352 protein-coding genes, 4 tRNA genes, 3 rRNA genes and 6 pseudogenes (1 of these 365 cut by a window edge) are annotated in these 461,373 nt (G+C 60.6%); 189 read left to right on the top strand and 176 right to left on the bottom strand.

Features of this window, described 5'->3' with window-relative positions; translation table 11 throughout:
• Positions 1-89: 89 nt before the first annotated feature.
• Positions 90-1,106, bottom strand: a complete 1,017-nt coding sequence (locus ACVHNU_RS09910) for an AraC family transcriptional regulator (protein WP_473019591.1) — start codon at positions 1,104-1,106, stop codon at positions 90-92.
• Positions 1,107-1,398: 292 nt separating this feature from the next.
• Between ACVHNU_RS09910 and efeU the strand changes: the two genes are divergently transcribed.
• From efeU to efeO (ACVHNU_RS09890), 4 genes are read left to right on the top strand one after another with little or no spacing between them, the layout of a single operon-like run.
• Positions 1,399-2,250, top strand: coding sequence for an iron uptake transporter permease EfeU (efeU, locus tag ACVHNU_RS09905; protein ID WP_262141184.1), 852 nt, complete (start codon positions 1,399-1,401; stop codon positions 2,248-2,250).
• Positions 2,251-2,258: 8 nt separating this feature from the next.
• Positions 2,259-3,458: an iron uptake system protein EfeO gene (efeO, locus tag ACVHNU_RS09900; RefSeq protein ID WP_473019590.1), complete on the top strand. Its 1,200-nt coding sequence runs from the start codon at positions 2,259-2,261 to the stop codon at positions 3,456-3,458.
• 17 nt (positions 3,459-3,475) lie between these two features.
• Entirely contained in the window at positions 3,476-4,774 is a 1,299-nt protein-coding gene (gene efeB, locus ACVHNU_RS09895) for an iron uptake transporter deferrochelatase/peroxidase subunit (protein WP_003224691.1), read from the top strand.
• 25 nt (positions 4,775-4,799) lie between these two features.
• Positions 4,800-5,624: an iron uptake system protein EfeO gene (gene efeO, locus ACVHNU_RS09890; RefSeq protein WP_003224689.1), complete on the top strand. Its 825-nt coding sequence runs from the start codon at positions 4,800-4,802 to the stop codon at positions 5,622-5,624.
• A gap of 151 nt (positions 5,625-5,775) precedes the next feature.
• On the opposite strand, the gene pssA is transcribed toward efeO (ACVHNU_RS09890), so the two are convergent.
• The gene (gene pssA / locus ACVHNU_RS09885; RefSeq protein WP_003224687.1) at positions 5,776-7,119 is read right to left on the bottom strand and encodes a CDP-diacylglycerol--serine O-phosphatidyltransferase; all 1,344 of its coding nucleotides are present in this window, start codon (positions 7,117-7,119) and stop codon (positions 5,776-5,778) included.
• A gap of 206 nt (positions 7,120-7,325) precedes the next feature.
• Here pssA and ACVHNU_RS09880 point away from each other — a divergent pair, with 206 nt between their 5' ends.
• Both ACVHNU_RS09880 and ACVHNU_RS09875 read left to right on the top strand, forming a co-directional pair.
• On the top strand, positions 7,326-7,889 hold the full coding sequence (locus ACVHNU_RS09880; RefSeq protein ID WP_473019589.1) for a TetR/AcrR family transcriptional regulator: 564 nt from the start codon (positions 7,326-7,328) through the stop codon (positions 7,887-7,889).
• 56 nt (positions 7,890-7,945) lie between these two features.
• A complete protein-coding gene (locus ACVHNU_RS09875; RefSeq protein ID WP_098963977.1) occupies positions 7,946-8,425 on the top strand; it encodes a nuclear transport factor 2 family protein in 480 nt (159 codons plus the stop codon).
• A 120-nt stretch (positions 8,426-8,545) separates the two neighbouring features.
• Here the strand turns inward: ACVHNU_RS09875 and sfnG are convergent, their stop codons facing one another.
• Positions 8,546-9,628 (bottom strand): dimethylsulfone monooxygenase SfnG, encoded by a 1,083-nt coding sequence (gene sfnG / locus ACVHNU_RS09870; RefSeq protein ID WP_003224682.1) that lies wholly within the window; start codon positions 9,626-9,628, stop codon positions 8,546-8,548.
• A gap of 330 nt (positions 9,629-9,958) precedes the next feature.
• Here sfnG and ACVHNU_RS09865 point away from each other — a divergent pair, with 330 nt between their 5' ends.
• On the top strand, positions 9,959-10,738 hold the full coding sequence (locus ACVHNU_RS09865) for a TSUP family transporter (RefSeq protein ID WP_003224680.1): 780 nt from the start codon (positions 9,959-9,961) through the stop codon (positions 10,736-10,738).
• On the opposite strand, the gene nudC is transcribed toward ACVHNU_RS09865, so the two are convergent.
• The 3 genes from nudC to ACVHNU_RS09850 all read right to left on the bottom strand — a co-directional run bounded on the left by nudC (position 10,706) and on the right by ACVHNU_RS09850 (position 13,385).
• Entirely contained in the window at positions 10,706-11,536 is an 831-nt protein-coding gene (nudC, locus tag ACVHNU_RS09860) for an NAD(+) diphosphatase (RefSeq protein WP_473019588.1), read from the bottom strand. The genes ACVHNU_RS09865 and nudC overlap by 33 nt on opposite strands.
• Before the next feature lie 6 nt (positions 11,537-11,542).
• Positions 11,543-12,355, bottom strand: coding sequence for a crotonase/enoyl-CoA hydratase family protein (locus ACVHNU_RS09855; protein ID WP_003224676.1), 813 nt, complete (start codon positions 12,353-12,355; stop codon positions 11,543-11,545).
• Positions 12,356-12,611: 256 nt separating this feature from the next.
• The gene (locus tag ACVHNU_RS09850; protein ID WP_103522376.1) at positions 12,612-13,385 is read right to left on the bottom strand and encodes a class I SAM-dependent methyltransferase; all 774 of its coding nucleotides are present in this window, start codon (positions 13,383-13,385) and stop codon (positions 12,612-12,614) included.
• Between the two features lie 175 nt (positions 13,386-13,560).
• Between ACVHNU_RS09850 and ACVHNU_RS09845 the strand changes: the two genes are divergently transcribed.
• From ACVHNU_RS09845 to pncA, 4 genes are all read left to right on the top strand, one after another.
• Complete coding sequence (locus tag ACVHNU_RS09845; protein WP_103483362.1) at positions 13,561-14,094, top strand: tetratricopeptide repeat protein; 534 nt, start codon at positions 13,561-13,563, stop codon at positions 14,092-14,094.
• A 90-nt stretch (positions 14,095-14,184) separates the two neighbouring features.
• Positions 14,185-14,643, top strand: coding sequence for a sigma-70 family RNA polymerase sigma factor (locus ACVHNU_RS09840; protein WP_473020060.1), 459 nt, complete (start codon positions 14,185-14,187; stop codon positions 14,641-14,643).
• Entirely contained in the window at positions 14,640-15,398 is a 759-nt protein-coding gene (locus tag ACVHNU_RS09835) for an anti-sigma factor family protein (protein ID WP_473019587.1), read from the top strand. Before ACVHNU_RS09840 ends, ACVHNU_RS09835 begins: the two co-directional genes overlap by 4 nt.
• A gap of 50 nt (positions 15,399-15,448) precedes the next feature.
• The gene (gene pncA, locus ACVHNU_RS09830) at positions 15,449-16,075 is read left to right on the top strand and encodes a bifunctional nicotinamidase/pyrazinamidase (protein ID WP_473019586.1); all 627 of its coding nucleotides are present in this window, start codon (positions 15,449-15,451) and stop codon (positions 16,073-16,075) included.
• A gap of 113 nt (positions 16,076-16,188) precedes the next feature.
• Here the strand turns inward: pncA and ACVHNU_RS09825 are convergent, their stop codons facing one another.
• Positions 16,189-17,490 carry an ATP-binding protein gene (locus ACVHNU_RS09825; protein ID WP_262141176.1) on the bottom strand — a complete coding sequence of 434 codons (1,302 nt, stop codon included), beginning with the start codon at positions 17,488-17,490 and terminating at the stop codon, positions 16,189-16,191.
• Positions 17,491-17,494: 4 nt separating this feature from the next.
• Positions 17,495-18,196: a response regulator gene (locus tag ACVHNU_RS09820; RefSeq protein WP_003224662.1), complete on the bottom strand. Its 702-nt coding sequence runs from the start codon at positions 18,194-18,196 to the stop codon at positions 17,495-17,497.
• 276 nt (positions 18,197-18,472) lie between these two features.
• On the opposite strand from ACVHNU_RS09820, the gene ACVHNU_RS09815 reads away from it, so the two are divergent.
• From ACVHNU_RS09815 to ACVHNU_RS09780, 8 genes are all read left to right on the top strand, one after another.
• On the top strand, positions 18,473-19,630 hold the full coding sequence (locus tag ACVHNU_RS09815) for an efflux RND transporter periplasmic adaptor subunit (RefSeq protein WP_003224660.1): 1,158 nt from the start codon (positions 18,473-18,475) through the stop codon (positions 19,628-19,630).
• 15 nt (positions 19,631-19,645) lie between these two features.
• A complete protein-coding gene (locus ACVHNU_RS09810) occupies positions 19,646-22,744 on the top strand; it encodes a multidrug efflux RND transporter permease subunit (protein ID WP_473019585.1) in 3,099 nt (1,032 codons plus the stop codon).
• Positions 22,745-22,920: 176 nt separating this feature from the next.
• Complete coding sequence (locus ACVHNU_RS09805; protein WP_473019584.1) at positions 22,921-23,562, top strand: DUF1345 domain-containing protein; 642 nt, start codon at positions 22,921-22,923, stop codon at positions 23,560-23,562.
• Positions 23,563-23,728: 166 nt separating this feature from the next.
• Positions 23,729-24,757 (top strand): LacI family DNA-binding transcriptional regulator, encoded by a 1,029-nt coding sequence (locus ACVHNU_RS09800; RefSeq protein WP_473019583.1) that lies wholly within the window; start codon positions 23,729-23,731, stop codon positions 24,755-24,757.
• A 179-nt stretch (positions 24,758-24,936) separates the two neighbouring features.
• Positions 24,937-25,719 carry a sugar phosphate isomerase/epimerase family protein gene (locus ACVHNU_RS09795; RefSeq protein WP_473019582.1) on the top strand — a complete coding sequence of 261 codons (783 nt, stop codon included), beginning with the start codon at positions 24,937-24,939 and terminating at the stop codon, positions 25,717-25,719.
• The gene (locus tag ACVHNU_RS09790; protein ID WP_473019581.1) at positions 25,712-26,731 is read left to right on the top strand and encodes a sugar kinase; all 1,020 of its coding nucleotides are present in this window, start codon (positions 25,712-25,714) and stop codon (positions 26,729-26,731) included. The genes ACVHNU_RS09795 and ACVHNU_RS09790 overlap by 8 nt, the downstream gene beginning before the upstream one ends.
• Before the next feature lie 56 nt (positions 26,732-26,787).
• Positions 26,788-28,086: an MFS transporter gene (locus tag ACVHNU_RS09785; RefSeq protein ID WP_473019580.1), complete on the top strand. Its 1,299-nt coding sequence runs from the start codon at positions 26,788-26,790 to the stop codon at positions 28,084-28,086.
• 14 nt (positions 28,087-28,100) lie between these two features.
• Positions 28,101-29,078: a 2-hydroxyacid dehydrogenase gene (locus tag ACVHNU_RS09780; RefSeq protein WP_473019579.1), complete on the top strand. Its 978-nt coding sequence runs from the start codon at positions 28,101-28,103 to the stop codon at positions 29,076-29,078.
• A gap of 143 nt (positions 29,079-29,221) precedes the next feature.
• Here the strand turns inward: ACVHNU_RS09780 and ACVHNU_RS09775 are convergent, their stop codons facing one another.
• From ACVHNU_RS09775 to ACVHNU_RS09755, 5 genes and pseudogenes are all read right to left on the bottom strand, one after another.
• The gene (locus ACVHNU_RS09775) at positions 29,222-30,409 is read right to left on the bottom strand and encodes a pyridoxal phosphate-dependent aminotransferase (RefSeq protein ID WP_473019578.1); all 1,188 of its coding nucleotides are present in this window, start codon (positions 30,407-30,409) and stop codon (positions 29,222-29,224) included.
• A gap of 41 nt (positions 30,410-30,450) precedes the next feature.
• A pseudogene (locus ACVHNU_RS09770) lies at positions 30,451-30,939 on the bottom strand (methyl-accepting chemotaxis protein); the annotation flags it as partial.
• A 369-nt stretch (positions 30,940-31,308) separates the two neighbouring features.
• Positions 31,309-32,076 (bottom strand): annotated as a pseudogene (locus ACVHNU_RS09765) (MCP four helix bundle domain-containing protein); the annotation flags it as partial.
• Positions 32,077-32,371: 295 nt separating this feature from the next.
• Entirely contained in the window at positions 32,372-33,511 is a 1,140-nt protein-coding gene (locus ACVHNU_RS09760; protein WP_473019577.1) for a glycerate kinase, read from the bottom strand.
• A gap of 223 nt (positions 33,512-33,734) precedes the next feature.
• Positions 33,735-34,853 (bottom strand): sugar diacid recognition domain-containing protein, encoded by a 1,119-nt coding sequence (locus ACVHNU_RS09755; RefSeq protein ID WP_226499411.1) that lies wholly within the window; start codon positions 34,851-34,853, stop codon positions 33,735-33,737.
• A 171-nt stretch (positions 34,854-35,024) separates the two neighbouring features.
• Here ACVHNU_RS09755 and ACVHNU_RS09750 point away from each other — a divergent pair, with 171 nt between their 5' ends.
• The 4 genes from ACVHNU_RS09750 (at position 35,025) to rarD (ending at position 40,757) form a co-directional block, all read left to right on the top strand.
• Positions 35,025-36,335 carry an MFS transporter gene (locus tag ACVHNU_RS09750; RefSeq protein WP_473019576.1) on the top strand — a complete coding sequence of 437 codons (1,311 nt, stop codon included), beginning with the start codon at positions 35,025-35,027 and terminating at the stop codon, positions 36,333-36,335.
• Between the two features lie 124 nt (positions 36,336-36,459).
• Entirely contained in the window at positions 36,460-37,473 is a 1,014-nt protein-coding gene (locus tag ACVHNU_RS09745; RefSeq protein WP_473019575.1) for an aldo/keto reductase, read from the top strand.
• Positions 37,474-37,631: 158 nt separating this feature from the next.
• Complete coding sequence (locus ACVHNU_RS09740; protein WP_473019574.1) at positions 37,632-39,707, top strand: acyltransferase family protein; 2,076 nt, start codon at positions 37,632-37,634, stop codon at positions 39,705-39,707.
• Between the two features lie 168 nt (positions 39,708-39,875).
• On the top strand, positions 39,876-40,757 hold the full coding sequence (gene rarD, locus ACVHNU_RS09735; RefSeq protein ID WP_473019573.1) for an EamA family transporter RarD: 882 nt from the start codon (positions 39,876-39,878) through the stop codon (positions 40,755-40,757).
• 177 nt (positions 40,758-40,934) lie between these two features.
• Here the strand turns inward: rarD and hppD are convergent, their stop codons facing one another.
• Positions 40,935-42,011, bottom strand: coding sequence for a 4-hydroxyphenylpyruvate dioxygenase (hppD, locus tag ACVHNU_RS09730; RefSeq protein ID WP_003224634.1), 1,077 nt, complete (start codon positions 42,009-42,011; stop codon positions 40,935-40,937).
• 245 nt (positions 42,012-42,256) lie between these two features.
• Positions 42,257-43,204: a DMT family transporter gene (locus tag ACVHNU_RS09725; protein ID WP_473019572.1), complete on the bottom strand. Its 948-nt coding sequence runs from the start codon at positions 43,202-43,204 to the stop codon at positions 42,257-42,259.
• Between the two features lie 78 nt (positions 43,205-43,282).
• Here ACVHNU_RS09725 and ACVHNU_RS09720 point away from each other — a divergent pair.
• The 3 genes and pseudogenes from ACVHNU_RS09720 (at position 43,283) to ACVHNU_RS09710 (ending at position 46,408) form a co-directional block, all read left to right on the top strand.
• Positions 43,283-44,155: pseudogene (locus ACVHNU_RS09720) on the top strand (LysR family transcriptional regulator).
• A gap of 117 nt (positions 44,156-44,272) precedes the next feature.
• Positions 44,273-45,808: an EAL domain-containing protein gene (locus ACVHNU_RS09715; RefSeq protein ID WP_103483340.1), complete on the top strand. Its 1,536-nt coding sequence runs from the start codon at positions 44,273-44,275 to the stop codon at positions 45,806-45,808.
• Positions 45,809-46,042: 234 nt separating this feature from the next.
• Positions 46,043-46,408 (top strand): histone-like nucleoid-structuring protein, MvaT/MvaU family, encoded by a 366-nt coding sequence (locus tag ACVHNU_RS09710; RefSeq protein WP_003224630.1) that lies wholly within the window; start codon positions 46,043-46,045, stop codon positions 46,406-46,408.
• Positions 46,409-46,626: 218 nt separating this feature from the next.
• Here the strand turns inward: ACVHNU_RS09710 and ACVHNU_RS09705 are convergent, their stop codons facing one another.
• Entirely contained in the window at positions 46,627-47,145 is a 519-nt protein-coding gene (locus tag ACVHNU_RS09705; RefSeq protein ID WP_045122752.1) for a DUF4946 domain-containing protein, read from the bottom strand.
• A gap of 139 nt (positions 47,146-47,284) precedes the next feature.
• Between ACVHNU_RS09705 and gloA the strand changes: the two genes are divergently transcribed.
• Positions 47,285-47,806: a lactoylglutathione lyase gene (gene gloA, locus ACVHNU_RS09700; protein ID WP_003224626.1), complete on the top strand. Its 522-nt coding sequence runs from the start codon at positions 47,285-47,287 to the stop codon at positions 47,804-47,806.
• Positions 47,807-47,985: 179 nt separating this feature from the next.
• Here gloA and ahpF read toward each other — a convergent pair whose 3' ends face one another.
• From ahpF to ACVHNU_RS09685, 3 genes are all read right to left on the bottom strand, one after another.
• Positions 47,986-49,548 (bottom strand): alkyl hydroperoxide reductase subunit F, encoded by a 1,563-nt coding sequence (gene ahpF / locus ACVHNU_RS09695; protein ID WP_473019571.1) that lies wholly within the window; start codon positions 49,546-49,548, stop codon positions 47,986-47,988.
• A 132-nt stretch (positions 49,549-49,680) separates the two neighbouring features.
• Entirely contained in the window at positions 49,681-50,244 is a 564-nt protein-coding gene (ahpC, locus tag ACVHNU_RS09690) for an alkyl hydroperoxide reductase subunit C (protein WP_003224621.1), read from the bottom strand.
• Between the two features lie 136 nt (positions 50,245-50,380).
• Entirely contained in the window at positions 50,381-51,319 is a 939-nt protein-coding gene (locus tag ACVHNU_RS09685; RefSeq protein WP_103483338.1) for a site-specific integrase, read from the bottom strand.
• Positions 51,320-51,496: 177 nt separating this feature from the next.
• Here ACVHNU_RS09685 and ACVHNU_RS09680 point away from each other — a divergent pair, with 177 nt between their 5' ends.
• Positions 51,497-52,513: a DNA-binding protein gene (locus ACVHNU_RS09680; RefSeq protein ID WP_103483337.1), complete on the top strand. Its 1,017-nt coding sequence runs from the start codon at positions 51,497-51,499 to the stop codon at positions 52,511-52,513.
• Here ACVHNU_RS09680 and gorA read toward each other — a convergent pair.
• A complete protein-coding gene (gorA, locus tag ACVHNU_RS09675) occupies positions 52,510-53,868 on the bottom strand; it encodes a glutathione-disulfide reductase (RefSeq protein WP_103521639.1) in 1,359 nt (452 codons plus the stop codon). The genes ACVHNU_RS09680 and gorA overlap by 4 nt on opposite strands.
• A gap of 231 nt (positions 53,869-54,099) precedes the next feature.
• Between gorA and ACVHNU_RS09670 the strand changes: the two genes are divergently transcribed.
• On the top strand, positions 54,100-54,309 hold the full coding sequence (locus tag ACVHNU_RS09670) for a hypothetical protein (RefSeq protein ID WP_201137753.1): 210 nt from the start codon (positions 54,100-54,102) through the stop codon (positions 54,307-54,309).
• 83 nt (positions 54,310-54,392) lie between these two features.
• Here the strand turns inward: ACVHNU_RS09670 and ACVHNU_RS09665 are convergent, their stop codons facing one another.
• From ACVHNU_RS09665 to ACVHNU_RS09650, 4 genes are all read right to left on the bottom strand, one after another.
• On the bottom strand, positions 54,393-54,890 hold the full coding sequence (locus ACVHNU_RS09665; protein WP_473019570.1) for a GNAT family N-acetyltransferase: 498 nt from the start codon (positions 54,888-54,890) through the stop codon (positions 54,393-54,395).
• Positions 54,891-55,064: 174 nt separating this feature from the next.
• On the bottom strand, positions 55,065-56,183 hold the full coding sequence (gene zapE / locus ACVHNU_RS09660; protein WP_400505208.1) for a cell division protein ZapE: 1,119 nt from the start codon (positions 56,181-56,183) through the stop codon (positions 55,065-55,067).
• Between the two features lie 842 nt (positions 56,184-57,025).
• Positions 57,026-57,985 (bottom strand): agmatinase, encoded by a 960-nt coding sequence (speB, locus tag ACVHNU_RS09655; protein WP_003224606.1) that lies wholly within the window; start codon positions 57,983-57,985, stop codon positions 57,026-57,028.
• 16 nt (positions 57,986-58,001) lie between these two features.
• On the bottom strand, positions 58,002-59,093 hold the full coding sequence (locus tag ACVHNU_RS09650) for a polyamine ABC transporter substrate-binding protein (RefSeq protein ID WP_473019569.1): 1,092 nt from the start codon (positions 59,091-59,093) through the stop codon (positions 58,002-58,004).
• A gap of 99 nt (positions 59,094-59,192) precedes the next feature.
• Between ACVHNU_RS09650 and ACVHNU_RS09645 the strand changes: the two genes are divergently transcribed.
• From ACVHNU_RS09645 to ACVHNU_RS09635, 3 genes are all read left to right on the top strand, one after another.
• Positions 59,193-60,086 (top strand): LysR family transcriptional regulator, encoded by an 894-nt coding sequence (locus tag ACVHNU_RS09645; protein WP_473019568.1) that lies wholly within the window; start codon positions 59,193-59,195, stop codon positions 60,084-60,086.
• Positions 60,087-60,359: 273 nt separating this feature from the next.
• Positions 60,360-61,826 (top strand): nucleobase:cation symporter-2 family protein, encoded by a 1,467-nt coding sequence (locus tag ACVHNU_RS09640; protein WP_473019567.1) that lies wholly within the window; start codon positions 60,360-60,362, stop codon positions 61,824-61,826.
• Between the two features lie 65 nt (positions 61,827-61,891).
• On the top strand, positions 61,892-62,365 hold the full coding sequence (locus ACVHNU_RS09635) for an LEA/WHy family protein (RefSeq protein WP_226499424.1): 474 nt from the start codon (positions 61,892-61,894) through the stop codon (positions 62,363-62,365).
• Positions 62,366-62,497: 132 nt separating this feature from the next.
• Here ACVHNU_RS09635 and ACVHNU_RS09630 read toward each other — a convergent pair whose 3' ends face one another.
• Positions 62,498-63,421 carry a carbon-nitrogen hydrolase family protein gene (locus ACVHNU_RS09630; protein WP_473019566.1) on the bottom strand — a complete coding sequence of 308 codons (924 nt, stop codon included), beginning with the start codon at positions 63,419-63,421 and terminating at the stop codon, positions 62,498-62,500.
• Between the two features lie 84 nt (positions 63,422-63,505).
• On the opposite strand from ACVHNU_RS09630, the gene ACVHNU_RS09625 reads away from it, so the two are divergent.
• Positions 63,506-64,420 (top strand): LysR family transcriptional regulator, encoded by a 915-nt coding sequence (locus ACVHNU_RS09625; protein WP_473019565.1) that lies wholly within the window; start codon positions 63,506-63,508, stop codon positions 64,418-64,420.
• A 7-nt stretch (positions 64,421-64,427) separates the two neighbouring features.
• Here ACVHNU_RS09625 and ACVHNU_RS09620 read toward each other — a convergent pair whose 3' ends face one another.
• Complete coding sequence (locus ACVHNU_RS09620; RefSeq protein WP_003224595.1) at positions 64,428-64,682, bottom strand: hypothetical protein; 255 nt, start codon at positions 64,680-64,682, stop codon at positions 64,428-64,430.
• 153 nt (positions 64,683-64,835) lie between these two features.
• On the opposite strand from ACVHNU_RS09620, the gene ACVHNU_RS09615 reads away from it, so the two are divergent.
• A complete protein-coding gene (locus ACVHNU_RS09615) occupies positions 64,836-65,153 on the top strand; it encodes an ElaB/YgaM/YqjD family protein (RefSeq protein WP_003224594.1) in 318 nt (105 codons plus the stop codon).
• A 166-nt stretch (positions 65,154-65,319) separates the two neighbouring features.
• Here the strand turns inward: ACVHNU_RS09615 and ACVHNU_RS09610 are convergent, their stop codons facing one another.
• Positions 65,320-66,357: an Ldh family oxidoreductase gene (locus ACVHNU_RS09610; protein WP_262141369.1), complete on the bottom strand. Its 1,038-nt coding sequence runs from the start codon at positions 66,355-66,357 to the stop codon at positions 65,320-65,322.
• 229 nt (positions 66,358-66,586) lie between these two features.
• Between ACVHNU_RS09610 and ACVHNU_RS09605 the strand changes: the two genes are divergently transcribed.
• Positions 66,587-71,392 (top strand): hypothetical protein, encoded by a 4,806-nt coding sequence (locus ACVHNU_RS09605; RefSeq protein WP_473019564.1) that lies wholly within the window; start codon positions 66,587-66,589, stop codon positions 71,390-71,392.
• Positions 71,393-71,447: 55 nt separating this feature from the next.
• Here the strand turns inward: ACVHNU_RS09605 and ACVHNU_RS09600 are convergent, their stop codons facing one another.
• Positions 71,448-71,717 (bottom strand): PepSY domain-containing protein, encoded by a 270-nt coding sequence (locus tag ACVHNU_RS09600; RefSeq protein ID WP_103483325.1) that lies wholly within the window; start codon positions 71,715-71,717, stop codon positions 71,448-71,450.
• Between the two features lie 152 nt (positions 71,718-71,869).
• On the opposite strand from ACVHNU_RS09600, the gene ACVHNU_RS09595 reads away from it, so the two are divergent.
• Positions 71,870-72,871: a FecR family protein gene (locus tag ACVHNU_RS09595; RefSeq protein WP_473019563.1), complete on the top strand. Its 1,002-nt coding sequence runs from the start codon at positions 71,870-71,872 to the stop codon at positions 72,869-72,871.
• 134 nt (positions 72,872-73,005) lie between these two features.
• Here the strand turns inward: ACVHNU_RS09595 and ACVHNU_RS09590 are convergent, their stop codons facing one another.
• Positions 73,006-76,035 carry a cytochrome D1 domain-containing protein gene (locus tag ACVHNU_RS09590; protein WP_473019562.1) on the bottom strand — a complete coding sequence of 1,010 codons (3,030 nt, stop codon included), beginning with the start codon at positions 76,033-76,035 and terminating at the stop codon, positions 73,006-73,008.
• A 172-nt stretch (positions 76,036-76,207) separates the two neighbouring features.
• The gene (gene pvdQ, locus ACVHNU_RS09585; RefSeq protein WP_473019561.1) at positions 76,208-78,553 is read right to left on the bottom strand and encodes a bifunctional acylase PvdQ; all 2,346 of its coding nucleotides are present in this window, start codon (positions 78,551-78,553) and stop codon (positions 76,208-76,210) included.
• A 287-nt stretch (positions 78,554-78,840) separates the two neighbouring features.
• On the opposite strand from pvdQ, the gene ACVHNU_RS09580 reads away from it, so the two are divergent.
• Positions 78,841-79,218, top strand: a complete 378-nt coding sequence (locus ACVHNU_RS09580; RefSeq protein WP_045122427.1) for a fe2+ zn2+ uptake regulation protein — start codon at positions 78,841-78,843, stop codon at positions 79,216-79,218.
• 18 nt (positions 79,219-79,236) lie between these two features.
• Here the strand turns inward: ACVHNU_RS09580 and ACVHNU_RS09575 are convergent, their stop codons facing one another.
• A complete protein-coding gene (locus ACVHNU_RS09575) occupies positions 79,237-79,425 on the bottom strand; it encodes a hypothetical protein (RefSeq protein ID WP_003224577.1) in 189 nt (62 codons plus the stop codon).
• Positions 79,426-79,980: 555 nt separating this feature from the next.
• Between ACVHNU_RS09575 and ACVHNU_RS09570 the strand changes: the two genes are divergently transcribed.
• Genes ACVHNU_RS09570 through ACVHNU_RS09550 form a run of 5 tightly spaced genes read left to right on the top strand, consistent with a single transcriptional unit; the run spans position 79,981 to position 87,042 of the window.
• Positions 79,981-81,237, top strand: coding sequence for an MFS transporter (locus tag ACVHNU_RS09570; protein WP_473019560.1), 1,257 nt, complete (start codon positions 79,981-79,983; stop codon positions 81,235-81,237).
• Positions 81,238-81,246: 9 nt separating this feature from the next.
• The gene (locus ACVHNU_RS09565) at positions 81,247-82,377 is read left to right on the top strand and encodes a LuxE/PaaK family acyltransferase (RefSeq protein WP_473019559.1); all 1,131 of its coding nucleotides are present in this window, start codon (positions 81,247-81,249) and stop codon (positions 82,375-82,377) included.
• Position 82,378: 1 nt separating this feature from the next.
• A complete protein-coding gene (locus ACVHNU_RS09560) occupies positions 82,379-84,781 on the top strand; it encodes an aldehyde dehydrogenase family protein (RefSeq protein WP_473019558.1) in 2,403 nt (800 codons plus the stop codon).
• 48 nt (positions 84,782-84,829) lie between these two features.
• Positions 84,830-86,119, top strand: coding sequence for a phenylacetate--CoA ligase family protein (locus ACVHNU_RS09555; RefSeq protein ID WP_473019557.1), 1,290 nt, complete (start codon positions 84,830-84,832; stop codon positions 86,117-86,119).
• Positions 86,119-87,042, top strand: coding sequence for a GNAT family N-acetyltransferase (locus ACVHNU_RS09550; RefSeq protein WP_473019556.1), 924 nt, complete (start codon positions 86,119-86,121; stop codon positions 87,040-87,042). The genes ACVHNU_RS09555 and ACVHNU_RS09550 overlap by 1 nt, the downstream gene beginning before the upstream one ends.
• Before the next feature lie 48 nt (positions 87,043-87,090).
• Here ACVHNU_RS09550 and ACVHNU_RS09545 read toward each other — a convergent pair whose 3' ends face one another.
• A complete protein-coding gene (locus ACVHNU_RS09545; protein ID WP_003224565.1) occupies positions 87,091-87,618 on the bottom strand; it encodes a hypothetical protein in 528 nt (175 codons plus the stop codon).
• A gap of 380 nt (positions 87,619-87,998) precedes the next feature.
• Here ACVHNU_RS09545 and ACVHNU_RS09540 point away from each other — a divergent pair.
• The 21 genes and pseudogenes from ACVHNU_RS09540 to ACVHNU_RS09440 form a co-directional block, all read left to right on the top strand.
• A pseudogene (locus ACVHNU_RS09540) lies at positions 87,999-89,129 on the top strand (HAMP domain-containing protein); the annotation flags it as partial.
• Between the two features lie 333 nt (positions 89,130-89,462).
• Positions 89,463-89,990 (top strand): annotated as a pseudogene (locus tag ACVHNU_RS09535) (methyl-accepting chemotaxis protein); the annotation flags it as partial.
• Positions 89,991-90,318: 328 nt separating this feature from the next.
• On the top strand, positions 90,319-90,765 hold the full coding sequence (locus ACVHNU_RS09530; protein ID WP_473019555.1) for a DUF411 domain-containing protein: 447 nt from the start codon (positions 90,319-90,321) through the stop codon (positions 90,763-90,765).
• Positions 90,765-91,199 carry a YqaA family protein gene (locus ACVHNU_RS09525; protein WP_473019554.1) on the top strand — a complete coding sequence of 145 codons (435 nt, stop codon included), beginning with the start codon at positions 90,765-90,767 and terminating at the stop codon, positions 91,197-91,199. Before ACVHNU_RS09530 ends, ACVHNU_RS09525 begins: the two co-directional genes overlap by 1 nt.
• A gap of 86 nt (positions 91,200-91,285) precedes the next feature.
• Positions 91,286-92,350 (top strand): alpha/beta fold hydrolase, encoded by a 1,065-nt coding sequence (locus ACVHNU_RS09520; protein WP_473019553.1) that lies wholly within the window; start codon positions 91,286-91,288, stop codon positions 92,348-92,350.
• Between the two features lie 13 nt (positions 92,351-92,363).
• Entirely contained in the window at positions 92,364-93,317 is a 954-nt protein-coding gene (locus ACVHNU_RS09515) for a D-2-hydroxyacid dehydrogenase family protein (RefSeq protein WP_473019552.1), read from the top strand.
• Positions 93,318-93,912: 595 nt separating this feature from the next.
• Entirely contained in the window at positions 93,913-95,499 is a 1,587-nt protein-coding gene (gene glgA, locus ACVHNU_RS09510; RefSeq protein ID WP_473019551.1) for a glycogen synthase GlgA, read from the top strand.
• An 18-nt stretch (positions 95,500-95,517) separates the two neighbouring features.
• Positions 95,518-97,320, top strand: coding sequence for a malto-oligosyltrehalose trehalohydrolase (gene treZ, locus ACVHNU_RS09505; RefSeq protein ID WP_473019550.1), 1,803 nt, complete (start codon positions 95,518-95,520; stop codon positions 97,318-97,320).
• Positions 97,317-99,395: a 4-alpha-glucanotransferase gene (gene malQ, locus ACVHNU_RS09500; RefSeq protein WP_139055877.1), complete on the top strand. Its 2,079-nt coding sequence runs from the start codon at positions 97,317-97,319 to the stop codon at positions 99,393-99,395. Before treZ ends, malQ begins: the two co-directional genes overlap by 4 nt.
• Positions 99,392-102,160, top strand: a complete 2,769-nt coding sequence (locus tag ACVHNU_RS09495; protein ID WP_473019549.1) for a malto-oligosyltrehalose synthase — start codon at positions 99,392-99,394, stop codon at positions 102,158-102,160. Before malQ ends, ACVHNU_RS09495 begins: the two co-directional genes overlap by 4 nt.
• A 27-nt stretch (positions 102,161-102,187) precedes the next feature.
• A complete protein-coding gene (locus ACVHNU_RS09490; protein WP_201137775.1) occupies positions 102,188-102,508 on the top strand; it encodes a DUF2934 domain-containing protein in 321 nt (106 codons plus the stop codon).
• A 249-nt stretch (positions 102,509-102,757) separates the two neighbouring features.
• Entirely contained in the window at positions 102,758-104,920 is a 2,163-nt protein-coding gene (gene glgX, locus ACVHNU_RS09485; protein ID WP_003224541.1) for a glycogen debranching protein GlgX, read from the top strand.
• Between the two features lies 1 nt (position 104,921).
• A complete protein-coding gene (locus tag ACVHNU_RS09480) occupies positions 104,922-105,920 on the top strand; it encodes an acyl-CoA dehydrogenase (protein WP_473019548.1) in 999 nt (332 codons plus the stop codon).
• Positions 105,917-106,690, top strand: coding sequence for a PIG-L deacetylase family protein (locus tag ACVHNU_RS09475; RefSeq protein WP_262141389.1), 774 nt, complete (start codon positions 105,917-105,919; stop codon positions 106,688-106,690). Before ACVHNU_RS09480 ends, ACVHNU_RS09475 begins: the two co-directional genes overlap by 4 nt.
• Positions 106,687-107,286, top strand: coding sequence for an SAM-dependent methyltransferase (locus ACVHNU_RS09470; RefSeq protein ID WP_473019547.1), 600 nt, complete (start codon positions 106,687-106,689; stop codon positions 107,284-107,286). Before ACVHNU_RS09475 ends, ACVHNU_RS09470 begins: the two co-directional genes overlap by 4 nt.
• The gene (locus ACVHNU_RS09465; RefSeq protein ID WP_473019546.1) at positions 107,283-107,969 is read left to right on the top strand and encodes a glycosyltransferase family 2 protein; all 687 of its coding nucleotides are present in this window, start codon (positions 107,283-107,285) and stop codon (positions 107,967-107,969) included. The genes ACVHNU_RS09470 and ACVHNU_RS09465 overlap by 4 nt, the downstream gene beginning before the upstream one ends.
• Before the next feature lie 157 nt (positions 107,970-108,126).
• Positions 108,127-108,885, top strand: a complete 759-nt coding sequence (locus tag ACVHNU_RS09460) for a PIG-L deacetylase family protein (protein WP_201137780.1) — start codon at positions 108,127-108,129, stop codon at positions 108,883-108,885.
• 409 nt (positions 108,886-109,294) lie between these two features.
• Positions 109,295-113,308: a hypothetical protein gene (locus ACVHNU_RS09455; RefSeq protein ID WP_473019545.1), complete on the top strand. Its 4,014-nt coding sequence runs from the start codon at positions 109,295-109,297 to the stop codon at positions 113,306-113,308.
• Between the two features lie 195 nt (positions 113,309-113,503).
• Complete coding sequence (locus ACVHNU_RS09450; RefSeq protein ID WP_473019544.1) at positions 113,504-118,549, top strand: hypothetical protein; 5,046 nt, start codon at positions 113,504-113,506, stop codon at positions 118,547-118,549.
• A 331-nt stretch (positions 118,550-118,880) separates the two neighbouring features.
• The gene (locus tag ACVHNU_RS09445; RefSeq protein WP_473019543.1) at positions 118,881-119,663 is read left to right on the top strand and encodes an endonuclease/exonuclease/phosphatase family protein; all 783 of its coding nucleotides are present in this window, start codon (positions 118,881-118,883) and stop codon (positions 119,661-119,663) included.
• Positions 119,664-119,857: 194 nt separating this feature from the next.
• Positions 119,858-122,401, top strand: coding sequence for an autotransporter family protein (locus ACVHNU_RS09440; protein WP_473019542.1), 2,544 nt, complete (start codon positions 119,858-119,860; stop codon positions 122,399-122,401).
• A 116-nt stretch (positions 122,402-122,517) separates the two neighbouring features.
• On the opposite strand, the gene glgB is transcribed toward ACVHNU_RS09440, so the two are convergent.
• The 3 genes from glgB to ACVHNU_RS09425 form a co-directional block, all read right to left on the bottom strand.
• Positions 122,518-124,749, bottom strand: a complete 2,232-nt coding sequence (gene glgB / locus ACVHNU_RS09435) for a 1,4-alpha-glucan branching protein GlgB (RefSeq protein WP_473019541.1) — start codon at positions 124,747-124,749, stop codon at positions 122,518-122,520.
• 2 nt (positions 124,750-124,751) lie between these two features.
• Entirely contained in the window at positions 124,752-128,093 is a 3,342-nt protein-coding gene (gene treS, locus ACVHNU_RS09430; RefSeq protein WP_473019540.1) for a maltose alpha-D-glucosyltransferase, read from the bottom strand.
• Between the two features lie 156 nt (positions 128,094-128,249).
• Complete coding sequence (locus ACVHNU_RS09425) at positions 128,250-130,247, bottom strand: alpha-1,4-glucan--maltose-1-phosphate maltosyltransferase (protein ID WP_473019539.1); 1,998 nt, start codon at positions 130,245-130,247, stop codon at positions 128,250-128,252.
• A 217-nt stretch (positions 130,248-130,464) separates the two neighbouring features.
• Here ACVHNU_RS09425 and ACVHNU_RS09420 point away from each other — a divergent pair, with 217 nt between their 5' ends.
• Complete coding sequence (locus tag ACVHNU_RS09420; protein ID WP_003224520.1) at positions 130,465-130,623, top strand: hypothetical protein; 159 nt, start codon at positions 130,465-130,467, stop codon at positions 130,621-130,623.
• 41 nt (positions 130,624-130,664) lie between these two features.
• On the opposite strand, the gene ACVHNU_RS09415 is transcribed toward ACVHNU_RS09420, so the two are convergent.
• Positions 130,665-131,177: an MgtC/SapB family protein gene (locus ACVHNU_RS09415; RefSeq protein ID WP_338801799.1), complete on the bottom strand. Its 513-nt coding sequence runs from the start codon at positions 131,175-131,177 to the stop codon at positions 130,665-130,667.
• A 122-nt stretch (positions 131,178-131,299) separates the two neighbouring features.
• Between ACVHNU_RS09415 and ACVHNU_RS09410 the strand changes: the two genes are divergently transcribed.
• From ACVHNU_RS09410 to mapR, 3 genes are all read left to right on the top strand, one after another.
• The gene (locus tag ACVHNU_RS09410; RefSeq protein WP_003224515.1) at positions 131,300-131,548 is read left to right on the top strand and encodes a DUF3203 family protein; all 249 of its coding nucleotides are present in this window, start codon (positions 131,300-131,302) and stop codon (positions 131,546-131,548) included.
• Positions 131,549-131,743: 195 nt separating this feature from the next.
• Positions 131,744-133,174, top strand: a complete 1,431-nt coding sequence (gene ccoG / locus ACVHNU_RS09405; protein WP_262141690.1) for a cytochrome c oxidase accessory protein CcoG — start codon at positions 131,744-131,746, stop codon at positions 133,172-133,174.
• A gap of 168 nt (positions 133,175-133,342) precedes the next feature.
• Positions 133,343-134,752 (top strand): GntR family transcriptional regulator MpaR, encoded by a 1,410-nt coding sequence (mapR, locus tag ACVHNU_RS09400; RefSeq protein ID WP_008087199.1) that lies wholly within the window; start codon positions 133,343-133,345, stop codon positions 134,750-134,752.
• Between the two features lie 125 nt (positions 134,753-134,877).
• Here mapR and ACVHNU_RS09395 read toward each other — a convergent pair whose 3' ends face one another.
• The 7 genes from ACVHNU_RS09395 to tpx form a co-directional block, all read right to left on the bottom strand.
• On the bottom strand, positions 134,878-135,624 hold the full coding sequence (locus tag ACVHNU_RS09395) for an SDR family oxidoreductase (protein ID WP_003224509.1): 747 nt from the start codon (positions 135,622-135,624) through the stop codon (positions 134,878-134,880).
• Between the two features lie 244 nt (positions 135,625-135,868).
• A complete protein-coding gene (locus tag ACVHNU_RS09390; RefSeq protein ID WP_262141689.1) occupies positions 135,869-137,950 on the bottom strand; it encodes a putative bifunctional diguanylate cyclase/phosphodiesterase in 2,082 nt (693 codons plus the stop codon).
• Between the two features lie 252 nt (positions 137,951-138,202).
• Complete coding sequence (locus ACVHNU_RS09385) at positions 138,203-139,663, bottom strand: efflux transporter outer membrane subunit (protein WP_473019538.1); 1,461 nt, start codon at positions 139,661-139,663, stop codon at positions 138,203-138,205.
• Complete coding sequence (locus ACVHNU_RS09380) at positions 139,660-142,767, bottom strand: efflux RND transporter permease subunit (RefSeq protein ID WP_003224503.1); 3,108 nt, start codon at positions 142,765-142,767, stop codon at positions 139,660-139,662. The genes ACVHNU_RS09385 and ACVHNU_RS09380 overlap by 4 nt, the downstream gene beginning before the upstream one ends.
• A gap of 142 nt (positions 142,768-142,909) precedes the next feature.
• Positions 142,910-146,005 (bottom strand): MdtB/MuxB family multidrug efflux RND transporter permease subunit, encoded by a 3,096-nt coding sequence (locus ACVHNU_RS09375; RefSeq protein WP_103520132.1) that lies wholly within the window; start codon positions 146,003-146,005, stop codon positions 142,910-142,912.
• Positions 146,002-147,309, bottom strand: a complete 1,308-nt coding sequence (locus ACVHNU_RS09370) for an MdtA/MuxA family multidrug efflux RND transporter periplasmic adaptor subunit (protein WP_003224499.1) — start codon at positions 147,307-147,309, stop codon at positions 146,002-146,004. Before ACVHNU_RS09370 ends, ACVHNU_RS09375 begins: the two co-directional genes overlap by 4 nt.
• A 176-nt stretch (positions 147,310-147,485) precedes the next feature.
• A complete protein-coding gene (tpx, locus tag ACVHNU_RS09365) occupies positions 147,486-147,986 on the bottom strand; it encodes a thiol peroxidase (RefSeq protein ID WP_003224497.1) in 501 nt (166 codons plus the stop codon).
• A 365-nt stretch (positions 147,987-148,351) separates the two neighbouring features.
• Between tpx and ACVHNU_RS09360 the strand changes: the two genes are divergently transcribed.
• The 14 genes from ACVHNU_RS09360 to ACVHNU_RS09295 all read left to right on the top strand — a co-directional run bounded on the left by ACVHNU_RS09360 (position 148,352) and on the right by ACVHNU_RS09295 (position 165,631).
• Positions 148,352-148,777, top strand: a complete 426-nt coding sequence (locus ACVHNU_RS09360; protein ID WP_096797339.1) for a YciI family protein — start codon at positions 148,352-148,354, stop codon at positions 148,775-148,777.
• A gap of 338 nt (positions 148,778-149,115) precedes the next feature.
• A complete protein-coding gene (locus ACVHNU_RS09355; protein ID WP_473019537.1) occupies positions 149,116-149,907 on the top strand; it encodes a hypothetical protein in 792 nt (263 codons plus the stop codon).
• A gap of 10 nt (positions 149,908-149,917) precedes the next feature.
• On the top strand, positions 149,918-151,369 hold the full coding sequence (locus ACVHNU_RS09350) for a DUF1254 domain-containing protein (RefSeq protein WP_473019536.1): 1,452 nt from the start codon (positions 149,918-149,920) through the stop codon (positions 151,367-151,369).
• A 13-nt stretch (positions 151,370-151,382) separates the two neighbouring features.
• Positions 151,383-152,786 (top strand): DUF1254 domain-containing protein, encoded by a 1,404-nt coding sequence (locus ACVHNU_RS09345; protein WP_473019535.1) that lies wholly within the window; start codon positions 151,383-151,385, stop codon positions 152,784-152,786.
• Positions 152,787-152,798: 12 nt separating this feature from the next.
• Complete coding sequence (locus tag ACVHNU_RS09340; RefSeq protein WP_473019534.1) at positions 152,799-153,749, top strand: SphA family protein; 951 nt, start codon at positions 152,799-152,801, stop codon at positions 153,747-153,749.
• A gap of 22 nt (positions 153,750-153,771) precedes the next feature.
• A complete protein-coding gene (locus ACVHNU_RS09335) occupies positions 153,772-154,752 on the top strand; it encodes an AAA family ATPase (protein WP_473019533.1) in 981 nt (326 codons plus the stop codon).
• Positions 154,749-155,684, top strand: coding sequence for a DUF58 domain-containing protein (locus tag ACVHNU_RS09330; protein ID WP_226501353.1), 936 nt, complete (start codon positions 154,749-154,751; stop codon positions 155,682-155,684). Before ACVHNU_RS09335 ends, ACVHNU_RS09330 begins: the two co-directional genes overlap by 4 nt.
• Positions 155,681-156,280 (top strand): DUF4381 domain-containing protein, encoded by a 600-nt coding sequence (locus ACVHNU_RS09325; RefSeq protein WP_473019532.1) that lies wholly within the window; start codon positions 155,681-155,683, stop codon positions 156,278-156,280. Before ACVHNU_RS09330 ends, ACVHNU_RS09325 begins: the two co-directional genes overlap by 4 nt.
• Entirely contained in the window at positions 156,267-157,259 is a 993-nt protein-coding gene (locus tag ACVHNU_RS09320) for a vWA domain-containing protein (RefSeq protein WP_473019531.1), read from the top strand. The genes ACVHNU_RS09325 and ACVHNU_RS09320 overlap by 14 nt, the downstream gene beginning before the upstream one ends.
• Before the next feature lies 1 nt (position 157,260).
• Positions 157,261-158,841, top strand: coding sequence for a VWA domain-containing protein (locus ACVHNU_RS09315; protein WP_473019530.1), 1,581 nt, complete (start codon positions 157,261-157,263; stop codon positions 158,839-158,841).
• On the top strand, positions 158,838-160,253 hold the full coding sequence (locus ACVHNU_RS09310) for a BatD family protein (RefSeq protein WP_473019529.1): 1,416 nt from the start codon (positions 158,838-158,840) through the stop codon (positions 160,251-160,253). The genes ACVHNU_RS09315 and ACVHNU_RS09310 overlap by 4 nt, the downstream gene beginning before the upstream one ends.
• A complete protein-coding gene (locus tag ACVHNU_RS09305) occupies positions 160,250-161,272 on the top strand; it encodes an HAD family hydrolase (protein WP_473019528.1) in 1,023 nt (340 codons plus the stop codon). The genes ACVHNU_RS09310 and ACVHNU_RS09305 overlap by 4 nt, the downstream gene beginning before the upstream one ends.
• Before the next feature lie 71 nt (positions 161,273-161,343).
• Positions 161,344-162,933, top strand: coding sequence for an arylsulfatase (locus tag ACVHNU_RS09300; RefSeq protein WP_262142476.1), 1,590 nt, complete (start codon positions 161,344-161,346; stop codon positions 162,931-162,933).
• Positions 162,934-163,126: 193 nt separating this feature from the next.
• On the top strand, positions 163,127-165,631 hold the full coding sequence (locus tag ACVHNU_RS09295) for a fused MFS/spermidine synthase (RefSeq protein ID WP_473019527.1): 2,505 nt from the start codon (positions 163,127-163,129) through the stop codon (positions 165,629-165,631).
• 135 nt (positions 165,632-165,766) lie between these two features.
• Here ACVHNU_RS09295 and ACVHNU_RS09290 read toward each other — a convergent pair whose 3' ends face one another.
• Positions 165,767-166,444, bottom strand: a complete 678-nt coding sequence (locus ACVHNU_RS09290) for a DUF3313 domain-containing protein (RefSeq protein WP_262142478.1) — start codon at positions 166,442-166,444, stop codon at positions 165,767-165,769.
• Positions 166,445-166,659: 215 nt separating this feature from the next.
• Here ACVHNU_RS09290 and ACVHNU_RS09285 point away from each other — a divergent pair, with 215 nt between their 5' ends.
• On the top strand, positions 166,660-169,029 hold the full coding sequence (locus ACVHNU_RS09285) for a tetratricopeptide repeat protein (RefSeq protein ID WP_473019526.1): 2,370 nt from the start codon (positions 166,660-166,662) through the stop codon (positions 169,027-169,029).
• Between the two features lie 144 nt (positions 169,030-169,173).
• On the opposite strand, the gene ACVHNU_RS09280 is transcribed toward ACVHNU_RS09285, so the two are convergent.
• The 3 genes from ACVHNU_RS09280 to ACVHNU_RS09270 all read right to left on the bottom strand — a co-directional run bounded on the left by ACVHNU_RS09280 (position 169,174) and on the right by ACVHNU_RS09270 (position 172,581).
• The gene (locus tag ACVHNU_RS09280; RefSeq protein WP_226501365.1) at positions 169,174-170,148 is read right to left on the bottom strand and encodes a hypothetical protein; all 975 of its coding nucleotides are present in this window, start codon (positions 170,146-170,148) and stop codon (positions 169,174-169,176) included.
• A 283-nt stretch (positions 170,149-170,431) separates the two neighbouring features.
• The gene (locus tag ACVHNU_RS09275) at positions 170,432-170,911 is read right to left on the bottom strand and encodes a DUF934 domain-containing protein (RefSeq protein WP_103520135.1); all 480 of its coding nucleotides are present in this window, start codon (positions 170,909-170,911) and stop codon (positions 170,432-170,434) included.
• The gene (locus tag ACVHNU_RS09270) at positions 170,908-172,581 is read right to left on the bottom strand and encodes a nitrite/sulfite reductase (protein WP_473019525.1); all 1,674 of its coding nucleotides are present in this window, start codon (positions 172,579-172,581) and stop codon (positions 170,908-170,910) included. Before ACVHNU_RS09270 ends, ACVHNU_RS09275 begins: the two co-directional genes overlap by 4 nt.
• Positions 172,582-172,935: 354 nt before the next feature.
• Between ACVHNU_RS09270 and ccoN the strand changes: the two genes are divergently transcribed.
• A complete protein-coding gene (gene ccoN / locus ACVHNU_RS09265; protein ID WP_473019524.1) occupies positions 172,936-174,363 on the top strand; it encodes a cytochrome-c oxidase, cbb3-type subunit I in 1,428 nt (475 codons plus the stop codon).
• A gap of 17 nt (positions 174,364-174,380) precedes the next feature.
• On the top strand, positions 174,381-174,599 hold the full coding sequence (locus ACVHNU_RS09260; protein WP_003224479.1) for a hypothetical protein: 219 nt from the start codon (positions 174,381-174,383) through the stop codon (positions 174,597-174,599).
• Between the two features lie 189 nt (positions 174,600-174,788).
• Here the strand turns inward: ACVHNU_RS09260 and ACVHNU_RS09255 are convergent, their stop codons facing one another.
• A complete protein-coding gene (locus ACVHNU_RS09255; RefSeq protein WP_473019523.1) occupies positions 174,789-175,280 on the bottom strand; it encodes a hypothetical protein in 492 nt (163 codons plus the stop codon).
• Between the two features lie 204 nt (positions 175,281-175,484).
• Here ACVHNU_RS09255 and ACVHNU_RS09250 point away from each other — a divergent pair, with 204 nt between their 5' ends.
• Positions 175,485-176,177, top strand: coding sequence for an aspartate/glutamate racemase family protein (locus tag ACVHNU_RS09250; protein WP_473019522.1), 693 nt, complete (start codon positions 175,485-175,487; stop codon positions 176,175-176,177).
• Between the two features lie 19 nt (positions 176,178-176,196).
• On the opposite strand, the gene ACVHNU_RS09245 is transcribed toward ACVHNU_RS09250, so the two are convergent.
• From ACVHNU_RS09245 to ACVHNU_RS09170, 16 genes and pseudogenes are all read right to left on the bottom strand, one after another.
• Positions 176,197-176,706: a GNAT family N-acetyltransferase gene (locus ACVHNU_RS09245; RefSeq protein WP_473019521.1), complete on the bottom strand. Its 510-nt coding sequence runs from the start codon at positions 176,704-176,706 to the stop codon at positions 176,197-176,199.
• Between the two features lie 192 nt (positions 176,707-176,898).
• The gene (locus ACVHNU_RS09240; RefSeq protein WP_201137797.1) at positions 176,899-177,879 is read right to left on the bottom strand and encodes a LysR family transcriptional regulator; all 981 of its coding nucleotides are present in this window, start codon (positions 177,877-177,879) and stop codon (positions 176,899-176,901) included.
• 161 nt (positions 177,880-178,040) lie between these two features.
• Positions 178,041-178,988 (bottom strand): peptidylprolyl isomerase, encoded by a 948-nt coding sequence (locus ACVHNU_RS09235; protein ID WP_262142909.1) that lies wholly within the window; start codon positions 178,986-178,988, stop codon positions 178,041-178,043.
• Positions 178,985-179,455: a YbjN domain-containing protein gene (locus ACVHNU_RS09230; protein WP_003224470.1), complete on the bottom strand. Its 471-nt coding sequence runs from the start codon at positions 179,453-179,455 to the stop codon at positions 178,985-178,987. The genes ACVHNU_RS09235 and ACVHNU_RS09230 overlap by 4 nt, the downstream gene beginning before the upstream one ends.
• Positions 179,456-179,476: 21 nt before the next feature.
• On the bottom strand, positions 179,477-180,106 hold the full coding sequence (locus tag ACVHNU_RS09225) for a DNA repair protein (RefSeq protein ID WP_473019520.1): 630 nt from the start codon (positions 180,104-180,106) through the stop codon (positions 179,477-179,479).
• Between the two features lie 18 nt (positions 180,107-180,124).
• The gene (locus ACVHNU_RS09220) at positions 180,125-181,834 is read right to left on the bottom strand and encodes a putative porin (RefSeq protein ID WP_473019519.1); all 1,710 of its coding nucleotides are present in this window, start codon (positions 181,832-181,834) and stop codon (positions 180,125-180,127) included.
• A gap of 53 nt (positions 181,835-181,887) precedes the next feature.
• Complete coding sequence (locus tag ACVHNU_RS09215) at positions 181,888-182,592, bottom strand: energy transducer TonB family protein (RefSeq protein WP_103522227.1); 705 nt, start codon at positions 182,590-182,592, stop codon at positions 181,888-181,890.
• Positions 182,593-182,595: 3 nt separating this feature from the next.
• Positions 182,596-183,021 carry an ExbD/TolR family protein gene (locus tag ACVHNU_RS09210; RefSeq protein ID WP_003224462.1) on the bottom strand — a complete coding sequence of 142 codons (426 nt, stop codon included), beginning with the start codon at positions 183,019-183,021 and terminating at the stop codon, positions 182,596-182,598.
• Between the two features lie 11 nt (positions 183,022-183,032).
• Positions 183,033-184,832, bottom strand: a complete 1,800-nt coding sequence (locus ACVHNU_RS09205) for a DUF2341 domain-containing protein (protein WP_473019518.1) — start codon at positions 184,830-184,832, stop codon at positions 183,033-183,035.
• A gap of 12 nt (positions 184,833-184,844) precedes the next feature.
• Positions 184,845-186,443 carry a ShlB/FhaC/HecB family hemolysin secretion/activation protein gene (locus tag ACVHNU_RS09200; RefSeq protein ID WP_003224459.1) on the bottom strand — a complete coding sequence of 533 codons (1,599 nt, stop codon included), beginning with the start codon at positions 186,441-186,443 and terminating at the stop codon, positions 184,845-184,847.
• A gap of 73 nt (positions 186,444-186,516) precedes the next feature.
• Positions 186,517-187,128 carry a transposase gene (locus ACVHNU_RS09195; protein ID WP_080593238.1) on the bottom strand — a complete coding sequence of 204 codons (612 nt, stop codon included), beginning with the start codon at positions 187,126-187,128 and terminating at the stop codon, positions 186,517-186,519.
• Positions 187,129-187,400: 272 nt separating this feature from the next.
• Positions 187,401-187,744: pseudogene (locus tag ACVHNU_RS09190) on the bottom strand (DSD1 family PLP-dependent enzyme); the annotation flags it as partial.
• 205 nt (positions 187,745-187,949) lie between these two features.
• Positions 187,950-188,348 (bottom strand): hypothetical protein, encoded by a 399-nt coding sequence (locus ACVHNU_RS09185; RefSeq protein ID WP_473019517.1) that lies wholly within the window; start codon positions 188,346-188,348, stop codon positions 187,950-187,952.
• Positions 188,349-188,518: 170 nt separating this feature from the next.
• Entirely contained in the window at positions 188,519-189,727 is a 1,209-nt protein-coding gene (locus ACVHNU_RS09180; RefSeq protein WP_473020059.1) for a DSD1 family PLP-dependent enzyme, read from the bottom strand.
• Positions 189,728-189,801: 74 nt separating this feature from the next.
• Positions 189,802-191,130 (bottom strand): D-arabinono-1,4-lactone oxidase, encoded by a 1,329-nt coding sequence (locus tag ACVHNU_RS09175; protein WP_226501519.1) that lies wholly within the window; start codon positions 191,128-191,130, stop codon positions 189,802-189,804.
• Positions 191,131-191,206: 76 nt separating this feature from the next.
• Complete coding sequence (locus ACVHNU_RS09170) at positions 191,207-191,569, bottom strand: c-type cytochrome (protein WP_400506390.1); 363 nt, start codon at positions 191,567-191,569, stop codon at positions 191,207-191,209.
• 372 nt (positions 191,570-191,941) lie between these two features.
• Between ACVHNU_RS09170 and ACVHNU_RS09165 the strand changes: the two genes are divergently transcribed.
• The 3 genes from ACVHNU_RS09165 (at position 191,942) to ACVHNU_RS09155 (ending at position 196,623) form a co-directional block, all read left to right on the top strand.
• Complete coding sequence (locus ACVHNU_RS09165) at positions 191,942-193,567, top strand: NADP-dependent glyceraldehyde-3-phosphate dehydrogenase (protein ID WP_473019516.1); 1,626 nt, start codon at positions 191,942-191,944, stop codon at positions 193,565-193,567.
• Positions 193,568-193,613: 46 nt separating this feature from the next.
• On the top strand, positions 193,614-194,654 hold the full coding sequence (locus ACVHNU_RS09160; RefSeq protein WP_177434786.1) for an FUSC family protein: 1,041 nt from the start codon (positions 193,614-193,616) through the stop codon (positions 194,652-194,654).
• 79 nt (positions 194,655-194,733) lie between these two features.
• Positions 194,734-196,623, top strand: coding sequence for an acyltransferase family protein (locus tag ACVHNU_RS09155; protein WP_473019515.1), 1,890 nt, complete (start codon positions 194,734-194,736; stop codon positions 196,621-196,623).
• Here ACVHNU_RS09155 and ACVHNU_RS09150 read toward each other — a convergent pair.
• The gene (locus ACVHNU_RS09150; protein ID WP_473019514.1) at positions 196,610-197,506 is read right to left on the bottom strand and encodes a DMT family transporter; all 897 of its coding nucleotides are present in this window, start codon (positions 197,504-197,506) and stop codon (positions 196,610-196,612) included. The genes ACVHNU_RS09155 and ACVHNU_RS09150 overlap by 14 nt on opposite strands.
• Before the next feature lie 150 nt (positions 197,507-197,656).
• Here ACVHNU_RS09150 and ACVHNU_RS09145 point away from each other — a divergent pair, with 150 nt between their 5' ends.
• On the top strand, positions 197,657-198,094 hold the full coding sequence (locus tag ACVHNU_RS09145; protein WP_007915449.1) for an Lrp/AsnC family transcriptional regulator: 438 nt from the start codon (positions 197,657-197,659) through the stop codon (positions 198,092-198,094).
• 58 nt (positions 198,095-198,152) lie between these two features.
• On the top strand, positions 198,153-198,479 hold the full coding sequence (locus ACVHNU_RS09140; protein WP_003224443.1) for a YceK/YidQ family lipoprotein: 327 nt from the start codon (positions 198,153-198,155) through the stop codon (positions 198,477-198,479).
• 69 nt (positions 198,480-198,548) lie between these two features.
• Here ACVHNU_RS09140 and ACVHNU_RS09135 read toward each other — a convergent pair whose 3' ends face one another.
• Complete coding sequence (locus tag ACVHNU_RS09135) at positions 198,549-199,220, bottom strand: Bax inhibitor-1/YccA family protein (protein ID WP_003224442.1); 672 nt, start codon at positions 199,218-199,220, stop codon at positions 198,549-198,551.
• Between the two features lie 122 nt (positions 199,221-199,342).
• Between ACVHNU_RS09135 and ACVHNU_RS09130 the strand changes: the two genes are divergently transcribed.
• Positions 199,343-199,430, top strand: a tRNA-Ser gene (locus ACVHNU_RS09130).
• 210 nt (positions 199,431-199,640) lie between these two features.
• Positions 199,641-199,799, top strand: a complete 159-nt coding sequence (locus tag ACVHNU_RS09125; protein WP_003224440.1) for a hypothetical protein — start codon at positions 199,641-199,643, stop codon at positions 199,797-199,799.
• Positions 199,800-199,903: 104 nt separating this feature from the next.
• Here the strand turns inward: ACVHNU_RS09125 and ACVHNU_RS09120 are convergent, their stop codons facing one another.
• A complete protein-coding gene (locus ACVHNU_RS09120) occupies positions 199,904-200,386 on the bottom strand; it encodes a GNAT family N-acetyltransferase (RefSeq protein ID WP_262142900.1) in 483 nt (160 codons plus the stop codon).
• Between the two features lie 613 nt (positions 200,387-200,999).
• Between ACVHNU_RS09120 and ACVHNU_RS09115 the strand changes: the two genes are divergently transcribed.
• Positions 201,000-201,167, top strand: a complete 168-nt coding sequence (locus ACVHNU_RS09115) for a hypothetical protein (RefSeq protein ID WP_232324067.1) — start codon at positions 201,000-201,002, stop codon at positions 201,165-201,167.
• An 83-nt stretch (positions 201,168-201,250) separates the two neighbouring features.
• On the opposite strand, the gene ACVHNU_RS09110 is transcribed toward ACVHNU_RS09115, so the two are convergent.
• Together ACVHNU_RS09110 and ACVHNU_RS09105 are read right to left on the bottom strand one after the other, a co-directional pair.
• The gene (locus ACVHNU_RS09110) at positions 201,251-201,526 is read right to left on the bottom strand and encodes a hypothetical protein (protein WP_003224437.1); all 276 of its coding nucleotides are present in this window, start codon (positions 201,524-201,526) and stop codon (positions 201,251-201,253) included.
• Between the two features lie 368 nt (positions 201,527-201,894).
• A complete protein-coding gene (locus ACVHNU_RS09105) occupies positions 201,895-203,034 on the bottom strand; it encodes an MFS transporter (RefSeq protein ID WP_473019513.1) in 1,140 nt (379 codons plus the stop codon).
• 98 nt (positions 203,035-203,132) lie between these two features.
• On the opposite strand from ACVHNU_RS09105, the gene ACVHNU_RS09100 reads away from it, so the two are divergent.
• Both ACVHNU_RS09100 and ACVHNU_RS09095 read left to right on the top strand, forming a co-directional pair.
• On the top strand, positions 203,133-203,906 hold the full coding sequence (locus ACVHNU_RS09100) for an AraC family transcriptional regulator (protein WP_473019512.1): 774 nt from the start codon (positions 203,133-203,135) through the stop codon (positions 203,904-203,906).
• A gap of 275 nt (positions 203,907-204,181) precedes the next feature.
• A complete protein-coding gene (locus ACVHNU_RS09095; protein WP_003224431.1) occupies positions 204,182-204,433 on the top strand; it encodes a hypothetical protein in 252 nt (83 codons plus the stop codon).
• 45 nt (positions 204,434-204,478) lie between these two features.
• Here the strand turns inward: ACVHNU_RS09095 and ACVHNU_RS09090 are convergent, their stop codons facing one another.
• The 3 genes from ACVHNU_RS09090 to ACVHNU_RS09080 form a co-directional block, all read right to left on the bottom strand.
• Positions 204,479-204,808: a hypothetical protein gene (locus tag ACVHNU_RS09090; RefSeq protein ID WP_003224429.1), complete on the bottom strand. Its 330-nt coding sequence runs from the start codon at positions 204,806-204,808 to the stop codon at positions 204,479-204,481.
• Positions 204,809-204,937: 129 nt separating this feature from the next.
• Entirely contained in the window at positions 204,938-211,021 is a 6,084-nt protein-coding gene (locus tag ACVHNU_RS09085) for a hypothetical protein (RefSeq protein WP_473019511.1), read from the bottom strand.
• 202 nt (positions 211,022-211,223) lie between these two features.
• A complete protein-coding gene (locus ACVHNU_RS09080; RefSeq protein WP_473019510.1) occupies positions 211,224-211,934 on the bottom strand; it encodes a TetR/AcrR family transcriptional regulator in 711 nt (236 codons plus the stop codon).
• Between ACVHNU_RS09080 and ACVHNU_RS09075 the strand changes: the two genes are divergently transcribed.
• The 3 genes from ACVHNU_RS09075 to ACVHNU_RS09065 all read left to right on the top strand — a co-directional run bounded on the left by ACVHNU_RS09075 (position 211,933) and on the right by ACVHNU_RS09065 (position 215,541).
• The gene (locus ACVHNU_RS09075; protein ID WP_473019509.1) at positions 211,933-213,138 is read left to right on the top strand and encodes an alpha/beta hydrolase; all 1,206 of its coding nucleotides are present in this window, start codon (positions 211,933-211,935) and stop codon (positions 213,136-213,138) included. The two genes, ACVHNU_RS09080 and ACVHNU_RS09075, sit on opposite strands and share 2 nt — an antisense overlap.
• A gap of 148 nt (positions 213,139-213,286) precedes the next feature.
• A complete protein-coding gene (locus tag ACVHNU_RS09070; protein WP_473019508.1) occupies positions 213,287-214,717 on the top strand; it encodes an IS1182 family transposase in 1,431 nt (476 codons plus the stop codon).
• Positions 214,718-215,271: 554 nt separating this feature from the next.
• Positions 215,272-215,541: a hypothetical protein gene (locus tag ACVHNU_RS09065; protein WP_103483306.1), complete on the top strand. Its 270-nt coding sequence runs from the start codon at positions 215,272-215,274 to the stop codon at positions 215,539-215,541.
• 383 nt (positions 215,542-215,924) lie between these two features.
• Here the strand turns inward: ACVHNU_RS09065 and ACVHNU_RS09060 are convergent, their stop codons facing one another.
• Complete coding sequence (locus tag ACVHNU_RS09060) at positions 215,925-216,206, bottom strand: hypothetical protein (RefSeq protein WP_473019507.1); 282 nt, start codon at positions 216,204-216,206, stop codon at positions 215,925-215,927.
• A gap of 191 nt (positions 216,207-216,397) precedes the next feature.
• Entirely contained in the window at positions 216,398-216,628 is a 231-nt protein-coding gene (locus tag ACVHNU_RS09055; protein WP_003224423.1) for a hypothetical protein, read from the bottom strand.
• Between the two features lie 217 nt (positions 216,629-216,845).
• On the opposite strand from ACVHNU_RS09055, the gene ACVHNU_RS09050 reads away from it, so the two are divergent.
• Positions 216,846-217,385: a GAF domain-containing protein gene (locus ACVHNU_RS09050; RefSeq protein WP_473019506.1), complete on the top strand. Its 540-nt coding sequence runs from the start codon at positions 216,846-216,848 to the stop codon at positions 217,383-217,385.
• A 60-nt stretch (positions 217,386-217,445) separates the two neighbouring features.
• Here ACVHNU_RS09050 and ACVHNU_RS09045 read toward each other — a convergent pair whose 3' ends face one another.
• The 4 genes from ACVHNU_RS09045 to ACVHNU_RS09030 form a co-directional block, all read right to left on the bottom strand.
• On the bottom strand, positions 217,446-217,586 hold the full coding sequence (locus ACVHNU_RS09045; protein ID WP_473020109.1) for a hypothetical protein: 141 nt from the start codon (positions 217,584-217,586) through the stop codon (positions 217,446-217,448).
• Positions 217,587-217,623: 37 nt separating this feature from the next.
• Positions 217,624-221,169: an Ice nucleation protein gene (locus tag ACVHNU_RS09040; protein ID WP_473020058.1), complete on the bottom strand. Its 3,546-nt coding sequence runs from the start codon at positions 221,167-221,169 to the stop codon at positions 217,624-217,626.
• 834 nt (positions 221,170-222,003) lie between these two features.
• Positions 222,004-222,444, bottom strand: coding sequence for a hypothetical protein (locus ACVHNU_RS09035; protein WP_473019505.1), 441 nt, complete (start codon positions 222,442-222,444; stop codon positions 222,004-222,006).
• Positions 222,445-222,743: 299 nt separating this feature from the next.
• Positions 222,744-224,249, bottom strand: coding sequence for a sensor domain-containing diguanylate cyclase (locus ACVHNU_RS09030; RefSeq protein ID WP_473019504.1), 1,506 nt, complete (start codon positions 224,247-224,249; stop codon positions 222,744-222,746).
• Between the two features lie 350 nt (positions 224,250-224,599).
• Here ACVHNU_RS09030 and ACVHNU_RS09025 point away from each other — a divergent pair, with 350 nt between their 5' ends.
• Together ACVHNU_RS09025 and ACVHNU_RS09020 are read left to right on the top strand one after the other, a co-directional pair.
• The gene (locus ACVHNU_RS09025; RefSeq protein WP_003224415.1) at positions 224,600-225,295 is read left to right on the top strand and encodes an SDR family NAD(P)-dependent oxidoreductase; all 696 of its coding nucleotides are present in this window, start codon (positions 224,600-224,602) and stop codon (positions 225,293-225,295) included.
• Between the two features lie 90 nt (positions 225,296-225,385).
• Positions 225,386-226,405: an AraC family transcriptional regulator gene (locus ACVHNU_RS09020; RefSeq protein ID WP_473019503.1), complete on the top strand. Its 1,020-nt coding sequence runs from the start codon at positions 225,386-225,388 to the stop codon at positions 226,403-226,405.
• A 235-nt stretch (positions 226,406-226,640) separates the two neighbouring features.
• Here the strand turns inward: ACVHNU_RS09020 and ACVHNU_RS09015 are convergent, their stop codons facing one another.
• Genes ACVHNU_RS09015 through ACVHNU_RS08995 form a run of 5 tightly spaced genes read right to left on the bottom strand, consistent with a single transcriptional unit; the run spans position 226,641 to position 231,954 of the window.
• Complete coding sequence (locus ACVHNU_RS09015; protein WP_473019502.1) at positions 226,641-227,663, bottom strand: GlxA family transcriptional regulator; 1,023 nt, start codon at positions 227,661-227,663, stop codon at positions 226,641-226,643.
• A 50-nt stretch (positions 227,664-227,713) separates the two neighbouring features.
• Positions 227,714-228,835 carry an agmatine deiminase family protein gene (locus tag ACVHNU_RS09010; protein ID WP_473019501.1) on the bottom strand — a complete coding sequence of 374 codons (1,122 nt, stop codon included), beginning with the start codon at positions 228,833-228,835 and terminating at the stop codon, positions 227,714-227,716.
• 48 nt (positions 228,836-228,883) lie between these two features.
• Positions 228,884-229,987, bottom strand: a complete 1,104-nt coding sequence (locus ACVHNU_RS09005; RefSeq protein ID WP_226501470.1) for an extracellular solute-binding protein — start codon at positions 229,985-229,987, stop codon at positions 228,884-228,886.
• A gap of 2 nt (positions 229,988-229,989) precedes the next feature.
• Positions 229,990-230,898, bottom strand: coding sequence for an N-carbamoylputrescine amidase (gene aguB, locus ACVHNU_RS09000; RefSeq protein WP_473019500.1), 909 nt, complete (start codon positions 230,896-230,898; stop codon positions 229,990-229,992).
• A 3-nt stretch (positions 230,899-230,901) separates the two neighbouring features.
• The gene (locus ACVHNU_RS08995) at positions 230,902-231,954 is read right to left on the bottom strand and encodes an agmatine deiminase family protein (protein ID WP_473019499.1); all 1,053 of its coding nucleotides are present in this window, start codon (positions 231,952-231,954) and stop codon (positions 230,902-230,904) included.
• A 135-nt stretch (positions 231,955-232,089) separates the two neighbouring features.
• Here ACVHNU_RS08995 and ACVHNU_RS08990 point away from each other — a divergent pair, with 135 nt between their 5' ends.
• A complete protein-coding gene (locus tag ACVHNU_RS08990; protein WP_473019498.1) occupies positions 232,090-232,950 on the top strand; it encodes a LysR substrate-binding domain-containing protein in 861 nt (286 codons plus the stop codon).
• On the opposite strand, the gene ACVHNU_RS08985 is transcribed toward ACVHNU_RS08990, so the two are convergent.
• Positions 232,928-233,854 carry a LysR family transcriptional regulator gene (locus ACVHNU_RS08985; RefSeq protein ID WP_473019497.1) on the bottom strand — a complete coding sequence of 309 codons (927 nt, stop codon included), beginning with the start codon at positions 233,852-233,854 and terminating at the stop codon, positions 232,928-232,930. The genes ACVHNU_RS08990 and ACVHNU_RS08985 overlap by 23 nt on opposite strands.
• 122 nt (positions 233,855-233,976) lie before the next feature.
• Here ACVHNU_RS08985 and ACVHNU_RS08980 point away from each other — a divergent pair, with 122 nt between their 5' ends.
• The 9 genes from ACVHNU_RS08980 (at position 233,977) to ACVHNU_RS08940 (ending at position 241,397) form a co-directional block, all read left to right on the top strand.
• Entirely contained in the window at positions 233,977-234,375 is a 399-nt protein-coding gene (locus tag ACVHNU_RS08980) for a RidA family protein (RefSeq protein WP_103485024.1), read from the top strand.
• Positions 234,376-234,449: 74 nt separating this feature from the next.
• Positions 234,450-235,007, top strand: a complete 558-nt coding sequence (locus ACVHNU_RS08975) for a helix-turn-helix domain-containing protein (protein ID WP_473019496.1) — start codon at positions 234,450-234,452, stop codon at positions 235,005-235,007.
• A gap of 77 nt (positions 235,008-235,084) precedes the next feature.
• Entirely contained in the window at positions 235,085-235,675 is a 591-nt protein-coding gene (locus ACVHNU_RS08970; protein WP_473019495.1) for an HD domain-containing protein, read from the top strand.
• 190 nt (positions 235,676-235,865) lie between these two features.
• On the top strand, positions 235,866-236,729 hold the full coding sequence (locus ACVHNU_RS08965; RefSeq protein ID WP_473019494.1) for a putative selenate ABC transporter substrate-binding protein: 864 nt from the start codon (positions 235,866-235,868) through the stop codon (positions 236,727-236,729).
• Positions 236,726-237,523, top strand: coding sequence for a phosphonate ABC transporter ATP-binding protein (locus ACVHNU_RS08960; RefSeq protein ID WP_003224395.1), 798 nt, complete (start codon positions 236,726-236,728; stop codon positions 237,521-237,523). Before ACVHNU_RS08965 ends, ACVHNU_RS08960 begins: the two co-directional genes overlap by 4 nt.
• Positions 237,517-238,344: a PhnE/PtxC family ABC transporter permease gene (locus tag ACVHNU_RS08955; RefSeq protein ID WP_473019493.1), complete on the top strand. Its 828-nt coding sequence runs from the start codon at positions 237,517-237,519 to the stop codon at positions 238,342-238,344. The genes ACVHNU_RS08960 and ACVHNU_RS08955 overlap by 7 nt, the downstream gene beginning before the upstream one ends.
• Positions 238,341-239,108: a phosphonate ABC transporter, permease protein PhnE gene (gene phnE / locus ACVHNU_RS08950; RefSeq protein WP_003224391.1), complete on the top strand. Its 768-nt coding sequence runs from the start codon at positions 238,341-238,343 to the stop codon at positions 239,106-239,108. The genes ACVHNU_RS08955 and phnE overlap by 4 nt, the downstream gene beginning before the upstream one ends.
• Positions 239,109-239,301: 193 nt before the next feature.
• Positions 239,302-240,681: an AAA family ATPase gene (locus ACVHNU_RS08945; protein ID WP_201137824.1), complete on the top strand. Its 1,380-nt coding sequence runs from the start codon at positions 239,302-239,304 to the stop codon at positions 240,679-240,681.
• Positions 240,678-241,397: a retron system putative HNH endonuclease gene (locus ACVHNU_RS08940; protein WP_201137825.1), complete on the top strand. Its 720-nt coding sequence runs from the start codon at positions 240,678-240,680 to the stop codon at positions 241,395-241,397. The genes ACVHNU_RS08945 and ACVHNU_RS08940 overlap by 4 nt, the downstream gene beginning before the upstream one ends.
• 24 nt (positions 241,398-241,421) lie before the next feature.
• Here the strand turns inward: ACVHNU_RS08940 and ACVHNU_RS08935 are convergent, their stop codons facing one another.
• Entirely contained in the window at positions 241,422-242,195 is a 774-nt protein-coding gene (locus ACVHNU_RS08935) for a PAS domain-containing protein (protein ID WP_473019492.1), read from the bottom strand.
• A 200-nt stretch (positions 242,196-242,395) separates the two neighbouring features.
• On the opposite strand from ACVHNU_RS08935, the gene ACVHNU_RS08930 reads away from it, so the two are divergent.
• The 6 genes from ACVHNU_RS08930 (at position 242,396) to ACVHNU_RS08905 (ending at position 249,912) form a co-directional block, all read left to right on the top strand.
• Complete coding sequence (locus tag ACVHNU_RS08930; protein WP_103520761.1) at positions 242,396-244,024, top strand: APC family permease; 1,629 nt, start codon at positions 242,396-242,398, stop codon at positions 244,022-244,024.
• Between the two features lie 22 nt (positions 244,025-244,046).
• On the top strand, positions 244,047-244,973 hold the full coding sequence (locus ACVHNU_RS08925; RefSeq protein WP_473019491.1) for a 4-hydroxyproline epimerase: 927 nt from the start codon (positions 244,047-244,049) through the stop codon (positions 244,971-244,973).
• A gap of 50 nt (positions 244,974-245,023) precedes the next feature.
• The gene (locus ACVHNU_RS08920) at positions 245,024-245,971 is read left to right on the top strand and encodes a dihydrodipicolinate synthase family protein (protein WP_473019490.1); all 948 of its coding nucleotides are present in this window, start codon (positions 245,024-245,026) and stop codon (positions 245,969-245,971) included.
• 58 nt (positions 245,972-246,029) lie between these two features.
• Positions 246,030-247,607, top strand: a complete 1,578-nt coding sequence (locus tag ACVHNU_RS08915; RefSeq protein WP_473019489.1) for an aldehyde dehydrogenase (NADP(+)) — start codon at positions 246,030-246,032, stop codon at positions 247,605-247,607.
• Between the two features lie 2 nt (positions 247,608-247,609).
• A complete protein-coding gene (locus tag ACVHNU_RS08910) occupies positions 247,610-248,875 on the top strand; it encodes an NAD(P)/FAD-dependent oxidoreductase (RefSeq protein WP_473019488.1) in 1,266 nt (421 codons plus the stop codon).
• 68 nt (positions 248,876-248,943) lie between these two features.
• The gene (locus ACVHNU_RS08905) at positions 248,944-249,912 is read left to right on the top strand and encodes a Dyp-type peroxidase (RefSeq protein WP_473019487.1); all 969 of its coding nucleotides are present in this window, start codon (positions 248,944-248,946) and stop codon (positions 249,910-249,912) included.
• A 27-nt stretch (positions 249,913-249,939) separates the two neighbouring features.
• Here ACVHNU_RS08905 and ACVHNU_RS08900 read toward each other — a convergent pair whose 3' ends face one another.
• The 5 genes from ACVHNU_RS08900 to mug form a co-directional block, all read right to left on the bottom strand.
• Complete coding sequence (locus ACVHNU_RS08900; RefSeq protein ID WP_473019486.1) at positions 249,940-251,928, bottom strand: peptidase U32 family protein; 1,989 nt, start codon at positions 251,926-251,928, stop codon at positions 249,940-249,942.
• Positions 251,929-252,146: 218 nt separating this feature from the next.
• Positions 252,147-252,527: a RidA family protein gene (locus ACVHNU_RS08895; RefSeq protein ID WP_473019485.1), complete on the bottom strand. Its 381-nt coding sequence runs from the start codon at positions 252,525-252,527 to the stop codon at positions 252,147-252,149.
• 171 nt (positions 252,528-252,698) lie between these two features.
• A tRNA-Gln gene (locus ACVHNU_RS08890) sits at positions 252,699-252,773 on the bottom strand.
• A 137-nt stretch (positions 252,774-252,910) separates the two neighbouring features.
• Positions 252,911-253,294, bottom strand: coding sequence for a DUF1801 domain-containing protein (locus tag ACVHNU_RS08885; protein ID WP_473019484.1), 384 nt, complete (start codon positions 253,292-253,294; stop codon positions 252,911-252,913).
• Positions 253,295-253,366: 72 nt separating this feature from the next.
• Positions 253,367-253,885 (bottom strand): G/U mismatch-specific DNA glycosylase, encoded by a 519-nt coding sequence (gene mug / locus ACVHNU_RS08880; RefSeq protein ID WP_473020057.1) that lies wholly within the window; start codon positions 253,883-253,885, stop codon positions 253,367-253,369.
• 86 nt (positions 253,886-253,971) lie between these two features.
• Between mug and ACVHNU_RS08875 the strand changes: the two genes are divergently transcribed.
• Positions 253,972-254,916, top strand: coding sequence for a LysR family transcriptional regulator (locus ACVHNU_RS08875; RefSeq protein ID WP_473019483.1), 945 nt, complete (start codon positions 253,972-253,974; stop codon positions 254,914-254,916).
• Positions 254,917-254,960: 44 nt separating this feature from the next.
• On the opposite strand, the gene ACVHNU_RS08870 is transcribed toward ACVHNU_RS08875, so the two are convergent.
• The gene (locus ACVHNU_RS08870; protein WP_103485918.1) at positions 254,961-255,212 is read right to left on the bottom strand and encodes a DUF2790 domain-containing protein; all 252 of its coding nucleotides are present in this window, start codon (positions 255,210-255,212) and stop codon (positions 254,961-254,963) included.
• 634 nt (positions 255,213-255,846) lie between these two features.
• On the opposite strand from ACVHNU_RS08870, the gene ACVHNU_RS08865 reads away from it, so the two are divergent.
• The gene (locus ACVHNU_RS08865) at positions 255,847-256,575 is read left to right on the top strand and encodes an NYN domain-containing protein (RefSeq protein ID WP_262141444.1); all 729 of its coding nucleotides are present in this window, start codon (positions 255,847-255,849) and stop codon (positions 256,573-256,575) included.
• 27 nt (positions 256,576-256,602) lie between these two features.
• Here ACVHNU_RS08865 and ACVHNU_RS08860 read toward each other — a convergent pair whose 3' ends face one another.
• From ACVHNU_RS08860 to ACVHNU_RS08850, 3 genes are all read right to left on the bottom strand, one after another.
• Entirely contained in the window at positions 256,603-257,871 is a 1,269-nt protein-coding gene (locus ACVHNU_RS08860; RefSeq protein WP_473019482.1) for a DUF1479 domain-containing protein, read from the bottom strand.
• Between the two features lie 117 nt (positions 257,872-257,988).
• A complete protein-coding gene (locus ACVHNU_RS08855) occupies positions 257,989-258,861 on the bottom strand; it encodes a helix-turn-helix domain-containing protein (protein WP_473019481.1) in 873 nt (290 codons plus the stop codon).
• A 55-nt stretch (positions 258,862-258,916) separates the two neighbouring features.
• Positions 258,917-259,369, bottom strand: coding sequence for an Lrp/AsnC family transcriptional regulator (locus ACVHNU_RS08850; protein WP_045122414.1), 453 nt, complete (start codon positions 259,367-259,369; stop codon positions 258,917-258,919).
• A 179-nt stretch (positions 259,370-259,548) separates the two neighbouring features.
• Between ACVHNU_RS08850 and ACVHNU_RS08845 the strand changes: the two genes are divergently transcribed.
• The 4 genes from ACVHNU_RS08845 (at position 259,549) to ACVHNU_RS08830 (ending at position 262,258) form a co-directional block, all read left to right on the top strand.
• Positions 259,549-260,166 (top strand): LysE family translocator, encoded by a 618-nt coding sequence (locus ACVHNU_RS08845; protein WP_098968506.1) that lies wholly within the window; start codon positions 259,549-259,551, stop codon positions 260,164-260,166.
• A gap of 25 nt (positions 260,167-260,191) precedes the next feature.
• Positions 260,192-261,034, top strand: a complete 843-nt coding sequence (gene panB / locus ACVHNU_RS08840) for a 3-methyl-2-oxobutanoate hydroxymethyltransferase (RefSeq protein ID WP_003224363.1) — start codon at positions 260,192-260,194, stop codon at positions 261,032-261,034.
• A gap of 26 nt (positions 261,035-261,060) precedes the next feature.
• Positions 261,061-261,534, top strand: a complete 474-nt coding sequence (locus ACVHNU_RS08835) for a MaoC family dehydratase (RefSeq protein ID WP_098968367.1) — start codon at positions 261,061-261,063, stop codon at positions 261,532-261,534.
• A 361-nt stretch (positions 261,535-261,895) separates the two neighbouring features.
• Complete coding sequence (locus tag ACVHNU_RS08830; RefSeq protein WP_103520857.1) at positions 261,896-262,258, top strand: DUF6124 family protein; 363 nt, start codon at positions 261,896-261,898, stop codon at positions 262,256-262,258.
• Positions 262,259-262,416: 158 nt separating this feature from the next.
• Here ACVHNU_RS08830 and ACVHNU_RS08825 read toward each other — a convergent pair whose 3' ends face one another.
• The gene (locus ACVHNU_RS08825; RefSeq protein WP_473019480.1) at positions 262,417-264,834 is read right to left on the bottom strand and encodes an arylsulfatase; all 2,418 of its coding nucleotides are present in this window, start codon (positions 264,832-264,834) and stop codon (positions 262,417-262,419) included.
• A gap of 50 nt (positions 264,835-264,884) precedes the next feature.
• The gene (locus tag ACVHNU_RS08820; RefSeq protein ID WP_338801651.1) at positions 264,885-266,171 is read right to left on the bottom strand and encodes an anaerobic sulfatase maturase; all 1,287 of its coding nucleotides are present in this window, start codon (positions 266,169-266,171) and stop codon (positions 264,885-264,887) included.
• A 349-nt stretch (positions 266,172-266,520) separates the two neighbouring features.
• Here ACVHNU_RS08820 and ACVHNU_RS08815 point away from each other — a divergent pair, with 349 nt between their 5' ends.
• Entirely contained in the window at positions 266,521-267,525 is a 1,005-nt protein-coding gene (locus ACVHNU_RS08815) for an AraC family transcriptional regulator (RefSeq protein ID WP_473019479.1), read from the top strand.
• 194 nt (positions 267,526-267,719) lie between these two features.
• Here ACVHNU_RS08815 and ACVHNU_RS08810 read toward each other — a convergent pair whose 3' ends face one another.
• Positions 267,720-269,648 carry a tyrosine-protein phosphatase gene (locus ACVHNU_RS08810; protein WP_473019478.1) on the bottom strand — a complete coding sequence of 643 codons (1,929 nt, stop codon included), beginning with the start codon at positions 269,646-269,648 and terminating at the stop codon, positions 267,720-267,722.
• A 321-nt stretch (positions 269,649-269,969) separates the two neighbouring features.
• Between ACVHNU_RS08810 and ACVHNU_RS08805 the strand changes: the two genes are divergently transcribed.
• Together ACVHNU_RS08805 and ACVHNU_RS08800 are read left to right on the top strand one after the other, a co-directional pair.
• Entirely contained in the window at positions 269,970-270,446 is a 477-nt protein-coding gene (locus tag ACVHNU_RS08805; protein WP_003224343.1) for a hypothetical protein, read from the top strand.
• Positions 270,447-270,511: 65 nt separating this feature from the next.
• Positions 270,512-270,751 carry a hypothetical protein gene (locus ACVHNU_RS08800; protein WP_473019477.1) on the top strand — a complete coding sequence of 80 codons (240 nt, stop codon included), beginning with the start codon at positions 270,512-270,514 and terminating at the stop codon, positions 270,749-270,751.
• A 103-nt stretch (positions 270,752-270,854) separates the two neighbouring features.
• Here ACVHNU_RS08800 and ACVHNU_RS08795 read toward each other — a convergent pair whose 3' ends face one another.
• Positions 270,855-271,343: a P-loop nucleotide/nucleoside kinase family protein gene (locus tag ACVHNU_RS08795; protein ID WP_338801645.1), complete on the bottom strand. Its 489-nt coding sequence runs from the start codon at positions 271,341-271,343 to the stop codon at positions 270,855-270,857.
• An 88-nt stretch (positions 271,344-271,431) separates the two neighbouring features.
• Between ACVHNU_RS08795 and ACVHNU_RS08790 the strand changes: the two genes are divergently transcribed.
• On the top strand, positions 271,432-271,713 hold the full coding sequence (locus ACVHNU_RS08790; protein ID WP_045122746.1) for a hypothetical protein: 282 nt from the start codon (positions 271,432-271,434) through the stop codon (positions 271,711-271,713).
• 279 nt (positions 271,714-271,992) lie between these two features.
• On the opposite strand, the gene ACVHNU_RS08785 is transcribed toward ACVHNU_RS08790, so the two are convergent.
• Positions 271,993-272,433, bottom strand: a complete 441-nt coding sequence (locus ACVHNU_RS08785) for a hypothetical protein (RefSeq protein ID WP_262142492.1) — start codon at positions 272,431-272,433, stop codon at positions 271,993-271,995.
• Between the two features lie 171 nt (positions 272,434-272,604).
• Entirely contained in the window at positions 272,605-274,809 is a 2,205-nt protein-coding gene (locus ACVHNU_RS08780; RefSeq protein ID WP_003224337.1) for an OsmC domain/YcaO domain-containing protein, read from the bottom strand.
• A 238-nt stretch (positions 274,810-275,047) separates the two neighbouring features.
• On the opposite strand from ACVHNU_RS08780, the gene proP reads away from it, so the two are divergent.
• The 3 genes from proP (at position 275,048) to ACVHNU_RS08765 (ending at position 278,943) form a co-directional block, all read left to right on the top strand.
• Complete coding sequence (gene proP / locus ACVHNU_RS08775) at positions 275,048-276,550, top strand: glycine betaine/L-proline transporter ProP (protein ID WP_473019476.1); 1,503 nt, start codon at positions 275,048-275,050, stop codon at positions 276,548-276,550.
• Between the two features lie 125 nt (positions 276,551-276,675).
• Positions 276,676-277,911 (top strand): MFS transporter, encoded by a 1,236-nt coding sequence (locus tag ACVHNU_RS08770; RefSeq protein ID WP_473019475.1) that lies wholly within the window; start codon positions 276,676-276,678, stop codon positions 277,909-277,911.
• Positions 277,912-278,007: 96 nt separating this feature from the next.
• Positions 278,008-278,943, top strand: a complete 936-nt coding sequence (locus ACVHNU_RS08765) for an alpha/beta hydrolase fold domain-containing protein (protein WP_473019474.1) — start codon at positions 278,008-278,010, stop codon at positions 278,941-278,943.
• A gap of 75 nt (positions 278,944-279,018) precedes the next feature.
• Here ACVHNU_RS08765 and rrf read toward each other — a convergent pair.
• The 5 genes from rrf to ACVHNU_RS08740 all read right to left on the bottom strand — a co-directional run bounded on the left by rrf (position 279,019) and on the right by ACVHNU_RS08740 (position 284,240).
• Positions 279,019-279,134 (bottom strand): 5S ribosomal RNA (gene rrf / locus ACVHNU_RS08760).
• A 154-nt stretch (positions 279,135-279,288) separates the two neighbouring features.
• Positions 279,289-282,180: ribosomal RNA gene (locus tag ACVHNU_RS08755) — 23S ribosomal RNA — on the bottom strand.
• A gap of 237 nt (positions 282,181-282,417) precedes the next feature.
• Positions 282,418-282,493, bottom strand: a tRNA-Ala gene (locus tag ACVHNU_RS08750).
• Positions 282,494-282,502: 9 nt separating this feature from the next.
• Positions 282,503-282,579: transfer RNA gene (locus ACVHNU_RS08745), tRNA-Ile, on the bottom strand.
• A 124-nt stretch (positions 282,580-282,703) separates the two neighbouring features.
• Positions 282,704-284,240: ribosomal RNA gene (locus ACVHNU_RS08740) — 16S ribosomal RNA — on the bottom strand.
• Together the 16S, 23S and 5S rRNA genes with 2 tRNA genes alongside form the textbook arrangement of a ribosomal RNA operon.
• 687 nt (positions 284,241-284,927) lie before the next feature.
• Here ACVHNU_RS08740 and ACVHNU_RS08735 point away from each other — a divergent pair.
• The gene (locus tag ACVHNU_RS08735) at positions 284,928-285,380 is read left to right on the top strand and encodes a thiol-disulfide oxidoreductase DCC family protein (RefSeq protein WP_473019473.1); all 453 of its coding nucleotides are present in this window, start codon (positions 284,928-284,930) and stop codon (positions 285,378-285,380) included.
• 8 nt (positions 285,381-285,388) lie between these two features.
• Here the strand turns inward: ACVHNU_RS08735 and ACVHNU_RS08730 are convergent, their stop codons facing one another.
• Together ACVHNU_RS08730 and ACVHNU_RS08725 are read right to left on the bottom strand one after the other, a co-directional pair.
• Entirely contained in the window at positions 285,389-285,880 is a 492-nt protein-coding gene (locus ACVHNU_RS08730) for a DUF2269 family protein (RefSeq protein ID WP_473019472.1), read from the bottom strand.
• 2 nt (positions 285,881-285,882) lie between these two features.
• On the bottom strand, positions 285,883-286,998 hold the full coding sequence (locus tag ACVHNU_RS08725; RefSeq protein ID WP_338801637.1) for a saccharopine dehydrogenase family protein: 1,116 nt from the start codon (positions 286,996-286,998) through the stop codon (positions 285,883-285,885).
• A gap of 136 nt (positions 286,999-287,134) precedes the next feature.
• On the opposite strand from ACVHNU_RS08725, the gene ACVHNU_RS08720 reads away from it, so the two are divergent.
• The 6 genes from ACVHNU_RS08720 to ACVHNU_RS08695 all read left to right on the top strand — a co-directional run bounded on the left by ACVHNU_RS08720 (position 287,135) and on the right by ACVHNU_RS08695 (position 291,265).
• Positions 287,135-288,169 (top strand): NAD(P)/FAD-dependent oxidoreductase, encoded by a 1,035-nt coding sequence (locus ACVHNU_RS08720; RefSeq protein ID WP_473019471.1) that lies wholly within the window; start codon positions 287,135-287,137, stop codon positions 288,167-288,169.
• Positions 288,170-288,577: 408 nt separating this feature from the next.
• Positions 288,578-288,880 (top strand): ArsR/SmtB family transcription factor, encoded by a 303-nt coding sequence (locus tag ACVHNU_RS08715; RefSeq protein ID WP_003224321.1) that lies wholly within the window; start codon positions 288,578-288,580, stop codon positions 288,878-288,880.
• 61 nt (positions 288,881-288,941) lie between these two features.
• Complete coding sequence (locus ACVHNU_RS08710; RefSeq protein ID WP_473019470.1) at positions 288,942-289,916, top strand: zinc-dependent alcohol dehydrogenase family protein; 975 nt, start codon at positions 288,942-288,944, stop codon at positions 289,914-289,916.
• A gap of 41 nt (positions 289,917-289,957) precedes the next feature.
• Positions 289,958-290,287: an antibiotic biosynthesis monooxygenase family protein gene (locus tag ACVHNU_RS08705; RefSeq protein WP_003224317.1), complete on the top strand. Its 330-nt coding sequence runs from the start codon at positions 289,958-289,960 to the stop codon at positions 290,285-290,287.
• 239 nt (positions 290,288-290,526) lie between these two features.
• Complete coding sequence (locus ACVHNU_RS08700) at positions 290,527-290,757, top strand: NAD-dependent epimerase/dehydratase family protein (protein ID WP_473019469.1); 231 nt, start codon at positions 290,527-290,529, stop codon at positions 290,755-290,757.
• Entirely contained in the window at positions 290,741-291,265 is a 525-nt protein-coding gene (locus tag ACVHNU_RS08695) for an NAD-dependent epimerase/dehydratase family protein (protein ID WP_473019468.1), read from the top strand. Before ACVHNU_RS08700 ends, ACVHNU_RS08695 begins: the two co-directional genes overlap by 17 nt.
• Before the next feature lie 144 nt (positions 291,266-291,409).
• On the opposite strand, the gene ACVHNU_RS08690 is transcribed toward ACVHNU_RS08695, so the two are convergent.
• Positions 291,410-291,715 carry a DUF6506 family protein gene (locus ACVHNU_RS08690; RefSeq protein WP_003224312.1) on the bottom strand — a complete coding sequence of 102 codons (306 nt, stop codon included), beginning with the start codon at positions 291,713-291,715 and terminating at the stop codon, positions 291,410-291,412.
• Positions 291,716-291,841: 126 nt separating this feature from the next.
• On the opposite strand from ACVHNU_RS08690, the gene soxR reads away from it, so the two are divergent.
• Together soxR and ACVHNU_RS08680 are read left to right on the top strand one after the other, a co-directional pair.
• Positions 291,842-292,318, top strand: a complete 477-nt coding sequence (gene soxR / locus ACVHNU_RS08685; protein WP_103486166.1) for a redox-sensitive transcriptional activator SoxR — start codon at positions 291,842-291,844, stop codon at positions 292,316-292,318.
• A 598-nt stretch (positions 292,319-292,916) separates the two neighbouring features.
• Positions 292,917-293,279 (top strand): DUF6124 family protein, encoded by a 363-nt coding sequence (locus ACVHNU_RS08680; RefSeq protein ID WP_262143194.1) that lies wholly within the window; start codon positions 292,917-292,919, stop codon positions 293,277-293,279.
• A gap of 128 nt (positions 293,280-293,407) precedes the next feature.
• On the opposite strand, the gene ACVHNU_RS08675 is transcribed toward ACVHNU_RS08680, so the two are convergent.
• Both ACVHNU_RS08675 and ACVHNU_RS08670 read right to left on the bottom strand, forming a co-directional pair.
• Positions 293,408-293,719 carry a hypothetical protein gene (locus ACVHNU_RS08675; protein ID WP_045122409.1) on the bottom strand — a complete coding sequence of 104 codons (312 nt, stop codon included), beginning with the start codon at positions 293,717-293,719 and terminating at the stop codon, positions 293,408-293,410.
• Between the two features lie 122 nt (positions 293,720-293,841).
• Positions 293,842-294,474 carry a LysE family translocator gene (locus tag ACVHNU_RS08670; RefSeq protein WP_400496492.1) on the bottom strand — a complete coding sequence of 211 codons (633 nt, stop codon included), beginning with the start codon at positions 294,472-294,474 and terminating at the stop codon, positions 293,842-293,844.
• A gap of 160 nt (positions 294,475-294,634) precedes the next feature.
• On the opposite strand from ACVHNU_RS08670, the gene ACVHNU_RS08665 reads away from it, so the two are divergent.
• A complete protein-coding gene (locus ACVHNU_RS08665; RefSeq protein ID WP_473019467.1) occupies positions 294,635-294,892 on the top strand; it encodes a DUF1993 family protein in 258 nt (85 codons plus the stop codon).
• A gap of 20 nt (positions 294,893-294,912) precedes the next feature.
• Here ACVHNU_RS08665 and ACVHNU_RS08660 read toward each other — a convergent pair whose 3' ends face one another.
• The gene (locus ACVHNU_RS08660) at positions 294,913-295,458 is read right to left on the bottom strand and encodes a GFA family protein (RefSeq protein ID WP_473020056.1); all 546 of its coding nucleotides are present in this window, start codon (positions 295,456-295,458) and stop codon (positions 294,913-294,915) included.
• A 69-nt stretch (positions 295,459-295,527) separates the two neighbouring features.
• On the opposite strand from ACVHNU_RS08660, the gene ACVHNU_RS08655 reads away from it, so the two are divergent.
• Positions 295,528-296,088, top strand: coding sequence for a fasciclin domain-containing protein (locus tag ACVHNU_RS08655; protein WP_003224301.1), 561 nt, complete (start codon positions 295,528-295,530; stop codon positions 296,086-296,088).
• Between the two features lie 65 nt (positions 296,089-296,153).
• On the opposite strand, the gene ACVHNU_RS08650 is transcribed toward ACVHNU_RS08655, so the two are convergent.
• From ACVHNU_RS08650 to ACVHNU_RS08640, 3 genes are all read right to left on the bottom strand, one after another.
• Positions 296,154-297,386, bottom strand: a complete 1,233-nt coding sequence (locus tag ACVHNU_RS08650) for an NADH:flavin oxidoreductase/NADH oxidase family protein (protein WP_473019466.1) — start codon at positions 297,384-297,386, stop codon at positions 296,154-296,156.
• A gap of 84 nt (positions 297,387-297,470) precedes the next feature.
• Positions 297,471-297,914, bottom strand: coding sequence for a MerR family transcriptional regulator (locus ACVHNU_RS08645; protein WP_473019465.1), 444 nt, complete (start codon positions 297,912-297,914; stop codon positions 297,471-297,473).
• Between the two features lie 73 nt (positions 297,915-297,987).
• Entirely contained in the window at positions 297,988-298,683 is a 696-nt protein-coding gene (locus ACVHNU_RS08640) for a tRNA (adenine(22)-N(1))-methyltransferase (RefSeq protein WP_473019464.1), read from the bottom strand.
• Positions 298,684-298,906: 223 nt separating this feature from the next.
• Here ACVHNU_RS08640 and ACVHNU_RS08635 point away from each other — a divergent pair, with 223 nt between their 5' ends.
• Both ACVHNU_RS08635 and ACVHNU_RS08630 read left to right on the top strand, forming a co-directional pair.
• The gene (locus ACVHNU_RS08635) at positions 298,907-299,938 is read left to right on the top strand and encodes an alpha/beta hydrolase family protein (protein WP_473019463.1); all 1,032 of its coding nucleotides are present in this window, start codon (positions 298,907-298,909) and stop codon (positions 299,936-299,938) included.
• A gap of 114 nt (positions 299,939-300,052) precedes the next feature.
• A complete protein-coding gene (locus tag ACVHNU_RS08630; RefSeq protein WP_003224289.1) occupies positions 300,053-300,217 on the top strand; it encodes a DUF2986 domain-containing protein in 165 nt (54 codons plus the stop codon).
• On the opposite strand, the gene ACVHNU_RS08625 is transcribed toward ACVHNU_RS08630, so the two are convergent.
• Positions 300,212-300,808, bottom strand: coding sequence for a DJ-1/PfpI family protein (locus ACVHNU_RS08625; protein WP_473019462.1), 597 nt, complete (start codon positions 300,806-300,808; stop codon positions 300,212-300,214). The genes ACVHNU_RS08630 and ACVHNU_RS08625 overlap by 6 nt on opposite strands.
• Before the next feature lie 168 nt (positions 300,809-300,976).
• Here ACVHNU_RS08625 and ACVHNU_RS08620 point away from each other — a divergent pair, with 168 nt between their 5' ends.
• The 3 genes from ACVHNU_RS08620 to ACVHNU_RS08610 all read left to right on the top strand — a co-directional run bounded on the left by ACVHNU_RS08620 (position 300,977) and on the right by ACVHNU_RS08610 (position 302,443).
• Positions 300,977-301,255, top strand: a complete 279-nt coding sequence (locus ACVHNU_RS08620; protein WP_473019461.1) for an alpha/beta fold hydrolase — start codon at positions 300,977-300,979, stop codon at positions 301,253-301,255.
• A gap of 105 nt (positions 301,256-301,360) precedes the next feature.
• Positions 301,361-301,537 carry a GNAT family N-acetyltransferase gene (locus ACVHNU_RS08615; RefSeq protein ID WP_338801625.1) on the top strand — a complete coding sequence of 59 codons (177 nt, stop codon included), beginning with the start codon at positions 301,361-301,363 and terminating at the stop codon, positions 301,535-301,537.
• Between the two features lie 69 nt (positions 301,538-301,606).
• Positions 301,607-302,443 (top strand): PhzF family phenazine biosynthesis protein, encoded by an 837-nt coding sequence (locus ACVHNU_RS08610; RefSeq protein ID WP_473019460.1) that lies wholly within the window; start codon positions 301,607-301,609, stop codon positions 302,441-302,443.
• Between the two features lie 66 nt (positions 302,444-302,509).
• Here ACVHNU_RS08610 and ACVHNU_RS08605 read toward each other — a convergent pair whose 3' ends face one another.
• The gene (locus ACVHNU_RS08605; protein WP_473019459.1) at positions 302,510-303,088 is read right to left on the bottom strand and encodes a DUF4337 domain-containing protein; all 579 of its coding nucleotides are present in this window, start codon (positions 303,086-303,088) and stop codon (positions 302,510-302,512) included.
• 171 nt (positions 303,089-303,259) lie between these two features.
• Here ACVHNU_RS08605 and ACVHNU_RS08600 point away from each other — a divergent pair, with 171 nt between their 5' ends.
• The 3 genes from ACVHNU_RS08600 to ACVHNU_RS08590 all read left to right on the top strand — a co-directional run bounded on the left by ACVHNU_RS08600 (position 303,260) and on the right by ACVHNU_RS08590 (position 307,983).
• Positions 303,260-305,638: a DUF3772 domain-containing protein gene (locus tag ACVHNU_RS08600; RefSeq protein ID WP_473019458.1), complete on the top strand. Its 2,379-nt coding sequence runs from the start codon at positions 303,260-303,262 to the stop codon at positions 305,636-305,638.
• 224 nt (positions 305,639-305,862) lie between these two features.
• A complete protein-coding gene (locus tag ACVHNU_RS08595) occupies positions 305,863-307,044 on the top strand; it encodes an MFS transporter (protein ID WP_201137870.1) in 1,182 nt (393 codons plus the stop codon).
• A 33-nt stretch (positions 307,045-307,077) separates the two neighbouring features.
• Positions 307,078-307,983, top strand: coding sequence for a LysR family transcriptional regulator (locus ACVHNU_RS08590; protein ID WP_262143204.1), 906 nt, complete (start codon positions 307,078-307,080; stop codon positions 307,981-307,983).
• Here the strand turns inward: ACVHNU_RS08590 and ACVHNU_RS08585 are convergent.
• The 5 genes from ACVHNU_RS08585 to ACVHNU_RS08565 form a co-directional block, all read right to left on the bottom strand.
• Positions 307,957-308,721 carry an ABC transporter permease gene (locus tag ACVHNU_RS08585; RefSeq protein WP_003224271.1) on the bottom strand — a complete coding sequence of 255 codons (765 nt, stop codon included), beginning with the start codon at positions 308,719-308,721 and terminating at the stop codon, positions 307,957-307,959. The two genes, ACVHNU_RS08590 and ACVHNU_RS08585, sit on opposite strands and share 27 nt — an antisense overlap.
• Positions 308,721-309,920 carry an ABC transporter substrate-binding protein gene (locus tag ACVHNU_RS08580; protein WP_473019457.1) on the bottom strand — a complete coding sequence of 400 codons (1,200 nt, stop codon included), beginning with the start codon at positions 309,918-309,920 and terminating at the stop codon, positions 308,721-308,723. Before ACVHNU_RS08580 ends, ACVHNU_RS08585 begins: the two co-directional genes overlap by 1 nt.
• Entirely contained in the window at positions 309,886-310,728 is an 843-nt protein-coding gene (locus ACVHNU_RS08575) for an ABC transporter ATP-binding protein (RefSeq protein WP_473019456.1), read from the bottom strand. The genes ACVHNU_RS08580 and ACVHNU_RS08575 overlap by 35 nt, the downstream gene beginning before the upstream one ends.
• Positions 310,725-311,795, bottom strand: coding sequence for an acyl-CoA dehydrogenase family protein (locus ACVHNU_RS08570; protein WP_473019455.1), 1,071 nt, complete (start codon positions 311,793-311,795; stop codon positions 310,725-310,727). Before ACVHNU_RS08570 ends, ACVHNU_RS08575 begins: the two co-directional genes overlap by 4 nt.
• Before the next feature lie 66 nt (positions 311,796-311,861).
• Positions 311,862-312,407 carry a carboxymuconolactone decarboxylase family protein gene (locus tag ACVHNU_RS08565; protein WP_115990042.1) on the bottom strand — a complete coding sequence of 182 codons (546 nt, stop codon included), beginning with the start codon at positions 312,405-312,407 and terminating at the stop codon, positions 311,862-311,864.
• 103 nt (positions 312,408-312,510) lie between these two features.
• Here ACVHNU_RS08565 and ACVHNU_RS08560 point away from each other — a divergent pair, with 103 nt between their 5' ends.
• On the top strand, positions 312,511-313,422 hold the full coding sequence (locus ACVHNU_RS08560) for a cupin domain-containing protein (RefSeq protein ID WP_473019454.1): 912 nt from the start codon (positions 312,511-312,513) through the stop codon (positions 313,420-313,422).
• Between the two features lie 469 nt (positions 313,423-313,891).
• Positions 313,892-314,353, top strand: coding sequence for a DUF3574 domain-containing protein (locus ACVHNU_RS08555; RefSeq protein ID WP_064587263.1), 462 nt, complete (start codon positions 313,892-313,894; stop codon positions 314,351-314,353).
• Here the strand turns inward: ACVHNU_RS08555 and ACVHNU_RS08550 are convergent.
• The 12 genes from ACVHNU_RS08550 to ycaC all read right to left on the bottom strand — a co-directional run bounded on the left by ACVHNU_RS08550 (position 314,350) and on the right by ycaC (position 328,958).
• Complete coding sequence (locus ACVHNU_RS08550) at positions 314,350-315,714, bottom strand: APC family permease (RefSeq protein WP_473019453.1); 1,365 nt, start codon at positions 315,712-315,714, stop codon at positions 314,350-314,352. The two genes, ACVHNU_RS08555 and ACVHNU_RS08550, sit on opposite strands and share 4 nt — an antisense overlap.
• A 41-nt stretch (positions 315,715-315,755) precedes the next feature.
• A complete protein-coding gene (locus ACVHNU_RS08545; RefSeq protein WP_201137877.1) occupies positions 315,756-318,143 on the bottom strand; it encodes a TonB-dependent receptor plug domain-containing protein in 2,388 nt (795 codons plus the stop codon).
• 1,076 nt (positions 318,144-319,219) lie between these two features.
• Positions 319,220-319,885, bottom strand: a complete 666-nt coding sequence (locus ACVHNU_RS08540) for a sulfite oxidase-like oxidoreductase (RefSeq protein ID WP_473019452.1) — start codon at positions 319,883-319,885, stop codon at positions 319,220-319,222.
• Positions 319,886-319,953: 68 nt separating this feature from the next.
• Positions 319,954-321,009 carry a substrate-binding domain-containing protein gene (locus ACVHNU_RS08535; RefSeq protein WP_473019451.1) on the bottom strand — a complete coding sequence of 352 codons (1,056 nt, stop codon included), beginning with the start codon at positions 321,007-321,009 and terminating at the stop codon, positions 319,954-319,956.
• Positions 321,010-321,040: 31 nt separating this feature from the next.
• Complete coding sequence (locus tag ACVHNU_RS08530) at positions 321,041-322,066, bottom strand: ABC transporter permease (RefSeq protein WP_473019450.1); 1,026 nt, start codon at positions 322,064-322,066, stop codon at positions 321,041-321,043.
• A complete protein-coding gene (locus ACVHNU_RS08525; protein ID WP_473019449.1) occupies positions 322,059-323,609 on the bottom strand; it encodes a sugar ABC transporter ATP-binding protein in 1,551 nt (516 codons plus the stop codon). The genes ACVHNU_RS08530 and ACVHNU_RS08525 overlap by 8 nt, the downstream gene beginning before the upstream one ends.
• 8 nt (positions 323,610-323,617) lie before the next feature.
• On the bottom strand, positions 323,618-324,289 hold the full coding sequence (locus tag ACVHNU_RS08520) for a methionine ABC transporter permease (protein WP_003224244.1): 672 nt from the start codon (positions 324,287-324,289) through the stop codon (positions 323,618-323,620).
• Positions 324,286-325,086 carry a methionine ABC transporter ATP-binding protein gene (locus ACVHNU_RS08515; RefSeq protein WP_473019448.1) on the bottom strand — a complete coding sequence of 267 codons (801 nt, stop codon included), beginning with the start codon at positions 325,084-325,086 and terminating at the stop codon, positions 324,286-324,288. Before ACVHNU_RS08515 ends, ACVHNU_RS08520 begins: the two co-directional genes overlap by 4 nt.
• Entirely contained in the window at positions 325,083-325,892 is an 810-nt protein-coding gene (locus ACVHNU_RS08510; protein ID WP_473019447.1) for a MetQ/NlpA family ABC transporter substrate-binding protein, read from the bottom strand. Before ACVHNU_RS08510 ends, ACVHNU_RS08515 begins: the two co-directional genes overlap by 4 nt.
• 27 nt (positions 325,893-325,919) lie before the next feature.
• Positions 325,920-326,972, bottom strand: a complete 1,053-nt coding sequence (locus tag ACVHNU_RS08505; RefSeq protein WP_473019446.1) for an isopenicillin N synthase family dioxygenase — start codon at positions 326,970-326,972, stop codon at positions 325,920-325,922.
• A 215-nt stretch (positions 326,973-327,187) separates the two neighbouring features.
• Entirely contained in the window at positions 327,188-328,123 is a 936-nt protein-coding gene (locus ACVHNU_RS08500) for a Gfo/Idh/MocA family protein (RefSeq protein WP_473019445.1), read from the bottom strand.
• Positions 328,124-328,325: 202 nt separating this feature from the next.
• Positions 328,326-328,958 carry an isochorismate family cysteine hydrolase YcaC gene (gene ycaC / locus ACVHNU_RS08495; RefSeq protein ID WP_007966399.1) on the bottom strand — a complete coding sequence of 211 codons (633 nt, stop codon included), beginning with the start codon at positions 328,956-328,958 and terminating at the stop codon, positions 328,326-328,328.
• Between the two features lie 969 nt (positions 328,959-329,927).
• On the opposite strand from ycaC, the gene ACVHNU_RS08490 reads away from it, so the two are divergent.
• The 3 genes from ACVHNU_RS08490 (at position 329,928) to ACVHNU_RS08480 (ending at position 338,505) form a co-directional block, all read left to right on the top strand.
• On the top strand, positions 329,928-330,695 hold the full coding sequence (locus ACVHNU_RS08490; RefSeq protein WP_103486740.1) for a helix-turn-helix transcriptional regulator: 768 nt from the start codon (positions 329,928-329,930) through the stop codon (positions 330,693-330,695).
• 459 nt (positions 330,696-331,154) lie between these two features.
• The gene (locus ACVHNU_RS08485; RefSeq protein ID WP_473019444.1) at positions 331,155-335,165 is read left to right on the top strand and encodes a hypothetical protein; all 4,011 of its coding nucleotides are present in this window, start codon (positions 331,155-331,157) and stop codon (positions 335,163-335,165) included.
• A gap of 196 nt (positions 335,166-335,361) precedes the next feature.
• Positions 335,362-338,505, top strand: a complete 3,144-nt coding sequence (locus tag ACVHNU_RS08480) for a hypothetical protein (RefSeq protein ID WP_473019443.1) — start codon at positions 335,362-335,364, stop codon at positions 338,503-338,505.
• A 1,225-nt stretch (positions 338,506-339,730) separates the two neighbouring features.
• Here ACVHNU_RS08480 and ACVHNU_RS08475 read toward each other — a convergent pair.
• From ACVHNU_RS08475 to ACVHNU_RS08455, 5 genes are all read right to left on the bottom strand, one after another.
• Complete coding sequence (locus ACVHNU_RS08475) at positions 339,731-341,686, bottom strand: MacB family efflux pump subunit (RefSeq protein ID WP_473019442.1); 1,956 nt, start codon at positions 341,684-341,686, stop codon at positions 339,731-339,733.
• 2 nt (positions 341,687-341,688) lie between these two features.
• Positions 341,689-342,837 (bottom strand): macrolide transporter subunit MacA, encoded by a 1,149-nt coding sequence (gene macA, locus ACVHNU_RS08470; RefSeq protein ID WP_473019441.1) that lies wholly within the window; start codon positions 342,835-342,837, stop codon positions 341,689-341,691.
• A gap of 66 nt (positions 342,838-342,903) precedes the next feature.
• A complete protein-coding gene (locus tag ACVHNU_RS08465) occupies positions 342,904-360,747 on the bottom strand; it encodes a non-ribosomal peptide synthase/polyketide synthase (RefSeq protein WP_473019440.1) in 17,844 nt (5,947 codons plus the stop codon).
• Positions 360,744-373,757: an amino acid adenylation domain-containing protein gene (locus tag ACVHNU_RS08460; protein WP_473019439.1), complete on the bottom strand. Its 13,014-nt coding sequence runs from the start codon at positions 373,755-373,757 to the stop codon at positions 360,744-360,746. The genes ACVHNU_RS08465 and ACVHNU_RS08460 overlap by 4 nt, the downstream gene beginning before the upstream one ends.
• Before the next feature lie 181 nt (positions 373,758-373,938).
• The gene (locus ACVHNU_RS08455) at positions 373,939-380,352 is read right to left on the bottom strand and encodes an amino acid adenylation domain-containing protein (protein ID WP_473019438.1); all 6,414 of its coding nucleotides are present in this window, start codon (positions 380,350-380,352) and stop codon (positions 373,939-373,941) included.
• Between the two features lie 488 nt (positions 380,353-380,840).
• Between ACVHNU_RS08455 and ACVHNU_RS08450 the strand changes: the two genes are divergently transcribed.
• From ACVHNU_RS08450 to ACVHNU_RS08435, 4 genes are all read left to right on the top strand, one after another.
• Positions 380,841-381,635, top strand: coding sequence for a helix-turn-helix transcriptional regulator (locus tag ACVHNU_RS08450; protein WP_103485032.1), 795 nt, complete (start codon positions 380,841-380,843; stop codon positions 381,633-381,635).
• Positions 381,636-381,719: 84 nt separating this feature from the next.
• Positions 381,720-383,126 (top strand): efflux transporter outer membrane subunit, encoded by a 1,407-nt coding sequence (locus ACVHNU_RS08445; protein WP_473019437.1) that lies wholly within the window; start codon positions 381,720-381,722, stop codon positions 383,124-383,126.
• A gap of 156 nt (positions 383,127-383,282) precedes the next feature.
• Positions 383,283-383,888, top strand: coding sequence for an SCO family protein (locus ACVHNU_RS08440; RefSeq protein WP_473019436.1), 606 nt, complete (start codon positions 383,283-383,285; stop codon positions 383,886-383,888).
• Positions 383,888-384,367 carry a copper chaperone PCu(A)C gene (locus ACVHNU_RS08435; protein ID WP_473019435.1) on the top strand — a complete coding sequence of 160 codons (480 nt, stop codon included), beginning with the start codon at positions 383,888-383,890 and terminating at the stop codon, positions 384,365-384,367. Before ACVHNU_RS08440 ends, ACVHNU_RS08435 begins: the two co-directional genes overlap by 1 nt.
• A 65-nt stretch (positions 384,368-384,432) precedes the next feature.
• On the opposite strand, the gene ACVHNU_RS08430 is transcribed toward ACVHNU_RS08435, so the two are convergent.
• Together ACVHNU_RS08430 and ACVHNU_RS08425 are read right to left on the bottom strand one after the other, a co-directional pair.
• Positions 384,433-385,053 (bottom strand): hypothetical protein, encoded by a 621-nt coding sequence (locus tag ACVHNU_RS08430; protein WP_473019434.1) that lies wholly within the window; start codon positions 385,051-385,053, stop codon positions 384,433-384,435.
• 22 nt (positions 385,054-385,075) lie between these two features.
• Positions 385,076-385,567 carry a hypothetical protein gene (locus ACVHNU_RS08425; protein WP_473019433.1) on the bottom strand — a complete coding sequence of 164 codons (492 nt, stop codon included), beginning with the start codon at positions 385,565-385,567 and terminating at the stop codon, positions 385,076-385,078.
• 183 nt (positions 385,568-385,750) lie between these two features.
• On the opposite strand from ACVHNU_RS08425, the gene ACVHNU_RS08420 reads away from it, so the two are divergent.
• The 3 genes from ACVHNU_RS08420 (at position 385,751) to ACVHNU_RS08410 (ending at position 388,859) form a co-directional block, all read left to right on the top strand.
• Positions 385,751-386,125 (top strand): hypothetical protein, encoded by a 375-nt coding sequence (locus ACVHNU_RS08420; RefSeq protein ID WP_473019432.1) that lies wholly within the window; start codon positions 385,751-385,753, stop codon positions 386,123-386,125.
• Positions 386,122-386,319, top strand: coding sequence for a helix-turn-helix transcriptional regulator (locus ACVHNU_RS08415; protein ID WP_098968294.1), 198 nt, complete (start codon positions 386,122-386,124; stop codon positions 386,317-386,319). Before ACVHNU_RS08420 ends, ACVHNU_RS08415 begins: the two co-directional genes overlap by 4 nt.
• Positions 386,320-386,648: 329 nt before the next feature.
• Complete coding sequence (locus ACVHNU_RS08410) at positions 386,649-388,859, top strand: LTA synthase family protein (protein WP_473019431.1); 2,211 nt, start codon at positions 386,649-386,651, stop codon at positions 388,857-388,859.
• A 42-nt stretch (positions 388,860-388,901) separates the two neighbouring features.
• On the opposite strand, the gene ACVHNU_RS08405 is transcribed toward ACVHNU_RS08410, so the two are convergent.
• Complete coding sequence (locus ACVHNU_RS08405; protein WP_473019430.1) at positions 388,902-389,330, bottom strand: hypothetical protein; 429 nt, start codon at positions 389,328-389,330, stop codon at positions 388,902-388,904.
• Positions 389,331-389,738: 408 nt separating this feature from the next.
• Positions 389,739-391,775 carry a TonB-dependent receptor gene (locus ACVHNU_RS08400; protein WP_473019429.1) on the bottom strand — a complete coding sequence of 679 codons (2,037 nt, stop codon included), beginning with the start codon at positions 391,773-391,775 and terminating at the stop codon, positions 389,739-389,741.
• Between the two features lie 336 nt (positions 391,776-392,111).
• Here ACVHNU_RS08400 and katG point away from each other — a divergent pair, with 336 nt between their 5' ends.
• Positions 392,112-394,382, top strand: a complete 2,271-nt coding sequence (katG, locus tag ACVHNU_RS08395) for a catalase/peroxidase HPI (protein WP_473019428.1) — start codon at positions 392,112-392,114, stop codon at positions 394,380-394,382.
• Positions 394,383-394,612: 230 nt separating this feature from the next.
• Here katG and pepN read toward each other — a convergent pair whose 3' ends face one another.
• Genes pepN through ACVHNU_RS08365 form a run of 6 tightly spaced genes read right to left on the bottom strand, consistent with a single transcriptional unit; the run spans position 394,613 to position 401,129 of the window.
• The gene (gene pepN / locus ACVHNU_RS08390; protein ID WP_473019426.1) at positions 394,613-397,270 is read right to left on the bottom strand and encodes an aminopeptidase N; all 2,658 of its coding nucleotides are present in this window, start codon (positions 397,268-397,270) and stop codon (positions 394,613-394,615) included.
• A 10-nt stretch (positions 397,271-397,280) separates the two neighbouring features.
• Entirely contained in the window at positions 397,281-398,111 is an 831-nt protein-coding gene (locus ACVHNU_RS08385) for a DUF2797 domain-containing protein (protein ID WP_473019425.1), read from the bottom strand.
• A complete protein-coding gene (locus tag ACVHNU_RS08380; protein ID WP_003224178.1) occupies positions 398,108-398,368 on the bottom strand; it encodes a YeaC family protein in 261 nt (86 codons plus the stop codon). The genes ACVHNU_RS08385 and ACVHNU_RS08380 overlap by 4 nt, the downstream gene beginning before the upstream one ends.
• Positions 398,369-398,401: 33 nt before the next feature.
• Positions 398,402-399,271, bottom strand: a complete 870-nt coding sequence (locus ACVHNU_RS08375; RefSeq protein ID WP_103485044.1) for a rhomboid family intramembrane serine protease — start codon at positions 399,269-399,271, stop codon at positions 398,402-398,404.
• Positions 399,268-400,242 (bottom strand): metallophosphoesterase, encoded by a 975-nt coding sequence (locus tag ACVHNU_RS08370; protein ID WP_473020055.1) that lies wholly within the window; start codon positions 400,240-400,242, stop codon positions 399,268-399,270. The genes ACVHNU_RS08375 and ACVHNU_RS08370 overlap by 4 nt, the downstream gene beginning before the upstream one ends.
• Positions 400,239-401,129 (bottom strand): NAD(+) kinase, encoded by an 891-nt coding sequence (locus ACVHNU_RS08365; protein WP_003224174.1) that lies wholly within the window; start codon positions 401,127-401,129, stop codon positions 400,239-400,241. Before ACVHNU_RS08365 ends, ACVHNU_RS08370 begins: the two co-directional genes overlap by 4 nt.
• Positions 401,130-401,244: 115 nt before the next feature.
• On the opposite strand from ACVHNU_RS08365, the gene ACVHNU_RS08360 reads away from it, so the two are divergent.
• Complete coding sequence (locus tag ACVHNU_RS08360) at positions 401,245-402,195, top strand: DUF1853 family protein (protein WP_103521068.1); 951 nt, start codon at positions 401,245-401,247, stop codon at positions 402,193-402,195.
• 103 nt (positions 402,196-402,298) lie between these two features.
• Here ACVHNU_RS08360 and ACVHNU_RS08355 read toward each other — a convergent pair whose 3' ends face one another.
• Both ACVHNU_RS08355 and ACVHNU_RS08350 read right to left on the bottom strand, forming a co-directional pair.
• Positions 402,299-403,582, bottom strand: a complete 1,284-nt coding sequence (locus ACVHNU_RS08355) for an arsenic transporter (protein ID WP_473019424.1) — start codon at positions 403,580-403,582, stop codon at positions 402,299-402,301.
• A 160-nt stretch (positions 403,583-403,742) separates the two neighbouring features.
• Complete coding sequence (locus ACVHNU_RS08350) at positions 403,743-404,300, bottom strand: NADPH-dependent FMN reductase (RefSeq protein WP_003224170.1); 558 nt, start codon at positions 404,298-404,300, stop codon at positions 403,743-403,745.
• A gap of 183 nt (positions 404,301-404,483) precedes the next feature.
• On the opposite strand from ACVHNU_RS08350, the gene ACVHNU_RS08345 reads away from it, so the two are divergent.
• Together ACVHNU_RS08345 and ACVHNU_RS08340 are read left to right on the top strand one after the other, a co-directional pair.
• On the top strand, positions 404,484-404,720 hold the full coding sequence (locus ACVHNU_RS08345; protein WP_003224168.1) for a hypothetical protein: 237 nt from the start codon (positions 404,484-404,486) through the stop codon (positions 404,718-404,720).
• Positions 404,721-404,805: 85 nt separating this feature from the next.
• On the top strand, positions 404,806-405,699 hold the full coding sequence (locus ACVHNU_RS08340; RefSeq protein WP_473019423.1) for a LysR substrate-binding domain-containing protein: 894 nt from the start codon (positions 404,806-404,808) through the stop codon (positions 405,697-405,699).
• Here the strand turns inward: ACVHNU_RS08340 and ACVHNU_RS08335 are convergent.
• The 5 genes from ACVHNU_RS08335 to ACVHNU_RS08315 all read right to left on the bottom strand — a co-directional run bounded on the left by ACVHNU_RS08335 (position 405,665) and on the right by ACVHNU_RS08315 (position 411,074).
• Complete coding sequence (locus ACVHNU_RS08335) at positions 405,665-406,279, bottom strand: GNAT family N-acetyltransferase (protein ID WP_003224167.1); 615 nt, start codon at positions 406,277-406,279, stop codon at positions 405,665-405,667. The genes ACVHNU_RS08340 and ACVHNU_RS08335 overlap by 35 nt on opposite strands.
• Before the next feature lie 14 nt (positions 406,280-406,293).
• Positions 406,294-408,549: an Orn/Lys/Arg family decarboxylase gene (locus ACVHNU_RS08330; protein ID WP_003224166.1), complete on the bottom strand. Its 2,256-nt coding sequence runs from the start codon at positions 408,547-408,549 to the stop codon at positions 406,294-406,296.
• A 243-nt stretch (positions 408,550-408,792) separates the two neighbouring features.
• Entirely contained in the window at positions 408,793-409,551 is a 759-nt protein-coding gene (gene dnaQ, locus ACVHNU_RS08325) for a DNA polymerase III subunit epsilon (protein ID WP_003224164.1), read from the bottom strand.
• 211 nt (positions 409,552-409,762) lie between these two features.
• Entirely contained in the window at positions 409,763-410,224 is a 462-nt protein-coding gene (gene rnhA, locus ACVHNU_RS08320) for a ribonuclease HI (RefSeq protein ID WP_103521759.1), read from the bottom strand.
• Between the two features lie 91 nt (positions 410,225-410,315).
• Positions 410,316-411,074 (bottom strand): methyltransferase domain-containing protein, encoded by a 759-nt coding sequence (locus tag ACVHNU_RS08315; RefSeq protein WP_003224159.1) that lies wholly within the window; start codon positions 411,072-411,074, stop codon positions 410,316-410,318.
• A gap of 66 nt (positions 411,075-411,140) precedes the next feature.
• On the opposite strand from ACVHNU_RS08315, the gene gloB reads away from it, so the two are divergent.
• The 8 genes from gloB to fabI all read left to right on the top strand — a co-directional run bounded on the left by gloB (position 411,141) and on the right by fabI (position 421,960).
• Complete coding sequence (gloB, locus tag ACVHNU_RS08310) at positions 411,141-411,908, top strand: hydroxyacylglutathione hydrolase (protein ID WP_103485056.1); 768 nt, start codon at positions 411,141-411,143, stop codon at positions 411,906-411,908.
• Between the two features lie 99 nt (positions 411,909-412,007).
• Positions 412,008-413,474, top strand: coding sequence for a LysM peptidoglycan-binding domain-containing protein (locus tag ACVHNU_RS08305; protein WP_003224155.1), 1,467 nt, complete (start codon positions 412,008-412,010; stop codon positions 413,472-413,474).
• A gap of 290 nt (positions 413,475-413,764) precedes the next feature.
• The gene (locus ACVHNU_RS08300; protein ID WP_473019422.1) at positions 413,765-415,597 is read left to right on the top strand and encodes an extracellular solute-binding protein; all 1,833 of its coding nucleotides are present in this window, start codon (positions 413,765-413,767) and stop codon (positions 415,595-415,597) included.
• Positions 415,594-417,435 (top strand): extracellular solute-binding protein, encoded by a 1,842-nt coding sequence (locus ACVHNU_RS08295; protein WP_473019421.1) that lies wholly within the window; start codon positions 415,594-415,596, stop codon positions 417,433-417,435. Before ACVHNU_RS08300 ends, ACVHNU_RS08295 begins: the two co-directional genes overlap by 4 nt.
• Before the next feature lie 4 nt (positions 417,436-417,439).
• A complete protein-coding gene (locus ACVHNU_RS08290; protein ID WP_003224148.1) occupies positions 417,440-418,513 on the top strand; it encodes a microcin C ABC transporter permease YejB in 1,074 nt (357 codons plus the stop codon).
• 1 nt (position 418,514) lies between these two features.
• Positions 418,515-419,534: an ABC transporter permease gene (locus ACVHNU_RS08285; protein ID WP_473019420.1), complete on the top strand. Its 1,020-nt coding sequence runs from the start codon at positions 418,515-418,517 to the stop codon at positions 419,532-419,534.
• Between the two features lies 1 nt (position 419,535).
• Entirely contained in the window at positions 419,536-421,146 is a 1,611-nt protein-coding gene (locus ACVHNU_RS08280; protein WP_103485053.1) for an ABC transporter ATP-binding protein, read from the top strand.
• A 19-nt stretch (positions 421,147-421,165) separates the two neighbouring features.
• Positions 421,166-421,960 carry an enoyl-ACP reductase FabI gene (gene fabI / locus ACVHNU_RS08275; RefSeq protein ID WP_003202751.1) on the top strand — a complete coding sequence of 265 codons (795 nt, stop codon included), beginning with the start codon at positions 421,166-421,168 and terminating at the stop codon, positions 421,958-421,960.
• Positions 421,961-422,139: 179 nt separating this feature from the next.
• On the opposite strand, the gene ACVHNU_RS08270 is transcribed toward fabI, so the two are convergent.
• Entirely contained in the window at positions 422,140-422,994 is an 855-nt protein-coding gene (locus ACVHNU_RS08270) for a LysR family transcriptional regulator (RefSeq protein WP_473019419.1), read from the bottom strand.
• Between the two features lie 109 nt (positions 422,995-423,103).
• Here ACVHNU_RS08270 and ACVHNU_RS08265 point away from each other — a divergent pair, with 109 nt between their 5' ends.
• Positions 423,104-423,529: a VOC family protein gene (locus ACVHNU_RS08265; RefSeq protein WP_103522343.1), complete on the top strand. Its 426-nt coding sequence runs from the start codon at positions 423,104-423,106 to the stop codon at positions 423,527-423,529.
• Between the two features lie 902 nt (positions 423,530-424,431).
• On the opposite strand, the gene ACVHNU_RS08260 is transcribed toward ACVHNU_RS08265, so the two are convergent.
• From ACVHNU_RS08260 to ACVHNU_RS08245, 4 genes are all read right to left on the bottom strand, one after another.
• Entirely contained in the window at positions 424,432-425,397 is a 966-nt protein-coding gene (locus tag ACVHNU_RS08260; protein ID WP_201137907.1) for a sensor domain-containing diguanylate cyclase, read from the bottom strand.
• A 62-nt stretch (positions 425,398-425,459) separates the two neighbouring features.
• Entirely contained in the window at positions 425,460-426,038 is a 579-nt protein-coding gene (locus tag ACVHNU_RS08255; protein WP_338801570.1) for a hypothetical protein, read from the bottom strand.
• A 1-nt stretch (position 426,039) separates the two neighbouring features.
• Positions 426,040-428,202, bottom strand: coding sequence for a xanthine dehydrogenase family protein molybdopterin-binding subunit (locus tag ACVHNU_RS08250; RefSeq protein ID WP_473019418.1), 2,163 nt, complete (start codon positions 428,200-428,202; stop codon positions 426,040-426,042).
• Positions 428,203-428,222: 20 nt separating this feature from the next.
• Entirely contained in the window at positions 428,223-428,678 is a 456-nt protein-coding gene (locus tag ACVHNU_RS08245) for a (2Fe-2S)-binding protein (RefSeq protein WP_473019417.1), read from the bottom strand.
• 254 nt (positions 428,679-428,932) lie between these two features.
• Between ACVHNU_RS08245 and ACVHNU_RS08240 the strand changes: the two genes are divergently transcribed.
• Complete coding sequence (locus tag ACVHNU_RS08240) at positions 428,933-429,763, top strand: alpha/beta fold hydrolase (protein ID WP_473019416.1); 831 nt, start codon at positions 428,933-428,935, stop codon at positions 429,761-429,763.
• A 136-nt stretch (positions 429,764-429,899) separates the two neighbouring features.
• On the opposite strand, the gene ACVHNU_RS08235 is transcribed toward ACVHNU_RS08240, so the two are convergent.
• Positions 429,900-430,292: a GFA family protein gene (locus tag ACVHNU_RS08235; RefSeq protein WP_473019415.1), complete on the bottom strand. Its 393-nt coding sequence runs from the start codon at positions 430,290-430,292 to the stop codon at positions 429,900-429,902.
• A 93-nt stretch (positions 430,293-430,385) separates the two neighbouring features.
• On the opposite strand from ACVHNU_RS08235, the gene ACVHNU_RS08230 reads away from it, so the two are divergent.
• From ACVHNU_RS08230 to ACVHNU_RS08215, 4 genes are all read left to right on the top strand, one after another.
• Entirely contained in the window at positions 430,386-431,054 is a 669-nt protein-coding gene (locus tag ACVHNU_RS08230) for a class I SAM-dependent methyltransferase (protein WP_473019413.1), read from the top strand.
• A gap of 236 nt (positions 431,055-431,290) precedes the next feature.
• Positions 431,291-431,794 (top strand): VOC family protein, encoded by a 504-nt coding sequence (locus tag ACVHNU_RS08225; RefSeq protein WP_003224132.1) that lies wholly within the window; start codon positions 431,291-431,293, stop codon positions 431,792-431,794.
• Between the two features lie 35 nt (positions 431,795-431,829).
• Entirely contained in the window at positions 431,830-432,663 is an 834-nt protein-coding gene (locus tag ACVHNU_RS08220; protein WP_473019412.1) for an AraC family ligand binding domain-containing protein, read from the top strand.
• A gap of 60 nt (positions 432,664-432,723) precedes the next feature.
• The gene (locus ACVHNU_RS08215; RefSeq protein ID WP_473019411.1) at positions 432,724-433,482 is read left to right on the top strand and encodes a DJ-1/PfpI family protein; all 759 of its coding nucleotides are present in this window, start codon (positions 432,724-432,726) and stop codon (positions 433,480-433,482) included.
• Between the two features lie 12 nt (positions 433,483-433,494).
• Here the strand turns inward: ACVHNU_RS08215 and ACVHNU_RS08210 are convergent, their stop codons facing one another.
• The gene (locus ACVHNU_RS08210) at positions 433,495-434,082 is read right to left on the bottom strand and encodes a LysE family translocator (RefSeq protein WP_103485711.1); all 588 of its coding nucleotides are present in this window, start codon (positions 434,080-434,082) and stop codon (positions 433,495-433,497) included.
• Between the two features lie 306 nt (positions 434,083-434,388).
• On the opposite strand from ACVHNU_RS08210, the gene ACVHNU_RS08205 reads away from it, so the two are divergent.
• Positions 434,389-438,090, top strand: coding sequence for a hypothetical protein (locus ACVHNU_RS08205; protein WP_473019410.1), 3,702 nt, complete (start codon positions 434,389-434,391; stop codon positions 438,088-438,090).
• 50 nt (positions 438,091-438,140) lie between these two features.
• On the opposite strand, the gene ACVHNU_RS08200 is transcribed toward ACVHNU_RS08205, so the two are convergent.
• Both ACVHNU_RS08200 and ACVHNU_RS08195 read right to left on the bottom strand, forming a co-directional pair.
• On the bottom strand, positions 438,141-440,387 hold the full coding sequence (locus ACVHNU_RS08200; protein WP_473019409.1) for an ATP-binding protein: 2,247 nt from the start codon (positions 440,385-440,387) through the stop codon (positions 438,141-438,143).
• Positions 440,384-440,998, bottom strand: coding sequence for a biliverdin-producing heme oxygenase (locus ACVHNU_RS08195; protein WP_473019408.1), 615 nt, complete (start codon positions 440,996-440,998; stop codon positions 440,384-440,386). Before ACVHNU_RS08195 ends, ACVHNU_RS08200 begins: the two co-directional genes overlap by 4 nt.
• A gap of 275 nt (positions 440,999-441,273) precedes the next feature.
• Here ACVHNU_RS08195 and ACVHNU_RS08190 point away from each other — a divergent pair, with 275 nt between their 5' ends.
• On the top strand, positions 441,274-441,894 hold the full coding sequence (locus tag ACVHNU_RS08190) for a LysE family translocator (RefSeq protein WP_103519744.1): 621 nt from the start codon (positions 441,274-441,276) through the stop codon (positions 441,892-441,894).
• Between the two features lie 3 nt (positions 441,895-441,897).
• Here the strand turns inward: ACVHNU_RS08190 and ACVHNU_RS08185 are convergent, their stop codons facing one another.
• A complete protein-coding gene (locus tag ACVHNU_RS08185) occupies positions 441,898-442,311 on the bottom strand; it encodes a VOC family protein (protein WP_473019407.1) in 414 nt (137 codons plus the stop codon).
• 108 nt (positions 442,312-442,419) lie between these two features.
• Here ACVHNU_RS08185 and ACVHNU_RS08180 point away from each other — a divergent pair, with 108 nt between their 5' ends.
• The 3 genes from ACVHNU_RS08180 to ACVHNU_RS08170 are packed head-to-tail and all read left to right on the top strand — an operon-like array spanning position 442,420 to position 444,962.
• Positions 442,420-443,502 (top strand): bifunctional transcriptional activator/DNA repair enzyme AdaA, encoded by a 1,083-nt coding sequence (locus ACVHNU_RS08180; protein ID WP_103485705.1) that lies wholly within the window; start codon positions 442,420-442,422, stop codon positions 443,500-443,502.
• Between the two features lie 31 nt (positions 443,503-443,533).
• Positions 443,534-444,331, top strand: a complete 798-nt coding sequence (locus ACVHNU_RS08175) for an isocitrate lyase/PEP mutase family protein (RefSeq protein WP_103485704.1) — start codon at positions 443,534-443,536, stop codon at positions 444,329-444,331.
• 1 nt (position 444,332) lies between these two features.
• Positions 444,333-444,962 carry a DNA-3-methyladenine glycosylase family protein gene (locus ACVHNU_RS08170; RefSeq protein ID WP_473019406.1) on the top strand — a complete coding sequence of 210 codons (630 nt, stop codon included), beginning with the start codon at positions 444,333-444,335 and terminating at the stop codon, positions 444,960-444,962.
• A 172-nt stretch (positions 444,963-445,134) separates the two neighbouring features.
• Here ACVHNU_RS08170 and ACVHNU_RS08165 read toward each other — a convergent pair whose 3' ends face one another.
• The 3 genes from ACVHNU_RS08165 to ACVHNU_RS08155 form a co-directional block, all read right to left on the bottom strand.
• The gene (locus ACVHNU_RS08165; RefSeq protein ID WP_473019405.1) at positions 445,135-446,232 is read right to left on the bottom strand and encodes an extracellular solute-binding protein; all 1,098 of its coding nucleotides are present in this window, start codon (positions 446,230-446,232) and stop codon (positions 445,135-445,137) included.
• 2 nt (positions 446,233-446,234) lie between these two features.
• The gene (gene aguA / locus ACVHNU_RS08160) at positions 446,235-447,356 is read right to left on the bottom strand and encodes an agmatine deiminase (RefSeq protein ID WP_003224105.1); all 1,122 of its coding nucleotides are present in this window, start codon (positions 447,354-447,356) and stop codon (positions 446,235-446,237) included.
• A 99-nt stretch (positions 447,357-447,455) separates the two neighbouring features.
• Positions 447,456-448,340, bottom strand: a complete 885-nt coding sequence (locus ACVHNU_RS08155) for a LysR substrate-binding domain-containing protein (protein WP_473019404.1) — start codon at positions 448,338-448,340, stop codon at positions 447,456-447,458.
• A 210-nt stretch (positions 448,341-448,550) separates the two neighbouring features.
• Here ACVHNU_RS08155 and ACVHNU_RS08150 point away from each other — a divergent pair, with 210 nt between their 5' ends.
• Positions 448,551-449,039 (top strand): GFA family protein, encoded by a 489-nt coding sequence (locus ACVHNU_RS08150; protein ID WP_226501701.1) that lies wholly within the window; start codon positions 448,551-448,553, stop codon positions 449,037-449,039.
• Between the two features lie 118 nt (positions 449,040-449,157).
• Here ACVHNU_RS08150 and ACVHNU_RS08145 read toward each other — a convergent pair whose 3' ends face one another.
• The 3 genes from ACVHNU_RS08145 to ACVHNU_RS08135 form a co-directional block, all read right to left on the bottom strand.
• Entirely contained in the window at positions 449,158-450,444 is a 1,287-nt protein-coding gene (locus tag ACVHNU_RS08145; RefSeq protein WP_473019403.1) for an ATP-binding protein, read from the bottom strand.
• Entirely contained in the window at positions 450,445-451,152 is a 708-nt protein-coding gene (locus ACVHNU_RS08140) for a response regulator (RefSeq protein WP_045122404.1), read from the bottom strand.
• Positions 451,153-451,299: 147 nt separating this feature from the next.
• Positions 451,300-451,908, bottom strand: coding sequence for a MiaE family protein (locus tag ACVHNU_RS08135; RefSeq protein ID WP_003224098.1), 609 nt, complete (start codon positions 451,906-451,908; stop codon positions 451,300-451,302).
• A 159-nt stretch (positions 451,909-452,067) separates the two neighbouring features.
• Between ACVHNU_RS08135 and ACVHNU_RS08130 the strand changes: the two genes are divergently transcribed.
• Positions 452,068-452,931: a universal stress protein gene (locus ACVHNU_RS08130; RefSeq protein WP_473019402.1), complete on the top strand. Its 864-nt coding sequence runs from the start codon at positions 452,068-452,070 to the stop codon at positions 452,929-452,931.
• A gap of 111 nt (positions 452,932-453,042) precedes the next feature.
• Here the strand turns inward: ACVHNU_RS08130 and ACVHNU_RS08125 are convergent, their stop codons facing one another.
• Positions 453,043-453,513, bottom strand: a complete 471-nt coding sequence (locus ACVHNU_RS08125) for a DUF1289 domain-containing protein (RefSeq protein ID WP_003224096.1) — start codon at positions 453,511-453,513, stop codon at positions 453,043-453,045.
• A 467-nt stretch (positions 453,514-453,980) separates the two neighbouring features.
• On the opposite strand from ACVHNU_RS08125, the gene acnB reads away from it, so the two are divergent.
• Positions 453,981-456,590, top strand: coding sequence for a bifunctional aconitate hydratase 2/2-methylisocitrate dehydratase (gene acnB, locus ACVHNU_RS08120; protein ID WP_045122402.1), 2,610 nt, complete (start codon positions 453,981-453,983; stop codon positions 456,588-456,590).
• A gap of 73 nt (positions 456,591-456,663) precedes the next feature.
• Here acnB and ACVHNU_RS08115 read toward each other — a convergent pair whose 3' ends face one another.
• The 4 genes from ACVHNU_RS08115 to ACVHNU_RS08100 form a co-directional block, all read right to left on the bottom strand.
• Complete coding sequence (locus ACVHNU_RS08115; protein ID WP_400498948.1) at positions 456,664-458,310, bottom strand: SulP family inorganic anion transporter; 1,647 nt, start codon at positions 458,308-458,310, stop codon at positions 456,664-456,666.
• 81 nt (positions 458,311-458,391) lie between these two features.
• The gene (locus ACVHNU_RS08110; RefSeq protein WP_041067380.1) at positions 458,392-459,672 is read right to left on the bottom strand and encodes an HAAAP family serine/threonine permease; all 1,281 of its coding nucleotides are present in this window, start codon (positions 459,670-459,672) and stop codon (positions 458,392-458,394) included.
• 253 nt (positions 459,673-459,925) lie between these two features.
• Entirely contained in the window at positions 459,926-460,096 is a 171-nt protein-coding gene (locus ACVHNU_RS08105) for a hypothetical protein (RefSeq protein WP_003224087.1), read from the bottom strand.
• A 49-nt stretch (positions 460,097-460,145) separates the two neighbouring features.
• Positions 460,146-460,391, bottom strand: coding sequence for a hypothetical protein (locus ACVHNU_RS08100; RefSeq protein WP_473019401.1), 246 nt, complete (start codon positions 460,389-460,391; stop codon positions 460,146-460,148).
• 178 nt (positions 460,392-460,569) lie between these two features.
• Here ACVHNU_RS08100 and ACVHNU_RS08095 point away from each other — a divergent pair, with 178 nt between their 5' ends.
• Together ACVHNU_RS08095 and ACVHNU_RS08090 are read left to right on the top strand one after the other, a co-directional pair.
• The gene (locus ACVHNU_RS08095; RefSeq protein ID WP_473019400.1) at positions 460,570-460,953 is read left to right on the top strand and encodes a tautomerase family protein; all 384 of its coding nucleotides are present in this window, start codon (positions 460,570-460,572) and stop codon (positions 460,951-460,953) included.
• Positions 460,954-461,176: 223 nt separating this feature from the next.
• On the top strand, positions 461,177-461,373 hold the 5' end (the start) of the coding sequence (locus ACVHNU_RS08090; protein ID WP_473019399.1) for a cysteine hydrolase family protein. The gene runs 328 nt beyond the window's last position; only the first 197 of its 525 coding nucleotides appear in the window; it begins with the start codon at positions 461,177-461,179; the stop codon falls past the right edge of the window.

The raw sequence follows: 461,373 nt of genomic DNA, 5'->3' as shown, positions 1-461,373 counted from the left end.
GGAAGACTGCAATCACAGGAAGAATGCATTTCAAATGTGGGAGGGGGCTTGCTCCCGAAGAGGCCCGATCAGGCGACTGACAATCCGGATCAGACGGCTTCGTTAAGGATCAACGTGCGGTAATGCCCCGGATTCGACCCGGACCACTTGCGAAACGCCTTGTAGAACGAACTCGCATCGGCAAACCCCAGCCGCGTGGCGATTTCGACGAAGCTGATCGACGGTTCGGCCAGCCAGGTAATTGCCAGTTCCTTGCGCACGCTGTCCTTGAGCCCCTGATAGGTCTGCCCCTCCTCGGACAATCGCCGGCGCAGGGTCGAGGCGGACATGCACAGTTGTTGCGCCAGCGCCTCGGTCTCCGGCCACTGTTCGGCGGGCAATTGCCGCAGATCCTGCTTGATCCGGCTGGCAAGGCTTTCCGGGTCGCGGTACTTCACCAGAATGTTTGCCGGCGCATGGGCCAGAAAGCGTTTCAGCTCTTCGGCCGTACGCTTGATCGGCAGATCGAGACAATCAGCAGCAAAGATCATCCGCGTGCGCGGACGGTCGAAGCGCAGGTTTTCCGAGAACATCACCCGGTAGTCGTCGCAGAAATCCGGCTCGGCGCAGCGCAACTCGATCGCCAGAATCGGAATCCGCCGCCCCGCCAGCCAGCACGCCACGCCGTGGACGATCATCCAGTAAGTGAAATAGGTGAAGGCCCGGCGGGGTTCGGGGTCGTCTTCGAGCAGGACGATTTCCGCCAGACTTTGCTGATGCAGCAGTTGCGCCGGGATTTTTTCCAGCATCAGCGAGAGGAAGTTCAGCCCGCTGTTGAGCCCGGCGGCCAGCGTCGGTTGCGCCATGGCGCTGCGGCAAAGGAACTCAAGACTGCCGGACTTGAGCTTGCGCGGATCCATGCCGAAGAACTCGTCATCACCGCGCCGGGCCAGCAATCGCCAGAGTTTCGCGTATTGCGAGGCCGGCACCCGGCCCTGTTCGCTGTCCAGCAGGGCCGGAGCAATCCCGACCTTGTTCAAGACTTCATCCGTGGCCACGCCCGGGGCACAACTTTGCAGCAGCGCTTCACGCACCAGTTGAACGGCGATGGTGTCTTTTTCCGACATGGAGCGAGGCAGACCTTGTTGTTTTCGAGTGAGGGGCATCTTAACGCAGTCATCCGATTCACCGAAAACCCTGTAGGAGCTGCCGAAGGCTGCGATCTTTTGATCTTGTTTTTTAAAGTCAAAATCCAAAGTCAAAAGATCGCAGCCTTCGGCAGCTCCTACAGAGGTTCTGTGCGGGGCGAAAAAACATGCCGTTCAGCGAATGTTCAGGTAAATGTCAACCACCCCCATTTGGGAATGAGTGTCATTATGTTACAACTTAGCCACCTATCTAAAACTCGTGGTTGCCTGAATGCTCGTTCCCTTTCTGATCATGCTGCGCGAAGGCATCGAAGCCGCGCTGATCGTTGGCATCATCGCCAGCTACCTGCAACAAACCGGCCGTGGCCAGTGGATGCCTGCGGTGTGGATCGGCGTGTTTCTCGCTGCGGCCCTGGCGCTGCTGGTCGGCGGTGGCCTGGAACTGGTGAGCGCCGAATTCCCGCAGAAACAGCAGGAGTTGTTCGAAGGCATTGTCGGACTGGTCGCGGTGGGCATTCTCAGCTCGATGGTGTTCTGGATGCGCAAAGTCGCGCGTTCGATCAAGCATTCGCTGCAGGCCTCGCTCGATCACGCCCTGACCTCGTCAAAGCATCAAGTGATCGCGCTGATCGCCATGGTGTTCTTCGCCGTGGCTCGCGAAGGGCTGGAAACCGTGTTCTTCCTGCTCGCCGTATTTCAGCAGAGCGAAGGCCCGGGCGCGCCAATCGGTGCCCTGCTCGGCCTGGTGCTGGCGATCATTGTCGGCTTCCTGATCTACAGCGGCAGCATGCGCCTGAACCTGTCGGCGTTCTTCAAGTGGACCGGGTTGTTCATTCTGGTGGTCGCCGCCGGGATTCTTGCCAACTCGGTGCAGGCGCTGCATGAGGCCGGGGTGTGGAATCACCTGCAAACCGTGCTCTTCGACTTCAGCGCGACGCTACCGATGGATGGCCCGCTGGGTTCGGTGCTGGCCGGCATGTTCGGCTATCAGGATGCACCGACCGTCAGCACCCTCGGTGCCTATCTGATCTATCTGGTGGTGGCGCTGGTGATGTTCTTCTACCCCACCGCGCCGGTCAGCACTAAAGCCGCTGCCAAAACGACTTCCGCTTCCAGCCAATAAGGGCATCCATGTCAAAGCCTAATACTCCTCAGGCCTCCCCTCCCCGCGCCTTGCGCTGGGCGGTGGCCGGTTCGGTGGTCGTGATGATCGCCGCCGGTGGCTTGTTCTACTACGCCTCGAAAATGGCCGCGGCCAAGCGGCAGCACAACCATGATGAAGTGGTGGTGAACATCAACGCGCACAGCTGCGATCCGAACGAGCTGACGGTTCCCGCCGGTCGCGCCAGTTTCCGCATCGTCAACCGCTCCGACCGGGCGGTGGAGTGGGAAATTCTCGACGGCGTGCTGGTGATCGAAGAGCGCGAGAACATCGCCCCCGGCCTGAGCCAGGTGATCAACGCCAATCTGCAACCCGGCGACTACGCGATTACCTGCGGTCTGCTGAGCAATCCGCGTGGCGTGCTGCACGTAACGCCGACTGCTGCCTCCGATGAGGCCGCCAAGGCCAAACCGTCGATGGTCGCGTTCGTCGGGCCGCTGTCGGAATTCCGCGTGTATCTGGCGACTCAGGGCAGCGCGCTGATCAGAGCCGTGACCGCACTGAATCAGGCGATTGCCAGCGGCGACCTGGCCCAGGCGCAAGCGCTGTACCTGCCGGCCCGTGCCGCTTACCAGCGTCTGGCGCCTGCCGCGCAACGCCTGGCGGAACTGGACAACAGCATCAATGCCCGCGCCGATTACTTCGAAAAACGCGAACAGGATCCAGCGTTCGTCGGTTTCCACCGGATCGAATACGCGCTGTTTCAGCAACGCAGCCTCGACGGCTTGAACCCAGTGGCCGAGCGTCTGCTGGCCGACGTCACCACCCTCAAACAGCAACTGTTGGCGCAATCGCTGCCGCCGGAGCAACTGGTGAGCATCGTGGTGCGCAACCTCAACACCCTGGCCGACGTGCGCGCCGCCAGCGGTGAAGAGGAACGCTACAGCCACGGCGACCTCAACGGTTTTGCCGGCAACCTGGAAACCGCACACAAGGTGGTCGAGCTGCTGCGGCCGATGCTGACCAAGTCAGCGCCGGATCTGCTGCCGAAAATCGACGCGGCGCTGAGTGATTTCGACAGCGTACTGAATAGCTTCAAGGTCAAGGACGGTTACGCCACTTACGACACGGTCAGTGGCGAACAACGCAAACAGATCGCCGACAAGGCTCAGGCCCTGGCTGACGCTCTGGATGGCATCGATCCCGCCCTCGGCCTTTCCGGCCTGTAAGCAGAAGACGAATACCGATGAAAGATTTGCAAAACCTCGATCTGCAACGTCGCCGCCTCCTGATGGGCATGGGCGTCGCTGGCGTCGCACTGGCCGGTTCGGCCCTGAGCTGTCCGGCGATGGCTGCGGCCCCGGCACAAGTGACCGAAGCCCCGAGCAGCGACAAGACCGAAGATCGCCACGACTTCCACGGCGTGCACCAGACCGGCATCGTCACCCCGCGGCCGGCGGCCGGCATGTTCGTTTCGTTCGACGTACTGGCCAGTGATCGCGAAGACCTGGAGCGGCTGTTCCGCACCCTCAACGAGCGCATCGCGTTCCTGATGAAGGGCGGCCCGGTGGCACAGATCGACCCGAAACTGCCGCCGCCGGATTCCGGCATTCTCGGGCCGGTGGTGACCCCGGACAACCTGACCATCACCGTCTCCGTAGGCGAATCGTTATTCGACGAGCGCTTCGGTCTGGCCGCAGCCAAACCCAAGCGCCTGCAACGCATGGTCGGTTTCCCCAACGATGCGCTGGAGGCTGATTGCTGCCACGGCGACCTGAGCCTGCAATTCTGCTCGAACACCGCCGACACCAACATTCACGCCCTGCGGGACATCGTCAAGAACCTGCCGGACCTGCTGCTGGTGCGCTGGAAACAGGAAGGCAGCGTGCCGCCACAAGCCCCGGCCAAACCGGGAGTGCCGGCGCAATCGGCGCGTAACTTCCTCGGTTTCCGTGACGGCTCGGCCAACCCCGATTCCAACGACGCCAAAGCGATGGACAAGATTGTCTGGGTGCAACCGGGCAGCGATGAGCCGGCGTGGGCGGCCCACGGCAGCTATCAAGCGGTGCGGATCATCCGCAACTTCGTCGAGCGTTGGGACCGTACACCGCTGCAGGAACAGGAAAGCATCATCGGTCGGGTCAAGACCAGTGGTGCGCCGATGGGCGCCAACCACGAGACCGAAGTCCCCGATTACAGCAAAGACCCGGAAGGCAAACTGACCAAACTCGACGCGCACATTCGCCTGGCCAACCCGCGCACCGCCGCGAGTCAGGCCAATCTGATCCTGCGCCGGCCGTTCAACTACTCCAACGGTGTGAACAAGAACGGCCAGTTGGACATGGGCCTGCTGTTCATCTGCTACCAGGCCGATCTGGAAAAAGGCTTCATCACCGTGCAGACCCGGCTCAACGGCGAGCCGCTTGAGGAATACCTCAAACCGGTCGGCGGCGGTTACTTCTTCACCCTTCCGGGTGTCACCGGCGACAAGGATTTCATCGGTCGCTCGCTGCTCAACGCCACACAACCCAAAACAGCTGCATAACCATAAAAACCTTCGGAGCCGCTCCATGAAAAAGTCGCCACTCGCGTTACTGCTGACCCTCGGTTTGCTCAACACCCCGCTTTCGGCGTTCGCCGCGACGGCGCCATTGGATCTGGTCGGCCCGGTGTCGGACTACAAGATCTACGTCACCGAGCAATTGGATCAACTGGGCACTCACACCAAACAATTCACCGATGCGGTGAAGAAAGGTGATCTGGCCACCGCGCAGAAGCTTTACGCGCCGACCCGCGTCTACTACGAGTCGATCGAGCCGATCGCCGAGCTGTTCAGTGACCTCGATGCGTCCATCGACTCCCGCGTCGACGACCACGAAAAAGGCGTGAAGGCCGAAGACTTCACCGGTTTCCATCGCATCGAATATTCGCTGTTCTCGGAGAAGAGCACTCAGGGCCTGAACGACCTGGCAGACAAACTGGACAAAGACGTCCAGGACCTGCAAACCCGCGTCGCAGGCCTGACCTTCCCGCCTGAGAAAGTCGTCGGTGGTGCTGCCGCGCTGTTGGAAGAAGTCGCCGCAACCAAGATCTCCGGTGAAGAAGACCGCTACAGCCACACTGACCTGTATGACTTCCAGGGCAACATCGACGGCGCGAAGAAAATCGTCGACCTGTTCCGTCCGCAGATCGAGAAACAGGACAAGGCGTTCGTCGCCAAAGTCGACAAGAACTTCGCCACCGTGGACAAGATCCTCGCCAAGTACAAGACCAAGGATGGTGGTTTCGAGACTTATGACAAAGTGAAGGATGCAGACCGCAAGGCGCTGGTTGGCCCGGTCAATACTTTGGCTGAAGATCTGTCCACGTTGCGTGGCAAGCTCGGTCTGAACTGAGTTTTTGTAGCGCCTGATCCGGCCCCTTCGCGAGCAAGCCCGCTCCCACATTAGGCCTGTGTCGATCACCTTGTTTGTGGTCAACACAGCCCCCTGTGGGAGCGGGCTTGCTCGCGAAAGCGGTCGAAGCCGCACCGAATAATCTGAAGGGTTACAAAATCCGATAGAGCAACCGCTCAATCCGAACCCGACTCACCCGCTTGAGAAACTTCGCCACCCCCGCCGGGTACTCCGGCAGTGTCTCCAGGCTCTGGAAGCTGGCAATCCGCGTGGTATTGCGGAAAATTTCTTCCTGCTCCTTCGCCCGTGGCGCCAGCCACTCGCCTTGCGGATCATCGATCAGCAGCGCGTTTTCCAGGTCCAGGCGAAACGCCCGTGGATTGAGGTTGTTGCCGGTCAGCAACGTATAACGCTGGTCGACCCACATGCCCTTGAGGTGATAGCTGTTGTCGCCGTCACGCCACAGATGCAGGTTCAACTGGCCGCTGTCGATGTTGCGCTGATGCCGCTTGGCGAAGCGGCGCAGGCTGATTTCGTACAGATACGGCAGCGCCGCGATCACCTTGAACGGTTCGCTCGGCGGAATGTAGAAGTCGTTGGCCGTCTTGTCGCCAACCACGATGTCGATCTTCACTCCACGGGCCAGTGCGCGGTTGACCTCGCGGATGATCGGCAGCGGCAGATTGAAGTACGGGGTGCAAATGGTCAGTTGCTGTTGCGCGCTGGCGATCAGCTCGACAATCACCCGGTTCAACGGGTTGTTCTTGCCCACGCCCAGCAGCGGACTCACCGACAGGCCGGTGTGCGCCGTGCTGCCGGCGCTGGTGTCGTACGCCGCATATTTGAGACGGCTGCGCAGATCGCCGATGTCGTTGCGCAGGCTGCGGGTGGTCGGCAGGTTCGGCAGATCGAGGCGATGCACGGCCTTGGATTCGATCAGACCGTGCTTGACCAGATGCTGCATCGAGTCGGCCAGTTCGCGGTTTTCGATGACGTGATAGCGGTCGAACCGGTACTTGTCGAACTTGTGCAGGTAGACATTGTTCAGGCTCGCACCGCTGTAAACCACGCAATCGTCGATCACGAAGCCTTTCAGATGCAGCACGCCAAACAACTCGCGGGTCTGCACCGGAACGCCGTAGACCGGCACTTCACTCTGGTGTGTGCGGGTCATTTCCTGATACCACGCCGAGTTGCCCGGCTGTTTGCCGGCACCGATCAAGCCGCGCTGGGCGCGCAGCCAGTCGACGACCACGACGATTTCCAGCTCCGGACGCTTGAGCTTGGCGGCGTGCAAGGCATCGAGAATTTCCTGACCGGCCTCGTCGTGCTGCAGGTACAGCGCAACGATGTAGATGCGTTGGGTCGCCTCGGCGATTTTCTCCAGCAGGCAACGACGGAACTCGGCGGCGCCGGACAGAATGGTCACGGCCTCGGCAGTCAGCGGAAAGCTGCGCAGTTTGGGCAGCAAAGAGCGTTTGAAAAGCAACGGCATAGGGCTCGCAATGGGTCGAATCCGAAGAACCCGAGAGCTTACACCATCAACCGGTTCGGGTCTTGTTACTGTCTGTAATGACGCCTTCGCGAGCAGGCTCGCTCCCACAAAGGATCGCATTTCAAATGTGGGAGCGAGCCTGCTCGCGAAAGCAATCTGAAAATCACTGCTTGACCAAGGAGAACGATCGTTCTACTGTTCGCCACATGAACAAAATCACTGACACCTCGACCCGCGACATCATTCTGGATGTCACCGAAAAGTTGATCTACAAAAGTGGCATCGCCGCCACCGGCATGGATCTTCTGGTGAAAACCGCCGGCGTCTCCAGAAAAAGCATCTACCGCTACTTCGCCAACAAGGAGGAGCTGACCGTCGCTGCCCTGCAACGCCGCGATGTGCGCTGGATGCACTGGTACCGCAGCGCCGTGGATCAGGGCGAAACCCCGGCCGACCGCCTGCTCAACCTGTTTACCGTACTCAAAAGCTGGTTCGCCTCGGAAGGCTTCCGCGGCTGCGCCTTCATCAATACCAGCGGCGAAACCGGCGATCCCGAAGACCCGGTGCGCCAGGTCGCCAAAGACCACAAACAGAAACTGCTCGACTACCTGTGCGAGCTGTGTACCGAACATGGCGTCGAAGATCCGCAACGTCTGGCCAGACAATTGCTGATCCTGATTGACGGCGCCATTACCGTAGCGCTGGTGATGGGTGATCACAGTGCCGCTGATAATGCGCAATGCATGGCGCGTAAGTTATTGGACCTGTAACGCCTTAAATAAGCCTCAACCGTTGTTTAATCGTTAATTAGATCGGGAGACTGAAAATGTCGACTGCTGCCCAAGTGCGTCCGCCTTTACCGCCGTTCAACCGTGAATCGGCTATCGAAAAAGTACGTCTGGCCGAAGATGGCTGGAACTCTCGCGATCCCGAGAAGGTGTCGTTGGCCTACACCCTCGATACGAAGTGGCGCAACCGCGCCGAGTTCGCCAACAACCGCGAAGAAGCCAAGGCCTTCCTGACCCGTAAATGGGCCAAGGAGCTGGACTACCGTCTGATCAAGGAACTCTGGGCGTACTCCGACACCCGCATTGCCGTGCGTTACGCCTATGAATGGCACGACGATTCGGGCAACTGGTTTCGCTCCTACGGCAATGAAAACTGGGAGTTCGATGAGCACGGGCTGATGTTTCAACGCTATGCCTGCATCAACGACATGCCGATCAAGGAAAGCGAGCGCAAGTTCCACTGGCCGCTGGGTCGGCGTCCGGATGATCATCCGGGGCTCTCCGATCTCGGTCTCTAGTTCACATAGATCCAATTGTAGGAGTGAGCCTGCTCGCGATAGCGGTGTGTCAGTCAGCCTGAATATTGACTGTTCATACGCAATCGCGAGCAGGCTCACTCCTACAGGTTTTTGTGGTGTTCAGGCTACTGCGGCAGTCTTTTCAGCCTCCAGCTCGCGCACCAGCGGCAGCACACGCTTGCCGAAATACTCCACCTCCTCCTGAAAGTGCAGAAACCCTGCCAGCACCAGATCCACCCCCACCGCTTTCAACGCCACAATCCGCTCGGCAATCTGCTGTGGCGTGCCGATCAGGTTGGTCTTGAAGCCATCGTTGTACTGCACCAGATCCTCGAACGTCGATTTCGCCCAGTTGCCCTCACCCTCCGGTGATGCCCTGCCCGCCTGTTTCGCTGCGTCACCGAAAGCGTTGACCGCGTCCGGGTCAGCCTGGTCGATGATCTGCGCCAGTACCGCACGCGCCTCTTCTTCAGTGTCGCGGGCGATGACGAAAGCGTTGACGCCGATTTTCACCGAATGATTGTTTGCCGCCGCTTTGGCCCGAATGTCATCGACTTGAGCCTTGATCCCCTCGACGCTGTTGCCGTTGGTGAAATACCAATCCGAAACTCGCGCCGCCATGTCTCGTGCGGCACGGGAGCTGCCGCCCTGAAAGATTTCCGGACGCCCGAGCGGTTTCGGTTTGAGGGTGTAATGGTCGAAGCGGTAGAAGTCACCGCGAAAGCTGAAGTCGTCCTGACTCCAGATCCCGCGCAACGAACGGATGAATTCCTCCGAGCGCCGATAGCGCTCATCGTGTTCCAGCCAGTGCTCGCCGATGGCCTGGAACTCGCCCTTGAACCAGCCGCTGACGATGTTCACCGCGATCCGGCCGTTGGTGAGTTGATCGATGGTCGCCAACTGCTTGGCCGCCAGCGCCGGTTGCCACGGCCCCGGCAGAATCGCCGCGATCACCTTGAGCTTGCTGGTGGCGGCCAGCAGCGCATGACTGAACGCCACCGACTCATGCTGGAACTCGGCACCGTAACCGGCGGTAAAGCGGATCTGTGTCAGGGCATATTCAAATCCGGCAGCCTCGGCGAGTTGCGCCAGTTTGCGGTTGTAGTCGATGCCCCAGTCGGTGCGCTGCTCGATCTTGCTGACCACCAGGCCGCCACTGACGTTCGGCACCCAGTAGGCGAATTTCACGGCTTGCTTGCTCATTGGCGTGTCCTCGGGACATTGGGAAGGTCAATGGGACAGAGCAGCAAGCGTGCCAGCGTCCAGAGGGCCGGTTTATTGGGCTTGAGGCTGATGGAGTTGCATTGTTGGAGGGTGATTTGTTGTCGAGGTGTTGGGTGGGCAACAGTTGAATAGGCGGTGCCTGAGCCGACCTCTTCGCGAGCAAGCCCGCTCCCACAGGTTGAATGCATTCCAGAATGTGGGAGCGGGCTTGCTCGCGAAGGCGTCCGACGGGTCGCCGCAAAAGCCGGATACAGGTAACATGACCGACCTCCCGCAGCCCTTCTGCGCCCTGCCGAATAAGCCGATTCCATGCCTTTCGAACTCAGCGTTGACCTCACCACCCTGGCCATCCTCGCCCTCGTCGCTTTCATTGCCGGTTTCATCGACGCCATTGCCGGCGGAGGCGGTCTGTTGACCACTCCGGCGCTGCTCACCGCCGGCCTGCCGCCGCATCTGGTGCTGGGCACCAACAAACTGAGTTCGACGTTCGGCTCGGCCACCGCCAGTTTCACTTTCTACCGACGCAAACTGTTCCACCCTCGGCAGTGGATGCACGCGATCGTCGGCACCCTGGTCGGCGCGCTCACCGGGGCCATCGTCGCGCACTACCTGCCGGCGGAATGGCTGAACAAGATGCTGCCGGTGATCGTCTTCGCTTGTGGCCTGTATCTGTTGTTCGGCGGCACGCCCAAAGCGCCGCTGGACAGCGACGCGCCGATCAAGAAGAAATGGCAATCGACCCAAGGCTTCAGCCTCGGTTTCTACGACGGCGTGGCCGGCCCCGGCACGGGTGCGTTCTGGACGGTCAGCAGCCTGCTGCTCTACCCGATCGATCTGGTCAAGGCCAGCGGGGTGGCGCGCAGTATGAACTTCGTCAGCAACATTGCGGCGCTGTCAGTGTTCGTGTTTTCCGGGCAAGTGGACTGGATCATCGGCCTGAGCATGGGCCTGTCGGTGATGGTCGGCGCGTTCTTCGGGGCGCGCACCGCGATCAGCGGTGGCGCCAAGTTCATTCGCCCGGTGTTCATCACCGTGGTGCTGGGCTTGACCGTGCGGCTAGCCTGGCAACACTGGTTCAGCGTGGCCTAAGCGGCGCGCCACGTAGACGTCGATCAGGTACCGGGCAATCGATTTTGACGCCGGCAACGGCGGCAAATCGTGCACGTTGAACCACTGGGCGTCTTCGATCTCGTCTTCCTGGCAGATGATTTCGCCACCGGCATATTCGGCATGGAAGCCGAGCATCATCGAATGCGGGAACGGCCAGCACTGGCTGCCCATGTACTGGATGTTCTTCACCTCGATACTGACTTCCTCGCGCACCTCGCGAATCAGGCAGTCCTCCGCCGACTCGCCCGGTTCGGCGAACCCGGCCAGCGTGCTGTAGACCCCGGTGACGAAACGCGGTGAGCGCGCCAGCAGGATCTCGTCACCACGGGTCACCAGCACGATCATGCTCGGCGAAATGCGCGGATAACTGCGCAGGTCGCACGGCTGGCAATACATCGCCCGCTCGCCCGGCACCTGCGTCATCGCCTGTCCGCAGTTGCCGCAAAACCGATGCTCGCGGGCCCAGGTGCCGATCTGCGCGGCATAGCCCAGCACTTTATAGACGGTGTGATCGCCATCGAGCATGAACGCCCGCAGGCCTTTCCAGTTGCAGCCCGGCACCTCGCTGGAACGGTGCAGCTCCAGCAGATACACCGGCTCGCCATCGAGATGGCCGATGCCGTGTTCGGCGAGGATCGACAAGTCCTGGCGCTTGAGCCATTCCCGCGGGAACAGCGCGCCGTTGTCATCGAACAGAAAGCCTTCGGGGCTGCGCGCCACGGCCCAGCCGCCGGGTTGATCGGTGTCCAGTACTGCAGTGGTCCAGCGAGCTGTCATGGTTTCTCAATCCAGAAATTCGGGTTTCTGTTTACTCATATGGGCGGCCATGGCCACGCGCAAGTCGGTGGATTGCAACATGGCGGCGTTCCAGGTGGCAACGTATTCGAGGCCGTCGTCAATGCGATGGTCGCGCATGTAGCTGATCATTTCCTTGGTGCCGGTCACGGCGATCGGCGATTTGCTGGCGATGTCACGGGCAATGTCCATCACGCCTTCGAGCAGCAGCTCCTTGTCGCCATACACGCGATTGACCAAGCCGATGCTGCGCGCTTCTTCAGCGCCGAAGGTGCGGCCGGTGTAAGCCAGTTCACGCAGCATGCCGTCCCCGATGATCCGTGGCAACCGTTGCAAAGTGCCAACATCGGCGGCCATGCCGATATCGATTTCCTTGATCGAGAATTGCGCGTCTTCGGCGGCGTAGCGCATGTCGCAGGCGGCGATCAGGTCGATGGCGCCACCGAGGCAATAACCTTGAATTGCCGCGAGCACCGGTTTGCGGCAGTTGTCGACTGCGTTGAACGAGGCTTGCAGGGTGAGGATCTTGCGCCGCAGCAGGCGTGCGTTACGGCCGACGTCCTTGCCCAGTTCATTGGCGACGCCGGCGAGCATCATCAGGTCGATGCCCGAGGAAAAGTGTTTGCCGTTGCCGCTCAGTACCACCACCCGCACTTCGTCGGTGTCATCGATCCACTGGAAAATCTCGACGATCTCGCTCCAGAACGCGGCGTTCATCGAGTTGATCTTTTCCGGACGATTGATCTGCACATGAGCGATATTGTCGGCCAGTTCGACGCTGAAGGCGGTGTATTGAGTCATGGCAGTGATCCTTTACCGGGCAAAAAATGAAGCCCGAACTATAACAAGGCATCACGATGGCGGTTCGGCCAAATGCGGGACTGACTCCAACAAGGAGATTTTTGCCGCGCCTTGATCTCTGTAGGAGCTGCCGAAGGCTGCGATCTTTTGACTTTCAAGATCAAAAGATCGCAGCCTTCGGCAGCTCCTACATGGATTGATGACACTCACTTGCCCCTGTGGGAGCCAGCCTGCTGGCGATGAAGTCACCGCCGATCTAACCGCCCTTCACCGCCACATAAGCCGCCGTCTCATAAGGCACCGTCAGCACATGCCGCCCACGCAACGCCGGCTCCGAGGCGATCAACGCGCGGATCTGCTCATCGACCTTGTCCCGTTGCGCCTGCGGCAGTGCCGCGATGAAACTGGTGGAGCGTACCCGATTGAAAATCACATCCTCCGGCGAACCGGTATGTCCATGATGAAACTGCTGCAACTGCAGCGCGCCGAACGCCGGATGTGGGAACGCCTGACGCCACTGGCCGGTGTAGTAACGCGGCGTGTCACCCTCCAGCGCGTTGACGAGGGCGTCGAGTTTCGGTACCCAGCTCACCTGCGTGTCGCGCAGGTTCCAGATCAGCCCGAGTCTGCCGCCGGGCTTTAGCACGCGGGCGATTTCGTTCAAGGCTTCGGGAGTGGCGAACCAGTGAAACGCCTGCGCGCAGACCACCGCATCCACCGACGCGTCGGGCAATGGCAGATCCGTGGCGGTGCCGCTCACCGCCAGCACCTGCGGCCAGGCGGCGGAGAGTTTTTCCAGCATCTGCGCCACCGGTTCCACGGCGATTACCTGCGCGTCGGTCGCCACCAGCCGTCCGGTGAACTTGCCGGTACCGGCACCCAGATCGATGACGGTCTTGTGACTGTCCAGACCCAACGTCTGGGTCAACCACTGGCTGACCTGCGGCGGGTAATCGGGGCGACCTTTGACGTAGGTGTCGGCGGCAGTCCTGTAGCCGGCAGCAGCGGAATGATGGACCTGATCTTTCATGGCAGTTCCTCGTGTGTCAGCGCTGGGTCATGGCGAAGCGCTGGATGGACGGCAGGCGTTCCTGAGCATAACCGCGCTATTTGCGCGTACCTTGAACAGAGCCTGACAAAGCAATGAATAAATTGCCGTCCTGCGGTGTTCAAAGTGATACATAACCCTCTGTGGAGCCTTGCCCATGACTATCCGTTCCGTTATGTTCGCCGCCCCGTTGCTGCTGGTGGCTGCGTTGTCCGCATCGATGGCGTTTGCCAACGGTGATGAAGACGCTCCCGTGCAGAAGCCCAATTGCCCCAAAGGCCAGGTCTGGGACAGCAAATCGCAGAAATGCGTGATGCAGACCAGCAGCGCCGTGCCGGATGCCGATCGGACCGATTACGCCTACAGATTGGCCAAGGACGGTCGATACGAAGAAGCCCTGGCCCTGCTCGACACCTTGAAACAACCGAACACCGCCAAGGCCCTCAACTATCGCGGTTACGCCACGCGAAAACTGGGGCGTACCGACGAGGGCATCGGCTATTACCTGCAATCGGTGAAACTCGATCCGCAGTACGCGCAAGTGCGCGAATACCTCGGCGAAGCCTACGTGATCAAAGGCCGCGTCGATCTGGCGCAGGAACAGTTGCAGCAGATCAAATCGATTTGCGGCACCTCCTGCGAGGAATACCAGGACCTGGCTGAAGCCATCAACGATTCATCGAAAACCTGAAATAAATAAAGGAACGCCATCATCGTCAGCGATCAGGCATTCAGAGCGGAACTCGGACAGCATCTGGCGCGACTGTGGCGCTACGGTCTGCTGCTGTCGCGTAATCGGCACGTGGCCGAGGATCTGGTGCAGGCCACGTGTGTGCGCGCATTGGAGCGTGCCGGGCAATATGTCGCCGGCACGCGCATGGATCGCTGGCTGCTGAGCATCCTGCATTCGATCTGGCTCAACGAAGTGCGCGCCCGCCGGGTGCGTCAGGGCGCCGGTCAGGTCGATGCCGACGGGCAACTGGCCTTCGATGGCGAATACGCTGCGCAGACTCATGTGATGGCGGCGCAGGTGATTCGCCGGGTCGATGCGTTGCCGGAAACCCAGCGCGAAACCGTGTATCTGGCTTATGTCGAAGGCCTGTCCTACCGCGAAGTCGCCGAGATCCTGCAAGTGCCGATCGGCACGGTGATGAGTCGTCTGGCCACCGCGCGCCTGAAACTGGCTGAATACCCGCCCCTGCAAGCCGTGCCGAAAATCACCGGAGGTGACCGCCCATGAACAAGCCCTCCGACGAACAACTGGTGGCCTATCTCGATGACGAGCTGGACCCCGCGTATCGCAGCCAGCTCGACAGCGCGATTGCCGACGATCCGTTGCTCAGCCTGCGCGTGCAATGGTTCGAACGCAGCAGCCTGCCGTACAAGGAGGCCTATGACGAACTGGCGCAACAGGCCCCCCTGGAACGTTTGCAGGCGCGCCTCGATGCGATTCCCTCCCCCCAACGGCCGGGCCTGAGTCGGCGCTGGTTTATCGGAGCGGCCGCCGCGAGTCTGCTGGCTGGCGGCGTATTGGCCGATCGCCTGTTCATCGCCTGGCAATCACAGCAAGCGCATAACTGGCGCGCCTTGGTCGGCGATTACATGGCGCTGTATGTGCCGCAAACCCTCGATCATTTGCCGAGCGACGAAGCCAGCCAACGCGCGCAATTACGCGCGGTGGACACGCGGCTGGGCCTGAATCTGTCACCGGCGCTGCTGAAGTTGCCGGGCGCCGAACTCAAACGTGCACAAATGCTCGAGTACGACGGCGTACCGATCGCACAACTGACCTATCTGGACGCGAAACATGGGCCGCTGGCCTTGTGCGTGACCCGCACCAATAGCGGCAGCCGGCCACTGGCGCACGAAAGGCGCCATGAAATGAACGTGGTGTACTGGACCGAAGGTGAGCATGCGTGGATGTTGATCGGGCACAACCCGGCGCAAGATCTGGAAGACCTGGCCAAGCGCTTGATCGAACGGTTGAGCGCATGAGTGCCGCTGCCACTATGCTGAGCGCGTGATTATCCAAGGAGGAAGCACCGATGCAGATTTCACCCCGCACTGCCCTGCTGGTCATCGACGTTCAGAACGACTTCACCCCGGGCGGCCAGCTGGCCGTGCCCGAAGGCGACTTGATCGTCCCGTTGATCAATCGCCTCGGCGCTCTGTTCAAACAGGTGGTCATTGCCCAGGACTGGCACCCGACCGGGCACGCGTCGTTTGCCTCGAGTCACCCCGGGCGCAAGCCCTACGATGTGATTCAGTTGCCCTACGGCGAACAGACGCTCTGGCCGGATCATTGCGTGCAGGGCACTGCAGGCGCCGAGTTTCACCCAAAGCTGGATCTGCCTCACGCGCAACTGATCATCCGCAAGGGCTGCAACCCGGACATCGACAGCTATTCGGCGTTTCTCGAGGCGGACCGGCGCACCACCACCGGTCTGGCCGGTTACCTGAAAGAACGCGGGATCGACACGGTGTACATGGTCGGTCTGGCGCTGGATTTCTGCGTGATGTACTCGGCGCTTGATGCGCGGGCGGCGGGGTTCAATGCGTTTGTGGTGCTGGATGCCTGTCGCGCCATTGACATGGATGGATCACTGGCGACGGCGATGGAGCGGATGCAAACGGCCGGGGTTGGGTTGATTCAGTCGAACCAACTCATCTGACCAACCTAAAACCCCTGTGGGAGCGGGCTTGCTCGCGAAAGCGGTGTGTCAGATAAATCTATGTCGACTGATGCTCCGCCTTCGCGAGCAAGCCCGCTCCCACAGGTTTAGGGTCAAGCCAGGTTCGGCAACCACAACCTGAACCGCGCCCCGCCCAGCGGCGAACTTTCCACCGTCAGCGTCCCGCCCTGCGCCTCCAGCGCCCGGCGGCTTATCGCCAGGCCCAGGCCAAAGCCACCGGTGGCCCGATCACGACTGCGATCAAGGCGATAGAACGGTTCGAAAATCCGTTCACGCTCGTCATCCGGGATGCCAATGCCGTCATCGTCGACCCAGATCCCGCAGCCATCGGCGCTGACCTGCACGCCAATCTGGATGCGTTTTTCGCAATAGCGCATGGCATTGCGCAGCAGGTTCTGGATCGCCCGGGCGGTCAGGCGCGGATCCAGCGAAAAGCGTTCGAGCTGGCCATGCAGCAACACATCAATGACGATGTCCGGCGATTCCAGCTCTTCATCGACGCTGCCCAGAATGCTGTCGATGAACTCATCCAGCGACACCTCTACCTGTTCCGGTAATTGCGCCGGATTCTGCAGGCGGCTGTAAGACAGCAATTCCAGCACCAGCTCATCCAGTTCGCGTATGTGCGCGACCAGCCCTTGCAGGCGCTCGCGACTGGTCGCCGGCAAATCATCGGACAGCGCCAGGGCCAGACCGAAATCCAGCCGGGTCAGCGGCGTGCGCAATTCGTGGGACACCGCATTGAGCAGGTCGCGCTGCTGATTGAGCAGATCCTCGATGTCGCCGGCCATGGTGTCGAACACGTTGGCCAGGCTGCCGATGTTGGAGCTGGGGGGGATCTGCGTGCGCTCGCTCAAGTGGCCCTTGCCGAAGCGTTCGGCAGCGCCCTTGAGGCGTTCCAGATCACGCCAGTGCGGGCGAATCCACAACAGCAGGCAGGCGAGCATGCTCGCGCCGATCAGCACGTTGATGCTCCAGTACAACAGATTGACGTCCAGCGGATCCGGCGGTACCACCATTTGCACGGCGACGTCATCGTTCAGCGGCGTAACCGCCAAGGTGCGCCATCCCCAATCGCCAATGCGCACCACGTTTTCCCCAGCGCGCAGACGTGCCTGCTCGGGGGCGGTGAAATCGGCGTCGTCGATGCGCGCCAGGGCGATGTGCAACGGCAGGAAGTCCTTGTCCATCGACTGCGCCAGCGCTGGCCACTGGTCTTGCGGCACTGCGTGAAACTGCCGGGTGATCAGCGATTGCAGGCCTCGCGAGTAGTCGAGGTTGTAGGTGATGAAGCGCTCGCGGAACGCCATGATCACCAGGTCCGGTACCAGATAGATCGCCGCGCTGTAGGAGACGATCGTCACCAGATACAGGCGAAACAGGATTCTGAACATCAGCTCAGCATTCCCACTCGGAACGGCTGAACAGGTAACCCTTGCCCCACACGGTCTTGATCTTGCGTGCCTCGCCGGCGTGATCATCGAACTTGCGCCGCAACTTGGAAATCGCCACGTCCACCGAGCGATCAGTGCCGTTGAACTCAATGCCGCGCAGGCGTTGCAGGATCTGGTCGCGACTCAAGACCTCACCGGCATGCCGGGCCAGCACCACCAGCAAATTGTATTCGCCGCTGGACAGCTCGACCGGCTGCTCGCGCCAGGTCACGGTGCGCTCGGACAGGTCGATGCACAGATTGCCCATGACGATCCGGTCATTGACCGTCATCGGTTCACCAAGGCTGCTGCGCCGCAGCAACGTACGCACCCGGGCGAGCAGAACCCGTGGTTCGCAGGGCTTGGTGACGTAGTCGTCGGCCCCCATTTCCAGACCCAGCACCTGATCGTGACTGTCGTCGCGGGCGGTCAGCATCAGAATCGGCAGGGTTGCCGAATCGGCGCGCAGCAAGCGGCAGACTTGCAGGCCGTCGAGACCCGGCAGCATCAGGTCGAGGATCACCAGGTCCGGCGGATTGATCCGCGCCCGTTCGCGCACGTGGTCGCCACGGCCGATCACGCTGACGGAGTAACCGTTGCGCTCCAGGTAGCTGGAAATCAGTTCGGCGAGGGCGGTGTCGTCTTCGACCAGGAGGATGTTGGGCATGGGGTGTTCCAAGGAAAGTGCAGTGGCGACTGTTCGGGCCTCATCGCGAGCAGGCTCACTCCTACAAGGTTCGTGTCTGGCACAGTTCCAATGTAGGAGTGAGCCTGCTCGCGATGGCGGTTTATCTGTCGCAATAAATTTCAAGGCGTAAAGGATATACGCCCTCACCCGTCCCTGAGTAAAACCCTTACACAATTTCACACAGCGCCTACAAAGCTTCACCGCTACCCTCGGCGTCTGGCCTTAGGATGCGGGCTTCAATATTGGGGGTAGTACATGTCGAAAAATCTGCTGGCCGGGCTCGGCCTCATCGCCGTTGCGCTGTTGCTGGGCGCCTGTGATTCGTCTTCGAAGGCTGAAGAAGAAGCGCCGCCGGCCACCGTGCGGATCGAGACCATCGAGGCCCGCCCCCTGTCGATCAGCAGCGAACTGAGCGGGCGCATCGCTGCGCCACGGATCGCCGAAGTGCGCGCCAGGGTGGCCGGTGTGGTACTGCAACGCACCTTTCGCGAAGGCAGCGACGTGAAAAAGGGCGACGTGCTGTTCCGCATCGACCCGGCACCGTTCAAGGCTGACCTGGACAGCGCCGAAGCTGCGCTGCGCAAGGCCGAGGCCAATGCGTTCCAGGCCAAGCTGCAGGAGCAACGCTACGCGCAGTTGATCGACGACAAGGCCATCAGCGCTCAGGATTACGACAACGCCCGCGCCAATGCCCGGCAAACTGCCGCCGACGTGGCGGCCAACAAAGCCGCCGTGGAACGCGCGAAGTTGAATCTGGGCTACGCCACCGTCACCGCGCCGATTTCCGGACGCGTCGGCCGTGCGCTGGTCACCGAAGGCGCGCTGGTCGGGCAGAACGAAACCACGCCGTTGGCGCTGATTCAGCAGCTCAACCCGATCTACGCCGACCTTACCCAGTCGACCCGTGAACTGAATGAACTGCGTCGCGCGTTCCGTTCCGGGCAGTTGCAGGAAGTCGGTCAGGATCAGGTCAAGGCCACGCTGATTCAGGATGACGGCAGCCTCTATCCGTTACCGGGCAAACTGCTGTTCAGCGACATCAGCGTCGATCCGGGCACCGGCCAGATCATTCTGCGCAGCGAATTCCCCAACCCTGACCTCGACCTGCTGCCGGGCAGCTTCATCCGCGTTCGCCTGCAACAAGCGACCGTGCAGAACGGCATCACCGTGCCGCAGCGTGCGGTGCAGCGTGACAGCGCGGGTATCGCCCAGGTGCTGACCGTCGACGAGCAGATGCGCGTCGCCCAGCAGCCGGTGCAACTGGGCGCGGTGCAGAACGACCGCTGGATCGTCACCGGCGGCCTCAAGCCCGGCGACCGCATTGTCATCGAAGGCCTGCAACACGCCCGTCCCGGCGAAAAGGTGCAGATCGACGACACCCCTCTTCCACTTGCCCAGACCTCTGGTCAGTAAGCAGGACGTTTTCATATGCCGCAGTTCTTTATCGATCGCCCGGTGTTCGCCTGGGTTGTCGCCCTGTTCATCCTGTTGGCCGGTGCGCTGGCCATTCCGCAATTGCCGGTGGCGCAGTACCCCGACGTCGCCCCGCCGCAGATCGAAATCTACGCCGTATACCCCGGCGCATCGGCACAGACCGTCGATGAAAGCGTGGTCAGCCTGATCGAGGAGGAGCTCAACGGCGCCGATCACCTGCTGTACTTCGAATCGCAAAGCAGCCTCGGCAGCGCCACGATCAAGGCCACCTTCCAGCCCGGCACCAACCCGGAACTGGCCCAGGTCGATGTACAGAACCGCCTCAAAGTGGTCGAGTCGCGCCTGCCGCAAGCGGTGAACCAGCAAGGCTTGCAGGTGGAGAAAGTCTCTGCCGGCTTCCTGTTGCTGATCACCCTGACGTCCAGCGACGGCAAGCTCGACGACGTGGCGCTCAGTGATTATCTGGCGCGCAACGTGATGAACGAGATCAAACGCATCGACGGCGTCGGCAAAGCGCAGCTGTACGGCGCCGAACGGGCGATGCGGATCTGGATCGATCCGCAGAAGCTGATCGGTTTCAATCTGACCCCGGCCGACGTCAACGCCGCCATCGTTGCGCAGAACGCCCAGGTCTCGGCGGGCAGCATTGGTGACTTGCCCAATCCGTCCTCGCAGGAAATCACCGCGACGATTCTGGTCAAGGGGCAGTTGTCGACGCCGGAAGAGTTCGCCGACATCGTGCTCAAGGCCAATCCGGACGGCTCCACCGTGCGTATCAAGGATGTCGCACGGGTCGAAATCGGCAGCCAGGAATACCAGTTCGGCACGCGCCTGAACGGCAAACCGTCGACCGCCGTTGGCGTGCAGCTGGCGCCGGGAGCCAATGCCCTCGCTACCGCGACATTGATCCGGGCGAAGATGGACGAGCTGTCGCGCTACTTCCCTGCGGGTGTGGAATACAAGATTCCGTATGACACCTCGCCGTTCGTCAAAGTCTCGATCACCAAAGTCGTCTACACCCTCGGCGAAGCAATGCTGCTGGTGTTTGCGGTGATGTTTCTGTTCCTGCAGAACATCCGCTACACGCTGATCCCGACGCTGGTGGTGCCGGTGGCCCTGATGGGCACTTTCGCCACCATGCTGGCGCTGGGTTTCTCGATCAACGTGCTGACCATGTTCGGCATGGTGCTGGCCATCGGCATTCTGGTGGACGACGCGATCGTTGTGGTGGAGAACGTCGAGCGGATCATGGCCAGTGAAGGCTTGTCGCCAAAAGAAGCCACGCGCAAGGCGATGAAGCAGATCACCGGGGCGATCATCGGCATCACTCTGGTGCTGGTGGCAGTGTTCATTCCGATGGCATTCATGCAGGGTTCGGTGGGCGTGATTTACCGGCAGTTCTCGCTGTCGATGGCGACTTCAATCCTGTTCTCGGCATTCCTGGCCCTGACCTTGACCCCGGCACTGTGCGCCACGCTGCTCAAGCCGATTGCCAAGGGCGAGCATCATGAGAAGTCCGGGTTCTTCGGCTGGTTCAACCGCCGCTTCGAGCAACTGACCGATCGCTATCAAGGCTGGGTCGGCTACGCGCTGAAGCGCAGCGGGCGTTATCTGCTGATCTACGGCGTGCTGCTGATCGGCATGGGCCTGTGCTTTGCGCGCCTGCCCTCCTCGTTCTTGCCGGTTGAGGATCAGGGTTACACCATCACCGACATTCAACTGCCGCCGGGCGCGAGCAAGAACCGTACGGTGCAGGTGGTGGAGCAGATCGAGGCGCACAACGCCAGTGAACCGGGTGTGGGCGACAGCACGGTGATTCTCGGCTTCAGCTTCTCCGGCAGCGGGCAGAACGCGGCGTTGGCGTTCACCACCCTCAAGGACTGGTCTGAACGCGGCCATGATGATTCCGCCACCTCGATTGCCGATCGCGCCAACATCGCCCTGAGCCAGATCAAGGATGCGGTGGCGTTCGCGGTGTTGCCGCCGCCGGTGGATGGCCTCGGCACGTCGAGCGGCTTCGAATTCCGTCTGCAGGATCGCGGCGGCCTCGGTCACGCCACACTGATGCAGGCGCGCAGCGAACTGCTCGCCGCCGCGGAAAAAAGCCCGGTGCTGATGAACGTTCGCGAAAGCGCGCTGGCCGAAGCACCGCAGGTGCAACTGGAGGTGGACCGCAAGCAGGCCAACGCGCTGGGCGTGTCGTTCGCCGACATCGGCAACGCGCTGTCCACTGCCATCGGCTCTTCGTACGTCAACGACTTTCCCAACCAGGGCCGGATGCAACGGGTGGTGGTGCAGGCCGAAGGCGATCAGCGCAGTCAGGTCGATGATCTGCTGAAAATGCACGTGCGCAACAACGCCGGGCACATGGTGCCGCTGTCGGCGTTCGTCCAGGCGAAATGGACTCAAGGCCCGGCGCAGTTGACCCGTTACAACGGTTACCCGGCGATTGCGATTTCCGGCGAGCCATCGCCCGGGCACAGCACCGGCGAGGCCATGGCGGAAATTGAACGGCTGGTCGCCCAAGGGCCGAAAGGCCTGGGTCAGGAATGGACAGGGCTGTCGTTGCAGGAACGTTTGTCCGGCAGTCAGGCGCCGATCCTGCTCGGTCTGTCGCTGCTGATCGTGTTCCTGTGTCTGGCGGCGCTGTACGAGAGTTGGTCGATTCCGACCTCGGTGCTGCTGGTGGTGCCGCTGGGCGTGCTCGGCGCAGTGCTGGCGGTGACCTTGCGCGGGATGCCCAACGATGTGTTCTTCAAGGTCGGGCTGATTACCATCATCGGTCTTTCGGCGAAGAACGCGATCCTGATCATCGAGTTCGCCAAGAGCCTGTATGACGAAGGCCATGACCTGATCGATGCGACGTTGCAGGCAGCGCGCTTGCGTCTACGGCCGATCATCATGACCTCGCTGGCATTCATCCTTGGCGTGGTGCCGCTGGCCATCGCCACCGGCGCCAGCTCGGCAAGCCAGCAGGCCATTGGCACCGGGGTGATCGGCGGGATGATCACCGCGACGCTGGCGGTGATCTTTGTGCCGTTGTTCTTCGTGGTGGTCATGAAGCTCGTACAACGCTTTACCAAACACCACTGATCCCAGTGGGAGCGGGCTTGCTCGCGAAAGGCGTCGTGTCAGTCAATACTCATCTGCTGACACACCGCTTTCGCGAGCAAGCCCGCTCCCACAAGGTCATTTGAACAGTCAAGTCAGTGGTCATCCCGGACGTCGCTGGGCTAAGGTGTAAGGACATCCTGGCCCATCGAGTCTCCATGCGCTTCCTCGCCCGCACCCACCCTCGCCTGTCCGCCGCCGCTCTGGTTGGCCTTGCCACCGGTCTTCTGGTGCCTGCCGACTCCGTCGTCAGCAAAATCCTCATCGGCTGGAACGCCGGCGTCTGGACCTACCTGATCCTGATGTTCTGGCTGACCGTTCGCGCCAAAGCGCCAGACGTCAAACGCATCGCCGTCGTCGAGGACGAAAACGCCGGACTGGTGCTGTTCGTGGTGTGTATCGCGGCGTTGGCCAGTCTGGCCGCCATCACCCTGGAGCTGGCCGGCACCAAGGATCTGGATACCCATCACAAACTGCTGCATTACGCGTTCACCGCCCTCACCGTGGTAGGTTCGTGGCTGCTGATCGGTGTCATTTTCTGCGTGCACTACGCCCGTCTGTTTTACACCTGGGATGGCAAGGAACCGGCTCTGCGTTTCGCTGAAGGTCTGACCACGCCCAATTATTGGGACTTCCTGTATTTCTCCTTCACCATCGGCGTCGCCGTGCAAACCGCCGATGTCGGCGTCGGCACCCGAGACATGCGCAAAATCGTGCTGGCGCAATCGTTGATCGGATTTGTCTTCAACACCGCTATTCTGGGCTTTTCGATCAATATTGCTGCGGGCCTGTTTGGCTGACGATGGCGCGGATATTTCAATAACGCTGAGCGCCGCCCGTCGGCGCCAAGTCGAAGTACCACGCGCATTCACTTGACGGAGTGTCGGCTTCTGGTGTTTCCTGAAACCGGTTTCAGCGCCATCGAGGCGCCTGAAACGGATAAATCCAATAACAAGGTTTCAGACCGTGAATGACTTTTCCGCCGCCCAGCGCAGTCGCGTGACGATGCTTGATGTCGCTGAACACGCCGGCGTCTCCAAGGCCAGTGTCTCGCGCTTTATCGGCGATGACCGTGCGCTGCTCTCTGATGCCACTGCCCTGCGCATCGAACAAGCCATCGCCGAACTGGGCTACCGCCCGAACCAGATGGCCCGTGGCCTGAAACGCGGGCGCACGCGCCTGATCGGCATGCTGGTGGCCGATATTCGCAACCCTTATTCGATTGCCGTCATGCACGGGGTGGAAACCGCCTGCCGTGCGCATGGCTACAGCCTGGTGGTGTGCAACACCGACCGCGATGACGAGCAGGAACGCCAACACCTGGCGCTGTTGCGTTCGTACAACATCGAAGGGCTGATCGTGAACACCCTCGGCCATCACCGTGACGAGTTGCACGAACTGCACCGGGAAATGCCGCTGGTGCTGGTGGACCGCAAGGTCGAAGGACTCGACAGCGACATGCTCGGACTGAACAACCCGCAGGCTGTCGAGATGGCGCTGACGCACCTCGAACAGCGCGGCTACCGCGATGTGTTGCTGGTGACCGAACCTTATGACGGCACCAGTTCGCGGATCGAGCGGGTCAGCAGTTTTCAGACGCAGATCGCCCAGCGCTCCGGGTTGACCGGGGCGGTGCTGGAAACCGGCGACGCACTCGCGACTCATCTGCAAGACTTTTTGAACACCACGGCTACCGGCCCCAAAGCACTGTTCTGCGCCAACGGCGTGGCGGCGCTGGCCTGCACCCTGGCCTTGCGCGAAGTCGGTTGCCGGTTGTTCGAAGATGTCGGGCTGATTGCCCTGGATGATCTGGATTGGTATCCGCTGGTAGGCAGCGGAATTACTGCCCTCGCCCAGCCAACGGCCGAGATTGGCGCGCGAGCGTTTGAGTGTTTGCTCAAGCGCTTGCGGGGGGATGCCGAGATTCCACGCAGACTGGATTTCGCCCCGGTGTTGATTGAGCGCGGTTCTACCCGAGGGAATGGTGGTGTTTGAGCTGACGCCTTCGCTGGCAAGCCAGCTCCCACAGGTGTTTGTGGTGTTAATGCAATCCATCCAATACCCCCAGAACATTGTGGGAGCTGGCTTGCCAGCGATGAGGCCCGAAAGGCCATCACAGAACCACCTGATATTTTTTTGAACAAAAATGAAACCGGTTTCAGAGGTAGATAACAATGAATAAACCCGCCGTTTCCATCAGCCTTTCCAGCTACGGCGCCGAGCTTGTGCGCCAACGCGGGCAGGACTTCTTCATCGACGTGCTGGCCGCCGCCGGCGCCGATCGCATCGAGTGGCGCGAAGAGCTGCTGACCCGCGAAGTGCCCGCGCAACTGAATGCCGCTACCCAGGCGCAGGGCCTGCAAAGCATCTATTCCTCGCCGACCGAGCTGTGGCTCGCCGGTCAAGCGCGGCCCAATCCCGAGCTGATCAGCGCCCTGCAACACGCCGAGGCGTTCGGCTCGAAATGGCTGAAAGTCTCGCTCGGTTACTTCACCGACAATTGTGATTTGCAGGTGCTGAAACAGCTGCTCGGCGCCAGCCCGGTGCAACTGCTGGTGGAAAACGACCAGACTTTGCAGGGCGGCCGCATCGAACCGTTCCAGCGTTTTTTCGCGGCGGTCGAGCAGCACAACTTGCCGATCAAGATGACTTTCGACATCGGCAACTGGCAGTGGCAGGACCAGTCCGCGCTCAACGCCGCACGCCTGCTCGGGCGTCATGTCGGCTATGTGCACTGCAAAGCCGTAGCCCGCCGCGCCGACGGCAAACTGGTGGCGGTGCCACCGGCCGTCAGCGACCTGCATCTTTGGGAACAACTGTTGCGGCACATGGCCCAAGGCGTTATGCGCGCCGCCGAATACCCGTTGCAGGGCGATGACCTGGTGGCGTTGACCACCGAACACGTCGCCGCCCTCGCCCGCCTCGGCCAATCCCGTCTGGAGCATGCCCATGTCTGACATCGATATTCTGTCGTTTGGCGAAACCATGGCGATGCTGGTCGCCGAACAAACCGGTGATCTGGCCGAAGTCGAACACTTTCACCGGCGCATTGCCGGCGCCGACAGCAACGTGGCGATTGGTCTGTCGCGTCTGGGTTTCAACGTAGCCTGGCTGAGCCGGGTCGGTGCCGATTCGCTCGGGCGCTTTGTGCTGGAAACACTGGCCAGCGAAGGTCTGGATTGCAGTCATGTCGCGGTCGACAGCGCACATCCGACCGGTTTCCAGTTCAAGTCGCGCACCGACGATGGCAGCGACCCACAGGTCGAGTATTACCGTCGCGGTTCGGCGGCCAGTCATCTGTCCATTCAATCGATCAGCGAAACCCTGCTCAGCGCGCGTCATCTGCACGCCACCGGGATTCCACCGGCGCTGTCGGCCACTGCTCGGGAGATGTCTTTCGAGCTGATGACACGCATGCGCCATGCCGGGCGCAGTGTGTCGTTCGATCCCAATCTGCGCCCAAGCCTGTGGGCCAGTGAGCAAGAGATGATCCGCGAGATCAACCGCCTCGCCGCCCTCGCCCATTGGGTACTGCCGGGTTTGAGCGAAGGTCGGCTGCTGACCGGGTTCGAAGACCCGGCGGACATTGCGGCGTTTTATCTCGATCAGGGCGCTGAAGCCGTGGCGATCAAGCTCGGGCCGCAAGGTGCCTATTACCGCACGCAACTGGATCAGGGGTTTGTCGCCGGGGTGCCGGTGGCCAACGTCGTCGATACCGTGGGTGCGGGTGATGGCTTTGCGGTCGGCATGATCAGCGCTCTGCTGGAGCATCAGAGTTTTGCCGAGTCCGTGCAACGCGCGAACTGGATTGGCAGTCGGGCGGTGCAGAGTCGCGGGGATATGGAGGGGTTGCCGACCCGGTCTGAACTCATCGTTGAATTCGAAACCGCCTTCGCGAGCAAGCTCGCTCCCACATTTGAAATGCATTCCCCTGTGGGAGCGAGCTTGCTCGCGAAGAGGCCCGCTTGATCACCGCAAAAATTTGAACCTGCTGCGACAAAAACAACAAGCTCAGGAGCAACACCATGAAAACTGCAACCCTCGCCGCCCGCCGCTGGTGGTACATCATGCCCATCGTGTTCATCACCTACAGCCTGGCGTACCTCGATCGCGCCAATTACGGCTTTGCCGCCGCGTCCGGCATGGCCGCCGACCTGATGATCACCCCGGGCCTGTCTTCATTGCTCGGCGCGCTGTTCTTCCTCGGCTACTTTTTCTTTCAGGTTCCCGGTGCGATCTACGCGCAGAAGCACAGTGTGAAGAAGCTGATCTTCTTCAGCCTGATCTTCTGGGGCGGCCTCGCCACCCTGACCGGGGTGGTCTCCAACGCCTACTGGCTGATCGTGATTCGCTTCATGCTCGGCGTGGTCGAAGCCGCGGTCATGCCGGCGATGCTGGTCTACCTGTGCCACTGGTTCACCCGTGCCGAACGCTCGCGGGCCAACACCTTCCTGATCCTCGGCAATCCGGTGACCATGTTGTGGATGTCGGTGGTTTCCGGCTATCTGGTGCAACACTTCAGTTGGCGCTGGATGTTCATCATCGAAGGTTTGCCGGCGGTAATCTGGGCGTTTATCTGGTGGAAACTGGCCGATGATCGTCCGGCTCAGGCCAAGTGGCTTAGCGAGCAGGAAAAGCACGATCTGGAAAGCGCCCTCGCCGCCGAACAGGTCGGGATCAAAGCGGTGAAGAACTACGCCGAAGCGTTCCGTTCGCCGAAGGTGATCATTCTGGCGCTGCAGTTTTTCTGCTGGAGCATCGGCGTCTACGGCTTTGTGCTGTGGCTGCCGTCGATCCTCAAGGCCGGCGCGAAAATGGACATGATCGAGGCCGGCTGGCTGTCGGCGCTGCCGTATCTGGCAGCGGTGATCGGCATGCTCGCGGTGTCGTGTGGCTCGGACAAACTGCAAAAGCGCAAACGCTTCGTCTGGCCGCCGCTGCTGATCGCCTCCATTGCGTTCTACGGCTCCTACGCTCTGGGCGCCGAGCATTTCTGGTGGTCGTACACGCTGCTGGTAATCGCCGGTGCTTGCATGTACGCGCCGTACGGGCCGTTCTTCGCCATCGTTCCGGAGATCCTGCCGGCCAACGTCGCCGGCGGTGCCATGGCGCTGATCAACAGCATGGGTGCGCTCGGCTCGTTCGGCGGCTCGTATCTGGTCGGTTACCTGAACAGCTCCACCGGTTCGCCCGGCGCTTCGTACCTGCTGATGAGCGGCGCGCTGCTGCTGTCTGTGGTGCTGACGATTTTTCTCAAGCCCGGCGCCAGTGACCGCGTCGTGGCCAAAGCCGTTGTCACGCGTCCCGTGCCGGCGCATTCCTGAAGAGATTTTTGTTCATGAAAAAACATGTCGTGCTGTACAAAAAACTGTCGCCAGCGCTGATGTCGCGTCTGCAGCAACAGTGTGAAGTGACGCTGATCGAAAGCCTCGACGCCGACGGCCTGATGAAACTGCGTGACGCCCTGCCCGGGGCCCACGGTTTGCTTGGCGCCAGCCTGAAACTCGACGCCGCGCTGCTCGACCTGGCGCCGCAACTGCAGGCGATTGCCAGCGTTTCGGTGGGCGTCGACAACTACGACATCGATTACCTGACCCGGCGCAAGATCCTCCTCAGCAACACCCCGGACGTGCTCACTGAAACCACCGCCGATACCGGTTTCGCGCTGATCCTCGCCACGGCCCGGCGCGTAGTCGAGCTGGCGAATATGGTGCGCAGCGGCCAGTGGCATCGCAACATCGGCCCGGCGCATTTCGGCACCGATGTGCACGGCAAGACCCTGGGGATCATCGGCATGGGGCGCATCGGCGAGGCGCTGGCGCAGCGCGGGCATTTCGGTTTTGGCATGCCGGTGCTCTATCACAGTCAGTCGCGCAAACCGGCGGTCGAGTCGCGTTTTGCGGCGCAGTACCGCAGCCTGGAAGCGCTGCTGCAAGAGGCGGATTTCATCTGCCTGACCCTGCCGCTGACCGCGCAAACCGAAGGCCTGATCGGCGCCGAGCAGTTTGCGCTGATGCGCCCGGAAAGCATCTTCATCAATATCTCTCGCGGCAAAGTGGTGGATGAGGCAGCGCTGATCGACGCGTTGCGCCATCAGCGGATTCGCGCGGCGGGGCTGGATGTGTTCGAGCGTGAACCGCTGAATCATGATTCGCCGTTGTTGCAGCTGAACAATGTGGTGGCGACCCCGCATATGGGTTCGGCGACGCATGAGACGCGCGAGGCGATGGCGCGGTGTGCGGTGGACAATCTGCTTGCTGCTTTGGCTGGGGAGAAGCCTGTAAATCTGGTGAATCCGGTGGCTTGGCAGGGCTGAAAAATGTGCTGAATGGCAGATTGCATTCGCGAGCAAGCCCGCTCCCACAGGGTTCGGTGTGTACAGATAACATTATGTACACACCTATCCACTGTGGGAGCGGGCTTGCTCGCGAAGAGGCCAGTTCAGGCAACACAACACTGTCAGGCACTACGCGCCTGCAACAGCTGCACCGCACACAACGCAATCCGCGCGCAGGCATCGGCCAGTTTCACCCGGTCCAGCACCAGCCCGATGCGAATATGCCCCGCCGCACTGGGCCCGAACGCTTCGCCGGCCAACACCGACACCCCGTACCCTTCCAGCAACCGCTCGGCAAATGCCTGCGCGCCATACCCGGTCTGGCGCACATCGACCATCACGAACATCCCGCCATCCGGGCGGATCGGTTGCAACCCCGGGCAACCACGCAAGCGCTCGCACACCAGATCGCGGCGCAATCGATACTCGTCGCGCATCTGCGTCACCTCCGGCAGATCGCTTGCCAACGCGACCTCCGCGGCTTTCTGCACAAAATCCGGCAGACCGAAGAGCATGCTCAACGACAGGTTCACCAGATGCTCGGCCAGCACCTTCGGGCCGATCGACCAGCCAATGCGCCAACCGGTCATGGCATGGGATTTCGACAGACTGTTGATGGTCGCCGTGCGTTCGGCCATGCCCGGCAGGCTCGCCGGGCTGATGTGCTCGCCTTCGTAGAGCAGATCGCTGTAGACCTCGTCACTGATCAGCCACAGATCGTGGCGCACGCACAGCGCCGCCAGTTCTTGCCAGATCAGCAGCGACAAGCTCGCGCCGGAGGGATTGTTAGGACTGTTGAGCAACAGGGCACGGGTTTTCGGCGTGATTCGTGCCGCGACATCGGCGGGATCGACTCTAAAGCCGTTTTCCGGCCGTACAGGCACCGGCACCACCGTCGCACCGCAGGCGCCGAACACACCTTCATAAGTCACGTACATCGGCTCGGCGACGATCACCTCGTCCCCCGGGTCCAGCAGACACTGAGCCACCGAATACACCGCGCATTGCGCGCCGGGCAGCACGATCACGTGCTCGGCATCCACCACCTGACCGCTGCGCCGCTGGTGGCGCGCGGCAATCAGCTTGCGCAGCGCCAACCGGCCACGCACTTCGGAATAATGCGTATCGCCCGCCAGCAGGCTATCGATGGCGCCGTGGATGATCGGCAACGGCGTGTCGAAATCCGGATCGCCCACGCTCAGCAGCAGGATATCGACGCCCTCGGCGCGCAACTCCAGCGCTCGGTCATGAATCTGCCAGGCCGCTGCTCCCTCCCCGGCGATTCGTTGGGTCAAGACTGAATAGCGCATGCACGTCTCCTGATTGCGCGGTCTCCAGCCTTCACCCTAGGTCAAATCACAAACCGCGCCACCATGGCATTCAAATCCACCGCCAGACGCGACAGCTCATGAGTGGCGGCGCTGGTCTGGTTGGCCCCGGCGGCCGATTGGGTGGCCAGATCACGGATGTTGACCAGGTTGCGGTCGACCTCACGCGAGACCTGCGCCTGTTCTTCAGAGGCACTGGCGATGACCAGGTTGCGTTCGTTGATCTGGTGGATCGACTGCGTGATCTGCTCCAGCGCCACGCCCGCGGCGCGGGCCATTTCCAGGGTGGTCTGGGTGCGCTGGTTGCTTTGCTGCATCGACGAAACCGCTTCGCCGGTGCCGTTCTGGATGCCGGCGACCATTTTTTCGATTTCCTGGGTCGATTGCGCGGTGCGATGAGCCAAAGCGCGCACCTCGTCCGCCACCACGGCGAAACCGCGTCCGGCCTCACCGGCACGCGCCGCTTCGATCGCGGCGTTGAGGGCCAGCAGGTTGGTCTGTTCGGCGATGGCGCGGATCACGTCCAGCACTTTACCGATGTCGCGGCCCTGCGCGGCGAGGCCTTCGATCATTTGCGCGGTGCTCTGCACGTCATGGGTCATGGTCTGGATCGCGTCGACGGTTTTCACCACTTGGTCACGACCTTCACGGGCGGCCTGGGTCGACTGGTTCGAGGCTTCGGACGTCGACACCGCGTTGCGTGCCACCTCTTCCACGGCGGCGGTCATTTCGTTGACGGCGGTGGCGGCCTGTTCGATTTCGTTGTTCTGCTGTTGCAGGCCACGGGAGGCCTCCTCGGTGACAGCGCTCAACTCTTCGGCCGCGGCACCGAGTTGGGTGGCGGAACCGGCGATCTGTTCGATGGTTTTGCGCAGGTTGGTCTGCATCGTGGCCAGAGCCTGCAGCAACTGCGCAGCTTCGTCCTTGCCATCGACTTCGATGGTTTTGCTCAGGTTGCCGCTGGCGATGGTTTGTGCGGCTGCCACTGCGCGATTGAGCGGTGTGACGATGCTGCGAGTCAGCAGCAAGGCCAGCAATACCGTAGCGAGCGCAGCGACGACAGCAACGATAACGATGCCGGTAATGGCACTGTCGTAGTGCTCGCCGGCCTGACCGGAGGCGGTTTTCGCGTCAGCGGAGTTGATTGCGATCAGTTTGTTGAGCTGCTCGCCCATCTGATCGGTGCCGTCCTTGATGCGCGTGTTGATCAGGGTGCGCATCTCCTCGATCTTGTCCTGACGCGACAGTTCCATCATCTGGTTTTGTGCTTGCAGGTAGTTGTCCAGTGTCACGGCGAAGGCCTTGTACTGCGCCAATTCTTCACCACCGGCAGGCAGTGCGGCGTAGCTGGCCTGGGCGCTGCGCACTTTGTCCACCAGTTCGTTGATACGGCCCTGAGCATCCTGCAACGCTGCCGGCTCACGATTGATCAGCACACGGAACGAGAGAATCCGCAGACGCAGAACGTTTTCAGTCACTTTGCCAAGGTAGGCAACGCTGGGCAGTTGATTGGTCTCCATGTCGATAGAAGCCTGGCGGATGGTCGACATGCGGTTGACGGCGAACACACCAAGGACAATCACCAGCAAGGCGATAAAGGCAAAACCGAGGAAGGCACGGGGCGCGATATTCAGGTTACGCAAGGACATGGTTGGACTCTCGGATAGAGGTAGCTGCGAGCGTCCTTGCCGTCATCACTGACCCCTGGGGCGGGTTCAGTCCGGCGTCACCATTCGAGGGAATCTGTGTGCGCCTGATCTCTGTATCGGCTGGGCTTTAGGAAGATTTCGTGTAAAGCGAAAATATTTTTCAAGGTGTTTCAACGCTGAAACACCTTGCGATCCCCCTGTAGGAGCTGCCGAAGGCTGCGATCTTTTGATCTTGTTTTTTTTTGAACATCAAAATCAAAAGATCGCAGCCTTCGGCAGCTCCTACAGGGTTTGCTCAGGATTTCGCTGCCAGTTGCCAAACGCGGGCAATGTCAGTCGCACGTTCACGCAACAAACGCGGAGCCTCGGCGCAGGCCTGTTCCAGGGTCATCGGGCCGCTGGTCACGGCGAATGCCGCATCGATACCGTGCTCGTAGAGCTCCTGATAACCCTCGCCCAGCGTGCCGGCGATGACAATGACCGGGACATCGTGTTGTTTGGCAATCCGCGCCACGCCGAACGGGGTCTTGCCGCGCAGGGTTTGCGCGTCGAACCGCCCTTCTCCGGTGATCACCAGATCCGCGCCATTAACCGCTTCGGCCAGCCCCACCAACTCGGCCACCACTTCAACGCCGGCCTGAAATTGCGCACCGAGAAACGCCTTCGCCGCAAAGCCCAATCCACCTGCCGCCCCGCTGCCCGGTTCATCGCGAACGTCCTTGCCCAACGCTTGCGCACAGAGCTCGGCGAAGTGTCCCAGCGCCTGATCCAGTTGTTGTACCTGTGCCGGTGAGGCGCCCTTTTGCGGGCCGAAAATCGCCGAGGCACCGTGCGGCCCGCACAGCGGATTGTTGACGTCGGCGGCGATGTCGAAGCGCACTCGGGCCAGACGCGGATCCAGCTCGCCCAGGTCCAGCCGCGCCAGTTGCGCCAATGCCAGACCGCCCGGCACCAGCGCTTGGCCTTGCGCATCGAGCAATTTCACCCCGAGCGCCTGCATGGCGCCGGCGCCGCCGTCGTTGGTGGCGCTGCCGCCGATCGCCAGAATTACCCGTTGCGCGCCGGCATCCAGCGCGGCGCGAATCAGTTCACCGGTGCCGAAGGTGCTGGTGATGCAGGCATCGCGCTGCCCCGTAGGCACCAGTTGCAAACCACTGGCCTCGGCCATTTCGATGATCGCAGTGTGGTTGTGTGGCAGCCAGCCCCATGCGGCGTCGACCGGCGTACCCAGCGGCCCGCGCACCCGGGTGCGGCGCAGTTCACCTTCACACGCGGCAAGAATCGACTCCACTGTGCCCTCGCCACCGTCGGCCATCGGGCACTTGACCAATGTCGCCTGCGGCCAGACTTGCGCCAGCCCCAGCGCAATGGCCTCGGCAACGCCTTGGGCACTCAGGCTGTCCTTGAACGAATCGGGGGCAATGACGATTTTCATGCGAATTCTCCAGTTCCAATGCTCATCATGCTGCCAGTCGGCATGCGCATTGACGCCTGTCCGCTGCACAAGCGCGGTGGGCGTTTATTGTTCTTTTCTACAAAAGCCTTGGGATTGATGCTGAATGTTCTGGCCCTATCGCGAGCAGGCTCACTCCTACAGGGGAACGCATTTCAAGTGTAGGAGTGAGCCTGCTCGCGATGGCGTCTCAGAAAACATCCGATCAGCCCGGATCAGTCTGCGGCAACAACTGCACGCCAAGGTACAACGCCAGCATCCCATCCAGCCGCAACGGATCAACCCCGCTCAACTCGGCAATCCGCTCCATCCGGTAACGCAGACTGTTGCGATGAATGCCCAGCGCATCGGCGCACGCCTGGCTCTGCCCATCATGCTCACACCAGCTGCGCAGGGTCGCGAGCAACTGGCCGTTGCCGTCCTTGGCGATGACCTTGCGCAACGGTTTGAGCAATTCATCCAGCGCATCATCGTTGCGATGGCGCCAGAGCATCACCGGCAAGCGATAGCGGTTGAGGGTCAGCAAACGCGAGTGCGGCAACACATCCCGGCCATAGGCAAGCAGATCGCCGACCCGCCGATAACAGCGGCGCAACCCTGCCAACCCGTCCGCCTGCCCGCCAACGGCGATGCGCAGAATGTTCCAGCCCAGGCCATCGAGCTTTTCCAGCAAACGATCATGCTCAACCGTCTGACCCGCCGGCCGACACCACAGCAGCGATGACTTGGCGGAACTCACGCACCAGCTGTCCGGGTAGCGCGAGGTCAGCCACGCGCTCAACGCCTCGACGGTCTGCCCCGGCCCGTGCTCCAGACCCAGTTCGAACAGATACGGCACCCGGGTCAGTTGCGGCTTGAGGCCCAGCTGCTGCGCCTCATCTACCAAGCGTGGCGAGTCCCCCGCTTCGCTCAACAGCAACGCCAGCAGGTCATCGCAACGTTGCCGCCGCCATTGCTGTTCGGCCTGCTGATTGCGCTGGCCGACGAGCATTTCCGCAGTCATGCGCACCAACTCGGCGTAGGTGCGCAGTTGCTCCGGTTCGCCGGTAATGCCAAGCACACCGATCAAGCGCTGATCGAGCAACAGCGGCAGGTTGATCCCCGGCTGCACACCTTTCAGATGCACGGCGGTTTGCGCGTCGATCTCCACCACTCGCCCGTTAGCCAGCACCAATTGCGCACCTTCGTGACGGGTGTTGATGCGCTCCGGCTCACCACTGCCGAGGATCAGACCCTGGCTGTCCATGACGTTGACGTTGTACGGCAAAATGGCCATGGCCCGGTCGACGATATCCTGGGCAAGATCGTGATCGAGTTCGAACATAACGACTAGAATCCTTTAAAACAGGCGCGGACGGTTGTTCACCCGCACAGGGTCTGGCGGCAAACCCTGTGCTCAGGCACAAAGACAATCCGGCCACTGGTGGCCGAGACTCTCAGGGCGATCAACGTTAACCTGTGCATCGCAAAAAATCATAATAAAGAGAGAGCCGCCATGTCGCAGAGCGCCGCAGCTACCCAGACCATCGACGCCAGTAAAAACGCCGTCTACAAACGCATCACCCTGCGTTTGATTCCCTTCATCTTCATCTGCTACCTGTTCAACTACCTCGACCGGGTCAACGTTGGCTTCGCCAAACTGCAGATGCTCGACGCGCTGAAGTTCAGCGAAACCGTGTACGGCCTCGGCGCCGGGATCTTCTTCATCGGCTACGTGCTGTGCGGTGTACCGAGCAACCTGGCGCTGACCAAATTCGGTCCGAGACGCTGGATTGCCGTGATGATGATCACTTGGGGCACGCTGTCGACCTGCCTGCTGTTCGTCACCACCCCGACCCAGTTCTACACCCTGCGCCTGTTTACCGGTGCGGCCGAAGCCGGGTTCTTCCCGGGCGTGGTGCTCTACCTCTCGCAGTGGTTCCCGACGTTCCGCCGTGGGCGGATCATGGCGCTGTTCATGTCGGCGATCCCGGTTTCCGGCCTGCTCGGCAGTCCGTTTTCCGGCTGGATCCTCAACCACTTCGCCGCCGGGCAAGGTGGACTGGCGGGCTGGCAGTGGATGTTTCTGCTGCAAGGTATTCCGACGGTCATCCTCGGCGCCCTCGCCTATTTCCTGCTGAGCGACAGCTTTGCCAACGCCAAGTGGCTAAGCCCGCATGAACGCGCGGTGCTTGAGGCGGATCAGGCCGAAGACCTGGCGAACAAGCCGAAAACCACCTCTGACTCGCTGATCGCGGTGTTCAAGAACCCGGCGATCTGGGCCTTCGGCCTGATCTACTTCTGCATCCAGAGCGGCGTGTACGCAATCAACTTCTGGCTGCCGTCGATCATCAAGAACCTCGGCTTCAGCGACAACCTGGTGATCGGCTGGCTGAGCGCGATTCCGTATCTGCTGGCGGCGGTGTTCATGCTGCTGGTGGGGCGTTCGGCGGACTTGCGCAAAGAACGTCGCTGGCACCTTGTTGTGCCGATGCTGATGGGCGCCATCGGCCTGGTGATTGCGGTGAATTTCGCCGCCAACCCGGCCATCGCCATCCTCGGTCTGACCATTGCCACCATGGGCGCGCTGACCGGTCTGCCGATGTTCTGGCCGGTGCCGACCGCAATGTTGAGCGCGGGCGCGGCGGCCGGAGGTCTGGCCTTGATCAACTCGATGGGGCAGATGGCCGGTTTCCTCAGCCCGTACCTGGTGGGTTGGGTCAAGGACAGCACCGGTTCGACCGATGCGGCGTTGTATCTGCTGGCGGGTGTGATCGTCGGCGGGAGCTTGCTGGCGCTGCGCATGACGCGCACGTTGCGGGCGTAAACACGCTGCGATCTTTTTTGCCCTTGTTTATTGCAGGCGGATTGCTCAGCCGATAATTCACTTTGCCCCGTGGGATGCTTCTGGTATTTGATTGGAGTTTTCCCACCGACAAAAGGATTTCGGCATGAGCTACCGCACACTGGGGCACTCGGGGTTGCAGGTGTCCACCCTCACCCTCGGCACGATGATGTTTGGCGAGCAGACCAGCGCAGAGGATTCGCTGCGCATCATCCACAAGGCCTGGGATCAGGGCATCAATTTCATCGACACCGCCGACGTCTACACCAACGGCCGTTCGGAGGAAATCGTCGGCGAGGCGATCGCCCGACACCGTCACGAATGGGTGCTGGCGACCAAGGTCGGATTCGGCCCGGCGGACGGCGTGCCGAACCGCAGCGGCTTGAGCCGCAAGCACATTTTCAATGGTCTGGAGGCCAGCCTGACGCGCCTCGGCACCGACTACCTCGACATCTATTACCTGCACCGCGAAGACCACAACACGCCGCTGGAAGTCACCGTGTCGGCGATTGGCGATCTGATTCGCCAGGGCAAGATTCGCTACTGGGGCCTGTCGAACTATCGCGGCTGGCGCATTGCCGAGGTGATTCGTATCGCTGACCAGTTGGGTGTCGATCGCCCGGTGATCAGCCAGCCGCTGTACAACATCGTCAACCGCCAGGCCGAGACCGAGCAGATCACCGCTGCGCAAACCTACGGTCTCGGTGTGGTGCCTTATAGCCCGCTGGCCCGCGGCGTGCTCAGCGGCAAATACGCACCCGATGTGACCCCGGACGCCAACAGCCGCGCCGGGCGCCAGGACAAACGCATTCTGGAAACCGAATGGCGGGTGGAATCGCTGCGAATTGCCCAGCAGATTCAGCAATATACCCAGGGCCGTGGGGTCGGTATCGTCGAGTTCGCGATTGCCTGGGTGCTGAACAACAGCACCGTGACTTCGGCGATCGTCGGCCCGCGCACCGAACAACAGTGGGACGCGTACACCAAGGCGCAAGCGGTGAAAATCACGGCGGAGGATGAAGCGTTTATCGATTCGCTGGTGACACCGGGGCACGCGTCGACACCGGGGTTCAATGATGTGAGCCATTTTGTGTCGGGCCGTAAACCGCGCCAGCCATAAGTTTTTCCCTCGTTGTACAACAGCCGATACAATCGGCTGTTTTTTTTCATTGAACCAAGTGCGATCAAATGGAAAACGCTGATTGATCGTGTGCAAATGGCCCGGGATAAATGATGTTCAACCGCCCTTTTCAGTTAGCGTGCAAGCCTCTGCGCGGGATGCTGTTCAAAGTAATTGGCAACAAGGACGCATCGACCACGCACGCTTCGCCGCTGGCAGGGGCCGTCTCTGGAGATGGGAAACCTTCACTGCAATACCGTGCGGATGTCGACGGCCTGCGCGCAATCGCTGTGCTGCTTGTCTTGATTTTTCACGGCGGCCTGGCGCTGTTTCCGTCGGGTTTTATTGGCGTCGATATCTTCTTCGTGATCTCGGGCTACCTGACGACCTCGATCATCATGAAGTCGCTGGACAACGGTACATTCAGTTTTGCCGGGTTTTACAACCGGCGCATCTGGCGCCTGCAACCGGCGGTGATTGCACTGCTGATTGCCACACTGATCGCCACGACATTGCTGTACTTGCCCAATGACTATGTCGAATTTCTCAAGAGCGAAAAGTACACCTCGTTAATCATTTCCAACCAGTACTTCTCAAAAGCCACCACCGGCTATGCCACACCCGATGCCGCAAGCTTGCCGTTGCTGCACACCTGGTCACTGGCCATCGAATGGCAGTGGTATCTGGCCTTGCCGCTGGGTATCTGGCTGCTCGACCGGTATGTGGCGAAAAGCGTGTTCAAGGCGACGGTATTGGGCTTGACCCTGGCGGCGATCGCGCTCGCGCTCTATCTGTCCCGCGCCTACCCCGACAAGAACTACTACTTCTTCACCGCTCGAATCTTCGAATTGATGATCGGCTCCTGCGCCGTCATCTTCAGTGCGCAAAACTTCAGGCTCAATCGCACAAGTGCCACGTTGGTCTGTGTGCTGGCGCTGGCCACGATCTTCTACTGCGCCACCCGAGAAGGCATCCTGTCTGGCTTTCCCGGTTACCACGCCATTGTCGTGTGCCTCGCCACCGCAGTGCTGCTCTTTCGCGGTATCGGCGATAACAGCCTGACCTCCAAATTATTGGCGTTCAAACCGCTGGTGTTGATTGGCACGCTCTCGTACTCGCTGTACTTGTGGCACTGGCCAATCCTCGCGGTGATGAATTACATGGGCCTTGCCCTGACTCCGCTGCTGACGACCGTTTATTTCATCGCCACCTTCATCATCGGCTACGCCTCCTATGTGCTGGTTGAAAACCGGTTTCGCAGAACACGCGTACGGTTTGGCAAGACACTGCTCTGGTTGATGGTCCTGCCGGCGGTCAGCCTGTCGTTGTTGCACGCAGCGGGCGAGAAACATGACGGTTGGCCATTGCGCTTCGGCCACGCCTACGGCAGCCAGTTCGACACCCTGAGCGCCGCCATTCCGCCTGCCCGAGAAGGTTGCCTGGGTGTCAGCGACGGTGCTGATCCCGGCTGCGTATTCGGTGCTGTGCGGGACACGCCCAACGCGTTCCTGATGGGTGATTCCTATTCGAACCAGTATTGGGGTTTTGTCGAATCACTGGCCAAAGATGCCAACCTTTCAGTACTCGCCCAGGCTTACCCGGCGTGCCTGACGATGCCCGGTGTCTATTTGTACAACTGGTACAAATACAAGAACGCGCTGTATCAAAAGTGCCACGATGCCACGCAACGTTACTACGACATCGTGGCCAGCCATCACTTTCAGTACGTGATCATCGGCCAGATCTGGGAGGCGTATCTGAGCGACGCCGTTGTTACCCGCCTGGATGACCCTCGCAGCCTTGAGTTATCTCATCAACGCTTGGGGGTGGCGATCCGCGAAGCACTGGACATTATCGTCAAGTCAGGTGCAACTCCGGTCTTTTTGCTGAGCACGCTGCCAATGCCGGCGGGGATCAACGAATGCCTGTCGAAGCAGGTCAAGTTGCGCGGCACGCTGGGCAGTACCGAGCAAAGCCGCGCCTGCGCCACGACACCCTGGTCAGGCAGTGAAGAACCGGTATTGGCCAGGCTGTTGAATGAATTGAAGTCCGAATACCCGAGCTTGCTGGTGATCGATCCGAAAAGCGTGCAATGCGCGCAGGCCGATTGCGCGACGACCGTCGACGGCCTGCCGGTCTACCGTGACATCGGCCACTTGACCGATTACGCCTCTTACCGGTTTGGTCAGATGTACATCGAGCACTTCGCAAATCCGTTGAAAGCACAACAGTAATGCCCGCGAACCCGCTAAGGATTTCGGGCTCTGCCCGAATCCACTGACTACGCTGGTGAGGGGGCGGCGCCAATGTGCATGTTGGAAATAATGAGCACTCGGCCAATATTCAGCACAAAAACCACGTATCCTGCGCGCCCTGTTTGATCACCCACCCGCGAGGACAGTTTGTCTAAAGGTATCGCTCTATCGGTTTCAGCCTCGGTGCTGTTTGCCGTCATGTATTACTACACCTCGCTGCTCACCCCGTTGAGCGGCGTAGAGATTTTCGGCTGGCGGATGCTGCTGACGGTGCCGTGCATGACCGTGTTCATGCTGGTGTCCGGTGAATGGCGGCGGGTACTGGAGCTGCTGCGGCGGGTTGCGGGCTATCCGAAGCTGATCGGCGGCCTGATCGTTTCGGCCGGTTTGCTCGGCGTGCAGTTGTGGCTGTTCATGTGGGCGCCGCTCAATGGCTACAGCCTCGACGTGTCGCTGGGTTATTTCCTGTTACCGCTGGCGATGGTGCTGACCGGGCGCATCGTGTACGGCGACAGCCTGTCGTACTTGCAGAAAATCGCGGTGTTCTTTGCCATTCTGGGCGTGGCGAACGAGTTGTATCAGGTCGGCGGTTTTTCCTGGGCGACGCTGGTCGTCGTGGTCGGGTATCCACTGTACTTCGTGCTGCGCAAACGCCTGAAGACCGACCACCTTGGCGGTCTATGGGTCGACATGACCCTGATGCTCCCGGTGGCGTACTGGTTTGTGCGCGGTGGCGAGCAAGGCTTTGGCGTGTTCGATCAGTATCCTGGCTTGCTCTGGTTGATTCCCCTGCTCGGCCTGATCAGTGCATCGGCGCTGGTGGTCTACATCATTGCCAGCCGCTTGTTGCCGTTCAGCCTGTTTGGTTTGCTCAGTTATGTGGAACCGGTGCTGCTACTCGGTGTGGCGCTGTTGCTCGGTGAAAGCATCAAGGCCGGCGAGTGGCTGACCTACATTCCGATCTGGCTCGCCGTTGTGGTGCTGATCTTCGAAGGCTTCAAACACCTGATGCGACAACGCCGCTCTTAAAAGCAATACAAGACTACTGTGGGAGCGGGCTTGCTCGCGAAAGCGTCAGGTCAGTCAACAAAGACCTTGAACGAAAGACCGAATTCGCGAGCAAGCCCGCTCCCACAGTTTTGCTGACGCAAAAAAATCCCGGCTGTGCATGACTGCAAGCCGGGATTTTTTCATTCTAGTGGCGGATTACTCGGTGGTCAGCACACCACGACGCACCTGATCACGCTCGATCGATTCGAACAGGGCCTTGAAGTTGCCCTCGCCGAAACCATCATCGCCCTTGCGCTGGATGAATTCGAAGAATACCGGGCCCATCAGGGTTTCCGAGAAGATCTGCAGCAGCAGGCGCTTGTCGTCCGGGTTCGACGAACCGTCGAGCAGGATGCCCCGCGATTGCAGTTGATCCACTGGCTCGCCGTGATTCGGCAGGCGGCCTTCGAGCATTTCGTAGTAGGTGTCCGGCGGCGCGGTCATGAAGCGCATGCCGATCTTCTTCAACTGATCCCAGGTCTTGACCAGATCGTCGGTGAGGAACGCCACGTGCTGGATGCCCTCGCCGTTGAACTGCATCAGGAACTCTTCGATCTGCCCGGCGCCCTTGGACGACTCTTCGTTCAGCGGGATGCGGATCATGCCGTCCGGTGCGGTCATCGCTTTCGAGGTCAGGCCGGTGTATTCGCCCTTGATGTCGAAGTAGCGGATCTCGCGGAAGTTGAACAGCTTCTCGTAGAAGTTGGCCCAGTAAGCCATACGCCCGCGATACACGTTGTGGGTCAGGTGATCGATGATCTTCAGGCCGGCACCGACCGGGTTGCGATCAACGCCTTCGATGAACACGAAGTCGATGTCATAGATCGAACTGCCTTCGCCGAAACGGTCAATCAGGTACAGCGGCGCACCGCCGATACCTTTGATCGCTGGCAGGTTGAGTTCCATCGGGCCGGTTTCGATGTGGATCGGCTGGGCGCCGAGTTCCAGTGCGCGGCTGTAGGCCTTTTGCGAATCCTTGACGCGGAACGCCATGCCACACACCGACGGGCCGTGCTCGGCCGCGAAGTACGAAGCGACGCTATTGGGTTCGTTGTTGAGGATCAGATTGATCGCGCCCTGACGGTACAGGTGCACGTTCTTGGAGCGGTGGGTTGCGACCTTGGTGAAGCCCATGATCTCGAAGATCGGCTCCAGGGTGCCAGGAGTCGGCGATGCGAACTCGATGAACTCAAAGCCCATCAGGCCCATTGGGTTTTCGTATAAATCTGCCATGGTGACGCCTCATCATTCTTATCAATTAACCAGGGTTATTTGTCAGTAATGCTGAGATCGCTGGGTGGTGCGCAGGAGATGCCTCGCACACTGCGGGCGAGGAAGTCACCGTAGATCAGTTGAAACCCGAATATCTTCATTGTCGACCCAAGGCTCTTGCGGGCGAGGCTTCTGCTGCCAGAAGACGATTATTATTGTATGCGTAACCCGATTCTACACAGCGTAAATAGGGTTGTCTGCCCTCTCTATAAAATCCGCCTTTTTCGCATTGGTGCAAGGGGTTTGTTGCACAGGTAAATCCCCACCAACACCAGGCCGCCTCCCAGATACAGGCTCAACGTCAGTTGTTCGCCGAGCAGCAGCGCGCCGAGAACCACGGCTGTCAGCGGATTCAGGGCGATGAACACGCCGGAACGGGTCGCGCCGATTTTGCGGATACCGTCGTAGTAGCCGATGTAGGCCAGCGCCGAGCCGAGCACACCCAGGTAGATCAGGCTCAACCACTGCGGCGTACCGAGGCTGATCAATGCGACCCAGCTTACCTCGCCGCGCAACGCCGCCAGCGTCCAGAGCATCACTGTGCCGATCAGCACGGAAAGCGTCACGGTCTGCACCGGGCCGAGTGACTGATTCAGCCCCCGTGAAAACAGCGAGTAAACGCCCCAACCCAACACACAACCAAGAATCAACAGATCGCCGATCCACGCGTCAGGCGTCGCGGCAAGCAATTGCGGATTACGGCTGACGAACACCAGGCCAGCGCCAGCGATACAGATCGCAATACCGGCGACTTTCATCCGCCCCATGCGCTCCTTGAACAACAACCACGAGGCCAGACCGATCACGGCCGGATTCAACGCAACAATCAACGAGGCCCGTGAAGCGTTGATGTATTGCAGGCCATAAAAGAAGCACAGGTTATAGAAGAAAATCCCGAAGAACCCCAGCAACAACAGTTGCAGCCATTGCCGGGACGTCGGTCGTGCCAGCGGGATGCGCGCCAGCCACAGGAACCCCAGCAACGCCGCACTGGCGAGCAGGAAGCGCAGGCTGGCGGCGAACAGAGGGCTGAGACTGCCCGCCAGAAAACGCCCGGCGACAAAGGTCCCGCCCCAAATCATGGTCACCGCTGCCAGAGTCAGATAAACCGGCCGCTCGGAGGTCGTTGCGTGGATTTGCTCGAGGTTGCGCATGATGCTCCAGGTAATGCAGCTGGAAAGATGGCGTATCATTCACCTCATTTAACGTCATCGTAAAATGAGCAAATACTCATGACCCTCACTCAACTGGAGATCTTCTCGCTAGTCGCTGAACTGCGCGGTTTCACCCTCGCCGCCCATCGTTTGGGAATTTCGCAGTCAGCGGTGTCGCACGCGATGAAGTCGCTGGAGGAGGAACTGGGCGTCGAACTGCTACACCGCCATCAGTCGCAAGTCGAACTCACCGACATCGGCGAGTAATTGCTGCAGCGCGCACGGGCCATGCTTGGTCTGGCCAACACCCTGCGTCAGGAGGCGGCCGATGCGCGGGGCATGAAAAGCGGCACGTTGCGCATCGGCTCGTTCGGCCCGACGTCATCGATCAAGTTGCTGCCGACGATTTTGCAGCGCTATCGCCAGGCGCATCCGGGCATTGAAGTGCATATTGATGAGGGGCCGGACAGGCTGGTTATCCAGTGGTTGGAAGAGCGGCGGATCGACATCGGTTTTGTGGTGTTGCCTCAGGAGCGTTTCGACACTTTTGCCTTGGCAGAAGACCAGATGGTTGCCCTGCTGCCAACCGATCATCCATTGGCAGGACGCACCGCGCTGAGCCTCAAGGATCTGTGTGCCGATCCGTTTGTGCTGACCGAAGCCGGTTCATCGGAGCTGGTTTCGCGCCTGTTCACTGCCGCGCGCCTGCAACCGAAGATCCGCTATCGCTGCTCGCAATTGCTCAGCACCCTGGACGTCGTGGGCCGGGGTGACGCAATTACCGTCGTGGCCGAATGCTCGTTGCCGGACGATGCGACGCCGCGTTACGTGAAGAAGCCGCTGGTACCCGCCGTGCAACGCCAGATCGGCCTCGCCGTGCTCGATCAACGTCAGGCTTCGCCGGCGACGTTGGCCTTTATCGAACTCGCCACGCAGCTCAACTCGCCTTGAGCAGCGCAAGCGCCATCGGCCATCTATCATGCCTCTTGACTCCGCGGTGTTTCACAGGCGCGCCGTTGCCAGGCCTGCATTCGAGAGTTTCCCCTTCCATCGCAACAGGATGTGCCCATGCCGTTGACTGTCAGACCCCGCCGCAAACGTAGCGTGCGCATGATTGTGACCCTGCTTTGCGCCCTGCTGCCGGTGCTTCTGGGCACAGGGATTCTGTATATGCAAGCCGAGCGCACCTTGCAGCAGAGCACGCAGAACACCGCCGATGAGGCGTTGCGTCAGGTCGAACTGATGCTCGACAACACCGCCCAGGCCGCCAGCGATCTGCTGCCATTGGCCGGCCAGCCCTGCGACAGCGTCAAACTGGCGTTGCGTGAACAGGTGACCCGTCGGCCTTTCGTGCGCTCGACCAATCTGGTGTGGGACAACAATCTCTATTGCAGCTCGCTGTTCGGTGAGTACAAGGAAGCCGTGAACCCGGGCGACTACACCCAAGGCAAGCTGTGGTTGATGAACGGCAATCCCGTTACGCCCAATACCGCGCTGCTGGTGTATCGGCTCAGCGAAGGTCGTGGCGGCGCGCTGACCACGCTCGATGGCTATCACCTGAGCAACGTCCTGCGCCTGATTGGCCGACAGACGCTGCTGTTGCTGCAGGTTGGCGACAACTGGCTGTCCGCCGATGGCAAGGTGCATCAAGGCAACCTGCCGCCGTTGCCGGTGGCACAAAGTATGTTGGTGTCTTCGCGCTATGCCTTCAGCGTCGCCGCAGGCTTCCCGCAGGGCGAAACCTGGCGCTATATGGCCGACGAATACCCGCCGCTGTTCAGCCTGCTGATTTTTTTCGGGATCATCTCCGGTGCTATCGGCCATGTCCTGCAGCGGCGCTCCACCTCACCCAGTCATGAAATGCTGCGCGCTCTGGAGGCAGGCGAGTTCATCCCGTATTTCCAGCCAGTGGTGCATGGCGACAGTAAAAAGTGGTCCGGCGCCGAAGTGCTGATGCGCTGGAAACATCCGAAAGAAGGTCTGGTGCGCCCGGACATGTTTATCCCGTTTGCCGAACATTCGGGCCTGATCGTGCCCATGACCCGCGCCCTGATGCAGCAGACTGCCGCCCTGCTCGGCCCGTTGTCTGCAGGTTTCAACAAACCGTTTCACATCGGTATCAACATCACCGCCAGTCACTGTCACGATCTGCAACTGGTCGAAGACTGTCGCGAGTTTCTCGCTGCGTTCGCACCCGGCAGCATCAGCCTGGTGCTGGAGTTGACCGAGCGTGAGCTGATCGAGCCGAGCGACATCACGCACCAACTGTTCGAGCAGTTGCATACGCTGGGTGTGATGATCGCCATCGACGACTTTGGCACCGGGCATTCAAGCCTGGGTTACCTGCGCAAATTCAATGTGGACTTTCTCAAGATTGATCAAAGCTTCGTCGCGATGATCGGGATCGACGCATTATCGCGACATATTCTGGACACGATTATCGAGCTCTCGGCCAAGCTCGATCTGGGTATTGTTGCCGAAGGTGTAGAAACTCAGGCACAGGCTGACTATCTGACTGCACACCACGTCAACTTCCTGCAGGGCTATCTGTTCGGAAAACCCATGCCCGGCGCCGACTTCATCGATGCATTAAGTCACCATTAACTAAAAACAAATTAACCCCGGCACTGCGATCGGACGCACCAAATTGATACAAAACACCACTGTTGTTACATGACGACAAGATCAGGATTTACTCTTGGCGCATTAACTACTACAATTTTTTCAGCCTGTGCAAGATTGGCAGGTGAGCCATTATCACCGAGTCGCTTCAAGGCTCTTGGCTTATAGCTTTGTTTGCGGTTGGTATCAGCCAAACACACTATTGGAGTAAAGATATTGTCCAGACTCGCTGAATTTCGTGCAGCTGAAAAGGCCCTTCAGGAACAGCTCAAGCAGCTGGAATCGCTGAAGAACGATGCCGGGCTCAAGAAAGAAATCGAATTCGAAGAAAAGCTCCAGGGGCTGATGAAAACCTACGGCAAAGGCCTGAAAGACATCATCGCCATCCTCGATCCGAACCCGTCCAAGTCCGGCTTGCAAGTGTCCGCCGCACCAAAAACCCGCCGTGCTCGCGTGGTCAAGGTTTATCAAAACCCGCACACCGGTGAACTGATCGAAACCAAGGGCGGCAACCACCGTGGCCTGAAAGCCTGGAAGGAACAGTACGGTGCAGCTACCGTTGATTCCTGGTTGCGCGGCTAATCTTGCGTCAACAACCAAGCCCTGCTTTATGCGGGGCTTTTTTTTCGACAATATCTAACAAAAGCAACGATTTCCCCCGCGCTAGTTATCAATCCGCCTTAACACACACAAGCCGCGAGGCTAAACATTTTGCGCCGGAATGTTGCAATCGTAATCGCCGCTAAACTTTGTGCTTAATTCCTTCGGGTATCTAAACCGGACGGGGTGCAAACAGACGCTTAAAGTTTCAAGCTGTTTCTCACTGCGACTATTTCCTCGGCGCTTGCCTTATAAACCTCGGCCTGCCCAGCGTAAGAAAGTACATAAGCCTTATCCGCTGCGGCCGCAGCAACCAAAGTTTGCGACAACACATGTCGACCGTTTTCAGTGATCGTGCAGGTGGTTTCCTGCGCGTCCAAAGAGCCGAGCTTCGCCGGGTGTACCTTGTTGCAAACACTCTGATAGCCGCCCTGGAAGAAATCCTTCTGTATCGATTTGCGCATTTCCAGCAGAACGCCCGCCACATTGACCTGGTGACCTGCCTCCACCTGAGTCATGGTCAACTCCATCACCATGACCTGATTGCCGTCGGTGTCGGTTTTCACCGCGCGCTGGCGCGAAACCTGAGGGGCTTGATCGGGCAGCGCCTCTACTTCCCAGCCAGCAGGCCAAGTGATGCTCGGCTGGTCCGCCAGCGCAGGAGCGGCAAGCAAAGACGAGAAAAGGCAAACGAACAGCGCTTTGAACGGTCGGATCATTACCAGAGGCACTCGCAGATTGAGCTGCAAAGTCTGAGGCCCGGCCGTCCACAGAGCAAGCCGCGCATTCGGTTTGGCGATGCCGCCCCGCATGCGTATCATTGCGCCCATTCACTCGCCCCATTGTTACGGAGGGCCTATGAGCCTGCACGAACTGAACACTTTCCCCGGCGTCACCGCCACTCCAGACAGCGCAACCCGCAACTTCGTCTTCAACCACACCATGCTGCGCGTGAAGGACATCACCCAGTCGCTGGACTTCTACACCCGCGTACTGGGTTTCTCGCTGGTGGAAAAACGTGATTTCCCGGAAGCTGAGTTCAGCCTGTACTTCCTCGCACTGGTCGACAAGGCGCAGATCCCGGCCGACGCCGCTGCCCGCACCGAGTGGATGAAGTCGATTCCCGGCATCCTCGAACTGACCCACAACCACGGCACTGAAAACGATGCCGACTTCGCCTATCACAACGGCAACACTGACCCGCGCGGTTTCGGCCACATCTGCATCTCGGTTCCGGATATCGTTGCGGCATGTGCACGTTTCGAAGAACTGGGCTGTGACTTCCAGAAGCGTTTGACCGATGGCCGCATGAAAAGCCTGGCGTTCATCAAGGACCCGGATGGCTACTGGGTTGAAATCATCCAGCCTGCGCCGCTGTAACTGACTGCATAAAAAGCCTTTGTGGGAGCGGGCTTGCTCGCGAAAGCGGTGAGTCATGCAACGCAGGTGTTGGCTGACAGGACGCTTTCGCGAGCAAGCCCGCTCCTACAATTGGATTTGTGTCAGGCATAAAAAAACCCATGATCGCTCATGGGTTTTTTCGTTTCAGCGACTGACGTTTACGCCGGAGCCGAAGTGCGGATCAAGTGATCGAACGCGCTGAGAGATGCCTTGGCGCCCTCGCCCACCGCAATCACGATCTGCTTGTATGGCACAGTGGTCACGTCGCCTGCCGCGAAGATCCCCGGGATCGACGTCTCGCCACGGTTGTCGACGATGATTTCACCGCGCGGCGACAGCTCGATGGTGCCTTTGAGCCAGTCGGTGTTCGGCAGCAGACCGATCTGTACGAAAATCCCCTCCAGCTCGACGCTGCGCAGTTCGTCAGTCTTGCGATCCTTGTAACGCAGGCCGTTGACCTTCTCACCATTGCCGGTGACTTCAGTGGTTTGCGCACTGGTGATCACGGTGACGTTCGGCAGGCTGTGCAGTTTGCGTTGCAGTACCGCGTCGGCACGCAGTTGTACGTCGAACTCCAGCAGGGTCACGTGGGAGACGATACCGGCCAGATCGATGGCCGCTTCAACGCCGGAGTTACCGCCGCCGATCACCGCCACACGCTTGCCTTTGAACAGCGGACCGTCGCAGTGCGGGCAGTACGCCACGCCTTTGTTGCGGTATTCCTGCTCGCCTGGCACGTTCATTTCACGCCAGCGTGCGCCGGTCGCCAGAATCACGCTCTTGGCTTTCAGGGTCGCGCCACTGGCGAAGTGGACTTCGTGCAGCTCGCCGTTCTTGCCCGGGATCAACTTGTCGGCGCGCTGCAGGTTCATGATGTCGACGTCGTACTGCTTGACGTGTTCTTCCAGCGCCGTGGCCAGTTTCGGGCCTTCGGTTTCCTGCACGGAAATGAAGTTCTCGATGGCCATGGTGTCCAGCACCTGACCGCCGAAGCGCTCGGCCGCGACACCGGTGCGAATGCCTTTACGGGCGGCATAGATAGCGGCCGAAGCACCGGCCGGGCCACCGCCGACCACCAGCACATCAAAGGCTTCTTTGGCGCTGATCTTCTCGGCTTGACGCTCGATGGCACCGGTGTCGAGTTTGGCGAGGATTTCTTCCAGACCCATGCGGCCCTGGCCAAAGCTCTCACCGTTGAGGTAGATGCTCGGCACAGCCATGATCTTGCGATCGTTGACTTCGTCCTGGAACAGCGCGCCGTCGATGGCGACGTGACGGATGTTCGGGTTCAGCACGGCCATCAGGTTCAGCGCCTGAACCACGTCCGGGCAGTTCTGGCACGACAGCGAGAAGTAGGTTTCGAAGCTGAACTCGCCCTTGAGCGCGCGGATCTGCTCGATCACTTCGGCGCTGGCTTTCGATGGGTGGCCGCCGACTTGCAGCAGGGCCAGCACCAACGAGGTGAATTCGTGGCCCATCGGGATGCCGGCGAAACGCAAGCTGATGTCGGCACCCGGACGATTGATCGAGAACGACGGCTTGCGGGCATCAGTGCCGCTGTCGATCAGGGTAATCTGGCTCGAAAGACTGGCAACGTCTTTCAGCAGGTCAAGCATTTCCCGGGATTTCGCACCGTCGTCGAGGGAAGCAACGATCTCGATCGGCTGGGTGACCCGTTCCAGGTACGATTTCAACTGGGCTTTAAGATTGGCGTCCAACATACGGGCGATCTCCTGTGTCTTTATTCGAGGCGAAAAAAAGCCCGAGCGAATCTCGCCCGGGCTTTTTTAATGGGCGGTGCAGCTTACTGAAGTAGGTGCGGAGTCCCGCCCTGTGTTGCGTGCGTCACAGACTTAGATCTTGCCGACCAGGTCCAGGGACGGAGCCAGAGTCGCCTCGCCTTCTTTCCACTTGGCTGGGCAAACTTCGCCTGGGTGAGCAGCAACGTATTGAGCAGCCTTGATCTTGCGCAGCAGCTCGGAAGCGTCACGGCCAACGCCGCCATCGTTCAGTTCAACGATTTTGATCTGGCCTTCAGGGTTGATCACGAAAGTGCCACGGTCAGCCAGGCCAGCTTCTTCGATCAGCACGTCGAAGTTGCGGGAGATAACGTGGGTCGGGTCGCCGATCATGGTGTATTCGATTTTGCCGATCGCTGGCGAAGTGTTGTGCCAGGCAGCGTGAGCAAAGTGGGTGTCGGTCGAAACGCTGTAGATTTCCACGCCCAGTTTCTGGAACGCAGCGTAGTTGTCGGCCAGGTCTTCCAGCTCGGTTGGGCAAACGAAGGTGAAGTCGGCTGGGTAGAAGAACACTACGGACCATTTGCCTTTCAGGTCAGCGTCCGAGACTTGTACGAAGTCGCCGTTTTTGAACGCGGTAGCTTTGAACGGTTTTACTTGGCTGTTGATGATAGGCATTGATGACTCTCCGTCAGGGTTGTGAATTCGATGGGTGAATCCTACCCACTCACTCGACGGATGGCTCATTGGCAAACCTGATGCTGCTGATTTGTTTTCGCTATTAGCTGACTGTATTAATAGAAGAAAACGATATCTACGACGAAGCCGGCTTATCCGTAATCCGAGCCATCCCGTGAAAGGGGCTGGCTTCAACATAGCGCATGGCTGACTTCATATCCTTCCAGCCAACGTAACTCATCAAAGATTTCAGATCCCAGCCGCTTTGATGCGCCCAGGTAGCGAAGCCGCGGCGCAGGGAATGGCTGGTGTAGCGCTCGGCCGGAATGCCGGCGCGTTCCAGCGCCTGACGCAGCAGTGGAATGATGCTGTTGGCGTGCAAGCCCTCATCGCTCAGATGTCCCCAGCGGTCGACGCCGCGAAACACCGGACCGCGTACCAGCGCCGCCTCGGTGATCCAGTCGATATAAGCCTGCACCGGGCACAGCTTGAGCAGCGCCGGCGCCTGATACGTCTGCCCGAGGTTGTCGCGGTCGCCCTTGCTGCGCGGCAGGTACAGAGTGATGCCGCTGCCGGCGTGCGCCTGCACATGCTCGATCTGCAGACGACACAACTCATCACTGCGAAAGCCACGCCAGAACCCCAACAGGATCAGCGCCCGATCGCGATAGGCCTTGAGCAACTGCGGGCGATCCTGATTTTGTCTGGCATTGCTGGCTTCCTGCTCCAGCCAGTCGACCAATTGCTGCAGATCGTGCAGTTGTAGCGGTTCGGCCTGTTTTTCCTGCGCCGGATGCAGCGCCCGAATGCCTTTGAAGACCTTGCGCACCACCGGCGCCTTGGTCGGATCGGCAAAACCCTGACTATTGTGCCACTGCGCCAGCGCCGACAAGCGCAGCTTCAGCGTATTGATCGACAGCACGCCGGCATGCTCGACCAGATAACGCGCCACGCTGTCGGCCGTCGCTGGCAGGAACCCGCCCCACTTCACTTCGAAATGCTCGATCGCCGAACGATAGCTGCGGCGGGTGTTGTCACGGGTGGCGGCTTGCAGATAGCGATCGATCTCGCTCATGGGCAGTGTTCTCGCAGGCGTACTGATTTCGGGATGAAAAAACCAATTCAGGCATCTGACATTGGGTAATACCAGTATATCCCGCCTGTGATTAATCAAGCATTTAACTTTATTTTCAGCGTGGTACACTGCGTACTTTGGTGGCATGTACCACAGTATGAAACGGTAGGAGTTCACATGGCCCGTGGCGGCGTAAACAAAGCAGTGGTGCAGATCGCGCGTGCAGCGATTCTGGCCCGGGGCGAACACCCCAGTATCGATGCAGTACGCATCGAACTGGGCAACACCGGTTCGAAAACCACGATCCATCGCTATCTGAAAGAGCTGGATGACGGCAGCCAACCGGTCGAAGCGTCTGCAGAACCGATCAATGACGAGCTGACCGCACTGGTCTCGCGTCTCGCCCAGCGCCTGAAAGAACAGGCGCAAGAGCCGATCGAACAAGCGCGCGAGCAGTTCGAGGAGCAGCGCGAAACGCTGGAAGCGGAACTCAAGCAGGTGCGCCAGGCACTCGAACAACTGGAACAACAGCACGACATTCAAGGCGCAGCACTGGCACGGGAATCCGAGGCACTGAAAGAAACCCGCTCGATGTTGCAGACCGAACAAACCCGCAACGCCGGACTGAACCAGGCCTTGGCCGATTTCGAGTTGCGCCTGCAGGACAAGGACGAGCAGATCCGCTCACTGGAAGAGAAACACCTGCACGCCCGCGATGCCCTTGAGCATTACCGCAACGCCAGCAAGGAGCAGCGCGAGCAGGAACAGGCCCGTCACGAAGGGCAGCTCCAGCAATTGCAGATGGAATTGCGCCAGGCGCAACAAAGTGCGCTGGTACGTCAGGACGAGATCACCCAGTTGCACCGTGACAACGAGCGCCTGCTCACCGAAAACCGTGGCACCCAGCGCGAGCTGAGCCTGGTACAGGATCAACTCAAGCACAGCAATCAGCGTCAGGATCAGTTGCTGGAGCAAGCGACTCGCGTCGACAACGAACGCACCCTCCTCCAGGAACGCTTGCGCGTGGCCCTGCTGGAAAGTCAGACGCTGAAACAGAACATTGACGAACAGCTGTTGCTCAATCAGTCACTGGAAAAGGAACTGACCAAGACTCAGACCAGCCTCGAGGATAGCTTGCGTCTGGCCGCTACCGTTGCGGCAGCGCCAGACACAGCCAAAGCGAAGGAAACTTAAGCGCCGACCGGCGTACGCATGGTGACGAACTCTTCGGCGGCCGTCGGGTGAACCCCGATCGTGTCGTCGAAGTCACGTTTGGTCGCGCCAGCCTTCAGCGCGATCGCCAGGCCTTGGACGATCTCACCCGCGTCGGGCCCGACCATGTGGCAGCCGAGAACTTTGTCGGTCTTGCCGTCGACCACCAGCTTCATCAGGGTTTTCTCCTGACACTCGGTCAGGGTCAACTTCATCGGGCGGAAGCGACTCTCGAAAATCACCACCTCATGGCCCGCCTCCCGCGCCTCCTCTTCAGTCAGACCGACAGTGCCGATGTTCGGCAGACTGAACACGGCAGTCGGGATCATCTTGTAATCCACCGGACGGTACTGCTCAGGCTTGAACAAACGCCGCGCCACCGCCATGCCTTCGGCCAGTGCCACTGGCGTCAGTTGCACGCGACCAATCACGTCACCCAGCGCCAGAATCGACGGTTCGCTGGTCTGGTACTGCTCGTCGACCTTGATGAAGCCCTTGTCGGTGAGCTGCACATCGGTGTTTTCCAGGCCCAGGTTGTCCAGCATCGGACGCCGCCCGGTGGCGTAGAACACGCAGTCGGCTTCCAGTACGCGACCATCCTTTAGAGTCGCCTTCAGGCTGCCGTCTGGCTGTTTGTCGATACGCGCGATGTCGGCGTTGAATTGCAGATCCATGCCGCGCTTGGTCAGTTCTTCCTGCAGATGTTTGCGCACCGAGCCATCGAAGCCACGCAGGAACAGATCACCGCGATACAGCAGTGTGGTGTTCGCCCCCAGACCGTGGAAAATCCCGGCGAACTCGACAGCGATGTAACCACCACCGACCACCAGCACCCGCTTCGGCAGCTCTTTAAGGAAAAACGCCTGATTAGAACTGATCGCGTGTTCGTGCCCCGGAATTTCCGGAATCTGCGGCCAGCCACCGGTAGCAATCAGAATGTTTTTCGCGGTGAAACGCTCACCGTTGACCTCGACCTCGTGCGGGCCGACGATCTTCGCGTGGGCTTCGTGCAGGGTCACGCCACTGTTGACCAGCAGGTTGCGATAAATCCCGTTGAGGCGATTGATCTCGCGGTCCTTGTTGGCGATCAGGGTCGCCCAGTCGAAATTCGCTTCACCCAGACTCCAGCCGAAGCCGGACGACTGCTCAAAGTCTTCGGCGAAATGCGCGCCGTACACCAGCAGTTTTTTCGGCACGCAGCCAACGTTGACGCAGGTGCCTCCCAGGTAACGGCTCTCGGCTACCGCCACTTTCGCGCCGAAACCGGCTGCAAAACGCGCAGCGCGCACACCGCCGGAACCGGCACCAATCACATAAAGGTCAAAATCGTAGGCCATTTCTATCTCCTCGGCAGGCCATCAGCATACCCGCCGCCGTTCATTGGGCAAACGTTGCGCGCAGCTTTTCACCGAGGTCGGTGCTATCGGGGAACATTTCCTGCGGTTGAATGCCCACGCCATCGGCGCGAAGAGCGTCGCTTAACCCCGAGTTAATTTCCACCCGGGACACTGTGCTTCGAGATCTGCTTCATGGACGAACGGCTCCCACGTTTTTCAGTAGGAGGCACCATGAAAACCATCACCGCTATTCTCACCGGGCTACTCGCCCTCGGCTCCGCCAGCGCCTTTGCCGAAGGCGGCGCCGAACGCATGCGACATTACTACGACAACTTCCCGGTCCACCACGCGCAAAACGAACAGCAGAGCGATAGCAAAGCTGCGGAACTGAAGGTTCCGAACGACCAGACCGCGCAAGTCACCGAGTCTTATCGCAACTGATTCATTGAGCAACCGATGGACCTCCGATGGCTCCGCTCTGGCCTCGGAGATGACAGTTGGGCGCCCTGACCGGGCGCCTTTTTTTATGTCGGCAGATTCTTGATCCAGAACAGCATGCGGCCATGATCCGGGTCGAACATCCCCGGGGCGAAACCGAACTTGCTGTAGGCATTCTGCGCCACCGCATTGCCTTCCAGCACCTCCAGCGTGATCTTGCAGCAGCCGCGCTGACGGGAAATTTCCTCGACCTTGCGCAGCATCTTCTGGCTCAGCCCGAGGCCGCGAAATTTGCTCACCACTGCCACGTCGTGAACATTGACCAGCGGTTTGCAGGCGAACGTCGAGAAACCTTCAAAACAATTCACCAGCCCTGCCGGCTCACCGCCGACGAACGCCAGTACGCTGAACGCGTGCGGCCTGCGCGCCAACTCTTCAGGCAGGCGACGCAGCAGCTCGGGGGCAATCGAATGGCCGCCGCCCATGGGATCTTCTGCGTAATGATTAAGCACGATGCCGATGGCTTCGGCGTGCACTGGATTGGTGTAGCTGGCTTGTAGCACAAGAATTTCTGTGGAATCCATTTCCATCCCCGGTCGTGGCCCCGGCGTGCAAGGTGCGCACCTGAAAGGCTGCTCGACCTTAACGCGAGCCTGTTGTGGGCGACAACCCGGGAAGAACAAAAAGGGCGTCACTGCTCGCATATCAGTGCCTTGGTTCGGCCTGGTCAAGCGAGGCCCTGAGCGCGCCCTCATCACTCAGGCTTCGGCAAAACGCTGCAGTTGCATCTCCTGCAAACGGCTGAGGGTGCGCCGGAACGGGAATTCCAGGTAACCCTCGGTGTACAGCGCTTCCATCGGCACCTGAGCCTCGATGTACAGCGGGACCTTACGGTCGTAGCACTCGTCGACCAAGGCAATGAAGCGGCGTACACCGTCGTCGTGCACCGACAGCTGCGGCAGTTCGCGGTCACCGGCCACCACCTGCGCCGAGCCGTCTTCGGTACCACGGGCGATTCGCCCTTCACGTTTTTGCGCGCTGAGGTTCGGCACGTCGCTCAACAGAATAGATCGATAGCTGTCGCACAGCGCGATGAAGTCCATTGCGGCAAACGGTTGCTCGCAGAGATCGGCATAGCGGCACCAGAGCACCGTCGCACTGGCCTGCACCACGTTCAGCACTCGATGGCCGACGGGCACCGGCTCGGCGCTGGCGGGCTGCCCGGCGTTGAGTGACTGGAAGACCTGCTCCAGAGCACTACCCTGTCCCGGCGCAGTGACAAAATAGCGCTGCTGACCCGCGCCCGGATGCAGGCGATGATCCTCGGCACCATTCACCGCCACCACTTGCATATGCGCCTTGATCGCGGCAATCGCCGGGACAAACCGATCACGGTTGAAGCCATCGGCGTAGAGCTCGTCCGGCGGCAGGTTGGAGGTACAGACCACCACCACGCCTTCGTCGAACATCACCTGAAACAGCCGCCCGAGAATGATCGCGTCGCCGATGTCATTGACGAACAGTTCGTCGAAGCACAACACCCGTACTTCCGCCGCCAACTCTTTGGCCAACGCCCGCAACGGATCGGCGATGCCAGTGAGCTGGAACGAGCGTTGATGCACCCAGCCCATGAAATGATGAAAGTGCTGACGTCGGGCCGGCACCCGCAGGCTCTGATAAAACTGATCCATCAACCACGTCTTGCCGCGCCCGACCGGGCCCCACAAGTACACGCCCGTGACCGAACGGGCGCCGGCGTGCAAGGCTTCATGGCATTTTTGCAGGGCCCAGACCGCGTGCTCCTGGGCTTCATCCTGGATGAAACCCTTGTGCTCGATCGCGTGTTGCCAGGCGCTTAAGGGAGAGTCGAAAGTCATGCGCGGCAGTATGCCACGATGTCCCTGAAAAACAGGTGCCCTTTTGTGGAAGCGGGCTTGCTCGCGAAGGCGTTGGGGCAGCCAACATCACCGTTGAATGACACACCGCTTTCGTGAGCAAGCCCACTCCCACATGGGTTCTGTGGGGAGTCGAAGATCGACTGTATGTCTCGCGACCTCAAAACAGCGTGCAGCAACTGCCTGGAATACAACCCCCTGTGGGAGCGGGCTTGCTCGCGAAAGCGTCGGGGCAGCCAACATCACCGTTGAATGACACACCGCATTCGTGAGCAAGCCCACTCCCACATGGGCTTTGTGGGGGGGCAAAGATCGACTGCATATCTCGCGACCTCAAAACAGCGTGCAGCAACTGCCTGGAATACAACCCCCTGTGGGAGCGGGCTTGCTCGCGAAGGCGCCGGGGCAGCCAACATCATCGTTGAATGACGCACCGCTTTCGTGAGCAAGCCCACTCCCACATGGGGCCTGTGGGGAGTCGAAGATCAACTGTATATCTCTCGGCCTCAAAACAGCGTGCAGCAACTGCCTGGAATAAAGATCCCTGTGGAAGCGGGCTTGCTCGCGAAGGCGTCGGGGCAGCCAACATCATTGTTGAATGACACACCGCTTTCGTGAGCAAGCCCACTCCCACATGGGCTTTGTGGGGGGGCAAAGCTCGACTGTATATCTTGCGACCTCAAAACAGCGTGCAGCAACTGCCTGGAATACAACCCCCTGTGGGAGCGGGCTTGCTCGCGAAGGCGTCGGGGCAGCCAACATCATTGTTGAATGACACACCGCTTTCGTGAGCAAGCCCACTCCCACTTGGGCTTTGTGGGGTGTCAGCGGTCGACTTTGTGTCGGGCGGCGTAGAGGCAGAGCATTTCCATCGCCAGCGTTGCCGCTGCGAGCGATGTCACGTCCGCATGGTCATACGCCGGCGCCACTTCCACCACGTCCATGCCCACCAGATTGATTCCGCGCAAACCGCCAAGAATTTCCAGTGCCTGCACCGTGCTCAACCCGCCACACACCGGAGTGCCGGTACCCGGTGCAAAGGCCGGATCCAGGCAGTCGATATCAAACGTCAGGTACACCGGGTGGTCGCCGACCCGTGCGCGAATCGCCTCGACAATCGCCTCGCAGCCACGTCGATGCACTTGACGGGCGTCGAGCACGGCAAAGCCCTGATGATCGTCATTGGTGGTGCGCAAACCGATCTGCACCGAACGCGACGGATCCACCAGCCCTTCCTTGGCCGCATGCCAGAACATGGTGCCATGATCGACGCGCTTGCCGCCCTCGTCCGGCCAGGTGTCGCTGTGCGCATCGAAGTGGATCAGCGACAGCGCACCATGTTGGCGTGCATGGGCCTTGAGCAGCGGATAGGTGATGAAGTGGTCGCCGCCAAACGTCAGCATCGCGCTGCCGGCATCAAGAATGCGCTCGGCGTGGGCCTCGATACTTTCCGGGATGGTATGCGGCGAGCCGTAATCGAAGTCGCAATCGCCGTAGTCGATCACCGCCAGATGATCGAACGGATCGAATGTCCACGGCCAATGCCGTTCCCAGGCAATCCCGGTGGACGCGGCGCGAATTCCCCGCGGCCCGAAGCGTGCGCCCGGGCGGTTGCTGGTGGCCGTATCGAACGGTACGCCACTGACCGCCACATCGACGCCGCGCAAATCACGGCTGTAGCGGCGACGCATGAAACTGGTGATCCCGGCGTAGGTGCTTTCGGCGGCAGTGCCGTACAGGCTGTCACGGGTCAGGGCTTGGTCGTTGAGCATCGGCACGTCCATCGGTGTGCTCCTTTTGTTATTGATGGCTACGGAAAGTGGTCCACAGACGCGTGCGCTGACGCATGTCCTTGAGGCTCATGCTGCGGTCGGCGTACAAGCGCCCACGCATTTCGGCGGGCGGATAGATGTCCGGGTCATTGCGCACCGCCTCATCCACCAGCGGCGTCGCGGCCTGGTTGGCGGTGGCGAAAAACAGCGTATTGGTCAGCTCGGCGACCGACTCGGGGCGCAGCATGAATTCGATGAACGCCCGCGCCGCTTGCGGGTTTGGCGCGTCCTTGGGAATGGCCAGGTTGTCTTGCCAGATCAACGTGCCTTCGCGCGGTATCCGGTAGGCGACTTCGTACGATTTGTTGGCCTTGTGCGCCTGATCGGCAGCCATGCTCACATCACCGTTGTAGGTCAACGCCAGACAGACGCTGCCATTGGCCAGGTCGTTGATCTGCCGGCCGGTGGCGACATACAGCACCGACGGCTGGAGTTTCTGCAACAAGGCTTCGGCGGCGGCCAGATCATTTTTGTCAGTGCTGTAGGGATCTTTACCCAGGTAATGCAGCGCCAGACCAATGACTTCCTGCGGCGAATCGAGCACGGCAATCCCGCAGTCCTTGAGTTTGCTCGCGTACTCGGGCTTGAACAGCAGATCGAGGCTGTTCAGCGGCGCATCCGGTAGGCGCTTTTTCACCGCCTCGACGTTCAACCCCAGCCCGAGCGTGCCCCACGTGTAGGGCACGGCGTAGCGATTGCCGGGATCGACGGCAGCGAGTTTCTCCAGCAGATCGGGATCAAGGTTGGCGTAGCCCTTGAGGCCTTCGTGGGGAATCTCCTTCAGTGCGCCCGCTGCCAAGCCACGGGCCAGGACGCTGGACGACGGCACTACCACGTCATAGCCGCTGCCGCCGGTCAGCAGTTTGGTTTCCAACACCTCGGAAGTATCGAAGGTGTCGTAGCGCACATGAATGCCGGTTTCTTGCTCGAAACGCTGCAGGGTCTGCGCCGGCACGTAATCGGCCCAACTGTAGAGGTTGAGGGTTTTATCCTCGGCCTGTGCCTGGATGACCACGGACAACAACAGCGCGGGAAAACACAGTTTGAACACGGGAGCCATGACGAACACCTGACCGGAGGAAGTGGTGGCAGGATGCGCCGTCGGATACATTGCAGAAATATCAAGTTTGTTAACCTGACTTTATCCCGGAGTAATGTAATGCTCGGTCAGCTTCACGACGTCGATTTGCAGTTGCTGCGCCTGTTTGTGCGGGTCGTGGAATGTGGCGGCTTCAGTGCGGCGCAAGGTGAACTGGGCCTGAGCCAGTCAAGTATCAGCCAGCAAATGGCCAAACTCGAAACCCGCCTCGGCTATCGCCTGTGCAGTCGCGGCAAGGGCGGTTTCAGCGTGACGCCCAAGGGCGAACAGTTGCTGATCGCCATTCGCACGCTGTTCGAATCCATCGAAACCTTCCGTCATCAATCCAACGGCGTTGCCGGACGCTTGATCGGTGAGGTGCGGCTGGGCTTGTCCGAGGCGGTTGATCAGTCGGTGCTGCTGCGGGTGGCGGATGCGATCCGGCGCTTTCGCGAACGCGATGAGTCGGTACGCATCGAGTTGATCAGCGCAATGCCCGGGGAGATGGAGCGTCTGCTGCTGCAACAGCGGCTGGACCTGGCCATCGGTTATTTCTCACAAGTGCAGAGCGCTTTCGATTACCGCGAACTGTTCAGGGAAACCCAACATTTGTATTGCGCGCAGGGGCATCCACTGTTCAGCGTCGATGAGCCGGATGACGCGGCGTTGCAGGCCTGCGACCGGGTGGATCATCCGTATCGGTTCATGCGCAGTGGCGAGCCGTTCCCGGACAAGCGCTTTTCGGCGCGTTCGGAACAGGTCGAAGGCACCCTGGCTTTCATTCTCTCTGGCAAGCACGTCGATTATCTGCCGGATCACTACGCGCGAGTCTGGGAGAACAAGGGCTTGCTGCGCGCGCTGCGGCCTGGGGAATTGAGTTTCGAAGTGGCGTTTCATCTGGCCCGGCATCGAGCGCAGGTGCCGGGGGATGCGCAGAAGGCGTTTGAGGAGGATTTACTCAGCGCGTTTACATGACTTCTAAGCTTTGGTGGCGAGGGAGCTTGCTCCCGCTGGGTTGCGAAGCAGCCCTCTGCATTATCCAGTCAACAGTGTTTTACGACTGCTACGCAGCCGAACGGGAGCAAGCTCCCTCGCCACAACAATGTGTGTCAGTGCGCGTGGGTACCACCAGCACCAATAAAACCTGACCTTTCAGGCAATTTTTGCTCGTTGCCCTCGCCGCCCTCTTCCGGCATCCTGCGCCTCCATTTTCTGACCCGGCCCCGCCTCACGGCGCGCAAAATCACCATGACCGCCTCTGAAAAAGCCCCGCGCAACAACGATCTGATCTACGGCCTCAACGACCGTCCGCACCTCACCGCCACCGTGTTCGCCGCGCTGCAACACGTGCTGGCCAGCTTCGTCGGCATCATCACCCCGACCCTGATCATGGGCGGCGCCCTGGGGCTGCAGAGCGAAATTCCGTACCTGATCAGCATGGCACTGTTCGTCTCGGGCCTCGGCACGTTCGTTCAAGCCAAGCGTTTTGGCCCGATCGGCTCCGGTTTGCTGTGCCTGCAAGGCACCAGTTTTTCCTTCATCAGCGTGATCCTCAGCGCCGGTTTCATGGTCAAGGCCCGAGGCGGCGGCACCGATGAAATTCTCTCGACGATTTTCGGCGTGTGCTTTTTCGCCGCGTTCATCGAAGTGGTGCTGAGCCAGTTCATCGGCAAACTGCGGATGCTGATCACCCCGGTGGTCACGGGCACTATCATCACCTTGATGGGCCTGTCGCTGATCAAAGTGGCGATGACCGACATCGCCGGCGGCTTCGGTGCGGCGGATCTGGGCGCGGCCAGCCATGTGTTTCTGGCGGCGTTGGTGATCGGCACTATCGTTGTGCTGAACCGCGTCGACGTGCCGTTTCTGCGCCTGGGCGCGATCGTCATCGGCCTGACCCTCGGCTACGTGGTCGCGTGGCTGATGGGCACGGTGGATTTCGCCTCGATGCCCGAAGTGCCGCTGGTCAGCGTGCCGGTGCCGTTCAAGTACGGTTTCAATTTCGACTGGGTGGCATTCGTGCCGGTGGCGGTGATCTTCCTCGTTTCGCCGCTGGAAGCGGCCGGTGACCTGACCGCCAACTCGATGATTTCGCGGCAACCGGTCAAAGGCCCACTGTACATCCGCCGGATCAAGTCCGGGTTGCTCGCCGATGGCCTCAACTCGGCCATGGCGGCGGTGTTCAACAGCATGCCGATGGTGACGTTCGCGCAGAACAACGGCGTGATCCAGCTGACCGGCGTGGCCAGTCGCTACGTGGCCTTCTTCATCGCCGGCCTGCTGGTGTTGCTGGGGCTGTTCCCGATGATCGGCGCGGTGCTGCAACTGATGCCAAAACCGGTGCTCGGCGGCGCCGAACTGGTGATGTTCGGCACCGTGGCCGTGGCCGGGATCAAGATCCTCGCCGAGGCCGGCCTGCATCGGCGCAACATGTTGATCGTGGCGATCTCCGTCGGCATGGGCCTGGGCATCGCCGCCGTGCCGGAAGTGCTGCGAGAACTGCCGCAAGCGCTGCGCAACATCTTCGAATCGCCGATCACCGTCGGTGCGTTGTGCGCTATCGTGCTGAATATATTCCTGCCGGAAGAATTCATTGAGCTGGAAGAAGACGATTTCGATCCGGAAGCGTCGATTCTGCAGGTCATGGAAAACCCCGATATGCCGGCCAAAGCTGAACCTGCAACAGCTGCGGCGGTCGCACAGTTGAACCGCTGACGCTGCGCCATGAAAAAAGGGCTGAGCCGGCAACGGTTCAGCCCTTTTTTGTTGAGAGACTGTTTATGCGCCGTGTCCACGCCGTCATCCTGTCCCTGCTGCTGTTGTCCCTGAGCGCCTGCGCGCTGTTTCCCAACCGAGATCCGGTAAACATCAACGTGGTCGGCCTCGAACCGTTGCCGAGTCAGGATCTGGAAGTGCGTTTCGCCCTCAAGTTGCGGGTGCAGAACCCCAACGAAACCGCGATCGACTACACCGGCATCGCCCTGGATCTGGAGGTCAATGGCCGTCCCTTGGCCTCCGGCGTGAGCGATCAGGTCGGCTCGATCCCGCGCTTCTCGGAAACAGTGGTCAGCGTGCCGGTCAGTGTTTCCGCGTTCTCGGTATTGCGCCAGACCCTCGGCCTGAGCCAGACACAAACCCTCGACAACCTGCCCTACGTACTGCGCGGCAAATTGGCCGGCGGGGTGTTCGGCACGATGCGTTTTGTCGACAGTGGCAAGCTGAGTTTGCCGAAAGCCACTGCTGCGACGTGGTAACCCACTAAACACACAAGTCTCCTGTTGAGTGAGCCTGCTCGCGATAGCGTCACGTCAGTCAATAAAGGTGTTGGCTGATCTGACGCTATCGCGAGCAGGCTCACTCCTACAGGTTATGTGTCAGTTCTGAGGTTATGCGGTGAAGCGCACCCCCGGTCTGGCCCGCTCATCGACACTCAGCTCAAACACATCCGGCCGCGCATAGTGGCCGACCACATCGTAGTCATAGCGCGCACGAACCAATTCATTGGTATCAATCTCCGCGGTGAGCAACCCCGCCTCGCCGCGCAATGGTCCGGCCAGTACATCGCCCATCGGCCCGACAATCACGCTGCCCCCGGCAATCAGCGGACGATCCGCCGGCCAGTTGGCAATCTCCACGCCGAGCGCGTTCGGCGAGGCCTGCACCTGACAGGCGCTGACCACAAAGCAGCGGCCCTCGTGGGCGATGTGGCGCATGCTGACCTGCCACATCTCGCGCTCGTCCACGGTCGGCGCACACCAGACTTCAATGCCCTTGGCGTACATCGCCGTGCGCAGCAGCGGCATCATGTTTTCCCAGCAGACCACGGAGCCAAGGCGTCCGACCTGAGTGTCGAGCACCGGCAGCGTCGAGCCATCGCCCTTGCCCCAGATCAGCCGTTCGGTGCCGGTCGGCATCAGTTTGCGATGCTTGGCCACCAGCCCCGCTTGCGGATCGAAATACAGCGCCGTGCAATACAACGTGCTGCCGGCACGCTCGATCACGCCAATCACCAGATTGGCCCCGGTGCGCGCCGCCAAACCGGCCAGCGCCTCGGTTTCTGCCCCCGGCACGTCAATCGCGTTGGCGAAATAACGGGCGTAGGCCTCGCGCCCCTCGGGCAAGCGATAACCCAGTTGCGTGCCGAAGCCCTCGCCTTTCGGATAACCGCCAAGCAACGCCTCCGGCATGACCACCAGCGCCGCGCCGGATTCGATGATCGCGCTTTCCCAACTGAGGATCTGTTCCAGGGTTTCACCCTTGCCACCGGGCAAGGCGCCGATCTGCAGGGCGGCGACGATTGATTTGGGCATTGCAGTCACTCCATCGGGTTCATGTGTTGCCGATTCTGCGGCGGCGCGGGATCATGAATAAAGACCGATTCACTGCTGAATGATATGAGCCAAATGAATATCGCAACCGTCGACCTGAACCTGCTGAAAGTCTTTGAAGCCTTGCATGAAGAATCCAGTGCCAGCCGTGCGGCGCTGCGTCTCGGTGTGACGCAATCGGCGGTCAGCGCAGCGTTGCGCCGCTTGCGCGAGGTGTATGGCGATCAATTGTTCGTGCGCACCGGCCGGGGACTGGCGCCAACGCTCAAGGCCAATCAACTGAAACCGGTGGTCAGCGAAGCGCTGAACAAATGCCGGCAAAGCCTGGCGATGGTCGATCCGGCGGCTCATCACTACGACGGCCGGTCGGTCACCGTGGGCCTGTCGGATGATTTTGAAATTGCCTATGGTCGGCGCCTGATCGAAGCCATCGCTCGCAGCGCGCCCAAGCTGCGGCTGATCTTCCGTCAGACCCACAGCCAGATCGTCGCGCGCGCGCTGATGGAGCGCAGCATCGACCTGGCGATCACCGCCGGTGGGTTCGCCGAACGTCTGCTCAGCCGTCAGGTGCTGGGTGAAGGGGATTATGCGTGCCTGGTCGATCCGGGCAGTCTGACGCCCGGTCAACAGAGCATCGATTTGCCGGAGTTCGTTGCCCGCGAGCACATTCTGGTGTCTTCGGGCGGTTTTATCGGCATCACCGATGAAGGCCTGGCGGCGCTGGGCCTGAGCCGGCGGGTCTGCGCGTCGACCACGCACTTTGCCGCGTTGCCGCACCTGCTCAAGGGCAGCGGCGCGGTGGCAACCATCCCGAGCCACGCCGCCAGAGCCATTGCCGAGCTCAGCGGGCTGGCGCTGCTGCCCTGCCCGCTGGCGTTGCTGCGCTACCCGATCGAGCTGGGCTGGCGCACCAGCACGCAGATCGATCCGGTGGTGATCAAGGTGCGCGAGGCGATTGTCGGGTGTTTCAACAGCGACTGACGCGCTGTTACTTGTTGGCCGCCATCAGTCGATTGACCTCACTGCGCACCATGTTGGCGAATTCCGGCGGGGACATGCCATCAAGCTCGGCGCGTACCCACTCGGCCCATTTGCCCTTGCGCTTGGAGCGTTCGCCAAACAACCGCGCGGCTTCGCCTTTGGCTTTGCCCAGATTGTTCTGCCAGAGTTCGAACAGACGGGATTTCTCGTCTTCCAGCGCAGCGCGCTCGGCGAGGGATTTGTCGGCCAGATTGAAACTCATGGGGAAATACCTGCTGCGTAAAATGGCGACATCTTACACGCTCAACGGAAATCTCCCGCGCAGGTTTTTCTTTCGCACCTAAAATCAGTGCAACTTTTCAGTCAGCGCCACACTCCATTAATCACTGTTCATCCATCTGCAAGGAGTCACCCAATGGCCCGCAAATCCCGCGTGCAAGCTGCCGAAGACCAAATCAAGGATCAGGCATTCAGCGAACTTCAGGCGCTGATCGAAGAGTCCGACAAACTGCTCAAGAGCAGCGCCTCCCTGGTCGGCGAGGAAGCCGAAACCCTGCGCGGCCAAATCGCCCTGAAGCTGCAACAGGCACTGGATTCCGTGTCGAGCGTGCGTGAGCGCACCAAACCGGCGGTCGAAGCCACTGAAAGCTACATTGGCGGCCATCCGTGGCAAACCGTGGCGATTTCCGCCGGTTTTGGCCTGGTCGTAGGCTTGTTGCTCGGTCGTCGTTAAGTGACATTTGCCTGATCCCATTCTGTGGGATCAGGCAGTAAACCTGTGGCGAGGGAGCTTGCTCCCGCTGGACTGCGCAGCAGTCCCCCTATTCTCAAGTAGACAAAGGGGGCAGCTTCGCAATCCGGCGGGAGCAAGCTCCCTCGCCACATTGGTTATCTGACAATTATTCCCCGGCCAACTCCCGCAACTGCCCCAGCGTCTGCTCATCCAGCACAATCCCTTCCGCCAGCGACCGTGCGCGCTGCAAATGCCGACGATCACCCGGCAAGCGCTTCAACCCTACCCCATGCATCTGCCGCACCAGCTCCTGACTGCGCTCGGCAAAACTCTGTCCGGCGGATTTGCTCGGATCGATGACGATCAGCAGCTGCCCAGTCCACGGGGTCTTGGCGCCGGGATGGTTCGACCAGTCGAACTCGAAGGAAAAATTGCCGCCCGTCAACGCAGCCGCCAGCAACTCGACCATCATCGACAGCGCCGAACCTTTGTGGCCGCCAAACGGCAATAGTGCGCCCCCCTCAAGAATCGCTTTCGGATCCTGGGTCGCCTGACCGAGACTGTCCACGCCCATCCCGGCAGGCAACCGTTCACCCTTGCGCGCCGCAATCTGTACGTCGCCATGAGCGATAGCGCTGGTCGCCAGATCGAAAACAATCGGCGCGCCACCGGCCCGGGGCGCAGCGAAGGCAATCGGATTGGTGCCGAACAGCGGCCGGTCGGCGCCATGCGGCACCACGCAGGTCATGCTGTTGACCACGCTGAGCGCCACCAGCCCCTCATCCGCGAAAGGCTCGACATCCGGCCACAGCGCCGCAAAGTGGTGGGAATTACGAATCGCCAACACCGCGATCCCGGCATTGCGCGCCTTTTCCACCAGCAGCGGCCGAGCGGCGGCCAGCGCTGGCTGGGCGAAACCGTTGCCGGCATCGACCCGCACAAAACCGGGGGCAACGTCCTCGACTTGCGGCACCGCCTGACCATTGACCCAACCGCTGTTGAGCGTCGAGACATAGCCGGGAATGCGGAACACGCCATGACTGTGCGCACCGTCGCGTTCGGCACTGGCGCAGTTGGCAGCCAGGGTGCGGGCGACGGACGCCGACGTTCCATGGCGCAGAAAAATCTTTTCAAGCAGATGCGTCAGCGCTTCGAGCGAGAGCGTGGACGCAGGAGAAGACACGGATTCGTGTGGCGCAGACATCTGAAGCTCCAGACTAATTATTGGAGGGAACAACAGCGTACGAACAGCTTGCTCACCGATTAACCACGTCCGGTACGGGTGCTGTCAACCATTGCGGTGCAGCGCGACGCAGCCAGCACATTTGCATGTCGCCTGTGCGGTAACTATGTACCACCTTAGTCACCCGTTCGGCTTTTAGGCTGGCGTCTCAATTCACCGGTGCCCCCAAGGGTGCCCTGATCGAGACGCGATGATGCCCGTACCTGCTCCCCCGCTGCTGTTCTGCTCTTTTTTGGATTCACCTGGACTGTGGCCTGCGCTGGGCACTGCCCATGGGCTGTCGTCGCAGGATTTCCGGTGGCTGACGCACGCGCAACTCTCGACCCATCTGTTACGCAACCAGCAAACCCCGCCGATGCTGGCTCACCGCATCCTGCTCGACAGCGAAGACCCGCCCAGCGTAACCCTGGCCGGCAGTTTCATTCTCAGCCCCACGCCGGAGGATCGCGGCTTCATGTTGTACACGCCGTTTGACGGCCTGAAGAAATTCGACACCTTCCGCGCCGTGACCGAACACCTCGAAGAGCGAGTCAATCAGGCCGACGAAGCGGATCGATTGCTGGCATTTCTGGCCGTGTCACAGCGCAAGCGCCTGCTGGAGAAAGGCCGTATCAGCGTGAATTACCAGCTCATCGAGGGCGACATATTCGACGAGCAACGGAGCGCCATCGAGCACTGTCAGCAGCTCAACGCCCAGTCCTTGCTCCATGAACTGCTCAATCTGCCTGGCTTGGGAACCTTGCTTGAAACGCTTCTCGACCAGCAACTGAGCCCCCGGATGCCCGGCGCGGATCAAGCACAAACGCAGGTCAGCTTCTACGCCGGCACCGCTCCCGGTGATCAGGGACACCGGCTCGACACCTTGTCACTGGCCAACGCGGTGCTCCGGCACTATCGTCACCCCGGCTGGGCGCAGGGCCAGACGCACAGGTTTTCCAACCCGCGCCGACCTGCGCTGGCCAGCGATCAGACGCATTGGGAACAGGCGGTCAAAACCGTCTCCGGCAAACTGCTGGTGCTGCTCTATCAACACCTTGAGCAATACTGGAATGACGCTTGCGCAGACGGCATGCCGCGCCGCAGCCTGTTCAGTCAAACGATCCGGCAACAGGCCCTGGCCGACATTCTGCTCAAACGCGAAGCCGGGATCATCGAGGCCGAAAAATTCGACAGCCTGCTGACCTGGATCGAAGCGAAAGAGCACCCCGGGCGGCGTGCCAGCCTGGAAACGGTGCGTCTGTGGGAATACCAGGCCAACTTCGTCGAACTGGCCGGCTCGCTCATGATCAGCCAAACCGATGCCTGCCTTTACACCCCTTCCCATGGCTTGCAGATCCTCAAGGACTACGGCGATCTCAAGGACACCTTGCTCGCCAAATTCGCCAGTACCGGGCACGAAGACGAGCTCTATGGCTTGCTGAACCTGGAGGAGCGCCAGCGTTTCCTCGGCTTCGACAAGCCCCATGTGTCCGGCGAAATGATCGCCGGCGACATCTTCAGCGTGCTGTTCGAGGGCATCATCACCAAGCAGCGACAGAACATCGAATATGCCTTGCAGGTGTTCCGCCACAGCGACGATACGGTGAACATTCCCGCGCTGTTCGACAAGGCGCTGGACATCCGCTCGATGATCCATGATCGCTTGCTGGCCCTCGATACCCGTGGGCGCTGGAGCACCCGACCAGTGCTCGGCGGCAGCCAGTTACCGTCAATGCTGCTGGCCGACGCTGCTGCAGCCGAAGTCAGGAAATTCGCCAGTATCCTGCCGTCAATCAGCAGCCGTTTCGCCGCGCAGCCAATTGGCTCGCAAGTCCTGCAACGCCGCTATCTGCAACAGCTCATGCAGCAGTTTGCGCACACGCTGTTCGTCGGTGTTTGTGGTGAGGCACGCTTGCGCGTACTCGACGGCAGCCTGAGTCGCCAGGTCCAGGCCATCCTCGACACCGTATTCGACCCCGCTCTGGCGGATCGCGCCCAGCGCCGCGGACTCAATGGTTTCCGCCCCGATGCCTGGTCGCTGACTTTGTTCGGCAGTGGCCAGACAGAGGCGCTGCCATTGGCCAGCTGCGTTCTGCTGACGGAACGCGGCGGCCTCGATGAGCAACACTCGGGATGTGCGGTGCTGTGGACGCCGGCGATGGGCCTGGAAGCCTTCAGCTCCGTCGACAGTGCCCGCAAGGCCCTGGACCGGCGCTTGCGCAATCCGGAAAAACGCCAGGTACTGCTGGAAAACCTCTCGCCGCTGCATGAGGGTTTGCATCAGGACTATCGCCTCGGTCCTTTGCACCTGATTACCGGCAATGTCCTGCAGGATCGCGTGCAAACGGCGATCAAGCAGTTTCTCGAGCGCTGTGATCGGCTCCGTCAACTGAAGTTGTCCGCGCTCAAGCAGGAGCAGGCGCTGAAATCCCTGGCCGAGATCCCGATCAACACCAATCTGGAGCGGGCCAGTGCGTTGGCCCGGGCGCTCGGCGAGCGGCACTCCCTGCCCGGCTGGCTGGGCATGGCCTCGCTTGAGGAGCAGCAGTTGCACCTGGAGCTGCTGGAACAATGGCGCGCCAGCGTCAGCGATGACAAGGATTACCTGCATGCCTTGCCGACCGTGCGCGGGCACATTCAGCAGACCCTCACCACCCTGTTGGGCGCCCGGTTCCAGGCGCACAACCTCGATCCCGAGCAAGTGCGGATCATCCCGGCCCTGACCCTGGCCGGCCCAAACATGAGCCTCACCGATTTCGCCTTGAACTACAGCCACATCGCCCAGCACATCGCGTTTACCGTGGCCTCGAACACCACCGCTGTGCTGCCGACTGGCCTCGACCGTCAGGCAGTCAGGAGCCTATTGCTGTCCCTGGACATTCCCACGACATTCGCCAGCAAGATCACGACCGCCCTGTCCACCACCGACACCGAGGCCGAACAGCGCCAACAGCGTTTTCTGCGCCAAGTACCGTGGCAACTGCTGCAACATGCCCATCAGTTGAAACTGCAGCAGCGTCTGTCTGCTGCCGCCTACGGGCTGATCGCCCAAGTGCTCGACATGCCGGACGCCATCGCCCGCGCCACGGTGCAAGGTGCCCATGCGCTGATCCGCCCGCTGGAGCTGATCAAAACCGGCGGCGCGGCGGCGGTCAAAGCCCTGGACATGTACCTGATCGGCCCGGGCGCCGGCCATGTCGGACCGTTGGTGCTCTATACGCCGTATCACGGTGAACAGGCCTTCAGCGAGTTCGAGAACGAAGCCGCGCTGATCGCCGCACTGAACATTCCGGGCGCCCTCCAAGACCTGTTGTTACGGCGTTTGCCGCAGGCTCAGCAGTCGATCTTCAAGGCGTTATTCAGCAGCAGTGTCGGCCAGACCAGTGAAATGACCCTGGCGTCGAATCCGATTCAGGGCAACCTGCTGCGGCAGCTGTTCAGCGACAATCTCGCGTTGCTGCCCAAATTGCTCGCCAGCCACGCCCAGCCTTCGGCGCAGGAGGACTGGGAGGCGGCGAAAAACCTGTTCAGCAAGGGGATCAAACTGATCTGGGGCCTGCTCCCGGGCAAACTGGCTTATGTGCAGTTTCTCTGGCAAAGCTTCAAGGACTTCATGACCTCGGCCGAGGCGTTGCAGGATCACCACTGGAAGCTTGCACTCGAGGCGTTCATCGCTGGCACAGTGCAGATGGTTTCCCTCGGACGCCTGTCACTGGAGTCGACCCTCGAGGCCCGGGCGCTGACGCCGTCGGCTCCACAGCCCAGCGTGCTCAGTGCGCCGGATCTGCAACACATCCACACCACTGACCCGCTACGCACTTCGCTGCAACCCTTCGAGGCAACGGACGTTGCGCTCAAGGACCTGACGCCGGTGGCGGCGAACGGCACCTATACCGATCTTGCGACGCGGCAGACCTATGCGCCTGTGGCCGGAAAAGTCTATCCCGTGGAGAAGCCGGGCGCGGTCTGGCAAATCAAGGGCGCGGAACAGCCAGGCCCGGTGCTGCAACACACCACGTCAGGCAAACTGGTGCTGGACCCGGATCGACATACGGTGCATCTGGGCAAGGCCATGTCGAAAATGTACAACCGCTACGCCAACGATCGCGAACGCCGGATCTGGCTGAACATCGAGGCTCAGGGCATGGAACAGATCCGCGCCCGCCACCCGGACAAGGCACGCATGCTCACCGAGGCCGTCGATCTGGCACGGTTCTACGCGTTCAACTGCCTGCACAATCTGGCGCAGCAAAGGCACCAGGGCAGCGGCACTCGCCTGGATACGTTCCTCAAGTCGTTCTTCGATGCGCAACAGATCGATACCGCCATTCTCGACAAGCTCAAACAGGCCATCGTGCCGGTCTGCAAGGCGTTGGTGGACCCCACCGAGGATCTGCTGGACGGTGATCGTTTTGTCGTCGGCTCAAACCGCTATCGCAATACCGGCCTGATTGCTTTTGTGCTGGATGACGACTCGCGCAAGCAGGTGCATTTCACCGAGAAGTTTTTCCATCAGGATCTGGACTGGTACAAGGTCGGCCTGACTGAGCCGTTCAATGTCGAAGGGCATGCACGGGCTTCGACGTTGATCCATGAACTGGCCCATCAGGCCAACAAGGCCGTGGACATCGCCAGCCTCGAGGCCCGGCGCCCGTTCGTTGACCTGATTTCCACGGTGACCGGCTACGGCGCGGCCATGAAGCACAACCAGACCCGATTCCAGCGCGAGGCCTTGTCACTGGGCACGCCGCGCGAAGAGCTGTTCTCGCGCTGGAGTGACGAATTTCAGGAGTGGCTCAGCCTGGATGAAATCCCGGGCCTTGCGCATGTCGGCAAGGAAATTCTCAAGGTCACGCGCAGCCCCACCATAGAGGAGGCACGAACGGCATTCCTCGACCCGGCGAACCCGCACCCGCGCATCGACACGATCTTGCGCAACGCCGATTCGATCGCCTTTCTGATTTGCGAGATAGGACGGCAACTCGACCCGGTCGCCAACCCCGGCAGCGTGCCCTGAAAATGAAAAATGCGCAGGCCTGAGCAGCCTGCGCATGGTTTATTGACCGTGGAAATCAGTCTTTCTGATCGCGCAGTACGTTGCCCGACGCGCCATCGATACGGAATTCATAAACAGAGCCATCCGCCTTGCGGCCCTCACCTTTCCAGTAGCCATCGTTGTCTGCTTCGATCTCATAGACTTCGACGTAACCGGCCTTGGTCTTCACGATCTCGATCGCCTTTTCGATGGTGACCCAGCCCGCACCGGGACGATCGGCCATCGCGGCACCGGCACTGAACAAGGCAGCAGTGGCAACAACAGCGGCAAAGGTTTTTTTGATCATTTTTTCACTCCATTTGTGGATGATGTTCGTCGGATGTCCTGTTTTTGGGCGTCTGACGGAAAAATAAGTTCCACTTTGATGGGCAATTGCCATGATGGATGTTCTCGGCGCGTTGCCCGCAAGGTTAGAATGCAGCAAATCAGGACGAGTCAATGACCCAAGAATCCCTCTCGGAAGCCGAATACGATGCGATCACCGATGCCGCCGCGCACTGGTGCATGCGTCTGCACGCTGCCGACTGCTCCGCCGAGGAGCGTCTGGCTTTCGAGCAATGGCGCGATGCTCATCCGCTGCATGCGTTCGAATATGAAGCCATGCTGGAAATCTGGGACGTTGCCGAACACTTGCCGCGTCCGCAGCCGCCCCCGAGTGTGCCGCTGAACAAACCGGTCCCGGCCTGGCGTCGCCATGCCATCGCCGCCAGCGTCTGCGCCCTCGCATTACCGCTGGCCGCCTACAGCGGTTGGAACCTCGGCTGGCTGCCCAACAGCTATCAGCACTTCGAAGCCAGCGACAATGTTCGTCAGGTGACCCTGAAGGACGGCAGTCAGGTCGAGCTCAACCTCAACACCGAACTGACCTTCAGCAACTACAAGGATGAGCGCCGGGTCACGCTGAAAAAGGGCGAAGCGTTTTTCGAAGTCAGCCACGATCTCAGCCACCCGTTCGTGGTCCGAGCCGCCGAAGGCAAGATCCGCGTGACCGGTACCCGCTTCAATGTCTGGCTCTATGAAGATCAGGTGCGGGTCAACCTGATTGAAGGCTCGGTACTGGTCACCAGTAACACGGCATTGCCCGGCGACGGCCTGCGCCTCGGCCCGTCGATGCAGGCGCAGTACCGGCATGGCGACTACACGCCACAGATCAGCCAGACCTACGACAATGACAGTTCACTGGCCTGGCGCAGCGGCAAACTGGTCCTCGACAACCTGGCACTGAACGACGCCTTGCCGCTGATCAATCGCTACCTGAACAAACCGCTGAAACTGGCTGACGCCAACACCGGCGCGATCCGCGTCGGCGGCGTCTACAACATCAAAGAACTGAGCGGCCTCGTCAACACCCTGCCCAAAGTGCTGCCGGTGTACCTGACGCGCAACACTGAGGGTGATCCGGTGATCAACTCGATGCCACGAAACCCGCCGAAGACCTGAGTTGGCTTGTTGGAGAAGAAAACTGTATGTGTTGCCATATACAGTTATTTTTTTCATTACTTCTTTTAAAGATAGTTAGTAAAACGCGACTTAACCACACCACGCACTAAATCCAATTACACACAGCAGCCCCTCTAACCGACTGCAATGATTTCAACTCCCCCAGTATGGTGAGCCACCACAATACGGGAGCTATCTGGAGTAACGGCCATGCCGTCTCCGCGCGCCTTGAGTCGAATGCTGCCAATCAAAGTTTGACTTTCTACATCAATTACGTAAATCGTTGCAGTGCCAATTACATAGACGCGTTTCCCATCAGGACTTACAACCGTTTCCCGTCCACCACCACCTCCGCCACCTGTGCGAATCTGTTTGATTTGTACCATTTTCTTCGCATCAATAACGGTGACCGTCGTATCGTTGGAGCCAACATAAATATATAAGCCATCTGCGGTTATTGCGAGTGATTTGGGATACTCGCACGTTGAAATATTACCTATTTCTTTTGAATCTACTAGATCAATGACTTTCAACATGGAATTGTGATAGTCAGTCAAAAAGGCACGTGTCTTGTCTGGACTAACAGCAACATCCATATATGTAATCGATACTGGAATTGATTTAACTATGCGCAGAATATCAACATCAACTACAGCAAGTAGACCTGGCGCAGAACTATTCTTTATGCATGCAAGCCTACCATCTTGACTGAGCGCCATATGATATGGCCTCTCCCCAACGGGCACAGTCTGAATGACAGTGAGCGTTGCCGTGTCGATGACTGACATGTTATGGCTATCCCCATTGCAAACATAGACGCGGCTACCGTCGGGGCTGACAGCAATCCCTTGCATTGGCGTATTCCCTACACCAATACGCTTGATAACAGTCTGCTGGACGAGATCGATAACTATAACTGCGTCGCCAGCAATATGACTTACATAGGCACGCGTACCATCCGGGCTAATGGCAACCCCACCCAAATTATTGCCAACATTGATAATTCCCTCCGGGATAGACACGACTTTAAACTCCCGAGGCGGCTCCGAAACCTCCCCCTCCCCATACAACGCCTTCGCAGTCAAAGAATGCTCGCCCAGTGCCAGGGTCACGAATTCACTCCAGACTCCCGCGTCAGAAACATCAGCCGTGGCTATCACGCTCCCGCCATCCAGAATCTGCACCTGTTTCAGCGCAGCCCCTGTACCGATTACTTTGACGCGTACGGCCGCCGTACTTCCCCCAGGTGGAATGGAAACCCCTCCAGCTTCCACATCACTGATAACCGGCTTTTCGTTCCCAACCGTTTTAACCGTATAAACCCGCACCGGAAAAGCCGTCGCTGTCACACTGTTCGCCACCCCGTCCAGATTCACCTTGAACACGATCCGCAACGAACTGCCATCCTTCAACGTCTTCAGCCAGGCCAGCGGCAGCACACGGCTGAAACCGTCTGCGGAATCATTTGGCTCACCGGCGCGATCTCGATGAATGACCTCCTTGTCGTCCTTGTCCCTGCCCACATATTCCAGCCACACCGGCTGGTCTTTGACTTGCAACAGCCACGCGCTCACCAGCAGTCGGTCGGTATCCTGCAGTTTGCTCACGTCCAGTTCTCTGGCGGTGTATTGCTCAACAACAGGCATGGACAAACGAGGATCTTCATCGACAATTTTCAACACACTGAAGGTCGCCGCCGGTGACTTGCCGATCTGACTGTTGTTGCGGTTGAGGTTCCACAGCAGGTCGAAGGTCTTGCCTTGCAGCGCCGCGAGCAGTACCGGGGTCAGCACGTTGTTGACCCGTTTATTGCTATTGAACGCCACCAATGGAAATACCGGCCAACCAGGTGGCAGGTCCTTGAGCACGAGTCGTGCCCGGTCCCCGTCCAGCGCCTCAAGGAATTGAATGCGCGCGGTCACCCCGTCCGGGGACGCCAATGGGTCGATCGGCTCGACCGCCGGCACCAGAAACGGTGGCAGCAATTTATCCGTTGTTCCTCCGATCACTTGCGCTGAGGCCGGTCTGGACACACCGACCAGTTCGCCATCAGGCTTACGCAACTCATAGGTCACCGTCACGCTGCTGTCGGCAATCACCTTGGCGTTGGGTACTTCGAGAATGCAAAGTAGCTTTTCTTCGGACTCGTCGACCTCCACTGTGCCGCGGACGTCCACGACAACGTCCGGCTGGCCGGGCAATTTCGCGGTGTAGGTCGCTACAACGCCGTAGCCCACGACGAAGCGCGTGTCCGTGGTTACGATGATCAGCAGCAGCGGTTGGCCCGCCAGTTTCACCAACTCGATGATGCTGGCGTCATCCTCGGGCAGGTCTTCCATTCTTTCCAGCAGGATCGCCATCGGTAGACGCAAACCATCCAGATCCTCCTCCACAGTCACGACCGGCGAGCATGGTGCTTCAGTATCCGGACCGTTGCCGAGCTGGTCAGTAACAGTGAAGGAAAAATTCAGCTTGTGATCCTCTTGCCTCGCGTGGTCGAGGTAGATGCGTTCCACTGTGAAACAGAACGTGATCGGCACTTCAGAACCGGGATTCGGCGGTTGAGGCGCTTGATACGGGCCAACATCGACCTCGAGGACTTCGTCGTTACACTTCAGTCTGATGCGATCGTAGGCCCGGCAATACGGGTAGGCGACGCAGATCTCGGCACTGGCAAAGTCGGGGCCGACCCCATTCTTTATCGAGTCGGGCAGCAACAACTGCAGCTCGGAGTGGCCACCGGGCACGGTCGACAGTTCCTTCCCACCGGGGCGGATTCGGTTGTAAAGAGCCGCCAGCGGTTCGGATGTACCGATGCTGTCGCTGCCACGAATGACCTCACAAGACAAACCGTTGACCTTGTCCGGATGTAAACGCTCCTCGGGAATGCGCAGGGTCAGCATCTTATCGGGATCGCGTACAGGCTCGCGGTCGAGGACTTCGGCTTCGCCCTCGAGCCACAGGAGAACGATGTCGTTCACCTCCCAGGGATCGCCTCCTGGCGGCGGATCTACCTCGACATAAGCGACCTCTCCATCGGCTACACGTTCAAGTGCGGCCAGCGGCACACCAATTTCCGCTCCGATGACTGGCTTGGTCTGCCCCTTGATTCTCAGTGGTTCGAATTGACCAGCGGTCTTGCCGGAGGAATGAGATGTGGCCATGGACGAAGCTCCTGTTGAAGGAAGATCCGCCTCATCAGAACGCTTTTTTGCGGACTGCGCACCTGTCAGATCTGACAGGTGCTATCAGATTTTCGACGAATGGCAGTGATGTCCTTCACAAAAAAGCCGCTGCCCCATCCCTGGAAACAGCGGCTTTTTCGTTCAGGATGACTTACTGCGCAACCACCTCGGCACTCTTGCCGGCAGCATCACGCACGGTCTGCACCTGATACTGCGGATCAGCCGTGATCTGCTGCTCGGTAAACGGCAGCACGCTCCACTGTTTCTTCGAGAAGGCCTCGGTCTGGTCCCGGGAGTACTTCGACTCTGGGTCACTGGACAGCGAGAACGCCAGCAGCCCCTGAGCGTGCGGGCCTTTGTCGTCGAAGGTCACCACTTGCAGGTAGCTGGTGCCGCTGACCACTTCGAGTTTGCCGTCTTCGCGCGGCACGCTCTGAATCGCGTTGTAGATCCCCAGCGTTCCAGGTCCGCCGTGAATCGCGGTTTGCTGACCGCCGCTGCTCACCACCTGAATGTCGCCCCAGCGGGCGTCCGCTTTCAGGCCCATTTTCGTGGTGGTTTGCAGCGACGCCTGCATTGCTTCACGCAATGCCTTGCTCACCGCCGGTTGCTCGATCGCCAACCCGCGCGGGGTGTGTTGCGGGTCTTTCGGATCGAACGCCACGCGCCAGACATCCGGCGACTTTTGCAGGGTTTGCATGATGTTCTGGAAATGGACCAGGCCGATACCCGAATCCAGATTCGCCCGGCCATCCCAGCCTTTGAGGCTGACGCAAACCGGCTTCAACGAAGCCGCGTCCGCACCAAGATCCGCAGCGCAGAATTTCAGCAGATCGGGCAGCACTTGAGTCGCCAAATAGACGTTGTCATCCATCACCATCTGTTGCAGATCCTTCACCGCCACCGGACCTTTTTTACCCAGCGTGCTCAGGCGCTCCAGTGCGAACCGCGAACGCAGCCCAAGCGGCTGACCGTCCTGGCTGATCAGCGGCGAGAACCCGGTCAGTGGTTGTGCCGGGTTCGCCAGCCACGCGGAATCGTTGGAATGCTGGACGAAGTCCTTGCGCAACAGTTGCGGTAACTGGCTGGCGGCATAAATGCCCTTCTGCGCGGCTTGCGAATCGATATCCCACGCGCAGGCGCTGTTGGCGCCATCCAGCACGATCATCTGCAATCCGATGCGCGGGTCGCTGCACTTGGCCAGTTTGTCGGCGCTGACATTCGGCACCACCGACAGGTTCATGTACAGCGTCTGCCCCTTGTCATCCACGGCCAGGGTGTTGACCCACGGGATGCCCTGGATCTTGTGCACCGAATCCTGCAGATCCTTGAGGCTCGAGGCCTGGTTCATCGCGTACCACTGCGTCAGCACGCGATCATTTTCCAGGTTGGCGTCGCGCAGGCTGTAAGCGTACTGATGGTCCCAGTCGAGCTTGCCCGGCCATTGCACGATCGGGCCGAACTGCGAGCTGTAGACATCGCGCGAAACCGGCACCACCTGCCCGTCCGCCTGTTTGATCTGCACGGTCACCGTCTGCTTGCTCAGCGGCAGCGATTTGCCATCGAGCAGGTAGCGCGTCGGATCTTTGGGATCGAGTTGCAGGCGATACAGGGTGAAGTGCTTCGACGAATCCACCGTGTGGGTCCAGGCCAAATGCTGGTTGAAACCGATGTTGATCACCGGCAGCCCCGGCAAGGCGGCGCCCATCACGTCGAGTTTGCCGGGGATGGTCAGGTGCATCTGGTAAAAGCGCATGCCGCCGACCCACGGAAAATGCGGGTTGGCCAGGAGCATGCCACGCCCGTTGAACGAACGCTCGCTGCCGACCGCCACGGCGTTGCTGCCGCGATCCAGGGCGAAGCGCTGCATGCGCGCGTCCGCCAACTGATAAGCCTGCGCATGGCTACCGACCTGTGCCGTGGCTTGCGGCGGCGTCGCACCGGCCAGTGCTTCGGCGAACTGCCCGACCCCGCCTTCAACCAGCAAGCGGCGGGTGAGCTTCACCAGATCCTCGGCGGCGATATCACGCACCCACTCCCCCTGGCACTGCTGCGGCAGGCCTTGCTGGCGGCGCTCGGCCAGATAGCGGTTGTAGCCTGCGGCATAACCTTCCACCAGATCGCGCACCTGAGCAGGCTGCGCGTCCCAGAAGGCCTTCACCGCTGCGGGGGTGTTGAGCCAGGTGAAGAACAGGTCGCTGACGCGATCTTCGCGTTGTTCGACGGTGAACTGATCCGGCCCGAAATAGCGCGAGCGCTGGCCATTGACCGTGACAATCTCGTTGGCCAGCAGGCACAGGTTGTCCTGCGCATAGGCGTAACCGATGCCGAACCCGAGTCCGCGCTCGTTTTCCGCGCGAATGTGCGGCACGCCAAATGAGGTGCGGCGAATATCAGCATGGGTTTGTGTGGCGGGACTTAACGCATGGGCCGACAGACTGAGTCCGAGAAACGCGCCGGCGAGGGCCAGCCCGGTTAACTGCCTGGAAATAATCACACTCGCTCCTGATCGATGGGACACGAATCGACGCCTGCGTTGCGCGAGCGTCAGACCCGGTCTGAAGTTGATTCCTGCGCCCGGGCGCAAGATGGCTGTTCAGGAAACGAATACGGTAAAAAAATATTTAGCCTGTTTGCCCAAGCGACCGGCCGGCGATGACGGGAAAACAACGAATAAGCGACAAAATTTCTACATATTTTCTTTCATGATTTGTCGTGCTGAAACGTCTTGTTTACTAGAGCAGCCAAAACGTTTCCTGACCAGGCTCTGAAAGGAGTAATCCCATGTACAACTCGCAACTACCAACGGACGGTAGCCAGGCGTCACAAGGAGCTTCCATGAGTCCCCGCGCGAGCAGTTTCGCACCCAGCCCCGAGCGACAAGGCAATGAGCGCATTCGCCTGCTGCTCAAAAGCTTCGGTCTGCGCACCAGCCTGATTCGCCTGAAAGTCATCGACGCCTTGCTGGTCGCCGCGCAAAGCGAACGGCGCCTTGGTGTGCGCGGCGTGCACAGCCAGTTGCTGGACCTGGATATTCCGTTGTCCTTCCTCAGCGTGCGCGAAGTGTTGAAGCGTCTGTGTGCCGAAGGCGTGGTCACCTTCAACCCGGACAAGAGTTACAGCCTGCATCCACAGGCTGCTGCCGTGCTCAATCACGATTGAAGCGTCCCGCGATCGCCGTCAGGGTTTGACCTTGCGGCGCATCACCGCGTTGATCACCACCACGACCACCGCCACACCGATGGCGATGTACTGGAACATCTTCTGACTGATCATCCCGGCGTTCTGTAGCCAGGACAGGCCGAGCATGATCGCCAGCACCGACAGGGCGATCAGGATCGAGTATTTCAAACGTTGCTTCTGAGTCATTGCGGGTTCCTGAAACTTTCAAATGTATCCGGTTTGTATCCGGTTGCATGCCATGCACATACCGTGTTGCGGGGATGGGCCGGGGCGAACGCGGTCTCATGTTACAGCCGATGAAGAGTTTTGGCTTCATGACGGCGTAACCATGAGGATTTTGAAATGTTCCGTCGAATCACCTGGCTGATTCCCCTCCTTGCCATCCTGACCTTGAGTGGCTGCTTCTTCTTCCCTCACGGAGGCTGGCATGACGACCACCATCGCTACCAGGAAGGTCCCGGTTATTACCATCGATAGAACAGGATTGTTCGCATCTCGGTGTGTCTGAAAGCACCGGAAGAGAAGCGGTAAAAGTCTTTTCAGAGCAAACCATGCCCGCCCGCCAGCGGGCATTTTTATTGGCACGCCGACCGGCCAGTCACGGCTGTTCAATACGCGTATTGACTCACTTAAATACGCTGTAAGTATTTGAAATTTCATGTCGCAGCAAAGCATTGGATGCTGCGACGACTCTGCCTCTAGTCTCTGCAAACTTTCTCGCTCACTGAAACAGGGATGTTTATGCAGAGAACCTTGATCGTAATGGCGCCCGTGCAGACAGTTGGATTCTGCCTGGCCATTACCGCTTTTGAACTGCTCACCTACATGGCCAGCGACATGATCATGCCGGCCATGTTGACGGTCACTGAGGAGTTCAACGCCGATGCCCGTCACGTACCCAATGCGTTCAATCTGTATCTGATCGGCGGCGTGTGCCTGCAATGGCTGATCGGCCCGCTCTCTGATCGTTACGGCAGACGTCGCTCGCTATTGCTCGGCTGTGCGCTGTTTGGCCTGGCGTGCAGCGCCGCGGTCATGACGCAGCGCATTGAAGCGTTCAATGTGCTGCGTCTGATACAAGGCATGGGCCTGGGATTCGTCGTCGCTGTCAGCTACCCGGCGCTGCAGGAAGTATTCTGCGAAGCCGATGCGGTGCGGCTCATGGCACTGCTGGGCAATGTGGCGCTGCTGTCGCCGCTGCTTGGTCCGTTGCTCGGCAGCCTGCTGCTGGAATGGCTGAGCTGGCGGCAGATGTTTCTCGGTCTGGGAGCGGCCAGTGCCGTTGTCTGGCTCGGTCTCTTGGCCTGGATGCCGGAAACGATCGGCGTCACGCGCCGCGACGGCCAACAACAGGCCCCTGCGCCGTTCTCGCTCAGGCAAATCCGCCGGGGTTACTTCGCGCTGCTGCGCAATCGCCGATTCGTCGGCAGCAGTCTGGCGTTGGGCCTGATGAGCCTGCCATTGATAGCCTGGATCGGTCTGGCGCCGGTGTTGCTCATGCAGCGTCTCGAGCTGTCTGCGCTGGAATACGGCGTGTGGCAGATCCCGGTGTTCTCGGCGGTGATCGTCGGCAATCTGCTGCTGGATCGATTGCTCGCCGGGCACACACTGGTTCGGGTGATTGGTCTGGCACTGTGGCCATTCTGTCTCGGACTGCTGATGCTGATCGGCGCGGCCCTGAGTCCGACTTCCCTGGCACTGACCGTCGCCGGTCTGGCCTTGTATGCGCTGGGGCTGGGCATGAGTAACGCCGCACTGTACCGGCTGGCGCTGTTCTCCAGCCCCGATGGCAAAGGTCTGGTCTCGGCCATGATCGGCATGCTGTCGATTGCCGTGATGGGCATCGGCGGTTCGCTCATTGCCATCGTTGGCGGCGGCGACAACCTGCAATCCTTCTGCCTCTGGGCAGCCCTCGGCGGTCTGCTGTGCCTGCCCCTGCTCTACCGTCTTCTGCGCCACAACCCTGCGACACCCGCGGCGCCCAACGCACATCAATAAGGATATTCGATGACTCGATTCCCCCATGGCGACGCGCTCTGCGCATTGCCGAAGCCCTATTGCCCGGACTCCGTACCCACGGGCCTGTTCAGTCAGGCCATGAGCGAAATCACCCGGTTCCACGCTCGCCATACGCCTGGCTACGGCCATTGGCTGAGCGCCCACTCAATCGATGTCGATGATCTCGACACGCTGGACGACTGGTCGCAACTGCCACCGATTTTCGCCAATTTCTTCAAGCAACACAGGCTGCTCAGCCCGACTGGCGCGGACGCTCTGGAACTGACCTCTTCCGGCACCAGCGGGCAGAAAAGTCGCATGCGCTATGACGCCCGCAGCCTCGGCGCAGCGCAGTTCATGGTCGAGCGGATATTCGCGCAGTACGGCTGGATAACACCGCACGCACCGTGCAACTACTTGCTGCTCAGCTACGAGCCAGAACAGACCAACACCCTGGGCACGTCCTTTACCGATCAGTTCCTGTGCGGTTTTGCTCCCGCCAATCGGGTGGTTTACGCCTTGCGTCGTAACGGCGACGGTCACCAGTTCGATCTGTTCGGTGTGATCGCGGCCCTGCAGGCATTTGCCGAAGAAGGCCTGCCGGTGCGTATTTTCGGCTTCCCGGCGTTTCTCTGGGAGACCCTGCAACGCATGCGCGCCACGGATGTGGCGGATGTGCAATTGCCGGCAGGTTCCCTGGCATTTTTCGGCGGTGGCTGGAAAACCCGTGCCGCCGAAGAAGTCCCCAAGCAAGCGTTGTACGCGCGCATCCAGCAACAGCTGGGCATCAATACCCGGGACTGTCGCGACGGCTATGGCGCCGTCGAACACGCGGTGCCTTACATCGAATGTGCCCATCATCGCTTTCACGTCCCGGTCTACGCGAAAGTTTACGTGCGCAACCCCGTGGACTTTTCAGTTCTGCCCTATGGGCAATCCGGCCTGCTGAGTCTGGTCTCACCCTACATTTCCTCAAGCCCGGCCCACGCGGTGGTCATGAGCGACCTGGCGACGCTGCATCCTGGAACAAGCTGCGGTTGCGGTCTGGCGAGCGACTGGTTCCAACTGCATGGCCGCGCCGGCACCGCAGCCGCCAGAAGCTGCGCCATGGCTGCTTCCGAACTGCTGGGGAGGCACTGACATGTACTTGATCAACGGAAAGCTGCACACCGACTGCAACCTCGAAAGCGCCTTGCAGCAACTTCACCTGGAGCTGCCCGATCGGCTGCAGACACCCCTTGAAATCAGCACGCTGCTCGCAACTGCCGAGGCATTTGCCAAACGTCTGCAACGTGAAGAACCTGAACTGCCGCTTGATGCCGGACAACGCCAGGCCCTGATCGATTTCTGCCAGCCCGCCACGCTGCAAACCAAGCTTGATCGCGAGCTCGGCCTGCAACCCGACTCTCTGCGCCGCATCGACTATCGCCAGTCGCGTTTCGAACGCTGGAGTCCATTGGGCCTGGTGGTGCACATCACGCCCGCCAATGCGCCGCTGCTGGCGTTTTGTGCGGTGATCGAGAGTCTGCTGAGCGGTAACGTCAACTGGCTGCGCCCCAGCAGCAGCGACGGCGGCTTTACCGCACGCTTGCTCCAGGCGTTTCTCGACTGCGACCCGAGCGGGCAATTCAACGGTCACGTGGCAGTCCTGCCGACGAGTACCGGACAAATCGGCCAACTGTGCAAGCACGCCAACGGCGTCGCGGCCTGGGGTGGCGAAACCGCGCTGCAAGCCATTCGCCAACAGGTGCCGCCAGGTTGTCGCTGGATCGACTGGGGGCACCGCATCAGCTTCGCCTATCTGACCCCGGACGCGGTCTCGCCCGCCGTACTCGATGCCATCGTCGATGAGGTCTGCCGCCTCGATCAGCAAGCCTGCTCCAGCCCGCAATGGTTGCTGGTGGACGGTGACGATGCAGCGGTGTTGAGCGACATCGGTGCACAACTGGCCGTCGCGTTCGAGCGTCGCGCCAAACAGTGGCCGGCCCTCACACCGACGCTTGAAGAGGCTTCGCAAATCACCACCTGCACGGCGATGGCGCGGCTGGCCCAGAGTTTTGCCGGGCACACCGGTCGGGTCTGGAGCACACCGGGGTGGCGCGTGATCTGGAGCCATGACCGCCAGCTCGAACCGTCGGCGCTGTTTCGCAGCCTGTTGCTCAAGCCCCTGCCCCGCGAGCTGCTGACCGCGACGTTGCTGCCGTGGCGCAACGTGCTGCAAAGCTGTGCCCTGCTGTGCCCGGAGACGCAGATCGCCGAGCTTTCGCGGACACTGATCGCCGCCGGTGTTAGCCGCATCGTGCCGATCGCCGCCATCCACGATGGCTACGACGGCGAACCCCATGACGGCGTCTACGCCTTGCAGCGTCTGAGCCGCCGAGTGTCGGTCAGCCTGACGCCGAATTCACTGGCGCACCACGCCACGCTGGATCGCCAGCCATCGCCACCGCCCTTGGCCGGCGTGCCGATCATGAACAAGGACACGTTCATCGATCGACCGCCGCACCCGCAGGCGCAGCTGTATTTTCGCTCCGGGGGCAGCAGTGGCACCCCTGTGCTTTCGGGTTTCAGTTACGACGATTTCCAGCGTCAGATGCGTGCCGCCGCCGATGGTTTGCTGGCAGCCGGCCTGGCCCCGACACGGGACCGCGTGATGAACCTGTTCTTCAGCGGCGGGCTGTACGGCGGCTTCTCCAGTTTTGCCAAGGTGCTGGAGCAACTGCAAGCCCGGCACTGGCCAATGAGCGCGCCAGCGGATGACGATTACCGGGAGATCGCGCAGATGATCGAGCAACAGCAGATCACCGTGCTGATCGGCATGCCCGCCACCCTGCACCGGCTGTTCCTCAACGAACAGCAAACACTGCGGCGCTATGGCGGCATCGAAAAAGTCTTTCTCGGCGGCGAACACCTCAGTGAGCCAACCCGCGAATTGCTGCAGAGCTGCGGTGTGAGCCTGATCCGCTCGGCGATTTACGGCAGCGTCGATGCCGGCCCCATCGGCCATGCCTGCCAAGCCACGACAGATGGCGCGTTTCACCTGATGAGCGAGATCCAGCATCTGGAAATCGTCGATTTCGATCAAGACACGCCGGTCAGTGACGGCGAACCCGGGCGTTTGCTGGTGACCACTCGGGCACGTCAGGGCCAGTCCGTGCAGCGTTATGACATCGGTGACAGCGGGCGCTGGCTCCCCGGCCCGTGCGCTTGCGGCCTGACTTCGCCGCGCTTCGAACTGCTGCAACGCCACGGCAAGCTGCTGCGCATCGGCACCGACTTCATTTCGCTGGCGACGCTGGCGCAGCACCTGCAGGCGCCGTTTCAACTGGTCCTCGATCACGGCCCGGACGGCCTGGAACGCATGCGCCTGCGCTGCCCGCTGGCACCGGAACAGGCGCGGCAACGACTGCAGAATTACCTGACGCTGACCACGCTGATGCAAAGCGGATTGCTGACGGTCGACATCGAGCAATGTGCAATCGAGCAGTTCGCCCGAAACAGGCACAGCGGCAAAACGCCGACAGTGATTGATACGCGCCGCTGACAGCAGAGACCTGCACGCGGCCACCCGCCACTTTTATAAGAAAAAACCATGAACACGACCGTTGAATTGAACGACTTGCTCGGCTACGTCCGCCGACATTCCGCGTATTACCGCGAACACCTCAAGGCAGTCGCAATGCCCATCAGCGCCTTGAGCGAACTGCCCGAGATTGACCCTGAGCAATACTGGCTAGGTAGCCAGAACCCGCAGCAATGGCCGGTGCTGACAGGCCCGCAGAACGATGCGCTGGTCTTCAAGACCGGAGGCACCACTGGCGCGGGCAAACTGTCGCTATTTACCCGCGCAGAATGGCAAACCCTGGTACACGATTTCGGCAGCCACCTCACGGCGCAACTGAACCCCGGGGACCGGGTTGCCAACCTGTTTTTCGTCGGGGATCTGTATGCCAGTTTCATATTCGTCCACGACGCCCTGGCCCATGTCGAAACAGCCGTCAGCGAGTTTCCCTTCACCGGAGCCGTCGACAGCGCGGTACTGGTCGACTCGATCGTTGCCTACCAGATCAATGTGCTGGCTGGCATACCGGCACAACTGTTGAAACTGGCCGCTTGGCTTGAGCGTCAGTCATTCGTGCTGGAGGGTGTCGAAACCCTGCTCTACGGTGGAGAAAGCCTGTTCGCCGCGCAACTGCAATTGCTCCATCGGGTGTTCCCGAACGCGCGTATCGCCTCCATCGGCTACGCCAGCGTCGATGCCGGGCTGATCGGCATCAGTGCCCGCGATTGCGCCTTGGGCGAACACCGGATGCTGGAGCGGCACAATCGGCTGGAGATCATCGATGAAGTGAGCGGTGAGGTCATCGAAGAATGCAACCGCAACGGCAGGCTGGTGGTGACCAACCTCACCCGTCGCCTGATGCCGGTGATCCGCTACCCCGTCGGCGACCTGGCGTGCTGGCGCGAACCGAGCGGAACCCCGATGCGCAAATTCGCCCTGATGGGGCGCGGCATGAGCAGCCAGCGTGTTCGAGTGGGTGTACTGAGCCTGGACACGGGTGATATTGGCGATCTGGTGCAAAGCGTCGGCACCAGCGACAACTGGCAACTGGTCATCGAACAGCAGGGGAAAAAAGACCTGCTGAGCCTGCGCTGGGTGCCGGGTACGCTAACGCCTGACATTTCCCTGACAACCTCAAGACTGCGCCGTGCGCTGATCGACCAATACCCGCTGATCGGGACTCTGCACAACGATCAGTTGCTCGATCTGCACGTCATCGCTTGTGCAGGCGATGAACTGACTTGTCATCCACGTTCCGGCAAGCGTCAGCGGGTCGTCGACCGGCGCGATTATGAAAACCCGCGCCCGAGGCGAGAATGATGGACACGGTAACCCTGCGACGCTACCGCATCGCTGACGCACCGGCCGTCAGTCGCCTGTTCGAGGAAGTCTACGGCGATCATTACCCTCAACCGCACGTGTATCTGCCCTGCATGATCAGCCAGAACCACAACGACGGCCGCTGGCACTCGCTGGTAGCGGTGGTGAACGAGAAAATCTGCGGGCACGCCACGTTGTTTCGCCAGTCTGGCAGAAGCTTTCTTGCGGAACTGGCACTGACGGTGGTGCACCCGGACACTCGCGGGCAAAACATCGCCACACAGTTGGGCCAGCAGTTATTGATTCATGCACAGGCGCTTGATTGCCAGGGCGTGACGATCAAACAGGTCACGCACCATCCCTACACACAGCGCATGGCCGCCGGTCTCGGGTTCCACAGCATTGGACTGTTGCCGGACTACGCACCCTCTCCGTTCGGCGGGCCGGGGCGTGAGACGATCGTTGTCGGCCACCGCACCATAGACGGCTACCGTCGCCCGCTGCCGACACTGGCCTGGCCACAGGATTGCCGGGAATTGATGTCGCATCTGGAATCAGCTTTCGGGACCAGCGATAAAGCCGCGCCGTGGAAAGGTCCGAGGGTGCATTTCGAACGCGCATTGGGGCGTTATGACATGGTGCTCAAAGAGCTCGATGACAGCTTGCTCAAGCAAGTGGTGCAACTGCCGGCGCACTGGCTGATTTCGATCCGGCTCAGACTCGCCCAAGGGTTTTCCAGCTCACTGCAAAAACTCGCGGCTGCAGGTTTCGCCTTCACCGGGATTGTCCCCGATGAACGCAGCGAAGGCTGGCTGGCGCTGTTTCATCGCGGCTGTCAGCCGTCCACGCTGACGTTGCACTGCCCGCACATGCAGCGTTTGCAGGATCATATTCGGCAGACCGGCGAAGGGTTTCAGGGCTAGAAACGAAAACGGCCCACCCAGCGTATGGGTGGGCCGTTTTTGATCGGCTTATGCCTTGGCTTTGACGCCTTGGTCCACAGGCTTCGGCGCGTTGCCTTCACCGTAGGTTTTCAGGTTCTGCAGCACGTAGATCGCCTTTTTGTATTCGGGGATCAGGTTCTTGCCGTACGCATTGCCATTGAGGCCATTGGTCTGGATCGCGTCGAGCTGGGTGGCGAAATACTCCAGCGCATTGAACTTGGCATCGACGTCTTTGGTCACGCCGAACCGGTCGAACTTGTCGCCGGCGTTCATCAACGTAAAGGAGGTGATCTCCGAAATCAGCCCGCGGCCACGCAGGAAGGCACTCAGATTGCCCAGTTGCTTGACCGAGGTGTTCGCCGGATCAAAGCCCTTGATGTTCTTGCGCAGGCCCTGCTTGTCCATTTCAGCGGTGTTCAGCGCGTTCGGATCGTTGCCGACCATGGTCAGCATCTGTTGCACCTTGACGCTCTGCGCCACCTGCTTTTTCGCGCCTGTATTGCGAACCAGCACCCCTGCCTTGCTCTCCCAGCCGCCGACAATGCCGATCGTCATGAGAAGACTCCCTGTGAAATAACCATGAAATGTCCTTGCTGGACCACTCGAATGCCGGGAAGTATCTACCGGCCCAGTGATGGCACCAACCCTTTTAGTGCGGTCGCTTACAATTTCTGTACATTCTCGATACAAATCGCCAGAGGTTCACTGTGGCGCGGCTTCATGGCAGTTTGACGATACCTGCCGATTCCCTTTTCACGCCGATTGACGTGCCGGTGAATTCATTTGTATCGAGGTCGATACGCCCTTCTGTCAGCCCATCGCTTTCTTGCACGAAAGTACCTAAAGCTTCGCCGTTCGCCGACGATACGCTGGTGTAATCCCGCCGTTTTTCCCTCGACCCACAATAAAAAATCGCAGCTCAAGGACCGGTATCCATGCCCGCATTCCGCACCATTCAGGCTCGCTACACGTTGTTTCTGGTTCTGTTCATCCTGCTGCTGTCGGTGCTGACCGTGGTCGGTATCAGCCAACTGGTCGCGCCCAAGCTGCGCCAGACTGAAGAACAGGTAGTGCTCAACCGCATCGCCGAAGTCGCCGAACAGATTCAGGGCGAGTTGAACAAAGTGCAGTCACAGCAGCGCAGCATTACCCAGACCATTCCGCTGCTCGACAGCGCGGCCATCGATACGGTGCTGCCGGGGCTGGTGGATCAATACGGCGAGCAGAAAGTTTTCGGTGGCGGGATCTGGCCATTGCCGGGCCAGCGCGAGGCCGGGCGCAACAAATTCAGCACCTTCTGGCACCGCGACGCCTCGGGCAAATTGGCGGTCAACACGTTCTGGAACAGCGACGCCGCCCCCAACTACTACGACCAGAGCTGGTACAAGGGCGGTATGCAGACCCCGCGCGGCCAGTGCGCCTGGGCTGCGGCCTATAAGGATGATGCGAGCGCCGAACCGCGCACCAACTGCGCCATGGCGATCCAGAAAAACGGCGCGGCATGGGGTGTGTCGACCATCGACGTGACGCTGGGTTTCTTCAACGATCTGGTGGCGCGCAAGGAAAAAGACCTGAACGCCGAAATGCTGATCGTCGAGGCCGACGGCAAGATCATCAGCAACAGCTCGCGCATCAGCGGCCCGATCGTGCTGAAGAACATCAGCGAACTGGCCAGCGGTTCGACCTTCGCCAGTCAGGTCAAGGCTGGCCTGCAAAACCGTGATCAGGCGCAACGCGTCGAGTTTGACAACAACGGCGAAGCCAGCACCTTCTTCATGCGCCCGATCGAGGGCACACCGTGGTTCCTCGCCACCGCCCTGCCGACCAAGATGCTTACCGCCCAGCGCGACGACGTGCTCAGCAGCCTGAGCCTGTTGCAGATTCCGCTGGTGATCCTGCTGGTGCTGTTGCAGGTCTACGCGATCCGCCAACTGGTTTCGCGAATGAAAGCCCTGAAGGCCAACATCGACTCGCTGTCCAGCGGCGATGCCGACCTGACCCGCCGCATCACCATCCGCGCCGAAGACGAACTGGGCGCCATCGGCCACTCGGTCAACACCTTCATTGCCTATCTGCAAAACATGATCGGCGAAGTGACGCAGGCCACCGGTGCCATGGCTTCGAGCCTGGATGACCTGCAGCGTACGTCGGCCAACACCAGCCAGATCCTGCTGCGCCACGCTTCGGAGACCGATCAGACCGTCACCGCCATCACCGAGATGAGCTCGACCGCCGAAAGCGTTGCGCAGAACGCGGCTGAAACCGCAGCGTTCACCCAGCGCGCCAACGAAAACGCCGACCGCTCACGGGTGGTGGTCGGTGAAGCCACCAACAGCGTGGTGGCCTTGATCGACGAAGTGGCCAGCGCCACCCAGAAAGTCGAGAACATGCAGCAAGACGCGCAGCGCATCACCGAGATTCTCGGGGTGATCGGCGCAATCGCCGGGCAGACCAACCTGCTGGCGCTCAACGCCGCCATCGAAGCCGCCCGGGCCGGTGAACAGGGTCGCGGCTTTGCCGTGGTTGCCGATGAAGTCCGCGCCCTCGCCGCTCGCACCCAGGCCAGCACCTCGGAAATCAACGAGATGTTGACCCGTCTGACCCAAGGCGTGAGTTCCTCAGTCAGCGCCATGGAAAACACCCAGGCCAGTTGCCAGTCCGCCGCTGACGCCACGGCGCGGGTCAACTCCGGTCTGGATGAAATGGCCGGCTCGGTCAGCCACATCAACAGCCTCAGCACCCAGATCGCTACCGCTGCCGAACAGCAAAGCGCGGTGACCGAAGAGATCAACCGCAGCATGGTGCAGATCCGCCACATGGTTGAAGAACTGGTACACAGCGGCCAGGCCAGCGAACTCAATACCCGTCAGTTGCTCGAAGCCAACAACCGGGTGAGCGCGATCATGGGGCGGTTCAAAGTCCGTTGATTCCCCTACCAGTCTATTGTGGCGAGGGAGCTTGCTCCCGCTGGGTCGCGAAGCGGCCCCAACTCTGGCAGCGGAATAAACAGGAAGCCGAAATTGACCGATTGGCGACTGCTACGCAGCCGAGCGGGAGCAAGCTCCCTCGCCACAGAGCGCATCTCCATTCCGCCTGACAGATTTGTAATCTCCCGCTCAGCAGGCTGTCAGGCTTGATCCATGATCATCCTGCCAGCCTGCCTTGTATCAACTTGAAACACTCCGTTGATGCCCGGCAGGATAATCCGGTCAAAATACCTTCCTTTTTGACCGTCATCCTTGTCGAGAGCCCACCATGCGAACCTCCCTGCGACTGGCCGCCCTCAGCGCCCTGCTCCTGTCCTCCCTGGCCCAGGCCGCCGATCTGATCCCGATCGAGGTGCATCGCGACGCCAATTGCGGCTGCTGCAAGAAATGGATCAGCCATCTCGAAGCCAACGGCTTCAAAGTCGAAGATCACGTCGAAAGCGACATGAGCAGCTTCAAGCAGCAACACGGCGTGCCACCGCGCCTCGGCTCGTGCCATACCGCGCTGATCAATGGCAAGTTCGTCGAAGGCCATGTGCCGGCTGAACAAGTGCTGGCCCTGAGCAAGCGCGACGATCTGCTGGGTATCGCCGCTCCGGGTATGCCCATGGGTTCGCCGGGCATGGAAATGGACGGTATGAGCGATGCCTATCAAGTGATCGGCCTGAAAAAGGACGGCACGGATGTGGTGGTGGCGGATTACCCGGGCCACTGATGTCTGCCGGTTACGTCGGGCTGTTCGCGGCGGCGTTCGGCGCTGCGACGCTGTTGCCGCTGCAATCCGAAGCGCTGCTGGTTGGTCTGATCGCCAGTGACCGTTACTGGCTCTGGGGCCTGCTGGGCGTGGCGACACTGGGCAATGTCCTCGGTTCGCTGGTCAACTGGTGGCTGGGACGCGGCCTCGAACGCTTTCAGGATCGGCGCTGGTTTCCCGTCAACGCCAGACACATGGCCACCGCGCGCAAACATTATGAGCGCTACGGACATTGGTCGCTGCTGCTGAGTTGGCTGCCGGTGATCGGCGATCCGCTGACCCTGATCGCCGGCGTCATGCGCGAACCGCTCGGGCGCTTTCTGCTAATCGTCACGCTGGCCAAAGCTGCGCGCTACGCCGTGGTGGCGATGCTGACCCTGGGCTGGCTCGGTTGAACATTCACGCCACGGCGTTGCCTGTGGTTAACGTCGCCCTAATCCGGGCGTTCCAGCATCGGTCGATTTCCATGGAGTTTGCTCTTATGTCCGTCACGCTCACACGCTGGCTGCCCGCACTGTTCCTCAGCGCAGCGCTGCCGCTATTGGCCCAGGCGGCCGTGCCCGGTGAAGCGGCGCCCGACAACGCCCCGAACGACGCCCCGACCTATGGCCCGGAGCTGCAAGGGTTCCAATACCCCTACACACTCAAGCACTTTGCCTTTGAGTCACAGGGGAAATCCCTGCAGATGGGCTACATGGACGTTGCCGCCCAAGGCAAGGCCAACGGTCGCACCGTGGTGCTGATGCACGGCAAGAACTTTTGCGCCGCCACCTGGGACAGTTCGATCAAGGCCTTGAGCGAGGCCGGTTACCGGGTCGTCGCGCCGGATCAGGTCGGCTTCTGCACCTCCAGCAAACCTGACAACTACCAATACAGTTTCCAGCAACTGGCGACCAACACTCATCGCCTGCTCAAGACGCTCGGCATCCAGAAAGCCTCGCTGCTCGGCCACTCCACCGGCGGCATGCTCGCCACACGCTACGCGCTGCTGTTCCCGGATCAGGTCGAACAACTGGCGCTGGTCAACCCGATCGGTCTGGAAGACTGGAAAGCCCTTGGCGTGCCCTATCGCACCGTTGATCAGTGGTATCAGCGCGAACTGAAAGTCACCGCCCAAGGCATTCGTGACTACGAGCGCACCACCTATTACGACGGCCGCTGGAAACCCGAATTCGACCGTTGGGTCGACATGCTTGCCGGCCTGAGCAATGGCCCGGGGAAAACCCGGGTGGCGTGGAACTCGTCGCTGATCTACGACATGATTTTCACCCAGCCGGTGTACTACGAGTTCAAGGACCTGAAGATGCCGACCCTGTTGCTGATCGGCACCTCTGATACCACGGCCATTGGCAAGGATCTCGCTTCCCCCGAGGTCAAGGCGAAAATCGGTCACTATGACGTGCTCGGCAAGCAGGTCGCCAAGCTGATCCCACAGTCGACGCTAGTGGAATTCCCCGGCCTGGGCCACGCGCCGCAGATGGAAGAACCGGCAAAATTTCATCAGGCCTTGCTCGGCTGGCTGAACAATTCCAATCCCGTTCGTTGATGAGGTAAGGCTGATGGCGGTGCAGATTGCAGTGATTGATGACTGGCAGGACGTGGCACGGGGTGTGGTCGACTGGTCGGTGCTCGACAGCATCGGCGAAGTCAGCTTCGTGCATGACTACCCGGCGGACAACGCCGTGCTGGCGGAACGACTGGGCAAGTACCAGGTGATCTGCGTGATGCGCGAGCGCACGCGTTTCGACCAGGATCTGCTGCAGCGCCTGCCCAACCTCAAGCTACTGGTCACCGGCGGCATGCGCAACGCGGCGCTGGATATGCAGGCGGCCGCCGGCCTCGGCATCAAGGTCTGCGGTACCGACAGCTACAAGCATGCGGCTCCGGAACTGACCTGGGCACTGATCATGGCCGCCACGCGCAACCTGGTGAATGAAGCCAACTCCCTGCGCGCCGGTGGCTGGCAACAAGGGCTGGGCGGCGACTTGCATGGCAAGACCCTGGGCATCCTCGGTCTTGGCAGCATCGGCCAGAAGGTCGCGCAATTCGGTCAGGTGTTCGGCATGCGCGTGATTGCCTGGAGCGAAAACCTCACCGCCGAGCGCGCGCAGCAGGCCGGCGTGACCTACGTCAGCAAGCAGGAATTGTTCGAGCAGGCCGACGTGCTCTCGGTGCACCTGGTACTCAGCGAACGCAGCCGCGGGTTGGTCGATGCGCAGGCGCTGGACTGGATGAAAAACACCGCGCTGCTGATCAACACTGCGCGCGGGCCGATCGTCGATGAAGCGGCGCTGATCAAGGCATTGCAGAAACACAAGATCGCCGGGGCGGCGCTGGATGTGTTCGATCAGGAGCCGCTGCCTGAACTGCACCCGTTTCGCACACTGGAGAATGTGCTGGCCACGCCGCATGTGGGGTATGTGAGTCGGCAGAACTATGAACAGTTCTTTTCGCAGATGATCGAGGATATTCAGGCTTGGGCGGCGGGAAGCCCGCTGCGCCTGTTGAACTGATCGTCATTGCTGGACGGCGGTGGCCCGACTGACGCCTTCGCGAGCAAGCCCGCTCCCACATTGGAAATGCGTCGTACACAAATCAACTGTGGGAGCGGGCTTGCTCGCGAAGGGGCCTTAATAGACAACACATCAACAAACTGCCCGCACCACAACAGTGCAACCTCCTTCCCCGCTAGCACAGAAACGTGACCGACCAGTCACCGTTTTGGCCCTTCCATAGAAAAAAACCTGCACTTCGTCGGTGCGTTCAGCCCTGCACACCACGTCTTTCAATGCCTGCAAACCGATTGTCGAACAATTTACCCATTTGCTCTCGCCCGCTCTAGGATCTGGCCTAGACTGATTTTCGCGGGGTTAGACCAGTCGGTCACTGCACGTAAAAAAAGTCGAAACTTTTGCGTGAAGCGGCGGGTCATCTGCAACACAGGGGCAACGTGACTGGTGCAATCCTTGCAACGCCCCCTCCACCCATTCTGCTTGCGCGTGTTGGGTAGCGTTTGCTCACCGATGCGTGGCGCGTTTGCGCCCGGCCACAGGATTTGGCCACAGCTTGTTCGATACAAGAATCAGATCAACGAGACGGGAGATTCATATGATCAGTGCGGCATTGGATATTCAGGGAGAGCGTGCTCAGCAGGCGGTTGGTGAATCGAGCACGGTGAGTCTTCCCGGCAGCCGGTCGATCAACGTCCCGGGCACCAAAACGCTGACGCCGGTCGCCAGCCAGAATCCCAACAAGAAGAAAGTGTTGTTCGTGACCTCGGAAATCGCCGATCTGGTGAAGACCGGTGGTCTGGGTGACGTCTCCGCCGCCCTGCCCCGCGCCATGGCGCACCTGCACGATGTGCGCGTGTTGATCCCCGGTTATCCGCAGGTGATGCACAGCGAGAACCCGATCCATATCATCGGCGAACTCGGCGGCCATGCCGCGTTGCCACCGTGCAAGATCGGCCGCATGGACATGCCGGACGGGCTGGTGATCTACGTACTGATCTGCCCTGAACTCTATGAACGTGAAGGTTCGCCCTACGGTGCCAACAACGGCCGCGACTGGCCGGACAACCATATTCGTTTCGCCCGCCTGGGCCTGGCCGCTGCCGACATCGCCGCCAACCTCGCACAAATTCACTGGTGCCCGGATCTGGTGCACGCCCACGACTGGCCGGCCGGCCTGGCCCCTGCTTATATGCACTGGCGCGGGCAGCGCACGCCGACCCTGTTCACCATTCACAACCTGGCTTATCAAGGCGTGACCAGCCTCGGCTCGTGCCCGGAACTCGGCATCCCGACCCATGCCCTGCAACAGGAAGGCATGGAGTTCTACGGCAAAATGTCGTTCCTCAAGGCCGGCATGGCCTATTCGAGCCACATCACCACGGTCAGCGCCACCTACGCCCAGGAAATCACCACCCCGGATTTCGGCTGCGGTCTCGATGGCTTTCTCGCCGCCAAGACCCAGCAAGGCTTGCTCAGCGGCATTCCCAACGGCATCGACGAGAGTTGGGACGCGGCCACTGATCCGCACCTGTTTGCGCCGTTCGCCATCGGCGACTGGGAAGGCAAAGCCGTCAACGCCGCCCATGTGCGTGAACTGTTTGGCTTGAAAGATTCCAGCGGCCCGCTGTTTGCCGTGGTCTCGCGCCTGGTTTATCAGAAAGGCCTGGACCTGACTGAAGCAGTCTCCGAGTACATCGTGCAGAACGGCGGCCAGATCGCGATCATCGGTCGTGGCGAGCCGGAAGAAGAACAGGCCATGCGCGAACTGGCGCTGCGCTTTCCCGGGCAGATCGGCGTGCGCATCGGCTTCAATGAGACCGATGCCCGGCGCATGTTCGCCGGCAGTGATTTCCTGCTGATGCCGTCGCGTTATGAACCCTGCGGCCTGAGCCAGATGTACGCCCAGCGTTTCGGCTCGCTGCCGGTGGCGCGCAACACTGGCGGCCTGGCCGACACCATCGAGAATGGCGTCACCGGTTTCCTCTTCGACGAATCCACGGCCGACAGCTACCGCGAAGCCCTGAGCCGCGCGTTCAAGGTATTCGCCTTCCCTGACCTGCTCAATGCCATGCGCTGCCGGGCGATGGCCGCGCCGTTCAACTGGTGCAAAGCGGTCGAACCCTATGCCGAGCTCTACGAACAACTGGTCGCCAAGGCGCTGGGTAAAGCCGGCCACAAATAACTCACGGAGCTTTTCACGATGCCGTTACGGACCCAAGAAAACTGGCCCCACGGCGCGATCATGCAGGACGCCGAACACACTCAGTTTGCGCTGTGGGCACCGGATGCGTTTTACGTCAGTGTCGAACTTGAAAATGGCCAGTCGCTGCCGATGTTGCCGCAGGCCGATGGCTGGTTCGTGATCAAGACCCGGTGCCCGGCGGGCACCCGTTACCGCTTCAACATCGATGGCGAACTGGAGGTGCCCGACCCGGCCTCCCGTGCTCAGGACGGCGACATTGACCGCTACAGCGTGGTGGTTGATCCGCTGGCTTATCAGTGGCGCCACACCACCTGGCATGGTCGGCCGTGGAGCGAAGCGGTGATCTACGAGTTGCACGTCGGCGCACTCGGCGGCTTTGCCGAAGTCGAACAGCATCTGGCGCGCCTCGCCGAACTGGGCATCACCGCTATCGAATTGATGCCGCTGGCGCAATTCCCCGGCACCCGCAACTGGGGCTACGACGGCGTGTTGCCCTTCGCTCCGCAAGCCTCCTATGGCACCCCGGAACAGCTCAAACATCTGATCGACAGCGCTCATGGCCACGGTCTGGCGGTGATTCTCGACGTGGTCTACAACCACTTCGGCCCCGACGGCAATTTTCTTGGCCGCTACGCCAAGGGCTTTTTCCGCGAAGACAAACAGACCCCATGGGGTGCGGCAATCGATTTTCGCCGCGAGGAAGTTCGCGAGTTCTTCATCGAAAACGCGCTGATGTGGCTGTTTGAATATCGCTTCGATGGCCTGCGTCTGGACGCGGTGCATGCGATAGAAAGTCCGGACTTCCTGCCCGAACTCGCCCAGCGTATTCGTCAGCAGACTGATCCGGCTCGCCACGTCTGGCTGACCGTGGAGAACGAGCTCAACCAGTCGAGCCTGCTCGAATACGACTACGACGCGCAATGGAACGATGACGGCCACAATGCCTTGCATGTGCTGCTGACCGGCGAAACCGACGCCTATTACGCCGACTACGCGCTGCAACCTACGGAACAACTGACGCGCTGTCTGAGCCAGGGTTTCGTGTTCCAGGGCCATATCACCCGCCACGGCGAACCCCGGGGCGAACCGAGCGAACACCTGCCCTCCACCGCTTTCGTGCTGTTCCTGCAGAATCACGACCAGATCGGCAACCGTGCCTTCGGTGAGCGCCTGCATCACCTCGCCGATCCACGGGCACTGCGGGCTGCCACGGTACTGTTGCTGCTGTCGCCGATGATCCCGCTGATGTTCATGGGCGATGAATACGCCGCCGCTCAACCTTTCCTGTTCTTCACCAGCCACCACGGCGAACTCGCCGAATTGGTGCGCGAAGGACGTCGCAACGAGTTTTCCGGGTTCGCCGCGTTTACCGATCCGCATAAACGCGAGCAGATCCCCGACCCGAATGCCGAGGAGACCTTCCACGCCTCGCAGCCCCGACTGATTGGCAGCGGCACCGCAAAACAGCAAGAAACCCTCGCGCTGTACCGGCAACTGCTGCAATTGCGCCACCGCTACATCATTCCCAATCTGTCCGGCACCCAGGCGCTGGGCGCGCACATGCTCGGCTTCGGCGCGGTCACTGCGCGCTGGCGCCTGGGCGATGGCAGTCAGCTGCGAATTGACCTGAACCTCAGCGATACGCCAGTGGTCAACCCTGCACAGACCGACGCCGTGTGGTTGTTTCAGCAGCCGCCTGCAGACGATCTGTCGGAACCGGGCATCCTCGCCCCGTATTGCGCAATTGTCAGCCTCACGGCCGCAACCCCCTTGCAACCTCTGGATGGAGAGCGCCTATGAGCGATGCGCAACTGGAAATACTCGCAAGCCGCGCCGGCCTTGCCGTCGACTGGATCGACGCCAACGGCCGTCCGCAGAAAGTCGCCCCGGCGGTGCTGCGCAATGTTCTCACCGGCCTGGGCCATCCGGCCAATACCGCCCAGGAAATCGACGCCAGCCTGCTGCAGCTGCAACAGGTGCAGCAGGATCGCCACCTGCCTCCCCTGCTGACCGCAGACGTCGGCGTCGGCGTTGATCTGGCCCGCTATTTCGAACCTGAAACCCCGTGCGAAATCCATCTGGAAGACGGCTCGCGGCTGAACCTCAAGCTCGACGCCGAAGCCAAATTGCCGGGGTTGATCCCGGTCGGCTATCAGCAGGTGCACATCGCCGATCAGTATTTCACCCTGGCCGTGGCGCCGGAGCGTTGCTTCAGCGTTGGCGATGCGGTGGACAATCCGATCCCCCGTGTGTGGGGCCTGAGCGCGCAACTGTACGGTCTGCGCCGCCCCGGCGACGGCGGTTTCGGCGACACCCAGGCATTGGAAGAGCTGGCCCGGGTGGCCGGCGAACGCGGTGCCGATGCGCTGGCGATCAGTCCGTTGCATGCGATGTTCAGCGCCGATACCGGGCGCTACAGCCCCTATTCGCCGTCCAGCCGGCTGTTCCTCAATTCCCTGTATGCCGCACCGGGCGCGATCCTTGGCGAACGGGCGTTGCGCGATGCGATCGACGCCAGCGGTCTGGCCGAGCAATTCAGGCAACTGGAAGACCTCAAACTGATCGATTGGCCGGCCGCCGCCGATGCCAAGTACAAATTGCTGCAAGCCTTGTACGACGGCTTCGTCGCGGGCGAGCATCCGTTGCATGCCGACTTCGCCAGTTTCCGCCATGCCGGTGGTGAAGCGCTGGAAAATCACTGCCGCTTCGAAGCCATTCAGGAAATGCGTGCCGACCGTGGCGAAAGCCTCGACTGGCGGCAGTGGCCGGAGCACTGGCACGAACCGCGTGGCGCCGCCCTCGAAGCGTTTGCCGAAGAATACGCCGAGCGCATCGGCTACTTCGCCTTTTGCCAATGGCTGATCCATCGTTGCCTGGAGCGTGCACAAACCGCTGCGCGCGGCGCCGGCATGCGCATCGGCCTGATCGCTGATCTGGCAGTCGGTGCCGACGGCGCTGGCAGCCAGGCGTGGAGCTTTCAGGACGAACTGCTTGCCTCGCTCACCGTCGGTGCACCGCCGGATATTCTCAACCGCTCCGGTCAGGGTTGGGGGATTTCCGCGTTCTCCCCCGAAGGCCTGATTCGCAACGGCTTTCGCGCTTTCATCGACATGTTGCGCGCCAACTTCGCCCATGCCGGCGGGCTGCGCATCGACCATGTGATGGGCCTGCAACGCCTGTGGGTGATCCCCAACGGCGCCGCACCGGCCGATGGCGCTTATCTGTATTACCCGTTTGACGATCTGTTGCGGCTGTTGACCCTCGAATCCCATCGGCACCAGGCCATCGTCCTCGGTGAAGACCTCGGCACCGTGCCAGACGGCCTGCGGGAAAAACTCAGTGCGCGCTCGATACTCGGCATGCGCGTGCTGCTGTTCGAACAGGACAACACCCGTTTCAAACCGATTCTCGACTGGCCGGATAACGCCCTGGCGACCACCACGACCCACGACCTGCCGACGCTCAACGGCTGGTGGCATGGCCGCGACATCGACTGGAACTCGCGTTTGGGCTTCGTCGATGCCAACGGTGAAATCGAATGGCGCCGTCATCGTCAGCGTGAACGCGAAGGCCTGCGCGGTGCGCTGAGTCAGGACCCGCAAAACTTTCGCGAAGAGTCCCACGAAGCCGATCAAGTGGTGGATGCCAGCGTGCGCTTTCTCGGTCATACCCGCGCGCCGCTGGTGCTGCTGCCACTGGAGGACGCGCTGGGCATCGACGAACAGGCCAACCTGCCCGGCACCATCGACAGCCACCCGAACTGGTCGCGGCGCCTGCCCGGCAACAGCGAAGCGTTGCTCGATGGGGTCGATGCTGCGCGGCGTCTGGAACTGCTGGCCTGCGCGCGCCTGCAAGCTGCCGAGCGTGACCAATGAACCAGACGCTCATCCAGCCACTGCGCGCGACCCTGCGCCTGCAATTTCACAAGGGCTTCACCCTGGAACAGGCAGTGCCGCTGGTGCCGTACTTTGCCCGCCTCGGCATCAGCCACATTTATGCCTCGCCGCTGCTCGCGGCCCGCGCCGGTTCGATGCACGGCTACGACGTGGTCGACCCGACCCAAGTCAACCCGGAGCTCGGCGGCGAGTCGGCGCTGCGGCGTCTGGTCAGCACCCTGCGCGAACACAACATGGGGCTGATCCTCGACATCGTCTCCAACCACATGGCCGTCGGCGGCAGCGATAACCCGTGGTGGCTCGATCTGCTGGAATGGGGCCGACTCAGTCCTTACGGCGAGTTCTTCGACATCCAGTGGCACTCGCCGGACCCGTTGATGGAAGGCCAGTTGCTGCTGCCGTTTCTTGGCAGCGATTACGGCATCGCCCTGCAGGAAGGCACGCTGAAATTGCGCTTCGATGCGCAGCAAGGACGCTTCCACGTCGAGCATTACGACCACCACTTCCCGATCTGCCCGAATGACTACGGCGAGCTGTTAAAACCAGTCGAGGCGCTGAAATCCCTGGCCGATCGTTTCAGTACCCTCAGCTACCAGACCGACGCGCATGCGTTGGCGATGCCGCTCAAGGAAGAACTGAAAGAGCTGGCGAGCGATCCGCAGGTCCTCGCCGCGATCGAGGAAAATCTCGCGCATTACGACTCCACCACCGCAGAAGGCTTCGACAAGCTGCACCAGCTGCTCGAGCGCCAAAGCTACCGTCTCGCCAGTTGGCGCACCGCAGCGGATGACATCAACTGGCGGCGCTTTTTCGACATCAACGAACTCGGCGGCCTGCGCGTCGAACGCCCGGCCGTGTTCGAAGCGACCCACGGCAAGATCTTCCAGCTGATTAGCGAGGGGCTGGTCGACGGTTTGCGCATCGACCACATCGACGGCCTCGCCGATCCGCGTGGCTACTGCCGAAAACTGCGGCGGCGCCTCGACTTTCTCGCGCCGGGCCGGCACTTGCCGATCTACGTCGAGAAGATTCTCGGCGCCGGCGAAACCCTGCGCACCGACTGGGCGGTGGATGGCAGCACGGGTTACGAGTTCATGAATCAACTGTCGTTGCTGCAACATGATCCCGATGGTGAATACGTGCTCGGCGATCTGTGGCAACGGCGCACCGAGCGCCCGGCGGCGTTTATCGAAGAAGCGCAACTGGCACGCCAGCAGATCCTCAACGGCTCGCTGGCCAGCGACTGCGAAAGCGTTGCCCAGGCGCTGCTGCAAGTGGCGCGCGACGATTTGATGACCCGTGACCTGACCCTCGGCGCGATCCGCCGGGTGTTGCAGGCGCTGATCGTGCATTTCCCGGTGTATCGCACTTACATCAGCGCGCTCGGTCGCTCGGCGCAGGATGAACAGTTCTTCCAGCAAGCCATGGACGGCGCGCGGCAGACGCTGGGCGAAGGCGACTGGCCGGTGCTCGACTGCGTGGCGGCCTGGCTCGGTGGCACGCCCTGGCGGCACAAGCCGCGCGGGCGCTCGCGCAAAATCCTCAAGCACGCTTGCGTACGTTTCCAGCAACTGACTTCGCCGGCAGCGGCCAAAGCCGTGGAAGACACCGCGCTGTATCGCTCGGCGGTGCTGCTGTCGCGCAATGACGTCGGCTACAACACCGAGCAGTTCAGCGCACCGGTCAGCGACTTCCATGCGGTCAATCAGCAACGGCTGGACGCGTTTCCCGACAACCTGCTGGCCACTGCGACCCACGATCACAAACGCGGCGAGGACACCCGCGCCCGCCTGGCGATTCTCAGCGAACGTAGTCACTGGTACGCCGAACAGGTCGAGTTGTGGCGCGCCCTCGCCCGGCCGTTGCGCGACGATGATCAAGTGCCGTCGTCCGGCGATGAACTGATCCTTTATCAGACGCTGCTCGGCAGTTGGCCGCTGCAATTGCATGATGACGATCAGTCAGGTTTCAGCGAGTACGCCGAGCGCATCTGGCAGTGGCAACAGAAAGCCCTGCGCGAAGCCAAGCTGCAAAGCAGCTGGAGTGCGCCCAACGAGGCCTACGAAAACGCAGCCCAGACGTTCACCCAACGACTGCTCACCGGTGCAGAAGGCGAGCTGCTGCGCGCCGCGCTGAGCAAGACGGTCAACAGCATCGCTGCGGCCGGTGCCCTCAACAGTCTGGCGCAAACCTTGCTGCGCATGACCGTGCCGGGGGTGCCGGATCTGTATCAGGGCAACGAGTTCTGGGACTTCAGCCTGGTCGATCCGGACAACCGCCGGCCGGTGGATTACGCCACGCGCGAGCAGGCTCTGGACGGACACGCGCCGCTTGAGGAACTGCTGGCGAACTGGCGTGACGGGCGCATCAAGCAAGCGTTGATCGCTCAGGTGTTGAACCTGCGCGCCGCACACGCCGAGCTGTTTCGACGTGGCACGTATCAGGCCCTGGAGGTGCTGGGCGAGCAGGCGCACAACGTGCTCGCGTTCGCCCGTGAGCACGAGGGCGACTACGCCATCGTGATCGTGCCGATCCGCTGCGCGACGTTGCTGGAAAACAGTGCCGTGCCGCAGGTGGATGCGCTGCGCTGGGGCGATACGCGAGTGGTTTTACCGTTCGCCGCCTCTGACACAAACCTGAAGGGACTTTTTCACAGCCGCGCAGTCACAAAAAACAGGGAGCTGAACGTCAGCGCCGCGCTGGGGGATTTCCCGGTCAATCTGTTTATCCAACTCTTTACGTAACGACGAGTTCAGTTCAGGAGCATTGCGATGAGTACCGACGATAAACGCATCCGCGAGTTTGCCTATCAGATCTGGGAATCCGAGGGCAAACCTGAAGGTCATGAAGCGCGTCATTGGGAAATGGCGCGCAAACTGGCCGAAGCCGAGGCTCTGGCGCCGAAGAAGTCGCCCAAAGCCGCTGGCAGCAAAGCCGCCGGCAAAGGCCCCGACAGCAAGGCCCCGGCGGCCAAGCCCAAGCCTCCGGCGGCGGCCAAAGCCAAACCGGCAAGCGCCGCCAAAGTCGTACCGCCGGGTGAAAAGCCCGCCGAGAAAAAGCCGCGCGCCCCACGCAAGCCCCCGGCCAACTGACCCACCCGGAATATTGAACTGAATCACCGTGTGGCGAGTTCGCTCGCCACCGATGGCCAACTCGTCCTCAAGAAACCCCAAACAACCCCTGTCAGGAAGAGATGTCTGTGGTGAGGGGATTCATCCCCGATCGGCTGCGAAGCAGTCGCAGGGCCGCTGCGCGCCCCATCGGGGATAAATCCCCTCACCACAGATTCTGTTCCCACAGTTGATCCGTTATCCGAACCAACCCGTTTTGCAGGAGCAATCATGTCCAGTCCAAAAAAAAAGGCCGAGCCCGCAGCGCACGCTGAGCCATCGAGAATCCGTGAAGGCCTGCCCTTCCCGCTCGGCGCAACCTGGGATGGTCTGGGGGTGAACTTTGCGCTGTTTTCCGCCAACGCCACCAAGGTCGAACTGTGCATCTTCGACGATGCCGGTGAAGTCGAACTCGAACGTATCGAACTGCCGGAATACACCGACGAAATTTTCCACGGCTATCTGCCCGACGCCCATCCGGGGCTGATCTACGGCTACCGCGTCTATGGCCCGTATGACCCGGCCAATGGTCATCGCTTCAACCACAACAAACTGCTGATCGACCCTTACGCCAAACAATTGGTCGGCCAGTTGAAATGGTCCGAGGCATTGTTCGGCTACACCATCGGCCACCCCGACGCCGACCTCAGCTTCGATGAACGTGACAGCGCGCCGTTCGTGCCCAAGTGCAAGGTCATCGACCCGGCGCACACCTGGGGCAACGACCATCGGGTCAGCGTGCCGTGGGACAAGACGATCATTTACGAAACCCACGTACGCGGCATCAGCATGCGTCACCCCTCGGTGCCAGAGAACGTGCGCGGTACATTTGCCGGACTGATGGTCGATGACGTGCTTGAGCACATCCGCAAACTCGGCGTTTCGAGTGTGGAGTTGCTGCCGATCCATGCCTTCGTCAACGACCAGCACCTGCTGCACAAGGGCATGACCAACTACTGGGGCTACAACAGCATCGCCTTCTTCGCCCCGGATCCGCGTTACCTGGCCAGCGGCAAGATCGCCGAATTCAAGGAGATGGTCGCGCACCTGCACGAGGCCAATCTGGAAGTGATCCTCGACGTGGTCTACAACCACACCGCCGAGGGCAACGAGCAAGGCCCGACCCTGTCGATGCGCGGCATCGACAACGCCTCTTACTACCGCCTGATGCCGGACGACAAGCGCTTCTACATCAACGATTCCGGCACCGGCAACACCCTCGACCTCAGTCACCCGTGTGTGCTGCAGATGGTCACCGACTCGCTGCGCTACTGGGCCAGCGAGATGCACGTCGACGGTTTCCGCTTCGATCTGGCGACCATTCTCGGGCGCTATCACGACGGTTTCGACGAGCGTCACAGCTTCCTCGTCGCCTGCCGGCAGGACCCGGTGCTGCGTCAGGTGAAAATGATCGCCGAGCCTTGGGACTGCGGCCCCGGTGGCTATCAGGTCGGCAACTTCCCGCCGGGCTGGGTCGAGTGGAACGACAAATTCCGCGACACCGTGCGCGCGTTCTGGAAAGGCGATGACGGCCAGGTCGCCGACTTCGCCAGCCGCATGACCGCGTCCGGCGAGATGTTCAATCAGCGTGGACGGCGGCCATACTCGTCGGTGAATTTCATCACCGCCCACGACGGTTTCACCCTCAACGATCTGGTGTCGTACAACGACAAGCACAACGAGGCCAACGACGAAAACAACCAGGACGGCAGCAACAACAATCTGTCGTGGAACCACGGCGTCGAAGGCCCGACCGACGATCCGGAGATCAACGCACTGCGCCACCGGCAGATGCGCAACTTCTTCGCCACGCTGCTGCTGTCTCAAGGCACGCCGATGATCGTCGCCGGCGATGAATTCGCCCGCACGCAGGACGGCAACAACAACGCCTATTGCCAGGACAGCGAGATCGGCTGGGTCAACTGGGATCTCAGCGAGGACGGCAAGGCGCTGCTCAAATTCGTCAAACGCCTGATCAAGCTGCGTATGGCCTATCCGATCCTGCGCCGTGGGCGTTTCCTGGTCGGCGAGTACAACGAGGACATCGGCGTCAAGGACGTCACCTGGCTTGCGCCGGACGGCACCGAGATGACCACCGAACACTGGCACGACGCGCACAACCGCTGCCTGGGCATGCTCCTCGACGGTCGCGCACAGGAAACCGGGATTCGCCGCAAAGGTGCCGACGCAACGTTGCTGCTGGTGGTCAACGCCCATCACGACATTGTCAATTTCAGTCTGCCGGAAGTGCCGGAAGGCAGTTTCTGGACCTGCATGGTCGACACCAATCAACCGGCGGTTCGCGGTCAGGAACGCTTCGAGTTCGGCCATGAATATTCGGTCACCGGCCGCTCGTTGCTGCTGTTCGAATTGCAACGCGAAGAAGAAGACTGATATGGACCTGCAACATTATCTGGCGCGCCGCCCGCCTGATTATCCCGACACCGCCGCCCTCGGCCACTGCCTGCGGGCGTTGGTCGAGGCCGGTCTGGATCGGTTGCCGTTACCGGGCAGCGGTCGCACGCTGGAGCGCTTTCAGCATTTGGCCGAAGTCGGTGGGCACGATCTGGGCCTGTGCAAACTCTACGAAGGCCACACCGACGCATTGGCGATCATCGAACAGCTCGGTGGTTCGCCAACTCCGGGCAGCACCTGGGGCATGTGGGCGGCTGAACCGCCGCAGGCGCGGGTGCAGGTGCGACCGGCCGGGCACATGGTGCGCCTCGACGGACGCAAGGCCTGGTGTTCTGGCGCGGCGGTGCTCAGCCATGCATTGCTCACCGCGTGGGACGCCGAGGATCGTCAGCAACTGGTCGCCGTGGCGCTTGATCAACCGGGCGTGACCATCACCGATCAGGGCTGGCAGGCGGTCGGCATGGGCGCCACCGGCAGCGTCGAAGTGCTGTTCGACGCTGCCGAAGCCCAAGCCATCGGTAACCCCGGCGACTACCTGAATCGTCCGGGCTTCTGGCAAGGCGGGATCGGTATTGCCGCGTGCTGGTACGGCGCGGCGCGGCAGATCGCCGAAGCACTGCGGCAACACTGCGCGCAACGCCAGGAGCCGCACGCCCTCGCCCATCTCGGGGCGGTCGATGCGGCGCTGTACGCCGCCGCCAATGTGCTGCGTTTCAGTGCGCTGCACATCGATGCGCACCCTGAAGCCGATGCCGAACTGTTGGCCCGGCGTGCCCGCGCCGTAGTCGAGCAATCCGCTGAACAAGCGATGCGCGACGTCGGGCGTGCGCTGGGTGCCGGGCCGTTCTGCAAGGATCGGCACTTCGCCCGGCTGATCGCTGATCTGCCGGTGTTCCTGCGCCAGAGCCATGCCGAGCGTGATCTCGCCGCGCTCGGCCAATCGCTCGCTGAACACCCCGAGGAGGTCTGGACGCTATGAATGCCGCGAACAAACCCGATCCGATCATCGGCCACCAGGGTACCTCCCTGCTGCAATGGCAACACTCCCGGCACCTGGCGGCGCTGGACAGCGTCGATGTCCTCAGTCTGGTGCCTCCGGGTGCCCGTGCGGTGATAGTCGCCCCGCACCCGGATGACGAAGTGCTTGGCTGCGGCGGCCTGTTGCAGTTGCTGGCCGCCGCCGGGCGTCAGTTGCAACTGATCTCGGTCACGGATGGCAGCGCCAGTCATCCCGGTTCCGAGCGCTGGCCGGTGGAACGCCTGAGCGTGGTGCGGCCGCAGGAATCGGCCGAAGCCCTGCGCCGCCTCGGCGTGCCACTGCACCGCATGAAATGGCTGCGCGGCGGTTTCACCGATAGCCAGGTCGCCGCTGATGAGTCGTCGCTGGTCGCGTTCATCGAACGCCACCTGCGCCCCGGCGACGTGGTGTTCAGCACCTGGTGCGAGGACGGCCACTGCGATCACGAAGCCGCCGGGCGCGCCAGTATCGAAGCTGCACGACGGGTCGGCGCCACCTGCCACGAATTGCCGGTATGGACCTGGCACTGGGCCTCCCCCGAAGACGCCTCGGTGCCATGGCAGCGCGCGCGCAAGATTCTGTTGTCCGCCGAGCAAGTGGCGCGCAAACGCCACGCGGTGCATGCGTTCGCCAGTCAGCTGGAAGGCGACCCGCAAGCCGGGCTGCAACCGGTGTTGGCGCCGTACGTGCTGGATCGTCTGCTGCAACCGTTTGAAGTGGTGTTCCTATGAGCGTCGATGATCGTTACTTCGAAGGTCTGTTCAGCGCCAACGATGATCCCTGGGCGTTCCGCGAGCGCTGGTACGAACAGCGCAAACGCGCAATCACCCTCGCGGCCCTGCCCCGCGCACATTATCGGGCGATTTTCGAACCCGGTTGTGCCAATGGCGAACTCAGCGCCGAACTCGCTGGCCGCTGTGACCGTCTGCTGTGTTGCGACACCGCCAGTGCGGCGGTGAATCTGGCGCGTACCCGATTGAGCCTTTTTGACCACGCCGAGGTGCGCCAAAGTCGCCTGCCCGGCGACTGGCCGGAAGAAAAATTCGACCTGATTGTATTTAGCGAAATCGGCTACTACCTCGATGCCCAGGATCTGACAGAAGTGATCCGGCGCATCAGTGATTCCCTGACGGCTGACGGGCAATTGCTGGCCTGCCACTGGCGCCCGCCCATCGACGGCTGCCCGCTCAATGCCCGTCAGGTGCATGACCTGATTCACGAGCAACTGCCGCTGCCGCGTCTGGCGCTGCATCAGGAAGCAGACTTCATTCTTGAAGTCTGGAGCCGCGAGCCGCGCTCGGTGGCCGCACTGGAGGGCCTGCGATGATCGGTATTCTGATTCCGGCGCATAACGAGGAAGACCTGCTTGAGCAATGCCTGAGCGCAGCGCTGCGCGCCAGTAAGCACGGGCTGCTGGCCGGCGAACCGGTCGAAGTGCTGGTGGTGCTCGACAGCTGCACCGACCGCTCGGCGCAGATCGTCAACCGCTTTCCGGTGCGCAGCCTGCACATCGACGCGCGCAATGTCGGCCAGGCCCGGGCCGCCGGCGCGCAGATCCTGCTGGAACGCGGCGCGCGCTGGATCTCCTGCTCCGACGCCGACAGCCGGGTGGCCGATGACTGGCTGGTGGCGCAGCTCGGGTTGGGCGCCGACGCGGTGTGCGGTACGGTGACCGTCGAACACTGGGATCAGTCGTTCGACGAAGCCGCGCAAATCCGCTATCACAGTCACTATCAGGCCCGTGACGGGCACCGGCACATTCACGGCGCCAACCTCGGGGTCAGTGCCGACGCCTATCGCTGGGCGGGCGGCTTCCCGCCGCTGGCCTGCGACGAGGACGTGCAACTGGTGCGGCGACTGGAGCGGTGCGGTGCCGACATCGCCTGGAGCCATCGCCCGCAAGTGCGCACCAGCGCCCGTCTGGACAGTCGCGCACGGGGTGGATTTGGTGACTATCTGCGAAATCTGGCACAGCTTGGCCAAAAAAAAGCGGATCAGATTGATCTGTGACGCGACGAATCGGCTGGCATGAGCAATACTCTGCTGCGCGGCAATCCAGGGTTCGGAGCGTCGCACGGCAATCCATCCGCCTTCACGGGTCGAGCGCGCCTGCTTTTCCACGGTGCAGATACGACTGAGGGCCAGAGACGACAAGGACGTAACACCCATGAAACCGTTATTCCTCAGCGAAAACCCGCTGCCGGCGCAGATATGGAACAGTGCCCCGCAGCTCGACAACATTCCCGTCATCAATACCCACAGTCTGGTACCTCCCGGTGCCCGAGCCGTCGTCGTCGCCCCGCATCCGGGTGATGAAGTGGTGACCTGCGGCGGGCTCCTGCAACTGCTCGCCAGCCTCGGCCATCCGCTGCAATTGCTGTCGATCACCGACGGCAGCGCCAGTCATCCCGGCTCGCGGCAATGGTCGGAAAAACGCCTGAGCGTGTTCCGTCCCCAGGAAAGCGTCGAGGCCCTGCGCCGTCTCGGCTTGCCGATGCACAGCCTGAAATGGGTGCGCGGCGGGTTTACCGATAACGCCCTGCTCGACCGCGAGGCCGACCTCACCGACTTCATCGCCCGCTACCTGCGTCCCGGCGACGTGGTGTTCAGCACCTGGCGCGACGATCGCACTGACGACCACGAAGCGGTTGGCCGCGCCAGTGCCAAAGCGGCAGCGCAAGTCGGCGCGACCTTCCATGACGTGCCAGTCTGGGCCTGGCACTGGCCGGAACGCGATCAAAACCTGATCCCCTGGGAACGCGCGCGCAAACTGCGACTCGATACCTGGACCGTAGCGCGCAAGAGCCACGCCACCCACGCCTACGCCAGCCAGCTCAAGGGCGAACCGGCGATCGGCATCGCGCCGCTGCTGCCACGCGTAATCCTCGAGCGGATGCGCTTGCCCTACGAAATCGTCCTCATCTGAAAAAATACATTCCCCCCTGTGGGAGCGGGCTTGCTCGCGAAGAGGTCGTGTCAGGCACTTAAGGTGTTGGCTGGCACACCGCATTCGCGAGCAAGCCCGCTCCCACATTGGCATGCGCTGAGCCAATGGCTACGGCACACCCGGTTAAAACTGTGGGAGCGGGCTTGCTCGCGAAGAGGCCGGTACGGCTGGCAACCATCTCATTCAAGCCCTGCAGACACTGCCGGCGACACGCACAGAAGGCGCCGAGTGATGCCGGAAAGCGTCTTTTTATCCGTCGGGCCGTGCCTTACCACTCGTCAGAAAACAGCGCCTACCTGTAATTTCTGACAGTAGCCAGAGCCGTCATCTTCAGCGCTGAATAACTCCACGCCCTTTGTCCCCCGACAGTTCGCACGGAGTGCCGACCATGCTCGTTCAGCCCAAGAAGAGAATCTCTGCCCCCCATTCACTGCTGGACCCGTGGGTCCCCGGGCGCCTCCTGCCTTCCGGCCAGTGGGGGATCAACCGGGCGGCGGTATTCGCCTTTCCTGACCTCGGCATGCTTGTCTTGATCCCCGCCTGGGCCCAAAAGGCTATCGGCGACACCGTCAAGCTGCTGCTCGATGGCCGTGAGGTCGACGGGCGTCCCATCATCAATAAGAGCGAACTCGACCAGCCCACAGTGTTGTCGGTGGCACCCCGTCATCTGCAGACCGGTTCTTACGAGCTCACCTACGAAATCAAACAGCCCAATCAAAAAGAAGAGCGTCCGGACAAGCCCCTCGACCTCTTCGTCAAACTGGAGCTCCCCGGTGGCCAGGACATCAACCCGGGCCCCGGTCACTCCAACCTGTACATGTACATTCCCCCGGTAATCGTCAACGGCGGTGTGGACAAAGACGTTGCCGAAGAGGGAGTGCCGATTGTCATCCGGTCCGAGTCCGGCAGCGGCCTGCCTTACCCCTACATTGCAGTGGACGACGTCATCCTTCTCTCCTGGGGTGGCACCCTTGTGCCTTCCACACCGGTGACCCAGGCGCAGATCGACGATCCGGTGGCCAACCCGATTCTGATCTGGATCACCAAAGCCATCATTGAGCGCGTCGGTGACACCGACGACTCTGGTCTGGCGGTCACCTTCAAGGTGCGCGACAAGGTCGAAAATGAATCGGAAGACTGGTGCAAGGAAACCCGTATCGTCGTCACTGTCGGCATCGACCGGCTGGACGCGCCTATCGTTCAGGAGGCTTTCAACAATAAGCTCGACGTCGATAAACAGGGCAACAACGACATTACAGCCGTAGTCACGGCCACCGGACCGCGCTTCGAGCTTAATGACATCATCTACTTGACCATGTTCGGCACCACCGTGGATGGCGAAAAGGTCGACGTCACTGCCCCGACCCAGATCGTCGACAATCTCCCGCATAACTACCATTTCAAGCTGCCCATTGCCGACGTGCGCAAACTGGTCAATACCCAGGTCATGTTCTCTTATCACCTGGTACGCAACGGCAGCCGTCTTCCACTCTCCAAAGGGCAGTTTGTAGATTTCAAAGGCGAAGCCCACCGCCTGGCCGCACCGACGGTCAAGGAGGCCGTGGGAGACTTCATCGACCCTGACAATAAGGAAATCAACATCCGTATTCCGTTTGATCCGCTCATCGAGATCGACAACGCCATCGAGCTGTTCCTGTTGGGTAAAAGCCCCGACGGCAGCACCCACCTGCCTGATTTGGGCTATTACTTTCCGGATGAAAAGGACCTCGCGAATCCCGACGGTTTTACCATCAACGTGGCTGACGACCCCCTCGAGCCTATCAATGGCGGAAACCTGGAGGTGTGGTACCACCTGCTGAAAGACAAAGGCGCCGAGATCACCAGACAGGAATCCGTGCACGCCAGGGTGCTCAATGTAGGTGAACCGCAATTCGAGCTGAATGCACCGATGGTCAAGGGTGTGGAGAACCATTTCCTGGAGCCGGGCAAGCTGCCCGGAGGGACCACTGAAATGACCATCTACAAGCCGCTCGTGAGGCCATGGGTGAGAGACGATGAGGCCCAGTGGTTCTGGGAAGGCGACGTCTCCGGCGGGGAGACGGGTTCGATCAAGTTCAATGCTCTTAGTGAAAAACAGGACTGGCTCATCCGGCTGGATGCCGAGTTCGTGGCCAAGCACATCGAACCGAACCGCGGCAGCAAGATCACCGTTCGCTACCAACTCTGGCGCCATGCCACAGAAGAGACCAGCCTTTCGAATCCATTGGTGTTCACCGTGGGAGTCGCGCTGGAACTGCTCGCCCCGTCGATCAAGGAGAACAACGGCGACAGCGCACTCAACCCGCTGCTGGTCAAGGACACCTTGACCGCCGTGGTGCCGGACAACCCCGAGTTGCGGCCAACTGATGAAATCAGCGTCACCTGGACTGGCGCTGACGGCACGCCGGCCGGCGGTTCGCACACCTCAGTGCCGCGTGCGGTAAGCGAAGGGCTTGAGTTTGCGATCCCGAACAGCGTGGTGGCGTTCAACCTGGGTAAGCCGGTAAAAATCTCCTACGTCGTCATCATTGATGGTCATCCAACACCGTCCCGGGTATTTGACCTGACGGTGCAAGCGATGCCGCAGAGCGCGCTGGCCAGCCCCACCATCGAGCAGGCCGACAACGACGGCGCCGGCCCGGAACTGTATACCGGCGACCTGAGCCAAGCTTCCGTACGCATGGGTGACTGGCCGCTGATCGCCCTCGACCAATACGTCTGGTTGCGCCTGCGCGGGACCAATGCCGACGGCAGCGCCTACGCGCGCGAGATCTGGAGCGCGCCGACGGCCTTCACCAACGATGACTGGATCGCTGACGGGTTCTTCACTTTTCCGCTTCCAGCCGATGAGCTCAAAGCTCTGCAGGATGGCAGCGGCCTGGCACTGGCGTTTAAAGCGGCGCTTGGTCAGAGCACGGTGGAGAGTGAGGCGGTGGAGTTTCCGGTGCGTACTTATACGGTTATCACCCGCGCCCGTCTGGACCTGGAAGAACCCTCGATCAAGGAGAACAACGGCGACAGTACGCTCAACCCGCTATTGGTCAAGGACACCTTGACCGTCGTGGTGCCGGACAACGCAGAGTTTCTGCCAACCTATGAAATCAGCGTCAAGTGGGACGGCGCTGTTGGCACGCCGGCCGGCGGGTCGCACACCTCAGTGCCGCGTGCGGTAAGCGAAGGGCTTGAGTTTGCGATCCCGAACAGCGTGGTGGCGTTCAACCTGGGCAAGCAGGTAAAAGTCTCCTACGTCGTCCTCATTGATGGTCATCCAATACCGTCCCGGGTATTTGACCTGACGGTGCAAGCAATGGCGCAGAGCGCACTGGCCAGCCCCACCATCGAGCAGGCCGACAATAACGGCGCCGGCCCGGAACTGAATATTGGCAACCTGACCCGCGTTTCCGTACGCATGGGTGACTGGCCGCTGATCGCCCCCAACCAATACGTCTGGTTGCGCCTGCGCGGGACCAATGCCGACGGTAGCGCCTACGCACGCGAGATCTGGAGCGCGCCGAACAACGTTACCGACTCAGACTGGATCACTAACGGGTTCTTCACTTCCGAAATTGCAGTCGCTGAAATCAAAAACCTGCAGGATGGCAGCAACCTGAGCGAGGAGTTTAAAGCCGCACTGAGTCAGAACGTCTCCGAGAGTGAGGCTTTGGTCTTTCCCGTACGCAACTACAAGATCAAGGCAGAACCGCCAAAAATTACCGGCGCCAAAGACTCCAAGGGCAACCCTATTCCGGAGGGAGAAACCACGTTCGACACTAACATCACGCTGACGGGAAGCGCAGTCAAAGGTTGGAAAGTCCGGATCAAGGCTACCGGGTATGACCGCGAAGTGACCGCTGACCCGAGCAGTGGCATCTGGACGTTGAACATAACAGGACTAAGCGCTACTACTCACCGCTTCACGGCACAGTATGCGGAAGGAAACACTTCTACCCCATGGGTGGTCATCGTATCGCCACCTATATTGAGCGAGGACTTTGAGGGTCTCTCAGTTAATGATCCACGCAGATTGGATATTCGTTCAATGACAATTGAGCGCACTCCAGTAAAACCAGAAACTCAATCCATAGGTATTGGGTCAGGCACCTACTACCTGCCACCTATGCATGGGGCAATTTTACAAATTAACGGCGCTCTCGTAACCATTACATTTGAGTTCAAACTAACCTACTCATATATATCATTCGACTATGCACATACCGTTGATCCAGGAACAATAGCTAGGTTTTATGATTCAAATGGCAGACAGTTGGGCGAAAGAGCACTATTAACATTTAGCCTATACAGACCGGAGTTTGTTGAGTTCCAGGGAGCCGGTATCAAAAAAATGATTGTCACCACTGGCCCTACCGCCATTGCCTTTGACAATTTCATATTTCGCCTATGACCCCATAAAGCAAAGTATCAAGTAGTCGAAAATCAGGGACGGGTTCAATTACCCGTCCCCTTTCGTTTTCCGCACTTCGAGCACGTTACCACTCGTCGCAAATACGCCCCCACCTGTAATTTCTGACAGTAGCCAACCCGCCTCACCTGAGCCTTAAATCCCTGTGCCGCCCCTTTTCCTACCGGAGTTGCCAGCATGCTCATTCAACCGTCCAGAAAAATTCCCAAGGACCTGCGTGAACCGGAAATCCCGGGCCGCACGGAACCGCAACTGCCCTCCGGCGAATGGGGTATCAACTACGCCGCCGCGCTGGGCAACTTCACAAACGGCCTGAAGGTGCACGTTCTGCCCTATGCCGATATGAAACTGGGTGACGGGATCGAGCTTCAGCTCGATGGTGCCACCGTCGACCAGCAGACCCTCACGCAAACAGCTCAATTAGGTCAACGGGTGACACTCTGGGTCGAGCCGAGACACAGCATCAACGGCTCACACACACTCGGCTATACCATAAAGCGCGACCACCAGACCCCCGAACCCTACAAGCCGCCAGTAAAGATCTATATCAAGCTCGACCTGCCCGGCGGCCAGGATCTGGACCCCGATCCCGGTCAACATTCCGAGCTGTACCAGTACATCGATCCGCGCATCATCGCCGACGGCGTGGACAAGGAAACCGCCAGAAATGGCGTGAAAATCACCATCAAGGCCAAACCCGGCAGCCTTTCGAAACGGCCCTATCCGAACTGCGCCGCAGGTGATGTGATCATCGTCAGCTGGGGTGGCGTGCGGATTCGCTCCGCACCGGTCACTCAGGCACAGGTTGACGATCCGGATGCCCATCCGATCGAGGTCAACGTCACTGAAGCGGACATCCTCCGGGCCGGGGATTCGGGCCCCCTGGGGGTCCCCGTGACGTTTACCATCCTTGATCTGGTGAACAACGCGGCGCAAGACTGGTGCAGCGAAACGCGCATCGTCGTCGACACCGGCAACTCGCGACTGAACATGCCCATCCTTGAGCAGGCCAACGGCCAGGAGCTGCACCTCGAAACTTTGAAAGATGAAGATCTGGAACTGAGGGTCTGGGCCACGTCGCCGGACTTCCAGGAAAACGACGTGATCATCATGTACATCAATGGCAGCACACTGGACGGCGTTCCCGTGGCGCACGACGCTCGCCAGACCATCAACAAAGAACCGCCGCTGGTGGTCAGCGTCTTTCTGCCCAACAGCGCCGCCCGGGAGCTGGCCAAAACCCAGGCGGTGTTCTTCTACCAGTTGGAACGTGGCGGCGCGGTGATTCAGCGCTCCAAGAGCCTCTTCATCACCATCATCGGCGACCCCTATCGCCTCGCCGCGCCGATCGCCGACGATGCCGTGAACGGTGCGCTCAAGCCCGACCTGGAGCAAGTGAGCATCCGCATCCCTCATGACGATCGCTTCGAAGAAGACATGGGCATTGAACTCAAATGGCTGGGCACCCAGGCCGACTCGATCACGTATGACCCGCAGCTGGACTGGCATATCCTCAGCGCGGCCGACGCCAGCAACCCGCTGGGCTTCATCGTCAAGGTGGATGGCGTCCAGCACCTCAAGTTGCTCAAGGGCGGCACGCTGGACCTGTCCTACAACCTGCTCAGCGACGAGGACGGCGTAGTCGTCAGGCGGGCATCGCAGCATGCAGAGCTGCTGACCGTGGGCGAAGCACAACTGGAACTGGTGCCCCCGATCGTCCAGGGTGAAGAGAACGGCATCCTGGAACCCGATGATCTGTCCGACGGCACAAGCAAAATCACTTGCCCGAACCCGCTCGCCAACCCGACCAAGCCCCAGGACGTGGTCACCTGGCAACTGCGTGATGCCCATGGCGCGCTCCTGGACCAAGGCAGCAAAACCCTGAACGCCCTCACTGCCGGCAGACCCGTGGATTTCCCGCTTGATGCAGCCTTTGTGCAGAAGCATTTTGAAGCGCGGCGTGGGGAGAAACTCAGCGTCAGCTACAGCATCCTGCGGTTCGAGACGGGCAAGACCAGTTACTCGAATCCGTTGGTGTTTACCGTGGGAGTCGCGCTGGAACTGCTCGCCCCCTGGATCAAGGAGAACAACGGCGACAACGCACTTAACCCGCTGCTGGTCAAGGACACCTTGACCGCCGTGGTGCCGGACAACCCCGAGTTGCGGCCAACTGATGAAATCAGCGTCACCTGGACTGGCGCACAGGGTACGCCCGCAGGCGGTTCGCACACCTCTGTTCCTCGGCCGCTGGGCAGCAACCGGGAGTTTGCGATTCCGAATAGTGTGGTCGCGTTTAACCTGAACAAAGATGTGAAGGTGTCCTACGTCGTCATCCGCGACGGCGAGCCGCTGCCGTCCCTCGTCTTTGATTTGACTGTGTTGAGCATGCCGCAGAATGAACTGCTCAAACCCATCATCAAGGACGCGGACAGCAACGGCGAAGGCCCGGAGTTCAATGTGGGCAAACTGACCGCCAATGCGATCTACCGCATGGGCATCTGGCCGTTGATTGCCCCACTCCAATATGTCTGGCTGCGCCTGACAGGTACAAACGCTGATGGCAGCGACTACAACCTTCAGATCCATACGGCACCCGGCTCATATGTCACCGACGGGTGGATCACGCAAGGTTATCTAGAGCGCAACATTGCCCTTGCAGGCTTGAGAAACCTGAAAGATGGCAGCACGCTGACCATGGCATTCAAAGCCGCGTTCGGCAAAGACCCGAATGAGAGTTTGGCCGTGGCCTTCCCCGTGCGCACCTACACGATCAAAGCGTTGGAGGATGTGCAACCAGAAATTACTCGGGCCGAAGACTCCAAAGGGGTGGAGATTCCTCAGGACAGTCCGACCATCGACACCACGGTCAAGCTTTTCGGAGCCGCGGCCAAAGGCCAGAAAGTCCAGATCAAGGATGGCACCACCGTCAAGGGAGAGGCTGCCGTCGATCCGACGACAGGCCTTTGGGAAATGATCGTGGCCGGCTTGAGCGTGGACGATCATAGCTTCACCGCCACCGCCCTGTATGGCAGTGGGCAGGTGTCGGCTGCGTGGACGTTGACTGTAACGGCCAATACCGCGCCGACCATTACCCAGACCGTCGACTCCAAAGGGGTAGCGATTCCTCAGGGCAGTACGACCATCGACGCCACGGTCAAGCTTTTCGGAGCCGCGGCCAAAGGCCAGAAAGTCCAGATCAAGGATGGCACCACCGTCAAGGGAGAGGCTGCCGTCGATCCGACGACAGGCCTTTGGGAAATGATCGTGGCCGGCTTGAGCGTGGACGATCATAGCTTCACCGCCACCGCCCTGTATGGCAGTGGGCAGGTGTCGGCGGCATGGACGTTGACTGTAACGGCCAATACCGCGCCGACCATTACCCAGACCGTCGACTCCAAAGGGGTAGCGATTCCTCAGGGCAGTACGACCATCGACGCCACGGTCAAGCTTTTCGGAGCCGCGGCCAAAGGCCAGAAAGTCCAGATCAAGGATGGCACCACCGTCAAGGGAGAGGCTGCCGTCGATCCGACGACAGGCCTTTGGGAAATCATCGTGGCCGGCTTGAGCGTGGACGATCATAGCTTCACCGCCACCGCCCTGTATGGCAGTGGGCAGGTGTCGGCTGCGTGGACGTTGACTGTAACGGCCAATACCGCGCCGACCATTACCAAGACCATAGACTCCAAAGGGGTAGCGATTCCTCAGGGCAGTACGACCATCGACGCCACGGTCAAGCTTTTCGGAGCCGCGGCCAAAGGCCAGAAAGTCCAGATCAAGGATGGCACCACCGTCAAGGGAGAGGCTGCCGTCGATCCGACGACAGGCCTTTGGGAAATCATCGTGGCCGGCTTGAGCGTGGACGATCATAGCTTCACCGCCACCGCTCTGTATGGCAGTGGGCAGGTGTCGGCGGCATGGACGTTCACTGTAACGGCCAATACCGCGCCGACCATTACCAAGACCATAGACTCCAAAGGGGTCGCGATTGCCAAAGGCGGGACCACCGTCGATACCACGGTCACGGCGTCAGGGGCCGGCGCCAAGGGTCAGAAAGTCCAGATCAAGGATGGCAACACCGTCAAAGGTGAAGCGACGGTTAACCTGACAACCGGCCTGTGGGAACTGACCATGACAGGCTTGAGCGTGGACGCTCACAGCTTCACCGCCACCGCGCTGTATGGCAGTGGCCAGGTATCCGCGGCATGGACGTTCACTGTAACGGCCAATACCGCGCCGACCATTACCAAGACCATAGACTCCAAAGGGGTCGCGATTGCCAAAGGCGGGACCACCGTCGATACCACGGTCACGGCGTCAGGGGCCGGCGCCAAGGGTCAGAAAGTCCAGATCAAGGATGGCAACACCGTCAAAGGTGAAGCGACGGTTAACCTGACAACCGGCCTGTGGGAACTGACCATGACAGGCTTGAGCGTGGACGCTCACAGCTTCACCGCCACCGCGCTGTATGGCAGTGGCCAGGTATCCGCGGCATGGACGTTGACTGTAACGGCCAATACCGCGCCGACCATTACCAAGACCATAGACTCCAAAGGGGTCGCGATTGCCAAAGGCGGGACCACCGTCGATACCACGGTCACGGCGTCAGGGGCCGGCGCCAAGGGTCAGAAAGTCCAGATCAAGGATGGCAACACCGTCAAAGGTGAAGCGACGGTTAACCTGACAACCGGCCTGTGGGAACTGACCATGACAGGCTTGAGCGTGGACGATCATAGCTTCACCGCCACCGCTCTGTATGGCAGTGGGCAGGTGTCGGCTGCGTGGGTAGTCATCGTATCGCTCCCCATACTGAGTGAGAATTTTGACAACATGAGTGAAAGTCACCCAACAAGATTGGATATTCCCTCAATGACAATTGAGCGCACTCCAGGGCAAGGACAAGACATATTTATCTTCTACGACCTTCGATACCCACGACCTTTCTCCGGGGAATCCTTAATGATAAATGGTGGCCCCAAAACGATTACACTTACATTCAGGCATGCTTACTCATATATATCGTTCAACTACGCAGGCTCCTACCTCCCAGGGACAGTAGCGAAATTTTATGATTCAAACAACAGACCGCTAGGCGAAAAACCACTATTAACATCGCATTCTGAGGCAGTAGCGTTCCTTGAATTTCAGAAAGATGGAATACAAAAAATGATTGTCACAACTGGCAACAACGCCGTCTCCTTTGATAATTTCATATTCCGCCTATGACCTCGCAAAAGTAAATAATGGCGGAAAGCAGCAAACAAAAAGGAGGAGGATTAATTAATCCTCCTCCTTTTTGTTTTCCACACAATCAATCGTATTTTACTTACACCGATAGATACGAATCACAGACTACACAATCTTTTTTTTGATCTGAAATGTTCGGGGTATTACAGATTTTGCTGTTGTCCGGTCGAACGCCTTCGCGAGCAAGCCCACTCCCACAGGTTTCCTGGCGGCTCCGAGATTTGTGTTCAGGCCTGAGGCATCTGGAAGGAACTGCCACCCCACTGCATCAGTCGCATGAGAAGGAAGCCGTTTTTTCAGAGGAGTGAACGTGTCCAGCGATCCCAAGCGTCACGCCGTCGACGCCCCCGTCATCCATCGCTTGCGTGTGCTGACGGTCAATACCCACAAGGGTTTTACCGCCCTCAACCGGCGTTTCATCCTGCCGGAACTGCGCGAAGCGGTGCGCAGCACCTCGGCCGATCTGGTGTTTCTCCAGGAAGTGGTGGGCGAACACGAGCGACATTCCAGTCGCTACAACGAATGGCCGCAAACCTCGCAATACGAATTTCTCGCCGACAGCATGTGGAGCGATTTCGCTTACGGGCGCAACGCGGTCTATCCCGATGGCCACCACGGCAATGCATTGCTGTCGAAATACCCGATCCGCGAATACCGCAACCTCGACGTGTCGATCACCGGCCCCGAACGCCGCGGCTTGCTGCACTGTGTGCTGGACGTGCCGGGCCACGCCGAAGTCCACGCGATCTGCGTGCACCTGAGCCTGCTGGAAAGTCATCGGCAATTGCAGTTGCAGCTGCTTTGCCAGTTGCTCGAATCATTGCCCGACGATGCGCCGGTGATCATCGCCGGTGACTTCAACGACTGGCAGTTGCAGGGCAACGTAGCCCTAGCCCGCCGCGATTACCTGCACGAAGCGTTCGAACGCCACCACGGCCGTCCCGCCAAGACCTATCCGGCCCGTTTTCCGCTGCTTCGCCTGGACCGCATCTACCTGCGCAATGCCAGCAGCCACGACCCGCAAATCCTTGGCAACAAACCGTGGACGCACCTGTCGGACCACTTGCCGCTGGCGGTGGAAGTGCATCTTTAGTTGCGGTTCTGACATGACCGTTAGTCAGGCGTACTTGAAGGCAGATCAAAACCATCTACACCTAAAACAGCTCAAGGAGTAGCGCATTCAATTCGTTAGAGCATGGATTTCATGTAGTGCCTCAGTAGCAACGCGAGGCCGATCCTGTGCTCGCTCAAGGATGATTTCCCCGAATTTGGCTGTAGGGAATCGCCATGACGCGCTACTCCAGATACCTGCGGGCATTGCCGCAGACGCTGTTCTTGCCTGCCTCGCTATTGCTCGCCAGTTCACCCGCCTCCGCCGCTTGCTCACTGGTTCCGGGGCCCGGCAACGACGCCTTCACCTGTGACAGTGGCACCAGCGGTTCGCTGACCGATCTCGCGGGCAACAACAGCCTGACCCTGCCCGCCAACGGAACCGGTCTGATCAACGGCAACGTGACCTTTGGCGCCGGCGCTGACCGGGTCGTCATCAACTCCGGAACCATTACCGGCGCGGTCAACCAGGGCGCCGGCATCGACGATTTCGTCATGAGCGCCGGCTCCATCGGCTCGCTGGCCCAGGGCGATGGCCGCGACACCTTTCTGATGACCGGGGGCACCATCGTCGGCGCCTTCGAGGACGGCGATGTCGCGCGTATGACCGGCGGCACCATCGGCCGGGTCGACATGAAACTCGACAATAATATTTTCGACCTGTCCGGCGGGCAGATCCTCGGCAACCTGGTCACCGGGTTCGGCACCGACACCATCATCGTCTCCGGCGGCCGCATCGGCGGCAACATCAGTGTCAGCGGCGGCAACGACAGCATCACCGTGACCGGCGGCGAAATCGTCGGTGAGATCCGCGCCAGTGTCGGCGACGACACGTTGCTGTGGGACGGCGGCGGGCTCATCCGCTCGGCGATCCTGATGGGCGACGGTAACGACAGCGCGACATTGCGCAACCTCGATGACAGCGTGCTGGCGCTGACCCCCAACATGGATGGCGGCACGGGCAACGACACCCTGACCTTCGACAACTCCCGCACCGCGCTGCCAGCGCGCTTCAGCAATTGGGAAACAGTGAACCTGAACAACGGCTCGCAACTGGACCTGGGGTCGAGCAGCCTGGTGCTTGGCGATGCCGTCAGCGGCAGCGGTGTGCTCAACGTCGATGCCAGCAGCAGCGTGTTCTCGACCCAGGGCGCCGTGTCGCCTGCCGTGGCCGGCCAGGCCGTGACCTTCAATAACGCCGGGGTCATCGACCTGACCCGCAACAACAGCCGCACCGATGACACCCTGACCATCAATGGCAACTACGTCGGCAACGGCGGCCAGTTGCTGCTGCAAAGCGAGCTCGGCGCCGACGGCGCGCCCAGCGACAAACTGGTGGTCAACAACGGCAGCTTGAGCGGCGCCACCGTCATCTCCGTCACTAACATCGGCGGGATCGGTGGACTCACCCAGGCGAACGGCATTCAGGTGGTGCAGGCCCAGGGTTCCACGGTCAGTACCAACAATGCCTTCAGCTTCAACGGCCCTGTGTCCGTCGGGGCTTACGATTACTACCTGTTCAAGGGCGGTGTCACCGCCGGAACCGAAAACAGCTGGTACCTGCGTTCTGCCGTGGTCGCGCCGCAAGCCGTCAGCGTGCCCAACCCTGATCCGAGCCTGCCGCCGATTCTGGTGCCGGTAGTGGCGACCCCGGTCGTCGCGCAGATCACGCCTGTTGCGCCCGCCCCCGGCGAACCCGCGCCGCCCATCACCAGCCCTGAGCTACCCGTGCTGCCCGCCGCCGTGGCGGGCGCTGCGCCGATCCCGATCTATCGTCCGGAAGTGCCCAACTGGTCAGTGCTGCCGCCCGCCGCCGCGCAATTGACCCTCAGCGCACTTGGCACGTTTCACGACCGTCAGGGCGATCAACGCCTGCTTAGCGAAACCGGTGCCTTCGGTGCCGGTTGGGGCCGCGTCTACGGCAAGAACCTCGACCAGACCTGGGGCGGCACCGTCACCCCACGCCTGAACGGTTCGCTCAATGGCTTTCAGGTCGGCAATGACTTGTACAGCGCGCAGACGTCGGGCGGGCAAACGCAGCGCATCGGCCTGTTCGTCGGCCATAGCCGGATTCAGGGCGATGTCGACGGTTTCAACGAAGGCTTCGAAAACAACAGCGCGGGCAAGATCAAACTCGAGGGCGACAGCTATGGCCTGTACTGGACGCTGACCGATCCGTACGGCTGGTACATCGATACCGTGGCGATGGGCACGCGTTTCGACGGCGACAACCGCTCCGACCGTGGGCTGAAACTGGACAACCGCGGGCATGCCCTGACGCTGTCCGCCGAAGCTGGCTATCCGTTTGCGCTCAACGACACCTGGGTGGTCGAGCCGCAAGTGCAGGTGATCCACCAGAAAATCTCCCTCGACAGCCAGGACGATGGCATCTCGCGGGTATCATTCGACTCCGACGGCGCCTGGACCGGTCGCCTCGGCGCCCGGCTCAAGGGCCGTTATCAGGTCAATGGTCTGCCGTTGGAACCGTATCTGCGGGCCAATCTGTGGCACACCTTTTCCGGCACTGATTCGGTGACCTTCGACGGCACCGATACCATCAACACTCAGCAGAAATCCTCGACTGCGGATATCGGCCTCGGCGTGGTGCTGACGCTCGACCGTGCAGTGAGTGTTTATGCGAGTACCGATTACAGCAGCAACATCGACAGCAATGACCTGCGTGGTCTGGCGGGAAATCTGGGGGTACGGATAAGCTGGTAAGCGCCTTCACGCGGTGTCACAACCGACGCCATCGCGAGCAGGCTCACTCCTACAGGGAAACGCATTCCAAAATGTAGGAGTGAGCCTGCTCGCGATGACAGCGACGCGGTTGCGGATCAGCCTTCCGGCTTGAGAATCAACACCGCCAGCGGCGGTAGATTCAACTCCAGCGACAGCGACTGGCCATGGCTCGCCACCTCTTCGGTAAACGCCCCGCCACCATTGCCATAGTTGGATCCGGCGTAGGTGTCAGCATCGCTGTTGAGCAGTTCGTTCCAGCGTCCGGCGAACGGTACGCCGACCCGGTACGACTGACGCGGCACCGGGGTGAAGTTGGCCACCACCAGCACCGGTTTGCCGTCCTTGCTCCAGCGCAGCCACGCGTACACGCTGTTGATCGCATCATCGCCGATCAGCCACTGGAAACCCTGCGGCGCATCGTCCTGATCGTGCAGCGCCGGTTCTTCGCGGTACAGGCGGTTGAGGTCACCGACCAGTTTCTGTACGCCTTTGTGTTCCGAGTATTGCAGCAGGTACCAGTCCAGTTGCTGATCGTGATTCCACTCGCGCCACTGGCCGAATTCGCAGCCCATGAACAACAGCTTCTTGCCCGGATGGGTCCACATGAAACTCAGGTAGGCGCGCAGGTTGGCAAATTTCTGCCAACGGTCGCCGGGCATCTTGTCGATCAGCGAATGCTTGCCGTGCACCACTTCGTCGTGGGAAATCGGCAAGATGAAACGCTCGGACCAGGCGTAAACCAGGCCGAAACTCAATTCGTTGTGATGGTGCGCGCGGTACACCGGGTCCTGCTGGATGTAGTGCAGCGAGTCGTGCATCCAGCCCATGTTCCATTTATAGGCGAAACCGAGGCCGCCCTGCTGCGTGCTCTGACTGACGCCCGGCCATGCGGTGGACTCCTCGGCGATCACCAGCGCCCCCGGGGCTTCCAGCTCGACCACGTCGTTCAAGTGGCGGAGGAAATCGATGGCTTCCAGATTCTCGCGCCCGCCGTGACGGTTCGGCACCCATTCGCCGGCCTTGCGCGAATAGTCGCGATAGAGCATCGAGGCCACCGCATCCACGCGCAGGCCGTCGATGTGGAAATGCTTCAACCAGTGCAGCGCCGACGCCAGCATGTAGCCGTGGACCTCGGTGCGCCCCAGGTTGTAGATCAGCGTGTCCCAGTCCTGATGGAAGCCTTCCAGCGGGTTGCCGTATTCGTACAGCGCCGTGCCGTCGAACTGCGCCAGGCCATGGGTATCGGTAGGGAAATGCGCTGGCACCCAGTCGAGGATCACGCCGATATCGGCGCGGTGACAGGCGTCAACGAACTCACCGAACTGCTCTGGCGTGCCGTATCGGGCACTCGGGGCGAATTGCGAGAGCAACTGATAACCCCACGAACCACCAAACGGGTGCTCCATGATCGGCATCAGTTCGATGTGGGTGAAGCCCAGCTCCTTGACGTAAGGAATCAGCCGTTCAGCCAGTTCCGGCCAAGTGTACTGACGGGCGACTTCGCCCAGATCGTCCAGTTCGCACTGCCACGAGCCGGCATGCAATTCGTAGATCGACAGCGGCGCTGAATGCTTCTGCCGCTCGCGGCGGCCGTTCATCCAGTCCTGATCCTGCCAGTTGATCTGCAGCGGCGCGGCGACTTTCGACGCGGTGTCCGGCGGCAGACTGGTGGCCAGGGCCATCGGGTCGGCCTTCAGCGGCAGGATGCCGTGGGCGCCAAGGATTTCGTACTTGTACAACTCCCCTGCTTGCAGGCGCGGAATGAACAACTCCCAGACCCCGGACGGATGGCGCAGGCGCATCGGATGGCGGCGACCGTCCCACACGTTGAAATCGCCGACCACCGACACTCGGCGAGCATTCGGCGCCCACACGGCAAAGCGCACACCGTCGACGCCATCGACGGTTGTCAGTTGCGCGCCGAGGCAACTGCTGAGGTCGCGGTGATTGCCTTCAGCGAACAGATACAAATCCATTTCGCCGAGCAACTGGCCAAAGCTGTAGGGGTCTTCCGCCACCTGTTCGCCGCCGGCCCAACGCGTGCGCAGCAGATACGGCCGCGCCTGCGCGAAGTGGCCGACAAACAGCCCCGGGGTTTCGGTGGCGGTCAGTTCACCGCGCTCTTCGCCGCTGTCCTTGTCCAGCACTTCAACTTTCAACGCACCCGGCAGATAAGCACGGATGAATTGCCCGCCGACCCCATCGCCGTGCGGGCCGAGGATGGAAAACGGGTCGTGATGTTCGGCACGCACCAACGCATCGATGTCCTGCGCCGCCGGCAGTAACGCTTCTTTAGCGTGACCCTGTTCCTTGTTCGAGAAACTCATGACTACTCTCCACCAAGATCGGAAAAGGGTTTAAGCCCTGTCAATAACCCATACAAACCGTGCAACGGCACGGGCAGCCACGTGGGGCGATTTTCGGCTTCATAGGCCACTTCATAGGCCGCCTTCTCCAGGCCGAACAGCGCAAGCGCAGCATCGGCACCCGCAGGATCCTGCCAGGCATGATCAAGACTAGCTGCCGCTTGGCGATATGCCTGAACAAATGCCTCGCGCGCCTCACGCAGATAGCGCTCGGCAACCCGATGGCGGGCCGCTTCGGACTCTGGACTGTGATCGACGTTGTGCACATTGATGGTCATCGCCGCTGCGTAATCGAAGGAACGCAGCACGCCGCTGACGTCTTTGTACGGACTGTGTTTGCCGCGCCGTTCGTGCAGCGGCCGCGCCGGTTCACCCTCGAAGTCGATCAGGTAGGCATCGCCCTTGATCACCAGCACCTGGCCCAGGTGCAGGTCGCCGTGGACACGGATACGCAAGCCGCCCACGGCTTTTTGCGCGAGTTCCTGCACATGGCCGAGGATGACCTTCTTGTTGTCCAGGAGCCGCGCGACCATTTTCTGATCCGCCGCACTCAGATGACTTTGATGTTGTTTGAGCAGCTTCAAGGCATGCTCGACCTGCGCCGCAACGTCCTTGCCGGCGGCTTGAGCCTCCTTGGCACTGGTAGTTTGCGGGGCGAAGTCGAGGTTGTCGGTTGGCGCCGCCAGCACCTGGTGCATTTCACCCAGACGCTGGCCGAGCATGCCGGCAAAGTCCTTCAGTTCGCCGAGGGCGTTGTAGTGCTGCTCCTGCTCGGACATCGAGTCTGCCAACTCGTCACGCAGCGCCCGTTCGAGGTTGTTCTGCGTCCATTCCCAGGCATCGCCCTGATTGCTCAGATAGCCTTGGGCGATCATCAGCAGATTGTCTTCGCCAGCGCCATCGCGACGGATCACCGAGCCGAGCAGCGGCGAGATGTTCTCGAAGCCGGCCTCGGTCAGGTACGCACTCATTTCCAGTTCCGGGTGCACACCGGAGGCGACCTTGCGGATCAGCTTCAGCACCAGGCTGTTGCCGATCACCACCGAACTGTTCGACTGCTCGGCCGACAGATAGCGCACTTCCGACTCGGCGCCGAGGCCGAGTTTTTCCAGCTTCGCGGTCGGCGCAAAACGAATCTCGCCCTGTTCGGAGTGGAGCACGGTGGCGCTCTGCATGCCTTGCAACACCGCGTGCACAAACGTTTCGAGGCTGAAAGCATCGGTAATCAGGCCGACCTGACGCCCGCGACGTACGCGTGACAACGCCAGTTGCTGCGGCAACGCCGGCCCGACCTGATCTTCGGCGATGAAACCGAATGGCAGTTGATAACGGCTGGTCTGCCCGGCGCTGGTGACTTCGATCTCGCTGAGCAGCACCGGATGCTGCGCATCGCCGAAGCGCACGCCGTAGGCCAGATTGACCTGCTCAATGGCGGCGTCCTTGCCAGCAAACCAGCGGCGGTTCTGCAGCCAGCTCGGCAGAATGCCCTGCTCCAGCGTGTTGCGGGTCGGCGCTTCGAGCAATTCTTCCATGCGTTTTTTCAGCACCAGCGTGGTGAAGTCCGGCAGGCTCTGCGCCGGTTCTACGTGCCAGCTCGGCATCTGGTTTTCCGCAGCCAGGGCGAACCAGTAGAAACCGTAAGGCGCCAGGGTCAGGAGGAAATTCAACTGGCCGATCGGCGGGAACGCGTTACCGCCAAGCATCTCCACCGGGACCATGCCGACGTAGGCCGACAGATCGAGTTCCGCCGCCTGCGCGCTGCGCGAAACGTTGGCCACGCAGAGGATGATTTCGTGCTTGCCGTCGGCGTCGGTGAATTCGCGGGTGTAGGCCAGAATCCGTCGGTTGCTCGGCGAAAGCATTTTCAGCGTGCCGCGACCGAAGGCCTTGGACTGCTTGCGCACGGCGAGCATGCGCCGGGTCCAGTTGAGCAGCGAATGCGGGTCGCCAGCCTGGGTTTCGACGTTGACCGACAGATAACCGTATTGCGGGTCCATGATCGGCGGCAACACCAGACTGGCCGGATCGGCGCGGGAGAAACCGCCGTTGCGGTCGATCGACCATTGCATCGGCGTGCGCACGCCGTCGCGGTCGCCGAGGTAGATGTTGTCGCCCATGCCGATTTCATCGCCGTAATACAGGGTCGGCGTGCCCGGCATCGACAACAGCAGGCTATTGAGCAATTCCACGCGGCGGCGGTCACGCTCCATCAACGGCGCCAGACGCCGGCGAATACCGAGGTTGATCCGCGCGCGACGGTCAGCGGCGTAGTAATTCCACAGGTAGTCGCGCTCCTTGTCGGTAACCATCTCCAGCGTCAGCTCATCGTGGTTACGCAGGAAGATTGCCCACTGACAGTTGGCCGGAATCTCGGGGGTTTGCCGCAGAATATCGGTGATCGGGAAGCGATCTTCCTGGGCCAGTGCCATGTACATGCGCGGCATCAGCGGAAAGTGAAACGCCATGTGGCATTCGTCGCCGTTGACGCCCTCGGCATCGGTGTCACCGAAGTACAGCTGGGTGTCTTCCGGCCATTGGTTGGCCTCGGCCAGCAGCATGCGGTCAGGGTAATTCGCATCGATCTCGGCACGGATCTGCTTGAGGACGTCGTGGGTCTCCGGCAGGTTTTCGTTGTTGGTGCCGTCGCGCTCGATCAGGTACGGAATCGCGTCCAGACGCAGGCCGTCGATGCCCATGTCCAGCCAGTAGCGCATCACCGACAGCACGGCTTTCATCACTTGCGGGTTGTCGAAATTCAGGTCGGGCTGGTGCGAATAGAAACGGTGCCAGAAGTACTGACCGGCGACCGGATCCCAGGTCCAGTTGGACTTCTCGGTGTCGAGGAAGATGATCCGCGTGCCATCGTACTTCTGGTCGTCATCCGACCACACGTAGAAGTCGCGCGCCGCCGAGCCAGGCTTGGCCTTGCGCGCCCGCTGGAACCACGGGTGCTGATCCGAAGTGTGGTTGATGACCAGCTCGGTGATCACCCGCAAACCCCGCTTGTGCGCCTCGGCGATGAAGCGCTTGGCGTCGGCCATGGTTCCGTAGTCGCTGTGCACGCCGCGGTATTCGGCAATGTCGTAACCGTCGTCGCGACGGGGCGAGGGATAGAACGGCAAAAGCCAGATAGTGTTGACGCCGAGATCGGCGATGTAATCGAGTTTGGCGATCAGGCCCGGAAAGTCGCCGATCCCATCGTTGTTAGAGTCGAAAAACGATTTGACGTGAACCTGATAAATCACCGCATCCTTGTACCAGAGCGGGTCTTTGATAAAGGTGGCTGCCTTGGGTTTCTTCGCCATGTGAAACTCCTGAAAAATTCGTCTCTGCACATAATGTGATCGTGCTGATACTTCTGTAGGAGCTGCCGAAGGCTGCGATCTTTTGATCTTGCTTCTAAAAAATCAAAGGCAAAAGATCGCAGCCTTCGGCAGCTCCTACAGGGGTCGGTGTGTGTCTTACGCGGCAGTAATCCGCCAAATCCCGAACGGCTGATACGCCGGGTCAATCCGCATGAACTGGTACTTGCCATGCCAGTCCCAGCGATGCCCGTTCATCAAGTCCTCACCGTGGGTCGTCGCGTCGTCCGGCAGGCCCATCTCCCACAGCGGCAGTTCGAAACTGGCTTCCTGCACGTTGTGCGGATCGAGGCTCACCGCCACCAGAATGAAGTTGCTGCCGTCGAAGCTGCGCTTGCCGAAGTACAGAATGTTGTCGTTCCACGCGTTGTAGACCTTCAGCCCCAGGTGCGTGTGCAGCGCCGGGTTCTGCCGGCGGATGCGGTTGAGCTGGGCGATTTCGGCAATGATGTTGCCCGGTGCATTGAAGTCGCGGACGCGGATCTCGTACTTCTCCGAATCGAGGTATTCCTCTTTGCCCGGTACCGGCGCCGCTTCGCACAGCTCATAACCGGAATACATGCCCCACAGCCCCGAGCCCATGGTCGCCAGCGCCGCGCGGATGAGAAACCCCGGTCGCCCCGACTCATGCAGGAACGCCGGGTTGATGTCCGGCGTATTGACGAAGAAGTTCGGCCGGTAGCATTCGCGCCACGGCGACTCGTTGAGTTCGGTGAAGTAGGCCGCCAGCTCGGACTTGCTGTTGCGCCAGGTGAAATAGGTATAGCTCTGGCTGTAACCGACCTTGCCCAGGCGCGCCATCATCGCTGGAGTGGTAAATGCCTCGGCGAGAAAGATCACCTCCGGGTGCAGTGCCCGCACATCGGCGATCAGCCATTGCCAGAACGGCAGCGGTTTGGTGTGCGGATTGTCGACGCGAAAGATCTTCACACCTTCGTTGACCCAACCGACGACGATATCGCGCAGCTCGACCCACAGACTGGGAATCGCCTCCGGCGCATAGAAGTCGACGTTGACGATGTCCTGATATTTCTTCGGCGGGTTTTCCGCATATTTGATCGTGCCGTCCGGGCGCCAGTTGAACCAGCCCGGATGCTGCTTGAGCCACGGGTGATCCTGGGAACACTGGATGGCGAAATCGAGGGCGATTTCCAGGCCATGCTCAGCGGCAGCGGCGACCAACCGGCGGAAGTCTTCGCGGGTACCGAGCTGCGAGTGAATCGCCTCATGACCACCCTCCTCGCTGCCGATTGCGTACGGACTGCCTGGATCATCCGGGCCGGCCGTCAGGGAATTGTTGCGCCCCTTGCGGTGGGCGCGGCCGATCGGGTGGATCGGCGTGAAATACAGCACATCAAAGCCCATGTCCTGAATCATCGGCAGACGCGCGTGCACGTCGTTGAAAGTGCCGTGACGGGTGGGATCGTCGGTGATCGAGCGCGGAAACAGCTCGTACCAACTGGCAAACTCGGCCAGTTCCCGTTCGACGTCCATCGGGAATTCGGCACTCAGGCTCAGATACGCGCGGTGATCGGCCTGGGCCATCAATTGCGCACTGCGCGGGTGCAGAAACAGCGCCACCTGCTCAGTTTCGAGCAGGCCGGACAATTCATGATGCAACGCGGCGAGTTGTTCGCTGAGTTGACCTTCGCTGCGCTCGGCGGCCTGCTGCACCATGCTGCGGCCTTCCTGCAGCTCCAATGAAACCGGGACGGCAGCGTTGTGCTTTTTCTCCAGTTCGTACTGGAAACTGGCGAAATGATCGATCCAGGCTTCGACGCAAAACACAAAGCGTCCTTGATGCTCGGGGCGAAAGCGCCCTTCCCAACTGTTGTTGCCGAGGTCGTTCATGACCTCGCTCTGCCAGGCCTCTGCGCCCTCCTCGTGCCAGCGGATGCGTACCGCGAGCTTGTCGTGGCCGTCGGCAAACACTTTGCTGGTGACGACGACGTCGCGACCGGCAATCGACTTGACCGCAAACTGGCCGCCATCAAGAGTCGGCATGGTGTTTTCGATCACGATGCGCGGCAGCAACAACGCCTGCGACAGCGGCATATGCGGGTTGTAGCTCTGCTCTGAAGGTTTTTCAGCAGACATCGAGCATCTCTCCTTAACGCCCCAAGGACGCTCTTGTGCCGGATCGGTGGTCACAACGAGGCACCGGCCCCGACTTGAACTGACTTAGGTTCCGAGCGACCGGCGCGGGGAAAAGTTCACAGGGATTTGCCTGGACAAAAAAGCGGATCGAATTCATCACATGGTGGTCAATCCACTTAAGCACTTCTCACGCCATGTGCCACACGGAGGTCTACAGATGAACATCCCGATCCCGGCCGAAACGCCTGATCCGAACATCGACAAACCCACGCTGCCCGAGACCGAGCCGCAGCCGATCCCCGAACAGGAACCACCGGGCACCACGCCACCGCCGAAGGAAGAGCCGCCGACGACGATGCCGCCGGTGATCGTCTAAGGACCCAATCGATCGTTCCCATCCATCATGGGAACGATCGGTTACAGGTGTTGGTTTTTCTCGCCGTCCTTCTCGAACAACCTGACCACTCGTGGCATCACGCTGAAAACCCCCAACGCCAACAACGTGCTGAGCAACGCCGTCGCCTCCCTGCCCAGGCCGGCCGCCACCCCGATTGCCGCTGTCATCCACAACCCGGCCGCCGTGGTCAGCCCTCTGACATGGCCTTCATCGCCTTCCTGATTTTTCAGAATCGTCCCGGCACCCAAAAAGCCGATCCCGGCAATAACGCCCTGCAACACCCGACTCATCGCATCGGATTCAGCCCCTGAAGTCTGCGGCACCAGCACAAACAACGCCGCGCCGAGCGCCACCAGCATGTGCGTGCGCACCCCGGCGGCCTTGCCCTTGTGCTCACGTTCAAAACCGAGAATCCCGCCCAGCACCGCTGCCATCAACAGGCGCACGGTGATGCGTGTCAGTTGCGAGGCATCGCCGACGTCAGCGAATTCTGCTTGCAGCGTTTCCCACACTTCATCCCACCAAGCGTTCATCGCTCCGTCCTTTTTATATGTCGTCAGTGGATGGACAGCGGCGACCATTAATCAGTTGCGCAGAACGATCGGCAAAGCGTGCGCCCTAACCTTTCAGACACCCGAGAAAAAAGGACAGCCCCATGCCCGTTCGAATCGATGAATCCAATCCCGAAGCAAAAGTGTGTTTTTTCATCGTCGAAAATGGCGAGGAAATTCGCATTTGCGATACGTTGGAAGTCAAAACAGATAGTGAAAAGGCCATGTCGTTTGTGGAAATTGAAAGTCGGCGCGTTTACATCACCGAAGCGGAAGCTGATGCCTTGACCGTCGCCGGCGCAAAGGATGGTCGCAAGCATCTGAAGGCCGACGAGAGTGATTCGGTGATTTGACTGACCCTGATCAACACCCGGTGCAGACGCCTGCGATAGGCGTTTGCGCCTGCGTCTGCGGGCTGCTTCAAGTTGTCGCAGGGCGCGGGCCAGAAGCCATCTGATACGTTTTTTATTCAAATAGCTGAGCCTGTTATGCAAACAGTTCGGCGCTCATAGTTCATCCGCCTGATGGAGGCTGATGAGCGAACGACCATGAGCGAACAAATCCCCGTCCGAACCGTAGAAGCAAGCCCCACCATAAAAAATGTGCCTGGTCGCCCGATGAAGGCGAAGGCCGGCTCCACCGACAATCACATTCACACCCGCAGTTTCACCGGCCTGTTCCGCACCTTGCGCATGAGCGGCGCGGGATTTCTGTTTCTGCTGTTCTTCGGCACCGTGTGGCTGAATTGGGGCGGTCGTCAGGCCGTGCTGTGGGACTTGGCCGAAAGCAAATTTCACATCTTCGGCGCGACCTTCTGGCCGCAGGATTTCATCCTGCTCTCGGCGCTGCTGATCATTGCCGCGTTCGGCCTGTTCGCCATCACCGTGTTCGCCGGCCGGGTCTGGTGCGGCTACACCTGCCCACAGAGCTCGTGGACATGGATTTTCATGTGGTGCGAGAAAGTCACCGAAGGCGAGCGCAACCAACGGATCAAACTGCAAGCGGCGCCCTGGAGCCTGAACAAACTGGCCCGGCGTGCAGCCAAGCACACCCTGTGGCTGGCGATCAGCGTGCTGACCGGGCTGACCTTCGTCGGCTACTTCACGCCGATTCGTCCGCTGGCTGAAGAGCTGCTCACCCTGCAAATCGGCGGGGTCAGCCTGTTCTGGGTGCTGTTCTTCACCGCCGCCACTTACATCAATGCCGGCTGGCTGCGCGAAGCGGTGTGCATGCATATGTGCCCGTATGCGCGGTTCCAGAGCGTGATGTTCGACAAGGACACCCTGGCGATTTCCTACGACGTCGCCCGTGGCGAAAACCGTGGCCCGCGCAAACGCGACGTGAAACCCGCCGAAGCGGGACTGGGCGATTGCATCGATTGCCAGTTGTGCGTGCAGGTATGCCCGACCGGCATCGACATCCGCGACGGCCTGCAGATGGAATGCATCGGCTGCGCAGCGTGCATCGACGCCTGTGATTCGATCATGGACAAAATGAACTACCCGCGCGGTTTGATCCGCTACAGTTCCGAGCGCGAATTGCAGGGCGGCAAGACCCACTTGCTGCGGCCACGGCTGATCGGCTACGTCGCGGTGCTGCTGGTGATGATCGGCGCTCTGGCGCTGGCCTTGGTCGAACGGCCGATGGTCTCGCTGGACGTGACCAAGGACCGTGGGCTGTTCCGCGAAAACGGTCAGGGCCAGATCGAGAACATCTACACCCTCAAGGTCATCAACAAAACCCAGCAGCGTCAGGACTACAACCTGAGCCTGGTGGATGGCGACGGCTTCCAGTTACAGGGCAAGACCGAGCTGAGCCTGGCGCCAGGGGAGATCGTCGATGTGCCGGTGTCGGTGGCAATGACCAACGAGCGCCCGGCCAGCAGCTCGCAGACCTTGAGCTTCAAGATCGCCGACAGCGACGAGCCCGAGATTTATAGCGTGGCGAAAAGCAGGTTTGTGGCGCCGATGAATCGCTGAGCCTTTAAGATGCTGTCCTCTTTTGACACTGCGATACCTGTGGCGAGGGAGCTTGCTCCCGCTTGAGTGCGTAGCACTCACAAGCTTTTGGGGCCGCTACGCAGCCCAGCGGGAGCAAGCTCCCTCGCCACAAAAAGCAATCCGAATTCAGTCCATCGCGGGATACCGATGAAACGCTACGAAAAATTCGCCGACGACATCGCTGAACTGATCCGCTCCGGTGTCCTCGGCCCCGGGCAACGGGTGCCATCGGTGCGCTACGCCAGCCAGACCTATGGGGTCAGCCCGTCCACGGTGTTCCAGGCCTATTACCTGCTCGAACGTCGCGGTCTGATCCGCGCCCGGCCGCGCTCCGGCTACTTCGTCAACACCCACGCGCCAAGCCCGTTTTCCGAGCCGGTGATCAGCAGCCACGTCAACGATTCCACCGAAGTCGACGTCAGCGAACTGGTGTTCTCGGTCCTCGAATCGATCAAAGACCCGAGCACCGTGCCCTTCGGCTCGGCTTTCCCCAGCCCCACCCTGTTCCCGTTGCAGCGCCTGTCGCGTTCGCTGGCCAGTGCGGCACGGGAGATGGACCCGCGCATGGTGGTCACCGACATGTCGCCGGGCAATCCGCAACTGCGCCGGCAGATCGCCCTGCGCTACATGGTCGGCGGGCTGATGCTGCCCATGGAAGAACTGCTGATCACCAACGGCGCCCTCGAAGCGCTGAACCTGTGCCTGCAAGCGGTCACCGAGCCGGGCGACCTGGTGGCCATCGAAGCCCCGGCGTTCTATGCCAGCCTGCAAGTGCTGGAGCGCCTGAAACTCAAAGCCGTGGAAATCCCCGTGCACCCGCGCGACGGTATCGACCTCGGCGTGCTCGCCCAGACCCTGGAGCGCCATCCGATCAAGGCCTGCTGGTGCATGACCAGTTTCCAGAACCCGATGGGCGCGACCATGCCCGAGGCGAAGAAACAGGAACTGGTGGAACTGCTGCGCCGACATCAGGTGCCGCTGATCGAAGATGACGTCTACGCCGAACTCTATTACGGCCAGCAAGCGCCGAAACCGGCCAAGGCGTTCGACACGGAAGGGCTGGTGATGCACTGCGGCTCGTTCGCCAAGAGCCTGGCCCCCGGCTACCGCATCGGCTGGGTCGCTGCCGGGCGCTACGCACAGAAAATCGAACGGCTGAAACTGATGACCTCGCTGTGCGCCTCGATGCCGGCACAAGCGGCCATTGCAGACTACCTGCAACACGGCGGCTACGACCGCCACCTGCGCAAACTGCGCTACGCCCTGGAAGAACAGCAAAGCGCGATGCTCGCGGCGATTGCCCGCTACTTCCCGGCGCAGACCCGCGTCAGTCAGCCAGCGGGCGGCTATTTCCTGTGGCTGGAACTGCCACCGCAGATGGATTCCCTGAAGTTGTTTCAGATGGCATTGGCGCAGGGCATCAGCATCGCGCCGGGGCCGATCTTCTCGCCGACCCAGCGTTTTCGGAACTGTATCCGGTTGAATTACGGCAGCCCGTGGACCGAGGATTCGGAGAAAGCGATGGAGACGTTGGGGCGGATTGTGCGGTCGTTCTGACAGATTGATGTTGCTGCCAATGACGCCTTCGCGAGCAAGCCCGCTCCCACCTTTGGAATGCGTTTACCCTGTGGGAGCGGGCTTGCTCGCGAAGAGGCCGGATCAGCCAATATAAATCTCAAAGATCAACGCCCGCCTCCCAAATCAACAAACGTCCCGGTGGCATAGGAAGCCTTGTCCGACAGCAACCACACAATCGCCTCCGCCACCTCATCCGGCCGCCCGCCCCGGGCCATCGGGATCGCCGACTCAAGCTTGCTGACCCGGTCCGGATCACCGCTCAACGCGTGGAAATCGGTATAGATATAACCCGGACGCACCGCGTTGACGCGGATCCCCTCGCCCGCCACTTCCTTGGACAGACCGATGGTGAAGGTGTCGAGCGCACCTTTGGACGCGGCGTAGTCGACGTACTCGTTGGGCGAACCCAGGCGTGCCGCGACCGACGAGACGTTGACGATGCTGCCGCCCTGCCCGCCGTGTTTGGGCGACATGCGCAGGATCGCGTGTTTGGCGCAGAGGATCGGTGCCAGCACGTTGGTTTTCATGATTTTGAGAATGCGGAACTCGGACATTTCATCGACCCGCGATTTGTGCCCGACGGTGCCGGCGTTGTTCACCAGCGCGGTGACCCGACCCAGTTCGGTGTCGACCCGCTGAAACAGCGCGATCACTTCGTCTTCGATACTGACATCGGCGCGCACCGCAATGGCTTGGGCCCCCAGCGCCCGCACTTGCTCCAGCACGCTTTGCGCGGCCTGTTCATCCGACTGATAGTTGATGCAGATCCGATAGCCCTGCTCGGCAGCCAACAACGCCGTAGCGGCGCCAATTCCGCGCCCGCCACCGGTGATCACAATGACTTTATCCATGCTGGCCCTTCCCCCCAATGCACACGTAACAGTCGGGTGGAAGAATAACCGCCATTGGGCGGTTTTGCATGGGCTCTGTCAAAGACAAAACCATGTATGAGACTGAGATGTTTTTTGTGGCGAGGGAGCTTGCTCCCGCTCGGCTGCGAAGCAGACGCGAATCCGGCCAACACGGTACAACCGAGTAAAGGCGGGGGCCGCTTCGCGCCCCAGCGGGAGCAAGCTCCCTCGCCACAGACTGCTGTCAGACAGGCGCCACAGCCTCTCCACGGGCAATGTTCTGCAGGAACACATCCGCCGGCATCGGGTGCCCCAACAGATAGCCCTGCAACGAATCACACCCCAACTGCGTGAGGAAGTCCTGCTGCATTCCGGTCTCCACACCCTCGGCGACGATCCGCAGACCCAACGCCTGCCCCAACGCCACGATGGCCGAGACGATGGCCGCGTCGTCGCTGTCGTGTTCCAGATCACGGACAAATCCGCGGTCGATCTTCAGCTCATTGGCCGGCAAACGCTTGAGGTACATCAGGCTCGAGTAGCCGGTGCCGAAGTCGTCGATCGACAAGTCGACGCCCATGTCCGACAACTCCTGCAACACCGTCATGCTCGCATCGGCATCGCTCATGGCCGTGGTTTCGGTGATTTCCAGGGTCAGGCTGTTGGCCGGCAGATGATGCGTCGCCAGCGCCTTGGCCACGCTCTGCACCAGCCCCGCGTGGCAGAACTGCAACGCCGAGAGGTTCACCGCGATTCGCCAGTCGGTGTAACCGAGCACGTACCACTCGCGCATCTGCCGGCAAGCTTCGTTGAGCACCCATTCGCCGATGGCGATGATCAGACCGGTTTTCTCCGCCAGATCGATGAACTTGTCCGGCAGCAACATGCCCTGGGTCGGATGTTGCCAGCGCAGCAGCGCTTCGGCGCCGACCGGACGACCGCTGGCGGCGTCGAATTTGGGTTGGAAATACAGGCTGAACTGACCGTGCTCCAGCGCTGCGCGCAGATCCTGCAACAGTTGCAGTTGCTTGCGCGCGTTGTTATTCATCGAGGCATCAAAGAAGCTGTAGCCGTTTTTGCCGCCGCCCTTGGCGTGATACATCGCCGCGTCGGCGTTCATCAGCAGTTCCTGAGCGCTCTGGCCATTGCCCGGGTACAAGGCGATGCCGACGCTGGCGGATATCTGCAAGTCGTGCTCGGCCACGCGGAACGCCTGGGCGATCAACCCGACCTGGCGCGCGGCGAGGCTCAGGGCATCGTCGGGTTCGGTCAGGCGCACCAGCAGCACGAATTCGTCGCCGCCGATCCGCGCCAGCGTGTCCTGGCTGCGCAGGTCTTCACGCAGGCGCACCCCGACTTCGCGCAGCAACTGGTCACCCATGTGGTGACCAAAGGCATCGTTGACCGGTTTGAAACCGTCCAGATCGATGAACATCAGCGCAAAACAGCCGCCCTGTTCCTCAACCTTTTTCATCGCTTGATTGATCCGGTCGTCCAGCAACATGCGGTTCGGCAGGCCGGTCAGGGTGTCATGCAACGCCAGTTGCGTCAGTTCACGGTTGGCCAGGGTCAGCGAATGCGCCAGATCGGCGGTCCGCGCTTCGAGGCGAGCATCGAGAATCGAAGTGAGCAAGGCGATCGACAGCACCGCCAGGGTGGTGATCAGCACCAGATTGTCGAGGCCATTGCCCTTGAGCCCGTCAAGCGTCGCACCACAGAAACTGCCAGCGGGAAACTGCGCGGCGGCCATCCCGGTGTAGTGCATGCCGACAATGGCAATGCCCATGATCACCGCCGCGCCGCCGCGGATCAGGCGCACATACGGCGATTGCTGGCGCAAGCGGAAGGCGATCCACAACGCCGCTGCCGAAGCACCCACCGCGATCAGCAATGACGCGCCGAACAGCGTCGGGTCGTAATCGATTCCTGGGGTCATGCGCAGCGCGGCCATGCCGGTGTAATGCATCGCACTGATGCCGGCGCCCATGACCAAGGCGCCAAAGGCCAGTTGCAACACAGGCAGTTTCGGCTGACTGACCAGCCACAGGGCAAACCCGCAGGACAGTACCGCGATCAATAGCGATAGCGCGGTAATCGCCATGTCGTAGCCCAGATCGATCGGCAGCTTGAAAGCCAGCATGCCGATGAAATGCATCGACCACACGCCAACCCCCATCGCCAGTGCACCGCCCGCCGTCCAGAGATGCACTGCGCGCCCACGGGCGCTGGCGATGCGCCCGGTCAGGTCGAGCGCGGTGTAGGACGCGAGAATCGCCACACACAACGAAATGAAAACCAGAGTGAAGGAATAATTACCGATGAGCATGGGGATTCTCGCAACCACCCGCGCCGTACTGCATCCATTCTCGGCCGGGCAAATGCGGCGATTGTACTGATTGCGCAGAAGAACGCACTGACAAAGTAATCATTTTGCCATCAACCCGATGAAACGCTTGTTTGATGGTTTTGCGAGGCTCTGGAACAACGATCACAACCTGTAGGAGCTGCGGCACGCTGCGATCTTTTGACTTTGTTTTAAAGATCAAAAGATCGCAGCGTGCCGCAGCTCCTACACGATTTATTCGCTGGCCAGTTGTCCGTCCCAACCACCGCCCAGCGCCGCAATCAATTGCACGCTGGCGATCAAGCGGCTCTGCAGAATGTTCAGCACCGTGCGCTCATTACTCAACGCCGTGGCCTGCACCACAACCACATCGATGTAGGCAATCAACCCGGCCTTGTACTGGTTCTGGGTCAGGCGCAGCGAGTCACGCGCCGCCTCCAGTGCTTCCTGACGCACAGCGGCTTCGTCTTCATACACCTTCAATTGCACCAGATAGTTTTCCACTTCACGGAAGCCGTCGAGCACGGTCTGGCGGTACTTGGCGACGGTCTGGTCATAGACCGCCTCGGTCCGATCAACCTCGGCCGAACGGATGCCGCCGTCGAAGATCGGCAAGTCCAGTTTCGGCCCGACCGACCAGAAACGGTTCGGTAGCGTCAACAGATTTTTCGAGGTACTGCTGCTGTAACCACCACTCATGCTCAAGGTCAGATCCGGGTAATACGCGGCTTTCGCCACACCGATGTTGGCGTTGGCGGCAATCACCGAGCGCTCCGCCGAGGCGATGTCCGGGCGGCGTTCCAGCAACTGCGACGGCAGACTCAGCGGAATCTGCGGCAGGTTCGGAATGCTCTGGGTTTCAGCAATGCTGAACTCGGCCGGCGCCTGCCCGGTGAGGACGGCGATAGCATTCTCAAACTGCGCCCGTTGCCAGATCAGATCCACCAGATCGGCCTGCGTGCTTTTCAGCTGAGTCTGTGCCTGCGCCACCGCATCGCGCCCGGAAATGCCCGCGCGGTACTGGTTCTGGGTCATTTGCAGCGATTTCTCGTAAGCCGTGACGGTGGCTTCGAGCAGCCTCTTCTGCTGATCGATCACCCGCAGTTGCAGGTAATTCTGCACCAGCTCCGACTGCTGGCTCAGGCGCATCGCCGCCAGATCAGCGAAGCTGGCCTGGGCGCTGGCTTCGTTGGCTTCCAGGCCACGGCGCAACTTGCCCCAGATATCCGCTTCCCAACTCACGCCCAACTGCGCGTTGTAGGTGTCGCGAATGCCGCTGGCGGAACTGCTCAGGCTCGAACTGCTGCTGCCGGTGCCCTGGCTGGAGCGGGTTTTGCCCAGGCTCAGGTCGACGTTCGGGTAAAACGCCCCCCGGGCACTGCGCACCAAAGCCTGGGCCTGACGGAACTGGGCTTCGGATTGCGCAACGGTCTGGTTGGAGCTGTTGAGTTTCTCGATCAGGCCATTGAGCTGCTGATCGCCATACAACTCCCACCAGGCGCCACGGGCCAGCGAGTCACTCGGATTGGCCTGACGCCAGCCCTTGGCCTCCTTGTATTGCGCGACCTCGGCGGTCTGCGGGCGCTGATAGTCCGGGCCGACGGCGCAGGCACTGAGCATCGCCACGCACAGCGACAGACTCAAAAGACGCGAGCCGCGCGCAGTGGCCAGATTGAAAAGCGAACGGTCAGTCATAGCGGAGTTTCCAGAGCGGCGTCAGTACGCACGCCACGCCACTTGTTGAAGCGGTGGCGCAGCTTGTCGAGATAGAGGTAAACCACAGGCGTGGTGTAAAGGGTCAGCACCTGGCTGAAGATCAGCCCACCGATGATGGTCAGGCCCAATGGCTGGCGCATTTCCGCGCCTTCTGCACGGCTGAGCAGCAACGGCAAGGCGCCGAGGATCGCCGCCAGGGTGGTCATCAGAATCGGCCGCAGCCGTTGCAGGCAGGCGCTGCGGATCGACTCCAGCGGCGACAGGCCCTGATGGCGCTCCAGTTGCAGCGCCAGGTCGATCATCAGAATCGCGTTTTTCTTCACCACCCCGATCAACAGGAACAACCCGAGCAGCGAGATCAGGCTGAACTCGCCGCCCAGCGCATAGATCGACAGCAACGCGCCGACGCCGGCCGAGGGCAAGGTCGAGAGAATCGTCAGCGGATGAATGTAGCTTTCATACAGCACGCCGAGTACCAGATACACCGCCAGCAGCGCACCGAGGATCATGAACGGCTGACTCTTCTGCGTCGCGGCAAAGGCGTCAGCGGTGCCGGCCATTTTCGCGATAACGTCTTCCGGCAGACCAAGCTTGGCAATCGCCCGTTCGATCGCGGCACTGCCCTTCTCCACCGTCACGCCTTCGGCCATATCGAAGGAAATGTCTTCAGAGGCGAACTGGCCTTCGTGGCTGACGCGGTCGTCTTCCAGGCTGTTTTCGTAATGGGCGATGGTCGACAACGGAATCCGCGCACCGTCAGCGGTAATCACGTGCACCTGATTGAGCGTTACCGGGTCCTGCGCGTATTTCGGATTGACCTCCATCACCACCTGATACTGGTTGAGGCTGTCGTAGATCGTGGAGATCTGCCGCTGGCTGTAGGCGTTGTTCAACACCGCCGTGACCATGTTCATGTCGACGCCGAGGCGCTTGGCCTGATCGCGGTCGACAATCAGTGTCACCTGCTGCGCGCCGCGCCCCTCGCGGGCGTCGATAGCCGTGAGCTCGGGCAGTGCCCGTAACGCGGCGACGACTTTCGGATACCACTCGCGCAACGAACCCAGATCGCCGCTTTGCAGGATGTAGCTGTATTGCGAAGTGGTCTGCTCGCGGCCACCGCCGAACTGCAGGTCCTGATCCGCCATCAACATCAACTGAGCGCCGGGAACCTTGGGCATTTCCTTGCGCAGACGTTCGATGACTTTCTGCGCCGAGAGTTGACGCTCCTTGATCGGTTTCAACCGCACCAGCATAAAGGCGTTGTTGGTGCCGTTGGTGCCGCCGATGAACCCGGCGACGCTTTCCACCGCGTCATCCTTGAGCACGGCGCGGCGGAAGGTTTCCATTTTCGGCTGCATGACACTGAACGAGAGGCCGTCATCACCGCGCACGAAACCGATCAACTGACCGGTGTCCTGTTGCGGCATGAAGGTTTTCGGCACCACGACATACAGCGCGACGTTCACCCCGACCGTGATCAACAGACTGAGCAATGTCAGACGACGATGACGCAACACCCAGTCGAGGCTGGTGGCGTATTTGCCGACCATCCAGTCGTTGGTCCGCCGGCTCCAGCGTTGCAAACGGTTTTCTTCACCCGGAGTATGCGGTTTGAGCCAGCGCGCGCAGAGCATCGGCGTAAGCGTCAGGGACACCACCAGCGACACCACGATCGCCGCCGCCAGTGTGATCGAGAACTCGCGGAACAGACTCTCGATAATCCCGCCCATGAACAGGATCGACAAAAACACCGCCACCAGCGAGACGTTCATCGACAGCAAGGTGAACCCGACTTCCTTGGCCCCGAGGTACGCGGCTTTCATCGGTTTGACGCCTTCGTCGATGTGCCGGGAGATGTTTTCCAGCACCACGATCGCATCGTCCACCACCAGCCCGGTGGCGAGAATCAGCGCCATCAGCGACAGGTTGTTCAACGAAAAGCCATACAGGTACATCACCGCGAAGGTGCCGACCAGCGACACTGGAACCGCCAATGTCGGAATCAGTGAGGCGCGGAAGTTACCGAGAAACAGGAACACCACCAGAATCACCAGTGCCACGGCAATCAGCAGGGTCATTTCCGCTTCGTGCAACGTGGCCTTGATCACTGGCGAGCGATCCATTGCCAGGTTCAGTTTGACGCTGGCCGGCAGTACCGCTTGCAGGGCCGGCAACTGCGCCTTGATCTCGTTGACCGTCTCGATGATGTTGGCGCCGGCCTGGCGGTTGATCACCAATAGCACCGCCGCGTCATCGTTGAAGAAACCGCTGTTGTAACGGTCTTCGACGCCGTCGCTGACCTTGGCCACGTCCTTCAGACGCAGGGCTGCGCCGTTGTTGTAGTGGATGATCAGTGATTCGTAATCCTTGGCTTTCTCCAACTGGTCGTTGGCCTGGATCTGCCACAGGCGCTCGCTGTCTTCGACCGAGCCCTTGGGCCGACGCACGTTGGCCCCGGCGATGGTCTTGCGTACATCGTCGAGCGCCACGCCGTACTGGTTCAGCGCCTGCGGTTCGAGTTCGATGCGCACCGCCGGCAGCGAACTGCCGCCGATCTGCACTTCACCCACGCCCTGCACCTGGGACAGGCTCTGCGAGAGAATGGTCGAGGCCAGGTCATAGAGCTGGCCTTTTTCCAGCACGTCCGAGGTCAGCGACAGCACCATGATCGGCGCCTGCGACGGGTTGACCTTCTTGTAGGTCGGCATGCTGCGCATCCCGCTCGGCAACAGGTTGCGCGAAGCGTTGATCGCCGCCTGCACTTCCCGCGCCGCGCCGTTGATGTCGCGGTCGAGGTCGAATTGCAGAATGACCCGGGTCGAACCCTGGCTGGAACGGCTGCTCATGGTGTTGACACCGGCAATCGCCCCGAACGAGCGCTCCAGCGGCGTCGCCACCGTGGACGCCATCACCTCGGGACTGGCGCCGGGCAGGCTGGCCTGGACCACAATCACCGGGAAATCCATTTGCGGCAGCGGCGATACCGGCAACAGGCCGAAGCTGACACCGCCCAGCAGCATGATCGCCAGACTCAGGAGCATGGTCGCGACCGGGCGCTTGATGAAAGGTCCGGAGAGGTTCATTGACCGCAATCCCCAACATCACACCAATCCCCTGTGGGAGCGGGCTTGCTCGCGAATACGGTCTGACATTCAACATTCATGTCGCCTGATACAGCGCTTTCGCGAGCAAGCCCGCTCCCACAGGGGGAATGTGTCCAGACAGTCATACCGGTACCTCTTCGGCATTGGTTTTGCCGAAGCGCCGACCGAGGCGGTCGAAGTACAGGTAGATCACCGGCGTGGTGAACAGGGTCAGCACCTGGCTCACCAGCAAACCGCCGACCATCACCAGACCCAGAGGCTGACGCAGTTCCGCCCCGGAACCGGTGGCGAGCATCAATGGCACCGCGCCGAACAGTGCGGCCAGGGTGGTCATCAGAATCGGCCGGAAACGCAGCAGCGCCGCCTGATAGATCGCCTGCTCCGGCGCCATGCCCTGCGTGCGTTCGGCGTCGAGGGCGAAGTCGATCATCATGATCGCGTTCTTCTTGACGATACCGATCAGCAGGATGATGCCGATGATCGCGATCATGCCCAGGTCATTGCCGCTGAGCAGCAACGCGAGCAAGGCGCCGACCGCCGCCGATGGCAGGGTCGAGAGAATGGTGATCGGGTGGATGTAACTTTCGTAAAGCACGCCGAGCACGATGTACATGGTCACCACCGCCGCCAGAATCAGCAGCAAGGTGCTCGAAAGCGACGCCTGGAACGCTTCGGCCGCGCCCTGGAACTGGGTCTGCACGCCAATCGGCATGCCGATGTCCTTCTGCACCTGATCGATGATGTCCACCGCATGCCCCAGCGCCACGCCGGGCGCCAGGTTGAACGACATCATCACTGCCGGGAACTGACCGATGTGGGTAATCGCCAGTTGCGCCTGCCGCTCCTCGACATGGGCCAGGCTCGACAGGCGCACCTGCGCACCGTCAGTGGTCTTGACGTGAATCTGGTCCAGCGCCGCCGGCCCGATCTTCTCCCCGGCCTGCGCTTGCAGCACCACGCGGTACTGGCTGGCCTGGGTGTAAATGGTCGAGATCTGTCGCTGGCCGAAGGCGTCATACAGCGCGTCGGTGATGTTCTGCACCGAAACGCCAAGGCGTGAAGCCGCGTCGCGGTCGATCACCAGATAGACCTGCAGGCCCTTGTCCTGCAAGTCACTGGCAACGTCGGTCAACTCCGGACGCTGGGCCAAGGCCTCAACCAGACGCCCGCTCCACTGACTGAGCAATTCTGCATCCGGCGAAGACATGCTGAACTGGTACTGGGTCCGGCTGACCCGATCCTCGATGGTCAAATCCTGCACCGGCTGCATGAACAGGCGGATGCCGACCAGCTTGTCCAGTTGCGGTTGCAGGCGCGCGATCACCTGCGTGGCGCTCAGATCACGCTGGCCGTGCGGCTTGAGATTGATCAGCAGGCGCCCGCTGTTGAGCGTGGCGTTGTCGCCGTCGACACCGATGTAGGACGACAGGCTTTCTACCGCCGGATCTTCGAGAATCACCTTGGCCAGCGCCTGCTGACGCTCGCCCATGGCCGCGAAGGAAATCGACTGCGGCGCCTCGGAAATGCCCTGGATCACCCCGGTGTCCTGTACCGGGAAGAAGCCCTTGGGTACAACCATATAAAGGAACACGGTCAGCGCCAGGGTACCGATGGCCACCATCAGGGTCAGCGGCTGGTGCTTGAGCACCCACTGCAACTTGCGCCCGTAAGCAGCGATCATCCAGTCGATGAATGCGCCACTGGCCCGGTAGAAACGGCCCTGCTCGTGTTCTTGCGGTTCACGCTTGAGCAGTCGCGCGCACATCATCGGCGTCAGGGTCAGCGAGACCACCAGCGAAATAAGGATCGCCACCGCCAGAGTGATGGCGAACTCGCGGAACAGCCGCCCGACCACGTCGGCCATGAACAGCAGCGGAATCAGTACCGCAATCAGCGATAGCGTCAGGGAGATCAGGGTAAAGCCGATCTGCTTCGCGCCTTTGAGCGCGGCCTGCATCGGGCTGTCCCCTTCTTCAATGAAGCGTGCGATGTTTTCCAGCATCACAATCGCATCGTCGACCACAAAACCAGTGGCGATTGTCAGCGCCATCAATGTCAGGTTGTTGACCGAGAACCCGGCGAGATACATCACGCCAAACGTACCGATCAGCGACAGCGGCACCGCTACCGACGGAATGATCGTCGCGCTGGCACGCCGCAGAAAGAGGAACGTCACCATCACCACCAACGCAATGGCGATCAGCAGTTCGTGCTGCACGTCAGTCACCGAGGCGCGGATGGTCTGGGTGCGGTCGGTGAGCACGGTGACGTCGAGGCCGGCCGGCAGGTTATCGGTGATGCTCGGCAGCAACGCTTTGATCCGGTCGACCACCTCGATCACGTTGGCGCCCGGTTGACGCTGGATGTTCAGCAGTACCGCCTGATTCTGGTTGGCCCACGCGGCGAGACGTTCGTTCTCCGCGCCATCGACGATTTCCGCCACATCCTTCAGACGCAGCGGCGCGCCGTTCTTGTAGGCGAGGATCAGGTTGGCGTAGTCCTTGGGCGACGTCAGTTGGTCGTTGGCGTCGAGCATCGAGACCCGCGTCGGACCGTCGAAGTTACCTTTCGGTTGGTTGACGTTGGACGCGCCGATCAGGGTGCGCACGTCTTCGAGGTTCAGGCTGTTCGCCGCCAGGGCTTCCGGGTTGACCTTGATCCGCACTGCCTGACGCTGACCGCCGGCAATGCTGACCATGCCGACGCCGCTGATCTGGGCGATCTTCTGCGCCATGCGCGTATCGACAAGGTCGTTGAGCTTGGGCAGGAGCATGGTTTTCGAAGTGATCGCCAGGGTCAGCACCGGGGTGTCCGCCGGGTTGACCTTGTTGTACACCGGTGGTGCCGGCAAATCGGTTGGCAGCAGATTGGTCGCAGCGTTGATCGCGGCTTGCACCTGCTGTTCGGCGACGTCCATGTTGATGTCGAGGCTGAAGCGCAGGGTCAGCACCGAAGCGCCGCCGGAGCTGGTCGAGGCCATTTGCGTCAGGCCCGGCATCTGCCCGAACTGGCGCTCGAGCGGCGCGGTCACGGCACTGGTCATCACGTCCGGACTGGCGCCGGGGTACAGGGTCATGACGCGAATGGTCGGGTAATCGACCTGCGGCAAGGCCGAGACCGGCAGCAGGCGATAGGCAATCAGGCCGGCCAGAACAATGGCCAGCATGCTCAGGGTAGTGGCTACCGGACGGAGGATGAACAGCCGCGAAATGTTCATGCGCCCTTCTTGGCCTTGTCTGTAGAGGCGGTGTCATGCGCGCTGGCTGCGGGCTTGCCTTGCAGGTGTTCGGTCGGCGTTGTCGGCACGTCATTGCTGTCGTTGACCACTTCGACTTCACTGCCCTCCTTCAAGCGGTCGGTGCCTTCGAGCACTACGCGGTCGCCCGCGGCGAGACCCTCGGTGATCACCGTGTTGTTGCCATCGCTCGCGCCGATCTTCAGTTGGCGAATGGTGACTTTCTTGTCGCCGTCCATTGCATAGACGAAGGTGCCATTGGTGCCGAACTGAATGGCTGCCGACGGTGCCAGCACTACACCCTTGAGGGTGTCGGCCAACAGGTGCACGTTGACGAACTGATTAGGGAACAGCGACTGGTCGCGGTTATCGTAACGGGCCTTGAACTTCAGGGTGCCGGTGGCGACGTCGATCTGGTTGTCGAGGCTTTGCAGGACGCCGGTGGCCTGGATTTTAGTGTCGCCGCGATCCCATGCCTCGGCGGGCAGTTTGGCGCCGCTGTGGTAACGCGCCAGCACGGTTTCCAGATTGTTCTCCGGCAGGGTGAACACCACGCTGATTGGCTGAGTCTGGGTAATGACGGCGAGGAACGTCGTATCGTTCGCCGCCACCAGGTTGCCGACGTCGAGCTGACGCAGGCCGACGCGACCGGCAATCGGTGCGCGGATCTTGGTGAATTCGAGATTGAGCTTGGCGTCGTTGACCGCCGCCTGATTGGTCTTGACCGTGCCCAGATACTGGCCGACCAGCGCTTCGGCGGTGTCCAGGGTCTGCTTGGCGATACTGTCTTCCTTATACAGGCCACGATAACGCTCGACGTCGACCTGTGCGTTTTTCAACTGCGCCTGATTCTGCAGCAAGGTGCCTTCAGCCTGGAGCAAGGCGTTCTGGTACGGACGGGGATCGATCTCTGCCAGCAGGTCGCCGGCCTTGACCATCTGCCCTTCTTCGAAATTGATCTTCACCAGTTCGCCGCCCACCCGGCTGCGCACATTAATGGTATTGAGCGCGGTGACTGTACCCAGTGCCTTGTAATACAGCGGGAAGTCACCCGTGACCGCCGGTGCCACACGCACCGGAATAGGCCCGGCCGCCCCGCCGAAGCCCGGCCGCATCATCCCCGAACGCCCGGTGTGGCCGGCAGCAGCTTTCTGCGCGCCCTCCTTGTGGGCTGAACCGGCGGGCCAGAATTTCCAGCACAAAGCGGCGATGATCAGCAGCACAAGCAGGCTCAACAGCCAGCGACGAGAGTTACGGGAGGACGATTGCATGGAGTGATTTACCATTGGGCGCGTGGGCTTCTTTTTACGGGAGGCTGAACGATAAGCACTGACGGGACTTAAGCAAAGCAGCTTTACCGGCTATTTACTTTCAACTTACGTTACAAGGTGTGAGCCAAGACACTGATACACAAATGAAAACGGCCTGGACAGGGCCAGGCCGTTAACAATTGTAAAAGCGCTTATTTCAGTACGGCGAGTGCTGCGTCGTAGTTCGGCTCTTCAGCGATTTCCTTGACCAGCTCGCTGTGCAGCACGTTGTCGTTCTCGTCCAGCACCACCACGGCACGGGCGGTCAGGCCTTTCAACGGGCCGTCAGCGATGGCTACGCCGTAGTTCTCGATGAACTCAGCACCGCGCAGGGTCGACAGGTTCTGCACGTTTTCCAGGCCTTCGGCGCCGCAAAAGCGGGCTTGGGCGAATGGCAGGTCAGCCGAGATGCACAGCACCACGGTGTTGGCCAGTTCGTTGGCCTGAGCGTTGAACTTGCGTACCGAAGTCGCGCAGGTCGGAGTGTCGACGCTTGGGAAGATGTTCAGTACTTTGCGCTTGCCGGCGAAGCTCGCCAGGGTGACGTCGGACAGATTGCCGGCAACCAGGGAAAAGGCTGGCGCCTTGGAACCGGCTTGTGGCAACTGGCCGTTGACTTGAACCGGGTTGCCTTTGAGGGTGACTTGAGCCATGACTTTAGTCCTTCTGAACGTGGTTATTGAGCATGCAAGAGGCCGAAGTTAACCACGAAATTGTCCGACGACCTATGCCCTGAATGAAAATTGTCAGGGGGCTACGCAAAAAACTGTATACAACCGCGCAACGATCCTCTGTAGGAGTGAGCCTGCTCGCGATGGCGGTGTATCAGGCAGCTATTCGCTAACTGAAATGACGCAATCGCGAGCAGGCTCACTCCTACAGAGGATCCGTGTGGTCTGTAGTGCTTTTGCTGCTTGTTAAAACGCCGGACTGCATCTTTTATTCAGAGGACCTGTCGATTCACGCCCTGCCCGTTCGACTAAGCAGTGAATCAACCCCGTTCCCTGGAGAAACCACCATGCGATTCATGATTCTTGTCAAAGCCAGCGCCGACTCCGAAGCCGGCATAATGCCCAGTGAAGAGCTGATCACCGCCATGGGCAACTTCAACGAAGAACTGGTCAAGGCCGGCATCCTCATCGACGCCGATGGCCTGCACCCGAGCAGCAAAGGCGCGCGCGTGCATTTCTCCGGCGACAAGCGCACGGTCATCGACGGCCCGTTCATCGAAACCAAGGAGCTGGTAGCCGGGTATTGGATCTGGGAAGTGAAGTCGAAAGAAGAAGCCATCGAATGGGTCAAGCGCTGCCCGAATCCGATGCCGGGAGATTCTGATATCGAGATCCGCCAGATTTTCTCCGCCGAGGACTTCGGCGCCGAGTTCACTCCTGAGGCGCGGGCACAGGAAGAGCGTGTTCGCGAGCAAGCGAAGAAAAATGCCTGATCCAACGCCACGTTGAATTTGAAATTGCCATCGCGGGCAAGCCACGCTCCCACAGGTATTGAAGCGTTCACAAATCCTATGACCGACTCGATACCTGTGGGAGCGTGGCTTGCCCGCGAAAGCGTCATCACTGACCACACACATTTAATTGAGCAGTTCACCACTCGACTGCGAAGCCGTACACAAAACCAAAGAATTAATCCCTTCGACTGGCTAACTCCCCATTAGCTGCTAGCGTCAATCAGACGTGTCCTACAGGCTTGATAAAAAAGGAAATACGTCCAACGGCCGAGAAGTGCCGGGTCGTCCATGCAGTAGCCACCAGGGAAACGGGGACCATGTCGAAAAAATTGGGGATTCGCGCCTTGCTGCTGGCGAGTTCGCTGGCGCCTGTGGTTTGTGCCTTTGCGAATAACGCCGAAGAGGCCAACAAAAGCAACAACCCGCTGAACCTGGCGCCCGGCGCCAACCTGCAGGATTACTACACGCCGAAGCTGTTCGACAGCAACCTGCACACCAACGATGCGTTGCTGCGCGGTACTTTGCCGATTGCGCCCAACGATTTCATCGAAGTCCCGCAGCTATTGCGCGCAACGATGCCAATCAGCACCCGCCCCGATCCGCACGGCGGCTACAGCACGGGGATTGGCGACCTCAACCTGTTCGACATCTTCCTGCTCAAGACCGACGGCGTGCAGTTGGGCATCGGCCCGCAGATCACCGCGCCGACCGCCGCCGAGGATGAACTGGGCACCGGCAAGTGGCAGGCCGGCCTCGCGGCGGTGGCGATCGATTCGTCACCGCGTGGCCTGCTCGGCGCGCTGGTGCAGTACCAGAGTTCGTTTGCCGGTGACCACGACCGCGCGCATGTCGAAACCGCAACCCTGCAACCCTTCATCATTCATAACCTCGACAAGGGCTGGTACCTGCGCTCCACCGGCACCTGGACGTTCGACCTGAAGAACAACACTCACTACATCCCGATCGGCCTGGGTGCGGGCAAGGTCTGGAAGTCTGGCAGCAATATTCTCAACGCCTTCCTCGAACCGCAGTGGACCGTCGAACGCAAAGGCGATGGCGTGCCGCAGTTCACCCTGTTCGCCGGGATCAACGTGACATTCGGAAAATAAGGACATCGCCATGCACATCGCTTTACGCGCCGCCGGTTTCAGCCTGATGACCCTGTTCGCCAGCTGCGGCGTCGGTGCTCAGGAGCTCGACACCCGTATCGGCAAGATCGCCATGGAAGGCGAACTGCCGTCCCACGAGTCAATCGCCAAACTCTACGCCGAGCTGGATTTCCAGCAGGCGACCCAGAGTTATCTGTGGGCCTTGCCGCTGGTGTCCTACGCGCAATGGCAGGAAGAGTTTCGCGACAAACTCGGCGCGCGCAGCGGCGATCTGATGGTGCTCAACAACTACGAAGACAAGCTCGGCGTGATCACCGCCAACGCCACCACGCCGTACATTCTCGGCTTCGTCGACCTCAGCGAAACCGGGCCGCTGGTAATTGAACTGCCACCGGGACCGACCGCCGGCGGCATTGGCGATTTCTGGCAGCGGGCGATCATCGACATGGGCCAGACCGGCCCGGACAAAGGCCAGGGCGGCAAATACCTGGTGCTGCCACCGGGCGCGGAACCACCGGCCGATGCCGACAAGTATTACCTGGCCAAATCGGAAACCATGAACGTGCTGGTGGGCTTCCGGGTGCTGGATCCGGATCCGGCCAAAGGCAAGGCGCTGGTCGAGCAATTCAAGATGTACCCGTACGCCAAACGTGCCGAGCCGAGCAAGACCCGCCTGCTGTCGCCTGACGGTAAAAAGTGGTCGGGTACCCAGCCGCGCGGCATCGCTTACTGGCAGCGGCTGCACCAGATCATCCAGAAAGAACCGGTCAATGAACGTGACCGCTTCTACATGGCGATGCTCGCCAGTCTCGGCATCGAGAAGGACAAACCGTTCAACCCCAACACCCAGCAGCGTCAGGCCCTGGAGTCCGGCGCGCAGGTCGGTGAACTGATCGCCAAGGCCAACACCTTTGCCAAGCGTTTTCCTGACGCGCAGTACTGGCCCGACCGGCATTGGGACACGGTGCTGAACATCGCCGAACCGTCGCAACGCGTGGCCTTTTACGACCAGTTGTGGGAACGCAGCGCCTGGTTCTACGAAGCGGTGACCAACACCAAAGGCATGGTCTCCAAAACACCGGGCCTCGGCCAGACCTACCTCGGCGCCTACACCGACGCCAAGGGTGACTGGCTCGACGGCGGCAAGACCTATCGCCTGCACGTCGACGCCAACCCGCCGGCCAAGCAGTTCTGGTCGATGACCGTGTACGACATCGACAGCCGTTGCCTGATCGACAACCCGCAGCGCAAGGCCGACCTGTCCTCGCGTCAGGACTTGAAAAAGAACGCCGACGGCTCGGTGGACCTGTACTTCGGCCCGACCGCACCCAAAGGCTTCGAGAGCAACTGGGTGCAAACGCTACCCGGCAAGCACTGGTTCAGCTACTTCCGCCTGTACGCACCGACCGAAGCCTATTTCGACAAGAGCTGGAAACTCGATGACATCACCGTCGTGCAATGAATAAGGACGCCGTATGAACGCACGCAATCTATTGCTGACCGGCCTGACCCTCGCCCTGAGCAGCAGCGCCTGGGCCGATTTCAGCGCCAGCCCCGAAGAAGCCCGTGGCATTGCCAAGGACGCGTATCTCTATGGCTTCCCGATCGTGGAGATGTACAAGACCCTGTACACCCAGGCCGTGGACAGCAAGAGCCCGAACTTCAAGGCACCGTTCAACCAGATCGGCAACACTGCCAAGGCTTTCACTGCCAAAGACACCGCGTTCGTCACGCCGAACGCCGACACGCCCTACTCGTTCGTCTGGATGGACCTGCGCAGCGAACCGCTGATCCTGACCTTGCCGCCGATCGAAGAGCACCGTTATTACTCGGTGCAATTGATCGATGCCTACACGCAGAACTTCGCCTATCTGGGCACCCGCAGCACCGGCAACAACGGCGGCCATTTCATGATCGCCGGGCCTGACTGGCAGGGTCAGCAACCGATCAACATCGACCGGCTGGTGCGCAGTGAAAGCAACATCGCCTATGCGCTGTACCGCACGCAGTTGTTCGACGAGAAGGATCTGGGCAAGGTCAGGCAAATCCAGAAAGACTACAAGGTCGAACCCCTGAGCCACTATGTGAAACAGAAAACTCCGGCGCCGGCACCGAAAATCAGTTGGCCAAAACCGACGCCGACCATGAGCGAAACCCCGGATCTATTCCGCTACCTGAACTTCATGCTCGCCTTCACTCCGCCGCAGGATGTCGAAAAAGACCTGCTCGCGCGCTTCGCCAAAATCGGCATCGGTGCCGGTCAGCCGTTCGACCTGAAAAAGCTCAGCGTCGAGCAACGCAAGGCCCTCGAAGACGGCATCAGTGACGCCAAGGCTGAGTTTGCCGCGTTCAAGAAAGACAAGGTCGACACGCACGAAATCAGCAGCGGTGACCTGTTTGGCACCCGCGATCACCTCAAGGGCAATTACCTGTATCGCTACGCCGGCGCCAACATGGGCATCTTCGGCAACTCTGCCGAAGAGGCGAACTACATCGGCTATTTCGTCGACAAGGACGGCCAGCCGGCCGACGCAGCGAAACACGACTACACCCTGCATTTCGACAAGGGCGCCCTGCCTCCGGCCGACGCTTTCTGGTCGCTGACCATGTACGACGGCAAGAGCAAATTGCTGGTGGCCAACCCGCTCAATCGCTACCTGATCAACTCGCGAATGCTGCCGGATCTCAAGCTCGATACCGACGGCGGACTGACCCTCTACGTGCAGCACAACAATCCCGGCAAGGACAAGCAAGCCAACTGGCTGCCGGCACCAAACGGGCCGTTCTACGGCGTGTTGCGCCTGTACCTGCCGAAACCGGAAGTGGCCAGCGGCGAATGGAAAATGCCATTGCTCACCCCGGTCAACTCAAAACAATAAACGGAGCCAGTGATGGTCAAGCCTAACGTTGTGCGTCCGCTGCTGGCGCTGTGCATGATCGGCAGTACTCAACTCTATGCAGCCGAGGGTGGCGTGGGCCGGCCGATCACCGGGCAGCAGGTGTATTCCAACGCCGGAATCATCCCACCGGAACCGGGCTGGGTCGTCTCGGTGACCAGCATCTGGTACGACGGATCGCTCAAGGGCAGTCGCGGCGCGCCGATTTCCGGTGAAGTCAGTGCCGGGATCGACATGAAAGTCTCCTACACCATGACCAACCTGACGCACATCTGGGACACCGGCAAAGGCCCATGGAACTTCGCCTCGGCAATCGGTGTTCCAGTGCAGTACACCGACATTGACGCGGCGATCACTGGCCCGCGCGGACGCACCCTCGGCACCAGCGATTCCGGCACCCAGTTCGCTGACGCGCTGGTCACCCCGATTGCCGCCGGCTACCACTTCGACGAGTTGAACCACATCGCGTTCTCCCTGCCGATCTACGTGCCGACCGGCGCCTACAACGACAATCGCCTGGCCAACCCGGGGCAGAACAATTACACGTTCATGCCCACCGTGGCCTTCACCCATCTGGACGGCAAGGGTGGTGAATTCACCCTGTCCAGTGGCCTGGAGTTCTACACCGAAAACACTGCCACCGATTACCGCAACGGCAATATTTTCACCCTCGACGCCTTGTGGACTCATGGCTTCGGCAGTGGCTGGAGCGCCGGTCTGGCGGCGGGTTATATCCAGCAAATCACCGACGACAAGGGTCAGACCGCCGACAGCCTCAACGGCTTCCGTGGACGCTCGGTCGGCGCCGGGCCGGTGGTCGCCTGGGCCGGAAAATTCGCTGACGCTCAGGCCAACATCAGTGCGCGCTGGGTGCCGGAGTTCGACACCAAGAACCGCCCCGAAGGCAACGGGATTGCCGTCAACATGACCCTGGCGTTTTTCTAGACCGGCCACAAAGGACTGTCCCATGACCGCACTCACCGACCTCAACGCCCTGCAAGCGAGCATCGCCGAAGCCGTACTCGGCCAGGATCAGGTCATTCGACAGATCCTCCTCGGCCTGCTGGCCAACGGGCATTTGCTGCTGGAAAGCCTGCCGGGGCTGGCCAAGACGCGCACGGTCAAGGCGCTGGCCACACACCTGGACGCGAAGATGAGTCGCATCCAGTTCACCCCGGACTTGCTGCCCTCGGACATCACCGGCGCGGAAGTGCTGCATCAGGTCGCCGGGCAAAACGAGATCCGCTTCCAGCAAGGCCCGCTGTTCGGCAATCTGATCCTCGCCGACGAGATCAACCGCGCCCCGGCCAAGGTGCAGGCCGCGCTGCTCGAAGCCATGGAAGAGCGGCAGATTACCGTGGCTGGCACAAGTCACCTGCTGCCGGAGCTGTTCATTGTGGTGGCGACACAAAACCCGATCGAACAGGAAGGCACCTATCCGCTGCCGGAAGCGCAGATGGACCGGTTCCTGATGAAGGTGCTGCTGGATTACCCCAGCGCCGACAACGAAAGCCAGGTGTTGCGCCTGTTGCGCGCCGAAGAGTTTGCTCAGGGCGCGAACACCGCGCCGGGCAAGGGCTTCAGTCTTTCGCAGGCAGTGATCTTCGCCGCGCGCAAGGAAGTCAGCGCGGTGCATGTCTCACCCGCCATCGACCGCTACCTGATTGACCTGATCAACGCCACTCGCCACCCGGCCGATTACGACGCAGACCTCGGACGCTGGATCAGCATTGGCGCCAGCCCCCGGGGCGGCATCGGCCTGGACCGTTGCGCCCGGGCCGATGCGTGGTTGCAGGGCCAGGATTTCGTCTCGCCGGACAACGTGCGCGCCGTGGTGCATCCGGTGTTGCGCCATCGCCTGCAATTGAGCTACGACGCGGTCGCGGATGGCGTGACTGCCGATCAGGTGCTCGACCGTTTGCTGGATAAAGTGGCGATTCCGGCATGAACACGGATGGCCTGGTCTACGTGTCTCTGGCGCAATTGATGGCGCTGGAATTCAAGGCCCGTGACCTGAGCTTTCTGGCGCGCCAGCCCCAGGGCAGCATCCTCGCCGGCAACCATGCCTCGCGCCTGCGTGGCCGTGGTCTGAACTTCGATGAGCTGCGCCGCTATCAGCCCGGTGATGATTTACGCCACCTCGACTGGCGCGCCTCGCTGCGCACCGGCAAACCGGTGGTACGCACCTTCACCGAAGAACGCGATCGCCCGGCGTTGATCGTGGTCGATCAGCGCATGTCGATGTTCTTCGGCTCGCAACGCAGTTTCAAATCCGCCCTCGCCGCCGAACTCGCGGCGCTGGCGGCGTGGATGGTGTTCAACGCCGGTGACCGGGTCGGCGGTCTGGTGTTCAACGATCAACGCATCGACAGCATCGCGCCGTTACGCAGCCGCAAACGGGTTGAAGCCTTGCTCAGCCGCGTGGCAGAACAGAATCAGGCGCTGAACGCGGCCAACCCCGACGCCGAAGACGAGGATCAACTGGACAAGGCCTTGCAGCGCTGCCTCGCACTGGCCGGGCATGACCATTTGATCTGCATCGTCAGCGACTTTGCAGGCGCCGGAGAGCGCACCTTGCAATTGATGCGGCAACTGCGCGCGCACAACGACGTGATCGCCCTGCAAGTCTACGACCCACTGGCCTTGAAACTGCCGAGCAACGGACGACTGCTCATCACCCAGGGCCAATTGCAGGTGGAACTGGCCGTCGACAAACGCAGCGTGCATCAGCCATTGGGCGATTACCTCGGTGGCCGGCTCAAGGATGTCGCCACCCTGCTGCGCCGCAGTCAGGTGCCGCTGATGATGTTCAGCACCGCCGAAGAGGCCCACGCGCAATTGCGTGCCGAGCTTGGCAAGTCTGCCGGCCCAAGGCGATGAACCCAAATATCCCCGACATCAGCCAGCTCAAGGAGCTGAGCCTGCCGGCGCCGGTCAGTTATGCGCCGCAGACCTGGGGTTGGTGGGCGTTGTTCGCGCTGTTGGTTGTGCTGGCGCTGATTGTTGGTGTGCGACGTTATGGGAAATGGCGACGGAATCAGTATCGGCGCGAGGCGCTGGTGCGATTGGCGCAGTTGCGTGGGCGCAGTGATGACCTCAATGCCCTGCGTGAACTGCCCGAACTGCTCAAACGCGTGGCCCTTTCGATGCCAACCCAAGCCCGGAATTGGAACACACCCCCTGTGGGAGCGGGCTTGCTCGCGAAGGCGTCGGCACATCCAACATTGATGGCGCCTGACACAGCGCTTTCGCGAGCAAGCCCGCTCCCACAGGGGCCGGCGGCGCTGGGGAGAGATGAGTGGCAAGCCTTTCTGCAGCAGCACTGCAAAACCAGTCTGCCCGATGACTTCAGCGCCCAACTCGCCCAACTCGCCTACGCCCCCGACGCCACCCTGCGCGCCCTTCCCGCCGAACAGCGTCAGGCGCTGTTCGACACCTGCCAACACTGGGTGGAGCAGCACCATGTGGCAGCTTGATTACCCGTGGCTGTTGCTTCTGCTACCGCTGCCGTGGCTGACCTATCGTTACCTGCCGGCGTATCAGGAAGCGCGCAGCGCCGTGCGTGTGCCGTTTTTCGGGGCCATGAGCCGCGCGGTCGGTGAGACGCCGAGCCGGGTCGGTAATCGCCACAACCGTTGGCAACTGCTGCTGAACCTGCTGGTCTGGACGCTGATCCTGCTCGGGGCGGCCCGACCGGTATTCGTCGAAAAACCCATCGAGCGTCAGCAACCGGTACGCGACCTGATGCTCGCCATCGACATCTCGCAGTCGATGGAAACCGAAGATTTCACTAATGCCGACGGCCAGAAAATCAATCGCCTGGCGGCCGTCAAACAGGTGGTGCAAGGCTTTATCGACAAGCGCAAGGACGACCGCATCGGTCTGATCGTGTTCGGCAGCGGCGCCTATCCGCAGGCGCCGCTGACCCTCGATCACGCCAGCCTTTCGCTGTTGCTGGCTGACACGGGCATCGGCATGGCCGGGCCCAATACCGCCATCGGTGATGCTATCGGCTTGAGCCTGAAGTTGCTGGACAAGGCGCACGAACAGCAAAAGGTGCTGATCCTGCTCACCGACGGCAATGACACCAGCAGCGCGATCACCCCCGATCATGCTGCCGAGATGGCCGCCAACAAGGGCGTGGTGATCCACACCATCGGCATCGGCGATCCGACGGCCTCCGGCGAGGCGCAGGTCAATCTGCACGGGCTGCAACAAATCGCCCAGACTACCGGCGGGCAGTTTTTCCGCGCCGAAGACCGCACCGCGCTGGACCAGGTCTACAGCACCCTCGATCGCCTCACCCCGCATCAGGTGAAAACCCTCAGCCATCAGCCGCAGCGCGAGTTGTTCCATTGGCCGCTGGGCGCGGCGCTGGCCCTGTTAGCGCTGTATCACCTCGGCGCCCTGCTGCGCCCGCGACTGGCGCTTGCCCGTCAGCGGCAGGAGGCCTGAGATGGACATCAATCTCAGTGACTTGCACTTCCTGCGCCCACTGTGGCTGCTGCTCGCGCTGTGCGCTGCGCTGCTGCCGCCGATCTGGCGGCGCGGCCGCGACCTGCAGCGACGGCTGCGCGGCAATATCGCCGAACACCTGCTGCCACATCTGTTGGTCACTCCAACGGATCAGCAGCGCCTGCGCCCGGTGCACTGGCTGTGCGCGGTGTTGGTACTCGGCGCCATCGCTGCCGCCGGCCCCACCTGGGAGCAGGATCGGCCGGACTTTCTGGAGAACCGCGCACCCCTGATCGTCGCCGTGGACCTATCGCCATCGATGGATGCCAGTGACGTACCACCGACGCGCCTGGAAGCGGCCAAACACAAACTGCACGACTTGATCCAGCGTCGCGCCGGCGCTCGCACGGCGCTGATTGCCTATGCCGGCAGCGCGCATCTGGTGTTGCCGCCGACCGACGATCCGGCGCTGCTCGACACCTTCATTCAAGCGCTGGGCACCGGGTTGATCGACAAACCCGGCAAGGACGTCGGCGCCGTCATCGAGCAGGCCCGGCGCCTGCTCAGCGCCGAGCAAACCCCGGGCAGCCTGCTGCTGATCACCGACGGTGCCGACACTGCGCAACTCGATGGCCTCGACAAGCTATTGAAAGGCAGCCAATTGCAGGTGTTGGTATTGGCGGTCGGCAACGAGGATGGCGGCATCATTCAGGGCGCCAACGGCCAGCCGGCAGTCGACAGCAACGGGCGTCCGCTGCTCGGCCATTTCGATCCGGCGGCACTCAAGCAATTGGCCGCCGCTGTCGACGCGCCGCTGGGCAGTCTCACCCTCGACGACGATGATCTGGACTGGATCGAATTGCACGCCCAGCAACACTTCCAGACTGCCAGCGCCGAACAGCAGCAATTGCACTGGAAGGACGCCGGTTACTGGCTGTGCTGGCCACTTCTCTTGTTGGCGCTGGTGGGTCTGCGCAAGGGCTGGAGCGTCAACTGGGTGCCGGCGCTGGTGCTGGCCACGGGCCTTGGCTGGCCGGCCGCACCGGCACAGGCCGGCGCACTGACCGATGCGTTTTTCACCCGCGATCAACAAGGGCGCTGGGCCGTCGAGCATGAGCATTGGCCGCAGGCGGCGGCGCTGTTTGTCGATCCGTACTGGAAAGGCGTGGCGGCCTATCACGCGGCGGACTATGACCTTGCACTGGCGACGTTCGCTCGACTGGACACGCCGCAAGCGTGGTTCTACCAGGGCAACATTTACGTGCGGCGCTTCAAGTTCGATCAGGCGATTGCCGCTTACACCCAGGCCTTGCAGCGGCAACCGCAGTTCCCCGAAGCCACGGCCAATCTGGCGCTGGCTCAGGCCTTGCTCAAGGACACCGACAGCGCCGAAAAGAACGCCCCCGAGACCAAACCGAACGAGGTGAAATTCGACAAGGCACCGGGCAAGGGCCAGAGCAAAAAGGTCGAGACCGAGCAGGCGACCTCCGATGCATTGTGGTTGCAGAACCTGACAACTTCGCCGGCGAAATTTCTCAAGCAGAAGTTCAGTTTGCAGGATCAATCGGGGGCCAAACCATGAACCGGGTTGCGGCCATCGCGAGCAGGCTCACTCCTACAGGGGATTTGTGTGCGCCGAAAATCTTCTGTAGGAGTGAGCCTGCTCGCGATGGCGCCCGCCTGATCACCGCAACCCTGCTGACCCTGCTCACCAGTTGCCTTTTCACAATCCACGCCTCTGCCGCCGAACCCCAACTGAAAATCCAGGCCCACCTGCAACCCGCCGAAGGCGCCATGGTCGGCGGTCTGGTCGAGCTGCAAGTCGACGTGCTCACCGACACCTGGTTCACCCGCGCCGCCGCCCTGCCCGAGCTGAAACTCGACGGTGCTCTGGTAACGCCGCCCGACGGTCAGGCCCAACACCTGAATCAGAGCATCGACGGGCAATCCTTTAGCGGCCTGCGCTACAGCTACCTGATCACCCCGAATGTCGCACGCAGCTTCGACATCCCGGCGTTGACGGTCAGCGCGACACCGGGTCAGGCCACTACAGCGCTCAGCGCACAAAGTCAGCCTCTGCACTTCAGCGCCGTCCAGCCACCCGGTTTCAAACCCGGAGAAACGCCGCTGGTGGCCAGCGGGCTGCGCTTCAGCCAAACCGTAAGCAACTCGGCAACGCCCTTGAAAATCGGCGACAGCATCACCCGCCAACTGGTCCTGCAGGCCGATGGCGCACTGGCGATGGCTCTGCCGGTTCCGCCATTGAGCGACGTTGTAGGTCTGAGCCGTTATCTGAAGACACCACAAGTCATCCGCCTGGATGACGGTCGCGGCAACGTTCTCGGTGGTCAGCGGATCGACGCCGCCACCTACCGCATCGACAAGCCTGGCGCTTACACCCTGCCCGCCATCGAGGTGAAATGGTGGGATGTCAAAGCGCAGCAAATTCGCACCACGCAGGTGCCGGTCGTAACGTTCGAGGCCGTTGCCGGCAGCGCGCACAAACCGGTGTTTTCAGTGACCGAAGATCTCAAGCAACTCAACCACAACAACCTGCATTTTTCCACGCGCTGGCTGCTGTGGCTGGCACTGCTCGCGGCCTGTATCGGCACGGGTTATCGGCTGCGTCCGGCGCTGATGCGCGCCCGGCGCCAATGGCAGGCGCGCAAGCAGGCGCGGCAACTGGCCTGGGAACAATCGCCCGACTTCGCCTGGCAACAGATCAACCCGCAACTGCAAGCTCATCCGGCGCAGTTGAGCGCGCTGTACCTGTGGCTGCGCCGCAGTCGGCTGGGGCTGCAACTGGTGAGTGCCGGGCCGCGCCTGCAAGGCCTGTTGCGCGGCCTTTACGGACGTGATCCGCAGACTGCACAAACACTTGATCAACTGCGTGAATCGTTGACTACGCTTCACAGTCAGGCCGAACAAAAGGCGCACAAACCGGCGTCGGCCCTGCGCCCGCTCAACCCCGTTCATGAAAGGGATTTCCCATGACCAACCCGCCGCCGCAGCGTCAACGTTTCAGCCTTGCGCTGTTGTTTGCGCTGGCATTGCCACTACTGGCCCAGGCCAGCGAGCCACTGCCGTCATGGAATGACGGCCCGGCCAAAAAACACATCATCGAGTTTGTGCAAGCCGTCACCGATCAGTCCGGCAAAGACTTCGTCAAACCCGCCGATCGCATTGCCGTGTTCGACAACGACGGTACCCTTTGGAGCGAACAGCCGATGTATTTCGAGTTGCTGTTCGCCCTCGACGAAGTCAAGCGCAATGCGCCGCAGCACCCCGAATGGAAAACCACCCAGCCATTCAAAGCCGTGCTGGAAAACGACCACAAGGCACTGGCCGCCGCCGGCATGGACGGGATTATCAAGATCTTCGGCGCCACCCACACCGGCATGACCACCGAGGCTTTCGACGACTACGCCAAGACCTGGCTGAGCCAGGCGCGGCATCCGAAAACCGGCAAGCCCTACACCGAGATGATCTTCCAGCCGATGCTGGAAATGCTCGACTACCTGCGCAGCCAGGACTTCAAGACCTACATCGTTTCCGGCGGCGACACCGCGTTCATGCGCGCTTTTGCCGAAAAGGTCTACGGCATCCCGCCGGAACAGGTGATCGGCACCACGTTCGTCACCGCGTTCCAGTTCAAGGATGGCAAGGCTTCCATTCTGCGTACGCAAAAACTGGCGCACAACGACGATGGCCCGGGCAAACCGGAGAGCATCGACGCAGTGATCGGCAAGCGCCCGATCCTCGCGTTCGGCAACTCCGACGGCGACCTGCAGATGCTGCAGTGGACCGCCGCCGGCCCCGGCAAGCGGTTCATGGGGCTGGTGCACCACACTGATGCGAAGCGCGAGTGGGCCTATGACCGAAAATCCGATATCGGGCGGCTGGACAAAGCCCTCGATGAAGCGAATTCCCGTGGCTGGACCGTGGTGGACATGGCGACCGAATGGCGCCGGATCTACCCGTTCGATCCACCGGCAACCGGGCAGGTGCAATAAGAAAAAACGTGATGCAGGACTGCAAGAAACGTAAGTCGCAACAACGACCCCCGCGATAAGGAGCAAGTCAGATGACTCGCATACGCAAGTGGCTACCGAAACTCGCCCTGGTGGCAACCTCGGTGATGGCGCTGTCGGCAACTGCCACAGCGGCTGAGAAACCCAACATTCTGGTGATCTTTGGCGATGACATCGGCCAGACCAACATCAGCGCCTATTCCATGGGCGTGGTTGGCTACAAGACCCCGAACATCGACCGGATTGCCAAAGAAGGCATGATGTTCACCGACTACTACGCGGAGAACAGCTGCACCGCCGGACGATCCTCGTTCATCACCGGTCAGACGCCACTGCGCACGGGCCTGTCGAAAGTCGGCATTCCGGGTGCGCCGGTTGGCCTGCAAAAACGCGACATCACCATCGCTCAGGCGCTCAAGGGCCTGGGCTATGCCACCGGGCAGTTCGGCAAGAACCACTTGGGCGACAAGGATGAATACCTGCCGACCAACCATGGTTTCGACGAGTTCTTCGGCAACCTGTATCACCTCAACGCCGAAGAAGAGCCGGAGCGTCCGTATTGGCCGAAAGACGATGCCGAATTCGTCAAGGCCAACACCCCGCGCGGGGTGATTCACAGCTTCGCCGACGGCAAGATCGAAGACACCGGTGCCTTGACCACCAAGCGCATGGAAACCATCGACGACGAAACCACTGCCGCCGCGCAAGCGTTCATCGAGAAACAGGCCAAGGCCGACAAACCATTTTTCGTCTGGATGAACACCACCCGCATGCACGTGTTCACCCACGTGCGTGATTCGATGAAGGGCCAGAGCGGGATGCCCGGCAACGAATACGCGGACGGCATGCTCGAGCACGACGCCGACGTCGGCAAACTGCTGAAAACCATCGACGACCTGAAAATCGCCGACAACACGATTGTCGTCTACACCACCGACAACGGCCCGAACCAGTTCTCCTGGCCGGACGCGGCGACCACGCCGTTCCGCAACGAGAAGAACTCCAACTGGGAAGGTGCGTATCGTGTTCCGGCCATGATTCGCTGGCCGGGCAAGATCAAACCGGGTGAGGTGTCCAACGAGCTGTTCTCGGGCATGGACTGGTTCCCGACCCTGCTCGCCGCGGCCGGCGACGCTGACGTCAAGGAAAAACTGCTCAAGGGCTGGGCACCGACTTCCGGCGGCACCAACTTCAAAGTGCATCTGGATGGCTTCAATCAGCTGCCCTACCTGACCGGCCAACAGCCTAAAGGCGAGCGCAAGGAGTTCTACTACTTCAACGACGACGGCGTGCTGGTGTCGATGCGCTTCGATAACTGGAAAGTGGTGTTCTGTGAGCAGCGCGAGCCGGGTGGCTTCAGAGTGTGGAGCGAACCGTTCGTATGCCTGCGCGTGCCGAAAATCCTCAACCTGAGGATGGACCCGTACGAACGTGCCGACGTGGTTTCCGATCAGTATTACGACTGGCAGACCAAAAACGTTTACCTGGCGGCGCAAGCGGTGCAGAAGTCAGCAGCGTTCCTGCAGACCTTCATCGAATACCCACCAAGCCAGAAACCGGCGAGTTTCAGCATCGACCAGATCCGTGCTGCAGTTGACGCAAAAATCGCTGAAAAAATGAAAGCGGCACCGGCTGCACAGTAAGACCGTTGCATTGCCGCCCGCCCTCATCGGCGGGCGGCCCTGTTTCCAATCTGGGATCGTATCGGCCCATTCGCGAGCAAGCCCGCTCCCACAGGGATTTTCGCTACACCCGAGATCCACTGTGGGAGCGGGCTTGCTCGCGAAGAGGCCAGCACCGTCACAGCACTTTCTGAACTGAAATAAGGCAAACCGCATGTCCTCACGTATCGCCAGCAAGCCGTCGGCCATACCCACCGCGCAAGCCGCCACCCCGGCGCGGCTGATCCCCGCCCTGCTGTTGTGCCTCTCCGGCGCTGCCGCGCTGGTCTATCAGGTGCTGTGGATCAAGCAGCTGTCGCTGGTGGTCGGCGTCGAGGTTTATGCCATCACTGCCGGCATCAGTGCGTTTTTTGCCGGGCTGGCCATCGGCGGCTGGCTGTTCGGGCGTTGGGCCGATCGCTTGCAGCAACCGGTGTTGCTCTATGCCGGGCTGGAAGTGCTGGTGGCGATACTCGGTGTTGGCGCGACGGTTGCGATGAGCCTGGCGGCGAGCCCATTTGCCTGGCTGCAAGGCCATGTCGGCATTCTCGCCTGGTTATTGCCGTTCACGCTGGTGGGGATTCCGGCGGTGTTGATGGGCGGCACGCTTCCGGTACTGGTGCGCTCGCTGGCGGCTGACCCGGGCAAGGCCGGCGGTCAGCTGTATGCGGCCAACACCCTCGGCGCGATTGTTGGCACCCTGCTCGCCGCGTTCGTGCTGATTGCCACCCTCGGTGTGCGTGGCAGTGCGTTGTTTGCGGCGATGCTCAATCTGCTGGCCGCAACCGGTGCGCTGTGGCTGCAACGTCAGCATCCGATGCCGGTTGCGGCGCCGGTCAAACATCACACCGAGAAAGCCGCAGACCGCACCGCGTTGTGGCTGTACTCCATCGCCGGCGGCGTGGCGTTGGGTTATGAAGTGGTCTGGTCACAGTCGATCGTGCAGTTCATGAGCACCCGCACCTATGCGTTTGCCGTGGTGCTCGCCACTTATCTGACCGGGCTGTTCATCGGCAGCGCTCTGCTCGCCCGTCGCGTCGAGCGCATTCGTGATCCCTTGGGCGTGTTCGGTCTGTTGATTGCCGGTGCCGGGCTGATTGCCTTGCTGGAAATCGCCCTGCTCGGTCGCTGGCTGGTGTTGGCCCAGAGTCATGCCGAGAGCTGGGTGCTGGCCTTGGGCGCCAGCGAGCTGGCCGGCATGAGCGCACGTTTTGCAGTGGCGGCACTGAGCATCGTATTCGTGCCGACGCTGTTGCTCGGCGCGGCGTTTCCGCTGGCGCTGCGCTTGAGTGTTGGTCGTGAGCGGGTCGGTCGCGATGTCGGTGCCGTGGTCGCGTTCAACACGCTGGGCGGGATTATCGGGGTGATGCTCTGCGGTTTTCTGCTGATTCCGCTGCTGGGGCTGGTGCGCACGCTGGGCTTGCTGGCGATCATTGCTGCCGGCATCGGTTACGTGGCTGTGCGCAAGGGTCATCACGTCAAAAAAGGCCGACGTCAGGCCGTGGTTGCGTTGGGGCTGGTAGCGGTGGCGCTGGCCGTACTGACGCCGGTCGACAAATTTGCCAGCCTTTTGCCGGGTGCGCGTAACGGCACGCTGGCGTTCTATGAAGAAGGCCGTGGCGGCACCGTGGCCGTGGTCGCTCAGGGACGTGGTGAAAATACGTTCCACCGTTTGTACATTCAGGGCGTGTCCAATACCGGCGATGCCATGCCATCGCTGCGCTACATGCGCATCCAGGCGCTGCTGCCCCTGCTGATCCACAATGGCGAGCCGCGTTCGACGCTGGTGATCGGTTTCGGCACCGGGATCACTGCCGGCGCCATGCTGCGCTATCCGGGGCTGGAACATCGGGTGGTCGCCGAGCTGCTGCCATCGGTGGTCAAGGCAGCCCCCCTGTTCAAAGGCAACTTCAACGCCGCCAGCGATCCCGGCGTCGATGTGCGCTTGCGCGATGGCCGTCAGGAACTGCTGCGCAGCCCGCAAACCTACGATCTGATCACCCTCGAACCGCCCCCGCCGTCGGCGGCCGGCGTGGTCAATCTGTACTCGCGGGACTTCTATCAGTTGGCCGCCAGTCGGTTGCAGCAGCAAGGGATCGTCGCGCAATGGCTACCGTTGCCGACCCAGAACATCGATGACTCGCGCTCATTGGTGCGCAGCTTCCTCGACGTGTTCCCGCATGCCTCGCTGTGGACCAGCGAGTTCCACGAGATGCTGCTGGTCGGTTCGCTGCAGCCGATGGAACTGGACGCGACGAAAATCACCGAGCGCTTCCAGCAGGCCAGCGTACGCAGCACTTTGCAGGATGTCGGGATTGGCTCGGCGCCAGCGTTGCTCGCGACCTGGGTCACCGACCGCGCAGGCCTTGAGCGCTTCGCGGCAAACGCCCCGGCGGTGACTGACGATCAGCCCCGGATCGAATACGCGCCGTGGGTGCGCAGCAAAGAAATTACCCGGGTGCTGCCGGCGCTGCTGGATCTGTATGTGCCGCCGCCACTGGTGAATGCCGATACCGGGTTCACTGAGCGAATGGAAACGCACCGCCAACGTCTGATGCAGTTCTACCGCGCGAGCCTGCATGCGTATGACGGGGATCGGGATGCCTGGGGGCGGGATATGCGTGAAGTGATGCGTTGGGATGGCGGCAACCCGTACTTCCGTTGGTTTACCGGGCAGTAATGGGGTGCCTGAAAGACCGCTTTCGCGAGCAAGCCCGCTCCCACAGGGGATCTACAGTGGACACAGGCTGAGTGTCCGGCGCAGATATCAAGGTGGGAGCGGGCTTGCTCGCGAATGGGCCCACGCCTCGCTGGATTATTTGGAGCTGGCCTTGAGCTTCAGGTACATCTGATGCATGTCATTGGCCCAGCCATCAATCACCGGTTTGACGTCGCTGGCCTTCATCGCCTGGGTTTCATTTTCCAGTGGTTTGCCGGTGCCTTTGCGCACCACTTGCGCCACGACCTTGTTGTTGCCGCCATCGAGGAACACCGCTTCGGTGGCCAGGGTGGTTTCCTGATCGCGGATACCGCTGGCAGTGCTGACCGCTGCTGCGACCAGAGCGACCGGGATCACTTCATACGCGTGCAGGCCTTCGGTCTTGCTGCTTACTGCGGTGATCGCCGCCCGCACCACAATCACGCCCGGGCCGGGGCCGTTGGCCAACGGCAGGTCTTTGCTGATTTCACGCTTGAGCGCCTGGTCGTAATAGGAGGTGATGCCGTTGAGGGTCTGCTGCGAAATCTTCGCGGTCGGTTGCGGCTTTGGATAAAGCTGGGTCGGCTCGATGTACACGCTGGTGAACCTGCTGATGTCGACCTTCGGATCGATCCAGCGCATCACCTCGGCACCGGACGGCGATTTGGCCTCCTTGAGCTGGCTGTAGTCCTTGAGAAAGCCGGAATACTCATCGGGAGCGACGGTTTTGCTGGAGCAACCCACTACGCCCAGGGTGGCGATGCAGAGGGTGCCCATCATTACTGCTAGCTTCATGCTGTAACTCCTGTCAGAAGGCCTGAATGTATTGCGTATTGGGGAGTTACAGGTATAGCTAAAACCCCGCCGATTGCGCTGCAAAACCGCAAAATTCACACAACTTCGGGGGCTGCTTCACAACCGACGTTTGACAGACGCCGGGCATCCGGCAAAGCTGCATCAAGCTTGAATGCACGCCAGCAGGCCAATGCACCTGGACCACGGAAGTCTTAATGCCCAAGCATAAAAATAAAGTCGTACAGCCTGATCCTGATTCGTCCCGACCGTCCCTTTCACGTTATCTGTTCCCCATCACCATCGGCGTGCTGCTGGCGGCAGTGGCGGGCATTGGCTGGTTTCTGTTCAGTCCCGCGCCCGCGCCGCAGAAGCCGCCGCTGATCAGCGCACCTGCAGCCGCCGCACCGGTTGCCAGCAAACCGCAGTCACTGGCGCAGAAGCCCGCGACCATGGTCGATGAGCAACAATGCCAAGGCTGTCACACCGAGCAGGTCAAGGACTGGCAAGGCTCGCATCACCAATTGGCGATGCAGGCAGCGAATGCCGAAACCCTGCTCGGCGACTTCAACGACGTCACCTTCAAGGCCGAAAACGAGACCACCCGGTTCTCGCGCAAGGGCGACGAATTCTGGGTCAATACGCCGGGCATCGATGGCAAGAGCGCTGACTTCAAAGTCGCCTACACCTTCGGCATCGCCCCGTTGCAGCAATACCTGATCGAGGTCGGCGAAGGCCGTTTGCAGGCGCTTGGCGTGGCGTGGGATACCGAGAAACACCGCTGGTTTCACCTCTACCCCGGCCAGGGCGTGAACTTCAAGAATCCACTGCACTGGAGCAAACCCAGCCAGAACGCCAACTTCATGTGCGTCGAGTGCCACACCACCGGCTTCAAGCGCAATTTCGATGCGGCCATCAACACCTTCAACAGCCAATGGAACAGCCTCGGCGTCGGCTGTCAGGCTTGCCACGGTCCGGCGTCAAATCACCTGGAGTGGACGCAGAAAAAACACGACCTGATCCACAAGGGTTTCGCTGTAGACCTCAAGGACAAGAACGCCACCGTCGAAATCGAGACCTGTGCCCGCTGCCACGCGCGCCGTGCGCCGTTGGGCGATGGCTACACCGTCGGCAAACGGCTGATGGATGACTACCTGCCGAGCACCCTCACCCGCGAACTGTATGCACTGGACGGCAAGATCAAGGATGAAGTGTTCGAGCACGGCTCGTTTCTACAGAGCAAGATGTTCGACAAGGGCGTGCGTTGCAGCAATTGCCATAACCCGCACAGTACCGAACTCAAGGCACCGGGCAACGCGGTGTGTCTGCAATGCCACAACACCGCTGGCAAGACTTCGGTCGCAGGCGTCGACGGCAAGGGCCTGCAAGCGAAAAACTACGATTCCATCGAACACACCCGCCACACCCTGGGCCAGCCCGGCTCGCAGTGCGTGGATTGCCACATGCCCGGCAAGTTTTACATGGGCAACGACTTCCGCCATGACCACAGCTTCAGCATTCCCGACCCGGAGCGCGCGCAGAAACTCGGTACGCCGGACGCTTGCCTGAGCTGTCACCAGGGCAAGGCCGGCGACAAGGTCACCGCGCAGTTCAAGTTATGGAAGGCTTCCGCCACTGCAGCGCAAGCGCCGCGCTATGACGAAAGTTTGTGGCTGATCCGCAACGGCCAGCCGGGCGCGGCGGACGCTTTGCATGAGCAATTGCAGCGCAGCAATCTGCCGGCGATTCAACGGGCGACGTTGCTGGCCGAACTGCCGCTTTACCCAAGCGATCAGTCCCTGAAGCTGGCGACGCAGGACCTGAACAATCCCGCGCCGCAGGTGCGCGAAAGTGCGGTGCGGGCGATCAGTGCCTTCCTGCCACCTGCGGAGCGCGCACCGTTGCTGACGCCGATGCTCAATGATCCGGTGAAAGCCGTGCGCATTGTCGCGGCGCGGGATCTGCTCAGCGTTGCGCGCAACAACGGCCTCGGCGCCGCGCAGGACAATTGGGACGCGGCGATTGCCGAGTATGAGGCGGTGCAGAAAAGTCTTGCGGAACGGGCCGAGGCCAACCTGAACCTGGCGATGTTGTATCAAGCCAGTGGCCGCGCTGCCGAGGTCGATGGATTGCTGCGCACCGCACTCAAGCGCGATCCGGACTTCTACCCGGCGCTGGTGACGCTGGTGCAATGGCTGGAGGCCAATGGTCGCGGTCAGGAAGCCCAGACCCTGCTGGACAACAGCCTCAAGGCGCACCCGGAGGCAGCGCTGTTGCAACACACCCGTGGCCTGTCATTGATCCGCGCCGGCAAGACCGCCGAAGCCATGAGCGCCCTGCATAAAGCCACGCAACTGGAGCCACAGAACGCGCAGTACGGTTATGTGCTGGCGGTAGCGTTGCACGACAGTGGCAAGGTAACCGAGGCGTGTGACGAGCTGGAGCGTTTGCTCAAGGCGCAACCGGCGAACCGCAATGCGCGGCTGTCGCTGATCCAGTATTACCTGGAGAACGGCCAGGAGCCGAAGGCGCAGGTGCTGTTGCAGGGGTGGAAGAAGATGAACATGGGTGATCCGGCGCTGAAGTGACCGCTAAGGAATGACGCGGATCCCTTGTGGGAGCGGGCTTGCTCGCGAATGCATTCCCTCAGCCAACATCAAGGGTGACTGATGTACCGCATTCGCGAGCAAGCCCGCTCCCACAGGGTCAGTGTTGGTCTCAAACACTGAGTGTTACCAGGAAGACGTCGCCCCGCTCTTCAACGCCATCTCGCGCCGGCTGTTGGCGCGCATCGCCTTGATCAGCGATACCGAGCCCACCAGCAGAATCGCCGCGCCGAACAGGAAGTCGATGTTGTACAGCTGGAAGTCCTGCACCGGCCCCACCAGCAGCACCCGCACCACGGCAATCGCCACCAGCGTCGCGAGGAAGTCGATCCCCGGCTCGTCGCGATAGAACACGTGCAGCAACGGCAGGCACAGCACCAGCAGCAACAACAGCACCACGACCTTGAACGAGCCTTTGCGCTCGACGCTGAACGCGCATTCGTGCGGGCCGTAGGCCTTGTAGTCCTCGTCGCGAATCATCGAGTTTTTCTCGTTGATGTACTCGACGCGGTTGTACTTCTGGATCGGCGTGAAGGTGTTGGACAGGTCCATCAGCGTGGTGATGTTCTTGAAGCGCAGGTCAATGCGCTCGCTGCCCTTGAGGTAATACAGCACCGGTTTGTAGCCGTAGCGATAGGTGTCGAACGGAAAGTCGGTGACCTGGCCCTGCACGCCGATCGGGCGAGGTTCAAGCTCGGCGTAGGCGCTTTTGGTCGGTGAGGCGAGGTTGCGGCTCAGTGGCTGAACCTTGACCTGTTCGAGGAAGATCGGCGTGACGCCGTACGACCACTGCAACGGTTCCAGGCGCAGACGCAGTTCGTTGCGGCCCAGATCGTAGCGGTTGAAGGTGCGTTCGGAGACCACCAGCGAGCCACTGAGCATGAACTCGCCGCGCAGGTTGTTGGTGACGCGCAAGGTCAGTTGATCCTTGCCCAACAGCGCCGCTTCGGTGGACGGCGGCGCGCCGCACCACGCGGTGCTTTCACCGGCGCCGCCCAACTGGCCGTCGCGGTTTTCCTTGAACACATAGAAGTAACTGGCCCACAGCGTCAGCATCAACAGCAACGCCGTGAGGCCCAAAATCTTTTTGCCCGCACTCACTACCCAGACTCCCTTCTTCGTTCCGTCGTCCAGCCGAAAACCCGCTGGCGACGGGGACTCTACCAAAAGGCCAGCATCGACCCAAGGAAAAATCCGGGAATGCTGCGGGATGTAAGGGTTTCCCTTGCTTGTCACCGCAAACACCTGTGGCGAGGGAGCTTGCTCCCGCTGGGTGGCGAAGCCGCCCCAAACCAGACAACGCGATTTTTCTGGCGGACCGCATCATGCCTGTTTGGGAGTGCTGCGCACTCCAGCGGGAGCAAGCTCCCTCGCCACAGAGTCTTCAGCGTCTACGGAACAGGGGGCGCGGCTCAATCACCGAGCGGCCGTACAGTACGCTCATGCCGGCTAGGCCCTTCAATGCATCTTCGGCCGATTTGTCCTCGCGCACCGCAAAACTGTCGAACCCGCACTGGCGCATATGGCTGAGCTGATCGCGCAACACATCGCCAATTGCGCGCAACTCGCCGGCCCAGCCAAACCGACTGCGCAGCAGATACGCCTGACTGTAGGCGCGACCGTCGCGAAAGCTCGGGAAGTCCAGGGCAATCAACGGCAGCGAGGCCAGCCACGGCACCACGCTTTCGACTTCATCATCCGGGCTCAGCCACACCGCGTGGGTCGAGGGCGATTGCAGCCAGTGCGCCAGCGGCAGGATCAACAATCCTTGCGGCCTGCCCTGCTCCGGCTCGCGAACCAGCGTCCACGGATCATCCTCGATCAGGCGTGCGACACCTTGCTCCAGCCGCAGCAAATTGTTCATGCCGACACCTCCAGCACTTTCGGGTAAACCCGTTCCTTGAACGGCTCAAGGCCAATGCGCGCCACGGTGTCGACAAACAGTTCCTCGCTTTCGCGGTAACGCACAAAAGTGCCGATGATCCGTTCGATCACCTGTGGCACTTCGGTTGCGCTGAACGACGGGCCGATGACTTTGCCCAGTGCGCTGCGCTTGCCCTGTGCGCCGCCGAGGGTGATCTGGTACCACTCGCTGCCGTTTTTATCGACACCCAGAATGCCGATATTGCCGATGTGGTGATGGCCACAGGCGTTCATACAACCGGAGATGTTCAGGCTGATGTCGCCCAGATCGTGCAGGTAATCGAGGTTGTCGAAACGCGCCTGAATCGCCTGGGCAATCGGGATCGACTTGGCGTTGGCCAGCGCGCAGAAATCGCCGCCCGGGCAGGCAATGATGTCGGTTAGCAGGCCAACGTTGGCGCTGCCCAGATTGCGCTCGCAGGCAAGCTGCCAGAGTTCATACAGATCAGACTTTCGTACATCGGGCAGGACGATGTTCTGCTCGTGGGCAATGCGAATCTCGCCAAAACCGAAACGCTCCGACCAGTCGGCCACCGCCAGCATCTGCAACCCGGTGACATCACCCGGCGGCGCGCTCAGCCCCGGTTTGGTCGATAGCACCACGCTGGTGTAACCGGGTTTCTTGTGCGGCTGCACGTTGCGCGCAACCCAGCGGGCGAACGCCGGGCTTTCGGCTAGACGCGTGCCGAAGTCCAGATCGGTGTCGGCCAGGGTGTGATAGATCGGCGGCACGAATGCCCGGGCGACTCGCTCATACTCGGCCTCGGTCAACTGCGCAGGGCCGTCCTTGAGGTGCTGCCACTCCTCTTCGACTTCCTTGGCGAACGCCTCGATGCCCAGCGCCTTGACCAGAATCTTGATCCGCGCCTTGTATTTGTTGTCGCGCCGGCCATGCCGGTTGTAGACCCGCAGTACCGCCTCGACGTAGGACAGCAGATGCTGCCACGGCAAACCGTCGCGGATCTGCAAACCCAGAATGGGCGTGCGCCCCAACCCGCCACCGACGATCACCCGCAGGAGCATTTGCCCGTCGCGCCCCGGATAAAGATACAGGCCGATGTCATGCATCATGATCGCCGCACGATCCTGCTTCGCCGAGCAGATGGCGATCTTGAACTTGCGTGGCAGAAACAGGAATTCCGGGTTGATCGTCGACCATTGGCGGAGGATTTCTGCCAGTGGGCGCGGGTCGATCATTTCGTCCGCCGCGACCCCGGCGAAGGCTTCGGTGGTGATGTTGCGCACGCAGTTGCCGGAGGTCTGGATCGCATGCATGTTGACCTGCGCCAGGCGCTCGAGGATGTCCGGTACCTGCGCCAGTTCGATCCAGTTGAATTGCAGGTTTTGCCGCGTGGTGAAGTGGCCGTAGCCGCGATCGTAATCGGCGGCGATGCTCGCCAGCGTGCGCATCTGTTCGGCACTCAGGGTCCCGTAGGGAATCGCCACCCGCAGCATGTACGCGTGTTTTTGCAGGTACAGGCCGTTTTGCAGGCGCAGCGGCAGGAACTCTTCCTCGCTCAACTCACCGGCCATGAAGCGCTCGACCTGATCGCGAAACTGCGCAACGCGCTCGAACACCAGTGCGCGGTCGTAATCGTCGTATTGATACATGCAGCAGCCACCTCATCAGGTTTGAACATAAATTCAAAACTGTGGGAGCGGGCTTGCTCGCGAAAGCGGTGTGTCAGGCAACTGACTTGTTGACTGACACACCGCTTTCGCGAGCAAGCCCGCTCCCACAGGATTTTCCCCTGACTATGGACGAGCAGCGCAGCACGCAACAGATTCACCTGAAACGATAAAAACCGTATCAGGGCGCGGCAGATGGCCGCAGGCAGCACTTCAATCTGATCCGTACAAATGAAATATTCCTGAGCCTGTTTTGTTTCCGGTGCTGTTCCTACAGTGCAGCTCGTGCCAGACCGGGTGGCCTGGCAAGACTTTGCAACCGTGGAAGAACTGACCATGAGCACAGCAACAATCGGACAGGCTTATAACTACAAGGTCGTCCGCCAATTCGTTATCGCGACGGTTTTCTGGGGTGTCGTGGGCATGGCGATGGGGGTATGGATCGCCTCGCAACTGGTGTGGCCGGACATGAACCTCGACCTGCCCTGGACCACCTTCGGCCGCTTGCGGCCATTGCACACCAGCCTGGTGATTTTCGGTTTCGCCGGCAGCGCGCAATTCGCCGCCAGTTACTACGCGGTGCAGCGCACCTGCCAGGTACGGCTGTATTCGGACAAGCTCGCGGCCTTCACTTTCTGGGGCTGGCAATCGGTGATCGTGATCATGCTGATCACCCTGCCGATGGGCTACACCACCACCAAGGAATACGCCGAGATCGAATTCTCCGGCGCGGTGTGGATGGCGGTGGTCTGGGTCGCGTATGCCATCGTGTTTTTCACCACCGTGGTGCAGCGCAAGACCAAACACATCTACGTCGGCAACTGGTTCTTCGGTGCGTTCATTCTGGTGATCGCCATGCTCCACGTAGTCAATCACCTGTCGATCCCGGTGGACTGGTTCAAATCCTATCCGGTGTATTCCGGGGCCACCGACGCCATGGTGCAGTGGTGGTACGGGCACAACGCGGTGGGTTTCTTCCTGACCACCGGGTTCCTCGGGATGATGTATTACTTCGTGCCGAAACAGGTCAACCGCCCGGTGTATTCGTACCGGTTGTCGATCGTGCATTTCTGGGCGCTGATCACCCTGTACATCTGGGCCGGCCCGCACCATTTGCACTACACCGCGCTGCCGGACTGGGCGCAGTCCCTCGGCATGGCAATGTCACTGATCCTGCTGGCGCCGAGCTGGGGCGGGATGATCAACGGCATGATGACCTTGTCCGGTGCCTGGCATAAGTTGCGCACCGACCCGATTCTGCGGTTCCTGGTGCTGTCGCTGGCCTTCTACGGCATGTCGACTTTCGAAGGCCCGATGATGGCGATCAAGACCGTCAACGCCCTGTCCCACTACACCGACTGGACCATCGGCCACGTTCACGCCGGCGCGCTCGGCTGGGTGGCAATGATCACCTTTGGCGCGACTTATCACATGGTGCCGAAAGTCTTTGGCCGCGAGCAGATGTACAGCACGCGGCTGATCAACCTGCACTTCTGGCTGGCGACCATCGGCACGGTGTTGTACATCGCCTCGATGTGGGTCAACGGCATCACTCAGGGCCTGATGTGGCGGGCGATCAACGAGGACGGCACGCTGACCTACTCCTTCGTCGAAGCACTGCAGGCCAGTCATCCGGGGTTCATCGTGCGCTTTGCCGGCGGGGTGTTCTTCCTCAGCGGCATGCTGCTGATGGCTTACAACGTCTGGCGTACGGTGCGGGTTGCCGATGTGTCGCTGGCGCGCAGCCAGGCACAGATCGCCTGAGGCAGGGAGCCGCAGAGATGGATATTTTCTTGAATGTGCTGGGCGTGGTGTTTCTGTGGCTGGCGGTGGAGTACTGCCTGCGCCACCAGACGGCGGAAAGCCTCGACGATGCGAGCATGGTGCCGTTTGCCGATGATCCGGAGGTGGCACGGCGAGTGGAGCTGGCGACGGGGAAAACCGTGAAGGCGGTGGCGCCGGAAGAGGCGAAACCGGGCTGGGTCAATCTGGAGATGTGAGGGGTGTCAGTGACATGCCCCTCACCCTAGCCCTCTCCCAAGGGAGAGGGAACTGACCGAGTTGCTTTTTCGAGCTACGCCGACCTGAAATATCGGGCCGAACTCAAGTTTCGAATTGCACTCGGCAGGCTCCCTTCCCCCTCGCCCCCTTGGGGGAGAGGGTTGGGGTGAGGGGGTAAGCTTTTGATCTTAGGCGCGATCGCGCGGAATCAGGCTCTGCAGCTGCTGCGCCAGAAAGTCCGCATCAAACACAAACGTGTCCGGGTCCTTCAGGCCATTGGTCTTGCGCCATTGCCACTCACCGCTCGGCAATCCCACCAACGAAATGCTGCCATAGCGCGCCGCAGTCAGGCCCATCACCGCCAGGGAAATCTGCCCGGCACTGCCCATCACGTCCGGCACGAACTCCACCGGTTTGCCGGCGATCACGATGCTGAGTTTTTCCGTCTTGAAGGTCGAGGTTTCCACTGGTGTGCTCGGGCCGAACGCGACGTAAGCCTCGCGGCTCACCTCCAGCAGATTCGGTGCCTGCACCGGTTCCAGCCATTGCTGGATATGGCCGAACAGTTCGCTGATGCGGCTGGCCCACGCCTGGGACTGCGTTTCGAACAGTTGCTTCTTGTGTGCTTCACTCTCGGCATAGTGACGAAGCATTTCGCCCAGTTGTTGTACGTCGTTCATCGGTACGTTCCTCGGGGAGAGCCTGCGATAGTCGATAGTGACAGATCGACGCGCCGGCGTACGTTAAACCTCGGGCGGCGGCACCGTGACACTTGGCAAAAGGATCAACGGTACAGTTGCTTTGTACTGGCATACGTCCCTGAACCGATGGACACTCGGCCCGGGCCCGACTTTTCGCTACGGGCCATCGTTCGAGGAATTTCAATGCGCACTATCGGGCTGATCGGCGGCATGAGCTGGGAATCCAGCGCTGAATATTATCGTCTCATCAATCAACAGGTCCGCGACCGCCTCGGCCCGCTACGCTCGGCGCAAATCCTGATGTACAGCGTCGACTTCGGCCCGGTCGAACAGGCCCAGCACGCCGGGCGCTGGGACGCTGCGGCGGCGATTCTGGTGGATGCTGCACGCAGGCTCGAGGCCGGCGGCGCCGAATGCGTGGTGCTGTGTACCAACACCATGCACAAGGTCGCGGCGCAGATTCAGGCGGCTATCAGCATTCCGTTCCTGCACATTGCCGAACCGGCGGCGCAGGCGGCATTGGATATAGAGGCGCACACGGTGGGCCTGCTCGGCACGGCGTTCACCATGGAGCAGGACTTTCTCAAGCAGCGTCTGATTGCGCAGGGTTTGACGGTACTGGTGCCGGACGACGCCGAGCGCAAGGACGTACACCGGATCATTTATGACGAACTGTGCGTCGGGGTGATCAGCGACGAGTCGCGCCAGATCTATCAACGGGTGATCGAAGCGCTGACCGCGCGCGGCGCCCAGGCGATCATCCTCGGCTGCACGGAAATCGGCCTGCTGCTCAAACCCGAACACAGCACCCTGCCCCTGCTCGACACCACCGAGCTGCATGCGCAGTCGGCGGTGGCGTTCGCCTTGGACGATTGACTCCACAGAACTTTTTGGCTTATCGACGACGCAGACGGGCCATGCTCAGGGTGTCGACCCATTGCCCGTCGCGCACGGCGTAGTCACGAAACAGGCCTTCGTTCTCGAAGCCGAACTTGCGGTAGAGATTGATAGCCGCCTGGTTGTCGGCGTACACCGAGAGTTCGACCCGGTGCAGGTTCATCCAGTTGTCGGCGACGTCCAGCGCCGCCGCCAGCAGTTTCGACCCGACACCCTTGCCCTGCCACGCCACAGCGACGGCCATGCCGACACTGCCGGCGTGGGCGCGGCGAATCCGCGAATAGTTTTCCAGCCCGAGATGACCGACCACCACGCCCTGGTGCAGCGCCACCAGTTTGACCATCCGCTCGTTCTCCGCCAGCAGCCGTTGACGCCAGATATCGGTGGACTGAAACGGCATCTGCAACACCTGCCGGGTCACGGCCGGATCGTTGTACAGCGCAGTGACGGCCTCGATGTGGGATTCGTTGAAGCGTTCGAGGGTGATGGCGGGGTTGTGGTCGGGCATGGCGGATCCTTCCTGGATCGATGTGTGGCCTGACACTCTAAACTGCCGGTTATCAATTTGGCGAGGTTTCAAACTGTGGGAGCGGGCTTGCTCGCGAAAGCGGTGTGCCAGGTGTCGCGGATATTGAATGTGCTGACGCCTTCGCGAGCAAGCCCGCTCCCACAGGGGATGGGGGGTGTTGGATGGATTGGCTCAGGTCTGGAACCACTCCTGGCGCTCATCGAAGGTGTGCTGGATCAGCTCGACCAGGGTTTGCACCTCGGCGACGTTCAGGGATTCAGCATTCACCGCCAGCCACGCCTGTAGCTGCATCGGCTCATCAAACAGCCCCGGCAACGCCACCAGCCCCCGGTCGAAACGACTCATGTACGCCGGCAGCAAACCAATGCAGGCGCTGCAACGGATCATCTCCAGCATCAGTTCATAAGACTGCATCTGCACCACACCCGCCAGACGCTGTTCGACCAGGTGATTCCACGGCCGGAAACTGTCGATCTGCCGGTCGTGTTGCCATTGCACCAACATGAAATCGCTGAGGTCTTCGGCACTCTCCGGGCGCGCGGTGACGCGGGAATAGCGTTTGGCGATGTGCGGCAGGTAATCCAGCCGCGCCAGGGCCTGCGGCTGACTGGTGGTGAAAGTCGGGCCGGGGCTGGGGGTCTCGCCGTGAGCCAGCCACAGCACCACGTCGGCACTGACTGCGCGCAAGGCCAACTCGCTGTCCAGCGCAATGATCTCGAGGCGCACGCTGGCATTGCGGCGCAGCAACGCGATCAGGTCGCGACCGAGAATGTCATGCAGGATCGATTCGGCAACCGCCAGGCGGATCAACGGTTGCTCGACCACCGGCAGTTTGCGCTCGTGGGCCAGCGCGACCAGTTGCGCCTGCAGCTGCTGGCCTTCACGGGTCAGGCTCAGGGCGCTGCCCTGAAAGCTGAACAGCGAGTGCTGCAGTTCCTGCTCGAGCTGCGCCAGTTGTTTGCGCAGCAGAGTCGAACGCACGTTGAGACTGCGCGCCGCCTGCATGAAGCAGCCACAGCGGGCACTGACCAGAAAGTATTGCGCGACGTCGGCATCGATGGTCGCGGCTTGCGCCAGCCATGGCTCGCGCTCGCCCTGTGCCCAGCGATAGTCGGGGCTACCCTGTCGTCCTGCGGGTTCGGTGAATGACATCGATGACTCCCTGTCGATCTTTGTATTTTGGAAAACGCCACGGTTCTAATGTGGGAGCGGGCTTGCTCGCGAAGGGGCCATGCCAGCCAACTTGTTTGTTGAATGACCCACCGCTTTCGCGAGCAAGCCCGCTCCCACCCGGGATCTGCGGTGAATCACCATCAGTGCTTCTCTTCCAGGACCTTGTTCAGCTCAGCCCCATCAATACTCAACGTCGCGGTATTGAGCATCCCGTCCAGATACGCCTGGGCAATCTGCTCCTGACGTTGCGCACGCAAGGCCTGGGTCAGTTGATCGCGCAGTTCGTCGAGGCTCGCGGTACGTGCCGGTTGCTGTTCGGTGAGTTTGATCACATGGAAACCCGCCGCGCTCTGCACCGGCTCGGACACCGCACCAACCTTCAATTTCGCCACCGCACCCCGCACCTCCGGCACCAGTTGCTGCAACGGTTGCAGCCCGCTATCGCCGCCCCGTTCGGCGGTCAGGCGATCCTGCGAATACTGGGTCGCCAGCGCGGCAAAATCCCCCGGCGCGCCTTGGGCTTTCCTGCTCAGCTCAGACGCCTGTTTGCGTACGTTTTCCAGACTCTGGGCATCCGGCACCGCGAGGAAAATCTGGCTGACCCGATACAGCGCCGGAGTCTGCCAGTTGGCCTTGCCGGCGTCATACGCCTGCTGCAACTCGGCCGTACTCGGATAGTCCGTCGGGACTGTACTGACCGAGCGCAGGTAATCGCGAAAGACGATCTGCTCGGTGGCCGCGCGGGTTTGCCGCACCACGTCCGGACGCTGCGCCCAGCCCTGAGCATCGGCCTGTTCCAGCACGGCTTTCTCCGCCAACCGCGCACGAATCCAGCGCTCCAGCGCTTCACGGTTGCCGCGCAATTGCTCGCGAGTCGCCGGCGGGACGGTCGCCAGCAGCGCCTGCAACTCCTGCGGCGTCACTTGCTGATTGCCCAACCGCGCCACCGCAGGCCCCGCAGCAACCGCCGCCAACGGCGACGATTGCTGGGCGGCAACCGGGTCTGTGCCCGGTCGTAGCACCAGCGCCACGGCTACCACCAACAGCGCCACTGCCCCGGCGCCGATCACCATGGCAGGCTTTTTCACAGCGCGACTTCCTCTTGCTCAGCGGTAGCGACTTTTGCCGTCGAAGCTTGTGCGGCCTGGCTGAAATCACGCAGGTAGACGATGAACTCCTGCAACAGGCGATCCCACAATTCCAGATTGCCGCGCAGGTGATCGTGGCTCACACCGGCCGCCAGCACCACGTCCATTTCCATCACCAGAAACTCGCCCTGCAACGACAACCGCGCAAAACGCCGGGTGGCGTTCCACTGTTCGGCCACGCCTTGTGGCAACTCACCTTGCACCCGCAGCGCGCAGCTGAAAGTGAAATCGACGTAGCTGCCCTGCTCCACCGCCGGGTTGCCGAAACGCACGGCATAGCCGATGCCCTGACTGGCGCTGAGCAACTGCACGATGCCGTTCTGTTCGGTCTGGTTGACGCGATAACCGGCCGCTTGCAGGACTTCGGTCAGGGATTGTGGGGACACATGGCTGATCAATTGAGTCATGACTTCTTCCTTGTTGGTAAATCAGTGTGCGAGCGCGGCTTGCGGCGCGTCGAATTGAGTCTTGTACAGTTCATCGCCAAAGCCCTGAGCCAGTTCATCGAACTTGACCCGGGCGCTGCCCGCAAAGGGCTGGCGGATCTTCATCACCTCGGCCACATCGATGTTTTCGTAGGCGCTGAGGATCTGCTTGGCGACGCCATACATCTGCTGATTCTTGACTGAACATTGCTGCACTTGTGTGTCACGTTCAGCCAATTGCGCCTGAAGCTTAGACCGTTCTGCCTCTTTGGCACGGGCCATGACCAACAACTCGTCGTAGGCTTTCTTGAACTTGCCGACCTGTTCGCTGCTGGCGGCGATTTGCGCCTGCGCCTGGCTGTGCAGGTTCTGCTGCTGGCCGGCTAACTGCTCGGCGACGCCTTTGGCCTTGGCCAGTTCGGCGGTCAATTGCTTGATCTGCGCCTGCGCAGCCTTGGCCTCGTTCTGCGCCGCCAATTGCGCGGCGCTGGCCTGGGCCTGCTGGCTCTGCAGGGCCTGCAACTGCTGGGTGGTGCTGCGCAACTGGGTGCGCAAGCGCTCCTCCATGCCTTCGGCGTGCACGCCTTGTGCGATGAAAAAACTCAGCCCCAACAGAAAAACTCGTGCGTGCATGACCGTACTCCCGGCGCCTTAGAAGCGCGTGTTGATCTCAAGCTGCAAGACGTCGATGTCGAACGGCGCGCCGTACACCGCCTCGGTGCTCAGCCAGCGGCCAGTGGCGTAGACGTTCTTCGCCAGACCGTAATTGCCGCCGAGGAAGTAGCCCTTGGCGTTGGTGCCGCCGAGGTGGAACGAGGAATCGTTGAAGCCGTCAGGCAAGGCATCCGGCTGGATGTACTTGTAGCCGGCGAACAGGTTCCAGTCGCCCTGCTTCTTCAGGTCCAGCGCATTGCCGAGGGTGAACTGCACCATCCACGCATTGGCGCCGCTTTCGATGTCGCCGCTGCTGTTGAGGTTGTTGACAATCTGGCCCTCGGCGCGTTTGCGCATGTCGCCTTCGTCGTAACCGAGGTTGTGGATGTAGTTGCCCTGGCTGCGCAACTTGAAGTCTTGCGGCAGGTCGGCGTCCCACACCAGGTTGAGGTCGAGCAGGTTGAACTCCGACGCCAGGCCGACGAATTGCGGCTGCGGCGTGGTGGTCGGGTTGGCCGGGTTCGGCGTGATGTCGCGCAGCAGGAACACGCTGTTGCCCTTCTGCATGAACGCCGCACGGGTGCCATCGGTGTCGCAGCCCGGGGCGCCGGCCCACGGTTCGCAAGGACTGGAGCGTTGCCCTTGAATGTCGTCGAAACGGTAGTAGGCCAAAGCGCCTTTGAGGCGGTTGTTGCTGTTGATCGCCCACTTGGCGCCGATCTGCGCGCCGTACAGCCACTTGTTGTCGCTTTCTTCCTTGTCGAAACCGTTGCTGGTGGTGGTGTCGTTGGTGTAATCCACCGGGAACGCGCCAACGGTGCCGAACACGCCCCAGTCGCGGTTGAGCTTGTGGTCGAAGATCGCCGCCACACCGTCGAAGTTCAGGTCATTGGAATAGAGCATGTCGGTGGACATGAACGGGTTGGCGAAGCGCCCGCCGGTCAGGGTCAGCTCATCGGTGGGTTTCCAGTTCAGGTAACCCTGATCGAGCCAGATGTCCTTCTTGGCAAAACCGCCGCCGAGGGTCTGGGTGGTCGACACCGGGTTGTTGTCCGAACCGGTGCCGATACGGATGCCGGCGGTCCACTCCGGCGAGATCACCGCTTTCATGCCCAGACGCGCACGCAGGCGGAACAGGTTGCTGCGGTCTTCACGGGTGTTGAGCAGCGGCGGCAGGCTGGTGCTGCTGTTGGGGTTCACGTCGTACGGGCCGTTGTTGTTGAGCTTGGCGAAGTCGACGATTTCGTTGCTGTTGCTGCCCGAGTAGTAGCGCGATTCGTCGCGCAGGCGGATATCGCCATCGAAGCTGATACGCGAAGCCCAGTCCGGGAAGGTGTTGGGCGCCGCCCAGTTTTCCTGCTTGGCGGTGGCCATGACCTCGGCCTTGACCTGATCGCGGATCTGATCACGCACTGCGGCCGGCACGTATTGCACGCGCACATCGCCCGGTGCGGCGACCGGACCTGCCGCCACCGCAGTCGATGCCGCTGCCGCTGCCGCTGCCTGCCTGGCCTGGGCGGCTTCGTTCTGCGCCTGGGCGATCAGCGCGTCGGCCTTGTCCTGTTTCAAAATGCCCTGCTCGACCAGCAAGCGGATCAGATTGATCGTGGCGTTCTCCGAGGGCGCAGGCGCTGCCGCGGCCTGGCCGACCAGGGTCGCGATGACCATGCCGACCGCCAGGGACAATCGATTCACGTTGGAAATCATCTGCACACAACTCCTTTTGGCAAAGCTTGAATGCTTGGCAATGAATAAGTGGGTTAACCCGGACGCCGCCCTTGCAGGGACAGGCGCACAGGCAAAGTCATGGAGGCCGGTGGCCGTTCGCTCAGGTGCGGCGCGTTACGCAGCGCCGCCAGCACCTGGGTGTCGATCTCGGGATTGCCGCTGGACTTGACCAGCTCGACCCGGGTGATTTCGCCGACGCTGCTCAGCCACACATCGGCCTGCAGCGAGAATGCGAGGTTGCGCAGATCGGGGTTCTCGCGCAGCAAGCGCTGAAACGTGAACGCGAGAAACTGGCTGTAGGTGCCGGTGCCAAGGCGTCCGCCACCCGCCCCCGCCATGCCGCCCCCCTTGCCGGCGCCGATGTTGAAAGCGTCGTTGCCACTCTGCGCGTCGCCGTCCATTTGCATCGGGTTGGCCAGATCGTCCGCCGGTGATGGCGGCGCCTCTTCCTCCGGCTTGACCTCCTGCGGCTCGGGCGTTGGCTCAGGCTCGACGACCTTTTCTTCCACCGGGGTTTCCGGCTCCGGCGGTTTTTCCGGTGGTGGCGGCGGCGGTGGCGGCAACGGAATGATCGTCGGCACCTTCGGCGCTTCACGGCGCACGCCGCTCATGTCATTGGCCCACTGCCACAGGAACCACGCGGCGAGCGCGCCGAGCAGCAGCCCGGCGCCCCACTTCAGGTAACGCAATGGCGAACGCTTCACCGGCAGCGGCTCGATCGGGAGTTGTGCGGTCATCACTCAGCCCTGCGTCGGTTTGCCGGTCACCAGACCGACCTGAGACAGTTCGAGCCGGCGCAACAGATCCAGCACTTCGATGACCTTCTGGTACTGCACGGTCGCGTCGCCGCGCACGATCACCGGGAAGTCCGGGCTCTGCGCCTTCTCGATGCGCAGGCGTTCCTCCAGCTCGGCCAGGGTCACCGGGTAGGCGTCGAGGAACACCTGGCCGCCGTCGTTGACCGAAATCGCCTTGGTCTTGGCCTCCGACAGCGACACCGAGGCGCTGGCCTTGGGCAGGTTGATCTGGATCCCGGAGACCTGCGCGGTGGCGGTGAGGATGAACATCACCAGCACCACCATCAGCACGTCGACCAATGGGGTGATGTTGATGCTGTCCACCGCTGCATCTTCGTCATCGTCGTGGGAGGCATTTACGGACGCCATGGCAGTGTTCCTCAGGCCGGTACGGAGTGGTTGGCGTGATGACCGCGCTGATGCGACGCCTCACTGAACTGGCTCTCGCCGTGCATCTCCGCCAGACGCGTGATGAACTCGTCGACGAACACACGCATGTCGGCGCTGACTTCCTTGTTGCGGGTGATCAGGCGGTTGTAGCCAAACAGCGCCGGGATCGCGACGAACAGGCCCATGGCGGTGGCGAGCAATGCGGCGGCCATGCCCGGCGCGATGGCGTTGATGTTGACGTCGCCGGCCATGGCGGTGCCGAGGAACACCACCATGATCCCCAGCACGGTGCCGAGCAGGCCAATGTACGGGCCACCGGCGATGGCGTTGGACAGGGTCGAGAGTTTCGAGCTGAGCGCCTGGTTCTCGCGGGTGCGCACGCCGTCCATCGAGCAGCGGATGGCTTCGATGGTCGCTGCGGAAACCGAGGAGGTATCGGCGCCCTGCTCGCGGCGGGTGCGGATTTCCTTGACCGCCACCGAGTACAGACGCCACAGCGGCGAATGCTGCAGACGCTGAGCGAGTTGCGCGTCGTCAGCGAACATTTCCAGGCGGGTGCCGACCTTGGCGAATTGCTCGCGGAAATCCTCGTTGGCCTTGCTCACGCGGCTGAGGGTGCGGTTCTTGCGCAGCATGATGATCCACGACTGGAACATCATCAGCACCAGCACGGCGATGATCACCCAGGCGTCGACCGGCACCGCGTTGAGCAGGAAACCGAGGCTGCCGAAGCCAAAACCGGACTGTTCTTCATCGACGCCGTAGGCCACCAGTTTCGACTCGGCACCTTGGGAGGTCGCATCAGCCAGCAGCAACGGCGCCGGACGCGCGACTTTCGACAGGCGCAGTTCGTCGATGGCGCCCACGAATGGCTGGTACGGGCCTGCGGCCAGATCGCCGCCAATCGCCATCACCGAATTGAACGCCGGCATCGCTTGAGCGAGGGTCGCACTCTCACGACCATTGATGTACAGGCTGACTTTCGAACCTTCGGCGGTCAGCGCGACGTGCTGCCATTGGCCGGGATTCAGCGGCTGAGTGGCCACGGCGCGCTGGCCGTCGATCTCCACAAACGGCACACCCTGATTGACCCCGACCAGCAGACTGTTGGCGCCTTCACGGCGGGCAAGGATCAGTTGCTCGCCATTGGCCTGATCCAGACGCAGCCAGGCGCTGAAGGTGAACGCGCTGCCAGCGCTGTGCTGCAACGATGGACTGGCCGGCAGCAGCAACGGCTGACCGCTGAACTGCAAGGCGCGCCCGATCACACCGTCAATCGCCGCGCCAGTGGCGCTTTGTGCGGTGTTGCCGTAAGCGGTGGTGTCCTTGGCCGGGGTGCCGGTGGCGCCGTCGAAGTGATACAGCGCGGTGTAAGTCGGATCGAAGGTCAGCTGGCCGTTGCCGGTGGCCGGGGCCTTCTGGTTGCCGTAGTACATCCAGATGTCCTGACGCTGGCCGCCCTCGACATTCGGCACATCGACCCAGATCAGCGCCATGCCCATCAGCGCGTCGAAGCTTTCGATCTGGTGGTTGAGCACGGTCTTGTCATCGGCGGCGACAAAGCGCAAATCCGCGCCGTCTTCCTTGACGCCATCGAAGGTGAAGTTGCCGGTGTGCAGGCGCACCAGCAACGCGGTGCGGCCCAGCGCCTGATTGATCCCGGCGCCCTGCGGCGTGGTGTCGACGGCGATCTGTTTGCGGTAATGCCAGTCGTCCTGCCACCAGGCCTGAGCCGTGGCCGGGAGCACGAAGCCCAGGCAGATCAACAACGAAAGAATGAGGCGCTGCATGAACGTGCTCCTTTAGAAAGTGGCTTGAAGGTTGAAGTGCAGGCGCGATTCCTGCTTCGAGGTGTTCGGCCCTTCGAGTAGCGGGTAGCCCCAGTCGAGGCTGCCGGACAGCCATTTGCTGAGGCTGGCACGGGTGCCGAGGCCGACGCTGGCCAGGGCGTAACTGGCGTCCTGGTCCGGCAGTTCGTCGCGCAGGTACAGTTGCGCGCCTTCGGCAAAAGCGTAGAAGCGCCATTCCTGCATCCAGCTGCCGGCGTATTTCGCCAGCGACGGCGTGCGCAGTTCCTGACTGAGCAGCACGCCGTCATCACCCGTGCGCTCGGCCGCCAGATAGCCGCGCACCGAGGTCGCGCCGCCAGCGGAAAACTGTTCGTTGGAGACCAGTGGCCCCGACGCCAGCTGGAACGCGCCTTTGCTCGCGCTCTGCCAGTCGTTGTCGAAAGTCCAGGTGAAATTGCTGTCGCCCTTGAGCACGGCGAAACTCGGGTTGGCGCGGTAGCGTTTGTAGTCGAAGTCTTCGTCGGAACTGCCGTAACCAAAAATGCTGCGGGTGGCTGCGACCAGGCTCAGGCCGAGTCCAAGCTGACTTTTTTCGGTGTAGCGGAAGCCGTTGTAGGCGAAGGTGAACGGCGCGTATTTCAGCGGCACCTTGTCGCTCTCGCCGGACAGGGTCAGGCGTTCGTCGAAGTCCTTGAAGTCGATACCGGCCGACAGCGAGTTCGACCAACTGCCACTGGACGGCAGCGTGTAGATCGCCGACACCCCGTAGGAATGGCCCTTGCCCAGCACGTTGCTGCCGCCGATGGTGGCGACATTGCTGTCGGACTGATAACCGGAGAACTGCACACTCCAGCGCTCGGTCAATGGCGCGGTGTAGGAGCCCGACCAGACCTTGGCGTTGTCGGTGTCTTGCGGCGCGGTGAAGAATGTCAGGTTGATGCTGTGGCCGAGCTGCCACAGGTTGTTGTAGCCGAGGCTGGTCACGGCGCGGAGCTTTTCGGTGTCGGCGCTGTAGTCGTTGTTGAGGCCGATGCTGCCGGTCCAGGGGTTCTGGTCTTCGACCTGCAAATCGACGTCCATGGTGCCGGGGCGTTGACCTTCGCGCACCAGCGGCATGACCTGGCGGCCCGGGGTTTTATTGAGCTGCGCCAGTTCGCCCTGAACCTTGGCGAAGTCCGGCACCTCACCTTCTTTCAGGGCCGGGACGTTGTCGCGGATGTCCAGCGGCGAATAGTGTTTGGCACCGACCACGCGGACCCGGCCGACCTTGGTTTCGCTGACTTGCAGATAGACGATGCCATCCGCCACCGCTTGCTCCGGCAGTTCGACGAACACCGATTGGTAGCCGCGCTCCTGATAGGCCTTCTGCAAGGCATCGCGGGCGCCTTCGATGTCGCTCATGGCTTTCTGCGGGCCGAGAAACGGGTACACCGCTTCTTCGATGGCCCTGGCGTCGAGCACGGTGTTGCCGCGCACGAAGTATTCGTTGACGTCCACCAGACGTTGCGGCGCAGCGGCTTCGGCAGCCTCTTCGGCGAATGCCGGTTGCGCGCCGGCCGTCACCAGCAGCCAGCCCCACAGCGCCAGCCGTGACGTGAAAATCTGATCCACACTACCCCCTGAATTCGCGATGACCTGTTGGCGCTGTTGCACGCCTTGTGTGTTGCATCAATGGCTGGCGCGGCTAATTGCTGACGTGCGCGGCACCGCTGTGCTTGCCGAGCCAGGTATGCAACAGCGCGAAGTTCAAGGAGAACTCGGGCATTTGCAGCAAGGCACCGCAGAACACTTCGCCGATGATTTTCTGAATGAGCTGCACCGCACGCGGGTTGTTGAGGAGCGTGGCGATGTCGCGACTGAGGACGTTGAAGCTCCAGACTTTCTGGTTCAGGCCAAGACCGACGAACCAGCGGAACAGCAGGTTGTAATTGAGCTGTTCATACAGTTGCTGCTCGCTGGGCACCGAATACAGCAGTTGCAGGAGCAGGATGTGCATGACGGTTTGCGCGGGGATGAGCATGCCGGGCTCGGCATTGAGTTCGTGCAGCAGGTCTTGATGGGCATCGAGCAAGTCGTCGATCTGCGGGCGCAGCAATACCAGCGAATGGCCTGGCGGAATGTAGCTGGAGACCTCTTTCAAGGCACCCTGCCAGTCATCCTGCGACACGATCCAGACCCACGGCGCACCGTAGCGATACACCGAAACCGGCTTCTTGCGCGCCGCTTCGACGATCTTCGACAGGCGCTGATCGAGTTCCTGCATGCCCACTTTCGAGTAGCGTTCCATAGTCCCCATTGCCTCACTCCCGGCGTCCCGCCTCGGCTTGTGAAAAGCGCCCCGTTGGGCCCCTCAAGCGCGTTACATAGGCATGACCGGACTGGCTATGTGCTACCGAACTTTTGTCATAAAAGCTTCATTACAGAAATTGATCGGGATTTGACAGACAACATAAAACCCTGTGGGAGCGAGCCTGCTCGCGAATGCGGTGTGCCAGTCAAATAGATGCTGACTGACAGGACGCCTTCGCGAGCAAGCCCGCTCCCACAAGGGGATTTGGTGTTTTTGGGTCAGGTGTAGACCGGCCAAGTGTCGACAATCTTGCCGCCACGCACCGCCAGCAGATCACCGAATTGCAGGAGGACGGCCTCGGTCTGGGTGGGTCGCAGGAACACTTGATCCTCGACGGTCAGGCCCACGGCATTCGAACCGTTGACCATCTCCTGATTCGAACTGCGGCCGTACACACCGTTGCTTCGCAGCCCCGCCGGGGATTCGAACTCGGCCATCCAGTTGCCGCCGTAGATGAAAAAGGTCTGGCGCTGATTGGCGTCCCACCACAGAACAACTTCGACTTGTCATCCAGCGCCGGGATGTTCACCGCGCCCGTACTCTTCAGCATGGGTATAGCGATTTACTGCCCCAATTGCTTTACTCCGGTTGTCCCGCCTCGAATTCTGAAGAGCGCCCTGTTGCGCCGCTCAAGCGCGTTACTGGCGACGTACTACTGAACGTTTGCCACGAAAGTCTTATTAATGATTTAGAGGAAAACGAATAGACGCAAAAAAACATGAGATCGAACTATGTTCAGTCCCATGTTTTTTGGATGATGCAGAGAATCAATTCTCCAGTCTAAACTGGCCATTGGAGAGTCTGACTTCTTTAGGTCCTGCCGGATCACTGTCGGCATCGGCAGTCATTTCAATATTGAATGTTCCATTGATTGCCACCACCCCAGCATTGATGGTGGCCGTCAGGGAGCCAGACTTCACGGTATATTTAAACTTGTAATCATCACTCTTGGAGACATATTTAATCACGGGCAATTGTTCATTTTTGAAGGTTTCTGTTCCCACAAACTTCTTGATCCTCATAGATAACGAAGTGTGAGACTTGACACCAATAGACTGGCCTACAACCACTTCAAAAAAATTGCCGTCTTCCCTAAGAGCGAGCTCATTGGCTTGAAAACTTCCATGTGCGTTGGTTTCGAAACTGAATTTACCGGTAGTCGCCATTTGCATCACCTATTCGTCAAAAGATTTATGAAGAACGGCTAAAGGCAAAACTTATCCCTTCAACTACAACGCCGTGAGCAAATTATTGCGCGCACCGTAAGCGCACCGTCTACTGTAAAACCTGACAGTAGACAACCCCGGATATCGGTAGCACGCTTTGCGATTTAGTTTCAGGTGTAAACCGGCCAGGTGTCGACAATTTTGCCGCCACGCACCGCCAGCAGATCACCGAATTGCAGGAGGACGGCTTCAGTCTGGGTCGGACGCAGGAACACTTGATCTTCGATGGTCAAGCCAACGGCGTTGGAGCCGTTGACCATCTCCTGATTCGAGCTGCGTCCGTACACACCATTGCTCTGTAACCCCGGCGGCGATTCGAACTCGGCCATCCAGTTGCCGCCGTAGATGAAATAGGTCTGGCGCTGATTGGTGTCCCACCAGGAGAACAGCCGCGACTTGTCATCCAGCGCCGGAATGTTCACCGCCCCTGTACTCTTCAACACAGGCGTGGCGATGTAGGTCGCCGGCACGTGATCGACCAGCGACGGCAGGTCGTAGTGCGTCGGCTTGAGCATCGCCGTGCCCACCGAAACCTCGGTGCTCATCTGCTCGTTTTCATGGATGCGGTAACTCGGGCTGCCGGCGGTGTTCAGGCACAGGTTGTCATTCCACAACGTCGGATACTGCTGGCGGGTGAAATCCACGCAGCGCTGATAAATCACCATGACCTTGGCGAACAGTTCCTCGGGCGAACCGAGAATCCCCGGTACGCCCATGCCCACGAACGGGTCGTAACCCATGAACCCGGCGAACTGCAGATGCTGCGGATTGGCGCTGATCAGCGTGAGCATCTGCCCCAACACATTCACATCACTGACCCCGCCGCGATGCAGGCCGACATCCAGCTCGATGTTGATGCGCATCCGCGTGCCCAGCCCCTGCGCCAGCGCGAGGTATTGCTGCAGGCGCTCAGGCCCGTCGAGCAGCCATTGCAGTTGCCTGGAAGGATCGAACGAGCCTTTGTGGTTTTGATAAAACAGCTCGGCTGAACGCACCGGCAACGGCTTGCCGAGCAGAATGTCGGACTGCGGAAACGTGACCGCATCGTGATTGAGAAACGGCTGGTGAAACGACATGAGTTTTTGCGTCCCGGCCCGTTGCGCGATGTAGCTCAACAGCCCCGGCGACGGCAGGGACTTTTCCACCAGACGCAATTGCTTGCCGCCGCGTTTGACCGACTGCATCACCACGTCGATGTTGTGATCGAGGCGATCCAGATCGATCAACAGCACCGGGCGCATCGGGCCTTTGTCTTTCAGTTCATTATTCAGCGCGCGGAAATATTCACTGTACGGCGCACCTCGATCACCCGGTCGCAGCCAGGCGCCCACGCCCACCAGTAAAGCGCCGACACCCAATGTGCCGAGCATGAAATTGCGTCGATTGACCGCCATCAGCTCACCCCCAGAATTGACGACAGATGCGCATTGAGAAAGCGTCCGCTCGGATCCAGCGCCTGACGCACCTCGACAAACTCGCGCCAGCGCGGATACAGCGGCTGCAACGTGCGGGCATTGAGCGTATGCAACTTGCCCCAATGCGGGCGGCCGTTGTACTTCCAGAAAATCGGCTCGACCGCCGCGAAAAAGTTGTGGTGATCCATCTGATAGTGCTGGTGCACCGAGATCGAACAGCTGTCGCGACCCTCGAACATGCTCAGCGGAATATCGTCGGCTTTCACGTAGCGATACTCGATGGGAAACCAGGTGCGCAGGTCTTTGTCACGAATCAGTTTGAGGATCTCGCGCAGGCACGCCGGGCCGTGTTCGGCAGGCACCGAGTATTCCATTTCGTTGAAGCGCACGGTGCGCACGTTGGCGTAGATGTCGAACGAATCACCGACCCGATCATCGAAATTCGCCAGATGCCGGAGGCTGTTGAGCAGCGTGCTGCGCAGCTCAGGGAAATCGCTGCCATATTTGTCGATCTTCTCGATCAGGGTCACGAACTCGTTGCCGCCCTCCTCTTCGGGCGGGATTGGCGGGGTGGCCGGGTCGCTGGTTTCGTTGAGGGCGATAGACAAGGCGTAATCGGAATGGGTGACCACGAGCATTTCCCAGTGCTGATTTTCGCGGGTGTTTTTGTCGAGGTCTTCCAGCAACTCTTCGGTCCTGGCGATCCATTGACGCTCGCGCAGGCGATAGGCCGGGCGATTTTGCAGGCGGATTTTCGTCGCCACGCCCAGTGCGCCGAGGGACACCCGCGCAGCGTTGAACACCTCGGGATGGCGCTGGCTGTCACAGTCCAGCACCTCACCATTGGCCGTCACCAATTGCATGCCGCAGACGTGGGCGGAATAGGACTGAAAGGTTTTGCCGGTGCCGTGGGTCGAGGTGGAAATCGCCCCGGCGAGGGTCTGATAGTCGATGTCGGCCATGTTTTGCAGCGCCTGGCCGACGTCCTTCAGCGGCACGCCCATGCGCGACATCGGCGTGCCGGCAGCGAATTCGGCCTGCAGGGTTTTCGGGTCATGATCGAGCAGCCCGGTGAAGTAGCTCAGCGACAGCAGCGTGCCGTCGGTAGGCACCAGCGCACTGAACGAATGCGCCGAACCGACTGGGCGGATTTTGCCCTGGGCCTGGCGAATCGCAGCGCTCAGTTCATCGAGATTCTTCGGCGCCAACCGCGCCGCCGGCAGGCAACTCTGCCCGCCCGACCAGTTGCGCCAGGGAATCAGTCGCGGTGCGCGCATCAATTGCCCCAGCGCGGGATTGGCCGCCAGCGCACTGAATGCGCCGACGATGCTTGCCCGCTGCAACAACTGCCGGCGTGTCAGATCCATGCTCATGCGCGCACCCTTATTGTGGGAGGGGCTGGTCGGCCATGAAGCCGATCAGTTGCAGGAATTGTTCTTCCGAACACTCGACGCACTGGCCCATCGGCGGCATACCGTTGTAGCCGTTGATGGCGTGGTCGAGCAGCGTGTCGGCGCCCTGCTGGATACGCGGTTCCCAGGCTTTACGGTCACCGGTCAATGGTGCGTTGGCGGCCGGATTGGCGTGACACAGCTGGCAGCTGTTGGTGTAGATCTGTGCCAGTGCCGGGTCGGAGGGGGTGGCGTTGCTCGCAACACGATGGGTGGCTGGAGGTTTGGCGTCATCGCCGCAGCCAGGCAGCGCAATCGCCAGCGCCAGCAAAAAGGTCAATCGCAATGCCCGCATAACGATCCTCGCGTGGGATGCCGTTTATTGTTGTGAGCCCACCTTAAGGCAGCGGCGCCAGCGGGTTGAGGGCATTGCGGGACAGTGAGGGGAACTTCGGGGGCCAGCAGAAAATGTTCAAACCATACGATTCAACTGTGGGAGCGGGCTTGCTCGCGAATGCGGTGTGTCAGCCATAAGGATGTCAGTTGAAAGGACGCATTCGCGAGCAAGCCCGCTCCCACATTGGATTTCATAAACCAGTCAGAGCTCTGTTCCGCATCTCTGCGTGACATTCGCGTGACATTGGCGGGTTTAAATGTCGGCGCATTCAGGCGTATAACCTGTAAAGACTTTTTGATCTGTATACGGACATCAATACGGGGTAGCGACATGACCACAGCAAATATCCTTGGCAATCTGTACCCTTCTGTCAGCGACATCCCGGAAAAATACCGCCTCGACGGTCAGGTCGAGCAACGCGAATACCTCGTCGATGGCGAACTGCGGCGCTGGGACGGCCCGCTCGCACAAGTGCGTAGCCCGGTCTACATCCATGGCGAAAGCGGCGATGAACAAGTGATCCTCGGCAGCACGCCACTGCTCGACGCCGACACCGCCCTCACCGCCCTCGACGCCGCCGTGCGCGCCTACGATCGCGGTCAGGGCCAGTGGCCGACCATGCGCGTGGCCGAACGGATCCAGCACGTCGAAGCGTTCCTCGGGCGTATGCGCCAGCAGCGCGAAGCCGTGGTCAAGCTGCTGATGTGGGAGATCGGCAAGAACCTCAAGGACTCGGAAAAAGAGTTCGACCGCACCTGCGACTACATCGTCGACACCATCAACGCGCTGAAGGAACTCGACCGCCGCTCCAGCCGTTTCGAACTGGAGCAGGACACCCTCGGCCAGATCCGCCGCGTGCCGCTCGGCGTCGCACTGTGCATGGGCCCTTACAACTATCCGCTGAACGAAACCTTCACCACGCTGATTCCGGCGCTGATCATGGGCAACACCGTGGTGTTCAAACCGGCCAAGCTCGGCGTGCTGCTGATCCGCCCCCTGCTCGAGGCGTTCCGCGACAGTTTCCCGACTGGCGTGATCAACGTGATCTACGGCAGCGGCCGCGAGACGGTCAGCGCGCTGATGGCCAGCGGCAAGATCGACATCTTCGCCTTCATCGGCACCAACAAGGCCGCCAGCGACCTGAAGAAACTGCACCCGAAACCGCACCGTTTGCGCGCCGCGCTGGGTCTGGATGCGAAGAACCCCGGCATCGTCTTGCCGGAAGTCGATCTGGACAACGCAGTCAGCGAAGCGGTCACCGGTTCGCTGTCGTTCAACGGCCAGCGCTGCACCGCGCTGAAGATCCTGTTTGTGCACGAGGACGTGGTCGACGCCTTCATCGAAAAATTCAACGCCAAACTCGCCACGCTCAAGCCGGGCATGCCGTGGGACAGCGGCGTGGCACTGACGCCGCTGCCGGAGTCGGGCAAGGTCGACTACCTGCACGGTCTGGTAGCCGATGCGCAGAGCAAGGGTGCACAAGTGGTCAACCCGAACGGCGGCGAGAGTCGTGAGTCGTTCTTCTACCCAGCCGTGCTGTACCCGGTGACGCCGCAGATGCGCGTGTACAACGAAGAACAATTCGGCCCGGTGGTGCCAATCGTTCCGTATCGCCATCTCGATACCGTGATCGATTACGTGCTGGAATCGGACTTCGGCCAGCAACTGAGCCTGTTCGGCACCAACCCGGTGGCAATTGGCCGACTGGTCGACACTTTTGCCAACCAGGTCGGGCGGATCAACCTCAACGCCCAGTGCCAGCGCGGGCCGGACACCTACCCGTTCAACGGGCGCAAGAACTCCGCCGAGGGCACGCTTTCGGTACACGATGCGCTGCGGGTGTTTTCGATCCGCACACTGGTAGCGACCAAGTTCCAGGACAGCAACAAGGATCTGATCAGCGAAATCATTCGCGGCCGCGATTCGAGCTTCCTGACCACCGACTACATCTTCTGACGAGGACTTTGCACTGAGCACCTTCAGCACCCACCGACTGCCACCGCTGCTGCGGCGAATCCTGCGTCCGTTGCTGGACCCCTACCGCCGCTACCAGCACGCCCGAGTGATTCACGCGGTGCGGGTAGCACTGGGGCTGCTGGCGACCATTCTGCTGACCACCGGCATCAACCTGCCCCACGGCGAGTGGGCTTCGGTGACCATGCTGGTGGTGATCGGCGGTCTGCAACACCACGGCAACATCGGCAAGAAAGCCGCCGAGCGCGCCACCGGCACCCTGATCGGTGCCGGCGTCGGTCTGCTGCTGGTGGCCCAACAGGCATGGCTCGGCATGCCGTGGCTGACCTACTTTGCGATGGCCGTGGTCTGCGGATTCTTCTCCTATCACGCCATCGGCAAGGGCGGTTACACCGCCCTGCTTTCGGCAATTACCGTCTTCATCGTCGCCGGACATGGCGACAACCCGATCACCGACGGCTTGTGGCGCGGCGTCGACATCCTGATCGGCATCGCCCTGGCCCTGGCGTTCTCCTTCGCCCTGCCGCTGTACGCGGTGTATTCGTGGCGCTACAACCTGGCCGATGCCTTGCGCGACTGCGCCACGTTGTACGGACGAATCATCAGCGGCCAACCGGTCAGCGCCGATGAACATCTGAAGCTGATGGGCCGGGTGACCACGGTGATGGTGCAACTGCGCTCGCTGATGCCTTCAGTGTCCAAGGAAGTGAAGATTTCCATGACCGAACTGGACGCGATTCAGCGCAACCTGCGAATGTGCGTCAGTACTCTGGAAATTCTCGGCAACACCCGCCCCGATGCCAACGACCCTGAAGCCATGGCGCACCTGCAATCGGCGCTGCGGGCCGAGCACCGGGTGATCCGCGTGCAACTGATCGGCATGGCCCGGGCCTTGAAGTCCGGGGCGGCGCAACGCCTGGCGCGCCCGCTGGAGCTACCGGACGCCAGCCTCGACACACCGGTCTACAGCACGCTGGACGGTTACCGCTTGCTGACCCGACAACTGGCGGCGAACATCGGCGAGTTGCGTCAGCGTCTGGCAATGACCGCGCCGCGCTGGAACATCTGAGTCAGCGGAAAAATCCATGTAACAAAGCAGACATCATCATTACAATGCGCCGCAAAATGGATGTGACATGGACGCATAAATGCAATTCAGGAAAAGTATCAACGCCCTCAGGGCACTGGCTGTGCTCGCGGTCGTGCTGTTTCATTTCAAGGTGCCAGGGTTTGAGGGCGGATTCGTCGGGGTAGACGTGTTCTTCGTCATTTCCGGGTTCCTGATGACCGGCATCATCTTCAATGGCGTGCAACAACAGAACTTTTCCCTCCTCGGTTTCTACGCCTCCCGCGCCCGACGCATCATTCCTGCCTTGCTGACCCTGTGCGTCGCGTTGCTGGTCTTTGGCTACGTCTATCTGCCGCTGGACGATTTGCGCGAAACCATCCGCACGATCAAGAGCAGCCTGCTGTTCAGTTCGAACTTCAGCTTCGCCCAAAGCGGTAATTACTTCGCTGCGCCGCTGCATGAAAACTGGTTGCTGCACACCTGGTCGCTGTCGGTCGAGTGGCAGTTCTACATGCTCTATCCCGTGTTGATCATGGGATTGCACAGATTCTTCGGTACCGGCAAGACCCGCTTGGCCCTGGTCGCCCTGGCACTGATCTCACTCGCGGCATCCGTCGTTGTGACACGCCTCAACCCGGCGTTTGCGTTCTACATGCTGCCCACCCGCGCGTGGGAAATGATCGCTGGCGGGCTGGTCTTTCTGTTTCCCCTGCGGCTCAGCCAGCGCGGCGGCGCGATTTGTGAAGGACTCGGACTGTTGGCGATTGGCATCAGCGTGCTGTTTTTTTCTGAAGCTGATGTGTGGCCGGGCTACCTTGCACTGGTGCCGGTACTGGGGACGATGCTGGTGATTCACGGCAACACCCGGTCCGCGTTCAGCAGCCATCCTGCGCTGCAATTTGTCGGGAGCATTTCCTACTCGGTGTACCTGTGGCATTGGCCGCTGGTGGTGCTGCTGTACCTGTGCGGACTGTTGAACAGTTGGCCGCACGTGATCGGCGCAATGATCGCGTCGTTCGCAATGGGCGCCCTGTCCTACTACCTGGTTGAATCCAAGGTGAAGAAAGGTACGACCGCCACACGAACGGTGATCAAGTTCGCGTCGCTGACAGTGGGCGTGGTTGCCGTGTCGGCGGTGACGTCTTCGCTGGTCAAGGACCACCCCGACTGGCGCCCGGCGCTGGTCGAGCTCGGCCAGCCGGAATACACCAGCAAGCTGTATCCGCAGGAGTGCTACCCGAACGAATTCGGGGCGGCGGATTGCAAACTGGGTACCGGCGAGGTTTCGGTGATTCTGTATGGCGACAGTCACGCGCAATCGACCGCTGCGGCGGTGCAGATGAATAACCCTCAAGCGGCGCTGTCTTGGGCACGGGGCGGTTGCCCGACCCTGGGGTACTTCGCCATGCACGACAAGACCGTCGAAAGCCAGTGCCGGGGCTTCAATCGGGAAAAGCTGCAACAACTGAAAACTGAATATTCCGGAATCCCGGTGGTGCTGTTCAGCCGCGCGGCGCTGTACGCGGACTCGGGTCGGGAAAACAGCTACCGGATTTCCTTTCCCGAGCGGCAGGCCTCGTTTGCCGACGCGTATACCGAAGAGTACGTCAGCACGGTGTGTTCGATCGCTGAAAACCATCCGGTGTATATCGTCAAACCGATCCCGGAAATGCCCTTCAGCGTCTACAAGGGCCTGAATCTGAACCAGCGATTGTTCCGGCAAACCACGGATATTTCCCTGCCATTACAGACATATGAGAAGCGCAACCGCATCGCCATCGCGACGATCGAAGCCGCCGCCAGCCGCTGCAACGCGACGGTGATCGACCCGACGCCGTACCTGTGCCCCAACGGCAACTGCATGGGGTCCAGGGACGGCGTGCCGTTGTACTTCGATGACAACCATCTGGTGGATGCCGGCAATCAGCAGCTAAAAGGCCTGTTCAAGGATCTGATCAAACCGATTTGAGCTGACGCCGGGTTTTCAGGCCCCAGCCCTGTTGCATGCCGGCGGCGGCCAGCAGAATTGCCGCCACACCGAGCCATTGCAGGGTTTCCAGGCGATGGCCGAAGGCGAACCAGTCGACGAAAATCGCCGCAATCGGGTAGATGAAGGACAGCGCGCCGGTCAGTGCCGTTGGCAGTTTCTGGATCGCACCGTACAGCAGCACATACATCAGGCCCGTGTGGACAACGCCCAGCGTCACCAGACTGGCCCATGCTCCGCTGGTTTGCGGCAGGCCGTTGAAGTGCGCGAACGGCGCGAGCAGCAGCACCCCGGTGCAGACCTGGATCAGGGCGATCAGATGCGGCGGCGTGCCGGTCAAACGCTTGATGATCAGCGCCGCTATCGCGTAGAGCAACGCCGCGCCCAATGCCAGCGCAATCCCCAGCAGATACTCGCCACCGCCCTCACCCTGCCCGCCATGGGCGCTGACGATCGCCAACATGCCGAGAAAGGAAATCGCCAGCCAGAACAGTTTCTGCAGGGTGATTTTCTCGCCGAGAAACAACGCCGCCAAGCCGACCAGCATGAACGGCTGCACGTTGTATACCGCCGTCCCGATGGCAATCGAGGCCCGGGAATACGAGCCAAACAACAACACCCAGTTGCCGACAATCGCCACACCGCTGAGTACCGCGAGGAGGAACGTGGTGCGGGTCAGAATACCCGGGCGCAAGAAGCCGAACGCCGCACAAATCAACAGCAAGGTGCCGGCGCCGAACACGCAACGCCAAAACACCACGTCCAGCACCGGCTGCCCGGATACCAGCACGAGCCAGCCGATGGTTCCGGAAATCAGCATCGCGGCGGTCATCTCGAACGAGCCGCGACGGGTTGTTGTGTCCATCATTAATCTCCCTTGGCGTTTGACGAAAGCGTGGCAAAAGTATGCCAAGCCGACCGCGCACGCCTCCAGCGTAAAAAGCAGGCTAAACTGGATTTCTGCCTTCTTTATCGCGGGTGGTTTCCTTCAAATGCCTAATCCCGGAGTTGCCCCATGACCGACGATATCGACCAGATCCTCATCAGCGCCCTGATGGAAGACTCGCGCCGCTCGCTCAAGGCGTTGGCGCAGATCAGCGGCCTGTCGTCGCCCAGCGTGGCCGAGCGGTTACGCCGGCTGGAAGAGCGTGGCGTGCTCAAGGGCTATACGGTCGAAATCGATCCCAAATGCTTCGGTTATCAACTGCAGGCGATCGTCCGGGTGCGACCGCTGCCGGGGCAATTGCAGGAAGTGGAACGGCAGATCCTGTCGATCCCGGAGTTCACCGAGTGCGACAAGGTCACCGGCGAAGATTGTTTTATCGCGCGCCTGCACGTGCGCTCGATGGAGCAACTGGACACCCTGCTCGACCGGCTCAATACACTGGCTGAAACCAACACCGCGATCGTCAAGAAAACCCCGGTCAAACGTCGATTGCCGCCGATGGCATGAGTGCGTTTTGCGCGTATTCGGCGTAGATTGAGGTTTTTCCGACGAAGGATTGGCGGCGATGAATATTCAGGCAGTGATGCTGATGGCATTGGTGCTCAGCGGGTGCGGCACGGTGCAGACCGTTGTGAGCAGTGACCAGAAGACCGCTGAGCGTCTCAGGAACGAGAAAACCTACTGCGGTGCGGTACCGCGGATCTACAGCGGCGTGACCTACGACTTCTGCCTGATGCATGCCGAACTGAAGGATGGCGTTGATGCGTTCGACTACAAGAACGCCAACCCCGGCGTGCTGATCGATGCCGCCGCATCCGGCGTACTCGACACTCTGTTGTTGCCCTACACCCTCTACAAGCAGCAGGCGGACGGCAGCATTGTGATCAACTGATCGCGCTTGTATTTTCGCAGACAACAAAAAACCCGCCGAAGCGGGTTTTTCGTTATTTCACAACAGCGATCAGTCGTCGCGGCTCATGATGCCGAAGATCTGCAACAAGCTGATGAACAGGTTGTAGATCGATACATACAGGCTGATGGTCGCCATGATGTAGTTGCGCTCGCCACCGTGGATGATCGCGCTGGTCTGGAACAGAATGCAGACCGACGAGAACAGCACGAAACCGGCGCTGATCGCCAGTTGCAAACCGCTGATCTGGAAGAACATGCCCGCCAGCGTTGCACCCAGCAACACGAAGAAACCGGCGGTGATGAAACCACCGAGGAAGCTCATGTCCTTGCGGGTGATCAGCACGTAGGCCGACAGACCACCAAACACCAGCGCAGTCATCGCAAATGCCGAGCTGACCACTTCAGCGCCGCCCTGCATGCCCAGGTAACGGTTAAGGATCGGGCCAAGCAGGAAACCCATGAAACCGGTCAGTGCAAATGCAGACACCAGGCCCCACGCGGAATCACGGAGTTTGTTGGTAAGGAAGAACAGCCCGTAAAAGCCAATCAGCACCACGAAAATATTCGGGTAGCCGACGCGCATCTGCTGAGCCACGAAAGCCATCACACCGCTGAATGCGAGGGTGAGCGCCAGTAAGCCGTAAGTGTTGCGCAGGACGCGGCTAACCTCTAGCTGCTCAGCCTGCACGCTGTTGTGAACTGCGTAATCCTGTTCGCGCATGGCGACACTCCTGTTGGTTTGAAACGTTCAGTCGCAAAGATCATAACAGACGCTCTGTAACAAGCCATGCACAGAGTTTGACAGTGTGTTTCATTCAGGTATTATGGCGCCCGCAACGCAACGGAGGTGTGGCCGAGTGGTTTAAGGCAACGGTCTTGAAAACCGTCGACTGTAACAGGTCCATGAGTTCGAATCCCATCGCCTCCGCCATATTTGATACGACAAAGCCCTGATTATTCAGGGCTTTGTCGTATCTGGCGTTTATGAAAACTTCTGCCTTTCGGTATGTGTTCCATAACTTTTGTGGACGCGTTCCATAACTCGAGCGATTTTTCCCCTCTCCGGCGCCGTGCCAATCGTTAAAACACTCTTCATGTAACACGGTGCTGCGCTCATTCCTTGGCCGCCAAGGAAACCAAAATGCCCAACTCCGACCTGCTCCCTTCCCTGCTCTTCAAGATCAACGAAAACCAACTCGCCCTCGAAGCCGCCATCATGGAGCTGTCCAACTGGGTCGAGCAGCGCGGATCGGCAGATGTCGCCGAGAACGTGCGCGGCGCACTCTGGACGATCGACTAGAACGAGGAGTTCATCAAGATGACCTTGGCCGTTTTGATGGCGCCCGAGTGAGCGCTATCGGCCCAGAGTGTGTAAAAACGTACCTTGAGGTGCATCACATCCAGCTAGCAATCTGAGCCAACCGCCGGAACGCTCTGACGAACATAATAATTGTCGAATTCACTGCTTTCGACAAATTGAAAGCCATGGCGGATATAAAAGCGATTCGAAGCGCTTTCTTTGAGAGCTCCAACTTTAATAGGGAGCGCAGCCTCATCCGCCACTTTGAAAATCTGAGTGAGAACAACAGAGCCTATACCTGATCCTTGCGCGCTCGGTCTCACATACAAATGATCGAGCAAGAGTTCATTGTGGTGATGCTTGACCACTACAAAACCAACCTTCTCTCCAGATACCTCGATGTAGTGTGTGTTGCGAGCTTCAAAACCGCTAAGAAATCGCTCGCGCGCGCGCACCGGATCAAATCGCCCAACACGCTCCAGACTTTCGCGCATGGCCTCAATTCGAATGGCTACAAGATTGTCCAAGTCGCTTTGTTGAGCTAGGACCAAAACGACTGGGGAATTTTGATTGGGTGTGATGGGCATATTTTGCGCTCTATTTACCATCCTGGAAGGCCAGTATAGAGAGCCTGATCTGTGGGGCCCAGTTTGGCTTCACCGTTGAGTTAAGACTGAGTGGCACCTATTTTTCTAAATGTCGCAACAGGCTGCTTTTGGCCGATCTCTACAGTAACTCCCTCCCCCTTCAAAGTCAGCCGCTATAGCGGCAAGGACGAAGTCATGTCTGAACAAAAGCCAATAATCATGTACGACGCTCCGGAAGCGGCCGCCTCAAAACGGTAACCGGCTGGGTTTCCGCTGACGGTCGCTTTTCGGCGCCGACGAAAACCTTGCCCGCTACTGCGGAGCCACCCACCGCCGCTGCGAAGCGAACCCGGATCACGATATCTACGAAGTGAACGGCTACTGCAAAGCGTGCCACCACGCTCGGCGCCAAGCAAAATTCGCGGCGATGCCAGTAAAAGAATGGGCCGGCGAACCTCTGGTCATCTTCGATAGTGATCGGTACATCTTCGATTAAGACGATCTGCGCGACTACCTAGTCGACAGCGATATCGATCTGGCCGACCTGCAGCTCTGCATCTGCGAACCAAACTACCCCAGTCAAATCGAACCGGCGAACCACTTCTGCGACGACTTGCCAAAGGACAGCGAGATCCGCGACGACCAGTTGCTCGCGGCGTTCAATCTGCTGAACGAGATAATCCGCCAGTCCGAGCCCTTGTCGTGGTCGGAAGGCAAGTACGCCGCGCAGCTCCCGCAATCGCTCATTGATGAAATTGCGGCTGCTCGGGTGACGCCATGATCGCCACCCTCTGGTTCGCCTACGTCTTTATCTACAAGGGGCCGAGACCATGGCTGTAAAGTCCAGCCAACGCGAAGCCTCCGTCACTTTCTTGGAAATAGCCATCTCAGAGCGACCGAAAGAGCCGCTGCCATGAAGGAGCCAGCAATGTTCAAAGATGAGTGAATCACACTGAGAAATTCACCGAAGGTCGCCGTCTCCGGATCAGCTTTCATGAGAAACAATATAATGAAGCCGAGATAACAGCCTAGAGCACACCCTAAAAATGCCTTCATTTCAGAGCGGGCAAAAGCTATGAAGCGTTGAGTTAACAAAGCACCGCTGTGGGCAGCGCTTCTTAGCGACTCGTTGAAATTCATAGACTGGTTCCTTCCATTGACTGTTGGCTGAACAATAGTAAATCAACGTAAACCAAACCCCAATCTCCCTACATGCCTGAGGCTGTCTTCAAAAGGCAGCTTTCGGCAGAAGCAGTCATTGAATAGATGGATTTAAATCAAGGCGGAATACTTTATGCGGCCGAAGGCTGGCATCAAGAGTTAGATCCGGGTAAAGAAATCTGATTTAGGATCACGATCAAACTCAAGACGCGTGGCTGTTTGGGCTTAGAGAAGATTGCCAGGATTTGACTCGTCGCTACGTTTTGGCGGCATCCATCGCGGCGTATCCGTCCGGTGATCACCGGGCGATGCAACAGATTGGTCAAATCGTTCAACGAGTGCTGCGATCAACGTCTGATGGCCGTTGGAAGGCGTGCAAGCCCTAGCAATATCGCCAGCAAGGCACAGATCAACAGCGTCAGCCCAAAAGCCTGGCACCAGGCTGCCAAGGTCAAGCCGGCGCCGATCACCAAGTAATACAACAAACCGAACAGCGCCCCTGCCGTGCCGAGGCAATCGCGATAAGCAGCCAATGCCGCCCCCAGCACATTCGGAATCGCCATACCGAAAGCCATCACCACCAACAACATCGGCAGAATGAACAGCCAGCTTTCCTGCAGCATCATTACCAGAACGCTGCCTGACAACGCCACGCCTCCGGCGACCAGGACCAATTGCTCACTGTTCACTCCCCGCTTGAGCAATCCTTTGTTCAACCACGCTCCCAACCCTGACCCCAGCGCCAATAGCACACCACTATAGCCAAACTGTTCACCGGACAAACCCAGTCGCTCGAAGATGAACGGTCCCAGGCTGTAGTAACTTGACATCGCAATGTTGAATACCGCCACCAACCCGACCGAGCGCCATATGGCCCAATCCTTGAGCATTAAGCTTAAGGTGCCGAACAAAGGCGCAGTCGGGAGTGAAGCCGGGCGAGTTTCAGGCAATGCCCAGAGGCACCAGGCCCACAACACCAGCGCCAGCAACAGCAGGCAAGTGAGCATGCCGCGATAGCCGAAAAAGTGAACCAGGCTAGCCCCGGTAAACAATCCGATTGCAGGACTGGCTGCCAGAGCAATGCCCATTAGCGAAAACACTTGAGCCAGTTCAACGCCACTGAATCGATCACGCAGGACAGTTTGCGTCACCACCGACCCCACTGCTGCACCGAAAGCGGCCAGTGACTGGGCAATCAACAACCCGCCAAAGGAGCTGACGCTCAAGGCCAGACAGGAGGCCCCACCGTATAGGGCCAGCCCGGACAGCATGATCGGACGCCGTCCGAATCGGTCGCACAGCCGCCCCCACACCACCACACCCAAAGCGAAGGCCAGAAAATACACGGAGAGAATTTGCCCTGCCGCTTGGGGACTTACTGCAAACGCCTGCACGATATCCGAGAGCGCGGGACTATAGAGCGCTTGGGCAAGCTGAGGAAACATCAACAGCACCACCGCCAGCACCAGCAGATTTTTCAGATTCATTGAAAGGGACTTCCCAGGGAAACAGGGAAGGATTTTAAAGAGACGTCAACGGCGTATTATCTAAACTACGACAACTTATCAATCAAATCGGACAATTTATGGCTTGGCTACCTGCCAATGCGCCTTTCGATCCTGACAAGTTCAAAGCCCCGGTAATCGGTATCGGAGCGCTTCTTGGCAATCATGATTCGGGGGTTCACCAACACCAACGTGGCCAGCTACTGTTCACTCAACAGGGCTGCACTCGTATCACCCTGGTCAATCAGTTGTGCCTGTTGCCACCGACCCGAGCGGCCTGGATTCCCAGTGGTGTAGCGCACCGTGCTGTGATGCAACAGACCGTCGACTACCGGTCGGTGTACGTTAGCCAGGCGTTGGCTGCGCAGTTGCCCGAGAAAGTTCGAGTAATCGAAGTCAGTGCCCTGCTGAGGGCCGTATTGGAGGCGATGTGTTTGGCCCCTTTCGAGACCGAGTGGGAACACGGCAAATATGCTCATTTGCTTGGGCTGTGCCTGGTCGAAATCAACGAAGCCACCGAGCAACCGACACTGCTGCCACTCCCCCGAGACAAACGACTGACGCCGTTGCTGAAGAACCTTGAGCAACTACCACCCGAGTTACAGGTACTACAGCGGCAGGTAGGTGCCAGTAGCAAGACCATCAGTCGAATCTTCCTGCGAGAAACCGGCATGGGTTATCAGCAATGGCGTCAGCAATGGCGACTGATGCGCGCTATCGAATTGCTCGCCACTGATCACAGCATCGCCTTCTGCGCCTATGAGTTGGATTTCGCCAGCGAAAGTGCGTTGATCGCCTTCTTCAAGGGCATGACCGGCACCACGCCACGGGGTTATTTCAAGGAAAGCCTTTAACTTGAGGGGGCATTTTCGAAATATCTCTCGTCGGGCAATTTACCGGGATCAATCAGTTGCAACCCTGGAGGCCTTTGCTCCCGTAAAATCGGCAGCCAAGCGCTCAAAATCGGCTCTTCAGGGATTGCCCTGAAAATGTATGTGGCATAGGTAAGCACTGCCCCCTAAGTATTGAATAGCTAGACAAACATCACTCACCGTACTATCGGTGTTTTCCAGCCAAAGTGCTTCATCGTAGTATTTGGCTCGAGACTTCTTCTCATAAGGTGACGTCCATGAAAGCTAATGAACTTCTTCCAGACCACGCCGACTCACGCGAAATTAACGGGGTGGTTGTGCGCAAGGGAACGGTTGGTGCATTTTTGATCAACGCGAAAGTCTGGCTTGATTCCTCCTCGGATTCGACGCAGCACCAACAGGCGGAACGCGACATGGTCGAGTCGCTGCCTGCCCTGCGGGCGCTTGGTTTTCTTGACGTATTTGCAGCCCGCGATCCGGCGTTGCAAAAGCTGATCGATTCCGTTTGACCGCACAGTTCAAGATTCCGGTTTGTTTGCCCTCTAGTAAGCGGTTCAGCACGTTGACATCGCGAACGTAATAAACCCCGTGGTCAGCGTGGTGAAAATCAATCCGAAAAAGAACAAGCCGTCGGCGATTCTTTCCAATAGGTGGTTGCGCTTGGTTCCTCGAGTGCGTAACGCCCAATAGGCGATCAGGCAAGTCATCAGGTAAATGATCGCATTGATCGCCAACATGCTCTGCCCCATCACATCTTCCTGGCGAGTATTGATGACCACCCGCAGGATTCCGACCACCGTCAGGCACACCCCGACCATCGCGCCGGACGAGTTGAAGATGTGGATGCAAATATCGTCATCAAGTTTGGTGCGCCGTTCACTCATTGTGTCAACTCATCTATTGCGAAAAAAAATTGCCCGCATTGATACTGTTCTTGATCATTTTTTCAGCCCCTTATCGATTCGACTGGTCGGGACTCCACCGTCAAAATGCGGTGGAGTCCGACTCGCTCATCAGAAAAAGTGAGTGAACCGAATGGCGCCTTCACCCATGCGGTAACCATCCCCGGACTGCCCGGTGTAGTCGAGCCGTACTTCGGAATGCGCGCTGACCTTGAGATCGACACCCGCGTTGTACTGATTCAGTTGGTGAGGCGTGGCCATTTCGCTGTTGAACGACTGCACACTTTCGCCGGAGCCGATCAGGCGCATATCCGTGTTCCAGTTATCGCCGCTGTAGAACGCCTTGCCCACGGCCACCGAAGGTTTCACTTCAGCACCGTTGCTAAAGCGCAGGTGTTCACCGATTTCCACCATCGGTGATGCCGAGAAGATCGTACCGTTGCCAGCGTTCACTCGCAGGCCGAGCACTCCGGCATCGGACTCCTGGAAGCCATCGGTATGGATATTGATCGCATGCACATCGACGTAGGGTTTCACATACCAGCTGCCTCCATCGACCAGATAAGAAGTGCGCGAATGCAGGCCAATGTTGTAGGCATCGAACGAGCCCTTGGCGTCGAGGTTCTGATTACCGACTTGCAAGTGCCGTGTTGACTGGTACTTGCCTTGCGCCGCATCGAGAGCACCACTGAAAGTCCACTGGCCGATCTCGCGTTTGACCACTGCGCCGAGGCTTACCCCATTGTCGGTGACACTGCCGACGCCGCTGGAGGCCGACTCACTGCCGTCGTTATAGGCCATCGATCCGCCGACCCACCAGCCGTCCGCAAGCTCGTGCTGACCGCCCACTTGCACCACATGCTCGTTGACGCGATAGGAGTCGTCGCTGCCGTTGACATGGGTGTTCTGATCATCGGCCCGGGTCCAGACACAGTCGTGTTCATGCTTGTCCGAGTTGAAGTCGCGCTCATCAGGGCACGTGTTCATCCGATCAACGAACGACTCACTGGCGGTCAACCGTGCAACGCCAACCATTTGTAGCGATTCGGCACTCAGGCCGGACAGCGCCGCACTGTATTGTTGCGGGTTTTTCACCTGGTCCAGTGCGCTGTAGAGCGGTGCCAGCGCCGTCACGCCACTGTCGAAGTTGGCCTGCAAATGGTTCGCCAGTTGCTGCGCGTTGCGGCTCAGGCCAGCTGAGTGGGCGGCGCTTGAGAACTGCGCATCGGGTGTTACCGAAAGCGTGTTGTCGGCCAGTTGCGACTTATAGCTATACAGATAGTTGGAGTCATCCTGGACAGCCAGATTATCTACAGTCAGTCCTTTGGTCGCGGAGATGACTTGTTGGGTTGATGAAGCCATGGTCACGGGTGCGACTTTCAGCGTGCCGCTCAGATTCGCTGTCCCTTCGACGACCAGTGTCGACGCCTGTCCGCCAGCGAAATCAATGTGGCTGAGCAATGTTCCGGTGCTGGCAAGATTGCCTTTGATCATCGTGTCGGGGGTAAAAATGTTGCCGGCCTGCAGACCGCTGCCAACCACCAATGTGCCCGGGTTCACAATCGAACCGATGTAACTGACGCCCCCCAGTACGGGAGCCCAAGTACCATCGTTCGCCAGCGCCCCGCTTCCCAGATTCAGCGAGCCATTGAGTGTGCCACCTGCGCTATTGTTTACGTTGACCTCATTACGCTGTGCAACCACCGCATAGGAATCACTGCCAATCTGCCCGCTGTTGGTCACCGTGTTGCTGGTCGCATTGCTGTTGATGACAATGGCATTGGAGTGACTACTGTTAACCGTACCGCTCACATCTACATTTACCGGGTTAGCCGATGGCGCAGAGCTGTCGGCGTTGACGAAAATAGCCGGAGAGTTGATCCCAGTAGTCGTCACCGCCCCCTCGACCTTCACTGTGACAGGCCCGGAAGTGCCCAGCCCTCCGGCGGTGCCCATATAGAGCACGCCATCGCTGGCGACCAGGCCGCCGCCGCCGCCAACACTTTGAGCAAAAATGCCGGTCGCGTTGCTGCCGGTTGTCGCAACGCTGCTGTTGGCCTTTACGTCGACCTGCACCGCACCGCCATCGCCCGTGCTACCCAGATTGAACAGACTGCGATTTTGCGGTGTGAAGGCGCCGACCGCACTACCCGTAGTCGAGAGATCGCCTGCCAGCAATCCACTACCCCCAACGCTCTGGGCAATGACGCCAAAGGCTCCGGCACCACTGGTGAAAACATCGCCCAGCACATTGACGCTGCTGGATTGCCCGTTGCCGGACAGTCCATTGGCGACGGTGAAATAGTCTTTTCCGCCCGTGGCTGCGGCACGTACCCAGCCGCCACCACCTCCGATGCTTTGCGCGACGATGCCATGCGCATCAAGGCCACTGGTCTGGACATTCTGCGCCATGACCAGCACCGGGCCTCCGTCGCCGCAAGTCGCTACGGTGCCACCGCAAGCCTCTACCGCCGATTTTCCGGCCATCTGGAAGCCGCTCATCTGCAAACCACCGGTGCTGACGGCGCCCCCGGTTTGCGGGTTGGTTCCAGTGTCATTCAGGGTCACCAAACCGCCGCCACCGCCAATGCTCATGGCGGCGATCCCAGCGGCGTAACTGCCGGTAGTGGAGACGAATGTCGCCGGACCTCCCGTCAGGGAGGGCATGCTGTAAACGGCCACGGCCTGGCCATTACCCGTGGCACCGGCATTACCGCCCAACTCGACGTTGAGTGTCTGCACCTGATTGGTCGCCCCCGGAATGCTGGTGGTGGTAAAGCCGCCCGTGCCGCCGCCACCGCCGATGCTTGCCGCGAAAATACCCAGCGAAGCACTACCCTCGGTCTGTATGTTGCCTTGGTTGATGACACTGACTTCGCCACCGCTGCCGGCGCTGCCCCCCTGTCCACCCACAGCGATGGTGGCGTTAAGTTTGCTCAGATCAGTGCTGGAGTTATTCGAAGCGGCCACCATCCCGCCGCTGCCGCCACCGCCACCGATACTCATGGCGTCGATGCCGTCGGACATCGGGCCCAACGTGTGGATCGCACCTGTCGCGGCGTTGGTGACGTTGACTTCTTTGCCGTCGCCACCCGCGCCACCCTTGCCGGCGAAACCGCCGCCGATATTGAGCGTGACGCTCAAATCGCCACCGCCGTCGCCACTGGCCGGCGGCTTGGCGCCGTTGGTACTGTTGTCCTTGTAGTAACCCTTGATCAGGTCGACTACGTTCTGCACACCTTTGTCGAACAACCCACTGGCACTGGGTACAAAGCCCATCGTGTTGTTGCTGTAAGTGGTGACGACGCTTGGCAGTGAGTTCTGCAAATACTTGAAGAGTTGAGTCTGAGGATCATCGCCACCGCCCGTGGAGGCATTACCGCCCGAACCGCCACCACCGCCGACACTTTGTGCATAGATAGCCGCCGCGTCACCGCCGCCAGTGACGATGGTCCCGGCATTATTCACAGTGACCGTGCCGCCGTTATTGCCGCTGCCGCCATTGCCGCCGACCGCGACCCTGGCGTTGAGCGTGCCGGAACTGCCGTTGGCCACTCCGCCGCTGCCGTTGCCGCCACCACCGCCAATGCTTTGCGCAAAGATGCCGCGGGATCCGTCGGCCATGGTGATGATCGCGCCCGTCTGGGCGTTACTGACATTGACGTTGCCGCCAGTATCGCCTGTGCCTCCGCCGCCACCGATGCCCAGTTCCAGTTCGCCGGCCTTCTTGCTGTCATTGTCGGCGTACTGCGAGGTGTCGCTGCTGCCTACGCCACCGTTACCGCCACCACCGCCGATGCTTTGCGCAATGATCGCATCACTGTCGCGGGCCATGGTCCAGATCAGGCCGTTATTGTTGGCCGTCGCCGTACCGCCGCTGCCACCACCGGCACCATCGCCGCCGATGGCCAGATTGATGTTGAGCGTCGATCCCTTGGTGCTCAGTTGGGTTGAATGGGAGTCGCCACCGTTGCCGCCACCTCCGCCAATACTTTGCACCTGCAGGCCATGGGAACCGGCACCGTTGGTGACGATCGAGAAGTCATTGGTACCGGTGACATTTCCGCCATCACCACCCGCGCCGCCCTTGCCACCCACGGAAAGGTTGAAGTCCAGCGAGGGAGCTTCCGAGCTGTTGATCAACTGATAGGCCGCCGCCTTGCTGGCGCCGCCATTGCCGCCACCGCCCCCCACGCTCAACACTTGCAAGCCAAAGGCATCGCTGCCCTGAGTCAGGATCTGGCCATCATTGAGCGCCAATACGTCACCAGCATTGCCGCCCTTGCTGCCATCGCCGCCCACGGCCAGAGTCACATCCACCTGCGCCCCGGCCTCGAGTGAGCTGGCGGAGCCACCATTACCACCGCCACCGCCTACGGCCATGGCCTGCATACCAATGGAGTGCGCGCCCGAGGTCTGAATCACGCCGTTGTTGGCGGCAGACACTTGCAGCGTCCCACGCTGCCCCGCGGACCCGCCGCTGCCACCCTTGCCACCAATAGTCATGGCGAATGCACCACCCACTGTCGACGAAGCGTTCCCTCCGGAACCGCCGCCGCCGCCGACACTGATTGCCGAAATGCCATCCGAGCGATCACCGCTGGTGACAATCACCGCACCGGGCAACAACTTGCCATTGGCATCATCAAAATCGCCGTTTTGTACGGTAACGGTTCCACCGGTACCGCCAATCTCACCGTTGCCACCGACGGCGAATCCGGCAATTACGCTGCCAGTACTGACATCGCCACCGGCGCCGCCACCCCCGCCGATGCTCTGCGCGACGATGCCGCTGGCGTCATTGCCGGTGGTGGTGATCGTGGTTTGCGAGGCATCGCCGGAAGTACTCGAGAATGTTTGAACGGAGACGTTCGAGCCGTTACCGCCTTGCGCACCATTACCACCCTTGGCTTTGAACGGCGAGCCAGCGCTCGCTCCGTCACCACCGGACCCACCGATACTCTGTGCCAGAATGGCCGGCGCCGTGTAACCCGTGGTGCTGACATTGATATCGCCCAGGGTCACTTGTACCGCCCCGCCAGATCCCGCCGCCCCGCCAGGCCCGGCGATGGCGGTGGCACCTTCTGCGGTGCCGCCCATTCCGCCGTCGCCACCAAAGGATTGCGCCGCAACTGCTGCACTGAGGAAAGACGTTTCGAAACTGTTGCCCAGGGGAAGATTTACGATCTCACCCTGCCCGGAGATCGGTGAGCCAAGGGCGGAAATCCTCCAGCCGGGATTGTGTGCCTCTCCAGTGATATTGGCGGTAACGCTACCGCCATTCCCCCCCGTACCGCCAACACCACCATGGGCTGTACCACCACTGGCGTCGGCTGACGACCCTGCGCTGCCCTGTCCACCTTGGCTTAGCAAGACAATGCCCGAGCCGCCGGAGACGAACGAGGCGGTACGGGAAACCAGTGAAACCGCGCCACCATTGCCGCCGTTACCGCCGGCACGGCCATTCGCATCGCCGACCGTTTTTATCGTTTGGCCAGAGCCGGAGTAGTCGGGATTGGAGTCGGCACCGTCTCCACCGGTCGAGGTCACCAGTAACGCGGTGGCACCGGGCTTGTTGGCACTCGCACCTTGAAGACTGACGATGCTGCCAGCTAGATTGACATCTACATCGCCACCATTACCCCCGGATCCAGCCGTACCGGCGATACCTTCAGCGGCATTAAAACCGCCCCCATAGCCGCCTTGCCCGCCGGTGCTTTGCACCGCTACTGCCGCAGGACCGGTGGTCGAACTGGTGACTTGCGAGCCTTGGCTCATGGTCAATGACAACGTCCCGGGTGTACCGCCCAAACCGCCTGCACCCGCAGCAGGCCCGCTGTTGCCGCCCTCGGTGCCATTGCCGGTACCGCCCGCGCCACCGGTTACGCTGAGGCCAAGCGTCGGAGCCGCGCCACTATCGGTGAGCGTGGTGCCGCCGTTGATCTGCACCACTAGTCCTGGGCCGGTCGGTGCCGGGCTACCGTCCTGAGGATTTTTGTCATCGCCGGTACCGGCGGCACCGGACTGCCCCGTCTGATTATTGGTGTAGGCGCCCTGTTGACCGGTCGGCAGTACGACGGTCTGAGCCAATGCAGGCGTTGCCTGCAACATGACGCTCAGCACCACCGCCAGTGGCGTCAGGACGAACGGATTCAAGCCGGGCAGCCGGGAGCCGCCAACATAATTCGGGGACATTGAAGTTTACCTTGGAGGGCCCGTGAAATTGGGCTGAGGCGTCCATGATAGGAATCAGCGCGAGTTTTTTGGACTCGCTTTCCCCAAGGTCTGAATCAAGCCAAAAAAACCTTTTTAATCAGTTATTTAACTAGTATTCGGCATGGCAAAAACGACTTTTTGCTTCAAACGAACTCAGGTTTTTTGCCGCTATCGAAAGGACTCAGGTGAAGTTGACCACCATCCGTACCAAAGCATCTTCAATGGCTTGGCGACTGCCAGGTTCAAGGGTTTGCGGGTCGTTGAGCATGGCGCGCAACACACCACTGATTGCGTGAGTCAGCACAAAAGCCTCGGCCTCATCAAGCGTGCGCCGCTGGTGGTTGGCGTCAATCAGGCCAGTGTCAGTGAAGTACTGGATGACCGCTGCGCGCAACTGCGGCAACGGCGTGCCCGCCCCCCGACTCAACAGGTAGTGCATCAGTACACCATGCACCCCGGTACGCCCACCATAGGCGCTGACAATCGCACGGATCACCGCTCGAACCCGCGCCCCGGGCACGCCAGGCTCATCACTTGTGATGACTGTCATCACCTCGCGAGTCAATGCTCCCAGCTCACGCAACGCCAGTTCATCGAGAACCCGCTGTTTGTTGGGAAAATACTGATAGAGCGTGCCGATGCTTACACCGGCCAGTTCGGCGACATGGTTGGTGGTAAATCCCTCGATGCCGTCCCGCTCCAGGATGCGCCGTGAGGCTTCCAAAATGAGTTCGACCTTGACCTGCGCGCGTGTTTGCGACGGAGATCGACGGCTATCCGACTGATTTTCTTTTATTTTTTTTACCAAGAGCGCTCTCCCGGAATGCGAGTACAGGCAGGCGAAATGCTTGCCTATTATGGCAGCCATATCGCAACTAACGGGTGACTCCATGAATCACACACCTCAAGTAACAGAAGTAGAGCAGAACCCGACCCGTCGGCTTGGCATGACCTACCGTTTCAACGACGAGCATATGGATCTGTTTTTCATGGCAGCTTTGGGGTGGGGGCCAGCCGGCGGTCTGGATGTCGGTCAGGTCTACCACATCGCTGAAACGATCACAGACGGTGACCCGGACACGTGGGTGAACGCCTTTGCTCTTTACGGCAACTATCTCGATCAACAAGCCAACACCTGGCGGGCCAAAGGCTGGCGGCATTCCGCCGGTGAAATGCGCCTGAAGGCCTTTGCCAGCTATCGGTCTGCCTGGCAGTTTGCTGGCCCCGGCCAACGTTTCAGCGAGCTGTATGCCCAGCATCAACGCACCTTCGCCTTGGCCATCGACGAACTACGGCTACCCGCCACACGTTTCGAAATCCCGTGGAAACATACCAGCCTACCTGGGCATTATTTCGCTAATCCGGATCCGGACGCTCCGTTGGTACTGGTGATTGGCGGCGCGGACACGTGCCATGAAGACCTGTTCCTCACCGTCGGCCGCAACTTGCTTGAGCGCGGCTATTCTGTGGCACTCGCGGACTTGCCCGGCCAAGGTGAGTTGCAGGCGCAAGGTCTGTATTGGGAAGCCGAAGCGGAGAAGCCGATAAGCGCCATCATCGACCAATTGATCATTCGCTTCGGTGCCCGTCCAGGTCGAATTGCCCTGCTGGGGTTGAGTCTGGGGGGGTATTTCGTCAGCCGTGCAGCCGGGCACGAACCCCGTCTGGCAACAGTAATCGCCAGCACTCCACTACATGACGCCGGACTGCTGTTTGCCCGTTCAGTGCAAGCCGCCACCAGGAACCAGGCCCGTACTGCGTTTTCTGCAGCCACGCTGCGCAGTTACCAGACGACCTTCTGGAAGGCTGGCGCTCGAACACCAACGGAACTGGTCGACCGCACTTGCGCCATGCGCGCCGATCCGGCTCGGGTCACGGTACCGTTTCTGTCCTTGCTCGGCGGTGGCGAATCGGACCTGTTCACCGAGCAGGCTAGAACTTGGCACGCAGCCATTGGATCAACGCAAAAATCGCTGGTCGAGTTGCCGGCGCAAACTGGTGCAGATGGTCATGTGCAACTCAACAATCGGCTGCGTCTGGCGCAAGAATGCTGTGGCTGGATGGACGATCTATTCGCGGCAAATCCCGATCAATAATCATCTTCCTACCGAGTGAACACCTCTCAAAATATATCGTACGGAAAGCCCCGATCAATCCGACTGGCCGCTTCTGACCCAGAGTGTGTAAAAACGCCCCGACAAACCCTTGCTATGATTTCTGAGAATCTCATCGCAGGGGGAACCCATGAAACGGTTTATCCAGGGTGAACACCGAGGTCAAAGTACCTTACTTCCAGAAAGCCTCGACGACTACGTCAGCGATACCAATCCAGTGCGTGTGGTCGATGTCTTCGTCGATGAACTCGACCTAGCCAAACTGGGTTTCGATAGCGTTATTCCAGCCGAAACCGGCAGACCTGCTTATCACCCTGCGATCCTGCTGAAGATCTATATCTACGGCTACCTAAACCGTATTCAATCGAGCCGACGTCTTGAGCGAGAAGCTCAGCGTAACGTCGAGTTGATGTGGTTAACCGGGCGCCTGATGCCCGACTTCAAGACCATCGCCAACTTCCGAAAAGACAACAGCAAAGCCATTCGCGGTGTCTGCCGCCAGTTCGTTTTGCTCTGCCAGCAGTTGGGGTTGTTTAGCGAAAACCTGGTTGCCATCGACGGCAGTAAATTCAAGGCGATGAACAATCGCGACCGGAACTTCACCAGCGCCAAACTAAAGCGGCGCATGGAAGAAATCGAGGCGAGCATCAGCCGTTATTTGGCCTCGCTCGATGCGGCTGATCGCCAGATCCCTAGCGCCTCCAAGCCCGACACAGTGAGCTTGGAAGATAAAATCGCCAAGCTCAAAGCACAGATGAAAGAGCTTCAGGGGATCGAGTCTCAGCTCAACGAATCGCCAGATAAACAGGTTTCGCTGACCGACCCGGATGCCCGTTCGATGATGACGCGCGGCAGCGGGATCGTTGGCTACAACGTGCAGACGGCTGTCGACACGCAGCACCACTTAATCGTTGCTCACGAGGTCACCAACAGAGGTTCTGACCGTGACCAACTCAGTTCAATGGCGAAGCAGGCTCGTGAAGCCATCGGCGTAGAAACGTTGTCGGTAGTTGCCGACCGAGGCTACTTCAAAGGCGAAGAAATCCTGGCCTGTCACGACGCAAGCATCACCGCCTACGTGCCGAAGCCGATGACTTCAAGCGCCAAAGCTGATGGCCGATTCAACAAAGATGCCTTCGTGTATAACGCGACGAAAAACGAATACACCTGCCCGGTGGGAGAGGCACTGATCTGGCGATTCTCCAGCGTTGAGAAAGGCTTGTATATGCACTGCTACTGGAGTTCAAAGTGCCAGAGTTGCACGCTGAAAACCCAGTGCACGCCGAGCACAAATCGTCGAGTAAGGTGCTGGGAACATGAAGCTGTGCTGGAGGAAATGCAGCGTCGGTTGAACCAAGCACCAGAGATGATGAAGGTTCGAAAACGGACAGTTGAGCATCCCTTCGGGACGCTCAAGCAATGGATGGGGGCAACGCACTTCCTGACTCGAAAACTGAACGGGGTGAGTGCGGAGATGAGCTTGAATGTGCTCGCCTATAACTTGAAGCGGGTTATGAAAATCATCGGTACAGAAGGCTTGCTGAAGGCGATGGCGGCGTAAAAGCCGCAGCTTTTACTGCTCCAGGATGTACCAAAGCGCTTCATAAACGATCTGAAGCGCTATCGGCGCCGATCTTGGCAAATGTTCGGGAATCGCCTCGCCCAGCAGCGCTGGGCTTAGGCATCCAACATACGGAAAGTGTTTTTACACACTCTGGTCCAAAAGAGGTCATAAAGTGTCTGCAAAAACTGGGACAATTCAGTTTTGATGGTTGTCTGTCATGCGCTATCCCTTCCTCTTGGGAGGAAAGGCTTTCCTAATAGACGCTCGCGGTTAGCGCTAATACCAATTCGACATATGCCAGCGCCGATTGCCTTTTTTACAAGACGCCGCCCTGGCCTCTTCGCTGCAATCGCCTTGACCTCCCTCCCTCTTCACCTACACTCCCCGGCACCGGCAGTAAGCTCGTATCGGTGTTTTCCTGGACAATCATCTCAATGCAGTCAGGGATGCACGGAAAACTATTCAGGAAATGGATTCCGGAAACCATTGAATAAACGGGGCGTACTCCGAAAAGCCAAACGAGTAGGAATTTAAATAGGGAGATTTAATTCATGACAGCTCAAGAACATCTTGTTGGTGGATGGACCCCTTACCACAAACTGACTCCCAAGGATCAGGAAGTCTTCAAAGAAGCACTGGCCGGCTTCGTTGGCGTGAGCTACACGCCCGAAGAGGTTTCCAGCCAAGTCGTTAATGGCACCAACTATCGCTACAAGTCGAAAGCTACGCTTCCGGGTTCGCCAAACGGCTGGCAAGCGATCGTAGAAATCTACGCGCCAATTAATGGCAAGCCGCACATCACTCAGATCCATCGGATCTAAAAAAAGCTCCAATCTTCGGGTCTTCGCAGTCTAAGGCCCGAAGATCGATCAAGCCCTCAGAGTGCCTGATCTCAGAAGTCCCGCCCTCCGATTTTCCATCCGCGCGATCAAGTATCGCCCCAGCGTAGCGGATGAGTGGCCTCCACTCCTTCAACGAGGTGATCAGCCGCAAGCGCGAGGATCTGGTCGCCAATCTCCCGCAGCGCCTGGCGCCTTCCATGAAGGGCAAGCGAATTGCAGTGAGAGTTCGGCCGTGACCGGTCGCCAATGGGCGCGCCGCCTGATCACCTGGCGCGGCGCGTTCTCTTCCCTCGGCGTTTTCACATTCCTGATGCTGCTCAGCGCCCTCGCCGATCGCATCACTCAATAAACCCCATCCAAAGTCAGACGAAGATCAGGAGGAATTTAACATTGAAGAAAATGATGATAAGCGCCGTCAACAGCCCAGGTGAGCGCATGACACCCAGTAGAACGTAGATGAAAGGGTTCAACATCAGGCCGAGCAAAAAAAGAGCCCAAGCGGCCATTCTCAAAGGAGCCGGGTCAAAAAACGTCCAGATAGTTAGCCCGAGCCAAACAGCCCAAAAAAAATACATCGTCACGCCATCTACCCGGAAAAACGCCCGCTTGAACGTGTGTCCAACATTATCTGTCTCGTTGAGCATCTGGGCCACCGCAATAACTGACTCATATTGATAGTAGCCGCAGCTTCAAAAACCTCTGATCCCTCCCTTCTTCTGTACGACAAAGCCCTGATTATTCAGGGCTTTGTCGTTTCTGGCGTTCTAAATGCGTTCGTCAATTGCGTCCATCCAGGTGCTGCTTCCTTCACTTCAAGCTGAAGCTGACGGGCCGTTCAAGGGCGTGAAAGCGTTTTCAGACGCTCTACCAACGCCGCTTCAAAAATGACGTACAGCTTTTCAGCATCGCCGGCACGCAAAACCCCACTGGTTTCCAACCCAAGCACGAAGCCATCTGCGCGAGCCCCCGCCTTCACCGCGATGATCATCGAGTCTGCCCGGACAATCTGCGCCAGAAGCCGATCAGCTTCACGCCGCATCTTTTCGTTCAACACTACGCCTTCCACTTCCTCACCCTGCATTCAATGCGAGATTCAACAAATTGTGTGATCAAGGCTACGCCGCCGATAACGGCGCCTCAAGCCTGACACCAATGAACCTTCGCTATGGCAGCCATCAGGAACCTTTCAAGTGAACGACTCCGTTATGTTTAGAATCAAAATGGGCAGTTTCAAGCGCGTTTAGCAGTCGCCAGCTCGATCATTCATTACCGGAGAACAATGCATGCCTCTCAGTGAGACCATTCACAGAGCGTTGCTAAGCGCAGAGGAACGTTCCTCTATCGCTGAAATTGAAGCTACAACCAATATTCTGCAGCTCGTCACACGCATGACCGGAACGCGGTTCGCGGCGATCGCAAAATTCACCGAGACGGACTGGATAGTCTGTTCCGCCTACGATCCGATCGAGCTTGGGATCAACACCGGCGACACCCTGGAACTCGAGACCACACTTTGCAGTGAGTTTCGCAGAGACCCGCAGGTGCTCTTCGTGCCACAAATAAGTCGCGACGGCAGGTTTTCGACACGTCCTGTGGTGAAGCAATATTTGATTGAAAGCTACGCAGGGGCGCCCATCTTCCTTCCCGACGGACAACTTTGGGGCGCGTTGTGTGCATTGGACTCGAGGGCCGTCATTTTCGACGACCCGGATCTGGCGGACACGTTAGGCCTGTTCGCGAGACTGATCGGCTGCATCTTCTACTCGAATCTGACGGAGGCCGGCAGCGGCTACAGCAAGGACGGCTCAGGCGTTAGCGAATAACTACAAAACAGCCCTGAATATTCAGGGCTGTTTCATTTCCGGCGTGCGAGATTTGCCCTTCTACAAGGTGTAGGCAACACCCACTTGCACGGTTCGCGGGGCCCCCGGACAGGCGTAGACGTTGCCCAATGCGCCCTCTTCATAATCACGGTCGAACGGGTTTTTCAGGTCGAGATTGAGCTGTACCTTGTTACTACCCAATGACCTGACATCTTCACGCCCGCAACCAAGCAAGATTTTATGTTGGAATCCGCGAAGCCTCGACCCCGCCTTCATCGTTGTCCTCAGCCCTGACCAGCACATTGCTGTCCTCGTCAATCTGATACGGAACGTCAGCCTCTACCCCGTCGATCCCGGTCTTGACGACCACGTTGGTGTAGCGCTTGCCATCCCAGGAGCGGAAGACCAGGGTTGAATTCTCCCCGCCTGAAAGCGTTGAGCCGAGGCTCCCGATGAGTCGGCTGTCGGCACCGGCGGTCAACACGCAGTTTTTGCCGGCGGTCAGCTTGCTGCGATCTCCTGCCATCAGCACACAATCGTCACCGGCCGTGAGTTTGCTGCGATCGCCAGCCGTCAGGTAACTGTTGCTGCCGGCCAGGAGTTTGCTGCGGTCGCCGGCTGTCTGGGTGCTGTCGGCACCGGCAGTCAGCTTGCTGCGATCACCCGCCATCTGAATGCTGTTGGCACCGGCGATCAACGTGCTGCGAGAACCCGCTGTTTGCGAGCTGCCCTTGCCGGCGATCAACATGCTTTTATGCCCGGCAATCTGCGTGCTTTCATGGCCCGCGATCAGGGAACTCTTATGACTGGCGATCTGGTTGCTGCCATATCCGGCCGTCAAGCTGCTGCGCATTCCGGAGGTCAGGCTGCTGCCATAACCGGCAGTCAGGACACTGTGCAGTCCACTGATCAGCGTGCTGCCGTAACCGGCGGTCAAATAGCTGCGAACGCCGCTGGTCAAGCTGCTGCCGTAACCGGCGATCAGCGAGCTGTCTTGTCCTGCAACCCCGGTGCTGCCATACCCGGCGGTGAGTGTGCTGTCGCGCGCCGCCATCTGGGTGCTGCCATAACCCGCCGTCAGCGTGCTCTCGTAACCGGCAGTCTGCGAACTGCCGTAGCCGGCCATCAGCGAACTGCCAAATCCTGCGATTTCCGTACTGCCGTAGCCTGCGGTCAGGGTACTGCTGTCGAGTGCAGTGAGCGTGCTGCCATACCCCGCGGTCAGGATACTGTCGTACCCCGCGGTCTGGGTGCTGCCATATCCGGCGATCAGGGTGCTCTCGTACCCTGCGGTCGAAGTGCTGCCATAACCTGCCGTCAGGCTGCTGTTGAAGCCGGCGGTTTGCGTGCTGCCATAACCGGCAACCAGCGTGCTGCTGTAGCCTGCCGTTGAAGTGCTGCCATAACCGGTGGTCAGCGAACTTTGTTCCTGGGCGGTCTGCGTACTGCCGTAGCCAGCGGTAAGGGTGCTGCCATAGCCAGCGGTTTGCGTACTGCCATAACCGGCGATCAGTGTGCTTTCGTAGCCAGCGGTCGAGGTACTGCCGTAGCCGGTCGTTAACCAGCTTTGCTCCTGAGCTGTCTGGCAACTGCCGTAACCCGCCGTCAACGTAGATTCGTAGCCCGCGGTCTGGGTGCTGCCGTAACCGGCAATCAGCGAGCTTTGATAGCCCGCCGTCGACGTACTGCCGTAGCCAGTGGTCAGCGAGCTATTGTCCTGCGCGGTTTGCGTGCTGCCGTATCCGGCAGTCAGGGTGCTTTCATACCCCGTTGTTTGAGTGCTGCCATAACCTGCGATCAACGAACTGTTGAATCCAGCGGTCGAAGTGCTGCCATATCCCGCAGTAAGTGAACTGTCTTCCTGAGCAGTCTGGGTACTCCCGTAGCCCGCGGTCAGGGTGCTTTCGTGTCCTGCGGTCTGCGTGCTTCCATAACCCGCGATCAGCGAACTGTCAGGGCCGGCGGTGCTCGTGCTGCCATATCCGGCTGTGAGCGAACTGCCTTCCTGTGCGGTCTGTGTACTGCCGTAACCGGCAGTCAGAATGCTGCCGTGTCCGGCAGTTTGAGTACTGCCGTAACCGGCGATCAACGAGCTGTCGTATCCCGCGGTTTCCGTACTGCCGTAGCCTGCAATCAGGTCACTGCTTTCCTGGGCGGTCTGAGTGCTGCCATAACCCGAGGTCAGAATGCTTTTGTAACCGGCAGTCTGGGTGCTGCCGTAGCCTGCAATCAGCGCACTTCCGTGACCGGCGGTTTGCGAGCTGCCGTAACCGGCAGTCACCATGCTGCCGGGGCCAGTGGTGGCCGTGCTGCCGTAACCGGCGGTGAGGTCACTGCCTTCCTGGGCAGTTTGCGTACTGCCGTAACCCGCGGTCAGGGAGCTTTCCTGCCCAGCAGTCTGCGTGCTGCCGTAGCCTGCGATCAGTGAACTGTCGGAGCCGGCGGTGCCCGTGCTGCCGTAGCCTGCGGTGAGATCACTGCCGGTCTGCGCGGTTTGTGTACTGCCGTAACCGGCGGTCAGCGAGCTTTCCTGCCCCGCAGTCTGGGTGCTGCCGTAGCCGGCAATCAGCGAACTGTCCGAACCTGCGGTACTTGTGCTGCCGTAGCCTGCGGTGAGATCACTGCCCTCTTGGGCTGTCTGAGTGCTGCCATAACCCGCGGTCAGCGAGCTTTCTCCGCCAGCCGTTTGCGTGCTTCCGTAGCCGGCAATCAGCGAACTGTCGGAGCCGGCGGTGCTTGTGCTGCCGTAACCGGCGGTGAGATCACTGCCCTCTTGGGCTGTCTGAGTGCTGCCATAACCGGCGGTCAAGGAGCTTTCTCCGCCAGCCGTCTGCGTGCTGCCGTAGCCCGCGATCAGTGAACTGTCGGAGCCGGCGGTGCTGGTGCTGCCGTAACCGGCGGTGAGATCACTGCCCTCTTGGGCTGTCTGAGTGCTGCCATAACCGGCGGTCAGGGAGCTTTCTCCGCCAGCCGTTTGCGTACTGCCGTAGCCGGCAATCAGCGAACTGTCGGAGCCTGCGGTGCCGGTGCTGCCGTAGCCGGCGGTGAGATCACTGCCGATCTGAGCCGTTTGCGTACTGCCGTAACCAGCGGTCAAAGAACTTTCGCCACCGGCAGTCTGTGTACTGCCATAGCCAGCTATGAGCGAACTGTCCGAACCTGCGGTACTTGTGCTGCCGTAGCCGGCGGTGAGATCACTGCCCTCCTGGGCGGTTTGCGTACTGCCATAACCGGCAGTCAGGGAGCTTTCTCCGCCAGCCGTTTGCGTGCTGCCATAGCCGGCGATCAGTGAACTGTCGGAGCCAGCGGTGCCGGTGCTGCCATAACCGGCGGTGAGATCGCTCCCCACCTGAGCCGTTTGCGTACTGCCGTAACCAGCGGTCAAAGAGCTTTCGCCACCGGCAGTCTGGGTGCTGCCATAGCCGGCAATCAGTGAACTGTCGGAGCCAGCGGTGCCGGTGCTGCCGTAGCCAGCGGTGAGATCGCTACCTGCCTTGGCTGTTTGTGTGCTGCCGTACCCCGCCATCAGCGAGCTTTCATCTCCGGCGGTTTGTGTACTGCCATACCCTGCAATGATCGAACTGTCGGACCCCGAAGTCCCGGTACTGCCGTATCCCGCAATAAGCGTGCTGCTATCGCCGGCGGTTTCAGTGCTGCCGTAGCCTGCAATGAGCTGGCTCTGACTGGCGCCTGTGAGCGTACTGCCATAAACCGCTGTTTCGAGCTTTTGCGTGGCCCTTACAGTTGTACGGTGACTGATGACATCGGGAAGACTGCCAGCAATAACCGGGAGCCCGGGAAGTGTCTCGATTGTCTCGGATTGCACTTCAGGAAACTCAAAAGTCTCAATCAAGTTCTTCGTCGACGCTTCATAATCAGCCGCATTATCGGCGATGTAATCCAATGCGCTATTTCGTGTCCCCACGTGAACGACTTCTGCACGGCAAAACTTGACGCCTTCGTCGTCCTCGAGAAATATCAAGTCGCGTACCGCCACTTCGCACACAACCCATCGCGCATCCGCCTGCATGCTCAAATGGGCGCTTGTCCCTTGGCCCCAAAGCAAGCCAGCCAGCCCATTTTCAAGTTTTCTCGTCGGCTCCCAAAACCTGCATTCCACCGGTCCTGACACGGGCCATATCAGACCACAGTGGTCGGCCATGTTATTGGCGCATGTTCTCAGGACCAGTACTTTTTCGGTTTTCATTTTGCAACACCTTTACAACTTCAATCTCTAAAATCCCTTGGAGACAAACGTCCATAATATATTTCCCTGCTCAAAACCCACGCAGGTAAAAGCCCTCGAATTAACAGAAGCATTCGACTGCGTAGACCTTGAACTAAACATGAAACTCTTGAGAACCCGGAAACCTATGGCTCGAGGCGAAGAGAGGGGCCGTATTGCCTTATCGAGGCGGCATAGGACATGATTGGACAGATCCATATTTAAAAGAAGTAAAACGAAGTAGATTTCATCGATGATTAGAAATACTTAACGTAAAACCCCATCGCATACATCATCTATATACGACAAAGCCCTGAATAATCAGGGCTTTGTGGTTTCGGCCAGGCGCATCTCGATGGCGGCAAATCAGAATGGCTAGTGCGTCCTCAGCCACTACGCAGCCACACTCTCATGCTCGCTTTCATGAACATAAACCCACGAGATTCCCGAAGGCGATGTGGGGTCCAGACGCATAAGCGCCGAATCGACTTTCTTCTTGGTGATTCCGTCTTTGACGAGATCGAAAACCGTGAGGAAGAGGTCGCCCGGCAGAGGCGTGATCGAAAGATTGATGATGTGCGATTCGGGGCTGCCAACACGCTTCCCGTACAGTCCCCAAAGTCGCTCCCAGTAGTCCGCCCGATCCATGATCTGACCGTCCGTGAGCACCACTCGGAAGTCGCTCGCCAGCGCATCGTACAAGGGTTTGATGGCGCCCTCGGATTGCGAAGCCACACCGCGTGACCACGGGAAAAAGAGGTTGTACCAACGGTATACCTCTGCTTCGACGAGCGCGCTTTTATCGGATGTTTCGGTTACTCGGCTGATTGCCATCTGTGTTCTCCTTAACAAGCAAAAGGTGGCGGGCACTGCGTTACAGACCGGGAGTCTGGATACACATTCGCCAGAGCGATGCACCGCGCCTTATTCAAGATCCTTCCTGAAATCAACGTCATTGAGGCCAACTGAATCAACGCTTAAATACTGTGTGGTTACCTCCTGTCACTTTAACGACCGAGCCACAAAAGTAGTCGCTAGGCAGTCAGGTTGCATTGAAAGCTGACCAACGGTTTTAGTCATGCTCCATGACGAGATCCAGATCGATGAGTTCATCGGGTCGGCAACGACGCAGATCACCAGAGTCCCTGCACAAACCGGTCACGCCCCAGCGTCTTGGCGTTGTACAACGCCTGATCTGCGACCTCGATCAACCCTTGCAGGCTTTCCAGTTGCGACCCCGTGGCCGTAGCGATGCCGATACTCACACTCAGCCGTCCGAACGGACTGGACGGATGTGAGATGTTCTCTTGTTGCAAGCGCTCGAGGATCAACTGAGCCACCACTGCGGCCCCCTCACTGTCGGTGGCCGGCATGATCACGCTCATCTCCTCGCCGCCGTAACGTGCTACCAGATCCGACGGGCGCCGCACACATCCCTCAAGAATTTTGCCGACCTTCTGCAGGCAGGCATCGCCGGCGACATGCCCGAATGAGTCGTTGAACAGCTTGAAGTAGTCGATATCGATCATCAGCAACGCCAGCGTCGTGCCGTCACGCTGCGCGCGCCGTGCTTCCATGGCGAGGCTCTCATCGAAGCAGCGCCGGTTGGCCAGACCAGTCAGCGCGTCCTTCATCGCCAGCAACTCAAGCTGGCGATTGGATGCGAGCAATTGCTGCTGCGTACCGCGCAATTGGTCTTCAGCCCTGGTACGCCTGCGGATATCCAGAATCAGGAACCAGCCGATTAGCCCGGTAAGTCCCAGCAGCCCGATGACGACTACTGCCGAGAGCCATGCTTCCATGCGCCACGCAGCGAGGGCCTCGCGCTTGCCGAGTGCGACGGTGGTGATCAGCGGCAGCCGGTCACTCTTGCGGAACGCATAGAGCCGCTCGACGCCATCCAGGCTGGAAGTAAACGACGCGGTGCCGACGGATCGATCGACCAGATACTTCTCATAGATCGGCGATTTGGAAAAGTTGCGCCCCATGTCCTGCTCACGGAAGGGATAGCGCACCAGCAACGTTCCGTCGGTGTAGGACAAGCCGATGGCGCCCTCCTGCCCCACATCGATCTTGCCGAACAGACGCAGGAAGTTTTCGACGCCCAGGGTCACCGCCACCACCCCGGCAAACTCGCCGTGCGCATCATTGAAACGGCGGCTGACGGTAATCACCCACTCCTGATTGGAGCGGCTCTGGATCGGCGGACCGATAAAAGTCTCGCGGCTTGGATCGTCACGATGATGGATGAAATAAACACGATCACTGCTGTTGGCCCCGGCCGGAATCGGTCGGTTGGACGACATCAACCATCGGCCCTGATTGTCGTAGATGGTGATGCCGCTGAGCTGTGGCATCAGCGGTTCCTGACGATTGACCAGCGCGCTCAGACGCTGGATCTGCGCAGGGCCGCTGCCTTCGGTTTCCAGGCGTTCGACGAGTCCAAGCAGCAGCAACGAACTTTGGCGGACGATCCCTTCGGAGTAGGTCGCCAGCGCCTGGGTCAGGTTCAAGCCATGAACGTTGACTTCCTCCAGTGCCCGCTCTCGGGAGGCCAACACTTTCCACACCGTCAGTGACGCGAGGGAACAACCGATCACCAACAACAAAAGCACAACCAGGTGGGTATCACGCTTCACATTACTACCTTTGGGAAAGTCCGGTTTTCCGTTTCAACGACTGGTGGATCGACGCAATGGCGGCGGCCATTTGTCCTTGTTTTGAAGAAGAATACAAGCAGCGATGGATAGATTATGTAGCGCAAAAACCACGACAAGAATGCCAGCCCAAACCGTCGCCAGGCTTTCAGGATTTGACTGGGCTGCGCAACCCCAAAGCCAACTTTCTGACGCCTGTTTCACGACCCTTTTCGCCTGTTTTGCCAGGCATAAAATTTTGGCACTTTTGCACAACAAGTTGACATCCAAAAGCATGCCACGGGTCACCGATATCATTAGAGTATGCGCCCTTAAAAAGGAAAGGACTCTTGATGACTCAGTCACTCTCACGGCGCGTTGTGGCGATTACCGGCGCCCTGGGGAATCTCGGCGAGACCCTGGCGGACATGGCCGCAGCCCAGGGCGCAGATCTGGTGCTGATCGATCGGGCGATGATTACGCTGCCCAGTTCGCACAATCGACTGGTCCTGTCCGGGATTGATCTGACTTCCTTTGCCGATTGCCAGGAAGTCGCCCATCAGATCAATCGCTATTTCGGTCGCCTCGATGCGCTGGTCAACGGCGCCGGCGGCTATGCGTGGGAGCCGTTGCTGGGCGGTGCGATAGAGGCCTGGGATCGGCTCTACTCGCTGAACCTTCGAACCGCATTGAATGCCAGCAAAGCGCTGCTGCCATTGCTGCTGCAATCCTCGGCAGGACGCATCGTCAACATCGGTGCGAGCATGGCGGCCAAAGCCGGGCTGGGCATGGGCGCTTACGCTGCGTCGAAATCCAGCGTACTGCGCCTGACCGAAAGCCTCGCCGAAGAGCTCAAGGACATGAGCATCACGGTCAATGCCGTGCTGCCGAGCATTCTCGACACCCCGCAAAATCGTGAGGCCATGCCCGACGCCGAGCATCAGCGCTGGGTGACACCAGCGCAACTGGCGGCGGTCATTCTGTTTCTGATCTCGGAACAGGCGTCGGCCGTCACCGGCACCGGCATTCCGGTGATCGGGCGCATGTAGGGTCTATTGACGCCGCGCGCCTTGGCGACGTCGCTTTCTTCACCTTTCGGAAAAGCAAGATCACCGGATTACCGGACTTCCCCTCCCCCCATGCGACCCGCCACTTCCAGCGCTGCTTTCGTTAACCACGTCCTCGATGTCGCCGAACAATACGGCTGCGATGGCGATTGGCTGTTGCAGCAGACCGGACTCTCACGCGAGCAGTTGTCCGACTCGATTGTGCGCATTCCCATGCGCCAACTGCGTGCCTTGCTGGAACTGGCGGCGCTCAGCAGCAACCTGCCGCATTTCGGTCTGTTGGTCGGCACCGCCGTGCGCCCGGGCACCTACGGTGTGCTGGGTTATGTGCTGATGACCAGCGCGACGCTCGGCGAATCGCTGAACATGATTCTGCGCTTCGGCAAGATCGTTTACGACAGCCCTTCCAGTCAGACCCGGATCGTCATCGGCGATGGCCGCGTCACCCTCGAAGATCAGCGCATCAGTGAACTGGAGCCTTACTGCGCCCTGCATCAGGAAGCCTTGATGGTCGGCTGGGCAGCGTTCGGAAGCTGGTTGATCGCGAGTAACCAGCCGATGCTGGAGGTCCGGATGATGCATCCGGCGGTCGGCGAGCCGGCGCTGTACGAAGACTTTTTTGGCTGTCCGGTGCAGTTCGAGGCCGGGAGCAATGCACTGGTGTTTGCCGAGTCGACGCTCTCGACGCGAATCCAGGGCGCCGACCCGCGCATGCATCGCAGCATGCTGCTGGAAGCCGACTGGCAGTTGTGCCTGACGTACCCGGCATTTTCCGTAACCGATCGCTTGCGTACATTGCTCACCGAACAATTGCCAACCGGCGATTTCAGCTTGAAAAGCCTGGCCCGGCAGTTGGCGATTTCACCGCGCACCTTGCAGCGCAAACTGGCGGCCGAAGGGGAAAACTTCAATCAGGTACTGGAAACCATGCGCATGGAACTGGCCGACCATTACCTGCGCCGGACCGAGACCAGCATCATGAACATCGCCCTGATGCTGGGTTACTCGCAGGCCAGCTCTTTTAGCCACTCCTTCCGACAGGCACGCGGGATCTCACCGGTGGATTACCGCAAGTTGCTACGGGCCCGATGATGCGGGACTGGCCTATAGCGTGATTGGCCTGCGCTAAGCCAGTGGCTCTGACACCATCCAAGTAAACCTGTGGGAGCGGGCTTGCTCGCGAAGAGGCCGTGTCAGGCACTGCATATGCTGACTGACACACCGCCTTCGCGAGCAAGCCCGCTCCCACATTAGTCTGCGTTAAGCCAGTGGCTCTGACACCAATCACAGGGGTTGGGTCTGTGGCTGGCAGTAGAAACAGCACGGGCTATTTGACCAGGCGTTTTTCCCTGGACGGTCGGTAGCCGAAGAACGCGCTGTAGCATTTGCTGAAATGGCTCGGCGAAACGAAACCACAGGCCACCAGCACTTCCATCTGCGACAGCTCGGTGTGTTGCAGCAGGCGCCGGGCTTCGGTGATGCGCAATTCCAGGTAATAGCGCTGCGGCGTGGTGCCCAGTTGCTCCTTGAACAAGCGCTCCAGCTGCCGCCGCGATCGGCCGGCATACACCGCCAGTTGCTCCAGCTCCAGCGGTTCTTCGAGGTTGGCATCCATCAGTTTGACCACCTCGCGCAGCGGTGCACTGACGCAGAGGTTTTCGTCCGGTTTGATCCGCCGGTAGCGCGATTCCTCGAACGCCAGAATGTCCTCGATGCCTTCGACCAGCGCCTTGCCGTGCAGGCTCTTGATCCAGTCCAGCGCCATATGAAAAGCCCCCGACGGACTCGACGCCGTGAGCCGGTCGCGATCAATTACATACGGTTCACTGCTGACCTGGGTGGCTTTGGCAATTTCCGTCAGCGCGGGACGATGTTCCGGGTGGATCGCGCAACGATAGCCATCGAGCAATCCGGCGCGGCCGAGAAACCACGCACCATTCCACAATCCGGCCAGACTGACGCCGCGTTCCGCAGCCGCGCGCAGCAGGCTGATCAACTCCTCGCTGGCCTTCAGCTCGGTGCGGTAGCCGCCACACACCACCAGCAGATCCAGCTGCGCAAGACTGCCCAAGTCAATTCGCGCATCCGGACGAATCACCAGCCCCAGATCGCTGATCACCTCCCCCTCGCCCAGCCCGAACGTGCGCGAGCTGAACAACCCGGCGCGCAACAGGTTGGCGGTGATGATGGTGTCCAGCGCCTGAGTGAAGGCCGGCAGCGAAAAGTGTTCCAGCAACAGAAAACCGGTGCGGGTGATGCGGGTCTCGGCAGATTGCTCATTCAGATAGCGGAGGTTTTTGCCCTTCATGCCTCCGCTGAATTGACGTCGTTCGATCAAGGTCTGGCCCATCGGTCATGTTGTTATGCGCCGATAGTTGGCTTGCCGGGCCAAACAGTCAATCACGCTTGCGGCTGATGACTGGTCACGCAGTGAATCCCGCCGCCACCGGCAGCAATCGCATCGATGTTCAGCAACTCGACTTTGCGCTCCGGATACAGCTTCGACAGCAGGTCGTAAGCCTTCTGGTCGGCTGCCTTGTCGCCGAATTCCGGGGCGATGATCGCGCCGTTGATCACGAAGTAGTTGATGTAACCGGCAGCGAAATCCGGGTTGTTCTGATTGAACTTGCTTTTGCGCGGCTTGAGCGGCGGCGAAATCGTGTGGATCTGCAGTTTGCGACCATCAGCGTCGGTGGCTTTCTTGAGAATCTCCAGGTGCGCCAGCGTAACCTGGTGATCGTAGGATTCAGGGTCGCTGTCGAGGTTGGCGATCACCACACCGGGCTTGATGAACCGCGCATAGAAATCCACGTGAGCGTCGGTGATGTCCTTGCCCTTGATCCCCGGCAGCCAGATGATTTTGCGCAGACCCAGACGCGCCTTCAATTCAGCTTCGACCTCGGCCTTGCTCCAGCCCGGATTGCGGTTGCTGTTGATCCAGCTGCTCTCGGTCATGATCCCGGTGCCGTGACCGTCGACTTCAATGCCGCCGCCCTCGCCCACCAGCTCGCTGCGCAGGTACGTCGCCTGTGCGTCGGCGGCCACTCGCGCGGCGATTTTTGCATCCTTGCTGTGCCGCTGTTTGTCGCCCCAACCGTTGAAATTGAAGTCCACGGCACCGAGTCCGCCCCTGTCGTCGATGACAAAATTGGCGCCGATGTCACGCATCCAGATGTCGTCGAGCGCGGCGGTCACGTAGGTGACGTTGCGGGTGCCGCAGTACTCTTCGGCGAGGCTGCGTTCGCCGCTGCGACAAAACACCGTGAGCGGTTCATAACGGGCAATGGTGCGGGCAATGCGGCCCAGCGCAGCCTGCACATCCGCGGTGAAATCTTCCCAGATCGCATCCTGTGCGCCGAAAGCGATGAAGGCGCGCTCGTGCTTGTCGCCCTCGTCCGGCATGAACCAATCCCCCGCGCTGGCCGCCAGCAATTTGCCCGGCGTCAGGCCAAGGCCCATGACCGCGGCGCTGACACCTGCGGCGACTGATACCTGTTTGATGAACTCTCGACGCGTCGACATATCTGGTTTTCCTGAAAAGGGCCGGCGACCGGGCGCCGGCCGTTGAAATCATGGCTGAGTGGCGGTTTTGAATTTGGTCCAGGTGCGCATCCGTGCACGCATATCGGCCTGAGGAATGTCCTTGCCCGGGATCAATCGAGCGTAGGTCACCTCATCGAGGTAGATGTCCGGGTTGTTGCGCATCGCCGCATCGACGCCGGCCCGCGCCTTGACGTTGGAAGTCGGGTAACCGGTGAAGTTACTGATCGCCGCCATGTTCTGCGGGCGCATCACGAAGTTGATGAACGCGTAGGCGTATTCCGGGTGTTTCGCATCGACCGGAATCGCCATCGTGTCCATCCACACCGTGGTGCCTTCGCGGGGGATGCGGTATTCGAATCGGGTGGTCTTGCCGGCGCTGTCCGAGGTGCGCTGGGCCTGGGTCATGTCACCGCTGTAACCCAGCGACAGGCACAGGTTGCCGTTGACCAGATCGGTCACCGGTTGCGACTGGAACTTGCGCACGTAAGGCCGCAGCTTCATCAGCACCTCACTGGCCGCTGCTAGATCCGCCGGTTTCGCGCTGCGCGGATCGCGGCCCAGATAATTAAGCACCACCGCCAGCACTTCATCCGGCGAGTCGATCAGCGAAATTCCACAGTCGGCAAACTTCGCCGCCAGTTCCGGTTTGAACAGCATGTCCAGGCTGTTGACCGGTGCGTCGGCCATGCGCTGCTGGATCTGCGCCGCGTTGTACGTCAGGCCGATGGTGCCCCAGGTGTAGGGCACGGTGGCTTTGCTTGAGTGTTCGTAATGGCTGCGCAATTTCTGCAAACCGGGTTCGATGTCGGCCAGCGCCGTCAGCTTCGATTGATCCAGCGGCAACAGGCTGCCGGCCCGCATCAGGCGCTCGGCCACGGTGTCGCCGGGGAAGATCAGGTCATAGCCGCTGCCACCAGAGAGCATCTTCGCTTCGAGGGTTTCACTGCCGTCCATGACGTCGTAAATCACCTTGATCCCGGTTTCCGCGGTAAAGCGGCTGAGGGTGTCTTCGGCAAAATAATCGGCCCAGTTGTACAGCCGCAGGGTTTTGTCCTCGGCGTGCAGCGACGGGATCACGCATGTCAGCGCCAGACCCAGCGCGCCCAGCAGTCTTTTGTGGTGCGTAGCCATGTTCAAACCCCTTGAGTGTTCCAGCGTGCATGGAGGTGGCGGCCGTCCTGACTGAGCAGCGCGCCGTACATGTCCGGCCGCCGGTCGCGGTAGATGCCCCAGCTCAGGCGCTCTTCGCGCATCGCGTCGAGATCGAGGCGGTGCACCAGCACGCCGCTACTGTCGCGGTCGGCTTCGGCGAGCAACTGGCCTTTGTGATCGCTGATAAACGACGAGCCGTAGAAGCGCATTTGCAGCGACGAATCGGTGTTTGCCACTTCTCGCCCGACCCGGTTCGCCGCCACCACCGGCAGCAGATTGGCGGCAGCATGACCGCGCATGGTCATCTGCCAGTGATCGCGGGAATCCAGCCCCGTGCAACCCGGCTCAGAGCCAATGGCCGTGGGAAACAGCAACACTTCAGCACCCATCAACGCCAGACAACGCGCAGTCTCGGGAAACCACTGATCCCAGCAGATACCCACGCCGAGGCGACCGAACGCGGTGTCCCAAACGCGGAAACCGCTGTCGCCGGGGCTGAAATATTCCTTCTCCTGATAACCGATGGCGTTGGGGATGTGGGTCTTGCGATACACCCCCGACAGACGCCCGTCGGCATCGGCCACGCTCAACGAATTGAAGAAGGCGTTGCCGGCCCTCTCGAACCAGCTCAGCGGCAACACCACGCCCAGCTCTTTGGCCAGTGCGGCGAAACGCTGCAGCACGCGGCTGTCGCGGTATTCCTCGGCCAGCGCCAGATGTTTGTGGCTCTGTTCGATGCAGAAATACGGCGTGGCGAACAGCTCCTGTAACAGGATCACCTGCGCGCCCTTCGCGGCGGCCTCACGCACCAGTTGCTCGGCCTGATCGAGATTACGCGGCAGATCCCAGGTGCACGGCATCTGGGTGGTGGCGATGGTCAGATGGCGCATCGCTCAACCCTCCACTGGCCAGGCGGGCTGCTGCTGGGTGATGCAATGCACCCCGCCGCCGCCATGGGCCAGATGATTGATGCGCACCGGCACCACTTCGCGTCCGGGGAACGCCTGCGCCAGCACTTTGGCCGCCCCCTCGTCGGCCTCGATGCCGTAGGCCGGCATGATGATCGCGCCGTTGGCGATGTAGAAATTGGTGTACGAGGCGCAGAACACTTCGGCTTCGCTGTCCACCGCTTCGCTGGCTTCGAACAGTTCGATCAGCTCGAACTTGCGCCCTTGGGCGTCGGTCGCCAACTCCAATGCGCGGCGATTTTCCCGCACCACTTCGGCGTACACCGAACTCTGATCATGCGTCGCATCCACCAGCAACACGCCGGGACGGGCGAAGGCGCAGACACCATCGACGTGGCCGTCGGTCATGTCGCCGGTGACGTAATCCGGATCGCCCGGCAACCAGATGGTTTTCTTCACGCCCAATAGACGGCTGAAGATTTCTTCCATCTCGACCTTGCCGATCCCCGGGTTGCGATTGGGGTTGAGCAGCACCGACTCAGTGGTGATCAGCGTGCCCTCGCCGTCGACATGAATCGCCCCGCCCTCGTTGCTCAACGGTGTACCGAAGCATTCCAGCCCCAGATGATTGAGTGCGCGCCGCGCGAGGCTTTCGTCCAGCTCATGCGCCGACTTGCCGCCCCAGGCATTGAAGCGCCAGCTGACACCGGCCAGCCCTTGTTGCGGGTGGCAGACGAAGCTCGGGCCAGAGTCGCGGCACCAACTGTCGTTGACCGCCAGCGGGATCAGCTCGATGTTCGGCCCGCACAGGGCTTTGGCGCTCGCTAGCGCCGACGGATCAACGACCATTTTCACCGGTTCGAAGCGTGCGATGGCGTTGGCGACCCGGGCGAAATCCTCTTGCACCAGCGGCAAGGTCACGCGCCATCCCGATTCCCACAGCGCCTGGTTATGCGGCCAGACCATCCACGTCGCGGCATGCGTCACCCATTCGGCAGGCATCATCCAAGCGTTGTTGTTATTCTCGTTGCGCGGCATGACAAGCACCTCTCGATTAAGCCATTGTGTTCAATGGAAATTGCCGTGATTTGGCTTGAGGTGAATGCTACTGAGCTGAAACCGCGCCAACAAACGATGGATTTAGCGCACAACTGATTAGAGGAACTTATCGATATGCTCAAGCACTGGCCGCCGCTCAGCTCGCTGCGCGGCTTCGAAGCGGCTGCGCGCCTCGGCAGTTTTCACAAGGCGGCCGATGAGTTGAACCTCACTCAATCGGCAATCAGCCAGCAGATCCGCAGCCTCGAGGCGTACCTCGAACAGCCACTGTTCTTTCGCAACGGTCGCAGCGTCGCGCTGACCGATGCCGGCCACGATCTGCTCAGCACCACCCAGGCGATGCTGCAGCAACTGGCGGTCGGCATCCGGCGTCTGGGGCAATATCAGAAGCCCAACCAACTGGTGCTCAACACCACGCCGGCGTTTGCCCGGCACTGGCTGCTGCCGCGCCTGGCGGATTTTCGGCGCCAGCATCCGCAAGTTGATCTATGGATTTTCAGCACCGATGAAGTGCCGGACATGGCCACGCAAACCATCGATCTGGCGGTGCGCGACGACATCAGCTCCCAAGCCGAATGCAGCTTCAAGGTGCTGCATGCCGACCGTCTGTTTCCGGCGTGTCATCCCAGCGTTTTGGCGCAACCTGCCGCGCAGCGCACCACCCTGCACGGTGAACGGGAAATGGATTGGAGCCACTGGGCGGTGGAGGCCGGCGTCGATGTCGGGCAGCAGGATCAGGGGTTGAATTTTTCCGATCCGGGCTTGTTGCTCGATGCCGCTGCGGCGGGGTTGGGGATTGCGCTGGTCAGTCAGTTGCTCAGCCGTCAGGCGCAGGAAAACGGGTTGCTGCAACCCTTGGTCGAGCAAACCATTCGTGGCCCGAACTGGGCGCTGCTGACGCATCGCGACAGCGAGAATGACCCGATGGCGCGATGCTTCAGTGAATGGCTGATCAAAAACCTCGGCGCTCGATGACCGGTGCATGCTGCGCCATCAGCTCGATGATCCAGTCGATGAACACCCGCAGTTTCAGGCTGACATGCCGGTTCGGCGGATATGCCACATAAAGCGGCATCGGTTCGAGTTGCCAGTCCTCGAACAGCGGCACCAACTCACCCCGGGCCTGATGTGCGTCCGACATATACCTGGGTAACCACAGCACGCCCATGCCGGCCAGACCTGCCGCAAGGTAGGCATTGCCGTCATCGACCGCCAGCACGTGACGCCCCTTGATCTGCAGGTGTTCGCTGTCACGGTGCAAGGCGTATGGCACCGGTTTGCCGGTGCGCGCCCAAAGAAAGCCGACCACCCGATGATGCGAGTCTTCCAGCTCCCGTGGGTGCAGCGGCGTGCCGGCGCGGGCCAGATAACTCGGCGCGGCGAAGACCCCAAGCTGAAGATCGGCAACCCGCCGCGCCATCAGTGACTGATCGAGCAATTCGCCGCCGCGCACCACGCAATCGACGTTCTCATCGATGATGTCGACGATGCGGTCGCTGACGCCCATGTCGATCTGAATATCCGGGTAACGCGCGTGAAACTCAGGCAACGCCGGCATCAGGATCAGCCTCGCCAGCGGACTTGGCACATCGACGCGTAAGCGCCCTCGGGGTAACGCCGAGGCGCCGGACAGACTGGTTTCAGCGTCGTCCATATCGGCCAATAACTTGATCACTCGCTCGTAGTAAATCGCGCCATCGGCAGTGACGTTGACCTTGCGTGTGGTGCGGTTGAGCAACTTGACCCGCAGCCGAGCCTCCAGTTGCTGCACCAGTTGCGTCACGGTGGTCTTGCTCATGTGCAAGGTCTCGGCAGCCTTGGTGAAACTCCCCGCCTCGACCACCCGGGCGAACGCCTGCATTGCATCAAAACGGTCCACTTCTCGCCCTCGGATTGTTTGGGTTTTGCAAACAGTGAACGCCAAGGTTGCGCGTTTATCGCGGCTGCGCAAGTCCCTAAAGTCACCCCATCGTCAATGACCAAACAATGATGGAGACACCCATGACCCAGCGCGACGTCGTTTTCCCGCCAGCCCGCCATGCGCTTTACGAGCGTCATCGCTATTCGCCGGCGATTCGTTCCAACGGTTTCCTGTTCGTCTCGGGACAAGTCGGCAGCCGTGAAGATGGTTCGCCCGAGCCGGATCTGCAGGACCAGGTGCGCCTGGCCTTCAACAACCTCAATGCGATTCTCGACGCCGCCGGTTGCAGTTTCGCCGACGCGGTCGACGTCACGGTGTTCATGGTCGATCCACAATCGACTTTCGAAACCATCTGGGAAGTGGTGCCGGAGTTCTGGGGCAGCGCGCCGTATCCGACGATCACTGCGGTCGGCGTGACCTGGCTGGCCGGGTTTCAGTTCGAGATCAAGGTGATCGCCAGGCTGCGCGAAACGGCCTGATCGTCTGGCGGATTTGCACCGGGGGTCGGCAGTCTTCAGACTGTCCGGCCGGCCACCTTTTCCCGACACCCTCCATGTCAGACCTGCTATTGAAGCCCGCCCTGCCCGGTATCGCCTTGCGACGCTGGCGCCTGCTGCATCGCGTCAAACAGACGCATGCGGCGCAGTTGTTCAACGTCACCCAGTCGACCATTTCCCGCTGGGAAAGCGGTGTGCAGGCGCTGGAGCCGGCCGCACAGCAACAGCTGGAGCGCTTGCTGGCTGCGCGCCTGGACAGCGCGGCCGATCAGGTATTGGCGCGTCTGGTCGGGGAAAGTCAGCGGCCGATGCACCTGATCTGCGACCTCACCCACCGTTTGCTGGCCTGCTCTCCTGCGCGTGCTGCCGAGTTCACCCAGCCCTTGAGTACGTTGCTGGGACAGTCGCTGTGGCGCTTCGCAACGCCGGAAATTGTGCTTAGTGAGTCGGCCCTGACGAGCCGTGGCTGGCACGAGATTCAGGCGCCGCCGGCCGTGGAATTCAGCACAGGCAGCAATGCCTCCGACCTCGTGCCGATTCGTCCCAGCCTGTGCCGCTGGACGCGCATTGCGCTGTCTGACGGCAGCGCCGCGCGTCTGGTGGAAACCCTCTGAACGCATATTTTATGCGTGGACGCCAAGTGTCTTCAGTTCTAGGCTGAGCTTTTCGGCGTATTCAGCCAGGCAGACACATGAACCTCGAAATCATCAAGGGCCGCCTCGATTTTCTGCGCGAAGCAGAAAAACTCAAGGACATCCTGCGCAGCGCGCACACCTCCAGCGGCCGCACCGAAAGCACCGCCGAACACAGCTGGCGCCTGTGCCTGATGGCGATTGTCTTCGCCGATCAACTGGCCGGCCTCGACCTGCTCAAAGTCCTGAAGATGTGCGTGATTCACGATTTGGGCGAAGCCATCAATGGCGATATTCCTGCGGTCAATCAAGCCGAGTTCCCCGACAAGGGCGAACAGGAGCGCAACGACCTTCTGCTACTGACCCGTTCGCTCGATGAAGCACTGCGCAACGAGATTCTGGCGCTGTGGGACGACTACGAAAATGCGCAGTCCGCCGAAGCCAAAGCGGTCAAGGCACTGGATAAGCTGGAGACCTTGTTGCAGCACAATCAAGGTTTGAACCCGGCGGATTTTGATTACGGTTTCAATCTGGGCTACGGCAAGAAATACACCAGCGCCGACCCGGTTTTCGCCACCCTGCGCGAGCTGATCGACCAAGACACCCGACAGCGCATCAGCGACCGCCAAAGCGGCACCGAGCGATCCTGAATCAGTTGTTGCATCTCAGCCCCATCCGCCGGCATGAAACGTGGAGCAAAACATCCCCGGGCACCCGCGCTGGCCTTTGACTGCCCGGCTGCGTATAACCTCGCCGTTTCGTCTAACCTGATTGAGCGCCCGAGCGCGACACCTCGCGCCTTGGCACTTAGAATGCGACGCTCATGAAACGGAGATTTCCATGCTCAAACGAACCCTGGCACTGACTGCTGGTCTGGCCCTGTCTTTTTCTGCTCTGGTGGCGCATACCGCCGATGTGTTGCGGGTCAGCGCGATTCCCGATGAAGCCCCGACCGAATTGCTGCGCAAGTTCGAGCCGCTGGGGGCGTATCTGGAGCAGCAGTTGGGCATGAAAGTGCAGTTCGTTCCCGTGGCCGACTATCCGGCGGTGGTTGAAGCGCTGGCGACCGATCGCCTCGACATGGCCTGGCTGGGCGGTTTCACTTTTGTTCAGGCGCGCCTGAAGACCGACGCCACCACCCCGGTTATCCCGCTGGTGCAGCGTGAGCAGGATGCGCAGTTCACCAGCAAGTTCATCACCGCCGACCCGAGCGTTAAGAGTCTGGCCGACCTCAAGGGCAAGACCTTCGCTTTCGGCTCGGTGTCGTCGACGTCGGGCAGCCTGATGCCGCGTTATTTCATGCTGAAGAACGACAACATCAAGCCTGAGGCCTATTTTAGCCGCGTCGCCTACTCCGGCGCGCATGACGCCACCGTGGCCTGGGTCCAGGCGGGCAAGGTCGATGCCGGTGTGCTGAACGCCAGCGTCTGGCAGAAACTGGTGGATGCCGGCAAGGTCGATACCAACAAAGTCCACGTGTTCGCCACCACCCCGGCCTACTTCGATTACAACTGGACCGTGCGCGGCACCCTCGACCCGGCGCTGGCGGCGAAGATCAAGAAAGCCTTCCTCGACCTCGATCCGGCCAACCCTGAGCAGAAGAAGATTCTTGATCTGCAGGCGGCCAGCCGCTTCATCGACACCAAACCCGAGAACTACAAGGGCATCGAGGAAGCCGCTCGCGCTGCCGACCTGCTGAAATGACCCTGAGCCTCAAACACGCCAGCCTGCACCACGCCAACGGGGTCGACGCGTTACGCGGCGTTGACCTGCAGATTGGCGTGGGCGAACAGGTGGCGATCATCGGCCCTTCAGGGGCCGGCAAGTCGAGTCTGTTGAATCTCTTGGCCACCGCGTTGCGCCCCAGCAGCGGTGAAATCGAGGTGCTGGGCGAGCGTCCCTGGCACCTATCCGCCCATCAACGGCAACGCCTGCGTGCGCGCATCGGCCTGGTGCACCAAGCACCGCCGCTGCCGCCGCGCCAACGGGTGGTGACGGCGGTGCTGGCCGGTAAACTCGGGCAGTGGAGCCTGGGCAAAAGCCTGCTGAATCTGCTGCATCCCACGGACATTCCCGGCGCCCGTGCCGCCCTCGCCCGCCTGGATCTGGGCGACAAACTCTTCGCTTACTGCCAGCAATTGTCCGGCGGCCAATTGCAGCGCGTAGGCATTGCCCGGGTGCTGTATCAGGCGCCGGAGGTTCTGCTGGCGGACGAACCGGTGTCGGCGATGGACCCGGTGCTCGCCGGGCACACCCTGTCGATCCTCGCGCAGCACGCGCGGGCACACAACGTCACACTGGTGGCGAGCCTGCACGCGGTGGAACTGGCGCTGGCACATTTCCCGCGGGTCATCGGCCTGCGCGACGGCCAGATCCTGTTTGACAGCCCTGCCGAACAGGTCAGCCGCGAAATGCTCGACACGCTGTACGCCAACGAGCAATTGCAAAGCCCGACGACGCCCAGTGCGCCGCTGATTGTGCAGATCCCGCGATGCTGAGGGCTGATTCACACGACCCGGCCGCCGCGCCGCGATTACTGCTGACCCTGCTGGCGCTGGCCTTGCTGTGGCCGGGCATCCAGCTCAGCGAACTGGATCTGGGGGTGTTGCTGCACAGCGACAGCCAGACCGAAATGGGCCGTTTCATCTCCGGATTCTGGCCACCGGCGCATGACCACGACTTTCTCCAGTTACTGTTCAAAGCCACCCTGCAAACCCTGGCCATCGCCACCGCCGGCATGGCTCTGGCGCTGCTGCTGGCGGTGCCGGCGAGCCTGATTGCCAGCCGCGCACTGTCGTTGTCTGCGGCGTCCCGGAGCGGCATTCCCAGTCGGGTCGGGCGCTTGTTGCGCTGGCCGGTGCGCGGGTTGCTGATCTTCTTGCGCAGCGTGCCGGAGATCGTTTGGGCACTGCTGTTTGTGCGTGCCGTGGGCCTCGGCCCGGCGGCCGGTGTGCTGGCGATCGCCATCACCTACAGCGGCATGCTCGGCAAGGTCTACGCGGAAATTTTCGAATCCACCGACCAACGCCCGGCGCACGCCTTGATGCAGGCCGGCAGCGGACGACTCGCGGCGTTTGCCTACGGGATTCTGCCGAATGTCGCGGCCGAGCTGCTGTCGTACACGGTGTATCGCTGGGAGTGCGCGATTCGTGCGTCGGTGGTGATGGGGTTTGTCGGCGCCGGAGGCCTCGGCCAACAGATCGACCTGTCACTGCGCATGTTCGCCAGCGGTGAAGTGGCGAGCATGTTGCTGACGTTCCTGATTCTGGTGCTCGGTGCCGACCAACTCAGCCGCCTGCTGCGCTGGAGGCTGACATGAATCGCCTGATCAATCTGTTGCTGATCGTCGGCATTGGCGTCGCGGTTATCGCCTCGTTCGGTTACCTCGAACTCGATCTCGGTGAACTCGGCAGCGCCACCAGCCTCAAGCAGATGGGTGCCTACGCGCAGCGTTTTCTCAGCCCGGACCTGAGCGCCACGCATTTGCAGGCGATCCTCAAGGGCTCGCTGGAAACCCTCGCCATGTCGGCCCTCGGCACCCTGCTCGCGGCGGTGTTCGGCATTCTCCTCGCGCTGCCCGCGGCCGGGCGTTTCGGCTGGCCGTTGCAAAGCGCTTCGCGCCTGCTGCTCAACGGCCTGCGGGCGATTCCGGAACTGGTGTGGGCGGCGCTGATGGTGCTCGCCGCCGGCCTCGGCCCGAATGCCGGCACCCTCGCGCTGGCCTTGCACACCACTGGCGTGCTCGGCCGGTTGTTCGCCGAAGCGCTGGAAAACACCCCGCCAGAACCGGCCGAAGCGATCCGATTGCAAGGCGGCAACCCGGTGCTCGCGTTCTGCTACGGCACCCTGCCCAACCTCGCCCCGCAATTGCTCGCGTATTGCCTGTATCGCTGGGAAAACAACATCCGCATGGCCAGCGTGCTGGGCTTCGTCGGTGCCGGTGGTTTGGGGCAGATGCTGTATGTCAGCCTGAGCCTGTTTCAGGAAGCGCAGGCGAGTACGGTGATTCTGGCGATGCTGATTCTGGTGCTGGGCGTGGATTCGCTGAGTGCATGGAGCCGGCAGCGCTGGGTCAAGGCTTGACCTATTAAAATGCACACCAGAATTTGCACTGCTAAAATTTCTGCCTTTTCCGGATAGTCACACCCGCTCATGGACGCTCAGGGCTCAACATGCAAACGCACAGAAACATTAGTACTCGCAATCAACTCTGCCCTGGATGCAACTTTGATTTACTCAATCAATCGATCACAGTAGACAGATCGGAGGATACCCTTTGAGACTCGGTAACATTCGTCTTAAAAACTACCGAGGTTTCGAAAGGTTTAACCTCAAATTACACCCCGACGTGACAGTCATTGTAGGTGTGAACGGTTGCGGCAAAACAACGTTGATGAGCGCTTTGAGGCTGCTACTTTGGTCCTATGTTCGCAACTATGTGGACGATATCAGACCAGGATCACCGCCTCGAATCGATATCGACGATGTACATCGCATCCCAACAGCAAGCGGTGGCATTGCGCTGCAGTTTCCATGTTCAGTTGAAGGGAAGTTTGTCTTTCCTGATGACTGGGACTCTGATGCCTTTGATGAGGACGACGAGGACGATCTCTTTGAGAGTCTCCATTTAAATAAAACTGGATGTGCACTAAAGACTGAAAAAGGCCGACTTCAATGGTCACGCGGTAGTTTTGTCGACGTGCGTGCAGCCGAAAAGGCAATGGATGCAGTATCTGAAGATCTTGATCTTCTTTTGGGAGCTGACGTACGACCTACTGATTTACCGGTTATCGCCTGTTACGGAACAAGTCGCCTTTGGAAAAGAAGTGCAGGCCTGAGAGGAACTGGCCGTTCTACTATCCGATTTGCAGGATACGACGGTGCAACGAGCGTTAAATCGAGCTTCATGAGGCTCGAATGGTTCGTTATGTTTCTCTTTTCTTCAGCGAGCAGTGGATTACTCAATCGCAACTCAATTGCTCTATTGTGGAAGGGGGTGGGCGATGCGATCTGCACCGTCACGGGCTGGCAGGTTCAACTCCCGAGGTCTGGCGAAAAAGATCTGCTTTTCGAGCATGGCTCCGAGAAGCTGAAGCTCTCTCAACTGGGCGATGGTGTTCGCTGCATGATTGAACTGGTCGGTGATCTTGCCTGCCGCTGTGCGCTGTTGAATTACCATTACAAAAAAGACGCCGTGAAGAAAACCTCTGGCGTTGTGCTTATCGACGAGATCGATATGCATCTGCACCCTGGATGGCAACAAACAATTCTGAAGCAACTGCAGGACGCCTTCCCAAAAGTTCAGTTCATTGTTACTACACACAGCCCTCAAGTACTGAGTACGGTGCGGCGGGAAAACATTCGGGTAGTCGACCGCAATGCGAATGGTCAAATCGTGGCAAGTGAACCCCTTGTCCACACCTATGGCGAATCTAGCGGTGACGTACTGCAAAGTGTAATGGAAGTGGATCCACTGCCGCCTGTTCCAGAGAAAACCGACCTGAAGCGCCTCACCGCACTCGTTGACCAAGGTTTCCATGAAGCCCCTGAAAGTGTTCTGTTAATGGAGCAATTGATTGCCACGTTGGGTGAGTTGCACCCACAACTGCTTAGGCTGAAACGGGACATCCAGCGACAAAAGGCGCTGAACAAATGAAATTTATCCGTGAGCGGGTAAACGCGGAAAAATACCTGAAAAAAGAACCACCTCAGACATCTGGACAAGCATCACTCAAATGGAGCTATTTCAAGCACAGAAAGAAAATTTTGAACATCATGCTCTCAGAGCAATACTTTCTGTGTTGCTACAGCGAATTGCGCGCTGATCAGTATCAACTGGGATATCACATTGAGCATCTAGAGAACAAAAGCCAAAGCCCTCAGCGTACTTTCGACAGTAGCAATATAGCGGCGAGCGCCTTACGCAGCGACGAGATAGGCCCCTTTAAAGCAGCTCAGCCTGTCAAACATTCCAAGATGATATTCGGTGGACATGCTCCTAAAAAACAGAAAGCTGTCGACATGCAACGTTTTATTTCACCTCGCCAAGCTGATTGCGCACGCTATTTCTGGTATCTACCGGACGGAAGCGTCGTTCCTGCTGAAGGGTTGAATCAAAAAGATAAAGACTGTGCGCTGTACACCATCGATGTGCTCAATCTAGACAGCCCCTTCTTACGCACAGAACGACGGAAATGGAGACATGAATTAAATGAGCTCTATGAAAAATACAAAAACGATGAGAACGCCCTTCAACGTCTCGCCAGCAATGAACTATTACCTCAAAATGGAAAACTCAGTTCCTTTTTCAGCTTGACCCGGCAGTTCTACAAACGCATTGCGGAAGAAATACTTCAAAAGGGAAGCGACTGAACCCTTTAGATCCCCAGCGCGCGCCTAGCTCCCCGTCGCCAACCGATACTGGCGCGGGGTAAATCCGGTCGACGCCTTGAACTGCCGGGTGAACGCGCTGTGGTCGGTGTAGCCGCACCGCAGCGCCACTTCGGTGATCGGCAACTCGCCGTGCAACAGCCGATGCGCATGCTCAAGGCGCACTTTCTGGATCATCTGCCGCGGAGTCAGGTGGAACACGCGTTTGCAGTAGCGCTCCAGTTGCGCCACTGAAATCCCGGCGATGCGCGTCAGTTCGCCGAGGCTGACCCGGCGATTGAAGTTCGCCCGAATGTATTCATCCACCGCCGCCAGTCGCTGATACGCCGGATGGGTTTCGCTGGCGGTTTGCAGGTCGACGGAAATTCCCGCCAGGCCAATGATCCGATTATCCCGGTCGTACAGCGGGCGCTTGTGCGTCAGGCACCAACCCGGTTCGCGGCTGCCGTACAGATGCAGCTCCAGCTGATCCTCCAACACAAACCCCTCTTCCAGCACCCGCCGATCCTGCTCGGTATAGCCCGGCCCCAATTGCGCCGGAAACACCTCGGCGCTGGTCTTGCCCAGTAACGGTCGCAGGTCTTTCAAGCCGCAGCGCTGCACCAGCGTCTGGTTGGCCATGACATAGCGCGCCTGCAGGTCCTTGATGAAGATCGCCGCGTTGGGAATCACGTCGAGCATGGGCAACAGCAGCGCCACGCTGGCGAGCAGATCGTCGAGGCTCTGCGGTCGGCTCGCCTCGTTCTGCTGGCTCAGGATCGCAAACGCGTTCTGCGTCATGACTGTCACTCCCCACGGTGCGCATTGGCTTGCGCGCAGATTGCCCGATGGCCGACAGCCTGTCGAGCCGGGCCTTTGCCGTTGACCACTGTGCTGATTTCGTCATCGTCACCGGCAAAAAACATCAATCGCGGATCGCCTGTTGAGTTCACTGTAGCGCCACTGCACGCCCCTCCAACAACCAACAAGAAGGCGACGCTATGACAGGCCAAGGCAAGTTCAAGAAGCAACTTTCACTGATAGACCTCACGTTCATCGGACTGGGGGCGATCTTCGGTTCGGGCTGGTTGTTCGCGGCCAGTCACGTGTCGGCCATCGCCGGCCCGGCAGGGATCTTTTCCTGGTTGCTCGGCGGTTTCGCCGTGTTGCTGCTGGGCATCGTCTACTGCGAACTGGGCGCCGCGCTGCCCCGTGCCGGCGGTGTGGTGCGCTACCCGGTTTACTCCCACGGCCCGCTGCTCGGCTACCTGATGGGCTTCATCACGCTGATCGCGTTTTCCAGTCTGGTGGCGATCGAAGTGGTTGCTTCGCGGCAATATGCGGCAGCGTGGTTTCCCGAGTTGACCAAGGTCGGCTCCAGCGACCCGACCGTGCTTGGCTGGTTCGTACAATTCGGTCTGTTGTGCCTGTTTTTCCTGCTCAATTACCGCAGCGTGAAGACCTTCGCCATGGCCAACAATCTGGTCAGCGTGTTCAAGTTCATCGTGCCGCTGCTGGTGATCGGCGTGTTGTTCACCTTCTTCAAACCGGCCAACTTCCAGGTGCATGGCTTTGCGCCGTTCGGTCTGTCCGGCATCGAAATGGCCGTGTCGGCCGGCGGGGTGATCTTCGCTTATCTGGGCCTGACGCCGATCATTTCCGTGGCCAGTGAAGTGAAGAACCCGCAACGCACGATTCCGATTGCGCTGATCCTTTCGGTGCTGCTGTCCACCGCGATTTACGTGTTGCTGCAAACCGCTTTCCTCGGCGGCATCCCGACCGAAATGCTCGCCAATGGCTGGGCCGGCGTCGCCAAGGAACTGGCCCTGCCGTATCGCGACATCGCCCTGGCACTGGGCGTCGGCTGGCTGGCGTATCTGGTGGTGGCCGATGCGGTGATCTCGCCCAGCGGCTGCGGCAACATCTACATGAACGCCACGCCACGGGTGATCTACGGCTGGGCGCAGACCGGGACCTTTTTCAAGATCTTCACCCGCATCGATGAAAAATCCGGCATTCCGCGCCCGGCGCTGTGGCTGACCTTTGGCCTGTCGGTGTTCTGGACCCTGCCGTTCCCGTCGTGGGAAGCGCTGATCAACGTAGTCTCCGCCGCGCTGGTGTTGAGCTACGCAGTGGCTCCGGTGACGGTGGCCGCACTGCGTCGCAATGCGCCGGACATGCCGCGTCCGTTCCGGGTCAAGGGCATGAGTGTGCTCGGGCCGCTGTCGTTCATCATCGCCGCGCTGATCGTCTACTGGTCGGGCTGGGGCACCGTTTCGTGGTTGCTCGGTCTGCAAATCCTGATGTTTGTCATCTACCTGTTGTGCGGGCGCATGGTGCCGACCGCGCACTTGAACCTCGGCCAGCAAGTTCGCTCGTCGGCGTGGCTGATCGGCTTCTACGCGGTGACCATCGTCCTGTCCAAACTCGGCAGCTTCGGCGGTATCGGCGTACTCAGCCATCCGTTCGACACGGTGATCGTCGCGGTCTGCGCACTGGGCATCTATTACTGGGGCGCGGCCACCGGCGTACCGGCACACCTGATTCGTCTGGAAACCGAGGACGACGAAAGCGAAGCCGCTGAATCCTCCACCCATTCGGCACAGGGCCAGCGCCCTGCTCACGCCTGACTTTGATTGAAGGGACGCGTTCATGAAACGACTGCACATCATCGATTCCCATACCGGCGGTGAACCCACGCGCCTGGTGATGAAAGGCTTCCCCGAGCTGCCCGGCAACAGCATCGCCGAACAGCGCGACGCCCTGCGCGAAAGCCACGATCAATGGCGCCGCGCCTGCCTGCTCGAACCGCGTGGCAACGACGTACTGGTCGGCGCGCTGTACTGCGCGCCGGTCTCGCCGGATGCCACTTGCGGGGTGATTTTCTTCAACAACGCCGGCTACCTCGGCATGTGCGGCCACGGCACCATCGGTCTTGTCAACTCGCTGCATTACCTGGGGCAGATCGAACCGGGCGTGCACAAGATCGATACCCCGGTCGGCCCGGTCAGCGCCACCCTGCACGAGGACGGCGCGGTAACCCTGGGCAACGTGCCGGCCTGGCGCTACCGCAAACAGGTGCCGGTGGACGTGCCCGGTTACGGTCGCGTGGTCGGCGATATCGCCTGGGGCGGCAACTGGTTTTTCCTCGTCTCCGAGCACGGCCAGGACCTGCAGATGAGCAACGTCGAAGCCCTCACCGATTACACCTGGGCGATGCTCAAGGCTCTGGAAGCCCAAGGCATTCACGGTGAGGACGGCGCGCTGATCGACCACGTCGAACTGTTTGCCGACGACCCCAACGCTGACAGCCGCAACTTCGTCATGTGCCCGGGCAAGGCCTACGACCGCTCGCCCTGCGGCACCGGCACCAGCGCCAAACTCGCTTGCCTCGCCGCTGACGGCAAACTCGCTGAAGGCCAGGTCTGGACCCAGGCCAGCATCACCGGTAGCCAGTTCGAAGGCTGCTTCGAATGGCATGGCGAGCGCGTGCGCCCGTTCATTACCGGCCGCGCCTACATGACCGCCGACGCCACTCTGCTGATCGACGAGCAGGACCCTTTCGCGTGGGGCATCTGAGTGCCCCGCTTTTCTACCGATCCGAATGAATGTCCCGAGGAGCTACAACAATGAGCGATAACATCTTCACTGGCTGCATTCCCGCGCTGATGACCCCGTGCACCGCCGCGCGTAAACCCGACTTTGACGCCCTGGTGGCCAAGGGTCGCGAGCTGATCGATATCGGCATGAGCGCCGTCGTCTACTGCGGCTCGATGGGCGACTGGCCGCTGCTGACCGAGGCCGAGCGTCAGGAAGGCGTGGCGCGTCTGGTGGCCGCCGGGGTTCCGACCATCGTCGGCACTGGCGCGGTCAACAGCCGTGAAGCGGTATCCCACGCTGCACACGCGGCGAAAGTCGGCGCCCATGGCCTGATGGTGATTCCGCGCGTCTTGTCCCGTGGTGCCTCGGCCACCGCGCAAAAAGCTCACTTCGCCGCGATCCTCAACGCCGCGCCGAACCTGCCGGCAGTGATCTACAACAGCCCCTACTACGGCTTCGCCACCCGCGCCGAGCTGTTCTTCGAACTGCGCCGTGAACACCCGAACCTGATCGGCTTCAAGGAGTTCGGCGGTGGCGCCGATTTGCGCTACGCCGCCGAGAACATCACCTCGCAGGACGATGCCGTGACCCTGATGGTCGGTGTCGATACGCAAGTGGTGCACGGTTTCGTCAACTGCAACGCCACTGGCGCGATCACCGGCATCGGCAACGCCCTGCCCCGCGAAGTGCTGCAACTGGTGGCGCTGAGCAAGCAAGCGGCCAAGGGCGATGCCAAGGCCCGACGTCTGGCGCGCGAACTGGAAGCGGCGCTTGCAGTGCTGTCGTCGTTCGATGAGGGCTGCGATCTGGTGCTGTATTACAAGCACCTGATGGTGCTCAACGGCGACCGCGAATACGCCCTGCACTTCAACGAAACCGACGCCTTGAGCGATGCCCAGCGCCGTTACGCCGAGACCCAGTACGCGCTGTTCCGCCAGTGGTACAAAAACTGGTCCGCCGAACAGAACCTCGTCTGACCGCAGTCCCTGCCCCGGTGTGATGCCGGGGCTTCACCTTTTTTATCAAGGAAGCGCCATGACTCTGACAGGCCACATGCTGATCGGCGGCCAAGCCATTGCCGGCAGCCGTGAAGCGATCCGCGCGATCAATCCCGCCACTGACGCGGTGCTGGAACCGGCCTATGCCGGGGGCAGCAGCGAGCATGTCGAACAGGCCTGCACACTGGCGTGGCAAGCGTTTGATCGTTATCGCGAGACCTCCCTCAACGCTCGCGCCGAATTTCTCGAAACCATCGCCAATGAGATCGAAGCCCTTGGCGATGCGCTGATCGACCGTGCCGTGGCCGAAACCGGCCTGCCACGCGCCCGTATCCAGGGCGAACGCGGACGCACTTGCGGGCAACTGCGCACCTTTGCCCGCACAGTGCGTGCTGGCGAGTGGCTGGACGTTCGCGTCGATCAATCACAACCACAGCGCCAGCCGCTGCCACGTTCTGATTTGCGCCAGCGGCAGATCGCGCTGGGGCCAGTGGCCGTGTTCGGCGCCAGCAACTTTCCGCTGGCGTTCTCGGTGGCGGGCGGCGACACCGCTTCGGCATTGGCCGCCGGTTGCCCGGTGATCGTCAAGGCGCACAGCGCGCATCCCGGCACCAGTGAACTGGTGGGCCAGGCGCTGACGCGTGCAGTGAAAAAATCGGGTTTGCCCGACGGTGTGTTTTCGCTGCTGTTCGGTTCGGGCAATGAGGTCGGCATCGCCCTGGTCAGCGATCCGCGCATCAAGGCGGTGGGCTTCACCGGCTCGCGCAGTGGCGGTCTCGCCCTGAGCCAAGCGGCGCAGGCACGGCCCGAGCCGATTCCGGTGTACGCGGAAATGAGTTCGATCAATCCGGTGTTGCTGTTTCCCGCAGCGCTTGCCGCTCGCAGTGAGGCGTTGGCGCAGGGTTTTGTCGCCTCGCTGACTCAGGGCGCCGGGCAGTTCTGCACCAATCCCGGGCTGGTCATCGCTCGCCAAGGGACGGCACTGGACGCTTTCATCGCAGCGGCCGCCGAGCTGATCCAGCGCAGTCCCGCGCAGACCATGCTCACGCCGGGAATCTTCCGCGCCTATGAAACTGGCGTCGGCGCGCTGGCCGAACATCCGCAAGCGCAACGCGTGGCAAGCGGCCGCGCGGCTGAAGGGCCGAACCAATGTCAGGCGCAATTGTTCGTCACTCCGGCGCAGGACTTCCTCGCTGACGTGCGTCTGCAAGGTGAAATCTTCGGCTCGGCGTCGTTGATCGTACTGTGCGCCAACGACGATGAAATCCGTCAGGTCTGCGAACGCCTCGAAGGCCAACTGACCGCCACCCTGCACCTGGATGACGCCGATCTGGATCGCGCCCGGGCCTTGCTGCCGACACTGGAGCGCAAGGCTGGACGCCTGCTGGTCAACGGCTGGCCGACCGGGGTCGAGGTGTGTGATGCGATGGTGCATGGCGGGCCGTTTCCGGCCACCTCGGACTCGCGCAGCACCTCGGTCGGTACGGCGGCGATTCTGCGTTTCCTGCGTCCGGTGTGTTATCAGGATTTTCCCGACAGCCTGCTGCCGCCGCCGCTGAAACAGGCGAATCCGCTGCAATTACGACGCTTGCTCGACGGTCAGAGGGAAGCCTGACCATGCCCGACAACCTCACAGCGGACAACGCCGATATCGCGGTGATCGGCGCCGGCATCATCGGCGTCACCTGTGCCCTGCAGCTGGCGCGTCAGGGTCAGCGGGTGGTGGTCATCGACAAGCAGCCGCCCGGTCATGGCGCCTCGTTTGGCAACGCCGGGCATCTGGCCACCGAGCAGGTGTTCCCGATTGCCGATGCGTCGATCCTCAAGCGTCTGCCAGCGATGCTGATGGACCCGATGGGGCCGCTGCGCCTGGACTGGAAGTACATGCCGCGCGCTGTGCCGTGGTTCAGCCGATTGTTGCTGAACCTGCGCCCGGCGCCGTTTCAGCGCACCGTGGCCGGTTTGCGCGCGCTCAACGAAAGCAGCCTCGATGCCTGGAAGCGCCTGTTGCAGAGCATCGCCCGCCCCGACCTGCTCAAGGAGGACGGCTCGCTGCTGGTGTTCGAGCGCGCCGAGTCGCGGCAAGCGATCGACGCCTTGCAGGCGCGCATGCGTCAGCAACAGGTGCCGGTGGATTTCTGGTCGGCCAGCGCCGTGCGAGAAAGCGCGCCGCAGCTCAGCGAACAGATTCAGGGCGGGTTGTTCTACCCACGCACCGGGCACTTTCTCGACCCTTACCGGGTGGTGTGTGAACTGGTACGCGCGGCGAAAGCAGCCGGCGTGCAGTTCCTCCAACAAGAGGTGCAGGACGGCCAGTTGCAGGAGCATGGCGTGTCGCTGCGCACCGATCAGGGCCGTTTTACCACGCGACAGGTGCTGATTGCCTGCGGCGCGCATTCGGCGAAGCTCACCACTGCACTGACCGGTAAACGCGTGCCGCTGGACACCGAGCGCGGCTATCACCTGATGTTGCCCCACGAGCACGAGCGCCTGCCGTTCGCCGTTACCTCGCTGGAGCGCAAGTTCATCATGACGCCGATGGCCGGCGGCTTGCGCCTGGCCGGCACCGTTGAGTTCGCCGGTCTGGAGCGCCCGCCGTTTATGGAACGCGCCTGGCAGTTGCATCGTTTGAGCAAGGGTTTGTTTCGCCGTGATTTGAACGCTGAAGATGCGACGCCGTGGATGGGCTTTCGCCCGTCGCTGCCGGACTCGCTGCCGATCATCGACAAGGTCGGCGACGGCAAGGTGCTGCTCGCGTTCGGGCATCAGCATTTGGGGCTGACTCAAGCGGCGATTACCGCAGAGATGGTCGCGCATCTGGTATCACCCTCAGCGAACTCCGGCTTGCCGGCACTGGGTGCCTATCGACTCGGTCGCTTCTGAGATATCGATGAAACGTTTTTGGTTTCATACTGAGCGCCGACCTTGGCCCCGCGCATATGGAACCGACTATGACCTCATCAATGGATACCCAGACACCCGAGCCACAAGCAATCTGCAACCCGATCACCAGCAGCGCGATCTTCATCGTCGCCACGCTGCTGCCCGGGAGCGACGCCGCCAGTCAGGTGCGCGGCTGGTGCGGCGACATCGCCGCCCTCACCCGCTCTGTCGGCAAGCGTGTGCCCAACGGTAACCTGTCGTGTGTCTGCGGGTTCAGCGCCAGCGCCTGGGACTCCCTGTTCGGCAGCCCGCGTCCGGCTTCGCTGCATCCATTCCGCGAATTCGGCGTTGAAGGCCGCCGTGCCGTGGCGACCCCAGGCGACATCCTGCTGCACATCCGTGCCGATCAGATGGATCTGTGTTTCGAACTGGCAACCCAGTTGTGCAGCGCACTCAATGGCGCAATCACGGTGGTGGATGAGGTCCAGGGTTTCCGCTACTTCGACATGCGCAGCATCATCGGTTTTGTCGATGGCACCGAGAACCCGGTGGGCCGCAAGGCAAACCATTTCACCCTGATCGGCAACGAAGACCCGGCGTTCGAATCCGGCAGTTATGTGCTGGTGCAGAAGTACCTGCACAAGATGGACGCTTGGAATGCGCTGAGCGTCGAGGCTCAGGAGAAGGTGATCGGCCGGACCAAACTGGCCGACATCGAATTGGGTGAAGAGGTCAAACCGAGCAATTCCCACAGCGCCCTGACCACCATCACCAAGGACGGCCAGGAGCAGAAAATCCTGCGCGACAACATGCCGTTCGGTCGTCCGGGGGCTGGCGAGTTCGGCACCTATTTCATCGGTTACGCGCGTTCGCCGGAACCGATCGAGCAGATGCTGGAGAACATGTTTGTCGGCAAACCCGTCGGCAACTACGACCGTTTGCTCGACTTCAGCACCGCAGTCACCGGGGGGTTGTTCTTTGTACCGTCAGCCGACCTGCTTGAGGAGCTGGCGGAGCGAGAGCCGGAGCAGGCGTGACACCGTAGCGCCACGCCCGCCCGTCACTCAGTGTGGCGCGCGCGGGATGGTTTTCAGCAGGTCTTCCGGGCTGATGTGGCCGACCACGCTGCCCGGTTGCGGCATGTTGAGGATGTGGCCTTTCATCTTGCCGGTGATGTGCATCTCGCACGGCTTGCAGTCGAACTTCAGGGTCAGCACTTCGTCGCCGTGAATCAGCTGCATCGGCGCGACTTTGGTGCGCACGCCGGTCACGCCTTTGGCCTGTTTCGGGCACAGGTTGAACGAGAAACGCAGGCAGTGTTTGGTGATCATCACCGGCACTTCACCAGCCTCTTCGTGCGCCTCGTAGGCCGCATCGATCAGCTTCACGCCGTGACGGTGATAGAAGTCGCGCGCCTTCTGGTTGTAGACGTTGGCCAGGAACGACAGGTGCGACTCCGGGTACACCGGCGGCGGCGTGGTTTCAGCCTTGCGGCTGCCACGCGGATGCGCCGCGACACGGGCGGCGGTCAGCGCTTCGATCACTTCGCGGCGCAGGGCCTTGAGCTGCGAGTTCGGAATGAAGAACGCCTGCGGCGCATCGAGCTTGATGTCGGTGGCGTGGTACTGGGTGGTACCGAGCTGGCCGAGCAGATCCTGCAATTGCTCCAGCGCCTGCTCCGGCTTGTTGGCGACACCGAACGGACCGTTCAGGGTCACGCTGGCGCTGATCCCCTCTTCACTGGTTGCGGTCACTTCCAGCTGTTCTTCACGCAGACGTGCGACCCAGCTCAGAGCAATGCGACGCTCAGCAGAAGTCTTCTGCAGCGCCTGTTGCCAGTTGTGGTCGAGGTTGCGGTTCAGCGGATGGTTCGGGCGCAGCTTGTACAGGCCTTCGGGCATCTCGTTTGGCTCGACGCGGTAGCGGTAGCGCTTCTCGCCGTCTTCTTCGAACTCGCCTTTCGGCTCGGCGATGTTGGCGCGGAAACCCACGACTTCACGCTTGACCAGCACGTTGAGGCCATCGCCGTTGGACAACGGCTCCTGAGTCACCACCTGCATGTCACGCTTGCCGACTTTCTCGACCACGCCCACCGGCAGACCGGTGAAGGTCGGCGAGTCGAAGGCGCCGATGTCGATCTTGCGATCGGTGACGAAATAGTCGGTGCTGCCACGGTGGAAGGTTTTTTCCGGGTCCGGCAGGAAGAAGTGCGCGGTGCGGCCGCTGGAGGCGCGGGCCAGGTCCGGGCGATCTTCGAGCACGTCGTCGAGGCGCTGGCGGTAATAGGCAGTGATGTTCTTCACATAGCCCATGTCCTTGTAGCGCCCTTCGATCTTGAACGAGCGCACACCGGCCTCGACCAGCGCGCGGATGTTGGCGCTCTGGTTGTTGTCCTTCATCGACAGCAGGTGTTTTTCGTAGGCGATCACCCCACCCTTTTCGTCTTTCAGGGTGTACGGCAAACGGCAGGCCTGGGAGCAATCGCCACGGTTGGCGCTGCGCCCGGTCTGCGCGTGGGAAATGTTGCACTGCCCGGAGAACGCCACGCACAGCGCACCGTGGATGAAGAATTCGATGGCGGCATCGGTTTCGTCGGCGATGGCGCGGATTTCTTTCAGGTTCAGCTCGCGGGCCAGTACCAGTTGCGAGAAGCCGGCCTGATCGAGGAACTTCGCCCGCTCAAGGGTGCGGATGTCGGTCTGGGTACTGGCGTGTAGCTCGATCGGCGGGATGTCCAGTTCCATCACGCCCAGATCCTGGACGATCAGCGCGTCGACACCGGCATCGTACAACTGGTGGATCAGCTTGCGCGCCGGCTCCAGTTCGTTGTCGTGCAGGATGGTGTTGATGGTGGTGAAAATGCGCGCGTGATAACGGCGGGCAAATTCCACCAGCTCGGCGATTTCGCTCACCTCGTTGCAGGCGTTGTGGCGCGCGCCGAAGCTCGGGCCACCGATGTACACGGCGTCGGCGCCGTGCAGGATCGCCTCGCGGGCAATCGCCACGTCACGGGCGGGGCTGAGCAATTCCAGATGATGCTTGGGCAAGGACATAGTTTTTTTAGTCAGGCTGTCACGGTTAAGGCGCGCATTGTAGCCGCGAAACGCCCGGGCAGCACGCCTGTGCTGCCAAGTGGCAGATGACCTCGCTCCAATCCGACACGAGAGTCTCCTGCAGGAGTGAGCCTGCTCGCGATGATGGTGGCACAGTCAACGTTGATGGTGGCTGATTTACCGCTATCGCGAGCAGGCTCACTCCTACAGGGGGGCGGTCAGGCCTTGGCCGCCATCGCGGTGACTTCCACGCGCATGCCTTCCACTGCCAGCGACGCCACGCCCACAGCCGCGCGTACGGGCCATGGCTTGGCGAAGAAGCGCTTGTAGACTTCGTTGAATGCCGCACGATCAGCCATTTCGGTGAGGTAGATGGTCAGGTGCATCACGCGATCTATCGAACTGCCGGCCCGCTCCAGCGCCACTTTCAGCGCCTGCAGGGTGCATTCGCTTTGCAGGGTGATGTCGCCCAACTCCAGGCTGCCATCGGCGCGGGTCGGGATCTGGGTCGAAACCAGAATGCCGTTGAAACCGACAACGTCGGAGGAAATCGAATCTGCATCCGGATCAGGGGTGAAGCTGAGGTCTTGATTAGCCATGAAAGTCTCTTGTCTGGAGAGATTGAGGGTCGCCGGCCAACGACGCACCGGGACTTTTGCGCGGGCAGTTTACATCAGTCCCCGCTCCGGCTCAGGCCACTGTCGATGCCAGACCCAAATCGCGCGCATAAAAAAACGCCAGCCCTTTCGGACTGGCGTTTTTTTTGAATATGGCAGGGGCGGCTGGATTCGAACCAACGCATGGCAGGATCAAAACCTGCTGCCTTACCGCTTGGCGACGCCCCTGTATCTCAAGCTCTGTAACAAGCTCTGCGAGATTGGGCCGCAATTTACCAACCTTTTTTTGATCTGGGAAGCCCTGAATGCAAAAAAATTTGTTTTAAAACAGCCAGTTATTTCTGAGCCAAGGCAAACGCCGCGATTCACTTCGACAAATTCAACGCAATCGCCTCGCGAATCAGCGCTTTCAAGGCCTGCTCATCGACCATGTCGCCCTCGTGAAAATCAATCGCCCGGCGGGTGTTGCCCTCAAGGCTGGCGTTGAACAACCCCGCAGGATCGGCCAGCGCCGCGCCTTTGGCGAAGGTCATCTTCACCGCCGCCTTGTAAGTCTCTCCGGTGCAAATGATCCCGCCCCGCGACCACACCGGAACGCCGCGCCACTTCCACTCCTCCACCACCTCGGGATCGGCCTGGCGAATGACCTTGCGAATCTCGCCGAGGATGGCACCACGCCAATCGGCCAGTTCGGCGATTCGAGCGTCGATGAGTGCCGAGGCGTCGGTGTTTGGGTTTTCGGGCTTCATGGCGAGCGTCCTCCTCGGCGGTTTGATTGCATCAATCGTAGCTGGCCAACCGAAAAACGCTGTACGCATGATTTACCCTCTAGCGATCAGGAACTCATGCAATTCCTGATAAGCCGCTACAAGTTGCTCAAGGGAGAACGCCCGATTACGCCCACTGGGATTGGGCAACACCCACACGTGCGCGCCACCAAAGGTCTTTGCCTGCAACCCCCACGCCACCACCTTCTGCCCCGACAACGCCGCATAAGCAGCCTTGCCAAGAAACGCCACACAGCGCGGCGCATGGCTGCTGATTTTCTGCTCAAAGCCCAGGGCCGCAGCGGCGAACTCTTGCGCCGCCAACTGATCCGCACGCGCCGTCGGCCGCTCGACCACCGCCGTCAACCCGCAGCCAAATTGCAGGATGCTTCGATCGTCCTCCGCCCGCACTTCATACGGGGTGAACCCGGCCAAGTGCAAGGTGCGCCAGAAGCGATTCCCGCGTCCGGCAAAATGATGCCCCTGCGCCGCCGCAAGCAATCCCGGATTGATCCCGCAGAACACCACCGAAAGCCCCGGCGCCAGAATGTCTTCAAGCCCTTCACTCGCCATGCGCCCGCCCTCATTCGCAAACATTTGCACCACCACCCACGGCAAACCCTAGAATGGCCATCCCAGCCATAGAGCCAACAACAACGATGGACGTCATTCAGACCCTGCGCTGCTTCGTCGCCGTGGCCCAGAGCGGCAGCTTCACCGCTGCGGCCGACGTGCTCGACACCACCACGACCAACGTCTCCAAAGCCGTCTCCAGCCTCGAAGCCCGGTTGCACACGCGCCTGATCAACCGCACCACCCGCCGCCTCGCCCTGACCGAAGCCGGTGTGCGTTATTTGCAGCGCGCCGAAAAAATCCTCGATGACCTGCGCGAAGCCGATGAAGAAGCCGGCACCGCCCAGACCTTGCCAGTCGGGCGTCTGAAGATCCACGCCATGGCCGCCATCGGCAACCACTATGTGATCAATGCAATCGCCCGTTACCGCGAGATTCACCCGACGGTGATGTTCGACCTGACCCTGAGCAATCGCCTGCCCGATCTGCTCGAAGAAAGCTACGACATGTCGATCGTCCTCGCCCGCGACCTGCCGGATTCCGGCTTCGTCGCGCAACGCCTGGGCACCACCTACAGCATCCTCTGCGCCTCGCCGTCGTACCTGGCCAAACGCGGCCACCCCGCCACACCCGCCGACCTCGCCGCGCACGACTGCCTGCGCATCGTCAACACGGTGATGCCTGCAGAAAACTGGGTGTTCGAAGGGCCACAAGGCATGGAAACCCAGAATATCCCCGACTCACCCTTCCACATCAACACCGCCGACGGCATGGCCACGGCAATCAGAAATGGCATGGGCATCGGCATTCAGCCGCTGGCATCAGCCGTCGAAGGATTGGTCGGAGGCACACTGGTGCGGGTACTGCCGCGGTACCGCCTGGAGGAATACAGCCTGTTCGCGATCTACCCGTCGCGCAAATTCGTCGACGCCAAAATCAAGACCTGGGTGGAGTTCCTGAAAACCGCCATCCCGCAACTGCTGGCATCGGATGAAGACATGGCCGGTGCCAAGGAGCTTGCCAACGCTTAGTGCCGCAGACCTGGAGTGTCGACCCTCCAGCGCCGGCATCGACATCAACCGTTGGAACAACCGCTGCCCATCACCTGGTATTGCACGACATGCCGCGCACCGGTCGAGTCTTCATAAGTCATCTGCACCGGCACCGCGCCGCATTGATTGGCCGCTTCGGAGATCGACACCACGTGGGCGATGTCTGCTTGAGCGGCGGCGTTGTACGCCTCGACTTGCGCGGTTTCATCCGCCGCAAAGGCTTGCGCGCCGATACCACCGAGGACCAGAAGAAGAGCGATTTTTGCAAGTTTCATGATGTTCACCGTCTCGTGGGGAACCGTGTTTGTTCACGGAGTGGAGACGATGTTAGGGGGTGAAGCGCACGGCAAAAATCGGTCGTCTGGACAAACACTGTGTCCAAAATAGTGATGAATAAACCCGAGCATCGTGGATACCCAAATCGCGAGCAGGCTCACTCCTACAGGTTTGGTGCCTGCCACAACATTCGCAAACACCGCAAAACCCACTGTAGGAGTGAGCCTGCTTGCGATGGCGTCAGCCCAGTCACCGAAAAGCCCGAAGCTGGCGCAAGCTCAAGAACCGCCCCATCATGGTCGTTGTCAGTCACCAACAGGCAAACCACTCATATCAGGCCGTTATCCCCCCCACATTTGAGGCTACAAGCGCCCGCGCATTTGCCTACAAATCTTGCGGAAGTGGCTGGCTTGTACGTTTTGCCCTTCAGCTTTATCGTTCTGCTCGTCGTTGCCCATCATCGAAAGCGATGGGCGTACAAGATTGAAAGCAAAGCTTGATCAAACCGAGAAGGAGCGGTTGACGCCCGCGTCGCCCGCACCTAATCTGCCCCCATCCCGCCCAAGGCAGTACGCCGTCCTAACCATCCAGGACGTGCCAAACCCTTGGGCGTTTTGTTATCAGGAACAAAGCATGCCCACAGCGGTATTGGTCGATGGCGCATTTTTCATCAAGCGCTTTCGAAGGATTGAACCTCAAAATGCATTCAATGCTGAACGTGCCGCTGATCTTGTCCATCGATGGGCTACTGCCCACCTTCTTGGCAAAATCATTTCTCGCCATAACGGCCAGCCGCAAGAGCTCCAACAACGTCACAGAAGAGAGCTGTACCGAATTTTCTTCTACGACTGTCCCCCGCTAGATACCAAACAGCACAACCCGATCACCAAAAAAGCAGTGGATTTCTCCAAGTCCAGAGAGGCGGTATTTCGCAAGGAGCTCCATGCCAGATTGCGTAATAAACGCAAGCTCGCCCTACGGCTAGGGCATCTATCGAAAGATGTGAAATGGACAATAAAGCCAGCAAAAATAGCGCAGCTTTTAAAGGGTAAAATCCTGATCGCCGACCTTACGGAAAATGACGTCAGCATTGAAACCCGACAAAAAGGGGTTGATATGCGGATAGGTCTCGATGTGGCGTCCTTATCATTCAAGCAACAGGTGGACCAAATTGTGCTCATTGCAGGTGACGCTGATTTTGTTCCTGCGGCAAAAATGGCCCGGCGAGAAGGTGTTGATTTCATACTAGACCCGATGTGGCAGAGCATCCCGGATGGTTTGATGGAACATATCGACGGTCTGCGCTCAACATGTCCCAAGCCTGCGCTCCGCAACCTTGCTCAGAGCGGTATTACTGCATAGTCGTTGTTTCAGTCGGTTTACGTGGTCTCACTCCAGCCCAAGTCCCGCGCGCCCCATCGAATTCAGACTCTCCACAGCAAAACGCTCCACCCACGCCCGCTCATAATCCTCCCGCGGAAAATCATCCGGCGAAGCACCCTGCGCAAACGCCCTGAACACATCCCGCGCATAGCGCAGATTCTTCGCACACATCGGCGCCGCCGGCACGTACATCACGTTGCCCCAGCCCTGCTGGTTCTGCACCGGCGCGACGCTATGGATTACATCGCAATGCCACCACACCGAATCGCCGGCCTGCACATCCGGAATCGGACTTAGCCCCTCGATCAGCAGCGGATGCCATTGCCGCGACACCGGCAGCACCTTGCCCGGCGCCACTCCACACAACTCGTCTTCGGGCACGTCATCGAGCAGCGGCCGAAGCAGCAGGTACGCCATCGCCTTGGGGATCGGCAGGGTGTGCAGCACGCCTTGATCGGCCTGCATGTCCGACAGCGCAGTCCAGCCCTGAAACGTGCGAAACGCCGAACACTTCACCGTGTCCTCGTAGGCGTATTCATCCACCTCGGTACGAAACGCCGCATCCCACGGGTCGTAGGCCGCGAAGTCGTTGCTGTAGATTTTGTCGAAGACCTTCAGATACGCCGGATGCAGCCAGCGCTCCAGCGCCCCGGAATCGGTGTGCGGGCCAAGGCCTTTCGAGTGCGTGCCCGGCGGACGCCGACGTACCCGATCCGGATACAGCGCGTTGATGTCCGGATTGAACCAGTCCTTACCGTGCGAATGAGTCTTCCACAACCGATTGAGAAACGCCTGCGCCGTGCCCATCCGCTCATGCTGACGCAACTGCATTTGCGACGCCGACCAATAGATCGGAAAAATCTCCGGCCGCGAAGCCTCCAGGTTGCCAAAAAACTGGTCGACCGGCCCACGGTAAACCGCATCGAACCGGTTCCTGTCGAGGTAATCCAGCAAGCCCTGGTCCCACTGCAGCACCTGCTCGCGGGGGAAGTGATTGCGGATCACCACGCAACCGCGACGCTTGATCAAAGCCAACTGCTCGGCAGTCACTGTGCCAGCGGCGATATCAGCGAACTCCAGCACCGGCCAGCCCGACCCGGTCTGCACCTCCTGGGCTTTGACCGACGCAATCTCGCCGGCAATAAACTCACTGACCTCGGCGAACAGCCCCTGCACATCGCCAATCTGCGCGCGCAAGGTGCGTTTCATTTTGACGATACTGTCGCGGTAATTCTCCGGAAGCGTTGCGCTCTCGAATGACTGGTATTTGCTCATCGGGGGACCTGCAGACCTTGTTGTTGGTGCAGGTATGGGACCACTTCCGATGGTGTCGGCGGCAGCCTGATTTGCCGCGTCGAGTAATACGATTGTGGCGTTGTAGCGGCGCGCCGCTTACAGAAAGTGATGACAGTGCTGACGACGAAACTCCGAAGGCGTCAGCCCCTTCAACGCCTTGAACTGCCGATTGAACAGCGCCAGCGACGAGTACCCTACCTCTTCGGCAATCAGCGAAACCGTCGTATTCCCCTGCATCAACAACGCACAGGCGTGTCCGACTCTTAGCCGTACGATGTAGTCCAACGCCGTGCAGCGCGTATGCCGACGGAACATTCGATGAAACGCCGACACGCTGACGCACGCCATCTCAGCCAACGCCGGAATGCTGATGGCTTCGGCGTAGTGTCCATGCACGTAATCCAGAACCCGATGTATACGGGGATCCTCAACGATCTGACTGCCAATCTGAGAGTCCGGCGCCGACAGGATTTGCCTGGCATCAACGTCCCGTGTCAGTTTGCTCAACACGGTCAGCAGCGCGATCAAACGCTCGGGCAGCTCCTGCTCGACCATCGCCTCAATCAGCGGCCGAATCTCCCGCGACGCCGCCGCACTGAAACTCAATGCCTGCCGCGCCGCCACAAGCAATTGCCGCAGCGACCCCATCTCCGGAAACAACGTCACCAGCGACTCCGCCCACGCCGCCGAAAACCAGATCACCAACGCCACATGCGGTTGCCCGGCGTCGACCCGCTCCGCCGACGACCAGCTATGCGGCACATTCGGCCCGACCAGAATCAGATCGCCGTCATCGTAAGCCGCGACGTCATTGCCGATATAGCGATGGCCACGACTGTTCAAGGTCAGCGTCAGTTCGTACTCGGGGTGGTGGTGCCACTCAAACGGAATTGCCCCTGGCAGGCGCCGGTTCAGCAGCGTCCAGGAGGCAGTGGCTTCGGTGGGGATTTTTTCGAAACTGGGTTTCATGGTGGACGATTCTGCTCTGTGGCGTGGGAGGCACGCCCCGATCGTATCACTCTGTTTACAACGGCAACGGTCGATCCTGCACCACGCGCTTCATCACCAGCGTCGAGGTCAGCCGCTGCACATTCGGCAAAGTCGAAAGGCACTCGTCATACAGGCGCTGAAACGCTGGCAAATCCTGAGCGATGACGTGCAGCAAATAATCCGGTTCGCCGAACAACCGTTGCGCATCCACCACCTGCGGAATCTCCACCAGCGCCGCCTCGAACGCCTCCACCGCTTGCCGGTCGCCTTCGCGCAACGTGGCGAAGACCATCGCGGAAAAGTTCAGGCCCAGCGCGGCGGGGTCGAGTTTTGCCCGGTAGCCGAGCAGCACCCCGGACTCTTCCAGCGCCCGCACGCGGCGGTGGCAGGGTGAAAGGCTCAGGCCCACGCGATCGGCCAGTTCGGTGACCGACAGCCGACCATCCTTTTGCAGTTCAGCAAGAATCTTCCGATCAGTTCTGTCCACGCAATAAAACCTTCTAATCTGATGCGCCATGACGACCATCTTTGGAAAAATATTCTAGCCGAGTTTGCTTATTCTCCCTCAACCAAAAACTGCCGCACCGCTGCAACCGGCGCGGCACTTGATTGATGGAAAACCAACATGAGCAAAGCAACGCCACGTCAACGGCCATGGGTGACGCCATGACCTTCAGCGTATTCGCCGCTTTCTGGGCGGTATCGATTCTGTTTGTGATCACCCCCGGCGCCGACTGGGCCTACGCGATTTCCGCAGGCTTGAAGCACCGCGTCGTACTCCCCGCCGTGGGCGGTCTGCTGTCCGGGCACTTACTCGCGACGCTGATTGTGGCGGCCGGGGTAGGCACGCTGATCGCCGGACATCCGCTGGCCCTGACAGCACTGACCGTAGCCGGCGCCGGTTACCTGCTGTGGCTGGGCGCCAATCTGTTCGCCCGCCCTTCCACTCCGCACGCCGCAGCGAGCCAGACCAGCGACTCATGGGCGCGCTGGGCCTTGAAGGGTCTTTGCGTGAGCGGGCTCAACCCGAAAGTGTTCTTGCTGTTTCTCGCCCTGTTGCCGCAATTCACCGACGCCGGCGCGCCGTGGCCCGTGCCGCTGCAAATGGTCGCGCTCGGCCTGGTGCATACCGCCAGTTGCGCGGTGATCTATCTGCTGGTCGGGTTTGGCTCACAGGTGGTACTGCGCGCCCGGCCTGCAGCGGCACGCAGGGTCAGTCGAGTTTCAGGGCTGATCATGATTGCGATTGCGCTGGGGCTGCTGATCGAACAGCTGCACGCCTGATTCTTCCTCCTGACGAGATCTGCCAATGACCGAACACACCTCACCCTACGACACCACTGCCCTAACCAAGCCGGCAACACGCCTGCGCATCCCGCAGCTCAAACAGATGAAAGTCGAAGGGCGCAAATGGGCGATGCTGACCGCGTACGACATGTACAGCGCAGTAATTTTCGAGGACGCCGGCATTCCCGTCCTGCTGGTCGGCGACTCAGCGTCCAACAACGTGTTTGGCAACGACTCGACCTTGGCCGTGACCGTCGACGAACTGCTCCCGCTGGTGCGCGCCGTCACCCGATCAACCCGGCGGGCCTTGGTCATCGCCGACCTGCCCTTCGGCTCGTACCAGGTTTCACCCGAACAATGCCTGCAAACCGCCGTGCGTTTCATGAAGGAGGCTGGCGCCCATGCGGTGAAGATCGAGGGCGGTGTCGAATTGCTGCCACACATCGCCAAGCTCAGCGTCTCGGGCATCCCGGTCATGGCCCACATCGGTTTCACCCCGCAGATGGAACATCAATTGGGCGGCTATCGTGTACAAGGTCGGGGCGAAGACGGGCAGCGCCTGATCGACAGCGCCAAAGCGCTGGAAGCCGCCGGCGCGTTCGCCCTGCTGATCGAAATGGTGCCCGGCGACGTTGGCGCAGCGATCACTCAAGCGGTGGCGATCCCCACTGTGGGCATCGGCGCCGGCAATCAGTGCGACGCGCAAGTGCTGGTCTGGCAAGACATGGCCGGCCTGCGCCAGGGACGTCTGCCGCGCTTCGTCAAACAGTACGCCGACCTGCGCAGCGTCCTGCAAACGGCGGCCAGAGACTTCGCCGACGACGTACAGGCCGGCACCTTCCCCGGCCCCGAACACACCTTTTAACCAACCGCCAGCAGCAGGAGGCCCCCATGCAAACCCCGAGACAACGCGCCGCCGAAGGCCTCAAGGTGGGCGACCGCTTCAACGTCGTCCGCCGTTTCACACCCGACGACGTCCATCACTTCGCGCAACTGTCCCGCGACTACAACCCCGTCCACTGCGACGCGCACTATGCGCAACTGCGAGCATTCAAAGCGCCGATCACCCACGGCCTGCTCACGGCCAGCCTGATGACCGAAATCGGCGGCCAGATCGGCTGGCTCGCCACCGGCATGAACCTCCAGTTCAAGCGCCCCGTCTATCCCGGCGAAACCATCACCTGCCACTGGCTCATCACCAGCATCGACGAGCGAGGCCACGCAACAGCCGAAGTCAGCGTCTTCAACGAACAACACATCACCGTGCTCGAAGCTATCACCACCGGCGTCCTGCCCGGCGCGCCAGAACGCGAATACATGAAACACATGCTGGCCGAGGGCGACCCTACCAATGGCGCGCGATGACGCGTTTAAACAGAGTTGTTTATATGACACCCGGTGTTACGTCCCCAAGGCTACAACGCCTTGCGCCATTGCCTACGACTACGCCAGAATCCGCCGGCTTGTGCGCCCAGGGTGCGGGTTCTATCGTGGGTCGGTCGCTGAAAAGCAGCGATCGGGTTTGGTAGCCCGGTTTCACACATGGCGCAAAACGTCACCTTACGCAGATGCTTTCTGGCGCCTGTGTTTTATGGTGGCCATGCGCAGGGCGCTTTCGAGCGCGCCGGTTTTTCCATGTGTGCCGGTCTACCAACCTTCGTAATGGCCACCACCCTCGTTTGGTAGCGAATGTGATGGTTCCCTTAGCCACATATGGAGCGTCACTATGTTCAAGGTCACACCAAACCCACCCGAAACCGAAACGGTCTCCCCCTACGAATCCCCCGATTCCCGAAAACTCAGCGAAGCCGCCGAACGCGCCCTCGACCACTACCTGAACCCCGCCAGCCAAATCATGGCCACGCCCTACACACCCAACGCCATGTTCCTCGCCAACCCCAAAATTGCCACCGAGGAATTATTGGCGAACGCCAGTGAATCGCTGGGTTCGGCGACGGTAATGTTGGGGGATGTGGCCGCGCTGGTTGAGGGGCCAATTCGCAAGACGCTGCTGGGCATTGCGCAGGTGGTGATGCTGGGGGAGTTGGCGGTGAATCAGGCGTTGGATAATGTTGTGCCGACGGCATAACGAACGCTCCCTCCTTGGCGCTCTATGGTGAGCGCCCAAGGAGGGATCTGCCAGAAACCGACACGCGAGAATCGTCAGCTTTCGCCAGAAGCTACCATCCGCGTTTATAAATAACGGAACAAACCGAAGCCTGACTCAGGCTCCGGTATAGCTGCTCCTTATTGCGTAGCGATGGCTGCGTCACGTTCCAGCTTTTTAGTTTTTTCTTGAGCCTCTGCACTTAACTGCTGTGGCTGGATGTTGATGTCCACTTTTTCGAGAGCGCCGGTAAATGGGAACGGCCCCTCGTAATCGTTGGAGACTGCTTCGCCAGTATCGCGACCAATGTCGAAGGTCTCGGTTGCGCTGTAGCGGATCGGCGGCACGTGGGCAAAATGGGCCCGTCCGACCTCCTTGCCATTGATCAGCAGCACACCAGTACCGCCACCGCCAAAGGTCTTGTCTTCATGCGTGTACTGGAATTCGGCGACCACCTTACCGGCAGGCAGTTTTTCCGGGGATTTGATCTGGTCGCGCTCCTTGCCAAAGAAGTTGTTCTCGTACACCAGGTAACCGTCCTTGACGAACAGCGTGTATCCCGCGCTGCCACCTTGGGCGACGATGACGCCCTCGGTTTTCGCGTCGGCTTCAAACACGGCTGTCACCGTGTGAGAGCGAGCCTTGACGTTCGGCGCTGTCCCTTCCGGCACACGCACAGTGCCAGGATAGAACGTGAACTGATCACGCCCGCGAGAAAGGCTTGGACGGTCGGGAACGTTCCCACGCTCTACAAAACGGTCGTCCAGCGGCAGTACGTTGTACTTCCTGGCCTCGGATTCGAACAACGCCTGAAGCTGTTTGAGTTTGGCCGGATTCTTCGCCGCCAGGTCATCCGCCTGACTGAAGTCCTTGCTCAAATCGTAAAGCTCCCACTTGTCGTTCTCGAAGTCACCCTTGCGCCCCAGCAATTCCCACGGCAAACCGTGGCGGGCGGCCGCTACCCAGCCGTCATGGTAGATCGCGCGATTGCCCATGATTTCGAAATATTGGGTGGTGTGCCGGGTCGACGCTTTGGCATCGTTGAAGCTGTAGAGCATGCTGACACCCGCCAGCGGAACCTGTTTCTGCCCGTTGACGGTCTCCGGCATTTTGATACCGGCCGCCTCGTAGATGGTCGGCGCCACATCAATCATGTGATGCCACTGGTCACGCACCTCGCCGTGCGCCTTGATACGGGCAGGCCAACTGACGGTGAAACCGCTGCGCGTGCCGCCGAAGTGACTCGCCACCTGCTTTGTCCACTGAAACGGCGTATCAACAGCCCATGCCCAGCCCACTGAGAAGTGATTCTCATGTTTGGGGCTGCCGATTTCGTCGATGACTTTCAGCATGTTCGGCACGTTGTCCGGGATACCGTTTTGCGTGGCCATGTTGTTGACCGTGCCATTCAATCCGCCTTCGGCAGAGGCACCGTTGTCACCCAGTGCCAGCATGACCAGAGTGTTATCGGCATTCGGGCTTTTAGCCACGGCATCCAGTACTCGCCCTACTTGCTCATCAGTCTGAGTCAGAAAACCGGCGAAGACTTCCATCTGCCGACTGTACAAGCGCTTTTGATCGTCGGATAGCGTGTCCCAGGCCGGCAGTTCTGCGGGGCGCGGGGTGAGCTTGGCTGAAGCAGGGACAATCCCCAGTTTTTTCTGTTGGGCAAACACCATCTCGCGATAGCTGTCCCAGCCCATGTCGAACTTGCCTTTGAACGGTTCTATGTAGGACGCAGGAACTTGATGCGGCGCATGCATGGCACCGGGAGCGTAGTAGACGAACCAAGGTTTTTTGGGGGCTACCGATTGTTGCTCGCGCAGCCAGTTGATCGCGTGATCGGCCAGGTCTTCGTTAAAGCTGTAGCCCTGTTCCGGAGTTTTTGACGGTTCTACCGGCACGGTATTTTCAAAAAGCTGAGGGTAGAACTGACTGGTCTCACCCCCCTGAAAACCATAGAAATAGCCAAAGCCCTTGCCCGTTGGCCAGCGATCGAAAGGCCCGGCCGAGCTGGTCTCCCAGTCCGGCGTGTCATGCCATTTGCCGAATGCAGCGGTGGTATAGCCGTGATCTTTGAGCACCTGACCGATGGCGGCGTTGTTGTCCTCCCAGACGCTGTTGTAGCCCGGGAACCCCGTTGCGCCTTCAGTGATGCCGCCCATCCCGACCTGATGATGATTGCGCCCAGACAATAACGCGGCGCGAGTCGGTGAGCACAACGCGGTGTTGTGCATCTCGTTGTAACGCACGCCTTGCTCGGCCAGTCGATCAAAGTTGGGCGTTGGCGTCAGGCCGCCGTAAGCCGAAGTACCGGCGAACCCGAGATCGTCGATCAGGATGACCAAAACATTCGGTGCATCCTTGGGCGGGGTCACAGGTTGCGGAAAGTCGGACTTGGACGTTTTGTAGGTTTCACCGACGGTGCCACCGAACGGTGCTGTCGGCAGCGGCAGGCTGGCGCCCGCTGTTGCGGGGGCGGCTTGGGCGGTCAGCGAGCCGACACTGCCAAGTAACGCGGTGGCCAGCATGAATGACGGTTTACTCGGTTTGGACATGCATCAACTCCCTTTGCATTCAAAAGTCTCAGGCAATCAGCTGATAAAACTCAGCCAAGCCTGGTAATCATCAACGTGGCACCCACGATCTCGCTGGGTGAACGGCCTTGAGCAATCAATCCGGACATGGCTCGCAGATAAGGCGCTGTATGGGCAAAGAACTGGTAGTAGCCTTTACACAAATAGTTGAGCCCCGGTTCGCCTTCATCTGTTTCGATGAAACGATGTTTTGGGCAGCCGCCCCAACACCCTTTCAACATGTTGCACTGCTGGCACTGCTTGGGGAGTGAGGTCAGCTTGTCCTGGCCGAACTTCTGTTGCTCCGGGGATTGCAGCAAAGTGGACAGGGACTGCTGGGTGAGATTGCCCAAACGGAATTTCGGATACACGTAGTGATCACAGGAAAAAACATCGCCGTTATGCTCGACGACCACCGCCCGGCCACAGGTGGGCTGGTGGTGACAGGCCGCGCCGGGCTCGCCCATGTAGTTCGCAAGCGCCCACTCGAAATTCATGACGTATATCCGGCCCACATCACGCTTGATCCAGACATCGAAGATCGCGTTGAGAAATGTGCCGTAGTCTTCCGAGCCAACAGACCAGGAGGTCAGATTTGGTTCGGCCTTGTGAGAAGCACTCAAAACCAGATCACTGTCCGGACCGTGCAAGGTGAAACCCATGGCGGCATCCGCCACGTCGGGAAGCCTTTCGACGATGGGGATGAACTGGATGTACTCGACGCCGAGCTGACGGAAGAACTCGTACACCCTGAGGGGATCCTGGGAGCTGCGTCGGTTGACGCATGCGAGGATGTTGAAACGAACCTTATATTTTTTCAGCGACTCAAGGGCACGCAGGACCAAGGCATGGCTTGCATGACCGCTGGAGGTGACACGGTACTCATCGTGAATATCGGCCGGACCATCTAGTGACAAGCCCACTAAAAAATCATGCTCGGCTAAAAATTGACTCCACTTGTCGTCGATCAATAACCCATTGGTCTGGAAGCTGTTGGTGATCTTGCGGCCAGCGCCATGAACCGCCTGCATTCTTATCGCATGCTGGTAGAACTCCAACCCCATCAGTGTTGGCTCGCCGCCCTGCCAAGTGAACGCTACTTCGGTCTGGTCGGTGTGCGAAGCGATGTAGTTTGCGACGTAACTTTCCAGCACATCCAGATTCATTCGGTGACGACGCTCGTCACGATACAGCGCGGCCTTTTCTAGATAGAAGCAATAATCGCAATCCAGATTGCAATCAGCCCCGCTGGGCTTGGCCATAACATGAAACGCGTAGGGTGGCGCAGGAACATTACGAGCGTAGAAGACTGCTGACATCGACTTGACCTTTCTACCTGTGCGGAATGCAGCATTGACTATAGACGGGTTTCTCGAGTGGGCAATTGACAAGAGTGTCGATCAAACGGACAGATTTGCGAGCAGCAATAGCTGACAGAATCTGATCATGTCCTCTATCCCGTTCGGTGGGAAACCACTGCTGCTACGACGCATTACTTTCAAAGCCGCGGAATTGAGTCCGATCAAAACTTGGCTGAAAGGCTGCTTTTGGCCGAAAGCGTACCTATTTCCAGTGACTCATTTTCGGTCACAAATCTGTCACCCCCAAACTGCTAACATCCCTCCGCCTCCCTTATCCAAGAGCCCCCAACCCAAGGTGCCCCCCAAGGTGTCCCCAAGCCCCCACCAAAAAATCATCCTCCGCTCCGAAAACCTCCACTCCGAAGACTTCGGCGCCCTCTTCTCCCGGCTCTTCGGCAATCGCTACGCCGACACCCCGCCGATCCCCTCCAACATCATCATCAGCGGCGTCTACGGCAGGCACGACGGCGTCAGTTTCCGGCGCATGCATTACCACGGTGATTTCACCGTCACCTTCCCCGACCCGCAGGATGAGATCACGTTCGTGATTCCCACGGCGGGCAAGATTGTGTTCAACCACCGCACCGAGTCCGTCGGCATGGCCCAGGTGGGGTTGGCGATTGATAAGGCGGATATCCGTTCGATGCGGTTTCTCGACAATCATGCGCAGCACGGGATTTCGGTGAATCGGGGGCAGCTCACGGAGCGGTTGGCGGCGTTGTTGGGGCGGCCGATTGTGCAGAAGATTGTGTTTGAGCCGGCGGTGGATCTGCACTCGGCGGCGTTTCAGGGGATCAAGGCGTTGATTGATCTGGCGACGGGGACGGAGTTTGATTTGTTGCTCAACAGCGGCACGCTGATGCCGTCGCGGTTGCGCGAGATGTTGATTGATGCGGTGCTGGAGGCGTGGCCGCACAATTTTACCGAGGCGTTGCGCCAGCCGGCGCCGAGGGTGGCGCCGCGGCATGTGAAGTTGGCGGTGGAGTTTATTCAGGCGCATCCGGAGCAACTGGTGAGTGGGGTTGAGTTGGCGCGGTTGAGCAATGTCAGTCAGCGCGCATTACAGGATGGGTTTCGGCGGTTTGTCGGGATGTCGATTGTGGCGTATCAGCGGCAGGTGCGATTGGAGCGCGCTTTCGAGGCGCTGGGTCAGCGGCATTCGGCGTCGGTGACGGAGGTGGCGTTGCGCTTTGGCTTCAGTAATGTCGGGCGGTTTTGTCAGTATTTTCAGCAGGCGTATGGGGTGAGTCCGGCGCAACTGAGGGGGCGGGGTATTGGTTTATCGGCGGGGGAATGCTGGTGGGTCAGTTGATGGTGATGTTGGCTGACACGACGCCTTCGCGAGCAAGCCCGCTCCCACTGGGTTAGGCGGTGGACTCAAGATTGCGGCTGGTCGGTGCCATGGGGTTATGCTCTGGGCTCAGGGTTGGCGGCTGGTCGTTCCACCGTGTTTGGTGGGACTTTGTGAATGGTGGTCATCCTTGACCTCGCGCGGTTGCCCCTGCTTTAGAACGCGTAACTGGCCTTCAGGCTGCCACTGAAACCGTGGCTGTCACCACCGCCGCTGGCACCGACTTCTGCGCCGACGCTGACGGCGCCGAGGCTGGCCATCAGGTTGACGCCGGCGCTGAACTGGTCGCGATTGTCGAAGGCGGCGCGCTGTTCGATGTCGAGGCCCAGCAGGTGGCCTTGGCTGTTTACGTCGTTGTTGCCCAGCGTGCGTTCGTAGCCGACTTGCACGCCCGGCACCAGTTGCCAGGCGCCCATCGCGACCGGGGCAAACGCCACGTTGAGATTGGCGACGGCGCTGCGGCGGGTAGCGGTGTTGTCGTCGACGTCGAGGGACAGTTCGCTGCCCTTCTCTTTGAAGCCTTTGAGGTCGAGGTGGCTGACGCGCAGGCCGAGGCTTGGTTCGAGGATCATGCCGTTGACCGGTGCGCGGTAACCCAGCGCCAACGTCGCGCCGGTGAGGTTGCCGTGGGTGTCGCCCTTGGCGGTGCCGAGGCCGCCGCCCAGTTCGCGTTTGCTGTCGTAATCGACGTAGCCGGCGCTGGCGTTGGCGTCGACGAACAAGCCGCGTTCCAGGCTGGTGAAGCCGTAGCGCGCGCCGAGGTTGAAGAAGGTGAAGTCGGTATCGGCCTCGCCACCCGCGCCGCCGACGGTGCCTTTGCTGTAGCCGAAACCGCCGCGCGCGCTGAGTTGTTCGGAGAAGCGCTGGGTGATGCCGACCATCAGGCCCTGGCTGTGTTCGTTGCTGCTCTCGGCGTGGGACGAGCCGTCGGTGCCGAGGTATCCGGCGAGCGCGGTGGTCCACAACCGGTATTGGCCGACTTTCAGATCGGTGCCGCTGGCGTAAGGCGCGGCGGCTTGCTCGATCAGCGCATTCTGCCGCAGCAGGTAGCTGGCGGCGTCAGCGTGAACCTGACCGCCGACCTGGGATTCAACACCGCCGAGAGTGCCGGCGTCGATCGCCGATTGCAGGTAGTAGTTGTAGGCGCTGTAGGTGCCGGACAGGCTGGTGTTCTGCAACTCGCGCAACAATTCGGCACCGGCAGCGGCGTTGCCGGTCAACCCGGCCTGACCCGGCAGACTGTTGTACTCAACCAGTTTGCCGCGCAGCACGTAGATAGTTGCCTGCGACAGGCCGAGGCCTTGTTTGAGGTAGTTGTCCATGCTGCCGTATTCGGCGGTGACTTCATCGAGCCCGGCCTGCAGATAGCTAGCCTGCACGCCGAGCAACGGCGCGTAGACCGAGGCCATGCTTGGCGGCATTGCTTTAAGAGTCGCGGCGACGCGGGCGGCGGTGTAGTCATTGGTCGCCAGATAGTTGGCCATGATGGTCGCGTTATCGACCCCGGCGATGCTCTGCAACACGGCGGCGGTCCAGCCGGTGCGGTCCTTGCCGGCGGTGCAGTGGAACAGCTGCGCGCCGTCGGTGGTGGCCAGTTCGTTGAACAGCTTGCCGAACTGGCCGCGCATCCCCGCATCGCTGACGAAGGCACGGTTGGTCTGTTCCATCATGGCGATGGCGTCGGCCGCGCTTTTGAACGACACGGTGGTGATGTTCGCACCCGAGGTGGTGCTGCCGATGATGTCGATGTTCTGGTAGGTCGCGCCGGTCAGCAGGGTGTCCGGCGTGCCAGCGATTTCGCTCGGCGTGCGCAGGTCGTAGACGGCTTTGATGCCCAGGCTGTTGAGCGTCGCCAGATCCGCTGCCGACGGCGTGATCGCGTTGGAACGGTAGAACACACCGCCGCGCATCGTGCCGTCATGGGCTGTGGTATACGCGGTGGTGAGGCCAGCGACGTCACGGAAGTTGTCGATGCTTTTCAGGCGCGGCGTGTCGAGCGCGACGGGCTCGGCAGCGTGGGCAGCGTGGGCAGCGGCGATGGACAGGCTCAGAACGGACAGCGAACACACAAGACGTTGGAACACAGTGCAGCCTCATTGGAATTAGCGTTGGGCTGGCTACTATCTGCAATCAACTGATACTGAATATGACAGAACGACTGCGCACGCAAATGCCTGCGCGATTGGGCCGTGGGCTGCGGTTTTTGTCCGTATCTGCCGGAGAGCCACTGTAGGAGTGAACCTGCTCGCGATAGCGGTGGGTCAGACAACGTAAATGTCAGAGATATACCTCTATCGCGAGCAGGCTCACTCCTACAGGGTTCGGTGATGAATGTGGAGTTTTCGCTTGAAGGAGATTCCGTCCATAATCCCTCCCCCCAAATGGACTGACACAGGAAATGTGAAATGGACACCACTCAATGGCTCGGTTTGTTCGAGCGCGCCTTTCGCGGGATGGAAAAGAATCTTGAGCAAGTGCTGCAACTCAACAGTTGCCGCGAGCATTGGATTCAGGCCCAGATCAGTCTGCAAGCCTGGTTCGAAGATGAGGTCGAGATCTGGACGGATCTGCCGATAGGCGACCGACGCAAGGCAGACCTGTACTCATTGGACGACAACGGCGCGGCAAGGATGGTCGCCGAAATCAAATGTCTGGGCGATGTCTCGCAGGCCAAGTGCCTGGAAGGCGATTGGTCGGTGCGGGCCGATGTTGACCGGTTGCGCTCTTTCGAATGTCCCACCCGCCTGTTCGTCCTGGTCATCGCCAAAGGCGAGCGCGAAACCAATACCGGACGGCGCCTTCGCGAAGATGAATGGGTGGATGGCCAGACATGCGTCAGTGTGGATCTGAAATTTGCACTGGTCCGGATGTGGGCTTTGTAAGTCGAGTTCTTCATCCACTTCTGCACGCGACGTGGGCCGACATCGCGGCTCGCTCGGGAGCGCCGTTGCTCAACATCGAAGTGATTTGCTCAGACCGACTTGAGCATCGTCGCCGGGTTGAGCATCGGCAATCAGACATAACGGGGCTGACTCCCCCGAGCTGGTCTTCTGTTGTGAATCACGAATATGAAGCCTGGACGCAGCCGATCCTTCGGCTCGACACCACGAGTCTCTCCGTGGATCAGGCGGTAGAGATCATTGTGGGAACTGGCCTGCTGGCGATTGAGGCGAGCCTGCCAAAGTGATGGCGACTGACACGGCCCTATCGCTGGCAAGCCAGCTCCCACAGTTTTTTGCGATGAGCTCAGGGTTGGCGGCTGCCAGAGATCCAAAATGGGAGCTAGCCTGCTAGCGATTTCGGTGCATGACGATCTCAAGCTCCTCGCCCGATTCCGGCACCTGAAAGTAGCTGGAGATCAAATCAAACTCTGCATCCGAAGCGGCAAACTCATGCTCCGCCAGCGCATTGCGCGCATGCAGCCGGGCGCGGCAAGTATCGTCATCCACCGCGAGATAGTGCAGGCAATGCGGCACTTTTGCAGTATCCGCCAGCCCTCGCAGCCACTGCCGATCCGCCACGGTATTGGCCGGAAAATCCAGCACCACACTCACCCCGGCCGTCAGCACATCGATCACCAACGGCCCCAGCACCCCGCGAATCTGCCGCGCACATCGAACGTAATCCGCCACGGATTTGATCTGCTCCGGATACAGCCGCGACAGCCACTGATCTTCACTGAGCACAAGCGCGCCGTGCTGCTCAGCCAATGATTGGGCCAGTGTGGATTTGCCCGAGGCGATCTTGCCGCACATCAGGTGTAGGGTGGGTGCACGCATTGGGGACGCTTCCTTATGTCGATTGCTGGATAATGCCCAACGCCTGACAGACAGGCAATCAATGCGCCTGACCCAACGGGGAACCGTGATGACTGCAACAAACGTACGCCGATGCACCTCATGGCTGCTGCTCACCCTGCTCGCCACCACCCTGGCGCTGACCGCGGGATGTTCAAGCAAGCGCTACGCTACCAACGGTTCGAACTGCTACGCCAAAGCCGTACCCACCTCCGGCGAAGGCGGTTTAGCCTGGGGCGATACCTTGAGCATGGCGCGCAAGAAATCGCTGAATAACTGCATGCGTTATGCGAGCCGCTCCGGAGGTACGCCGAACACCTGCCAGGTTGTGCAGGCGCAGTGCAAACGCTGAGAGCGCCGATAATGATGTTGGCTGACACGGCCCCATCGCTGGCAAGCCAGCTCCTACAGGGTTATTGGGTGGATTCAGGATTGGCGGCTGCCAGAGATCCAACGTGGGAGCGAGCCTGCTCGCGAATGCGATCTGTCAGCCAAGGCGATAGCGACTGACACGCCCTCTTCGCGAGCAGGCTCGCTCCCACATGGGGTTGTGCAGTGAACTCAGAATTAGCGGCTGGCTCGCACAGTTTTTTCGCTGCAGGTGAGATTGGCGAACGGCCTGACGATCGAATCAGGCTCCTCGCTTGAGCACCGCCGTCGAGACCCGTGGCTGGATCGACTTTTCGATCAGTGCAACGATGTCCTTCGCCCCATAACAACGGAACAGAATGCTGCCAGCATCCGTATCCAGGCAGACGATTTTGGTGATGAAGCCACCTTCAAGCGTGACCTTGCGGATCATCCCCAGCGGCACTCTGATGTCCAGTGTGCCGTCCTGAACCATGCGGTTCATGGCGTTGGCATTCAGGTACACAGCGGTATTGGTCAGGGTCATTTTGCCGCCGACCCACAGCCCGCCGTACACCTCTTTGACCCCCTCCAGCACACCGGCCAACGCGCTGACATTGCCACTGCCGGCAACATCGTAGAAATCGCCGACACCTTCGTAATCCACCTCGACGTCAGCCACCAGAAAGTTGACCAGCTTCGACTTCACGACCTTCTCTTCCATCCTTGTATCTCCGTGTCCCCAGAACACTCACCCGTGGCGAGGGGATTCATCCCCGATGGACTGCGCAGCAGGCCGCTTCTTGCTCGGTTGAAGAAGCCGGGCCCGCTTCGCGCGCCATCGGGGATAAATCCCCTCACTACAGGTTTACTCAGCAAAAGTGACCGTCTGCTATCAGCGATTCAACGCCGCCGCATTAGCCCGTGCCGCGTGCAGCTTCTTATAGCTGTCGATCAGACGCAGGTGACGATCCAGCCCTTCGAGCTTCATGCTGGTCGGCGTCAGGCCGTAGAAACGCACACTGCCGTTGACCGAACCAATCGCCGCGTCCATGCGCTCGTCGCCGAACATGCGGCGGAAGTTGGCCTCGTAGTCGGCCAGTTCCAGATCCTCGTCCAGTTCCATTTCCAGACACACGTTCACCGCCTGATAAAACAAGCCGCGCTCGACGGTGTTGTCGTTGTATTGCAGGAAGGCTTCGACCAGATCCTTGGCCTGCTCGAATTTCTGCAGAGCGAGGTAGATCAGCAGGCGCAGTTCCAGAATGGTCAACTTGCCCCACGGCGTGTTGTCGTCGAACTCGATGCCGATCAGCGTGGTGATGTCGGTGTAATCATCCAGCTCGCTGTTTTCCAGGCCTTGAGCGAGGTTGCGCAGGCCGACCTTGCTCAGACTGTGCAGGTTGAGGATGTCGGCGCGGAATTGCAGGGCCTTGTTGGTGTTGTCCCAGATCAGGTCGTCCACCGGATAGATTTCCGAGTAGTCCGGCACCAGGATCCGGCAGGCATTGGCGCCGAGGTCGTCGTAGACCGCCATGTAGGCTTCTTTGCCCATGTCTTCGAGGATGCCGAACAGGGTTGCGGCTTCTTCGGCGTTGGAGTTTTCGCCTTGACCTGAGAAGTCCCATTCGACGAATTCGAAGTCAGACTTGGCGCTGAAGAAACGCCACGACACCACCCCGCTGGAGTCGATGAAGTGTTCGACGAAGTTGTTCGGTTCGGTCACCGCCTGGCCGGAGAACGTCGGCTGCGGCAGATCGTTCAAGCCTTCGAAACTGCGGCCCTGCAGCAGTTCGGTCAGGCTGCGTTCCAGCGCCACTTCCAGGCTTGGATGCGCGCCGAACGAGGCGAACACGCCGCCGGTGCGCGGGTTCATCAGGGTCACGCACATCACCGGGAATTCACCGCCCAGCGACGCATCCTTGACCAGCACCGGGAAGCCCTGCTCTTCCAGCCCTTTGATCCCGGCGAGAATGCTTGGGTACTTCTCCAGCACTTCCTGCGGTACGTCGGGCAAAGCCATCTCGCCTTCGAGAATTTCGCGTTTGACCGCGCGCTCGAAGATCTCCGACAGACACTGCACCTGTGCTTCAGCCAAGGTGTTGCCAGCGCTCATGCCGTTGCTCAGGAACAGGTTTTCGATCAGGTTGGACGGGAAGTACACCACTTCACCATCCGACTGGCGCACGAACGGCAGTGAGCAGATACCGCGCTGGGTGTTGCCGGAGTTGGTGTCGAACAGGTGCGAGCCCTTGAGCTCGCCGTCGCGGTTGTAAATGTCGAGGCAGTATTGGTCGAGAATCTCCGCCGGCAGCTCGTCTTTCGGGCCGGGCTTGAACCAGCGTTCGTTCGGGTAATGCACGAACTCGGCGGTGGCGATGTCCTCGCCCCAGAACTGGTCGTTGTAGAAGAAGTTGCAGTTCAGGCGCTCGATGAATTCGCCCAGTGCCGAGGCCAGTGCGCCCTCTTTGGTCGCGCCCTTGCCGTTGGTGAAACACATCGGCGAATGCGCATCGCGGATGTGCAGAGACCAGACGTTGGGCACGATGTTGCGCCAGGACGCGATTTCGATCTTCATCCCCAGATCGGCGAGAATCCCCGACATGTTGGCGATGGTCTGCTCCAGCGGCAGATCTTTACCGGCAATATAGGTACCCGCTTCAGAGGTCGAGTGCGGCATCAGCAGCGCTTGCGCATCGGCGTCGAGGTTCTCGACTTCTTCGATCACGAACTCGGGGCCGGTCTGCACAACCTTCTTCACCGTGCAGCGATCAATCGAACGCAGGATGCCCAGACGATCCTTCTCGGAAATGTCTGCCGGCAGTTCGACCTGGATCTTGAAGATCTGGTTGTAGCGGTTTTCCGGGTCGACGATGTTGTTCTGCGAAAGGCGAATATTGTCGGTCGGGATGTTGCGGGTTTCGCAGTACAGCTTCACGAAGTAAGCCGCGCACAAGGCCGACGACGCCAGGAAGTAGTCGAACGGCCCCGGTGCCGAGCCATCGCCCTTGTAGCGAATGGGCTGATCGGCGATCACCGTGAAGTCGTCGAACTTGGCTTCAAGTCGAAGGTTGTCGAGAAAGTTGACCTTGATTTCCATGCGGGTTTACCAGAGAGCAGAAACGAATTGGCGGCCATTATCCGGGTTTTCAGCCTGACGTCTTGTGCTTTTGCGTAATCGCCGCCGTGTGGGCGGCCGCGTTGCGCCGGGCATCGGCACAGGCGAGCGACAAAAATGCCCTGAGCAGTGAATTTTTTCGTGTCTTCTTGTATCTGACGGAAAGAGCCTATGCCAGCAAAACAATGGCATCGAATCCGTTCAGCTATGAGTGACCCGCATGAAATCAAGGAAAAACACCGTCAATCCCATCAGATTGAAAGACATCACCATTGTCGACGACGCCAAGATGCGCAAGGCGATCACCGCCGCCGCACTGGGCAACGCCATGGAATGGTTTGACTTCGGCGTGTACGGCTTCGTCGCCTACGCGCTGGGCAAGATCTTCTTCCCCGGCGCCGATCCTGGCGTGCAAATGATTGCTGCCCTGGCGACCTTCTCGGTGCCGTTTCTGATCCGGCCATTGGGTGGTTTGTTCTTCGGCGCCCTGGGCGACAAGTACGGACGCCAGAAAGTCCTCGCCGCGACCATTGTGATCATGTCGCTGAGCACCTTCGCCATCGGTCTGATTCCGTCCTATGAATCGATCGGCATCTGGGCGCCGATCTTGTTGTTACTGGCGAAAATGGCTCAGGGTTTCTCGGTCGGCGGCGAATACACGGGCGCGTCGATCTTCGTCGCCGAATACGCGCCCGACCGTAAACGCGGCTTCCTCGGCAGTTGGCTGGACTTCGGCTCGATTGCCGGTTTCGTCCTCGGCGCCGGTGTGGTGGTGCTGATTTCGACGATCATCGGCGAAGAGAAATTCCTCGAATGGGGCTGGCGCCTGCCGTTCTTCCTTGCGCTGCCACTGGGCATGATCGGCCTCTATCTGCGTCATGCACTGGAAGAGACACCGGCGTTTCAACAGCATGTCGAGAAACTCGAGGAAGGTGATCGCGAAGGTCTGGCGGGCGGTCCGAAAGTTTCGTTCAAGGAAGTTGCGACCAAACACTGGCGCAGCCTGATGACCTGTATCGGCGTAGTGGCGGTGACCAATGTCACTTATTACATGCTGCTGACCTACATGCCGAGCTATCTGTCGCACAACCTGCACTACAGCGAAAACCGTGGCGTGTTGATCATCATCGCGATCATGGTCGGCATGCTATTCGTGCAGCCGGCAATTGGTTTTATCAGCGACAAGATCGGCCGCAAACCCTTCATTGTGGTTGGCAGCATCGGCCTGTTCCTGCTGGCGATTCCGGCGTTCATGCTGATCAACAGCGGCAAGATCGGCCTGATCTTTTCCGGCTTGCTGATCCTCGCGGTGTTGCTGAACTTCTTCATCGGCGTCATGGCCTCGACTCTGCCGGCAATGTTCCCCACGCACATCCGCTACAGTGCACTGGCCGCCGCGTTCAACGTCTCGGTACTGATTGCCGGCCTGACGCCGACCGCCGTGGCCTGGCTGGTGGAAAGCACCAACAATCTGTACATGCCGGCCTACTACCTGATGGTGATTGCTGTGGTCGGCCTGATCACCGGCGTGACCATGAAGGAAACCGCCAACAAACCGCTGCGCGGTGCCGCACCGGCCGCGTCGGACCTTGAAGAAGCCAAGGAACTGCTCAAGGAACACCACGACAACATCGAGCAGAAAATCGAAGACATCGACGCCGAGATCGCTGAGCTGGAAGCCAAGCGCAAGGAGTTGGTGCAGCAGCATCCACGGATCAACTAATGAGTACGCGGCGTGGCCACTCGAATCGGAGTCGAGTGGCCACATAGGCGCCGCGTGCAACCAAATCCGCATTGTTTGACGGAGATCGCGCCCTTTCGCGCGACCTCGATACCAAAGGTGCCAGCGTGGATAATCACTCCGATCGTCGCAACAAGCTCTCGCTGGACAGCCTCAATTTTTTCCTCGCCGATGTGCGCGACGGGCTAGGGCCATATCTAGCGATTTACCTGTTGGCGGTTCACCACTGGGAGCCGGCCAGCATCGGGTTGGTGATGACCCTCGCCGGGATCGCCGCGCTTGCCACCCAGACACCCGCCGGGGCCCTTGTCGACAACACCCGGAGTAAGCGGGCGGTGATTGCGGTTGCCGCGTTACTGGTGACCGGCAGCTGTCTGGTGTTGCCCTTCGTCACCTCCTTCAGTCTGGTGGCGATTACTCAAGCCTTGAGCGCCGCCGCGGCGTCGGTGTTCGCCCCGGCCATTTCGGCGATCACCCTCGGCATCACCGGCCCACGAGCGTTCACTCGGCGCACCGGACGCAACGAGACCTTCAACCATGCCGGCAACGCCTGCGCGGCGCTGCTGGCCGGTGGTTTTTCCTACCTGTTCGGGCCAGTGGCGGTGTTTTATCTGATGGCGGTCATGGCGCTATGCAGTGTGATCGCCGTGAGCTTCGTCGATGCCAACGCGATCAACCATGATCTCGCCCGAGGCCTTGACCCCAGCGACGCTACACACGCCAAGGCGCCTTCGGGATTGGCGGTGCTGCTGACCAACAAGGCGTTGCTGATGTTCGCCATCTGTTGTGCCCTCTTCCACCTGGCGAACGCGGCGATGCTGCCACTGGTGAGCCAGAAACTGGCGCAGGTCAATCTGCAGATGGCGACGCCACTGACCTCGGCCTGCATCGTCGCCGCGCAACTGGTCATGGTGCCGGTCGCGTTGCTCGTCGGGGCCAAGGCCGATGTGTGGGGACGCAAGCCGCTGCTGCTCGCAGGCTTCCTGATTCTGCCGTTGCGCGGCGTGCTCTATACCTTGTCCGCGGATCCTTACTGGCTGGTGGCGGTACAGATGCTCGACGGCATCGGCGCGGGGATCTTCGGCGCGCTGTTCCCGGTTGTAGTGAAAGACCTGACCTTGGGCACCGGACACTTCAACATCAGCCTCGGCGCCCTTTCGACCGTGTTTGGCCTGGGCGCGGCATTGAGCAGTAGTGTCGCGGGGATTGTGTTACAAGAGGCCGGATACAACGCGGCGTTTTTGACCCTGGCGGTGATTGCCGGGCTGGCGTTTATGCTGTTGTGGCTGGCAGTGCCGGAGACATTGGCAGACCGACGCGACGCAGTTATTGCTACGGTTTGAGAGGCGCAATTTTTCGATCCTGCGCAACAACCTCTGACTCGAGGAAGGAATTTGGCCAATAACACGCTTGAGTTCAGCGACAGTGATCTGGCGCAGATGCAACGCTTTAACCGCAAGCTCGCCTGGCTGCCACGGTTTCGCATCCGCAATCGACTGACGCCACGTCTGGTCCAAGGGCTGCTGCGTGCCAGTCAGATTGTCAGCGCGGACAAGCCGGTCAAACATGACCTTCAAGCGCAGAACACAGTGGTTTTTTCGCAAGGTGCTTCGGTGCCCGTCCGAATCATCCGCCCGCAAGGAAACGCTCAAGGCGTAGTGCTCGATTACCACGGTGGCGGCTGGGTGATTGGCAATGCACAGATGAACGACGACCTCAACATCGCCATGGTCAAGGACTGCAATGTCGCCGTGGTCTCGGTCGACTATCGGTTGGCGGTCGATACGCCGGTTGAGGGTCTGATGGAGGACTGCCTCTGCGCTGCTCGCTGGCTGCTGAGCGACGACTGCACAGAGTTCGCCGGCCTGCCGGTGATCGTTGTCGGCGAATCGGCGGGCGCGCACTTGGCCGCCGCAACGCTGTTGGCGCTCAAATCATCACCCGGTTTGCTGCAGCGGGTCCGCGGTGCGCTGCTTTTTTACGGTGTCTACGACCTCGCGGGTACTCCGAGCGTGCACGCAGCAACTGCTGAAACTTTGGTGCTCGACGGCCCGGGCATGGCCCAGGCGCTGCGCTTGCTGACACCGGGATTGAGCGATGAGCAACGCCGACAGGCACCGCTTTCCCCGCTGTACGGCGACTTCAGCGGGTTGCCGCCGGCACTGATGTTCACCGGTGAACTGGATCCGCTACGCGACGACACGCTCGAACTGGCTGAGCGCTGGCAGCATTCTGCGCCGGTTGAAGTACATCTGCTGCCCTCTTCCGCCCATGGCTTTATCCATTTCCCGACTGACATGGCCAGACGTGTTCTTGCCTACAGTCGGGCGTGGCTTTCACGCCAGATCGAGGCAAAACAATCAGTTAGCACCTGAATTAGCGATCAAACCACTTTCCTGCGGGCAAAACAAAACCCCAACTGCTTTCGCAATTGGGGTTTCGGAATTTAATCTTGACGATGACCTACTCTCACATGGGGAAACCCCACACTACCATCGGCGATGCATCGTTTCACTTCTGAGTTCGGGATGGGATCAGGTGGTTCCAACGCTCTATGGTCGTCAAGAAATTCGGGTACTGACTCGCGACCTGTTGGCCTCGCTTCAGCAAATCGGGTATGTGATACAGGTGTTTGTGAGCATCGCGAACTTTCGGTTCATTGCGTCTTCACACACCGCAATCTGATGCTCTCTCGAGTAGTCAAATTGCTTGGGTGTTATATGGTCAAGCCTCACGGGCAATTAGTATTGGTTAGCTCAACGCCTCACAGCGCTTACACACCCAACCTATCAACGTCGTAGTCTTCGACGGCCCTTCAGGGAACTCAAGGTTCCAGTGAGATCTCATCTTGAGGCAAGTTTCCCGCTTAGATGCTTTCAGCGGTTATCTTTCCCGAACATAGCTACCCGGCAATGCCACTGGCGTGACAACCGGAACACCAGAGGTTCGTCCACTCCGGTCCTCTCGTACTAGGAGCAGCCCCTCTCAAATCTCAAACGTCCACGGCAGATAGGGACCGAACTGTCTCACGACGTTCTAAACCCAGCTCGCGTACCACTTTAAATGGCGAACAGCCATACCCTTGGGACCGGCTTCAGCCCCAGGATGTGATGAGCCGACATCGAGGTGCCAAACACCGCCGTCGATATGAACTCTTGGGCGGTATCAGCCTGTTATCCCCGGAGTACCTTTTATCCGTTGAGCGATGGCCCTTCCATACAGAACCACCGGATCACTAAGACCTACTTTCGTACCTGCTCGACGTGTCTGTCTCGCAGTCAAGCGCGCTTTTGCCTTTATACTCTACGACCGATTTCCGACCGGTCTGAGCGCACCTTCGTACTCCTCCGTTACTCTTTAGGAGGAGACCGCCCCAGTCAAACTACCCACCATACACTGTCCTCGATCCGGATAACGGACCTGAGTTAGAACCTCAAAGTTGCCAGGGTGGTATTTCAAGGATGGCTCCACGCGAACTGGCGTCCACGCTTCAAAGCCTCCCACCTATCCTACACAAGCAAATTCAAAGTCCAGTGCAAAGCTATAGTAAAGGTTCACGGGGTCTTTCCGTCTAGCCGCGGATACACTGCATCTTCACAGCGATTTCAATTTCACTGAGTCTCGGGTGGAGACAGCGCCGCCATCGTTACGCCATTCGTGCAGGTCGGAACTTACCCGACAAGGAATTTCGCTACCTTAGGACCGTTATAGTTACGGCCGCCGTTTACCGGGGCTTCGATCAAGAGCTTCGCGTTAGCTAACCCCATCAATTAACCTTCCGGCACCGGGCAGGCGTCACACCCTATACGTCCACTTTCGTGTTTGCAGAGTGCTGTGTTTTTAATAAACAGTCGCAGCGGCCTGGTATCTTCGACCGGCATGAGCTTACGGAGCAAGTCCTTCACCCTCACCGGCGCACCTTCTCCCGAAGTTACGGTGCCATTTTGCCTAGTTCCTTCACCCGAGTTCTCTCAAGCGCCTTGGTATTCTCTACCCAACCACCTGTGTCGGTTTGGGGTACGGTTCCTGGTTACCTGAAGCTTAGAAGCTTTTCTTGGAAGCATGGCATCAACCACTTCGTCACCCAAAGGGTAACTCGTCATCAGCTCTCGGCCTTAAGATCCCGGATTTACCTAAGATCTCAGCCTACCACCTTAAACTTGGACAACCAACGCCAAGCTGGCCTAGCCTTCTCCGTCCCTCCATCGCAATAACCAGAAGTACAGGAATATTAACCTGTTTTCCATCGACTACGCTTTTCAGCCTCGCCTTAGGGACCGACTAACCCTGCGTCGATTAACGTTGCGCAGGAAACCTTGGTCTTTCGGCGTGGGTGTTTTTCACACCCATTGTCGTTACTCATGTCAGCATTCGCACTTCTGATACCTCCAGCAAGCTTCTCAACTCACCTTCACAGGCTTACAGAACGCTCCTCTACCGCATCACTTGCGTGATACCCGTAGCTTCGGTGTATGGTTTGAGCCCCGTTACATCTTCCGCGCAGGCCGACTCGACTAGTGAGCTATTACGCTTTCTTTAAAGGGTGGCTGCTTCTAAGCCAACCTCCTAGCTGTCTAAGCCTTCCCACATCGTTTCCCACTTAACCATAACTTTGGGACCTTAGCTGACGGTCTGGGTTGTTTCCCTTTTCACGACGGACGTTAGCACCCGCCGTGTGTCTCCCATGCTCGGCACTTGTAGGTATTCGGAGTTTGCATCGGTTTGGTAAGTCGGGATGACCCCCTAGCCGAAACAGTGCTCTACCCCCTACAGTGATACATGAGGCGCTACCTAAATAGCTTTCGAGGAGAACCAGCTATCTCCGAGCTTGATTAGCCTTTCACTCCGATCCACAGGTCATCCGCTAACTTTTCAACGGTAGTCGGTTCGGTCCTCCAGTCAGTGTTACCTAACCTTCAACCTGCCCATGGATAGATCGCCCGGTTTCGGGTCTATTCCCAGCGACTAGACGCCCTATTAAGACTCGCTTTCGCTACGCCTCCCCTATTCGGTTAAGCTCGCCACTGAAAATAAGTCGCTGACCCATTATACAAAAGGTACGCAGTCACCCAACAAAGTGGGCTCCCACTGCTTGTACGCATACGGTTTCAGGATCTATTTCACTCCCCTCTCCGGGGTTCTTTTCGCCTTTCCCTCACGGTACTAGTTCACTATCGGTCAGTCAGTAGTATTTAGCCTTGGAGGATGGTCCCCCCATATTCAGACAAAGTTTCTCGTGCTCCGTCCTACTCGATTTCATGACCAAGAGATTTTCGCGTACAGGGCTATCACCCACTATGGCCGCACTTTCCAGAGCGTTCCGCTAATCTCAAAGCCACTTAAGGGCTAGTCCCCGTTCGCTCGCCACTACTAAGGGAATCTCGGTTGATTTCTTTTCCTCAGGGTACTTAGATGTTTCAGTTCCCCTGGTTCGCCTCTTGCACCTATGTATTCAGTACAAGATAACCATCTTATGATGGCTGGGTTCCCCCATTCAGACATCTCCGGATCAAAGTCTGTTTGCCGACTCCCCGAAGCTTTTCGCAGGCTACCACGTCTTTCATCGCCTCTGACTGCCAAGGCATCCACCGTATGCGCTTCTTCACTTGACCATATAACCCCAAGCAATCTGGTTATACTGTGAAGACGACATTCGCCGAAAATTCGCAAAACTCTTAAGAGTCACTCACAAATTTTACCTTAGCCTGATCCGTTACCAGTGAAAGTAACGTTCAGTCTATCTTTCTATCACATACCCAAATTTTTAAAGAACGATCTAATCAAAGACTAGAAATCAATATTCACACTGGAATATTCATTTCTAAACTCTAACAAGCAGAAGCAGTTAATGGTGGAGCCAAGCGGGATCGAACCGCTGACCTCCTGCGTGCAAGGCAGGCGCTCTCCCAGCTGAGCTATGGCCCCATACAAAATTGGTGGGTCTGGGCAGATTCGAACTGCCGACCTCACCCTTATCAGGGGTGCGCTCTAACCAACTGAGCTACAGACCCAATTTCGAGCGCGTAACTGATTAGCTAAGAGCTATCAGCTTGGAGCTTAAAGCTGCTTCTATCGTCTTCTTCAATGAATCAAGCAATTCGTGTGGGAACTTATGGAGCAGCTGATGTCGTCGATTAAGGAGGTGATCCAGCCGCAGGTTCCCCTACGGCTACCTTGTTACGACTTCACCCCAGTCATGAATCACACCGTGGTAACCGTCCTCCCGAAGGTTAGACTAGCTACTTCTGGTGCAACCCACTCCCATGGTGTGACGGGCGGTGTGTACAAGGCCCGGGAACGTATTCACCGCGACATTCTGATTCGCGATTACTAGCGATTCCGACTTCACGCAGTCGAGTTGCAGACTGCGATCCGGACTACGATCGGTTTTGTGGGATTAGCTCCACCTCGCGGCTTGGCAACCCTCTGTACCGACCATTGTAGCACGTGTGTAGCCCAGGCCGTAAGGGCCATGATGACTTGACGTCATCCCCACCTTCCTCCGGTTTGTCACCGGCAGTCTCCTTAGAGTGCCCACCATTACGTGCTGGTAACTAAGGACAAGGGTTGCGCTCGTTACGGGACTTAACCCAACATCTCACGACACGAGCTGACGACAGCCATGCAGCACCTGTCTCAATGCTCCCGAAGGCACCAATCCATCTCTGGAAAGTTCATTGGATGTCAAGGCCTGGTAAGGTTCTTCGCGTTGCTTCGAATTAAACCACATGCTCCACCGCTTGTGCGGGCCCCCGTCAATTCATTTGAGTTTTAACCTTGCGGCCGTACTCCCCAGGCGGTCAACTTAATGCGTTAGCTGCGCCACTAAGAGCTCAAGGCTCCCAACGGCTAGTTGACATCGTTTACGGCGTGGACTACCAGGGTATCTAATCCTGTTTGCTCCCCACGCTTTCGCACCTCAGTGTCAGTATCAGTCCAGGTGGTCGCCTTCGCCACTGGTGTTCCTTCCTATATCTACGCATTTCACCGCTACACAGGAAATTCCACCACCCTCTACCATACTCTAGCTTGCCAGTTTTGGATGCAGTTCCCAGGTTGAGCCCGGGGATTTCACATCCAACTTAACAAACCACCTACGCGCGCTTTACGCCCAGTAATTCCGATTAACGCTTGCACCCTCTGTATTACCGCGGCTGCTGGCACAGAGTTAGCCGGTGCTTATTCTGTCGGTAACGTCAAAACAGCAAAGTATTAATTTACTGCCCTTCCTCCCAACTTAAAGTGCTTTACAATCCGAAGACCTTCTTCACACACGCGGCATGGCTGGATCAGGCTTTCGCCCATTGTCCAATATTCCCCACTGCTGCCTCCCGTAGGAGTCTGGACCGTGTCTCAGTTCCAGTGTGACTGATCATCCTCTCAGACCAGTTACGGATCGTCGCCTTGGTGAGCCATTACCTCACCAACTAGCTAATCCGACCTAGGCTCATCTGATAGCGCAAGGCCCGAAGGTCCCCTGCTTTCTCCCGTAGGACGTATGCGGTATTAGCGTTCCTTTCGAAACGTTGTCCCCCACTACCAGGCAGATTCCTAGGCATTACTCACCCGTCCGCCGCTGAATCCAGGAGCAAGCTCCTTTCATCCGCTCGACTTGCATGTGTTAGGCCTGCCGCCAGCGTTCAATCTGAGCCATGATCAAACTCTTCAGTTCAAACATCTTTGGGTTTTTAAGAAACCCTAAACTTGGCTCAGCAATCGTTGGTTACATCTTTGATTTCTCGCGGAGTAACTTGTGATGCTGATAATCTTGTTGACTATCAGTCTGACTCCACAAGCACCCACACGAATTGCTTGATTCAGTTGTTAAAGAGCGGTTGGTTAAGATCTTTCGTCTCAACCGAGGCGCGCATTCTACAGCAGCCTCATTTGCTGTCAAGTGATTATTTTCAGAAGTTTTCGAAGATTTCTTCAACAACTTCAACCACTTGCGCTTCCGATCTCTCGTTAGCGGGAGGCGAATTCTACAGCGTTACACGCTGCTGTCAACACCTCTTTTTCTCCGCTTTCGACCGAGAAGATCGAACCGTCAAAAGAGCCAAACATCACCGCTCTCTCAACTCCTTCCGAGCCTCGATGAACTGAAGCAAGCCACTGTCGAAAACTGCGTAACTCATTGAATCTCAAGGAGTTTTCCGTTTCGACTGCGCCGGAAGTGGGGCGAATTATAGACCTCCAGAATCTGCCGTCAACCGTTAATTTCAGTTTTCTGTCGAGTCCCTGAAAAAGGCTTCTTATATATAGACGCAGTGTCAGCGAATGCGCAGCATGTTGCCCAACAACTCCTCTTACCTAAGGATGATGCCTCGCAATGACTGACCCACTTCTTAGATCATCCCCCATGCCTGGATCCCGAATTCGCCCTTCCCCTGCCCCCCTGCTCAATCCAGGCGAGACCGTGGTTCTGTTCGACGGCGTCTGCAAGCTGTGCAACGGCTGGGCGCGCTTTCTGATTCGCCACGACAACCGGCACCGGATACGCCTGGCGGCGGTGCAATCGCCGGAAGGTCAGGCGTTGCTGGCATGGGCCGGTCTGCCGGTGGATCAGTTCGACACCATGGCGGTGATTCGCGACCAGCATTACTGGGTGCGCTCGGAGGCATTCTTCGAAGTCGTCGCGCAATTGCCTGCCCGCTGGTGGCCGGTCAGACTTCTGCGAATTTTCCCGCGAGCACTCAGGGATTGGGCCTACGACCGCGTGGCACTGAACCGCTACCGGATCTTCGGCAAGTACCACACCTGCCTGCTGCCCAATCCCGATCACGAACGCCGCTTTCTCAAGTCGCCAATGTGAATGCCCCGCTACAACATCAGTTGCAGCCACTGCCCCGGCGTCATCTTCGTCACCATCATCAAGACAATCACGAACATACCGAGAAAACCGCAAACGCCCATCCAGAACCACTGGCGATAACCGGCCCGGTACTCGTCCACCAGACGAGTACCACGCACGACCGCACTCTCAGCCATCCGCTGCAGGCGCTTCTGCAGCACCAGCACTGGCAGCCAAAGCAAGCCCACTATAAAGAAGATAATCAGCGACATCAGCACCCAATCCGCGGTCAAGGGCAACCCGGCGAGCCTTGTCAGCCAATAACCTGTCGCAATCTGGATAAAACCGGCCGGCGTAGTGATCCAGGCGTCGTAGCGCACCACCATTCGCGCCACATGCGCAATCACCTGCGGATTGGCCGTACGACTGGCGGCGATCAGGTACAGATAGGAACCCATGCCGAAACCGAACAGGAAAATCGCGGCGATGACATGCACGTACTTCAGGCCCAGATAGAGCATGCTCAGGGCTGCCCATCAGAAAAGTGCACCGCCAGGCTCAGGTTCTGCGGATCGTTGATCGCGGCCATGTATTCGTCGACGTTGATCTCGCCAACGCAAGGACGGGCACCCGGTTCGGGCAAGTAACCTCGGGCGATCTTCACGGCCAGGGCGACTGCGGCACAGCTTGGGATCTCCGGCCCCTTGTCATTCAGCGCGGTCAGTTGCGCCGTCATCGACAACGGCTGGTCATTCAGGTCGACACCCTGCACATCTATATACATCGCACTTTTGCCATCGCCGAAACGTTCGAACCACGTCCCCCAGCGATGCAACCGGGCGGCCCACGCCATGTGGTCACGCACCAGCCCCTTCCTCATCGCCAGAGCAAACAGATAATTGGCCACGCCGCCGAGCTTCAGACCAGCCCCGGCCTTGAAGCTCAAAGTGTGCGCACCAAACCGGCTGGCGAAAATATCCATGTCCGGCACATCAACATTGGCCAACGCACGCGTACCAAGATTTTGCAGCTTGCGCAGGGTCAGATCCTCCCACCCCATCACTTCATGTACACGACCATTTCTGAGCTGGCGAATCGGTTTGCCCGCATACGCGAGCACACCCTCGATCGTCGACAACCCCGGCATCTTCGCTGACGAGGAAATACCGTGTTCGATGGAGTCGATGCGTTTGAACCGATAGCGCTGCTCATCGATGATCGCCGACGACAGCGTCGGCACCGAACTGCAGCCACTGAGGAGGGCGACACCCGCCTGCCGGGCCCGGGCATCGAGCACGCCGATGCCATTGACGAATGTCCGGCAATCCGCCAGATCGCAATAGTTGACGCCCGCCTCGATGCAACTCTCCGCCACCGCATAGGATTGCCCCTGAAACGGGCCGCCGGTGTGAATCACCCACTGAATGTTCATCGCGCGCAGAGCCGGGACGAACCCGGCACCCATGGCATCGCCGCACCAGCTCTCGCAGGTCGCGCCCAGCTCAGCGACCTTACGCGCCAGCTTCTGCGGATCGCGCCCCGAGATCGCCAGTTCGATGCCCGGCGTGTCGATCAGATGCCGACAAACGATACTGCCAAAGTTTCCATACCCGCCAACCACCAACACCCTGAGCACCATCAACGCTTCCCTGAACAATTCAACTACTGACCCATAACCGGGTTCGGCGCAGCTTCCCTGATATCTCTGGGCCAGGCAAGTCTGCGCCCATGAGCCGCGATGTAGTAACGTCAGCGCATCGACAACGGAGGTTGATATGAGCAAACGAATCATCGTCATCGGCGCGGGAATCGTCGGCGCGTCACTGGCGTATCACCTCGCCGCGAAAGGTGCAAAAGTGGTTGTGATCGAGGCCGGTGAGATTGCCTCCGGTGCGACGGGCCGCTCCTTCGCCTGGATCAACACTTCGCACGGTGGCCCAAACTCCGTTGCGCCGCTGCGCGCAGCGGCCATCGCAGAATACCGCCGACTCGAATCCGAACTGCCGGGGCTGAAGGTGCGCTGGACCGGTGCGCTGTCTTACGGCGATGGCTGGTTTCAAGCACCTTCTATATATAGCGCGCAGATTCTCGACCTTGAACCCAATCTCAAACATCCTCCAGAACGCGCGTTCCTTGCCGCCGAAGAAGGCGCGCTGGATGCCGTGCAGGCAACGCAGGTCTTGATCGCCGGTGCCAAAGACCATGGCGCGACGGTTCTCACACAAACTCCTGTGCTTGGCTTCCGGATTTTGAACGGTCTGGTCACCGGCGTGATCACTGCAACAAGTGAGCTCGATGCCGACATTGTCGTGCTGGCAGCGGGAACCGCGACCCCGCAGTTGGCAGAACAGCTAAGCGTCAACTTGCCCATCGAAGCCTCACCCGCAATATTCATCCGCTACAAAACCCAGCCTCAGCGAGTGAACACGATCATCTCCAGCCCTCACATGGAAATCAGGCAAGACGCCGACGATACGCTGCTGGTGGCGGAAGACTATATAGATGAGGCGCCGCAAAACAGCGCGCAAGCCATCGCGCTGAGAACAGCCAAAGCCATCCAGCACGAACTGCACGGGGTGATATCCATCGAGCCGGAACTGGCGTGCGTCGGCCTCAGACCAATGCCTGTCGATGGCATTCCGCTCATTGGCTATCTGCCGAACATCAGTGGTGTATATCTTTGCGTGATGCATCCGGGCGTGACATTGGCGGCGGTCGTGGGGCGACTGGTGGCCGAGGAGATCGTCGATGGCCGCTTTGCGACTGCGTTGGCGCCCTGTCGGCCAGAACGATTCCGGTCACCGGCTTGAGTGATTCAGCCGTGATGACATGCGGCGGCGACCGCGTTTTCAACTGAAGCGCAGCATGCGTTCTGCCCTCTTCACGTGCCTACGCGCACTCAATCATAACGTCAGCGTCAAGCGCGGGCCCACTTCAAGCCATCCTGCTTTTAAAGATTTTTTGCCTGGTGTTTAACCGACACCCTGCGTTACGTACTGAAGGCTACAACGCCTTGCGCCGTTGCCTACGACTACGCCAGAATCCGCCGGCTTCTGCGCCTGGAGGGCTGTCGGTAACTTGTGTCGGTCACTGATTCGCAGTGATCGAATTTAGTAGCCGTGGTGTTTTTCAGATGTGAGGTAAATCATAACCTTGCCTATTTCTTCCTCTTTTGACGCTCGTATTGACATATCGATAAATCTCGATATTCTCGACTCATGGAATTACTCGAAATATTCAAAGCCCTCTCCAACCCTACTCGCCTTGAAATCTTGAAAGGCCTGAAGGACCCCGTTAAGAACTTCCCTCCGCAGGATGAAGGAGACGTTCTCACGGTGGGGGTCTGCGTAAGTAGTATTCAGGAAGGCATCGGGCTGTCGCAGTCAACGGTGTCTGGTTATCTTGCAACGCTGCAACGAGTGGGCTTGGTCGAGGTCAAGCGCATCGGTCAATGGACTTACTACAAACGCAATGAAGCCACTATCAGTGCGCTTGCCGAGATCATAGGGACAGATCTCTAATTTTTTATCGCACAATATCGAGATATCTCGATATTCCTTTTTATCGATACGAGGATTCACAATGAAAGCATTGATGCTTAAATCATTTGGCGGCCCGGAATCGTTCGAACTCTGCGACGTGCCCAAGCCAGTGCCGGGTGCGGGACAAGTCCTGGTGCGGGTACACGCAACCTCCATCAACCCCTTGGATTATCAAGTTCGACGTGGCGACTATTCCGACCTGGTGCAACTGCCGGCCATTACCGGACACGACGTCTCGGGGGTTGTCGAAGAAGTCGGGCCGGGGGTGACATCCTTCGCTCCGGGAGACAATGTCTGGTACACCCCGCAGATATTTGAAGGGCCAGGCAGTTATGCCGAATACCACGTTGCGGCCGAAAGCATTATCGGGAAGAAGCCGCCATCGCTGAGCCATCTCGAAGCAGCAAGTCTGACCCTGGTTGGCGGTACGGTGTGGGAAGCACTGACCGGGCGTGCAGCGCTCAGAGTGGGAGAAAGCATCCTGATCCACGGCGGCGCGGGAGGCGTAGGTCATATCGCGATCCAGGTGGCTAAGGCCATTGGAGCGCGGGTCTTCACGACCGTGCGCGAAGCGAACTCCGAGTTTGCACGAGGCATGGGGGCTGATGTGGTCATCGACTATGAAAAGGAGGATTACGTCGACGTCATCAATCGGGAAACGGATGGCCGCGGAGTTGATGTGGTGTTCGACACCATCGGCGGCAATACGTTGGCGCGAAGCCCCGACGTGCTCGCTCAACTCGGCCGCGTGGTCTCGATTGTGGACATTGCCCAGCCGCAGAACCTCGTTCAGGCCTGGGGCAAGAACGCGAGTTATCACTTCGTTTTCACCAGACAGAACCGGGGCAAACTTGATGAGCTGAGCGCATTGGTAGAGCGGGGTCAGCTACGGCCACACGTTGGCGCTGTCTATTCGCTCGCCGACATGGCGATCGCCCATGCCCGGTTGGAAAGCCCCAACAACGGCATTCAAGGAAAAATCGCGATTGCAGTCGAGCCATCGCTCATTTCGTAAGTGCTTACTTTTAACCGTTCGAGTTATATGAGAGGAACTCCATGATTTATGAAATCGCTCTGCTCCCCGTCCACAAAGAACGCATTGAAAATTTCAGAAGTGCATTTGCCGAGGTCGCTCCCCTGCTCACCCGTGCAAAGGGTTACGGCGGCCACTTGCTGGCGAAAGGGATTGAAAGCCCCGAGCGGTTCAACCTGATAGTGCGCTGGGCTTCACTTGAAGATCACACGCCGGGCTTCGAAGAGAGTGAAGACCATCGGATATTCATGATGGGCCTGGAGGAATATTTTTCGGAAGAACCGAGGGTCTACCACATTGAAGGGGCTGCTTTTTCTGCTGGCGAACAGGTAGTTGCCGATATCGTAGACTAGAGCGACTGACTGCTTTTAGCCAACTGGCTTCTGTCGTGAGCGCCTGCTATGGGTCGAGAGCGATCATTCTCCAGCGTCCGCTTTTGGCCGGAAGCGGCCCATCAACTTACTTGCTGCCTGTGATTGCTGCTTCTTGTCTGCCAGTATTTGGCATTCAAGCGTTTCACCCTTCATGGAAGTTGTGAATCGGTCACAAGGCTGAGAGGCTATAGTGTCGTTTACCATAAGGACATACGGAAATGAGCAAGCAAAAAATTTTGGTTACTGGGGCTGCTGGCCATATCGGCAGAGCTTTTTGGATAGCGCGAGACGATAAATCAGATCTGCGCCTGGCCGATATAGACGTATCAAAACTTCCTGACTCGGTCCAACGTTTCTCTCTCAACATCAGGGATCAAGCCAGTTGCCTTGAAGCCTGCGAAGGCATAGACACAGTGATTCATCTCGCTGCTGATGAACGCAGACGCTGAATTCACGTCTTCACTGCTGCCTGTAAATATTGTCGGCACCTACAACATGCTGTTTGCCGCAAAAACTCAAGGCTGCAAACGCTTCATATTTGCGAGCAGTGCGCAGGCGATTGAAGGTTATCCAAAGGATGTCCAGGTACATGAATGGATGGCCCCCAGACCCGGCAACCTTTACGGGGTCAGCAAGGCGTTTGGCGAGGCACTGGCTTCGATGTATGCCAACGATGGGCAAATGACAACAATCGCAGTCCGTATTGCAAACGTAGCCGAATTTCACCCTGGGGAAACCCACAGCCCTCGGGACGTAGCTGCATTTATCAGCTATCGGGATGTCGTCGCGTTGCTTGGGCGTTGCGTTGAGGCCGATCTGATCGGATTCCACATTGTCCATGGGGTTTCAGATAACCGCTACAAACGCCTTTCGATTGATAAGACCAGAAAAGCCGTTGGGTACGCGCCCCTCGACGACGCTTTTGAGATTCTGGAAGGACAGACTCCAGCTGATTGATTGCCGGTGCCTTTCAGTTTACCGGAGCACAAGCGATGTAGCTTTGCTGAATTAACGGTGGGTGTCTTTATGCAAGATTAAAAATCGATCAGACAGACTGATTTCGAGCAAGAAAACAGTCCCCACCGTGATTTCAGTTCAAAACTATTTTTCTTCAGCAAAGATTTCAACAAGCCTGGCAACCGATGCTCCGCCCGAAAAACCCACGTTGCCGACGGGAATGGTTCCTCCCGTCGCTTCAATGATTTTCCCTACCCAGACAGGCTCGAAGCCACCGCACAGTTCTATGAACTGAACGCCATCCTTGACCAAATCTACGGCAACTTGAACAGCGTCGTGTTGCTCGGGTACAGCGACGATCGTATTACGCCGGCCCGCGCGGTCGATGACGAATCGATCGGTTTCGGGGTTGGTTTCCGGTGCTTCAAAAATAAATGCCCAACTGACCATCTAACTAATCTCCATGCTGAGTAAGTCACAGAGAAACCGCCAAGCGGGTGACCACTTGGCTGAAGTTGTTTTTTTCTCTGCGGTGGTTACACTCTAAAACCTCAAGAATGCTTGAGGTCAATAGCCATGCAGGAAAGAATTACTGACCATCAAAACCTGAGTGTGGGCCAGGTCGCAAAACGAAGCGGTCTCTCTGTCTCCACGCTTCATTTTTATGAGTCGAAAGGCTTGTTGGCGTCTCAGCGCACAGCCGGCAATCATCGGGTTTATGCGCGTGGCACGCTTCGCCGGATCGCGATCATTCGAATCGCGCAAGCCAGCGGGATTTCGCTGGCGGAAATCAAGACTGCCCTTGAACCCATCCCCCATGACCGGAAGGCTTCAGCCAAGGAATGGGAGACGGTGTCGAAAGACTGGGCATCCTCCCTGAAGCGCCGCATCGAACAACTGACAAAGCTGTCGACCAGTCTGGAGGGCTGCATTGGCTGCGGTTGTCTGACCATGGGTGAATGCCCGCTACTCAATCCACAGGATTCGCTGGGCGAAAAGAATTCGGGTGCCGTGATATTTGATCAGGAACTTGAGAAAAGGCTGAATACGTAATCAGCCCTTTGTGTTCCCAGAGTGAAAAGCGAAGAAGTCAGACCGGGCCAAACCTCATAATTCAATGAATGAAAGGGAGATTCAAGTGTGAGGCGCCGCTTCTGGCGTGGCGACCGCGTTTTCAACTAAAGCGCGGTGGATGGCTGGCAATGCGTTCTGGCCTCCCCTTCTTCACGTGCCTGTACGCACTCAATCACAACGTCAGCGTCATGCGCGGGCCGACTTCCCACCATCCTGCGTTTAACGGTTTTTGCCTGGCGTTTAACAGACACCCCGCGTTACGCCCTGAAGGCTACAACGCCTTGCGCCGTTGCCTACGACTACGCCAGAATCCGCCGGCTTGTGCGCCTGGAGAGCCATCGGTAACTTGTGTCGGTCACTGATTCTCAGTGATCGGGTTTAGTAGCCCGTGGTAAATGAAAGCGCATGCGCGTCCGTCAGTCAGGTATTTTCCTACCTGCACTTGATGGCGGCTGTGTGTAGGGCGCCCTCGGGCGCGCCGGCTTTCTTCTTTTCCCCGGTCTACTAACCTGCGCACAGCTGCCACCCCCTGTTTAGTAGCTCGGAGTGGCCGCCAACAAACAGGAAAAAGAAGAACATGGTCAAAGTAACGCCAAACCCGCCAGACACCGATCCGGCCTCCCCCTACGAATCTCTCGATTCAAAGAAACTCCACGAAGCCGCCGAACGCGCCCTCGACCACTACCTCAGCCCTTCCGCCGCGATCATGGCAACCCCTTACCAAACCAACAGCATGTTTCTCGTCAATCCCGACACCGACACCGAATCCCTTCTCGCCAACGCCTGCGAATCACTCGCCTCGGCGACGGTCATGCTCGGGGATGTGGCTGCACTGGTGGAAGGACCGATGCGCAAAACGCTGTTGGGGATTGCGCAGGTGGTGATGCTTGGGGAGTTAGCGGTGAATCGGGCGCTAGATAGGGTTGAGTTGGTGAAGTAGGTGACTGGTCCGTGGCGGGACATTTCCGTCACGGACGTTTACGAACGGCGGATTTCGGCCAGAAGCGGACGTTCGCACCCGACCGCTGACGGCCAGAAGCAGCCTCCCAGAAAGCTAACGCTGAGTGGTCACTCGTCAAACAAGGTCCAGCCATGGCAAATGCCGGCAAAGTCTTTTGCCGTAAAAAATAATGTCAGTTCCTTTGGGTCAAATTCTTTGTAAAGCCAATGCCCAGAAATCGGTCCTCTCGTTATCACGTATTCCAAGCGGTATTTTTGAACAGGTCCAAAACTGAAGGAGCGTGAATTCAACTCAAACCTGTCACCTCTGTTGAGCGCCCATAGCTTTTCAACAAGGCAATCATCAAGCACCACCTCTCCGGCTACCTCAACGAGATACTTTGAATGAAGTTTCTGTTGAAGCCTAACGCTTCTGGCCATACATCAACCTACCTATGAGCAGTCCGAGCATCGGCGCAATAATACTGGAACATGATGATGACCGCTTTGGGTTGAAAAAAGTTAGCCTTGGACGTCCGCTTTAGACCTGAAGCAGCCCCACCCTACCGCCCGGAAAACAGCGCCAACCGACAAGCCAAGCCAAAAAACACCGCCCCCAACACCTGATTCAACCGCCGCGCGATCCGCGCATTACTCGCCAGCTTGTTCCCAACCTTGCTGGCCAAAACAATCACCGCCCCATTCACCAGCAATCCGATCACATTCAGGATTGTCGCAAACACCAACATCTGCAGCACCAGCGAGCCTTTCCCCGGATCAATGAACTGCGGAAACAACGCCAGCACAAACAGCGCCATTTTCGGATTGAGCAGATTGGTCACCAATCCTTGGCGGAAGATACGCAGCAACGGGGTGGCTGGCAGGGTTTCGGTTGTGGCCAAGGGTGATACGTCGCTGGTGAAGGCTTTCCACGCCAGGAATGCCAGGTACGCGGCGCCGGCGAAGCGGATGATGTCGTAGGCGGCGGGCACGGTGGCGACCAGTTGCGACAACCCGAGGGCGGCTGCCAGTGCGTGGCAGTAGGTGCCGGCCTGAATGCCGGCGAGGGAGACGAAGCCCGATGCGCGGCCCTGGCTCAGGCTTCGGGAGGCGATCAGCAGCATGTCCGGGCCGGGGGTCAGGGCCAGCGCGAAGCAGGCGCCGGCGAACAGGAGTGCTACGGAAAGATCGATCATGGGGGGCCTCGGCGTTTTTATTGTCTGGGTCGCCTTGCGGGCGAGTCGAGGCAGTTTACCGAACGGTAAATCCCGTGGGGAGGCTCATTCGGAAAGTGTGATGTCGCGGCCTTTTCGATAGCGAATCGACTACCCTTCGCCACTGAAGCCTCACGCTCGAATGACTACTAAAGGGAATAACCATGTCGATCTACGCAATGACCATCCCTCGTTTCACACAAGCGCTGAGCGACAGATCTCAATCGAGTTGCCCAACGGCATCGCCTTCGACATGAGCGGCAGCGAATTCGCCGTGGACTGGGCAATGCCACAGTTCTACTTCCACCTGATCACGGCGTACAACATCCTGCGCCACAATGGCGTGCCGCTGGGCAAGGCGGATTATGTGCAGCACATGTTTGCTTATTTGCGGAAGTGATTGCAGGTCAGGCTTCGGGGTCAATCAGGGTTGACCCGGAGCTCTTGCAGAAGAAATTCCAGTGACTCCACCGCACCGTGATGACTCTGCGCCGAGCGCTGCGTATCCCATGACATCGCATCGTCCACGCAAAAATCACCCACACATTCCACGTTCAGATCCTCATCGAGCAGTCCGAGCGGAATCCACACGTAAGGCGATTCGCGAAGTGGATTCGGCACGGTCGAACCGCATTGTGCGCAGAAGTCGTTCCTGTAGCCGCTGGGTCTGATCCAACTGCTGATCGCGTCCTGCCCTGCCTCCCAGCAAAAATCCCGAGCGTTGACCAGCGTGGCGAGGTTGAACCCGACACCGGTTTGCTTACGGCACAGAGAGCAATGGCAGCGATAGAAAAAGCGCGGTTCCACGGTAAGGGAAAAGCGTACTGCGGCGCAAAGACACTGCCCTGTTGTCATGGGGATCTCCTTTGGACGAGCGCTTGCACATCCATGCTGAAGTTTCTTATGGTCAAAGCAGCATTCTAATGAACCAGATGAAAAACCAAAGTTTTCCGCGCTGCTCTGCATCCGTTTCACTCCCTGCTCCGTACATTCAACACCCTCATTCGAAGGGTCGAAGAATCAAGGAGACGCACCATGCACATGCTCATCAAACGCCTTGCTGTCGCTTGCTTCACCCTGCTCTGCCTCGGCGCCGGATCCAGCTTTGCCGCCGATACCGTGATGGTTGGCGGCGCGGCCATGTATCCGACCAAGACCATCGTCGAAAACGCAGTCAACTCCAAGGATCACACGACACTGGTCGCTGCGGTCAAGGCCGCCGGGCTGGTGGATACGCTCAACAGCAAGGGACCGTTCACCGTCTTCGCCCCCACCAACGAAGCCTTCGCAAAACTGCCCGCCGGCACAGTCGATACATTGGTCAAGCCTGAACACAAGGCGGATCTGACCAAGATCCTGACTTACCACGTCGTCGCCGGCACTCACACGGCCAAACAGCTGATGGACGACGCCAAAATGCACGGCGGCAAAGTGATGCTGAAAACCGTCCAGGGCGAATCGCTGACCGTGATGCTGCACGACGGCAAGCTATGGGTGCAGGACGCCAAGGGCGGCAAAGCTGCCGTTACCATCGCTGACGTCATGCAATCCAATGGCGTGATTCACGTGGTCGATACGGTGCTGATGCCGAATTGACTGGCTGACTTGGCGGGTACTCATCAAAGAGTCCCGCCAAAGTCACGATTGAAAGAACTACCGACTCACGCCGAACGTTTTTCCACCCAGCGCCGATATTGCCGGGTGCGAAACGCCATGGCGATCTGCTGCAAAATCAGCGCCCGCAACGGTGACACGCTCGGATCAGGCTTTTGCGCCCGACTCAGTTTACCCAGCTGAAACTTCACCACCGCCATGTTCGCCAAGGCGGCGATGGCCTTGTTTTTCCAAGTGATCGGCGGTAATTGCGGGGCGTTGTCCTTACCCTGCTGCCAGTCGCGCGGCAGGTGCGGATCGATGGCTAATGCGGTACCGATTCCGACCATGTCCACCCCACTCTGCACGACGCTTTCGGCAACTGGACGACGGCGGATGCCGCCGGTGACCATCACCGGCATTTTCGCAACGGTCTGAATATCCCGAGCAAATTCGACGAAATAGGCCTCGCGAGCCAAGGTTCGACCATCGCGCGCCTCACCCTGCATGGCCGGGACTTCGTAGCTGCCGCCGGACAGTTCCACCAGATCCACGCCCAGACCGTTGAGCAGTTCAACGACCTTTTTCGCATCGTCAGCGGTGAATCCGCCGCGCTGGAAATCGGCGGAATTAAGTTTCACCGCTACGGCAAACTCTGCAGAAACCACCGCCCTGACTGCCTTGACGACCTCGACCAACAACCGCGCGCGGTTCTCCAGTGAGCCACCCCACTCGTCCGTCCTTTGATTGGTCAGTGGCGAGAGAAACTGGCTCAACAGATAGCCGTGGGCGGCGTGGATTTCCACGCCAGTGAAGCCGGCCTGTTCACCCAGGCGTGCGGTGCGCGCAAAGCGCTGGATGACGTCCTTGATCACACTGGCGGTCATGGCGTGGGGCGTGGCGAAACGCTTGGACAGTTTGCCCAACTCCAGCGCCACAGCGGATGGCGCCCAGGTTTTCTGCCCGAGGTTGGACTGCATCTGGCGCCCCGGATGATTGATCTGCAACCAGAACTGCGCACCGGCAGAACGGCCAATCCGCGCCCAGCGCTTGAACTTGTCGAGTGGCTGATCATCCTGCAGCACCACGCCCCCCGGCCCGGTCATGGCGCGGCCGTCGACCATCACGTTGCCGGTGATGATCAGCCCGGCACCACCGTCGGCCCACGCTTGATACAGACGCATCAGTTCGGCGGAGGGCGCCTGGTCGGCGTCCGCCATGTTTTCTTCCATGGCGGCTTTGGCGATGCGGTTCTTGATGGTCGAACCGTTGGGTAAGGTCAGGGGGTCGAACACATTCATGGGGCAGTCCTCAACTGGAGATGAGGCCACCATAAGATTGAAGTCAACTTTAAGGTCAATAGCCTTTTTTAGCTGATTCGCGCTTCAACGCGCCACATCGCGACGCTCTGCTGCGCTCACCACACCTTGTTCGCGCAGACGATTTATCAGCATTTGCGCATTGTCCGCACACGCCACGCCCATGGGCTTGTCTTCAATGCCCTGGATGACGAGCTGAAGTTGCGCTTTGTTCTGCGTCAGGCGTTGCTGCAGAACATCGATTTCTTCGACCTTTTGCTTGAGGCCATTGAGCAACTGCTCGTGCTGCCAGCCACTCGCGTTCATCGGCATCAACTGACGGATTTCCTCCAGGGAGAAACCCGCCGCCTGCGCACCAGTGATGATCTGCAATACCCATTGGGTGTCGGGAGCGTAATCGCGATAGCCGTTGGCTTTGCGCGCGACCGAAGTGATCAACCCGCTCGCCTCGTAAAAACGGATACGCGACGGCGCCAGCCCGCTGATTTTCGCCAGTTCACCGATTCTCATGTCCGACTCCGCAAGAACGTTAACCTTGAAGCTGACTTTAAACCTGAAGGGGTGCAACAGCCAACACGGCAGATCAAGCCAACAGCTCAGTAATCCACTGCACCTGTCGCGCAACCTCTTCCAGCTTCTCCTCGGGCACAGCCTGACGCGCCTGTTTGAAGCTGTTCAGGGTTTTCTGTTTCTGCCTTAACGAACGCTGCCATTTGGCGAGGAATGCCGGGCTGCGCGCCTGCATCTGCAACGGGCCGAAGTACAACTGTTCGGCGCTGTAGCTCAGCGGGCCGCTGCGCTCGGTGACGATGATTTCGTAGAAGAAGCGGTTTTCCTGCAGCACTTCCTCGTCGAGGATGCGGTAGCCGTTGTCCATCAGCCATTGGCGCAGGGGTTGTTCGCCGCCGTTGGGTTGCAGGATCAGCCGTTCGTGCCCGCTCATGCGCGCCTTGCCGCTGTCGAGGATGTCGCGAATCGTCTCGCCGCCCATGCCGCAGAGGCTGATCGCGGTAATCCCGTCGGACGGCTCGATCGCCGCCAGACCGCTGGCCAGACGCACGCTGATGTGCTGCTGAAGATCGTTATCGCGCACAGTGCGCACCGCTGCATGGAACGGCGTCAACGCCACCTCGCCGGCCACCGCCGAAACGATGGCGCCACGGCGCATCAGGGCCACCGGCAGATAGCCGTGGTCCGAGCCGATATCCGCCAACCGCGCGCCGGCCGGCACATGCGCCGCCACCCGCTCCAGACGCATGGACAATGTGTGTTCGTTCAACTGCCGCCCTCTTCCCCAGCCATCGCCGGCGCTGCTGGCCGGACAAGGGGCGCGACTGTAGCGGGCAATGGTGGGTATTTCAAATCCGGGCAAGCGCGGTCTTGTTCGGATTCGGCCTGTTACAGCACGGGCGAGACATCCGCTATCTTCTTTGCAACCGGTCTACTAACCTGCGCGCAGCCGTACCTCAAAACAACAAACGCATTCATGGAAGACATCAACCTTGAAAACAGCTCTCGGCGCCCTGCTTCTGATTGGCCTCTCCACCAACGCACTCGCGGATTCCCACCCCATCGGCTTCCACAGCACAACCCTGCCAGACCCGCAGCGGCCGCTGGAAATGGTTGTCTGGTACCCGGCGACGACCCATGCAACCGCGCAAGTGATCGACGACAGTCCGGTGTTCGTCAGTGCCTCTGCCGTGCGCGATGCGCCGCCGACTGCCGGCGAGCACCCGCTGGTGGTGCTTTCCCATGGTTATCGGGGCAACTGGAGCAACCAGATGTGGCTGGCCAGTGCCTTGGCGGATCAAGGTTACATCGTCGCGGCGGTCAACCATCCCGGCAGCACCACCCACGACCGAAGTCCGCAAGCAGCAGCGCAGTTGTGGCAGCGGCCAGTTGATCTGCGGCGGGTCATCGAAGCCGTTGTGGCCCAGCCGGGAAAATTTGGCGCAGTGGCGCCGCAGCGGATTGCCGTCGTCGGTCATTCGCTCGGTGGCTGGACGGCTCTGGAAATCGCCGGCGCTCGCTTCGACCCCGAGCGCTTTGCCGAGGACTGCAAAGCCCATGCGCAGCTCGCCAGTTGCAGCGTCTACCGGCAGATGAATCCCGCCAGCACAGCGCAAGCCAAAGCCGACCTCGCTGCCGACCGGCGCTACAAACCGGTCAGCGCCATCGTTTCGCTGGACCTGGGCCTGTCACGCGGCATGACCGACGCAAGCCTCGCGGCGCTCCCCGTACCGGCACTGGTGATTGCCGCCGGCGCACCTTCCGAAGATCTTCCGGCGCAACTGGAGTCCGCCGATCTGGCCAAACGCTTGCCAGCGGCCACCACTCGTTATGTCGAGATCAACGACGCCACCCACTTCAGCTTCACGTCGATCTGCAAACCGGGCGCGATCGAGATGCTCGAGGAAGACGCATCGGGCGATGGCGTCATTTGCCAGGAACGCGACAATGCGCGACCGCGTGAAGTGATCCAGAAGCAGGTGGTGGCGCTGATCAGCGACTTTCTGGCGACGTCGAAGCCATGATCCGGGCAGCCGTTTGATCCTGCATCGCTGCAAGCGACTCGCCAAATCGCTCCGAGCCGGTTTTAATGCGCGCTTGATGGGCATATGCCCGGCTCCCCTTCACCGAGTAGAAACATGAACCGCCAAAAGAAACTGCAGCAGTTGTTCAAGGAAAAGGCCAAAAAGGCCAGCGCCAAACTCGCGCCGAAAAAGCCCAAGTACATCAGCAAGGCTGACCGCGCGAAGATGGCGGCTGAAGCGGCGGCCGAACCGGTTGAGACCGGCGAAAACACTTTATAAAAACGCTGAAATATTGCTCATTGCCCGCGTGACATAGAGTTCTTTTTCGCCAACCGGTGCCACATAGTGAAGCGCGCTGCGTGCGGCCTCCACACCGGCAAGACGGGCAATGAACCAGGCCGCCAGGTACTGCGAAGACAAGCACCCGCCTGCGGTGGCGACATTGCCATTGGCCACGAACGGTTGGTTGAGCACGGCAACGCCAGCCTCTTCCACCCAGGGTTTGGTGATCAGATCCGTACAGGCCGGTACCTCGTTCAGCAGGCCAAGCTTCGCCAGAATCAACGTGCCGGAACACTGGGCACCCAACAATTGGCGAGCCGGATCAAGCTGCAGACGCGACATCAATTCGGCATTCGCCACCACGTCCCGGGTCATCCGCCCGCTTCCCACCAATACCGCGTCCGCGTCGCACGCCTCCTCCAATGACGCCTGTGCCTCAATCAACAGGCCATTCATCGAGCGCACCTTGTCCGTGGGACTGGCGACAGACACGCGCCAACCGGGCTGTTGGACCCGGTTGAGAATACTGAACGCGATCAGCGAATCCAGCTCGTTGAAACCTTCAAAGGTCAGGATGGCGATGTGCATGGTGAGCCTCGAGCTTGATGGACGATGCTGCATCGTAAGAGCAGAGAATCACGACAATCAAAAAATTGTCATGGCTACATTTTCAGCTGTAGCCGAGAGGCGCTGTAGCTTTCAGCCCACGCCTGTAGGACAGTTACGTGCATCGAATGATGAAAAGGCCAGTACCCCATGAAGCCGCTGGACCTGACGCGTTTCGACCTCAATCTTGTGGTGCTTGAAGCGCTTTGGGCGGAAAGGCACGTCGGTCGTGCGGCGCAGGTGCCGACGCTGATCCTGAAGCCCGAGGAAGACAAGCTGATCGGCAAAGAGGCTGCAGGGATTCTGCTGAAGGGCATAAAAGGCGCGCAGGAAGTCGTCATGCCAAGAACCGGGCATATGTTCAGATTCTCGCATCCGGCGGCGTATTCGCTGGAGGTCAGGAAGTTTCTGCAGCGGGTCGAGCTTTGAGTGTATTTGGGGCCGTCAGATGCTGCGCGGCATATCGATCCGAATTGCCGTTTATTGTTGCAGCCACTAGCCTCACCAAGCCAAAAGCACAAATCAGAGACCAGCATGACCGTACGCCCCGCCACGGATAGTGACCAGGTAATCCTCCAAAGCAAGGGCGTCGGCTCGCGCATTCTAAAGAAGCTCCAGCTGCAAGCCGCTGCCCGCCAGGTGCCCTTGCAATTGGGCGCTTTTCGCACAAATACTTTGGCGCAGAAGCTCTATGAGAAATCGGGCATCTGACAACAGCGGCCGTGATTCGAATCCATCCGTGAAAAAGATCTTCCCTGATTCAACCTATAAGGACATTCAATGCCACGCGCTCTGCAATTCGAACAAGTCGATGTATTCGCCGATCAACCCTACGAAGGCAATGCACTGGCAGTGGTGGTGAATGCCGATGAGCTGACAACCGAGCAGATGCAAGCGTTTGCCCGCTGGACGCAACTCAGTGAGACCACTTTTCTGCTGAAGCCCGAAACGCCGGGAGCGCATTACCGCGTACGCATTTTTACCCCGCTGCGAGAACTGCCCTTCGCTGGCCACCCCACTCTGGGCAGCTGCAAAGTGTGGCTGGCCCACAACGACAACCCTGAGCATGTCGAGATTATTCAGGAGTGCTCGGCAGGTTTGATTCGGGTACGCAAGCAAGGCCCGCAACTGGCCTTCTCCGCGCCACCGCTGGTGCGCAGCGGACCGCTGGAGGCAATGACACTACGCCTGATCGAACAAGGCCTTGGCCTCGCCGCCGGGCAGATCCGCAAGAGCCAATGGGTAGACAACGGCCCGGGTTGGGCGGGCGTGTTGCTGGCGAGTCGCGAAGAAGTGCTGGCGATCAAGCCTGATTACGCGGCGCTGCAGGGGCTGAATGTCGGCGTTATTGCGCCGTGGGCAGGGGCAGAAGCTGAAACGGACGTGGAAGTCAGAGCCTTCATCGGCGAGGAATGCACCGAAGACGCCGTCACCGGTAGCCTCAATGCGAGCCTGGGTCAGTGGCTGATCGGCGCAGGCATCCTCAGCGAGCGCTACACCGTCAGCCAGGGCACCACCATGCGCCGCCGCGGCCGACTGCACATCGAAAGCGTTGACGGCACCGTCTGGGTGGGCGGAGCCGTTCAGCACTGTATTTCCGGCCGGGTGGTTTTTTGATGAAGCATGGAATCCGGGGCGATTAATCCCGCGATAAACACAACCCCGCGCCGGAGTCCAAGGCGCTCAAATGTGCAGCCAGGCCAGCGATCCCAGCATGACGCCGACACCGGCGGCGCCAAACGAGACGCGCCGCAGCCATTCCTTGCGCGTCAGCAAGGTAATGGCTGCCAGTGAAATGGCGATTTGAATCGCCGTCATGGCCTGGGCCCAGCGGTGATGCTGGTGCAGCACCTGCTCAGATTTTTCCTCCCACTCGCGCGCCTGTTGCTCAAGCACTTCGGCCTTCTTGCGCGCCTCCTCTTTCTGCTCCCCGTAGCGTCGCGCCTCGGCAGCATAGTGGGCAGAATCCAGCCCCGGCAGATGGCTGGCCAGATCCGACAGGTTCTGCCGGCTGGACTTGGCCTGGTAGTAGTTCCATTCGTTGGCGGCTTCGGTCTTCTGGATAGCGGCGTTGTTTTTGTCCATGGCCGCTTCACTTTCCGTCGAGCCGGCCTGATAACTCATCAGGGCGCCGACGGTCGCCATGATCGCCGTCATCACCGCAATCTTGCTGGCAAAGCGATCGCCCAGTGCATGGGCATGATGGGTGGTGTGCTCGATATGTTGCTCGTGGGGGCTGGGGACTTCGAACTCTTCAGGCATGGCTGTCGAACTTGGATGGGTGATTGGAGATGGGCGGCATTATGAGGACAACCACAGCGAAACACGCAAGCCACGCTGCGAGCCCACCCTGCTCACCTGAAATTTTCCGCCGTGCCCGGTTCGATCACCTAACCTCATAGATTGTGTGATCAACGAGAACCGGCCCCTCTCATGCGCAACACATTGAAGTCATTGTTTTTTGTCGCGCTGACCGTGCTTGTTCCGGGCGGTTCGGCGCTGTGGGCGGCGGATTTACCGGCGCCCACAGCGACCACTGCGGCACCGCTGGTGGAAGTCTCACAAAGTGATCTGCAAGCCCTGCAAATGCGCCTCGACGGGTTGAAGCAGCAGATTTCCGCCGCCAACAACTACAACCAGCTCGAAGGCCCGCAAGACCGGGTACAGACGTTCATTCTGGACATTGATCGGTTGTCGGCTTCGTTGTTGCCGCAGCAAGCTCAATTGACGGTGCAACTGGGGGTGCTCGGCGCAGCGCCGGATACGCAGATTGCCGCCGAACAAGCGGAAATCGCCGCACAACGGGCGATGCTCGGCGAGCAGAAAAACAAGGTCGACGCCACGCTCAAAAGCCTTGCCGCGCTCAAACAAAGCGCGGCTGATCTGATCACGCAAATCGCCGGCATCCGCCGCACGCTGCTTGAAAGCGAATTGACCCTGCGCACCGACAGCATCCTGAGCCCGGACTTCTGGTCGCCATTGGTGTCGCCAGAGCCGGATGACCGCCAGCGCCTGAATTTTTTCATCAATCAGGTGAACCTCACTTGGGCCACGGTCTGGGCGCCCGGCCAGCGCTTTTTCACCTGTGTGCTGGTGCTGCTGGCGCTGGCTTTCTGGACACTCGGCCGCCGACTCGCCGAGCGCGGCCTGACCTGGCTGTGCATCCACCGCATGCCGGAGGGGCGCCTGCGCCGCAGCGCGCTGGCGTTCGCTTCGGCGCTGGCGACCCTTGGCACCACGGCCATCGCCCTGCACCTGCTGTTTTACGCCTGCACCCGCCACGAACCGCTGACGCCGGTGCTGCAGACTTTTTCCGAGGAATTCGAAAAAGCCGTTTACGCCTGCGTCCTGATCACCGCGTTGAGCCGCGCACTGCTGTCGACCAGACATCCCTCATGGCGGCTGCCGGCGATTGCCGACTCGGTGGCGCTGGCCCTGAGACCCTATCCAAGGATTCTCGCGACCATCCTGCTGGTGCTGGTGACGCTGGTGCAGGTCAGCAACGCCACCGGCATGAGCAGCCAGATCGTGACAGCCCTGCGCGGGGTGGTCGCAATCATGGTGATCGCGATACTGGTGCCAATGCTTTTGCGCATCGGCAAAGTACGCAAGGCGTTGCTCACCACCAATGACCCTACCGCCGGCAACACGTTTGCCGGGGTGATCTACACCATTGCCGCAGTGTCCATTTGCTTGTCGGCGCTGGCCTTGCTCAGCGGCTACGTGTCGCTGGCCCGATTCATCACCTTTGAACTGGTGTGGGGCTATATCGTGTTGTCCGGGTTTTATCTGCTGATCCAGGTGGTCATGGACGGCTGCGAATACCTGTTCTCGCCGCGCTACTCGGCCGGCAAGACCATCAAGCAAACCCTGGGCATGGGTGACCGGCGGCTGGAGCAGATTTCGATTGTGCTGTCCGGTGCCAGCCGCGCCGGGCTGCTGTTGCTGGCGGTGATTACCCTCTTCGTCGGCGGCATCGGCACCACGTTCGGGCAGTTGACCAGCAATGTCCTCGGCATCCTTGGCGGCGCCGGGTTGCGCAAGCTGAACATCGTCCCCGCGCATTTGATCAATGCCGTGCTGGCACTGCTGATCGGCATCTACCTGATCCGCGCCCTGCGCCGCTGGCTCGACAACGAGTTCCTGCCCAAGACCGACATGGATCCGGGCATGTGCGCGTCGCTGAGTACGCTGTTTTCCAACATCGGTTATGCCACGGTCATCCTCCTGACGCTGTCGTCGCTGGGCGTGCGCTGGACCAATCTGGCGTGGATCGTCAGTGCGCTGTCGGTGGGGATCGGCTTCGGCCTGCAGGAGATCGTCAAGAACTTCGTCTCCGGGCTGATCCTGCTCACCGAGCGCCCGGTGAAGGTCGGCGACCTGATCAGCATCAGCGGCGTCGAGGGCGATATCCGCCGAATCAACGTGCGCGCCACGGAAATCCAGCTCAGCGACCGCTCCATCGTCATCGTGCCCAACTCGCAACTGATCTCGCAGAACCTGCGCAACGTCACCCTCGGCGGCAGCGCCCAAGGGGTGGCGAGCCTGGAGCTGATGTTCCCACTGGACATCGACCCCGAACAGGTCAAGGAACTGCTGCTGAACACCTACCGCGAAAACGAAAACATCCTCGACAAACCAGCGTCGTACGTACGCTTCAGCAAACTCTCGCCGGATGGCATCACCTTGACGGTGACCGGCTACGTCGGCAGCCCACGGATTGTGGGCGGGACCAAGAGTGATCTGCTGTTCGAGATTCTCAAGCGGTTGGGCGCCGAGGGCATCGCGCTGGCCAAACCGCCAGCGACGTAATCCTCCTTGCAAGAGTTGCGGCACGCTGCGATCTGTCGATCTTGAAATCCAGACATCAAAAGATCACAGCCTCGTTGCACTCGACAGAGCCTGCAGGCTCTCGTGCCGCGTATGGATTCTGGCAAGGTATAAATCTATTTATGCCAGTACGCGAAATCGCCAATTTCACTTATGCGTCACCAATCCCTAGCCTCTCGCCAAATTCCTTCTTGAGCGAGGCTCCCATGCCCTTTGTCATCTACATCTTTACCCTCAGCGCCTTTGCCTTGGGTCTGGCGGAATTCGTTCCGATCGGCCTCACCGACGTCATGGCTCGCAGTCTCGGCGTCGACGTCGAGGCGACCGGGGCAACCATCACTGCGTATGCCTTGGGCGCCACTTTCTCAGCACCGGTCTTCAGTGCATTGACCGCAAGTTGGTCGCGCAAGAACGTAATGCTGGTGACCGCTCTGGTATTCACCGTCGGCAGTCTCGCCGCGGCGTTTGCAACCTCGCTGACCTTGATGCTGGTAGCGCGATTCATCGCCGGCATGGGACATGGTCTGTTCCTGGCGGTGGCTTCAAGCACCGCGGCGCGTCTGGCCGGGCCGGGTCGCGCAGGGAGCGCAGTGGCAGTGGTGTTTGGCGGGTTTACCCTGGCGATGGCGATTGGCGTGCCTGTCAGCACCTATCTGGGTGGCGTAATGTCGTGGCGCCTGGTGCTGGCGGCGATTGCCGTGTTCGGAGCGATTGGTTTCTTCGGCTTGCTGTTCGGCATGCGCGATCCGCTACCGACTGCTTCCGACGGCAGCTCGGCGTTGCACAGCCTTAAAGCGCTGCTCAACGGCAAGTTGCTGGCCGGCGCCTTGGTCACTGTGCTCGGCTACGCCGGTTCGTTCGTCGCCTACACCTACATCGCGCCAATGCTGACTGAAGTCACTCATACCACGGCCGCCACTGTCGGCGTGTTCATGTTGTTGTACGGCGCGATGGCAGCCATCGGCAATGTACTGGGCGGCAAACTGACCGATGCCTGGGGAGTGGATCGCGCCAGCGCCGCGTTGATTGCCGGGATCGTAGGGGTGACAGCGGGCATGTGGGGCTTCTCCGGTTCGCCGTGGATGATGGGCTTGCTCGTCGGCTTGTTGGGGATGTTCAGCTTTGCTGCAGTGCCGGCCTTGCAGGCCCGGCTGCTGGGAATCGCCGAACGACATGTGCCGCACGCACATGGCGTTGCGGCCGGGCTGAACATTGCCGGGTTCAACTCGGGGATCGCGCTGGGTTCAGTGCTAGGTGGCGTGACGATCAGCCAGGTGGGCCTCAGTCATGTCGGGCTGACAGGTGCGGCAGTCTCGGCGCTGGGGCTGCTGCTGGTGTTAAGTCAAATGTTCGCTACGCCGCGCTATCGCACGGCTGATAATCTGTAAGCCAACCTACATTTTCACGGGCGCCGAAGCACCATGAGCCACCTCACCCACCTGCGCACATTCCTCGAAGCGTACCGCACCAAGTCGTTCTCCAGGGCGGCGGACCATTTGGGCATCACCCAACCGGCGGCGTCGATGCATGTGCAGGCGCTGGAGGCGCTGGTCGGCAAACCGCTGTTTCAGCGTTTGCCTCGGGGGGTGGAACCCACCGAAGCGGCGGATGAACTGGCGCGTTCGGTGGCACCGTTTCTCGATGGGCTGGAAAACAAGATCGCGTCGCTGCGTCCGGGCCTGATCAAGGGCGGCACAGTGCATCTGGTCGGCCCCTCCGACTTCCTCCATGCGTTAGTCGCCGCTCGCCTCGCACCGCTGATGGACGAAGGCTTCACCCTGCGTTTTCACACCGGTGCCAAAAAGCGCATTTACGAGATGCTCGAAGCGAAGCAGACCGACTTCGCGATCACGGCCTCCATGCCCAACGAACAATCCCACGGTTACGCCCATTTGCTCACCGAACGCCTGTTGCTGGTGTATGCACCGAGCCTCCTGGATCGCCTCGGCAAAGACCCGAATAAAGCACAACTCAAGCAAGTCCCGCTGATCGCTTTCGATGAGGATCTGGCGCTGGTTCGGCCACTGTGGACTTCAATGTTTCAGGTCGCTCCGCAACTGCAAGCGGCGCTGACGATTCCCGACCTGCGGATCATCAAGGAGCTGGTGCTCGGCGGCCACGGCTGGAGCGTGCTGCCAGACTACCAGTGCGCCGACGCCATCGCTGACGGTCGGCTGATTTCACCGACACCGCCCAGCGAGGCACCGGTCAATGTGCTCTATCTGGTGTGGAGCAAAAGCGTGATGAAAAGCCCGAGCCTGCTTTACGTGCGTGACTATTTGCTCGCTGCATTCAGCGCCTCAGGCCGGCGCCCAGCGCCGATGTAGCCACCGCGCAAACGCATCCAGCGCAAAGCCCAGCACGCCAATCAGCAGCACCATCGCCATCAACTCCGAATACGCCAGTCGATCTCGCGTATCGAGAATGAAGTAGCCCAGCCCGGCGCTGACGCCGAGCATTTCGCACGGCACCAGCACGATCCACAGAATGCCGATCGACAGCCGCACCCCGGTCAGCACATGGCCGAGTACGCCGGGCAGGATCACTTTGCGCAGGGTTTCCCAACGAGTGGCACTGAGGCTGCGACTGAGTTGCAGCCAGCGCGGGTCGAGCTGGCGCACGCCGGCCACGGTGTTGAGCAGGATCGGCCACACGGCGGCGAAGGTCAGCAGGAAGTAGATCGGCTGATCACCGACGCCCAGCAGCATCACCACCACCGGCATCCACGACAACGGTGAGATCATTCGCAGAAACTGAAACGCCGGCGTGGTCGCCGCCTCCAGATGCCGGTAGCTGCCGATCATCAAGCCCAGTGGCACGCCGATCAGCAGCGCCAGCAACAGGCCGACCACAATCCGTTTCAGGCTGACCAGCACATGCTCGTACAGCTCCGGGCGCAGCAGCAGTTCGCCGAGGCTGGCCAGCGTCGCCTCGGGTGAAAAGCGCAGCGCCAGGCTGTCGTTGCCACCAAGCAGATGCACGCCCAGCCACCACAGCAGCAACAGGCACAACAGCCCTGCTACGCCCAACAAACCGTGCACGGTCGATGAAGATCGTTGACGCATCAGAGGCTGAACTCCTCGCCGCGTTCGAAGCTTTCCGGCAGGCCGAAGGTCTGCATGCCGCCCACCGCCGCAATGGCGTTGCGCACAAAGCGGTCGTCCACCAGATCTTTAGCGGTTTGCTGCGGATCGAGGCCGGCGAGGAAACCCTTGTCGCCTTCGATCAAGGTGTCCTTCAGGCGCTTGACCAGCTCCTCGGTGTAGCTGGGAAATGGATACGGCTGAAAGTCGATGCGCTGTTCGTCCCACTGGCTGTGCTGGATCGCGCCGCTGGCCAGGTATTGCTCGCGGTCGCTGGTGGCCGGCGACAGCACCCGGTCGAGCACCGGTTGCGCGTGCGGCGTGTAGCGATTGGCGCCATCCTTGGACAGCAGTTTCGCTGCCTCGGCGCGGTTGTCGCGGGTCCAGACCTGCGCCTTGACGATCGCGTTGACCACTTTCTGCGACCACTCGGGACGGTTGTTCAGATCCTGCTCATGCATGAACACCACGCAGCAGGCGTGATTGCGCCAGACGTCGCCGGTAAAGCGCTGCACCCGGCCGACCTTGAGCTCCTCGGCCAGCGCATTGAACGGCTCGGCGACGATGTAGCCGGCGATGCGTTTGCTCGCCAGGGCTGGCGGCATATCCGAAGGCGGCAGCACCAGCAGATTGACTTCGTTCGGCGCCAGCGCGGCGCTCGCCGACTTGCTCACCGGCACCAGTCCGTGGTCGCGGAACAGCTGTTGCACCACCACGTTATGGATCGAATACCAGAACGGAATCGCCACCGATTGCCCGCCCAGTTGCTTGACCTCGGTGATGCCCGGCGCCACGGTCAGACCCGAGCCGCCGACGTGGTTCCATGCCACGACCTTGGCCGGCACCTTGCTGCCGTAGCGCGCCCACACGGTCATCGGCGACAGCAGGTGAATCACGTTGACCTGTCCAGAAATGAACGCCTCGATCACCTGCGCCCAACTGCGCAGCAGCACCGGGCGTTCAGCCTGAATCCCTTCGGCTTCGAACAGGCCATTGTTGTGTGCAACCAGCAACGGCGTGGCGTCGGTGATCGGCAGATAACCGATGCGCACTGGCGCGTTCGGCTCGGCAGCGGCGCGCGCGCTGAGGCTGTTGAGCAGCGGCAAAGCACCGCCGGCAGTCAGCAGCGCGCTGAGTTTGAGGAAGTCACGACGTGTGTGAGTGAAGTCGTCCAGGCACATGGTCAATCTCCGACGTAGCGGGCACAGGTTGAGTGAGGGGGTTGCGGCTTGCCCGCCGAAGGGTTTTGAGGATGTCGATGCGCAGCGCGCCCAGTTCCTCAACCAGCTCGGCACGCGGCTGAGGCAGGTCGATGCGCCACTCGCCGAGGATGTGCGCCGGGCTGTTACCCAGTAGCAGAATCCGCTCGGAAAGCAGCAGGGCTTCATCGATGTCGTGGGTGATCAACACCGCTGCGGTGTGGTGCTCGGCAATCAGTTGCAGGAGCAACTGCTGCATGTCGGCGCGGGTGATTTCATCCAGCGCGCCGAACGGTTCATCGAGCAACAGCACCTGCGGTTGGCGTGCCAGACACCGCGCCAAAGCAGTGCGCTGGGCCATGCCGCCGGACAACTGCGCCGGGTGCTGCTGACGTGCATGTTCTAGGCCGACCGCAGCGATGGCGTGGTCGATCCGCGCCTTGCGCTGCTCGGCCGTCAGGTGCGGCTGGCGGGCGAAGTCGAGGCCGAAGGCGACGTTCTTTTCCAGGGTCAGCCACGGCAACAGGCTCGGATCCTGAAACGCCACCGCCACCCTTGGATGTGCGCCGGTCAGTGCCTCGCCAAGCAGGCTCACCCGCCCCTGTTGCGGCGCCTGCAAACCCGCCAGCACTCGCAGCAGACTGGATTTGCCGACACCGCTGGGGCCGAGAATGGTCACCACTTCACCGGGCTGCAATTGCAGGTCGAAGTGCTCCAGCACGGTGTGCCAGCCCTGCTCTCGCGGGTAGCCGAGGCTGATGCCGTGCGCCTCCAGCAACGGCGCAGTCATGCCGTCGCTTCCCGTTTCTGCCGCTGCAATTCGGCGCGCAGCTGCACCAGGCTTGGGGTGACAATCGGCACGAACGCCGACTCGCGCCAGCGCCGGGCGAAACCGCTGCCGTGCTCGGTCAGATAGGCTTTGCCGCCGCTGGATTGCAGTTCCAGTTGCACGGCGTTGGCGGCGGATTCGGCCAGCGCGATACGGATCTGGAACAACGCGCCCGGCTGGGTCAGGAAACGTCCGTCGTGCAGGCCCTGCTTGAGCGCGTCGACGGTCTGCGCCAGTTGCTCGCGTTGTTCCTGCAACGGCTCCAGCAGGATCGAGCGCCCGTCCTGCAAATGTCCTTCGACCTCGGCCAGTGCCCGTCGCGCCAGACCGATCGCCATACCGCATTGCAGACCAAGAAACGCCGGGCGTACCGCCGGTAGAAACTTGCGTGCATCTTCATGCAGCAACCATTCGCGTCCGACCGCCACTTGCGCGAAATCGATCGCAGCCGTGTTACTCGATTGCAGCCCCATCAGTTGCAGGTCGGCGGAACGTTGCACACCAGCAGCGTCATCCGCAATCGCCAGCACGAACGGCGAACCGCCCTCCTCGTGCTCGATCGCCGCCGCCACCACAAAACCGCTTTTGCGCAGATTGGTGACCCAGTGCAGGCGCCCGTTCAAGGTCCAGCCTTCTGCGGTGTGGGCGGCGCGCACTTGCAATGCCTCAATGCCGGACAGGTACTTCATCGCGTTGGACAAACCGGTGGCGCCGGCCAGCTCTCCACTGAGCAGCGACGGCAGCAGTTTTTCCCTCAGCGCAGCGTTGGGACTGTGCAGCAGGTATTCGATAAAGGCTCGTTGGCCCCAGAACACAAACGCCGCCGCCAGTGAATGGCTGGCGACAGAGGCCAGGGTTTCCACGGCATCACTGACGTGACCACCGCAGCCGCCCAGCACCGGGTTGATGCCGACGCGCAGCACCTGAGCCTGCGCCAATTGCGTCAGCACCTGCTGCGGATCGCCGTCGCCCGCATCCAGTGCCTGGGCGTTGTGTTCCAGCCATTGAATCAATGCCGGATTGAGCATGTCGTTTTTTCTCCTTTTTACGCAGCCGCATCAACCATAGACGACGCTGCCGGAACCGCTGGCCGATTACGCGCGATACGGGGCCAGCTCGGGGTTGAGCGGCGTGTCGGCGAATACGTTGGCGAAGTTGCACAGGGTCGCCAGGCTGATGCCGAGAATCACTTCCAGCGCATTGCCTTCGGTGTAGCCGGCAGCCTTGAATTGGTTGAAGGTCTGATCGCTGACCTTGCCCCGTGTGGCAATCACTTCGCGGGCAAACGCGGCCAGGGTTTCCAGTTTTTCCACGGGGACAGTGGCTTTTTCACGCAGCGCACTGACCACTTCCGGCGGCAGTTTTGCCTTATTCAGCGCGACGGCGGTATGACCTGCGACACAGAAATCGCAACCATGGTTGGTCGCCGCAATCAGTTGCACCACTTCGCGCTCGGCGAGGCTGAGTTCGGACTTGCCATTGAGCGCCGATACCGTAACGTAGGTTTCCAGCGCGGCCGGGGCATTGGCCAGCACGGCCAGCAGGTTCGGAATGAATCCGGAGTTTTTCTGCGCATTTTCCAGAAACGGTCTGGCGGCTTCGGGAGCGCTTTGCACGGTGTGTAGAGTAAGGCGCGACATGGAGTGGACTCCTGCTGTTGAGTGTCCGGCCAGTCTGTTGGTTATAAAAATTTCGATCCATATTCTAAAGTAGCGATTACTTGCTCCTGAGTGTTTCCATTAGATGATTTCGTCCAGCCCACTGGTTGATTGGTTATTAGAAAGCCTCGAACTCGACGCCAGTCTGTTTCACGTCGGCCGCTATTGCGGTGGTTGGCACGCCAGCACCCAAGGGCTGGCGCGCGCAAGTTTCCACTTGATCGTGCAGGGGCGTTGCTGGCTGCACATTGACGGGCGGGAGCAGCCAATTCCGCTGAACACCGGGGATGCAGTGTTCCTGCTGCGGGATCTGAATTACCGCCTCTCCAGCGCCGAAGAGGCGAGGATCGCCCAGACGCTGCCGCGCATGGCCATGACCGCGCTCGACAGCCAGGCGCAGGACGGTGTCGGGCTGGTTTGCGGGTTCTTTCATTTCAAGTCGGGATTGTCATCGTTGATCATCGAAGGCTTGCCGGACTGGATCATCCTGCGCGCGGGCGATCCTTCTTCGAGCGCGGCGCGAGCCTTGTTCGAGTTGATCCTGCAAGAGTGCGAACGCCTGCCAGCGCCCTCCTCGGCGCTGCTCGAACGCTTGAGTCATCTGCTGTTTTTGTACGTGTTGCGCCAGCAGATGACCGACAACCAGAGCCTCGGCGGCCTGGTGGCATTGGCGCGCAATCCGCAGTTCGCGCCGTTGCTGGATCTGTTGATCGAACAACCGCAATTGCCGTGGTCGCTGGAGAGCATGGCGGCGAGTATCGGCCTGTCGCGCTCGGCGTTTTTCAAACGCTTCAATGAGCTGGCCGGGCAGTCGCCGGGGCAAGTGCTGCTGGCGTTGCGCATTCGGCATGCCTGCCAGTTGCTGCGGGCCAATCACACGGTGGAACAGGTGTGCGCGGCGGTGGGCTATCAGTCGATCGCCGCGTTTACACGGGCGTTTGCCAAGTCGGTGGGGGTGCAACCGGGGGCTTATCGCAAGCAGCATGAAGGGCGCTGAGCTACGCGTGCCGTCGCTACTGGAAAGCACAGAGAATCTGTGGGAGCGGGCTTGCTCGCGAAAGCGGCGGTACATCCAACATCTTTATTGACTGAACTAGCGCTTTCGCGAGCAAGCCCGCTCCCACAGTGGATTGTGTCGATCAACGGATCTGTGTACACCGCAAAACCTGTGGGAGCTGGCTTGCCAGCGATGGCGTTGGTACATCCAACATCTTTGTTGACTGAATCGGCGCTTTCGCGGGCAAGCCCGCTCCCACAGGGGAGATGTGTCGATCACGGGATTGGTGCACGCCACAAAACCTGTGGGAGCGGGCTTGCCCGCGAAGGCGTAGGTACATTCAGCATCCTGGGCCGTTCGTTTCTTATTCGATTAATCAACCAGAAAACCACTTTTTAATCTTTTATCGCTATTAAATCCGCCCCTTATAATTGCGCGTCTGCACTTAACTCATAAAAAGGGATGTTCCATGCAAAGACGCCTGTTACTGGCTGCACTGTTTGTCGCTGTCGCCGGGTGCGCCAGTCCTCCTGCTGTTTCGGTGCATACCAAAGACCCCGCCAGTTCGACCCTGCAAGGTGATGCCACGCGTCCGGCGCAGGCACAGTGGATCCGCACCGAGCTGTACTTCTCGGTGGGCACCGTGGATGGCAAGGAAGGCGCGGTCAGCCCGGCGCGCTGGCGCGAGTTTCTCGACAAGGAAGTGACGTCGCGGTTTCCCGACGGTTTCACCGTGTTCGATGCCTATGGGCAGTGGCGTGATCATGGGGCGAAAGAGCCTGAGCGGCTGAGCACCAAGGTGATCGTGATCCTGCACGAGAACAATCCGCAGAACGCCGGCAACATCGAGGCGATTCGTCTGGCGTACAAACGCATTACCGGGGATCTGTCGGTGCTGCGTCTGTCGCAACCGGCCGACGTATCGTTCTAATCGTTCATCTGTCCGAGAGCTTGCCGAGGCGTCGACGCCAGGCGGCTCGATCCCGCCAGCAGCAGCGCGCCGACCAGCAACACACCAATCCCCAAAAACGCGCCCCACCCCACCACCGTCACGCTCGAATAGAGCATGTACAGGCACAGACCGAAAAACAGCAGCGGCAACAGCGGATACAACGGCACCCTGACCGGCCGCGGCACCTTGGGAAAGCGCCGGCGCAGGATGATCAACGCCAGGCTGCTGAAGCTCAGAAACAGCCAGTACACCGGGGTCAGGTACTCGACCATGGTGTTGAAGCCGCTCTGGGTGAAACTGCCGAACAGCACCAGCAACAATGCCACCGCGCCCTCCGCCAGCAAGGCCTTGCGCGGCACGCCGTCGCGCTCGTCCCACTCGCCGAAACGACGTAACTGCGGCACATCGCGGGCCGCGGCGTAGGTGGTGCGCGCGCCGACCAGCAAGGTCGAGTTGATGGTGGCGATGGCCGCGATGCCGACCATCAGCAGAATCAGCAGCACCCCCGGCGCACCGAATGCACAGTTCAACAGCTCCACCGCCGGTGCGTTGCTCGCCGCCAGTCCGTCGAATCCCAGGCCTCGCACAAACGCCCAGTTCAGCGCCAGATAAATCGCCATCAGCACCGTCAGCGCACCGAGCATGGCGATGAAGATTCCACGTCGACCATCGCGCACTTCCGCCGATAAAGTCGCCGCATCGCTCCAGCCGCCGAACGCCAGAAACACGAAAATCATCGCTGCGGAAAATCCGGCCATACCGGTGTTTTCCGGGGTGACCGAAACGCTCGGGGACGATGCTTCAATCCCCTGCCACGCCAGCCACACACCGGCGCTGGCGATGCTCAGAAAGCCCAGCGCCAGCAAACCCACCAATAAGGTCTGGGTGATGAAACCGATGTGCTTGCCGGTGAGATTGAGCAGCACCAGCGCGGCGATCACCCCGCCGGCAAACAGCCCCGAGCCGTATCGACCGAGCGGTACCACGGCATTGACGTAATCGGCAAACATGAACGCCGACAAGGCGATCCAGCCGGTATGCATCACCGAGAAGCGCGACCAGGCAAACAGGAACCCCATGCGCTCGCCATAGGCCGTGCGCAGAAAGTGATAGTCGCCGCCCGGGTGCGGAAATGCGCTGGCCATTTCGGCGAAACACAAGGCCCCGCTCATCGACGCGAGACCGCCGAGCACCCAGACCCAATAGAAATATTCCGGCCCGACGTTCAGCGCCACGGTCGGCGCGGTTTTCAGGATGTCGGTGGTGATCACCATGCCCAGTGTGATCAGCAACGCCTGCAGCACCGGCAGATGGCGCTTGGGGCCGTTGGAGTGATTCATGGAGAGTTCCGCAAAAAGTCCGCCATCCGTGGCGGATCGGCTCAGAAGCCGTAGGTGGCGCTGGCGTAGTAGTACGCGCCGTTGGTGCCGATCGGCGACAGCACGTCATACGGCAGGTTGCCACCGTAGTTGATCGCCGAGCCGGAGCGTTCCGGGTAATTGTCGGTAAGGTTGTTGCCGCCCAGGGCGACGCTGAATTTCGGGGTGAATTTGTAGGTCACCTCGGCGTCCAGTTGCCACACCGCGCCGTAGGTCTGCTCCGGTTGCGAGTCGCCGAAATCGAATACCCGAGTGGTCTCGCCCTGACGAGTCAGACGCCCGAGCAGCCCCCAGTGTTCGCTGGCCCAGTTGGCGGAAAACACGAAACGATCCTTGGGTGCGGCGTCGGTCAGGGTGTTGGTTTCTTCAACGCCGACCAGTGCATCGTTGCCGATACCCAGCGCCGTCAGTTGCGAGGGCGTGCCTTTGGTGCTGGTGACTTTGGTGTGGTTGTAGGTGTAGGCGGTGGTGAGGCCCAACGTTCCTTCATACAGTGGCTGGTGATAGTTGAGCACCAGTTCGGCGCCGTGGGTGCTGGTGTCGGCGGCGTTGGTGAAGAAGTTCACATCATGCACTCCGGCCACGCCAAAGTTGTCGTTGATGTATTGCTCCATGGCGTCGCTGCCGATGCGCTGCGACAGGGTGATGCGGTCCTTGACGTCGATGCGGAACACATCGAGCGAGGCATCGAAGCGTTCGTTGAGCTGGAAGGTCAGGCCGAGGCTGAAGTTCTTCGAGGTTTCCGGATCGAGCTTTTGCGCACCCAGCGCACGCGCGATCGGGTCGTTCACCGAGAGCACGCGAATATCGGTGAGCGTGCCGCCTTCGCCGAAGTTGCTGGTGGTGTTCTGGAAACCGCTCTGCGCCAGCGACGGCGCGCGGAAGTTGTTCGACACCGCACCGCGCAATGCCCACTGCTCGGTCAGTTTGTAGCGACCGCTGAGCTTGCCGGTGAGTTTGCTGCCGGCATCATCGTAATGTTCCCAGCGGGTGGCGGCGTCGACGAAGAAGCGGTCGGTGAGATCGCCCGACAACTCGGCGTAAGTCGCGAACACGTTGCGGTCCAGGTCCGACTCTTCGCTGGGGCGCAGACCGTTGGCACCATCAGCGCCGGAGCCAATGTAAGAGGCCTCGTCACCCGCGTAGGTCAGGTAGTTTTCGTAGCGATATTCGCCGCCCAGCGCCAGCACGAACGAGCGTCCGCCCAAGCGCAGCTCGCGGCTGAAATCGAGGTTGGTGGTGGTCTGGCGCAGCTCGTAATCGCCGGTGTCGAACTTGGTCGGCGAGTCCTCGCCGAGGCTGACGTTGAGGGTGCGGCGGGTGGATCCGTCGAAGCGGTTACGGCCATGGGTAACGCTGCTGTCGAAGTCCCAGTCTTCGCCGATCATGCCTTTGAAACCGGCGGTGGCGGAAACGTCCTTGTTGTCGCCCAGCGACTGCGGCAGGTAGCCGTTGGGATAGAACTGCGGCTGCTCGTAGGGGTAGCGATAGAATTCGGCGCCAGTGGTGTGGCGCTGGTTGTAAGTGCCGAAACTGTAGGCTTTGCCGCCGGCCAGCGGCAGCTCGCTGTTGAACCACAGGTTGACGTCCCGCGCCAGGCCGTCGCCCATCACGTAATTGCGCTGGTCGGGGGTATCGGCAAAGCCATCGAAACCGGCGCGGTTGGTCGGGTTGCGATTTTTGTACTCGGTGCCGCCACGAATGAACCCACCCTCTTCGCCCAGCCGCGTGCCGATCTTGGCCGTGGTCACGCTGTTCTGGCCGTCGGTGGTGGTTCTGCCGATGGCGTCCTGATGGGTGTGAAACGCGCCGTAGCTGGTGGACACTTCGCCGCCCTCGGGCGCGTCGTCGAGAATGATGTTGATCACCCCGGCAATCGCATCGGAACCGTACTGCGCGCCGGCGCCATCGCGCAGCACTTCGATGCGTTTGATCGCGCTGATGGGGATCGAGTTGAAGTCCACCGGTGCCGTGCCGCGACCGATTTTCGACGAGTCGTTGACCACTGCCGAAGTATGACGGCGCTTGCCGTTGACCAGCACCAGCACCTGGTCCGGACTCATGCCGCGCAACTGTGCGGCGCGCACATGGTCAGCGCCACCGGAGTTGGACTGACGCGGCATGCTGAACGATGGCAGCAAGGTTTGCAGCGCCTGGCCCAACTCACCGTCGGCCGCGCCGGTGGACTTGAGGTCGGCGGCGGTCAACACGTCAACCGGCACCGGAGAATCCAGCACCGTGCGAGCAGTGCCACGGGTGCCGGTGACCAGCACGGTACCCAACCGTGTGTCATCGTCAACGCGGGTGGAAGTGTCTTCGGCTTGCGCCGGAACTTGCCAGATCGCACCGACAACCGCGATGGCCAGTAATGAACGGGAACGGTGATACATGTGACAGCTCCTTTATCGCAGCTAATACCCGGCCGTTGCCGACAATAAGGGTTCGGCAATCAATGCACGGCAATGTCTGCTGTAGTTTTAGAAATCAGGAAGGCGGTGAAGGCTGGTTAAACGTATTGAATTGGTTAAGCGCAGAATCCCCAAAGTTAGTTGTTTCCCCTTGAACATCGATGCTAGACGGGCTGAGGCTTGCCGTAAAAGAACCAATAACACTTAGGTTAGATCGGGCTGAATAACTGTATTTAGTCCAACACAAGTGTTGCCAGAACAACAGTAGCTCAACTAAGCAGCAACTAACTCAAGCATGAATGTTGCACCTTGTGGGAGCGGGCTTGCTCGCGAAAACTATCGTTCAGTCGCCGAAAATATCGACTGGGCTGGCCCCTTCGCGAGCAAGCCCGCTCCCACAGGTTTGACTGGGTGAACACTGACTTCTCATCCACCACAGATCCAATGTAGGAGTGAGCCTGCTCGCGATAGCGGTATATCAGCCACCGAAGCAGTTGAATGTTCGGCCCCCATCGCGAGCAGGCTCACTCCTACAGGTTGATCGGGGTAAACGCTGACATCTCATCCACCACAGTTCCAATGTAGGAGTGAGCCTGCTCGCGATAGCGGTCTATAAGCCACCAAAGCAGCTGAATGTTCGGGCCCCATCGCGAGCAGGCTTACTCCTACAGGTTGATCGGGGTAAACGCTGACATCTCATCCACCACAGTTCCAATGTAGGAGTGAGCCTGCTCGCGATAGCGGTGTATCAGCCACCGAAGCAGTTGAATGTTCGGGCCCCATCGCGAGCAGGCTCACTCCTACAGGTTGATCGGGGTGAACACTGACTTCTCATCCACCACAGATCCAATGTAGGAGTGAGCCTGCTCGCGATAGCGGTATATCAGCCACCGAAGCAGTTGAATGTTCGGGCCCCATCGCGAGCAGGCTCACTCCTACAGGTTGATCGGGGTGAACACATTGCTTTCATCCACCGCAGATCCAATGTGGGAGCGGGCTTGCTCGCGAAGGGGCCAGTCCAGTCCCCCGAGATGTTGACTGCAGACAAGCGCAAAACCTCAGTCGAATTCCTTTTCCAGCCAGGCATCCGCGGCAATGTCCAAGGCCTGCGCACTGAAGCGTTGTTCCGCAAACGGGTCGGCGTGCAGGTGAAAGCCGTTGCGCTCCCAGAAGCCGGGTTGTTCTTCGTCGACAAACTCCAGACCGCGCAGCCATTTGGCGCTTTTCCAGAAGTAGCGCCCGGCGACCACCAGCCGCAGTGGCCAGCCGTGCCGGGCGGTCAAGGGTTGGCCGGCGTAATGGGTGGCCAGCAGGCTGTCCGGGTGCAGCAGGTCGTCGAGTGACAGGTTGGTCTGGTAATCGTGATCGGCGTGGGCCATGACAAAACGTGAAGCGGGCTGGATCCCGAACTCGCTCAGCAGATCCTGCAGATGCACCCCGCTCCACTGCGTGTCGAACTTCGACCAGCGTGTCACGCAATGAATGTCACATTGCAGCTCGCGCTGCGGCAACCTTTGCAGGTCAGCAAAACTCAACTCGACGACACGCCCGACCTTGCCGAACAGGCGCAGTGACCAGGTTGCCAATTCATACTCCGGCACCGTGCCTTCGTGGAGGATCGGGAAGCGCTCCGTCAACACCTGCCCCGGCGGCAAGCGTTGACCGAGCGCCGGATCAGCCTTGGGTGCGCGGCTGTTGCGCAAGCGCATGGCTTTGTTGTGCATATTCACTCCCAAGCGCGTCAGGATGCCTGCCGCGCATACAGCGCATCACCCGGTGATAACCGCTGCATTCAGTTCGCCACAGGAATCCACTCGGCCCGCGCCACGTTGGCGGTATCACCGAACGCCGGGAGTTTCTCCGCCAGGTCGCGGACGTTTTTCACGTCCAGATCGAGCAACTGCTGACGGGTGATCAGGGTCGGTGGCACCAGCACTTGATGCCCAGGATTTTCGCCGGCAATCAACATCGCCAGACTGCGCACGCTGATCGCCCCCGCCACTTGCGGATTGACCGCGGCGGTCGCCGCCCAGGCGCTGTCCGGTTCTTTCATGATCTGAATGTCGGCGGTGGAAATGTCGGCGCTGTAGATCTTCACCTTGCGCCCCAGCCCGGCCTCGTCGACGGCGATTTTCGCGCCTTTGGCGAACTCGTCGAACGGCGCGAAGATCACGCTGATATCCGGATTGGCCCGCAATACCGCGCTGGCCTGATCCGCCACCGAGTTGGCAATCGGCGGGTTGAGCGTGCCGAACCGCGCCTTCTCGATGATGCCCGGATTGGCCTTTTTCACCTGACTCCAGATCTCGTCGCGACGCTCCATCGGCGTGAAGCCGCTGATGTACACGTAACCGGCATCGAACCGCGTGCCGTTGTCCTTCACCGCCTGATCCAGCGCCAGTCGCGCCAGTGCATGGTGATCCTGCTCGACCTGGGTCACTTGCGGGCTGTTCAGATCGACGTCGAACGCCACCACCTTGATGCCTTTGGCGATCGCCCGGTCAATCGGTCCCTTGAGGGTTTCCGCCAGGCCCAGTTGCACGATGATCCCGTCGACCCCGAGGTCGATCGCCTGATCGATCATCTCGCCCTGACTCGCCGCCTGCTGCCGCGCATCGAACACCCGCAGATTGGCCCCCAGCGCCTCGGTCTGTTTCTCCACGCCGCGCAGATACGCCTCGGGAAAGTCCCCGGAAAACAGATAACCGACCAGCGCGATCTGCACCTGGCCCTTGTCGAACGGCGCCGGAGCACCCGGCAATGCCTTGGCCTGAGCACTCAACGCCAATGCCGAGAGCACCGCGCCGGCGAGGCAATGGCGTGCGAACTGCTTGATTGAACCGTGCATACATCTTCCTTGCAGCGACAAATGAACCGGCTCAGCGCGCCCGATGCGCGAGGCCGAAGGTGAACATCAGGGCCAGCACCAGCACCAGTCCCTTGACGAAATCCTGCGCGTAGTACGGCGCGTTGAGCATGGTCAGGCCATTGAGCAGCGACGCCACCAACAGTGCGCCGACCAACGTGCCGAACGCATTGGGCTTCTTCGCGCCGAGCACGGCAAAACCGATCAGCGCCGCACCGAGGGCGTCGAGCACCAGACCGTTGCCGGAGCTGACATCACCCCGACCCAGGCGCGCCGCCAACAGCAACCCGCCGAGCGAGGCGAGCAATGCCGAGAGCACGTAAGCGAGCAGCTTGAAGCGTTGCACTGGCGCCCCCGCCAATCGTGCCGCCTGCTCGTTGCCGCCAATCGCATAAAACAATCGGCCGATGCGCGTGCGCTCAAGAAACAGCCACACCGCCAGCGCCACCAGCGCAGTGATCAACACCGGCACCGGCACCACGTCCCACAAGCGTCCGCGGCCGAGAGCGAGAAACGCCACACTGAACGTGCCTTCGGTTTCCACGCCACTGGGCAAGGTCATGCCCACTGCAATCGAGCGTCCGCCCGTGGGAATCAGTTGCACGCCGATCACCAGAAACATGCTGCCCAGCGTTGCGAGAATGTCCGGCACCCGCAGCTTGACGATCAGCCAGCCATTGAGCAGCCCGACCAGTGCGCCACCGGCCAGACTGATCAGCACCGCCGGCACCGCGCCCCAGCCGAGCACCACCATCACGTAACTGGCGATCATCAGGCTCATCGCTGCCACCGCCCCAATCGACAGATCAAGTCCGCCGACGGCCATGGTCAGCGTCACACCAAGGGCCAGCAGCGCGACGATCGACACCGACTGCAAGATGCTGAACAGATTGCCGACGCGCAAAAACGTCGGCTCCGCGACACTGAAAAACACCACGATCAGCGCCAGCAACCACAACAGGCCGTAGCGGATCAGCGCTTGCAGCAGGCGCTCGGTGGGTGCCGTAGCGGCAGACAACAATGAACTCGAATCAGGCACTCGCTCTGCTCCTTGGCGTGGCGTGAAAGGGATTTTCGCTAGCGTCGCTGCCGGCCAGCGCGGCGACCAGGGTCGCGCGTTCAAGGCCGGCGCGCGGGTATTCGGCGACTACCGCGTTATCGCGCACCAATAGAATCCGGTCGGCGATTTCCAGGGCTTCATCGACATCGGCGCAAATCACCAGGGTCGCGCGGCCGCCGGCACTGTCGCGCAGCAGTTGGCCGATCTCGCGGCGGGCGCGCACGTCGACGCCCTGAAACGGCTCGTCGAGGATCAACACCCGCCCGTCTCCGAGCAGCCAGCGACCCAGCACAACTTTCTGTTGATTGCCGCCGGACAGCGCGCTCATCGGCACCTCGATGCCGGCGGTCTTGATCCCCAGTGCCGCGACTTGCGCCTCGACCGCTGCGGCTTCGGCGCGGTTGCGAATGAAACCGGCACGGGTGAAGCGCTCCAGAAACGGCAGCGTCAGGGTGCGGCGCAGGGAAAAGTCGGGCACCAACGATTGACTGGCGCGATCCTCCGCTGCGAGAAACACTCCGCTGCGAATCGCCGCTCTTGGCGAACCCGGCAGCCATTCCACGCCATCGAGTTGCAGGCTGCCGGCCACGGCTTTGCGCAAGCCGAACAGCACTTCGGCGATCTCGCTTTTGCCGGCGCCGAGCAGCCCGGTCAGCACCACCACTTCGCCTTGGTGCAGGTCGAAATCGAAACGCCTGGAGCGCGGCAAAATCTGCAAACCGCGCACACCAAGGACTTTTCGGCCCACGCTGCCGGGCGTGTAGACATGCCCGTCCAGCGCCTGCCCGAGCATCGCCTGCACCGCCTCGGGCAACTGCCGTGCGCTGAATTCTCCGGCCAGTCGCCCATCGCGCAGGACAATGGCGCGATCCGCCACCCGTTGCAGGTCGGACAAGCGATGGGAGATGTAAACAATCGCCACGCCACGGCTGCGCAGGGTGTCGATCAGACCGAACAGCCGTTGCGCCTCGGCGTCCGACAAGGCTGCGGTCGGCTCATCGAGAATCAGCAAACGCGGCTGCAAGGCAAAGGCCCGCGCCAGCACCACCAACTGCCGTTCGGCCTGGCCCAGGTGTTCAATCGGCTGCTCCAGCGGCAACACCAGACCCAGCCCGGCGGCGATGCTCGCGGCGCGTTCCAGCAAGCGTTTGCGATTGAGCCAGAAGTCCGCGTCAGGCTTGCACAACTCATCGAGCAGCAGGTTTTCCGCCACGCTCAAACCGGGCGCAATGCCCTCGTTGATCTGCTGATGCACCGCGACAATCCCGACCCGACGTGCCGACAGCGGCGAGCTGAATTGCCGGGGCTGCCCGTCGATGTAAATCTCGCCGCCATCGGCGCGCTGGCTGCCGGCGAGAATCTTCACCAGCGTTGATTTGCCGGCACCGTTGGCACCGAGCAACGCCACCACTTCGGCGGGATGAATCTGCAGGCTGACGCGATCCAGTGCGCGGTTCGAGCCAAAAGTTTTGCTTAGTTCACGCACCTGAATCAGCGGCGCGCGGGCCACGACGACACTCATAAAATTCCTTAACGTCGATGGGCCAGCGAACGTACCAGCCGGTCGCCCAGGCTCTGCACGCCCTGCACCAGAATGACCAGCACCACCACGGTGGCGACCATCACTTCATTGTTGAAACGCTGATAGCCGTAACGGATCGCCAGATCACCGAGGCCGCCACCGCCAATCACCCCGGCCATGGAAGAAAAACCGATCAGCATCACCAGCGTCAGAGTGATCCCCGCCAGTAACGCGGGCAGCGCTTCGGGCAACAGCACTTTGAAAATCACATGACGGATGTCGCCGCCCATGGCGAGGATCGCTTCGATCCGGCCCTTGTCGACCTCATCCAGCGCGTTCTCGACGATCCGCGCAAAAAACGGAAACGCGCCAATGGTGATCGGCACCACCGCCGCGGTGCTGCCGAGGGTGGTGCCGACCAGCAGACGCGTCAGCGGAATCAGGGCAATCAACATCACCACAAAGGGCAGCGAGCGCCCAAGATTGACCAGCGAACCCAGCGCGGCATTGAGGCGTGGCAGCGGCCACAGTCCGTTGCGGCGACTGACAAACAGCAACACCCCGAGCGGCAAACCGATCAGCAGCGTGAACAGCCCTGCGAGCAAGATCATGTACAGGGTTTCGCCGGTGGCGTTGAACACCAGTTGCAGGATTTCATTCCAGTCGATGCTGCGGTTCATGGCTGCGCCGCCCGTACGCCGTATTGCTTGAGGAAGCTGAGACCGGGAATGTCGTGGCCCAGCGGCAGGCCGCAGGTCGGACGCAACGAAGTACCGAGACTCGATTGCGGATCGGCGAGCAAGCGCGGCACCGGGCCGGACTCGACCAGACGCCCGTCAGCCATGCACGCCGTGTGATCGCAGATCGACTTGACCACCTCCAGCTCATGGGTGATCAGCACGATGGTCACGCCCAGTTGCCGATTGATATCGCGCAGCAGGTCAAGAATCGACGCGGTGGTTTCCGGATCCAGCGCGCTGGTGGCTTCGTCCGACAGCAGATACGCCGGCTCGGCAGCCAGGGCGCGGGCAATCCCGACCCGTTGTTTTTGCCCACCGGACAACTGCGAGGGAAAGGCTTGCGCCTTGTCAGTCAAGCCGACCAGTTCCAGCAACTCGCGCACCCGCACATGGCGCCACGGTTTGCCGACGTTGGCGATTTCCAGCGGCACGGCGATGTTGTCGAACACGGTGCGCGAGTGCAGCAGATTGAAACCCTGGAAGATCATGCCGATGCGCTGACGCTGGCGGCGCAGGTCGCTGGCTGACAGCGTCAACAGGTCCACGCCGTCGATCAGGATTCGCCCGCTGTCCGGGCGTTCAAGCAGATTGAGACAGCGCAACAGGGTCGACTTGCCTGCCCCGCTTCGCCCGAGGATGCCGTAGATCGCACCATCGGGAATGCTCAGCGACACCTGATCCAGTGCCGGCGCGGCGGCTGACGGGTAGGTCTTGCTGACCTGCTCGACGACGATCATGGCTTGGCATCCACCACAGGGATCACCGAACCCTTGAAGTTATCGGTGATGTATTTCGCCACTTGCGGCGAGGTCAGGTCCTTGGCCAGTTGCGCGATGCGCGGATCGTTCTGCAGTTTCGGCGTGGTCACCAGAATGTTGGCGTACGGATTGTGCTCGGCCTTCTCCAGCCCCAGCGCATCCTGGGCCGGCACCAGTCCGGCTTCCAGTGCGTAGTTGCCGTTGATCACCGCAAGGTCGACATCGTCCAGCGCCCGAGGGATTTGCGGCGATTCGATTTCGAGGATCTTCAGCTGTTTCGGGTTCTCGGCGATGTCCTTGGGCGTGGCCTGATCGGCTGCCGGATCGTTGAAACCGGGCTTGAGTTTGATCAACCCGTTGTCCTGTAACAGGTACAGCGCACGGCTCAGGTTGGTGACGTTGTTGGGAACCGCCACGGTGCCTTTTTCCGGCACGTCGGCGAAGCTTTTGTGCCGGCGCGAATAGATGCCCAGCGGCTCGATATGCACCGTGGCGGCCACCGCGAGTTTCTGCCCCAGCGCTTGCTCCTGGGATTTCAGATACGGCAGATGCTGGAAGTAATTGGCATCGACATCGCCATGCACCAACAGCTCGTTGGAGTTCACGCCGTTGGGAATCTCGATGACCTTGAGGTTGAGTTGCGGATCGATTGTCTGGATGTACGCGAGAATCTGCGCGTGCGGCACCGGGTCGGCGGCCACCCGCAACGGCTCCAGTGCCCGAGCGCCGAACGAAGTCACCAGCGCGCCGAGCACGGCCAGGGTCAAACCTGCTTTTTTCAACATGTGCGGAGTCCTTGAGCGAGTGATGAATCAGGCGTTGGCGGTCTTGCGCAGCGGTGCTGCAGGAATCAATGCATCGGCATAAAAGCGCCGGGCGACGTCGGGGTGCGAACGCAGCCGACCCTTGAGGTAGTTCCAGCCGACATCGCGAAACAACGGATTGAGCGGATCACTCGCCGGGCCACGCGCTTCACGCAACAGTACGGTGGGCAACGGATACAGCGGTACCACGGCATCGAGTTGCGCGCCGAGGAAGAAGGCGATGGACAAGCGTTCGCTGCCTGCGGGCGGCGACACCACCCGATGCACCGTGGCGCGCAGATAACCGTTGGTGGCCAGCTCCAGCAGTTCGCCGATGTTCACCACCAGCGTGTTGTCGCGGGGCAGCGCATCGATCCAGCGCCCTTCCTCGACCTCCACTTGCAGACCGGCCTGCTGGTCTTGCAGCAGAAAGCTCAGGAACCCCGAATCCTTGTGCGCGCCGACGCCTTGCTGGCTCGCGTTGGCGGCCTGGCCTGGATAGCGCATCAACTTGATGTGTTCGTTGGGCTTGTCGCCGTACAACTGATCGAACGCGTCCGCCCGCAGCGACAGCGCCTGGGCAAAGGCACGCAGCAGACGCAACGCCATGCGCGTCATCGCCTGTTGCCATTCGAGCAGCAACGGCTTGAGTTGCGGCAAGGCCTGCGGCCATTGGTTGGGCCCCTGCAAGCGTGCCCACAACGGGCTGTCCGCGTCCAGCGGCAACGCTTCGCGCTCGGCGCCGAGATCGAACTGCTCTCGCCAGTCGGGTTGACCACGGGTGATCTCGGAAGCGGCACGGTTGTATCCGCGAAAGTGCGGCGAATTGATCATGCCGACGGCGGCCTTTTCCTGCTCGGACAAGGCAAAGAACTGACGGGCGTGGTCCTGCACCTGCTTGAGCAGGTGGCTGTCGATGCCATGGCCGGTGAGATAGAAAAAGCCGACGTCACGCGCGGCGTGACGCAGGTTTTCAAGAAATGCATAACGCTGTTGCGCGGTGCCTTCGAACAATGAGAGGTCCAGCGTCGGCAGCGTAGTGATATCGAGGGTATGCGGCATGATTCACTCCCGTGTGAACCAAACCTGAAGAGCCTTTGATCGATTCAGCGTGTGCCGTCATGGCAATCGGGGGTCTATCGGTTTGATGCGTTTGATTCGTCGTGAGACAAAACTAAACGATCTTAAAAACGACGAACAAATACCCTTTTTGCATTAGCTTAGGCCTGACGCTCAGGTTCGCAGTCATCGCGCAACAGCTCTCCCGCTTGAACTGATCAGCGTGCCGGGTCATAAAACGGCTCGACTGCCACTCGGCTGCCGACGAAGAAACTGTCAGCCACCAGCCGCAGCGGCTGCAGATCGACGTCGCGGGCCCGGTCGCCAATCAGTTGCTGAAAGTGTCGATACACCGCCGTGTACTCGCCCTCTTCCGACACCGCCTGGCGCACGCCGTCGATGCTCAGCAGTGCCCCGCCGTTGTCCAGGCGCAGCAGCCCTTCGGCGCAGCGAATCTCGATGCTCCAGAGTTCGTCGTGACCGTGGTCGAAATCGAACTCCGCCTGCACGTCGAGCCGGTTCGCGTCAGACATCTTGATCGACGCGGCAATCGGCGACTGGCAGTTGTCCGGTACGCGCAGTTCGGCGGCTTCGACAAACAATGGCTGCGCCAGCAAACGGGTGACAATCGACAAGGCATTGATGCCCGGATCGAAAACGCCCAGACCACCGGGTTGCCAGATCCACGTCTGACCGGGATGCCACTTGCGCACGTCTTCCTTCCAGTCGATCTGCACGCTTTGCAACGTACGGCTGGCGAGCCAGTCGCGGGCGGCTTCAATGCCGGGGGCGTAGCGCGAATGCCAAGCGAACAACGCACTGACACCCTGTTGCTGCGCCTGACTGACCAGGGCCATCGCTTCGCCCAGCGTCGCGCACGGCGGTTTTTCCACCAACACATGTTTGCCGGCGGCCAGCGCCTGCTGCACCAGTGCGAATCGACCTTGCGGCGGCGTACAAAACGCGATCGCATCCACCTCGGGGCCGTGTTCCAGCAACTCGCTCAACGAGTGAAAGTTCTCCACCCCGACACAGGGTTTGCCTTGCGTGGCGACCGCCACCAGACGAAATCCGGGATTGGCGTTGATTGCCGGCACATGTTGATCCTGGGCAATCTTGCCGTAGCCCACCAGACCGAGACGGATCGGTTGCATCAGTGACTCCTGTTTTTGTCTTGTTGTCGTCAGCGAGTGCGCAGATTAGCCGTAAACGTCAGGGAATACCCAGCTGAGTCTGATCAAAAAAACCCAGACGCCAGGGCTCACTTCACTGCAACGGGTAGCAACGCTGAGGCAGCGGCGCAAACAAAGAAAGCCTGCTTTTCAGGGCAGGCTTTTCACGTTCACAACGCTGCAGTCACTTCTGCTGCGCGGTCAACGCCGAGTAACTGTTCATCAAGTTCCGGTAGTTCGGAATCCGCTGCGACAGCAGATTGCCCAGCCCTTCGATGTCGTTGCGCCAGTCGCGGTGCAGCTCACAGGCGACCGAGAACCAGTTCATCATTTGTGCGCCGGCCTGGGTCATGCGGCTCCACGCGGCTTGCTGGACGGTGGTGTTGAAGGTGCCGGAGGCGTCGGTGACGACGAATACGTCAAAGCCTTCGGCCAGTGCCGACAGGGTCGGGAATGCTACGCAGACGTCGGTCACGACGCCGGCGATGATGATCTGCTTGCGGCCGGTGGCCTTGATCGCCTTGACGAAGTCTTCGTTGTCCCAGGCGTTGATCTGGCCCGGGCGGGCGATGTACGGCGCGTCGGGGAACATTTCTTTCAGTTCCGGAACCAGCGGGCCGTTGGGGCCTTGTTCGAAACTGGTGGTGAGGATGGTCGGCAGGTTGAAGAATTTCGCCAGGTCGGCCAAGGCCAGGACGTTGTTCTTGAACTCGTTCGGCGAGAAGTCCTGAACCAGAGAAATCAGACCGGTCTGGTGGTCGACCAGCAGGACTACGGCGTCGTCTTTGTTCAGGCGGTTGTAGGTTGCAGTGCTCATGGTTGAATCCCTTTTCTTGGTTGAGGTAGTTGGCGTTGCGTTGAACATGGGCACAGATTACTGACACGACCGGAACCGATAAATCAGTTGAAAAGTGTTTCACTGTCAACTCATAACGGACAATCCTGGCGACATAACACTGACTTGCCAGCCTCCAACTCAATCAGGCTCGGGCATTGGTTTGGCGATCATCAAACTGCACGGTGCCCGGTTCAGGACACTCTCCATCGTTGCGCCAATGAAGTTCAGGCCTTGCGGGTAGCGGTGCCCCATAACCCTGTGGAAGCGGGTTTGCTCGCGAAGGGGTCATTCCGGGCAACATCTCAAATGACTGACACACCGCTTTCGCGAGCAAGCCCGCTCCCACACTGGATCTCGACAGGCCGACATTCCCGGGTTCACCGCATAACCCTGTGGGAGCGGGCTTGCCCGCGAAGGATTCATTCCAGGCAACATCTCAAATGGCTGACACACCGCTTTCGCGAGCAAGCCCGCTCCCACACTGGATCACGACAGGCCGACATTCCCGGGTTCACCGCATAACCCTGTGGGAGCGGGCTTGCTCGCGAAGAGGTCATTCCGGGCAACATCTCAAATGACTGACACACCGCTTTCGCGAGCAAGCCCGCTCCCACAATGATCTCGGCAGGCCGACATTCCTGGGTTCACCGCATAACCCTGTGGGAGCGGGCTTGCTCGCGAAGGGGTCATTCCGGGCAACATCTCAAATGACTGACGCACCGCTTTCGCGAGCAAGCCCGCTCCCACAATGATCTCGGCAGGCCGACATTCCTGGGTTCACCGCATAACCCTGTGGATGAAGTTATGAGCTAATAACACCTTCATTAAACCGTCTTTCAAACGTTGTACTAGGATAGGATCCACATCCTGACATTGCGCCGACCAGGGAACATGCGCGGCGCAGGTCAGGAATGGGACTGTTTCACCTGCAACTCATGGATGATGTTTATGAACTCACACCTGTTTCCCCATATCGGTAAAGTCATCGCCAGCACCGGCAGCCGGCACTTTCCGCGGATGCTGCATGACCTGATCCAGACGCAATTGGCGGTGGACGCCACCCACATTCGCCAGATGCGCGTCGAGCCGGTGGGCCGCCCCGCCCATCGCAACCCGCCGGAAACCGGCAAAGACTCGGCCCAGCAGGCTGAAACGGTATTCTGCGAACAGATTGCCGCACGCTCGAGCGAGCCGATGGACCCGCCAGCCTCGGCCAGCGCCGATGCCTCGCAGCTGCACCTGACCCGGCGCAAGGACGGCTACCGCTACGTGATTTCGGTGTATCGCAACGACCAGTCGCAGCGATTCTCGGCTCAGGAGCAGAGTTTGTTGCAGGACATTTCTCCGGTGCTGTTGCCGATGCTGGAAAAACACATTCACGCCCTGCAACCCCAGCAGGCCAACACAGAAGACCCGTCGCCCGGCGCTGACGGCGCACAACAGGGCCTGGAAAACCTGCGGCTGCGCTTCAACGAGCGTTTACAGCAACTGGGCCTGAGCCTGTCCAATCGCGAAACCGAAGTGTGCATCGGCCTGCTCGCCGGGCGCACCGCGCCGGAGCTGGCCGAGCAGTTGCAGTTGAAGGTCAACACGGTGGAAAGCTATCTCAAGCGCGCCGCGATCAAGCTGGGGATCAGCGGCCGGCATTCACTGATGCGCTGGATGTATTCGCCTGAACATACCGCCACCCTGCCCGGCTCACCCCACGCTGCTTGATGATGCCCGATCTGCAGGAACTGCCGCTGCGAACAAGCCCGCTCCCACAGGAGAGTAAATTTCAAGGGTGGGAGCGGGCTTGCTCGCGAAAAGGTCGTGTCAGGCACTTAAGGTGTTGGTTGGCACACCGCATTCGCGAGCAAGCCCGCTCCCACATTGGTATGCGCTGAGCCAATGGCTACGGCAACACCCGGTTAAAACTGTGGGAGCGGGCTTGCTCGCGAAGAGGCCGGTACGGCTGGCAACCATCTCATTCAAGCCCTGCAGACACTGCCGGCGACACGCACAGAAGGCGCCGAGTGATGCCGGAAAGCGTCTTTTTATCCGTCGGGCCGTGCCTTACCACTCGTCAGAAAACAGCGCCTACCTGTAATTTCTGACAGTAGCCAGAGCCGTCATCTTCAGCGCTGAATAACTCCACGCCCTTTGTCCCCCGACAGTTCGCACGGAGTTCCGACCATGCTCGTTCAGCCCAAGAAAAAAATCTCTGCCCCCCATTCACTGCTGGACCCGCTGGTCCCCGGGCGCCTCCTGCCTTCCGGCCAGTGGGGGATCAACCGGGCGGCGGTATTCGCCTTTCCTGACCTCGGCATGCTTGTCTTGATCCCCGCCTGGGCCAAAAAGGATATCGGCGACACCGTCAAGCTGCTGCTCGATGGCCGTGAGGTCGACGGGCGTCCCATCATCAATAAGAGCGAACTCGACCAGCCCACAGTCTTGTCGGTGGCCCCCCGTCATCTGCAGACCGGTTCTTACGAGCTCACCTACGAAATCAAACAGCCCAATCAAAAAGAAGAGCGTCCGGACAAGCCCCTCAACCTCTTCGTCAAACTGGAACTCCCCGGTGGCCAGGACACCGACCCGGGCCCCGGTCACTCCAACCTGTACATGTACATTCCCCCGGAAATCGTCAACGGCGGTGTGGACAAAGACGTTGCCGAAGAGGGAGTGCCGATTGTCATCAGGTCCGAGTCCGGCAGCGGCCTGCCTTACCCCGACATCGCAGTGGACGACGTCATCCGTCTCTACTGGGGTGGCACCCTTGTGGAGTCCACACCGGTGACCCAGGCGCAGATCGACGATCCGGTGGCCAACCCGATTCTGATCCGGATCACCAAAGCCATCATTGAGCGCGTCGGTGACACCGACGACTCTGGTCTGGCGGTCACCTTCAAGGTGCGCGACAAGGTCGACAATGAATCGGAAGACTGGTGCAAGGAAACCCGTATCGTCGTCACTGTCGGCATCGACCGGCTGAACGCGCCTATCGTTCAGGAGGCTGTCAACAATAAGCTTGACGTCGATAAACAGGGCAACAACGACATCACGGCCGTAGTCACGGCCACCGGACCGCGCTTCGAGCTTAATGACATCATCTACTTGACCATGTTCGGCACCACCGTGGATGGCGAAAAGGTCGACGTCACTGCCCCGACCCAGATCGTCGACAATCTCCCGCATAACTACCATTTCAAGCTGCCCATTGCCGACGTGCGCAAACTGGTCAATACCCAGGTCATGTTCTCTTATCACCTGGTACGCAACGGCAGCCGTCTTCCACTCTCCAAAGGGCAGTTTGTAGATTTCAAAGGCGAAGCCCACCGCCTCGCCGCACCGACGGTCAAGGAGGCCGTGGGAGACTTCATCGACCCTATCCATAAGGAAATCAACATCCGTATTCCGTTTGATCCGCTCATCGAGATCGACAACGCCATCGAGCTGTTCCTGTTGGGTAAAAGCCCCGACGGCAGCACCCACTTGCCTGAGTTGGGCTATTACTTTCCGGATGAAAAGGACCTCGCGGATCCCGATGGTTTTACCATCAACGTGGCTAACGACCCCCTCGAGCCTATCAATGGCGGAAACCTGGAGGTGTGGTACCACCTGCTGAAAGCCAAAGGCGCCGATATCATCAGACAGGAATCCGTGCACGCCAGGGTGCTCAATGTAGGTGAACCGCAATTCGAGCTGAATGCACCGATGGTCAAGGGTGTGGAGAACCATTTCCTGGAGCCGGGCAAGCTGCCTGGAGGGACCACTGAAATGACCATCTACAAGCCGCTCGTGAGGCCATGGGTGATAGACGATGAGGCCCAGTGGTTCTGGGAGGGCGACGTCTCCGGCGGGGAGACGGGTTCGATCAAGTTCAATGCCCTTACTGTCAGACAGGACTGGCTCATCCGGCTGGATGCCGAGTTCGTGGCCAAGCACATCGAACCGAACCGCGGCAGCAAGATCACCGTCCGCTACCAACTCTGGCGCCATGCCACAGAAGAGACCAGCCTTTCGAATCCGTTGGTGTTTACTGTGGGAGTCGCGCTGGAACTGCTCGCCCCCTGGATCAAGGAGAACAACGGCGACAGCGCACTCAACCCGCTGCTGGTCAGGGATACCTTGACCGCCGTGGTGCCGGACAACCCCGAGTTGCGGCCAACTGATGAAATCATCGTCACCTGGAACGGCGCTGACGGCACGCCGGCCGGCGGGTCGCACACCTCAGTGCCGCGTGCGGTAAGCGAAGGGCTTGAGTTTGCGATCCCGAACAGCGTGGTGGCGTTCAACCTGGGCAAGCAGGTCAAAGTCTCCTACGTCGTCATCATTGATGGTCATCCAACACCGTCCCGGGTATTTGACCTGACGGTGCAAGCGATGCCGCAGAGCGCGCTGGCCAGCCCCACCATCGAGCAGGCCGACAACGACGGCGCCGGCCCGGAACTGTATACCGGCGACCTGACCCAAGCTTCCGTACGCATGGGTGACTGGCCGCTGATTGCCCTCGGCCAATACGTCTGGTTGCGCCTGCACGGGACCAATGCCGACGGCAGCGCCTACGTGCGCGAGATCTGGAGCGCGCCGACGGCCTTCACCAACGACGACTGGATCGCTGACGGGTTCTTCACTTTTCCGCTTCCAGCCGATGAGCTCAAAGCTCTGCAGGATGGCAGCAGCCTGGCACTGGCGTTTAAAGCGGCGCTTGGTCAGAGCACGGTGGAGAGTGAGGCGGTGGAGTTTCCGGTGCGTACTTATACGGTTATCACCCGCGCCCGTCTGAACCTGGAAGAACCCTCGATCAAGGAGAACAACGGCGACAGTACGCTCAACCCGGTATTGGTCAAGGACACCTTGACCGTCGTGGTGCCGGACAACGCAGAGTTTCTGCCAACCTATGAAATCAGCGTCAAGTGGGACGGCGCTGTTGGCACGCCGGCCGGCGGGTCGCACACCTCAGTGCCGCGTGCGGTAAGCGAAGGGCTTGAGTTTGCGATCCCGAACAGCGTGGTGGCGTTCAACCTGGGCAAGCCGATAAAAGTCTCCTACGTCGTCCTCATTGATGGTCATCCAACACCGTCCCGGGTATTTGACCTGACGGTGCAAGCAATGCCGCAGAGCGCGCTGGCCAGCCCAACTATCGAGCAGGCCGACAATAACGGCGCCGGCCCGGAACTGAATATTGGCAACCTGACCCGCGTTTCCGTACGCATGGGTGACTGGCCGCTGATCGCCCCCGACCAATACGTCTGGTTGCGCCTGCGCGGGACCAATGCCGACGGTAGCGCCTACGCACGCGAGATCTGGAGCGCGCCGAGCAACGTTACCGATTCAGACTGGATCACTAACGGGTTCTTCACTTCCGATATTGCAGTCGCTGAAATCAAAAACCTGCGGGATGGCAGCAACCTGAGCGAGGAGTTTAAAGCCGCACTGAGTCAGAACGTCTCCGAGAGTGAGGCTTTGGTCTTTCCTGTACGCAACTACAAGATCAAGGCAGAACCGCCAAAAATTACCGGCGCCAAAGACTCCAAGGGTAACCCTATTCCGGAGGGCAAAAGCACATTCGACACTAACATCACGCTGACGGGAGACGCTGTCAAAGGTGGGAAAGTCCGGATCAAGGCTGCCGGGTATGACCGCGAGGTGACCGCTGACCCAAGCAGTGGCATCTGGACGTTGGACATAACAGGACTAAGCACTACTACTCACCGCTTCACGGCCCAGTATGCGGAAGGAAACACTTCTACCCCGTGGGTGGTCATCGTATCGCCAATTATATTGAGCGAGAACTTTGAGGGTCTAGGCTCACCTTCTGATCCAAGCAGATTGGATATTCGTTCAATGACAATCGAACGCACTCGAAGGGGAGAAGAATATATCGCCATTGCATTTAACCCTCCATTTGAACCGCCTTTCTCCGGGATGCACTTATATATAAATGGCGGTTCAAAAACCTGCACATTTGAGTTCAAAGGCAGTTACTCATATATATCATTCAACTATGCAAATACAGTTAGCCCAGGAACAGTTGCTAGATTTTATGATTCAAACGATATACTGCTAGGCGAAAGAAGACTATTAACATCAGAGCTATTCGAAGCGGGATTTGTTGACTTCCAAGGGAGTGGAATGCGAAAAATGATTGTCACGACCGGCCCTACCGCCATTGGCTTTGACAATTTCATATTTCGCCTGTGACGCCATAAAAGCAAAGTATCAAGTAGTCGAAATTCAGGGACGGGTTCAATTACCCGTCCCCTTTCGATTTCCGCACTTCGAGCACGTTACCACTCGTCGCAAATACGCCCCCACCTGTAATTTCTGACAGTAGCCAACCCGCCTCACCTGAGCCTTAAATCCCTGTGCCGCCCCTTTTCCTACCGGAGTTGCCAGCATGCTCATTCAACCGTCCAGAAAAATTCCCAAGGACCTGCGTGAACCGGAAATCCCGGGCCGCACGGAACCGCAACTGCCCTCCGGCGAATGGGGTATCAACTACGCCGCCGCGCTGGGCAACTTCACAAACGGCCTGAAGGTGCACGTTCTGCCCTATGCCGATATGAAACTGGGTGACGGGATCGAGCTTCAGCTCGATGGTGCCACCGTCGACCAGCAGACCCTCACGCAAACAGCTCAATTAGGTCAACGGGTGACACTCTGGGTCGAGCCGAGACACAGCATCAACGGCTCACACACACTCGGCTATACCATAAAGCGCGACCACCAGACCCCCGAACCCTACAAGCCGCCAGTAAAGATCTATATCAAGCTCGACCTGCCCGGCGGCCAGGATCTGGACCCCGATCCCGGTCAACATTCCGAGCTGTACCAGTACATCGATCCGCGCATCATCGCCGACGGCGTGGACAAGGAAACCGCCAGAAATGGCGTGAAAATCACCATCAAGGCCAAACCCGGCAGCCTTTCGAAACGGCCCTATCCGAACTGCGCCGCAGGTGATGTGATCATCGTCAGCTGGGGTGGCGTGCGGATTCGCTCCGCACCGGTCACTCAGGCACAGGTTGACGATCCGGATGCCCATCCGATCGAGGTCAACGTCACTGAAGCGGACATCCTCCGGGCCGGGGATTCGGGCCCCCTGGGGGTCCCCGTGACGTTTACCATCCTTGATCTGGTGAACAACGCGGCGCAAGACTGGTGCAGCGAAACGCGCATCGTCGTCGACACCGGCAACTCGCGACTGAACATGCCCATCCTTGAGCAGGCCAACGGCCAGGAGCTGCACCTCGAAACTTTGAAAGATGAAGATCTGGAACTGAGGGTCTGGGCCACGTCGCCGGACTTCCAGGAAAACGACGTGATCATCATGTACATCAATGGCAGCACACTGGACGGCGTTCCCGTGGCGCACGACGCTCGCCAGACCATCAACAAAGAACCGCCGCTGGTGGTCAGCGTCTTTCTGCCCAACAGCGCCGCCCGGGAGCTGGCCAAAACCCAGGCGGTGTTCTTCTACCAGTTGGAACGTGGCGGCGCGGTGATTCAGCGCTCCAAGAGCCTCTTCATCACCATCATCGGCGACCCCTATCGCCTCGCCGCGCCGATCGCCGACGATGCCGTGAACGGTGCGCTCAAGCCCGACCTGGAGCAAGTGAGCATCCGCATCCCTCATGACGATCGCTTCGAAGAAGACATGGGCATTGAACTCAAATGGCTGGGCACCCAGGCCGACTCGATCACGTATGACCCGCAGCTGGACTGGCATATCCTCAGCGCGGCCGACGCCAGCAACCCGCTGGGCTTCATCGTCAAGGTGGATGGCGTCCAGCACCTCAAGTTGCTCAAGGGCGGCACGCTGGACCTGTCCTACAACCTGCTCAGCGACGAGGACGGCGTAGTCGTCAGGCGGGCATCGCAGCATGCAGAGCTGCTGACCGTGGGCGAAGCACAACTGGAACTGGTGCCCCCGATCGTCCAGGGTGAAGAGAACGGCATCCTGGAACCCGATGATCTGTCCGACGGCACAAGCAAAATCACTTGCCCGAACCCGCTCGCCAACCCGACCAAGCCCCAGGACGTGGTCACCTGGCAACTGCGTGATGCCCATGGCGCGCTCCTGGACCAAGGCAGCAAAACCCTGAACGCCCTCACTGCCGGCAGACCCGTGGATTTCCCGCTTGATGCAGCCTTTGTGCAGAAGCATTTTGAAGCGCGGCGTGGGGAGAAACTCAGCGTCAGCTACAGCATCCTGCGGTTCGAGACGGGCAAGACCAGTTACTCGAATCCGTTGGTGTTCACCGTGGGAGTCGCGCTGGAACTGCTCGCCCCTTCGATCAAGGAGAACAACGGCGACAGCGCACTCAACCCGCTGCTGGTCAGGGACACCTTGACCATCGTGGTGCCGGACAACCCCGAATTGCTGCCAAACCATGAAATCATCGTCACCTGGATTGGCGCTGACGGCACGCCGGCCGGCGGGTCGCACACCTCGGTGCCGCGTGCGGTAAGCGAAGGGCTTGAGTTTGCGATCCCGAACAGCGTGGTGGCGTTCAACCTGGGTAAGCCGGTAAAAGTCTCCTACGTCGTCATCATTGATGGTCATACAACACCGTCCCGGGTATTTGACCTGACGGTGCAAGCAATGCCGCAGAGCGCGCTGGCCAGCCCCACCATCGAGCAGGCCGACAACGACGGCGCCGGCCCGGAACTGTATACCGGCGATCTGAGCCAAGCTTCCGTACGCATGGGTGACTGGCCGCTGATTGCCCTCAACCAATACGTCTGGTTGCGCCTGCGCGGGACCAATGCCGACGGCAGCGCCTACGCGCGCGAGATCTGGAGCGCGCCGACGGCCTTCACCAACGACGACTGGATCGCTAACCAGTTCTTCACTTCCGATATTGCAATCGCTGAAATCAAAAACCTGCAGGATGGCAGCAACCTGGCACTGGAGTTTAAAGCGGCGCTTGGTCAGAGCACGGTGGAGAGTGAGGCGGTGGTATTCCCTGTGCGTACCTACACGATCAAAGCGGCTCTTGCTCTGGTTATCAATACCGAGCCTGTATCGCTTGGCGGCTGGATTTTCCGTTCCGATCACACCCCCACAAATCCTCCGGCTGGCAGTTTTGTCGACAGGCAGGCAAACGGGGGCGTCCCACCCTATCAATACTCATCAAGCAACTCGGCGGCCGCAGAAGTGAATATCACCAATGGTCGGGTGATTTCCAAAGGCAACGGTACCGCTGTCATTACGGTTCGCGATAGTGCAAACCAGACGGTGTCCTACCCTGTTTCAGTCTCGAACGTGTATCGAATCTTCGGAACCAGCGTGTTCAATACCTATACTCAATGCAGCAATGCGGCGGCTAACCAGGGTGGGCGAATTCCGTCCTTGGCGGAGTGGCGTTCATATATCAGCACCTATGCGGGCTTAGCGACAGAAAGTGCATGGTGCTGGGCGGCTGATTCGGCCGGCACTGGCAAACGCTGGGCGATTTATCCGGCCACAGGAGAAACGAAGGCTTTAAGAGATCTGGGTTTTGGAGGCGACACGGCAAACGGGTACGGCATCAGGTAATCCGGGCTTGATACCCCGCAACCGCCACCTACTCAGGACAATCTGAATACAACGGATAAGGGTAGGGACTTATTTAATGGCAATCTCGAGCAGGCTCACGTCTACAAGGGATCTTTGCCGGGCACTTAAGCAGTGACCAACGCAGATCCACTGTGGGAGCGGGCTTGCTCGCGAAGAGGCCAGATCTGCCAGCGCCTATTCCTTGGGCACAACATTATCCATTTCGGACATCAGCGGGAACTCCGATCGAGTTACTTTGAAAGGATTACTCACTGTAGGAGCTGCCGCAGGCTGCGATCTTTTGATCTTGTTTTTTAAAGCAACGTCAAAAGATCGCAGCCTGCGGCAGCTCCTACAGGGGACCGGGCAGTTAGTTCGGTACGCGGCGGCCGTCCAGTACTCGGTTGACCATCAGTTCACTGAGCATGATCACCTGATGCAGCATCAGCATGGCCCGGCGCTGTGGGTTGTCGCCGATGTCGCGGGCCATGTCGCTGGCGGCCGCTAACGACTCTGAACAATAGGAGCCATCACCCTCGCTACCAAACGGCGGGTGGCGGCCATGCGCGGGTTGGTAGACCGGTCGAATTGGGAAACCCGGCGCTCACGAATGAGCCCCACGCATGCCCACCATACAAAGCTATTCCTCAAAAAAGGGACAGCAATGAAGGTGTCGCAATACAACTCGAGACGGGCTACCAAACCCCATCACTGTTTTGCAGTGACTGGGAAACGATATAGCCCGGCCCATAGCCGTGTAAGCCGGCGGATTCTGGCGTACGCGTAGGTAACGGCGCAAGGTGTTGTAGCCGTTATGGCGTAACGGTTCGTGTACTTTAAACGTGGTTGCGAGGGTGCGTTTATGTGCGGGGTCTGCTCTGTTGTTTTGATGTTGTCTGGCAGGCCGCTTTCGCGAGCAAGCCCGCTCCCACAGTTGGAATGAGTGCATTCAGTTGGGAGGGTGATCGGCTTGTGGGCCGTCATCGCTGGCAAGCCAGCTCCCACAATTTGACCGAGAGTATTCAGTTAGGAATTGGTCGGCTCGTAGGCCGCCATCGCCAGCAGGCTGGCTCCCACAATTGGATTGGGTGCATTCAGTTGAGGACCGGTTGGCTGTCAGGCCGCCATTGCCAGCAGGCCTGGACGAAAAACAGGGACGGGTTCATGACCCGTCCCTTTCGATTTGTGCACTTCAGGCACGAGCCCGGCCAATCAGCTCCGGCAGTTAGTCCCGTGCCAACGCCTCGATCGGGTCCAGGCGCGAAGCATTTCGCGCCGGGACGAAGCCGAAGACGATGCCAATCAGCGTCGAGCAGATCACCGCCGTCACCACCGAGGCCATGGAGAACACCATCTCCCACTCCTTGATGAACACCGAAAACAGGTGGCCGATGGCATACGACAGGGAAATGCCGATGGCCCCGCCGAGCAGGCAGACCATTACCGCCTCCACCAGAAACTGCTGACGAATGTCCGACTGGCGGGCGCCGACCGCCATGCGAATGCCGATCTCGCGGGTGCGCTCGGTGACCGACACCAGCATGATGTTCATCACGCCAATGCCACCGACCACCAGCGAAATCACCGCGATCAGCGACAGCAGCAAGGCCAGCGAGCGGCTGGTTTTCTGCACGGTCTGCATCACGCTGTCGAGGTTGTTGGTGTAGAAATCCTTGATGCCGTGGCGTTGCAGCATCAATTGGGTGACGTGATTTTCCACAACTTTGCTCGACTGGCCGTCCTTGATCCGCACGCTGATGCTGTCGAGGAAGCGCTGGCCGAGCAGGCGCCCAGCAGCGGTTTCGTACGGCACCCAGACGTTGAGGGTCTTGCCCGAGGCAAACAGGTTTTTGTTCTCGGCTGCCACGCCGATCACCGTGCACGGCAGGTTGCCGATCAGGATCACCTGGCCCAGCGGATCGACGCCCTCGGCGAACAGCCGATGCCGGGTGTTGTAGTCGATCACCACCACCTGCGCCTGGCGCCGTGCATCGCTCTCGCTGAAGGTGATGCCCGCCTCCAGTTTGATCCCGCGCACTTGAAAGTACTGCTCGCTGACGCCGTTGATCTGCGCGTCGAGGTCGATGTTGCGATAGCGCAGGAGCATGCTGCGGCCGACCACCGGGGTGGCGCTGTCGACGTAATACAGCTGATTCAGCGCGGTGACATCCGCCGGCACCAGTGTCTCGATCGAGGCGGCGCGCTTGTCGCCGAAACTGGTGCCGGAATAGATATCGATGGTGTTGCTGCCGATTGCCGAAATGTCCTTGAGCACGTAGTTTTTCGCGCCCTCGCCGATCGCCGAAATCGACACCACCGAGGTGATGCCGATGACGATCCCGAGCATGGTCAGCAAGGTGCGCATGCGGTGCGAAATCAGCGCCACCCAGGCCATGTTAAAGGCTTCCTTGAACAGCCCGAGGCTGGCCACCAGGCGGCGGGTCGCCGGGGGTTTTGGCGGCACGTCTTCACCCGGCAGTTGCCCGGTGTCGCGCTGGTTGCGGCGATCGCTGAGGATTTCACCGTCGCTGACTTCGATGATGCGCTCGGCGTTGGCCGCGACTTTCGGGTCGTGGGTCACCAGAATCACCGTGTGCCCGGCCGCGTGCAGCTCCAGCAGGATGCGCATCACTTCCTTGCCGCTGGCGGTGTCGAGGGCGCCGGTGGGTTCGTCGGCGAGGATCACTTCCCCGCCATTCATCAAGGCCCGGGCGATACTCACCCGTTGCTGCTGACCGCCGGAGAGCTGGCTCGGCCGGTGGGTCAGGTGCCCATCGAGACCCAGTCGCGCCAACAGCTCGCGGGCGCGGACGTGGCGTTGCGGCGCGGGAATGCCAGCGTAAATCGCCGGCATCTCGACGTTGTGCATCGCGCTCAGGTGCGGCAGCAAGTGATAGCGCTGGAAGATGAAGCCGAAGTAATCGCGGCGCAGCTCAGCCAGCGCCTGATCATCGAGGTCGCGGGTCTCCTGGCCATTGATCTTGTAGCTGCCAGCGGTGGCGTAATCGAGGCAGCCGAGGATGTTCATCAGGGTTGATTTGCCGGAGCCGGAGGCGCCGATGATCGCCACCATTTCCCCGGCATTGATCGTCAGGTTGATGTTCTTCAGTGCGAGAAATTCACGGTCGCCGGCGGTAAAACTGCGGGTGATGCCGGTCAGTTGCAGTAGCGGCTGCGTCATGCTCAAGCCCCCGCCACGGCGGGCAACGGATCACCGATCACCACCCGCTCGCCTTCACTGAGGCCTTGATTGATCTGCACTTTGACGTTGTTGTTGATCCCGGTCTGCACGTTGCGCGACTGCGCCTGGCCCTTGGCGTCCAGCACCCGCACCGGAAAGCTGCCATCGGCGTTGCGTGGCCCGAGCGCGGCCACCGGCACGGTCAGTACCGATTGCGCGGTATCGAGGACGATGCGCACTTGCGCGGTCATCGAAATGCGCAAGCGATGGTCGGGATTGGGCACCTCGAACAGCGCGTTGTAGAACACCGCGGTGTTTTGTTTCGGCGTACCGGCCGGCGGCGTTTCGAGGAAGTTCTGCGGTGCCGGCTCAGTGCCGCGCAGCTTGCCGTAATAGCGTTTGTCTTCACCGAGAATGGTGAAATACACCTCCTGCCCCGGCGCAATGTGGATCACGTCGGCTTCCGACACTTGGGCCTTGATGGTCATGGTGTCCAGATCCGCCAGTTTCAGCAGCACGGGGGCCAACTGATTGGCAATCACGGTCTGGCCTTCCTGGGTCACGATGCCGACCACATCGCCATCGATCGGCGCGACGATCCGCGTATACGCGAGGTTGACCTTGGCGGTATCGATCTGGATGTGCGCGCTTTTGATCTGCGCGTCCAGCGACAGCAGGTTGGCCTGCTGCACCTCGTAGTTCGATTGCGCAGTCTCGAAATCCTGACGCGAGATCGAGGCGTCTTCCTGCAGGTTCTGATAGCGCTCGTAAATCGCTTTGGTCTGCTTGAGCTGGGCTTGCGTGGCACGCTTTTGCGCCTGCAGGTTTTCCTCATCGACCTGCGCCTGACGCAGGGTGTTCTGCAGCACCAGCGGATCAATTTCGGCCAGCCACTGGCCCTTCTTCACCTTGTCGCCGACCTTGAGCTTGAGCGACTTCAACTGCCCCGACACCTGAGCGCCGACGTCCACCTGCTTGACGCCTTCGAGCAAACCGGTGGCAAGCACGGTGTTTTCGATATCCGAGCGTTCGACCGGCGCCGTCTGGTATTTCGGCGCTTCGGCGGGTGCCTGCACCGTGTACAGCACCAACCCGGCCACCGCCGCCAACGCCAACCCCATACCGACTTTGCGCAACTTCGACTTTTCCATAAATAACCACAAGTCCGTTCAGGGATGAACCCGGCCAGAGGCCGGGTCTTGATAGAAAAACAACACTCAGGACAGCACTTCGCCGACCGCCAGCGACAGACCGTCATGCCACCACGCGGCGAAACTGAAGACGTTGGGCGCCTTGAGAATCGTGAAGTGGTTGCCCGGCCCGTACCACACCGCCAGATCGCTGACCTGCCGCTGCCAGCCTGCAAGCACCGCCGCCTGTTCGCGCTGATTGCCCCACTCGTCCAGCGTCGGGTCATCGACCAGCACCAGCCGCACCGGCCCGGTGTAGGCCAGACGCGGTTGATAGACCGTGCGCAAGGCACTGGCGAAGGTCCGCACCGGGCCGTGCATCGCGTTCGGCGCCGCCCGCTCCGACAACACCCCGGCGCGCACCATGCCTTCGTGCAGCAGGCGCAGTTGCGTGCTGTCATCGGCGTTGGCGAAGGTCGCAGGATCGATGCCCAGCGATTTGCCACAGGACAGTTGCAGGGTGTCGATCAACCGTTGCAGCGCGGCAGTGGCCGTGTACGGCTTGCCCGCCGTGCCGTCACCACCGGGTGCCTCGCTGTCGATCAACGTCAGCGATGCCACCTCGCGCCCGACCGCTTGCAACTCCGCGGCCATGGCGTGCGCGACCCAGCCGCCGAACGAATGGCCGATCAGGTGCAGCGGCCCTTGCGGGTGAATCTGCTCGATGGCCTGCAGGTAGAACGCGGCAGCGGCTTCGACCGCGCTGTGCGGCACACTGACGCCGTCCAGCCCACGCGGTTGCAGGCCGATGATCGGCCATTCCGGGCCGATGGCCTCGGTCAGGTGAATGAACCCGGTGACACTGTCACCCGCCCCCGGCACACAGAAAATCGGCGCATGCCCCGGCTGCCCGGTCTGAATCGTCAGCAGCGGTTGATACAGCGTCGGCTCCGGCGCTACCAAGGTTTCCAGCGCCTGGGTAATGGCCTGGCCGAGTGCCTGGATGTGCGGGTACTTCATCATGGTCCGGTGATCGCCGGGGATGTCGATGCAGTGCAGCAAACCAATATCGAAGCGCTCCTCCCAGCCGCGCGTCGGGCTCGGCAGCGACTGGCCGTCCATCAACTCCTGTGCACGGAACAGATGGATCGTCTGGCTCGCCGGGCTGACCCGGTAATGCGCCAGCGCCAGGCGATGCGCCGCTTCGCGATCAAAGTAATGCCAGGCGTCCGTCGCGCTGACCGCCGCCAGTTCCGGATCGGTCAGTTGCTGTGCCTGGCAGCTCTTGAACAGCTCGGGGAAATCCAGTTGTTCGACTTGCGCTTCCAGTGCTTGCACCGCCGCCAGTGCTGCCTCGCTTTCGGCACCGAGCATCAACGAACGGCCACGGCAATGGCCGAGCAACTGGCGCTTGTCGAGGCCCTCGCCGCTCCACAGCGCCTTGTCCTGAGCGAGCGGGTTTGGCGCGTAGCTGTCGAGCATGCCGATGAATTCCACCGGCTCATCGAGGCCGAGCAATTGCTGCGCGACCTCATGCGCCAGCACCCCACCGAACGACCAGCCTGCCAATCGATACGGCCCATGTGCCTGCACGGCGCGGATGATCCCGACCATGCGCTGCGCCATGCACTCCAGCGTGCGCAATTGCGCTTGCCCCAGCGGTACGCCGGGCAGGCCGTAAATCGGGAACTCGCCACCGATGTGCTGGGCCAGCGTCGGGAAATACACGTCCCTGCCGCTGAATTCGTGCATCAGGAACAGCGGCGTACCGTGCGTCCCGGCACGCACCACGACCAGCCCTTCAGGCTGACTCACCGCCTCGCCCTGACTGAGCAGCGCAGCGGCAGACTCGACGCTCGGATGCTGGAACAGTTCGGCCAGCGACAGTTGCAGCCCGGCCCGTTGCATCAGATTGACCAGCTTCACCGCCAGCAACGAATGCCCGCCCAGTTCAAAGAAGTTGTCATGGCGACCGACCTGTTCGACGCCGAGGACTTCACCCCAGATCTGCGCCAGCGCGGTTTCGACTTCACCCTGTGGCGCCACGTATGGGCGGTTGATCACCGCGTCTGCACCCGGTTCCGGCAAGGCTTTGCGATCGATCTTGTCGTTTGGTGTCAGCGGCAAGGCGTCGAGCAACACGAACGCGCCCGGCACCATGTACTCCGGCAGACGCTCCAGCACATGGCTGCGCAACGTCTCAAGACTCGGTGCTTCCACGCCCGAGCGCACGGTGTACCAGGCCACCAGACGCTCATCACGGACCATCACCACCGCCTCGCGAATCGCCGGATGTTCGATCAACCGCGCCTCGATTTCCCCCGGCTCCAGGCGCAAGCCACGCAGCTTGATCTGGAAGTCGTTGCGGCCGAGGAATTCCAGTTCCCCATGATTGTTGTAGCGCGCCAGATCTCCCGTGCGGTACAGGCGATCCCCCGCCACAAACGGGCTGTCGATGAAGCGCTCGGCCTGCATTTCCGGCAAACCGTGATAACCACGCGCTACGCCGACGCCGCCGATGTGCAACTCACCGCTGACGCCTTGTGGCACTGGTTGACCATACGCATCAAGCACGTACAGCCGCGTGTTGCTCAAGGCTGTGCCGATTGGCACCACGCTCTCCGGCACCGGCATGTCCGGTTCCAGCGTCCAGCCCGTGCTGTCCACGGTGGTTTCAGTCGGTCCATAAACGTTATGCAACCGCACCCACGGCAGGCGATCGCGCACCTGGCGCGCCAGCGCGGCACTGAGTTCACCACCACCGTTAAGCACATCGGTCAGGCTGGTGCACTGCTCGACACCGTCCTGCTCGATGAACTGCTGCAGCAGCGCAGGAACGAACTTGACCACCGTCACCTGCTGCTCGCGAATGGTCTGCACCACATAGGCCGAATCGCGGTTACCGTCCGGTCGCGCCAGTACCAGACGCATCCCGGAGCACAGCGGCCAGAAGATCTCCCACACCGAACTGTCGAAGCTGAACGGTGCCTTTTGCAGCAACGCACCGTGTTCGGTCGGCGGCGAAATCTGCGAGCCCCAGTGCACCATGTTGCAGGCGCTGCGATGCTCGATCATCACGCCTTTCGGCAATCCGGTGGAGCCCGAGGTGTAGATCATGTACGCGAGGCTCGAGGCGCTGAGGCCCGGCACTGGCGAATCGTGATCCGGCAGGTGTTGCCAAGTGTCCTGATTCAGGTCGATCAGCGTCACGGCAGAGTCATCGAACAACCCGCGAGTAGCGGTCTGCACCAGCACCGCAGTCGGCGCGCTGTCCTTGAGCATGTACGCCAGACGCTCCGCCGGATACCCCGGATCCAGCGGCACATACGCACCACCGGCCTTGAGGATGCCGAGCAGACCGACCACCAGATCCAGCCCGCGCTCGACGCAGATCGCCACCCGCGCGTCCGGCTGCACACCGAGTTCGCGCAGGTGCTGGGCCAAACGGTTAGCACGCTGATTGAGCTCGCGGTAGGTCAGGTTGCCTTGCGCGGATTGCAGCGCGATGGCGTCCGGTTTGCGCCGCACCTGCGCTTCAAACAGCGTGTGCAACGGCTGCTCCAGCGGGCACTCGACCTCGCTGGCATTGAAGTCGATGAGCAAGCGCTGCTGCTCCTGTCGGTCCAGCAACGGCACTTGCGCAAGCACCGCCTGATCATCGTTGACCAGCGCCGCCAGCAGCCGCTGGAAGTAGCCGACAAAACGCTGCACCGTCGACTCATCGAACAAGGCCGTGGCGTAGCGCAATGAGCCGCGAATCCCGTCGGGCGAATCGCCGAGGCTCAGCGACAGGTCGAACTTCACAAAATGGCTTTCGCCGGCCACGCCTTCCAGGGTCAGGTCGCCGAGGGTCAGGCTCGGGCCGTCGTTGTTATCCCAACTGAGCATGGTCTGGAACAGCGCGCTGTGCGACAGACTGCGGACTGGTTTGCGGATGTCCACCACTTGCTCGAACGGCAGATCCTGATGCGCCTGAGCGTCCAGAGTCTGCGCCTTGACCCGCGCCAGCAGCGTCTCGCCGCTTGGCTCGCCCGAGGTATCGATGCGCAGCGCCAGGGTGTTGACGAACATGCCGATCAGGCCTTCAATCTCGGCCCGGGTGCGGTTGGCCACCGGCGAGCCGATCACCACGTCGTCCTGCCCGGACAAACGGCTGAGCAACATCGCCCATGCGCTCATGATCACCATGTACGGCGTCACCGCTCGACGCTGACACAAGGCTTTCAAACCGGCGCTCAAGCTTTCATCGAGCAGCATGTCGACGCGGCTGCCGGAATAGTCCTGCTGTGGCGGACGCGGACGGTCAGTGGGCAGGGTCAGCAGGGCTGGCGCGCCGGCCAGGGTCTGCTGCCAGTAATCGCTCTGGCGCTGCAGCACCTCGCCACTGAGCCAGCGCCGCTGCCACACCGCGTAGTCGGTGTATTGCAGCGCCAGCGGCGGCAGCGGATCGTCTTCGCCACGGCTGAACGCTTGATACAACGCGGCCAGCTCGCGGGTCAGCACGCCCATCGACCAGCCATCGGCGATGATGTGGTGCAGCGTCAGCAACAGCACATGATGATCATCCGCCAGACGCACCAGACGTCCGCGCAGCAGCGCATCGTGCTGCAGATTGAAGGATGCGCAGGCCTGTTCCTCGATCAGGCCGCGCAAGGCGTTATCAGCCTGCGGGTGCTGACGCAGGTCTTCTACCGGCAGCAACAGACCGGTGTCGGCCGGCAGAATCCGCACCTGCGGCTGATCGTCAATCTGGCTGAAGCGGCTGCGCAGGGTCTCGTGTCGGGCGACGATGCGTGCCAGTGCCCGTTGCAGCGCGTCTTCATCCAGTCGACCGCGCAGGCGCAAACCGACCGGGATGTTGTAGGCGCTGTTGCCGCCGTCCATCTGCGCCAGGAACCACAGGCGTTGCTGAGCGAAAGACAGCGGCAATAGCTGATCGCGGGGCGCCGGCAAAATCTCCGGCAAGGTGCTGCGCCCCGCCCGGCTCAACACCTCGGCCACGGCGGCCAGCTCGGGGTTGGCGAACAACTCGGCGAGTGTCAGCTCGACGCCCAACTGCTGACGCACCTGCGACAGCATGCGCATCGCCAGCAATGAATGCCCGCCCAGTTCGAAGAAGTTGTCGTGACGACCGACCTGTTCGAGCTGCAACAAGCCAGCCCAGATCCGCGCCAAATGTTGTTCCAGCGCCGAGATCGGCGCGACATACACCCGACTGAGCATCGCTGCCTGGGTCGGCGCTGGCAGTGCCTTGCGGTCGACCTTGCCGTTGTTGTTCAACGGCAACCCATCCAGTTGCACCCACGCGGTCGGCACCATGTATTCCGGCAGTCGTGCCAGCAACTGCGCATGCAGATCGGCGCTGTCCAGGCGGCCGGCGTGCGCGGTGTAATACGCCACCAGACGCGTGATGTCTTGACCATCGCGGCGCGCCAGCACCACCGCTTCCTTGATCCCCTGGCAGTTGAGCAGTCGGTTTTCGATTTCGCCCAGTTCGATACGGAAACCACGAATCTTCACCTGATCGTCATTGCGCCCGATGCAATCGAGCTGCCCCGGCGCCAGCCAGCGTGCGAGATCGCCGGTGCGATACAGCAGCGCGCCCGGCTGATCGCTGAACGGATCGCGCAGGAACTTCTCGGCGGTCAGATAGGCGCGGTTCAGGTAACCCAGCGCCACGCCCTGCCCGCCGATGTACAACTCGCCGGTCACGCCCATCGGCACCGGTTGCTGATGCGCGTCGAGCACATACACCTGGGTGTTGGAGATCGGCGCGCCAATCGGCACGCTCTCGGCGTTTTTCGCCACTTCACGCACTTCAAATGTCGTGGCGTAAGTGGTGGTTTCGGTCGGACCGTAGCAATGCACGATGCGCAGCGCCGGCGCCTCGGCCAGCAGTCGACGGAACGCCGCCGGGTCGCCGCGCTCACCGCCGCACAGGACCATGCGCAAGCCTTTCAGGGCCTGTGGAATCAGCTGCACGTACTGGTTGAACAGCGCCGTGGTGACGAACAGCACGGTCGCCCCAGAGGCGCTCAACTCACGGCCGAATGCGTTTGGATCAAGCAGGGTCTGGTGATCGATCACCACGACGCGCCCGCCGTTGAGCAGCGGCCCCCAGATGTCCATGGTGCTGGCGTCGAACGCCGGGTTGGAAGCGAACACCACGCGGTCCTGCGCATTGAAATCGGCGTAGCCGTTGTTCAGCACCAGGCGGCCGATGGCGCGGTGCGGGACCATCACGCCTTTCGGGGTGCCAGTGGAACCGGAGGTGTACATGATGTACGCCAGCGCTTCCGAGGATTGCAGCAGGTTCGGGTTGTGCGTCGGTTGGCCGCTGAGGATCAAGCGGTCAAGGTCGATGCGTGGCGCAGCGTAGTCGATGACTTCACTGCTGAGGGTCAGCAACGCCGCTGCCTGACAGTCCTCGACCATGAATGCCTGACGCTCGCTCGGGGCATTGATGTCCAGCGGCACATAGGCCGCCGCGCACTTGGCAATCGCCAGTTGCGCCACCAGCAGTTCCAGCGAGCGTGGCAGCAGGATCGCCACATGATCGCCCGGCTGTACGCCTTGGCTGATCAAGTGATGCGCCAGACGGTTGGCCTGGGCGTTCAGCTCAAAGTAGCTCAGCGAATGCTCGCCATGCACCGCCGCCACCGCCTTCGGATGCGCCGCTGCCTGCTGCTGGAAAATCCCGTGCACGGTCAGCGTTTGCGGGTATTCGCGCGCCGTAGCGTTGAAGTCGTACAGCAAGCGCTGACGCTCAGACTCGGCGAGCAATTGCACCCGCTCCAACACTGTCTGCTCATCGTTGACCATCGCCGCCAGCAGGCGCTGCAAGTAGCCGACGTAACGCTCGACGGTCGCTTGATCGAACAACGCCGTGGCGTATTCCAGCGATCCGCGAATCACCCCGTTGACCTCACCCAGGGTCAGGGTCAGGTCGAACTTCGCCACCCGGCCCGGCGCGGCCACCCCTTCAAGACTCAGATCGCCCAGCGCCAGGTTCGGCCCGACGCTGCTGTCCCAGCTCAGCGTGCTCTGGAACAACGGGCTGTGCGCCAGACTGCGCGCCGGCCGGGCGATTTCCACCACTTGCTCGAACGGCAGATCCTGATGCGCCTGCGCCTCCAGCGTGCGCGCCTTGACCCGCGCCAGCAGCGTGGCCACGCTCGGTTCACCCGAGGTGTCGATGCGCAGCGCCAGGGTGTTGACGAACATGCCGATCAGGCCTTCAATCTCGGCCCGGGTGCGGTTGGCCACCGGCGAGCCGATCACCACGTCGGACTGCCCGGACAGGCGACTCAGCAACAGCGACCAGGCACTCATCAGGGTCATGAACAGGGTCACGCCGTGACGCTGACTCAAGGCTTTGAGCCCGGCGCTCAGACGCTCATCCAGCCGTACTTCGACGCTGCTGCCGGCAAAGTCCTGCTGTGGCGGACGCGGACGGTCGGTGGGCAGGGTCAGCAAGGCCGGTGCGCCGTCGAGGGTCTGCTGCCAGTAATCGCTTTGCCGCTGCAGCACCTCGCCGCTGAGCCAGCGCCGTTGCCACACGGCGTAGTCGCCGTATTGCAGCGTCAACGCCGGCAATGGATCCGGCTGACCGTGACTGAAGGCCTGATACAGCGCCATCAGCTCACGGGTCAGCACGCCCATCGACCAACCGTCAGCGACGATGTGATGCACGGTCAGCAACAGCACATGGTGCTCGTCGGCCAGACGTATCAGGCGTCCGCGAATCAGTGGATCGCGTTGTAGATCGAAGGCTGTCGCGGCTTCCTGCGCGAGCAGCGTCTGCACGCTGGCTTCGGCCTGCGGGTCTTGGCACAGGTCTTCAATCGGCAACAGCAGACCGCTATCGACCGGCGCAATCAGCACCTGCGCCTGATCGTCGATGCTGACGAAACGGCTGCGCAGGGTTGCGTGCCGCGCAACGATCTGCGCCAGTGCGCGTTGCAGCGCTTCGCCATCGAGTTGCCCGCGCAGGCGCAGGCCAAGCGGAATGTTGTACGCCGAATTGCCGCCGTCCATTTGCGCGAGGAACCACAGGCGCTGCTGGGCGAAGGACAGCGGCAGCGCTTGATCAGGCGCCGCCGCGACGATCTCCGGCAGCGTACTGCGCCCGGCACGATTCAACACCTCGGCCACCGCGCTGAGATGCGGATCGGCAAACAACTCGCTCAGGGGCAATTCGACGCCCAGACGCTGGCGCACCTGCGACAGCATGCGCATCGCCAGCAACGAATGCCCGCCGAGTTCGAAGAAGTGGTCATGGCGGCCGATCTGTTCGACTTGCAGGGTCTCAGCCCAGATCTGCGCCAATGCGGTTTCCAGTTCACCCTGCGGCGCAACGTATTCACGAGTGAACAACGCCGCAGCATCCGGTTCGGGCAAGGCTTTGCGATCAACCTTGCCGTTGTTGTTCAGCGGCAAGGCATCGAGCTGCACCCAGGCACTCGGCACCATGTATTCCGGCAACTGCGCCTGCAAATGCTCACGCAGGTCGGCGAGGTCCAGCGTGCCGTCGTGCGCGGTGTAGTAGGCCACCAGTCGCAGCGGTTCCTGACCATCGCGCCGGGCGAGCACCACCGCTTCGTTGATCCCCGGGTAGCCCAGCAGACGATTTTCGATCTCGCCGAGTTCGATGCGGAAACCACGGATTTTCACCTGATCGTCATTGCGTCCGATGCAGTCGAGCTGCCCCGGCGCCAGCCAGCGCACGAGGTCGCCAGTCCGGTAGAGCAACGCGCCCGGACGGTCGCTGAACGGATCGGGCAGGAATTTTTCCGCCGTCAGATCGGCACGGTTCAAGTAACCGAGGGCCACGCCCTGCCCGCCGATGTACAACTCGCCGGTCACGCCCATCGGCACCGGCTGCTGGTGCGCATCGAGCACATACACCTGGGTGTTGGAGATCGGCCCGCCAATCGGCACGCTTTCGGCATTTTCCGCCACTTCGTGCACTTCAAACGTGGTGGCGTAAGTGGTGGTTTCGGTCGGGCCGTAGCAATGCACGATGCGCAACTGTGGCGCCTCGGCCCGCAAGCGGCGGAAGCTTGCCGGATCGCCGCGTTCACCGCCGCACAGAACCATGCGCAAGCCTTTCAGCGCCTGCGGAATCAGTTGCACGTACTGGTTGAACAGCGCGGTGGTGACAAACAGGATTGTCGCGCCGCTGACGCTCAATTCACGAGCGAGCGCGTGCGGATCCAGCAGGGTCTGGTGATCGATCACCACCACGCGTCCGCCGTTGAGCAGCGGCCCCCAGATGTCCATGGTGCTGGCGTCGAACGCCGGGTTGGACGCAAACGCTACGCGATCCTGCGGGTTGAAATCGGCGTAGCCGTTGTTCAGCACCAGGCGAGCGATGCCACGGTGCGGCACCATCACACCCTTCGGCGTACCGGTGGAACCGGAGGTGTACATGATGTACGCCAGTGCCTCCGAAGACTGTGCCAGATTCGGGTTGTGCGCAGGCTGGTCGTTCAGCGTCAGGGCATCCAGATCGATGCGCGGCAGTGGATAGTCGATGTTTTCGCCACGCAGGGTCAGCAACGCCACGGCGCGGCTGTCCTCGAGCATGAACGCCTGACGCTCACTCGGCGCGTTGATGTCCAGCGGCACATAGGCCGCCGCGCACTTGGCAATCGCCAGTTGCGCCACCAGCAGCTCCAGCGAGCGCGGCAACAGGATCGCCACATGAGCGCCCGGCTGTACACCTTGAGCGATCAGGTAGTGGGCCAAGCGGTTGGCCCGATCATTCAAATCGCCATAACTCGACGTTTGCCCGCGATGCACGACAGCGATGGCGTGCGGATCTGCCGCCACTTGCCTTTCGAACAATGCGTGCACGGTCAGCGCACGCGGGTATTCCCGCTCGGTGGTGTTGAACTCGACCAGCAATTGCCGGCGTTCGTCCGGCGCCAGGATCGACACCTGGTCAACGCTCACTTGCGGTGTTTGCTCCAGCGCCTGCAGCAGGTTGCTCACCGCTCGTTGCAGGTATTCGCAGATGCGTGCGGGATCAATGCCGGGGGCAGCCAGTGCGGTGAAGCCGAAACCTTCGCCGAGGTCATCGACACTCACGCTCAACTGGTAATTGGTGTGCTCCTGGGTATTGAGCAACTGCATGCCTTGCCACGCGTTCGCCGCCTCCGGGGAAGGTGTGCCGGCAGCGGCGCTGTGGCGATAGTTGAACAGCGTGCTGAACAACGGCGTGCCGGCGGGCATACCACTGCAACGCTGGGCCAGTGCCAATTGCGCATGCTCATGTTGCAGCAGCGCGTTCAACTGTCGGTGGGTGGCGAGCGCGGCTTCCTGCGCCGAGCGTTGCCCGAGATCGACGCGCAGCGGCAAGGTGTTGATGAACACCCCCAGCGCGCGTTCGGCGCCCTCGCCCGCCTGCAACCGCCCCAGCAACACGGTGCCGAACACCACCGCGTCTCGCCCGGAGAGTTTTCCCAGCACCTGCGCCCAGGCCAGATGCATCAGGCTCGCGGCGCTGATCCCCAGACGCCGGGCCTTGGCCCTGACGCGCTGACTCAGATCGAGGTCGAGTATCCGTCGTGCTTCTGCGGCGTGGCCCTCGGCAATGCTCTGCTGGCCGTACGGTGCGCTCGGTTCGCTGATGTCACCGAGCATTTCGCGGAAGAACGCTTCATGCGCCTGATCACTGATTGCGCCACGGCTGTGCGCCACGTAATTGCGATACGGCACCGGTTCGGCCAGACGTTGCGGCTGGCCGCTGAGGAACGCCTGCATCTCGTGTTGCAGCACCTCCAGTGCCACGTGGTCCATCACCAGGTGATGGAACAGCAACAACGCCACCACACGTTGATTGGCTGCATCCCGCGCGTGTACCACGCGCATCAGCGGCGCCTGATTGACGGCCATGCGGTATTGCGCAGCGTCGAAGCGCTTGCGCAACTGCTCCAGTACATCGCCGTCCGCGTCATGCAGTTCCAGGCCTTCGCACGCCAGCGGCGCCTCACGCCAGACCACTTGCACCGGGTCTTGCAGTCCGTCCCAGAACAGCGAAGTGCGCAGGATGTCGTGGCGCTGGATTACGTGCTGCAAGGCTTGGGTAAAAGTGTTCAGGCGTTGTTCATCGGCAAATGCAAACTGCGCCTGCAACACATACGGATCGCCCTGCGCGGCGGACAGGTGATGGAACAGGATCCCCGTCTGCAACGGCGCCAGCGGGTAAATGTCCTGCACGTTGGCCACGCCGCCGGGGATGCTGGCGACGATGCGGTCGATGCTTGGCTGATCGAGCGCCACCAGTGGCAGCAACTCGGGAGTGATACGCGTGCAGTCCGCAGTGATCAGGTTGGCCGCGACTTCGGCCTCGGGCTCGCCACCCACGGCAGCGGCCAGTGCAGCCAGGGTCGGCTGGTTGAACAGCACGCGGATGTCGGCGGTCAGGCCGGCACGGCGCATCCGCGCCACCAGATTCACCGCCAGCAGCGAGTGGCCGCCGAGTTCAAAGAAATGGTCATGGCGCCCTACCCGCTCAACCTTGAGCAGTTCCGCCCAGAGCTGCGCGAGGACGATTTCCACTTCGCCGACCGGTGCTTCGTATTCACGGGCGGTCAGCGCCGCCATATCCGGGGCCGGCAGTGCCTTGTGGTCGAGTTTGCCGTTGGGGCTGAGCGGCAATGCATCGAGATGCACGAACACGGCGGGCACCATGTAGTCCGGCAGATTTTCCAGCAAGTGGCCGCGCAGTGTTTCAATTTCCAGCGGTGCGCCGGTGTAGTACGCGACCAGACGCTTGTCGCCCGGCACGTCCTCGCGGGCCAGTACAGCGGCTTCCTGAATGCTGTCGATCTGCGTCAAACGCGCCTGAATCTCGCCGAGTTCGATGCGCAAACCACGGATCTTCACCTGGTCGTCGTTACGGCCGAGGTATTCGATATTGCCGTCCGGCAGATAGCGCGCGACGTCGCCGGTGCGGTACATCCGCCCATTGGCCTGGAACGGATCGTTGAGGAAGCGCTCGGCATTCAGTCCCGGGCGATTCAGATAACCACGCGCCACCTGCACGCCACCGATGTACAACTCGCCAACCACGCCGTGCGGCACCGGTTGTTGCTGGGCATCGAGGATGTACATGCGGGTGTTGGCAATCGGTTTGCCGATTGGCGTGTTGTCCGGCGTTTGCTCCAGCGGCCCGGCGCAATTCCACGCCGTTACGTCCACTGCGGCCTCGGTCGGGCCATAGAGGTTGTGTAATTGGCTGGCCGGCAGTTGCTGCTTGAAGCGCCGTACCACGCTGCCCGGCAACGCTTCGCCGCTGCACATGACTTGCCGCAGGCTGCTGCAACGTGCGGTGTCGGCGTGGGCGAGGAACACATCGAGCATCGACGGAACAAAGTGCAGCGTGGTGATGTGTTCGCGTTCGATGATTTCGCTGAGGTACTGCGGGTCCTTGTGCCCCTCAGGTCGGGCCATGACCAATCGGGCGCCAGTCATCAACGGCCAGAAGAACTCCCAGACCGAGACGTCGAAACTGAACGGGGTCTTCTGCAACACCGTATCGGCTGCCGACAGTTGATAAGCGTCCTGCATCCACAGCAAGCGGTTGACCACCCCGGCGTGTTCGTTGATCACGCCTTTCGGTTGGCCAGTGGAACCGGAGGTGTAGATCACGTAGGCGGTGTGATTCGGGGTCAGCTCAGTGGCCCGCAGGTTTTCCGCTGGTAGCGATTGCCAGTGCAGCTGATCCAGATCGATCACCGGCACGGCGACTTCGCCGAGCAACGAACGCGTGGTTCCCTGCACCAGCACCGCCAGCGGCGCGCTGTCCTCAAGCATGTAAGCCAGACGCTCCAGCGGATACGCCGGATCCAGCGGCACGTAACCGCCGCCAGCCTTGAGGATCGCCAGCAGCCCGACCACCATGTCCAGACCACGCTCGACGCAGATCGCCACCCGCGAATCCGGCCCTACGCCCAATTCACGCAGATGCCGCGCCAGTTGATTGGCCCGGGCATTGAGTTCGGCAAAACTCAGGCGCTGCGCCTCACTTTGCAGGGCGATGGCCTGCGGCGAACGCGCCACTTGCGCTTCGAACAGACCGTGAATGGTCTGATTAAGGTCGTAATCGACTTCCGTGGCATTGAACTCGACCAGCAAGCGCTGCTGTTCTTCCTGCGCCAGCAGCGGCGCGTGTTCCAGCACTGCCTGATCGTTGGTGACCATCGCCTGCAACAGGCGCAGGAAGTAACCGGTGAAGCGCTCGACCGTGCTCTGGTCAAACAACGCCGTGGCGTATTCCAGCGATCCGCGAATGCTGCCGTTGGACTCGCTGAGGCTCAGCGACAGGTCGAACTTGGCAAAGTGGCTCGGCTCGGCCACGCCTTCCAGCGTCAGTTCGCCGAGGGCCAGCGCCGGGCTTTCGAGGCCATCCCAACTGAGCAAGGTCTGGAACAACGGGCTGTGCGCCAGGCTGCGCACCGGCCGGGTGATTTCCACCACTTGCTCGAACGGCAGATCCTGATGCGCCTGCGCGTGCAGGGTTTGCGCCTTGACCCGCGCCAGCAGCGCTTCGACGCTCAGCTCGCCGGAGGTGTCGATGCGCAGCGCCAGGGTGTTGACGAACATGCCGATCAGGCCTTCGATTTCGGCGCGGGTGCGGTTGGCCACTGGCGAACCGATCACCACTTCAGCCTGCCCGGACAAGCGGCTGAGCAGCATTGCCCAGGCACTCATCAGCGTCATGTACAGGGTCACGCCGTGACGCTGACCCAAGGCTTTGAGCCCGGCGCTCAAGCGCTCGTCGAGCACGACGGCAACGCTGCTGCCGGCATAGTCCTGCTGCGCCGGGCGCGGCCGATCGGTCGGCAGCATCAGCAGTGCCGGGGCACCAGCGAGGGTCTGTTGCCAGTACTCGCTCTGGCGTTGCAGCACTTCGCCGCTAAGCCAGCGCCGTTGCCACACCGCGTAGTCGGTGTATTGCAGCGCCAGGGGCGGCAGCGGATCCGGCTGGCCATGACTGAACGCCTGATACAGCGCCATCAGTTCGCGGGTCAAAACACCCATCGACCAGCCGTCGGAGATGATGTGGTGCAGGGTCAGCAACAGCACATGGTGATCGTCGGCCAGGCGTACCAGTCGCCCACGAATCAACGGATCGTCCTGCAAGTCGAACGGCCCGGAGGCTTCGCCCTGAATCAGCGCCTGCAGGGTTTCCTCAGGTTGCGGGTGCTGGCGCAGGTCTTCGACCCGCAGCAGCAGACCGGTGTCCACCGGGGCAATCAGCACCTGCGCTTCGTCGTTGAATTGCGCGAAGCGGCTGCGCAGGGTTTCGTGGCGGGCGACGATCCGTGCCAGTGCGCGTTGCAGCGCCGCGTCGTCGAGACGGCCACGCAGACGCAGGGCCACGGGAATGTTGTAGGCGGTGTTGGCGCCTTCCATTTGCGCGAGGAACCACAGGCGTTGCTGGGCGAACGACAGCGGCAACGCGCCGTCACGCGGGACCGGCACGATCTGCGGTTGCGCACAGCGCCCGGCCTCGCTGAGCACTGACGCGACCGCCGCCAGTTCGGCATTGGCGAACAGATCGCTCAGCGCCAGCTCGACACCCAGGCGCTGGCGCACTTGCGAGACCATGCGCATCGCCAGCAACGAATGCCCGCCGAGTTCAAAAAAGTGATCCTGCCGCCCGACCCGCTCGACCTGCAGCACGTCGGCCCAGATCTGCGCCAGCGCGGTTTCCACCTCGCCTTCGGGCGCCGCGTACTCGCGAGTGAACAGCGCCGCCAGATCCGGCGCCGGCAAGGCCTTGCGGTCGACCTTGCCATTGGCGGTCAGCGGCAGCGCGGCAAGTTTGACGAACGCCGTCGGCACCATGTATTCCGGCAAACGGCTGAGCAGTTGCGCGCGCAACTCGCCCACCGGCAGTGCTTCGACCTGCGCCTGCTCGGTGAAGTAGGCCACCAGTCGCGGCTGACCGGGTTGATCTTCGCGGGCCAGCAGCACCGCTTCCTGAATCCCCGGCAACTGGTTGAGGCAGGTTTCGATCTCGCCCAGCTCGATGCGCACGCCACGGATTTTCACCTGATCGTCGTTGCGCCCCAGGTACTCGAGGTTGCCGTCCTCGCGCCAGCGTGCAAGGTCGCCGGTGCGGTACATCCGTGCATTCGGCGCGCGGCTGAACGGGTCACGCAGAAAGCGCTCGGCAGTCATGTCCGGACGATTCAGGTAGCCACGGGCGACCCCGGCACCGCCAACGTACAACTCGCCAGCCACGCCAATTGGCACCGGGCGCTGCTGTTCGTCGAGCAGGTAGACCGTGGCATTGCTTACCGGTTTACCGATGTGCAGCGCATCGCCGCTTTGCACCAGACCTGAAGTCGCGACCACTGTGGCCTCGGTCGGCCCGTAGTTGTTGATCACGTCGAAATGCTGGTGGCGATTGAACTGACGCAAGCGGTCGCCGCCGATCAGCAACGTGCGCAGGGTCGGGTGTTCGAGGTTCTGGCTGAAGGCGTATTCGGCCACCGGGGTCGGCAGGAAGCTCACGTCCAGCGGCTGCGCGCACCACCACGCGAGCAAGGCATCGATGTCCTCGCCGCCGTCGTGGGTCGGCGCCAGATGCAGGGTCGCACCTACGCACAGCGCCGGCCAGACTTCCCAGGCCATCGCATCGAAGCCGAACCCGGCCAGGCTTGAGGTATGACGCCCGGCGCACAGGTCGAACGCGGTGCAGTGCCAGTCGACCAGATTGCTCAAGGTGTGATGCTCGACCATCACCCCTTTGGGCAGGCCGGTGGAGCCGGAGGTGTAGATCACGTAGGCCAGATTTGCGGTGCTCAGGCCCGCTACCTGCGGGTTTTGTGTGGCAGTCAGCGGCCAAGTGCAGCGGTCGAGGTCGAGCACCGGCACGTTCATCGCCGGCAGTCGCTCGCGCAGATGACTTTGGGTCAGTACGGCGACTGGCGCGCTGTCGTCGAGCAGGTAGTTCAAACGCTCGGCCGGGTGCGCCGGATCAATCGGCACGTAACCGGCGCCGGCCTTGAGGATCGCCACCAGTCCCACCAGCGTGTCCAGCCCACGGCGGGCGACGATCGCCACGCGATCATCCGGTTTCACGCCCAAGCCGATCAGGTGCTGCGCCAAGGCGTTGGCCTGCTGATTGAGTTCGGCGTAAGTCAATTGCGCATCGGCAAACACTGCCGCCAGCGCGTCCGGCCGTTCGGCCACCTGCGCCTCGAAACGTTGCTGGATGGTCTGTGCAGTCGGGAAATCCACTTGGGTGGCATTGAAGTCGAGCAGTACCTGCGCAAGCTCCGCCGCCGGCAGGATCGGCAGTTGGTTGACCGGTGTCTGCGGCGCCTGCTCCAAAGCGAGCAGCAGGTTTTCCAGCGCGCAGTGCAGGTAATCGCAGATGCGCTGTGGATCGGTCTGGGTGCTGGCCAGCAGGGTCAGGCTGAAACCGTCACCGAGGTCATCGACACTCATCGTCAGCGGATAGTTGGTGCGCTCTTCTGAGTGCAGGGTGGTGATGCCCTGCCACGCCACGAGGGTTTCGGCGCTAGCAGTGGCCACGTTGTGGCTGTGACGATAATTGAGCAGTGTGCTGAACAGCGGGGTCGGCGCCACCACGTGGCTGCAGCGCTGAGCCAGGGCCAGCGGTGCGTGTTCGTGACGCATCAGCGTGGTCAACCGTGCGTGGGTGGCGTTGACCGCCGCGCGCACATCCTGCCCGTCGATATTCACCCGCAACGGCAAGGTGTTGATGAAAATTCCCAGCGCCCGGTCAATCGCCTCGGCACCTTGCATGCGGCCCATCAGCACGGTGCCAAACACCACTTGCTGCTTGCCGGTCAGCGCGGCCAGTACCTGCGCCCAGCCGAGGTGGAACAGGCTCGCGACACTCACGCCAAGGGTTCGCGCCTGCGCCCGCAGACGCTGGCCCAATAACGTTGGCACCGGCACGCTGAGTTCGACGATTTCACTGCCGTCACCCTGCACATCCTGCAGACCATAAGGCAGCGTCGGCTCGTCGATATCGCTGAGCATCTCGCGGAAAAACGCCTCGTGCTCGGCTTCGCTGACGCCCAGACGCGCCTGCGCCACGTAGTTGCGAAACGGCACCGGGCGCCCGAGCAGCTCACTCTGTCCGGTGAGGCACGCGCGCATTTCGTGGCGCACCACGTCGAGCGCCGAGTGGTCGAGCGCCATGTGATGGAACAACAGCGTGGCGATCACCCGTTGCCCGGCTTCATCCCAGGCGTGGGCCAGACGCATCAGCGGCGCCTGGGTGACGTCGAGGCGGAAGTGCCGGGCGTCGAAGCGCTCGTGTAGATACGCCAAAACGTCGCTGGCGGCATCTGGCAGCGTCACTTCTTCCACCGGCAGTTCGGCCCGACGCCAGACCACCTGCACCGGCGCGTCCAGCCCCGCCCAATGAACAGCGGTGCGCAGAATGTCATGGCGATCGATCACGCTTTGCAGGGCCTGGGCGAACGCCTGAAAACGCTCACGGCTGTCAAAGGCAAAGTGCGACTGCATGACGTACGGATCGCCCTCTCCGCCACTGACGTGGTGATAAAGGATGCCTTCCTGCAACGGCGCCAGCGGGTAGATGTCCTGCACGTTGGCGGCGCCGCCGGGGACTTGTGCGACGAGGTGGTCAATGGTCGCTTGGTCGAGCTCGACCAGCGTCAGCATCGCCGGGGTGATGTGCGTGGTGCCCGCAACAATTCCGTTGGCTGGCACCTCGACCTGGCCGTGCTTGCTGGCCGAGTACTGCCCGGCCTTGATCAGTTCGATCAGCGCCGGTTTGTGCTCGCGCAACAACGCCAGCAACGCCGGGTCGTTCAACGCCTGTTTGTTGCCATTGACCCGCAATTGGTCGTCCGCGACCGCCAGCTGGATATCTTTAGCCTTCAATGTGGCCAACAGTTCGATCACGTTCACAGGACGATCTCCATTCGTTCGGTAATTGCGGCGTAGCCGGCCAGGGTCGGATGTTCGAACAGCGACCTGACATCGGCTTCCATGCCTTCCTGACGCAGCCGGCCGATCAGACTGACCGCCAGCAGCGAGTGACCACCCAGTTCAAAGAAATGATCGTGGCGCCCTACCCGCTCGACGTTGAGCAGTTCAGCCCAGAGCCGTGCGAGGGTGATTTCCACGTCGCCCACCGGGGCTTCGTATTCGCGCACCGGCAAAGCGGCCTGATCCGGCGCCGGCAGTGCCTTGCGGTCGAGTTTGCCGTTGGGGCTGAGCGGCAGTGCATCGAGATGCACGAACACGGCGGGCACCATGTAGTCCGGCAGATGCTCCAGCAAGTGGCTGCGCAGCACGTCGATTTCCAGACGTGCCCCGGTGTAGTACGCCACCAGACGCTTGTCGCCGGATGCATCTTCACGGGCCAGTACAGCGGCTTCCTGAATGCCGTCGATCTGCGTCAGGCGTGCCTGAATCTCGCCGAGTTCGATGCGCAGGCCACGGATCTTCACCTGATCGTCGTTGCGGCCCAGGTATTCGATATTGCCGTCCGGCAGATAGCGGGCTACGTCGCCGGTGCGGTACATCCGTCCATTGCTGTAGAACGGATCGTTGAGGAAGCGCTCGGCATTCAGTTCCGGGCGATTCAGATAACCACGCGCCACCTGCACACCACCGATGTACAACTCGCCGACCACGCCGTGCGGCACCGGTTGCTGCTGGGCATCGAGGATGTACATGCGGGTGTTGGCAATCGGCTTGCCGATCGGCGTGTTGTCCGGGGTGCTTTCCAGTGGACCCGCGCAATTCCACGCCGTTACGTCCACCGCGGCCTCGGTCGGGCCATAGAGGTTGTGCAATTGGCTGGCCGGCAGTTGCTGCTTGAAGCGCCGTACCACGCTGCCCGGCAACGCTTCGCCGCTGCACATGACTTGCCGCAGGCTGCTGCAACGTGCGGTGTCAGCATGGGCGAGGAATACGTCGAGCATCGACGGTACGAAGTGCAGCGTGGTGATGTGCTCGCGTTCGATGATTTCGCTGAGGTACAGCGGGTCCTTGTGCCCCTCAGGTCGGGCCATGACCAATCGGGCGCCAGTCATCAACGGCCAGAAGAACTCCCATACCGAGACGTCGAAGCTGAACGGGGTTTTCTGCAACACCGTATCGCTGGCAGTGAGTTGATAGGCGTCCTGCATCCACAGCAGGCGGTTGACCACCCCGGCGTGTTCGTTGATCACGCCTTTTGGTTGGCCAGTGGAACCGGAGGTATAGATCACGTAAGCGGTGTGATTCGGGGTCAATTCAGCGAGCGATAGATTGTCAGTCGGTAGCGACTGCCAGTGCGGCTGATCCAGATCGATCATCGGCACGGCGACTTCGCCGAGCAACGAACGCGTCGAACCCTGCACCAGCACCGCCAGCGGCGCGCTGTCCTCGAGCATGTAGGCCAGACGCTCCAGCGGATACGCCGGATCCAGCGGCACGTAACCGCCGCCAGCCTTGAGAATCGCCAGCAGCCCGACCACCATGTCCAGACTGCGTTCGACGCAGATCGCCACCCGCGAATCCGGCCCTACGCCCAATTCACGCAGGTGCCGCGCGAGTTGATTGGCCCGGGCGTTGAGTTCGGCGTAGCTCAGTTGCTGCTCACCCGCAACCACGGCGGGCGCCTGCGGCGTAAGCGCCACTTGTGCTTCAAACAAGCCATGAATGGTCTGCTCAAGGTCGTAATCGACGTCAGTGGCATTCAGGCCGAACAGCAACTGCTGGCGCTCGGCATCCGCCAGCACCGGCAGGCGGTTCAAGGTCTGCTGCGGTGTCTGCTCCAGCGCTTCGACCAGCCCCGCCAACGCCTGCTGCATATAGCCACACACCCGCGCCGCGCCAATCTGCGCAGGGGTCATGGCCGTGAGGTCAAAGCCCTGACCCAGGTCATCGACGTTGAAGCTCAGCGGATAGTTGGTGCGCTCCTCGCTGGAGAGGTTTTCGATGCCTTGCCAGGCCAGGCGATTGGCCTGCAACTGTTCCTCGCTGACGCTGTGCCGGTAGTTGAGCATGGCGCTGAACAGCGGCGACGGCGCCGCCACCCCGCTGCAACGCTGGGCCAATGCCAGTGACGCATGTTCATGGCCGAGCAATGCGGTCAGTTGCGCATGGGTGGCGCGCACCCCGGCACGCACCGAAACATCGCCCAGATCCACCCGCAGCGGCAGCGTGTTGATGAACATTCCCAGACCGCGATCAGCGCCGGTACCGCCCTGCATCCGCCCCAGCAGCACGGTGCCGAATACCACGCGGTCATGCCCGGAGGTCGCCGCCAATACTTGGGCAAACGCCAGATGAAACAGGCTCGCGACACTCACGCCCATCTGCCGCGCCTGGCTGCGCAAGCGCCGCGCCAAGTCGTCGGGCACGCGCTGCCGGACTTCTTCGATGTCATGGCCGTCACCGTGCACATCGAGCAGACCGAACGGCAGCGTCGGTTCGTCGATCTCGCCGAGCATCGCGCGGAAGAATGCTTCGTGCTCCTGCTCGCTGACACCCAGCCGGGTCTGCGCCACGTAATTGCGATACGGCACGGCGGGGATCAGGGCTTCGCCGTGACCAAAGAGCAGCGCCTGCAATTCTTGCTGCACCACTTCCAGCGCCGTGTGATCCATGGCGATGTGATGGAACAGCAGCATGGCAACCACCCGGTCGTTGGCCGGATCTTGCGCATACACCAGGCGAATCAGCGGCGCCTGACTGAGGTCGATGCGGAAATGCCGCGCGTCAAAACGCTCAAACAATTGCGCGAGTACGTCACCGGCGGCCGGGTCGAGTGCGACTTCCTGCAGCGGCAGTTGAGCTTCGCGCCAGACCACTTGCACCGGCGTCGCCAACCCTTCCCAGACCACTCCGGTGCGCAGAATGTCGTGACGCGTCATGACCTGACGCAACGCGGCGGCAAAGGCCTGCAAGCGTTCAAGGCTGTCGAATGCCAGGCGCGATTGCAGCAGGTAAGGATCGCCCTGTTCGGCGCTCAGGTGGTGATAAAGAATGCCTTCCTGCAACGGCGCCAGCGGATAGATGTCCTGCACGTTGGCGGCACCGCCCGGCACCGTTGCAACGATACGCTCGATGCTGGCCTGATCCAGCTCCACCAGCGGTAGCAGGTCCGGGGTAATGCGCGTGCAACCGGGCGCAATCAGGTTGGCCGGCACCGCGACTTCGCGACCACTGCCGACGGCGGCGGCCAGCGCGGCGAGGGTTGGCTGGCTGAACAGCACGCGCACGTCGGTGCTCAGGCCGAGCTGACGCATGCGCTCGATCAGGGTCACCGCCAGCAGCGAATGCCCGCCCAGTTCGAAGAAGTTGTCGTGACGTCCGACTTGTTCGACTTGCAGCACCTCGGCCCAGACCTGCGCCAGTGCGGTTTCCACCGGCCCTTGCGGCGCGGCGTATTCGCGGCTGAGCCAGGCGTCCTGATCCGGTTCGGGCAAGGCCTTGCGGTCGAGTTTGCCGTTGGCGGTCAGCGGCAGCGCCTCAAGCCGGACGTAGGCTGCCGGCACCAGCGCCTGCGGCAGGCGCGCTTGCAGATGCGCGCGAAGATCCTCGATATCGACTGTTGTGCGAGCAGTAAACCAGGCGATCAACCGCGCCTCACGCACCAGCACCACCGCGTCCTGCACTGCCGGATGGCTGGACAGCGCGGCTTCGATTTCACCCAGTTCCACCCGCACGCCGCGCAGTTTGACCTGATCGTCGTTACGCCCCAGGTACTCGATATTGCCGTCGGCCAACCAGCGCGCGAGGTCGCCGGTGCGGTACATGCGCGCCTGTGGCTCGTCACTGAACGGGTCTTCGAGGAAGCGTTCGGCGGTCAGCTCGGGACGGTTCAGATAACCACGGGCGACACCCGCGCCACCGACGTACAACTCACCCGCCACGCCAACCGGCACCGGACGCTGCTGTTCATCGAGCAGGTAGATCCGGGCGTTGCTGATGGGCCGGCCGATGTGCAGCAACTGCCCGACATTGACCTGTCCGGAGGTGGCGACCACCGTGGCCTCGGTCGGGCCGTAGTTGTTGATGACGTCGAATGTCTGCTCACGCGAGAACTGCCGCAACTTGTCGCCGCCGATCAGCAGCGTGCGCAAAGTCGGATGACCCAACTCACGACTGAAGGCGTATTCGGCAATCGGCGTCGGCAGGAAGCTCACCTGCAACGGTTGCGCGCGCCACCAGTCGAGCAGTTCATCCAGGTGTTCGTTGCTGATCGACGGCGGCGGCAGGTGCAGGGTCGCGCCGACACACAGCGCCGGCCAGACCTCCCAGGCCATCGCGTCGAAACCGCAACCGGCGACGCTGGCAGTGTGGCTGCCGGCACGCAGATCGAACGCCTCGCAGTGCCAGTGCACAAGGTTTTCCAGGGTCGCGTGTTCGACCATCACGCCTTTCGGCTGACCGGTCGAACCTGAGGTGTAGATCACGTAGGCCAGATGCGCCGGGGTCAGCGTCGGCAGTTGCGGATTGGTAGCCGGCAGGTGTTGCCAGAGGGCGTTGTCCAGATCGATCACCGGCACCCGGCCCAGCAGCTCGCGGGTCGAGCCCTGCGCCAGCACCGCCACCGGATCGCTGTCCTGCAACAGGTAGGCGATGCGCTCCGCCGGGTACGCCGGATCGACCGGCACATAACCGGCGCCGGCCTTGAGAATCGCCAGCAGCGCCACCAGCATCTGCGGGCCGCGTTGCAGGCACACGGCAATCCGGTCGTCCGGCTGCACGCCGAGGCCGAGCAAGTGCTGCGCCAGGCGATTGGCCTGCTGATTGAGTTGCGCATAGGTCAGTTGCTGCGAGCCCTGCACCACCGCCAATGCCTGCGGCTGTTGCTCGGCCTGCGCTTGCACCAGCGCCTGAATCGTTGCACCGCGCGGATACGCCGCCGCGGTCGGGTTGAATCCGACCAGCAAGCGCTCGTATTCCTCCACCGAAAGAATCGGCAAACGGTTGAGCGCACGCTGTGGCGTCTGCTCCAGTGCGTGCACCAGATGTTCCAGCGCGGTGTGCATGTAGCCGCGGATCCGTTGCGCGCCAATCTGCGCCAACGCCAGCACCGACAGGGAAAAGCCTTCGCCGAGATCGTCGACGCTGAGGGTCAGCGGATAGTTGCTGCGCTCTTCGCCACCGAGCAATTGCACGCCTTCCCAGATGCCCTGACCGTCACGCGGCTGCGCCTCGGCGGCGCTATGCCGGTAGTTGAGCAAGGCGCTGAACAGCGGCGCGCCGGATACTGCGCTGCAGCGCTGGGCCAGCGCCAATGGCGCGTGCTCATGGGCGAGCAATGCCGTCAGTCGTGCATGGGTGGTCTTGACCGCAGCGCGCACGCCTTCGCTGACATCCACCCGCAGCGGCAAGGTGTTAATGAACACGCCGAGGGTGCGATCCGCGCCCTCGCCGCCCTGCAAGCGACCCAACAGCACCGTGCCGAACACCACGTCGCGGCGGTTGGCAAGCACGCCCAACACCTGCGCCCAGGCCAGGTGCATCAGGCTCGCCGGACTGACACCCAACTGCCGCGCCTGTTCACGCAGGCGCAGGGTCAACCCGGCATCCACGGCTTGCTGCGCCTCCTCGATGTCGCCGCCATCGCCTTGCACGTCGTGCAGACCGAACGGCAGGGTCGGTTCATCGATATCGCCGAGCATGTCGCGGAAGAACGTTTCGTGTTCCTGCTCGCTGGCCCCCAGACGCGCCTGCGCCACGTAGTTGCGGTACGGCATCGGGGTGCCGAGGCTGTCGGCCTGATCGAACATGAAAGCACGCATTTCCTGGCCGACCACCTCCATGGCGGTGTGGTCGAGAATCAGGTGCTGGAACAGGATGATCGCCACCACCCGTTGCTGCGCCGGGTCTTCGGCATAGACGATGCGCATCAGCGGCGCCTGGCTCAGGTCGAGGCGATTGTGCCGGGCATCGAACCGCGCGTGCAACTGTTCGAGAACGTCGCCCTGCGCCGGATCCAGCGCCACCGCTTGCACCACCAGCGGCGCCTGGCGCCAGACCACTTGCTGCGGACTCGCCAGCCCTTCCCAGACCACACTGGTGCGCAGAATGTCGTGGCGCTCGATGACCTGCTGCAAGGCATGGCTGAAGGTGCGCAGACGCTCGACGCTGTCGAAGATCAGCCGCGATTGCAGCAGGTACGGATCGCCCTGTTCGGCGCTCAAGTGGTGGTAAAGAATGCCTTCCTGCAGCGGTGCCAGCGGATAGATGTCCTGCACGTTGGCAGCCCCGCCCGGCACGGTGGCGACGATGCGCTCGATGCTGGCCTGATCGAGTTCGGTCAGGCTGAGCATGTCCGGGGTGATGTGCGTGCAGCCCGGCGGAATGCGGTTGGCCGGCACCTCGATTTCGCGACCGCTGCCCACGGCGGCGGCGAGTGCGGCCAGGGTCGGCTGATTGAACAGCACGCGAACGTCAGCCGCGAGGTCGATCTGGCGCATGCGTTCGATCAGGCTCACCGCCAACAGCGAATGCCCGCCCAATTCGAAGAAGTTGTCGTGACGCCCGACCCGCTCGACTTTCAGCACATCGATCCAGATCTGCGCCAGCGCCGTCTCGACTGGCCCTTGCGGGGCTTCATATTCGCGGCTGAGCCACGCGCCATGCTCCGGCTCCGGCAAGGCCTTGCGGTCGATCTTGCCGTTGGCGGTCAACGGCAATGCGTCCAGACGCACGTAAGCCGCCGGCAGCAGCGCATCCGGCAAGCGTGCCTGTAAATGCGTATGCAACTGTTGAATATCGACCGCCGTGCGCTCGGTGAACCACGCAATCAGCCGCCCGTCGCGGACCAGCACCACCGCTTCCTGCAGCGCAGCGTGGCTGCCGAGCGCAGCTTCGATTTCACCGAGTTCGATACGCACGCCACGCAATTTGACCTGATCGTCGTTGCGCCCCAGGTACTCGATGTTGCCGTCGGCCAGCCAACGCGCCTGATCGCCGGTACGGTACATGCGTGCCTGCGGCTCGTCGCTGAACGGATCGAACAGGAAATGCGCAGCGCTCAGCTCGGGGCGATTCAGATAACCGCGCGCCACACCCGCCCCGCCGACATACAACTCGCCGGCCACACCCACCGGCACCGGGCGCTGCTCAGCGTCCAGCACGTAGACTTTGGCATTGGCGATCGGGCGGCCGATATGCAACGGCTGGTCAAGCTCTACCCGCCCCGAGGTGGCGACCACCGTCGCTTCGGTCGGGCCATAGTTGTTGATCACGGCGAAGGTTTGCTGACGACTGAACTGACGCAGTCGGTCGCCGCCGATCAGCAGCGTACGCAAGGTCGGGTGCTGCAATTGCCGGCTGAACGCGTATTCGGCCACTGGCGTCGGCAAGAAGCTGACCTGCAACGGCTGCGCGCACCACCAGTCGAGCAGCTCGTCGAGGTGCTCGTTGCGGATTGACGCCGGCGGCAGGTGCAAAGTGGCGCCGACACACAGTGCCGGCCAGACTTCCCAGGCCATCGCATCGAACCCGAAGCCGGCGACACTCGCAGTCTGGCTGCCGGCCTGCAAGTCGAAGGCTTCAGCGTGCCAGTGCACAAGGTTTTCCAGGGTCGCATGCTCGACCATCACCCCTTTCGGTTGGCCGGTGGAACCGGAGGTGTAGATCACATAGGCCAGATTGGCCGGCGTCAGCGCCGGGACTCGCGGATTGACCTCGGGCTGAAGTTGCCAGTCGTCGCGGTCCAGATCGATGACCGGCACCGCACCCAGCAGATCACGGGTTGACGCCTGCGCCACGACGGCCACCGGGGCGCAGTCTTGCAACAGGTAGGCGATGCGTTCCGGCGGATACGCCGGATCGACCGGCACATAACCGGCACCGGCCTTGAGGATCGCCAGCAACGCGACCAGCATGTCCGGGCTGCGCCGGGCACACAGGGCGACCCGATCATCGGGCTGCACGCCCAGTCCGATCAGGTGATGCGCCAGGCGATTGGCCCGCTGATTGAGTTCGCCATAGCTCAACTGCTGGGTGCCTTGCACCGCCGCCAATGCCTCGGGGTGCGCGGCCGCCTGGGCCTCGAACAAACGCTGCACGGTCTGCGCCTGCGGGTAGTCGCGACCGGTGATGTTGAACCCGACCAGGACCCGCTGCCGCTCGCTCGGCGACATCACCGAAATCTGCCGTAGCGGCGTGGCCGGATTGTGCTCGAGGGCGGTCAGCAGGTTGTGCAGCGCGGTCTGCAGGTAATCGCAGACCCGTGCGCCATCCACTTGTGGCACCGCTTGCACGCTCAGGCGGAAACCGGTGCCGAGGTCATCGACGCTGACCACCAGCGGATAGTTGCTGCGCTCGCGCGAGCTGAGAATCTCGATCCCGTCCCAGGTCACGCCTGCCGGTTCCGCCGCACTGTGGCGATAGTTGAGCAAGCTGCTGAACAGCGGCAGCGACGCAGCCACACCGCTGCAACGCTGGGCCAGCGACAGTGAGGCCTGCTCATGCGCCAGCAATTGCGCCAGACGTTCGTGAGTTGCGCGCACGCCTTGCTGCACCGCGGTCGCGCCGACGCTGACCCGCAGCGGCAAGGTATTGATGAACATGCCGAGTGCGCGATCGGCACCCTCGCCGCCCTGCATGCGCCCGAGCAGTACGGTGCCGAACACCACCTCTTCGCGCCCCGAAACCTGCGCCAGCACCTGGCCCCAGGCCTGGTGCACCAGACTGGCCGCGCTGATGCCGAGCCTGCGCGCCTGCTCGCGCAGGCGCTCGGCCACGCCAGCGTCCAGCGCCTGCTCACTGTCAATGATCGTGCTGCCATCGCCATGCACGTCCTGCACACCGAAGGCCACGGTCGGCTCGTCGATGTCGCCGAGCATGTCGCGGAAGAACGCTTCATGCGCCTGGGCATTGGCCTGCTGTTGCGCCTGGGCCACGTAGTTGCGGTACTGCACCGGCGGCGGCAGATCGACGCCGCTCGGGTACAGGCTGTCGTTCATTTCCGCGAGCAACACTTCCAGTGCGGTGTGATCGAGCACGATGTGGTGCAGCAACAGGATGCCGACCCAGCGCTGCTGTTCACGGTCTTCGGTGTAGGCCAGACGCATCAGCGGTGCGCGGCGCAGGTCGAGGCGATAGTGCCGCGGATCGAAACGTGCCTGCATCTGCTCCAGCACATCGCCGACCAGCAGGTCGGCATCGACCCGTTCCAGCGCCAGCGGCGCCTCGCGCCAGACCACTTGCACCGGCTCCTCAAGCCCTTCCCAGACCACGCTGGTGCGCAGAATGTCGTGGCGCTCGATCACCGCGTTCAACGCACGGACGAAGGCCTTGATCTGCGCCAGTCCGGCGAAGGCAAATTGCGCCTGCAACACGTACGGGTCACCGGCGCTGGTCGCCAGATGGTGATAGAGGATCCCTGCCTGCAACGGTGCCAGGCCATAGATGTCCTGCACATTGGCAACGCCGCCGGGCACGCTGGCGACCACGCGGTCGATGGCGGCCTGATCCAGCGTCGCCAGGGGCAGCATGTCCGGGGTGATCCGCGGGCAATCGGCAGGAATCAGATTGTCCGGCACTCGCAGGGCATGACGGTGACTCAAGGTCGCGGCCAGTGCCGCCACGCTCGGCTGGCCGAACAGCACGCGCACGTCGCACTGCAAGTCGTGCTGACGCATGCGTTCGATCAGTTTCACCGCCAACAGCGAATGGCCGCCAAGTTCGAAGAAATTGTCATGCCGCCCGACCTGCTCGACACCGAGCAGGGTCTGCCAGATCCCGGCGATCAGCTCTTCCACTGGTCCCAGCGGAGCTTCGAAACCGCGACGGGCGAACGCCTCGCTGTCCGGTTGTGGCAAGGCTTTGCGATCGAGCTTGCCGTTGCTGGTCAGCGGCAACGCATCGAGGCGCACAAACGCGCTCGGCACCATGTAGTCGGCCAGCGACAGCAGCAACTCGTCGCGCAATTGCGCAGCGCTTGGCTCAGTGCCTTCGGCGGCCAGCCAGTAGGCAACCAGACGCTGATCGCCGGGGCTGTCTTCGCGGGCGATCACCACCGCTTCGCGCACACCGGTGCAGGCTGCGAGGCGAGCTTCGATTTCACCGAGTTCGATGCGGAAACCACGGATCTTCACTTGATCGTCGTTACGCCCCAAGTACTCAAGGCTGCCATCCGCCGTCCGGCGCGCGAGGTCACCGGTCTTGTACAGACGCGCCTCGGCACGGCCGCTGAACGGGTCGGCAATAAAGCGCTCGGCAGTCAGCGTCTCGCGGTTGAGATAGCCGCGGGCAACCCCGGCGCCGCCGACGTACAACTCGCCGATCACGCCGACCGGCACCGGTTCGCGCTGCGCATCGAGCACGTACAGCTGCAGGTCGGGGATGCCGACGCCAATTGGGCTGCGTCCGACCAGCAGCGCGTCCGCTGCTTCCAGTGGGCGATAGGTCACGTGCACCGTGGTTTCAGTGATGCCGTACATGTTCACCAGCCGCGTACCGGCATTGCCGACCCGCGCGTACCACGGTTTGAGCAGGCCCGGTTCGAGGGCCTCGCCGCCGAAAATCACTTCGCGCAACGAGTGCTGCAACGGGCTGCGCCCCTGCGCGGCGATCAACTGGCGGAAGGCGCTCGGGGTCTGATTTAGCACGGTGACGCCGCTGCGGCACAGCAGCGCGTAGCAGTCATCCGGCGAGCGGCTGACGGCCTGCGGCACCAGCAACAATTGCCCGCCAAACGCCAGCGCGCCCCAGATTTCCCAGACCGAGAAATCGAAAGCGAAGGAATGGAACAGCGCCCACACATCCTGCGGGTTGAAGTTGAACCAATCGTGGGTCGCCGAAAACAGCCGCACTACGTTGCGGTGTTCGACCATCACGCCTTTGGGCAATCCGGTGGAGCCCGAGGTGTAGATCACGTAGGCGAGATGACTGGGAGTCAACTCGGGAATCTGCGGATTGCTGCTGAGTTCAGCCTGCAACTGCAGGCTGTCCAGATCGATGATCGGCACGTTGAGCGCGCCAACCCGGTCCAGCGTATCGGCCTGGGTCAGCACCGCCACCGGGGCGCTGTCCTGCAGGGTGTAGGCGATGCGCTCCAGTGGATACGCCGGGTCGATCGGGACGTAACCGGCGCCTGCCTTGAGGATGCCGAGCAGGCCGATGATCATGTGCGGGCCACGCTCGACGCAGATCGCTACGCGCTGATCCGGGCGAATCCCCTGTGCCAGCAGGTGATGGGCAAGCTGATTGGCGCGGCGGTTAAGCTCGCCGTAGCTCAGCGTCTGCGCCTCGAACAGCAGCGCTGTGGCCTCCGGGCGCGCCGCCGCATGGGCTTCGAATTGCTGATGAATCAGCGGCGCTTCCGGGAACTGCGGCAACGGCGAGTTGACCCCGTGCAGCAGGTATTCGCGCTCGGCGGCCGGCAGAATATTCAGGCGTTGCAGCGGCGCATCCGGGGTCGATTGCAAGGCCTGCAGCAGGCTGTGCAACGCGGTGTGCAGATAAGCGGCGATGCGTTCGGCACCCAACGCCGCATCGGCCAGCGCGGTGATGCGCAAGTCTTCGCCGAGGTCGTCGATGTTGATCGTCAGCGGGTAGTTGGTGCGCTCGCGGGCGCCCAGCACCTGCACGCCGGGGGCCAGTTCGCTGACTTCGGCGATTTCTTCGCTGCTGCTGTGGCGATAGTTGAGGATCGCGCTGAACAACGGCGTCGGCACCGCCACCGCGCTGCAACGCTGGGCCAGTGCCAGCGAGGTCTGCTCATGGCCGAGCAACGCGGTCAGGCGTCGATGGGTCGCCAGCACCCCGGCACGCACGCCGTCCTGCCCGACATCCACGCGCAGCGGCAAGGTGTTGATGAACATCCCCAGCGCCTGTTCGCCGCCCTCTCCCGCCGCCATCCGCCCCAGCAGCACGGTGCCGAACACCACCGCCGTACGCCCGGACAACTGACCGAGCACCCGCGCCAGTGCCAGGTGCATCAGACTGGCGACGCTGACGCCGAGCTGACGCGCCTGCCCGCGCAATTGCCGGCTGAAGTCGGTGTCGAGCATCAGCAAGGCTTCTTCGATGGCTTGGCCATCGCCCTGCACATCCTGCAAACCACAGGGCAAGGTCGGCTCGTCGATGTCGGCGAGCATCTCGCGGAAAAACGCTTCGTGCACCTGCTCGTCCAGTCGCAGACGGGCCTTGGCCAGGTGATCGCGGTACGGCACCGGCGGCCCGACCTGCGCAGTCTGGCCGAGCAGATGCGCGCGGGTTTCGCGGCGCACCACATCGAGGGCGACGTGGTCCATGATCAGGTGATGAAACAGCAACAGCGCGACCACGCGACCGTTGTCCGGGTCCATGGCGTAGACCAGACGCAGCAGCGGCGCCTGCTGGATGTCGAGGCGGAAGAACCGTGGGTCGTGGCGTTCCAGCAATTGCGTCAGAGCATCCACACCCGGGTCGAGGGCGATTTCTTCGCAATACAGACGAGCCTGCCGCTGCACCACTTGCAGCGGTTCATCCAGGCGTTCCCAAACGAATGAGGTGCGCAGGATGTCGTGGCGTTCGATCATCCACTGCAACGCTTCGGCGAAGGCGTTCAGACGTTCGCGGCTGTCGAAGGCGAACCGCGCCTGCGACACGTAAGGGTCGCCGGCGGGCGCCGACAGATGCAGATAGAGCATGCCTTCCTGCAGCGGCGCCAGCGGGTAAATGTCCTGCAGGTTGGCGGCGCCGCCGGGCACATTGGCGACCAGCCGATCGATGGTCGGCTGATCCAGCGTCACCAGCGGCAGCATGTTCGGGGTGATGCGAAACGCCGGGCTCAGCCAGTCGCCACCGTGTTGCGCGACCAGTTCCAGCAGCTGCGCCTTGTGTTCGCTGAGGCTGTCCCACAACGCATCGTCCAGCGCGTCGTCGCTGCCCAGAATGACCAGGTCTTCATCTTCCTGTTGAAGGCGGATCGCATGGGTGGAAATAACAGCCATCAGTTCGCTGAAATGCATGGGATAACCTGCTGTAAATACGAGAAAAAGGAGCGCGCAGCCGCGAGTCCGTGCCTGCTGCGCGCAGCCTGGAAAAGCTAAAACATCGGGGCTTGCGGGGCTGACATGGGAAGCGGGGACAAGCCGCTGGCTCGGCCGCCGCAATCCCCCACAGGGTTTGGTTTACACAACCAATTCCGGGCTAGAGCCGGCGTTTGCGATTGAGGCTCGGGATGGTGGTTTGCGGGATGACCACTTGCTGCGCCTCGGGTGTGGTGCTGAGCGCCAGCGCCGCCAGGGTCGGCTGGCTGAACAGCGCCCGGGCGTCGGTGTGCAAACCGCTCTGACGCATGCGCGCCACCAGACTCACCGCCAGCAACGAATGCCCACCGAGTTCGAAGAAGTTGTCATGGCGACCGACCTGTTCGACGCCGAGGACTTCAGCCCAGATCTGCGCCAGCGCGGTTTCGACTTCACCCTGTGGCGCCACGTAGGGGCGATTGATCACCGCGTCCGCTCCCGGCTCCGGCAGGGCCTTGCGGTCGATCTTGTCGTTCGGCGTCAGCGGCAAAGCGTCGAGCCGCACAAACGCGCTCGGCACCATGTATTCCGGCAGGCGCTCCAGCACATGGCTGCGCAACGTCTCAAGACCCGGTGCTTCCACGCCGGAACGCACGGTGTACCAGGCCACCAGACGCTCATCGCGCACCATCACCACCGCCTCGCGAATCGCCGGATGCTCGATCAGCCGCGCCTCGATTTCCCCCGGCTCCAGGCGCAAGCCACGCAGCTTGATCTGGAAGTCGTTGCGGCCGAGGAATTCCAGTTCCCCATGATTGTTGTAGCGCGCCAGATCGCCAGTGCGGTACAGGCGATCACCCGGCACAAACGGGCTGTCGATGAAGCGCTCGGCCTGCATTTCCGGCAAGTTGTGATAACCACGCGCCACGCCGACGCCGCCGATGTGCAACTCACCGCTGACGCCTTGTGGCACTGGTTGACCGTACGCATCAAGCACGTACAGCCGCGTGTTGCTCAAGGCTGTGCCGATTGGCACCACGTTGGCCGGTACCGGCATTTCCGGTTCCAGCGTCCAGCCCGTGCTGTCCACCGTGGTTTCAGTCGGGCCGTAAACGTTATGCAACCGCACCCACGGCAGGCGATCGCGCACCTGGCGCGCCAGCGCTGCACTGAGTTCGCCGCCACCGTTGAGCACATCGGTCAGGCTGGTGCACTGCTCGACACCGTCCTGTTCGATGAACTGCTGCAGCAGCGCAGGAACGAACTTGACCACCGTCACCTGCTGCTCGCGAATGGTCTGCACCACATAGGCCGAATCGCGGTTGCCGTCCGGCCGCGCCAATACCAATCGCATCCCGGAACACAACGGCCAGAAGATCTCCCACACCGAACTGTCGAAGCTGAACGGCGCTTTTTGCAGCAGCGCACCGTGCTCGGTCGGCGGCGAAATCTGCGAACCCCAATGCACCATGTTGCAGGCGCTGCGGTGCTCGATCATCACGCCTTTCGGCAGCCCGGTAGAACCCGAGGTGTAGATCATGTAGGCGAGGTTAGAAGCACTCAGGCCCGGCACCTGCAAGTTGTCTGCCGGCTGCTGCTCCCAGCTACCGTGCTCCAGATTGATCAGCTTCACACCCGGCTCGCCCAGCAGTTGTCGCGTCGCGCCATGCACCAGCAGTGCGACAGGCGCGCTGTCCTGCAACATGTAGTTCAGGCGCTCCAGCGGATAGTCCGGGTCCAGCGGCACATAGGCGCCGCCCGCCTTGAGGATGCCGAGCAGGCCGACCAGCAGATCCAGCCCGCGCTCGACGCAGATCGCCACACGCGAGTCCGGTTGCACGCCGACTTCGCGCAGGTGATGGGCCAGGCGATTGGCGCGCTCGTTGAGTTGCGCATAGGTCAGGCTTTGTTCGCCGGTCTGTGCGGCAACGGCGTGCGGTTTGCGCCGCACCTGTGCTTCGAACAGCGTGTGCAACGGCTGGTCCAGCGCACAATCGACCTCGGTGGCGTTGAACGTGATCAGCAAGCGTTGCAACTCCTCCGGCTGCAGGATCGGCAACTGATTCAACGGCTGTTGCGGCGTTTGCTCCAGAGCCTGCAGCAAACCGTGCAACGCGGTTTGCATGTAGCCGCAAATCCGTTGCGCGCCGATCTGGACGACGGCCCTGCCGGTGAGGCGCAAGCCGTTGCCAAAATCGTCCACGCTCATGGTCAGCGGATAATTGGTGCGCTCCTCGTTGGCCAGGGTTTCGATGCCTTGCCAGGCTTGGCTGGATGGTTCCAGCAGTTCGGATTCGTCACTGTGCCGATAATTGAGCAGCGCGCTGAACAGCGGCGACGGCGAGGCGACGCCGCTGCAGCGTTGGGCCAGTGCCAGCGAAGCGTGTTCATGGCCGAGCAGCGCGGTCAGCCGCGCATGGGTGGCGCGCACCGCGTCCAGAACCCCGGCGTCGACATCGATGCGCAGCGGCAAGCTATTGATAAACACACCCAAGGCGCGGTCGGCACCCTCGCCCCCCTGCATGCGCCCCATCAGCACGGTGCCGAACACCACGCGCTGCTGGCCCGAAGTCGCCGCCAGTACCCGTGCCCACGCCAGATGAATCAGACTGGCGACGCTGACACCGGCCTGTCGCGCCTGGGTGCGCAAACGCTGATACGCGTCCGCCGGCAGCACCTGCTGCGCTTCCTCGATACCGTTACCGTCGCCCTGCACTTCCTGCAGCCCGAACGGCAGGGTCGGCTCGTCGATGTCCGCCAGTTGCGCGCGGAAAAACACCTCGTGTTCCTGCTCTGTGACGCCCAGCCGCGTCTGCGCCACGTAATTGCGATACGGCACCGGCGGCGCCAGCGCCACGACCTGCCCCGACAGACTGGCCTGCATCTCGCCGCGCATTACTTCAAGAGCGATGTGGTCCATGGCCAGGTGATGGAACAGCAGAATGCCCACCACCCGATCCAGCGCCGGATCGCGGGCATACACCAGACGCATCAGTGGCGCCTGACTGACGTCGAGGCGATAACGCCGGGCGTTGAAGCGCGCGTGCAACTGGTCGATGATCGGGCCGTTGGCCGGGTCCAGCTCGACCTCCTGCAACGGCAGAATCGCCTCGCGCCACACCACCTGCACCGGGGTGGTCAGGCCTTCCCAGAGCACCGCGGTGCGCAGAATGTCGTGGCGCGCCATGACCTGGCGCAGCGCAGCGGCGAAGGCTTCGACGCGTTCAAGACTGTCGAACGCCAGTTGCGATTGCAGCAGGTACGGATCGCCCTGAGCGGCGGTGATGTGGTGATAGAGAATGCCTTCCTGCAGCGGTGCCAGCGGATAAATGTCCTGCACGTTGGCGGCGCCGCCCGGCACAGTGGCCACGATCCGGTCGAGCGTCGGCTGATCCAGTTGCAGCAGGGGCAGCATATCCGCGGTGATGTGGGTGCAATCGGCGGCGATGCGGTTAGCCGGCACTTCGATCTCGCGACCGCTGCCGACTGAAGCCGCCAGCGCCGCCAGAGTCGGTTGACTGAACAGCACACGCACATCGCTGCTCAAATCGAGCTGACGCATGCGTTCGATCATGATCACCGCCAGCAACGAGTGTCCGCCGAGTTCGAAGAAATGGTCGTGACGCCCGACCCGCTCGACTTGCAGGACTTCGGCCCAGATCTGCGCCAAAGCGATTTCGACCTCGCCTTGCGGCGCCTCATATTCGCGGCGGATCAAATCTTCCGCCCCGGGGGCCGGCAGCGCCTTGCGATCGACCTTGCCGTTGGCGGTCAGCGGCAACGCCGCCAGACGCACATAAGCACTGGGCAACATGGCGCTGCTCAGGCGCGTTTTCAGGTGCGCGTGCAGCGCGTTGATGTCCAGCGGCGCCTGCTCGGTGAACCACGCCAGCAGTTGCCCGTCGCGCACCAGTACCACCGCTTCGCGCACCGCCGTATGGCTGGCGAGTGCGCTCTCGATCTCGCCCGGTTCGATCCTTACGCCACGGATTTTCACCTGATCGTCGTTGCGCCCCAGATACTCCAGATTGCCGTCGGCGCGCCAGCGTGCAAGGTCGCCGGTGCGGTACAGGCGCGCGCCCGGTTCAGCGCTGAACGGATCACGCAGGAAGCGCTCGGCGCTCAGGTCCGCGCGATTCAGGTAACCGCGAGCCACTCCGGCCCCGCCGACGTACAACTCGCCGCTCACGCCAATCGGCACCGGTTGCTGCTGCTCGTCGAGCAGATACACCGTGGCGTTGCTCACCGGTTTGCCGATGTGCAGCGCCTGCCCGGCGTCAATGCGCCCTGAAGTCGCCACCACGGTGGCTTCGGTCGGTCCGTAGTTGTTGATCACTTCGAACGATTGCTGACGCGGGAACTGACGCAAGCGATCGCCACCGATCAGCAGCGTGCGCAACGTCGGGTGATCGAGCTGGCGGCTGAACGCGTATTCGGCGATCGGGGTCGGCAAAAAACTCACGTCCAGCGGCTGCGCACGCCACCAGTCGAGCAGCGCATCAATGTCTTCGTTGCCATCGCTGACCGGCGCCAGGTGCAGGATCGCCCCCACACACAGCGCCGGCCAGACTTCCCAGGCCATCGCGTCGAAACCGAAGCCGGCCAGGCTCGACGTATGGCTTCCGGCACGCAGGTCGAAAACGTCAGCGTGCCAATCGACCAGATTGCAAAGCGTGCGGTGCTCGACCATCACCCCTTTGGGCAGGCCGGTAGAGCCGGAGGTGTAAATCACATACGCGAGGTTTTCCGGGGTCAGCCCCGGCACCTTCGGTGTGCCGACATGTGCGCTGGACCAGGTCGGGTGATCCAGCTCGATCACCGGCACCGACAACGCCGGCAGGTGCCCGCGCAACGCACTCTGGGTCAGCACCGCGATTGGCGAGCTGTCCTCCAGCAGATAGCTCAGGCGCTCGGCAGGATGCGCCGGGTCGAGCGGCACATAAGCGGCACCCGCCTTGAGAATGGCCAACAGCCCGACCAGTGTGTCGAGTCCGCGCCGGGCGACGATTGCCACCCGGTCATCCGGCCGCACACCGAAATCGAGCAGATGATGAGCGAGTGCGTTGGCGCGCTGATTGAGCTCGGCATAGGTCAGGCAATGCCCTTGATGAACCGCCGCCAGCGCCTGTGGTCGTTGCGCGGCCTGGGCCTCGATACGCTGATGGATGGTCGTCGCGCTCGGGTATTCCACTCGTGTCGCATTCCACTGTTGCAGCAGCGCGCTTTCTTCGGGCGTGCTCAGCGCGAAATCCGCCACAGGCAGGTTCACCGCCTCCAGCCCTTGCTCCAGAATCAGCAACCAGCGGTCGGCCAGTGCCTTGACCTCATCGGCGGCAAAAAACGCCTCGCTGTAGATCAGGTAGAGCCGCGCGTCGTCATTGGTCAGATTACTCAGCAGGTGCACCGCAAGCGGCGTGGCCTCTTCCTGGTTCGAGGCCTTGATCATCCGCCCCGACGCCTCGCCATAGCGATAATCGTGAGTGCCCTGCTCGTAGGACACCGTGACCTCGAACAACTGCGAGCGCTCCTCACGCAGCAGGCCCAGGGCACGGTTCATCTCACTCACGGAAAAACGCTGATGGCGGAAATCCTTGCGCAGTTCCTCACGGATCGTACTGATCAGTTCAGCGAAGGTGCGTTCGCGGCCGAAGCCCATGCGCACCGCACTGACCTGGGCGAACAGCCCGAGCGTGGACTTGAAGCGCGCGCCGGAGCGATTGAGGATCGGCAGCCCGACGACCCATTCGTCACGCTCGGCGGTACGGCTGAAATACACGTGCAGCGCCGCCAGCAGCACATGGAATGCCGAAGCGCCAAATTCCCGGGCAACCTGTTTCATGCGCTGGTGCAGCAGCGCCGGCAAGGGCTGCGCATGGACCTGCGTCTGCGCGGCATTGCCGGCCAGGCTCTGCTGATATCGCGGCAGCAACAGCGGCTCGGGCAATTGTCGGTATTTGTCCAGCCAGTAGGTGCGGTCCTGCGCATGACGCGGCGACGCGTGATAGCGCGCATTGTCTTCGATGAAGTCGATGTACGACGGCGCCGAAGCCGGCACAGGCCGGCCTTGCGCCAGTGCGTTATAGATTTCGTCCAGCGACTTGAACATTTCGCCGAAGCTCCAGCCATCGACGATCAAGTGATGAGCCTGAGCGGACAACCAATGGCGCTCGCCATCAAGGCGGATCAACAGAAAACGGAACAGGCAGCCGCCGTCCAGCACGAAGGGCTGATTGATGCGCGCCTGCACCAGGGCCCGCGCTGCCGACTCCGGGTCAGTGTGCGTCGACACATCGTCGATCGGCATCGGCACCGCTAATGACTGGGCAAATTGCTGCAAAGGCAAGCCATCAACACCGGCGCCCGGCAGCAGGATCGTGCGCATCGCGTCGTGCCGGGCCACCAGCGCTTCGAGGGCGGCGTGCATGAGTGCCGGATCCAGCGGGCCGCTGAGGTCCATGTACCCGCCAATGTTGTACAGCGGCGAATCACCGCGACTCAGCTGATCCAGCCAGATATCCAGCTGCGCAGCGGTCAGCGGATACGTCTGGAGCGATGCGGACGGCGTGGCCACCGCAGGAGCAGAAATAGGCGGCATAAGATCCTTCTCATGTGATTTTGCGCCTATTCAAGCATCGGCCCCGATGCCGACATGACACGTGAAACCCGGACAACCCCACCCCGTGCGCGGGCCTGTCAGTGCTTGTTGACCCTGACTGGGCGGGAACTATCTAAAAGTTCGGACAGGAAACACTGAAAAACTTGTAGGAAAAATGCCACACATCAGCGCTGCCATCGGCCCTCTCAGTTACCTCACAGCAACGTAAATGTCCCGGTTTTCAAGGCTTTTCCGTGACCAAACAGTCAGACAGCGCACGACATCTGTACCAAATGGCGTCAGAAGCCCGGCGCCAAGTTTCAGAAATGATGGCACTTTGTGTCCCTGTTTTCCCCTACAGACGTAGGACAAATCCATAGGCTTAAATCCCGCCCCAGATCAGTTTCAAGGAGGGACGATTGCGTGGGCGGCTTTTGCATAAACAGCGGACGACTCGGTGATGACTCGGAACCAGGGATGACAAGGATATGAATCTGACCGGCAGCATTCGCAACATGGAAAACCCGCATTTCTACTGGCAACTGGGGGAACTGATTGCCAGCACGGGCGACGATCTTTTCGCCAGCAATATGTTCCAGTTGGTCGACACCCTGGTGCCGGTCAATCGCGTCGACCTCAGCGAGTGGATCCTCGACGAGCGCCAGGCCAGCGTGGTCGAGATCAAGGCGCTGGGCAGCGCCGGCCTGCCCCAGACCTTCCCGCCACCGGACCCGTTGAAGAGTCCGGACGATCATCCGTTGTTGCAGAAGATGATCGAGATGAATGATTCCCTGCTGATTCAACTCAAAGCATCACTTCAACCACGACATCCGCAGCACAGCGTCCACCAGTGCAATCTGGTGTCCCGCACCTCCAACCGTCGCTGTGTCATCTCGTTCTACCGACCGCATACGCAACGGGTGTTTTCCCTGCCGGAGCTGTCGTTTCTCAAAAGTCTGTCCGACACCCTGCTGCCGCTGATTGAACGGCACGCGCACCTCAGTCGGCAAATCATCGCCAAACAGCCGCGCCCACCGTTGGCCGATCTGGAGCAGGCGCCGTTACAACAAATGCTGGATGAGCGCCTGGCGCTGGGCGGCATCGTGCTGTCAGCGCGAGAAAAAGAAGTCTGCCTGGGCCTGCTGACCGGCGGCACCGTGCCGCAACTGGCCGAGAAGCTGCGGGTCAAGAGCAGTTCGATCGAGACCTATCTCAAACGGGCGACCGCCAAACTCGGGGTCAGCGGACGGCACGGGCTGGCGCGCTGGATGGCCGGCGCGTAACCGCGAGGTCATGGTTCAGCGGTGTTCGATAGTGGTGTGGGGACTCAGTCCCCGGCACGTTTTTTTTCTGCATGAGAGCGTTCGATGTTGCGCATTTCCCTGCTGTCCCTCGCCGTCCTGCTGGCCGGTTGTTCGTTGATTCCCGAGTACCAGCGCCCTGCCTCACCGAGCGCTGCGCAGTATCCGCAAGGCACCGTTTACCCGGCACCGACACAGACTGCACCGCGCACTGAGGACTGGCGCACACTGTTCAACGACCCGGCGCTGCAACAGTTGATTGAAAGCGCGCTGGTCAACAATCGCGATCTGCGGGTGGCGGCGCTGAACGTCGAAGCGTTCCAGGCGCAGTACCGGATTCAGCGTGCCGATTTGCTGCCGGCGGTGTCGGCCACTGCCAGCGAATCGCGCCAGCGCATGCCGCCTAGCGTGACCCGCGGCAAAGCGCTGATCAATTCCACTTACGCGGTGAATCTGGGCGTCAGTGCCTATGAACTGGATTTTTTCGGCCGGGTGCGCAGCCTCAGTGAGCAGGCGTTGCAAACCTGGCTGGCGACCGAGCAGGCGCGGCGCAGTGCCGAGCTGAGTCTGGTGGCCAACGTCGCCAACGCCTACCTGACCTGGCGCGCCGATCAGGAGCTGCTCGAGCTGAGCCGCCAGACCCTGGCCGCCGATGAGCAAAGCCTGCGCCTGACCACGCGCAACCGTGACGCTGGCAAGTCCTCGGCGCTGGAACAGGCGCAGGCGCAAACCAGCGTCGACAGTTCGCGGGCCAATCTGGCGCGTTATAAACGCCAGGTGGCGCAGGATCTGAACAGCCTGACACTGCTGGTCGGTGCTCAGGTCCCCGAGAAACTGCCGGCGCGGCCACTGTCCAGCGATCTGGTGCAACAACTGCCGGCCGGGTTGCCGTCGGATCTGCTGCAGCGACGCCCGGACATTCTTCAGGCCGAGTACAAACTGAAGGCGGCCAACGCCAATATCGGCGCGGCGCGGGCGGCGTTTTTCCCCAGCGTCAGCCTGACCGCCAGCGCCGGCACTTCCAGCCGCGACCTCTCCGGACTGTTCAGCGGCGGATCGGGGGGCTGGACTTTCCAACCACAAATCAACCTGCCGATTTTCAATGCAGGCAGCCTGCGCGCGAGTCTGGATTACTCGAAGTTGCAGAAAGACGTGGCGGTTGCCGAATACGAGAAATCGATTCAAACCGCGTTTCAGGAAGTCGCTGACGGCCTGGCGGCGCGCAGCACCTATCAGCAGCAATTGCAGGCGCAGCGCGATCTGGTGCAGGCCACTCAGGACTACTACAACCTGGCACAGCACCGTTATCAGAATGGCGTCGACAGCAGTCTGGTGTTTCTCGATGCGCAACGTTCACTGTTCAGTTCGCAACAGGGTCTGATCACTGACCGGCTGGCGCAACTGGTGGCCGAGGTCAATCTGTACACCGCGCTGGGCGGCGGCTGGCGGGCCGATGAGGCGAGTGTTCAGTAGTCACTCGTCACTTTTTCTTACACCTTTTGTCGCCCGATCCTGCGCCGCGCGGCGATCCGTGGCCGGGGTCTGCCTTCAGTTTGGTATCATGCGCCGCTTTTACGGTTAACCCCCCGCCAGTCCTGCCGACTGACGGGCTGCAAAAGGCGGTATTAGATGACGGCTTTGTTGACTCGCCGCAAGGTGCTTGCGGGAATGGGCGTGCTGGGCCTGGGCCTGCTCGCCGGCTGCGACACCCGTGGCCAACTGTCGTACAAGTACGGCAAGGACCTGAGTGACAAGATCCTCGGACGCACCTTCAGGCTGAAGAACACCGACGGCGAAACCATGACGCTGTCGAGCTTTCGCGGGATGATGCCGATGATCTTCTTCGGCTTCACCCAATGCCCGGCGGTGTGCCCGACCACCCTCGCCCGCGCCGCGCAAATCAAGAAACTGATGGGCAAGGACGGCGACCGTCTGCAAGTGATCTTCATCACCCTTGACCCGGAACGCGACACGCCGCAGATCCTCGACGCCTACGTCAAAGCCTTCGACCCGAGCTTCGTCGCACTGTACGGCACGCTGGAAGAAACCCAGGCCACCGCCAAGGAATTCGACGTGTTCTTCGAGAAAGTGCCGGCGGGCGACACCTACACCATCTCCCACACGTCCACCAGTTACGTCTACGACTCGCGCGGCCAGCTGCGCATGGGTCTGTCTGTATCGCTTTCGGCACAAGAGTGCACGGAAGATTTGCTCACTGTTATGGAGGTCTGCTGATGCACCCCGTTTTGAACAACATCAAACGCGCCGTTTTCGCTGTGTCCCTGCTGGGCCTGGCTTTTCAGGCTAGCGCTCAGACCAAGGTCGACGACGCCTGGGTGCGTGCGACCGTGCCGACCCAATCGGCCAGCGGCGCGTTCATGACCGTCACCGCGGACAGCGACAGCAAACTGCTGAGCGTTGCCTCGCCGGTGGCCAAAGATGTGCAGATCCACGAAATGTCGATGAAGAACGACGTGATGAGCATGGGCCCGGTCAAATCGGTCGACCTGCCGGCCGGCAAAGCGGTCACCTTCGACCCGAACGGCTACCACGTAATGCTGATGGGCCTGACCGGCCAGCTCAAGGAAGGCGAAAGCGTGCCGCTGACCCTGACCGTGGAAAACGCCAAGGGCGAGAAAGAAACCGTCGAAGTCAAAGCTGAAGTCCGTGCGCTGACGCATATGGAAGGTCACGATCACAGCAAGATGCATTGATCTGACTTGGCGGCAATAAAAAGGGGCGGCCTGATCGATGATCAGGTCGCCCCTTTTTTTGCGCGTTACGCGTCTCGCGCAATCGCCAGCGAATCACTGTCCTGCTTGTTCAAATCCAACGGTGCAGTCATTCGAGGATTTCGCGCCAGCAACCGCTTGATCCTGCCCCGCGATGCTTGACGCAGATAGCGCTTGCTCAACTTTTCCAGGTGCAGGTCCAGACCACTGACCAGAAGCATTTTGCGTTTGGCGCTCTCGGCCTTCAGCAGGTAGTAGACGACCAATCCCGCCGGCGCGCCCCACCAGTTGAAGAACGCCCCCGCCACTGCCGAGGTCGCCAGGCAGGCAACATACGGGAGGCTGACCGGGATGCGATGAATGAATTCTTCGTGAAGCATTTTCCCCTCCGACAGCGGCGTGAGCCGACCCTCGCAGTGGTTGAACACACAGACCGCGCTCTTGCGTTCGCCACCCGGCAGGCAACCGTAGAGCACCGAGATCTCTTCGCCCCGCTTGACCGGCAGATGCTTGTTGAACAGATCCAGCGGCAGATCACCCTGTGCAGTCCTGACCCAATACCGATCCTGATACTCGCCGGCAGGCATCAAAAACCGTTCATGGCGAACCATCGTTCCTCTGAAATCACCGAACTCGATGACGACCTTTCCACTTGTGAACGCTTGCATGGCTATTCCTGACATGTCGTCTTCAACGCTTTCGAGCCAATGCGTCACGCACACTTTCTCGGGACATCCCCGAGCTGGACCGCGGCACGGCTTGATCCACTGGCGCCTGTGCCAGCGATTTCTTGCGCTTTGCCACCTGACGCCAGTGATAGCCGAAGTACCCGGCGGCAATGAAGAACCCCGGCCAGCCTGCAACCGAGCCGACAACGATCCACAGCCCGAGGGTGATCAGCACGGATTTCCAGGTGAACAGCTTCAGGCTGTCATCGACGGGCACCGTTTCAACCGGCGTCTGCTGCGCCAGCGGCATCTGCTGCACCCCATCCAGATCAAAGCGCAATGAGAAGTCCGCACCCGGTACCTGGACATTTATTTGATTGCCTTCAGCGGTATGCACCCGAACTTCGCCATTGACGACCGACACCGAACTGAAACTGATCTGGGTTTCGTGATGAATCTCGCCGTTGACCAAGGTCACGACCGTTCGTTGTTCGCCTTGAGGGGTGTCGCGCATGTCGATTCCTTGAGCATTCCACGTCGGACGACGTGCAGAGGGAAAGTCCGTTGGGCTCGAATGCTACTTAGTGGCCATTAGGCTGTCCAGAAACAACCCGGTCGAGGTTTATGGAAAGCTTGCTTTACATAAGGAAAAATTTTAGCAAGTATGTAAAGGGTCTTTTACATAGGAAGTTGAAGAATGAACCGTTACTACCTTGAAATGGGCGCGGCGTTGATCCTCTATATGCTGGTGTTGACGACCTCAGTGATCGCTACGCAATACCTGACGGATGCCAACATGATTCTGCGTTCAGCCGTCGCGCTGACACCGATTATCCCGGCAGGATTGATGTGCTGGAGCATCGTACGCAACATGCGGCGCATGGACGAAATGCATCTGCGTATACAGTTTGAAGCGCTGGGATTTGCCTTCGCCGCCTCGGCGCTGCTGACCTTCAGTTACGGTTTTCTGGAAAACGTCGGCGCCCCACACATACCGTGGACTTGCGTGTGGCCCGTGATGGGCGCCATGTGGATTCTCGGCCTGCAAATCGCGCGACGTCGCTACCAATGAAAAATCGCCTCAAGGCACTCCGCGCCGAGCGCAACTGGTCGCAGGTCGATCTGGCTGAACGCCTCAAGGTGTCGCGCCAGACGATCAACGCAATCGAAAACGAGCGTTATGACCCTAGCCTGCCACTGGCGTTTCAGATTGCCCGGGCGTTCGAGTTACCGATTGAAAGCATCTTCGACGACGGTTTGGACTGATCGCCGAATTGGCTGACGGTGGGCGATGCCTCAGAGTTGTCAGCTGCCGGCATCGCCATGCGCTTCTTCGATTCCAGCTGCCGTCGTGGTGTGGCTTTCATACAGTGCGGGCGACTTCCTTAAACAGCCTGAAACAATAAATCTGCCGTCGACAGCAGCGCGCCCATTCGCCGCTATCGGGCTGACACGAACGCCGGTCATGGCTTCAGGCCCTTTACCGCGCTTGCGAGAGCAGATCAGCCGTGTGTTTAAAAGGGCGATCAGACAGCCCACCCTTGGTATCATCGCGCACACTTTTATGACGGTTTGATGGCTGGAAGGTCTTTTTTGTGAGCGTTCTTTTGCGTTGGTTGCGGCAGCCGCATGCCCGCCTGTTTTCCTTGATTCTGCTGGTGCTGATCGTGCCGGTGTGCCTGCGCGCGGCGCTGGGCTGGTCGTCGCCCCTGGGCTATTTGTCCGACCTGGCCATTGGCAGTTTGTTGGTGGTGTTGCTGCATCGTCGCGCGTGGTGGCTGGCGTTGCCGTTGCTGCTGTTCTGGGGGTTGCTGGCGGTGGCGACAGCCGAGTTGGTCAGTGCTGTCGGCCGGCTGCCGAATCCTACCGACCTGCATTACCTGATTGACCCGCAGTTCGTGGAAAACTCCACCGGTGGCGGTTTCGCCCATCCGGCGCTGGGGGTTGCCCTGCTGCTGGCGCTGCTGCTCTGGTTGCTGACGCGTTTCGTCAATCGCGCGCAACCCGCTGCTGCCCTGCCCCGCGCCGTGTGGGCCGCACCGGCGCTGCTGTTCGCCGCGCATTGGGCCGTGCAAAACCAGTGGCCGAGCGAAGAAGATCCATGGCGCATGTACAACCTGCCGCATCAATTGCTCGCCTCGCAAGTGGCCGATCTGCAGTTGCAGGCCGAGGAATGGCTGGACGGTGACGTCGAACCCGCCGTGCCGCAGATGGCCGGGCTGACGGATCTGGATCTCAACGGCCACAAGCTGCTGGCCGCGCCGGGTCAGGCGCGCAACGTGCTGATCATCACTCTGGAAGGCATTCCCGGCGCTTACATCCGCGCCAATCGCGAGGCCATCGGCAGCCACTATCAGGAAGACCTGATGCCCAACCTCAGCCGCTGGGCCGAGCGTGGCATGAACACCCCGGATTACGTGCTGCATACGCACCAGACCATTCGCGGCCTGTACGCCATGCTTTGTGGCGATTACGACAAGCTCAACAACGGCACGCCCAAAGGCGTTGAAATGCTCACCCAGCAGGAGCGCAATCAGGCCTGCCTGCCGGCGCAACTGCGGCAGAACGGCTTCAGCACTCACTATCTGCAAGGCGCCGGTCTGCGTTTCATGGCCAAAGACAAGATCATGCCGCACATCGGTTTCGATGCGACCCATGGTCTGGAATGGTTCACCAACGCCAACTATCTGGAATTCCCGTGGGGCAAGGATGACAAGGCGTTCTTCGAAGGCGCGCTGGATTACGTTGGTCAATTGAAGAAGCAGAAAAAACCTTGGATGCTCACTCTGCTGACCGTCGGCACCCACCAGCCCTACTCCGCACCGGAAGAATATCTGGCGCGCTACGAGACGCCGAAGCAGGCTGCCGTCGGTTACCTCGACGATGCTCTGGAGCAGTTCCTAAGCGGTCTCGAACGCCAGGGCGTGCTCAAGGACACGCTGGTGGTGATCACCTCGGACGAATCCCACGGCATTGACGGCGTGCGTCTGGCGTCGTCTTGGGGCTTCAACCTGACCCTGGCGCCGGAACACGAGCAACTGCCGCGACTGAATGCCGGGGTGTACGGTCATGTCGATCTGAGCGCGTCGATCCTCGACTATTTCGATCTGCCGGTGCCGTCGGCGCTGAGCGGCCGTTCGCTGTTTCGCGATTACGACAGCGGGCGCGAGATCATGTCCTACACCAACGGCAAACTGCGCTACCACAACGGCCAGGGAATCTTTTCCGAGTGCGACATGCCGCGCCGTTGTCGCTATTACGAAAGCGCCGGTTTCATTGCCGAGCGCGCCACCTTCAAGGGCACCGAAAGCAGCCAGCAGGCCCGACAGATAGCCGCGCGGGCCATGGCGCTGGACCTGTCGCTGCTGCGCACCCCGCTCAATCAGCGTTACCAGTTCGGCAGCAACAACGTGATCCCGCTGCAGGCGCAGATCAACGATGACTGGGCCGACAACCTGATCGGTGCGCAATACCTGGAAATGCCCAAGGGCTCGCACACCCGCGTGCGCCTGACCGTGCGCTCGGTGGATCCGCAGCAGGCGGCGTACATTCAGCTCAAGGCCAAGGAGTTCGAACAGGACGTGCAACTGGGGCTGCCGACCGAGATGGTTGCCACGGCCGATCAGCCGCTGGAGATGGATTTCAGCTTCGACAACCCGCAACCGCGCAAGGCCTTTTCGTTCCACTTGCTGGGCTATGGACTGGGCGCGGTGGAGGTCACGGATTTCAGCGTGATCACCGAGTTGCCGGGGCAGGAAGATCCGCTGGATGCGCTGCCGGATGATGACACTGCGCAATCGAGTTGAAATCAGGAAAGGGACGGACTGGTTGGATCCGTCCCTTTACGTTTACTCACGAAGCTTAATGTCAAATTTACCTGTTATTTTCCCTACTTGAGGCAAATCAAAATCGATTTCACCTTTAACACCGTATTTATATTCGCCTCTTTGCAAGAACGTCACAGTTGCTTCCCCTTGTTGAATCTCGTGAAAAACGCCGTCCTTACTAACGCTCCAAACCAGACCACCCTTGTACCACCTCACCTTGTGCGGGCCTTCTTTTATAGCCCATGGAACACAGAAGGCTACGGAGTTTTTGTTTTCATCATCAGACCCAATAATGAAATATTCTTCCCCTGCCTTATGAAAAAGCACGTTCTTATCCGCGAACATGAACTCTTCTCCATCAACGCTAGCCCTAAACGTGCCTTCATATTGATGGTGATTTTTATTAATCAGGTTGAAAATTTGCTCTTCTGATTTATTTAAATTTTGCATGTCGATGCTCCGAGTCGTTTGAAGGCGGTTGCCTGCGCCTGCAAAGCTATGCCTCAAACAACCCGGCTGCTACTGTCATAACTGACAGGTTATTAGCTGAATTCGAAATAAAAAGTCTGAAAATCAAAAGAATTAACTGCAGTATCAAACCGGTTTCCGACAATGTATGAGCCGTTAATGGACTGGGTGCGGTCAAGGTCACGGATTTCAGTGTGATTACCGAGTTGCCGGGGCAGGAAAATCCGCTGGATGCGCTGCCGGATGATGACACTGCGCAATCGAGCTGATGCCCCCCGTGTAGGAGCTGCCGCAGGCTGCGATCTTTTGATTTTGTTTTTTCAAGATCAAGATCAATAGATCGCAGCCTGCGGCAGCTCCTACAGGGGGAAGTGTTAACAGGTCAACTAATCAGAACGTCGTACGCAACCCCACCTGAATGCTGCGCCCTTCTGCCGGTGCAATATCGCGCAGGATCGAACTGGCGTAACGCACGGTCTGGTTGGTCAGGTTCTCGGCGTTGACAAAGGCCAGCCATTTGCTCTGGCCGACATCGAAGTGATACCCCACATTCGCCCCCAGCGTGGTGTAGCCATCGGTGCTGCTTTCGTTGGCCGGTACGCGATGCTGCGAGCTGGCGTGTTCGACATCGATCCGCGCCTGCCAGCGATCCAGTTCCCACAGCAAACCGCTGTTCAAGCGCAACGGCGCAATGCGCGGCAGATCCTGGCCATTGTCGAGATTCTTGGCGCGGGTGTAATCGCCCGACAGCTCCAGCGCGAATTTGCCGTAGGCATTTTCGCCAAGCGTCCAGCGATCCTGCGCCTCGATGCCGCTGAAACGTGCACGCACGCCCGAGTAGGTGTATTCGGGAATCCCGCCGGCGTCCTCTTCGCCTTCGTCATTCAGTGTGCGGCCAGTGCCGAGCAAGCCGATGTAGTTGGAGAAGTGGCTGTAGAACACGCCGACACTGCCCTTGTGCGTGCCGTTGTCAAAGCGTAATGCGAGGTCGCTGGACACGGCTTTTTCTTTCGACAGCCCGGCATCGCCGACTTCATAGGTGCCGGTCGCGACATGGGCGCCGTTGGCGTACAGCTCATAGAAGGTCGGTGCACGCTCGGTGTAGCCGAGTGTCGCGGCGACCGACCAGATCGGCGTCAGCGTGTAGACCGCGCCGGACGACAGGCTGCCGGCGGTGAAACGGCTGGAGCGGTCGGCATTGGCGAAGCGCTCGTTGCCTTTGGCGTCCGGGTCGACCGTGGTGTGCTCCAGTCGCCCGCCGAGGGTGAACAGCAGGCGCTCGGTGGCTTGCAACTCTTCCAGAATGAACAGTGCGCCGGCGTCGGTATTGGTGTGCGGCACAAAGGCTTCTTCGCCCAGCGCCGAGAATTCGTTGCGGCTGACCTGGGCGCCGATCACCCCGTTAAACGGTCCCAGCGGCTGATGCCGGGCCTCGACCCGTGCTTCGTAACCCTTGTTTTTGAACGTGGTACCAACCTCGCCGCCCTCGATTTCCCGGTGCTGGTAATCGGTGTAGCCGGCGTCGAGCTTGATCGAGCTGAACGGCCCGTCGAGATTGCGCATTTCCGAGGCGAATGCGTAATGCTCCTGCTGCATGCGGATGCGCACGTCGTCTTCGGCGGGCGAGCCGTAGTTCGAATCGTAATTGCTGTAGGACAGACCGGCGTAGCCGTCATCCCAAGTGTAGGAACCGCCGACGGCGCCGCCATCCTGACGGCCGTCGCTGTTGGCCAGCCGATGCTTGCGCGAATCGCCGTCGTCGTTGGCGCGTGCCGCGCCGGTCTTGGCGTAGCCGGGAATCTTCAGGTCATTGAACTCACGGGCGCTGGCGTCCAGGTGCAAGGCGAACTGACCGTTGCCGGCCTCCAGTTTCCCGGCGCTGCTGCGGGTGGTGTCGGCGCCACCATAACGCAACTCGCCGGCCCCGTGGATGCCGTCGATGGCTTCGGTGGGGATGCGGTTATCGAAGGTGTTGACCACCCCGCCAATCGCACTGCCGCCATAAAGCAACGCTGCCGGGCCACGGACGATTTCAATGCGCTCGAGGTTGACCGGGTCCAGTGGCACCGCGTGGTCGTACGACAGCGACGAGGCGTCCAGCGCGCCGACACCGTTACGCAAGATGCGAATGCGATCACCGTCCTGACCGCGAATGATCGGCCGACTCGCGCCGGGGCCGAAGTACGACGAGGACACGCCGGGCTGCTTGGTCAGGGTCTCGCCGAGGCTGCCTTTCTGTTGAAACGTAAGGTCGTCGCCGCTGAGGACGGTCGAGGGCGATGCCAGAGTCTGGCTGCCCAAAGGGTTGCCGGTGATGACTTGCGGTTGCAACTCGAGCGGCTCGACGGCGAACACCGGTGAGGCGATCAGCAGCGCGGCAGCCAGCGGAGTCAGGCGTCGTTGAAGGGGTTGGGAACGGGCAGGCATTTCAAAACTTCCGTGAGCAGAAAAGTGAGGATCGTTGCCGGCGTGTTGCAAACAATACCGGCAGAAACAGAATGAAATCTTTTTTATGTTATACAATAACATTTCTTTCTGTCATCACGATTCTTCCAATTCGTTTTGCAGCAAGCGCTCAAGCACGCGGATTTCAGGCCTGATTCAGGGAATCAGGCCGCCTGTGCAATAGCTCAAAGACGCTGAAAGACTGCGCCTATCAGCCTCCAATAGTCGGCCTATTAGCTGGTTGCCCGAGTCGGGTCTAGCCTTACTACTCCGAAGTCGGCACGAGCCGGCCGTACAAGACCTGATAAGGACTCGAACATGGCAAACGAATCGAAATGCCCGTTCAACCACGCCGCCGGTGGTGGTACGACGAACCGTGACTGGTGGCCGAATCAACTGAACCTGAAGATCCTCAGCCAGCACTCGCCCAAGTCCGATCCGCTGGGCAAGGACTTCGACTACGCCAAAGCCTTCCAGAGCCTGGACTTCCAGGCCCTGAAACAAGACCTGCGCGCGCTGATGACCGACTCCCAGGACTGGTGGCCCGCCGACTTCGGCCACTATGGCCCGCTGTTCATCCGCATGGCCTGGCACAGCGCCGGCACCTATCGCACCGCCGATGGCCGCGGAGGCGCCGGCTCCGGGCAACAGCGTTTCGCCCCGCTCAACAGCTGGCCGGACAACGTCAGCCTCGACAAAGCCCGCCGACTGCTATGGCCGATCAAACAGAAATACGGTCGCAATATTTCCTGGGCTGACCTGATCGTACTCACCGGCAACGTCGCGCTGGAATCCATGGGCTTCAAGACTTTCGGCTTCTCCGGCGGACGTCCCGATGTGTGGGAACCGGACGAGGACGTTTATTGGGGTTCGGAACACGAATGGCTCGGTGGCGACAGCCGCTACGGCAAGGACAAATCCGCCATGCAGGAACCCGGTGACGGCACGCTGGTGGCCGAACCGGACCTGCACGGCAAAGAGGAAAGCCGCACCGATCAGGGCGAACGCAATCTTGAGAACCCGCTCGCCGCGGTGCAGATGGGCCTGATTTACGTGAACCCGGAAGGCCCCGAGGGCAACCCGGATCCGGTGGCTTCAGGTCGCGATATCCGCGAAACCTTTGGCCGCATGGCCATGAACGACGAAGAAACCGTAGCGCTGATCGCTGGCGGTCACGCTTTCGGCAAGACCCACGGTGCCGGCCCTGCCGACAATGTCGGGCCTGAGCCGGAAGCGGCCGGCCTGGAAGAACAAGGTCTTGGCTGGCGCAACGCATTCGGTACCGGCAAAGGCGCCGACACCATCACCAGCGGCCTGGAAGTGACCTGGACCACCACCCCGACCCAGTGGAGCAACAACTACCTGGAAAACCTGTTCGGTTTCGAGTGGGAACTGTTCAAAAGCCCGGCCGGTGCGCACCAATGGAAACCGAAAAACGGCGCCGGGGCCAGCACCGTTCCCCATGCGCACGATCCGAGCAAAAAGCTCTCGCCGACCATGCTCACCTCCGACCTGGCGCTGCGCTTCGACCCGATCTACGAGCCGATCGCCCGACGTTTCCTGGCCAACCCGGATCAACTGGCGGACGCCTTCGCCCGCGCCTGGTACAAGCTGATCCACCGTGACATGGGTCCGCTGTCGCGCTACCTCGGCCCGGAACTGCCCAACGAAGAACTGCTGTGGCAAGACCCGATTCCTGAAGCCACTCACCCGCTGATCGACAGCAACGATGCGGCGGCGCTGAAAAGCAAAGTGCTAGCGTCGGGGCTTTCCGTCTCGGAACTGGTTTCGACGGCGTGGGCCGCCGCATCGACCTTCCGTGGTTCCGATAAACGTGGCGGAGCCAACGGCGGCCGTCTGCGTCTGGCCCCGCAGAAATTCTGGCAGGCCAACCAGCCGGAGCAACTGGACAAGGTGCTGAAGACCCTTGAGGGCATTCAGAACGAGTTCAACGCCGGCTCATCCGGCAAGAAAGTTTCACTGGCGGACCTGATCGTGCTGGCGGGTAACGCCGGGGTCGAACAAGCGGCGAAAAACGCCGGACACTCGGTTTCTGTGCCGTTCAATCCAGGCCGCACCGATGCGACTCAGGAGCAAACCGACGTCGAGTCGTTTGGTTTCCTCGAACCGATTGCCGATGGTTTCCGTAACTACAGCAAGGGTAAATACACCGTTTCCGCCGAAGCGCTGCTGATCGACAAGGCGCAACTGCTGACCCTCTCCGCGCCGGAAATGACCGTTCTGGTCGGTGGTCTGCGCGTACTCGGGGCCAACGTCGGGCAGAGCCGGCATGGTGTGTTCACCTCGCGCACTGAAACGCTGAGCAACGACTTCTTCACCAACCTGCTGGACATGGGCGTGGAGTGGAAGCCGACCTCACCGGCAGCGGACGAGTTCGAAGGACGCGACCGTAAAACCGGCAGCGTGAAGTGGACGGCGACGCGGGTTGATCTGGTGTTTGGTTCCAACGCGATCCTGCGTGCGCTGGCCGAGGTGTATGCGAGTTCTGACGCGAAGGAACAGTTCGTCAAAGACTTCGTGGCGGCGTGGGCCAAGGTGATGGATCTGGATCGATTTGATCTGAAATAACGCAATAACCCTGTAGGAGCTGCGGCACGCTGCGATCTTTTGATCCTGATTCAAACAACCAGAATCAAAAGATCGCAGCCTCGTTGCACTCGACAGCTCCTACAGGGGTTTGTGTACGACGCAAATAACTGTGGGAGCGGGCTTGCTCGCGAATGCGGTGTACCAGTCGACATCTCCGTGTCTGACACACCGCTTTCGCGAGCAAGCCCGCTCCCACATGTCGTTACGTGTTACGCCAGGCTTTTGCTCACCACTTCGTACACATCGCTCGACAACTGCCCCGAAGCCAGAATCCGCTCCAGCTCAGCCTTCATCAACGCCTGACGGGCGCTGTCGTATTTACGCCAGCGGGTCAGTGGCGCCAGTTGGCGCGAGGCGATCTGCGGGTTGAAGCCGTTCAGTTCGATCACCAGATCCGCGAGGAAGCGGTAGCCAGAACCGTCGGCGGCGTGGAAGTTGATCAGGTTCTGCCCGGCAAACGCACCGACCAGCGCACGCACCTTGTTCGGGTTCTTGATGTTGAACGCCGGGTGCTGCATCAAGGCTTTCACGCGTTCCAGACCGCCCGGCAGCGTGCTGCCGGCCTGCACGCTGAACCACTGATCCATGACCAGCGGGTTGTCCTTGAAGTGCTCGGCGAAAGTCGCCAGTGCTTTGGCCTTTTGTTCTTCGAACGGCGAGTTGACCAGCACCGCCAGCGCGGTCAGGCGCTCGGTCATGTTGTCGCTGTTTTCGAACTGTTCTTGCGTAGCGGCCAGCACTTCCGGCTTGCCGCTGAGCATCAGGTACGACAGCGCAATGTTCTGCAGCGCGCGACGGGCAAAGTGCTCGGCCTCGGCCACATACGGTGTTTGCTTCGACAGATCACGGTTGGCCTGGTAACGCAGCCACAGCGCTTCGAACAGGTTGTCCGCCAGTTGCTTGCGGGCAAACTCGCGGGCGGAGTGGATCGCCTCGACATCCGCCACTTCGCTGATTTCGGTCAGATAGGCTTCGCTCGGCAGCGAGAGCATTTCGGCGACCATGGCCTGATCCAGCGACTCGTCGGACAGCACGGTTTTCAGCGCCGAGATCAGACGCGGATCGAGCACCAGGCGCTCGCCCTTCTGCTGCTGGGCGATCAGTTCCTGCAGCACCTGCACCGACAGCTGCTGACCGGCATCCCAGCGATTGAAGCCGTCACTGTCGTGCTGCATCAGGAACATCAACTGGTCGCGGTTGTACGGGAAGCTCAGTTTCACCGGTGCGGAGAAACCACGCAGCAACGATGGCAGCGGGTGTTCAGCGATGTCGACGAAGGTGAAGGTCTGCTCAGCCTCGGTCACCGAGATCACGCGGCTGGTGCCCTGGGCCGATGCTTCACCGGCCAGACGCAGGGCAATCTCGTTGCCTTTGCTGTCGAGCAGACCGAGTTCGACCGGGATCACGAACGGCAGTTTTTCCACCTTGTCCGGGGTTTCCGGGCAGCTCTGGCGGAAGGTCAGGCTGTAGGTGTTCGCCGCCGCGTCGTAGGATTCGCTGACCGCCAGACGCGGTGTGCCGGCCTGGCTGTACCAGCGCTTGAACTGGGTCAGGTCGACACCGTTGGCGTCTTCCATGGCCTTGACGAAATCGTCGCAGGTCACGGCCTGGCCGTCGTGGCGTTCGAAGTACAGGTCACTGCCTTTGCGGAAGCCTTCCGCGCCGAGCAGGGTGTGGATCATGCCGACCACTTCCGAGCCCTTTTCGTACACGGTCAGAGTGTAGAAGTTGGAAATCTCGATGAAGCTGTCCGGACGCACCGCATGAGCCATCGGACCTGCATCTTCGGCGAACTGGTGGGTACGCAGGTACGCCACGTCCTGAATGCGCTTGACCGTGGTCGAGTTCATGTCCGAGGAGAAACCGGCGTCGCGGAACACGGTGAAGCCTTCCTTTAGCGACAGCTGGAACCAGTCGCGGCAGGTCACGCGGTTGCCCGACCAGTTGTGGAAGTATTCGTGGGCGACGATCGCCTCGACCCGCTGGTGCGCAGCGTCGGTGGCGGTTTCGGCGCGAGCCAGCACGGCGCTGGAGTTGAAAATGTTGAGACCCTTGTTCTCCATCGCGCCCATGTTGAAATCGTTGACCGCGACGATCATGAAGATGTCCAGATCGTACTCGCGACCGTAGACCTCTTCGTCCCAGCGCATCGACTTCTTCAGGCTGTTCATCGCGTGCTGGCACTTGTCGATGTTTTCCGGCTCGACGTAGATGCGCAGCGCGACATTGCGCTGGGTCATGGTGGTGAAGGTGTCTTCGACGCACCACAAATCACCAGCCACCAGCGCGAACAGGTACGCCGGCTTCATGAACGGGTCTTCCCAGGTCGCCCAGTGCCGGCCATCTTCGCCAGGGCCCGAGGCAATCGGGTTGCCGTTGGACAGCAGCACCGGATAGCTGTGCTGTTCGGCGACCACCGTGGTGGTGAACTTGCTCATCACGTCCGGGCGGTCGAGGTAATAGGTGATCTTGCGGAAGCCTTCGGCCTCGCACTGGGTGCAGAACATCGTGCCGGACTTGTACAGGCCTTCCAGCGCGGTGTTGGTTTCCGGGTGGATCCTGACGCTGGTGTCGACCGTGAAGCTGGCGCTGGCCGGTTGCAGGGTCAGGGTGTTTTCGGTCAGCTGATAATCGCCGGCGCTCAGTTCCTGGTCGGCCAGGGTCACCGACAGCAGCTCCAGTTGCTGGCCGTCGAGCACCAGCGGCGGCAGGCCCGGGCCACGCTCCGGGTTGCGGCGCATCACCAGTTGCGCGTGGACCAGGCTGTGGTCCTCGAACAGCTCGAAGGTCAGGTGCGTCTCGTCGATCAGGTACTCGGGTGCCTGATAGTCCTTCAGGTAAATCATCTTCGGTTGTTCGGTGCGCATGCTGGAATCCTTATTGATGCACGGCGAGCTGATAGGCCGTGTATTTGCGAATGTTGATCACGCCGGTGTCAAAAATCAGGTACTGACCCTTGATCCCCAGCAGCGTGCCTTCGGCAATCGGGTTCTTGTCCAGGTTGAAGCTGACGATTTTGGCCGGGTATTGCTCGACCGGATAGCGGATTTCGAGAGGTTCTACATCGGTAATCTTCTGAATAGCTTGTAGGCCGAATCGCTGCTGCAAGCCGTCCAGGCCTTCGGCACAGCTGTCGAACAGCTGGTCGCGCACCTGGGCCAGATCCACCGCCGCCGCATCGCCCTTGAGCAAGGCCCGCCAGTTGGTCTTGTCGGCCACCTGACTGCGGAACAGGTCTTCGACGAAACCCGACTGTTGCCGCGTCGACACACGCATGATCGGCAGCGCCTGACTCGCGCCCTGATCGAGCCAGCGGATCGGCAGCTGCGTGGCGCGAGTGATGCCGACCTTGATCCCCGACGAGTTGGCCAGATACACCACGTGATCGGTCATGCAGAACTGCTGGCCCCACACCGGGTCGCGGCAGGTGCCGGCCTCGAAGTGGCAGCGCTCCGGGCTCATGATGCAGATGTCGCACTGCGCCAGTTTGGTCATGCACGGGTAGCAGTAACCCTGGCTGAAACTGGTTTTGGTCTTGCGCCCGCAATGGGTGCAGTGGATCGCCCCCAGGTACTCCAGACGCACCGTGGTGCCGATCATGGGATTGACCGGCACCTCGACGTCATCCAGACGAAACGCGTATTGCACATTCGGCCCGTCCAGGCGCGCCGACATTTTGCTGATTGCACCGCGGCCAATCTCGATCAATGGATGGCATCCGACTTGAACAGGATATTCGGCACTTCGATCGACTTCGACGCACATTCCTGCGGGCCCATGTAACCGGTGCGCTGGTCTTCAGGCAGGTTCTGGATTTCCCAGGCGATCATCGCCTGCAACGACAGCTCGCGCTGTTCGGCGGTGAGTTTGCCACCGTCGGACCACTTGCCGATTTCCACGGCCAGTTTCAGGCTCTCGTAGATGTCCGGGGTGATGTTCTTGATCATGTCGTTAAAAGAGGACATCTGGGTCTCCGTGCTCTTTATTCACTGAAAATTTTAGGCGGCCAGTTTACGGCGGTTATACAAACCGCCCAACAAACCGGTGAGGCATCCGATGAGTAACCCGCTGACGTGCGCGGCGTTGGCGATCTGGCCGAAACCGATCATCGAGACCAGCCCGGACATGCAAATCACCAGCCACACCAGCATCATCACCAGCACGCCACGCGGCAGGCGATACGCCGGGTTCGGCGCCAGCAACTGGAAAATCCAGCAGTGGCCGAGCAATCCGTAGAGCACGCCGGACAGGCCGCCGAACAGGCTCGGGCCACTCCAGGCAAACTGCGCGTAGTTCGACACCAGGCTGAACAACAACGTCAGACCGAGCAGATTGATGCTGCCCTGACGCGATTCGATGCGCCGCCCCAGCTCCCAGTACCACATGCCGTTCATGGCCAGGTGCAGAATGCCGAAGTGCAGCAGCATCGGGGTGAACAGGCGCCACCACTGCCCCGCCGCCAGACTGTCGGCCAGCGGCGTGAAGTGGATGTACTCGCCGACCACGCGGAAATCGAGGAAGGTCAGCCAGCGCAGGGTATCCAGGTTGTCGCCCAGATATGTCAGGCCGCCGACCAGCAGGCTCAGCAGCAGGATGAACCCGGTGGCCTTGGCGTGTTTGAGTTGTTCGGCGAAGCCCGGACGCTTGAAGGTCGGGGCCACCGGGATGTCCAGCTGTTGATCGGGGTCACCGGCCGGGAAGCGCTCGTACAGCGACCGCACGTCCTCACTGATTTCCGCCGGCGCCCACAGCACCTGCTCGCCCGCCTCTTCGCTGACCCGGTGCGGCACCTGCATCCGTTGCAGCAGTTTGACGAAACCGCTCAGATCCACCGCCAACGGCAGACGCAATACCGCTACCGCACTCATTGCAGCACCTCCGGCCGCTCGACATCGACCCAGACAAATTTATGCGGATCCAGGCGTGTTTCCTGATCCAGACGATAGGCCACCAGTTTGCCGTAGAGCACCGCGCTGTAATCGAGACACGCGAGGTTCGGGCGGATCGGCGCCGGTTTGCCGCTGCGCCAGTAGTGGCCGACGAACAGCAATGGCTCATCAATGCCATAGCGCAGCAGGTTGTTTTTTTCACTCGAAGTCAGCGGCTTCTGCGCCACCGGCTCCGGCAGTGCATCCGGCTGGAAGACGATGTCACCGTAGGTTTTCGGGTCGTCTTCCCAGAACTTGGTACGGAAGAACGAACGCACCAGACCGTCGCCGCTGGTCATGGTCAAGCCATCCGGCAGGCGCATGTCGGTGCCGCGCAGCAGTCGATCAAACACCGTGCAGGCGAAGCTGTCCGGAACCGCCGAGGCCTGCAGAAAATGCTCGTCGATGCAGCCATCGGGAAACAGCGCACGCAACGGTTCGATCAGTCCGGCATCCCAGCAAGCGTGCACCACGCGGAAACGTCCGGCGTCGACAAACAGCGGCAGTTGGTAGAACCAGCGCTGGAAATCGTGCCAGTCACCGGGGTGCCCATCGAACTGGGTCAGGGTTTCCTGCAGCAGGCGCGCATGGCGCGGCGTGTGCTCACGGACGAACTGCTTGCCACTGCCCGGAGGCGCCGGCGTGCTCCAGCCCAGGGCGTTGAATTCGTGGTTGCCCATGATGCACAGCGCCTGCCCGGCCACGACCATGTCGTGGACAATGTGCAGCGCCTCGCGTATCCGCGGGCCACGGTCGATGATGTCGCCGACGAACACGGCCATGCGCGATGGATGCCGCCAGACCCCGCCCTGCTTGTGGTAACCGAGACGGTCAAGCAAGTGTTCGAGGGTCAGGGCGCATCCGTGCACGTCACCAATCAAGTCATAACTGCGCGCGGGATCGAGCATCAGTCGCCTCCACCACCCAACTTGCTGCCCCAGCCGAGCTTGGTCCGGCAGACTTCGTAGTAGTTGTGGTCGAGCGGGTGAATCAGTCGCAGCTTCTGCGCTTTCTTGCTCACGGTGATGGTGTCGCCCGGCGCGCAGGTGAAGTGGTTCTGCCCGTCGCAGGAGACTTGCGGGTAAATCTGCATGTTTTTCGACACGACGATTTTCAGCTCACTGTTGCCGTCGACCACAATTGGCCGGCTCGACAACATATGGGGGTACATCGGCACGATCACAATGGCATCGAGCTTGGGATGCATGATCGGGCCACCGGCGGACAGCGCATACGCGGTGGAACCGGTCGGCGTGGCGACGATCAGGCCGTCGGCCTTCTGGCTGCAGACGAACTGGCCGTCGATGTACAGCTCGAACTCGATCATCCGCGTCGATTTGCCCGGGTGCAGTACCACGTCGTTCAGCGCATCGCCCTGGCCAATGGCCTCGGCATGCCGGCGAACTTCGGCTTGCAGCAGGAAGCGGTTTTCCACCAGATAATGGCCGTCGAGCACCTTGGCCACTTCGACTTCCAGTTCATCGGGGCGAATGTCGGTGAGAAAACCGAGGCTGCCACGGTTGATCCCCAGCACCGGAATATTGTGCTTGGCCAATGCGCGAGCGGCGCCGAGCAGGCTGCCGTCACCGCCGACGACGATGACCATGTCGCAGACTTCGCCGAGCATCTTGCGTGACGAGGTCTGCAGGCCGTGGCCCGGCAGAACTTCGGCGATGGTGTCTTCGAGAATCACGTGCAGGTGACGATCGAGCAGAAAGCGTTTCAGTCGGCGGACGGTATCCAGCACCTGCGAACTGCCCAGGCGACCGATGATGCCGATATTACGAAATTGCTCCATGGGACCTCTGCGGACAATCGAAAACGCGAAAAGCACGATTATGGGCGAAAGCCCGCCATAGACAAAATCCTTTCAGCCACAAGGGTGCGCTCGTGTTTAAGGCTATGCTCGCAAGATGATCCTGTTTCCCGACTTGCTCCAGTTGCCACACCAATTACGCCATCCGGAAGTGCGTGACCTGGCGTGGGTGATTCTCGCCCCGCCAATGTTGGCCGCGACGCCGTGGCCGCAGCGCCATCCGCTGGCCGGCAGCGATTGGGTGAGCGATCCCGCGCGTCTGGAGCACTGGCTGCGGCAACTGGATCGCGACAGTTATGGCTTGCTGCACTGGCTGGCGCAGGCGCGAACCCGGCGGCTGGGCCTGTATTACGAGCGGTTGTGGCAGTTTGCCGTGGAGCATGCGCCGGGCATCGAGCTGATTGCCGCCAACCTGCCGATCCGCCGCGAAGGCCACACCCTCGGCGAACTCGATATGCTGCTGCGCGACCGCGACGGCGTGCATCACCTGGAATTGGCGATCAAGCTCTACCTCGGCCCGCAGGAGGGCAACGGCCACGACCCGGCGCAGTGGCTGGGGCCGGGCTGTCACGATCGGCTCGACCGCAAACTGGCGCATCTGGCCGAACATCAACTGCCGATCTCGGCGCGCCCGGAAAGCCGCGAGGCGCTGGCCAAGCTGGACATCGAAGTGTTCAGTGCGCAGCTGTGGCTGGGCGGATATCTGCTGTATCCGTGGCCCGGTCAGGCCGAACCGCCCAGAGGCGCGCATCCGCAGCACCTGCGTGGCAGTTGGCTGCATCAGAAGGACTGGCCGGCGTTCGTCGCTCAACGTCCGGCCGGCCGCTGGCAACCCCTGCCCCGCCATGCGTGGCTGGCGCCGGCGCACTATCCGGCGGATCAGACCTGGAGCGCCGAACACCTGCAGATGTGGCTGGATGACCTGGAACCGATGGCCCCGGCGCAACTGCTGGTGCGCCTGACCGAGAATGCGCAGGGCGAATGGGAAGAGGCGGAGCGGTTGTTTCTGGTGGCGGATCTTTGGCCGAATGTACCGGGGCAGGTGTGAGAGTTGTAGTGCCTTAACCGGCCCTATCGCGAGCAGGCTCACTCCCACAGGGGAACGCATTCCAAGGTAGGAGTGAGCCTGCTCGCGATAGGGGCAACTCGGTTTAAAGCGAAAGCCGCAGCGCCAAAGCCGCCAAGGTAATCAGCAACACCGGCACCGTCAGCACAATCCCGACCTTGAAGTAATACCCCCAACCAATCCGGATATCCTTGCGCGCCAGCACATGCAGCCAGAGCAAGGTCGCCAGACTGCCGATCGGGGTGATCTTCGGCCCCAGGTCGCTGCCGATCACGTTGGCATAGATCATCGCTTCCTTGACCACACCGCTGGCCTGACTCGCATCGATCGACAACAAGCCGATCAGCACCGTCGGCAAGTTGTTCATGATCGACGACAGCAGTGCCGTCAGCACCCCTGTGCCCAGCGCCGCGCCCCATACGCCGTACCCGGCGAACACATCCAGCCAGCCGGCCAGATACCCGGTGAGTCCGGCATTGCGCAGGCCATAGACCACCAGATACATGCCCAGCGAGAAAATCACGATCTGCCACGGTGCTTCTTTCAGCACCTTGCGCGTGGAAATCTTGTGGCCTCGGGCGGCGATCCCCAGCAGCAGCGCCGCGCAGACCGCCGAGATCGCGCTGATCGGGATGCCCAACTGTTCGAGGAAGAAGCAGCCGATCAACAGAATCACCAGCACCACCCAACCGGCGTAGAACGTGGCTTTGTCGTGGATCGCCGTGTGCGGCAGGTCAAGCTGTTCGGGGTCGTAGGCCTTGGGAATGTCGCGGCGGAAGAACCACATCAGTACGGCGAGCGTTGCGGCCACGCTGACGAAGTTGACCGGCACCATCACAGCCGCATAGCGGTTGAAGCCAATGTGGAAGAAGTCCGCCGAAACGATGTTGACCAGGTTCGACACTACTAGCGGCAGGCTCGCGGTGTCGGCGATAAAACCGGCGCCCATGACGAACGCGAGGGTCGCCGCCGGGGAAAAGCGCAGCGCCAGCAGCATCGAAATCACGATCGGGGTGAGGATCAGCGCCGCGCCGTCATTGGCGAACAGCGCCGATACCAGCGCGCCGAGCAGCACCATGTAGGCAAACAGCTTGCGCCCACTGCCCCGCCCCCAGCGCGCCACGTGCAGCGCGGCCCAGGCGAAGAACCCGGCTTCGTCGAGCAACAGGCTGATGATGATCAGCGCGACGAAGGTGCCGGTGGCGTTCCAGATGATCTGCCACACCAGCGGAATGTCGCTCAGGTGCACGACGCCGAAGATCAGGGCCAGCACCGCGCCGAGCGTCGCGCTCCAGCCGACCCCGAGGCCTTTGGGTTGCCAGATGACAAGGGTGATGGTCAGCAGGAAGATCAGTGACGCAGCGAGCATTCGCGACAGCCTTCAATTATTCAATGAGTGGAGATCCAAATGTGGGAGCGGGCTTGCTCGCGAAGGCGCCAGGTCAGACACAAAGTTGTCATCTGACACACCGCCTTCGCGAGCAAGCCCGCTCCCACAGGATCTCTGGTTTGTCGCAGCTCTGACCCGATTATTTCTTGTGTTGTTCCACAAATTCCCCATACGCATTGATGAAGTTCTGCAGGAACGGCTTGACCGACTCGCTCAGCTTGCCCGCCTCGTCAAACGCCGAACCCGCCCCACCCAGATACGCCTCGGGCTGCTGCATGCATGGCACATTGAGAAACACGAAGGACTGGCGCAAATGCTGGTTGGCGCCAAAACCGCCAATCGCCCCCGGCGACACGCTGATCACCGCACCCGGTTTGCCGCCCCAGACGCTTTTGCCATAAGGCCGTGAGCCCACGTCAATCGCATTCTTCAAAGGTGCCGGCACGGAGCGGTTATATTCCGGGGTGACAAACAGCACCGCGTCGGAAGAGCCGACTTCCTGGCGAAAAGTGCTGTAGGCTGCGGGCGGTGAATCGCCGTCGATGTCTTCGTTATAAAGTGGCAGATCGCCTATTTCGACAATCTTCAGTTTGAGGTTCGCCGGTGCCAGCTCGGCCAGCGCCAGTGCGACTTTGCGGTTGATCGATGCTTTGCGCAGGCTGCCGACGACTACAGCGACGTTGTAGACATTGCTCATGGAAGACTCTCGACTGTCGGAGGGAAGAGCCAGTAGTTATAGATGATCCGAAGCCGATTCCACCAGTGAGCGAAGGAAATTCCTCCGCGCTGATTATTTTTTTCCTGTAGGAAAACTTACAGGGCTTGATGACGGTCTACCAAGCCGCAAATCAAGTGTTTTATCTCCAGAGGTTCTAAGCAGATGGCAGCAGTACTCGTCGGTCAGTTCCATGCAAGAGATGCGGAAGGCCGCGTTTATTCCGTGCATGAGTTCCAGGAATCCACCCCGTCGGCAGACGGTCTCACCGGCATGGAGCCTGTCACCACCTACAAGCTGGCTATTGGCGATCGCGTCAAAAAGCTCAGTGACAGCGAGTTTTTGCTGGTTCAGTCGGACATCACGCTGATCCGCGAACCTGAGACAACCGCCGCTCAATAACCGCGCGTTATGAGCAGAAGTCATATGCGCAGACTTGGGGTAGGATTCAGCCACTGACCCCACCTGCTGAACATGGACTTCACGCATGCGTTTACGTCATATCGAAGTGATTCAGGCGCTCTTGCAGACCGGTCACCTGGGCACCGCCGCCGAATGGCTGCAACTGCCGGTGGCCGACGTCGAAGAGCGATTGCGCGAAGCCGAGAGTCAGTTGGGGTTCATGCTGTTCGCCAGCGTCCGTGGCCGCCTGCAGTCGACGCCTGAAGCGCGGGCGTTGCAGGTGGAAATTGCTCACGTCTATCAAGCGCTGGAACCGGTGCAACGGCTGGCCAGCAGCCTCAAGCAATACCTCGCCCCACCCCTGCGCATCATCGGCACGCCGCCGCTGGCGCACCACCTGTTGCCGCAAAGCATCGCGCTGCTGCGCCGGCGCTTGCCCGATGCCCCCTGCCGCTTGCTCAGTTCGCCCACGTGCGACATCGTCCGCAGTCTGCTGCTGCGCGAAAGCGATCTGGGCCTGAGCCTGCACGATCCGGAACATCCCGATATCCATGCGCAGCCGCTGGCCCACGGCAAGCTGCAACTGCTCGCGCCCCACGGCTGGCTGCAACCGAAGCAGAAATACATTTCCCTGCAGGATCTCGCCGGCCAGGCGATGGTCGGCCTCGAAGGCCACGACCCGTTGAGCCCGGCGCTGGAGAACAAACTCCAGGCCCTGCGCCCGGCGCCGAGCATTCAGACCCGGGTGCAAACCCATCAGATGATGCGCAGCATGGTCGAGGCCGGCGAAGGCCTGGCCATCGTCGACCCGTTCACCGCCCTCGGCGCACGGGCCGGCGGACTGGATGTCTGCCCGTTGTCACCGGCGGTGCCGATCAGCCTGTTTGCCCTGACCTATCGACACAGCGCCACGCCGGCAGCGATTCAGACGCTGCTGGCGATCGTCACGGAACAAGCCGAGGCGATGCTGGCGAGCTGAGCGGGTTTTCCAGCGGGTTATCGAACAGTCGATACCAGAACAGCGCGATTTCCGCGGTGTTCGGGTCTATCCCGCGATAACGCAAATGGTCGATACCGCCAATCTCGTAGCCGCAACGTTCATACAAGCGACAGGCACCGAGGTTGTTGTTCTGGGTTTCGAGCATGATCCCCGGCAGTTTCTTCTTGCGACTCCAGAACTGCGCGACATCCAGCAACGCCTTGGCCACACCATGCCGGCGCGCCGGGGCGTGCACCGCCAGCTCATCGATGTGGGCAAAGCCGTTCCAGTTGGTGCTGATCACCAGATGGCCGACCGGCTCGTCATCCAGATACGCCATGAAGATCGCGCTGTCGGCGCCATCGCGATAGCTGCTGAACTCTTCAGGATCGATGCCGTAGCACTTGCGGTATGGCACGATCGGCGTCACCGCCCAGCGCTCGACCGGTTGGCCAATGACTGCCGCGCCGTACGCGGCGACCTCGAAACTGAAGTCGCTACCCCAGATGTACGCCGCGAAACCATCGTCGGCGACGCGCACCGACAGCCCTGGGTATTTCGGATTCATGACCGGTTGCATACTCGGAAAAGTCCTCATTCCTTGACGCAATCGACGGTGTACTGCCGCCCATTGCCCTCGTCTTCATGTTGCAGTCCATGCACATCAGCGACAAAACCGGGGAAGCTGCTATCGAACGTGCGGGCAAACTTCAGGTAGTCGATGATCGAGCGGGTCGCCTCGGTAAAGCGTTCGCCCGGCATGATCAACGGAATCCCCGGTGGATACGGCACCAGCATCACCGCTGCAATCCGCCCTTCCAGCTCATCGATCGGCACCGCCTCGACTTCGCCACGCACCAGATGATCGTAGGCGTGGGCCGGTTTCATGGCGATTTCCGGCAGTACCGTGTACATGCGTTTCAGATGCTTGGCGGTGGCGTTGCTGCGGTAACAGGCGTGCAGTTGATCGCACAGGTCACGCAGGCCCATGCCGCGGTAGCGCGCGGTGTCTTGCTGCGCCACGCAAGGCAGGCAAGTGGCCAGACTGACGTTGGCGTCGTAACTGCGCTTGAACTCCAGCAACTCGGTGAGCAGCGTGCTCCATTTGCCCTTGGTGATGCCCATGGAGAACAGCACCAGGAACGAATACAGCCCGGTCTTCTCCACCACCAGTCCGCGCTCCCATAGGAATTTGCTGACCACCGCCGCCGGAATGCCCTTCTCGCTCAGCGCGCCGCCGGCATTCAAACCGGGCATCACCAGGGTCACTTTGATCGGGTCGAGCAGCACATAGTCGTCGCTGACTTCACCAAAGCCATGCCAGTCGGCGTCCGGCTGCAATAGCCAGTCTTCGGTCTGCACCCGGTCGATACCTTCGACGCCCGGCGGCTGCCAGATCGAGAACCACCAGTCATCCGCCGCAATGTGCTGGCGCAGATTGGCCAGCGCCCGCCGAAAACTCAGGGCTTCATCAAAGGTTTCCTGCAACAGCGAACGTCCGGCCGGGCCCTCCATCATCGCCGAAGCGACATCCAGCGAAGCGATGATGCTGTACTGCGGCGAGGTCGAGATGTGCATCATGAACGCTTCGTTGAAACGGTCACGGTCCAGTTGCCGCGCACCGCCGTCCTGCACATGAATCATCGAGGCCTGGCTGAACGCAGCAAGCAGCTTATGGGTGGAATGAGTGGTGAACACCAGCGGGCTGTCTTCTGTGCGCGAGGTGGCCATGCCATAACGCCCGGCGAAGAACTCGTGAAACGCCGCGTAGGCGTACCACGCCTCGTCGAAATGCAGGACTTCCACGCTGTTGCCCAGGCTCTGCTTGATCAGCTCGGCGTTGTAGCACAAGCCGTCGTAGGTCGAGTTGGTCACCACCGCCAGTTTGACTTTCGGCGCACGGCCCTTGGTCAACGGGCTGGCGTCGATTTTGGCCTGGATCGATTCGCGGCTGAATTCGCTCAGCGGAATCGGGCCGATGATCCCCAGCTCATTGCGCTCCGGGCACAGGTACAGCGGGATCGCGCCGGTCATGATGATCGCGTGCAGCACTGACTTGTGGCAGTTGCGATCCACCAACACCAAATCATCACGGCCGACCATCGAATGCCAGACGATCTTGTTGGCGGTCGAGGTGCCATTGATCACGAAAAACGTGTGATCGGCGCCGAAGTTGCGCGCCGCACGCTCTTCCGCTTCAGCGAGCGGGCCGGTGTGATCGAGCAGCGAACCGAGCTCCGGCACCGATACCGACAAGTCCGAACGCAGGGTGTTTTCACCAAAGAACTGATGAAACGCCTGCCCCACCGGGCTCTTGTGATAGGCCACGCCGCCGCCATGACCGGGGGTGTGCCACGAATAGTTGGAATCGGCAGTGTGCTGCACCAGTGCCTTGAAGAACGGCGGCAGCAGACCATCCAGATATTTTCGCGCCGCCCGCGCCACTTGCCGCGCCAGAAACGGCACGGTGTCTTCGAACAGATAGAGAATGCCGCGCAGTTGATTGAGCTCGGCCATGGCATCGGCCGGGGCGTTTTCCAGGGTGACCTGTTCGCCCAGAGCAAAGATCGGCAGATCCGGCGCGCGCACCCGCGCCAGACCGATCAGTTCGGCCATGTTTTGTAAGAGATGGGAATGGGTGCTGGCGTCTTCGGCAGCGATCAGCATGCACGCCAGACCATGATGGGTCGAGGCCACCAACCGACCTTCGGTGTAGTCGATGGCCGAAACGATATTGAAACCTTCCTGCTCCAACTCCCGGGCGATGCCACGGATACGGTCACCGGCGACCGTGTCGGCCTTGATGTCGCGGTGGACGATCAACACCGGAAACTTCAAATCTTTGTACATGAGGCTCAGTGTCCCGAGGCGGCAGATCAAAGTCTGCCAATGCACTCAGGGTAGAGGGTTGCAGCGAAAGTGGCGAGGGTGGCCAGTTGGCTTCATGCGCCTGACTCGGCTTTTGTGGCGAGGGAGCTTGCTCCCGCTGGGGCGCGAAGCGGCCCCTGGTATTCGTTCAGCAGCAATGTGCATTCAGGTTTTATGACTGCTTCGCAGCCAAGCGGGAGCAAGCTCCCTCGCCACAAAATGTGTTCAGGCCTGAGCGTCAGCCTCGGCGATCTGCGTCCACAACGCCGGGCCACCCGCAGATTTGGCGATGATTTCGAGTCGCGCCATATGCGCCGCCAGTTCCTCTTCCGTCGCCCGAATGATCCGCGCAGGCTGACGATCCGCCGGCAGACGGCGGATTTCCGTGGCGGAGTTGTCCGCGCCCTCACCCGTACCATTGCCGTCGGAAGCGTTGCCGGCCAGCGACAGGCTGGTCTGGCCACCGGTCATGGTCAGGTAGACGTCGGCGAGAATCTCCGAGTCGAGCAAGGCGCCGTGCAATTCACGGCCGGAGTTGTCGACGCCATAACGTTTGCACAACGCGTCAAGGCTGTTGCGCTGCCCCGGGTGACGTTCCCGGGCCATCATCAGGGTGTCGAGGATGGTGCAATGCCGGGTGATGTCAGCGCGATCGTGCTGACCCATCAAGGCGAATTCGTTGTTGATGAAGCCAACGTCGAACGCCGCGTTATGGATGATCAGCTGCGCGCCGTTGATGAACTCGAAGAACTCGTCGGCGACTTCGGCGAAACGTGGCTTGCCGACGAGGAATTCGTTGGTGATGCCGTGGACGCCGATCGCGCCCTCGTCACTCTCGCGATCCGGTTGCAGATAGACGTGAAAGTGCCGGCCCGTCAGGCGCCGACCGATCAGTTCGACACAGCCGATTTCAATGATCCGGTGACCATCGGTCACCGGCATGCCGGTGGTTTCGGTATCGAGTACAACGGATCTGGTGGCCATCAGTGTTCAATTCTCAACGGGGTCAATCGTGCAAAAGCGGCGATGTTAACACGCTCGGTGGGGGTGTTTCAGTCAGACCGTGTCGCGCCCATTCGCGAGCAAGCCCGCTCCCACTCAGGATCTGCGGTGGTCACAATGTTGATGTACGCAGGAGATCCAGTGTGGGAGCGGGCTTGCTCGCGAAGGCCACGACTCGGTGCAACGGAGGGAATCAGCTCTGCTTGTACCCGCGAACCTCATCCACCCCACGGTTGGCCAACTGGTCAGCCCGTTCGTTACCGTGGTGACCAATGTGCCCGCGCACCCACTTCCAGGTAACGTTGTGCCGGTTGACCTGCTCATCCAGCTCTTTCCACAGGTCGGCGTTTTTCACCGGTTCTTTCGCCGCTGTCTTCCAGCCGCGTTTTTTCCAGTTGGCCATCCACTCGTTGATGCCCTTCATCACGTATTGCGAGTCGGTCACCAGCAGCACTTCGCACGGCCGCTTCAAGGCTTCGAGGCCACGGATGGCGCCGAGCAGCTCCATGCGATTGTTGGTGGTGTTGGCTTCGCCGCCCCACAGTTCCTTTTCGACGCCCTTGCACACCAGCAAGGCGCCCCAGCCGCCCGGGCCGGGGTTGCCCTTGCAGGCACCGTCGGTAAACAGTTCTACGCTATCGACGCTTTCGCTCATGCCACTCTATCCAGAAAAATGCCTGGCCCCGTCAATCGCGGATCGACGATGGCCGCGGCCGGAACCAGTCCGGCCACTATAAAAAGAAGGTTTACGGTTCGATACGACGGCGGTTGACCTTGGCCATCGGCAGCGGAATCAGCTTGCCCATTGGCTCGCGGCGCTCCTGACGCACCGGACGCAGGCCAACCACGATCTTGCGCGCGACCAATAAATAGAAGCCACCGCCCGACAGTTGCCAGTCGCCGGCCTTGCGTTCCCAGCCGGCCAGTCGGGCCTGCCACTTGGGCGACGCGAGCGGCGGACGATAGCACCCGAAGCGGCGTTTCTCCAGCGCAAAGCCCAGCAGATTGAGCCAGTCGGCCACCCGCGACGGCGAGATGCAGCGTGCCTGACGCAACGCGTCGTGGGCGAATACATGGCGCAAGCCCCAGGTGCTCCAGGGGTTGATGCCGATGATCAGCAGATGCCCGCCGGGGCGCACGCTGCTTGCCGCTTCGCGCAGCAAACCGTGGGGCGACAGACAGAAATCCAGACCGTGCTGCAACACCACCACGTCGGCAGCGTGCTCACTCAATGGCCAGGCCTGTTCCTCGCAGACGATCTCGACCCCCGGCAATGGCGCGCCGAGCCGCACGTTGCGCTGCACCTGCGGCGCCGACGGCGGAGTCTGGGCCGACGGCCCGTAATGCACCAGGTAGCCGCCGAAGAACCGCCCCAACTCGTCCTCGAGCATGCGCCGTTCTTCATCCAGCAGAAATTGCCCGAGCGGGCCGGCCAGCCATTCTCGGGCCGCGCCGATCAACGCCAGCCAGTCGGGATCGGCCTGAGCGAACGCTTTATCGGTCATGTCATTCTCCAACGCCGCTAGAAGCTCTAAGATGCGCCAATGTTTTCCGCTTGGCGAATTCCGACGATGATACAGATCAGTGCCCTGCCCGCGTTCACCGACAACTACATCTGGTTGTTACAGGATCACCGCACCCAGCGCTGCGCCGTGGTCGACCCGGGCGATGCCGCGCCGGTTCAGGCCTGGCTGGCCGCGCACCCGGGCTGGGTGTTGAGCGACATTCTGATCACCCATCACCATCACGATCACGTCGGCGGCGTCGAACGCCTGAAAGCGGCGAGCGGCGCCAAAGTCTACGGCCCGGCCAGCGAAAACATCCCGGGGCGCGACGTGGCGCTCAAGGACAACGACAAGGTCAGCGTCCTCGGCTGGGACTTCGATGTCTATGCGGTGCCCGGTCACACCCTCGGCCACATCGCCTATTACCACCACGGCCTGCTGTTTTGCGGCGACACCCTGTTCGCCGCCGGTTGCGGACGCCTGTTCGAAGGCACGCCGGAGCAAATGCACCACTCGCTCAGCCGCCTCGCCAGCTTGCCCGAGGATACGCTGGTGTATTGCACCCATGAATACACCCTGAGCAATCTGAAATTTGCCGCGGCCGTCGAACCGAGTAACCCGGACATTGCCGCCCGTCTGGAAAAAGTCACCCAACAACGGGAAAAAGGCGTGATGACCCTGCCCTCGACCCTGGCCCTGGAAAAGCTCACCAATCCGTTTTTGCGTACCACTGAAACATTAGTTACACAAAAAGTGGACGAACGGGCAGGCGCTCAAAACCGGGCGCCGAGTGAGGTTTTTGCGGCTCTGCGGGCGTGGAAAGATACGTTCTAAGTGACTCACCATCTGGTACAAAAATTCTGAATGGTTGACCGCAGGGGGTGCGCTTTCTAGAATCGCCCGACATTTTTGCCCGGAACTTACTTCCAGCCAATGTCGTCATCCATACGTAAGTCCGTCAATTCAGACACGTTGACCCGCCTGGCTCAAGCCATCGCGGTCGCTGTGTCCGCCACTTTGGCGGGCTGCTCCAGCCATGCTCCGCAGTCCGAGGCGAGCCATACGCCGAACATTGCTGCGCGAGCCAAGCAGAAGCCGATCTGGCTGAGCGAAAAGCCAAGTCCGCAGGTGCCTCAGGACATCTGGGAGCGCATGCGCGGTGGTTTCCAGCTGCAGGACGGCCTGGGCGTCAACCCGCGCATCGAGCAGCAGCGCCTGTGGTTTGCCAGTAACCCGTCCTTTCTGGAAAACGCCGGCGAACGCGGCAGTCTCTACATTCATTACATCGTCGAGCGTCTCGAAGAGCGCAACATGCCGCTGGAACTGGCCCTGCTGCCAGTGATCGAGAGCGCCTACAACCCGATGGCCTACTCCCGGGCCGATGCTTCGGGCCTGTGGCAATTCATTCCGTCCACCGGCCGCTACTACAACCTGCGCCAGACCCGCTTTTATGATGGCCGTCGCGATATCACTGCCTCGACCACCGCAGCGATGGACTACCTGACCCGCCTGCATGACATGTTCAACGGTGACTGGCTGCTGGCCCTGGCCGCCTATAACGCGGGTGAAGGCACCGTCAGCCGTGCCATCGAACGTAACGAAAAGCTCGGTCTGCCAACCGACTACTGGAACCTGTCGTCGCTGCCGGCAGAAACCCAGGCCTACGTGCCCAAACTGCTGGCCTTGTCGCAAGTGGTACTGGCCCCGGAAGCATACGGGGTGAATCTCAACCCGATCGCCAACGAACCGTATTTCCAGGTCGTCGAAATCAACCAGCGCATGGACCTGTCCAAGGTCGCGGCGGTGGCCAACATCGACGAAGACGAACTGTTCCAGCTCAATCCGGCATTCAAGCAGCGCACCACCATCGACGGCCCCCAGCACCTGCTGGTGCCAACCTCCAAGGCGCAACTGCTGACCGCCAGCCTGCAGACCATGCGACCTGAAGAACTGATCAGCCCGCGCTCGCTGAAGCCGGTGTTCGACGGGGCCGATCCAAGTGAAGTGGCGAAGCTCAAGCGCGCCTATCGGGTCAAGCGCGGTGACAACCTCGGTTCCATTGCCAAGGCCAACAAGGTCGAAGTCAAGGATCTGCAACGCTGGAACAAGTTGTCCGGCAAGAACCTCAAGGTCGGCCAGACCCTGGTGATGCAAGACACCACCAAGCGCGCCCCGGCTCGCAACAGTGGCCGGGTCAACACCGTGATCGCGGCCAACAGCAAGACCAAAGGCAAGGCTGACAGCCAGCAGCAGACCCAGTACAAGGTCAAGCGTGGCGACACCTTGTATGTGGTGGCCAAGCGTTTCAACGTCGAGATGCAGCATCTCAAGCGCTGGAACCCGGGTGCCGGCAAGGCCCTCAAGCCTGGGCAGATGCTCACGGTTTACCAGCCGCATTGACAGAAGAGCCCCTGAATTTCAGGGGCTTTTTTTATTGCCAGAATTATTGTCCCCGATGGATTCCTTGTGGTGAGGGGATTTATCCCCGATGGGGCGCGAAGCGGCCCCTGCCTTCCAAAAACCACGGGGACTGCTGCGCAGTCCATCGGGGATGAATCCCCTCACTACAATGCAAACCGGGTAAGCATTGCTCGCCGATTAACAGCCCATTAACCCGCTATCTTTTTCCTGTCCAGACAAGCTGTTACTGTACGGCCCACAAAGCCCAAGCCGCCTGGATCGGATCTGACTTGAAGCGTCCCCTCCTCCTGCTCCTGATCAGCCTGGCCTTGAGCTCACCCGCAAGCGCGACGATTACCGAGAGTCACGGTTATGCGCAGTTCGGCACGCTCAAGTACCCGGCCAGATTTACCCACTTCGACTGGGTCAACCCGCAAGCGCCCAAGGGCGGTACGTTGCGGGTGATGGCGTTCGGCACCTTCGATACGGTCAATCCGTACACCTTCAAGGGCACCAGCCCGGTGACCACCCCGAATTTCCTGCAGTACGGCATCAATGAGCTGAACGAACCGCTGATGATCGGCACCGGCCAGTATTCGCCGTCCGGTGACGAACCGGCGTCGAGCTATGGCTTGATCGCGCAATCGGTGGAGTACAGCGAAGATCGCAGCTGGGTGGTGTTCAATCTGCGCCCGGAAGCACGCTTTCACGATGGCACACCGATCACCGCCTACGACGTGGCGTTCTCCTATCGCTTGCTGCTCAAGGAAGGTCATCCGCTGTACCGCACCGCCTTGCAGGAAGTGTCACGCGTGGACATCCTCAACCCGCAGCGCATCCGCTTCGTGATGAAGCGCGCCGGCAATCCGCTGCTGATCCTGCGCCTCGGTGAGTTGCCAGTGCTGCCGCAGCATTACTGGAAGGATCGCGACTTCAAGGCCACTACCTTCGAGCCACCACTGGGCAGCGGCCCGTACCGCATCACCTCGGTGACGCCGGGGCGGCAGCTGATTTTCGAGCGGGTCAAGGATTACTGGGGCAAGGATCTGCCGGTCAATCGCGGCAAGTACAACTTCGATCGCATGGAAGTCGAGTTCTACCGCGACAGCGACGTGGCGTTCGAAGCGTTCAAGGCCGGCGAATTCGACATCTACATCGAGCATCAGGCGAAGAACTGGGCCAACGGCTACAACTTCCCGGCGGTGCGCCGTGGCGAGGTAATCAAGGCGCAGATCCCGCACCAGATCCCGACGCAGAGCCAGGGGCTGTTCATGAACACCCGGCGCCCGACCTTTGCTGACGTCAAAGTCCGTGAAGCCATGGGCCTGATGTTCGACTTCGAGTGGACCAACCGGGCACTTTTCAGCGACGCCTACCAACGCTCCACCAGCTACTACCCCAACAGCGAGTTCAGCGCCAGCGGCCTGCCGATCGGCCATGAATGGCTGATGCTCAAGCCGTACAAGGATCAATTGCCGGCGAAGCTGCTCACTGAACCGTTCAGCCTGCCGCAGACCGATGGCCGCGGCATCCCCCGGGAAACCATGCGCAAGGCCCTGGCGCTGCTCGCCGAGGCCGGCTGGAAACTCAATGGCCAGCGCCTGCAAAACGCGAAGGGCCAGCCGCTGAGCTTCGAACTGCTGCTGGTCAACCCGAACCTTGAGCGGATCCTCCAGCCGTACATCGAGAACCTCAACAGCATCGGTATCGACGCGCGCCTGCGCACAGTGGATCGCGCGCAGTACAAACAGCGTCTGGACCAGTTCGATTTCGACATGATCCTGATGACGCTCAACCAGACCCTCAGCCCGGGCCTGGAGCAATGGCAGTATTTCCATTCCAGTCAGGTCGGGGTCAAGGGCAGCAAGAATTACGCGGGCATCGCCAACCCGGTGGTCGATCACCTGCTCGAACAGTTGCTCGCCGCGCAAACCCGCGACGAACAAGTTGCCGCCGGCAAGGCGCTGGACCGCGTGCTGTTGTGGCAGCACTACAGCATTCCCAACTGGTACCTCAATTATCACCGACTGGCCTACCGCGACCGGTTGGCCTTCGTCACCACGCCGCCCTACACCCTGGGTCTGAACACGTGGTGGCTGAAATCTTCGGAGAAAGCTCAATGAACGCCATCCGCGCCCTGCTTGTGCAGGCCAGCGGTCTGCTGTTCGCCGGGCTGGCCTGCGCCGCCCCGCAACACGCCGTGACCCTGTACAACGAGCCGCCGAAGTACCCGGCCGACTTCAAGAACTTCGACTACGTGAACCCCGACGCGCCCAAGGGCGGGATCTTCCGCCAGGCCGGATTCGGCGGCTTCGACAGCCTCAACCCGTTCATCAGCAAAGGCGTGCCGGCCGATGACGTCGGGCAGATCTACGACACCCTGACCAAGCACAGCCTCGACGAACCGTTCACCGAATACGGCCTGATTGCCGCCAAAATCGAAAAAGCCCCGGACAACAGTTGGGTGCGTTTCTACCTGCGCCCGGAAGCTCGCTTCAACGACGGCCACCCGGTGCGCGCCGAGGACGTGGTGTTCAGCTTCCAGACCCTGACCAAGGACGGCTCGCCGCTGTTTCGTGGCTACTACAGCGATGTCGACGAAGCCATCGCCGAAGATCCGCTCAAAGTGTTGTTCAAGTTCAAGCACAACAACAATCGCGAGTTACCGCTGATTCTCGGTCAGCTCCCGGTGCTGCCGAAACACTGGTGGGCCAATCGCGATTTCACCAAAGGCAATCTGGAGATTCCGCTGGGCAGCGGCCCGTACAAGGTCGCCGAAGTGAAAGCCGGGCGCTCGGTGCGCTATGAACGGGTCAAGGACTACTGGGGCAAGGACCTGCCGGTCAATCGCGGGTTCTACAACTTCGACGTGATGACCACCGATTACTACCGCGACAACACCGTCGCCGTCGAAGCGCTGAAGGCCGGCCAGTTCGATTACTGGCTGGAAATGACCGCGAAGAACTGGGCCAACGCTTACAACATCCCGGCGGTCACCGAAGGTCGCTTGATCAAGGAACAGATCGCCAACAGCAACCCGACCGGCATGCAGGGCTTCGTTTACAACCTGCGCCGTCCGGTGTTTCAGGATGTGCGGGTGCGTCAGGCGCTCGGCCTGCTGTTTGATTTCGAATGGACCAATAAACAGCTGTTCAACGGTGCCTACTTCCGCACCCGCAGTTACTTCGAGAACTCGGAAATGGCCGCCACCGGCCTGCCCGACGCCGAGCAACGGGCGATCCTCGAACCGTTTCGCAGCAAGCTCCCGGCCCAGGTGTTCAGCGAAGCCTTCGAAAACCCCAAGACCGACGCCAGCGGCATGATCCGCGCCCAGCAGCGCGAGGCCTATCAGCTGTTGCAAGAGGCTGGCTGGAAGATCGTCGACGACAAAATGGTCGACGCCAGCGGCAAACCGGTGGTCATCGAATTCCTCCTCGCGCAGACCGAATTCGAACGCGTGCTGCTGCCGTTCAAGCGCAACCTGGCCGACCTCGGCATCGATCTGGTGATCCGCCGTGTCGATGTTTCGCAGTACATCAACCGTGTGCGCTCGCGGGACTTCGACATGATCGTCGGCAGCTTCCCGCAGTCCAACTCACCGGGTAACGAGCAACGCGAATTCTGGATGAGCACCGCCGCCGACAAACCGAGCAGCCGCAATACCATGGGCCTGAAGGACCCGATCGTCGATCACCTGGTGGAAAACCTGATCAACGCCGACTCGCGCAGCAGCCTCGTGGCTCACGCCCGGGCGCTGGATCGGGTGCTGCAATGGGGCTATTACGTGATCCCCAACTGGCACATCAAGACCTGGCGCGTGGCCTACTGGAATCACATCGGCCACCCAAAAGTCTCGCCCAAATACGACATCGGGATTAACACCTGGTGGGTCAAGCCTGACGCGAAACCCGCCATAGAAGTCGAAACCAAACTGCAAGCCGACCCTGTGGGCACGGAGTAATCAGATGCTGGCGTATATTTTTCGGCGACTGCTGCTGATCATCCCTACCCTGTTCGGCATTCTGCTGATCAACTTCGTGATCATCCAGGCCGCGCCCGGCGGCCCGGTGGAGCAGATGATCGCCAAGCTCGAAGGCTTCGAAGGCGCCACCAGCCGCATCGCCGGTGGCGGTGCCGAAGTGTCGGTGGCCGGCTCCGCCTATCGCGGCGCGCAAGGTCTGGACCCGGCACTGATCAAGGAAATCGAGCACATGTACGGGTTCGACAAGTCGGCCCCGGAACGCCTGTGGATCATGGTCAAGAACTACGCGAAGCTGGATTTCGGCGACAGTTTTTTCCGCGACGCCAAGGTCATCGACCTGATCAAGGAAAAGATGCCGGTATCGATCTCGCTTGGGCTGTGGAGCACGCTGATCATGTACCTGGTGTCGATCCCGCTGGGGATCGCCAAGGCCACGCGGCACGGCAGCCACTTCGACGTGTGGACCAGTTCGGCGATCATCATCGGCTATGCGATTCCGGCGTTCCTCTTTGCGATTCTGCTGATCGTGGTGTTTGCCGGCGGCAGTTATCTGGACTGGTTCCCGCTACGCGGGCTGACCTCGAACAACTTCGATGAACTGAGCCTGGGCGGCAAGATCCTCGACTACTTCTGGCACCTCGCGCTGCCGGTGACGGCACTGGTGATCGGCAACTTCGCGACCATGACCCTGCTGACCAAAAACAGCTTCCTCGACGAGATCAACAAGCAGTACGTGGTCACCGCCAAGGCCAAGGGCCTGACGCGTAATCGCGTGCTCTACGGCCACGTGTTCCGCAACGCCATGCTGCTGGTGATTGCCGGGTTCCCGTCAGCGTTCATCGGCATCTTCTTCACCGGCTCGTTGCTGGTGGAGGTGATCTTCTCCCTCGACGGCCTCGGCCTGATGAGCTTCGAAGCGGCGATCAACCGCGATTACCCGGTGGTGTTCGGCACCCTGTTCATCTTCACCCTGCTCGGTCTGGTGGTGAAACTGATCGGCGACCTCACCTACACCCTGGTCGATCCGCGCATCGACTTCGCCAGCCGGGAGCATTGAGATGAACCTGTCCCCTCTCAATCGCCGCCGGTTCGAACTGTTCAAGGCCAACAAGCGTGGCTGGTGGTCGCTGTGGCTGTTCCTGATCCTGTTCGGCCTGAGCCTCGGTGCCGAGCTGATCGCCAACGACAAGCCGCTGGTGGTGCATTACGACAACCACTGGTACTTCCCGGCGATCAAGCGCTACCCGGAAACCACCTTCGGCGGCGAATTCCCGCTGGAAGCCAACTACAAGAGCCCGTACATCCGCGAACTGTTCAAGGCCAAGGATGCGTGGGTGTTGTGGGCGCCGATCCCCTACAGCTACCAAAGCATCAACTACGACCTGAAAGTCCCGGCCCCGGCCCCGCCGTCGGCGGACAACCTGCTCGGCACTGACGATCAGGGCCGCGATGTGCTGGCACGGGTGATCTACGGCTTCCGCATTTCCGTACTGTTTGCCCTGACGCTGACCGTGCTCAGCTCGATCATCGGCGTGATTGCCGGCGCGCTGCAGGGTTTCTATGGCGGCTGGGTCGATCTGGCCGGGCAACGCTTTCTGGAGATCTGGTCGGGATTGCCAGTGCTGTACCTGCTGATCATCCTCGCCAGTTTCGTCCAGCCGAATTTCTGGTGGCTGCTGGGGATCATGCTGTTGTTCTCGTGGATGAGTCTGGTCGACGTGGTGCGCGCCGAGTTCCTGCGCGGGCGCAACCTAGAATACGTGCGCGCCGCGCGGGCGCTGGGCATGCAGAACGGTGCGATCATGTTCCGCCATATTCTGCCCAACGCCATGGTTTCGACCATGACCTTCATGCCGTTCATCCTCACCGGCGCCATCGGCACCCTGACTGCGCTGGATTTCCTCGGCTTCGGCTTGCCGGCCGGCAGCCCGTCGCTGGGTGAACTGGTGGCCCAGGGCAAATCCAACCTCCAGGCACCGTGGCTGGGCATTAGCGCGTTCGCCGTGCTGGCGCTGATGTTAAGTCTGCTGGTGTTTATCGGCGAGTCCGCTCGCGATGCCTTCGACCCGAGGAAGTGAAATGAATCAGGATAATCTGATCGAAGTGCGCGACCTCGCCGTCGAGTTCGGCTTGAACGAGCGGCGGCACCGAGTAGTCGAGGGCGTGAGTTTCGACATCAAGCGCGGTGAAACCCTGGCGCTGGTCGGCGAGTCCGGCTCGGGCAAATCGGTGACGGCGCACTCGATCCTGCGCCTGCTGCCCTACCCGCTGGCCCGACATCCGGCCGGCAGCATCAACTATGCGGGGCAGAATCTGCTCGGCCTGAGCGAAAAAACCATCCGCCACATCCGCGGCAACCGGATCGCGATGATTTTTCAGGAGCCGATGACCTCGCTCAACCCGCTGCATTCGATCGAGAAGCAGATCAACGAGGTGCTGGGCATCCACAAGGGCCTGACCGGTAAAGTCGCAACCAAGCGCACCCTGGAGCTGCTGGAGATGGTCGGCATCCCCGAGCCGCACAAGCGCCTCAAGGCCCTGCCCCATGAATTGTCCGGCGGCCAGCGCCAGCGAGTGATGATCGCCATGGCCCTGGCCAACGAGCCGGAGTTGCTGATCGCCGACGAACCGACCACCGCACTGGACGTGACCGTTCAGCTGAAAATCCTCGATTTGCTCAAGGAACTTCAGGCTCGATTGGGCATGTCGCTGCTACTGATCAGTCACGATTTGAACCTGGTGCGAAGAATTGCGCATCGCGTATGTGTCATGCAGCGCGGTTGCATCGTCGAACAGGCATCGTGCGCAGAGCTGTTCCGTTCGCCGCAGCATCCGTACACTCGGGAATTGCTCGGCGCGGAGCCCAGCGGAGGCCCGGCGACCAATAAAATCGGGGCGCCGCTGCTCGAAGTCGAGAACCTGAAAGTCTGGTTCCCGATCAAGAAAGGCCTGCTCAAGCGCACGGTGGATTACGTCAAGGCAGTGGACGGCATCAATTTCAGCCTGCCTCAGGGACAGACTCTGGGGATCGTGGGGGAAAGCGGTTCCGGCAAATCCACGCTGGGTCTGGCGATTTTGCGGCTGATCGGCAGCAAAGGCGCCATTCGCTTTGAGGGCAAACAGCTAGACTGCCTGACGCAGAACGAGGTTCGTCCGTTGCGTCGGGAGATGCAGGTGGTGTTTCAGGATCCGTTCGGCAGCCTGAGTCCGCGGATGTGCGTCAGTGACATCGTTGGCGAAGGCCTGCGGATTCACAAGATGGGCACCGCCGCCGAGCAGGAAGCGGCGATCATTGCGGCATTGAAGGAGGTAGGTCTGGATCCGGAAACCCGGCACCGCTACCCCCACGAATTTTCCGGTGGGCAACGGCAACGTATCGCCATTGCCCGAGCGTTAGTGCTCAAACCGGCGCTGATCCTGCTGGACGAGCCGACTTCTGCGCTCGACCGCACGGTGCAGCGGCAAGTGGTGGAGCTGTTGCGTTCACTGCAAGCCAAGTACAACCTGACGTATTTGTTCATCAGCCATGACCTGGCTGTCGTCAAAGCGCTGAGCCACCAGTTGATGGTGGTCAAGCATGGCCAAGTGGTCGAACAGGGAGCTGCGCAAGATATTTTTGCCGCCCCCAAACATCCGTATACACAGCAGTTGCTGGAAGCCGCTTTTTTGGCACCAGCCACTGCGCAATAACCTGAAAGAGGAGCAACACATGGGTTTTCTCGCCGGTAAGCGCGTACTGATCGTCGGTGTCGCCAGCAAGCTGTCCATCGCATCCGGCATCGCTGCCGCCATGCATCGCGAGGGCGCTGAGCTTGCCTTCACTTATCAGAACGACAAACTCAAGGGTCGCGTTGAAGAGTTCGCACAGGGCTGGGGTTCGAGCCCTGAGCTGTGCTTCCCGTGCGACGTGGCCAGCGATGAAGAAATCGCCAAGGTCTTCGAAGAGTTGAGCAAGAAGTGGGACGGCCTGGACTGCATCGTGCACTCCGTCGGCTTCGCCCCGGGCGACCAACTGGACGGCGACTTCACCGAAGCCACCACCCGTGAAGGTTTCCGTATCGCTCACGACATCAGCGCCTACAGCTTCGTGGCCCTGGCCAAGGCTGGTCGCGAAATGATGAAAGGCCGCAACGGCAGCCTGCTGACCCTGTCGTACCTGGGCGCCGAGCGCACCATGCCGAACTACAACGTGATGGGCATGGCCAAGGCTTCGCTGGAAGCTGGCGTGCGTTACCTGGCCGGCTCCCTGGGCCCGGACGGCACCCGCGTCAACTGCGTATCGGCTGGCCCGATCCGTACCCTGGCAGCCTCGGGCATCAAGAACTTCCGCAAGATGCTGGCCGCCAACGAAGCGCAAACCCCACTGCGCCGCAACGTCACCATCGAAGAAGTCGGCAACGCCGGCGCCTTCCTGTGCTCCGACCTGGCGTCGGGCATCAGCGGTGAAATCATGTACGTCGACGGCGGCTTCAACACCACCGCGATGGGCAATATCGAAGAGTAATCTTCGGCCTGCCAATAAAAAACCCGCCTCTTAAGGCGGGTTTTTTGTGCCTGCAATTTCTTGAACACCCCAAATCCCCTGTAGGAGTGAGCCTGCTCGCGATCGCGGTGCTCCAGACACATCAATATTACTGACCCGGCGCTATCGCGAGCAGGCTCACTCCCACAGGGGATTGGGGATTACTCGAGGCACTGCGCAAACAGTTTTTGAATCGGCTGATTACGCTGGCTATAGCGCTGCAACAGGACCATCTCGCGGTAGAACGTCAGCTCACCCAACTCGATCACCCTGACCTTGAGCGGATGCTCCAGCCACAATCCGGCCTTGGGTAGCAGCGAAACGCCCAGCCCGGACTCGACCATCTTCACGATCGCTTCCAGCTCATCCAGCTCCAGCGCCACGTCAACCTCGATCCGCTGCTCGCGCAGAAACCGCGTCACCAACCGCCCGCCGAATGAATTGCGGTCATAGCGCACCTGCGGCTGTTCGGCGAGCAGGCGCAGCGGATCGTCGCCCTCGACTTGCAGCGGCACGATCAGCACAAACGGCTCGCGACGAATCACCTGCGCCGACAATTCCTTGGGCAGCTCGAACGTCGGTTTGATCATGATTGCCAGATCCACCTCACCGGCATCAACCTGACTCAACAGATTCAGCGACACCCCCGGCACCAGTTTCGGCTCAAGCCCCGGAGCCTGCTGACGCAAGCGCAACAGCGCCTGGGGCAACAACCCGGTCTGCGCGGTAGCCACCGCGCCGATTTTCAACTCGCCCCGAAACTCGCTGACATCCTCGCTCTCGCCCATGCGGCTGAAGATCGCCAGCATCTCCTGCGCCATCGGCAAGGCGCGCTGCCCGGCTGGATTGAGCGTCGCCTGGCGGCCGGTGCGGTCGAACAGGCGAATGCCCAGGGCCTGTTCGAGATTGCGGATCTGCGCGCTGACCGCCGATTGCGTAAGACCGATGTGCAATCCGGCGGCGGCAAACGTGCCGTGGCGCGCCACCGCGAGAAAGGTCTTGAGTTCACGCAGCATGCACACCTCGACTGATCGAAATAATTTGAGCTCGGCGCAAAAACTATCGTCTTTCAATCACATTTCACAGCACTAAACTCAATCCACTTCCCCTGATCGAGAATCCCCCATGCAGCTCAGCCCTTTTCATCTGGCCATCCCCGTCTATGACCTGGCCGCCGCACGACACTTTTACCGCGAAGTCTTCGGGCTGGAGGAAGGTCGCTCCAGCGAGCATTGGGTCGACTTCAATTTCTTCGGCCATCAACTGGTGATTCATCTGGCGCCAAAAAACGCTTCCCAGGAAGCCGCGCACACCAATGCGGTGGACGGGCATGACGTGCCGGTGCCGCATTTCGGGGTGGTGCTGGGGATGGCGCAGTGGCAGGCGCTGGCCGAACGCCTGACGTCACTGGGCACGCGATTTGTGATTGAACCGGGGATCCGCTTTCAGGGATTGGTGGGCGAACAGGCGACGATGTTTCTGTACGACCCGTGCGGCAATGCGCTGGAATTCAAGGCGTTCAAGGACATCGGGCAGTTGTTTGCCAAATAGAGCATCGCTGGCAAGCCAGCTCCCACAGGGGTCCGCGCACTACCAGGATTTCCTGAACACCCGAGAAGCCTGTGGGAGTGGGCTTGCTCACGAAGAGGCCGGCACATTCAACATGGATCCCACCTGACCGGACGCTTTCGCGAGCAAGCCCGCTCCCACAGGGTTGCGCGCAGCACCGGGATTTCGTGAACACCCGAGAAACCTGTGGGAGTGGGCTTGCTCACGAAGAGGCCGGCACATTCAACATCGATATCGCCTGACCAGACGCTTTCGCGAGCAAGCCCGCTCCCACAGGGTTGCGCGCAGCACCGGGATTTCGTGAACACCCGAGAAACCTGTGGGAGTGGGCTTGCTCACGAAGAGGCCGGCACATTCAACATCGATATCGCCTGACCAGACGCCTTCGCGAGCAAGCCCGCTCCCACAGGGTTGCGCGCAGCACCGGGATTTCGTGAACACCCGAGAAACCTGTGGGAGTGGGCTTGCTCACGAAGAGGCCGGCACATTCAACATCGATATCGCCTGACCAGACGCTTTCGCGAGCAAGCCCGCTCCCACAGGGTTGCGCGCAGCACCGGGATTTCGTGAACACCCGAGAAACTTGTGGGAGTGGGCTTGCTCACGAAGAGGCCGGTACATTCAACATGGATACCACCTGACCGGACGCTTTCGCGAGCAAGCCCGCTCCCACAGGGTCCTGCGCAGTACCGGGATTTCGTGAACACCCGAGAAACTTGTGGGAGTGGGCTTGCTCACGAAGAGGCCGGTACATTCAACATGGATACCACCTGATCGGACGCTTTCGCGAGCAAGCCCGCTCCCACAGGGGGCCTACGCAGCACCGGGATTTCGTGAACACCCGAGAAACTTGTGGGAGCTGGCAAGCCAGCGATGAGGCCGAATCAGCGCCGTTTCAACGCCTGCTTGTGCGCATACATGGCCTCGTCGGCATCGGCCAGCAGCCGATCCACCGTGTCATGCCGTCGGGAATCGTATTCGATCTGGCCGACGCTGAAGCGAATGTCGTAGCCGCGCTGCAACATCGCATTGCGCTCGTCGAGGATTTCCTTGAGCCGCGCCATGATCGCCGTGGTTTCGACGTGACTGGAGCCGGTCAGCAGCGCCACGAACTCATCGCCGCCCAAGCGCCCGATCACATCGCTTTCGCGAAAAGCGATGCGCAGCACGTCGGCGAAGGTCTTCAGCGCACTGTCGCCCTCGGCATGGCCGTAGCGATCGTTGATCTGCTTGAAATCATTGAGATCGAAAAACAGCAGCGTCGCCGGTTTGTCCCGGTGTTTGCAGGCGTCCAGCGCATGCTGGGCCAGAGTCTTGAAGCCACGGCGGTTGGACAGCAGCGTCAGCTCATCCATGCTCGCCATCTGCACCGCCATCAATTCCTGCTCGGCCATGCCGGCGAGGTCGCGCAACAGGGCGCGCTCCTCGTCGTCGAGTTCCCGCGGTCTGGTGTCGATCAGGCACAGCGTGCCCATTTTGTTGCCATTGGGCACCGTCAGCGGGTAGCCGGCATAGAAACGAATCTTCGGCTCGCCGGTGACCAGCGGATTGTCGTGAAAGCGCTCGTCCTCCTTGGCATCAGCCACCAACAGCAGTTCGTTCTGAAGGATCGCATGGCCGCAGAATGACACATCCCTCGGCGTTTCACTGACGCCCAGCCCCACGCAAGACTTGAACCACTGACGATCGCTATCCACCAACGTCACCAAGGCAATCGGCACGTTGAACAGGCGCTTGGCCAGCCGCGTAAGCCGGTCGAAACGCTCCTCCGGCGCGGAGTCGAGGACATTCAAGCCGTGCAGCGCTTGAATTCGGGTTGCTTCATTGGCGGGTTTGATCGGGGCCAGCATCACGCACTCCATCAGGGTCAATGACCGTTAGAGTAGCCTGATTCGCCAGCGACTCACACACATCAACCGCCCGCCACCGGACACGGGCCGCCCGCGTCGGCCCAAAGCTTGAACTGAGCCACAAAAATGTCATGCGGCACCGGCACCGGCGCGCGCCCTGCTCCGGGGTTCCAGCCCCACAGCACCAACTTGTCATCGCTGACATGTTTTATCAGCGCGGCGAAATCCCGGTCGCCGTTGCTCGAACGATCCTTGATCATTGCGCACAACTTGTCCGGTGGCAGGCCGATCCACGCCATTTTGTGCGCCGCCGGTGGCAGGCTCCAGTGCGGCGCACCCGGTGGCGCATGCGGGCCATAACTGTCGGGCGGGTTGCTCTCGGCGTGACAGGTGGCGCAGGGCAAACCGGCGGCGCCCTTGCCGTCCATGCCGCGCACCACGTTCATCGCGTGCGGTTTGCCCGCATCGAACTGCAGCGGCGAGTCGCCGGGAATGTGACAGTTCTGGCAGCGCGGGCTCTGGAACACCTTCTGCACCGTACCGAACGCCTTGAGCGCCTCCTGATCATCGGCAAACAGGTCCGATGCGTAGCCGCCCAGCCCCAGCAAGATCATGGTGCCCAACAGCAGATGTCGTTTCATCTCACACCCCCGCCAGTTGCAGCGGCAGTTCACGCAACCGTTGCCCGGTCAGCGCATACACCGCGTTGGCCACCGCCGGCGCGGTGGGCGGCACCCCGGCCTCGCCGATGCCTCCGGGTTTGTCGCTGCTGGGCACGATATGCACCTCGACCAGCGGCATCTCGTTGAGCCGCAGCACCTGATAGTCGTGATAGTTGGATTGCACCACCGCGCCGTCCTTGACAGTCAGTTTGCTGTGCAGCGCCATGCCCAGGCCAAAGGTGATGCACGATTCCATCTGCGCCGCGATGCTCTGCGGATTGACCGCGATCCCGCAGTCCACCGCACACACCACGCGGTGCACGCGGATCGCCAGATTGTCCTGCGAGACCTCGGCCACCTGCGCCACATAACTGCCGAACGACTCATGCACCGCCACGCCCAACGCATGCCCGTCCGGCAATGGCGCTTGCCAGTTGGCCTTCTCCACCGCCAGATTCAGCACCCCGAGATGGCGCGCATGATCCTTGAGCAAGGTGCGCCGGTATTCCACCGGGTCCTTGTTCGCGGCGGCGGCCATTTCATCGATCAGCGACTCCATGACGAACGCGGTGTGGCTGTGCCCCACCGAACGCAGCCACAGCACATTGATCCCGGTCTGCGGCGAATGCAGCTCGACCTGTTGATGGGCCAGACCTTTGATATACGGGCTGTCGGCCACGCCTTCGACCGACGTCGGGTCGATGCCGTTCTTGACCATGGTCGCTTCCAGCAGAGTGCCGGTCATGATCGACTGGCCGACCAGCACATGCTGCCAGCTCAGCGGCAGGCCCTGCCCATCGAGGCCGATGCGCGCCTGATGCAGGAACATCGATCGGTAATACCCGCCACGAATGTCATCTTCGCGGGACCACACGGTTTTCACCGGCATCCCGGCAGCCTTCGCCACTTGCACCGCTTCGGCGACGAAGTCCGAGGTCGGATTGGCCCGGCGCCCGAAACCGCCGCCAAGAAACTCGGTGTGAATCTCCACTTGCTCGGGTTTGAGTCCGGTGATCTTGCCGGCGACCATTTGATCGAGGGTCTGGAATTGCGTGCCGGTCCAGATCTCGCATTTTTCGGCGCTGATCTTCACCGTACAGTTCAGCGGTTCCATCGGTGCATGCGCCAGATACGGCACGCTGTACTCGACGTCGATTTTCTTCGCCGCCTTGTCGAAGTTGCCTTTCGGATCCCCAGCCTGGCTGGCGGAAGTGCCCGGTGTCGCTGCCAGTTTGCGGAAGCTGTCGAGTAAGCCCTGGCTGCTCAGATCCGTATGCGGCCCCAGATCCCAATCGACTTTTAATGCATCACGACCGAGTTTCGCCGCCCAGTAATGATCGGCAATCACCGCCACGCCCGTCGGTACTTGCACCACTTTGTGCACGCCGGGGACCGCCAGCGCCTCGGCGCCTTCGAAGGATTTGACCGTGGCACCGAACACCGGCGCACGGGCGACCATCGCGGTCATCAAACCGTCGAACTGCACGTCCATGCCGAACTTGGCGCGGCCGGTGATTTTCTCCGGGGTATCGAGGCGTTTGGTCGGCTTGCCGATGACCTTCCAGTCTTTGGCCTCCTTGAAGGTGATCGACTTGGGATCCGGCACAGGCAGTTGCCCGGCGGCGTCCGCCAGTTCGCCGTAAGTCGCGCGTTTATCGCCGGCGATCACCACGCCCGATTCAGTACGAATGGCTGAAGGCGCGACATCGAAACGCTTGGCCGCCGCCTCGACCAGCATCTGTCGCGCCGTGGCCCCGGCGAGCCGGTAACGGTCGAACTCCATCCAGGTCGAGGTCGAGCCGCCGGTAATCTGCATCCCGCCAAACGCCGGCATGCCGTAATCGGCCGCCGAGGCCGGCGAGTGTTCGACGCGGATCGTCGACCAGTCGGCGTCCAGCTCTTCGGCGATCAGCATGGTCAGGCCGGTCCAGATGCCCTGGCCCATTTCCGAATGCCCGAGCAACACCGTCACGCTGTTGTCGGCGGCGATGCGCAAAAACGCATTCGGCGCAAAGACCTTGCCTTCATTCTCCGCCGCCATGGCAAACCGATGGGCACCGGGGACCACGAACGCCACCACCAGACCGCCACCCAGCACGGCACTGCCCTTGAGAAATCCGCGACGCGATACAGGACTGTTCATCAGCCTTCTCCCAACATGCATCAACCGATTTCGGACGCGCGCTTAACCGCCGCACGGATCCGTGGATAGGTGCCGCAGCGGCAAATGTTGCCGGAGAGCGCCTGATCGATATCGCTGTCGGTGGGTTTGGGGATTTTCGCCAGCAGCGCGGCGGCAGACATGATCTGCCCCGACTGGCAGTAACCGCACTGCACCACATCGAGTTCGGCCCAGGCCTGCTGCACCGGGTGCGAGCCGTCGGTCGAAAGGCCTTCGATGGTGAGAATTTTCTGGCCGTGGGCCACGGCGGTGGCGGGCGTGATACAGGCACGCAACGGAGCGCCATCGACGTGTACGGTGCAGGCGCCGCACTGGGCCATGCCACAGCCGAATTTGGTACCGGTCAGGTGCGCAACGTCACGCAGGACCCAGAGCAACGGCATTTCGGCCGGCACATCGAGTTCCTGATCCTTGCCATTGATATTCAAGGTCAGCATCGGGGATTTTCCTCAGACTCACGGTGTTCTGAAGGGGCGTCGCTACGGCCATCGAAGCCTGTGCGCGCCTCGGCTTATCCCTTTCAGCAAAGCCTAATTTGCGCGTGAAGCCAGACGTTGCGACCACCGGTCATGCCAGTCCCTGAAAATGTCGACTTTAATCCTACCGCTGATAACGGCTCTCACCCGAGCCACCACGATCGATCTGCGACTGGCGCGCGGGTTACCCATCACATTGGTCAGGAGTCGCGAACATGGGATTTGTCACCACCCAAGACGGCGTCGATATTTTCTACAAGGACTGGGGCCCGAAGGACGCCCCGGTGATCCACTTCCACCACGGCTGGCCGCTCAGCTCGGATGACTGGGACGCGCAGATGCTGTTCTTTCTGGCCCAGGGCTTTCGGGTGATTGCCCATGACCGTCGCGGGCACGGACGTTCGAGCCAGGTCTGGGACGGCCACGACATGGACCATTACGCCGACGATGCGCTGGCGGTGGTTCAGCATCTGGGGGTGAAGAACGTGGTGCATGTCGGCCACTCCACCGGCGGCGGCGAGGTCATCCACTACATTGCCCGGCATGGTCAGGACAACGTCGCCAAAGGCGTGCTGATCAGCGCGGTACCGCCGCTGATGGTCAAGACCGAAAGCAATCCCGGTGGCTTGCCGAAATCGGTGTTCGATGACTTGCAAGCGCAGTTGGCGGCCAATCGCGCGCAGTTCTATCGCGATGTTCCCAGCGGGCCGTTCTACGGCTACAACCGCCCGGGCGCCAAGCCCTCCGAGGGGATCATCGGCAACTGGTGGCGTCAGGGCATGATCGGCGGCGCCAAGGCGCATTACGACGGGATCGTCGCGTTCTCGCAGACCGATTTCACCGAAGACCTGAAGACGGTCACCGTGCCGGTGCTGGTGATGCATGGCGAGGATGATCAGATTGTGCCGTATGCGAACTCGGGGCCTTTGTCGGCGAAGTTGCTGCCAAATGGTACGTTGAAGTCGTATCCGGGGTTTCCGCACGGGATGCCGACGACAGAGGCAGCGACGATCAATGCCGATCTGCTGGCGTTTATTCGCGGCTGAGGAGAGTGCCGCCTATCTCCTGTAGGAGCGAGCCTGCTCGCGATGGCGATGTATCAGGCAACAAATGTTCAAGCTTTGCTGACGCTATCGCGAGCAGGCTCACTCCTACAAGGGGACTTGATTGGCCTGAAGTGCACTACTCCTCGGAACGACTCGTACGCTCTCGATCACGTTCGTAGTGGTGAGCCAATGGCAGCGCCGGCAACCAGGCCTCACGACGGATAGTCCACAACTCATAAGTCGGCGTGAACTGGTTCGGCGCGTCCAGCGAGCCGACATTCACTTCAATTTCATCCCCCGAACGCGCAAGTACCGGTGAACCACAGCGCGGGCAGAACACTCGCCCTTGATACTCGCCGATTTTGCCGCTGACGGTCACCGCATTCTCGGGGAATATCGCCGAGGCATGGAACAACGCACCGTGATGTTTGCGGCAATCGAGGCAGTGGCAGATGCCGACGCGGTAAGGCTGGCCCGATGCTTCGAAACGCACATCGCCGCACAGGCAACCGCCAGTTAATGGGCTCATGGTGTCTATCCTCTGCCAGACTCTGTTCAGCCTTTGAACATAGCAGGCGCACCAGCGAACGCTCACAATCTGCCTTTTACCGGAGACAGCGCCATGCCTTCACCCGAATCCACCCTTCTGCAGAGCTGGCACGACAACGCCGATGCCTGGATCGAAGTGATCCGCAGCGGTGCCATCGAAAGCCGTCAGCAGGTCACCGATCAGGCGATCCTGCTGGCGATCATGAGCCGTCAACCCGAGCGAGTGCTGGATCTGGGATGCGGTGAAGGCTGGTTGTTGCGGGCGCTGGCGGACCGGGGCATCGATGCGGCGGGTGTCGATGGCGATGCAACGCTGATCGAGGCAGCACGTGAGGCTGGTTCGGCCAAGCTGCATGTTGCCAGTTACGAGGCGCTGGTCGACGCCCGGGTCGATATCGGCGGTGATTACGATTTGGTCTGCGCTAATTTCTCGCTGCTGCATCAGGACATCATTGCGCTGCTCGCCGCGATGAATGCGTTGCTGGTTCCGGGCGGCACCATGATCATTCAGACCCTGCATCCGTGGGCCGTGGCGGCTGGCGATTATCAGGATGGCTGGCGTGAAGAATCCTTCGCCGGGTTCAAGGGCCAGTGGCAGCCGATGCCGTGGTATTTCCGCACGCTGTCGAGTTGGCTGAATGCCTTGGACATGGCGGGGTTCAGACTGGTCGGCCTGCACGAACCGCAGCATCCGCAAAGTGCGGTGCCACAGTCCCTGTTGATGATTGCCGAGCGGCGCTGACTCTCCGCACATCCCGAGTGAGTCACAGAAATTGTGGGAGCTGGCTTGCCAGCGATGGCGGTGGCTCAGGCAACATCACTTCTGAATGTGCCGGCCCCATCGCTGGCAAGCCAGCTCCCACAGGTTCAGGGTGTTGGCTGAATTGCATGGCACTTGTCGATCTACGGCACCGCCACTCGACCAAGGACTGACTACGCTGATTATCCTGCGTGTCTAACCTGCCGAGGATGACTGCCATGCAACGTTTTCAAAAACTCACACCGTGCCTGTGGTTCGATGATCAGGCCGAAGCTGCTGCGAAGTTCTATTGCTCGGTTTTCGATCATTCGAAAATCACCGGCCTGACCCACTACAGCAAGGTCGGCCAGGAATTTCACGGCAAGCCGGAAGGTGCGGTGATGACAGTCAGTTTCGAACTCGACGGCCAGACCTTCACCGGGCTCAACGGCGGGCCGATGTTCAAGTTCAGTGAAGCCATATCGTTTCAGGTCAATTGCCAGAATCAGGAGGAAGTCGACCACTTCTGGGGCAACCTGTCGGCCGGCGGCCCGGTTGAGGCCCAGCAATGCGGTTGGCTCAAGGACAAGTTCGGGGTGTCGTGGCAAATTGTACCGGTGGCCTTCATGCACATGATGCAAGACCCCGACACCACTAAGTCGCAAAGGGCGATGCAGGCCATGTTCAAGATGAAAAAACTCGACATTGCCGAACTTGAGCGGGCCTTTGCCGGCCAGAGCTAATACACTCCGGCTCTGGCCTGCCGGGAACAATAACGATGAAACACGCCGCCGCCAAAAGCCCTGAAAAAGCGCCACACTTCTGGCGTGACGACGCCCTGCCCTTCATCGAAGCGCGGGCTATCGCCGATGGCCGTGAGGTCTGCTACTCGCGCCATTCCCATGCGCATTTTTCGATCGGTGCGATAACCGCCGGGCGCAGCATTTATGTGCATGAGCAATCGACGTTCGACGTCGCCGCCGGCACCGTGGTGCTGATGAATCCAGGCGATGTGCACGCCTGCAATCCGATCGATGATCAGCCGTGGTCGTATCTGATGTTGTACGTGGAAACGCCGTGGCTGACGGACTTGCAGCATCAGCTGGGGTTCAATACCGAGCTTGAGTTCCGCCGATTTTCCACCACGCACTTGAATGACGCTCGGCTGTTCCGGGCGCTGCAAGGGTTGTACGCCACACTGGTCGATGAGCAGCAGGATGTACTGCGTAAACAGAGCGCAGCGGTGGAGTTTTTCAGCGACCTGCAGCTGCGCCTGAACCCGGCGGAACAACCGTTGCGCGAGCCGAATTTCAAGCTCGAACGCGCCGCCGATTTCATCCGTGAACACTGCACCGATCTGCTCAGCCTGGAGGACATCTGCACGGCGGCGCAGCTGTCGACCTCGTACCTGATCCGCGCCTTCAAGCAGCATTACGGCATGACCCCGCACGCGTTCGTGGTCAACCAGCGCATCCAGTTCGCCCGCGAACGCCTGCGCAGCGGCCAGTTGATTGCCGATGTCGCCCTTGAAGCAGGGTTTGCCGATCAAGCGCACTTCCAGCGCGCGTTCAAACAGCATCTGGCCGCGACACCCGGCCAATATCGCGGCTGACAGTCAAAATCGGCTACGCTCCAGATCAGCGGCCAATCCCGGCCCGGGAGTTTGCTCTGGATGATTCTGATTCTGTTGCCGTCCGCCGATTACGACCCGACTGAAAGCAGCGTGCCGTGGCAGGCGCTGCACAACGCGGGCATCGAGGCCCGTTTTGCCACGCCGCAAGGCCTGCCTGCCTACGCCGATTCACGGTTGGTGAGCGTTGGGTTCGGGCCGCTGAACCCGATGCTGATGACGCGCAAGGCCGACCTCGATAGTTACGCCCAGATGATCGACAGCGCGGCATTTCTTCAACCGCTGGCGTATGCCGATGTCGACCCGTCTCAGTTCGACGGTCTGCTGATTCCCGGCGGTCATGCCAAAGGCATGCGCAGCCTGCTGGAGTCCGGACAGGCACGGCAAATCGCCCTGCAGTTTTACAAGGCACAAAAACCCGTGGCGGCGGTGTGTCATGGCGTGCTGTTACTGGCCCGCACCCTTGACCCTGACACCGGACGTTCGGTGTTGTTCGGGCGCAAGGTCACAGCGTTGCTGGCGACCACCATGGAGTTACCGGCCTGGCTGATGACCTGCGCCTGGCTGGGGCGTTACTTCCGCACTTACCCGCAGACCGTCGAGGCAGAGGTGACTGCCGCACTGTCGCGCCAATCCGACTTTGTACGCGGTCCCCTCATCGCCAGGCGTGATAGCGCAAAAGCGCCGCAAACAGGGTTCGTGGTGCGCGACGGCAATCTGCTGACGGCGCGCTGGCCCGGTGATTGCCATCGCTTCGCCAAAGAATGGGTCGCCATGCTGCAAGCACGATCGGCTGGGTGAATGACACGAGACTTATGGCAACAACAGATAAATCGCACTCGCCGCCAGCAACAAAGCCATGAACCGATTGAACAGGCGCATCCCCGCCGGATTGCCCAGATACCCACGTAAAAACGTCCCGGCATACACCCAGCAACCCACTGACAAATAGCAGATCACCAGATACACCGCCGCAAACTGCCAGACCAGCCGCGCCTCGCCATCGGCGACAAACGCGCCCATCCCTGCCACGCAAGCCAGCCAGGCTTTCGGGTTGAGCCATTGCATCACCGCGCCGTACAACATCGACGGCGCACGCGCCGCCTCGCCGGCATTCAACTGGCCGTCATCAGCCGCCAGTTTCCAGGCCATGAACAACAGAAACGCCACCCCGGCCAGTTGCACCACCCGGGTCAGGGCCGGCCACAACGTCAGCACTTCATGCAGCCCCAGGCCCATCAGCACCAGCAGCAACACAAACCCCAACGTCGCCCCCGCCACATGCCGCTGACTGGCCCGGAAGCCGAATTGCGCGCCGGAACTCAACGCCACGATATTCACCGGTCCCGGGGTAATGGACGCCACCAATGCAAACGCCGCCATCGACACAATCAGACTCATCGCACACCTGTTTCAATTCAAGGAACAAGATCGCAACACTAACCAGCGCCACCCTTGGGTGTATTGAACAAAATTACCCCGATTAATCTACAGCACCCTGGAACGGAATATCACCCACCCATCCCCAACCAACTCTTAACGTTAATCCAACTAACAAATATCCAGATACTTTTGAAAACAGCCTGAAACTCAAAACAGATAAATCACGACGGGCAATGTTTTATATTCCCCGGCAACTTCACAAACAGCCACCCCACCGGTGACTGATCGCTGTATTACATCAACCTGGAAACAGAAGAGTTCTATATGGATATTACCCGCAACCTGTTCAGCGCCGCCCCCGCTTCCGCCGATGAGCAAGAGCGCCTGAACATTGCCAAAGCCCTGGAAAACAGACACTTCCTTCTGCAAAACTCCAGCACCAGCGATGATGCCCTGCAACTCGTCACCGAGGTGATTGCAGGTAGCGATTTCGACCATGCACATCACGCCGGCAAACTATTGCTACGCACGGTAATCCACCATCCGGAATTCGCCAGCCTCACTGAAAAACTGAGCATCGACAAGAACCATTGGTTCATGGTGTTGAGCAATGGCGAAGTTTATGCCGCCCATGAAGAAACAGGTTCTACCGGCACTTACATTCATTACAGCATCATTACCGATCAACTTTATGAAGTCGAAGCGCTGCGCGCCGATGTTGAACTTCTGGCCAATGGCGCCCGGCGTACTGGCGGCATCATTTCTTCCGGCAACAAAGTCCCCTTGCGCAACTGGTTGATCTTTCAGGATATCGACCGACCTGAAGACGAAGCCGCCATCGCCAACCTGATCGACTGCCTGAAATTCACCCTGCCGCCCGCGCCGAAGTTCGGCAACTACTGGGGCATCAGCGAAGAAGCCGCCGACGCTGCGCTGATTGTCGAACCCGAGCAATACCCGCTGATCCTGCAGCAGGTGCGCAAGCGCATGGCCGATGCTGGCCGGCATGCCGAACCGTTGATCAACTATCTGACAGATGCGCTGCTGGTGAAGAAAAGTGGCGCGCTGGTGATGGAGGATCCGCGCCTGGCGTGGGAACACCTGCTGGAAACGCGTGAAGCCCGGGAGTTTGCGCAAACCTGTCTCGAAGCCCTGCATGGCCCGGACCCGGCACCGGCAATGACCGAAATCACGCGCAGTCGGTTGCTGCTCGCCGCTGTCGTGCTGGATCTGGACATGGGTTCGGAAGAACGGGTCGCGACGCATCGTGGCTTGCGTTACGCGCCGTTGCACGTGCACGAAACCTCGGCCCAGGCCCGTGCTCGCCTGAAACAGCAGTTCGAGCAGATCAACCGTGCCGATCCGTTCGCCGCGCACCTGGCGGTGGAGCTGGTGCTGGCGGGCCAGTCCCCGGAGTTCCTGGTGCTGACCCCGCAGACGCTGTTGATCGGTTCGCCCGGTTGGGTATTGTTGCGCAAAGCGGTGCTGCTGACGGAACGCATCGCGCCCGGGCTGTCCCTGACACTGTCCTACGCCCAACTGATCAAATTCGCCGCGCTTGCACCGCTCAGCGACGCTCAAAGGACCGTGCATCAAGTCCTCAATCTGCAATGCGTGATGGACTGGGCAGCCATCAACGAAATGCTCCCCGATGAAAACGCGGCACTGACGCCAGAAGGCGTTGCAACAGCAGCGATGAATCACTACAGCGCTTATGCCAAGGAATTGGAAGACGCACTGCACGCCATTACGGCGGCCCCGGTCAGCCGCCGCAAACTGGCAAGACAAACGCTGCTGGACGCCGGCATTGCTAATCAGGGAGAAATATTCGCTTCACCGCACAACAAGGGTGGTTTGATCCGCGACACGGTGATCAATCTTTACCTCGCCAACCAGCTGCATCGGAAAAACCTCACCAGCAAATCGAGCAAGCGCAATCTGCACGATGTGCATCCCGGCCTGGCGGATCTTGCGCCCGTCAACGGGTTGTACGCTGAGCAGCTCAAACCGCAGCACGAACGCTTCAAGGCGGGTATCAGCACGATGATCCGGCTGGCGTTTTCCAACCTGAGCCTGAGTGAACGGCAAGCGCTGACCCAGGGCGCGTCAACCGTGTACCTGGTGCGCGGCAACCGCAACATTCCCGGTCACAGCGCCGACCACTTCTCCCCGCACGGCGTGGTCATCCTGTGTCGTCACAAATCGAAGCACCATTGCTTCGAGCTGTTCCCGCTACAGGGGCTGTGCCGTACCAGCGAACGTCTGGCCGAGGCTTACTTCAAGGCGTCAGCGTTCAACGAAGACACCGGCAGCTTCGACGAAGCGACCAATGAGGAAACAGGAGTTTTCCCGCGCCTCACCTACCTCGAAAACATCGTGAGCGAGCACAAGGCTTACTTCGAAGGCGCAACGCCTCGGCCAACCGAACAGGCGGACATCAACCGGTTACTGCCGCGCCACCATTGGCAACTTGAAGAGTATGCGCAGATTCGCGAGTTCGGCATGCTGCTTGATCGGCTGGGGGAATTTGCCGAGCACAACGAACCTTCCGCCTGGCATGTCTCGCCGATGGACAGCTTTCGCTCCGTCAGGCTCAAGGACATGGCCGACTTCATTGCACACAAGAACCCGGCCATCACCTATGACGAGTATTACCGGATGGGCTATGACCAGACTGAATACGAAGAGCAGCAGGAGGAGTACGAACGCGTTGCCAACATCATTCTGAATATCTTCATTCCGTTCCGGGGCTGTATTCAGCAACTGACGTCGGATGATCCGGATCAACGCAGCGGGGCGGCCTTCAGCTGTGTCATCGACGCCCTCGCCGTGGCCTTTGTCTTTATCGGGGCGGCCGGGGCCCTGGCCAAAGCCGCGGCCAGCAGCACGCGGCTGTTAAGCCTCAGCCGCGTGGCCGGCAATGTTCTGGTATCGCTGTTCAACCCGCTGGACGGCGTTCCACAACTGCTGGTCGGCACCGGCAAACTGCTGGGTAAAAGTGCGCTGAAGCTCACTCATTACGGCAACACCGTCAGCCGTATCAGTGCTCGCCAACTACGGCGGCTGACCAGCACCAGCAGCGGCTCTTATGACCTGGTCAAAGCGCTGGGCAAGTCCGGGGCGGCGGCGGAGATTCGCATGACGTTACCGACGGTGGCGCACGGGCGAGCGCTGTTTCAGGATGACAGCATTGAAACCGCCAGCCAGGTCCTCAAGCGCCTGCTGGACCAGAACACTGCGCTACCCAAAGGTGCCAGCCACGCGGAGCTGGACCAGCTGTACAAAAATGCACTGGTGAGTACCACACGCAAACTGCAAAAGACTCAGGAGCTGGAGGCCCTGATCGGCCAGACGGCACTCGATGATCTGTTGACAACGTTCATGACAAAGAACCGCCACGAATACAGCGCCGCGCGCTCAGCCGGCAGCGAATATTCTGATTTGCTGGAGTCGTTCAGCGAGTTGGAGGCGCGTAAGGTTATCTACATGAAAAACCATCAGCAGAATGTGCTGAAACAGGATCTGGGGGCAGCCCCTTACAACGGCGTAGTGCCCGAGTCACGTTACAACCCTAAAGGCTTTACCGATAACGCCCAGCGAGCCGGAGCGTGGATCGTTCATGCTTCGAACTCACCGGGCAACGACCTCGACAGTATCGTAGCCATACTGCGAGAGTACGCCGACAGCAACAAGCCCCTCACTGACCCGGATCTGATCCGCCAGTTACACGTCAGTATCGCGCCGGCGACCGCTGACATCATTCGTGTAGGCACGCACCCTACAAAATATGGCAGCAACATCAGTGGCTTTTCCTTGATGCAGGATCACCTGAAGCTTCTCGACCCCGCCCATGAACACTTCGGCAAGCAAATGTTCGCTACGGTCGCGGGCTTTCATGTGTTCGGTGACGGCAACGGCCGTACGGGTCGCGCCCTGTATGCGATCCACGAGCTGCGACACAACCGTTTCAGTCCGCTGTCAAAAGAATCGATCAGCGCGCTCCATGGCCTCGACGGCGATTTGTAATCCCGAGTAGACCTGTGGCCCGGCCGGTATCAACCGACCGGGCTATTTCTTCATTCGCCCGCAAGCATCACCGGCACCGTAAACCGAAACTCCGTGCCCTGCCCTGGCTCACTGCTGGCCTCGATCCGCCCGCCATGGGCTTCAACAATCCCTTGGGTGATGTACAAGCCCAGGCCGGTTCCGGTCGGATTGCCTTCCTTCACCGTCCAGTAACGATCAAACACCCGCGCCAGGTTTTCCTTGGGAATGCCTTCGCCAGTGTCACGCACAGTAAACACGATCTCTTTACCGTCAGACTTGGCCAGCACGCCCACCGAGCCTTTGCGCGGGGTGAACTTGATCGCGTTGCCGATCAGGTTCGACAACACCTGAAACAGGCGTTCCGGGTCGGCATGGATTTTCAGGTCGGGATCGGCTTCGAACGAGATGCTGATGTCCTTGTCCAGCGCCAGTGGCCCGAGCAGTGACTGGGTTTCCTCGAACATCTGCCCGACATCCAGGGTCTGCGGCGCAATGGTGTAGCGCCCGGCATCGATTTTCGAGGTATCGAGCAAGTCTTCCAGCAGCGTGTTCATCCGCCCGGCTGCCTGCTGCATGGTGTCGATGGCCGTGGAGATGCGCCGCGAAGTGTGCGGCCCATCGGAGCTGAAGGCCTTGTGCAACATGCCGCAGAGCATCGAAATCACCGTCATCGGATTGCGCAGATCATGCGAGACCACCGCCACCAGTTCATCACGGGCGCGTACCGCTTCCTGCTCGCGGCACACTTGGCGGGCGAGGTCACTTTCCAGTGCCGAACGACGCAGATCATTGGCGGCAAACAGATCGCCATGGCTCCATTTGGTGGAGATCCCGGCCATCTCGACTTTCCAGATTTCGAACGAGGTGCGCGGGCGCAGACGCAGGCCGGCGTCGGAGTTTTCCAGATCCAGCGGCTTGCGCGGGTCACCGCTCCAGTTGATGTTCTCCTTGACCTCGGGGCGGAACCACAACACGCCGTTGTCCACCGGTTTGGGCAGGCTCATGGCGAGCACGCCGCTGGCCACTGGCTGAAACTGCGTGGCCGGCGGATAGACGCTCGCCAAGTGATGGCTGGCGAACACCGGTTCGCCGGTTTCCTGCAACCATTTGTGCAGCGCGCGAATCTCTTCCGGCTCCGGGCAGTTGCCGTAACGGTGCAGCTGTTTGTCTTCGATGATCGCAATGCCCCCGGCCCCGGCCAGCGCCATCAGCACTTGCGGTTGCTGCGCCAGACCATCGAAGACATTTTCCGGCGAGTCGATCATGGCCTGATTGAGCAGCGCCAACGCCTCGACTTTCTCCTCGCGCTGGCGGCTGATTTCCAGCGACTCCATCGCACTGATCTGCAGCGACAGCACCTGGCCGATGGTCTGACACGCGCTGCGCAGTTCGTGCGGCACATGCAGCGGCTGACGGTTGCCGCAACTGATCAGGCCCCAGAGCTTGTCGCCCTTGAGCAGGGAAATACTCATCGACGACAGCACGCCCATGTTCTTCATGTACTGGCAGTGAATCGGCGACACGCTGCGCAGGGTGGCGAAACTCAGGTCGAGCGGGGTCTGGGTGTCCGGGCGCAGCTTAGGCACCAGCGGCACTGGCTGGTAATCGGCATTCGGAATGATCCGCAGCCAGTTGGTGCGGTACAGCTCGCGCGCCTGCTCGGGGATGTCGGAGGCCGGGAAGAACAGGCCATTGAACACTTCCATCGATGGATCGGACGCCTCGGCGATGACCTGACCGTGGCCCTCCTCCTCGAAGCGGTAGATCAGCACCCGGTCGTAACCGGTCATCGCCTGGATTTCCTTGACGCTGATTTCATACAGCGCCTGCAACGTGGTGGCCGCTTGCAGACGCTGGAGCATACGTCCCAGATTGGTTGGATTGCTGGCGACGTTACGCGGCTGGAAATTCTCGACGTGGATTTCCAGTTCCAGAATCAATACGCCCTGATGACGGTGCAGCAGCCCTTCGAACGCAGTGCCGTTGAGGCGAAAATGCAGCGGTCCGGCATCGGCAAACACCGGATGCAGCAACGCGTCGCTAACAGCCGCCGCATGTGCCTCACCCAGCAACTTGTGCAGCGGCTGGCCGATCAGTTCCTGCGCCGGACGTGCCAGCAAGGTCTCGACGTTGGCGCTGATCTGAATGATCTCCAGCGCCGGCTCGCTCAGAGTCAGCAGCAAACCGTGGGGCTGGATCGCCCCGGGGAAGCGAATCGGTTCGTCGGCACAGTTGGCCAGCAGTTCTTCAAAGGCTTCTTTGTCTTGCGGAGTCATGCCAGTACCTCCCGGCTTTCGAGCCAACGCTCGAAACAGCTGAATGTGGTTTGGGCTGCCGCAACCACGGCCTCACGTTCGCCCGCATCCAGCGACCGACTGCCCAGGTATTCAATGAAATCGCGCCAGCGGCGACCGGTGGCGGCGCCATAAATGTCGAGGAATGCCGCGCCATTGCCGGCATCCAGGCGCAACCTCGAGGCGATTTCGCGGCGCAGGATCTGCCCGCCAAGGGTTGCCCCTTCCAGCACATACAACACCCCCAGGCAGGTCGCGCTGGAGTCGATCACTGGCAACGACTGACACAGCGGCAGACGCGCGATGGTCTCGGCCGTCAGGCCCAGAGCCTGCAGATCATTTAACAGGGTCTGCGCCTTGAGACGTGGCGCCAGATCGAAATCGACCGGGATCGAGCCGCTGTCGAGTAATGCGCTTTCCAGCGGCAGATAAAAGCCGTAGTAAGCCTGCATCAGACGTTCAAAGGCGTTCGCATCGAGGGAATCGGAGAAAAAAGGAAGACGTTTTTCCAGTGCGATATGCAGCTCGGCAGTACCGGCTCGCAGATCTTGCAGCACCAGTGGCACATAAACTTCACGGGCCTTTGCTTGCATGTAAATCGCTCTTGGTGGGGCCGCTTCGGGGCCATGCGGGGTGCTTGCAACGTTGGACGGATACTACACGGCAAATGCCTTTTCTGACCTGGCGCACAGTTTTTTTCGGACGAAACCATCGGCTTCTGACCTTTCAGAGTTCCGCAAAATCGGAAAAGTTCGACTCGACTAAGGGAGTTATCGAGGCTGTACCGCGACAGCACCGCGTGACTGTACGGGTCAGCGCGCCCGCAGCCTGTGATAAAAAAGCGTCATCGCTTCTGGAGCCCAAGCCCATGGACCTCGCCACGCTGTCACTGTTTCTCCCGGCCTGTTTCGCCCTGAACATGGCCCCCGGGCCGAACAACCTGCTGTCGGTCAGCAATGCCACCCGCTATGGCTATCGCCGGGCCTGCGCGGCCGGCGTCGGGCGGATTATCGCGTTCGCCGGGATGATCGCCCTCGCCGGCGCCGGGTTGTCGGTGGTGCTGCAAACCTCGGAATGGCTGTTCCATGCGATCAAGATCATTGGCGCGGCGTACCTGCTGTACCTCGCCTGGCAACTGTGGCGTGCCAACCCCGAGGCCGAGCAGCAGGTGGCGGGAGCGTCGGTGGGGTTCTGGCGGTTGGCGCGTCAGGAGTTCCTGGTGGCGGCGGGCAATCCGAAAGCGATCCTGCTGTTCACGGCATTCCTGCCGCAATTCGTTGACCCGAGCCGTCCGGTACCGGCGCAATTCGCCGTGCTCGGTGCGCTGTTCCTGCTGCTGGAATGGATCGCCATCGGCGCCTACGCCTGGATGGGCCTGCACATGCGCCGCTGGTTCGCCGAGCCGCGCGGCAAGCGGATCTTCAACCGTTGCTGCGCGGGGCTGTTGTCGGCGGCGGCTTCGGTGCTGTTGATGGCCAAACGGGCGTGAGGCCTAGGCCTCTGACGGCCCTTTGAGTTCGACCTGATTGCCGTCCGGGTCGAAACAATACAGCGACAGACCGTAGCCCTCGGCGCCGAAGCGTCTGGTGGCTTTTTCAACGCTCAGGCCGTGTGCCTGCAAGTGTTGGGTCAGCGCGGGTTCGTCGAAGGGCTCGATGCGCAGGCAGAAGTGATCGACGTTACGTCGTTCGGTGCCGGCCGCCCCGCCGCCCTTCTTGCCCAGCTCACCCTGCAGGTCGACAAGGTCGATCATCGAGGTCCCGGCGCGCAAATGCACCAGGCCCATTTTGTCGTTGTGCTTGACCACCTCGGCACCGAATACCTGACCGTAAAAATCGATACTGCGTTGCAGATCGGCGACCCGCAGGACGATGTGATCGAGGTGTTGAATGATGAACGGCTGCATGGGTTGGCTCCATCGAATCGGCGACCCGCTGATTGTGGTGCAGAATCGAAAAAATTCACTGTCGATTTTTCGGTGGAGCCATCGAAATCCTGGATTTAAGCTCAGGCCATGAACATACAAACCGCACTGCTGCCGCCCCACGCCGAGATGGTTCGCGCCATGCTCGAACGTGACACTGCCTACGAAGGAGTGTTCTTCACGGCCGTGAAAACCACCGGGATCTTCTGCCGCCCCAGTTGCACGGCGCGCAAGCCGAAACCGGAGAACGTCGAGTTCTTCGCCCATGCCGATGAGTGCCTGTCCGCCGGTTACCGCGCCTGTCTGCGCTGCAAACCGCTGGACGCCGCCGCCATCGCCCCCGACTGGGTGCAGCGCCTGCTGAAAGCCGTCGATGCCGACCCGGAGGTGCGCTGGAGTGATGCACAGTTGCTGGCCGAAGGTATTGAACCGCTGAAACTGCGGCGCTGGTTCAAGCAGCATTTCGGCATGACCTTCCATGCGTGGCTGCGCACCCGCCGGCTCGGCATGGCGCTGGGCGGGATTCGCCAAGGCACCTCGATTGACCATGCGGCGTTCGACTCAGGCTACGAATCGCTCAGCGGTTTTCGCGATGCGTTCCAAAAGTCGTTCCACATCACCCCGGGGCGCGCGGCCAACAGTGAGCCGCTGCTGTTCACCCGCCTGACCACGCCGCTGGGGCCGATGATCGCCATGGCCGAACGGCGCGGACTGGTGTTGCTGGAGTTTCTCGATCGCCCGGCGCTGACCCGCGAAGTCGAAGCGTTACAGACCCGCCATGGCTACGTGGTCGCGCCTGGGCACAACGCGCATTTGCAGCAGATCGAAGAGCAGCTCAACGAATATTTTGCCGGGACGCGCACTCTGTTCAGCGTGCCGCTGCACCTGCCCGGCAGCGCGTTCGACCGGCAAGTCTGGGAGCAACTGCTGCACATTCCTTATGGACACACCAGCACCTACGGCACCCTCGCCGCACGTTTGGGCAAACCCGGCGCCAGTCGCGCGGTGGGGCTGGCCAACGGGCACAATCGGCTGGCGATCGTGGTGCCATGCCATCGAGTGATCGGTGCGGACGGCTCGCTGACCGGCTATGGTGGTGGGCAGCCGCGCAAGGCGTTTCTGCTGCGGCTGGAAAACGCTGCGGTGCAGCTCACGCAACCACTGGCTTTCTGAAGATTTGCACCACTCACAAGAAGGGATTTCGATGAACGCGCTCGACACTCGGTTTCACCAGTTACACCAGGATGGCCTGCTGATCCTGACCAACGTCGCCGACGCCACCGGTGCGAGGCTGGTCGAGCAAGCGGGCGGCAAGGCTGTCGCTACCAGCAGCGCGGCGGTCGCGTGGGCGCACGGCTATGCGGATGGCAATACCCTGCCCCTCGAACGGCTGATTTCGACCGTGGAATCCATCGCCCGTGTGATCAAGGTGCCGTTGAGCGTGGACATCGAGGCCGGTTATTCCGATGACCTCGGGCGCGTGGCCGAAGTCATCGACGCGGTGCTCGCTGCCGGTGCGGTCGGGATCAATATCGAGGACGGCAGCGGCGCCCCGGAACTGTTGGTGCGCAAGATCGAAGTGGCACGCGAAGTCGCCCGCAAGCGCGAGGTGAAGCTGTTCATCAACGCGCGCACCGACGTCTACCTCAAGAGTCTGGTACCGGCCGAGGATCGCGTCGCCGAAACCCTGCGCCGTTCGGCGTTGTACCAGGCGGCCGGGGCCGATGGCCTGTTTGCTGCCGGCGTGACTGCTGCGTATGAAATCGAGGCAATCTGCAAGGGCACGTCACTGCCGGTGAACGTGCTCGGCTTCGCCTGCCTGCCCTCGCCGACTGAGCTGCAAGCCCTGGGCGTGCGCCGCTTGAGTGCCGGTTCCGGCATCGCCGAATTCCTTTATGGCGCGATGGGTTCGCTGGTGAAGAGCTTCCTCGCCAGTGGCAAGCTTGACACCCACGACCTGAAGGCGCTGACCTACGGCGAAGTCAACGGCCTGCTGAAATAGCATGCTGGATCGTTATCAGGCGGCCAGCGAGTTTCTGGCCGCGCTCGACGAGGGCTGGCAGCGACACATTGCAGCCATCGGCCCTTGCCTGCATCAACCGCACCCGACGCGTGATCCTTACGAATCGCTGGTGCGGGCGATTGCCTATCAGCAGCTGCACGCCAAGGCTGGGGATGCGATTGTCGGGCGCCTGGTGGCGTTGTTTCCTGGGCAGACGTTTCCCCGGCCTGAGCAGATTCTCGCGACCGACTTCGATCAGTTGCGCGGCTGCGGCTTTTCGGCGGGCAAGATTGCGACTATTCAGGGCATCGCCCAGGCGACGCTGGACGGCGTGGTGCCGGATTACCCCACCGCGCTGGCGATGGACGACGAGGCGTTGATCGAACGCCTGGTCAGCCTGCGCGGGGTTGGCCGCTGGACGGTGGAGATGTTGTTGATCTACAGCCTCGAACGCATGGATATTTTGCCGGCGGATGACTTTGGCGTGCGCGAGGGCTATCGGCGCTTGAAGGGGCTGGCGGTGCAGCCGACGCGCAAGCAGATGATCGAAATCGGCTTGGCGTGGAGTCCGTATCGGACGGTGGCGGCGTGGTATTTGTGGCGCATGCCAAAACCGCTGCCCTCACCCTAGCCCTCTCCCGGAGGGAGAGGGAACTGACTGGGGGAGACTTGAGATATCCGCCGACCTGAAATAGCGGCTGTGAATCCATAGTCGCCCCGGATTTTCAGGTCGATGTATTACGCAAGACTCCTCGGTCGGCTCCCTCTCCCTCCGGGAGAGGGCTGGGGTGAGGGTTGGCTTTTCAGAGGCCAGACTTCAACTTGCTGAACGCCCGAATCAAAGCCCGGTTGAACGCCTTGCCATTGTCATTCTTGCTGTACAGCGAAGCCCGCACCGCCTCCGACGGATACGTCCCCGGATCATTTCGGATCGAGGCATCGACCAAAGCATCCGCCGCCGTGATCGCATTGGCGTAGTGGATGGTGTCCGTGATCGGCGCGATCACCTCGGGAGTCATCAGGTAATCCATCAACGCCAGCCCGGCCTGCGGATGCGGCGCGTCCTTGGGAATGACCATGGCGTCGAACCAGATCAGCGTGCCCTCCTTCGGGATGCGGTAACTGAGCTGGAACGGCTTGCTCGCCGCTTGCGCCTGCCCTGCTGCAATCGCCACGTTGCCATTCCACGACATCGCCACGCAGGTGTTGCCGTTAGCCAGGTCGCTGATGTTCAGGTCGTTGTCGAAGTAGCGAATGTACGGGCGGATCTTCGCCAGTTGCTGCTCGGCGAGCTTCAGGTCATCAAGGTTCTGCCGGTTGATGTCCAGGCCCAGGTACTTCATGACTGCGGCGAACACTTCGTTTGGATCGTTGAGCAGACTCACCCCGCAATCGGCAAATTTAGAGACCACGGCCGGATCGAACAGCATCGCCCAACTGTCCGTCGGCGCCTCCGGCAGACGCTGCTTGATCGCCTGCTCCTGATAACCGACGCCGGTCGTGCCCCAAGCGTAGATTCCAGCAAAGCGGTTGCCCGGATCGAACACCGCCATGTGCTGACGGAACTCTTCACCGACGCCGGAAAAATGCGGCACCCGCGCCTTGTCCAGCGGCTGGATCGCACCGCTCTCGATGGCCCGCGACAGGTGCTGACCGGCGGTCAGCACCAGGTCATAACCGCTGCGCCCGGTGAGCAGTTTGGTCTCCACGGTTTCCAGCGAATCAAAGTGATCGGCGACCACATGAATCCCGGTCTGCGCCTCGAAATTCTTCAGCGTATCCGGGGCCAGATACTCGCCCCAGATGTACAGGTTGACCACCGGTCTTGCGGTGTCGGCGGCCTGCACACACAGGGGTGCAAGCACCAGCAGTAACGCTTGAGTCAGTTTGTGCAGGCCCATCATCACACCCCCTTCTTGTGAGGCGCGCCGGCGTATTGCGGCATGGTGATGCACGCAACGTTACCGCCACCGAGGAGGATTTCCCGGGAGTTTTCGATGCCGACGATCTTGTGCTGCGGGAACAGTTCGGCGAGGGTCGCCAGGGCCACTTGGTCGTTGCGATCACCGAACAGCGGCACCACGATCGAGCTGTTGCCGGCGTAGTAATTGATGTACGACGCGCAGATTTGGGTGCCGGCCTGACGGGTGTGCGTGCTGTCCTGCTGATCGAGGCCTTCGGCTTCTTCGGCAGTCCACTCCAGCACGTCCGGTTGCGGCAGTTTATGCACGATCAACTCGCGACCACGGCTGTCGCGGGTGCTGCGCAGAATGTCGTAGGCCTCCTGATAGATTTCCCACTGCGGATCATCGCGGTTGTCAGTCCATTGCAGCACCACTTCGCCCGGGCGTACGAAGCACGCCAGATCATCGACATGGCCATCGGTTTCATCGAACTTGCAGCCCCGTGGCAGCCAGATCACCTGCTCGGCGCCGAGGTAATCGGTCAGGCGCCGAGTGACTTCGTCCTTGCCCAAATGCTGGTTGCGATTGCGGTTGAGCAGGCACTGTTCGGTGGTGAGGATGCTGCCCTGGCCGTCACTCTGGATGCCGCCGAGTTCGGCAATCAGCGGTGCGCGGTAACGGTCGAAACGTTCGATTTCGAGGATCTTGCTGGCGATCTGGTCGTCCTTGTCCCACGGGTAATACAGGCCGCCGTCAAGGCCGCCGTAAGCGTTGAATTCAAAATCGACGCCACGCACTTCGCCGCTCTGGTCGTTGACCACGAAACACGGACCGCTGTCGCGGAACCAGGTGTCGTTGCAGGTCATCTCGACCACGCGCACCTGCGGTGGCAACTGGCGGCGCGCAGTGGCGAATTGTGCAGCGGAGGCGCACACGGTGACCGGTTCGCTCTGCGCGATGGCGCTGACAATCTGTACCCAGACTTTCTGCGCCGGTTTCGCACCGTTGCGCCACACGTCGGTGCGCTCCGGCCAGCCGAGCCAGCAACCGGATTTGGCTTCGAATTCGCCGGGCAGACGAAAGCCGTCGTGTTTTGGGGTGGAGTCGAGCAAACGTGCCATGATCAAACCTCATCTTGGGGCTGGGAATGACCACAGGCTACGGTCGCGGACGGCTGGCCCGCCAACGATGATTATTGCGGAACAGTTGAATTGAACTCATCAATCGGCCAGTTGATCGTTGAACCATTCGAGCATCTGCGCCACCGCCGGACGCTCCAGGCGCAGTCGCTCGCAGACCAGCGCGTATTGGCCAAGCGCGGTCATGCTTGACGCGAACGGCCGCACCAGGCGTCCGCTCAGCAAGTCCTCCTGCGCGGTGAGGTTGTCGCCCATCGCCACGCCCTGCCCCTGCGCCGCCGCTTCCAGCGCCAGACCGGCGTGAGCGAAATACAACTGGCGCTGCGGACGCAGATCGCCGGCATGACTGGTGAGCCAGGCGGTCCAGGTCTTGCCGTCCTGATCGTCGTGCAGCAAGCAATGACGGGCCAGGTCCTTCGGGGCTTTCAGAGAGCCCTGGTTGAACAGTCCGGGGCTGCACACCGGGAAGAATTGCAGCGCCGGCAACGGCCGCACGAAATAGGCGCTGCTGTCCACTGGGCCGGTGCCGTAGGTGATCGCCAGATCGATGTCTTCGCCGGGGGCACTGGCGTCAATCGGCTGCTCGTAGAGATGCAGGGTGATGTGCGGATAGCGTGCGTAAAAATCGGTGAGGCGGTTCATCAGCCACTTCTGCGCCAGTTCGGCGGTGACCGCCAGGCGCAAGACCGCCAGCGAGGATGGATCGCGCAGTTCATCGCAGGCCTCGCCGATCAGTTCGAAGGCCTGCTGCAGGCTCTGCATCAGGCGTCCGGCGGCGATGGTCGGGCGGATCTGCCGGCCTTCGCGGATGAACAGCGAGACGCCGAGTTGATCTTCGAGTTGACGGATCTGGTGACTGACCGCGCTGTCGGTGACGCACAACTCGGCGGCGGCCCGACCGAAATGCGCGTGGCGGGCGGCGCATTCGAAGGTTCGCAGGGCGGCCAGTGAGGGGAGTCTTCGCATGGGTTGGGGTGCCTTTTTTGGGGACATGCTGACCGGGCCTTGAGCAGGCGTCCAGTGCGACCGAGTTATCGTTCATCGCGAGCAGGCTCACTCCTACATTTGAAATGCATTCCAATTGTAGGAGTGAGCCTGCTCGCGATGGCACCAGAACAAACACTGCAAAACCTTCTAGGCTCAACCGCACCCCCTTCAGCCAACCGGAGGCCCCTCATGCACCTCGAAGGCTCCTGCCATTGCGGCGCCGTCACCTTCAGTCTGACCAGCGCCCACCCCTACCCTTATCAACGCTGCTACTGCTCGATCTGCCGCAAGACCCAGGGCGGTGGCGGTTACGCGATCAACCTCGGCGGCGATGCGGCCAGTCTGAAAGTCCAGGGTCGCAAGCACATCTCGATCTACCACGCGAAGATGAAGGAAGAAGGCGAAAAACGTGCCCATCGCAGCACAGCCGAGCGGCATTTCTGTTCGCAGTGCGGCAGTGGCTTGTGGCTGTTCAGCCCGGAATGGCCGGAACTGATTCACCCATTCGCTTCGGCCATCGATACGCCGCTGCCGGTGCCGCCGGAGCACACGCATTTGATGCTCGGGTCGAAGGCGTCCTGGGTCGAGGTGGATGCGAAACCCAAGGACAAGCAGTTTGCGGTGTATCCCGAGGAGTCGATTGCGCAGTGGCATGAGCGGTTGGGGTTGGTCAAATGAGCATAGTTTCGCGCTGTGATTGATGGCCCTATCGCGAGCAGGCTCACTCCTACAAAGGAATGGATTCCAAATGTAGGAGTGAGCCTGCTCGCGATGGGGCCCAACCTGCCAACCCAAATCAGTCCAGATGCGCCCAGGTCATCCGAAACGACGCCCCACCCCAAGCCGATTCCCCGACCTCGACCTGCCCGCCATGGGACTGCGACACCCGCCGCACCAGCGCCAGCCCCAGGCCAAAACCACCGGTTCGCCGATCGCGACTGGCATCCAGCCGCGAGAACGGTTCGAAGATTTTCTCCCGACCTTCCACCGGCACACCCGGACCGTCGTCGTTGACCCGCACTTCGTAGTAATCGCCGCTGCGCACCAGCGTCACTTCGACTCGCTGCTCGGCATAACGAATGGCGTTGCGCAGCAGATTGATCACCGCCCGCGCCATGAACCGCGGCTCGATGCGCACGGTGTCGAGCCGACAATCACCGATCAGCAACTGCACCCCCGCCGCTTCCGCCTCGAGCGCGACGCTGCCGACCACGCTGTCGAGCCAGTTGGCGGCCTGGATGTTTTCACGTTTGATCACCGTCGCGCCACGTTCGAGGCTGGCGTAGGTCAGCAGCTCGGAGACCATTTCTTCCAGCTCGCCGAGGTCGGCGTACATGTCGGCGATCAGTTCGCGGTTCTGACTGGCGTCCGGCTGTTGCTTGAGTTGGTCGAGTTCGAACGACAATCGCGCAATCGGCGTACGCAGTTCGTGGGACACCGCGTTGGTCAGCTCGCGCTGATTGGCGATCAGGCTCTCGATGCGCGCCGCCATCAGGTTGAAGTGTTCGGCCAGGTCGCGGATGTTCGAGCGTTTCGATAGTTGAATGCGCACCGACAGGTCGTTGTCGCCAAAGCGTTCGGCGGCCAGACGCAGTTTTTCCAGATCACGCCAGTGCGGGCGCACCCAGAAGAACAGGACGATGCCGATCAGCACTGCGAGCATCGCGTAAGCCACCGCGATGTAGAACGGCATCAGGCTCGGCTCGGGCGGCAGCTTGATGCTAAGCAGTTGCGAGCCACCGTCGATGTTGCTGATGAACTGGGTGTAGTTGTCGCGAATCACCAACAGGTTCTGCGCCAGTTCTTCCTTTTCCTCGGGGCTGAGATCCAGTTGATCGGCCTCGACCAGTTTCAGCGACAGACCGTAGTGCGGCCGCAATGCTTCCAGTTGTTGCTCACGCGCCGCACCCTGCTGATCGCGCATGTGTTCGACCAGTGACCACGCCTGACCGCGCACCGCCTCACGGTTGTAGGCCTGCATCTGATTGTCGAGCAACGCGTTAAAGGTGTGCTCGACGGTTTGCAGGGCCAGAACCAGCCCTACTGTCATCACCAGAAACAGCCCGAGGAATAACCGCAGCATTTACAGCTCCCACGCGAACGGATTGAACAGGTAACCCTTGCCCCACACGGTCTTGATGCACACCGGTTCGCGGGGATTGTCTTTGAGTTTGTTACGCAATTTGCTGATGTACACGTCGACGCTGCGGTTAAGCCCGTCAAAAGCGATACCGCGCATGCGATTGAGGATGTCATCGCGGGACAGGGTCTTGCCGGCGGCGCTGGCCAGCAGCCACAGCAGCTCGAATTCCATGGTGGTCATTTCGATGATCTCGCCGGCCAGACGCACTTCGCGGCAGCTGCGATCGATGCTCAACCGTCCGAATTCCAGCGAGCTGACCACGCCGCTGTCCGGCACCTGGCGCCGCTGCAAGGCGCGCAGCCGAGCGAGCAATACCGGCGGTTTGATCGGTTTGATCACGTAGTCATCGGCGCCGGATTCCAGACCGAGAATGTGGTCGAGATCGTCTTCCTTGGCGGTGAGGATGACAATCGGCGTGTCCGCCACACTGCGAATTTCCCGGCACACGTGCAAGCCGCTCTGCCCCGGCAGCATCAGGTCGAGCACCACCACTTTGGGCTGGAACTCGAGGAACGCGGCCACCGCCAGATCGCCGCGATGCACCGCGCGCACTTCGTAGCCATGCTGTTCGAGAAAGTGCGCAATCAGCGTGGCCAGACGCTCGTCGTCTTCGACCAGCAGGACTTTGCCAAAACCCAGGTTATCCATAACGACCGTCTGCCAACCCATGTGTGAAGTGGGCGACAGTATGGCGGCAATCGCCGCCGAGGCGTTGTTTCGGGCAGCAAAAACCGGCCGCAGGGGCCGGTTTTCGGTGATATTTCATACTCTTAAGAGTTTTTAACAGTTTGTGTCTCAGGCCGCAGCCGGCACACCACTGTGAAAGCGGAACTCTTCATCCGGCGACTCGATCAGCTCCTGCTCGGCAGCACGGACCTTGTCGATCACCTGAGCGATGTCCTTCGCGTCGCCATACTGGTAGGCCAGTTTCAGATAACCCTGAAAATGCCGCGCCTCGCTTTTCAACAGACCGAAATAGAACTTGCCGAGTTCTTCGTCGAGATGCGGCACCAGCGCTTCGAAACGCTCGCAACTGCGCGCTTCGATAAATGCGCCGACCACCAGCGTATCCACCAGTTTCACCGGTTCGTGGCTGCGCACCACTTTGCGCAGACTCGACGCGTAACGCCCGGCGTGCAGTTGGCGCAGCTCGATCTTGCGGCGCTTCATGATGCGCATGACTTGTTCGTGGTGCACCAGTTCTTCCCGGGCCAGACGCGACATCATGTTGATCAGGTCGACGTGGGAATGGTACTTGGCAATCAGGCTCAGCGCGGTACTGGCGGCCTTGAACTCGCAGTTCTTGTGGTCGATCAGCAGGGTTTCCTGATCGGCCAGTGCCGCCTGGACCCAGGCGTCGGGCGTGCGGCAGCCAAGGAATTCGTGGATTTCGGGAAGGATCATGGGGCTCACGGTAAAAGGTGTACGAGCAAAGGCCGCCGATTATACCGGCCTGCCCGCAGACCACCAGTCGCAGGCGTTGATATGCATCAAGTCGCGGGCACATGAGCAGCAACTATAGTTGTGCTACGCCGTGCCTTTTCTTTGCTGGAGACTCCGCTCATGCAAGCCATTCGCAGCATTCTGGTGGTCATCGACCCCGAACATTCGGAAAGCCTGGCGCTCAAGCGCGCCAAGTTGATCGCCGGTGTGACGCAGGCCCATCTGCACCTGCTGGTGTGCGACCGCAAGCACGACCACGCTGCCATGCTCGGTGTACTCAAAGCCGCGCTGATCGCCGATGGCTACAGCGTGACCACCGAACAGGCGTGGAACGAGAGCCTGCACGAAACCATCATCGATGTGCAGCAGGCCGAAGGCTGCGGGCTGGTGGTCAAACAGCACTACCCCGACAGTGCGCTGAAAAAGGCTTTGCTGACGCCGGCGGACTGGAAACTGTTGCGCCACTGCCCGGCCCCGGTACTGCTGGTGAAAACCAGCACACCGTGGAAAGACCGGGTGATTCTGGCGGCCGTCGATGTGGGCAATGCCGATGGCGAGCACCGGCATTTGCACACCACGATCATCGATCACGGCTACGACATCGCGCGCCTCGCCAAGGGACATCTGCATGTCATCACGGCCCATCCGTCGCCGATGCTGTCCTCGGCGGATCCGGTGTTCCAGCTCAAGTCGACGATCGAGGCGAAGTACCGCGAGCAGTGCAAGGCGTTTCAGGCTGAATTCGATGTGGATGACGAGCATCTGCACATCGAGGAAGGCCCGGCGGACGTGCTGATTCCGTTCATGGCGCACAAGCTGCAGGCGGCGGTGACGGTGATCGGCACCGTGGCGCGAACCGGGTTGTCGGGCGCATTGATCGGCAATACCGCCGAAGTGGTGCTGGATGCGCTGGAAAGCGATGTGCTGGTGCTCAAGCCGCAGGAGGTTGAGGATCATCTGGTGGAGTTGGCGGTGAAGCATTAAGCGTTGCGGTGCCTGAAACGGCCTCTTCGCGAGCAAGCCCGCTCCCACAGTGGATTGATGTCGAACACAAAATCCCTGTGGGAGCGGGCTTGCTCGCGAAGCTTTTGATCTTCAGGCGCCAAAGGCGTCCTTGAGGAAACCGGGAGCGATGTAGCGCTGATAATGCGCTTCCGACAGCAGGAAGAATTCCCGATCAATGGCATCACGCAATTCCGGCAGGTTCCAGTCGCGGAACTCCGGCAGCAACACCATCCCGTAGGCTTCCAGATTAATGATCACCCGCGCCCCGCGAGCAATCAGCTGATACGCCCAGCAATACTCCGACTGATGCGGCACGAAGCGGATCTTGCGCTGTTCCAGTTGCAGGCGCAGACGCGCCGGATCGAAGATCTCGACCTTGCTGGCCATCACTTGTGACAGCAATTGCTCCAGCCGCAACCACACCGCACGCTTTTCCTCCTCGCCGTAACCATTCCAGTGGATCACTTCGTGGTGGAAACGCTTGCAGCCACGGCACACCAGGTCTCCGTAAACAGTGGAGCAGAGGCCGACGCAGGGGGTCTTGATGGTCTGATTGGGCATAAATTGGCAAAACACTGAAACGCGGAACAGGCCGGCATGTTAGCCCTTTGTCGGGCATTGATCACCCCTCAAACGTCAGGGGCAAGCGCTGGCTCGCGGTTTGACTCACCTGCGCACAACGCCACCAAAGTCCAATAGAGCGCGACTTACCTTTAAATTTTTTTTGCCGTAGAATCAGCCAGCCTTTTAAGGCGCCAATGTCCGTTAGAAGCTGTTTTCAAAGCGTCACGAGCACAGTCGTTCCTTCAGAGCGGTGTTGGCGAAGGGTTTTTCCAGCGGGGAAAAGCCCAACGCCAACCCTCATCAGCTCCCCGTTCTGCAGGCGTAAAACTTTGAAAGCAGCTTCTGTAAGGAATGGTCGGTAATTCTGGCTAAGCGGCCCACAACGCCGCGCAGCGCATGAGTACGAGCATTTCGCGACGAGCGTCCCGGACACCCATTTGGGACCACTGATGAGGGTAATAACTGTGCTTGAAGCCTACCGCAAACATATCGAAGAGCGTGCAGCCCTGGGTATCGTTCCCCAGCCGCTTAACGCCGAACAAACTGCAGGCCTGGTCGAGCTGCTGAAGAATCCTCCGGCTGGCGAAGAAGCTTTCCTCGTTGACCTGATCACCAATCGCGTACCACCAGGCGTGGACGAAGCCGCTTACGTCAAAGCCGGTTTCCTGTCGGCCCTGGCCAAAGGCGAAGTCTCCTCCCCTCTGCTGGACAAGAAGCGCGCTGTAGAACTGCTCGGCACCATGCAGGGCGGCTACAACATCGTGACCCTGGTTGAACTGCTGGACAACGCCGAACTGGCGCCAGTGGCTGCCGAAGAACTCAAGCACACCCTGCTGATGTTCGATGCCTTCCACGACGTGGCTGAAAAAGCCAAGAACGGCAACGTTCACGCCAAAGCCGTGCTGCAATCCTGGGCTGACGGCGAGTGGTTCAAGAAGCGCCCGGTACTGGCCGACAAGATCAGCCTGCGCGTGTTCAAGGTCACCGGCGAAACCAACACCGACGACCTGTCCCCTGCGCCAGACGCCTGGTCGCGTCCTGACATCCCGCTGCACGCCCTGGCCATGCTGAAAATGGCTCGTGACGGCATCGTTCCGGACGAGCAAGGCAAGACCGGCCCGATGAAGCAGATCGAAGAGATGCGCGGACAAGGCTTCCCGATCGCCTACGTCGGTGACGTGGTCGGTACCGGTTCCTCGCGTAAATCCGCGACCAACTCGGTCCTGTGGTTCTTCGGCGACGACATCCCTTACGTGCCGAACAAGCGCGCTGGCGGTTTCTGCTTCGGCAGCAAAATCGCTCCGATCTTCTACAACACCATGGAAGATGCCGGCGCACTGCCAATCGAGTTCGACGTGTCGAACATGAACATGGGCGACGTGATCGACCTGTACCCGCACGCAGGCAAAGTCTGCAAGCACGGTACCGACGAAGTCATCACCACCTTCGAAATGAAGACCCCTGTGCTGCTGGACGAAGTCCGTGCCGGCGGTCGTATTCCGCTGATCATCGGCCGTGGCCTGACCGAGAAGGCTCGCGCCGAACTGGGTCTGCCAGCATTCGATCTGTTCAAGAAGCCTGAAGCACCGGCTGAAAGCACCAAGGGCTTCACCCTGGCGCAGAAAATGGTCGGCAAGGCTTGCGGTCTGGCAGAAGGCCAAGGCGTTCGTCCTGGCACCTACTGCGAACCGAAGATGACCACCGTGGGCTCTCAGGACACCACCGGTCCAATGACCCGTGACGAACTGAAAGACCTGGCGTGCCTGGGCTTCTCCGCTGACCTGGTGATGCAGTCTTTCTGCCACACCGCGGCGTATCCGAAGCCGATCGACGTGACCACCCACCACACCCTGCCTGACTTCATCATGACCCGCGGCGGCGTTTCCCTGCGTCCGGGCGACGGCATCATCCACTCGTGGCTGAACCGCATGCTGCTGCCGGACACCGTGGGTACCGGTGGTGACTCGCACACCCGTTTCCCGATGGGCATCTCGTTCCCGGCCGGTTCCGGTCTGGTCGCGTTCGCCGCTGCCACCGGCGTCATGCCGCTGGACATGCCGGAATCGATCCTGGTGCGCTTCAAAGGCAAAATGAAACCTGGCATCACCCTGCGTGACCTGGTTCATGCCATTCCTTACTTCGCCATCCAGAACGGTCTGCTGACCGTCGAGAAGAAAGGCAAGAAAAACGCCTTCTCCGGCCGCATCCTGGAAATCGAAGGCCTGGAAGGTCTGACCCTGGAACAGGCGTTCGAACTGTCCGACGCCTCGGCCGAACGTTCGGCTGCCGGTTGCACCATCAAGCTGTCGAAAGAGTCGATCACCGAGTACCTGCAGTCCAACATCACCCTGCTGCGCTGGATGATCGGCGAAGGCTACGGCGATGCACGTACCCTGGAACGTCGCGCGCAAGCGATGGAAGCCTGGATCGCCAACCCTGAGCTGATGGAAGCCGATGCCGACGCCGAATACGCCGAAGTCATCGAAATCGATCTGGCCGACATCAACGAGCCGGTACTGTGCGCACCGAACGATCCGGACGACGCCCGTCTGCTGTCCAGCGTTGCTGGCGAGAAGATCGACGAAGTGTTCATCGGTTCGTGCATGACCAACATCGGTCACTTCCGCGCTGCCGGTAAACTGCTGGATCAGGTCAAGGGTCAGCTGCCTACCCGTCTGTGGCTGTCGCCGCCGACCAAGATGGACGCTCACCAACTGACCGAAGAAGGCTACTACGGCATCTACGGCAAAGCAGGCGCGCGCATGGAAATGCCAGGCTGCTCGCTGTGCATGGGTAACCAGGCACGCGTTGAGCCGAACAGCACCGTGGTCTCGACTTCGACCCGTAACTTCCCGAACCGTCTGGGCGACGGCGCGAATGTCTACCTGGCTTCGGCCGAGCTGGCGTCCGTGGCTTCGATCCTGGGTCGCCTGCCGACCGTCGAGGAGTACATGGAATACGCTGGCAAGATCGACAGCATGGCGGCCGATGTCTACCGCTATCTGTCCTTCGACCAGATCGCCGAGTTCCGTGAAGCAGCTGCGAACGCCAAGATCCCGGTCGTTCAAGCCTAACGTTACAAAGCAATAGAAAACGCCGCCCATCGTGAGATGCGCGGCGTTTTTTTATACCTTGGAATACCGGGGGTTAAGTGTTGAGTTTGAGGGCTTGCCGGACCGCGCCATCAACGCTCAGCCCGCTAAGCGTCACGCCATTTGCTTGCACTTCGGGCAACGCCTCCAGCACCGCCAGTGCCTCATGCTTGAGCCGCGCCAGAATCAACCGCTTGCCTTCCTGATGCACCCGCAGGAAAAACTCCTGCATCGCCTCGATGCTGGTGCCGTCCAGGTCCGGAGTTTCCTCCAGACTCAGGATCACCGTGTGCACCGGCGCCTCCGAATGGCGAATCAGGCGCAACGCTGCACCGAGAATCCGCTCGACGTTGGCGAAGAATAACGCCTCACTGGGCCGCACAATCAACACTCCCGGCTCGGTTGTCGCCGTTGGGTGACGTTGCAGATCGACAAAATCATGCCCGCCGTCGATCCGCCCGAGCACCTGAATGTCCGCCGCCGACATCTGTTTGAGCATCAGCAGCACGCTGATGGCCACCGACACCAGCAACCCGTCGAGAATGCCCAGTACCAGCACCGCCCCCACCGCGCACAACACCAGCACCCGATCCCGGCGCCAGACGAAATAGCGCCCCAGCGGCTGCAGACTCAAGCCCCGCGCCAGCGCATGAATCACGATGGCCGCCAGAATCGGCTCCGGCGTCAGAGCAATCCACGGCAGTACCGTCAGCACGATCACCAGTACCACCAGCGCCGCGACGCCACCGGCCCAGCGGGAAGTCGCCCCGGCAGCCTCGTTCGCCGACGTCGCCGAATACCCGGCCCCCGCCGGCATGCCATGGAACAATCCCGACAACAGATTCGAGGCACCCAGCGCCAGCAGATCACGGTTGGAGGTCACACGGTCACCGTGCTTAAGCGCGTAAGAGCTGATCGAACCGTAAGACTCGGCGTACAGAATCATTACCAGCGCGAACCCGACCTCACCCAGCCGCAGCCAGTCGGCAAACGGCAACACCGGCAGGCTCGGCACTTCAAGGCTCAGGTCGATTAAACCGATCATGCTCACGCCATGAGCCGGCAGGTTCAGCCATTGCCCGGCGACAATGCCGATCACCACCACCAGCAAACCACCGGGGACCCGTGGAAAGCGCGAAAACAGTCCCAACAGCAGCAACGCCACCGCTGCGACAGCCGCCGCCGGCCAGTTCCATTGCGGCAGTTGTTCGAGTAATTGCGGGGCGAAGCGCACCAGATTGGCGTCGGTCAGATGCACGCCGACCACGCTGGCGACCTGCTTGAGGATGATGGTCAGGGCCAAGCCGAAGGCAAACCCACGCAGCACCGGCTTGGCGATAAACGACGTGACAGTGCCCAAGCGGAATATTCCGGCCAGCAAGAACAACCCACCGCTGACCAGTACCAGCCCGATGGCCAGCGCAGAACGCAGCTGCGGGTCGCCATTGGCCAGGGTTGCAGTCGCCGCCGCCAACACCGCCGCCGAGGAAGAAGTGGCCGAAACAATCGCAAAACGGCTGGTGCCAAACAGCCCATAACAGAGTAACCCGGCAAACAAGGCTATCACCCCGGCCTGGGGCGCCAGCGCGGCGATGGTGGAATAAGCGACTGCTTCGGGCAACAACAGACCGGCAATCGACAGACCGGCGAGGATGTCCTGCCAGTGATTGGGTGGTTCTACAGGTTGGGCCGCGCTCGACAATCCACTGTCTCCAGACGAAAAAAAAGCCGCTGTGCGCATCACGCACAGCGGCCACTGTAGCTGAGTATCTGGAGCTTTGGCTTACGCCGTCAGCGAATAAATCAACGCCGAAATCGCCACCAGACCTACGGCAGTGACAAACACGTTCGACGCCTGACCGCGATAGCGTGCCATCGCCGGCACTTTACGGATCGCGTACATCGGCATCAGGAACAGAATCGCGGCGATCACCGGGCCACCGATGGTCTCGATCATGCCGAGGATGCTCGGGTTCAGGGTCGCGACGATCCAGCACACCACCAGCATGAACGCCGCCACGATGCGGTCCAGCGCCTTGGCGCCCGGACGCTTGCCGCTCTTGACGATCAGGCCCTTGAGGCCTTCGCTGGCACCGATGTAGTGGCCGAGGAACGACTTGGAGATTGCCACGAACGCAATCAACGGCGCCGCGAAAGCGATGGTCGGATTGCTGAAGTGGTTGGCCAGGTACGACAGGATCGACAGGTTCTGCGCCTTGGCTTCGGCCAGTTGTTCCGGCGACAGGGTCAGCACGCAACTGAAGACGAAGAACAGCACCATCACCACCATCAGCAGGTGGGCGCGGCAGAGGATCTGCGAGCTGCGCTGGTCAGCGTTGACCCCGTAACGACGCTTCTGGTCCACCGCAAACGCCGAGATGATCGGCGAGTGGTTGAACGAGAACACCATCACCGGAATCGCCAGCCACAGCGTGTGCAGCAGCGCCGAGGGCGCCGGTACTTGCGAAGCGGTGGTGAGAATGCCGCCATTCCAGTGCGGAATCAGGTACACCGCGAGGAACAGCAACGCAACGATGAACGGGTACACCATCAGGCTCATCGCCTTGACGATCGCCTGCTCGCCGCAACGCACCACGGCCAGCAGGCCGAGGATCAGCACGAACGACAGCAGCGCGCGCGGTGGCGGCGTGATGTGCAGTTGGTGTTCGAGGAAACTGGCGACCGTGTTGGTCAGACCGACGCTGTAGATCAGCAGGATCGGGAAAATGGCGAAGAAGTACAGCAGGGTGATCAGCGCGCCGGCCTTGATGCCGAAATGCTGCTCGACCACGTCGGTGATGTCCGCGCCTTCGCGACCAGAGAGTACGAAGCGGGTCAGGCCTCGGTGGGCAAAGAAGGTCATCGGGAAGGCCAGCAGCGCGAGGATCACCAGCGGCCAGAAGCCCCCTAGACCGGCGTTGATCGGCAAAAACAGGGTACCGGCGCCAATGGCCGTCCCGAACAGTCCCAACATCCACGTGGTGTCATGGCGATTCCAGCTCGACAGTTCAGCTGGTGCTGCCGCTTCATAGCGTTCGTCGACGCTATTGGCCTGATCATTCATCCGGTCGGATCTCCGCATTCCGGTCACTTGCCACTCGGTCAGGACGCGTCGGAAAAAACCGACAGACATGCTCCGGCCGAAACAGGGGCGCGATTCTCCGCGATAAATGAGCAGAAGCAAAGACTTAGCTGAGGAATGGTTGTACGGAGCAGATCAGCGGGTTGTAGTTTTCGGGAAAAATCCTGTCGGCTACGGATACGCGAGATGTCGTTTTCCGGCTAGTTTCAGCGCCAATTCGAACGACAGGACTTGATCAGATCGATCGAGCCAGGAGAAATCCGAGTGACATGCAAAACAGGCCGAACGCCAACAATCCCCAGATTGGGTACATATCGCCCTTGTTTTTAATACGCATTCTTTCTTCCCACTCATCGTGCTCACGTTCCAGCTCTTCCATTCTGGCTTTGCGGTCATAGGTACTCATGTGGATTTTCCTTTTTGGATCATTGGTCGGACGGTTGTGGAACGAACAATCAAAACTTGAAGAAAACACCTGCTACTGCGGTGATTGCTGTCACCACCCCAGCTGTTACCGCAAGCGGATATAAATTTGTCTCTCTATTAAGCTTTTTTTCCTCCGCCAAGAGCTTTTTCCTTTCGGCCACAAGTTTTCTTGACTCATTCTCCAGCCTGTCGAGTTCCAGATTTTCAAGATCGTCTTGAGCATTCGCCTTCCTTGGCTGCTGGCAGTCCCTGCCCGGGCTGCTTTGTGCCCACATGATTTCGCGTTCATCACCATTCCGATAGCAGATGCATCTGCCAAATTCGTAGGCAAAATCCGCGAAAATTGTAGGCAGCCTCATACAAAAACAGCGGCGAATTCATCACTCCACACTTTCAATTTGGCCGACATGCTCTAGCGTGAGAGGAGTCCCCTGCCCCACGGAGTCTCTGCCCATGCCCCTCGTCCGCGTCGAAATCAAAAAACACGCCGATCCCACCTTCGCCAAACGCATCGGCGAACAGATCTACGCCGCCATGCGCAGCGCCATCAACGTCCCGGAGCACGATAACTTTCAGGTCCTCAACGAGCACGACGGCGAGCATTTCATCTTCGACCCGCAATACCTGGGCATCCAGCGCACCGATCAGCTGGTGATCATCCAGATCACCCTCAATGAAGGCCGGACCCTGGAGCAGAAAAAAGCCCTGTACCAGACCATCGCCCAGAACCTGAACACCCATCTGGGCATTCGTCTGGAAGACGTGTTCATCAATCTGGTTGAGGTCAAAAAAGAGAACTGGTCGTTCGGCAACGGCATCGCCCAATACGCCAGTTGACAGCCCGCCAAGGGCCCCCGCATCATCGGCCACATGAACGTTTGCGCGCTGCACCTCACCCGTACCACCACCACGACCGCCACCGGCGGGTCGTGGTGTTTGTGCATGAGGTAAAACCCGCGCAGCAAACCCAAGGCCCCGCCAGCAATGGACGGGGCCTTGTTGTTTCTCCCGTCCGTGCGGCTGCTGTTGCAAACCAGTGAGTCACTCAAGGAGAAACACCATGTCCGCAGCACTGTTGATCATCGATATGCAGGTCGGTCTGTTCCATGGCCCGGAAAAACCCCATGACGGCGAACGCCTCCTCGCCAATATCCAACGCCTGATTGCTCTGGCTCGCCAACAACACGTGCCAATCTTCGCCGTGCGCCACACCGGGCCGGAAGGTTCGCCGATTGCTGCGGGCAGCCCATTCTGGCA

The sequence above is a fragment of the Pseudomonas sp. Ors-4-3C genome, assembly GCF_055755035.1.
Note: the sequence above shows the minus strand (reverse complement) of the source record. Positions and strands in the feature narration are given on the sequence as shown.

Bases quoted from the DNA above. Each gene is read 5' to 3' on its own strand.
- ACVHNU_RS09910 (WP_473019591.1), bottom strand. From the start codon at position 1,106: ATGTCGGAAAAAGACACCATCGCCGTTCAACTGGTGCGTGAAGCGCTG.
- efeU (WP_262141184.1), top strand. From the start codon at position 1,399: ATGCTCGTTCCCTTTCTGATCATGCTGCGCGAAGGCATCGAAGCCGCG.
- efeO (WP_473019590.1), top strand. From the start codon at position 2,259: ATGTCAAAGCCTAATACTCCTCAGGCCTCCCCTCCCCGCGCCTTGCGC.
- efeB (WP_003224691.1), top strand. From the start codon at position 3,476: ATGAAAGATTTGCAAAACCTCGATCTGCAACGTCGCCGCCTCCTGATG.
- efeO (WP_003224689.1), top strand. From the start codon at position 4,800: ATGAAAAAGTCGCCACTCGCGTTACTGCTGACCCTCGGTTTGCTCAAC.
- pssA (WP_003224687.1), bottom strand. From the start codon at position 7,119: ATGCCGTTGCTTTTCAAACGCTCTTTGCTGCCCAAACTGCGCAGCTTT.
- ACVHNU_RS09880 (WP_473019589.1), top strand. From the start codon at position 7,326: ATGAACAAAATCACTGACACCTCGACCCGCGACATCATTCTGGATGTC.
- ACVHNU_RS09875 (WP_098963977.1), top strand. From the start codon at position 7,946: ATGTCGACTGCTGCCCAAGTGCGTCCGCCTTTACCGCCGTTCAACCGT.
- sfnG (WP_003224682.1), bottom strand. From the start codon at position 9,628: ATGAGCAAGCAAGCCGTGAAATTCGCCTACTGGGTGCCGAACGTCAGT.
- ACVHNU_RS09865 (WP_003224680.1), top strand. From the start codon at position 9,959: ATGCCTTTCGAACTCAGCGTTGACCTCACCACCCTGGCCATCCTCGCC.
- nudC (WP_473019588.1), bottom strand. From the start codon at position 11,536: ATGACAGCTCGCTGGACCACTGCAGTACTGGACACCGATCAACCCGGC.
- ACVHNU_RS09855 (WP_003224676.1), bottom strand. From the start codon at position 12,355: ATGACTCAATACACCGCCTTCAGCGTCGAACTGGCCGACAATATCGCT.
- ACVHNU_RS09850 (WP_103522376.1), bottom strand. From the start codon at position 13,385: ATGAAAGATCAGGTCCATCATTCCGCTGCTGCCGGCTACAGGACTGCC.
- ACVHNU_RS09845 (WP_103483362.1), top strand. From the start codon at position 13,561: ATGACTATCCGTTCCGTTATGTTCGCCGCCCCGTTGCTGCTGGTGGCT.
- ACVHNU_RS09835 (WP_473019587.1), top strand. From the start codon at position 14,640: ATGAACAAGCCCTCCGACGAACAACTGGTGGCCTATCTCGATGACGAG.
- pncA (WP_473019586.1), top strand. From the start codon at position 15,449: ATGCAGATTTCACCCCGCACTGCCCTGCTGGTCATCGACGTTCAGAAC.
- ACVHNU_RS09825 (WP_262141176.1), bottom strand. From the start codon at position 17,490: ATGTTCAGAATCCTGTTTCGCCTGTATCTGGTGACGATCGTCTCCTAC.
- ACVHNU_RS09820 (WP_003224662.1), bottom strand. From the start codon at position 18,196: ATGCCCAACATCCTCCTGGTCGAAGACGACACCGCCCTCGCCGAACTG.
- ACVHNU_RS09815 (WP_003224660.1), top strand. From the start codon at position 18,473: ATGTCGAAAAATCTGCTGGCCGGGCTCGGCCTCATCGCCGTTGCGCTG.
- ACVHNU_RS09810 (WP_473019585.1), top strand. From the start codon at position 19,646: ATGCCGCAGTTCTTTATCGATCGCCCGGTGTTCGCCTGGGTTGTCGCC.
- ACVHNU_RS09805 (WP_473019584.1), top strand. From the start codon at position 22,921: ATGCGCTTCCTCGCCCGCACCCACCCTCGCCTGTCCGCCGCCGCTCTG.
- ACVHNU_RS09795 (WP_473019582.1), top strand. From the start codon at position 24,937: ATGAATAAACCCGCCGTTTCCATCAGCCTTTCCAGCTACGGCGCCGAG.
- ACVHNU_RS09790 (WP_473019581.1), top strand. From the start codon at position 25,712: ATGTCTGACATCGATATTCTGTCGTTTGGCGAAACCATGGCGATGCTG.
- ACVHNU_RS09785 (WP_473019580.1), top strand. From the start codon at position 26,788: ATGAAAACTGCAACCCTCGCCGCCCGCCGCTGGTGGTACATCATGCCC.
- ACVHNU_RS09780 (WP_473019579.1), top strand. From the start codon at position 28,101: ATGAAAAAACATGTCGTGCTGTACAAAAAACTGTCGCCAGCGCTGATG.
- ACVHNU_RS09775 (WP_473019578.1), bottom strand. From the start codon at position 30,409: ATGCGCTATTCAGTCTTGACCCAACGAATCGCCGGGGAGGGAGCAGCG.
- ACVHNU_RS09760 (WP_473019577.1), bottom strand. From the start codon at position 33,511: ATGAAAATCGTCATTGCCCCCGATTCGTTCAAGGACAGCCTGAGTGCC.
- ACVHNU_RS09755 (WP_226499411.1), bottom strand. From the start codon at position 34,853: ATGTTCGAACTCGATCACGATCTTGCCCAGGATATCGTCGACCGGGCC.
- ACVHNU_RS09750 (WP_473019576.1), top strand. From the start codon at position 35,025: ATGTCGCAGAGCGCCGCAGCTACCCAGACCATCGACGCCAGTAAAAAC.
- ACVHNU_RS09745 (WP_473019575.1), top strand. From the start codon at position 36,460: ATGAGCTACCGCACACTGGGGCACTCGGGGTTGCAGGTGTCCACCCTC.
- ACVHNU_RS09740 (WP_473019574.1), top strand. From the start codon at position 37,632: ATGCTGTTCAAAGTAATTGGCAACAAGGACGCATCGACCACGCACGCT.
- hppD (WP_003224634.1), bottom strand. From the start codon at position 42,011: ATGGCAGATTTATACGAAAACCCAATGGGCCTGATGGGCTTTGAGTTC.
- ACVHNU_RS09725 (WP_473019572.1), bottom strand. From the start codon at position 43,204: ATGCGCAACCTCGAGCAAATCCACGCAACGACCTCCGAGCGGCCGGTT.
- ACVHNU_RS09715 (WP_103483340.1), top strand. From the start codon at position 44,273: ATGCCGTTGACTGTCAGACCCCGCCGCAAACGTAGCGTGCGCATGATT.
- ACVHNU_RS09705 (WP_045122752.1), bottom strand. From the start codon at position 47,145: ATGATCCGACCGTTCAAAGCGCTGTTCGTTTGCCTTTTCTCGTCTTTG.
- gloA (WP_003224626.1), top strand. From the start codon at position 47,285: ATGAGCCTGCACGAACTGAACACTTTCCCCGGCGTCACCGCCACTCCA.
- ahpF (WP_473019571.1), bottom strand. From the start codon at position 49,548: ATGTTGGACGCCAATCTTAAAGCCCAGTTGAAATCGTACCTGGAACGG.
- ahpC (WP_003224621.1), bottom strand. From the start codon at position 50,244: ATGCCTATCATCAACAGCCAAGTAAAACCGTTCAAAGCTACCGCGTTC.
- ACVHNU_RS09685 (WP_103483338.1), bottom strand. From the start codon at position 51,319: ATGAGCGAGATCGATCGCTATCTGCAAGCCGCCACCCGTGACAACACC.
- ACVHNU_RS09680 (WP_103483337.1), top strand. From the start codon at position 51,497: ATGGCCCGTGGCGGCGTAAACAAAGCAGTGGTGCAGATCGCGCGTGCA.
- gorA (WP_103521639.1), bottom strand. From the start codon at position 53,868: ATGGCCTACGATTTTGACCTTTATGTGATTGGTGCCGGTTCCGGCGGT.
- ACVHNU_RS09670 (WP_201137753.1), top strand. From the start codon at position 54,100: ATGAAAACCATCACCGCTATTCTCACCGGGCTACTCGCCCTCGGCTCC.
- ACVHNU_RS09665 (WP_473019570.1), bottom strand. From the start codon at position 54,890: ATGGATTCCACAGAAATTCTTGTGCTACAAGCCAGCTACACCAATCCA.
- zapE (WP_400505208.1), bottom strand. From the start codon at position 56,183: ATGACTTTCGACTCTCCCTTAAGCGCCTGGCAACACGCGATCGAGCAC.
- speB (WP_003224606.1), bottom strand. From the start codon at position 57,985: ATGGACGTGCCGATGCTCAACGACCAAGCCCTGACCCGTGACAGCCTG.
- ACVHNU_RS09650 (WP_473019569.1), bottom strand. From the start codon at position 59,093: ATGGCTCCCGTGTTCAAACTGTGTTTTCCCGCGCTGTTGTTGTCCGTG.
- ACVHNU_RS09645 (WP_473019568.1), top strand. From the start codon at position 59,193: ATGCTCGGTCAGCTTCACGACGTCGATTTGCAGTTGCTGCGCCTGTTT.
- ACVHNU_RS09640 (WP_473019567.1), top strand. From the start codon at position 60,360: ATGACCGCCTCTGAAAAAGCCCCGCGCAACAACGATCTGATCTACGGC.
- ACVHNU_RS09635 (WP_226499424.1), top strand. From the start codon at position 61,892: ATGCGCCGTGTCCACGCCGTCATCCTGTCCCTGCTGCTGTTGTCCCTG.
- ACVHNU_RS09630 (WP_473019566.1), bottom strand. From the start codon at position 63,421: ATGCCCAAATCAATCGTCGCCGCCCTGCAGATCGGCGCCTTGCCCGGT.
- ACVHNU_RS09625 (WP_473019565.1), top strand. From the start codon at position 63,506: ATGAGCCAAATGAATATCGCAACCGTCGACCTGAACCTGCTGAAAGTC.
- ACVHNU_RS09620 (WP_003224595.1), bottom strand. From the start codon at position 64,682: ATGAGTTTCAATCTGGCCGACAAATCCCTCGCCGAGCGCGCTGCGCTG.
- ACVHNU_RS09615 (WP_003224594.1), top strand. From the start codon at position 64,836: ATGGCCCGCAAATCCCGCGTGCAAGCTGCCGAAGACCAAATCAAGGAT.
- ACVHNU_RS09610 (WP_262141369.1), bottom strand. From the start codon at position 66,357: ATGTCTGCGCCACACGAATCCGTGTCTTCTCCTGCGTCCACGCTCTCG.
- ACVHNU_RS09605 (WP_473019564.1), top strand. From the start codon at position 66,587: ATGATGCCCGTACCTGCTCCCCCGCTGCTGTTCTGCTCTTTTTTGGAT.
- ACVHNU_RS09600 (WP_103483325.1), bottom strand. From the start codon at position 71,717: ATGATCAAAAAAACCTTTGCCGCTGTTGTTGCCACTGCTGCCTTGTTC.
- ACVHNU_RS09595 (WP_473019563.1), top strand. From the start codon at position 71,870: ATGACCCAAGAATCCCTCTCGGAAGCCGAATACGATGCGATCACCGAT.
- ACVHNU_RS09590 (WP_473019562.1), bottom strand. From the start codon at position 76,035: ATGGCCACATCTCATTCCTCCGGCAAGACCGCTGGTCAATTCGAACCA.
- ACVHNU_RS09580 (WP_045122427.1), top strand. From the start codon at position 78,841: ATGTACAACTCGCAACTACCAACGGACGGTAGCCAGGCGTCACAAGGA.
- ACVHNU_RS09575 (WP_003224577.1), bottom strand. From the start codon at position 79,425: ATGACTCAGAAGCAACGTTTGAAATACTCGATCCTGATCGCCCTGTCG.
- ACVHNU_RS09570 (WP_473019560.1), top strand. From the start codon at position 79,981: ATGCAGAGAACCTTGATCGTAATGGCGCCCGTGCAGACAGTTGGATTC.
- ACVHNU_RS09565 (WP_473019559.1), top strand. From the start codon at position 81,247: ATGACTCGATTCCCCCATGGCGACGCGCTCTGCGCATTGCCGAAGCCC.
- ACVHNU_RS09560 (WP_473019558.1), top strand. From the start codon at position 82,379: ATGTACTTGATCAACGGAAAGCTGCACACCGACTGCAACCTCGAAAGC.
- ACVHNU_RS09555 (WP_473019557.1), top strand. From the start codon at position 84,830: ATGAACACGACCGTTGAATTGAACGACTTGCTCGGCTACGTCCGCCGA.
- ACVHNU_RS09550 (WP_473019556.1), top strand. From the start codon at position 86,119: ATGGACACGGTAACCCTGCGACGCTACCGCATCGCTGACGCACCGGCC.
- ACVHNU_RS09545 (WP_003224565.1), bottom strand. From the start codon at position 87,618: ATGACGATCGGCATTGTCGGCGGCTGGGAGAGCAAGGCAGGGGTGCTG.
- ACVHNU_RS09530 (WP_473019555.1), top strand. From the start codon at position 90,319: ATGCGAACCTCCCTGCGACTGGCCGCCCTCAGCGCCCTGCTCCTGTCC.
- ACVHNU_RS09525 (WP_473019554.1), top strand. From the start codon at position 90,765: ATGTCTGCCGGTTACGTCGGGCTGTTCGCGGCGGCGTTCGGCGCTGCG.
- ACVHNU_RS09520 (WP_473019553.1), top strand. From the start codon at position 91,286: ATGTCCGTCACGCTCACACGCTGGCTGCCCGCACTGTTCCTCAGCGCA.
- ACVHNU_RS09515 (WP_473019552.1), top strand. From the start codon at position 92,364: ATGGCGGTGCAGATTGCAGTGATTGATGACTGGCAGGACGTGGCACGG.
- glgA (WP_473019551.1), top strand. From the start codon at position 93,913: ATGATCAGTGCGGCATTGGATATTCAGGGAGAGCGTGCTCAGCAGGCG.
- treZ (WP_473019550.1), top strand. From the start codon at position 95,518: ATGCCGTTACGGACCCAAGAAAACTGGCCCCACGGCGCGATCATGCAG.
- malQ (WP_139055877.1), top strand. From the start codon at position 97,317: ATGAGCGATGCGCAACTGGAAATACTCGCAAGCCGCGCCGGCCTTGCC.
- ACVHNU_RS09495 (WP_473019549.1), top strand. From the start codon at position 99,392: ATGAACCAGACGCTCATCCAGCCACTGCGCGCGACCCTGCGCCTGCAA.
- ACVHNU_RS09490 (WP_201137775.1), top strand. From the start codon at position 102,188: ATGAGTACCGACGATAAACGCATCCGCGAGTTTGCCTATCAGATCTGG.
- glgX (WP_003224541.1), top strand. From the start codon at position 102,758: ATGTCCAGTCCAAAAAAAAAGGCCGAGCCCGCAGCGCACGCTGAGCCA.
- ACVHNU_RS09480 (WP_473019548.1), top strand. From the start codon at position 104,922: ATGGACCTGCAACATTATCTGGCGCGCCGCCCGCCTGATTATCCCGAC.
- ACVHNU_RS09475 (WP_262141389.1), top strand. From the start codon at position 105,917: ATGAATGCCGCGAACAAACCCGATCCGATCATCGGCCACCAGGGTACC.
- ACVHNU_RS09470 (WP_473019547.1), top strand. From the start codon at position 106,687: ATGAGCGTCGATGATCGTTACTTCGAAGGTCTGTTCAGCGCCAACGAT.
- ACVHNU_RS09465 (WP_473019546.1), top strand. From the start codon at position 107,283: ATGATCGGTATTCTGATTCCGGCGCATAACGAGGAAGACCTGCTTGAG.
- ACVHNU_RS09460 (WP_201137780.1), top strand. From the start codon at position 108,127: ATGAAACCGTTATTCCTCAGCGAAAACCCGCTGCCGGCGCAGATATGG.
- ACVHNU_RS09455 (WP_473019545.1), top strand. From the start codon at position 109,295: ATGCTCGTTCAGCCCAAGAAGAGAATCTCTGCCCCCCATTCACTGCTG.
- ACVHNU_RS09450 (WP_473019544.1), top strand. From the start codon at position 113,504: ATGCTCATTCAACCGTCCAGAAAAATTCCCAAGGACCTGCGTGAACCG.
- ACVHNU_RS09440 (WP_473019542.1), top strand. From the start codon at position 119,858: ATGACGCGCTACTCCAGATACCTGCGGGCATTGCCGCAGACGCTGTTC.
- glgB (WP_473019541.1), bottom strand. From the start codon at position 124,749: ATGAGTTTCTCGAACAAGGAACAGGGTCACGCTAAAGAAGCGTTACTG.
- treS (WP_473019540.1), bottom strand. From the start codon at position 128,093: ATGGCGAAGAAACCCAAGGCAGCCACCTTTATCAAAGACCCGCTCTGG.
- ACVHNU_RS09425 (WP_473019539.1), bottom strand. From the start codon at position 130,247: ATGTCTGCTGAAAAACCTTCAGAGCAGAGCTACAACCCGCATATGCCG.
- ACVHNU_RS09420 (WP_003224520.1), top strand. From the start codon at position 130,465: ATGAACATCCCGATCCCGGCCGAAACGCCTGATCCGAACATCGACAAA.
- ACVHNU_RS09415 (WP_338801799.1), bottom strand. From the start codon at position 131,177: ATGAACGCTTGGTGGGATGAAGTGTGGGAAACGCTGCAAGCAGAATTC.
- ACVHNU_RS09410 (WP_003224515.1), top strand. From the start codon at position 131,300: ATGCCCGTTCGAATCGATGAATCCAATCCCGAAGCAAAAGTGTGTTTT.
- ccoG (WP_262141690.1), top strand. From the start codon at position 131,744: ATGAGCGAACAAATCCCCGTCCGAACCGTAGAAGCAAGCCCCACCATA.
- mapR (WP_008087199.1), top strand. From the start codon at position 133,343: ATGAAACGCTACGAAAAATTCGCCGACGACATCGCTGAACTGATCCGC.
- ACVHNU_RS09395 (WP_003224509.1), bottom strand. From the start codon at position 135,624: ATGGATAAAGTCATTGTGATCACCGGTGGCGGGCGCGGAATTGGCGCC.
- ACVHNU_RS09390 (WP_262141689.1), bottom strand. From the start codon at position 137,950: ATGCTCATCGGTAATTATTCCTTCACTCTGGTTTTCATTTCGTTGTGT.
- ACVHNU_RS09385 (WP_473019538.1), bottom strand. From the start codon at position 139,663: ATGACTGACCGTTCGCTTTTCAATCTGGCCACTGCGCGCGGCTCGCGT.
- ACVHNU_RS09380 (WP_003224503.1), bottom strand. From the start codon at position 142,767: ATGAACCTCTCCGGACCTTTCATCAAGCGCCCGGTCGCGACCATGCTC.
- ACVHNU_RS09375 (WP_103520132.1), bottom strand. From the start codon at position 146,005: ATGAACATTTCGCGGCTGTTCATCCTCCGTCCGGTAGCCACTACCCTG.
- ACVHNU_RS09370 (WP_003224499.1), bottom strand. From the start codon at position 147,309: ATGGTAAATCACTCCATGCAATCGTCCTCCCGTAACTCTCGTCGCTGG.
- tpx (WP_003224497.1), bottom strand. From the start codon at position 147,986: ATGGCTCAAGTCACCCTCAAAGGCAACCCGGTTCAAGTCAACGGCCAG.
- ACVHNU_RS09360 (WP_096797339.1), top strand. From the start codon at position 148,352: ATGCGATTCATGATTCTTGTCAAAGCCAGCGCCGACTCCGAAGCCGGC.
- ACVHNU_RS09355 (WP_473019537.1), top strand. From the start codon at position 149,116: ATGTCGAAAAAATTGGGGATTCGCGCCTTGCTGCTGGCGAGTTCGCTG.
- ACVHNU_RS09350 (WP_473019536.1), top strand. From the start codon at position 149,918: ATGCACATCGCTTTACGCGCCGCCGGTTTCAGCCTGATGACCCTGTTC.
- ACVHNU_RS09345 (WP_473019535.1), top strand. From the start codon at position 151,383: ATGAACGCACGCAATCTATTGCTGACCGGCCTGACCCTCGCCCTGAGC.
- ACVHNU_RS09340 (WP_473019534.1), top strand. From the start codon at position 152,799: ATGGTCAAGCCTAACGTTGTGCGTCCGCTGCTGGCGCTGTGCATGATC.
- ACVHNU_RS09335 (WP_473019533.1), top strand. From the start codon at position 153,772: ATGACCGCACTCACCGACCTCAACGCCCTGCAAGCGAGCATCGCCGAA.
- ACVHNU_RS09330 (WP_226501353.1), top strand. From the start codon at position 154,749: ATGAACACGGATGGCCTGGTCTACGTGTCTCTGGCGCAATTGATGGCG.
- ACVHNU_RS09325 (WP_473019532.1), top strand. From the start codon at position 155,681: ATGAACCCAAATATCCCCGACATCAGCCAGCTCAAGGAGCTGAGCCTG.
- ACVHNU_RS09320 (WP_473019531.1), top strand. From the start codon at position 156,267: ATGTGGCAGCTTGATTACCCGTGGCTGTTGCTTCTGCTACCGCTGCCG.
- ACVHNU_RS09315 (WP_473019530.1), top strand. From the start codon at position 157,261: ATGGACATCAATCTCAGTGACTTGCACTTCCTGCGCCCACTGTGGCTG.
- ACVHNU_RS09310 (WP_473019529.1), top strand. From the start codon at position 158,838: ATGAACCGGGTTGCGGCCATCGCGAGCAGGCTCACTCCTACAGGGGAT.
- ACVHNU_RS09305 (WP_473019528.1), top strand. From the start codon at position 160,250: ATGACCAACCCGCCGCCGCAGCGTCAACGTTTCAGCCTTGCGCTGTTG.
- ACVHNU_RS09300 (WP_262142476.1), top strand. From the start codon at position 161,344: ATGACTCGCATACGCAAGTGGCTACCGAAACTCGCCCTGGTGGCAACC.
- ACVHNU_RS09295 (WP_473019527.1), top strand. From the start codon at position 163,127: ATGTCCTCACGTATCGCCAGCAAGCCGTCGGCCATACCCACCGCGCAA.
- ACVHNU_RS09290 (WP_262142478.1), bottom strand. From the start codon at position 166,444: ATGAAGCTAGCAGTAATGATGGGCACCCTCTGCATCGCCACCCTGGGC.
- ACVHNU_RS09285 (WP_473019526.1), top strand. From the start codon at position 166,660: ATGCCCAAGCATAAAAATAAAGTCGTACAGCCTGATCCTGATTCGTCC.
- ACVHNU_RS09275 (WP_103520135.1), bottom strand. From the start codon at position 170,911: ATGAACAATTTGCTGCGGCTGGAGCAAGGTGTCGCACGCCTGATCGAG.
- ACVHNU_RS09270 (WP_473019525.1), bottom strand. From the start codon at position 172,581: ATGTATCAATACGACGATTACGACCGCGCACTGGTGTTCGAGCGCGTT.
- ccoN (WP_473019524.1), top strand. From the start codon at position 172,936: ATGAGCACAGCAACAATCGGACAGGCTTATAACTACAAGGTCGTCCGC.
- ACVHNU_RS09260 (WP_003224479.1), top strand. From the start codon at position 174,381: ATGGATATTTTCTTGAATGTGCTGGGCGTGGTGTTTCTGTGGCTGGCG.
- ACVHNU_RS09255 (WP_473019523.1), bottom strand. From the start codon at position 175,280: ATGAACGACGTACAACAACTGGGCGAAATGCTTCGTCACTATGCCGAG.
- ACVHNU_RS09250 (WP_473019522.1), top strand. From the start codon at position 175,485: ATGCGCACTATCGGGCTGATCGGCGGCATGAGCTGGGAATCCAGCGCT.
- ACVHNU_RS09245 (WP_473019521.1), bottom strand. From the start codon at position 176,706: ATGCCCGACCACAACCCCGCCATCACCCTCGAACGCTTCAACGAATCC.
- ACVHNU_RS09240 (WP_201137797.1), bottom strand. From the start codon at position 177,879: ATGTCATTCACCGAACCCGCAGGACGACAGGGTAGCCCCGACTATCGC.
- ACVHNU_RS09230 (WP_003224470.1), bottom strand. From the start codon at position 179,455: ATGACTCAATTGATCAGCCATGTGTCCCCACAATCCCTGACCGAAGTC.
- ACVHNU_RS09225 (WP_473019520.1), bottom strand. From the start codon at position 180,106: ATGCACGCACGAGTTTTTCTGTTGGGGCTGAGTTTTTTCATCGCACAA.
- ACVHNU_RS09220 (WP_473019519.1), bottom strand. From the start codon at position 181,834: ATGATTTCCAACGTGAATCGATTGTCCCTGGCGGTCGGCATGGTCATC.
- ACVHNU_RS09215 (WP_103522227.1), bottom strand. From the start codon at position 182,592: ATGACCGCACAACTCCCGATCGAGCCGCTGCCGGTGAAGCGTTCGCCA.
- ACVHNU_RS09210 (WP_003224462.1), bottom strand. From the start codon at position 183,021: ATGGCGTCCGTAAATGCCTCCCACGACGATGACGAAGATGCAGCGGTG.
- ACVHNU_RS09205 (WP_473019518.1), bottom strand. From the start codon at position 184,832: ATGCAGCGCCTCATTCTTTCGTTGTTGATCTGCCTGGGCTTCGTGCTC.
- ACVHNU_RS09195 (WP_080593238.1), bottom strand. From the start codon at position 187,128: ATGGGGACTATGGAACGCTACTCGAAAGTGGGCATGCAGGAACTCGAT.
- ACVHNU_RS09185 (WP_473019517.1), bottom strand. From the start codon at position 188,348: ATGGCGACTACCGGTAAATTCAGTTTCGAAACCAACGCACATGGAAGT.
- ACVHNU_RS09170 (WP_400506390.1), bottom strand. From the start codon at position 191,569: ATGCGGGCATTGCGATTGACCTTTTTGCTGGCGCTGGCGATTGCGCTG.
- ACVHNU_RS09165 (WP_473019516.1), top strand. From the start codon at position 191,942: ATGACCACAGCAAATATCCTTGGCAATCTGTACCCTTCTGTCAGCGAC.
- ACVHNU_RS09155 (WP_473019515.1), top strand. From the start codon at position 194,734: ATGCAATTCAGGAAAAGTATCAACGCCCTCAGGGCACTGGCTGTGCTC.
- ACVHNU_RS09150 (WP_473019514.1), bottom strand. From the start codon at position 197,506: ATGGACACAACAACCCGTCGCGGCTCGTTCGAGATGACCGCCGCGATG.
- ACVHNU_RS09145 (WP_007915449.1), top strand. From the start codon at position 197,657: ATGACCGACGATATCGACCAGATCCTCATCAGCGCCCTGATGGAAGAC.
- ACVHNU_RS09140 (WP_003224443.1), top strand. From the start codon at position 198,153: ATGAATATTCAGGCAGTGATGCTGATGGCATTGGTGCTCAGCGGGTGC.
- ACVHNU_RS09135 (WP_003224442.1), bottom strand. From the start codon at position 199,220: ATGCGCGAACAGGATTACGCAGTTCACAACAGCGTGCAGGCTGAGCAG.
- ACVHNU_RS09125 (WP_003224440.1), top strand. From the start codon at position 199,641: ATGCCCAACTCCGACCTGCTCCCTTCCCTGCTCTTCAAGATCAACGAA.
- ACVHNU_RS09120 (WP_262142900.1), bottom strand. From the start codon at position 200,386: ATGCCCATCACACCCAATCAAAATTCCCCAGTCGTTTTGGTCCTAGCT.
- ACVHNU_RS09110 (WP_003224437.1), bottom strand. From the start codon at position 201,526: ATGAATTTCAACGAGTCGCTAAGAAGCGCTGCCCACAGCGGTGCTTTG.
- ACVHNU_RS09105 (WP_473019513.1), bottom strand. From the start codon at position 203,034: ATGAATCTGAAAAATCTGCTGGTGCTGGCGGTGGTGCTGTTGATGTTT.
- ACVHNU_RS09100 (WP_473019512.1), top strand. From the start codon at position 203,133: ATGGCTTGGCTACCTGCCAATGCGCCTTTCGATCCTGACAAGTTCAAA.
- ACVHNU_RS09095 (WP_003224431.1), top strand. From the start codon at position 204,182: ATGAAAGCTAATGAACTTCTTCCAGACCACGCCGACTCACGCGAAATT.
- ACVHNU_RS09090 (WP_003224429.1), bottom strand. From the start codon at position 204,808: ATGAGTGAACGGCGCACCAAACTTGATGACGATATTTGCATCCACATC.
- ACVHNU_RS09085 (WP_473019511.1), bottom strand. From the start codon at position 211,021: ATGTCCCCGAATTATGTTGGCGGCTCCCGGCTGCCCGGCTTGAATCCG.
- ACVHNU_RS09075 (WP_473019509.1), top strand. From the start codon at position 211,933: ATGAATCACACACCTCAAGTAACAGAAGTAGAGCAGAACCCGACCCGT.
- ACVHNU_RS09080 (WP_473019510.1), bottom strand. From the start codon at position 211,934: ATGGAGTCACCCGTTAGTTGCGATATGGCTGCCATAATAGGCAAGCAT.
- ACVHNU_RS09070 (WP_473019508.1), top strand. From the start codon at position 213,287: ATGAAACGGTTTATCCAGGGTGAACACCGAGGTCAAAGTACCTTACTT.
- ACVHNU_RS09065 (WP_103483306.1), top strand. From the start codon at position 215,272: ATGACAGCTCAAGAACATCTTGTTGGTGGATGGACCCCTTACCACAAA.
- ACVHNU_RS09060 (WP_473019507.1), bottom strand. From the start codon at position 216,206: ATGCTCAACGAGACAGATAATGTTGGACACACGTTCAAGCGGGCGTTT.
- ACVHNU_RS09050 (WP_473019506.1), top strand. From the start codon at position 216,846: ATGCCTCTCAGTGAGACCATTCACAGAGCGTTGCTAAGCGCAGAGGAA.
- ACVHNU_RS09035 (WP_473019505.1), bottom strand. From the start codon at position 222,444: ATGGCAATCAGCCGAGTAACCGAAACATCCGATAAAAGCGCGCTCGTC.
- ACVHNU_RS09025 (WP_003224415.1), top strand. From the start codon at position 224,600: ATGACTCAGTCACTCTCACGGCGCGTTGTGGCGATTACCGGCGCCCTG.
- ACVHNU_RS09020 (WP_473019503.1), top strand. From the start codon at position 225,386: ATGCGACCCGCCACTTCCAGCGCTGCTTTCGTTAACCACGTCCTCGAT.
- ACVHNU_RS09015 (WP_473019502.1), bottom strand. From the start codon at position 227,663: ATGGGCCAGACCTTGATCGAACGACGTCAATTCAGCGGAGGCATGAAG.
- ACVHNU_RS09010 (WP_473019501.1), bottom strand. From the start codon at position 228,835: ATGTCGACGCGTCGAGAGTTCATCAAACAGGTATCAGTCGCCGCAGGT.
- ACVHNU_RS09005 (WP_226501470.1), bottom strand. From the start codon at position 229,987: ATGGCTACGCACCACAAAAGACTGCTGGGCGCGCTGGGTCTGGCGCTG.
- aguB (WP_473019500.1), bottom strand. From the start codon at position 230,898: ATGCGCCATCTGACCATCGCCACCACCCAGATGCCGTGCACCTGGGAT.
- ACVHNU_RS08995 (WP_473019499.1), bottom strand. From the start codon at position 231,954: ATGCCGCGCAACGAGAATAACAACAACGCTTGGATGATGCCTGCCGAA.
- ACVHNU_RS08990 (WP_473019498.1), top strand. From the start codon at position 232,090: ATGCTCAAGCACTGGCCGCCGCTCAGCTCGCTGCGCGGCTTCGAAGCG.
- ACVHNU_RS08980 (WP_103485024.1), top strand. From the start codon at position 233,977: ATGACCCAGCGCGACGTCGTTTTCCCGCCAGCCCGCCATGCGCTTTAC.
- ACVHNU_RS08975 (WP_473019496.1), top strand. From the start codon at position 234,450: ATGTCAGACCTGCTATTGAAGCCCGCCCTGCCCGGTATCGCCTTGCGA.
- ACVHNU_RS08970 (WP_473019495.1), top strand. From the start codon at position 235,085: ATGAACCTCGAAATCATCAAGGGCCGCCTCGATTTTCTGCGCGAAGCA.
- ACVHNU_RS08965 (WP_473019494.1), top strand. From the start codon at position 235,866: ATGCTCAAACGAACCCTGGCACTGACTGCTGGTCTGGCCCTGTCTTTT.
- ACVHNU_RS08960 (WP_003224395.1), top strand. From the start codon at position 236,726: ATGACCCTGAGCCTCAAACACGCCAGCCTGCACCACGCCAACGGGGTC.
- ACVHNU_RS08955 (WP_473019493.1), top strand. From the start codon at position 237,517: ATGCTGAGGGCTGATTCACACGACCCGGCCGCCGCGCCGCGATTACTG.
- phnE (WP_003224391.1), top strand. From the start codon at position 238,341: ATGAATCGCCTGATCAATCTGTTGCTGATCGTCGGCATTGGCGTCGCG.
- ACVHNU_RS08940 (WP_201137825.1), top strand. From the start codon at position 240,678: ATGAAATTTATCCGTGAGCGGGTAAACGCGGAAAAATACCTGAAAAAA.
- ACVHNU_RS08935 (WP_473019492.1), bottom strand. From the start codon at position 242,195: ATGACGCAGAACGCGTTTGCGATCCTGAGCCAGCAGAACGAGGCGAGC.
- ACVHNU_RS08930 (WP_103520761.1), top strand. From the start codon at position 242,396: ATGACAGGCCAAGGCAAGTTCAAGAAGCAACTTTCACTGATAGACCTC.
- ACVHNU_RS08925 (WP_473019491.1), top strand. From the start codon at position 244,047: ATGAAACGACTGCACATCATCGATTCCCATACCGGCGGTGAACCCACG.
- ACVHNU_RS08920 (WP_473019490.1), top strand. From the start codon at position 245,024: ATGAGCGATAACATCTTCACTGGCTGCATTCCCGCGCTGATGACCCCG.
- ACVHNU_RS08915 (WP_473019489.1), top strand. From the start codon at position 246,030: ATGACTCTGACAGGCCACATGCTGATCGGCGGCCAAGCCATTGCCGGC.
- ACVHNU_RS08910 (WP_473019488.1), top strand. From the start codon at position 247,610: ATGCCCGACAACCTCACAGCGGACAACGCCGATATCGCGGTGATCGGC.
- ACVHNU_RS08905 (WP_473019487.1), top strand. From the start codon at position 248,944: ATGACCTCATCAATGGATACCCAGACACCCGAGCCACAAGCAATCTGC.
- ACVHNU_RS08900 (WP_473019486.1), bottom strand. From the start codon at position 251,928: ATGTCCTTGCCCAAGCATCATCTGGAATTGCTCAGCCCCGCCCGTGAC.
- ACVHNU_RS08895 (WP_473019485.1), bottom strand. From the start codon at position 252,527: ATGGCTAATCAAGACCTCAGCTTCACCCCTGATCCGGATGCAGATTCG.
- ACVHNU_RS08885 (WP_473019484.1), bottom strand. From the start codon at position 253,294: ATGAAGCCCGAAAACCCAAACACCGACGCCTCGGCACTCATCGACGCT.
- mug (WP_473020057.1), bottom strand. From the start codon at position 253,885: ATGGCGAGTGAAGGGCTTGAAGACATTCTGGCGCCGGGGCTTTCGGTG.
- ACVHNU_RS08875 (WP_473019483.1), top strand. From the start codon at position 253,972: ATGGACGTCATTCAGACCCTGCGCTGCTTCGTCGCCGTGGCCCAGAGC.
- ACVHNU_RS08870 (WP_103485918.1), bottom strand. From the start codon at position 255,212: ATGAAACTTGCAAAAATCGCTCTTCTTCTGGTCCTCGGTGGTATCGGC.
- ACVHNU_RS08865 (WP_262141444.1), top strand. From the start codon at position 255,847: ATGCCCACAGCGGTATTGGTCGATGGCGCATTTTTCATCAAGCGCTTT.
- ACVHNU_RS08860 (WP_473019482.1), bottom strand. From the start codon at position 257,871: ATGAGCAAATACCAGTCATTCGAGAGCGCAACGCTTCCGGAGAATTAC.
- ACVHNU_RS08855 (WP_473019481.1), bottom strand. From the start codon at position 258,861: ATGAAACCCAGTTTCGAAAAAATCCCCACCGAAGCCACTGCCTCCTGG.
- ACVHNU_RS08845 (WP_098968506.1), top strand. From the start codon at position 259,549: ATGACCTTCAGCGTATTCGCCGCTTTCTGGGCGGTATCGATTCTGTTT.
- panB (WP_003224363.1), top strand. From the start codon at position 260,192: ATGACCGAACACACCTCACCCTACGACACCACTGCCCTAACCAAGCCG.
- ACVHNU_RS08835 (WP_098968367.1), top strand. From the start codon at position 261,061: ATGCAAACCCCGAGACAACGCGCCGCCGAAGGCCTCAAGGTGGGCGAC.
- ACVHNU_RS08830 (WP_103520857.1), top strand. From the start codon at position 261,896: ATGTTCAAGGTCACACCAAACCCACCCGAAACCGAAACGGTCTCCCCC.
- ACVHNU_RS08825 (WP_473019480.1), bottom strand. From the start codon at position 264,834: ATGTCCAAACCGAGTAAACCGTCATTCATGCTGGCCACCGCGTTACTT.
- ACVHNU_RS08820 (WP_338801651.1), bottom strand. From the start codon at position 266,171: ATGTCAGCAGTCTTCTACGCTCGTAATGTTCCTGCGCCACCCTACGCG.
- ACVHNU_RS08805 (WP_003224343.1), top strand. From the start codon at position 269,970: ATGGACACCACTCAATGGCTCGGTTTGTTCGAGCGCGCCTTTCGCGGG.
- ACVHNU_RS08795 (WP_338801645.1), bottom strand. From the start codon at position 271,343: ATGCGTGCACCCACCCTACACCTGATGTGCGGCAAGATCGCCTCGGGC.
- ACVHNU_RS08790 (WP_045122746.1), top strand. From the start codon at position 271,432: ATGACTGCAACAAACGTACGCCGATGCACCTCATGGCTGCTGCTCACC.
- ACVHNU_RS08785 (WP_262142492.1), bottom strand. From the start codon at position 272,433: ATGGAAGAGAAGGTCGTGAAGTCGAAGCTGGTCAACTTTCTGGTGGCT.
- ACVHNU_RS08780 (WP_003224337.1), bottom strand. From the start codon at position 274,809: ATGGAAATCAAGGTCAACTTTCTCGACAACCTTCGACTTGAAGCCAAG.
- proP (WP_473019476.1), top strand. From the start codon at position 275,048: ATGAAATCAAGGAAAAACACCGTCAATCCCATCAGATTGAAAGACATC.
- ACVHNU_RS08765 (WP_473019474.1), top strand. From the start codon at position 278,008: ATGCAACGCTTTAACCGCAAGCTCGCCTGGCTGCCACGGTTTCGCATC.
- ACVHNU_RS08735 (WP_473019473.1), top strand. From the start codon at position 284,928: ATGCCTGGATCCCGAATTCGCCCTTCCCCTGCCCCCCTGCTCAATCCA.
- ACVHNU_RS08730 (WP_473019472.1), bottom strand. From the start codon at position 285,880: ATGCTCTATCTGGGCCTGAAGTACGTGCATGTCATCGCCGCGATTTTC.
- ACVHNU_RS08725 (WP_338801637.1), bottom strand. From the start codon at position 286,998: ATGGTGCTCAGGGTGTTGGTGGTTGGCGGGTATGGAAACTTTGGCAGT.
- ACVHNU_RS08720 (WP_473019471.1), top strand. From the start codon at position 287,135: ATGAGCAAACGAATCATCGTCATCGGCGCGGGAATCGTCGGCGCGTCA.
- ACVHNU_RS08715 (WP_003224321.1), top strand. From the start codon at position 288,578: ATGGAATTACTCGAAATATTCAAAGCCCTCTCCAACCCTACTCGCCTT.
- ACVHNU_RS08710 (WP_473019470.1), top strand. From the start codon at position 288,942: ATGAAAGCATTGATGCTTAAATCATTTGGCGGCCCGGAATCGTTCGAA.
- ACVHNU_RS08705 (WP_003224317.1), top strand. From the start codon at position 289,958: ATGATTTATGAAATCGCTCTGCTCCCCGTCCACAAAGAACGCATTGAA.
- ACVHNU_RS08700 (WP_473019469.1), top strand. From the start codon at position 290,527: ATGAGCAAGCAAAAAATTTTGGTTACTGGGGCTGCTGGCCATATCGGC.
- ACVHNU_RS08695 (WP_473019468.1), top strand. From the start codon at position 290,741: ATGAACGCAGACGCTGAATTCACGTCTTCACTGCTGCCTGTAAATATT.
- ACVHNU_RS08690 (WP_003224312.1), bottom strand. From the start codon at position 291,715: ATGGTCAGTTGGGCATTTATTTTTGAAGCACCGGAAACCAACCCCGAA.
- soxR (WP_103486166.1), top strand. From the start codon at position 291,842: ATGCAGGAAAGAATTACTGACCATCAAAACCTGAGTGTGGGCCAGGTC.
- ACVHNU_RS08680 (WP_262143194.1), top strand. From the start codon at position 292,917: ATGGTCAAAGTAACGCCAAACCCGCCAGACACCGATCCGGCCTCCCCC.
- ACVHNU_RS08675 (WP_045122409.1), bottom strand. From the start codon at position 293,719: ATGGCCAGAAGCGTTAGGCTTCAACAGAAACTTCATTCAAAGTATCTC.
- ACVHNU_RS08670 (WP_400496492.1), bottom strand. From the start codon at position 294,474: ATGATCGATCTTTCCGTAGCACTCCTGTTCGCCGGCGCCTGCTTCGCG.
- ACVHNU_RS08665 (WP_473019467.1), top strand. From the start codon at position 294,635: ATGACTACTAAAGGGAATAACCATGTCGATCTACGCAATGACCATCCC.
- ACVHNU_RS08660 (WP_473020056.1), bottom strand. From the start codon at position 295,458: ATGCAGAGCAGCGCGGAAAACTTTGGTTTTTCATCTGGTTCATTAGAA.
- ACVHNU_RS08655 (WP_003224301.1), top strand. From the start codon at position 295,528: ATGCACATGCTCATCAAACGCCTTGCTGTCGCTTGCTTCACCCTGCTC.
- ACVHNU_RS08650 (WP_473019466.1), bottom strand. From the start codon at position 297,386: ATGAATGTGTTCGACCCCCTGACCTTACCCAACGGTTCGACCATCAAG.
- ACVHNU_RS08645 (WP_473019465.1), bottom strand. From the start codon at position 297,914: ATGAGAATCGGTGAACTGGCGAAAATCAGCGGGCTGGCGCCGTCGCGT.
- ACVHNU_RS08630 (WP_003224289.1), top strand. From the start codon at position 300,053: ATGAACCGCCAAAAGAAACTGCAGCAGTTGTTCAAGGAAAAGGCCAAA.
- ACVHNU_RS08625 (WP_473019462.1), bottom strand. From the start codon at position 300,808: ATGCACATCGCCATCCTGACCTTTGAAGGTTTCAACGAGCTGGATTCG.
- ACVHNU_RS08620 (WP_473019461.1), top strand. From the start codon at position 300,977: ATGAAGCCGCTGGACCTGACGCGTTTCGACCTCAATCTTGTGGTGCTT.
- ACVHNU_RS08615 (WP_338801625.1), top strand. From the start codon at position 301,361: ATGACCGTACGCCCCGCCACGGATAGTGACCAGGTAATCCTCCAAAGC.
- ACVHNU_RS08610 (WP_473019460.1), top strand. From the start codon at position 301,607: ATGCCACGCGCTCTGCAATTCGAACAAGTCGATGTATTCGCCGATCAA.
- ACVHNU_RS08605 (WP_473019459.1), bottom strand. From the start codon at position 303,088: ATGCCTGAAGAGTTCGAAGTCCCCAGCCCCCACGAGCAACATATCGAG.
- ACVHNU_RS08600 (WP_473019458.1), top strand. From the start codon at position 303,260: ATGCGCAACACATTGAAGTCATTGTTTTTTGTCGCGCTGACCGTGCTT.
- ACVHNU_RS08595 (WP_201137870.1), top strand. From the start codon at position 305,863: ATGCCCTTTGTCATCTACATCTTTACCCTCAGCGCCTTTGCCTTGGGT.
- ACVHNU_RS08590 (WP_262143204.1), top strand. From the start codon at position 307,078: ATGAGCCACCTCACCCACCTGCGCACATTCCTCGAAGCGTACCGCACC.
- ACVHNU_RS08585 (WP_003224271.1), bottom strand. From the start codon at position 308,721: ATGCGTCAACGATCTTCATCGACCGTGCACGGTTTGTTGGGCGTAGCA.
- ACVHNU_RS08580 (WP_473019457.1), bottom strand. From the start codon at position 309,920: ATGTGCCTGGACGACTTCACTCACACACGTCGTGACTTCCTCAAACTC.
- ACVHNU_RS08575 (WP_473019456.1), bottom strand. From the start codon at position 310,728: ATGACTGCGCCGTTGCTGGAGGCGCACGGCATCAGCCTCGGCTACCCG.
- ACVHNU_RS08570 (WP_473019455.1), bottom strand. From the start codon at position 311,795: ATGCTCAATCCGGCATTGATTCAATGGCTGGAACACAACGCCCAGGCA.
- ACVHNU_RS08565 (WP_115990042.1), bottom strand. From the start codon at position 312,407: ATGTCGCGCCTTACTCTACACACCGTGCAAAGCGCTCCCGAAGCCGCC.
- ACVHNU_RS08560 (WP_473019454.1), top strand. From the start codon at position 312,511: ATGATTTCGTCCAGCCCACTGGTTGATTGGTTATTAGAAAGCCTCGAA.
- ACVHNU_RS08555 (WP_064587263.1), top strand. From the start codon at position 313,892: ATGCAAAGACGCCTGTTACTGGCTGCACTGTTTGTCGCTGTCGCCGGG.
- ACVHNU_RS08550 (WP_473019453.1), bottom strand. From the start codon at position 315,714: ATGAATCACTCCAACGGCCCCAAGCGCCATCTGCCGGTGCTGCAGGCG.
- ACVHNU_RS08545 (WP_201137877.1), bottom strand. From the start codon at position 318,143: ATGTATCACCGTTCCCGTTCATTACTGGCCATCGCGGTTGTCGGTGCG.
- ACVHNU_RS08540 (WP_473019452.1), bottom strand. From the start codon at position 319,885: ATGCACAACAAAGCCATGCGCTTGCGCAACAGCCGCGCACCCAAGGCT.
- ACVHNU_RS08535 (WP_473019451.1), bottom strand. From the start codon at position 321,009: ATGCACGGTTCAATCAAGCAGTTCGCACGCCATTGCCTCGCCGGCGCG.
- ACVHNU_RS08525 (WP_473019449.1), bottom strand. From the start codon at position 323,609: ATGAGTGTCGTCGTGGCCCGCGCGCCGCTGATTCAGGTGCGTGAACTA.
- ACVHNU_RS08520 (WP_003224244.1), bottom strand. From the start codon at position 324,289: ATGAACCGCAGCATCGACTGGAATGAAATCCTGCAACTGGTGTTCAAC.
- ACVHNU_RS08515 (WP_473019448.1), bottom strand. From the start codon at position 325,086: ATGATCGTCGTCGAGCAGGTCAGCAAGACCTACCCGTCAGCCGCCGCG.
- ACVHNU_RS08510 (WP_473019447.1), bottom strand. From the start codon at position 325,892: ATGTTGAAAAAAGCAGGTTTGACCCTGGCCGTGCTCGGCGCGCTGGTG.
- ACVHNU_RS08505 (WP_473019446.1), bottom strand. From the start codon at position 326,972: ATGCCGCATACCCTCGATATCACTACGCTGCCGACGCTGGACCTCTCA.
- ACVHNU_RS08500 (WP_473019445.1), bottom strand. From the start codon at position 328,123: ATGCAACCGATCCGTCTCGGTCTGGTGGGCTACGGCAAGATTGCCCAG.
- ycaC (WP_007966399.1), bottom strand. From the start codon at position 328,958: ATGAGCACTGCAACCTACAACCGCCTGAACAAAGACGACGCCGTAGTC.
- ACVHNU_RS08490 (WP_103486740.1), top strand. From the start codon at position 329,928: ATGAACTCACACCTGTTTCCCCATATCGGTAAAGTCATCGCCAGCACC.
- ACVHNU_RS08485 (WP_473019444.1), top strand. From the start codon at position 331,155: ATGCTCGTTCAGCCCAAGAAAAAAATCTCTGCCCCCCATTCACTGCTG.
- ACVHNU_RS08480 (WP_473019443.1), top strand. From the start codon at position 335,362: ATGCTCATTCAACCGTCCAGAAAAATTCCCAAGGACCTGCGTGAACCG.
- ACVHNU_RS08475 (WP_473019442.1), bottom strand. From the start codon at position 341,686: ATGACGCAGCCGCTACTGCAACTGACCGGCATCACCCGCAGTTTTACC.
- macA (WP_473019441.1), bottom strand. From the start codon at position 342,837: ATGGAAAAGTCGAAGTTGCGCAAAGTCGGTATGGGGTTGGCGTTGGCG.
- ACVHNU_RS08460 (WP_473019439.1), bottom strand. From the start codon at position 373,757: ATGCATTTCAGCGAACTGATGGCTGTTATTTCCACCCATGCGATCCGC.
- ACVHNU_RS08455 (WP_473019438.1), bottom strand. From the start codon at position 380,352: ATGCCGCCTATTTCTGCTCCTGCGGTGGCCACGCCGTCCGCATCGCTC.
- ACVHNU_RS08450 (WP_103485032.1), top strand. From the start codon at position 380,841: ATGAATCTGACCGGCAGCATTCGCAACATGGAAAACCCGCATTTCTAC.
- ACVHNU_RS08445 (WP_473019437.1), top strand. From the start codon at position 381,720: ATGTTGCGCATTTCCCTGCTGTCCCTCGCCGTCCTGCTGGCCGGTTGT.
- ACVHNU_RS08440 (WP_473019436.1), top strand. From the start codon at position 383,283: ATGACGGCTTTGTTGACTCGCCGCAAGGTGCTTGCGGGAATGGGCGTG.
- ACVHNU_RS08435 (WP_473019435.1), top strand. From the start codon at position 383,888: ATGCACCCCGTTTTGAACAACATCAAACGCGCCGTTTTCGCTGTGTCC.
- ACVHNU_RS08430 (WP_473019434.1), bottom strand. From the start codon at position 385,053: ATGCAAGCGTTCACAAGTGGAAAGGTCGTCATCGAGTTCGGTGATTTC.
- ACVHNU_RS08425 (WP_473019433.1), bottom strand. From the start codon at position 385,567: ATGCGCGACACCCCTCAAGGCGAACAACGAACGGTCGTGACCTTGGTC.
- ACVHNU_RS08420 (WP_473019432.1), top strand. From the start codon at position 385,751: ATGAACCGTTACTACCTTGAAATGGGCGCGGCGTTGATCCTCTATATG.
- ACVHNU_RS08415 (WP_098968294.1), top strand. From the start codon at position 386,122: ATGAAAAATCGCCTCAAGGCACTCCGCGCCGAGCGCAACTGGTCGCAG.
- ACVHNU_RS08405 (WP_473019430.1), bottom strand. From the start codon at position 389,330: ATGCAAAATTTAAATAAATCAGAAGAGCAAATTTTCAACCTGATTAAT.
- ACVHNU_RS08400 (WP_473019429.1), bottom strand. From the start codon at position 391,775: ATGCCTGCCCGTTCCCAACCCCTTCAACGACGCCTGACTCCGCTGGCT.
- katG (WP_473019428.1), top strand. From the start codon at position 392,112: ATGGCAAACGAATCGAAATGCCCGTTCAACCACGCCGCCGGTGGTGGT.
- pepN (WP_473019426.1), bottom strand. From the start codon at position 397,270: ATGCGCACCGAACAACCGAAGATGATTTACCTGAAGGACTATCAGGCA.
- ACVHNU_RS08380 (WP_003224178.1), bottom strand. From the start codon at position 398,368: ATGTCCTCTTTTAACGACATGATCAAGAACATCACCCCGGACATCTAC.
- ACVHNU_RS08375 (WP_103485044.1), bottom strand. From the start codon at position 399,271: ATGAGTGCGGTAGCGGTATTGCGTCTGCCGTTGGCGGTGGATCTGAGC.
- ACVHNU_RS08365 (WP_003224174.1), bottom strand. From the start codon at position 401,129: ATGGAGCAATTTCGTAATATCGGCATCATCGGTCGCCTGGGCAGTTCG.
- ACVHNU_RS08360 (WP_103521068.1), top strand. From the start codon at position 401,245: ATGATCCTGTTTCCCGACTTGCTCCAGTTGCCACACCAATTACGCCAT.
- ACVHNU_RS08355 (WP_473019424.1), bottom strand. From the start codon at position 403,582: ATGCTCGCTGCGTCACTGATCTTCCTGCTGACCATCACCCTTGTCATC.
- ACVHNU_RS08350 (WP_003224170.1), bottom strand. From the start codon at position 404,300: ATGAGCAATGTCTACAACGTCGCTGTAGTCGTCGGCAGCCTGCGCAAA.
- ACVHNU_RS08345 (WP_003224168.1), top strand. From the start codon at position 404,484: ATGGCAGCAGTACTCGTCGGTCAGTTCCATGCAAGAGATGCGGAAGGC.
- ACVHNU_RS08340 (WP_473019423.1), top strand. From the start codon at position 404,806: ATGCGTTTACGTCATATCGAAGTGATTCAGGCGCTCTTGCAGACCGGT.
- ACVHNU_RS08335 (WP_003224167.1), bottom strand. From the start codon at position 406,279: ATGCAACCGGTCATGAATCCGAAATACCCAGGGCTGTCGGTGCGCGTC.
- ACVHNU_RS08330 (WP_003224166.1), bottom strand. From the start codon at position 408,549: ATGTACAAAGATTTGAAGTTTCCGGTGTTGATCGTCCACCGCGACATC.
- dnaQ (WP_003224164.1), bottom strand. From the start codon at position 409,551: ATGGCCACCAGATCCGTTGTACTCGATACCGAAACCACCGGCATGCCG.
- rnhA (WP_103521759.1), bottom strand. From the start codon at position 410,224: ATGAGCGAAAGCGTCGATAGCGTAGAACTGTTTACCGACGGTGCCTGC.
- ACVHNU_RS08315 (WP_003224159.1), bottom strand. From the start codon at position 411,074: ATGACCGATAAAGCGTTCGCTCAGGCCGATCCCGACTGGCTGGCGTTG.
- gloB (WP_103485056.1), top strand. From the start codon at position 411,141: ATGATACAGATCAGTGCCCTGCCCGCGTTCACCGACAACTACATCTGG.
- ACVHNU_RS08305 (WP_003224155.1), top strand. From the start codon at position 412,008: ATGTCGTCATCCATACGTAAGTCCGTCAATTCAGACACGTTGACCCGC.
- ACVHNU_RS08295 (WP_473019421.1), top strand. From the start codon at position 415,594: ATGAACGCCATCCGCGCCCTGCTTGTGCAGGCCAGCGGTCTGCTGTTC.
- ACVHNU_RS08290 (WP_003224148.1), top strand. From the start codon at position 417,440: ATGCTGGCGTATATTTTTCGGCGACTGCTGCTGATCATCCCTACCCTG.
- ACVHNU_RS08285 (WP_473019420.1), top strand. From the start codon at position 418,515: ATGAACCTGTCCCCTCTCAATCGCCGCCGGTTCGAACTGTTCAAGGCC.
- ACVHNU_RS08280 (WP_103485053.1), top strand. From the start codon at position 419,536: ATGAATCAGGATAATCTGATCGAAGTGCGCGACCTCGCCGTCGAGTTC.
- fabI (WP_003202751.1), top strand. From the start codon at position 421,166: ATGGGTTTTCTCGCCGGTAAGCGCGTACTGATCGTCGGTGTCGCCAGC.
- ACVHNU_RS08270 (WP_473019419.1), bottom strand. From the start codon at position 422,994: ATGCTGCGTGAACTCAAGACCTTTCTCGCGGTGGCGCGCCACGGCACG.
- ACVHNU_RS08265 (WP_103522343.1), top strand. From the start codon at position 423,104: ATGCAGCTCAGCCCTTTTCATCTGGCCATCCCCGTCTATGACCTGGCC.
- ACVHNU_RS08260 (WP_201137907.1), bottom strand. From the start codon at position 425,397: ATGCTGGCCCCGATCAAACCCGCCAATGAAGCAACCCGAATTCAAGCG.
- ACVHNU_RS08255 (WP_338801570.1), bottom strand. From the start codon at position 426,038: ATGAAACGACATCTGCTGTTGGGCACCATGATCTTGCTGGGGCTGGGC.
- ACVHNU_RS08250 (WP_473019418.1), bottom strand. From the start codon at position 428,202: ATGAACAGTCCTGTATCGCGTCGCGGATTTCTCAAGGGCAGTGCCGTG.
- ACVHNU_RS08245 (WP_473019417.1), bottom strand. From the start codon at position 428,678: ATGCTGACCTTGAATATCAATGGCAAGGATCAGGAACTCGATGTGCCG.
- ACVHNU_RS08240 (WP_473019416.1), top strand. From the start codon at position 428,933: ATGGGATTTGTCACCACCCAAGACGGCGTCGATATTTTCTACAAGGAC.
- ACVHNU_RS08235 (WP_473019415.1), bottom strand. From the start codon at position 430,292: ATGAGCCCATTAACTGGCGGTTGCCTGTGCGGCGATGTGCGTTTCGAA.
- ACVHNU_RS08230 (WP_473019413.1), top strand. From the start codon at position 430,386: ATGCCTTCACCCGAATCCACCCTTCTGCAGAGCTGGCACGACAACGCC.
- ACVHNU_RS08225 (WP_003224132.1), top strand. From the start codon at position 431,291: ATGCAACGTTTTCAAAAACTCACACCGTGCCTGTGGTTCGATGATCAG.
- ACVHNU_RS08220 (WP_473019412.1), top strand. From the start codon at position 431,830: ATGAAACACGCCGCCGCCAAAAGCCCTGAAAAAGCGCCACACTTCTGG.
- ACVHNU_RS08215 (WP_473019411.1), top strand. From the start codon at position 432,724: ATGATTCTGATTCTGTTGCCGTCCGCCGATTACGACCCGACTGAAAGC.
- ACVHNU_RS08210 (WP_103485711.1), bottom strand. From the start codon at position 434,082: ATGAGTCTGATTGTGTCGATGGCGGCGTTTGCATTGGTGGCGTCCATT.
- ACVHNU_RS08205 (WP_473019410.1), top strand. From the start codon at position 434,389: ATGGATATTACCCGCAACCTGTTCAGCGCCGCCCCCGCTTCCGCCGAT.
- ACVHNU_RS08200 (WP_473019409.1), bottom strand. From the start codon at position 440,387: ATGACTCCGCAAGACAAAGAAGCCTTTGAAGAACTGCTGGCCAACTGT.
- ACVHNU_RS08195 (WP_473019408.1), bottom strand. From the start codon at position 440,998: ATGCAAGCAAAGGCCCGTGAAGTTTATGTGCCACTGGTGCTGCAAGAT.
- ACVHNU_RS08190 (WP_103519744.1), top strand. From the start codon at position 441,274: ATGGACCTCGCCACGCTGTCACTGTTTCTCCCGGCCTGTTTCGCCCTG.
- ACVHNU_RS08185 (WP_473019407.1), bottom strand. From the start codon at position 442,311: ATGCAGCCGTTCATCATTCAACACCTCGATCACATCGTCCTGCGGGTC.
- ACVHNU_RS08180 (WP_103485705.1), top strand. From the start codon at position 442,420: ATGAACATACAAACCGCACTGCTGCCGCCCCACGCCGAGATGGTTCGC.
- ACVHNU_RS08175 (WP_103485704.1), top strand. From the start codon at position 443,534: ATGAACGCGCTCGACACTCGGTTTCACCAGTTACACCAGGATGGCCTG.
- ACVHNU_RS08170 (WP_473019406.1), top strand. From the start codon at position 444,333: ATGCTGGATCGTTATCAGGCGGCCAGCGAGTTTCTGGCCGCGCTCGAC.
- ACVHNU_RS08165 (WP_473019405.1), bottom strand. From the start codon at position 446,232: ATGGGCCTGCACAAACTGACTCAAGCGTTACTGCTGGTGCTTGCACCC.
- aguA (WP_003224105.1), bottom strand. From the start codon at position 447,356: ATGGCACGTTTGCTCGACTCCACCCCAAAACACGACGGCTTTCGTCTG.
- ACVHNU_RS08155 (WP_473019404.1), bottom strand. From the start codon at position 448,340: ATGCGAAGACTCCCCTCACTGGCCGCCCTGCGAACCTTCGAATGCGCC.
- ACVHNU_RS08150 (WP_226501701.1), top strand. From the start codon at position 448,551: ATGCACCTCGAAGGCTCCTGCCATTGCGGCGCCGTCACCTTCAGTCTG.
- ACVHNU_RS08145 (WP_473019403.1), bottom strand. From the start codon at position 450,444: ATGCTGCGGTTATTCCTCGGGCTGTTTCTGGTGATGACAGTAGGGCTG.
- ACVHNU_RS08140 (WP_045122404.1), bottom strand. From the start codon at position 451,152: ATGGATAACCTGGGTTTTGGCAAAGTCCTGCTGGTCGAAGACGACGAG.
- ACVHNU_RS08135 (WP_003224098.1), bottom strand. From the start codon at position 451,908: ATGATCCTTCCCGAAATCCACGAATTCCTTGGCTGCCGCACGCCCGAC.
- ACVHNU_RS08130 (WP_473019402.1), top strand. From the start codon at position 452,068: ATGCAAGCCATTCGCAGCATTCTGGTGGTCATCGACCCCGAACATTCG.
- ACVHNU_RS08125 (WP_003224096.1), bottom strand. From the start codon at position 453,513: ATGCCCAATCAGACCATCAAGACCCCCTGCGTCGGCCTCTGCTCCACT.
- ACVHNU_RS08110 (WP_041067380.1), bottom strand. From the start codon at position 459,672: ATGAATGATCAGGCCAATAGCGTCGACGAACGCTATGAAGCGGCAGCA.
- ACVHNU_RS08105 (WP_003224087.1), bottom strand. From the start codon at position 460,096: ATGAGTACCTATGACCGCAAAGCCAGAATGGAAGAGCTGGAACGTGAG.
- ACVHNU_RS08100 (WP_473019401.1), bottom strand. From the start codon at position 460,391: ATGTGGGCACAAAGCAGCCCGGGCAGGGACTGCCAGCAGCCAAGGAAG.
- ACVHNU_RS08095 (WP_473019400.1), top strand. From the start codon at position 460,570: ATGCCCCTCGTCCGCGTCGAAATCAAAAAACACGCCGATCCCACCTTC.